Origin of the sequence: Paenibacillus sp. JNUCC-31 (assembly GCF_014844075.1) — a bacterium.
Taxonomy (GTDB): domain Bacteria; phylum Bacillota; class Bacilli; order Paenibacillales; family Paenibacillaceae; genus Paenibacillus.
In genome coordinates, this window is record NZ_CP062165.1 from 6514743 (window position 1) to 6976115 (window position 461373).

General features: G+C 45.5%; 373 protein-coding genes, 6 pseudogenes, 2 riboswitches and 1 other annotated feature (2 of these 382 running past the window's edge). Of the genes and pseudogenes, 292 read left to right on the forward strand and 87 right to left on the reverse strand.

Going from position 1 to position 461373, the window contains the following annotated elements; all coding sequences use genetic code 11:
• From JNUCC31_RS28780 to JNUCC31_RS28795, 4 genes are all read left to right on the forward strand, one after another.
• On the forward strand, positions 1–2575 hold the 3' portion of the coding sequence (locus JNUCC31_RS28780) for a DUF7507 domain-containing protein (RefSeq protein WP_192266747.1). 4136 nt of this gene lie to the left of the window's left edge; only the last 2575 of its 6711 coding nucleotides appear in the window; the start codon falls outside the window, past its left edge; its stop codon occupies positions 2573–2575.
• Positions 2572–4272: a COG1361 family protein gene (locus tag JNUCC31_RS28785; RefSeq protein WP_192266748.1), complete on the forward strand. Its 1701-nt coding sequence runs from the start codon at positions 2572–2574 to the stop codon at positions 4270–4272. Before JNUCC31_RS28780 ends, JNUCC31_RS28785 begins: the two co-directional genes overlap by 4 nt.
• Before the next feature lie 162 nt (positions 4273–4434).
• Complete coding sequence (locus tag JNUCC31_RS28790; protein ID WP_192266749.1) at positions 4435–4692, forward strand: YolD-like family protein; 258 nt, start codon at positions 4435–4437, stop codon at positions 4690–4692.
• Between the two features lie 100 nt (positions 4693–4792).
• Positions 4793–4912 carry a hypothetical protein gene (locus JNUCC31_RS28795; protein WP_017688846.1) on the forward strand — a complete coding sequence of 40 codons (120 nt, stop codon included), beginning with the start codon at positions 4793–4795 and terminating at the stop codon, positions 4910–4912.
• A gap of 62 nt (positions 4913–4974) precedes the next feature.
• Here JNUCC31_RS28795 and JNUCC31_RS28800 read toward each other — a convergent pair whose 3' ends face one another.
• On the reverse strand, positions 4975–6228 hold the full coding sequence (locus JNUCC31_RS28800; RefSeq protein WP_192266750.1) for an amino acid permease: 1254 nt from the start codon (positions 6226–6228) through the stop codon (positions 4975–4977).
• A gap of 174 nt (positions 6229–6402) precedes the next feature.
• Between JNUCC31_RS28800 and JNUCC31_RS28805 the strand changes: the two genes are divergently transcribed.
• From JNUCC31_RS28805 to JNUCC31_RS28815, 3 genes are all read left to right on the forward strand, one after another.
• Entirely contained in the window at positions 6403–6906 is a 504-nt protein-coding gene (locus JNUCC31_RS28805; protein ID WP_192266751.1) for a ferritin, read from the forward strand.
• 401 nt (positions 6907–7307) lie between these two features.
• Positions 7308–8048 carry a polysaccharide deacetylase family protein gene (locus tag JNUCC31_RS28810; RefSeq protein WP_192266752.1) on the forward strand — a complete coding sequence of 247 codons (741 nt, stop codon included), beginning with the start codon at positions 7308–7310 and terminating at the stop codon, positions 8046–8048.
• A 60-nt stretch (positions 8049–8108) separates the two neighbouring features.
• On the forward strand, positions 8109–9023 hold the full coding sequence (locus tag JNUCC31_RS28815; protein WP_192266753.1) for a hypothetical protein: 915 nt from the start codon (positions 8109–8111) through the stop codon (positions 9021–9023).
• Between the two features lie 135 nt (positions 9024–9158).
• On the opposite strand, the gene JNUCC31_RS28820 is transcribed toward JNUCC31_RS28815, so the two are convergent.
• From JNUCC31_RS28820 to desA, 3 genes are all read right to left on the reverse strand, one after another.
• Positions 9159–9758, reverse strand: a complete 600-nt coding sequence (locus JNUCC31_RS28820; protein ID WP_062324662.1) for a response regulator transcription factor — start codon at positions 9756–9758, stop codon at positions 9159–9161.
• Entirely contained in the window at positions 9755–10891 is a 1137-nt protein-coding gene (locus JNUCC31_RS28825) for a sensor histidine kinase (protein ID WP_192273404.1), read from the reverse strand. The genes JNUCC31_RS28820 and JNUCC31_RS28825 overlap by 4 nt, the downstream gene beginning before the upstream one ends.
• 108 nt (positions 10892–10999) lie before the next feature.
• Positions 11000–12058, reverse strand: a complete 1059-nt coding sequence (gene desA / locus JNUCC31_RS28830; RefSeq protein ID WP_192266754.1) for a Delta(5) desaturase DesA — start codon at positions 12056–12058, stop codon at positions 11000–11002.
• Positions 12059–12440: 382 nt separating this feature from the next.
• Here desA and JNUCC31_RS28835 point away from each other — a divergent pair, with 382 nt between their 5' ends.
• The 3 genes from JNUCC31_RS28835 to JNUCC31_RS28845 all read left to right on the forward strand — a co-directional run bounded on the left by JNUCC31_RS28835 (position 12441) and on the right by JNUCC31_RS28845 (position 15696).
• Positions 12441–13280 carry a YitT family protein gene (locus tag JNUCC31_RS28835; protein WP_062324740.1) on the forward strand — a complete coding sequence of 280 codons (840 nt, stop codon included), beginning with the start codon at positions 12441–12443 and terminating at the stop codon, positions 13278–13280.
• Between the two features lie 170 nt (positions 13281–13450).
• Positions 13451–14635, forward strand: a complete 1185-nt coding sequence (locus JNUCC31_RS28840) for an ROK family transcriptional regulator (RefSeq protein WP_192266755.1) — start codon at positions 13451–13453, stop codon at positions 14633–14635.
• A gap of 95 nt (positions 14636–14730) precedes the next feature.
• Positions 14731–15696 (forward strand): sugar phosphate isomerase/epimerase family protein, encoded by a 966-nt coding sequence (locus JNUCC31_RS28845; protein ID WP_192266756.1) that lies wholly within the window; start codon positions 14731–14733, stop codon positions 15694–15696.
• A 155-nt stretch (positions 15697–15851) separates the two neighbouring features.
• Here JNUCC31_RS28845 and JNUCC31_RS28850 read toward each other — a convergent pair whose 3' ends face one another.
• Positions 15852–16091 carry a hypothetical protein gene (locus JNUCC31_RS28850; RefSeq protein WP_192266757.1) on the reverse strand — a complete coding sequence of 80 codons (240 nt, stop codon included), beginning with the start codon at positions 16089–16091 and terminating at the stop codon, positions 15852–15854.
• A 403-nt stretch (positions 16092–16494) separates the two neighbouring features.
• On the opposite strand from JNUCC31_RS28850, the gene JNUCC31_RS28855 reads away from it, so the two are divergent.
• Positions 16495–18645: a cytoplasmic protein gene (locus JNUCC31_RS28855; protein ID WP_192266758.1), complete on the forward strand. Its 2151-nt coding sequence runs from the start codon at positions 16495–16497 to the stop codon at positions 18643–18645.
• 183 nt (positions 18646–18828) lie between these two features.
• Here JNUCC31_RS28855 and JNUCC31_RS28860 read toward each other — a convergent pair whose 3' ends face one another.
• Entirely contained in the window at positions 18829–19413 is a 585-nt protein-coding gene (locus tag JNUCC31_RS28860; protein ID WP_192266759.1) for a P-loop nucleotide/nucleoside kinase family protein, read from the reverse strand.
• Positions 19414–19712: 299 nt separating this feature from the next.
• Between JNUCC31_RS28860 and JNUCC31_RS28865 the strand changes: the two genes are divergently transcribed.
• The gene (locus JNUCC31_RS28865) at positions 19713–20048 is read left to right on the forward strand and encodes a PadR family transcriptional regulator (RefSeq protein ID WP_192266760.1); all 336 of its coding nucleotides are present in this window, start codon (positions 19713–19715) and stop codon (positions 20046–20048) included.
• Positions 20045–21385: an FtsW/RodA/SpoVE family cell cycle protein gene (locus JNUCC31_RS28870; RefSeq protein WP_192266761.1), complete on the forward strand. Its 1341-nt coding sequence runs from the start codon at positions 20045–20047 to the stop codon at positions 21383–21385. The genes JNUCC31_RS28865 and JNUCC31_RS28870 overlap by 4 nt, the downstream gene beginning before the upstream one ends.
• A 72-nt stretch (positions 21386–21457) precedes the next feature.
• Here JNUCC31_RS28870 and JNUCC31_RS28875 read toward each other — a convergent pair whose 3' ends face one another.
• Entirely contained in the window at positions 21458–23242 is a 1785-nt protein-coding gene (locus JNUCC31_RS28875; protein ID WP_192266762.1) for an ABC transporter substrate-binding protein, read from the reverse strand.
• 133 nt (positions 23243–23375) lie between these two features.
• On the opposite strand from JNUCC31_RS28875, the gene JNUCC31_RS28880 reads away from it, so the two are divergent.
• Both JNUCC31_RS28880 and yidC read left to right on the forward strand, forming a co-directional pair.
• Positions 23376–24998 (forward strand): DUF4153 domain-containing protein, encoded by a 1623-nt coding sequence (locus tag JNUCC31_RS28880; protein WP_192266763.1) that lies wholly within the window; start codon positions 23376–23378, stop codon positions 24996–24998.
• A gap of 379 nt (positions 24999–25377) precedes the next feature.
• Positions 25378–26244, forward strand: a complete 867-nt coding sequence (gene yidC / locus JNUCC31_RS28885) for a membrane protein insertase YidC (protein WP_192266764.1) — start codon at positions 25378–25380, stop codon at positions 26242–26244.
• Between the two features lie 176 nt (positions 26245–26420).
• Here yidC and JNUCC31_RS28890 read toward each other — a convergent pair whose 3' ends face one another.
• Positions 26421–27980, reverse strand: a complete 1560-nt coding sequence (locus tag JNUCC31_RS28890) for an IS1182 family transposase (RefSeq protein WP_192266765.1) — start codon at positions 27978–27980, stop codon at positions 26421–26423.
• A gap of 154 nt (positions 27981–28134) precedes the next feature.
• Positions 28135–29250, reverse strand: a complete 1116-nt coding sequence (locus tag JNUCC31_RS28895; RefSeq protein ID WP_192266766.1) for a helix-turn-helix transcriptional regulator — start codon at positions 29248–29250, stop codon at positions 28135–28137.
• Between the two features lie 129 nt (positions 29251–29379).
• Between JNUCC31_RS28895 and JNUCC31_RS28900 the strand changes: the two genes are divergently transcribed.
• The 10 genes from JNUCC31_RS28900 to JNUCC31_RS28945 all read left to right on the forward strand — a co-directional run bounded on the left by JNUCC31_RS28900 (position 29380) and on the right by JNUCC31_RS28945 (position 41327).
• Positions 29380–30087: a class I SAM-dependent methyltransferase gene (locus JNUCC31_RS28900; RefSeq protein WP_192266767.1), complete on the forward strand. Its 708-nt coding sequence runs from the start codon at positions 29380–29382 to the stop codon at positions 30085–30087.
• On the forward strand, positions 30071–31168 hold the full coding sequence (locus JNUCC31_RS28905; protein WP_192266768.1) for a saccharopine dehydrogenase family protein: 1098 nt from the start codon (positions 30071–30073) through the stop codon (positions 31166–31168). Before JNUCC31_RS28900 ends, JNUCC31_RS28905 begins: the two co-directional genes overlap by 17 nt.
• An 89-nt stretch (positions 31169–31257) precedes the next feature.
• Positions 31258–31551 carry a hypothetical protein gene (locus JNUCC31_RS28910; protein ID WP_090896901.1) on the forward strand — a complete coding sequence of 98 codons (294 nt, stop codon included), beginning with the start codon at positions 31258–31260 and terminating at the stop codon, positions 31549–31551.
• A 72-nt stretch (positions 31552–31623) separates the two neighbouring features.
• The gene (locus JNUCC31_RS28915) at positions 31624–32916 is read left to right on the forward strand and encodes an amidohydrolase (RefSeq protein ID WP_192266769.1); all 1293 of its coding nucleotides are present in this window, start codon (positions 31624–31626) and stop codon (positions 32914–32916) included.
• Between the two features lie 270 nt (positions 32917–33186).
• Positions 33187–35151 (forward strand): ABC transporter ATP-binding protein/permease, encoded by a 1965-nt coding sequence (locus JNUCC31_RS28920; protein ID WP_192266770.1) that lies wholly within the window; start codon positions 33187–33189, stop codon positions 35149–35151.
• 28 nt (positions 35152–35179) lie between these two features.
• Positions 35180–35848, forward strand: a complete 669-nt coding sequence (locus tag JNUCC31_RS28925; protein WP_192266771.1) for a response regulator transcription factor — start codon at positions 35180–35182, stop codon at positions 35846–35848.
• Positions 35845–37182: a sensor histidine kinase gene (locus JNUCC31_RS28930; protein ID WP_228469294.1), complete on the forward strand. Its 1338-nt coding sequence runs from the start codon at positions 35845–35847 to the stop codon at positions 37180–37182. The genes JNUCC31_RS28925 and JNUCC31_RS28930 overlap by 4 nt, the downstream gene beginning before the upstream one ends.
• 309 nt (positions 37183–37491) lie before the next feature.
• Positions 37492–39327, forward strand: a complete 1836-nt coding sequence (locus JNUCC31_RS28935) for a UbiD family decarboxylase (RefSeq protein WP_192266773.1) — start codon at positions 37492–37494, stop codon at positions 39325–39327.
• A gap of 275 nt (positions 39328–39602) precedes the next feature.
• The gene (locus JNUCC31_RS28940) at positions 39603–40694 is read left to right on the forward strand and encodes an HD-GYP domain-containing protein (RefSeq protein ID WP_192266774.1); all 1092 of its coding nucleotides are present in this window, start codon (positions 39603–39605) and stop codon (positions 40692–40694) included.
• A 186-nt stretch (positions 40695–40880) separates the two neighbouring features.
• Positions 40881–41327, forward strand: coding sequence for an SRPBCC family protein (locus JNUCC31_RS28945; RefSeq protein WP_323374403.1), 447 nt, complete (start codon positions 40881–40883; stop codon positions 41325–41327).
• Between the two features lie 166 nt (positions 41328–41493).
• On the opposite strand, the gene JNUCC31_RS28950 is transcribed toward JNUCC31_RS28945, so the two are convergent.
• Positions 41494–42714, reverse strand: coding sequence for an MFS transporter (locus JNUCC31_RS28950; protein WP_192266776.1), 1221 nt, complete (start codon positions 42712–42714; stop codon positions 41494–41496).
• Between the two features lie 243 nt (positions 42715–42957).
• Here JNUCC31_RS28950 and JNUCC31_RS28955 point away from each other — a divergent pair, with 243 nt between their 5' ends.
• A complete protein-coding gene (locus tag JNUCC31_RS28955) occupies positions 42958–43542 on the forward strand; it encodes a TetR/AcrR family transcriptional regulator (protein WP_192266777.1) in 585 nt (194 codons plus the stop codon).
• Between the two features lie 106 nt (positions 43543–43648).
• On the opposite strand, the gene JNUCC31_RS28960 is transcribed toward JNUCC31_RS28955, so the two are convergent.
• The 3 genes from JNUCC31_RS28960 to JNUCC31_RS33610 all read right to left on the reverse strand — a co-directional run bounded on the left by JNUCC31_RS28960 (position 43649) and on the right by JNUCC31_RS33610 (position 44766).
• Positions 43649–44032: a hypothetical protein gene (locus tag JNUCC31_RS28960; RefSeq protein WP_192266778.1), complete on the reverse strand. Its 384-nt coding sequence runs from the start codon at positions 44030–44032 to the stop codon at positions 43649–43651.
• Positions 44033–44260: 228 nt separating this feature from the next.
• Positions 44261–44584, reverse strand: coding sequence for a hypothetical protein (locus tag JNUCC31_RS28965; RefSeq protein WP_192266779.1), 324 nt, complete (start codon positions 44582–44584; stop codon positions 44261–44263).
• 8 nt (positions 44585–44592) lie between these two features.
• Positions 44593–44766 carry a hypothetical protein gene (locus JNUCC31_RS33610; RefSeq protein ID WP_228469295.1) on the reverse strand — a complete coding sequence of 58 codons (174 nt, stop codon included), beginning with the start codon at positions 44764–44766 and terminating at the stop codon, positions 44593–44595.
• Positions 44767–45417: 651 nt separating this feature from the next.
• Here JNUCC31_RS33610 and JNUCC31_RS28970 point away from each other — a divergent pair.
• Positions 45418–46392: a D-2-hydroxyacid dehydrogenase family protein gene (locus JNUCC31_RS28970; RefSeq protein ID WP_192266780.1), complete on the forward strand. Its 975-nt coding sequence runs from the start codon at positions 45418–45420 to the stop codon at positions 46390–46392.
• A gap of 175 nt (positions 46393–46567) precedes the next feature.
• On the opposite strand, the gene JNUCC31_RS28975 is transcribed toward JNUCC31_RS28970, so the two are convergent.
• Positions 46568–47590 (reverse strand): LacI family DNA-binding transcriptional regulator, encoded by a 1023-nt coding sequence (locus JNUCC31_RS28975; protein WP_192266781.1) that lies wholly within the window; start codon positions 47588–47590, stop codon positions 46568–46570.
• 377 nt (positions 47591–47967) lie between these two features.
• On the opposite strand from JNUCC31_RS28975, the gene JNUCC31_RS28980 reads away from it, so the two are divergent.
• The 12 genes from JNUCC31_RS28980 to JNUCC31_RS29035 all read left to right on the forward strand — a co-directional run bounded on the left by JNUCC31_RS28980 (position 47968) and on the right by JNUCC31_RS29035 (position 62841).
• Complete coding sequence (locus JNUCC31_RS28980) at positions 47968–49017, forward strand: 2,3-butanediol dehydrogenase (protein WP_192266782.1); 1050 nt, start codon at positions 47968–47970, stop codon at positions 49015–49017.
• A 288-nt stretch (positions 49018–49305) separates the two neighbouring features.
• Positions 49306–50619, forward strand: coding sequence for a hypothetical protein (locus JNUCC31_RS28985; protein ID WP_192266783.1), 1314 nt, complete (start codon positions 49306–49308; stop codon positions 50617–50619).
• A gap of 627 nt (positions 50620–51246) precedes the next feature.
• Positions 51247–52566: a beta-N-acetylhexosaminidase gene (nagZ, locus tag JNUCC31_RS28990; protein ID WP_192273406.1), complete on the forward strand. Its 1320-nt coding sequence runs from the start codon at positions 51247–51249 to the stop codon at positions 52564–52566.
• A 73-nt stretch (positions 52567–52639) separates the two neighbouring features.
• A complete protein-coding gene (locus tag JNUCC31_RS28995; RefSeq protein WP_192266784.1) occupies positions 52640–53344 on the forward strand; it encodes a response regulator transcription factor in 705 nt (234 codons plus the stop codon).
• Positions 53341–54327, forward strand: a complete 987-nt coding sequence (locus tag JNUCC31_RS29000; RefSeq protein WP_192266785.1) for a sensor histidine kinase — start codon at positions 53341–53343, stop codon at positions 54325–54327. The genes JNUCC31_RS28995 and JNUCC31_RS29000 overlap by 4 nt, the downstream gene beginning before the upstream one ends.
• 279 nt (positions 54328–54606) lie before the next feature.
• A complete protein-coding gene (locus tag JNUCC31_RS29005; RefSeq protein WP_192266786.1) occupies positions 54607–55377 on the forward strand; it encodes an ABC transporter ATP-binding protein in 771 nt (256 codons plus the stop codon).
• Positions 55352–57310, forward strand: coding sequence for an ABC transporter permease (locus JNUCC31_RS29010; RefSeq protein WP_192266787.1), 1959 nt, complete (start codon positions 55352–55354; stop codon positions 57308–57310). Before JNUCC31_RS29005 ends, JNUCC31_RS29010 begins: the two co-directional genes overlap by 26 nt.
• 172 nt (positions 57311–57482) lie before the next feature.
• Positions 57483–58910, forward strand: coding sequence for a 4-hydroxyphenylacetate 3-hydroxylase family protein (locus tag JNUCC31_RS29015; protein ID WP_192273408.1), 1428 nt, complete (start codon positions 57483–57485; stop codon positions 58908–58910).
• Between the two features lie 224 nt (positions 58911–59134).
• Positions 59135–59842: a response regulator transcription factor gene (locus JNUCC31_RS29020; protein ID WP_192266788.1), complete on the forward strand. Its 708-nt coding sequence runs from the start codon at positions 59135–59137 to the stop codon at positions 59840–59842.
• A complete protein-coding gene (locus JNUCC31_RS29025) occupies positions 59820–61271 on the forward strand; it encodes a HAMP domain-containing sensor histidine kinase (protein ID WP_192266789.1) in 1452 nt (483 codons plus the stop codon). Before JNUCC31_RS29020 ends, JNUCC31_RS29025 begins: the two co-directional genes overlap by 23 nt.
• 57 nt (positions 61272–61328) lie before the next feature.
• Positions 61329–62408: an AI-2E family transporter gene (locus tag JNUCC31_RS29030; RefSeq protein ID WP_192266790.1), complete on the forward strand. Its 1080-nt coding sequence runs from the start codon at positions 61329–61331 to the stop codon at positions 62406–62408.
• A gap of 34 nt (positions 62409–62442) precedes the next feature.
• Positions 62443–62841 (forward strand): Asp23/Gls24 family envelope stress response protein, encoded by a 399-nt coding sequence (locus JNUCC31_RS29035; protein WP_192266791.1) that lies wholly within the window; start codon positions 62443–62445, stop codon positions 62839–62841.
• An 84-nt stretch (positions 62842–62925) separates the two neighbouring features.
• Here JNUCC31_RS29035 and JNUCC31_RS29040 read toward each other — a convergent pair whose 3' ends face one another.
• Positions 62926–63756: an AraC family transcriptional regulator gene (locus JNUCC31_RS29040; RefSeq protein WP_228469296.1), complete on the reverse strand. Its 831-nt coding sequence runs from the start codon at positions 63754–63756 to the stop codon at positions 62926–62928.
• 215 nt (positions 63757–63971) lie between these two features.
• Between JNUCC31_RS29040 and JNUCC31_RS29045 the strand changes: the two genes are divergently transcribed.
• From JNUCC31_RS29045 to JNUCC31_RS29060, 4 genes are all read left to right on the forward strand, one after another.
• The gene (locus tag JNUCC31_RS29045) at positions 63972–64976 is read left to right on the forward strand and encodes an aldo/keto reductase (protein WP_192266793.1); all 1005 of its coding nucleotides are present in this window, start codon (positions 63972–63974) and stop codon (positions 64974–64976) included.
• 178 nt (positions 64977–65154) lie between these two features.
• Positions 65155–66171, forward strand: a complete 1017-nt coding sequence (locus JNUCC31_RS29050) for a patatin-like phospholipase family protein (RefSeq protein WP_192266794.1) — start codon at positions 65155–65157, stop codon at positions 66169–66171.
• A gap of 274 nt (positions 66172–66445) precedes the next feature.
• Positions 66446–67987 carry an acetate--CoA ligase gene (locus JNUCC31_RS29055; protein WP_416234465.1) on the forward strand — a complete coding sequence of 514 codons (1542 nt, stop codon included), beginning with the start codon at positions 66446–66448 and terminating at the stop codon, positions 67985–67987.
• Between the two features lie 127 nt (positions 67988–68114).
• Positions 68115–69359 carry an aminopeptidase gene (locus tag JNUCC31_RS29060; RefSeq protein ID WP_192266796.1) on the forward strand — a complete coding sequence of 415 codons (1245 nt, stop codon included), beginning with the start codon at positions 68115–68117 and terminating at the stop codon, positions 69357–69359.
• A gap of 238 nt (positions 69360–69597) precedes the next feature.
• Here JNUCC31_RS29060 and JNUCC31_RS29065 read toward each other — a convergent pair whose 3' ends face one another.
• From JNUCC31_RS29065 to JNUCC31_RS29075, 3 genes are all read right to left on the reverse strand, one after another.
• Positions 69598–70062 carry an AraC family transcriptional regulator gene (locus tag JNUCC31_RS29065; protein WP_192266797.1) on the reverse strand — a complete coding sequence of 155 codons (465 nt, stop codon included), beginning with the start codon at positions 70060–70062 and terminating at the stop codon, positions 69598–69600.
• Between the two features lie 252 nt (positions 70063–70314).
• Complete coding sequence (locus JNUCC31_RS29070; RefSeq protein ID WP_192266798.1) at positions 70315–70947, reverse strand: nitroreductase family protein; 633 nt, start codon at positions 70945–70947, stop codon at positions 70315–70317.
• A gap of 615 nt (positions 70948–71562) precedes the next feature.
• A complete protein-coding gene (locus tag JNUCC31_RS29075) occupies positions 71563–72177 on the reverse strand; it encodes a TetR/AcrR family transcriptional regulator (protein WP_192266799.1) in 615 nt (204 codons plus the stop codon).
• Positions 72178–72408: 231 nt separating this feature from the next.
• Between JNUCC31_RS29075 and JNUCC31_RS29080 the strand changes: the two genes are divergently transcribed.
• The gene (locus JNUCC31_RS29080; protein WP_192266800.1) at positions 72409–73179 is read left to right on the forward strand and encodes an alpha/beta fold hydrolase; all 771 of its coding nucleotides are present in this window, start codon (positions 72409–72411) and stop codon (positions 73177–73179) included.
• A 121-nt stretch (positions 73180–73300) separates the two neighbouring features.
• Positions 73301–73969 (forward strand): hypothetical protein, encoded by a 669-nt coding sequence (locus JNUCC31_RS29085; protein ID WP_192266801.1) that lies wholly within the window; start codon positions 73301–73303, stop codon positions 73967–73969.
• Between the two features lie 133 nt (positions 73970–74102).
• Here the strand turns inward: JNUCC31_RS29085 and JNUCC31_RS29090 are convergent, their stop codons facing one another.
• The gene (locus JNUCC31_RS29090; protein ID WP_192266802.1) at positions 74103–74879 is read right to left on the reverse strand and encodes a M15 family metallopeptidase; all 777 of its coding nucleotides are present in this window, start codon (positions 74877–74879) and stop codon (positions 74103–74105) included.
• Positions 74880–75119: 240 nt separating this feature from the next.
• Complete coding sequence (locus JNUCC31_RS29095) at positions 75120–75482, reverse strand: iron-sulfur cluster biosynthesis family protein (protein WP_192266803.1); 363 nt, start codon at positions 75480–75482, stop codon at positions 75120–75122.
• A 161-nt stretch (positions 75483–75643) separates the two neighbouring features.
• On the opposite strand from JNUCC31_RS29095, the gene JNUCC31_RS29100 reads away from it, so the two are divergent.
• The 7 genes from JNUCC31_RS29100 to JNUCC31_RS29130 all read left to right on the forward strand — a co-directional run bounded on the left by JNUCC31_RS29100 (position 75644) and on the right by JNUCC31_RS29130 (position 82462).
• A complete protein-coding gene (locus tag JNUCC31_RS29100) occupies positions 75644–76234 on the forward strand; it encodes a TetR/AcrR family transcriptional regulator (protein ID WP_228469297.1) in 591 nt (196 codons plus the stop codon).
• 130 nt (positions 76235–76364) lie between these two features.
• Complete coding sequence (locus JNUCC31_RS29105) at positions 76365–76814, forward strand: nuclear transport factor 2 family protein (protein WP_192266804.1); 450 nt, start codon at positions 76365–76367, stop codon at positions 76812–76814.
• On the forward strand, positions 76804–77664 hold the full coding sequence (locus JNUCC31_RS29110) for an NmrA family NAD(P)-binding protein (RefSeq protein WP_192273412.1): 861 nt from the start codon (positions 76804–76806) through the stop codon (positions 77662–77664). Before JNUCC31_RS29105 ends, JNUCC31_RS29110 begins: the two co-directional genes overlap by 11 nt.
• Positions 77665–77890: 226 nt before the next feature.
• Entirely contained in the window at positions 77891–78934 is a 1044-nt protein-coding gene (locus JNUCC31_RS29115; RefSeq protein ID WP_192266805.1) for an ABC transporter ATP-binding protein, read from the forward strand.
• Positions 78927–80441, forward strand: a complete 1515-nt coding sequence (opuFB, locus tag JNUCC31_RS29120; RefSeq protein ID WP_192266806.1) for an osmoprotectant update ABC transporter permease/substrate-binding subunit OpuFB — start codon at positions 78927–78929, stop codon at positions 80439–80441. Before JNUCC31_RS29115 ends, opuFB begins: the two co-directional genes overlap by 8 nt.
• 39 nt (positions 80442–80480) lie before the next feature.
• Positions 80481–81824 (forward strand): dihydrolipoyl dehydrogenase family protein, encoded by a 1344-nt coding sequence (locus JNUCC31_RS29125; protein WP_192266807.1) that lies wholly within the window; start codon positions 80481–80483, stop codon positions 81822–81824.
• A 29-nt stretch (positions 81825–81853) separates the two neighbouring features.
• The gene (locus JNUCC31_RS29130; RefSeq protein WP_192266808.1) at positions 81854–82462 is read left to right on the forward strand and encodes a DUF1349 domain-containing protein; all 609 of its coding nucleotides are present in this window, start codon (positions 81854–81856) and stop codon (positions 82460–82462) included.
• A gap of 209 nt (positions 82463–82671) precedes the next feature.
• On the opposite strand, the gene JNUCC31_RS29135 is transcribed toward JNUCC31_RS29130, so the two are convergent.
• Positions 82672–83148: an SET domain-containing protein gene (locus tag JNUCC31_RS29135; protein ID WP_192266809.1), complete on the reverse strand. Its 477-nt coding sequence runs from the start codon at positions 83146–83148 to the stop codon at positions 82672–82674.
• 243 nt (positions 83149–83391) lie between these two features.
• Between JNUCC31_RS29135 and JNUCC31_RS29140 the strand changes: the two genes are divergently transcribed.
• Both JNUCC31_RS29140 and JNUCC31_RS29145 read left to right on the forward strand, forming a co-directional pair.
• Positions 83392–84948 (forward strand): ABC-F family ATP-binding cassette domain-containing protein, encoded by a 1557-nt coding sequence (locus JNUCC31_RS29140; protein ID WP_192266810.1) that lies wholly within the window; start codon positions 83392–83394, stop codon positions 84946–84948.
• A 417-nt stretch (positions 84949–85365) separates the two neighbouring features.
• The gene (locus JNUCC31_RS29145; RefSeq protein ID WP_192266811.1) at positions 85366–90600 is read left to right on the forward strand and encodes an S-layer homology domain-containing protein; all 5235 of its coding nucleotides are present in this window, start codon (positions 85366–85368) and stop codon (positions 90598–90600) included.
• Positions 90601–90757: 157 nt separating this feature from the next.
• Here JNUCC31_RS29145 and JNUCC31_RS29150 read toward each other — a convergent pair whose 3' ends face one another.
• Complete coding sequence (locus JNUCC31_RS29150) at positions 90758–91318, reverse strand: NAD(P)H oxidoreductase (RefSeq protein ID WP_192266812.1); 561 nt, start codon at positions 91316–91318, stop codon at positions 90758–90760.
• A 178-nt stretch (positions 91319–91496) separates the two neighbouring features.
• Here JNUCC31_RS29150 and JNUCC31_RS29155 point away from each other — a divergent pair, with 178 nt between their 5' ends.
• The 4 genes from JNUCC31_RS29155 to JNUCC31_RS29170 all read left to right on the forward strand — a co-directional run bounded on the left by JNUCC31_RS29155 (position 91497) and on the right by JNUCC31_RS29170 (position 96663).
• Positions 91497–91886 carry a winged helix-turn-helix transcriptional regulator gene (locus JNUCC31_RS29155; protein ID WP_192266813.1) on the forward strand — a complete coding sequence of 130 codons (390 nt, stop codon included), beginning with the start codon at positions 91497–91499 and terminating at the stop codon, positions 91884–91886.
• A 247-nt stretch (positions 91887–92133) separates the two neighbouring features.
• Positions 92134–93972 carry an assimilatory sulfite reductase (NADPH) flavoprotein subunit gene (locus JNUCC31_RS29160; protein WP_192273414.1) on the forward strand — a complete coding sequence of 613 codons (1839 nt, stop codon included), beginning with the start codon at positions 92134–92136 and terminating at the stop codon, positions 93970–93972.
• Positions 93973–94026: 54 nt separating this feature from the next.
• On the forward strand, positions 94027–95748 hold the full coding sequence (gene cysI, locus JNUCC31_RS29165) for an assimilatory sulfite reductase (NADPH) hemoprotein subunit (RefSeq protein WP_192266814.1): 1722 nt from the start codon (positions 94027–94029) through the stop codon (positions 95746–95748).
• Positions 95749–95946: 198 nt separating this feature from the next.
• Positions 95947–96663 (forward strand): YebC/PmpR family DNA-binding transcriptional regulator, encoded by a 717-nt coding sequence (locus JNUCC31_RS29170; protein WP_192273416.1) that lies wholly within the window; start codon positions 95947–95949, stop codon positions 96661–96663.
• 87 nt (positions 96664–96750) lie between these two features.
• Here the strand turns inward: JNUCC31_RS29170 and JNUCC31_RS29175 are convergent, their stop codons facing one another.
• From JNUCC31_RS29175 to JNUCC31_RS29190, 4 genes are all read right to left on the reverse strand, one after another.
• Positions 96751–97236 (reverse strand): DMT family transporter, encoded by a 486-nt coding sequence (locus JNUCC31_RS29175; RefSeq protein ID WP_192273418.1) that lies wholly within the window; start codon positions 97234–97236, stop codon positions 96751–96753.
• Positions 97237–97253: 17 nt separating this feature from the next.
• Entirely contained in the window at positions 97254–97952 is a 699-nt protein-coding gene (locus JNUCC31_RS29180; RefSeq protein WP_192266815.1) for a Crp/Fnr family transcriptional regulator, read from the reverse strand.
• 34 nt (positions 97953–97986) lie between these two features.
• Positions 97987–98412 carry a DMT family transporter gene (locus JNUCC31_RS29185; protein WP_192266816.1) on the reverse strand — a complete coding sequence of 142 codons (426 nt, stop codon included), beginning with the start codon at positions 98410–98412 and terminating at the stop codon, positions 97987–97989.
• A 104-nt stretch (positions 98413–98516) separates the two neighbouring features.
• On the reverse strand, positions 98517–99314 hold the full coding sequence (locus tag JNUCC31_RS29190; RefSeq protein WP_192266817.1) for a Nif3-like dinuclear metal center hexameric protein: 798 nt from the start codon (positions 99312–99314) through the stop codon (positions 98517–98519).
• Between the two features lie 194 nt (positions 99315–99508).
• Here JNUCC31_RS29190 and JNUCC31_RS29195 point away from each other — a divergent pair, with 194 nt between their 5' ends.
• From JNUCC31_RS29195 to JNUCC31_RS29270, 16 genes are all read left to right on the forward strand, one after another.
• Positions 99509–100108: a biliverdin-producing heme oxygenase gene (locus JNUCC31_RS29195; protein WP_192266818.1), complete on the forward strand. Its 600-nt coding sequence runs from the start codon at positions 99509–99511 to the stop codon at positions 100106–100108.
• Between the two features lie 261 nt (positions 100109–100369).
• A complete protein-coding gene (locus JNUCC31_RS29200; RefSeq protein ID WP_228469298.1) occupies positions 100370–101926 on the forward strand; it encodes a TerB N-terminal domain-containing protein in 1557 nt (518 codons plus the stop codon).
• 7 nt (positions 101927–101933) lie between these two features.
• Positions 101934–103277, forward strand: coding sequence for an ATP-binding protein (locus JNUCC31_RS29205; RefSeq protein ID WP_192266820.1), 1344 nt, complete (start codon positions 101934–101936; stop codon positions 103275–103277).
• Positions 103274–105487 (forward strand): DEAD/DEAH box helicase, encoded by a 2214-nt coding sequence (locus JNUCC31_RS29210; RefSeq protein ID WP_192266821.1) that lies wholly within the window; start codon positions 103274–103276, stop codon positions 105485–105487. The genes JNUCC31_RS29205 and JNUCC31_RS29210 overlap by 4 nt, the downstream gene beginning before the upstream one ends.
• A 334-nt stretch (positions 105488–105821) precedes the next feature.
• The gene (locus tag JNUCC31_RS29215) at positions 105822–106775 is read left to right on the forward strand and encodes an EamA family transporter (RefSeq protein WP_192266822.1); all 954 of its coding nucleotides are present in this window, start codon (positions 105822–105824) and stop codon (positions 106773–106775) included.
• Between the two features lie 212 nt (positions 106776–106987).
• Complete coding sequence (locus JNUCC31_RS29220; protein ID WP_192266823.1) at positions 106988–107413, forward strand: cupredoxin domain-containing protein; 426 nt, start codon at positions 106988–106990, stop codon at positions 107411–107413.
• A 96-nt stretch (positions 107414–107509) separates the two neighbouring features.
• The gene (locus tag JNUCC31_RS29225) at positions 107510–108532 is read left to right on the forward strand and encodes an SDR family oxidoreductase (protein ID WP_192266824.1); all 1023 of its coding nucleotides are present in this window, start codon (positions 107510–107512) and stop codon (positions 108530–108532) included.
• Positions 108533–108541: 9 nt separating this feature from the next.
• Positions 108542–109198 (forward strand): carboxylesterase family protein, encoded by a 657-nt coding sequence (locus JNUCC31_RS29230; RefSeq protein ID WP_192266825.1) that lies wholly within the window; start codon positions 108542–108544, stop codon positions 109196–109198.
• A gap of 172 nt (positions 109199–109370) precedes the next feature.
• Positions 109371–116885, forward strand: coding sequence for a fibronectin type III domain-containing protein (locus JNUCC31_RS29235; RefSeq protein ID WP_192266826.1), 7515 nt, complete (start codon positions 109371–109373; stop codon positions 116883–116885).
• Between the two features lie 125 nt (positions 116886–117010).
• Positions 117011–117721 carry a trehalose operon repressor gene (gene treR / locus JNUCC31_RS29240; RefSeq protein WP_192273421.1) on the forward strand — a complete coding sequence of 237 codons (711 nt, stop codon included), beginning with the start codon at positions 117011–117013 and terminating at the stop codon, positions 117719–117721.
• Positions 117722–117899: 178 nt separating this feature from the next.
• A complete protein-coding gene (locus tag JNUCC31_RS29245; protein WP_228469299.1) occupies positions 117900–121238 on the forward strand; it encodes a DUF5107 domain-containing protein in 3339 nt (1112 codons plus the stop codon).
• Between the two features lie 40 nt (positions 121239–121278).
• Positions 121279–123603, forward strand: coding sequence for a beta-galactosidase (locus JNUCC31_RS29250; RefSeq protein ID WP_192266827.1), 2325 nt, complete (start codon positions 121279–121281; stop codon positions 123601–123603).
• A 373-nt stretch (positions 123604–123976) separates the two neighbouring features.
• Positions 123977–124909: a glycoside hydrolase family 5 protein gene (locus JNUCC31_RS29255; RefSeq protein WP_416234466.1), complete on the forward strand. Its 933-nt coding sequence runs from the start codon at positions 123977–123979 to the stop codon at positions 124907–124909.
• A 191-nt stretch (positions 124910–125100) separates the two neighbouring features.
• Positions 125101–127170, forward strand: coding sequence for a bifunctional aldolase/short-chain dehydrogenase (locus JNUCC31_RS29260; RefSeq protein ID WP_192266829.1), 2070 nt, complete (start codon positions 125101–125103; stop codon positions 127168–127170).
• A gap of 18 nt (positions 127171–127188) precedes the next feature.
• On the forward strand, positions 127189–128460 hold the full coding sequence (rhaA, locus tag JNUCC31_RS29265; RefSeq protein ID WP_192266830.1) for an L-rhamnose isomerase: 1272 nt from the start codon (positions 127189–127191) through the stop codon (positions 128458–128460).
• A 174-nt stretch (positions 128461–128634) separates the two neighbouring features.
• On the forward strand, positions 128635–130308 hold the full coding sequence (locus JNUCC31_RS29270) for a ribonuclease J (RefSeq protein WP_192266831.1): 1674 nt from the start codon (positions 128635–128637) through the stop codon (positions 130306–130308).
• 123 nt (positions 130309–130431) lie between these two features.
• On the opposite strand, the gene JNUCC31_RS29275 is transcribed toward JNUCC31_RS29270, so the two are convergent.
• Complete coding sequence (locus JNUCC31_RS29275) at positions 130432–131514, reverse strand: bifunctional 3-deoxy-7-phosphoheptulonate synthase/chorismate mutase (protein ID WP_228469300.1); 1083 nt, start codon at positions 131512–131514, stop codon at positions 130432–130434.
• A 594-nt stretch (positions 131515–132108) separates the two neighbouring features.
• Between JNUCC31_RS29275 and JNUCC31_RS29280 the strand changes: the two genes are divergently transcribed.
• The 3 genes from JNUCC31_RS29280 to JNUCC31_RS29290 all read left to right on the forward strand — a co-directional run bounded on the left by JNUCC31_RS29280 (position 132109) and on the right by JNUCC31_RS29290 (position 136759).
• Entirely contained in the window at positions 132109–133092 is a 984-nt protein-coding gene (locus tag JNUCC31_RS29280) for a LacI family DNA-binding transcriptional regulator (RefSeq protein ID WP_192266832.1), read from the forward strand.
• 197 nt (positions 133093–133289) lie between these two features.
• The gene (locus tag JNUCC31_RS29285) at positions 133290–134765 is read left to right on the forward strand and encodes a glycoside hydrolase family 32 protein (RefSeq protein ID WP_192266833.1); all 1476 of its coding nucleotides are present in this window, start codon (positions 133290–133292) and stop codon (positions 134763–134765) included.
• 26 nt (positions 134766–134791) lie between these two features.
• Positions 134792–136759 carry a sucrose-specific PTS transporter subunit IIBC gene (locus JNUCC31_RS29290; RefSeq protein WP_192266834.1) on the forward strand — a complete coding sequence of 656 codons (1968 nt, stop codon included), beginning with the start codon at positions 134792–134794 and terminating at the stop codon, positions 136757–136759.
• 103 nt (positions 136760–136862) lie between these two features.
• Here JNUCC31_RS29290 and JNUCC31_RS29295 read toward each other — a convergent pair whose 3' ends face one another.
• Both JNUCC31_RS29295 and JNUCC31_RS29300 read right to left on the reverse strand, forming a co-directional pair.
• Positions 136863–137762, reverse strand: a complete 900-nt coding sequence (locus JNUCC31_RS29295) for a manganese catalase family protein (RefSeq protein ID WP_192266835.1) — start codon at positions 137760–137762, stop codon at positions 136863–136865.
• A 174-nt stretch (positions 137763–137936) separates the two neighbouring features.
• Positions 137937–139661 carry a cellulase family glycosylhydrolase gene (locus JNUCC31_RS29300; RefSeq protein ID WP_192266836.1) on the reverse strand — a complete coding sequence of 575 codons (1725 nt, stop codon included), beginning with the start codon at positions 139659–139661 and terminating at the stop codon, positions 137937–137939.
• 312 nt (positions 139662–139973) lie between these two features.
• Between JNUCC31_RS29300 and JNUCC31_RS29305 the strand changes: the two genes are divergently transcribed.
• From JNUCC31_RS29305 to JNUCC31_RS29320, 4 genes are all read left to right on the forward strand, one after another.
• Entirely contained in the window at positions 139974–140801 is an 828-nt protein-coding gene (locus tag JNUCC31_RS29305; protein ID WP_192266837.1) for an amidohydrolase family protein, read from the forward strand.
• Between the two features lie 373 nt (positions 140802–141174).
• The gene (locus JNUCC31_RS29310) at positions 141175–142617 is read left to right on the forward strand and encodes a 6-phospho-beta-glucosidase (RefSeq protein WP_192266838.1); all 1443 of its coding nucleotides are present in this window, start codon (positions 141175–141177) and stop codon (positions 142615–142617) included.
• A 284-nt stretch (positions 142618–142901) separates the two neighbouring features.
• Complete coding sequence (gene licT / locus JNUCC31_RS29315; protein WP_090807446.1) at positions 142902–143732, forward strand: BglG family transcription antiterminator LicT; 831 nt, start codon at positions 142902–142904, stop codon at positions 143730–143732.
• 215 nt (positions 143733–143947) lie between these two features.
• Positions 143948–145837 carry a beta-glucoside-specific PTS transporter subunit IIABC gene (locus JNUCC31_RS29320; protein WP_192266839.1) on the forward strand — a complete coding sequence of 630 codons (1890 nt, stop codon included), beginning with the start codon at positions 143948–143950 and terminating at the stop codon, positions 145835–145837.
• 161 nt (positions 145838–145998) lie between these two features.
• Here JNUCC31_RS29320 and JNUCC31_RS29325 read toward each other — a convergent pair whose 3' ends face one another.
• The gene (locus JNUCC31_RS29325) at positions 145999–146589 is read right to left on the reverse strand and encodes a biotin transporter BioY (protein ID WP_192266840.1); all 591 of its coding nucleotides are present in this window, start codon (positions 146587–146589) and stop codon (positions 145999–146001) included.
• 130 nt (positions 146590–146719) lie between these two features.
• On the opposite strand from JNUCC31_RS29325, the gene JNUCC31_RS29330 reads away from it, so the two are divergent.
• From JNUCC31_RS29330 to JNUCC31_RS29360, 7 genes and pseudogenes are all read left to right on the forward strand, one after another.
• A complete protein-coding gene (locus tag JNUCC31_RS29330) occupies positions 146720–147565 on the forward strand; it encodes an ATP-binding cassette domain-containing protein (RefSeq protein WP_228469301.1) in 846 nt (281 codons plus the stop codon).
• Complete coding sequence (locus JNUCC31_RS29335) at positions 147550–149304, forward strand: ATP-binding cassette domain-containing protein (protein WP_192266842.1); 1755 nt, start codon at positions 147550–147552, stop codon at positions 149302–149304. Before JNUCC31_RS29330 ends, JNUCC31_RS29335 begins: the two co-directional genes overlap by 16 nt.
• A 95-nt stretch (positions 149305–149399) precedes the next feature.
• Positions 149400–149699 carry a hypothetical protein gene (locus JNUCC31_RS29340; protein WP_062318813.1) on the forward strand — a complete coding sequence of 100 codons (300 nt, stop codon included), beginning with the start codon at positions 149400–149402 and terminating at the stop codon, positions 149697–149699.
• Between the two features lie 825 nt (positions 149700–150524).
• Positions 150525–151100: a GNAT family N-acetyltransferase gene (locus tag JNUCC31_RS29345; protein WP_192266843.1), complete on the forward strand. Its 576-nt coding sequence runs from the start codon at positions 150525–150527 to the stop codon at positions 151098–151100.
• A pseudogene (locus JNUCC31_RS29350) lies at positions 151097–151204 on the forward strand (VOC family protein); the annotation flags it as partial. The gene JNUCC31_RS29345 and the pseudogene JNUCC31_RS29350, both read left to right, overlap by 4 nt.
• Positions 151205–151260: 56 nt before the next feature.
• Positions 151261–151830, forward strand: coding sequence for a GNAT family N-acetyltransferase (locus JNUCC31_RS29355; RefSeq protein ID WP_192266844.1), 570 nt, complete (start codon positions 151261–151263; stop codon positions 151828–151830).
• Between the two features lie 48 nt (positions 151831–151878).
• Positions 151879–152469, forward strand: a complete 591-nt coding sequence (locus tag JNUCC31_RS29360) for an HAD-IA family hydrolase (RefSeq protein ID WP_192266845.1) — start codon at positions 151879–151881, stop codon at positions 152467–152469.
• A 149-nt stretch (positions 152470–152618) separates the two neighbouring features.
• Here the strand turns inward: JNUCC31_RS29360 and JNUCC31_RS29365 are convergent, their stop codons facing one another.
• Entirely contained in the window at positions 152619–154151 is a 1533-nt protein-coding gene (locus tag JNUCC31_RS29365; protein ID WP_192266846.1) for a sensor histidine kinase, read from the reverse strand.
• Positions 154151–154834, reverse strand: a complete 684-nt coding sequence (locus JNUCC31_RS29370; RefSeq protein ID WP_192266847.1) for a response regulator transcription factor — start codon at positions 154832–154834, stop codon at positions 154151–154153. Before JNUCC31_RS29370 ends, JNUCC31_RS29365 begins: the two co-directional genes overlap by 1 nt.
• 225 nt (positions 154835–155059) lie before the next feature.
• Here JNUCC31_RS29370 and JNUCC31_RS29375 point away from each other — a divergent pair, with 225 nt between their 5' ends.
• The 6 genes from JNUCC31_RS29375 to asd all read left to right on the forward strand — a co-directional run bounded on the left by JNUCC31_RS29375 (position 155060) and on the right by asd (position 162185).
• A complete protein-coding gene (locus tag JNUCC31_RS29375; RefSeq protein WP_192273426.1) occupies positions 155060–157150 on the forward strand; it encodes a glycosyltransferase family 39 protein in 2091 nt (696 codons plus the stop codon).
• 75 nt (positions 157151–157225) lie between these two features.
• On the forward strand, positions 157226–158212 hold the full coding sequence (locus JNUCC31_RS29380; protein WP_192266848.1) for a glycosyltransferase family 2 protein: 987 nt from the start codon (positions 157226–157228) through the stop codon (positions 158210–158212).
• Positions 158205–158642 carry a GtrA family protein gene (locus JNUCC31_RS29385; protein ID WP_192266849.1) on the forward strand — a complete coding sequence of 146 codons (438 nt, stop codon included), beginning with the start codon at positions 158205–158207 and terminating at the stop codon, positions 158640–158642. The genes JNUCC31_RS29380 and JNUCC31_RS29385 overlap by 8 nt, the downstream gene beginning before the upstream one ends.
• A gap of 1 nt (position 158643) precedes the next feature.
• Positions 158644–159516, forward strand: a complete 873-nt coding sequence (gene galU, locus JNUCC31_RS29390; protein ID WP_192266850.1) for a UTP--glucose-1-phosphate uridylyltransferase GalU — start codon at positions 158644–158646, stop codon at positions 159514–159516.
• 150 nt (positions 159517–159666) lie between these two features.
• Positions 159667–160509 carry a class I SAM-dependent methyltransferase gene (locus tag JNUCC31_RS29395; RefSeq protein ID WP_192266851.1) on the forward strand — a complete coding sequence of 281 codons (843 nt, stop codon included), beginning with the start codon at positions 159667–159669 and terminating at the stop codon, positions 160507–160509.
• Positions 160510–160703: 194 nt separating this feature from the next.
• Positions 160704–160981 (forward strand) — a binding site (T-box leader).
• A 118-nt stretch (positions 160982–161099) separates the two neighbouring features.
• Positions 161100–162185: an aspartate-semialdehyde dehydrogenase gene (asd, locus tag JNUCC31_RS29400; RefSeq protein WP_192266852.1), complete on the forward strand. Its 1086-nt coding sequence runs from the start codon at positions 161100–161102 to the stop codon at positions 162183–162185.
• 346 nt (positions 162186–162531) lie between these two features.
• Here asd and JNUCC31_RS29405 read toward each other — a convergent pair whose 3' ends face one another.
• From JNUCC31_RS29405 to JNUCC31_RS29415, 3 genes are all read right to left on the reverse strand, one after another.
• The gene (locus JNUCC31_RS29405; protein WP_192266853.1) at positions 162532–163377 is read right to left on the reverse strand and encodes a M12 family metallopeptidase; all 846 of its coding nucleotides are present in this window, start codon (positions 163375–163377) and stop codon (positions 162532–162534) included.
• Between the two features lie 24 nt (positions 163378–163401).
• Positions 163402–164049 (reverse strand): hypothetical protein, encoded by a 648-nt coding sequence (locus JNUCC31_RS29410; RefSeq protein ID WP_192266854.1) that lies wholly within the window; start codon positions 164047–164049, stop codon positions 163402–163404.
• A 62-nt stretch (positions 164050–164111) separates the two neighbouring features.
• Positions 164112–164735: a hypothetical protein gene (locus JNUCC31_RS29415; RefSeq protein WP_192266855.1), complete on the reverse strand. Its 624-nt coding sequence runs from the start codon at positions 164733–164735 to the stop codon at positions 164112–164114.
• Positions 164736–164997: 262 nt separating this feature from the next.
• On the opposite strand from JNUCC31_RS29415, the gene JNUCC31_RS29420 reads away from it, so the two are divergent.
• The 4 genes from JNUCC31_RS29420 to JNUCC31_RS29435 all read left to right on the forward strand — a co-directional run bounded on the left by JNUCC31_RS29420 (position 164998) and on the right by JNUCC31_RS29435 (position 170188).
• Entirely contained in the window at positions 164998–165648 is a 651-nt protein-coding gene (locus tag JNUCC31_RS29420; protein ID WP_192266856.1) for a hypothetical protein, read from the forward strand.
• The gene (locus JNUCC31_RS29425; RefSeq protein WP_192266857.1) at positions 165635–168844 is read left to right on the forward strand and encodes an ATP-binding protein; all 3210 of its coding nucleotides are present in this window, start codon (positions 165635–165637) and stop codon (positions 168842–168844) included. The genes JNUCC31_RS29420 and JNUCC31_RS29425 overlap by 14 nt, the downstream gene beginning before the upstream one ends.
• Before the next feature lies 1 nt (position 168845).
• Complete coding sequence (locus tag JNUCC31_RS29430; protein ID WP_192266858.1) at positions 168846–169517, forward strand: response regulator transcription factor; 672 nt, start codon at positions 168846–168848, stop codon at positions 169515–169517.
• 410 nt (positions 169518–169927) lie between these two features.
• Entirely contained in the window at positions 169928–170188 is a 261-nt protein-coding gene (locus JNUCC31_RS29435; RefSeq protein ID WP_228469302.1) for a hypothetical protein, read from the forward strand.
• A gap of 90 nt (positions 170189–170278) precedes the next feature.
• On the opposite strand, the gene JNUCC31_RS29440 is transcribed toward JNUCC31_RS29435, so the two are convergent.
• Positions 170279–171247: a bile acid:sodium symporter family protein gene (locus tag JNUCC31_RS29440; protein WP_192266859.1), complete on the reverse strand. Its 969-nt coding sequence runs from the start codon at positions 171245–171247 to the stop codon at positions 170279–170281.
• 140 nt (positions 171248–171387) lie between these two features.
• On the opposite strand from JNUCC31_RS29440, the gene JNUCC31_RS29445 reads away from it, so the two are divergent.
• From JNUCC31_RS29445 to JNUCC31_RS29480, 8 genes are all read left to right on the forward strand, one after another.
• Positions 171388–171864, forward strand: a complete 477-nt coding sequence (locus tag JNUCC31_RS29445; RefSeq protein ID WP_192266860.1) for a DUF6376 family protein — start codon at positions 171388–171390, stop codon at positions 171862–171864.
• Between the two features lie 350 nt (positions 171865–172214).
• Positions 172215–172970 (forward strand): SDR family NAD(P)-dependent oxidoreductase, encoded by a 756-nt coding sequence (locus tag JNUCC31_RS29450; protein ID WP_192266861.1) that lies wholly within the window; start codon positions 172215–172217, stop codon positions 172968–172970.
• A gap of 480 nt (positions 172971–173450) precedes the next feature.
• Positions 173451–174248: a sulfite exporter TauE/SafE family protein gene (locus JNUCC31_RS29455; protein WP_192266862.1), complete on the forward strand. Its 798-nt coding sequence runs from the start codon at positions 173451–173453 to the stop codon at positions 174246–174248.
• A 189-nt stretch (positions 174249–174437) separates the two neighbouring features.
• Positions 174438–176822 (forward strand): polyprenyl synthetase family protein, encoded by a 2385-nt coding sequence (locus tag JNUCC31_RS29460; RefSeq protein ID WP_192266863.1) that lies wholly within the window; start codon positions 174438–174440, stop codon positions 176820–176822.
• Positions 176823–177033: 211 nt separating this feature from the next.
• Positions 177034–179670 (forward strand): PAS domain S-box protein, encoded by a 2637-nt coding sequence (locus JNUCC31_RS29465; protein ID WP_192266864.1) that lies wholly within the window; start codon positions 177034–177036, stop codon positions 179668–179670.
• Positions 179671–179895: 225 nt separating this feature from the next.
• Positions 179896–180453, forward strand: coding sequence for a MarR family winged helix-turn-helix transcriptional regulator (locus JNUCC31_RS29470; protein ID WP_192266865.1), 558 nt, complete (start codon positions 179896–179898; stop codon positions 180451–180453).
• A 121-nt stretch (positions 180454–180574) separates the two neighbouring features.
• The gene (locus tag JNUCC31_RS29475) at positions 180575–181054 is read left to right on the forward strand and encodes a hypothetical protein (protein ID WP_192266866.1); all 480 of its coding nucleotides are present in this window, start codon (positions 180575–180577) and stop codon (positions 181052–181054) included.
• A 32-nt stretch (positions 181055–181086) separates the two neighbouring features.
• A complete protein-coding gene (locus tag JNUCC31_RS29480; RefSeq protein ID WP_192266867.1) occupies positions 181087–181962 on the forward strand; it encodes an SDR family oxidoreductase in 876 nt (291 codons plus the stop codon).
• A 72-nt stretch (positions 181963–182034) separates the two neighbouring features.
• On the opposite strand, the gene JNUCC31_RS29485 is transcribed toward JNUCC31_RS29480, so the two are convergent.
• Complete coding sequence (locus tag JNUCC31_RS29485) at positions 182035–183801, reverse strand: ABC transporter substrate-binding protein (RefSeq protein WP_192266868.1); 1767 nt, start codon at positions 183799–183801, stop codon at positions 182035–182037.
• A gap of 146 nt (positions 183802–183947) precedes the next feature.
• Here JNUCC31_RS29485 and JNUCC31_RS29490 point away from each other — a divergent pair, with 146 nt between their 5' ends.
• The 5 genes from JNUCC31_RS29490 (at position 183948) to JNUCC31_RS29510 (ending at position 190955) form a co-directional block, all read left to right on the forward strand.
• Positions 183948–185183 carry an MDR family MFS transporter gene (locus JNUCC31_RS29490; protein WP_192266869.1) on the forward strand — a complete coding sequence of 412 codons (1236 nt, stop codon included), beginning with the start codon at positions 183948–183950 and terminating at the stop codon, positions 185181–185183.
• Between the two features lie 122 nt (positions 185184–185305).
• Positions 185306–186130, forward strand: coding sequence for a stalk domain-containing protein (locus tag JNUCC31_RS29495; RefSeq protein ID WP_192266870.1), 825 nt, complete (start codon positions 185306–185308; stop codon positions 186128–186130).
• 446 nt (positions 186131–186576) lie between these two features.
• Positions 186577–187308: a Stf0 family sulfotransferase gene (locus JNUCC31_RS29500; RefSeq protein ID WP_192266871.1), complete on the forward strand. Its 732-nt coding sequence runs from the start codon at positions 186577–186579 to the stop codon at positions 187306–187308.
• A 135-nt stretch (positions 187309–187443) separates the two neighbouring features.
• A complete protein-coding gene (locus JNUCC31_RS29505) occupies positions 187444–189189 on the forward strand; it encodes an ABC transporter ATP-binding protein (RefSeq protein WP_192266872.1) in 1746 nt (581 codons plus the stop codon).
• A complete protein-coding gene (locus tag JNUCC31_RS29510) occupies positions 189186–190955 on the forward strand; it encodes an ABC transporter ATP-binding protein (RefSeq protein ID WP_192266873.1) in 1770 nt (589 codons plus the stop codon). The genes JNUCC31_RS29505 and JNUCC31_RS29510 overlap by 4 nt, the downstream gene beginning before the upstream one ends.
• Positions 190956–191061: 106 nt before the next feature.
• On the opposite strand, the gene cyoE is transcribed toward JNUCC31_RS29510, so the two are convergent.
• On the reverse strand, positions 191062–191985 hold the full coding sequence (cyoE, locus tag JNUCC31_RS29515; RefSeq protein WP_416234467.1) for a heme o synthase: 924 nt from the start codon (positions 191983–191985) through the stop codon (positions 191062–191064).
• A 400-nt stretch (positions 191986–192385) separates the two neighbouring features.
• Here cyoE and JNUCC31_RS29520 point away from each other — a divergent pair, with 400 nt between their 5' ends.
• Together JNUCC31_RS29520 and JNUCC31_RS29525 are read left to right on the forward strand one after the other, a co-directional pair.
• The gene (locus JNUCC31_RS29520; RefSeq protein WP_192266875.1) at positions 192386–193315 is read left to right on the forward strand and encodes an NAD(P)/FAD-dependent oxidoreductase; all 930 of its coding nucleotides are present in this window, start codon (positions 192386–192388) and stop codon (positions 193313–193315) included.
• A gap of 296 nt (positions 193316–193611) precedes the next feature.
• Positions 193612–194829: an MFS transporter gene (locus JNUCC31_RS29525; RefSeq protein ID WP_192266876.1), complete on the forward strand. Its 1218-nt coding sequence runs from the start codon at positions 193612–193614 to the stop codon at positions 194827–194829.
• Between the two features lie 12 nt (positions 194830–194841).
• On the opposite strand, the gene JNUCC31_RS33615 is transcribed toward JNUCC31_RS29525, so the two are convergent.
• On the reverse strand, positions 194842–195135 hold the full coding sequence (locus tag JNUCC31_RS33615; RefSeq protein ID WP_228469303.1) for a hypothetical protein: 294 nt from the start codon (positions 195133–195135) through the stop codon (positions 194842–194844).
• 179 nt (positions 195136–195314) lie between these two features.
• Here JNUCC31_RS33615 and JNUCC31_RS29530 point away from each other — a divergent pair, with 179 nt between their 5' ends.
• Together JNUCC31_RS29530 and JNUCC31_RS29535 are read left to right on the forward strand one after the other, a co-directional pair.
• Entirely contained in the window at positions 195315–195902 is a 588-nt protein-coding gene (locus JNUCC31_RS29530; protein ID WP_192266877.1) for a TetR/AcrR family transcriptional regulator, read from the forward strand.
• Between the two features lie 65 nt (positions 195903–195967).
• Complete coding sequence (locus JNUCC31_RS29535; RefSeq protein ID WP_192273430.1) at positions 195968–197449, forward strand: DHA2 family efflux MFS transporter permease subunit; 1482 nt, start codon at positions 195968–195970, stop codon at positions 197447–197449.
• Positions 197450–197593: 144 nt separating this feature from the next.
• Here the strand turns inward: JNUCC31_RS29535 and JNUCC31_RS29540 are convergent, their stop codons facing one another.
• The 3 genes from JNUCC31_RS29540 to JNUCC31_RS29545 all read right to left on the reverse strand — a co-directional run bounded on the left by JNUCC31_RS29540 (position 197594) and on the right by JNUCC31_RS29545 (position 199224).
• Positions 197594–198331 carry an alpha/beta fold hydrolase gene (locus JNUCC31_RS29540; protein WP_228469792.1) on the reverse strand — a complete coding sequence of 246 codons (738 nt, stop codon included), beginning with the start codon at positions 198329–198331 and terminating at the stop codon, positions 197594–197596.
• Positions 198327–198575: a hypothetical protein gene (locus JNUCC31_RS33620; RefSeq protein WP_228469304.1), complete on the reverse strand. Its 249-nt coding sequence runs from the start codon at positions 198573–198575 to the stop codon at positions 198327–198329. The genes JNUCC31_RS29540 and JNUCC31_RS33620 overlap by 5 nt, the downstream gene beginning before the upstream one ends.
• Before the next feature lie 115 nt (positions 198576–198690).
• Positions 198691–199224, reverse strand: coding sequence for a DUF1572 family protein (locus tag JNUCC31_RS29545; RefSeq protein WP_192266878.1), 534 nt, complete (start codon positions 199222–199224; stop codon positions 198691–198693).
• Between the two features lie 154 nt (positions 199225–199378).
• Here JNUCC31_RS29545 and JNUCC31_RS29550 point away from each other — a divergent pair, with 154 nt between their 5' ends.
• Positions 199379–200353 (forward strand): MBL fold metallo-hydrolase, encoded by a 975-nt coding sequence (locus tag JNUCC31_RS29550; RefSeq protein ID WP_416234468.1) that lies wholly within the window; start codon positions 199379–199381, stop codon positions 200351–200353.
• 66 nt (positions 200354–200419) lie between these two features.
• On the opposite strand, the gene JNUCC31_RS29555 is transcribed toward JNUCC31_RS29550, so the two are convergent.
• Positions 200420–201001, reverse strand: coding sequence for a LysE family transporter (locus JNUCC31_RS29555; RefSeq protein WP_192266880.1), 582 nt, complete (start codon positions 200999–201001; stop codon positions 200420–200422).
• Between the two features lie 133 nt (positions 201002–201134).
• Between JNUCC31_RS29555 and JNUCC31_RS29560 the strand changes: the two genes are divergently transcribed.
• Positions 201135–201689, forward strand: a complete 555-nt coding sequence (locus JNUCC31_RS29560) for a helix-turn-helix domain-containing protein (protein ID WP_192266881.1) — start codon at positions 201135–201137, stop codon at positions 201687–201689.
• A gap of 98 nt (positions 201690–201787) precedes the next feature.
• On the opposite strand, the gene abnB is transcribed toward JNUCC31_RS29560, so the two are convergent.
• Positions 201788–204202, reverse strand: a complete 2415-nt coding sequence (abnB, locus tag JNUCC31_RS29565; RefSeq protein ID WP_192266882.1) for an arabinan endo-1,5-alpha-L-arabinosidase AbnB — start codon at positions 204200–204202, stop codon at positions 201788–201790.
• A gap of 389 nt (positions 204203–204591) precedes the next feature.
• Here abnB and JNUCC31_RS29570 point away from each other — a divergent pair, with 389 nt between their 5' ends.
• The gene (locus tag JNUCC31_RS29570; protein WP_192266883.1) at positions 204592–208446 is read left to right on the forward strand and encodes an alpha-L-arabinofuranosidase C-terminal domain-containing protein; all 3855 of its coding nucleotides are present in this window, start codon (positions 204592–204594) and stop codon (positions 208444–208446) included.
• Positions 208447–208726: 280 nt separating this feature from the next.
• Here JNUCC31_RS29570 and JNUCC31_RS29575 read toward each other — a convergent pair whose 3' ends face one another.
• Positions 208727–210337, reverse strand: a complete 1611-nt coding sequence (locus JNUCC31_RS29575) for a response regulator (protein WP_192266884.1) — start codon at positions 210335–210337, stop codon at positions 208727–208729.
• Positions 210318–212072: a sensor histidine kinase gene (locus tag JNUCC31_RS29580; RefSeq protein WP_228469305.1), complete on the reverse strand. Its 1755-nt coding sequence runs from the start codon at positions 212070–212072 to the stop codon at positions 210318–210320. Before JNUCC31_RS29580 ends, JNUCC31_RS29575 begins: the two co-directional genes overlap by 20 nt.
• 369 nt (positions 212073–212441) lie before the next feature.
• Here JNUCC31_RS29580 and JNUCC31_RS29585 point away from each other — a divergent pair, with 369 nt between their 5' ends.
• From JNUCC31_RS29585 to JNUCC31_RS29595, 3 genes are read left to right on the forward strand one after another with little or no spacing between them, the layout of a single operon-like run.
• Positions 212442–213332 (forward strand): ABC transporter permease, encoded by an 891-nt coding sequence (locus JNUCC31_RS29585; protein WP_416234469.1) that lies wholly within the window; start codon positions 212442–212444, stop codon positions 213330–213332.
• A 16-nt stretch (positions 213333–213348) separates the two neighbouring features.
• Positions 213349–214269: a carbohydrate ABC transporter permease gene (locus JNUCC31_RS29590; protein WP_228469306.1), complete on the forward strand. Its 921-nt coding sequence runs from the start codon at positions 213349–213351 to the stop codon at positions 214267–214269.
• Between the two features lie 38 nt (positions 214270–214307).
• Positions 214308–215921, forward strand: a complete 1614-nt coding sequence (locus tag JNUCC31_RS29595; RefSeq protein ID WP_192266886.1) for a type 2 periplasmic-binding domain-containing protein — start codon at positions 214308–214310, stop codon at positions 215919–215921.
• Positions 215922–216000: 79 nt separating this feature from the next.
• Here JNUCC31_RS29595 and JNUCC31_RS29600 read toward each other — a convergent pair whose 3' ends face one another.
• Together JNUCC31_RS29600 and JNUCC31_RS29605 are read right to left on the reverse strand one after the other, a co-directional pair.
• Positions 216001–216264: a hypothetical protein gene (locus JNUCC31_RS29600; RefSeq protein WP_192266887.1), complete on the reverse strand. Its 264-nt coding sequence runs from the start codon at positions 216262–216264 to the stop codon at positions 216001–216003.
• Between the two features lie 230 nt (positions 216265–216494).
• On the reverse strand, positions 216495–216623 hold the full coding sequence (locus JNUCC31_RS29605) for a DUF4023 family protein (RefSeq protein ID WP_192266888.1): 129 nt from the start codon (positions 216621–216623) through the stop codon (positions 216495–216497).
• Positions 216624–216832: 209 nt separating this feature from the next.
• Here JNUCC31_RS29605 and JNUCC31_RS29610 point away from each other — a divergent pair, with 209 nt between their 5' ends.
• From JNUCC31_RS29610 to JNUCC31_RS29630, 5 genes and pseudogenes are all read left to right on the forward strand, one after another.
• Positions 216833–217591, forward strand: a complete 759-nt coding sequence (locus JNUCC31_RS29610) for a TrmB family transcriptional regulator (protein WP_192266889.1) — start codon at positions 216833–216835, stop codon at positions 217589–217591.
• Between the two features lie 106 nt (positions 217592–217697).
• On the forward strand, positions 217698–218873 hold the full coding sequence (locus tag JNUCC31_RS29615; RefSeq protein WP_192266890.1) for an MFS transporter: 1176 nt from the start codon (positions 217698–217700) through the stop codon (positions 218871–218873).
• Positions 218874–219107: 234 nt separating this feature from the next.
• Positions 219108–219684, forward strand: a pseudogene (locus JNUCC31_RS29620) (sugar O-acetyltransferase).
• A 40-nt stretch (positions 219685–219724) separates the two neighbouring features.
• Complete coding sequence (locus JNUCC31_RS29625; protein ID WP_192266891.1) at positions 219725–220312, forward strand: sugar O-acetyltransferase; 588 nt, start codon at positions 219725–219727, stop codon at positions 220310–220312.
• Positions 220313–220428: 116 nt separating this feature from the next.
• Positions 220429–221433, forward strand: a complete 1005-nt coding sequence (locus JNUCC31_RS29630) for an ROK family protein (protein ID WP_192266892.1) — start codon at positions 220429–220431, stop codon at positions 221431–221433.
• 130 nt (positions 221434–221563) lie between these two features.
• On the opposite strand, the gene JNUCC31_RS29635 is transcribed toward JNUCC31_RS29630, so the two are convergent.
• Positions 221564–222997: a glycoside hydrolase family 1 protein gene (locus JNUCC31_RS29635; protein ID WP_192266893.1), complete on the reverse strand. Its 1434-nt coding sequence runs from the start codon at positions 222995–222997 to the stop codon at positions 221564–221566.
• Between the two features lie 165 nt (positions 222998–223162).
• On the opposite strand from JNUCC31_RS29635, the gene JNUCC31_RS29640 reads away from it, so the two are divergent.
• From JNUCC31_RS29640 to JNUCC31_RS29680, 9 genes are all read left to right on the forward strand, one after another.
• Positions 223163–224131, forward strand: coding sequence for a LacI family DNA-binding transcriptional regulator (locus JNUCC31_RS29640; protein ID WP_192266894.1), 969 nt, complete (start codon positions 223163–223165; stop codon positions 224129–224131).
• A gap of 79 nt (positions 224132–224210) precedes the next feature.
• Positions 224211–225419, forward strand: coding sequence for a macrolide family glycosyltransferase (locus tag JNUCC31_RS29645; RefSeq protein ID WP_192266895.1), 1209 nt, complete (start codon positions 224211–224213; stop codon positions 225417–225419).
• Between the two features lie 174 nt (positions 225420–225593).
• Entirely contained in the window at positions 225594–225887 is a 294-nt protein-coding gene (locus JNUCC31_RS29650; protein ID WP_192266896.1) for a DUF3817 domain-containing protein, read from the forward strand.
• Positions 225888–226135: 248 nt separating this feature from the next.
• Positions 226136–226441 carry a thioredoxin family protein gene (locus JNUCC31_RS29655; protein WP_323374350.1) on the forward strand — a complete coding sequence of 102 codons (306 nt, stop codon included), beginning with the start codon at positions 226136–226138 and terminating at the stop codon, positions 226439–226441.
• Positions 226442–226520: 79 nt separating this feature from the next.
• Positions 226521–227543: a LacI family DNA-binding transcriptional regulator gene (locus tag JNUCC31_RS29660; RefSeq protein ID WP_192266897.1), complete on the forward strand. Its 1023-nt coding sequence runs from the start codon at positions 226521–226523 to the stop codon at positions 227541–227543.
• A gap of 198 nt (positions 227544–227741) precedes the next feature.
• Positions 227742–228653: an ABC transporter permease gene (locus tag JNUCC31_RS29665; RefSeq protein ID WP_228469794.1), complete on the forward strand. Its 912-nt coding sequence runs from the start codon at positions 227742–227744 to the stop codon at positions 228651–228653.
• A 14-nt stretch (positions 228654–228667) separates the two neighbouring features.
• Positions 228668–229555, forward strand: a complete 888-nt coding sequence (locus JNUCC31_RS29670) for a carbohydrate ABC transporter permease (RefSeq protein ID WP_062318867.1) — start codon at positions 228668–228670, stop codon at positions 229553–229555.
• 30 nt (positions 229556–229585) lie between these two features.
• Positions 229586–231229 (forward strand): type 2 periplasmic-binding domain-containing protein, encoded by a 1644-nt coding sequence (locus JNUCC31_RS29675; protein WP_192266899.1) that lies wholly within the window; start codon positions 229586–229588, stop codon positions 231227–231229.
• Positions 231230–231251: 22 nt separating this feature from the next.
• Entirely contained in the window at positions 231252–232598 is a 1347-nt protein-coding gene (locus JNUCC31_RS29680) for a glycoside hydrolase family 30 protein (protein ID WP_192266900.1), read from the forward strand.
• Positions 232599–232818: 220 nt separating this feature from the next.
• Here JNUCC31_RS29680 and JNUCC31_RS29685 read toward each other — a convergent pair whose 3' ends face one another.
• The gene (locus tag JNUCC31_RS29685; RefSeq protein ID WP_192266901.1) at positions 232819–233652 is read right to left on the reverse strand and encodes an AraC family transcriptional regulator; all 834 of its coding nucleotides are present in this window, start codon (positions 233650–233652) and stop codon (positions 232819–232821) included.
• A 123-nt stretch (positions 233653–233775) separates the two neighbouring features.
• On the opposite strand from JNUCC31_RS29685, the gene JNUCC31_RS29690 reads away from it, so the two are divergent.
• Positions 233776–235233 (forward strand): alpha-L-fucosidase, encoded by a 1458-nt coding sequence (locus JNUCC31_RS29690; RefSeq protein WP_192266902.1) that lies wholly within the window; start codon positions 233776–233778, stop codon positions 235231–235233.
• An 83-nt stretch (positions 235234–235316) separates the two neighbouring features.
• On the opposite strand, the gene JNUCC31_RS29695 is transcribed toward JNUCC31_RS29690, so the two are convergent.
• Positions 235317–236255 (reverse strand): carbohydrate deacetylase, encoded by a 939-nt coding sequence (locus tag JNUCC31_RS29695; RefSeq protein WP_192266903.1) that lies wholly within the window; start codon positions 236253–236255, stop codon positions 235317–235319.
• Positions 236256–236527: 272 nt separating this feature from the next.
• On the opposite strand from JNUCC31_RS29695, the gene JNUCC31_RS29700 reads away from it, so the two are divergent.
• From JNUCC31_RS29700 to JNUCC31_RS29815, 24 genes are all read left to right on the forward strand, one after another.
• Entirely contained in the window at positions 236528–237748 is a 1221-nt protein-coding gene (locus JNUCC31_RS29700; protein WP_192273438.1) for an RICIN domain-containing protein, read from the forward strand.
• A gap of 749 nt (positions 237749–238497) precedes the next feature.
• Positions 238498–243696 carry a S8 family serine peptidase gene (locus tag JNUCC31_RS29705; RefSeq protein WP_192266904.1) on the forward strand — a complete coding sequence of 1733 codons (5199 nt, stop codon included), beginning with the start codon at positions 238498–238500 and terminating at the stop codon, positions 243694–243696.
• 273 nt (positions 243697–243969) lie between these two features.
• Positions 243970–244974 carry a Gfo/Idh/MocA family protein gene (locus JNUCC31_RS29710; protein WP_228469307.1) on the forward strand — a complete coding sequence of 335 codons (1005 nt, stop codon included), beginning with the start codon at positions 243970–243972 and terminating at the stop codon, positions 244972–244974.
• Between the two features lie 19 nt (positions 244975–244993).
• Positions 244994–245917: an AraC family transcriptional regulator gene (locus tag JNUCC31_RS29715; protein WP_228469308.1), complete on the forward strand. Its 924-nt coding sequence runs from the start codon at positions 244994–244996 to the stop codon at positions 245915–245917.
• A gap of 12 nt (positions 245918–245929) precedes the next feature.
• On the forward strand, positions 245930–247027 hold the full coding sequence (locus tag JNUCC31_RS29720) for a Gfo/Idh/MocA family protein (RefSeq protein WP_192266906.1): 1098 nt from the start codon (positions 245930–245932) through the stop codon (positions 247025–247027).
• Positions 247028–247166: 139 nt separating this feature from the next.
• On the forward strand, positions 247167–247880 hold the full coding sequence (locus JNUCC31_RS29725; RefSeq protein ID WP_192266907.1) for a glycosyltransferase family 2 protein: 714 nt from the start codon (positions 247167–247169) through the stop codon (positions 247878–247880).
• Positions 247881–248099: 219 nt separating this feature from the next.
• Positions 248100–248849, forward strand: a complete 750-nt coding sequence (locus JNUCC31_RS29730; RefSeq protein ID WP_192266908.1) for a FadR/GntR family transcriptional regulator — start codon at positions 248100–248102, stop codon at positions 248847–248849.
• Entirely contained in the window at positions 248849–250060 is a 1212-nt protein-coding gene (locus tag JNUCC31_RS29735; protein WP_192266909.1) for a M20 metallopeptidase family protein, read from the forward strand. Before JNUCC31_RS29730 ends, JNUCC31_RS29735 begins: the two co-directional genes overlap by 1 nt.
• Positions 250057–251622 (forward strand): ABC transporter substrate-binding protein, encoded by a 1566-nt coding sequence (locus JNUCC31_RS29740; protein ID WP_192266910.1) that lies wholly within the window; start codon positions 250057–250059, stop codon positions 251620–251622. Before JNUCC31_RS29735 ends, JNUCC31_RS29740 begins: the two co-directional genes overlap by 4 nt.
• Positions 251623–251720: 98 nt before the next feature.
• The gene (locus JNUCC31_RS29745) at positions 251721–252638 is read left to right on the forward strand and encodes an ABC transporter permease (protein ID WP_192266911.1); all 918 of its coding nucleotides are present in this window, start codon (positions 251721–251723) and stop codon (positions 252636–252638) included.
• 39 nt (positions 252639–252677) lie between these two features.
• Entirely contained in the window at positions 252678–253583 is a 906-nt protein-coding gene (locus tag JNUCC31_RS29750; protein WP_228469795.1) for an ABC transporter permease, read from the forward strand.
• 27 nt (positions 253584–253610) lie between these two features.
• Positions 253611–255644 carry a S9 family peptidase gene (locus JNUCC31_RS29755; protein ID WP_192266913.1) on the forward strand — a complete coding sequence of 678 codons (2034 nt, stop codon included), beginning with the start codon at positions 253611–253613 and terminating at the stop codon, positions 255642–255644.
• Positions 255641–256105 (forward strand): hypothetical protein, encoded by a 465-nt coding sequence (locus JNUCC31_RS29760; RefSeq protein ID WP_192266914.1) that lies wholly within the window; start codon positions 255641–255643, stop codon positions 256103–256105. Before JNUCC31_RS29755 ends, JNUCC31_RS29760 begins: the two co-directional genes overlap by 4 nt.
• Positions 256106–256293: 188 nt before the next feature.
• Positions 256294–256899: a pentapeptide repeat-containing protein gene (locus JNUCC31_RS29765; RefSeq protein WP_192266915.1), complete on the forward strand. Its 606-nt coding sequence runs from the start codon at positions 256294–256296 to the stop codon at positions 256897–256899.
• A gap of 158 nt (positions 256900–257057) precedes the next feature.
• Positions 257058–257441, forward strand: a complete 384-nt coding sequence (locus JNUCC31_RS29770) for a hypothetical protein (RefSeq protein WP_192266916.1) — start codon at positions 257058–257060, stop codon at positions 257439–257441.
• 176 nt (positions 257442–257617) lie between these two features.
• The gene (locus JNUCC31_RS29775; protein WP_228469309.1) at positions 257618–258181 is read left to right on the forward strand and encodes a GNAT family N-acetyltransferase; all 564 of its coding nucleotides are present in this window, start codon (positions 257618–257620) and stop codon (positions 258179–258181) included.
• Positions 258182–258698: 517 nt separating this feature from the next.
• Entirely contained in the window at positions 258699–260177 is a 1479-nt protein-coding gene (locus JNUCC31_RS29780; RefSeq protein ID WP_192266918.1) for an Lsa family ABC-F type ribosomal protection protein, read from the forward strand.
• 184 nt (positions 260178–260361) lie between these two features.
• Positions 260362–260928, forward strand: coding sequence for a TetR/AcrR family transcriptional regulator (locus tag JNUCC31_RS29785; RefSeq protein ID WP_192266919.1), 567 nt, complete (start codon positions 260362–260364; stop codon positions 260926–260928).
• 349 nt (positions 260929–261277) lie between these two features.
• Positions 261278–262432, forward strand: coding sequence for a glycosyltransferase family 2 protein (locus JNUCC31_RS29790; RefSeq protein WP_192266920.1), 1155 nt, complete (start codon positions 261278–261280; stop codon positions 262430–262432).
• Positions 262433–262465: 33 nt separating this feature from the next.
• A complete protein-coding gene (locus JNUCC31_RS29795) occupies positions 262466–263746 on the forward strand; it encodes an aminotransferase class III-fold pyridoxal phosphate-dependent enzyme (RefSeq protein WP_228469310.1) in 1281 nt (426 codons plus the stop codon).
• Between the two features lie 60 nt (positions 263747–263806).
• Positions 263807–264838, forward strand: coding sequence for a zinc-dependent alcohol dehydrogenase (locus tag JNUCC31_RS29800; protein WP_192266921.1), 1032 nt, complete (start codon positions 263807–263809; stop codon positions 264836–264838).
• 84 nt (positions 264839–264922) lie between these two features.
• Positions 264923–266167: an MFS transporter gene (locus JNUCC31_RS29805; RefSeq protein WP_192266922.1), complete on the forward strand. Its 1245-nt coding sequence runs from the start codon at positions 264923–264925 to the stop codon at positions 266165–266167.
• A 64-nt stretch (positions 266168–266231) separates the two neighbouring features.
• On the forward strand, positions 266232–266825 hold the full coding sequence (locus JNUCC31_RS29810) for a DUF1349 domain-containing protein (RefSeq protein ID WP_192266923.1): 594 nt from the start codon (positions 266232–266234) through the stop codon (positions 266823–266825).
• 40 nt (positions 266826–266865) lie between these two features.
• On the forward strand, positions 266866–267507 hold the full coding sequence (locus tag JNUCC31_RS29815) for an HAD family hydrolase (RefSeq protein ID WP_192266924.1): 642 nt from the start codon (positions 266866–266868) through the stop codon (positions 267505–267507).
• Here JNUCC31_RS29815 and JNUCC31_RS29820 read toward each other — a convergent pair.
• Positions 267504–268319, reverse strand: a complete 816-nt coding sequence (locus JNUCC31_RS29820) for a helix-turn-helix transcriptional regulator (RefSeq protein WP_192266925.1) — start codon at positions 268317–268319, stop codon at positions 267504–267506. The genes JNUCC31_RS29815 and JNUCC31_RS29820 overlap by 4 nt on opposite strands.
• 241 nt (positions 268320–268560) lie before the next feature.
• On the opposite strand from JNUCC31_RS29820, the gene JNUCC31_RS29825 reads away from it, so the two are divergent.
• Genes JNUCC31_RS29825 through JNUCC31_RS29835 form a run of 3 tightly spaced genes read left to right on the forward strand, consistent with a single transcriptional unit; the run spans position 268561 to position 270539 of the window.
• Positions 268561–269682, forward strand: a complete 1122-nt coding sequence (locus JNUCC31_RS29825) for an NAD(P)/FAD-dependent oxidoreductase (RefSeq protein ID WP_192266926.1) — start codon at positions 268561–268563, stop codon at positions 269680–269682.
• A gap of 17 nt (positions 269683–269699) precedes the next feature.
• Positions 269700–269984 carry a hypothetical protein gene (locus tag JNUCC31_RS29830; RefSeq protein WP_192266927.1) on the forward strand — a complete coding sequence of 95 codons (285 nt, stop codon included), beginning with the start codon at positions 269700–269702 and terminating at the stop codon, positions 269982–269984.
• Between the two features lie 12 nt (positions 269985–269996).
• Positions 269997–270539 carry a GNAT family N-acetyltransferase gene (locus JNUCC31_RS29835; RefSeq protein WP_192266928.1) on the forward strand — a complete coding sequence of 181 codons (543 nt, stop codon included), beginning with the start codon at positions 269997–269999 and terminating at the stop codon, positions 270537–270539.
• A 217-nt stretch (positions 270540–270756) separates the two neighbouring features.
• On the opposite strand, the gene JNUCC31_RS29840 is transcribed toward JNUCC31_RS29835, so the two are convergent.
• On the reverse strand, positions 270757–272196 hold the full coding sequence (locus JNUCC31_RS29840; RefSeq protein ID WP_192273444.1) for a DHA2 family efflux MFS transporter permease subunit: 1440 nt from the start codon (positions 272194–272196) through the stop codon (positions 270757–270759).
• A 281-nt stretch (positions 272197–272477) separates the two neighbouring features.
• Between JNUCC31_RS29840 and JNUCC31_RS29845 the strand changes: the two genes are divergently transcribed.
• Positions 272478–273083 carry a TetR/AcrR family transcriptional regulator gene (locus JNUCC31_RS29845; RefSeq protein WP_192266929.1) on the forward strand — a complete coding sequence of 202 codons (606 nt, stop codon included), beginning with the start codon at positions 272478–272480 and terminating at the stop codon, positions 273081–273083.
• A gap of 68 nt (positions 273084–273151) precedes the next feature.
• Here the strand turns inward: JNUCC31_RS29845 and JNUCC31_RS29850 are convergent, their stop codons facing one another.
• A complete protein-coding gene (locus tag JNUCC31_RS29850; RefSeq protein ID WP_192266930.1) occupies positions 273152–273811 on the reverse strand; it encodes a hypothetical protein in 660 nt (219 codons plus the stop codon).
• A 463-nt stretch (positions 273812–274274) separates the two neighbouring features.
• Here JNUCC31_RS29850 and JNUCC31_RS29855 point away from each other — a divergent pair, with 463 nt between their 5' ends.
• From JNUCC31_RS29855 to JNUCC31_RS29960, 22 genes are all read left to right on the forward strand, one after another.
• Complete coding sequence (locus JNUCC31_RS29855) at positions 274275–275234, forward strand: ArsR/SmtB family transcription factor (protein ID WP_192266931.1); 960 nt, start codon at positions 274275–274277, stop codon at positions 275232–275234.
• Positions 275224–276066: a helix-turn-helix transcriptional regulator gene (locus tag JNUCC31_RS29860; protein ID WP_192273446.1), complete on the forward strand. Its 843-nt coding sequence runs from the start codon at positions 275224–275226 to the stop codon at positions 276064–276066. The genes JNUCC31_RS29855 and JNUCC31_RS29860 overlap by 11 nt, the downstream gene beginning before the upstream one ends.
• Before the next feature lie 164 nt (positions 276067–276230).
• Positions 276231–277184: a glycoside hydrolase family 43 protein gene (locus JNUCC31_RS29865; protein WP_192266932.1), complete on the forward strand. Its 954-nt coding sequence runs from the start codon at positions 276231–276233 to the stop codon at positions 277182–277184.
• A gap of 367 nt (positions 277185–277551) precedes the next feature.
• Complete coding sequence (locus JNUCC31_RS29870) at positions 277552–279282, forward strand: extracellular solute-binding protein (protein WP_192266933.1); 1731 nt, start codon at positions 277552–277554, stop codon at positions 279280–279282.
• Between the two features lie 46 nt (positions 279283–279328).
• Positions 279329–280300, forward strand: coding sequence for an ABC transporter permease (locus JNUCC31_RS29875; RefSeq protein ID WP_192266934.1), 972 nt, complete (start codon positions 279329–279331; stop codon positions 280298–280300).
• A gap of 27 nt (positions 280301–280327) precedes the next feature.
• Positions 280328–281230: a carbohydrate ABC transporter permease gene (locus JNUCC31_RS29880; protein ID WP_192266935.1), complete on the forward strand. Its 903-nt coding sequence runs from the start codon at positions 280328–280330 to the stop codon at positions 281228–281230.
• A gap of 16 nt (positions 281231–281246) precedes the next feature.
• Positions 281247–283010, forward strand: coding sequence for a glycoside hydrolase family 2 protein (locus tag JNUCC31_RS29885; RefSeq protein ID WP_228469311.1), 1764 nt, complete (start codon positions 281247–281249; stop codon positions 283008–283010).
• A gap of 65 nt (positions 283011–283075) precedes the next feature.
• Entirely contained in the window at positions 283076–284467 is a 1392-nt protein-coding gene (locus tag JNUCC31_RS29890; protein WP_416234470.1) for a family 43 glycosylhydrolase, read from the forward strand.
• A 160-nt stretch (positions 284468–284627) separates the two neighbouring features.
• The gene (locus JNUCC31_RS29895; protein ID WP_192273450.1) at positions 284628–285656 is read left to right on the forward strand and encodes an ATP-binding cassette domain-containing protein; all 1029 of its coding nucleotides are present in this window, start codon (positions 284628–284630) and stop codon (positions 285654–285656) included.
• The gene (locus JNUCC31_RS29900) at positions 285653–286468 is read left to right on the forward strand and encodes an ABC transporter permease (RefSeq protein WP_192266937.1); all 816 of its coding nucleotides are present in this window, start codon (positions 285653–285655) and stop codon (positions 286466–286468) included. The genes JNUCC31_RS29895 and JNUCC31_RS29900 overlap by 4 nt, the downstream gene beginning before the upstream one ends.
• A gap of 70 nt (positions 286469–286538) precedes the next feature.
• Positions 286539–287210, forward strand: a complete 672-nt coding sequence (locus JNUCC31_RS29905) for a response regulator transcription factor (protein WP_192266938.1) — start codon at positions 286539–286541, stop codon at positions 287208–287210.
• Entirely contained in the window at positions 287210–288292 is a 1083-nt protein-coding gene (locus JNUCC31_RS29910) for a sensor histidine kinase (protein ID WP_192266939.1), read from the forward strand. Before JNUCC31_RS29905 ends, JNUCC31_RS29910 begins: the two co-directional genes overlap by 1 nt.
• A 255-nt stretch (positions 288293–288547) precedes the next feature.
• Positions 288548–289222 (forward strand): response regulator transcription factor, encoded by a 675-nt coding sequence (locus tag JNUCC31_RS29915; RefSeq protein ID WP_192266940.1) that lies wholly within the window; start codon positions 288548–288550, stop codon positions 289220–289222.
• Positions 289219–290589: a sensor histidine kinase gene (locus JNUCC31_RS29920; RefSeq protein WP_192266941.1), complete on the forward strand. Its 1371-nt coding sequence runs from the start codon at positions 289219–289221 to the stop codon at positions 290587–290589. The genes JNUCC31_RS29915 and JNUCC31_RS29920 overlap by 4 nt, the downstream gene beginning before the upstream one ends.
• A 212-nt stretch (positions 290590–290801) precedes the next feature.
• Complete coding sequence (locus JNUCC31_RS29925) at positions 290802–291785, forward strand: alpha/beta hydrolase (RefSeq protein ID WP_192266942.1); 984 nt, start codon at positions 290802–290804, stop codon at positions 291783–291785.
• A 126-nt stretch (positions 291786–291911) separates the two neighbouring features.
• A complete protein-coding gene (locus JNUCC31_RS29930) occupies positions 291912–292892 on the forward strand; it encodes an alpha/beta hydrolase (protein WP_192266943.1) in 981 nt (326 codons plus the stop codon).
• A gap of 132 nt (positions 292893–293024) precedes the next feature.
• Complete coding sequence (locus JNUCC31_RS29935) at positions 293025–294479, forward strand: alpha/beta hydrolase family protein (protein ID WP_192266944.1); 1455 nt, start codon at positions 293025–293027, stop codon at positions 294477–294479.
• A 35-nt stretch (positions 294480–294514) separates the two neighbouring features.
• Entirely contained in the window at positions 294515–296602 is a 2088-nt protein-coding gene (locus JNUCC31_RS29940; protein WP_192266945.1) for a serine hydrolase domain-containing protein, read from the forward strand.
• 386 nt (positions 296603–296988) lie between these two features.
• Positions 296989–297663 carry a response regulator transcription factor gene (locus tag JNUCC31_RS29945; protein ID WP_024634381.1) on the forward strand — a complete coding sequence of 225 codons (675 nt, stop codon included), beginning with the start codon at positions 296989–296991 and terminating at the stop codon, positions 297661–297663.
• On the forward strand, positions 297660–299021 hold the full coding sequence (locus tag JNUCC31_RS29950; RefSeq protein ID WP_192266946.1) for a sensor histidine kinase: 1362 nt from the start codon (positions 297660–297662) through the stop codon (positions 299019–299021). Before JNUCC31_RS29945 ends, JNUCC31_RS29950 begins: the two co-directional genes overlap by 4 nt.
• Before the next feature lie 194 nt (positions 299022–299215).
• On the forward strand, positions 299216–301345 hold the full coding sequence (locus JNUCC31_RS29955; protein WP_192266947.1) for a serine hydrolase domain-containing protein: 2130 nt from the start codon (positions 299216–299218) through the stop codon (positions 301343–301345).
• A 25-nt stretch (positions 301346–301370) separates the two neighbouring features.
• Entirely contained in the window at positions 301371–302312 is a 942-nt protein-coding gene (locus JNUCC31_RS29960) for an alpha/beta hydrolase (protein WP_192266948.1), read from the forward strand.
• A gap of 95 nt (positions 302313–302407) precedes the next feature.
• Here JNUCC31_RS29960 and JNUCC31_RS29965 read toward each other — a convergent pair whose 3' ends face one another.
• Positions 302408–304507: a serine hydrolase domain-containing protein gene (locus tag JNUCC31_RS29965; RefSeq protein WP_192266949.1), complete on the reverse strand. Its 2100-nt coding sequence runs from the start codon at positions 304505–304507 to the stop codon at positions 302408–302410.
• Positions 304508–304708: 201 nt separating this feature from the next.
• Here JNUCC31_RS29965 and JNUCC31_RS29970 point away from each other — a divergent pair, with 201 nt between their 5' ends.
• From JNUCC31_RS29970 to JNUCC31_RS29985, 4 genes are all read left to right on the forward strand, one after another.
• Positions 304709–305077 carry a hypothetical protein gene (locus JNUCC31_RS29970; RefSeq protein ID WP_192266950.1) on the forward strand — a complete coding sequence of 123 codons (369 nt, stop codon included), beginning with the start codon at positions 304709–304711 and terminating at the stop codon, positions 305075–305077.
• A 2-nt stretch (positions 305078–305079) separates the two neighbouring features.
• Positions 305080–306798: an ABC transporter ATP-binding protein gene (locus tag JNUCC31_RS29975; RefSeq protein ID WP_192266951.1), complete on the forward strand. Its 1719-nt coding sequence runs from the start codon at positions 305080–305082 to the stop codon at positions 306796–306798.
• 230 nt (positions 306799–307028) lie between these two features.
• The gene (locus JNUCC31_RS29980; protein ID WP_228469312.1) at positions 307029–307463 is read left to right on the forward strand and encodes a MarR family winged helix-turn-helix transcriptional regulator; all 435 of its coding nucleotides are present in this window, start codon (positions 307029–307031) and stop codon (positions 307461–307463) included.
• A complete protein-coding gene (locus tag JNUCC31_RS29985) occupies positions 307460–308518 on the forward strand; it encodes a threonine aldolase family protein (protein WP_192266952.1) in 1059 nt (352 codons plus the stop codon). The genes JNUCC31_RS29980 and JNUCC31_RS29985 overlap by 4 nt, the downstream gene beginning before the upstream one ends.
• Positions 308519–308631: 113 nt before the next feature.
• Here JNUCC31_RS29985 and JNUCC31_RS29990 read toward each other — a convergent pair whose 3' ends face one another.
• A complete protein-coding gene (locus JNUCC31_RS29990) occupies positions 308632–310608 on the reverse strand; it encodes a family 10 glycosylhydrolase (RefSeq protein ID WP_192266953.1) in 1977 nt (658 codons plus the stop codon).
• A gap of 135 nt (positions 310609–310743) precedes the next feature.
• Between JNUCC31_RS29990 and JNUCC31_RS29995 the strand changes: the two genes are divergently transcribed.
• Positions 310744–311622, forward strand: a complete 879-nt coding sequence (locus tag JNUCC31_RS29995) for a helix-turn-helix transcriptional regulator (protein ID WP_192266954.1) — start codon at positions 310744–310746, stop codon at positions 311620–311622.
• A 141-nt stretch (positions 311623–311763) separates the two neighbouring features.
• Here JNUCC31_RS29995 and JNUCC31_RS30000 read toward each other — a convergent pair whose 3' ends face one another.
• The gene (locus tag JNUCC31_RS30000; protein ID WP_192266955.1) at positions 311764–312945 is read right to left on the reverse strand and encodes a multidrug effflux MFS transporter; all 1182 of its coding nucleotides are present in this window, start codon (positions 312943–312945) and stop codon (positions 311764–311766) included.
• Positions 312946–313434: 489 nt separating this feature from the next.
• On the opposite strand from JNUCC31_RS30000, the gene JNUCC31_RS30005 reads away from it, so the two are divergent.
• The 7 genes from JNUCC31_RS30005 (at position 313435) to JNUCC31_RS30035 (ending at position 322490) form a co-directional block, all read left to right on the forward strand.
• Complete coding sequence (locus JNUCC31_RS30005; RefSeq protein ID WP_079697598.1) at positions 313435–313557, forward strand: sporulation protein YjcZ; 123 nt, start codon at positions 313435–313437, stop codon at positions 313555–313557.
• A 158-nt stretch (positions 313558–313715) separates the two neighbouring features.
• A complete protein-coding gene (locus tag JNUCC31_RS30010) occupies positions 313716–315428 on the forward strand; it encodes a sensor histidine kinase (protein WP_192266956.1) in 1713 nt (570 codons plus the stop codon).
• Positions 315425–316831: a response regulator transcription factor gene (locus JNUCC31_RS30015; RefSeq protein ID WP_192266957.1), complete on the forward strand. Its 1407-nt coding sequence runs from the start codon at positions 315425–315427 to the stop codon at positions 316829–316831. Before JNUCC31_RS30010 ends, JNUCC31_RS30015 begins: the two co-directional genes overlap by 4 nt.
• Positions 316832–316863: 32 nt before the next feature.
• Positions 316864–318540: an extracellular solute-binding protein gene (locus JNUCC31_RS30020; protein ID WP_228469313.1), complete on the forward strand. Its 1677-nt coding sequence runs from the start codon at positions 316864–316866 to the stop codon at positions 318538–318540.
• Between the two features lie 330 nt (positions 318541–318870).
• Entirely contained in the window at positions 318871–320607 is a 1737-nt protein-coding gene (locus JNUCC31_RS30025; RefSeq protein WP_192266958.1) for a type 2 periplasmic-binding domain-containing protein, read from the forward strand.
• A gap of 61 nt (positions 320608–320668) precedes the next feature.
• Positions 320669–321583, forward strand: a complete 915-nt coding sequence (locus JNUCC31_RS30030) for an ABC transporter permease (protein ID WP_192266959.1) — start codon at positions 320669–320671, stop codon at positions 321581–321583.
• Positions 321584–321596: 13 nt separating this feature from the next.
• Entirely contained in the window at positions 321597–322490 is an 894-nt protein-coding gene (locus JNUCC31_RS30035; protein ID WP_192266960.1) for a carbohydrate ABC transporter permease, read from the forward strand.
• A 49-nt stretch (positions 322491–322539) separates the two neighbouring features.
• Here the strand turns inward: JNUCC31_RS30035 and JNUCC31_RS30040 are convergent, their stop codons facing one another.
• Complete coding sequence (locus JNUCC31_RS30040) at positions 322540–323433, reverse strand: LysR family transcriptional regulator (protein WP_192266961.1); 894 nt, start codon at positions 323431–323433, stop codon at positions 322540–322542.
• A 182-nt stretch (positions 323434–323615) separates the two neighbouring features.
• Here JNUCC31_RS30040 and JNUCC31_RS30045 point away from each other — a divergent pair, with 182 nt between their 5' ends.
• Complete coding sequence (locus JNUCC31_RS30045) at positions 323616–324668, forward strand: YeiH family protein (RefSeq protein ID WP_192266962.1); 1053 nt, start codon at positions 323616–323618, stop codon at positions 324666–324668.
• Positions 324669–325404: 736 nt separating this feature from the next.
• Positions 325405–328746, forward strand: coding sequence for a discoidin domain-containing protein (locus JNUCC31_RS30050; RefSeq protein WP_416234471.1), 3342 nt, complete (start codon positions 325405–325407; stop codon positions 328744–328746).
• Positions 328747–328873: 127 nt separating this feature from the next.
• Here JNUCC31_RS30050 and shc read toward each other — a convergent pair whose 3' ends face one another.
• On the reverse strand, positions 328874–330769 hold the full coding sequence (gene shc, locus JNUCC31_RS30055) for a squalene--hopene cyclase (RefSeq protein WP_192266964.1): 1896 nt from the start codon (positions 330767–330769) through the stop codon (positions 328874–328876).
• A 356-nt stretch (positions 330770–331125) separates the two neighbouring features.
• On the opposite strand from shc, the gene JNUCC31_RS30060 reads away from it, so the two are divergent.
• The 4 genes and pseudogenes from JNUCC31_RS30060 (at position 331126) to JNUCC31_RS30085 (ending at position 334777) form a co-directional block, all read left to right on the forward strand.
• Positions 331126–332637, forward strand: coding sequence for a glycoside hydrolase family 30 protein (locus JNUCC31_RS30060; protein WP_192266965.1), 1512 nt, complete (start codon positions 331126–331128; stop codon positions 332635–332637).
• Between the two features lie 226 nt (positions 332638–332863).
• Entirely contained in the window at positions 332864–333019 is a 156-nt protein-coding gene (locus JNUCC31_RS30065; protein ID WP_192266966.1) for a hypothetical protein, read from the forward strand.
• A 311-nt stretch (positions 333020–333330) separates the two neighbouring features.
• A complete protein-coding gene (locus JNUCC31_RS30070) occupies positions 333331–333714 on the forward strand; it encodes a hypothetical protein (RefSeq protein ID WP_192266967.1) in 384 nt (127 codons plus the stop codon).
• Between the two features lie 364 nt (positions 333715–334078).
• Positions 334079–334777 (forward strand): annotated as a pseudogene (locus JNUCC31_RS30085) (DUF2252 family protein).
• A gap of 247 nt (positions 334778–335024) precedes the next feature.
• On the opposite strand, the gene JNUCC31_RS30090 reads toward JNUCC31_RS30085, so the two are convergent.
• Complete coding sequence (locus JNUCC31_RS30090) at positions 335025–335909, reverse strand: helix-turn-helix transcriptional regulator (RefSeq protein WP_192266971.1); 885 nt, start codon at positions 335907–335909, stop codon at positions 335025–335027.
• Positions 335910–336117: 208 nt separating this feature from the next.
• Between JNUCC31_RS30090 and JNUCC31_RS30095 the strand changes: the two genes are divergently transcribed.
• From JNUCC31_RS30095 to JNUCC31_RS30105, 4 genes are all read left to right on the forward strand, one after another.
• A complete protein-coding gene (locus JNUCC31_RS30095; protein WP_192266972.1) occupies positions 336118–336780 on the forward strand; it encodes a nitroreductase family protein in 663 nt (220 codons plus the stop codon).
• A gap of 326 nt (positions 336781–337106) precedes the next feature.
• Positions 337107–337469, forward strand: a complete 363-nt coding sequence (locus JNUCC31_RS33625) for a hypothetical protein (RefSeq protein ID WP_228469314.1) — start codon at positions 337107–337109, stop codon at positions 337467–337469.
• A complete protein-coding gene (locus JNUCC31_RS30100; protein ID WP_192266973.1) occupies positions 337427–337696 on the forward strand; it encodes a hypothetical protein in 270 nt (89 codons plus the stop codon). Before JNUCC31_RS33625 ends, JNUCC31_RS30100 begins: the two co-directional genes overlap by 43 nt.
• On the forward strand, positions 337697–338365 hold the full coding sequence (locus tag JNUCC31_RS30105; RefSeq protein WP_192266974.1) for an S-layer homology domain-containing protein: 669 nt from the start codon (positions 337697–337699) through the stop codon (positions 338363–338365).
• A gap of 79 nt (positions 338366–338444) precedes the next feature.
• Here JNUCC31_RS30105 and JNUCC31_RS30110 read toward each other — a convergent pair whose 3' ends face one another.
• On the reverse strand, positions 338445–338903 hold the full coding sequence (locus tag JNUCC31_RS30110) for an OsmC family protein (RefSeq protein WP_192266975.1): 459 nt from the start codon (positions 338901–338903) through the stop codon (positions 338445–338447).
• Positions 338904–339080: 177 nt separating this feature from the next.
• Positions 339081–339998, reverse strand: coding sequence for an AraC family transcriptional regulator (locus JNUCC31_RS30115; RefSeq protein ID WP_192266976.1), 918 nt, complete (start codon positions 339996–339998; stop codon positions 339081–339083).
• 182 nt (positions 339999–340180) lie between these two features.
• On the opposite strand from JNUCC31_RS30115, the gene JNUCC31_RS30120 reads away from it, so the two are divergent.
• The 9 genes and pseudogenes from JNUCC31_RS30120 to JNUCC31_RS30155 all read left to right on the forward strand — a co-directional run bounded on the left by JNUCC31_RS30120 (position 340181) and on the right by JNUCC31_RS30155 (position 346785).
• Positions 340181–341167 carry an aldo/keto reductase gene (locus JNUCC31_RS30120; protein ID WP_192273456.1) on the forward strand — a complete coding sequence of 329 codons (987 nt, stop codon included), beginning with the start codon at positions 340181–340183 and terminating at the stop codon, positions 341165–341167.
• A gap of 11 nt (positions 341168–341178) precedes the next feature.
• On the forward strand, positions 341179–341349 hold the full coding sequence (locus tag JNUCC31_RS33630) for a hypothetical protein (protein ID WP_228469315.1): 171 nt from the start codon (positions 341179–341181) through the stop codon (positions 341347–341349).
• A 14-nt stretch (positions 341350–341363) separates the two neighbouring features.
• Positions 341364–342228, forward strand: a pseudogene (locus tag JNUCC31_RS30125) (aldo/keto reductase).
• Between the two features lie 77 nt (positions 342229–342305).
• Positions 342306–342406: riboswitch (guanidine-I (ykkC/yxkD leader) on the forward strand.
• A gap of 96 nt (positions 342407–342502) precedes the next feature.
• Positions 342503–342844 carry a DMT family transporter gene (locus JNUCC31_RS30130; protein WP_192266977.1) on the forward strand — a complete coding sequence of 114 codons (342 nt, stop codon included), beginning with the start codon at positions 342503–342505 and terminating at the stop codon, positions 342842–342844.
• Positions 342841–343155, forward strand: coding sequence for a DMT family transporter (locus JNUCC31_RS30135; RefSeq protein WP_192266978.1), 315 nt, complete (start codon positions 342841–342843; stop codon positions 343153–343155). The genes JNUCC31_RS30130 and JNUCC31_RS30135 overlap by 4 nt, the downstream gene beginning before the upstream one ends.
• A gap of 177 nt (positions 343156–343332) precedes the next feature.
• Complete coding sequence (locus JNUCC31_RS30140; RefSeq protein WP_192266979.1) at positions 343333–344718, forward strand: DEAD/DEAH box helicase; 1386 nt, start codon at positions 343333–343335, stop codon at positions 344716–344718.
• 175 nt (positions 344719–344893) lie between these two features.
• On the forward strand, positions 344894–345223 hold the full coding sequence (locus tag JNUCC31_RS30145) for an antibiotic biosynthesis monooxygenase (RefSeq protein ID WP_192266980.1): 330 nt from the start codon (positions 344894–344896) through the stop codon (positions 345221–345223).
• Between the two features lie 147 nt (positions 345224–345370).
• Positions 345371–346150: a class I SAM-dependent methyltransferase gene (locus tag JNUCC31_RS30150; protein ID WP_192266981.1), complete on the forward strand. Its 780-nt coding sequence runs from the start codon at positions 345371–345373 to the stop codon at positions 346148–346150.
• A 164-nt stretch (positions 346151–346314) separates the two neighbouring features.
• Positions 346315–346785, forward strand: coding sequence for a GNAT family N-acetyltransferase (locus JNUCC31_RS30155; RefSeq protein ID WP_192266982.1), 471 nt, complete (start codon positions 346315–346317; stop codon positions 346783–346785).
• A gap of 92 nt (positions 346786–346877) precedes the next feature.
• On the opposite strand, the gene JNUCC31_RS30160 is transcribed toward JNUCC31_RS30155, so the two are convergent.
• The gene (locus JNUCC31_RS30160; RefSeq protein WP_192266983.1) at positions 346878–347477 is read right to left on the reverse strand and encodes a TetR/AcrR family transcriptional regulator; all 600 of its coding nucleotides are present in this window, start codon (positions 347475–347477) and stop codon (positions 346878–346880) included.
• Between the two features lie 297 nt (positions 347478–347774).
• Between JNUCC31_RS30160 and JNUCC31_RS30165 the strand changes: the two genes are divergently transcribed.
• From JNUCC31_RS30165 to vanG, 20 genes and pseudogenes are all read left to right on the forward strand, one after another.
• Positions 347775–349040, forward strand: a complete 1266-nt coding sequence (locus tag JNUCC31_RS30165; protein ID WP_228469316.1) for a cytochrome P450 family protein — start codon at positions 347775–347777, stop codon at positions 349038–349040.
• Between the two features lie 281 nt (positions 349041–349321).
• Entirely contained in the window at positions 349322–350263 is a 942-nt protein-coding gene (locus tag JNUCC31_RS30170; protein ID WP_192266984.1) for an ArsR/SmtB family transcription factor, read from the forward strand.
• A 188-nt stretch (positions 350264–350451) separates the two neighbouring features.
• Positions 350452–351744 carry an ABC transporter substrate-binding protein gene (locus JNUCC31_RS30175; protein ID WP_192266985.1) on the forward strand — a complete coding sequence of 431 codons (1293 nt, stop codon included), beginning with the start codon at positions 350452–350454 and terminating at the stop codon, positions 351742–351744.
• A gap of 79 nt (positions 351745–351823) precedes the next feature.
• A complete protein-coding gene (locus JNUCC31_RS30180; RefSeq protein WP_192266986.1) occupies positions 351824–352714 on the forward strand; it encodes a carbohydrate ABC transporter permease in 891 nt (296 codons plus the stop codon).
• Complete coding sequence (locus tag JNUCC31_RS30185; RefSeq protein WP_175396520.1) at positions 352714–353520, forward strand: carbohydrate ABC transporter permease; 807 nt, start codon at positions 352714–352716, stop codon at positions 353518–353520. The genes JNUCC31_RS30180 and JNUCC31_RS30185 overlap by 1 nt, the downstream gene beginning before the upstream one ends.
• 83 nt (positions 353521–353603) lie before the next feature.
• Positions 353604–355370 (forward strand): glycoside hydrolase family 2 protein, encoded by a 1767-nt coding sequence (locus JNUCC31_RS30190; RefSeq protein ID WP_192266987.1) that lies wholly within the window; start codon positions 353604–353606, stop codon positions 355368–355370.
• Positions 355371–355413: 43 nt separating this feature from the next.
• A complete protein-coding gene (locus tag JNUCC31_RS30195; protein ID WP_192266988.1) occupies positions 355414–357195 on the forward strand; it encodes a glycoside hydrolase family 2 protein in 1782 nt (593 codons plus the stop codon).
• A gap of 15 nt (positions 357196–357210) precedes the next feature.
• Positions 357211–358221, forward strand: coding sequence for an aldose 1-epimerase (locus tag JNUCC31_RS30200; RefSeq protein WP_228469317.1), 1011 nt, complete (start codon positions 357211–357213; stop codon positions 358219–358221).
• 304 nt (positions 358222–358525) lie between these two features.
• Positions 358526–359781: pseudogene (locus tag JNUCC31_RS30205) on the forward strand (spore germination protein).
• Entirely contained in the window at positions 359774–360844 is a 1071-nt protein-coding gene (locus tag JNUCC31_RS30215; protein ID WP_192266990.1) for a GerAB/ArcD/ProY family transporter, read from the forward strand. Before JNUCC31_RS30205 ends, JNUCC31_RS30215 begins: the two are co-directional and overlap by 8 nt.
• Positions 360841–361935 carry a Ger(x)C family spore germination protein gene (locus tag JNUCC31_RS30220; protein ID WP_192266991.1) on the forward strand — a complete coding sequence of 365 codons (1095 nt, stop codon included), beginning with the start codon at positions 360841–360843 and terminating at the stop codon, positions 361933–361935. The genes JNUCC31_RS30215 and JNUCC31_RS30220 overlap by 4 nt, the downstream gene beginning before the upstream one ends.
• A 211-nt stretch (positions 361936–362146) precedes the next feature.
• Positions 362147–362887 carry a methyltransferase domain-containing protein gene (locus JNUCC31_RS30225; RefSeq protein WP_192266992.1) on the forward strand — a complete coding sequence of 247 codons (741 nt, stop codon included), beginning with the start codon at positions 362147–362149 and terminating at the stop codon, positions 362885–362887.
• A gap of 33 nt (positions 362888–362920) precedes the next feature.
• On the forward strand, positions 362921–364072 hold the full coding sequence (locus tag JNUCC31_RS30230; protein ID WP_192266993.1) for an NAD(P)/FAD-dependent oxidoreductase: 1152 nt from the start codon (positions 362921–362923) through the stop codon (positions 364070–364072).
• A gap of 172 nt (positions 364073–364244) precedes the next feature.
• The gene (locus JNUCC31_RS30235; RefSeq protein ID WP_192266994.1) at positions 364245–365438 is read left to right on the forward strand and encodes an aminotransferase-like domain-containing protein; all 1194 of its coding nucleotides are present in this window, start codon (positions 364245–364247) and stop codon (positions 365436–365438) included.
• 45 nt (positions 365439–365483) lie between these two features.
• A complete protein-coding gene (locus JNUCC31_RS30240) occupies positions 365484–365792 on the forward strand; it encodes a hypothetical protein (RefSeq protein ID WP_192266995.1) in 309 nt (102 codons plus the stop codon).
• Between the two features lie 482 nt (positions 365793–366274).
• Positions 366275–366799 (forward strand): sigma-70 family RNA polymerase sigma factor, encoded by a 525-nt coding sequence (locus tag JNUCC31_RS30245; protein WP_323374351.1) that lies wholly within the window; start codon positions 366275–366277, stop codon positions 366797–366799.
• The gene (locus tag JNUCC31_RS30250) at positions 366796–367647 is read left to right on the forward strand and encodes an SPOR domain-containing protein (RefSeq protein WP_192266996.1); all 852 of its coding nucleotides are present in this window, start codon (positions 366796–366798) and stop codon (positions 367645–367647) included. The genes JNUCC31_RS30245 and JNUCC31_RS30250 overlap by 4 nt, the downstream gene beginning before the upstream one ends.
• A 319-nt stretch (positions 367648–367966) precedes the next feature.
• Positions 367967–369121: an alanine racemase gene (alr, locus tag JNUCC31_RS30255; RefSeq protein ID WP_192266997.1), complete on the forward strand. Its 1155-nt coding sequence runs from the start codon at positions 367967–367969 to the stop codon at positions 369119–369121.
• A 139-nt stretch (positions 369122–369260) separates the two neighbouring features.
• Complete coding sequence (locus JNUCC31_RS30260; RefSeq protein ID WP_228469318.1) at positions 369261–369893, forward strand: D-alanyl-D-alanine carboxypeptidase family protein; 633 nt, start codon at positions 369261–369263, stop codon at positions 369891–369893.
• Positions 369894–369945: 52 nt separating this feature from the next.
• Positions 369946–370998: a D-alanine--D-serine ligase VanG gene (vanG, locus tag JNUCC31_RS30265; RefSeq protein WP_192266999.1), complete on the forward strand. Its 1053-nt coding sequence runs from the start codon at positions 369946–369948 to the stop codon at positions 370996–370998.
• Between the two features lie 451 nt (positions 370999–371449).
• Here vanG and JNUCC31_RS30270 read toward each other — a convergent pair whose 3' ends face one another.
• Positions 371450–372724 (reverse strand): stalk domain-containing protein, encoded by a 1275-nt coding sequence (locus JNUCC31_RS30270; RefSeq protein ID WP_192267000.1) that lies wholly within the window; start codon positions 372722–372724, stop codon positions 371450–371452.
• 265 nt (positions 372725–372989) lie between these two features.
• Positions 372990–373751 (reverse strand): SDR family NAD(P)-dependent oxidoreductase, encoded by a 762-nt coding sequence (locus JNUCC31_RS30275; protein ID WP_192267001.1) that lies wholly within the window; start codon positions 373749–373751, stop codon positions 372990–372992.
• A 110-nt stretch (positions 373752–373861) separates the two neighbouring features.
• On the opposite strand from JNUCC31_RS30275, the gene JNUCC31_RS30280 reads away from it, so the two are divergent.
• Positions 373862–374224, forward strand: coding sequence for a MerR family transcriptional regulator (locus JNUCC31_RS30280; RefSeq protein ID WP_192267002.1), 363 nt, complete (start codon positions 373862–373864; stop codon positions 374222–374224).
• 105 nt (positions 374225–374329) lie between these two features.
• Here the strand turns inward: JNUCC31_RS30280 and metE are convergent, their stop codons facing one another.
• Complete coding sequence (gene metE, locus JNUCC31_RS30285; protein ID WP_192267003.1) at positions 374330–376621, reverse strand: 5-methyltetrahydropteroyltriglutamate--homocysteine S-methyltransferase; 2292 nt, start codon at positions 376619–376621, stop codon at positions 374330–374332.
• 398 nt (positions 376622–377019) lie between these two features.
• On the opposite strand from metE, the gene JNUCC31_RS30290 reads away from it, so the two are divergent.
• The 11 genes from JNUCC31_RS30290 (at position 377020) to JNUCC31_RS30340 (ending at position 389332) form a co-directional block, all read left to right on the forward strand.
• Complete coding sequence (locus JNUCC31_RS30290) at positions 377020–377865, forward strand: helix-turn-helix transcriptional regulator (protein WP_228469319.1); 846 nt, start codon at positions 377020–377022, stop codon at positions 377863–377865.
• 85 nt (positions 377866–377950) lie between these two features.
• The gene (locus tag JNUCC31_RS30295) at positions 377951–379225 is read left to right on the forward strand and encodes an ABC transporter substrate-binding protein (RefSeq protein WP_192267005.1); all 1275 of its coding nucleotides are present in this window, start codon (positions 377951–377953) and stop codon (positions 379223–379225) included.
• A 52-nt stretch (positions 379226–379277) separates the two neighbouring features.
• Positions 379278–380168 carry a carbohydrate ABC transporter permease gene (locus JNUCC31_RS30300; RefSeq protein WP_192267006.1) on the forward strand — a complete coding sequence of 297 codons (891 nt, stop codon included), beginning with the start codon at positions 379278–379280 and terminating at the stop codon, positions 380166–380168.
• Between the two features lie 15 nt (positions 380169–380183).
• A complete protein-coding gene (locus JNUCC31_RS30305) occupies positions 380184–381065 on the forward strand; it encodes a carbohydrate ABC transporter permease (RefSeq protein ID WP_192267007.1) in 882 nt (293 codons plus the stop codon).
• A 192-nt stretch (positions 381066–381257) separates the two neighbouring features.
• Positions 381258–382013: a response regulator transcription factor gene (locus JNUCC31_RS30310; RefSeq protein WP_192267008.1), complete on the forward strand. Its 756-nt coding sequence runs from the start codon at positions 381258–381260 to the stop codon at positions 382011–382013.
• Positions 381982–383634, forward strand: a complete 1653-nt coding sequence (locus JNUCC31_RS30315) for a sensor histidine kinase (protein ID WP_192267009.1) — start codon at positions 381982–381984, stop codon at positions 383632–383634. Before JNUCC31_RS30310 ends, JNUCC31_RS30315 begins: the two co-directional genes overlap by 32 nt.
• A 224-nt stretch (positions 383635–383858) precedes the next feature.
• Positions 383859–385496, forward strand: coding sequence for an extracellular solute-binding protein (locus JNUCC31_RS30320; protein WP_192267010.1), 1638 nt, complete (start codon positions 383859–383861; stop codon positions 385494–385496).
• A gap of 108 nt (positions 385497–385604) precedes the next feature.
• Entirely contained in the window at positions 385605–386555 is a 951-nt protein-coding gene (locus tag JNUCC31_RS30325) for an ABC transporter permease (protein ID WP_416234335.1), read from the forward strand.
• A 10-nt stretch (positions 386556–386565) separates the two neighbouring features.
• Entirely contained in the window at positions 386566–387453 is an 888-nt protein-coding gene (locus tag JNUCC31_RS30330) for a carbohydrate ABC transporter permease (RefSeq protein ID WP_192267011.1), read from the forward strand.
• A gap of 164 nt (positions 387454–387617) precedes the next feature.
• Positions 387618–388727, forward strand: coding sequence for a glycoside hydrolase family 76 protein (locus tag JNUCC31_RS30335; protein WP_228469320.1), 1110 nt, complete (start codon positions 387618–387620; stop codon positions 388725–388727).
• Positions 388728–388981: 254 nt separating this feature from the next.
• On the forward strand, positions 388982–389332 hold the full coding sequence (locus JNUCC31_RS30340; protein WP_192267012.1) for an MmcQ/YjbR family DNA-binding protein: 351 nt from the start codon (positions 388982–388984) through the stop codon (positions 389330–389332).
• 79 nt (positions 389333–389411) lie between these two features.
• On the opposite strand, the gene JNUCC31_RS30345 is transcribed toward JNUCC31_RS30340, so the two are convergent.
• Genes JNUCC31_RS30345 through JNUCC31_RS30355 form a run of 3 tightly spaced genes read right to left on the reverse strand, consistent with a single transcriptional unit; the run spans position 389412 to position 393074 of the window.
• Complete coding sequence (locus JNUCC31_RS30345) at positions 389412–390533, reverse strand: Ger(x)C family spore germination protein (RefSeq protein ID WP_192267013.1); 1122 nt, start codon at positions 390531–390533, stop codon at positions 389412–389414.
• Entirely contained in the window at positions 390530–391618 is a 1089-nt protein-coding gene (locus tag JNUCC31_RS30350) for a GerAB/ArcD/ProY family transporter (RefSeq protein ID WP_192267014.1), read from the reverse strand. The genes JNUCC31_RS30345 and JNUCC31_RS30350 overlap by 4 nt, the downstream gene beginning before the upstream one ends.
• A complete protein-coding gene (locus JNUCC31_RS30355; protein ID WP_192267015.1) occupies positions 391611–393074 on the reverse strand; it encodes a spore germination protein in 1464 nt (487 codons plus the stop codon). Before JNUCC31_RS30355 ends, JNUCC31_RS30350 begins: the two co-directional genes overlap by 8 nt.
• 199 nt (positions 393075–393273) lie before the next feature.
• Here JNUCC31_RS30355 and ptsG point away from each other — a divergent pair, with 199 nt between their 5' ends.
• Together ptsG and JNUCC31_RS30365 are read left to right on the forward strand one after the other, a co-directional pair.
• Complete coding sequence (gene ptsG / locus JNUCC31_RS30360; protein WP_192267016.1) at positions 393274–394848, forward strand: glucose-specific PTS transporter subunit IIBC; 1575 nt, start codon at positions 393274–393276, stop codon at positions 394846–394848.
• A 5-nt stretch (positions 394849–394853) separates the two neighbouring features.
• Entirely contained in the window at positions 394854–395570 is a 717-nt protein-coding gene (locus tag JNUCC31_RS30365; protein WP_192267017.1) for an N-acetylmannosamine-6-phosphate 2-epimerase, read from the forward strand.
• Between the two features lie 47 nt (positions 395571–395617).
• On the opposite strand, the gene JNUCC31_RS30370 is transcribed toward JNUCC31_RS30365, so the two are convergent.
• Positions 395618–396421, reverse strand: coding sequence for a MurR/RpiR family transcriptional regulator (locus JNUCC31_RS30370; RefSeq protein ID WP_192267018.1), 804 nt, complete (start codon positions 396419–396421; stop codon positions 395618–395620).
• A 260-nt stretch (positions 396422–396681) separates the two neighbouring features.
• Between JNUCC31_RS30370 and JNUCC31_RS30375 the strand changes: the two genes are divergently transcribed.
• From JNUCC31_RS30375 to JNUCC31_RS30390, 4 genes are all read left to right on the forward strand, one after another.
• Complete coding sequence (locus JNUCC31_RS30375; protein WP_192267019.1) at positions 396682–397716, forward strand: AraC family transcriptional regulator; 1035 nt, start codon at positions 396682–396684, stop codon at positions 397714–397716.
• 84 nt (positions 397717–397800) lie between these two features.
• Entirely contained in the window at positions 397801–398595 is a 795-nt protein-coding gene (locus JNUCC31_RS30380; RefSeq protein WP_192273468.1) for an SDR family NAD(P)-dependent oxidoreductase, read from the forward strand.
• Between the two features lie 164 nt (positions 398596–398759).
• Positions 398760–399341: an esterase/lipase family protein gene (locus JNUCC31_RS30385; RefSeq protein ID WP_192273469.1), complete on the forward strand. Its 582-nt coding sequence runs from the start codon at positions 398760–398762 to the stop codon at positions 399339–399341.
• A gap of 315 nt (positions 399342–399656) precedes the next feature.
• A complete protein-coding gene (locus JNUCC31_RS30390) occupies positions 399657–402467 on the forward strand; it encodes a DUF8487 domain-containing protein (protein WP_192267020.1) in 2811 nt (936 codons plus the stop codon).
• 100 nt (positions 402468–402567) lie between these two features.
• Here JNUCC31_RS30390 and JNUCC31_RS30395 read toward each other — a convergent pair whose 3' ends face one another.
• On the reverse strand, positions 402568–402756 hold the full coding sequence (locus tag JNUCC31_RS30395) for an ArsR family transcriptional regulator (RefSeq protein ID WP_228469797.1): 189 nt from the start codon (positions 402754–402756) through the stop codon (positions 402568–402570).
• A 312-nt stretch (positions 402757–403068) separates the two neighbouring features.
• On the opposite strand from JNUCC31_RS30395, the gene JNUCC31_RS30400 reads away from it, so the two are divergent.
• The 4 genes from JNUCC31_RS30400 (at position 403069) to JNUCC31_RS30415 (ending at position 406898) form a co-directional block, all read left to right on the forward strand.
• Positions 403069–403407 (forward strand): hypothetical protein, encoded by a 339-nt coding sequence (locus tag JNUCC31_RS30400; protein WP_192267021.1) that lies wholly within the window; start codon positions 403069–403071, stop codon positions 403405–403407.
• Between the two features lie 207 nt (positions 403408–403614).
• The gene (gene murB / locus JNUCC31_RS30405; RefSeq protein WP_192267022.1) at positions 403615–404505 is read left to right on the forward strand and encodes a UDP-N-acetylmuramate dehydrogenase; all 891 of its coding nucleotides are present in this window, start codon (positions 403615–403617) and stop codon (positions 404503–404505) included.
• Between the two features lie 72 nt (positions 404506–404577).
• On the forward strand, positions 404578–405117 hold the full coding sequence (locus tag JNUCC31_RS30410) for an NADPH-dependent FMN reductase (RefSeq protein WP_192267023.1): 540 nt from the start codon (positions 404578–404580) through the stop codon (positions 405115–405117).
• A gap of 377 nt (positions 405118–405494) precedes the next feature.
• Positions 405495–406898, forward strand: coding sequence for an outer membrane protein assembly factor BamB family protein (locus JNUCC31_RS30415; RefSeq protein ID WP_192267024.1), 1404 nt, complete (start codon positions 405495–405497; stop codon positions 406896–406898).
• Between the two features lie 137 nt (positions 406899–407035).
• On the opposite strand, the gene JNUCC31_RS30420 is transcribed toward JNUCC31_RS30415, so the two are convergent.
• The 3 genes from JNUCC31_RS30420 to JNUCC31_RS30430 form a co-directional block, all read right to left on the reverse strand.
• Positions 407036–408370 (reverse strand): ISL3 family transposase, encoded by a 1335-nt coding sequence (locus tag JNUCC31_RS30420; protein ID WP_192267025.1) that lies wholly within the window; start codon positions 408368–408370, stop codon positions 407036–407038.
• A gap of 19 nt (positions 408371–408389) precedes the next feature.
• Positions 408390–409571 (reverse strand): MFS transporter, encoded by a 1182-nt coding sequence (locus tag JNUCC31_RS30425; protein WP_192267026.1) that lies wholly within the window; start codon positions 409569–409571, stop codon positions 408390–408392.
• 73 nt (positions 409572–409644) lie between these two features.
• Complete coding sequence (locus JNUCC31_RS30430; protein WP_192267027.1) at positions 409645–409935, reverse strand: ArsR/SmtB family transcription factor; 291 nt, start codon at positions 409933–409935, stop codon at positions 409645–409647.
• A gap of 328 nt (positions 409936–410263) precedes the next feature.
• Between JNUCC31_RS30430 and JNUCC31_RS30435 the strand changes: the two genes are divergently transcribed.
• A complete protein-coding gene (locus JNUCC31_RS30435) occupies positions 410264–411244 on the forward strand; it encodes an SDR family NAD(P)-dependent oxidoreductase (RefSeq protein WP_192267028.1) in 981 nt (326 codons plus the stop codon).
• Between the two features lie 536 nt (positions 411245–411780).
• On the opposite strand, the gene JNUCC31_RS30440 is transcribed toward JNUCC31_RS30435, so the two are convergent.
• Together JNUCC31_RS30440 and JNUCC31_RS30445 are read right to left on the reverse strand one after the other, a co-directional pair.
• Positions 411781–412407, reverse strand: coding sequence for an HXXEE domain-containing protein (locus JNUCC31_RS30440; protein WP_192267029.1), 627 nt, complete (start codon positions 412405–412407; stop codon positions 411781–411783).
• Between the two features lie 24 nt (positions 412408–412431).
• Positions 412432–413013, reverse strand: a complete 582-nt coding sequence (locus tag JNUCC31_RS30445) for a TetR/AcrR family transcriptional regulator (protein WP_192267030.1) — start codon at positions 413011–413013, stop codon at positions 412432–412434.
• Between the two features lie 291 nt (positions 413014–413304).
• On the opposite strand from JNUCC31_RS30445, the gene JNUCC31_RS30450 reads away from it, so the two are divergent.
• On the forward strand, positions 413305–414210 hold the full coding sequence (locus tag JNUCC31_RS30450; RefSeq protein ID WP_192267031.1) for a poly(ethylene terephthalate) hydrolase family protein: 906 nt from the start codon (positions 413305–413307) through the stop codon (positions 414208–414210).
• A gap of 153 nt (positions 414211–414363) precedes the next feature.
• Here the strand turns inward: JNUCC31_RS30450 and JNUCC31_RS30455 are convergent, their stop codons facing one another.
• Complete coding sequence (locus JNUCC31_RS30455) at positions 414364–415479, reverse strand: GntR family transcriptional regulator (RefSeq protein WP_192267032.1); 1116 nt, start codon at positions 415477–415479, stop codon at positions 414364–414366.
• A 406-nt stretch (positions 415480–415885) separates the two neighbouring features.
• Between JNUCC31_RS30455 and JNUCC31_RS30460 the strand changes: the two genes are divergently transcribed.
• The 14 genes from JNUCC31_RS30460 to bshB2 all read left to right on the forward strand — a co-directional run bounded on the left by JNUCC31_RS30460 (position 415886) and on the right by bshB2 (position 436890).
• Positions 415886–417265 carry an ABC transporter substrate-binding protein gene (locus JNUCC31_RS30460; protein WP_192267033.1) on the forward strand — a complete coding sequence of 460 codons (1380 nt, stop codon included), beginning with the start codon at positions 415886–415888 and terminating at the stop codon, positions 417263–417265.
• A gap of 73 nt (positions 417266–417338) precedes the next feature.
• Positions 417339–418232: a carbohydrate ABC transporter permease gene (locus JNUCC31_RS30465; protein WP_192267034.1), complete on the forward strand. Its 894-nt coding sequence runs from the start codon at positions 417339–417341 to the stop codon at positions 418230–418232.
• 12 nt (positions 418233–418244) lie between these two features.
• A complete protein-coding gene (locus tag JNUCC31_RS30470) occupies positions 418245–419063 on the forward strand; it encodes a carbohydrate ABC transporter permease (protein ID WP_192267035.1) in 819 nt (272 codons plus the stop codon).
• Between the two features lie 40 nt (positions 419064–419103).
• Complete coding sequence (locus JNUCC31_RS30475; RefSeq protein WP_192267036.1) at positions 419104–421863, forward strand: alpha-mannosidase; 2760 nt, start codon at positions 419104–419106, stop codon at positions 421861–421863.
• Positions 421864–421986: 123 nt separating this feature from the next.
• Positions 421987–427557: a glycosyl hydrolase family 28-related protein gene (locus tag JNUCC31_RS30480; RefSeq protein ID WP_192267037.1), complete on the forward strand. Its 5571-nt coding sequence runs from the start codon at positions 421987–421989 to the stop codon at positions 427555–427557.
• A gap of 45 nt (positions 427558–427602) precedes the next feature.
• Positions 427603–428826 (forward strand): enolase C-terminal domain-like protein, encoded by a 1224-nt coding sequence (locus JNUCC31_RS30485; RefSeq protein WP_192267038.1) that lies wholly within the window; start codon positions 427603–427605, stop codon positions 428824–428826.
• A 34-nt stretch (positions 428827–428860) separates the two neighbouring features.
• Positions 428861–429703 (forward strand): NAD-dependent epimerase/dehydratase family protein, encoded by an 843-nt coding sequence (locus tag JNUCC31_RS30490; RefSeq protein WP_192267039.1) that lies wholly within the window; start codon positions 428861–428863, stop codon positions 429701–429703.
• Positions 429704–429748: 45 nt separating this feature from the next.
• Positions 429749–431428: a carbohydrate-binding protein gene (locus tag JNUCC31_RS30495; RefSeq protein WP_228469321.1), complete on the forward strand. Its 1680-nt coding sequence runs from the start codon at positions 429749–429751 to the stop codon at positions 431426–431428.
• Positions 431429–431479: 51 nt separating this feature from the next.
• Positions 431480–431674 (forward strand): hypothetical protein, encoded by a 195-nt coding sequence (locus JNUCC31_RS33635; protein WP_228469322.1) that lies wholly within the window; start codon positions 431480–431482, stop codon positions 431672–431674.
• A gap of 6 nt (positions 431675–431680) precedes the next feature.
• Positions 431681–432808, forward strand: coding sequence for a family 43 glycosylhydrolase (locus JNUCC31_RS30500; RefSeq protein ID WP_228469323.1), 1128 nt, complete (start codon positions 431681–431683; stop codon positions 432806–432808).
• A 204-nt stretch (positions 432809–433012) separates the two neighbouring features.
• Positions 433013–433777: a family 43 glycosylhydrolase gene (locus JNUCC31_RS33640; protein WP_228469324.1), complete on the forward strand. Its 765-nt coding sequence runs from the start codon at positions 433013–433015 to the stop codon at positions 433775–433777.
• A gap of 21 nt (positions 433778–433798) precedes the next feature.
• Positions 433799–435484 carry a carbohydrate-binding protein gene (locus JNUCC31_RS30505; RefSeq protein ID WP_228469325.1) on the forward strand — a complete coding sequence of 562 codons (1686 nt, stop codon included), beginning with the start codon at positions 433799–433801 and terminating at the stop codon, positions 435482–435484.
• Between the two features lie 363 nt (positions 435485–435847).
• Positions 435848–436192 carry a YojF family protein gene (locus JNUCC31_RS30510; protein ID WP_192267041.1) on the forward strand — a complete coding sequence of 115 codons (345 nt, stop codon included), beginning with the start codon at positions 435848–435850 and terminating at the stop codon, positions 436190–436192.
• A gap of 23 nt (positions 436193–436215) precedes the next feature.
• Positions 436216–436890, forward strand: a complete 675-nt coding sequence (gene bshB2 / locus JNUCC31_RS30515) for a bacillithiol biosynthesis deacetylase BshB2 (RefSeq protein ID WP_192267042.1) — start codon at positions 436216–436218, stop codon at positions 436888–436890.
• A 221-nt stretch (positions 436891–437111) separates the two neighbouring features.
• Here bshB2 and JNUCC31_RS30520 read toward each other — a convergent pair whose 3' ends face one another.
• Entirely contained in the window at positions 437112–437786 is a 675-nt protein-coding gene (locus tag JNUCC31_RS30520; RefSeq protein WP_192267043.1) for a class I SAM-dependent methyltransferase, read from the reverse strand.
• 123 nt (positions 437787–437909) lie between these two features.
• Here JNUCC31_RS30520 and JNUCC31_RS34225 point away from each other — a divergent pair.
• Together JNUCC31_RS34225 and JNUCC31_RS33645 are read left to right on the forward strand one after the other, a co-directional pair.
• Positions 437910–438062, forward strand: a pseudogene (locus JNUCC31_RS34225) (hypothetical protein); the annotation flags it as partial.
• Entirely contained in the window at positions 438041–438295 is a 255-nt protein-coding gene (locus JNUCC31_RS33645) for a hypothetical protein (RefSeq protein ID WP_228469326.1), read from the forward strand. The pseudogene JNUCC31_RS34225 and the gene JNUCC31_RS33645, both read left to right, overlap by 22 nt.
• 69 nt (positions 438296–438364) lie before the next feature.
• On the opposite strand, the gene JNUCC31_RS30525 is transcribed toward JNUCC31_RS33645, so the two are convergent.
• Both JNUCC31_RS30525 and JNUCC31_RS30530 read right to left on the reverse strand, forming a co-directional pair.
• The gene (locus JNUCC31_RS30525) at positions 438365–439129 is read right to left on the reverse strand and encodes a DUF817 domain-containing protein (RefSeq protein WP_192267044.1); all 765 of its coding nucleotides are present in this window, start codon (positions 439127–439129) and stop codon (positions 438365–438367) included.
• Positions 439130–439359: 230 nt separating this feature from the next.
• Entirely contained in the window at positions 439360–440202 is an 843-nt protein-coding gene (locus tag JNUCC31_RS30530; RefSeq protein WP_192267045.1) for a bifunctional 5,10-methylenetetrahydrofolate dehydrogenase/5,10-methenyltetrahydrofolate cyclohydrolase, read from the reverse strand.
• 52 nt (positions 440203–440254) lie between these two features.
• A riboswitch (ZMP/ZTP riboswitch) is annotated at positions 440255–440337 on the reverse strand.
• 229 nt (positions 440338–440566) lie between these two features.
• Here JNUCC31_RS30530 and JNUCC31_RS30535 point away from each other — a divergent pair.
• The 3 genes from JNUCC31_RS30535 to JNUCC31_RS30545 are packed head-to-tail and all read left to right on the forward strand — an operon-like array spanning position 440567 to position 442148.
• Positions 440567–441049 (forward strand): MarR family transcriptional regulator, encoded by a 483-nt coding sequence (locus tag JNUCC31_RS30535; RefSeq protein WP_192267046.1) that lies wholly within the window; start codon positions 440567–440569, stop codon positions 441047–441049.
• 11 nt (positions 441050–441060) lie between these two features.
• Positions 441061–441645 (forward strand): nitroreductase family protein, encoded by a 585-nt coding sequence (locus tag JNUCC31_RS30540; RefSeq protein ID WP_228469327.1) that lies wholly within the window; start codon positions 441061–441063, stop codon positions 441643–441645.
• Positions 441646–441662: 17 nt separating this feature from the next.
• Positions 441663–442148, forward strand: a complete 486-nt coding sequence (locus tag JNUCC31_RS30545) for a nitroreductase family protein (protein WP_192267048.1) — start codon at positions 441663–441665, stop codon at positions 442146–442148.
• A 166-nt stretch (positions 442149–442314) separates the two neighbouring features.
• Here the strand turns inward: JNUCC31_RS30545 and JNUCC31_RS30550 are convergent, their stop codons facing one another.
• The 3 genes from JNUCC31_RS30550 to JNUCC31_RS30560 all read right to left on the reverse strand — a co-directional run bounded on the left by JNUCC31_RS30550 (position 442315) and on the right by JNUCC31_RS30560 (position 445432).
• Entirely contained in the window at positions 442315–443577 is a 1263-nt protein-coding gene (locus tag JNUCC31_RS30550) for an MFS transporter (protein ID WP_192267049.1), read from the reverse strand.
• Positions 443578–443616: 39 nt separating this feature from the next.
• Positions 443617–444522, reverse strand: a complete 906-nt coding sequence (locus JNUCC31_RS30555) for an ArsR/SmtB family transcription factor (RefSeq protein ID WP_192267050.1) — start codon at positions 444520–444522, stop codon at positions 443617–443619.
• A 247-nt stretch (positions 444523–444769) separates the two neighbouring features.
• A complete protein-coding gene (locus JNUCC31_RS30560; protein WP_192267051.1) occupies positions 444770–445432 on the reverse strand; it encodes an MBL fold metallo-hydrolase in 663 nt (220 codons plus the stop codon).
• 311 nt (positions 445433–445743) lie between these two features.
• Here JNUCC31_RS30560 and JNUCC31_RS30565 point away from each other — a divergent pair, with 311 nt between their 5' ends.
• The 4 genes from JNUCC31_RS30565 to JNUCC31_RS30580 all read left to right on the forward strand — a co-directional run bounded on the left by JNUCC31_RS30565 (position 445744) and on the right by JNUCC31_RS30580 (position 450346).
• Positions 445744–446661 (forward strand): hypothetical protein, encoded by a 918-nt coding sequence (locus JNUCC31_RS30565; protein ID WP_192267052.1) that lies wholly within the window; start codon positions 445744–445746, stop codon positions 446659–446661.
• A gap of 285 nt (positions 446662–446946) precedes the next feature.
• Positions 446947–447582, forward strand: a complete 636-nt coding sequence (locus JNUCC31_RS30570; protein WP_192267053.1) for a glycoside hydrolase family 11 protein — start codon at positions 446947–446949, stop codon at positions 447580–447582.
• A 215-nt stretch (positions 447583–447797) separates the two neighbouring features.
• Entirely contained in the window at positions 447798–448637 is an 840-nt protein-coding gene (locus tag JNUCC31_RS30575; protein WP_192267054.1) for a formylglycine-generating enzyme family protein, read from the forward strand.
• Between the two features lie 281 nt (positions 448638–448918).
• The gene (locus JNUCC31_RS30580) at positions 448919–450346 is read left to right on the forward strand and encodes a hypothetical protein (RefSeq protein WP_192267055.1); all 1428 of its coding nucleotides are present in this window, start codon (positions 448919–448921) and stop codon (positions 450344–450346) included.
• A 143-nt stretch (positions 450347–450489) separates the two neighbouring features.
• Here the strand turns inward: JNUCC31_RS30580 and JNUCC31_RS30585 are convergent, their stop codons facing one another.
• A complete protein-coding gene (locus tag JNUCC31_RS30585; protein WP_024631689.1) occupies positions 450490–450873 on the reverse strand; it encodes a winged helix-turn-helix transcriptional regulator in 384 nt (127 codons plus the stop codon).
• Positions 450866–451228, reverse strand: a complete 363-nt coding sequence (locus JNUCC31_RS30590; RefSeq protein WP_192267056.1) for a winged helix-turn-helix transcriptional regulator — start codon at positions 451226–451228, stop codon at positions 450866–450868. Before JNUCC31_RS30590 ends, JNUCC31_RS30585 begins: the two co-directional genes overlap by 8 nt.
• 105 nt (positions 451229–451333) lie before the next feature.
• Here JNUCC31_RS30590 and JNUCC31_RS30595 point away from each other — a divergent pair, with 105 nt between their 5' ends.
• Positions 451334–452248 (forward strand): arginase family protein, encoded by a 915-nt coding sequence (locus JNUCC31_RS30595; RefSeq protein ID WP_192267057.1) that lies wholly within the window; start codon positions 451334–451336, stop codon positions 452246–452248.
• A 120-nt stretch (positions 452249–452368) separates the two neighbouring features.
• On the opposite strand, the gene dapA is transcribed toward JNUCC31_RS30595, so the two are convergent.
• On the reverse strand, positions 452369–453265 hold the full coding sequence (gene dapA, locus JNUCC31_RS30600; protein ID WP_192267058.1) for a 4-hydroxy-tetrahydrodipicolinate synthase: 897 nt from the start codon (positions 453263–453265) through the stop codon (positions 452369–452371).
• A 72-nt stretch (positions 453266–453337) separates the two neighbouring features.
• On the opposite strand from dapA, the gene JNUCC31_RS30605 reads away from it, so the two are divergent.
• Complete coding sequence (locus tag JNUCC31_RS30605; RefSeq protein WP_416234336.1) at positions 453338–454249, forward strand: LysR family transcriptional regulator; 912 nt, start codon at positions 453338–453340, stop codon at positions 454247–454249.
• Between the two features lie 58 nt (positions 454250–454307).
• A complete protein-coding gene (locus tag JNUCC31_RS30610) occupies positions 454308–454763 on the forward strand; it encodes a VOC family protein (protein WP_192267059.1) in 456 nt (151 codons plus the stop codon).
• 357 nt (positions 454764–455120) lie between these two features.
• On the opposite strand, the gene JNUCC31_RS30615 is transcribed toward JNUCC31_RS30610, so the two are convergent.
• Positions 455121–456164, reverse strand: coding sequence for an SIS domain-containing protein (locus JNUCC31_RS30615; protein WP_192267060.1), 1044 nt, complete (start codon positions 456162–456164; stop codon positions 455121–455123).
• Between the two features lie 320 nt (positions 456165–456484).
• Here JNUCC31_RS30615 and fba point away from each other — a divergent pair, with 320 nt between their 5' ends.
• The 5 genes from fba to JNUCC31_RS30640 form a co-directional block, all read left to right on the forward strand.
• Entirely contained in the window at positions 456485–457351 is an 867-nt protein-coding gene (gene fba, locus JNUCC31_RS30620) for a class II fructose-1,6-bisphosphate aldolase (protein WP_192267061.1), read from the forward strand.
• The gene (locus JNUCC31_RS30625; RefSeq protein ID WP_192267062.1) at positions 457315–458277 is read left to right on the forward strand and encodes a 1-phosphofructokinase family hexose kinase; all 963 of its coding nucleotides are present in this window, start codon (positions 457315–457317) and stop codon (positions 458275–458277) included. The genes fba and JNUCC31_RS30625 overlap by 37 nt, the downstream gene beginning before the upstream one ends.
• 184 nt (positions 458278–458461) lie before the next feature.
• On the forward strand, positions 458462–459262 hold the full coding sequence (locus JNUCC31_RS30630) for a DeoR/GlpR family DNA-binding transcription regulator (protein ID WP_192267063.1): 801 nt from the start codon (positions 458462–458464) through the stop codon (positions 459260–459262).
• Between the two features lie 70 nt (positions 459263–459332).
• Positions 459333–460625, forward strand: a complete 1293-nt coding sequence (locus JNUCC31_RS30635) for an ABC transporter substrate-binding protein (RefSeq protein ID WP_192267064.1) — start codon at positions 459333–459335, stop codon at positions 460623–460625.
• A gap of 15 nt (positions 460626–460640) precedes the next feature.
• On the forward strand, positions 460641–461373 hold the 5' portion of the coding sequence (locus tag JNUCC31_RS30640; RefSeq protein WP_192267065.1) for a carbohydrate ABC transporter permease. 203 nt of this gene lie beyond the right edge of the window; the window shows 733 of its 936 coding nt (coding positions 1–733); the start codon lies at positions 460641–460643; its stop codon lies beyond the right edge, outside the window.

A 461373-nucleotide genomic window follows, 5' to 3' on the forward strand; every position in this document is an offset into this window, starting at 1 on the left:
CGCTGTCGTCAAAAGTACAGCTACCACCGCGGCTACTGTAGGCGATACGGTGACCTATTCTATTCTGGTAACGAACAGCGGAATAGAACCGGTAAACAATATTCAGCTTTCGGATCCAATTCCTGCCGGAGCCTCCTTCGTCGCAGGCAGTGTTACCGTGAATGGGGTGGTACAGCCCGGAGCCAATCCGGCAGGAGGGATATCGCTCGGCACACTCGCTCCAGGAACTTCCGCTACCGTCACTTTCAATATCAATGTTAACGCGATCCCGCCAAGTGGCCAGTTGAGCAATCGATCCACGGTCAGCTTTACCTCTGGAGCATTCTCAAGCACAACGTTCTCTAATACTGTGGTTACACCGGTATTCCAGCCCATCCTTTCGGCACAAAAAACAGCCAGTACACAAAATGCTACCGTTGGGGATACCGTCAGTTATACGGTAACCGTCACCAATCAGGGGAATTATGGTGCCCAGATTAACCTGACGGACAATATCCCTGCAGGGACCATTCTCGTTACTAACAGTGTCATCGTGAATGGCCAGCCATTGCCTGCCGCCAATCCTGCAACAGGCATTCCCGCAGGCACTGTCGCTGCCGGGGCAACTACAACGATTACCTTTTCGGTTGTTATTAATTCCCTGCCATCTCCTCAACGGCTGGTGAACCAGGCCTCGGTCGCTCTTTCCTTCACGCTGCCTGACGGCCGCAACATCACGGGATCTGTTTTGTCTAACGTACTTACGATTTCGGTGTCGGCACCCGATGTCGATGTAGTTAAATCGACGACATCTACAGCTGTATCTGTTGGAGATGTCGTCCCGTACAGCATCGCAGTAACCAATAACGGCATTGCGACGGTCAGTAATGTGGTGTTCACGGATGCTTTGCCGGCAAGTACAGTTCTTACAGCAAACAGCGTGTTTGTTGATGGGGTTCTTCGAAGAGGTGCCAATCCTTCAACCGGAATAACGCTTGGTTCTATCGCACCTGGAGTTACCGTGACTGTTATATTTAGTGTGCAGGTGACGGCCCTCCCGGCCAGTGCAATTCTAAACAATCAATCTACGGTGAGCTTTACATCAGGTGCCTTTTCAGCTACCACATTTTCGAATACGGTCACTACGCCTGTGTATCAACCAATTCTCTCGGCTGTTAAAACGGGAAATCAGGCTTTAGCCACCGTCGGGGACACCGTTGTGTATAGCATTGCCATCTCCAATACGGGAAACTATGGGGCATCCGTCACGTTGACAGATACCATTCCAGCCGGAACAGAACTTGTCCAGAATAGTGTCATCATTAATGGAGCTTCAGCACCAGGAGCCGATCCGGCTTCAGGCATCCCGCTCGGCGTAGTCTCCACAACAACCACGGTCACATTCTCGGTTGTGATTGTTACTCTTCCCTTGAGTCAGTCGATAACCAATCAGGCTTCAGCAACCTATTCCTACACCTTGCCAGACGGAAGAACGCTGGGAGGCAGCATATCATCCAACGCTCTCAATATCCAGGTATCTTCTCCGAATGTCAGTGTGGTGAAGACGACTCCGGCAGTGGATGCTGTCGTTGGCGATACAATTGTATATGAAATGGTTGTGACCAATAATGGAATTGAACCGGTTAACAACGTCGTATTGACCGATCCAATCAGTTCAGCCACAACGTTTGTCACTGGCAGTGTTCTGGTGGACGGTGTTTCGCGTGCCTCGGCAAACCCGGCACTGGGCATTTCGCTTGGTACCTTGGCGCCTGGAGCATCTGTAGCAGTATCGTATGCAGTACGGGTTAATACGCTGCCTTCACCGCCGCAAGTGAGCAGTCAGTCATCCGTAAGTTTCACATCGGGTGTTTTCTCGGGGGCAGCCTACTCGAATACAGTGGTAACGCCAATTTATCAGCCGATTATTGGCTTAACCAAAACAGCGAGTACCTCCAATGCGACAATAGGTGACACCATCGTCTACTCTTTTTCCATTAACAACAGTGGGAATCTTGCAGTGAATTTGACCTTAACGGATAACATTCCAAATGGAGCAGTATTGCTTCCAAACAGTGTCCTGATTGATGGTGTTCCACAACCAGGTGCCAATCCGGAAGCAGGAATTGTAGTTGGCACCATACCACCCGGAGGTTCTGTTAATGTAACGGTCACGCTTGAAGTTACTGTAGATTCACTGCCGCAGAATCAACAACTGGTCAATCAGGCAGTGGCAGACTATACCTTTAGTCCGCCGGATGGTCGTCAGCTGACGGGAACGGTCTCCTCCAACGTTCTGGTGATTCCCGTATCTGCACCGAATGTTAATGTTGTCAAAAGTACAAGTGCGATTGATGCTGTTGTTGGTGATGTGATCACTTATACCGTTGTTGTAACCAACAGCGGCATTGAAGTGGTCAATAACGTGGTCATGGTAGACCCTGTGCCAACAGGCACCGTATTCGTGCCGGGAAGTGTAACAGTGGATGGCGTCGCAAGGCCTACCGGGAATCCAAATACAGGGATAACGCTCGGTTCAATTGCTGTCGGGGGTTCAGTTACCGTTACATTCAGTGTAGAGGTTGTGGTGATATGAGCCCATCTTCCGGTCCGTTGTCCCACTTGTTACAGAATCAGTCATTGGTTCGTTTCAGCTCGGGTACGACTGAACTGGAACAAGTGGCCTACTCCAATACGGTAGTTACACCATGGATCGGCCCCAGGTTGGAGGTTCACAAGTTCTGTAACACCGCAGAGGCTGCTCTGGGGCAGACACTGACCTACCTGATTGAAATTGAGAACTCCGGTAATTGTTCTGCCATGGTACATGTGCTGGATTCACTTTCGTCAGAAACTTCACTTCTTCCCAATAGTGTACTTTTGAATGGGACTCCACTACCCGGAGTATCACCGGAGAGCGGGATACCGGGGCAGGAAGTCGTGCCCGGAACGACGTTACGCATTCATTTCCAGGTAATTATCGTCGGTCTCCCACCGATCTTGAAACTGGTGAATCAAGCGAAGGTTCGATATGACTTTGTGACACCGGAAGGACGGACGGTTGAGGGAGAAGAGAAATCCAATGTGGTGGAAGTGAGTCTCATTTCCTCAAGTCTGTCGTTGGTTTTGAATGCAGATCGTGTACAGACCTTTGTCGGGGATATCCTCACGTACAACCTTCTGGTGAGCAATCCTGGTTTTTGGATAGGTGACAATGCGTGGGTGACCATTCCATTGCCCAAAGGCATTGAATTTCTACCGGGAAGTGTCATTGTAAATGAGATTTTTGTTCCCGAAACGACGCCTGATTCCGGAATTGCGATAGGTGATGTTCTACCCGGGCAATCGGTCCCTATCCAATTTCGGGTGCAGGTCATGGGAGGAAGCATGGCAGAGAGTATAACAACCCAGGCTGTGCTGGAGTACACTTCAGGTGACAAGTTGGAAGTTGTGTATTCGAACGCAGCAACGCTGCAGATCATTCAGCCCCAGATTTCAATTGTAAAAAGTGTAAATCCGTCCATCGCTGCTCCTGGGGATACCGTTCAATACCAGATCACAGTACACAATGAAGGTTCATTTGCAGTCGATGCGATCGTAACGGATTTTCTCCCGCCAGGTCTGCGTTATGTCGAGGGAAGTCTCGGATGGAATGGCGTGAAGCGTGGTGGAACAAATCTGGTTAAAGGTATCAATCTGGGAACGCTGACTGCACGATCTACAGTTAACATCCAGTTTGATGTGATCCTTTTAGAGCAGAAACAGGAGGAGGATGTATCTCAAGTCTTCGAGCTGATGAATCAGGCTCGCCTGATTTATACATTTCGCTTACCTGATTCTCGGTCCGTGCAGCGAATCATATCCTCCAATACAGCTGTTATTCTGTTGAAGTACCCTATCATCTCTGTCCATGTGGAAGTGCAGCCTGACCTGATCGAACGAGGAGGGAATGTAACCTTTTATGTGCATGTGACCAACACAGGGTCCTGGTCTGCGCGAGTGCAGTTGGCTGATGTGCTTCCGTCAGGTGCCAAATGGATTGGGAAGGCAGAAGTAAGCGAACAAGCGGTCATTTCAGGGTTTTCTTCCCCAAGATATTTACATGTGGGAGAGTTGGAACCTGGAGCAGAAAGAGGGATCACCTATGTTGCTCAAATTTCCACTGCTGAACAACTGGGAATCCAGCAGGGTTCCGTAACCGCAATGTACACCTATGAGTGGAACGGGCAGAGGCATTCAGGAACGTCCATTTCGAATGTATACACTATTATTGTCGAAGATGGCGATGAATAATGGGAGACAATAGCTTTTAGCTGTAAATGTAAGTAATTTTTTGCTTCATTAAGGAGTCTTGACATTACACGAACGTAAATGAATGGTATACTAATTGAATATGACCTCGGCAAACAACCCGTGAATCGGGACGTCGGATTAGCTATAGAGGAGGCCGCTACATTGGCAAAAGCAAAAGTTGCAAAAAGACCTACCCGGGACGAGTTTGAGCTTGAAGAGTTGGGGAATCGGTTAGTTGAAGCATTTCATGAACGTTCGGAAGTATTGCTGACTGTATGGGGGAAGGAAGACCAGGTACATGGGATCATTATTAAGCTGGATTCACGTACTCGGCTTGTGCATGTGGAGTATACAGAGGAAGAATTGACGGCCAAAGTGCCGTTCCTTGATATTATGCGTATTGATTCTCCACGGTACTGAACGAAGATTTAAAACAACATCTGAAATAGGGCATCCGCCCTGTCAAAAACGTTCTCTCTGCATAAGATAACCCATACCTGTTGCAGAGGAGGTACGGTCAATGAGCGAAGTATTAGGTGGAGAAACAAGAGGCTACGGATACGGAGGTTTCACTTCTGTAGGTGCCATTCTGGTTCTGTTCATCCTGTTGGTTATCATCTCCAAAGCGTTCCTGGTATAAAAGGTCATTCTCATTGAATGAAAGAAGCTCTGCCATGATGGCAGAGCTTTTTTTGTTCATATTCAGAATTGCCGTTTGCGGCTGAAGAGTCCGTAGAGGACAACGATTACGACAGGATATAGAACAGCCCATCCCGCAAACGGGAATACGATTGCTGTCGCCACAAAAGAAATCCAACTGATCAATACTCCAGTACGACTGCCCTTGAGTAATCGAATTCCAGCTGCACATCCCCCAAGATAGGTGAGAATGAACGTTGCATTGGGCAGCTGAATGAGTGTAGTCAGTGATACAAGCCCAGATCCATAAATGCAGAGGACCAGAGTGAAGCAGACTGCTAGGAACCCGATTGCTGCTACCGGTGTATGGTACCGACTGGACAAGTGTGACATCCATTGTGGGGCGGCTCCTTGTCTTGCAAGTGCATAGGCAACCCGTGATGCGGCTCCAGCATAAGCAATAACCGTAGCGGTGCAGATAAATATGCCAGTTAACCCGGCAAGTATCCCTCCCCAGGAGCCGAGGGCCTGACTAATAATCCATACAAGGGAGACATCAGCTCCGCCATGAAGGTTGCTTTGGGTACCTACAGTTGCCAGAGCAGTCAGGAAATAGAGCACTCCCACAATGATGGCTGCGATGGTTACGCCCTTAATGGCGGCCTTTCGCGGGTCCGTGAATTCTTCTGACAAGTGCGAAACGGCTTCCCAGCCGATAAAACACCAAAACAAAATGGCTCCGGCCTGACCAACGCTTACCCAACCATCCGGCATAAATGGTGTGAAATGTATGGATTCCATATGTGGAATAGCGAATACAAATGCCATGACAAGCACGACAATAATCGCCAGCACAACACCGATCTGCACCTTGCCAGCGACCTGCATGCCCACGATATTAATGATCAGTCCGGCTGCGAGCATCAGAGCAGCGATAGCTGTTCTGTATCCTTCACCGAGGCCCAGTGCAGCCGTCATATAACCTGCTCCTGTCAGAGATGCAACGGGGGCGCCGATCGGAACAGACATTAGAAAGAACCAGCCAACTAAGGCTCCTGCCCGTTGTCCGAAAGCGAGAGTAACGAAATGGGACACGCCTCCAGCGTTGGGGTACCGTGCTGAGAGTAGCCCCATGGACAAGGCAAGCGGAAGAATCAGTAACACCATGCCTCCCCAGGCGAGGAGTGAAGCGGGGCCTGCCAGTTCGGCAGCAAGTCCGGGTACAATCAGGACACCTGAACCGAGAACTGCACTTATATAAAGCGCAACAGCTTGCGGCATACCTATGGTTTTTTTGAGCTGCGTAGATGAGTTCATGAAATATAAAGGCCTGCCTTCCAGAATGAAATGATATTGGAGCGAGAACTATGTAATTATATAGGAAGAGACTCATTCAGTCATTGGCGAATTATGTAGAAAAATCAATGTAAGTCCAGTTGTCGTTATGATAGAATAAAACCATCCCTAGAGAAAGAATGAGGTGTATTTCTGATGAGTAAAGAGCTGACACAATCTTTAAATGAACAAATGAACTTTGAGTTTTATTCGGCACATGTATATCTTGCGATGGCTGCATACTGTTCCAGCAAAAGCCTGGATGGATTTGCGAATTTCTTCATCGTGCAGGCGGAGGAAGAGCGGTTCCATGGGATGAAAATATACAAATTCCTGAATGACCGTGGACAACGGGCAACTCTTGATGCATTGCCGGAGCCGAAGAATGAATATTCCTCGATGCTGGATGTATTCGAACACGGATATGCACATGAGCAGCAAAACACAAAGAAATTCTACAATTTGGCTGATATTGCCCTGAATGAGCGTGAACATGCCACGATGTATTTCCTGAAATGGTTTATTGACGAGCAAGTCGAAGAGGAAGCTTTGTTTGACAATATCATTCAGAAATTACGCCGTATCGAGAAAGACAGCAATGCCTTCTACATGCTGGACGCTGAGTTTGGCAAGCGTTCGTTCACCGCTCCTGCGGAGTAACAGGGGACGAAAGCAATAACGACATGGACTATCCCTGCTTGAAATAAATCGATTTACATATGAAAAGTCTGCCTTTGGCAGGCTTTTTTTGTTATTCCAGTATAGGTGTAATTCCGACGTGCGTTAAATTATTTCCTGGCATCCATCTATCAGATTCCACCATTTGGGTTAATAGAATATATGTCAACATTGATCTATCCCTTCGGATGTTCTTTTTCGAGCAAATCTATCAATTTCGTTTTATTTTTTTTGGCTAATCTGACAAAAGTGTAACTCGAACGTAGTATTTGAAACGAGAATGGGACGCAACCTTTTTGATAGTATTAGGATTATCGCCAAGGGCTGCAATGAGAGATACATAGACACCCGGGGAAATACAAGACATAAGGGAGACTTTTATTATGCTACATATTCGTAAAACGTTCATCACCGCACTCGCTATTCTATTCATCATCCCATTTCTATTGCCGCAATCGGCTTCAGCTGCATCATCCACATCCAAGAATGCTGGAAATAAAGCGAATGCCAAGATCATATATTTGACGTTTGATGATGGGCCAACAGCCCATACGGGACAACTGCTGGATATTTTGGACCAGTATAAGGCCAAAGCGACATTCTTTATGCTCGGACCTCAGATGGAGAAGTTTCAAAAGGCTACCAAGCGCATTGTTGCAGATGGACATGGACTGGGCCTGCATGGTGTAACGCATGTTCCTGGGAAATTTTATAAATCTGCGTACAGTGGACTGAAAGAAATGCAACAGGCAAATGAAAGTCTGAATAAGGTAGCTGGAGTCAAAACAAGTCTGGTTCGTACCCCGTACGGTAGCAAGCCGTATCTCAAGTCCGCATACCGCAATGTATTGCTGGGACAGGGGGGATTCCATCTGTGGGATTGGAATGTAGATTCCGAGGATTGGAAGTATAAGAAGGATCATCAGAAAGTTTACAACAGCGTAATGAAACAGATTCACAATGTGCAAAAGGGTGGAACAACTCCGGTAGTACTGATGCATGACCAGGAAGCAACATTGAAGGTACTTCCACAAGTGTTAAAGACACTGAAAGCAGAAGGGTACCAGTTTGAAGTGCTCACCAAGAAAATACAGCCAGTGAATTTTTGGAATGACAAACGCTAATACGTGCAGACTTGAAATAGATATACGGATTCCAATACAGGCTTCAAGGAGGACAACAACATGAGTAAACCTAAACTATGGAAAACCATTCCAGTGACGACAGCGGTGCTGCTTGCTCTTGCGGGGTGTGGAGGTCAGGATACCAAGTCATCCTCGCCAGACAACACGCCCCCTGCGGTTGGTGAACAGGCACAGTCGGGTAGTGGGGGAGCGGATTTCTCCAACGGAACGAAAGATAGTGGAGCAGATACAACCGGAACAACGGGCACGGAAGGTTCTGCAGGAAGCGGGACATCGGCATCGAATTCGGAAACGGGCAGTAATGGTCAAGGCCAGCAAAGTGTGAACGAGGTCATTAAGGATATTCGTAGTCAGTTGAAAATGAAAAACGCTTCATTGCCGACTTCGTTTACTCTGGCTAAAGGGAAAAACCTGACTGCATCGATCCCTTCGAATGCTTCAGAAGCTTTTCGGATAAACTTCTATACTACGGATCAACCTGTTGCAGTTAATGATGCTTCGTTGACGGATTCTGGCAGCAAGGTGCCGGTTCTGGCTTCTTATGAAGTGAAGACGTATAAAGACCCGAACAGTACAGATATTTTCCCGGAGACAGACCTGAAAGACATACCAAAGGACATGAAAGTGGATCTGGGACATGGTATCAAAGGAATGGTTGAAGGCGCAGCGGGCAGCCAGTATTTAACCTGGGAGGAAGGCCGGTGGACGCTTCAGATTCGTTCTGTTTCCGAGGACAAGATGAATAATCCTGGTATTGCGAAGAAGATGGTGGACTACCTGGAATCACATACACTGCCAGTACCGAAGGATAAAGGCTTCGTAAATGTGGAATACCCGAGTGGTGGCAAAAGCGTCAATGTAACGATTTCCTGGCAAGATGGCAAGCAAATTCATCAGTTGCATACCAATCAGGTACCACTTGATGCACTGGGTATGGTTGTTTCCGTTAAATAACCTGGTTTCAAAAGAAATAGAAATGGGCTGGCCCGGAGTGAGTGCTCCAGGCCAGCCCATTCATGTATAAGGCAAAGTGCATCATAGCATGATGTACCTTGCTTATTTGTGTTTCAGTGGGTTAAAGCGGTACTTTCATTTAAACCACCCTTTTTCCTTGGAGCGGGTAATCGCTTCGATCCGGTTACTCGCGTTTAACTTGTTAAGGATAATGGAGATGTAATTCCGCACCGTGCCGGTTGTAATAAAAAGATGTCCGGCAATTTCTTTCGTGTTTTTGCCGTCTGCCATTAGGTTTAGAACGGCATTCTCGCGTTCGGTCAGCGGATTCTCCTGAACATAGGCCTCGTCTACCAGGTCAGGGGCGAAGATACGTCTTCCATTCATGACCTGACGGATGGCTTCTGCCAGTTCTTCAATCGGGCTATCCTTTAACAGATAACCGCGTACACCGCCTTTCAGGGCACGTTCGAAATAACCGGTTCGGGCAAAGGTGGTCAAAATAATGACTTTACAGTGCATGCCCTTGAGTTCTTCAGCGGCCTCCAGACCGCTTTTGACAGGCATTTCAATGTCCATCAGACAGATGTCAGGTGAATGCTCCTTGACAAGAGCAAGAGCTTCCTGTCCATTGCTTGCGCGTCCAACCACTTCCATATCCTCTTCCAGATTGAGCAGGGATGACAAGGCCCCCAGCATCATGCGCTGGTCTTCGGCAATTACGATTCTGATCATTGTTCAACCTCCTTTATCGGTTTGCGAACCAGCTTGGGAACATGGATAATAATGCCTGTACCTTCCATGTCTGCTCCGGAGCGAATGTCCAGACATCCGTTCACAAACTCAAGTCGTTCTTTCATACCCAAAATTCCTGTACCGCGCCGTTCCAGCTTGCGGGTACGTTCTATTCCAACACCGTTATCCTGAACCGTTAATACATTATCGGCCGGCGTCTCCTCTATACGAATGGTGCATTCCGTCGCCTGACTGTGTTTGACCACATTTGTGACGGCTTCTTTCAGACACATGCCAATCACATTTTCATTCAATTGGGATGTATCCTGCAGTTTCGGGTTTCCTTCCAGTACAAATTCAATGGAAGCAGCCTTCAGAATCTGTTCGGCCCGGAACAGTTCATCCACCAATTGGGTGCCACGCATGGTCGTTACCATTTCCCGAACTTCCTTCAGAGCTGTGCTTGCCGTCTGTCTCAGGTCGTTCAATTCAATCTCGGCCTGATCCGGATTCAGGCGGAGCAGACGCTTTGCGAGGTCTGTTTTCAGACCGATTAAAGAGAGTTTTTGTCCAAGCGTATCATGCAGGTCGCGAGCGATACGCTGTCTCTCTTCCATTTTCACCAGATCATCCAGCCGTTTGTTGGCATTCTCGAGTTGGCCTTCCAGCTGTTCACGGTTGTTTTTGTTATACGTGCTGATCGGAAGCAGAATGGATGCCATGAGACTTATGAATACAAACGGGAACTGACTGAGCAGCAGAGTGCTCTGCTTGATGAAGCTATAATTGATGGTTAGAAAACTGGCTGCCAGATTCACTGAATAGAGCGTGAAGAAGCCGGCTTTATTTTTAATATTCCCAATAAAAAAAGCAAGAAACAATGAGAAGTAGGCGTAATCATAAGCAATGGTCATCGTGATCGAGATCGCGATCAGCAGTCCAATCCACATATAGACCTGCCATCCCTTTGTGATGAAAGCAAGCAGATAACATACGAAGAAGAAAAGGATGATGAAAATGCCTGCGACCATCGGCCACAATTTGGAATATTGAGAAATATAGTAGAAGGGCAGGATGAAAAAGACGAGCCATACATAGGGATTCAAACCTGTATTTTTATAAAAGAGCTGCATCCACTTTTGAATGTAAATTCTCCTCCTCAAACTTTTGCATTGTACTCCAACTTAGCCTGACTTTAGCATAAATTTCAGCCAGAATACAAGAAAACGAATCCGACAGAGTTAAGGCTTCTCTGTCAGACCCGCTTGATTGTTTACTCGAATTGGCGGTTGAACGTAAGGCTTGCGGGATGAGCGTTTAATTTCTTTAAAGCTGATAAATTGCTTGGATTCTTCGTCCCACAGACGGAAGCGCAGAGCAGCCAAGCTGGAACGCAGTGTAATTGTTGTAGCCTTCTGCAAAGGCGGTGTTGCGTTATGTGCTTCTTCCAAATAATAGTTGGGAACACGGGGACTCAAGTGATGCACATGATGGAACCCGATATTGCCGCTGATCCATTGCAACAGTTTTGGCAATTTGTAATATGAACTACCTTCTACGGCTGCTTTTACATAACTCCATTCGTCTTCATGTTCAAAGTACGTATCTTCGAATTGATGCTGTACATAGAACAGCCAAATACCGAAGAAACCGGAGAAGAAAAAGACGGGTGCCTGCACCAATACAAAAGCCTGCCAGCCGATTAACCAGCACAAGGAGGCATAGAGCGCAACAATCAACAATGTAGTCAGGTGAGTATTGATGCGTTCTTTACGTCTTGCACCTTTACGATTAAAACGGTAGGCGAACAAAAATACATAAATGGGTCCAATACCAAACATAACAAGCGGATTACGATAAATACGGTAGAAGAGGCGGCCCCAAGGAGAAGCAGCTTTGTATTCCTCCACTGTCATCACCCAAATATCGCCAACACCACGTTTGTCCAGATTGCTGCTGGTTGCGTGATGAATGGAATGCTCGTTTTTCCATTGCAGGTAAGGCGTCAGGGTTAATACACCTGTAATCGTACCGAGAATATCGTTGGCACGTTTGCTTTTGAAGAATGAGCCATGACAGCAGTCATGGAAGATGATGAACGTTCTAAGTACAAATCCCGAGGCTACGAGGGCAATGGGGAATGTCAACCAGTAGGACACGGACAGGCTATAGTACGCGGCGGCCCATAATAGTAATAGTGGCAGTATGGAATTCACTAATTGTTGGATACTCAGGCGAAGATTATTTTTTTCATAAGGGGTAACTTCTTTTTTTAGCGCCATCTCTTTGGTTCTGCTCATAGACGTACGTCCTCCTTCATCGTTACAGCCATATTGGTGGTAACGCGGCGGTTTCCGGGGAATGATGATCCTCTCTCCGTGTTCGCCTTTGTCTCATTGTAAAATAATCTGACCATGACGGTAAGTCATAAACGTCAGTCCTGTGTAGTGACAAACATCCATGATGACACATGACATTTGTCATGTATGTATGTTGATCCTGCCTCTGAATCAGGAGTTCTGAACGGAATGGCTTCAGAGTCCTTTGTACAATTCGCGCAACAATTTGTATTATGTATACAAATTTTGTTCGTGGCATGGTAGAATCTATCATTGAGTGATTATGACAACTTATGAAAATGGTTGATAGGTTGATTTTCTGATGGATTGGATGGAGTGCATGATGAAAAAAAGAATAACGGATATTCTATTTATTATGGCGGGTGCATTTCTGTTTGCACTTGCAGTAAACCTGTTCGTCATCCCGAATGATCTGGCTGAAGGCGGCGTTACGGGGATTACGATTATTTTGTATTACCTCTTTGAATGGTCTCCAGGACTAATGAACTTGCTCCTCAATGGTATTTTGCTACTTGTGGGATACAAGTTTCTGGACAGAACGACAACGGTGTATACGATTATTGCGGTGGTATTCAACTCGCTGTTCCTGCATTTGACCGAGAGCTGGACGATTGCATCGGACGAGCTCTGGATCAATACCATTTTTGGTGGATTATTTGCTGGTCTGGGTATCGGCTTGATTGTTAGAGTAGGCGGCACAACGGCGGGGACGGTTATTCTGGCTCGGCTTGCCAACAAATATCTGGATTGGAACATCAGTTATGGACTGTTATTCTTCGATCTGATTGTGGCGTTCTCATCGTTCTTCATTATAGGACCACAAGGATTGATGTGTACGATTGTCATGTTGTTCGTTGGCACCAAAACGATGGAATTCATTATTGAGGGACTCAATCCGAAAAAAGCAGTCACGATTATATCGACCAAACAGGATGCCATTGCCCAGCAGGTCATTGAGAAGATGGATCGGGGAGTCACCGTCCTGTCTGGTCATGGATACTATACGAAGAACCCGAAAGAGATCTTATATATTGTCATCAGCAAACAAGAAGTTCCAATGCTGAAAAAGATTGTGCGAGCGGAAGACGAAATTGCTTTCATAACGATCCATGATGTGCGTGACGTATTTGGCGAAGGGTTCATCGAGCTGTCCAAATCATAATGAAACATATATAAGGAAGCGGGGAGCTGCGGTGAATTTCACTGCGGCTTTTTTGTTTTATATTTTAAACCCGTTCGCACAGACAAAAAGCTGTACACCTGTAAAAGGCAATGATATATTGAATTTAATTCGTTAATAAAGTTAACTAACTATGAAAAGGAGGCGATAAAGTGGCGGGTTCACCGCGATATATTCGCAATCTGAATGAGAATCTGATCCTGGATGCGCTGATCGCAAATGGAACGATGTCCAGAGCAGATATCAGCCGCCATACTGGACTCAGCAAACCCACAGTGTCGTCGGCGGTGGAACATCTGATCGAACGCAATCTTGTTCTGGAGACTGGCAGAGCCGACAATGCGCAGGGGCGGAAAGCAACACTGATCCGTTTCAATGAAGCAGCTTATTATGTTTGTGGTATAGATGTGGGGGCAACCCGAATTCGCATTGCTCTATCCGACCTGAATGGCGAAATGATAGACTATCGTTCATATCCGATGCAGATGGACCATAGTGGTGAGTCGGCGAGGATGTCAATTCTTGATGTTCTGCAAAGTCATATGGATGAAATGCTCGACAAAAATCATTTGAATTGGGATCAGATTCAATGCATCGGTTTTGGTATTCCCGGCGTTGTATTGCCGGATTCAGGGGACATCCACCGGATTGTCGCTCCCTTAGCGGGTTTGGAAGAGGCACTCTCACTTGAATCATTATCTGGGAAGTTTTCCTGTGAAGTAATTCTGGAGAATGACGTGAATCTGGCAGCGCTGGGTGAGTACACATATGGGGCAGCAGTGGAATCGAATCTGTTTGTTTTTATCTCTATTGGAACAGGAACCGGAGCAGGCATTATGGTTAATGGTCAATTGCTTCGAGGCTTGGGGGGATTGACGGGTGAGCTTGCGGAAATGCGGCTGGGTGATGACCGACGATTGGAGGATGTATTGTCAGCAGATGGTCTGATGCAACTCGCCAACCATCAGCTGGATGCGTATCTTCTTACAGAGAATGATTCTGGAGCAACAAACCTTCGTAAACATCTGACTCCAGAGAGGTTGTTCGAAGCTGCCCGGAGTGGAGATGTGCAGGCCATGCGGATTCTGAAGCAGTACAGCGGAATGATTGCATCTGCCCTGCGGCATATCTGTGTCGTACTCGCTCCTCATCTCATTGTGCTAGGCGGTGGTATTGGGGGCAACGGGGATGTGTTATTACCGTTGCTTAGACAGATCCTTTCCGAGCAGTTCCCTGCGAAACCTGACCTGACCTGTTCGAAACTTGGCGAGCGGGCTGTAGTGATTGGGGCAGTGCAGGTGGCGTTACAACAAACAATGTTGAACCTTAAGATTTGAATTGAACATCGGCCAGACGGAGAGGCTGATGTAAAATAGAGAAGAAACAGTAGACATGGTAAGGGCCTAACATCGCATATAGGAGGAACACAGCTATGTTTACCGACAAAAAGGAATATTCATTTTCGACTTGCTGGAACATCAAACGTCACACTACAGGCCAGGGCATGATGGAGGAGATCAAATCACTGGGATTCAGACAGGTAGAGCTGAACTATAATGTAACTGACGAGCTGCTGCAAACGATTGAACCGATGATTGAACGGGGAGAAATCGGCATATCCAGTGTGCATAACACGTTCCCGCATGTAGCTGATCCCGATTACGGAACCGATTCGGTTCTGCTCGGTTTTGACGATGAGCCGCGCCGGAAGCGGGCGATTGAACTGCTGCTCCGTTCAGCCGAATATGCTCATCGGTATGGCGCAAAAGCGGTTGTGGTGCATCCAGGCGAAGTACCTTTTGAATATAATATTGATGAAGCGTTAAAAAAGATATATCACGATCAAGGACCAGATTCCCCAGCTTATCAATCGTTATGGCAGGAGATGTTTGAGAAGCGGGAGGCGGGCAGCACACACTACCTGAAACGGATTCAGGAGAGTTTGGAGGAAGTGTGTGAGTTGTCTGAACAGCGCGGGTATGGGGTGAATTTCGGGATTGAGACCCGATCACGCTGTTACCAGATGCCGACGCTGCAGGAAGCGGGCACGATCATCGGACGAATGAAAGGGGCTCCGCTCGGCTTGTGGTATGACATTGGTCACGGCATGATGATGGACCGAATGGGACTCTATGACAATGTACGTGAAGCGAATGAGTTAATTGACCATGTGGTTGGCGTGCATATTCATGAAACGGTAGGTTTGTCGGATCATTGGTGTCCTTATATACATAGTAAGGACATGAAATTCTTTGATTCATTTTTGGATATCATCGATCGTTCACCGGTCAAGGTATATGAGTTAAAAGCTGCTTGTACAGCAGAAGAGATTGATGAGAGTCACAAGTTAATTACAGCACGTATTGCGGAGCGTCAAGCGGCACGTCTGCGCAGTTAAGTTGGGCAGGCATTCTTAATTCAAAACTTTAAATGGGATCGGTAACCATATAGAGAGCGGTACAGAACGATCTTTACCTTTGGGGTGAAGAGGTGTTCTGCCGCTTTCTTTGGTATTTAAAAGATGGGGTTTACCGCTTCCCAGGGATTGTTACGTCACTGAGAATGCCAGCCTGATAACCTTTCACTACAGCACCAATTCTGGAACGATTCCGTTTCCTGAGGACTTAAAGGGTTGTAAGATGGTTTGCCTTCTGCTGATACACTTGTAAATGTGGTAAAGCTCAGGGATGCAATCAACATGATGCTGGCTACGGTTTGTTTCCACTTGTAATTCAGTTTGTGGCTCTGATGTTGTGGACTTTGGCTGGTTGCGGAATGGGGATTCATTTTCATGGAGTACTCCTTTGTGATGTTGAGATGTGTACAGTAATATGTGTTGAGATGTGGTCAGACCTATATTTGCAGCCTGTATCTATAAGCTATCAGCTCCAGTGCTTCTGAGCCCCCGTAGTAAGCGTGTATTTACGAGGGAGGTTCCGCAAATTTTTTTGCGTGATCCCGCAATGAGGCATTATACTAATTTGTTCATTTGCCAATTTCGAAAATTCTGGGATATAATATGGAATAATCAGGCTATGGCGTTCCTTCCTTCTAAACATTTATTTCAGTATTAGGGATGCCGCTCTCCTGATTTTTTTTTATACAGAATGATTAATTTGATCGTTTGCTGGTCGCAAGTTAGAAGTAGGATGGAAAAGAAAGTAGACATATATGATCTTCAGGGAGATTACAGGCGATGGACTTATTTTCAATCTATCTGAATAGGGAACTTAAGGTAATCATTACAGAGAGCGATGGCATGTTGCCAGAGTGTGTTCTGGCGACAGCACTGAAACATCTGGAGTTGCTGGGATATACATTTTCGACTAGGATGATTGATATGCTGAGTACGTGGGAACAAGAATCATTTATGCTCTGGTTTGATCAAGTAATGGAGGAACTCCGTCAGATGACGAGTGGGCATCTTATGGGGAACTTTAGCGTTCCCACATATCCTGATCAACTGATGACGATTCATGAGAGCGAGCTTTACTTGAACGCATTGATGCATTATTGGGCACTTCAGATACAGGAAAGCAAACCAGATCAACGGATATTATGGCTTGGCCAGACCAGACTTCGTGTGATCGACCTCGGTGATCACTCTGAATTTCATCGAATCGGACTGAACTTGCTCGCAGCCAAAGCGCCAAAGTCACCCGCTGCACAAAAGCAGTTCATTTGGTTCGCGACGGAGTATGATGGATGGGATCTGTTCGAGCTGGATCAAATACTTGTAAACGAGCAAGCAGCAGTCTATTGTGCCGCAAGGTTAAGTGCAGGACGAGCTTCATTGGCGCATTTCCAGCGGTATTTGCGAACAGCAACAGACATACTGCGGCTGGCTGTAGCTTGTTCCGATGGTGATGTCAGTCTGAAGCGGAACGCGCGCTTTCGTTCATTCAACCGATCTGAGCGTCGTTTGCTGCTTGCTTTGTTAGAGTCTGTTCCCGAACCGTTGGAAGAGCTGTTTCGTTACAAAGGACGTTGGCTAAGATTAGCTGAACGACTACATCCGGGAGAGTATCGGCAACGTTATCCAAAAGCGGTGAAAGCCATTGAACAGTTACGCTCTGGAGAACGCCCGTTTACTTTTTTAGGCAGGGTGGAGCATGCTTTTAAACAAATGGATATTCCACGTATACTGACTACACTGGCTGAACGGCCTGATGTAATGGTACGGCAATTGGATCGGATGATTCGTTCGGGTGTTGAAGTGCGGGATGTGGCGAGCAAACTGGAAGCTGTGGCAGACAAACTTTCTACGCCTGCATTGCTCCATGTACTTACTCATTTTCGGACCAGAGTGAATGTTCAAGAGCGGAGGTACTTTTTTCCGAAAGGAAATATAGCCAAGCTGTATGTTTCTGCACAGACCTTACCACCCATGGATGCTCAGGATGTTCATGTAATCATCTCAGCAGTGGAGGATGTTTTGCTGAATCGCTTTGCGAAGTTGCCCTCATTCGGCAATGTCTACATCGACGAAAGACTGCAAGATTACACGATACCGCAGGGGAGTGGCTCAGTAAGCAAATCGCATAAATTTTTATCTCGTGGATCATGGGTCCCTTTACCAGCCGGTGATACGGTTCGCTTTTTTATTTGGTGGAGAGAGGGCGGTGGGGCCTCCGTTTCTACCAGACGTGTGAAAATCGATCTGTCCGGTGTGGTATACGATTCGGATTGGTACTATCTGGATCAGGTTTCCTATGTCCATCCAATGTCGGATAATATTCAAGCTTTACATAGTGGCGATATTGTGGTTGTACCGGATGGTGCGGCGGAGTACATCGATATACATATGCCTTCTGCATGTACGTTTGGGGCACGTTATATTGTAATGAGGGTTAACCTGTTTGCGGATCACCCATGCAGTGAATTGTCCGAGTTTTATGCAGGATGGATGATGCGAAAGACGCCCCAGTCTGGTGACATCTTTGAAGTGTCCCCAGTACAGGACCGGATTGATCTGGCGATGGATGCACATATAGGTATGCCAGCTATTATAGATTTGCAGGAGCGCCGTATGTTATGGTGTGACCTTGGACTGGAGCAGTTCCCTAGTATACATAGTGATGTAGAGAGCATGAAGTCAGGTCTCGCATCGATCGCAAGAGCCATGACCGAGCTGCGACGTCCTGATCTGTACACCTTATTCATGCTGCATGCCACCGCGCGTGGAAGCTTGGTGGAGACGCTGGGTGCAGCGAATGTTGTGTTTACGGCGGAACTGGAGTCCAATCGTGTAGCCGAAGTAGCGGAATATCTGACCAAAGGACCTGCTGTGGATCGTACGGTGATTACACCATTGGCACAGGGACGTATTTTGGAGCACTTTTTGTAAGGATGGAGTGCGTGAAGTCTGGTCTCGTATTATATAAATGGTAAGAGGTATTTATCATGTTGGCCCATCAAGGTCTTCCTGGCAAATACCTCTTTTAGCTGTGTCTTTATGTTTCTTGGATGCAACAGTCGATACCTTATAGCTTGCTTGAATTTGGAAATATGGCCTAATGGATTCTTCATGTTATTCATAAATACCCTGTTCCACTTCAGTCAGCGCAATATGGTAATCTTCTTTTGAATTATCGATATAAGCCACGGCTGAGTCGGGTAGCGGCCATGCCACTTGTTTACGGGCAAGTGAGGCTGTGAAGGTGTCCCAGTTCTCCAGCTTCCACTCATCCAGTGGGGATTGTCTGGCTGTAATTCGCTCGCGATACAATGCTTCGTTGGCCAGATAAATATAGGCCACACGTACATCCGTATCATCCAGGGAACGTCCGATCCGTGCGAGTTCCTGTTCGATCCAATTCGGAGTTCCGATTTCTTTGGTAAAGGGCCCCACCACAACAGTATCGATACCCAATTGCACGTTGTCCAGTGCGGCATCCATCGTAATACGGTATCCCAGGTCACGGCACAGTCGCTTGTATTCCGGTGAATCCCGATCGGATGGATCGAGTCCCTGTAGGGTCATTATTGCTTCGGCAGCTGGACGCAGCAGAATATCCATATCAAAAAAAGCAGCTTTATGTTTATGCGAGAGGGCTTTGGCAAGGGTTGTTTTGCCGCTCCCGGCCCCGCCGAGAAAGAAAATCAGTTTACTCATGGTTTGAATTGCCTCCTCATAGTGGTTGGAACGAATATGTAAGATGAAAACTAAAAATAAAAAGATTCATAATGATATTCAGATGTGAAATGACTTGTTTATTTTATCATAAACGGCTTCAATTGATAGCTAGACAGAAAAGGAAGAATCAGGTAATATAATACCTAGTTTTACTATGCATAGATTTCCGATGTATATAGCCAAGTGATTTTATGTAGGTTCACGTTAATTTTAAGAAGTAGTAAAAGTGTAGTTATTGTTTTGGGACGTGAAAGCATGAACAAAAGGGAGTGACAGCTTTGCAGGTAAACAAACAAATGATTAAAGGCAGTACGGAGACATTGATTCTTACGCTACTGAAGGAACAGCCGCTTTACGGATATGAATTGATTAAGGAACTTCATCGTCAATCCGAAGGTGTGTTTAATTTGAAAGAAGGCACGTTATATCCCATTCTGCACGCCATGGAGATTGAGGGTTGGGTGGAGTCCTACTGGATGGAAGTTGAAGGCAGGAAACGTAAATATTATTCCATCTGTGATAAGGGTGCGGAGGCGTTACAACATAAAAAAGCTGAATGGCTTTTATTCCGTGGTGCTGTGGATCGGGTGCTTGGGGAGGGAGGCTTAACATGACGGATCGGCATGAGAAGATTAAACATTATCTTGATCAAATGTGTATTCAGGTAAAGGCACGTGAAGTACATACGGATCTGCGTGATGAGCTTGGTAACCATATGGAAGAAATGATGCTGGACAAGGAGCAAGAGGGACTGAGCCCAGAGGAGGCAGCTGCATACGCCATTGAGCAGATGGGTGATCCCGCAGTGGTGGGCAAAAGTATGCACAGATTGCATCGTTATCGTATGCATTGGGGGCTGTTAGTTGGATTAATTGGTTTGGCTACAGTAAGCCTGTTGTTAATGTGGATTTTTACGACCAATGTTACAGTGAAAATATATCAGGAACTATATAGCAATCACGTAATATACACTGTTATGGGTTTTATATTCATGTTGTTCCTTATTTACTTTGATTATCGAAAATTTAAAGAAGCGGCATGGTGGATCTATATTCTGCTTAATGCCATGCTGTGGATCAATCCAGTGCTATCTTCAACTTACAATGGTATAAATAGGTTTTGGGTGTTACCATTCGGCTTTGTGCTAGATGTGACGACGGTTTCAATGTGGGTTCTACCACTTACAATTGGCGCAATTATGATGGACAAGCTTCGTTCCAATTGTAATTTGCAATCCATATTGGCCTACATTGCAATGGTAACGTTACCAGTAGTGCTATTGTTTCAAATATCGGACTGGGTTCGCATGTTTCTGTTTGGCACAATGTCCATTATTTTATTTGGCTGGCTCACGCGAAAATGGCTTTATACAGCCATGGGTGCTGTTATAACAGGAAGCATTTTTGTACTGTTATTGTTTTTTATGGATCAATACGGACGGCTGGAGAGGCTGTCTGTCGTTTTGAATCTACAGGATGACCCTTATGGGGATGGTTATACCAACAATTCCATTATTGAAGTTATTCGATCAGCGGGCTGGTGGGGGAATGGGATTAATACAACGTTCGACATGTTTAAAACGGGCTATAAGGATTACCCAGGTGTGCTGCTCATTGATGTGTTTGGCTGGTCAGCCGGGATACTGTTATTGGTGGGTATCATCTGGTTTGTTGCCAGTATGGTGAAGATACTTCCTCGTATCCGGGATGATTTTGGTCGTATGATTATGGTCAGTATCACCGCTATGTTTGCAATGCAAATCCTCTATTCGTTGGCGCTGACCACAGGCAAAGCTCCGATTCTTAGTATTTCTTTTCCTTTTATTGGATACGGGAATCACTTGATATTTGATTACGCCATGCTCGGTTTACTTCTCGGTGTGTACCGCCGAAGGATACCATATCCACGAAAAATGAAAAAATGCGGCAGAAGGTGGATGCTGGCCCAATGATCAGTTCATAGGTATCCAAAATCATTACCGCATCTTGAAACGAAGATGTAGTTATTCTTGTTAAATGATTAATCACGGGAACCAGATGTGACGGAGATTTACCCAACCCTGACTGTTAAAGGAGAGGCCGCGAACGGAAGGCAGGTAGGCAGTCTCCACAGGCTTTTCAGAAAAATGGAACAATAGACTCTGCTGCACCAGAAATCGTTCGATCCGATCCAGTTCGGCAGTTCGGTCTGCGGATACTTGAGAAGCAACAACATTTTGCAGCATTTCCTGTACCCTTTTCCTGGAAGTGTCCTCCAGATGCTCCGATAAAGTCAGATAAAGATCGTATCTGCGCAATTCTTCGTCCCGGTCACGAATCAGGGAGAAGAGAATCAGATCGGATTCCAGTCTCAGGTTCCCTTTGAACTCCTCCATCGTACCTGTGCGAACGGTACAGGAGAAGCCGTAACGATCGAGGATCGACCCTACATGTTGGGCATCCTTACGATATTGTGCGATCGTTGCAATATGCAAGGGGATGGGACTAGTGGGCCAGGATCGTTTAGTTATATGGCTCAATTCCTCAGGGTGTACCGCCCCGTCATTCACGGTATCAGTATACATGACCTCCGGATGATCTGCATTCGCGTCATCTCTATACATTCCAACAAGGCAAGACTGAATGTACCTTCTTACTTCCGGATCGTTTAACGGTCCGGTTTTTTGCGTATTACAAGTAAGCAATTTGTGAACCATCACACCTGCGCTAATCTGTGCCCAGTCTGCACCAGCACCCGCAGATGGATTATGCACAAGGTGAACGAAGGGAGACTCAAATTCCTGGCTTTCATCCAAATGTGCAGGAGCACTCCACGGAATTTGTAGAATATCTACTCGGTCCAGATGCGCTCTGCCTTGAAAATACACTGGAAAAGCTTCAAGTCTGCACAGCTGATCATCCCAGGTTGTAACCTTGAAAGGCCCGGTTCCTATAGGCTTTTGCATGGTATTCGGTACATCTGGTTCCTTGTTTCCATCTTTATGTTGCCTGTACGTGGCTTGTGAAACAATCGCTGCACGGCTCGTAGAAAGAAAGGGCAAAAACAATTCGTGAGGGGCTTTGAGTTTGAAACAAACGGTCAAGGGATCTGTTGCTTCAAGCGATAGAATTTGTTTGCTCACATCGCGATATAATGTCCGCCGTTCTGTGGATTGCAGTCGTTCAAATGTATACACCACGTCCGCGGCTGTCAGCAGGTGCCCATTGTGAAAAGAAATACCTTTACGCAAATAAAAGAACCATGTTTTCCGGTCTGAACTGACATCCCAGGTATGAGACAGACAAGGAACAATCTCTCCATGTTCATTACGTTGAACCAGCCCGTCGAACACATGACTGGTGACAAAAGATTCTGCCAGCAAATTGATAAAAAGAGGATCAAGCGCATGCAGTTGTTGGCGGATCGGTAACCTGAGCGTATCAATTCGCTCATAATGGCTACCAGCTTCCGTATGGTGTCCAGAATAACCAAGCAGCCACTGGTTTAGGTGATCCTGCATTGTCGTAGAACTAGAATAAGCACCAACCTGTTCGGCGGCTAGCTGCAACTCGCGGCGATTCATGGCCTGCATCATGTATTCTGCAGCAATTTGATCAGCCGGAACAAGCAGGGTCAGCGTAGAACGCCGTCCACGTCCGCGCTGGGACACCCACCGTATCCAGTCTTGGGCAATCATTTTTTTGACGATCGTTAATGTGTTACGGTGTGTACACTCAAGCAGTTCCGCAAGGTCAGAAAGCGTTACTTCATGCTCTACAAGTTGACCAAACTGGCTATGGAGCAGTAAATATTGCTGATGTAATTTCAAGGTTTGGATTCCTCCTGGAGGTTGTAGCTGATGCAATATAATAAAATAAGAAGTTTTATCGTTTTTAATTTCTATTTATATTCTTATTTTATCATCTAGAATTAAACCTAGAAAGATAATGGAGGTATTTCTCATGATTGATAAAATAATGGCTTCACCCAACCGTGCTTTAATTACGCTGCTATCCGCACTAATGTTAGCAATCATTCATCAGTATTTGTTCTATGGCAAGGAGCCTGGTGTTTCTTATCCCATCTTTGTTATCCTCTTTTATGGCTTTATGTTCTTGTTTGCCAGAGACCGCATACGGCCATTGACCATGATTAATGCTTTTGTGGCTGGGGTGGTGCTGATGCTGGCGCTGACGTTTCTGTTATACGACAATAAACCGCTGCGAATACTTAATTTCCTGGTCGTACCAGGGCTTATTATCTTACATATGACTTATCTAGTCGGCAGAAAGCAGAGACAATGGTGGAATATTGGATTGATTGGTACCGCATTGGACCATATGCTACCACAATCCATCCGCCATTGGGGAACTGTTGCAAGTATTGTGGTGAAAACAGGAGGGCGGGGATTAGGCAAAACAAAGAAAACGGTTGCTTTCAAAGTATTCATTGGCCTTATAGCATCCGTTCCGATCCTCATCGTGGTCGTAGCACTGCTCTCCTCTGCAGATGGGATTTTTAATCAGTATTTATCTGGTTTTCCGGAATGGTTAAATCAACTGACACTGACACCAGGGTTGCCGAGAGTGATCTGGATTCTCATTGCGGGCGTTTTATTGTTCAGTTACGTATGGGGATTCGTGCAGCCGCTGCAATATGAAGCGGAGAAAAGAGAGAATGCACATTGGAAAAATGGAGCAGCATCCGCGGTTATTCCGCGGGATCATACGCTTGAAGCCCCTCCTGTGAACCCTATTGTCGAGGGTAAAGTTACGAATCAGATCACGGCCGAGGTACCACCCTACACGCAGGCTCATCGGAAACCATTCAAATTGGACCCGATCATAGTGGGTACGATGCTGCTGGTCATTAACTGTGTGTATGTTCTGTTTGTGCTTGTGCAATTTTCTTATCTTTTTGGAGCGGGTGAGGGGCATCTTCCGTCAGACTTGTCTTATGCGGAGTATGCAAGAAGTGGATTTGTGGAGCTGATCCTGGTAACAGGCATTAATTTTTTCATCCTGATCATCGCTCTTCAGTTCACGCGTTCAAGCGGCAAAATAGGTTCTATTGTGCATCAGGTGCTTCTCTTTGTCCTGGTGGGTTGTTCCGCAATCATGCTGTACTCGGCGTTTATACGTCTCAACCTTTATGAACAGGCTTACGGATATACCTACATTCGATTTCTCGTACATGCATTTATGATTTTTCTGGCTTTGCTGCTGCTTATTGCCGCTCTTCGAATCCGTTATACATCCATACCGTTGATCCGCTGGTATATTGTACTGTCCCTTACAGCCTATGTGACAGTCAACTATGTGGGTATGGATAAGCGGATTGCGGAGCTCAATATTGCACGATATCATCAGACAGGCATTATTGATGCATCCTACTTGGCAAGTTTATCTGCAGATGCCGTTCCTCTACTACGAGAGTTTGCCCAGAGGGAGTACCCGAATCTGAAAAGGGAAATGTTGGATCGTCAAGCCAACTTCGACTTGGGTGAAGCAGAGAGTTCATGGACTTCTTTTAATACGGCAAGACATAGAGCTAAGCTAGAATTGTCCAAATGGAGAATGGAATGAATTCATCTACCTGTTTTCCAGCAATGAATTTATGCAAAATCAATATGTAAGTGTTATAATATAAAAACTAACCTATAAAGGGGGTGAATCCCTTGTTTGAACTTCATGAATTGATACCTTATATATTTTCAATTGGACTCATTTTCACCGTCAGTTATGCTTATATTGCCCATCTGCATTGTGGCATGACAGAGTACTGGATGGAAGGTGGGGCTGGAGGCGGTCTGGAACCTGGATTACCAGCCTTGTCCTTGGAAAGGCAACACAGACCTGAAGCTTTAAGTCGAATCGTCAGACGAAGAGAATCCCCGGATGAAGATGAACCAGATTGTCAGTCCTCGTTGTATGAATTTTCTACAAATCAACGAGGAGGATATATATGGAACATAAGACAAGCAAGGGGTTCACTTTTACATCTGGCAAGGGACGGATCTATGGCCTGATTGCAATTCTTTTTGCAGTTATGCTACTGGCTGGATGCAGTAACAACGTCTCAGAGATTAATTCATCAACACCAGGGTTCTTTAACCATTATGTTGTATTTCCACTGTCGTATCTCATTCAGCACATCGCAACGATATTTAATGGAAGTTATGGGGTAGCCATTATTGTGATCACCCTCGTTATCCGTCTTGCGTTGTTGCCATTGATGATGCGACAAGCCAAATCTCAGCAAGGTACCCGAGTGATCATGAATGCCATGAAGCCGGAGATGGATGCGCTTAAGAAAAAGTATGAGGGCAAAAACGATCCGGCCGACAAGCAGAAGCTTTCGCAGGAAACGATGGAGCTGTACAAGAAGCACAAGTTCAACCCACTGAATATTGGATGCTTGCCAATGCTAATTCAGTTGCCCATTTTGTCAGGTATCTACACTGCTATCCGGCTTACGCCGGAGCTGTCATCCCACTCCTTTCTGTGGTTCAAATTGGGAGCGCCTGACTATGTGCTTGCAGTGGTGGTAGCCGTAATTTATCTGATTCAAGCCAAAGTTTCGCAAGCCAATATGGCGCCAGAACAGCGAAAACAGTTCGCAATCATGGGATATATCTCTCCTTTGATGATGGCCTTTTTCTCTCTTTCGGCACCGGCAGCGATGCCGCTGTATTGGACGATTGGCGGTTCATTCCTAGTCTTGCAGACGTTATTGTTCCGCAAATTGTATCCGGTTGAACATCCGCAAGAGCCCGTGGCTGTGCAGGTAAAGAACAAAAACATCAAACCTGCGAAGCCCGCTAAGTCCTAAGTTTTCACTCATGAGAATGGTGCAGTAGAATCGTATAAATATAACGTATGTGTTGATATAACTGATGTTCTTCACCATCATGTAGCGCAAAGATGGAGCTGTCTCAAAAGCCCTTGAAAACACCCATCAGTGAAGAGAACTAACACCGATACGTTCAAACGGGACAAAGCAGAGGTTCATCCTGCTTTGTCCCGTTTGCGTTTTTCCGTCATTGCGGCTTTTTTGAGCAGGTTGTGGGCAAGGCAAAGCCACCCGACCTCCAAGCTTACTTTTTGCAAGCCACGAAGCAGGAATCTTCGGAATCCCCGATTGTTTTTCATTTGCCCAAACACACTTTCAGGCTCAATCATGCGCCGAACCGACAGCGTGTATCCTTCCTCGCTACGGAGGCGTTCTCGCATCTCGTTTTTTTGCCGCATGTAGGGCAGGCTGATCGCAATCTCCCGGTCACCTTGGGCCTTGGTACATGTAGCTTTCAAGGGGCACTGGCTACAACCCTCACTTCGATAATGACGTGTCCGAATCGTGTAGCCACTCTCCGTCACCGTCCGGCTTTCATACCGAAAAGGTAACGTTTGTCCCGCCGTACAGGTCCACGTATCTAACGTTTCGTTGTAGCTCCAGTTATCCACTTTACCGATGGCTTGCTGAAAAGCCCTTGTTTTTTCTTTGTGGTATGTCCCATATTTGACGATGGCCTGAATGTTTTTCTCTTCCAAATAGCTGTAATTCTCTTCGCTGCCATACCCGGCATCGGCAATGACGGTCTTCGGTCTTTGGCCAAGCGTTTCTTCCAGATGATCCAGATGGGGTTTCAGACATTTGGTATCCGTAGGTCGCTGGTGTACGCTGTAGCCCAAAACAAACTGATTTTCTGTTCCGATCTGTACATTGTATCCAGGCTTCAGTTGACCGTTTCGCATGTGGTCCTCTTTCATTCGCATGAACGTCGCATCCGGATCAGTTTTGCTGTAGCTGCCCCGCTCACCGGCGGTTTGGATCTGATATTCATATTTTTGCAGCCGGGGTAGCAAGTCCTTCCGCAACTGACGCACGACTTTCTTGAGCGTTTTGTTCTTGTTTTTTTCGCTTAGCTTTTCCTCCAATTGCTTGACGGATTGCTCCAGCTTTTCCGCCGTGAGAGCCGAGGCTTCGCCAAGTTCAGGCAGGTCGGTTCCGGTGTGGAGGGCATCCTCGTCGTTTTCCGCCTCTTCGATGGCTTGAAATAGGGTATGTACTTTTTCTTGTAACTTAGCCTGATGCTTGACGACGGCTTTTTTCCACACAAAGGTGTAACGATTGGCATTCGCTTCCAGCTTGGTTCCGTCCAGAAAATAGTGATCCAACGACACATATTGCTCCTGAACCAGTAGCTCCAGCACATGGGTAAACACGGTTTCCAATACCTCTTTCATCCGCTCCGAACGGAAACGATTAATGGTACGGAAGTCGGGTTTTTGCCGCCCGGTGAGCCACATGAACATGATATTTTCGCGAACCGCCTTGGCGATTTGCCGGGAAGAATAGATGCGCTGGGTGTAGGCGTAGATGATGATTTTGGTGAGCATTTTGGGATGATAGCTGTGGCGTCCACCGCCAGGGTATGCAGCGTTGAAAATGGAGTCGCTCAGGCGGTTAACTGCCTCATTCACGACACGCACGAGGTGATTTTCAGGGATATCTGTCTCCAAATCCATTGGCAAGAAAAGTTGATCCATGGTATATTGAATGTACAAAGAAACCGTCTCCTTTTGTAAGTGGTGGGTCGCACTTCCATTTTACCAAAGAACGGTTTCTTTTTGTTTTACAATTTGAAACAAAGGGGCTGTCCCTAGCCATATGATGACTTATGGGACAGCCCCATCTTTTTGTATGTCCAGGTTATAACCTTCAAATAGCTGGTTCATCAGACAACTGGAAACGGGATACAAAATACCAGATTAGCTCACGGCGGGAGGATACGTCTGTTTTGGCAAAAATGGATTTTAAATGATCCTGTACCGTGTAGGCTGATATATGCATCGCTTCCGCAATTTCTTTGGAAGAATAACTGCGCAGCACGTAACCCAATAGTTCCCGTTCCCGAATGGACAACCCATGACTCTCGGCGAGTATAGGCAGTAAGTCCTGCGGCATAGCCTGTTCAAGCCTGATTGCAATCTGATCCGGACCTGAAAACTGTTGCATGCGGCTGGCATGAATCACAAGGTAACGGCCATCCAGGAGTTGAATGCAAACTTTGGAAGGCGAATGAAGGATAGGTTCTTGCGCAACCATCAGGTCGGAATCTGTACGAATCTGACGCTGTAAATGCGAACTGACTGCCCGGACTGGGCGTGGCAATACATCTGGTCCCACATGCTCCAGTAAACGTAATTGCGATAGCCAATACTGAGCAGGAGCGTTCACGGATAACAGTTCGAAAGCGTCCGATGTGATCATAATACCTGGGTCCGTGGGACTTCCGCTCTTAATCTCGTCCACCAGAGTCAGACTTGTGGATCGTAACATCGATGCAATAGAAGGAGTCCAGGCCTGAATGCTCAGTCGCTCCTCTTCCGTGAATAAGGGTTGTTCCGTCTTGCGATATAGGGTCAGATACCCCCAACAGGCTCCGCCACTGACCAGTACAGCCCGAAGTTCATCACCGAAACCTGCGGGTTGAAGAATGTTATGATATCGAGCGCTGGATACTGGGTTTCCGCTTATTGATGCATGAAGGATCGCTGTATACTCACCGCTGCGGATTAGATCAGCATACTTATGTATGTCTTCTTCCATGTATTCATTAACGAAAAGTCGATCATGGATGGCTTCAATGCCGTCTTCCGTCACGGCACCCGTTGAGAGAAGAGTCTGTGGATCAACCGTTGTGAAGCAATACGCGTCATAGGGAACGATATTCTGAATTTGTTTTAGTACAGCTTCCCGGTAGGTGCGAGATGTCCAGGTTCCTTTTTCGAGAGAAGTAATGACTCGCTGGTTCCGTTCCATACGTGATGTCATAAAGCTATCTCCTCTCCTCATACAGATATCCCATTGTTCTGGGATTGTAGGCTCTGCGTATCCTTTTATAATGAAATTAGACGAACGAAGAGTCAAGTCTAACTTGAATCCATGAGGAGTGTAGTATCGATGGACCACAATCAACCATCTATGAGCTGGGATACGGCGGATGAAAAACGTTACGAACAATCGATAGCCCTGAAAATTCCGGGTTATTCTCATATGCATGATCTGATGGAGCGACTGCTTGCAGTTTCTATCACAGATAACAACCAAGCTAAAATACTAATTGTCGGAGCAGGTGGAGGTAAGGAAATAGCTCTGCTTGGAACCCGCCATACGGGATGGACGTTTACAGGAGTAGATCCTTCCCAGCTGATGCTTCAGTTAGCAGAGAGAAGAGTCCAGGAAGCGGGTATCAACGCCAGAGTGCAACTTAAATCCATGATGCTTGAAGCGTTGCCGGAAGATGAGGTCTACGACGGGGCGAAAAGTATGCTAATGCTGCATTTTATTCAGGGGATCGAGTCCAAAAGACGGTTTCTGTCCAATCTAGCGGCTAGACTCAAGCCTGGGGCGCCACTCATTATTGCAGCAGTGAATGCCGATCTTCATTCGCCTGTATATCCAACCATAATGCAAGCCTGGCAGGATTACATGTTAAGTAATGGGATTCAGCTTGAAGAATGGGAGCAGTTTGCAGCTTCCCTTGGCCGAGAATCGGATCCTATCTCATCTGAACAAATGATTGGGCTGATGAAAGAATGCGGGTTTTCGCACATTACACGTTATTTCGGAGCATTTTGGGTGGAGGGATATTATGCGAAACGAGACTAAAACAGATTCTGTGAAAGACCAGATTTGGGTTGTTGGCGGATATGGTCAGGTGGGGCAAATGATATGTACGCAACTGGGAGGATTGTTTCCTGGCAAGGTATGGGCGGCAGGTACGCGGATGAATCGGGCTGAGGAATTCAGCCGATCTACGGGCGGTATAGTCCAGCCGCTTCAATTGGATGTACGAAAAGCGATTGATCCTATTGTGCTTCAATCGGTCAAGTTGGTGGTCATGTGTGTGGACCAGACGGATACCCGATTTGTCGAGGCTTGTGCGAAAGCAGGGACAGATTATATTGATATTTCAGCCAATTATGACTTTCTGGGTCAGGTCGAACAGCTGCATTCCAAAATGCAGCGTTCCAAAGCAACAGCCATGCTTAGTGTGGGACTGTCGCCTGGTGTGACCAATCTGCTTGTGCGTGAAGCAGGTGCCCATATGGAACAAGTAGACAAAGCGGACATTACCGTTATGCTGGGACTGGGTGAGAAACACGGGAAAGCCGCGGTGGAGTGGACTGTGGATCAGATGAATGCCACCTATCAGGTCATGAAAAAGGGCAAGCCAGTCGAAGTGCAAAGTTTTCACGATGGTAAATGGATTGATTTTGGGGCAGATCTGGGCTGCAGGAAAGCGTATCGGTTTAACTTTTCGGATCAACACGTCGTTGCTCGTACACTTCGTATTCCAACGGTTTCCACTCGGTTATGTCTCGATTCCCGTTGGATGACCAGATCCATGGCCATCTCGAAACGTATTGGGCTGTTCAAACTACTGCATATTCCCTCCCTTCGTAATGGTACGGTCAAGGCTTTTGGGGTTATTCCCGGAGGGGAGCCGAAGTTTGCAGTTAAGGTAGATGCAGTGGGATGGAAAAAGGGCAAACAAGTCCATGTCGAGCAGCTGCTGGTTGGCGAACGTGAAGCGGATGCAACAGCAGCAGTTGCGGCGGCAGTAGCGGAGCGAATGTATCGGACGGAACTGCCGCATGGTGTTTATCACATTGAACAATGCCTTTCCTTGCAGCATATTCAGGAAGCACTACGTTTTCCATTGAAAATAACAACGAAGATTACGTAAATCATATATGTGGTTGGATCATTTTTTTGCTCGGGCTCTCCGATCTGCTATGATGGAACAAATAATCATGGCTTGAACGGAGGGAGATCATGAACTGCATTGCTGTATTGCCTTATTACAAAGTACAAAGAGAAGTGACGGGTCTCGCACAGGAGATACTGCAGAGCGATCGGTCCATGATCCTGTATTCAGACAAGATTGTAACGAAATACCGGGAGTTTAATATTACGGAAGTGTTCGACATGTCCTTTCGGAGAATGGGGAATGAAGGTGGCTTTTTTTATCTGCATACAAGCACCGGAGTGTACCCTTATATGGTTAACATAGATCCAAAGCCTTTCATTCAAAGTTTCAGAACAATGACAACTCAAAAATTAACTTGACCTTGCCGTTACGTGAAGGCTTATCCTCGGATTTGGAAGAACCATAATCAATCCAGAGGAGCCGTGAAACCAATGAGCATATTAATCCAGCAAGCCACCATCTTAACGATGAAAGACACCGATGCCCCCTTCAAGGGGGATATTCGCATTGTAGGCGACCGTATCGCAGAGATCGCTCTCCACATCCAGCCTCAACCGGGTGATGACATTATGGACGGTAAACAAAAAGTGGCCATGCCGGGCCTGATCAATGCTCACCAGCATACACCGATGAGTCTGTTACGAGCATTCTCTGATGATCTGAAGCTCATGGACTGGCTGGACCGCAAGATGCTGCCCGCAGAAGCGCGGATGACCCCGGAAGACATCTACTGGGGAGCCCAATTATCCATCGCCGAGATGATCCGATCAGGGACCACAGCTTACGCGGATATGTACATTCATATGAATGAGATCGCAGAAGCGGTAACGGAAAGTGGTATTCGGGCATCACTGACACGGGGAATGGTGTTCGTAGAGGATGATGGAGGACGCAGAGTACAGGAAGCCGTAGATTTGGTTCAACGATGGTCTGGTAAGGCTGAGGGCCGAATTACGACGATGTATGGACCGCATTCGCCCTATACTTGTCCGGTAGAACCTTTGCAGGAAGTAATTACGATGGCGGTACAGGAGAACGTGCCCATCCACATTCATCTGGCTGAGACAAAAGAAGAGGTCGTGAAGATTCGTGAACGCTATCGCATGACGCCAACCGAGTATTTGGAAGAGGCAGGCATGTTTGAAAAAGCACACGTATTGCTTGCCCATGGCGTACACCTGAATCGCAGGGATATTGGCAGATTGAAAGGCATACGTGGCGGCGTGGCGCACAATCCGGTCAGCAATCTGAAGCTGGGATGCGGAATTGCTCCGATCACCGAGATGATTGCACAGGGAATTAACGTGGGTCTTGGAACCGATGGAGCAGGAAGTGCGACAACCGTCGATATGTTTGAAGAGATCAAGGCTGCGACCTGGCTGCAGAAGCTGGATTATGGCGACCCCACCCGGTTGCCTGCAAAAGCTATTCTTCGGATGGCTACCCGCGGAAGTGCAGAACTCCTAAATATTCAGCACGATGTGGGTGTGCTGGAGGCAGGACGCAAGGCTGACCTGATCTTGATTGATCTGAAGAAACCACATTTGCAGCCTGTTCACGAACTGGAATCATTGCTCGCCTATAGCGTGAATGGTGCGGATGTGGATACCACGATTGTGAATGGTCGTGTGCTGATGAGAGACAGGCAGTTGCTGACCATTGATGAAGAAGAACTTTACCGTGAGGTGAACGTTAGGGCGAAGCGTATTGTTGAAGGGATTTAACGGCAGGGTATGGAGTGGCAAAAACAAATACTAGTAAAACGAAACAAGCTGAGTCCTGTAAGCATTATGGATTCGGCTTGTTTCGTGTAAATATCGTGATTTGGCACCCATACTTACTTGACATGATTCCTTTCAAGTAAGTATGGATGTCTTTTTTGCGTGCAGGCAGACGTGGCTTGCCCAGTTCATTATCAGTTCACATAAATTTGTTAGGATATGAAGCAATAAATAGATAGAAATAGCGCATGACCAGGAGAGGAAGAGACCCAGATGAAAATATTAGAAGTTAAAAATGTGAAGAAATCATACACGTTGTATGGTAAGGAAAAGGTTCCGGTGCTCCACGGTTTGAACCTAAGCTTTGAGACCGGGGAATTTGTCTCCATCCTTGGTGAATCTGGTTGTGGCAAATCGACCCTGATGAATATTATTGGTGGGATGGACTCCGATTATGAAGGGGATGTCCTTGTTCGCGGAAAGAATCTAAGTGCCATGACTGAAAAAGAAATGGATGATTATCGGAAGAATAACATTGGCTTTGTGTTTCAGAATTTCAATCTCATTCCACATTTATCTGTCTTGGAAAATGTTACAATTGCCATGCAAATGACGGATACAAGTGAGAAGGAACGTAATAAACGTGCCATAGATATTCTGACCGAGGTCGGACTGAAGGATCATCTGAACAAACGTCCCAACCAGCTGTCTGGTGGACAGAAGCAAAGGGTTTCCATAGCTCGCGCCTTATCCAATAATCCCGACATTATATTGGCTGATGAACCTACGGGTGCTCTGGATAAGGAAAATGGAGACCAAATCCTGGCATTGCTGGACAGCATAGCACAAAAAGGGATGTTGGTCATTACCGTAACCCACTCCCAGAAAGTGGCCGATTCCGGAACGCGTATTGTAAAAGTAGAAGAGGGACGGATTAAGGATGATATGTATTTAAAAGATCCTTCCTTAACGATCTACCAAGGTGATAAAGATCCTTCCCGAAGCCTGGGCCTGTTGGCGTCCTTCAAAATGGCTCTCAAGAATATGAAACTCAATGCCAAGCGTAATGTATTGGTAGCATTGGGTGGGTCCATAGGGATTTTAAGCGTACTTCTGATGCTCTCTTTAGGCAATGGAATCACGAGTTATATGAATAACGAGATTAATGCAAGTATGGACCCATTACTCGTGGACATCACTAAACCCAGTGAAGAATCCAAAGACATGCGCGGCCCGGAAGCCTTGATGGCAACAGGTCAGACGTTTACGGACGCAGATATTGAAACCATTCGTAATTTCCCGAATGTGGATCATGTGCAGACGATCACCGCTGTGGATGGAAAATCGACTCTGGTTTATGAAGAACAAACGGAGGGACTCACACAGTTAACAACGTTTACGGATGCTTTTGATAAAGAAATGATTACAGCAGGAACTTTACCCGAAATCAATCAAATCTTATTACCGCAGACAACGGCGACTAAACTCAGTGGAAATGACCAACCTGAATCTATGATAGGCAAGTCCATCCATCTATATATTAATGAAATGGATGCTAACCATAAACCGATCATATTAGAAAAAGAAGTTATCATCTCAGGGGTGTATGAAGCAACGGAACAAAGAACTCCAATGCAACAGACCCCAGGATATCTTCCATCACAGACACTTGAGCAAATGTATACGGACAAAGGGATTACCATTGGCCCGATTCAAGTTAATGCCTATGCCACCGATATGAAATATGTGAACGATATTAATACAGCTGCTGTGGATGCAGGTTTCTCTGGCTCCCAAACGGCAAAACTGATGGAGAGTATCACGACTTATGTGAACATGGCTACAATTGTTCTCTCAGGTATTGCAGGAATTTCATTAATCGTATCCGGTATCATGATATTGGTGGTGCTTTACATTAGTGTAGTGGAACGGACCAAGGAAATAGGAATTCTTCGAGCGATCGGGGCAAGAAAGAAAGATATCAAGCGAATATTCTTTTCCGAATCTGCCTTATTAGGTGTGTTCAGTGGTATCATTGCGGTAGTCTTTGCAGTAATCATTAGCTACGTGTTAAATATTTTCTTGGATAACGCTTTTGGAGCAAAACTGATTAATCTATCCGGATATTATATCGTGTTCGGAATCGTTGTAAGTACAGTGATTAGTATCATCGCTGGTTTGATGCCATCATCGAAGGCTGCCAAGCTGGATCCGATGGAATCTTTACGATATGAATAAATACATTTGCGGAAAGGATAGTGGATAAATGAACTCCATTCTTGTGGTTGATGATGATTCCCATATCCGCAAACTAATTCGAATTTATCTCGAAAAAAGTCAATTTTCCGTAGTGGAAGCGGCTGATGGTCAAGAAGCACTGGAACTCTTATCTCATACAAAAATCGATTTAGCGATTGTGGATGTGATGATGCCTCGGATCAATGGTATTGAATTGACGGAAGATATTCGATCTTATATGGATATGCCGATTCTGATGGTGACTGCCAAAGGCGAATCCAAGGATAAAGTCAGAGGATTTAATGCAGGTTCAGACGATTATTTAGTAAAACCTTTTGACCCTGTAGAGTTAATCTTGCGAGTGAAATCGTTATTGAAGAGATACAACAAGATATCATCGAATGTGATTCACATAGGTGGTGTAACGATTGACTTGGGCAATTTGACAGTTGTTGCAGCAGATCGAACGGTTGAATTGAAAAAAAAGGAATGTGAATTGTTATTTGCTCTGGCGAGTTCGTCAGGGCAAATATTAACACGCACACAGCTTATTGAAGATATATGGGGAATGGATTACGAAGGCGATGAGCGCACAGTTGACGTGCATATCAAACGGTTAAGAGAACGATTGGAGTCGATCCCTGAGCTCGTAATTTCGACAGTAAGAGGACTTGGATATCGTCTGGAGCTGGCATGAAAATGGTGAGGAAAAGCCTGCGTCTTCGAATCGTAGCTACATTTATTGGTATTGTTCTTGCCAGTTTGATTCTCTCCTTTATAATTAATATTCGTTCTCAGGAAAAGACTCCGAACCATTCTATTCTCGGCGTTGCTGAAGATATCGCAGCAATCATAAACCTGATCGATGATCCGGAGAAAGTTGAATCAAGCTTTGATATCTTTGCACGATACGGCTTGAACATAACTTCTGTGAATGAACACAGTGAAGTTCTTTCTTCCTTACCAAAGGAAAAAGTTAATTCGTTATTTAAGGCGAGTCCAGCCGATGCGGTTATTTTATCCAACAAAGATGGAACTGCAATTGTGGGTGTTCCCGGAATGAACGATAAGATCGGTGCACTTCTGATCCAAAGTGATTTTTCGTCCATTTTTCATAATCTGAGAAACACGCTCCTCATATCGCTATTTACAGTCTTGGTCATTGGAAGCTTATTAATCCTGTTCATGTCGGGGTACATTGTGAAGCCGATCAAAAGGCTAACGGTTGCAGCCAAGAAAATGGCATCAGGCGATTTATCGGTTCGGTTGAAGCATCATAATCAAGATGAGTTCGGTGAGTTGATGGAGAGTTTTAATCATATGGCCAGCGAGTTGCAAAAAATAGATTCTGTTCGTGATGACTTTGTCAGCAACGTTTCCCATGAAATGCAGTCTCCGCTTACATCGATTAGAGGATTCACGAAAGCGCTGCAAGATGGCGTTATTCCATTAGAAGAGCAGAAAGAACATTTGGATATCATATATGAGGAAACATTACGCCTGTCCAGGCTTAGTGATAATCTACTTCGATTAGCCTCTCTTGATTCGGAGCATCATCCGTTTAATTTCACCACATTCCAGTTAGATGAACAGTTAAGAAGGACTATCGTACTGGCGGAACCACAGTGGGCACTCAAAAATATAAAGATTGAATTGGATTTATTACCTTGCGAAATCACGGTGGATAAAGACCTGTTCGATCAGGTCTGGCAAAATTTAATGAACAATGCGATAAAATATACAGGGCAAGAGGGAACCATTCATGTAGAGATTGAGATGTCTACACCATTTGTGAAGGTATGTATTAGAGATTCAGGACAAGGCATACCGGAGGAAGCCCTTCCTTATATCTTCGATCGATTTTATATGGTAGACAAAGCACGTAGCAGCTCGCTTAAAGGGAATGGATTGGGGCTTTCCATTGTGATTAAAATTTTGAAGCTGCATCATTGTACAATCGATGTGGAGAGTAGCGTTGGAGAAGGCACACAGTTTACCGTAAAGATTCCCAGGTTGGTTACTACAACCTGAGTAAATCAGAGCAGTACTAGCAATATTTAAACAATCGGGTTCCCCGTAATACAGGACTCAGGTTGCTTAAATATTGCTTTTTGATGCGTTGTTTGCATACCGATTTTCATATATTGTTTTGTTTAGTAGCAGATCATTTGATAAGATAGAAGAGACGCAAGGATGAGTCTATTTGGTAGTGAAACTAGAGTTGAACGTTCAACGCGTACTATTCTGTGAACTATTCTCCACGTCTATGTGAATATATGAACATATAAATTAATCGACTGTACGCAGCATCTATTAATATACAAAGAATGGAGCCATCCAATGAAATATCGCAATATGGAAGATTGTATTAACGATCTGGAGCAGCACGGGCATTTGATTCGAGTGAAGGAAGAAGTGGACCCGCATCTGGAGATGGCAGCGTTACATATGAAAGTGCATGAGGCGAAAGGCCCGGCGCTGCTGTTCGAAAATGTGAAAGGTTCGAAGTTCCAGGCTGTTTCGAACCTGTTTGGCACCGTGGAACGAAGCAAATTCATGTTCCGTGGTACGCTTGAAGGCGTACAGCGAGTTATGGCGGTGCGTGGCGATCCCATGAAGGCACTCAAAACACCATTTCAGCATATCAGCACAGGTCTTGCCGCCTGGCAGGCTTTGCCCAAGCAGAAGTCGATCAGTCTGCCCGTAACTGCCCAAGAAATTGAAATATCCGATCTGCCATTGATCAAGCATTGGCCCATGGATGGGGGAGCGTTCGTTACGCTGCCTCAGGTGTATTCGGAAGATCCAGACAAACCAGGAATCATGAATTCCAATCTGGGCATGTACCGGGTACAGTTAAGTGGCAATGATTACGAATTGAACAAGGAAATTGGACTGCACTACCAGATTCATCGCGGGATCGGTATTCATCAGGCCAAGGCAGTCAAAAAGGGAGAACCTCTGAAAGTGAGCATCTTTATTGGCGGTCCACCGGCGCATACGCTCTCTGCGGTCATGCCTTTGCCGGAGGGACTCAGTGAAATGACTTTTGCCGGATTACTTGCCGGACGCCGCTTCCGTTACAGTTATAAGGATGGATATTGCATCAGCAATGACGCCGATTTTGTCATCACGGGGGATATCTACCCCGATGAGACAAAGCCGGAGGGACCGTTCGGAGACCATCTTGGATACTATAGTTTGACGCATCCGTTTCCGTTAATGAAAGTGCATAAAGTATACGCCAAGCCAAACGCGATCTGGCCATTTACTGTGGTGGGTCGTCCTCCGCAAGAGGATACGGCATTTGGGGATCTGATTCACGAAATTACGGGGGATGCCATCAAACAGGAGATTCCGGGGGTAAAAGAAGTCCATGCAGTTGATGCAGCAGGGGTTCATCCACTTCTGTTTGCAATTGGGAGTGAGCGTTATACTCCGTATCAGACCGTAAAACAGCCCACAGAGCTGCTGACGATTGCAAGTCGAATTCTCGGTACCGGCCAGCTCAGCTTGGCGAAATACCTGTTTATTACGGCAGAGGATCAGCAACCGCTGGATACGCATCGGGAAGTGGAATTCCTGACGTACATTCTGGAACGAATGGATCTGCAACGGGACATTCATTTCCATACCAATACAACGATTGATACGCTGGATTACTCCGGAACCGGATTGAATAGCGGCAGTAAGGTTATATTTGCAGCCTATGGAGACAAAATTCGGGAGCTGTGTAGAGACGTGCCGGAGTCACTAAAGAACATTCGAGGCTACACGAATCCACAGCTTGTGATGCCAGGAATTGTTGCCGTTCAGGGAGCGCCATTCACCACTTATGCGGATACAGAGCAAGAAATGAAGACATTCACGGATCTGCTGAGCGAAAAAGGAGATCTGTCCTCATGTCCAATGATCATCTTATGTGATGACAGCTCTTTCCTGAGTGCCAATCTGAGCAACTTCTTGTGGGCAACATTTACTCGCAGTAACCCGTCTCATGATATGTATGGGGTGAACAGCGGTTACAGTTATAAACATTGGGGCTGTGACCGGATCATCATTGATGCCAGAGTCAAGCCGCATCAGGCACCACCGCTTATTCCGGACCCCGCTGTTGAGAAACGTATTGAACGCTTTTTCGCGCAGGGAGCGAGTCTGAGCTCGATCCAAATATAATTGGAATTGTAAAGAGCCCAATGATTATTCTGGGCTTTTTGCCTATATATGTTTATAGTTAGACCTCTTTTCAGCAAAAGAGATCGAAACCGGGATTTTTTTCAAAATGGGAGTGAGGATAAAGTCTTATACGTTCGTATTTCCTTCTGCGATTAAGGTCGTTTGGACTATGGAGAAAAAGTGATTATTTATCGATATAAAGTAGTATAGGGATTTTTGGGACCCGATGTAACGGGTGCTGTTGACTATAAATGATTGTTCAGGGGGAATACCGATTGAGAATCCATATTATGAACCTGCAAGATGGAGACCGGCTGACTGCGGATACATTCAGCGAAGCAGGATTACACGTTCTGGGTCAGGGTACTGTGATCAAAAGTGAAGATATCACCTTGCTGATGCAGCACCGCGTAGATTATGTGGATATTGAACCACGCGAGGAAGAGATCACGGAAGCGGAATTCTTTGCTGCTGCAGCAAAATTTGCATCTGGAGCAAGTACAAGCACCAAGGAAGAACCGCCTGAAGAAGAGATGAAGTCCCAATTTATACAAACTGTACATAATTATCAATCTGCTTTTCTCGAAGCGCTGACGGTAGGCAAGTTCAATGCTACGATGGTGGATGATGCACTTCAACCGATGGTGGAGGGATTGGATGAGCAAAAGGATGTTGTTCATCTTCTGATGATGCTGGAACGAGATGATGTCAACAACTACACGCATTCCATTCAGGTTGGATTGTTGTCATTTTACCTTGCCAACTGGCTTGGTTATTCTCAGAAAGAGAGTTACCAGATTAGTCGCGGCGGCTATCTTCACGATATCGGCAAATGCAGAGTATCCCACCGGATTCGTAACAAGACGGAACCGTTAACAGCTGATGAACAGCTCGAATTGCATCGCCACACCATCTATGGTCATGATATTATCAAAAGTTCCATGACGGATGAAGCTACTGCACTGGTAGCCCTTCAGCATCATGAACTGGAAGATGGCACCGGATATCCGATGCAGCTTAAGAAAGAAGAGATTCATCCATACACACAGATCGTATCTGTTGCTAACATCTACATCGGGATGAGATCCGGCAACCACGGAAGCAGCAATCCGAACCTGATCAACAATCTGCGGGATATCTATGCAATGGGATTCGGCAAATTAAACGAGAAGCCGGTTCAGGCGTTGATGCAGCATCTGCTTCCCAATTTTATTGGTAAACAAGTGCTCCTGAGCAACGGCGAGCGGGGCGTTATTGTCATGAACAATACTTCCGATATTTTCAAACCGTTAATCAAGGTGGAATCGGAACAATATCGTGACCTGTCCAAAGAACGCAGTATTGCCATTAATGAGTTGCTGATTTAAGCTAAAATAGCCAATGAATATTTAAACGGTAAACGGGTCTCCTGTACGATAACAGGGGGCCCGTTTTCTATACATATTGTCATGCCTTGCGTTGTTCTCCAGAGAGACCAGGAGTATACTTTGCAAAGTGCCGGGGATATCGCCGAGTGCATAGCGGATGAAAAGGAGAGATTGTTCTTGATTGAAGTGGTAACCGAGATAACCATATATGCCCCAATCGAGCGTTGTTTTGACTACGCACGGGATATTGATATTCATACAAGGACAGTGTGGAAACATACTCGTGAGCGGGCCATAGCAGGTGTTACAACAGGCCAAATTGGCCAAGGGGATACGGTGACTTTTGAGGCAAGCCATTTTGGAATAAGACAGAAGCTGACTTCCCGGATTGCCGAGTACAATCGACCTTATCTCTTTGTGGATCAGATGGAGAAAGGTGCTTTTAAGAGCATGCGACATGAGCACAGCTTCAGTAAAATGGATGAGCAGATGACTTGCATGAGAGACACGCTGAGATTTGAGGCGCCTTTTGGCGTTCTGGGTTGGGCCGCAGAGCGAATTGTACTCAAGAGGTATATGCAGGCTTTCCTGGAGAGCCGTAACCTAAAGCTTAAGGCTCTGCTTGAACAATAAGAAACGGAGATGGTGTAAGAGAGGAGGGATAATTAGATAGAAAATGAATACTTTGTAGGTTGGGGCACACTCGCCCTCATTAATGCCGGACTTGCTCAGGGAAAAAACAGAAGTGGTCTTAACTGGTTTCTGATTTCCCTGTTATTTGGTCCGTTGGCAACTTTGTTTATCGTGGTGTGGAATAAACTCGATTAAGGGTAAAGGCCCAGAATAGAAGTGCCGCCGCACTAACGCCTGCACCCAACCAGCAAACACCTGTCCAACCTGCCAACGCATACACCTGAGTGGAAGCAATGGAGCCTGTCGCACTGCCTATTGAATAAAAGATCATATAGGCGGCCGTTAAGCGACTCTGCGCTTCAGGGCGAACTTCATAGATCAGGCTCTGGTTCGTGACATGGACGGCCTGTACGGCAAGGTCCAGCATAATCACCCCTGCGACAAGCAGCCATAAGGAGTGGTGAACATAGCCCATGGGTAGCCAGGATATAAGCAATATGATCAGGGCGGCGCCCGTCGTCTTTTGTCCAAACCCCCGATCAGCCAGTCTTCCAGCACGTGCAGCAGCCAATGCGCCAGCAGCTCCCGCGAGACCAAAGGCTCCGATAGCCGTATGTGAGAGGGAAAGCGGCGGAGCGCTTAGTGGTAAAACCATGGACGTCCACAAGGTGCTGAAGGCAGTGAAAATCAACATGGCGAGAACACCGCGTACTCGCAGAATCGGCAGCTCACGGTACAGTTGGAGGACAGAAACGATCAATTGGGTGTAGCTCAGTTTCTCTCGATCAGGTTCACGTTTTGGTAGGACAAAAAATAAGGTGATAATCCCGAATAATGTCAGAGTAGCAGAGAAGAGATAAACCGATCTCCAACCGATCCAATCGTTTAAGGTGCCTGCTATGGTTCGTGCCAGCAATATACCTATGACGATTCCGCTTGTGACCAGACCGACGATGCGCCCTCGTTCTGAAGGTGCAGCCAGGGAGGCGGCAAAGGCAACGAGTGTTTGTGTAATCACGGCGAGCAATCCGATCGCGGCCATTCCCATGAATAACATCCGGCTGGATGATGAGATGCCAACGGTTATCAGGGCGATTACGGATAAAAGCATCTGGATGATGATCAGCTTGCGTCGATTCACCAGATCACCGAGGGGCACGAGTAATAACAACCCGAGAGCGTAACAGACTTGGGTTACGGTGATCACAATCCCAATGGATGAATGAGTGATACTGAACTCCTCAGCCACGGAGTCGAGCAAAGGCTGGGCGTAATAAATATTGGCTACCGCCAGTCCGCTGCACAGCGCAAATAACAGCGCGACAAGACGTGACATGCCCGCATGTCCTTCGCTGTGAGCATGTGCTAGATAAGATGGATTTTGCATGATTGAATCACCTTTCTGTATTCGAGTAGGTAAGTAATAAAAACAGAATGAATATGTTTGATCGTAATATACTGATCGGTACATTATGATGTGGAATAAACATACTTCAAGCTTCGAAATAATGTCAAGTAGTAAACGGATACGTTGTTTTTATGTTTCTAAAAAGTGAAATAAGTTTGACATGGATATGAAAAAAAGTTTAAAATAGTTATATACTGATCGATACATAAAGAGGGTGAGCACGTGGTTAGACAACGGGAATTTGATACGGATAAGGTACTGGATGCAGCGATGCAGATTTTTTGGGATAAAGGATTTGAGGCGACATCTTTAAGTGACTTGACGACAGCCATGGGCATTCAGCGGCCGAGTCTGTATGCAGCCTTTGGGGATAAAAAGGAATTGTTTGAAACAGCGCTCCGTAGATATACGACTCTACATGCAGCTCAGATCAGATCCAGGCTTCAACATACATCTTCTGTAAGAGAAGCCTTCCGTGCATTGTTTGAACATATAGGAGCAGAAGGGGATGTGACACAGCCCCGTCATGGCTGTTTTTGCATTAATACGATGGTTGAACTGGCTCCACATGATCCTAAATTTGCGGTTCTTACCCGAGAGCATCAGATGTATCTGGCGGCTATTTTCCAGGAGACGATTGAACGGGGTCAAGAATCCGGTGAATTACACGTTGATCTTCATGCGAATGCACTCGCAAATTCTCTCGTTGTATCCATGGTTGGACTGACCGTAATGATGAAATCGGAGCCGGATCGTTCGTTTGTGCATCATAGTATCGAAGTTGCGCTATCATTGCTTGGGCATTAAAAGGGTAGTAAAATCAGAAAATACAGGACAAAAAAAGCCCTATAAGGGCTTTTAAAATTATTATAAAATACTTTACCAATGTGTGGGTGATCCACAAATACTTTCTTTAACTTTCTCTTGTCGGAGTATGAGTAGCGACTCTCCATTGACCTTCCTTATAGGTTAAAGTTATTTTTGCAGAGAGCGAACCTTCATTGGAACGATACTTACTGACCTCTATGGTAATGTTATTATCTGACTGTTGCTCCTGCTTTTCAATTTTCAGTAAAATCCCTTTAAGCTTACTTTCAGACTGTTCAGACAGTCCTTCTTCAACCAATTCTTCATAGGTTAGGTTATATATTTTTACATTATATTTGCTTTGAAGGTAATCCTCGATGCTTTTTTTATCAGAATCCTTTATTGGAAGTCCTTTATCGAAATCCAATGAGATATACTCCATGTTTTCATTAAGAGCCTTATCTGTTGAAATTAATTCATCCAACGCCACACGATAAGGTTCACCTAGTTCATTCTGCTGACTTGAGCCAGTAACACCACTTCCGCAACCTGACAGTAAAAAAACAGCTAGAACACTGAGAATAAAATATATTGACTTTACTTTTATGACAATCCCCTCCTTGGTACTTGTTACCTAATCAACATAATAAAAACCATAAATGTTGCATTTTAATTTAAGAAGCAGCCCACTCGGGCTGCTTTTTTTATACCGTTCAAGTTAAATATTACTTTCTTGGCCTTCTGGAAGATATAATTTCGGAATGTTATTTACTTTGTTATATTTTTCGATCAAATTAATTTCATTCTGAATATTGTTAAGATCCAGACTGTGAGTATCTGTACTATTTTTGGCTACGCCTTGTGACTGTGACTGGATACCAGAATCAAACTTTCCTTGAGCTTGTTCTACCAAATAATAGCCGAAATCGTTCTTATCCGGTCTCGATCCTTTATTGCCAGTAAAAAATACAATGGCTTCTTCTCCAATTTTAAATGTAGGAGAGGCTTCTTCATTGAGGGCGATTTTCTCATGGAAAACCACCCTTAAATTTAATCCTCTCCTTCTACGTCTTCATACAGCTCAGTCAAATATTGCTGTGCGGTTAGGAGGGTAAACTCTATATTTCGTTCGGTAGGGAACCCGGATCGGTCCAGAGCCTGTTTAAATGCTTCTGCATTGAAAATATTTGGCTCATCAATGTACTTCTGTTTGACCTCCATCAACGCCCATTTTTTCGGAAAAACAATAATGCCGTTGATCGCTTGAACAGCAATATGATCATCAGGATCAGATAACGCGAATTTCTGGATATTGCTCCTTATGCGTTTGGACGTACTGATATATCTCTGCGGCTGTCTCTACCGGATCAGGTGAAAATACTTTCCCCCACTCTCTATAAATCTATAGGCCTTGAACATGCATTCTCCCCCTTATAAGCACCCATGCCAGAAAATAGAATCGTTTGTTTTGAAATATATAGAATCTGTTTCTATTGAGCTGTGTTCGGCCCTAACCTCAAATATCTTACTAATGCCCTTAATCATCTCGTATACCTGATCGATTCGCCTAACATTAGCCGGTTCATTTCCTTCAAGCTCCCGGGCCTTACACCATAGGAACCGATTAAAGAGCATCAGATCATTGCAATGGCTCTCGATACCCTGCTTTTCCATCACAGACCAATAGTTTTCAACATCTGCTCCATCCTCCCACCAATAGGCTTCCAGGCATTAGGCAGATGGGGACTGAGTTGATACAATGCGGATAGGGTATAGATTACATTAGGGATGTGTACCATTTGTTCACATAGGCAGGATAATTTTGAGACGTTAGCGTCAAGGCGATGTTGAGCAATATTAGGAGGAGATTCAACCATGCAGACGAAATTGCGTTGTGCCATATTGGATGATTACCAGAATGTTGCCTTGTCTTCAGCGGATTGGTCTCCCATCCTGGATCGGGTAGAGATTCAGACGTTCAATCATTACATGGGATCAGAGGATAAAGTTATACAGGAACTGCAAAATTTTGAAATCGTTGTTTTGATGCGTGAACGTACACCTTTTCCTGAAAGGGTAATCGCTCAATTGCCCAAGCTTAAGCTTCTGATTACAAGTGGCATGCGTAATGCATCTATTGACCTCAAAGCTGCGGAAGAAAGCGGAGTGACGGTCTGTGGTACGGAAGGCAGTTCGAATCCGCCGACAGAACTGACGTGGGCGCTGATTCTTGGCCTCTCAAGGAATCTGGTAACTGAAAATAACGCATTGCGTTCGAACCGGAATTGGCAAAGTACCGTTGGCATGGATTTGTACGGAAAGACATTGGGGCTGCTCGGTTTAGGCAAGGTTGGCAGCCGAATGGCCGTTATAGCGCAAGCCTTTGGCATGAAAGTGATCGCCTGGAGTGAGAATTTGACACGGAAGAGGGCTGAGGAGCATGGTGTTATGTGGTCGGAAACCAAGGAACAACTACTCGAACAAAGCGACATTGTATCCATTCATCTCGTTCTCAGTGACCGCACTCGTAATCTGATTGGACGAGCCGAGTTCCAACGGATGAAAAATACCGCTTTGTTGGTCAACACGTCCCGAGCAGGCATTGTGGATCAAGAGGCGATGGTCGAAGCTTTACAGAATGAGTGGATTGCCGGGGCTGGGCTGGACGTATATGAACAGGAGCCTCTTCCTGTAAATCATGTGTTGCGTACATTGCCCAATCTGCTGGCAACGCCGCATCTGGGTTATGTGACACAAGGCAACTATGCCATCTATTTCAATCATACGGTAGAGAATATTGAGGCGTTCTTGAAAGGGACAACGATCAGGCCATTGCTTCCGGAGAAGTGAAGCTTCTCTGTGATAAGTTAGCAAAAGTAAAAGTATGTACGTAAGATAAAAAAAGGTGCTTCCCCAATCGGAATTCATTCCTGGAGAAGCACCTTTTTTGTGGTTATCGTATCGAATAATTATCGTTAAGTCGGTGCACCACACCCAAGAGCCCTGTTTTTTAAGCGTGTGGTCCTCATGTAGAGGTACGGATCATGGCTACACTGGATTCGCGGACAATGAGCCGAGGCTCAAATTGAATATGTTCGTAATCAGCAGTACTCATCTCTCGAATGCGTTTTAATAGGAGTTCCGTAGCAAGTCGGGCCACTTCTTCCCCCATAATGGAGACTGAACTGATCTGAGGTGACGATACGGTAGTCCACTGGTTATTATCTACACCCACAACAGCAACATCTTCGGGCACGCGTATGCCGAGCTCCTTAAAGCGATTCACCAGGCCAATCGCCACCATATCATTAATGGCGTATACCGCATCCGGCATATGAGCCAGCCCATAGAAATAATCCGCAGCATTCGCTCCTGTTTGGAGAGAAAAGTCTTCACCAAAATAAACCAGTGAGATATCCACATGGCTTAATGCCTGCTCGTAAGCCCGATAACGTTCTTCGATGATATCTTTAGGTGCACCGGCGTAAGCAATCCGGTTCCGTCCGATTTTAATCAGATGCTCCATCACCAGTTTCCCTTCCGGCTGTGATAGAGAGACAACATCTGCCTTCATGCCGGGTTCCAGCTTCTTTCCGTAGTTAATCATGGAGATGGGGAGTGGAGCTTTTTCAATCAGGCTTGGTAATGTCTTGGGATAAGCCAAGGGCATGAAAATGAGTCCATCCACATGCAATTTTTTGATATTACGGATGGTTTCCAATTCTGTTCTTGCATTACCCGCCGTATTGATCTGAACCACATGATATCCATGCTGCTTCGCCGTTTGCTCAACAGACCAGGAGATCTCGGGAATGATGGCATTGCGTATATCGGGTACAACCAGCGCAATCTGATGCGTTTGACGTATCTTCAGGCTCTGCGCAGAGGTATTGGGGACGAATCCAAGTTCATCAATGGCTTGCATGACTTTTTCCCGGGTTTTGCTGCTGATGCCTTCGGAGTTGTTGATGGCTCGGGAGACGGTAGCGATGCCTACACCTGCACGTTCAGCCACATCCTTAATGGTAATCTTCTGATCTTTACTCACGTTTAGTTAACCTCACTTCATCGGAAACGATTCCGAATATTGAAAATAGGTACAAATGGAATGACGATCCAATGCCTTAATTATAACATTGAAGCCACCAAGTATCCCATGAACACGATTGAACGGTTACAGTGATTTGTTGCCCTCTAAGGAAATCGAATGATTAACATAGAGATAATTAGGGCAGAACCGGCTAAGGAGCCGAAATTATCATCGGATTGTAAGGCTGGCAGTATAGCAGGTTTATCGGTGTAAAATTCATAAGATGGACATATGTGTGACAAATTATGTTTGACAGCCTATTTAAAATGTGACATATTTAATTTACGGAAACGTTTCCGATTATATCATAACTTATGATCTGGGAGATGAAACAAATGAAAGCATTGCGTTGGCACGGAGTAAAAGATTTGCGTCTCGAAAATATTGATGAACCTCGCCCTCAACAGGGTAAGGTAAAAATAAAAGTGGAGTGGTGTGGGATCTGCGGCAGTGACTTGCACGAATACACGGCAGGCCCGATCTTTATTCCGGCTCAAGCTCCGCATCCGCTAACAGGGGAAAAAGCACCTGTTGTGATGGGTCATGAATTTTCAGGACAAGTGGTTGAAGTAGGCGAAGGCGTGACACGTTTTCAGGCAGGGGATCGTGTTGTGGTAGAACCAATCTATGCTTGCGGTCATTGTGAAGCTTGCAAACAGGGGAAATATAATCTCTGCAATCAGATGGGATTCTTGGGTCTGGCAGGCGGAGGCGGAGGTTTCTCCGAGTATGTAACGGCTGAGGAATATATGGTGCACGCCATTCCTGACTCCATCTCATATGAGCAAGGGGCGCTGGTTGAGCCTTCCGCTGTGGCTCTACATGCAGTGCGCCAAAGTAAACTGAAAGTCGGCGACACTGCGGCTGTTTTTGGAGCAGGCCCGATTGGGCTGTTGGTTATTGAAGCGCTGAAAGCTTCTGGCGCATCGGATATATATGTCGTTGAACTCTCCGAGGAGCGTAAAGCCAAAGCGAAAGAACTTGGCGCTATTGTTATTGACCCAACACAATACAATGTGGTGGAAGAAATTCATGAGCGTACCCAAGGCGGTGTGAATGTAGCTTATGAAGTCACAGGTGTTCCACGGGTGCTTCAGCAAGCCATTGATTCAACACGTATTGGCGGTGAATTGATGATCGTTAGTATTTTTGAACAGGAAGCACCGATTTTGCCAAACTCCATTGTCATGAAGGAGCGTACAGTCAATGGCATTATCGGATACCGTGACGTATTCCCGGCTGTTATTAGCCTGATGGCTAAAGGTTTCTTCCCGGCAGACAAGCTGGTAACCAAACGAATCAGCTTGGACGAAGTGGTAGAACACGGGTTTGAAGCATTGCTGAAAGAAAAAAACCAGGTTAAAATTCTGGTGAAGGCAGAGTAAGTATCAGAGAAAATAGTAAAGAATATCATATATTTAAGTACAGGTGAACGTCAGCGAATGGCATGAGGAAAATCAACCGGAGCCAATGATTCGTTTTGGTAGGCATTCACTATAAAATATGACAAATAGACAACGCATCTTCGGATGAGGTTGTCTATTTTTTTTGCACAGTCCGGGCAGAATTTGTTGCAAGTAGGTTTCGTTTTACATAATATAAATAGATACAATTTGTATCATTTTAATTTTGGTGTAAAAGTGTTATCTCACAACATAAAGGAGGAAGCGGACATGCAGAGGAATACAAAATGGGCGGCTGTGATTTTGACGATCGTTGCTGGCGTGGGGTGGCTGTTGATGGGGAACTCGAAACCCAGGAACAATGTTTCAACAGATCATCAACCGACTGCGGAACGGGCACTTGCCAAGGTGTCCAATGCGCCTATAACATCCGCTGATGTGACGAACAAGATCGAATTGCTCGGAAGACCTTTTAAGAAAGCGCCATATGCCAATAATGTTTGGGACTTGCAGCTGTATAGAGACAAAATATACATGGGGCATGGGAACAGCAGCAATATGGGCGTTTCATCCAATGCCGGCCCCATTCCTGTAATTTATTACGACACGGCCGATTCCAAATTTATCACCCAATCTGTTACCAATAACAACCCAAGCTTCGTTCCGTCCACCAAAATGTTTGTGGATGAGGAACAGATTGACATCTACAAGGTATTGAACGATAAGCTTTACATCCCTGGAAATGATTCCGATGGCGAACAGTGGGATATGGGAAACTTCTACCGGTTGGATGGGGATGTTTGGACCAAGTATCGCAATCTTCCGCTGGGTGTACACGTATACGATCTGGCGTCCTATCAGGGCAAGCTGTTTGCAGCGCTGGGGACCGAGAAGAAACCCACAGTGCTCATTTCTCATGATCAGGGCGAAAGCTGGCAAACATTTGCGACGATTAACACGTTTGGCTTCCGGGCGTATACGCTGTTTGAGATCAAGGGCAAATTATATGCATCAGGCATGATGTATCCAGCCAATAAAATCTGGGGCGACAAGACCAATGTATTAGAGATTAATGAGAGGCTTGAAAAGAAAGACGTAGTCATCTATGGTAGCAAAATGCTTCCAGGGATTTCTTATCAAACCGGTACAATCCCGTATAATAAGATCGGGAAAAATATTAATTTTAACAATAAGCTGCTCTATATTGCCGGAGGGGTGTTCAACGATGGGCAACTTTTGCCCAAATCATTAAACGTGATGACCGACATTAATCAGGCAACGCGTGTCATTTTGCCAGATACCCTGGCTCTTCCTACAGATGTGCTCTTGCGGGATGGTAAAGTCTATGTGCTTACCTACACACGGAAAAGTGCGAAGCTCTATATAAACCGGGTGTATCAATCCACCGATCTGAATACATGGAATGAAATTCTCCGTTTTAGCCAGGACACGTACGCCAAGTCTTTTGAAGAACATGAAGGTGATTTTTACTTTGGGCTGGGTACGGACCCCGATGTTCTGTCTACCTCTTCAGGCAAATTACTCCGGGTTAACCGCAATCATATCCCTGTTAATTCTAATTAAAGGCAAGGAAGATTATGGATTATATATTATTATGCTTCATTTACATTTTTGGTTACAGAGAGAGCGTTAGGTTCGTTGTGCAGGGCAAGCTGAAATCGTAGAACTTCCTAGATGAAGCTACTGCAAGCTTGCTCTGTTTTCTTGTGTTCAGGAGATCAGGAAATCGGATAAGGCCTTTCTCCGAAAAACACTCTATTAAGAGAATTTTCAAGGCGGTTTGAAAGAACAAACGCCAACGGCAACGAAAACTAAAAACAAATCTGAAGCCGCCAAAAGGCGGCTTTTTCACCTCTCTATAATAATAATTTCATTATATGAAAAATTCACAATAGAAAAACATATATCGCACCGCTGATACCCCGTCTCTTGCCCTCCCAATCACGCACGCTCATGGAATAACACCATCATGTACCACACTTTAACCTAAAAAGGTAACTATTTTTCGTAATTCAGGCTGTGCCTTCAAAAGTTGTACTCGATCCGTCTCCATTTTGAAAATAAAGCACCTTATGATAAGGTTAGGCCTGAACCCTGTTCAGCCAACAATACAACAACGCTTAAGGAGGATGACCATCCTTGTACATCCATAGTCGCAATTCAAAACATAAACACATAAAATCACTTCCAATGCTATTTGTGCTATTCGGAATAGTACTCCTGTTATCGGCATGCGGGCAGGCACAGAAGCCTTCCTCATCCGCTGACTCGAACAACGGCTCAACCACAGAGCAATCTTCATCAGAGCAGGATGACAATCAAGCTGGAACGGATACAGGTGCTAATTCAAACGCAGGTGCTAACGATCAGGATGATCAACAGAATACTGTGCCTCCGCAGGAAGAGAAAGATCCGGTACAAGAGCAGCTCGACCAATTGTCTTTGGATGAGAAGATTGGACAGATGATTCTGGCCGGTGTTCAAGGGACCACTTTGGATAATCAAGCCAAACAGATGATCAAGGATCAGAAGGTGGGGGGGATTATTTTCTATGCAAATAATGTCTCAACTGTTCAAGGTACAGCCAAATTCGTGCAATCCATTAAGGATGCCAATCATTCCAATCCGGTTCCAATTTTCATGAGTGTGGATCAGGAAGGCGGCAAAGTTAGTCGCATGCCCGAAACGGTAGAAGCGATTCCTTCGAATGGGAAAGTGGGTAAGGCGAAAGACGCAGATTTGGCTGAAACGATGGGTGAATTGCTGGCCCGACAAATTAAGCTTGTAGGTTTTAACGTCGATTTTGCTCCTGTGCTGGATGTGAACAGTAATCCGAAAAATCCGGTGATTGGGGATCGTTCATTTGGCAGCTCGGCAAGTCTGGTATCCCAAATGGGTATAGCGGAGATGAAGGGGTTGCGGAACGAAGAGGTTATTCCCGTAGTGAAACATTTTCCCGGCCATGGCGATACCTCTGTGGACTCCCATCTGGATCTGCCTGTCGTGAACAAAACAGAAGAGCAGCTTGCCCAGCTGGAATGGATTCCGTTTCAGTCCGCTGTGAAGGAACAGGTGGAAGCGGTTATGGTGGCGCATATTCTGTATCCGAAGCTTGATCCACACCATCCGGCCTCCTTGTCGGACGTCATTATTGGTCAGCATTTGCGTGGGAAATTCAAGTATGACGGCGTGGTCATCACAGATGATCTGAGCATGGGCGCGATTGCGAAAAATTATAAGCTGAACGATGCCGCCGTAGCGACGGTTCAGGCAGGGAGCGATATTTTACTGGTAGCTCACAGTTATGAGAGTGCCAAGACCATATTTGATACGCTGATGAGCGCGGTGAAGTCAGGGAAGATTTCGGAATCCAGAATTAATGAAAGTGTATATCGAATTATCGCTTTGAAGCAGAAGTATAACTTGTCCGATGAGGAGCAGCCATCTGGAGATTTGAAGCAGCTGAACGCTGACATTGTGGATTGGCGCAAGCAGGTCGATGCCCGATAGTACCCACCTGTGTTATGATTTTGGAAAGAGCATTGCATATTCCATTACGACAGGTTAGAGGTGAGACCTTTTTATGTATACGATAATGATTATTGAAGATGATTCGAAGATTGCAGGACTACTTCAATCCCATATTGAACGATATGGTGACAAGGCCGTTGCGGTTGAGGACTTTGAGCAAGTCGTCCAGCAGTTTGAACAAATTAAGCCGCATGTCGTGCTGCTGGATATCAACTTGCCGAGTTACGATGGGTTCTATTGGTGTCGCCAAATTCGTTCCATTTCCACATGTCCGATTATTTTCATCTCTGCCCGGAGTGGCAAGATGGATCAGGTCATGGCGCTTGAGAACGGGGCGGACGATTATATTACGAAGCCGTTTGAGCATGAAATTGTCATGGCCAAAATCCGAAGTCAGCTGCGCCGGGTGTATGGCGATTATGCTGCGCGTAATGAAGAGCGCAAGGTGGAACTGGATGGACTAACTGTTTATCTGGAAAGATTGGAGATGGAGCTCGGTGATCGCAAGATACAGCTGACCAAGAAAGAAACCATTTTGCTGGAGACGTTGCTGCGTCGCAGTCCCAAACTGGTTAGCCGTGAAACCATTTTGGAAAAGCTGTGGGACGATTCCTTTGTGGATGATAATACACTTAGTGTGAATGTGACCCGCGTGCGTAAACGATTGACTGAGCTGGGAATTACAGATGCGCTGGAGACAGTAAGGGGTTCAGGTTATCGACTCAACAGTAATTGGAAGGCATCTTCACCCTCATGAAGTTGTTTATCAAAGAACATATTGTACTGACTTGTTGGGTAATCGTTGTACTGCTTACTGTGGTTGCGGTCTTCTGGTACGATGGCTATGACCACTGGTTTACGGCCACGTATGCGGTATCTCTAGGGTTAGTCCTATACTCAGCTTATCTCATGTATCGCTATCTGTCCCATCGCCAGTTTTATACCCGAATGTCCCAACGAATGAATGATCTGAAAGAATTTGTTCCATTGAATGAGCCCGCGCCCTTGCCGCAGGCATTGTCAGAACTGTTGGACTCACAGTACGGTCATTATTATGCTCATCTGCATCGTCTGGAACAGCGTCAACAGGAATACCTGACTTTTATGAATCAATGGGTTCATCAGATGAAGACACCTTTATCCGTCATTGAACTGACAGTTGAGGATCAGGAGGATGAGGACCCACGCTTCATCAGCATTCGAGAGGAAGCTGACCAGATGAGACGAGGGCTGGAAACCGTGCTGTACATGGCACGGCTGGAGACATTTGAACAAGATTTCAGTGTGGAACTGGTATCCCTCAAGGAGGCCGGAGAAGAAGCCATCCATGAGCTGAAACGGTTCTTCATTCGCAATCACGTATATCCCGAGATGAAAATTGATTCTGCGTTAATGGTCCAGTCGGATGCGAAGTGGATTCGATTTGTCCTCGTACAGCTGTTATCCAATGCCATCAAGTACTCTTCCGGGGGAAAAGGGCAAAAGGTATCCATCCATGCTTATGAATCCACACGATCCATCATTCTTGAAGTGAAGGATCAGGGAGTCGGTATTCCCAAGTCGGATCTCAACCGAGTGTACCAGCCTTTTTTCACCGGAGAGAATGGGCGTCACTTTAAAGAATCTACGGGTATGGGGCTATATATTGTTAAGGATGTCCTGACACGAATGAACCATCGGATTGACCTTACATCCGTTCAGGGAGCAGGAACCACTGTAACCATTACATTTGAAACCTGAGATATAAATCTGCATGATACGAAACGAAATGAGAAGACGTCTGGTGCCCTGACTGGGATCGGCGTCTTTCTCGTTTTCTACATATTAGAGGACAATTGTCGGATAGAGAAACGATATAACCTTACAATAATGTCATGAAGATGAAAGGTTAATCCATAGGAGAATGGTCGAAACTTCGATAGACTGAAGTCAGAAAGTAGAGAACGACTTCGAATTGCGATGAAGTTCACCCCAGCTTAGTTTAATTCAAATTCAAAATCTAAAAGGAGCCATTAACTTATGGAGATATGTTCAGTTAAACAGATTAGCAAAATTTATAAGGGGGTCGTGTCATACGAAGCCTTATCAGGGATTGATCTCAGTATTCAGGAGGGTGAATTCGTCGGCATCATGGGTCCATCAGGCAGCGGCAAAACAACATTGCTGAACATGATTTCAACCATTGACCACCCTACTTCAGGGGAATTGCAGATTGCAGGAAAGAACCCGTTTGAACTGAATCATGACGAACTGGCCTTGTTCAGACGGCGAGAGCTTGGGTTTGTGTTTCAGTCATTTAACCTGCTCAACACACTCACGGTAAAAGAAAATATTGTATTGCCGCTTACGCTGGACGGCGTATCGGTTGAGGAGATGAATGAACGTGTTGATCGACTCGCAGAGAAGCTGGGCATCGCATCTCTTCTGAACAAACGTACGTATGAAATTTCAGGAGGTCAGGCCCAACGGACAGCAATCGCACGAGCCCTGATCCATTCTCCCAAGCTGGTGCTGGCCGATGAGCCTACAGGAAATCTCGATTCGAAGGCAGCGCGTGATGTAATGGAGATGCTGGAACGTCGCAACCAGGAAGATCGGGCCACCATGCTGTTGGTCACGCATGACGCTGTGGCGGCAAGTTATTGCAGCCGGGTTGTCTTTATTAAGGATGGACGACTGTACAACGAAATTCATTATGGAGATAACCGATCGACGTTCTATCAACGAATCATCAATGTATTATCCCTGATGGGAGGCTCGGGTCATGAATTTTCGCCAGTTCGCCATTAATAATGTTGTTCGCAACAAACGAATTTACCTGGCTCATTTCCTGAGCAGTACGTTTTCCGTCATGATCTTTTTTACGTATGCGCTGCTCTTGTTTCACCCGGATCTGAAGGATGGACTGAAGGGTTCAAGTAATACAGTGACCATGCTTGCGAATCAGGGGTTTCTAATTGCAGAGATTATTATTTTCATCTTTTCGTTTCTGTTTCTGCTCTATTCCGTAGGTTCATTTCTCAAGACGCGTAAAAAAGAATTTGGCATATTTCAAATCATTGGCATGACACGTAAACAGATGAACCGACTGTTATTTATGGAAAACTTGTGCATTGGACTCGCCGCCATTGTGGCAGGTGTTGGATTAGGAATGATCTTTGCCAAGCTGATCCTGTTGATCTGCGGTTCGATGCTGGCTGTGGAAGAAAGTCTCCGATTCTATTTTCCATTAAAAGCAATCGCACTTACTGTCGGAGCATTTCTGCTGCTGTTTGTTGTGATTGCGCTGAGCTCATCCCTGCTGATGCGTAAGGGGTCATTGATTGACCTTGTAAAATCAGAGGAAAAACCAAAACCCGAGCCTAAGGCTTCTCGTCTTTTAGCACTTCTCTCCGTCATACTCATAGGGGGTGGATATGCGGGGGTATTTGCCTTTGTATGGATCACATACTCCTTCCCTTTACTGTTTGGCAGCGTTGTTTTGGTTATTATAGGCACGTATCTGTTATTTACCCAACTTAGTGTGTATGCCATTCGGGCGCTCAAAGGCAATAAGCGTTTGTTTTTCCGCAAAACGAATTTGCTGTTTCTGTCCGAACTTACCTATCGAATGAAAGATAATGCGGTCATGTTTTTTATGGTGAGTGTGATCTCGGCTTCCGCCTTTACGGGCATTGGCACAATGCTGGCGATCGCTGATCCGGGATTGTCATCGATGTCGAATCCGTATGCATTTACTTACCAGAATTCATGGAATACCCCCAGTGCAGAACGCCACATCAGGAAGATCGAAGAGACTTTAATTGATAATGAAGTTCCGTATCAGAAAGGAAGTTATATTCCGCTGATGGATAACGAGGGCAACTATATCATCAAACTCAGTGAGTATAACCATCTGGCCAAGGCTTTAGGTTATAAAGAGCGAACGTTGGAGAATACCAATGAGTCGTTTATGGCTCCAGGTAATCTCACAAGTCGTAAAGCATTACGTGCGGATGCAGGACAGAGTTCTTCTCAGAATAACTTCGATTTGTGGGTTGGTGAAGTTCATGAAAAAGTACGGTTAACCACACCTGAAACCGAGATCGTCATCCCGGTTGAATATTCAAGGGACGTTTATGTGGTATCCAATGAGCTGTACGATAAAATGAATAAGGAATTTAAGAATGATATCCAAGCGGATGAAAATTTTTATTTCGATAGAAAAACTCAATTTGTTGTGACCGATTGGATGGGGACGCGTCGTTTTGCTCCTGACTTGATTGAATCCATTCAAAATGATTCAAGTAATCAGGGCTACTTCGAGATCAGCGCTCTCGTGCTGGATTGGCTTAATTCCAAACAAACCAACGGCATTATCCTTATTCTGAGTGGATTGATTGGCATCGTCTTCTTTACCTTTGCTGCAAGCTTTACCTACTTCCGGTTATATGCAGATCTGGAACGGGACGAAGAGCAGTACCGCATGATTGGCAAGATGGGACTGAGTCGCCCCGAGCTTCGCAACATTGTAACCAGACAGTTGGTTTTGATGTTTTTCCTGCCAATAGTGTTGGCCATTATCCACAGCTCCGTTGCCTTTGTTGCATTGCAGCAGTTGGTAGATTTCTCCGTCATGGGTTACACCTTGCGAATTTTCTTGGTATTTGCATCCATGCAGATTCTGTTCTTCCTGTTGGTACGCTGGCGTTATCTTCGCAATATGTATGCCAAATTGATCTAATTTACAAACACCGAGCCTGAGGCTCGGTGTTTGTTGACTTTTTCCTCCAAAGCAAAGTACTATTTCAATAGATACAGTATGTATCGTTGTAAGTGACCTTAGTTATGAAACGATTTAAACGTTGGATTTCATAGCCTGTTAGCCGAGAAGGAGGATTACATTGAGCATAACGATGTCTCGTGGACAAGCTTATCTGCAACGGTTGAACGACGAACGTAAGGTATGGCTTGATGGAGAGTGTATTCGAGTAACGCAGCATCCTGCCTTCCGGGGAACGTTGCAAACGGTTGAAGGTTTGTTCAATCTGGTAGATGCTCCGGACACGAGAGAAACAGTGGCTTATTGGGATGAGCAGACGAGTGGATATGTACATCAAGCTTTTCGAGTACCCCGTAATGCTCAGGAGATCAGCAACAGGGCAGCAGCCTTTCGATTGTGGTCTGATCGCACCTATGGGGTGATGAGCCGCCTGTCGGATTACGCCCGATCCCGTCTGACCGGATGGTACGCCACACGGGACGAGATGGCAGCGCATGACCCGGCGTATGGAGACAAAATCGCTGCCTATTATGATGAAGCAAAACGAAAGGATGCGTTCCTAACCATTGTCCAGCGTGACCCGCAGATTAACCGGGCTCTGCCTGTGGGGGAAGATGAAGATGCGATGCTCCGCATCATTAGCACGAATACGGAAGGCGTTGTAATCCGTGGAGCGAAAATGGTGGCGACCGCTGCTCCCTATGCGGATGATATCATTGCGTACCCGATTCAGCGTATTCCTGGACATCGGCCGGAGCTGGCCCATATGGTTATTGTTGCAGCAGGGAGTCCAGGGTTACATATGGTATGCAGAGAATCTTTTGCGACACCGGATTCGGATAACGCTCATCCGCTCAGTATGCAGTATGATGAGATGGATGCCGTTTTATTTTTTGACGACGTATTCGTTCCTTGGGAGCGTGTATTGTTACACAACAATCCCGAAGCGGTATGGCAGATCCGCTGCAACGCAGCATCTTCCAGCCTGGCTTATCATCAGAGCATTATACGGCTGCATTCGAAGCTGGAATTCATTACAGCCATTACGTCTTCGATCGCCAAGGAAATTGGAATTGATTCCTTCCTGAACGTCCAGGAACAGCTAGGAGAGATGATCAGTCAGATGCAGACGATTGAGGGACTCATCATCGCTTCCGAGGCACAAGCTGCGCCGGACGTTCATGGTAACTGGCTCCCATCCTTCAAATATATCGAAACAGCCCGTAATCTGGGGAACCGTTATTACCCACGCGCTGTAGAGATTTTGAAGACCCTTGCTGCAGGTGGCCTTATTCAGATCCCTTCCGGGAAGCTGGAGCCCGAAGGAAACATCAGCTCCATGATGAACAAATATCTTGGAGGCGTAACGATGCAGGCACCGGAAAAGATTCGATTATTCCAACTCGCCTGGGAGCTTACGGGAAGTCCGCTCGGAGCGCGACATGATCTGTATGAACGTTTCTATGCCGGTGATCCGGTACGCAACCGGGCAAGTCAGTATATGCAGTATGACAAGGACCAACTATATGCACGGGTTGAACCATGGTTACGTAACAAATAATGTATGAACTCCTGAAACTTTGTTTATATTGGTTTGGGTTTAAAGCTCTGGCCTGATGTCAGGGCTGTTTATTTAGGTTATCTTTAGAAATGATTTAGATTGAATTAAGAGACGTGGTGTATAGTAGTAACGTATAGACATGTGAACCATAGGAAACGGAATGTATTACGGATATGAATTCGAATGAAAACGGAATTTATTGAAACAGGAATGAGAGGATTTGCATGAGATACACACTATTAATTGCAGATGACGAACCCGAGATTGTGGAACTGCTTCAGCTGTACCTCGAGAAGGACTACAACATTGTGACAGCCGTTAATGGAGTAGACGCGCTACAATGTATCCGTTCAACCCAGATTGATCTGGTCATACTGGATATTATGATGCCTGTGATGGATGGACTTCAGCTGATCAAACAAATCAGGTCCACACATCACATGCCTGTTCTGTTCTTGTCAGCCAAAAGCCAGGATCATGACAAAATCCTTGGACTTGGACTGGGTGCCGACGACTATATCTCCAAGCCATTCAATCCGTTGGAGATTGTCGCCAGAGTGGAAGCTTTGCTCAGAAGGGTGAATCAATTCGACGCACCAGAAGTGCCTGCTGCCCAAGAGCTACATTTGACTTTGGGTGAGCTTGTACTTGATCGATCCCAATGTATTCTTTTTCGCTCGGGGAGGCCTGTGACGTTGACCTCTACAGAATATAAAATCGTGGAGCTTCTGCTGGAGCAGCCGGGCCGGGTCTTCACTCGCAAAAAAATATACGAAGCCGTCTGGGGTGATTATTATGCGCATGAAGACAGCACTATTATGGTACATATCAGCAATATTCGGGAGAAAATCGAGCGCGATTCCAGACAACCGGAATATTTAAAAACGATAAGGGGACTGGGATACAAAATTGAAGCGCCCATGGAAAGCTAGAGAAAAGCGGCTGTTGCAAACGTCCCTGACCCTGGATTTTTTGCTGTTCAACTTCTTTTTGTTGCTGTTGGTATTGATCGTGTACATTATCATTAATCTGGATATAGTCGATTTTCGAATCTCGAATCAGGTGGTTGATCCCGATCTGAATGTGGAGGCGCATGTGTATGTGACAGAACTGGAGAACGAATGGCTATCCGGTAGTTCCGGTGAGGCCAGTAATACCGAAATCCAGCGGCTCAAGGACAGCGGCGGATGGATTGAAGTGCTGGATGGGGATCGCAGGGTCATTCATAATATCGGTGACAAGCAGGATACATTCACTCAATATACTGAAGCCGAGCTATATGAGGGACTCGAAAACCGAAATGACCAGCCATACTACTACTCCATTAGTCCACTTACGACAGAGGGAACAGGAGAGTATCTTCTATTAAAGATTCCGCGTGACCTGGTCAGTGTGCGGATTAATGATAATCAACTGATTACCAATTTGAAGCATCCTTTATCCTTTTACATTATGATCGGGATCGGATTGGTTTTGCTGCTGATATTCGTATATAGCTATTGGGTTGCCCGGCGAATCAAAAAGCCACTGAGTATTCTTTCGTCAGGTCTTACCCAGATGATCCAAGGGAATTATAGTACCCGTATGTCCATCTCGGCAGAGAGGGAATTTGTCCAGATTGGCGAAACCTTCAATTATATGGCAGACGTCATTGAGAATACTTCTGCGGAGAAACGATATGCCGAAGAGAGCAAACAGCGATTAATTGTGGATCTGTCACATGATCTCAAGACCCCGATCACGAGTATTCAGGGATATGCCCAGGCTTTGGTGGAAGGGCGCGGGGAAGACAAGGACAGGCAGCAGCGATATCTGGGTTATATTTACAACAAGTCCGTTCAGGTTGCGCGCATGATTCAAAATATGCTGGAATTGCTCAAAGTGGATTCACCTGACTTCCGTATGCACATTCAGCAGCGGGAAATCGGCGAGTTCGTGCGTGAGATCATGGCCGATACGTATGGTGAGATTGAGCAAAACCATTTTGCCCTTCATGTGCTCGTCCCAGATGAGGAGATCTACGCAAGGTATGATCCGGAGCTGTTGTCCAGAGTAATTCAGAACCTGATTACGAACGCTTTGTCCTACAACCCAAGGGGGACGGAGCTTCGTGTGGAGTTAATTTCACTGGACACCCATGTGATCATTGAGGTAGCGGATACCGGCGTGGGCATTCCTCAGGAGTTGTGGGCAACCATCTTTGATCCATTTGTTCGAGGGGATGAAGCACGCACGGGAACTGGAGGGACTGGACTTGGACTTGCAATTGCCCGGCGGAACACCGAGAAGATGGGTGGACGGTTAACCCTCTCCAGACGCGGACGTGAGACAACGGTGTTCACTATACAGATTCCGAAATAAAGGACCGACATATAGGATAAGGTTGACATAGAAGAGGTTAAGTGGAGGGGAAACTTTTTGTTCAAAGTAAATTCGTTTGTACGTTTCAGTATTGCGCTGGCACTGGTATTGATTAATATCTATTTGTTATCACGTGTCAGCTTTATTTTCCAACCGATTGTGACCATGCTTACGGTGATTACCGTGCCGATGATGCTGTCCGTATTTTTTTATTATCTGCTTCGGCCGCTCGTCAATTACATGGAGAAAAAGAAGCTCAACCGCACACTGAGCATTTTACTGATCTATTTGGTGTTTGGTGTACTTTTTGCCCTGTTTATTGTAGGACTATGGCCTTCTTTACGTGAGCAGGTGATTAACCTGGTCGATAACGCTCCATACCTGATCAATTCACTGAGTTTGCAGCTCAAAGAACTGGAACAGAACGGTGCCATTACAGCTTTGTTCCCGGAAGGATCGACCCCGTTTTCGCAGATTACGGATTACATTAACAAAGGCTTCACCTTTGTAACGAACTATGTGAGTGGATTCTTCTCTATCATATCAAGTTTTGCGATAGTCCTGTTCACTTTCCCGATCATCTTGTTCTACATGCTGAAGCAGGGAGAGAAATTTGGTCGTAGGCTGGTGCACATTGCACCAAAACGGTTCCAAAAAGACAGCCGTGAAGTGGTGCTTGAAATTGATCAGGCATTAAGCGGCTTTATTGTGGGACGAGTGCTGGTGAATCTGGCTTTGGGCTTACTGATGTATATCGGTTTCCTGATCATCGGTCTGCCTTATGCACTGCTGTTAACCGTGATTGCGGTCATTATGAACTTTGTTCCGTTTATCGGGGCGATCCTGTCTTCTGTTCCTATTGTCATTATGGGACTGGTGGTATCCCCTTCTGTTGCGATCTGGTCACTCATTATTATTCTGGTAGCTCAGCAAATTCAAGATAATCTGGTTGCACCGTATGTATTCGGCAAAAAACTCGATATTCACCCGCTTACCACCATTATATTGGTGCTGGGTGCAGGTGATCTGGGCGGGATTATTGCCATTCTGATTATCATCCCTGTCTACATGATCGTTAAAATTATTTTGGTTCGAATCTACCAACTATTCTTCAAGGATAAATGGCAGAACGCTTAAAACATTCTTAACTTATATAAAAGGAGTGGAAATCATGTCTGAAATCATCCCACAACCATACAATGAACCTGAGTATATTGAGCCACAATTGGTTCAAATGGGCGCCATTCATATTTCCAACGATGTGGTATCCAAGATTGTCGGCATGGCAGCCCAGGCTACCGGGGGAATATCCTCCATGTCCGTTGGTTTAACCGAAGGCATTGCCAAGAGCATCAGCGGAAAGAGCTTGCAAAAAGGGATTGACGTAGCGATTAAAGATGACCAGGCATCCATCCAGCTGCGTATCAATGTTCAATATGGCAGCAAAATGCATGAAGTCTGTCAGGAACTTCAACATAATGTGCAGCAAGCTGTGGAACAACTGACCGGCATTATGGTGAATGAAATTAAAGTATATGTGGTTGGTGTGACCATGCAGGAGCAGATGTAATACAAAAAAGCAGAACCGAATGAAACGCTGAGATATACAGGCAATCATATTCTGTGTGAAAAATACAAAAACAGCACTTTCCCATTAGCTGCATAAATGGGAGGGTGCTGTTTTGTGTTTGCGGTAATATGTGGGAGCTTCGCCCATCACCTTTTTGAACATTTTTGAGAAGAGCAGCTGATCGGCGTACCCGACAGAGCGGGAGATATCGCCAATGGTCAAGGCAGGGTCCAGCGTCAGTTCAGCCGCCCTGCGCATTCGGTAATTGACCAGATACGACTGAATGCTGGTGCCCATTTTATCTTTGAAAAGGGAGCACAGGTAACTTCGCTGCAACCCAATATGAGATGCAATGGACTGCACCGTTATGGTATTGGCATAATTGATCTCAATGAAATCCATCACCTGGGTGACATAGGTTTCTTTGGTATAGTCCTGGACTGATATGGAGCTGTCCTCATTTGCCTGATCGATCAAAATGGAGAAAAACTGAAACAGCAATCCCGTCATGCTGACCTCCCAGCCTTTATGTGTATTGCGAGAGTTGATCATACGATGCAGACAAGAGCGCATCTCATCATCATTGCTCAGTTCAAAGATTGGGTGGTACTCAGACAGGCAAGCCTGCTGCAATAAGGAAGGGCAACTGCTCCCTTGAAAAGCAACCCAGGTATACTCCCATGGGTCATTCTGATCTGCTTCATAATGAACGACCGAATGGGGGACGATGAGGAATCCCTGTCCTTTGCGCAACGTAACCTTGTTGCCTCCGACTTCGAAGGTACCTTTGCCGTCCAAAATGTAATGGATTTTGTAATAATCTCGCATGGCCGGGCCGAAGTGGTGACCAGGTGCACAAGCTTCTGTGCCGTAATGAAGGAGCTGCAATTCCTGAGAGTGATTGTTTTTGCACATATACGTAATCAAGGTTATTCACTCCTGTTATGAAGTCGTTACAACTTGCATTTTAACATATAAAAGTGAAAAAGGAATCGTTTTATGAATATAAGTTGATAAAGATAACAATCATTTTTCCATATCGTTATAGTGAAATGCCATATCGTTTTGCATGGAAAATGTCTAAGATGAAAGGGTATTCCATAACTTTTACAAGAAAAGAGAGATTAACGATGCCCTATACAGCGAGTGAACAACGATACAGTGAAATGAAGTATGCACGCTCTGGCAAAACCGGAATCAAGCTGCCACAAATTGCGCTGGGTCTATGGCAAAACTTCGGTGGAAACCGCACCCTGGATATTCAGGAAGAGATGATCTTGCGTGCTTTTGATCTGGGGATTAACCATTTCGACTTGGCCAACAACTATGGGCCGCCTCCCGGATCAGCCGAAGAGAATTTCGGTGTCATTCTCAAAAAACATCTGCGTCCTTACCGTGATGAATTGCTCATCTCAACCAAGGCGGGTTATCATATGTGGAACGGTCCATACGGCGAATGGGGTTCCCGCAAAAATCTGATTGCCAGTCTGGACCAAAGTCTGAGCCGAATGGGACTGGATTACGTAGATATTTTCTATCATCATCGTCCAGATCCAGAAACACCGCTTGAAGAAACGATGACTGCGCTGGATCATATCGTTAGACAGGGTAAAGCTCTGTATGTAGGCTTGTCCAACTATGATGCCGAACAGACCCAGGAAGCAGTTACCATTTTGCGTCGTCTCGGAACACCATGTCTGGTTCACCAGCCAAACTATTCGATGCTGAATCGCTGGATTGAAGATGGGTTGCAGGATGTGCTGGATGAACATGGCGTAGGGTCCATTGCATTTTGTCCGCTTGGCCGCGGTCAGTTGACGAATAAATATGTGGACAAGATTAAGGAAGAGCGTGCCAATCCAACAGGCAATCTGAGAAAAGAAGCCTATACAGACGAACGGATCGCCAAGTTCGAAGCGCTTCAGACGGTTGCCGAACGCAGAGGTCAGACGATATCTCAACTTGCTCTGAACTGGATTTTGCGTGGTAACCGTGTTACCTCTGCCCTGATTGGTGCCAGTCGTGTGTCCCAGATCGAAGAAAACGTAGCCGCCCTTCAGGCACCCGAACTAACAACAGAAGAGCTAAATGAAATGGAGATCATTCTGGAAGGTATCGGAAACTACGCTTGGTAACTTGTAAGTGATTTGAATTAGAGTATCCTTTTCAGTGAACAGAAAAGGATGCTTTTTTCTTTTGTATTGTTTAAAATGCGTTTTCTGGACATTCTAATTTACAAACCTAGGGAGATGTATATAAATCTAATTTTGATATTGCATTTTCTGGAGGTAAACCATGGAGGTGTAAATTTTAATGACATATCATTTCAAAAATTTGGTTTTTGAAGGTGGGGGAGTCTTAGGTTGTGCATACGTTGGGGTGATAGAAGGATTAAGTGATAAAGGGATACTGCCACTTATAAGCAGAGTTGGGGGGAACTCCGCAGGATCGATTGTTGCTTTACTCATTAGTCTGAATTATTCTCCGAAGGAAATCATCAAAGAACTCACTGAATTAGATTTAAAAAAATTTGCTGATGATGATTGGGGATTAATTCGTGACACCACACGATTCTTTAATAAATATGGTTGGCATAAGGGACAGGAAATGATGAAATGGCTCGAGGAAAAAATAAAATATAAAACTGGAAGCAAAGATACAACGTTTGGTCAAATGCAGCTACTAAAAAAAGAAAAAAATTTTAAAGATCTTTATGTGACGGGAACCAATGTAAATAGACGTTTTTCAAGAACCTTTTCTCATGAAAAAGATGATGCCATGCGAATAGCTGATGCAATACGAATTTCTATGTCGATTCCCTTGTTTTTTGAAGCTGTAGAATATGAGGAGGAGACCTATGTTGATGGAGGTGTACTACTGAATTATCCTATTAAAATGTTTGACAGACAAAGGTTTTTAGAAAATAAAGAAAACGGAGTAGAGATTGGATTTTATGAGAAGTTTCAGTTGGAGAGTATCTCGGACCCTTTTATCTACAATAAAGAAACATTGGGATTTAGAATAGATTCAGAAATACAGAGAGATATCATTAGTGGAGTTATGCCTCCAGAATCTCATCATATTAACAATATTTATGATTTTTCAAAAAATCTAATTGGTTCAATTTTAGATTTTCAACAAAATGTTAGCTTGATGGATCTTGATTATGATCGGACTGTGTTTATCATTAATATAAACAAGGTATCAGCAATTAACTTTAAGATTTCCCAAGAGGAAAAAGATATTCTGATTAAATCTGGGAAGGAATCTACGCTTAAATATTTTCAAAATTTTGAAAATCCAGAGATTGTAATGCTTAATCGTCCATGAATATATAGTTCTGGGCGGTATAATCCTATTATTAAAAATTCTGTTCTACTAAGTTTGGATTTCAAGTTCAATGGTTTCGATCCATTAATAAGGCAGTAACTTTGACAATGACAAAGTTCTGTCTTATTTTTCGTAAACTATCTCATATCATAGCACCAGGTCCTAGGATTTAGGGTATAATATATAGATGCTTTACATTTGAAATATGAAGGAGAGGCTCCATTTGAATTTTCAACAGTGGATTTCGCCTGAAACCTATAACCTGACATCCGAGATGGAGAATCACCCGTCGGATCGGGTTGCACTTCGATGGCTGAGCGATCATAAAGAATTGGAAGAGATCACGTATGGTGAGTTATTAAAGCAGGCAAATCGTCTTGCAGGGGGTCTGCGCGATCTTGGTTTGGTGAGGGGTGACCGGGTGCTGGTCATGGTACCACGCCGGATTATTGCCTACGTTATTTACATTGCCTGCCTGAAACTGGGCCTTGCTGTTATTCCTTCTTCCGAGATGCTGCGTGCGAAAGATCTGGAGTATCGTCTTCGGCATTCCGAGGCAAGAGCTGTAATTGTCTGGTCCGAGACTACAGCTGAAGTTGAGAAAATGGATGCAGATCTGCCGACTTTGACACACCGGATCGTTGCATCACCAAATGGTGATGATCGCATACCTGGGGAAGGTTGGGTCAACGTACAACAGTTAATGCAAGGTCAATCCGATACGATGGCAGCGGTGGAAACCCATCGTGACGATATGGCCATTCTCGCTTATACTTCCGGTACGACCGGGAATCCAAAAGGCGTAGTACATAGTCATGGTTGGGGATATGCCCATTTGCGGATCGCTTCATCGTTATGGCTGGATATTCAGCCTTCAGATACGGTTTGGGCAACGGCGGCACCTGGATGGCAAAAATGGATTTGGAGTCCGTTCCTGTCTGTACTGGGAAGAGGGGCAACCGGACTCGTGTATAATGGATCATTCCAACCTAAGCGTTATCTGGAACTGTTGCAGGAGCATCAGATCAACGTCTTGTGCTGTACGCCGACGGAATATCGGTTAATGGCCAAAGCAGACGATCTGGGTCACCATGATCTGTCTGCACTGCGCAGCGCCGTATCTGCTGGTGAGCCGTTGAATCAGGAAGTGATTGAAATTTTCCAGCGTCACTTTGACCTGACGATTCGGGACGGTTATGGACAAACCGAAAGTACACTCTTGATCGGAAGCTTGAAGGATGCGCCCGTACGCATTGGCTCCATGGGGCAGTCAATTACGCCGGGTCTCATTGAGATTATCAATGAAGAGGGACAACCTGTGCCTGCAGGTGAAGTAGGGGATATCGCAGTGCATAAGGAGATGCCTGCCTTGTTCCGTGCTTATTACCAGGATGAGGGACGGAAGGAAGCGAATCAGCGCGGAGATTATTTTGTAACAGGTGACCGCGCACGCAAAGACGAAGAAGGATATTTCTGGTTTGAAGGTCGTAGTGATGATATCATTATCAGTTCGGGATACACGATTGGACCGTTCGAAGTGGAAGAAGCGTTGATGAAACACGCCAGCGTGAAGGAATGTGCGGTTGTTGCAAGTCCCGATGAAATTCGCGGGAATGTAGTGAAAGCTTTTGTTGTGCTGAGAGACGAGTCGTTAGCTTCACCAGAACTGGTACGGGAACTGCAAAACCATGTGAAGTCATGGACAGCACCATACAAATATCCACGCAAAATCGAGTTTGTAGCCGATCTGCCGAAGACAAGCTCCGGTAAAATCCGTCGTATTGAGCTGCGTGAGCAAGAAAAAAACAATGCTTAACTCATTGCGTGTAAACAAATAGTTGGTACTATCGGCATAAGTAGTGAAGAGGAAGGAATCGATTATGCAGAAGTGTAGCATTCGCATAAGGTAGCCATTCAAATATGAATCAGGAGTGAACACAACCATGAGTAATTTTGAACAATCCTTTGAAAAATCGTTGGAACAATACGCAGAGCTGGTTGTCAAAGTCGGCGTAAATATTCAGAAAGGGCAGGATCTGCTCGTAACGGCGCCCATCGAAACATTGGAATTCACCCGTCTGATCGTGCAAAAAGCATATGCGGCAGGTGCCAAATATGTACAGGTTGATTTCGATGACGACGATATTACCCGCAGTCGTTTTCAATATGGCTCTGATGACAGCTTCGACTATTACCCAGCCTGGAAGGCGGATATGATGGAGAAGTTTGCAGAAGCAGGCGGTGCGACTCTCACGATCAAGGTACCTGACCCTGAATTGTACAAAGGAATTAACTCTGACAACGTTTCGCGTGCGACCAAGGCGGCGGCTCATGCACGACGCGGATATTCAAAATATACACGTAACCACGAGATTAGCTGGTGTCTGATCAAAGCGCCAACCAAGGCGTGGGCGAACAAAGTGTTCGCCGACATTCCAGAGGAAGATCGCATTCACGTCATGTGGGAAACCATCTTCAAAATGAACCGTGTCGATGGCGGAGACGCAGTACAGAACTGGAGAAAACACTTGGATACATTGAATGCCATGAGTGACTTGCTGAACAAGAAAAACTATAAAAGCTTGCACTACCGTGCACCAGGTACGGATTTGAAAATCGAGCTGGTGAACAACCATATCTGGGGCGGAGGCGGTAGTGAAAACAAGCAAGGTATTTATACCGTTGCGAATATGCCGACAGAAGAAGTGTTTACGATGCCGAAGCGCAGCGGAGTCAACGGATTCGTCAGCAGCACGATGCCGCTGAACCTGAATGGACAGCTGGTGGACCAGATGAGAATTACGTTCAAGGACGGACAGGTCGTTGCTTTTACAGCGGCTTCGGGCGAAGAGCACCTGAAAAACCTGTTTGCCACGGATGAAGGTGCACGTTATCTTGGTGAAGTGGCCCTGGTTCCACATGATTCCCCGATTTCCAACTTGAATCGTATTTTCTATAATACCGGCATTGACGAGAACGCATCCTGTCATCTGGCTGTCGGAAGTGCATATCCATTCAACATGAAGGATGGTACGACAATGTCTAACGAGGAATTGCTGAAGCATGAATGTAACGTCAGTTTGACCCATGTGGACTTCATGATTGGCTCCGCGGAGCTGGACATCGATGGCGAGCTGCAGGATGGTACGGTGGAACCTGTATTCCGTAAAGGGAACTGGGCATTTTAATTTGTATATCATCGCGATACGTGGTGCAAACACGGTGTCAGAGCCCAAAGATCGACCTAATTGATGAAATAACGCCTCTGGGATTCGTTACATCTCAGAACGGTGCAAATGGGAGCGAATAACGTGTGTCAGGTTCGTTAGCCAAAATAACGCGGAATAAGGGGTGTCCACCGTCAGGCTCATGACGTATGGGCAGCCCCTTTTTGCTGTTTGCGTATTGCACTAACTTTACATTAACTTATTGTGACTTAACGGGTACACATATCTCGCAATAATCCAGATGCAGCAGTTCGCCCGTATATCTTTCTAATATGGGTTTGTTGTCCAACGTGTATCCGCTAGTTTGTAAATGGGAGAAAATAATAGTCCATGCTTGCCCAACAGCTTCAGCTGTATGTTTGACTTTGCAAATCAGATATTGTCCGCCAGGAAGTTCAGCCTCGTTTAGATCGGGAGTCGATCCATCCAAAGGAAAATCCTTCGAAATGACAATACAAGCATCGTATCGACAATGTGCGGGAAGCGTGGTTTCCGGGTTGTCCTGGGGAATGCCAAACAGTATGGTGGACTTTGTAAGCAGGTTCTTGGATCTGGCCCAGCTCTTTAACGTTTCCATGGCCTGGCTGTTGGCGGGACCGTACGGACCCACTTGTCGTACATAGGCAATTCGGGTTGATGGCAGGTTTTTAATGTGAAATTCCATTGGTTTTCATCCTTTCGTTACGGTTATGGGGTACATTTCGAATGCTATCATGGTATAAAAAAATATTCATATGTATTTTTGGGAAAAGGATGAATGATGTGAACGGACGCTTCGGCTTATAAGTGAGGCTCATCCAGATGAGGATGTGAATGAATTACTTTGGCTGACGTGGCTTTCCAGGAGGAAGGATCGGATGAAAACTGTTCAAACCTAAAGCCACGAGAACGTGGCTTTTTGGTTTACAGCTTTCAGTTATTCGGCTTGCATTTTGTTGAAGCTGACATATTCGTTAATCGGTTTGCGGTAGCCGCGTGGACGTTGTTTGGCTTCCGATTTTTTGCCAATCGTAATTAGCATGGCGGGTACATAATGGTCCGGGATATCCAGGGTTCTTTGCAGCTCTTCAGCATCGAAACCAATCATGGGGCAGGTATCCCAACCGCGATCCTGAGCGATCAGCATCAGCTGCATGGCCGACAGACTGGCATTACGAATCGCATCTTCGCGTTGGAAGAACCTTCCACGTGTTTCGTAAAATTCGATAACACTTTGTGATTCCTGTTCGTATTGAAACGGAGTAATCGCGCCGAGGTTCAGCAGGCCCTCATTAATGGTACGAATATGATGGTGTGCGTTGACATCGCCCAATACCACGATGACGGCAGAGGCGGTTTTAACTTTATATTGCTGGGAAGCTTCGTATACTTTCTCTTTCTGGGCCGGGTCGGTCAGCACAAGGTAATGTGTGTGTTGCAGATTAAAGGCAGATGGTGCGAATTTGTTCAGGGCAAACATCTCTTGCAGTTCCGACTCCGGAATCTCAATTCCTTCTTCAAAAATAACGGCCGATCTGCGGTTTTTGACCAGGTTCTCCAATTCACTCATGCTCGTTTCCCTCGCTTATGTATGATTTATAAACTGACTATAACACACTTAGTTACTTTATGTAAGTATTATTTTTGAATAAGACAAGATCTGCCTGCCATACGATAACATAAAACAGTAGAGGTGATTCATGAAAACACTCATCACAAGGTATAGGGCTGGAAAGTCCCGGCAGGAATTTCAGGTATATGTGATTGAATCCTCTACTCTGAAACGATTTTTGGTAGTAGAGATGATCCTCAGTACGATCGTGTACAATGTTGCCCTTTATTTTTTTCATAATGCACTCCTTGCTGGCGCTGGTTCCTGGATCGGAACGGAAAGCTTGAAGAGACTGCCCATCATATTTAGAAAACCGTAGGTCGGGCAGGTCTTTTCTAAGGAAATAGGACGTCCTATTCGGCCCTAGGATCTCTTTATCATTCGTTAGGAACACCAGACACGTTATTCCTGGAATCTCCTGAAAAAGACGAGATAACCGGCCCTAAATTTCGATATAACGTGTCTCAGGTTCCTTTGCCACGCCTCAGGTTCGTTAGCGCTAAGAAGGAGCAATCTCTCTTCGTAATTCAAAGGCAGAAGCTTTCGATCGGGATGGAGTAATCGGACGGCAAGTTATTTCACTAAGGTACCTTGTAAAAAAATTTCGACAATCTCCTTGCCTAAATTTAGAGTGGAATTATGTTTTCTTAATGTATCTTCCTTATTACCAATGACCATCATGGTTGAGAAAGTTTGAGCAAGAAGCATAGAATTTTTTCTTCGAAGGATGTTATGATCCATCGCATCTTCAAAATAGTCAGCTAGCTCTACATAAATCTTATTTTCCGCCGCTCTAATTTCCTCGATCTGTTCCGTACTCAAATATCTCTCCGAATCTCTGAGCATTGTCTCAATCTCCGCATGAGGATTAGCTAATCTGGCTTCTGCCACATTTAACAGTCCTGCCTCCAGATGGTCTGCTTCTCTTAATAATCGTGACGTAGCTTGGTGCACATGTTTAAACATGGTTGTAACCGCGATCTTAAATAGTTCCGATTTGCTGGTGAAGTGATAATAAATGGATGGTTTAGACACATTGCAAGCTTTAGCGATCTGCTGAAGCGATACAGGTTCGTATCCATGTTCCATAAACAGTTTGGCAGCCGTTTGAAGAATTATTTCCTGTAGGGGCAAATCATCTTCTGTTTGTTTTGGTCTTCCTGGTAAGCGTTGTGAATCTGTATCCATCTTCAATACCTCCGTGAATATTTTATGACAAATTATCCATTGAATAAGAATAACCCTTGTAATTTAACTTACCGGTAAATATAATTTATTAAGAACGAAGCAACAGTACAATGATAAACAAAAAACGGGCTGATGAATAGGAGTTGAAAAATATAGCATTATTAAAGCGGCTCAGTTATTTAATGATAATTTTTATAGGGTTTATTTTATTATTGAAAAGGGGTCATAACTTTGGAAAAAACAAAGAGAAAAAATAAATGGACCAAACGGCTGTTATGGGCATGTTTGTTCATCGTGATTCCTATCATTGGCTTTTTGGTATATCTCAATTCAATAACCTACAGTCCTTCCAATCAAGCGGAGATTGCTTTCCAGAGCGATAATCAGGTCAAAGTAACAGAGGTCAAAGAGGGTTACAAATTTGAGCCTCAACTCAGGAAGGTCATCGAACCGAATATTATTTTTTATCCTGGGGGTCTAGTCGAACCGGAAAGCTACTCTCCTTTTGCCAGGGAACTTGCTGAACTAGGTCATCGCGTATATATTGCAGAAATGCCGCTGAATCTAGCTATTTTTGGTCAAAATAAAGCTGACTCCTTTCTGAAAGAACACCCAGACGAATCATTTGTTATTGGAGGACATTCTTTAGGAGGTTCATTTGCAGCGAGATATGCTTCGAAGCACAGTGAAAAGCTTAAGGGTGTATTTTTCTTGGCTTCTTATGCTGATGAGACTGGATCAATAAAAGATACAGACCTATCTGTTTTACAAATTACAGGTACAGCAGATGGCGTCCTCGATAGAGAAGCTTGGGAAAGTGCCAAAACCAATCTTCCTGCAGACACCTTGTATGTCAGTATAGAAGGAGGCAACCATGGACAATTTGGATCCTATGGAAAGCAAAAAGGGGACAATGATCCGGCCATTGAAGAGCAGACGCAGTTAAAAAAGGTTGTTCTTGCTGTAGACAAATGGAGCGCAGGGATGAATAGTAAACAATAAATCTGCTAGCTTTTAAAAAGAACAGAACACAATGAGCTATAGTTGTTGAAACAGTGTAACAGGTCCGTATGCGTTCTCATCAACGGCCTTTCGCGGCTGGATATCGGGATGGTGAAGTAACTTGGATGTATGGATATATTCCGCACTTACTCTTGTTTATTTGATTCTTGTTATTCACATGACCGTCGATTTAACTCGAAGGAAGCAATGGATCACGTATTTCACTTTTCAGCTTATCGTTTCGCTCAGCCTAGCCTATGATAATGGAATTATTGCCGCAGGGAATACAATAGGGGAAGGTGAACGGCTAATTGTTCTCAGCAGTCTTCGATTTTGGCTGCATGCTTTTGCTACTCCTCTCCTTATTCTTGTTAGCTACCAGATCTTGCGGAGCTCAGGAACCACATTGGCAAAGAACAGCATAACGAATGCGGCAGCATGGCTGATAACCATAGGTCTTGTTATTTACCAGATTGTAGCCTTTACGTTGTCCGAGGTAAAAAATCTCACTCCTATAGAAGAGTATGGGGTGCTGAGATATATGGCAGAAGGTCATGCAGGTCCGCCAATTATGGTTATCATTGTTGGATTCATACTCCTATTCGTTGGCTTAATCGTATTTATTAAACGAAAAGGGATATGGATGTTTGTTGGGACTACGCTATTGTTTGTAGGGCAGTTAATTAATCTGCAAGTTGAAAGTGGAGCTTTAACCAACGTGTGTGAGCTGATCCTGATGCTCTCGATTTGGAAAACAACGACATTTGTATGGAGAATCAATAGGCGTTAAAAATTATGCCTGATGCAAATGTTGTAGATATGAACTATACAGGACGGGCCCTGTATAGTTCTGTTTGCTTTTTCTACATTCTATGGTCATTAGAGCGGAACAACTTTACTTTTATCATCCAGATTCCTGCTGTTTATTTGGCGCCCTCCAAGTATTGCTCCAGTGTAAGCTTCTGGCTCGTAATTTCGCCAGCAATATATACACCCACATAACGTACATGCCATGGCTCATAGGAGTAGCCGGTTAGTTTTTCCTGATCTTTGCCATAACGAATGATGAAGCCGTATTTAGGCGCATTGGCTTTCAGCCATTTGCCTTCCTTGGTGTTTCCAAAGCTTTGTTGCAAATCATATCCCGCTGATGCACTGGAGATATCCATGGCAAGGCCGGTCTGATGCTCACTTTGTCCAGGACGAGCACTGGTTTTATTGGCAACGGCTTCGCCTTTGATACTTGCATTACGGTCAAAAATGGATTTTTGGGTGGCATAAGAGCGATAGCCGGACACCGCTTTAATATCAATACCGTCTTTTTTGGCAGCCGCGAACAATTTTTCAATCGCTGTAGCAGCCACTTTACGCATTTGCTTTTTCGGACTGGAGCCGGAGAAGCTGAATGGAATGTTAGGAACAACCAGATCCTGAGGAGCATAGGAAGAAGGCAAGTTTCTCTTTTTATTTACAAGCACAACCGTACTTGATAGATTCGTTACCGTTGCCAAACCGCCACTCGTTTTGATCGTACGGCCAGGAGCATTATCATGCAGAAATTGAGTGAAACTGGAGCTGGCAGCCGCTGACGCGACCGGGTTTATATTCATGGAGAAGGGCAATGTTGTAAACGCTGAGCCTGCTACGACAGAACCTATGATTATCGTGGATACGATGGATTTACGTGTGAAAGATTTCATGTTGGGTGTTCCTCCTCGGGTTATATCAATCTCGTACTTTGCTATATACCGAGTATACTAGAGGATTATATCCATAGGTTCTCCAATTGTTTCCGAGTTGTAAACAAAGTTTGCGAGATTCATAGCTTTTAAATGTTTGACGAGAAAAAGAGCATGAAAAAAGACTCTGCACTGTGCAAAGTCTTTTTGTGTACATATAGGTGAATCAGGTCCTCATCATTTCAGCAACCAATCTTTGGATTACAGCTCACATGAAACAGAATTGCCGGAACTTCCAGCAGCCACACCGCGGGCATCTCGGACACGGACATTGCTGCTAAGCACGCCGGAATCACTGCTTAATTTGAACGAAGGATAGTTGGGTTCCGTGTCCAGCTTCATGTGCTGCTCCAGGTTTAACTGTTGCTTCGGATCGACATAGAACGGAACCAGATTGGTTTCCATTTGAACATCCAGAGCTGCGGATTCGTCCACAATAAGTATGGCGATCACTCCGTTACAGCCGCAACCTTCCATGTCATAGATTACTTTGAAATAACCGGGCTGATCATTCAAGCTTTCAGTCAAACGCGCAGCAGCCAAATCTGTAATTTGAATATACATATCGCTACACTCCTTTATATGTTGGCAGGATCATAAATAGTAAATAGATGAATTCAACTTCTAGGGTCATTATACCACTTTGTCAAAAATCAAAGCATTTATTTTCTTGACTGATCGGTCTGGAAAATGTATTCTTGACTTAAGCAAGCGGGAGGTGAGGTGTGAAATTGGGAAGAGCCAAGGAGTTTGACACGGAAACTGTTCTAAGGAAAGCTACGGCTGTATTCGGAGCCTATGGTTATGAAGGTACTTCGTTGACCGTACTCCTGAATGAGCTTGGGATCGCCCGGCAAAGTCTGTATGACACCTATGGCACCAAGCATGATTTATTTGTCTCTGCCCTGAAATTTTATATTCAGCAGAAAACAGAATCGGGAATTCAGCTATTGAATGAATGCACCAGTGTACGGCAGGGTCTGGAACAGCTCTTCAACGAAGTGGTTAACGTATTGACGGACGATGTACGTCGCAATGAATGTTTTATCATCAATAGCGCCGTTGAACAGGCACCCCAAAATCATGAAATTGCCGAATTTATTCAAGCCAACAACAAGCGAATGGAAGATATTTTACTTGCGGCACTAATACGTGGACATGAAAACGGTGAATTTCACCATGCCAAGGATGAATTGCCCGGTATTGCCCGTTTTCTGAATTATTCCCGCCTGTCATTGACCTTTACGGCCAAGAGCGGTGCCAGTACAGAAGTGCTGCGGGAGCTAGTGAATACGACATTAAGCGTTATGAATTAATGGCAGTACATGAGCAAGGATTTTTGTTGGATTTTTGAAAATGAACGCTTAGGGCGTTTATTTTTTCATCATTTTAGACTGATCAGTCTGGAAAAATGGACACAAAGCAAACTGAAGGAGGAAGTGAAATATGACATATTCTTATCAGGTGGAAGCAGGCAATGACATGCCACGACGCATTATGCATGGATTTACTCAATTGTTGCTGGATGGAGAGTTGGATCGGTGGGTGGAGCTATATGCAACAGAAGCTGTCTTTGAATTTCCGTATTCCCCGCCAGGATTCCCTAAGAAATTGGAGGGGAAGGCTGCAATTGCGAATCATGTACAGGATCTTCTGAGGATGATTGAAATCCAGCAGTTTTCTGAACCGGTGATCTTGGCTGATCATGCGAAACAACAGTTCGTGGCCGAGTTCACTTGTGTGGGGCGGTCTCTGGTCACAGGTAAAACGTATAACCAAACCTACATCTCTGTAGTGAGCCATCAGTACGGCAAAATTACACATTATAAAGATTATTGGAATCCAATGGTCGTACTTGAATCGGACTTGGGGGGGAATGGAAATGATCAACGATAAACCTTTAACACTGATTACGGGAGCGAGTGGAAAGACAGGAAGCCGCGTTGCGGCCATGCTTCGGAAAAATCAATATCCGGTACGTCTGGCAGGGAGAAAAAAGCCATTCTCTACTGATTCTGGCGATGATCATATCTATTTTGATTGGTATGATTCTACCACGTATGGTTCAGCACTGAAAAATGTGGATCATGTGTACCTTGTCGTACCACTCATGGACATGAACCCGGAAACCGTAATGATTCCGTTCATCAAGGAAGCGTTATGGAGCGGCGTTAAACGATTCGTCCTGCTTGGCAGTGCTTCCATTGATGAAGGCGGACCCATATTCGGCAAAGTACATCAATGCTTGAAAGAACTTGCACCCGAGTGGGCTGTACTACAGCCTTCCTATTTTATGGAGAACTTTACGGAGGGACCGCATCGGGAGACGATGAAGCAGCTTGGGAAAATCTACAGTGCTGCTGGAGACGGAAAAATTGGCTTTGTCAGCGCAGACGATATCGCAGCAGTTGCCTTTCATGCTTTGACAGATGTTGTCCCCCATAATACAGCTCATATCATTACAGGGCCAGAAACGTTCTCCTATGGGCAGGTTGCAGACATCATCAGCCGCATTTTGGATCAGCCGATACAGCATGTGTCTTTGTCCGATGAAGAATTGAAGATCAGCATGATTCGGGCGGGGATGGCGGAAGACTACGCAACGATTCTGGCTGGATTGGATGTATTCATCCGGGAGGAAGCCAGAGAAGATCAAACGACAGATACGGTGCTGAAAGTCACGGGTCAAAGCCCGGTTTCTTTGGAGCAATTTATTAGGCAGTACATGCAAGGAGGGGAACACTAGCAGAATCATTATGTAAATATTGGAAGCAGCTCCTGCTGAATAAAAACAGGAAGACGGTGCCTCAAAGCCCGTCTTTTTTGCTGATTTTTCAACCTTTGGAAGGATCTGTCCGTATACCGAATTCTACAGAAACAACGATACCTCAGCCCAGCACGGTGATTATATGTCTGTGATTTTGGGGAAATAGATGAGAATGAATGTTCAATAAAAGGAGAGAAGAGAACGGATGATTCAGTTCGAAAATGTATCCAAGCAATACCCTGATGGAACCCATGCGCTGCGTCATGTTCATCTCAACATTAATAAGGGAGAATTGTTCGTCATGATTGGTCCGAGTGGTTGCGGTAAAACCACCATGCTCAAAATGATCAATCGCCTGATCGAGCGCACAGAGGGAATCGTAAGAATTAACGAACGACCCATTGATGAATATAACATTCATGAATTGCGCTGGAATATCGGATATGTGCTGCAACAGATTGCATTATTTCCACATATGACGATTGCCGAAAATATTGCGGTTGTTCCTGAACTCCGAAAATGGAAATCAGAACAAATCAAGGAGCGCGTACATACTTTGCTGGACATGGTCGGACTGAAAGGAACTACATACAGTAATCGCAAGCCTGCTGAATTATCTGGTGGACAACAGCAAAGAATCGGTGTACTCCGGGCCCTCGCTGCCGATCCCGAAATAGTACTGATGGATGAACCGTTCAGTGCACTTGATCCGATGAGCCGTGAGAAATTACAGGACGATATTCTGGATATTCAGCGTCAGATGAAGAAGACGATTGTGTTTGTCACCCATGATATTCAGGAAGCGATGAAGCTGGGGGATCGCATCTGCATCATGAAGGATGGGCAGGTGTTACAGGTGGGTACCCCGGAAGAACTGATCCAGCAGCCAGCGAATGAATTCGTGCGTGACTTTGTCGGAAGTCCCAGTCTGGATATGAGCTCACAGTCTGTATCTGGAAAGAGCAACCCGATGTATGGATTACTGATGGCCTCTGATGAACAAGAACGACCGACTGCATTATTTGAACTTGAATCGATCATGTCACCGCTCTCACCCGGTCATGTGCCGAAGTCAGCCAAAACGGCGGTTCCCGCATCAATCACGCTGGCAGAGCTGGTGGATATTATGTCTTCCCATGACCATTTACTGGTCGAGAGAGACCACCAGATTATAGGCGAGGTCAGCCGAGCCGATCTGATCCGATACTGGGCAGATCAGCTGCAGGAACGGGGTGAAGGACATGAGTAAATTTACGGAGGTGTTCAATGATCGTAAAGGAGAGTTGTTATCTGCTCTCCTTGAGCATATTCAGATCTCATTTATCGCGTTGTTCTTTGCCGTTCTGATCGCGATCCCACTCGGCATTTATCTAACACGCAAACCGAGAGTGGCTGAGCCGATTATTGGGGTTACGGCAGTACTGCAAACGATCCCGTCCCTGGCGCTTCTCGGATTGCTCATCCCGTTATTTGGCATCGGTACACTTCCTGCGATCATTGCGCTAGTGGTGTATGCCTTGCTTCCGGTACTTCGCAACACGTACACGGGTATATCCGAAGTCGATCCTTCCATGGTCGAGGCAGCGAACGCGATGGGCATGAACAGTCGTCAACGTCTGACCAAAGTGGAGTTGCCACTCGCGATGCCTGTCATTATGGCAGGGATTCGTACCGCCATGGTTCTCATTGTTGGTACAGCAACACTTGCTGCTCTGATTGGCGCGGGTGGTCTGGGTAAATTGATTTTGCTCGGCATTGACCGAAACGACACTGCATTGATTACTCTGGGAGCCATCCCGGCCGCATTGCTTGCGATTTTGTTTGATGTGCTGCTCCGCCAGTTCCAACGTTTATCGTTCAGGAAAACATTGGCTACGCTCGGAACACTCGCTCTGGTGGCTGTGCTGGTGATCACGATTCCCTGGCTCTCCCGTGGAGGCCAAAAAGATCTGATTATTGCCGGCAAGCTTGGTGCAGAACCGGAGATTCTCATTCATATGTACCAATTGCTGATTGAAAAGGATACCGATCTGAGGGTTGAATTGAAACCGGGATTGGGGAAAACTGCATTTCTGTTCAATGCACTAAAATCAGGTGATATTGATATTTATCCGGAATTTACAGGCACCGCCATCTCGGAATTTATGAAAGAAACCGCAGTCAGCACCGATCGCACAGAAGTGTATGAACAGGCAAAGGACGGGATGCTAAGTCAGTTCAATATGGTTCTTCTGAACCCGATGGATTACAACAATACGTATACGTTGGCTGTGCCTCAGAAGGTTGCGGATCAGTATAATTTGAAGACCATCTCGGACCTCAAGTCGGTACAGCAGCAGATTAAGGCGGGATTTACGCTGGAATTCTCAGATCGGGAAGACGGATATGTTGGCATTCAGAAGAAGTATGGCATCCAATTCCCCAACGTAGCCACAATGGAACCGAAACTGCGTTATTCAGCCGTTCAGCGTGGAGATATCAATTTGTTGGATGCTTACTCGACCGACAGTGAGCTGAGACAGTATAAACTGGTTGTGCTGGAGGATGATCAGGAATTGTTCCCGCCATATCAGGGAGCACCGCTGCTTCGCAAAGAAACGGCAGACCAATATCCGCAGCTGATCGAGGTACTGAATCAACTTGCAGGTCGTATCACGAACGATGAGATGCGCCAAATGAATTACGAAGTGAACGTGAATGGAGCGAGTGCAGAACAAGTTGCAACGAATTATCTGCAAAAAGCAGGGTTACTATAGCTTGATGTTCACGGTTAACCATGAAGAGGAGGAACCAACATGACACAACTTTATGATCTGATCGCGATTGGTACCGGGAGCGCAGCAAGCTCTGTTATATCCCGCTGCGCCGAAGCCGGATGGAAAATTGCCGTAATTGATGAACGAGAGTTTGGCGGAACTTGTGCGTTACGGGGCTGCGACCCCAAAAAGGTGCTTGCAGGAGCCGCTCAATTGATCGACTGGAATGAGCGAATGAAGGGCAAAGGAGTGGAAGGAAACGCCTCAATTCATTGGCCGGAACTTATGGCGTTCAAGCGAACATTTACGGAAAGTATTCCGAGAGCAAGTGAGAATAAGTTCAAACAGGCCGGAATGGATACATTCCATGGCAAGGCTTCTTTCATCGATGAAGATCACATTCGTGTAGGAGACGAAGTGCTGCAGGGGAAACATATTCTAATCGCTACAGGTGCGCGTCCAGCGACACTTTCAATCGATGGTGCTGAGCATCTGATATACAGTGATGATTTTCTTGATTTGGAACAGCTGCCAGATAAATTGGTTCTGGTAGGTGGGGGCTACATTGCATTTGAATTTGCACATATTGCAGCCAGAGCCGGTACTGAAGTTCATATTATTCATCGAGGGGAGCGGCCGCTGGAACAGTTTGATTCGGAGCTGGTGGATTTGCTGCTGCAAAAATCAGAAGAAGTGGGCATTCAAGTGCATTTGAATGCGGAAGTGAAGGCGATTCGTCAGGAAGGCAGCACGTATGTAGTCAGCGGAACCCGAAATGGGGCGGAGCATCAATGGCAGTGCGGACTTGTCGTTCATGGAGCAGGACGTATTCCGAATGTAGAGGGACTTGAACTGGAGAAGGGAAATGTCAGCTATACGAAAAAAGGCATCTCCGTTAATGAGTACTTGCAAAGCGAAAGCAATCCAAAAGTCTACGCAGCTGGCGATGTTGCCGCAACGGAAGGACTTCCATTGACTCCGCTCGCAAGCCAGGAATCACGCGCTGTATCCTTGAATCTGCTCGAAGGCAACCATAATAAACCTAATTATAAAGTGATGCCCTCGATTGTATTTACAGTACCATCCCTGGGTTCTGTAGGCCTCGATGTCGTACAGGCCAAGAAAGAGGGATACGAGGTGAAGGTAAATGACATGTCGAAATGGTATACTTATAAACGTACGAATGAAAAATTTGCCATGGCCAAAGTTGTTACTGATAAGGCAACGGGGCGTATCCTGGGTGCCCATGTATTGGGTGGAAAAACAGAAGAACTGATTAACCTGTTCGCCATGGCGATTCAGTTCGATTTGACGACCGATCAGTTAAACACCATGAATTTTGCATATCCTACAGCCGCATCGGATTTAGGCTCTTTAATTTAATGTGATGAAGTGGAAGGAAGGGAAGAATCATGTCAGCTAATTTTCACCGAATTCATGACGCCGAGTGGACAACCGAACCGGCTCAAGCGCGAACGGAAGGTGACCGTCTGATTGTGGAGGCACAGGAGGGTAGTGACTTCTGGGAGAAAACCTTTTATGGTTTCTGTCATCAGAATGGACATGCCATGCTTGCTCCATGGGATGGTACCCAGGCAATCGAAGTATCGTTTGATCTCAGTTCATTCACGGAATTATATGATCAGGCAGGGTTGATGCTTTGGCACGGCCAGGATCAGTGGATCAAGGCGGGAGTAGAAGTGAATGACGGTGTGGCCCATGTAGGAGCGGTCGTAACGGATCGATTTTCTGATTGGTCACTCTCGCCTGTACCGGAATGGGGTGGACGCATCGTTACCATTCGGGCTTCATACCATGACGAAGCAGTGGTCATTCGTGCCCGTACGGATGAGCATCCATGGCGCACCATTCGTGTTGCAAGGTTCGCCTATCCGACGAACAAACAGGCAGGACCGTTTCTCTGTTCTCCGAAGCGGGCCGGGTTCGAGGTTGCGTTTACCAAATGGAAATTGACAGAACCGGATCAGGATCTGCACACAGACCCTCCCATTACCGATTGAGATGGGCCTGGTTTGGTTGAAAATGGTGAAGCAATCCATCGTAATAAACTCAAACAAGCACGTTTTCCTTGATGGAGAACGTGCTTGTTTGAGTTTGAGTTTGAATTAGGCAACTGCTTAGCCGTTATATCTTTCTTATACTGGATGGCATTCAGTCATTTTTTGTTCATCCATAAGCGTGCAGCTATCGCGGTAGTGTGCATCACAATTTATTTGCTTGGATCCGTCGTATCTTTGGAATTGGCTTCGATGTCAACAGCATTCCCGTCACTATCATGTGTTTCATTCAGCTCACGCATGCGTTCCTCGTAATCGTCCAGAAACCAAAGCGGGTCCATATTATCTTCCTCGCCATTATAATTAATCAACACTTCTTCGCCGGCTTTGATATCTCTGTACGCATAGAAGTCAAAGGTATGGTTTTCAAAGTTAATGTCATAAGTGGCATTAGGTTCGTAGGAATGGTTGATCAAACTGCCGTATCCCAACAGGATGGCGGTATGATTTGCACCATACTCGAATACGTAATCTTCAAGAATTGTTTTCTCCACATGTTCGTGGTCTTCATTGGGATAAGGGACAACCGGAGCCTGATGGATCAGCTGGCCTTTTGGAATATCTACCGTAGCAAATACCCCGCGGTTAAATTCACCATCTCCCAATTTGGACTGTTTCACTTCAATCATAATGTTCACCTGATGCTCTGCATGAGAGCTCCATTCTTATAGTTGTAAGTCGTTTAAGCAAAAATTTTAACTCATCCATACCTATAAGGCAAATGCATTGATCTCAGTTTGAATGAATCGGGGTCGAAACGGAGGTCATTTCATCGAAAAATGGTGTTAAATTTACAATATGGCGTTGAGTTGTGCATGATATAGCGCTTATAATATACAAAGAATTAAGTCTATATAGAAAAGGTGTCATGAATGAGCATATTAAATGTCGAAAAATTAAGTCACGGTTTTGGTGACCGTGCTATCTTTAACAACGTTTCTTTCCGCCTGCTGAAAGGCGAGCACATTGGGCTGATCGGGGCCAATGGTGAAGGTAAATCCACGTTTATGAACATTATTACGGGCAAGCTTCAGCCGGATGAAGGCAAAGTGGAGTGGTCCAAACGGATGCGTGTTGGTTATTTGGATCAACATGCCGTGCTGAACAAAGGGCAATCCATTCGTGATGTACTTCGCGGAGCGTTCCAGTATTTGTTCGACATGGAGCAGGAAATGAATGATATGTATGGCAAGATGGGTGATGTAACTCCTGAGGAATTGGAACAGCTGCTGGAGGATGTAGGTACGATTCAGGATACGCTCACCAACCAGGATTTTTACATGATCGATGCCAAAGTGGATGAGACGGCGCGTGGTTTGGGTCTAACCGACATCGGTTTGGACAAGGACGTGAACGATCTAAGTGGTGGACAACGTACGAAGGTATTGCTCGCCAAGCTGCTGCTTGAAAAACCGGATATTCTGCTCCTGGATGAGCCTACGAACTATCTGGATGAATTGCATATTGAATGGCTGAAACGCTATTTGCAGGAATATGAGAATGCTTTTATTCTGATTTCGCATGATATCCCGTTCCTGAACAGTGTCATTAACTTGATCTATCACATGGAGAATCAAGATCTCACCCGTTATGTGGGCGATTATAGTCATTTCCAGGAAGTCCATGAGATGAAAAAACAGCAGCTAGAGTCGGCGTATAAGCGTCAACAACAGGAAATTGCTGATCTCAAGGACTTTGTGGCACGCAACAAGGCAAGTGTGGCTACGCGCAACATGGCGATGTCCAGACAGAAGAAACTGGACAAGATGGATGTCATCGAAATCGCCAAGGAAAAACCGAAACCACAGTTTAACTTCCGTGATGCCAGAACGTCCGGCAAGCTCATTTTTGAAACCAAAGGGCTTGTCATTGGATACAATGAGCCGTTGTCGAGACCGCTGGACCTGCGCATGGAACGTGGACAGAAGATTGCACTGGTTGGTGCGAACGGAATCGGTAAAACAACCCTGATGCGCAGCATCCTGGGTGAAATTCCGGCTCTGGAAGGAACGGTTCAACGCGGGGAGCATCTGGAGATTGGGTACTTCCAGCAAGAAATGAAGGATGCGAACTACAATACATGTATTGAAGAGATCTGGCAGGAGTTCCCGTCCTACACCCAATTCGAGGTGCGTGCTGCACTTGCGAAATGTGGACTGACGACAAAGCATATTGAGAGCAAGGTAGCAGTGCTGAGCGGTGGCGAGAAAGCCAAAGTGCGTCTCTGCAAATTGATCAACAACGAAACGAACCTGCTTGTACTCGATGAGCCGACGAACCATCTGGACGTTGACGCCAAGGATGAATTGAAACGTGCACTCAAAGCGTACAAAGGCAGTATTCTGCTAATCTCTCACGAACCTGAATTCTATCGGGATGTGGTTACGGAGACGTGGAATTGTGAGTCGTGGACAACGAAGGTATTTTAAAGGATTACAAGCGAGTTTGCGAACAAGCTCGAACGGTGGTAAAAGGCGCGTATTTGCTTGCGAAGCAGGCGGAATACGCGTTTTTTTGCATAGTTTAAGTGATGTTATGTCCGAGCTAAGTTGGTGGTTGACAGCTTCAAACAGGCGATAATATAATTGTAAGCACTTACATTTATGTGATATAAACCTGTTTCACTACATAGGGGCAAAGAAGACGAGGTATTCCGTTTTGGTACATTGCACTTAGGAGGGAAAACAGGTCTTTTTTTTGCACTCTACTGAAACCGGTTTCATTAAAAGAGGAGGTGAAACGCGCACGACACCGCACGTTGGTTGCACTCTCAGTAAAGGCTGGATAACAGCACCGTGACTTCAAGACTCTGTTTTCATTTTCCGAGGCAAAGGAGAGAATGAACATTGGATAGACTCAAGAAACCCTTGATACTCATGTTATCTGCTACGTTGGCATTGTCTTCAGGACCGTTGATGCAGCCAATCAAGACATATGCGGATGCAGCCAGAATGCCGGCCACGTTGCTTCAGGACGACTTTTCGGACGGGGATTATACGGCATCACCCGCGTGGAAGGTAAGTACGGGCAAATGGGAGGTGGTTGCGGACCCGGCGGATGCCTCCAACTACACGCTTTATCAGAGCGATACGGGAGAAGGCATCATTTCGACAGAAGACGTAATGTCTGACATGACGGTATCTATGCGCTTTTACACGGGAGCCGGTCAGGGATATCCGGGGATTTTGCCGCGGTTTCAGGATAAGAGCAACTTTTATTATTTTCAAATGCAGGTTCCTTCCAATAAACTCGTCTTCTCCAAGCGGGTGAGCGGAACCGACACGACGTTGAAATCGGTGGATTATGCGTTTGCCAAACAAACGTGGTATACGCTCAAAATGGTGTTGTCAGGTACTTCCATTCGCGGATACATCGTTGAAAACGGCACGGATCAGTTGGTCTTTGATCTGGTAGACAGCTCCTATGGGGCAGGTGCGGTCGGCATTCGGAATCGCTGGCAGTCGGTACATATAGATGACGTTATTATTGCCGAACCACCGCCAGTGAATGAGGTTGTGCTCTCCAGTGACGAGCAGTCGGCGTCTTCAGTTTCATTGCACTGGGCCGAAATAACAGGTGCTACAAGCTATCGGCTGTACCGCTCGTCTACGCCCGAAGGTGGATATTCCCTGATAACAAGCACGGGCTCTCAGGCTTACGTGGATGAGGGACTAAGCACCGATACATTGTATTATTACAAGCTCGCATATGAATACGCAGGGATGACGGAATCGTTATGGTCTGCGCCACTGGAGGTTCGTACGACAGCCGCTGCTCCACAGGCTCCAGGCGAACTGAATGCTGTAGCAATCGATGCCACAACCGTGAAGTTGTCCTGGCTCGCTGTGGACAAGGCGACTGGATACCGCGTGAATCGGGCAGAGACGGGCAGCGACCAATATGAGCAAATTTACGAAGGCAAGGAACTTGCTTTCAAGGATGAAAGGCTCATGCCAGGCCGTAGCTACAGCTATCGTGTAACAGCTTTCAACGCTGCTGGAGAGTCAGCGTTCATTCCGGCAGAGGCTACGACGTATTCGTTTGATTCCCCTACAGGATTTGCTGCTACAGCAGTGACCGATACGTCGATCTCTCTGGGGTGGAACCCCTTGTCAGGTTCGGATGTAACGTATACCGTGTCCAGGGCAACCAGTGCTGCTGGTACGTATCAGCAAGTATACAGCGGTAATGAAAGTTCGTTCAGTGATAGCGGCCTGACGACGGGCACGGGATATTTTTATGTCATTCAGGCAACAGTAGACGGCGTTGTTTCTCCGGCATCGGAACCGTTGGGTGTTGCCACCATCCGCACGAGCTTTACGCCCGGACAGTTGTGGCCGGATCAGGGCGGCAAGCCGATTGACGCGCATGGGGCAGGCTTTTTCTATGATGAACAGACTGAGAAATATTATTGGTACGGTGAATACCATACAGGAGGATGGCCAGCCGTTGGTGTACGGGTGTATTCGTCAGAAGATTTGCTGAACTGGACAGATGAAGGCATGGCTCTAAGGACGATTCAGTCGATGGATGATTTTGACAATGATCCGATCATCTCCGAATTGTACGCCGGGCGAGAGGACAAAGTGAACATCTGGGCAGACATTCGCAGAGGGCGTATTATCGAACGACCAAAAGTCATTTATAATGACAAAACGAAGAAATACGTCATGTGGGCCCATATCGATGGAGACAAGGACCCGTACAATGATAATGCCAATTATGGCAAGGCACAGGCCGGTTATGCAATCAGTGACTCGCCGACAGGGCCCTTCGTGTATCAGAAGAGTTACCGGATGGACAGAGCTCCCGAAGGGGAGAAAGACTACTTCCCAAGCGATCGGGGCATGGCTCGTGACATGACATTGTTTAAGGACGACGATGGTACCGGATATCTTATCTATTCCAGTGAGGAAAACCTGACGCTGTATATCTCCAAACTGAATGAAGACTACAGTGACGTAACAGGGTGGCATAAGGAAGGACGAACGGATGACAAAGGCAATCCGGTACGGGATTCCACTTATCAGGCTGAATACGGTGTTGATTACGTGCGGGTGTTCCCAGGCGGACAGCGTGAAGCGCCCGCGATGTTCAAGTATCAGGGCAAATATTATATTCTGACCTCCGGCGCGTCCGGCTGGGCCCCTAACGAAAACAAAGTGACGGTGGCGGATAGCATTTTTGGTCCTTGGTCAACGATGAACAATCCGTTCGTACGCACATTGCCGAGCGATCCCGATCCGGGTAAGGCGTTCGGTACGCAGACTACGTCGGTCATTCCAGTCGATCCGGAAAAAGGAAAATTCATTTACGTGGGAGACACATGGAACGGCGGCAATTTCTCAAACGACGGGGCAAAATACGTTTTCTTGCCCATTGAGTTCGGAATAGGCTCTGACATTGCAATCCGATGGTACGACAGCTGGACGCCCGATCTGCTGAATTCAATGGGCAAGGTGGACATCGCTGATCCGATGCCGGAAGCTGTGCCGCTCGGGAAAGTACCTTCCCTGCCTACGATGGTCAATGTGCGTGACGGAGGTACGCTTGTGTCAACCCCAGCGGTATGGACGATCGATAACCGGGTCATGACGGCAGAAGATTTTGCGAAACCCGGCCCGATCACACTGCAGGTAACGACACCGGAGTTTGGTAACAAAAAGCAGGCGGTCCGTGTATATGTCATTCCGGAGAATGCACTGTATTTCGTGAACAGCGGGGGATACGAAACGGCGGATTATAAGCTGATGGGTTCCTACATGAAAGGCTCGCTTGCCAACTCGGGTACAGCGGATCAAATGTACGCGCCTGTGGAGGGACGGACTTGGGGTTACGTCAGCGCCGATGCGCTGCCTTCCGGTTCGAGCGGCGGGGATATGTTCTCAACCGTACGTTATTTGAATGGAGGTAATGTCAGCAACTCGCCCAAAGGCAGTGATCTGACCTATACCTTTGATGTGGCGAACGGGACATACGATATATATGCCGGATTCAACGATCCGTGGACGAACACGTCGCGCAAAGCGAATTTCCTCATCAACGGCACGAATACCGGTGCCGTTGCTTATACGCCAGCCAGTGTTAGAGCCCACACAGGCATTGTCGTTTCGGACAACAAGCTGGAATTGACCGTACGCAATACGGCATCACAGGACCCGCTAATCAGCTGGATCTTGATCGCCAAGCCTGATGCCGTGCCATCCACAGACGATAGCGTCGGACTGAATGCCGATATAACGGCTGCAACGAGTACATCACTCCGTTGGGATGCTCTTCTCGGTGCAGCGAGCTACAAGCTCTATCGCTCGGAGCGCGAGAAAGGAGAGTACCATGTCATCTACAACGGCAGTTTGCGGGAATACACGGACAACGGATTGAGTCCCGGCACCAGTTATTATTATAAAGTGGAAGCTTTTGACGCGGCGGGGCATTCGATACGCGGTTTGTCCTCCGCTTATCAGGTGTTTACGGCCCAACAGACCGCTGCCGATGTGGCTGCAAGCATTACAGCACTGGAGCAGCCTTCTGCAGGTGCAAAGAGGCTGGAGCTGCCGAAAGCGCCGCAAGGATTTGCGGTGGAGATCGCTTCCAGTTCGGTACCGTCCGTCATTCAAATCGATGGAACGATCATACCGCCATCGAAGGAAACGCAGGTAACGCTAGAATTGGAGATTACTCGAACCTCTGACGATAGTAAATCCATGACAGGGCCGTTGACAGTAACGGTGCCAGCCTATGTGTCTACCCCTGGAGGAACAGACCCCGATGGTTCGGGCGGTAACCCAGGTGGAGGTACAGGCGGCAATTCAGGTGGGAATTCAGGAAGTGGCTCTGGCAACTCCGGAGAGCAGGCAGGAGGCGGTATCCCAAGCACAGGGGCTCCTTCACCCAAACCTGAGCTGCAAAAGGACCGCTCCGTTCTAGTGCTGCAAGGTAAGCCTGACCAGAAGGGTGAAGTAAAGACCCAAGTGGAAGCTTCAACAATTAGAGAGGCTTTCAAAGTTGCTCCCTTTACAGATGCTGGCCAACGTTTGGTTGAACTACGGCTGAAGCCGATCTTGGGAGCGACGGCTTATGAAGTGTCCCTGCCCGTGTCTGCGCTGTTGGATCATGGCGAGTCACACATACTTCATATCGTTACGGAACTCGGGACGTTAAAGCTTCCCGCGACAGTGTTAACAAAGGATGTGAAGGATAAGGAGATCGCTTCGGTACGACTAATCAGAACAGTGCTGCCGCAATCGGCCGCCAATCAACTTGGCACGCAGCATGGGGTTCAACTTGAACTGCATCTGGATGGTCATGAATGGCCATTGGGGGGCGAGTTGACGCTCCATCTGCCTTACAAATCAGCGCAAGCTGCCCAGCAGGAAAGGATTGTAGCGTTTGCCATTGACGCGAGCGGTGTGGCAACCCCGTTGCCGCAAAGTCATTACGATGCAAACAGCGGTGAAGTTATATTCTCTACAACGTCACCGGCAGGAAATTATGTTGTTATGTCTGTGGAGCACACGTTCACTGACCTTACAGAAGTACAGTGGGCCAAGAAAGCGATGGAGGCATTGGCTGTTCGGGGAGTGATTGATGCGGAGGCAAACGGTGATCCACGCCAGCTGCATCCCAAAGCGGATATGACGCGTGGTCAATACGTGCAGTGGTTAATAACCGCACTGGGCTTAAACGCCTCAAGCGGGAATGCGTTCACTGATGTCAGTGCAGAGGCGCCCTACTATGAAGCGGTAACCATGGCGCGTGCGCTTGGCATCACCAGCGGCACCGGGGATGGGCGCTTTATGCCTGAAGCAACCATTACCCGTCAGGAAATGATGACGCTGACGGTTAGGGCGCTTGGAGCGGCCGGACTGGTCGAGCCCGAATCGGTATCGGAGGATAGCCTCGCTCATTTCCGCGATGCTTCGATGATCCGGTCATATGCCCGTAACAGTGTAGCCCTGCTTGTAAATCTGGGCATCGTCGGTGGATACAACAACGAGGTGAAACCTCTTGCCCATGCGACTCGTGCTGAATCGGCAGCGCTGCTGTATGCGATAATGAGCAAAATGGTTTGGCCTAAATGACGATAGCAACAATTGTAGTGTAAGGAGAGAAGGCTTACGTCAACCTGGATTACAGGATGACGTAAGCCTTTTACTTGTACGCCTGGCATGGGCAATAACTAGGCGGTGAAAGTCTGCTTCTCAACCAAATGAGTAGCCTTCTGTCCAATTGCCAAGGTCAATTGTAATGTCTGCCGATTTGATACGCTTGTTCCAACAAACCTTCGATATGCGTTTTGGATTCGGATATGGTTTCATAGAGAAACTCGACTCGGGATTCCTGCATTCTTGCATAGCCTGCGATCCCGTTATTCAGATAATTCGAAATCATGTTGTAATAATCGTATTTATGGAATGATGCCTCTGTTCCTCCAGCTAGCGCAATCCAGAGTGCCTTTTTGGAGTTTGCCTTGTTCAGCAGCCCCATGTTCCATACCTTGTCCAGATAGGCTTTAAGCATGGAAGGAACGTTGTACCACCAGATCGGGAATACAAATACAATGGCATCCGCCGCGAGCACACGATCCAGCTCTTTGCGAATTACAGGGGCATGCTGCTTATCGGGGTTTTGCCAATCTCGCTCATCTTCTACGCTATATAACGGATCAAATCCATCACGATACAGATCGAGGATATCGATTTCGTGGTCATTCTCCTTTATACCTTCTATAAAACGATTCATCACGGCAAATGTTAGAGAATCCTGTCTTGGGTGAGTAACGACCAGTTTGATTTTCATGTATAAGTAACCATCCTTTTTTCCTTCAATTTTTGGTTTAGCGTGCTGACCAATGTTATTATAAGATTCATGACATCTTATTGAGAAGTACGCACCTTCGAGTGCTGTAGATACCTTGAGGTTCTTCGGTTACTTTTAATAATGGATATACATATATGTGATTTAAGGGGGATAACGAGTGGAACAGGAACTGAAAAGATATGAGAGCGGTGTGCAGGCGATGCTGGAACTGGTCGGTGGAAAATGGAGGATTCTTATTCTGCATCAACTGATATCAGGTAAAAAACGAACAAGTGAACTTCGCAGAGCCATTCCTGGCATTACTCAAAAGGTCCTTACCCAGCAGCTTCGTGATCTGGAAAAGAATGAAATCATCCATCGAATTATTCATCCCGAGATTCCGCCCAAGGTAGAGTATGAGCTGACCGAATATGGCTTGACACTGCAGGAAATCATCGACCGTATCTGTCTGTGGGGAGAGAATCATCTGGACAAAGTATATGGAGATAAAAGCAAAGTGCTGGAAGATCATTTTAGTGACTATATTCCGCTTTCGAATTCAACCTGAACTGATCGCCAAAATGAAAATAAAACAAAAGCCTCCCTCCATTTAAAATGTCCTTTACAAAGGGTACACTTTGATTGAAGAGGAGGTTATTTGTTTTTGTTCTGTCCTTTATCAGCGAAACTGATAAATGCCATAAAATCATCGAAATTGACCCTCAAGACCCCGTGTGTTAGGTTCTAATTAGTAGAAATTAATATGATCATTTTAGTAGGAATTAAAATTGACGCAATGCGCGAGGTGGCAAATGGTGGAACTTCAAGTGACAAACAGCCCTTTTAATCAGGAACAGATTGAATTGCTCAATCGCCTTATTCCTACATTGAACGATGGACAGAAAACATGGTTAAGCGGATATCTGACAGCCATTCAGGGGAATGCAGCTGTGACCGCACCCGCTGGTGGGATACAACAGCCTGTACAATCGGCAGGTGCGGCACCTGCAAATACACCGACGGTTTCTCGGGAAGTAACCGTACTTTTTGGGTCACAAACGGGAAATTCCAGTGGACTATCCAAGAAACTGGCGAAAAAGCTGGAAGAGCAGGGACTCCAGGTGACCCTGTCTGCAATGGGGGATTTCAAACCAAACGGACTGAAAAAAATAGAGAATCTTCTCATTATTGTCAGCACGCATGGAGAGGGCGAACCGCCGGATAATGCGATTCCGCTGCATGAATTCCTGCATAGCAAACGGGCTCCGAAGCTCGATGGACTGCGTTACTCTGTATTGGCTCTGGGAGATACTTCGTATGAGTTCTTCTGCCAGACAGGAAAGGATTTTGATACTCGCTTGCAAGAGCTTGGCGGAACAGCGCTTGTACCCCGTGTGGACTGTGATGTTGATTTTGATGAAGCGGCAGCAGAGTGGATGAATGATGTACTTGCTTCACTCAGCAGCACACCGGCATCTGCGGGGACGGTAACCAGTGAAGCCGTTGGAGCGGCAGGAAGTAGCGATGAATCCGAGTTCAACCGGACGAATCCTTTCAAGGCGGAAGTGCTGGAAAATCTGAACTTGAACGGCAGAGGGTCTGACCGGGAGACGCGTCATATTGAGTTGTCTCTGGAGGGCTCCAATCTGGACTATGAACCGGGCGACAGCCTGGGTGTATACCCTGAGAATCACCCACGACTTGTGGATGAGTTGATTGCAACCATGGAATGGAATGCAGATGAGCGCGTTACGGTTAATAAAAGCGGAGAGCAGGTATCTGTGCGTGAAGCACTGCTGCGTTATTTCGAAATTACCGCTGTTACGAAACCGGTTGTTGAACAGCTTGCAAAGCTGAGTCCGGATAGCGGACTACCTGCTCTGCTTGCAGATGGTTCGGAATTCCGCAAGGTCATGAACAGCTGTGATCTGCTGGATCTGGTACAGGATTACGGACTCAAAGGCATTTCGGCGGCTTCCTTCATAGCTGTGCTTCGTAAAATCCCGGCACGTCTATATTCGATCGCAAGCAGTTCGAAGTCTTTCCCGGATGAAGTTCATCTTACCGTTCGTACCGTACGTTATGAGTCGCATGGCAGAGAGCGCTACGGTGTATGCTCTGTTCATCTGGCTGAACGAACCGAAATCGGTGATACATTGCCTGTCTTTATTCAGCAAAATCCAAACTTCAAATTACCCGACAACCCGGATGTTCCAATCATTATGGTCGGTCCTGGTACAGGTGTAGCTCCGTTCAGATCCTTCCTTGGTGAGCGTGAAGAGACGGGTGCAGAAGGCAAGACGTGGCTGTTCTACGGTGATCAGCATTTCTCCACGGATTTCCTCTACCAGACCGAATGGCAGCGCTGGCTCAAAGACGGCGTTCTTACGAAGATGGATGTGGCTTTTTCCCGTGATGCGGAAGAGAAAGTATATGTGCAGCATCGGATGCTGGAACACAGCAAAGAGATGTATCGGTGGATTCAGGACGGTGCAGTTATATATATCTGTGGTGACGAGAAACGAATGGCACATGATGTTCATGCTGCACTCGCAACAATTCTTGAACAAGAGGGTGGCTTAACACCTGAACAGGCAGCGGAATATCTGACACGGTTGCAACAGGAAAAACGTTATCAGCGGGATGTGTACTAATTCCAGAACATGTGGCGGATAAGGTATCCCGTGGATACGAGAGGAGAAAGCAGCATGGCTTATAATAACTTACTTAACCCGCAGCGTGTGAACAGCGATGTGGAAGATATAAAGATCAAAAGTGACTACTTGCGCGGAAGTCTGACTGAAACACTGGCAGATCGAATCAGTGGAGCGATTCCGGAGGATGATAACCGCCTGATGAAACATCACGGAAGTTATATGCAAGACGACCGTGACTTGCGTAATGAGCGGAATAAATCCAAATTGGAGCCTGCCTACCAATTCATGTTGCGTGTGCGTGCTTCGGGAGGAATCGTTACACCCGAGCAGTGGCTGATGATGGATCGTGTTGCGCATAAATATGCGAATGAGACGATTCGTCTGACGACACGCCAGTCATTTCAACTGCATGGTGTCCTCAAATGGGACCTCAAAAATACCATTCGTGAAGTGAATGATTCGTTGCTCAGCACCCTTGCTGCGTGTGGCGACGTCAACCGGAACGTGATGTGCAACCCGAATCCGGATCAATCGGATATTCATGCCGAAGTATATGAATGGGCATGCCAGGTGAGCAATCATCTGGACCCACGTACCCGTGCTTATCATGAACTGTGGCTGGATGGGGAGAAAGTTATCGATTCTCAGGACAACGATGAAGAAGTAGAACCGATTTACGGCAAAGTGTATTTGCCGCGTAAGTTCAAAATTGGGATTGCCGTTCCACCATCCAATGATGTAGATGTGTTCTCTCAGGATCTCGGCTTTATCGCTATTGTAGAGAACGGCAAGCTGCAAGGCTTCAACGTTTCTGTCGGCGGTGGTATGGGGATGTCTCATGGTGATCCGAAGACTTATCCTCAGGTCTCCAAAGTCATTGGTTTCTGCACACCAGAGCAAATGATTGATGTCGCGGAGAAAACGGTAATGATTCAGCGTGATTATGGGGATCGTGCAGTTCGTAAGCATGCCCGTTTTAAATATACAATCGATGACCGCGGCTTGGCTTGGTTCGTGGAGGAACTAACCAGTCGTCTCGGTTGGAAGCTGGATGCGGCGCGCGAATTCCATTTTGATCATAATGGAGATCGTTACGGTTGGGTGAAAGGCAGCAACGGCAGATGGCACTACACATTGTTCATTCAAAATGGACGAGTGAAGGATGTGGACGGTTATCCACTCATGACGGGCTTGCGTGAAATTGCGAAAGTTCATACTGGAGATTTCCGCCTGACTGCCAACCAAAACCTGATTATTGGTAATGTAAGCAGCCAGAAGAAGAAAAAAATTGAGGCGCTGATTGAGCAATACAATCTGACGGATGGTGCTCATTACTCGGCACTCCGGAGAAGTTCCATGGCCTGTGTTGCTCTTCCGACCTGCGGCCTTGCGATGGCGGAGTCCGAACGATATCTGCCTTCTCTGATCGACAAGCTTGAGCCTGTTCTGGACGAAGCGGGACTGAGAGACGAAGAGATTGTTATTCGTATGACAGGTTGCCCGAACGGCTGTGCAAGACCGATGTTGGCCGAGATTTCGTTTATCGGTAAAGCTCCGGGCAAATACAATATGTATCTTGGGGGAAGTTTTACCGGGCATCGCCTGAACAAATTGTACAAAGAAAATATTGGCGAAAAAGAAATTTTGGATACATTGACTCCGATGGTGAATCAGTATGCCAAAGAGCGCAATGAGGGAGAGCATTTCGGGGATTTCGTTATTCGTGCAGGTTATGTGCCTGAAGTGCTGGACGGTCAGCAGTTTCATGCCTGATTAGTTTATGTTGTGCAAAGAAGCATTCCCTAGGGAGGTGCTTCTTTGGCGTTTATGGAACTAAACTTAAAATTTTGAACGTTAGGTCTACTTGTCTTTTACCATTTTTTCGTGAGTCTAAACTTGTTGAAGTACGCCCAACAAGATATAATGACAAAGTAGAAAGCAGATTATATGTTGAAAGTGAGCGGAAACGATATGGGTCGTAAGTGGAATAATATTAAAGAAAAAAAAGCTTCAAAAGATGCAAATACAAGCCGGGTCTATGCCAAATTCGGCGTTGAGATTTATGTAGCTGCCAAGAAGGGCGAACCGGACCCGGAGGCGAACCGCGCACTGAAAGTCGTGCTGGAACGTGCCAAAACGTATAACGTACCCAAAGCGATTATCGATCGCGCCATGGAAAAAGCAAAAGGCAGCGGGGACGAGAACTATGAAGAACTGCGTTATGAAGGTTTCGGGCCCAATGGTGCCATGGTTATCGTGGATGCCCTTACCAACAACGTGAATCGTACAGCACCGGAAGTGCGCTCCGCATTTAACAAAAACGCGGGTAACATGGGTGTGAGTGGTTCTGTTGCTTATATGTTTGATCCAACTGCGGTAATCGGGGTTGAAGGTAAAAATTCGGAAGAAGTACTTGAAATCCTGCTTGAAGCAGATGTGGATGTACGTGATATCGTGGATGAGGACGAGTCGGTTATCGTCTACGCCGAGCCAGATCAATTCCATGCGGTTCAAGAAGCATTTAAAGCTGCGGGTGTTACTGAGTTCACCGTAGCCGAGCTGACGATGCTGGCGCAAAACCATATTGAACTTCCAGAGGATGCACAAGCTCAGTTCGAGAAACTGATCGATGCCCTGGAAGACCTTGAAGATGTTCAGCAAGTGTACCATAACGTAGAGTTCGTTTAAGCGAATTGAACGATACATGGTCAATGGCCAAAAAGAGTGTCTAGCCAATCAACGGGATTGGACAGACACTCTTTTTTTATTGTTCTCCTAGGAGTCGGATTGCCATGCACCAGGAGATTTTTTCGATTTTGCCGATTTGCTGCCGCCAAACTTGAATAATACGATGCCGCCGACGATGACAAGAACCCCTAGAAGTTGGTTCCACGAAAATGGAATTTGCTCCAGTCCAAGCCACCCCATGGAATCAAAGAGCAGGGCGAAACTTAGCTGGGATGTGAGTACAATGGAGATGGCAAAGGTGGGGCCGAGCAGCTTCATGCCCTGAACGAGACAGAAGACCACCCCAACCCCAATCGCTCCGCTAAGCCAATACCAGGGCTGCATATGTTGGAAGCTGAACGTATTTTTGCCCTCCACCAGCAGAGAAATCAGAAACGAAGCAATAAATCCGGTGAAAAGCACCATCGTTGTCGTGGACCACGAGCCAGTACGTTCATTTACCTTACTATTAAAGATGGTCTGCAGACTGACCAGAGAACCTGCCAGTAACGCAAGCAAAATACCTGTAATGATCATAGATGTAGCTCTCCTTATTCATAGATGTTGTGCCCCGCCACTTCTGCCAGACCTGCCCGATCTTTGACCATTATAAATCCCTGATCCCGCATGATTAATCCCTCCTCACACAGTTTCTGAATCACCCGATTCAAATGCCGATAGCTCGTACCGATCAGATTCGCAATATCCGTCAGATTGAAGGCGTCCAGTTCTTCGTGGACAACTGTTCCTGCTTCTTCGGTAGAGATGGAGAGCAAATAGCTGGCTAATCGAACCTCGACCGGATACATCAGGTTAAAATTGGAGAAGTTCGAATCAATATAAAACTTGTGGGATATGATTTTGAGCAAAAATTTCAACAGAGGTGCATACTCGCTGGCATGTTCAGCCAGCCATTTATAATGAATGCGCAGCATCACGACAGGTGAGACGGCCTGTACGGTGTTGACGATGTTGCTTTCCCGAACGTACTCGATATCACCAACCACCTCTAACGGTGTCTTGAAGCAAAGCACAAGTGTTTTATCCTGAGATGAGGTCGTGAAGATTTTGATCTTCCCTTCAACCAGTACGTACAAATATTCGGATAATTCCCCTTCGCGGCAGATCAATTCACACTTCTCGAAGTGGCATAATGTCATATGTGGACGCAGGGGCTCGTGAAATACCGATTCGAGTTGATACTGCTTCAAATAGTGTAACAATTGATGCTCATCCTGGATTTCTTCCATAACGTATTTCACCCCCGACTTTATACTCAACCAGCTATAGTTTCATAATAATGACGCCCGTCACCATTAAGGCTATACCCAGAAATTGCGGTAGTTTCATTTTCTGCTTCACAACATCAAACCATCCGTTACTGTCGACCATAAAGGTCAGGAACAGCTGGGCAATCAACAGGGCGGAGATCGTAAACGTTACCCCGATTTGCTGGATTGCCGTAACTTCACTAAAAATGATAACTGCTCCAAATGCACCTCCCGCAAGGTACATGGGTTTCACTTGCTTTAATCCTTGTAGATTGATGTCACGTACAAACACTAGAATCAGAGCCGCCAGTATGAACCCGGTGAGCTGGGTAATCGTTGCGGCTTGCCAGGTGCCCATGTCCGTACTGATTCGGGTATTGGCAACCCCTTGCAGGGTGATACATGCACCGCCTAATAGTGCAAAAATAATTCCTCTCATGGTGGTACTCTCCTTGTCGCATCATTACTTCTTCGATTTCTATTAAATGATAAATTCACTCGAAAAGCCAAGGACAAATGTCCTCAGCTTGGAATTTACCGCATCTAAAGTACTCTGTATACAGGTTGCTCTCCTACAAAGTGAACAGGCAGTTCAGGAAAGTTCTTCGCCATTCTCTCTGCTAACATTTTCATACCGGAAGCCTCACTTTCGGCATGTCCCATCATAATAAGAGCCTTTTGTTTTCCTTGTTGCACAGCATCACGGATGTACTCCGGTGTTTCCCATTCAAATCCTTCACCTGCGATAATGAGATCCAGTCCTTCGTCTTGCAGCAGGGGAATGGTCAGATGACCGTTTCCTCGAAAACCGACCAGAATTGCTGCACGTGTGCAGATCATTGTTGGACTGCCGACCACCCGCACATATTCTATTCCAAGTTTATTTTTAATATGGTGGACAATATCTTCGACTGTTGTTCCTCCCGGAAGGGATAGAATGTCGGTTTCCGGTCTTCTTTGCTCTACATAAGATGACCATCCTAATGCATGAACCAATCCTTCCGTAATGCCATCCGGTTGATAGCGGTGAATGGCATCATGACAGCGATAGATGGCGATACCCGCTTCGTTGATCAGACTATTTTTCGTGTTATAGACAGGATCTTCGGCAAGCCAATCGGTATGGCTATGATGGTTATAGAAGGGAGGCTCATGAGCGATAATTAGATTAACTCCACGCTGTATCGCATGCTCAATTACATGTTGTGTAGGCATAAAAGTTACAAAGACGCCTGTGACCTTCTGACTGGGAGAGCCCGTAATCAATTGATCCACCGTGTTTTCAGGAAACTCAACTTCGGTAGTAAGGTGGTCTATAATGTGTTGAATGGTTATATTCATATGTAACATTCCTCCAATAACAGGATATGCCCAGTGTATCATGTTGATGGAAGAACAGCATTATGGATATGCCTTTTCTGATGATCAGATTCATATCGTTTTCTCGTACAAGAAAAAGTATACTTATATAGAACCTTTATACACATTAAATGGAGTAGCCACGACAACCCTAGACTTGGAAAGGTGATGATTATATGACAGCCAGTACCATTATGGAACGTCTGAAGAGTGAGACGGCTCATTATCACAGACAAGTGGAACAGAACGAATATGCCAGGGCTATTATGAATCAAACCATTAGCCTGGGAGCGTATAAGAAATATCTGGAGAAATTTTACGGGTTCCTGAAACCATTGGAAGATCAGGCGGTACAGCTACCATTCTGGGATAGCACGGGACTGGATATCGGGATTAGAGGTAAAGCGACTTTGCTTGAAAATGACCTGCGGAATCTTGGCGACAGTGAAGAGGAAATCAGTCAGGTTCCTTTATGTAAAGACCTTCCGGATATCTCGACACCTGCCAGATTGTTCGGTTATTTATATGTCATTGAAGGATCTACCAACGGAGGTCAGATCATGACCAAACGATTGTCACAGTTCCTGCCAATTGAAGCGGATCGGGGTTTGGAATATTTTAATGCCTATGGCACGGAAACGAGAACTAGATGGGCCGAGTTCACGGAGCTGCTCCGCCAGTCCATTTCCAGGGAAGGAGATCATGACATGATGGTGCATACGGCTTCGGAAACATTCCGTTTGCTTGATCAATGGATTTGTACAGATACATTATAAAATGAATTCGCAAAACGAAATTCTGAATGCCTTATTGAAGTGATATAGGATATAGTAATACCGTATAGAGGAGTGTGGGTTAAACTGGATATCAGTTTGAACCGCATCTCTTTTTTGTTGTTAAAGGGAAAGTCCTATTTTCGCCACCGCAGACACAAAACAAGTGCTATAATGAGGCATATGGATACACCTGTTCGTATTCTTTGGTGAAGGATGGTGAAATAGAGTTCGATGAAAGAGGATTCAAGACAACTGGAATTTATGGAGATAGATTTAAGTGAGGAGCCAGAGACAGCTGCTGTTCCCGTTCCTGATCGTTCAACGATTGTCCGTGTTGATCTCAATCCAACATTGTCAGGCGGCATATTGTCTTCGGAGAGACGATTTGTGGAGGAGGCGAGGCAGCTCGCAGAGGTGGAGGGGGAGGAAGCTCCATGGGTTCCTTTCATGAGTTATTGGCCGACCTATGGTGTTATGAATGCACCCCAACGCAAGTGGTATATGTATTGGAGGACCGAAGTGCGGCAAGGGCGATTCCCGGATACGGATCTCTCCTATCTGTTTGTTCACATTTATGAGCTGATTAACGGAATTGGTTGGCAGGAGCCCCAATCTGGTTATGATCAATTAAAAGAACTGTGGATCAACTACCGTGAACGCCTTCTGCAACTGGATGTGTATATGCAGGAGTGGATCATTGATTATGGACTGGTACACAAGCTGAATATGTCCATTTCCGAGATGGTGGACCTCACTAGCGGATATCTGCCCATGGAGGTTCTGGATATGGAGTTGCAACGGCTGCTGAACAATCATATATCGGACATCTCGCTGAAACTGCTACAACGATACTACGATTACGACATAACACTCAGCAAATTTTACAGGGATGGCGGCAAAGAAGTGCTGGAAAAGTACATTCCGCGAGTGATGTCTTTGGTCGATTCTTATCTTCTGCGCACACGCGAGGCGGGGATATTAGATCAGTTTGAACTACTGAATAAGGAACGGACCATGGAACGCATGCTGTTTTGCAAAGCTGTATATGACGACTCCATATATGGTAAATCGGTTCAGCTTACATACGTGCCGATTGGAGAGCATGCCGATTTTGTTCAGTTCGTAACCCGCATATTTCGATGTACCGAAAATAAATGTCGTGAACTGCTCGGTTTCAGAGGGCGACTTCGCGGAAAGACCCTTGAACCTGAGCTTGCAAATGTGATTGAACGTTACTTGGACAAAGCCTTTGCAGCCGAACACGTGCCAGCGGTAGAGCAACCGTTGATCCAAATTGATACAGAGAAACTTGCATCGTTGCAGCAGGAAAGCGAGTATGTACGGAGAGCGCTCATGATTGAGGAAGATCCGGTTTGCGAAGATGGGAATAGGGGAGCGACGTTGTTAATCCCGAATTCAGTTCACGAAACGGATGATGTAAAAGAAATACAACAAGATACGAAGGCGTGCACCCAGCAGGAGCCGTGCGTTGAAGTCCACATTAGCACTTCCGAAGGACAAGCGGGCACGGAGCCATTGACTCTGCAATGGGAGGCAGCCTCTTCTGCTGATCTGGATGAAGAATGGGCACATTTCTCAGGGATGCTCTCTCCTCAGCATGTACAGGCCATCCATGCCCTGCTTGGCGATAATCCGGATACGGAGCTAATGCGAGTTGCTGAGCGTTATGGCACGATGCCTGCACTTCTGCTGGATGAAATAAATGATGTGGCTATGGAAACGATTGGTGATCTGCTGGTAGAAGGGGATCGCCTGGTTTCGGAATATATGAATGTGTTTGAACAAGTGAAGAGGTGATAGGATAGTGACAGAATTCAAAATACCGAAGCGGCTGACTACTGCGCTGGTAAATTCGTTGACAGCGGGTGTTGTACCACGAATCGGACTGGAGCAGATCGCTGTTGGCCGGAAGGCTGAAGTCGACGCAATCTTGCGGGACATGGATAACATTGCAGAAGGGGGAGCGGCCTTTAAGCTGATTACAGGAAGATATGGCAGCGGCAAAAGCTTTCTTTTACAGATGATTCGCAACTATGCGATGGATCGGGAATTCGTTGTGGCGGATGCCGATTTGTCACCGGAGCGCAGACTCGTGGGAACCAAGGGTCAGGGGCTAGCAACATACCGTGAGCTGATGATTCGTCTGTCTACTCGTACACGTCCGGATGGCGGCGCGCTGGAACCGATTTTGCAGAAATGGATCGCCAGTCTTCAGCAACAAGTGATGCAGAGCCAAGGCTTGAGCCCGGATGATCCTGCACTTCCCGCTGAAGTGGAGAAGCAGATCTATGCCGTAACGAATGAAATGCAGAATCTGGTTCATGGTTTCGATTTTGCCAAGGTGCTGGCTTCGTACTGGAACGGGTATAAATTGGCGGATGATGACCGCAAACAGGCAGCGCTGCGATGGTTGAGAGGTGAATTCGCCACCAAGACGGAAGCGAAGAAAGAGCTGGCTGTCGGCGTCATCATTGACGATGATAACTGGTATGACTACTTCAAATTATGGTCCGAATTTACGGCACGGATCGGTTATAAGGGACTGCTGCTGTTTATCGATGAAGCAGTGAATCTATATAAAATTACAAACAGCATTTCTCGGCAAAGCAACTACGAGAAGCTGCTCACCATGTTCAATGATACGATGCAGGGAAAAGCAGAACACCTTGGCATTTTTGTAGGTGGCACACCGCAATTTGTGGAAGATGAGAGACGAGGGTTGTTCAGTTACGAAGCACTCCGCTCCAGACTCATTGATGGCCGCTATGCAGCAAGAGCATATGCGAATTATACCGGACCGATCCTGAAACTTTCGATGTTGTCCCATGAAGAGATTCTGATTCTCTTGCAGAAGCTGCGCCAGATTCATGCCATGCATTTTGGATACAGTGCAACTCTGACAGATGAAGATTTAGTTGATTTTATGCAAACCGCGGTAAACCGACTCGGTGCGGATGAGTTACTGACCACACGGGAAGTGGTACGGGATTTCATGGATGTGCTCCATACGCTCCACCAGAATCCCGAAGTGACCTATGCCCAATTGCTTGGTGAACGGGCATTGAAACCGCAGGAAACAGGAAAAGCAACTGATTCTTCATCCTCTTCCGATGATCTGGACGATTTTCTGGCGGAGTTCGACTTATGAGTGAGAATCCTTTCTATCGGCTTGCACCTTTTGTCCAGGAATTTATTTATAAAAAAAGGTGGGAGTCTCTCCGGCCCGCCCAGATTGAGGCCTGTAATATTTGCTTTCATACTCCGCATCATATGCTGATTGCCGCAGGAACTGCTTCCGGCAAAACGGAGGCGGCTTTTTTTCCTGCACTGACCGAGCTGTACGAACGACCCTCCAAATCTGTAGGCATTCTGTACATTGGGCCGCTTAAGGCATTGATTAATGACCAATTCGAGCGACTAAAGGATTTGTTGTCAGAGGGGAACATTCCAGTATGGCACTGGCATGGGGATGTGCCCCAGGCAGAGAAAACCCGTCTCATGCGACATCCATCCGGTGTGCTTCAGATTACGCCTGAATCGCTGGAAGGTCTGTTAATGAATCGCCCCAATGCAATTCCGGCTCTGTTTCATGATCTGCGATATGTCATTATTGACGAAGTACATGCATTCATGGGGGCAGATCGTGGCATTCAGGTGTTAAGTGAGCTCGCGCGAATGGAGCGTATGGCTGGATGTAAACCGCGAAGAGTGGGGTTATCTGCGACACTGAGTGATTATGATACAGCTACAGCCTGGCTCGCTGCCGGAACTCACCAGGGGGTGGATGTGGTTTCTTCCCCTGGTGGTCGCAAGCTGCGTCTGCGGGTGGAGCATTTTTCGTTTCCGGATGCACGGGATGAAGAACAGGCCGAACATCTGCATAACGCACGTAAAGTTTATTACGACTTCATTTATGAGAGTACCTATCGCAAGAAAGCTTTGATTTTTACAAACAGCCGGACGGATGCCGAAGTCACCATCCTGGAGATGCGCCGTGTCGCTGCACGCAGACAGGAGCGAGATGTCTTTCATGTGCATCATGGCAGTATCTCCGCCATGCTGCGAGAAGAGACGGAAGCCGCTTTGCGGACGGGATCAGGTCCAGCCGTAGCTGCGGCTACCGTAACGTTGGAACTCGGTATCGACCTGGGTGAATTGGAGCGGGTTGTGCAGCTTGGAGCCCCTTATAGTGCATCGAGCTTTGTGCAGCGTCTTGGACGATCAGGCAGGCGTGAGGATATGGCTTCCGAGATGCTATTTGTATGTCCGGAGGAAGAGGATGAAGAGGCTCAGCTCCCTGCGCGCATGCCCTGGACACTACTGCGTGCCATTGCTGTTATTGAATTGTATCTAAAGACCAAGTGGGTTGAGCCGCTGGAAGCCCGCCAAATGCCAATGGGTGTACTCTATCATCAAACCATGAGCATGCTGAAAAGCATGGGGGAAGCTGAACCGAAGGAACTGGCGGAAGCCATTCTATCGCTGGCACCCTTTGCCCAGATTCGATCAGATCAATATGAGGTCTTCCTGAACTATCTGATTGAGACAGATCATCTGCAATGGACCGAGGATCGGACATTAATTATTGGGCTTACGGGTGAGAAAACCGTTAATAACTATCGCTTTTACGCAGTGTTCAAAGATGATGAAGAGCATAAAGTGCTGAACGGTTCCGAAGAGATTGGATCGATTACAACCGTGCCGCCACCTGGCTACTGTTTCTCCCTTGCCGGAAAACTGTGGAAAGTGGAAGAGGTGGACCATAAGCACAAATCGGTGTACGTAAAGTCTGCCAAAGGCAAAGTCGACACGTTATGGCTCGGTGCTGGTGGTGATATCCACACAGCCGTTGTACAGAAAATGCGTGAAGTACTGTCAGACACGGTGATATATCCTTATCTGTCTCCGCAAGCGGTGAATCGTCTGGAGCGTGCTCGACGTCTTGCACGGGAGAGCGGCCTGCTGAAGCAGGTCGTCATTCCTGCGGGTGGAGATTCCTTATACGTGCTGCCATGGGTGGGAAGCAAGTCTTTCCGAACACTGGAGCGACTAATGAAGCATAATTTATCTGACAAGCTGGCCTTGCGTTCTGTGGTGCCCATGGAGCCCTATTATTTTGTGGTGTCTGGCAAAGTGGATGGCCGCACACTTTTGGCCGAAATCATGAGTGAGTGTCGGACGGTCGAAGACGCATCTGCGTTACTTGCTGAAGATGAAGCACCGTATCTTGGCAAATATGATGAATTCATAGCCCCGGTCCTGATTCGTGAAGCTTTTGCAGTGGATGGATTGGATCTACATGGTCTTAGAGAAGGATTACAACAAACGTTGGCCTGGGAGTCTACAGCGACGAAATAACGTAATAACGCTTGTCAGATGCCTTGAATTTGAATTGAAAAAATTTAAATGATGAATCAGGGTTGACACCACCTCACCTGCCATGTAATATATGAAAAGTCGTCACACACGAATCATGAACAAATGCATATTTCATTTCGTATAACCTCGCAGGCCGAAAGTGTACACAGGGCGAGGGTCTCTACGGGAAGCCTATACTTCCTAACTACGATGCCAGGGAATCATTGTATTCCTTGCTCGTAGTTAGGATTTTTTGCATTTGGATGGTGTCTGTGACCTTGGCATGGATCAAACATGCGGACGCATTTTTCGATCATCAGGAGGTTTATTTACAATGAAATATTATCTGTCTGTTCTCGCAGGAGCGATGAGCTATGGCATCTTATCCACAATTGTGGTTCTGGCTTACGGCGAAGGGTACAAACTTGGAGAGGTTGTGGGCACACAGCTGATCACGGGCTTCATCCTGTCCTGGATGCTGGCATTATACACGAAGTTTAGAATGAAACGGAATTCACAGGCAGATGGAAAACCATCAGCAGCTGTGGCAAAAGCATTCCAGAAATTAACATGGAAGCAGCGTTTGATGTTGATGGCTGCAGGGACGCCGACCGTGATTACCGGTCTCGTCTATTACCAGTCTTTGCGGTACATTCCCGCGTCGCTGGCCATTATTCTTTTGTTCCAGTTTACGTGGATTAGTGTATTGATTCAGGCCGTTAGCAAACGTCAGCGTCCTGACAAAGTAACCTTCCTGACATTGATTATTCTGTTTGGCGGTACTTTGCTGGCAGCAGGTTTCCTAGAACAGGGGCTTGGCGAGTTTAATGGTCTGGGCATTGCACTTGGACTGATGGCTGCTGTAAGTTACTCGCTGTTTGTACTGTTTAGCGGCAAAGCGGTTCCAACCGCACATCCGGCATTTCGCAGTGCTTGGATGGTTACAGGAGGTCTGGTCCTGCTATGCATCCTGTTCCCGCCGACGTTCTTGTTTAACGGCTTAATCTGGAGCCAGCTGCTTGTGTTCGGATTACTGCTCGGATTCTTCGGAGCATTTATCCCGCCGGTTTTGTTCGCTGTAGGTGTCCCTCATATTGGAGGCGACATGGCCGGAATTCTTGGTGCAGTTGAACTTCCGATTGCGGTGTTGCTCTCGTCCATTGTGCTTCACGAGCATGTCAGTGCATTGCAGTGGATCGGGGTTATCGTGGTGCTGATTGGTGTAGCGCTGCCAGAGATCTACAAGTTGCGGATGAGAAGAAGCCGAAATACACCTCTATATTCCTGAGTGGGGAAAAAGATTGAGTTGTAAAGATAATAGCTACAGCTGAAAGAGTAAGAGCCTGAATGATCAGGCTCTTTTTTTACGAACACATTTGACTTGATTGCTTCATGTTTCATGCCGTTATGGCCCATACGAGTCATTTTCATTTTTAACCGAATGGGGTATGCTGAAAAAGAGTTGCAATAGAATGGAAACATAGAAAGAGGAGCGTTGAGATGAAAAGCTGGATTAACAAAACCTGGCCTTGGCTAACGCTGGGTCTTACTGTAGTCGTGCTGCTGGGATCTTTTATGGTTTATTTTATGGGCAAGGACATGTCCCCAGGCTCGGGAAGTACCGTAACGGCCAAAGCCGAGACGGCGGAGGACTTGAAAGGATATGAAGTTATTGATGTTAACGTAAGCAATGACGGTTTTGAACCAGACGTAATTGAGGTCAAATCCGGAGTACCCACCAAAATAAATTTTATTCTTACCCGGCAGGTCACACACGTCAAATCTGTTGGATCAAGTAAACTTGGCATGGACCTGTATATGCAAAAGGGAGATAATTACTACACGATAGACAAAAATCTGCAGCCTGGGGAATATGAAATTCACTGCGGGATGTACATGATTTACGGAACGGTGAAGGTTATATAAAATGAGAGGGGCAGAGACTCGGCAATCGAATCTTTGCTCCTCTTTTCTAGGCATGATATATTGAAAGTGATTTATTCCATCTGGAGGTGGTCAAAAATGAAAGCGCTATTTATTGGAGGAACAGGTACCATCAGTACAGCAATTACCAACCAGCTTGCCAAAGAAGGCTGCGAACTTTATCTGATCAACCGGGGCAATCGAAACGATGATTTGCCTTCGGAAGTGAAGATACTTCAAGCCGATATCAACGATGAGGCACGGGTTGCAGAGCTGATTGCCGACCTGGAGTTCGATGTTGTCGCAGACTTTATTGCGTTTGTACCTTCGCAGTTGGAGAGAGATTACCGTTTGTTCAAGGGCAAAACGAAGCAGTTTATATTTATCAGTTCGGCATCAGCCTACCAGACGCCACTTTCGGACTATCGAATCACGGAAGGTACGCCATTATCCAATCCATATTGGGAATATTCACGCAACAAAATTGCCTGTGAAGACTATCTGATGAAGCAGTATCGTGAAGAAGGATTTCCGGTGACCATCGTGCGTCCTAGCCATACCTATAATGAACGTTCTGTACCTCTCGGTGTGCACGGAGCAGAAGGCAGCTGGCAGGTGATCAAGCGCATACGTGAAAATAAACCGGTAATCATTCATGGTGACGGTACATCGCTCTGGACCATAACGCATAACCGCGATTTTGCCAAAGGATTCATTGGCCTTATGGGCAACATTCACGCCATTGGAGAATCGGTACATATTACCTCGGATGAGTCGGTCACCTGGAATCAGATCTATGAGATTATTGCAGGTGTGCTTGGTGTCAAACTTCATGCCGTTCACGTATCTTCCGAGTTCCTGGCGGCGTGCAGTGATCAGGATCTTCGAGGCGGTTTGCTGGGAGACAAGGCGAACACGGTTGTATTTGATAACGGTAAATTAAAAAGGCTTGTTCCGGAATTTGTGGCAACGACAAGAGCCGATCAAGGAATCCGGAGTACCATAGAATATATCCTGGCTCATCCTGAATTACAGACCGAAGATCCGGAATTCGATACATGGTGTGACAGGGTGGTCGGAGCATTGGACGAGGCGTTGTTAAAGATTAGAGATGAGAAGTGAGGCGAGCATATGTCCCAAACCGGGCATCGACTGGTAAAAGAAATTACCAAAACTGTCACATTGGATTATTTGCTGCACATTCCTGAGACGGAGGAACCACTTGCTGTGGATCAGAAGTGGCCTGTCATATTGTTTCTTCATGGTGCTGGGGAACGAGGCGATGATCTGGAAAAGCTTAAAGCAAATGGGGTTCCGCTTATTGCCGATCAGGACAAGAGCTTTCCGTTTATCGTCATTTCCCCGCAATGTCCTGTGGACGAATTTTGGGGTATGCATCGTGAAGCTGTCATGGCTCTTCTGGAACATGTGTTGGAAAACGAAGCAGCTGACCCAAAACGGGTATATATCACAGGTCTGAGTATGGGCGGTTATGGTGCTTGGGATCTGCCTTTGTTTTACCCCAATACATTTGCAGCATTGGCTCCTGTATGTGGGGGAGCAGACCCTTCCAAAGCGGAAGAACTGCGTAATATACCGATTTGGGCGTTTCACGGGGCGAAGGATGACGTCGTTTATGTTTCTGAATCCGAGAAGATTGTTCATGCGCTGGAAGCGTTGAACGCGGATGTGAAGCTGACCATATACCCGGAAGGCGATCATGATGCTTGGACGGAAACGTATGCTAACCCGGAATTGTACAAGTGGTTTCTCAGCCATAGTTTATAGATGGTCACCTACAGAATGAAGAGTATCACTTTATATAAGGTATTTACATTCCTTATTTGAATCGTTATAATCAAGAAAAAATGACACTTGTTAGGGGAGGCACCCCAACAGAGGACTTTGTTCCTTTGTTGGGGTGCCTCCTTTTTTGGTGTGCAGAAAAGGAGAGCAGACGTTGAAGAAATCCCGAAAATTGGTGAAAAAACAAGCCGAGCAACTGACCAAAGTAGTGCTGGCTTTTGCCTTGCTTTCACCTCAAGCACTGATCGCTGAATGGGGAGCAACCGCCGTTATGGCTGAAGCTGTGGAAAGCATCAGTATTGTATCCGATACCTACAGCATGAAGGCTGTTCAATCCTCCAAAGTGAAGGTGGAGATGAACAGTGATGGCAAATACAGAATTGTATTGCTTCCCAATACCAACGTATTTTACGGCGGAGATACCGGAAATGTATCCACCATTATTGATCACAACGGAACCCCCATTAACTTTAAGTCATTGCCGCTCAATTATTATCGAATCAACAACAACGTCATTGAAATGTCCCGGCAAAAGGACAATGTCGAGTATATTTTGCGAGTATCCATCGTCAACGCCACGTCTCAAGGCGGTTATATGAAAGTGGAGCTGGAGGCTGTTAATCGCAGCGGCTCGACGCTCAATCTGGGAGGCACGTTCTACTGGGATACCATGGTGAATGGCAATGATGCTTCACCATTTGAAGTGATTGAGAACGGCTGGCGCAATTATAGCGGCGGTGTGCAGGTAACTGCTTTTTATGCCAACACGTATAATGTCGTGGACGCAGATCGTATTTTCATGGGGCAATATAACAGCCCGGATAATGCCCAACTTACAGGCGGTTCTACCCCATCTTCCTTTGTGCCAGGGCAGACCGTAACGGCGAGTGATACTGCTGCACAATTTTGGTGGAATGGCAAAGCAACCGCAAACCAGGTTTCCCGGAAATTTTCTACGATTGTTGGCATTGGTCCGAAAAATGCACCGCCCTCATTTACACTATCAGCTCCTTCTTCGGGCCAGACCTATTATAAAGGGGAGCAGCTGCAAATTTCCGGTACAACCCGGGACACGGATGTGGGAGATCTGTTGACTGTAAAATGGTCGATTGACGGTGGGGCGGAAAACATCCTGACACAGATGACGGCCACAGGTGTGAATCAGTCATTTAACACAAATTATACGTTACCAGACACTCTCGCCGATGGTACACATACGTTACAGGTATGGGTGATGGATGACAAAGGGGGAGTGTCTTCAGCCGGAACTATCCATTTCACGGTGAGAAGTTTCGTTGTTCCAGGAACGCCGACGTTTGCAGCGGTGAACAGCAATAATATGACGGTGAACTGGGATAAGAAGGCGAATGACGCTTCCGTGACGTATGAATTGAAAAATGTAACGACCAATCAAAGTTTCGATACGGGTACCTCAAACAGTCGCCAGTTGACTGGACTTACACCGAATACGCAGTATTCCTTTGCGGTCCGGGCCAAAAATGCAGTCGGTTCCTACACGGGATATTCAAGTTCTGCGGCCAAATATACACTGGCAAACTCGCCCGCTGATGCAGCAGTCACACAGTCTGGTAACTCCGTCACGGCCAGTTGGAACAACAATGGTAATCCCGCTGGAACCAACTACAAAACCGAGATACGAAAATCTGGTGGACAAGTACTCGCATCGGGTACAACCTCCTCGACACGTACCGAATTGGCTATAACTGGGCTCGCCGACGGAGTGTATGAAGTGTATGTAGCAGCACTAAATGGCGAAGGCATACAGACACCATTCATATCTGCTGGTCAGATCACAAAGGACACAACAGGCCCGACTGCTCCCTCTATATCCGTCAATCCATCTACTTGGACCAAGGAAGAGGTGTCAGTTACCATAACAGCAGGTTCGGATGCCTTGAGTGGGGTGCAGAAGACACAGTACAAACTGGGGATAGGGGGAGAATGGAAGGAATACAGCGTACCAGTCACAGTTGCTTCTGAAGGAAACACACTCATTTTTGCACGCAGCATAGATACATTTGGCAATACAGGACAAGAAGCTTCTGTTACGGCACGGGTAGACCGGACTGCTCCAACGCCTCCCATGATCTCATTGAATCCACCGGCATGGACCCATTCGAATGTCACAGTGACATTAACGGCAGGTACAGACGAAGCCAGCGGCGTTGGTCTTACACAGTACAGGCTTGGTGAAGAAGGAACGTGGATCAATTACCAGGAACCGTTTATCTTGAATGCAGAAGGAGTAACTGAAATTCAGGCGCGGAGTGTGGATCGAGCCTCGAATGTCAGTGGGTCAACTTCAGCTACTGCACGTATAGACAGGACAGGACCCGAGGAGCCAAAGATTACGCTCAGTGACGATGACTGGACGAATCAGGATGTGTCTTTTGAAATAATCAGCGGTGAAGATACAGGGAGTGGACTTTCCAAAAGCCAATATCGACTAAATGAGCAAGGTCCCTGGATCGATTACACGGGCGAAGTGAAGGTTACCGACGAAGGACAAACCGCCGTATATGCTCGCTCACTAGATCGGGTAGGGAATATAAGTACCGTAGCAAAAGCAATCATTCGGATCGACAAGACTGCTCCAACAGAGCCGGTCATTACATTAAGCCAATCCGGCTGGAGTAAGGAAGACGTGCAATTTACGATTGCCGGAAGTGTAGATGAACATGCCATATCATATGAGTATAGTTTAAACGGAGATCCATATATTACAGGGAACTCGGGTACTGTGAGCATAAACGGAGCTACAGTCATTCGGGCCAGAGCGAGGGATGCCGTAGGTAATGTTGGCACAGAGATCAGTCGTACGGCTTACGTCGATCAGATTGCTCCAACGATTACATTTACACCGAATGGACAGGGTTGGACCGATACCGATATATCCGCCATGATTCAATATGAAGATGCTGACTCAGGCATCCATGAACTGAAACGATTCTATCAAATAACGGGCGGCATTGCTCCACCAGAGAACTGGACTGAAGCCGAGTCCAATAAGCCCGTAATTCCAATCGATTCGGAAGGCATCTGGTATATTCATGCCAAAGCAACCGATGAGGCAGGCAATACATATGAAACCGTATCTTCACCTTATCAGATTCAGCGAAAACCAGAACAACCAGCGAATGTGAGCATCACACAGATCAATGAAACTTCAGCAGAACTTACATGGGACCTGCCGACAGGTAAGTGGCACACCGATGGATACCAATATGAAGTGATGAACAAAACAACAGGACAGTCGTGGACAATGGATTATCCGAACCACACGTTAATAGATAGTTCTCTGAATGGAGGGCAAGTCTATGAATTTGAGGTCAGAGCCAGAAACCACACGGGTTTAAGTGATTCAGTAACGATCCGTGCATTAACGGTTCCTGCGGCGCCGGGATCATTGCAAATTCGTAAAGTGGAATCTCAGCCAGATCTAGCAGAAGTACATTTCGATTCCGTTCAAGGCGCTACGGCATATCGGATCATGGCTTCAACTACAGACGGAAGAACGGTATATGATGAGACCATATCCGACTCTTCCCGCATGCCTTACATTAGCAATCTGGTCCCTGGGACAATTCATACCATCTCGGTTACTGCTTTGAATGAAAGTGGTGCGGGAGGGAGAAGCCGGACGGGATTCTTGACTTTGCCTGCAGCACCAGGGCAATTTGCGGCAGTGCAGATTCGGGAGCATGAGATCTCTCTGGCATGGGATACGGTAACTTCAGCCACATATTACAGTCTTTCGCGTAATGGGACAGGGGTCTTCGATGGATTGGAAACCGCGTACGTAGATGCAGGTCTGGATAGTGGTACAGAGTACAGCTATGAATTGCTCGCTGCGAATGAAACAGGAGAAGGGCCCCCGGCAGACTTGCAAAAATGGATGACCTTGCCCGGTGTTATTGAAAACTTGACCGTGGATGAGCCTACAACAACGAGCTTGCGTCTAAGTTGGGAGCCTGTAAGAGGTGCTGAGCAATATGAGGTCTATGTGGATGGAGAGAAGAGGCAGACGCTGCCCACCGGAACCCATGAATGGGTCGTTACGGGATTGGCTGCAGGTACAATGCAACAGTTGGAAGTGCGGGCGGTCAATGGGAGTGGAGAAGGTCAATCGAATCGGGTAGCTGGAACGACCCTTCCCGAGAGTCCTTCGGGGCTTCACTTTGTTCAACCGACCGAGACAGGAGCTATACTTAAATGGGATGAAGTCCCCGGGGGCACCCATTATCGGGTGACTCTTGATGGACAGAGCTATGAAATATCAGATACACAGCTTATCGTCGATCAATTATCAGGCAGTCGTCGCTATACGTATCAAGTGGAGGCTGGAAATGCTGCCGGGTATGGTGCGGCCACAAGTAGCGAACTGCTCACTTTACCAACCAGACCTGAAGGAATGGCAGTAACGCGTATCGATGAAACAAGCATGGGCATGGAGTGGGGATCGGTAAAGACAGCCGAGTCCTATATTGTGAGAATCAATGGAACTGAGGTTGGTCGAACTTCTCAACTTGCCTATACGGCTGTAGATTTATTGCCAGGGCTGGAATATGTGTTGGAGGTACAGGCCGTGAATGCCTCGGGAACAGGTCAATCGGCAAGTTTGATCCAATTATCCAAACCAACGCCGCCTTCAGAAATCGTTGTTGAACCTAAAGTACATAAAGCAACCTTGTCTTGGGACGCTGTTGAAGGTGCATCGGAGTATTTAATTTACCAGAATAATAAGGAGATCTATCGTGGTACGCAACCGACGGCGCTGATTACTGGGCTTCAGGATGGAACGAGGTACGACTATACTCTTCGGGCGGTAAATAGACAAGGGACCCAATCCGAAGCGACGAATGTCTCCGTGCTGACCTTGCCTAAGAAACCAGTTAAAGTTCAGGCATATGATGTGTCAGAAAACAGCCTTAGTCTGGATTTCACCAAAACAGATGTAAAAGGGGCAGACGAATATATCATTGAACGCAATGGGCGTGAGATCGCTCGTTTGAATGCTAGTGAAGGCCGCTTCGTGGACAAGGACTTGTCTTCGGGCACGAAATATACTTATATGATCCGGGCGGTCAATGCAAGTGGCTCAGGCGAATCCTTAACCTATGGGGTAATGACCCAAACACGGCCAATACCCGCAGATGGGATTAGTGTTATTAAGGGAACACATGCGTTTGATCTGGCCTGGGAAGCAGTTCAGGGAGCCACTGCATATGAAATTCACAATCAGACCACGGGAGATGTGCAGACGGTAACCGAACCTTCGGCTCATCTCGCGAGTCTGCTGGATGGCACAATGTATGAGTATGAACTCACGGTAATGAATGAGGATGGTCACCGTTCCACTCCAGTGCAGGTTCATTTACTGACCAAGCCTATATCCTCACAAACTGTAAGCATTGAGGCGGTAACGGATAAATCGGCAACACTTGATCTGAGTGGCAGCGCCACACGAGGAGCGGATCAATTGATCCTTTTGCGGGATGGGAATGAAATTGACCGTATTCCGGCTGACAGGATTTCTTATGAAGACAAGGACCTGACGCCGGGAGAGAAGTACACCTATACGGTCAAGACTTCTAATGCCTCCGGTGAAAGCGATGCGGGCTTTGAGGTTCAATTACGTACGCTACCCGCAACAGTGACTGAACTGCTGCATCCAGATGGGATTGAAGAGACGGAGGCAGTGATTACATGGGAGAAGGTTCAAGGGGCCGATGGTTACATTGTAAGGATAGCGGATGACGAATTTACTACAATTACAGAGAGTGAACTGACTGAGATCAGACTTACAGGGCTTGCCAGCGCAGCCCCATATGATATGGTGCAGATCATTCCTTATAATACGGCGGGTCAGGGAAGCCCTATTAAAGTCACGCCATTTTTCACATTGCCTCATGTTGATTCTGTTGAGATGAAGCTGTATCCCGAAACAAATCATGCCAGACTGGAGTGGGCTTTCCCTTATCCCAATGAGACGTTTGTAGTTATGATGGAGGGCATGGAGCTATACCGCGGCAAACAAAAAGAGTATATCGCGGATGAGCTGGAGGGTGGAACGAATTACTCCATTGAACTGTATACCGAGAACGTGCAGGGAGATATATCTCATAAGCTTGAATATACGTTATTAACCAAACCGGAGGCACCAAAGGAAGTGGAATATCATTCCACACAAGATAGCATTCAACTTCAGTTTGGAAAGAGCCAAGTCAAGGGGGCCGAACAGTTCATCATTGAACGTAACGGAGTGGTGATCAGCAGAGTATCGGTGGACGAACCTTTTTATAAGGATCAGGGGCTCGAACCTGGAGTCCATTATGAGTACACCATTAAAACAGGGAATGCTTCCGGTATGAGCGAGAATGGTTTGAAGCTTAACGCAGTTACGCTGCCCGGTACGATTTCCTCCTCTCCTATGGTCGAAGAACGAGCTGCACATGGAGCAGATATACTATGGGATATGGCTCCAGGTGCAACGGGCTACCGGATCTACCGGCAAGCCGAGCTGATTGCAACAATAACAGAAACGTCCATGCATATTGCGGCATTGAAAAGTGCTCAGCGCTATCCTGACTTTTCCATCGTGCCTTTTAATGAGGCGGGAGACGGAGAGGTAATCCTTGTACCTGAGTTTGAGACACTGCCGTCGAATGAAGTCATTGTTTCAGCGGTGGCCCAAGGTACAAGCAGTATTGTAGTGAGCTGGAAGCTGGAATCTTCGAATGAAACGGTTGTTCTTTCCCATAATGAACGTGAAATTTATCGTGGCAAAAATCGAAGCTACATCTGGACTGGATTAACGGGTGGACAGCGCTATGATCTGATGCTGTGGACTGAAAATTCTGCTGGGGAAAAAAGTGAAAGTCAACAGGCTTCGGCTGTTACTATGCCGTATCCACCTGCGAGTGGAGGAGCTAGCCCAGCAACGCCTTCCTCCAAACCGGAAACTGAACAGGCAGAAGTGACCCAACCTGATTGGGATGGCAAACCTGATACAGCAACCAAGAAACAGGTCAAATTTTTGGATATTGGTCAAACCTTTAATAAAGATCAGATTATCTGGCTGGCAGAACAGAATATTATTCAGGGTGTGAGTGAGACCCGTTTCGAACCGCGACGTCCCATTACACGAGCAGAGTTCACAGCACTTATTGTCCGATTAATGGGTGTGGACACATCTGTTGGTTACCAGCATGCTTTTCAGGATGTGAACGATCAGGATTGGTTTGCTCCAGAGATTGGGGCTGCGGTAAGTCGTGGAATGGTACATGGTATGGGTAATGGCAAATTTGCCCCTTATGCGCTCGTGACCCGGGAACAGGCGTCGAAGATCATTGCGAATGTTATTCGTAAAATCAAGCCGGAGCCTATGACATCACGTCGTGCGTTTACCGATCAGATGGATGTGTCCGATTGGGCCAAAGAAGAGGTGGAAGAGCTTGCTGGAATGTATATGCTAACCGGATACGAAGACGGCAGTTTCCGTCCCATGCAGCATTTGAGCAGATCCGAGGCGGCGGCCCTGATCTTCCGTTTGAACAAACTGATTCGTATTATAGAAGAAAACCAAACGATGGAGGGAAATCAAACGAGTAAAGAGACTAACACACCAAAATGGGACAGGACGATTTAGTTTAATCCTAAAATGGCTTCATCATTTCATCATCGTCTGTAGAACATTATCGGTTGTTCGACTTTTAATGTTATAATAGGTTGCCAATAGGATAAAAATAGGGTAATGGACAGTGGTGATGAATGATGAATAACAAATTTATACGAATCTATGAAGATATTGCAGCACGAATCCGTACCGCCGAAATTCAAGCCGGATCGCTGTTGCCTTCGGAGCTGGATTTGGCTGAGAGCTACCAAACCTCCAGAGAAACCATCCGCAAAGCACTTAAAATGTTATATGAAGAAGGATATATCCAGAAAATCCAGGGTAAAGGCTCCATAGTTTTGGATATCCGTAAAATTGACTTTCCAATCTCGGGACTGGTCAGTTTCAAGGAACTTGCCAAAAAAATGGGACACCGTGCCCAAACGTATGTGAAGGTTTTTGAGGAACAACAGGTCGATCAGGCCTTGTACAAAAAGATTAATTTTGGTCTGAATGAACAGGTGTGGGAGATCCGGCGTGTACGCAAAGTGGACGGAGTCCATGTTATTCTGGACAAGGACTATATTAGTCAGAAGCTTATTCCCGGTTTGAGCAAGGAGATATGCAATAATTCCATTTACGAGTACATTGAGGAAGAGCTGGGATTGACCATCTCTTTTGCCAAAAAGGAAATTTTGGTGGAGGAACCTACCGCTGAGGATCGGGAACTGCTCGATCTCGATGGATTCCATAATGTAGTTGTCGTTAGAAGCCAGGTTTACTTGGAGGATGCCAGTCAATTTCAGTACACGGAGGCGAGGCATCGACCGGACAAGTTCAGATTTGTTGATTTTGCCCGGCGAAGATAATGCACGTTACGGTTTGGTAGTAAAAAGAGTACTTTTTCACTGTTTGTCAGTGAATGAAGTACTCTTTTTGTTATGGGGAAATCCGAAGATCGTCCATCAAGAACCGTTGAATGTCAATGTTCTTCCTTCATGCCTGAGCGTATGATCACAATATATACGAGTCTAAGGAGTGAGTGGATTGAATCACGCTATAGAAGGGCCAAAAGTTAGAGTATGGGAAGAAATTAGAAATATCCCGACCTATGGTACAGGCAAACCGGATCAAAATCCGATGTTTCTTGAAAAGCGAATCTACCAGGGGAGCTCCGGGAGGGTGTATCCGCTTCCGGTCGTTGATCGTATTGATGATGAAGTTACGGATCAACCGTACCGAATCATTATTCTTGAAAATGAGTATGTGCGCATAGAGATGATGCCGGAACTGGGTGGTCGCATTTATCGTGCGCTTGATCTTACGAACGATTACGATTTTGTATATTACAATCGGGTGATCAAACCTGCTCTTGTAGGTCTTGCTGGACCCTGGATCTCGGGAGGCATTGAATTCAATTGGCCCCAGCACCATCGGCCCAATACATTCGGTCCGGTAGATTGTACATTTTCTAGCAATGATGATGGAAGCGCTACCGTATGGATTGGTGAAATAGATCGCATGTATGGGACAAAGATGACAGCCGGTTTTACATTGCATCCTGGGAAAGCATATCTAGCGATTAATGCCGAAGTATATAACCGTACCCATGAACCTCAAACCTTTCTGTGGTGGGCAAATCCGGCTGTTGCCGTAAATGATCATACGCAATCGGTGTTTCCACCGGATGTAACGGCTGTGCTGGATCACGGGAAACGGGATGTGTCCCGCTTCCCCATTGCGACAGGGACGTATTACAAGATGGATTATTCTGAAGGTGTCGATATCTCACGTTACAAAAATATACCGGTTCCAACATCGTACATGGCTTACAAATCGGATTACAATTTTGTGGGCGGTTATGATCATGGTGTTCAGGCAGGATTGTTGCATGTAGCCAACCATCATGTATCTCCAGGCAAAAAGCAATGGACATGGGGAAATGGTGCATTTGGGCAGGCATGGGATCGTCAGCTCACAGATGAGGATGGACCGTACATTGAATTGATGACAGGTGTATTTACGGATAACCAGCCTGATTTTACTTGGCTGCAACCTTATGAGAGCAAGTCATTTTCGCAGTATTTTATGCCCTACAAAGGGGTTGGTATGGTTAAAAATGCCACGATTGATGCGGCTGTAAACCTGGAGCGCGATAAGGAAACAGGCCAAGTCGTTGTAAGTGTATATGCAACTTCAGTGTTTGCCGATGCGGCAGTTGAACTGAAAGGGGCAACTGCCGTGTATCTAAGCGAAACTTGTACCCTTTCACCAACCCAATTATTTAAGACTTCATTGCAATGGAGTGGTGAGGAGGAATGGCATCAGTTGATTGTAACTGTTCGTGCCGCGGATGGAAGAGTGCTCGTTTCCTATCAGCCGGAGCCAGCTGAATTGAACGAAGTGCCGGAAGCCGCCAAACCACTCCCTCTGCCTACCGAGATTCGGACCAACGAACAACTTTACTTGGCAGGGCTTCATATTGAGCAATACCGTCATGCCACCTATGAACCAGAGTCTTATTATCTGGAAGGGTTGAAGCGTGATCCGGGTGATATCCGTCATAATATTGCATACGGCACATTGTTGCTGCGAAGAGGCTCGTTTCAGCAGGCAGAGGTTTATTTTCGCCAAGCTGTGCAATCGCTCTCATGGAAAAATGCAAATCCCTATGACAGTGAAGCCTTCTATCAGCTCGGTCTTTGTTTAAAGCTGCAAGGTAGACATCAAGAAGCGTACAAAGCACTTTATAAAGCAGTCTGGTCTGCACAGTATCAGGATAGCGGATATTTACTGCTTGCACAGATCGATACAGCGGAAAATAACGACGTCGAAGCGCTGGAACTCATCGAACGTTCGCTGATCCGTAATACCAGAAACTATAGGGCACGTCATCTGAAGGTGGCTTTGCTGCGCAGGACGGCCCGAGAGCAACAGGCGATGCAGTACGCTCGCGAGACTCTGGAGCTGGACCCGATTGATTTTGGAGCTGCTTATGAGTTGGTTCTGTTATACAGTGGAACATCTTCACTGGCAGATCACGAAAAGAAAGCCCATGCGATTGTTCATTTCAAAAAGCTCATGCGTGGGGACGTCCATAATTATATGAATGTGGTTGCAGATTACGCTGAGAGCGGATTGTGGCATGAAGCGCTAGGAGTACTTGCTTACTATGAATCCGAAGAAGAGCAGGTGTACCCGATGGTGTATTACGCTCAGGCGTATCTGCACCGTAAGGCAGGTGGCCCCGAACAAGCGTTGCAATGTCAACATCAAGGGAAAGTCGCCAAGCCAAATTATTGTTTTCCGAATAGTCTGTTTGAACTGCTTGTGCTGCTGGATTCGCTCATTGCAGATCCGTTCGATGCTCGCGCTCATTATTATGTGGGAAATTGGCTATATGATAAAAAACGTTATACGGATGCCATTACCCACTGGGAAACCTCACGTGAGGTTGATCCTACATATCCCACAGTACATCGGAATCTGGGACTCGCGTATTATAACAAGCTTCATCGTCCTGATGATGCACTGAGATCCCTAGAGGAAGCTTTTCAACTGAATCCTGCGGACGCTCGGGTCTTCTACGAGTTGGATCAACTGCACAAGAAGAGGGGCAGCTCCTGTGAAAACCGACTCGCATTATTGGAACAACACATGGACCTCGTTCATTTCCGTGATGATTTGTACATCGAGTGGGTTACATTGCTGAACATGCTAGGAAGACATCAGGAGGCATGGAATGCACTTCAAGGTAGACATTTTCATCCCTGGGAAGGCGGGGAAGGCAAGGTCACCGGACAATATGTTATGGCCCTTACTGAACTGGCGAAGCAACATCTGGCGAAAAAACAACCCGAACAAGCCATAGATTTGCTGAAAAAATCGTTGATTTATCCGCACCATTTGGGTGAAGGGAAATTGGAAGGTGCGGGTGACAATCCGGTGTACTTCTATCTTGGTTGTGCCTACGAACTAATGAACAATACCGAGGCAGCAAAAGAGAATTTTCTAAGAGCTTCCATCGGGCTGGACGAACCAACAAGTGCCATGTTCTATAACGACCAGCCGCCTGAATGGATCTACTATCAGGGCCTGGCCTGGGAACGAATGGGGAAATCAAGGGAAGCAAAGCGTCGATTTAACAAGCTGATTGATTATGCGGAGAGACATATGCACGACCACATCAGAATGGATTATTTCGCCGTCTCCCTGCCTGACTTTCTGGTCTTTGAGGATAATCTAGATCAACGAAACGAGGAGCATTGTCGATACATGCGAGCCCTGGGACTGCTCGGCCTTGGACGTAAAGACGAAGCGTGGCTTGAATTGGGACGAGTGCTGGAGATGAATCCGAATCACCAAGGAGCATATGTGCACAGATAAATGTTTTATTGAAACCAATGAGCTTGGAGGAGATATATTCATGAATAAAAATATAGCAGCCAGCCATATTCAATTCACGTTGGATGTGGAAGACAAAGAAATTCGTGCGGGACGCATGACCGGAAATGGTGGCAGAAACCCGCAAGGAGAATCCTACGATTTCACTAACTATTATATGACACACAACGGCAAACCCCATATACCGGTTGTTGGGGAATTTCACTTCTCCAGATTTGCCTATCTGCAATGGGAGGAAGAATTGCTGAAGATGAAGGCAGGCGGTGTGAGCATCGTGGCTTCCTATATTTTTTGGAATTTTCATGAGGAAGAGGAGGGGCATTTCGATTGGTCGGGAAACCTGAATTTGCGGCATTTTGTGGACTTGTGTGGCAAACATCAAATGCCACTGATTGTACGAATTGGACCTTTCTGTCATGGAGAAGTCCGCAATGGCGGCATGCCGGATTGGTTATTCAGCTATCCATTTGAAGTAAGATCCAACGATGAAGGGTATCTTTTTTATGCAAAAAGGCTGTATGGGGAAATTGCACGTCAACTCAAGGGTTGCTATTTTCAGGAAGGCGGACCAATCATAGCGGTTCAGCTGGAAAATGAGTATATGCATGCGGGAGCACCACTGGATGTGTGGGGATACAAGAACGGAAAATACATTACTTCTGGAAGGGATGGGCAGAAACATCTGACAGAACTTCGCCGGATCGCCGAGGGGGCGGGTATACGACCGATGTTTTTCACGGTCACTGCCTGGGGGGGGGCAGCCGTTCCCGAAGAAGGCACCCTGCCCATGCTGGCTGGGTACGCCTACACCCCATGGATCCCCAATCAGCCTCCAAGCAGCGAGTATTTATTTCGTGACCTGCATAGGAACCCTGTTGAAGCAATTGACTATGACAGTCAGGCGTATCCCGCTGCCTATTGTGAACTTGCTGGAGGCATGCAGGTCAGTTATCACGCTCGTCCTGTTGTGGACGCAGACAGCGTAGAAGCAATGACCATCGTAAAGCTGGCGAATGGCAGCAACATGGTGGGCTATTACATGTATCACGGAGGCTCCAACCCGATTGGCAAGAAGTCTTATCTTAATGAGCAGGCATTGCCCAAAATTACATATGACTATCAGGCTCCACTTGGAGAGTTTGGACGTATAGGTGAGTCGTATGATCGCATTCGTACGCTGTCCATGTTCCTGGAAGCCTACGGAGAGATACTCGCACCCATGGGCAGCGTTGTCCCGGAGATGCAGCATTCCCTCAAGCCGGAAAATACATTTGATATGCGCTGGTCTGTTCGTCAACAGTCGGGTTCAGGGTTTTTGTTCATTAACAATTATCAGGATCATGTGAACATGCCGGATCGGGAAGTCCGCCTGGAACTGACGACAGCAAAAGGAATGGCTGCTTTTCCGAAACACGGAACGATGCAGTTGAGGTCCGGCAGCGCTGCGATTTTACCTTTTCATCTGAAACTGGATAGATTGGAGATTATTAGTGCCACTGTACAGCCCTTGACCCGATTCAAAGCGAATCAGGAGCTAACGGCCGTCTTTTATGCTCATGAAGGAATAACCCCGGAGTATGTCATAGCCAAACGATCTGTTGCTGATCTGATCATGGAAGCAGGTACAGTCTTTGAGGTGGATAATGAATATGTTATACAACCCATGGCAGGAAAAGAACATGATTTGCGAGTCATAACGTCGGAAGGGACGGTCATCCGAATCATAACGTTGACCCGTCAGGAGGCGTTAAATTCCTATCGATTTAATCTAGGAGGGGAAGAAAGACTCATCATTAGCAGCAGTCATCTGTATATGAAAAATGATCAACTGATATGCACGTCTTCCGGTCAACCAGAGATGGAACTATCTCTCTTTCCGGTACCGGATACGATGAACGTATCGAATTCTGAATATACGGTTATTTCACATTCGAAGCAGGGGATCTTTGGCATATACACACTCCAAGTTCCGGCGTACGCACCCGCAGTAGAGATTAGTTATCCCAAAGAACATGCTGCTATACTTGATATTGAAGCACAATGGCCTGAGCAAGTGGAAGATGTCTTCGTTGAGATTGATTATGAAGGCGACGTAGCAGAGGCACATATTCATCATCAATTACTGACGGATCACATTCAGTATGGACATAGCTGGAAGATCGGTTTGAAAGCGTCACGTCACCTCTTGTATGATCATGCACTGCGTCTGTCTATCACGCCTCTTCGGAAAGGAACGATAGAGCGCTATGTTAATCAGGCTTATGTTGAAAGATTTGAAGGTGTGGAGATTGGAACGTTTAATAAGATCAAGTTGGTACCGCATTATCGAGTAGGAATTATGATGTGATGAGTAGTGCAGACAAGTAAAAACAACAGGCTCTAATACAGCTCCTTCTCTTGACTTATTCTGGGAGAAGGGGTCTTTCTTGATTTCAGAAATAACTTCCTTATCATGGCAATAAGAACTTGACTGGTAAGCGTTTTCATTTTATTATGAATTCATAACCTTAACGATAAAGTAATTTAAAGTGTACAAAAAACTTATTTGTTTCATATTTATTTTGTTAACTTACTTCGATTCTTGCGTTATTCGTTTCAATTTTAGTTAACTTGCTTATTTCCTTGAGCAGGGTTAATTGAAATCTATTAAAAAATGTGGGAGGTTCTAACGAATGGTCAAGTTGCAAAAGGGTACTATCATCACCGTTATTGCTGCACTCATGTTTATGATGTTGGGAAGTGCTGCGCCCAAGGCGTCTGCTGCCACAGGATTTTATGTAAGCGGTAACAAACTGTATGATTCTACGGGTAGAGCTTTTGTCATGCGAGGCGTCAACCACGGTCATTCCTGGTTCAAAAACGATCTGAACACAGCAATACCAGCCATTGCAAAAACAGGTGCCAATACGGTACGCATTGTTCTCTCCAATGGGACGCAATATACCCAAGACGATTTGAACGCTGTTAAAAACATCATCAACGTGGTGAGTCAGAACAAAATGATTGCAGTGCTTGAAGTACATGATGCAACAGGCAAAGATGATTATAATTCGTTGGATGCAGCAGTGAACTACTGGATTAGTATCAAGGAAGCTCTGATTGGCAAGGAAGACCGCGTTATCGTAAATATTGCCAATGAATGGTACGGAACATGGAACGGCAGTGCCTGGGCTGATGGGTACAAAAAAGCAATTCCGAAACTGAGAAATGCCGGCATTAAAAATACATTGATTGTTGATGCAGCCGGTTGGGGCCAATATCCGCAATCCATTGTGGATTATGGACAAAGTGTATTTGCAGCAGATACACAGAAAAATACGGTTTTCTCCATTCACATGTATGAATATGCGGGTAAAGATGCCGCTACGGTCAAAGCCAACATGGAAAACGTGCTGAACAAAGGTTTGGCTCTAATCATCGGTGAGTTCGGTGGATACCACACCAATGGGGATGTCGATGAATATGCAATCATGAAATATGGTCAGGAAAAGGGAGTTGGCTGGCTCGCATGGTCCTGGTATGGTAACAACTCTGATTTGAATTATCTGGATTTGGCTACCGGTCCAAACGGAAGTTTAACGAGCTTTGGCAACACGGTAGTTTATGACACATATGGAATTAAAAATACTTCAGTAAGAGCAGGGATCTATTAATGATCTCTATTAAATTGTGAGTAAGGAGCACCCTGACGAAATTGTTGGGGTGTCTTTTTTTGAAAAGAGGATTATTCATAAAACTACCTTTTGAATTTTTCCGTTTATATTTAAAATATTCTATTTTCAAAACAAAACAAAGATGATAAACTCGGATTAGGAATAAAACAAACATTATCGGAGGGGAACAAATGGTACAGAGTTTATGGAATTCATCACAGGCTTCGGAGAAAACAACTGGGCTGGAACAATTGGTCTACCGATCCAATCTGATTGGCGCAGACCGCAGTGTATGTAATATTTTCGGAGGCAATACGTCTACCAAAACGACAGTAAAAGATTTTCGTGGCCGTGATATAGAAGTGATGTACGTGAAAGGCAGCGGTTCTGACCTAGCTTCCATGCAAGCGAAGCACTTTACAGGGCTTGGACTTGAAGATATTCGTCCATTGATTGAGCGTGAGTCGATGTCGGATGAAGAGATGGTCGAATATCTGGGGCATTGTATGATCGATTCCAAGCATCCACGTGCTTCCATTGAGACATTGCTGCATGCATTCCTTCCATATAAACATGTGGACCATACCCATCCGGATGCCATTATCAGTCTGTGTTGTGCAGATAACGGAAAAGAACTGGCGAAAGAGATTTACGGAGACCGATTTGTATGGGTTCCTTATGTACGTCCAGGATTCACACTATCCAAGATGATTGCTGAAAGCGTATTCTCGAACCCTAATGCCGAACTGGTTCTGATGGAGAAGCACGGACTTGTGACTTGGGGAGAAACATCGGAAGAATGTTACGCACAGACGATCAAAATGATTAATGAAGCGGAAGCATTCATTGAAGCGCGTGTTGACGAAGGAAGCTTGTTTGGCGGAGAGAAACATCCTGCGCTTGAGGCAGAAGTTCGCCGTCAGATCGTATCCAAGGTGATGCCGACCATTCGGGGAGCGGTATCGGATAGCAAAAAAATGATTCTGTCCTTTGACGATCAGGAGGATGTGCTTGCTTTTGTGGGTGGAGCGGATTCACCAGAACTGTCCCAGGTCGGCGCGGCGTGCCCGGATCATTTGGTTCATACCAAAGTGGTACCTCTGTTCATCGATTGGACACCGGATGCGGAAGATATCGAAGGACTGAAAGCCAAACTGGTGGAAGGTGTAGCCGCCTATAAAGAGCAGTATCAACAATATTTTGAAAGCAACAAAAACGAAGGTGACGTCATGTTCGAAGCTGCACCTCGTGTCATTCTCATTCCTGGTGTGGGCATGATCAATACAGGCAAGAGCTGGGCACTGTCCCAGGTAAGCGGGGCATTGTATCATAGAGCCATTGCCGTAATGCGCGGTGCGACAAGTCTGGGCCAATTCGTATCTCTCAGTGCGAATGAGTCTTACAATGTGGAATACTGGCCGCTTGAGCTTTACAAATTATCGCTGGCTCCGGCAGAGACCGAGTTTTCCCGCAAAGTGGCGTTTATTACCGGGGGTGCCGGTGGAATTGGAAGTGAAACGGCACGTCGACTGGTATCTGAAGGTGCTCACGTCGTTCTCGCGGACCTCAACCTTGAAGGTGCTCAGAAGGTAGCACAGGAAATTAACGATCAATATGGTGCCAATCGCGCATATGCATTGAAGATGGATGTAACCGATGAGGAAGCCGTGCAATCTGCGTATGCTGAAGTTGCCGTCCAATATGGCGGAGTGGATATCATCGTGAACAATGCGGGCCTTGCAACTTCAAGTCCTTTTGACGAAACATCCTTGAAGGAATGGAATCTGAACATGAATGTGCTGGGTACGGGATATTTCCTCGTGGCACGCGAAGCCTTCAAATTGATGAAACAGCAGGGGATTGGCGGCAGTATGGTTTTTATCGGGTCCAAAAACTCGGTTTATGCGGGTAAAAGCGCCTCCGCTTACAGCTCGGCCAAAGCGCTCGAAGCTCATCTGGCACGCTGTATCGCGGCAGAAGGCGGGGAATATGGTATTCGTGTAAATACCATTCTCCCGGATGCCATCCTGCAAGGTTCAGCGATCTGGAACGGTTCATGGAGAAATGAGCGTGCAGCGGCATATGGCATCGAACCGGATCAACTGGAAGAGTACTATCGCAAACGTACGACTTTGCTCGTCAATATTTATCCAAGAGACATTGCGGAAGGCATCGCATTCTTTGCCTCTTCCAAATCGGAAAAAACGACCGGCTGCATGATGACGATTGACGGCGGTGTGCCGGCAGCATTTACACGATAATAAGGAGGGTTCTCGCACATGGAAAATCAAGTCAAGCAAGCATATGAAGCAGCCAAAACATTATATGCCCAGCATGGAATTGATACGGATGAAGTGTTGAAGAAGCTCGCGGAAATCAAAGTATCTGTTCATTGTTGGCAGGGGGATGATGTGAGAGGCTTTCTGAATAAAGATGGAGAACTCACGGGTGGGATTTCCGTTACAGGTCAATATCCCGGGGCTGCAACGACGCCTGCAGAGCTTCGGGCAGACTTGGAACAGGCATTTTCCCTAATTCCGGGGAAGCACAAGGTTAACTTGCATGCAATTTATGCGGACACAGACGAACAAGTCGAGCTGGACCGAATTGAGCCGAAGCATTATGAGAACTGGGTGACATGGGCAAAAGAGCAAGGGCTTGGCCTGGACTTTAATCCAACCTGTTTTTCTCATGAAAAATCAAGTGACGGATTCACGTTAAGTCATCCTGATCCGGAGATTCGCAAATTCTGGATCGATCATTGCAAAGCTTCCCGCCGCATTGGCGCTTACTTTGGAGAGCAGCTGGGTCAAACCTGTGTAACCAATGTATGGGTCCCGGACGGTTTCAAGGATAATCCGGTGGATCGCATGACACCGCGGAAACGGCTCAAGGATTCTCTGGATGAGGTATTTGCCGAGAAGCTTGATCCAAAGCATCATCTGGATGCAGTAGAGAGCAAACTGTTTGGCCTTGGTTCCGAAGCGTATGTTGTGGGCTCGCATGAATTCTACATGGGTTATGGACTGCAAAATGGTACTTTAGTATGCCTGGATGCAGGACATTTTCATCCAACGGAAGTCATATCCAACAAACTGTCTTCACTGGCTCTGTTCACAAGTGGCATTCTGCTGCATGTAAGCCGTCCAATGCGTTGGGACAGTGACCATGTTGTCATTATGGATGATGAGCTGCTGGAAATTGCCCGCGAACTGGTACGTCATGATCTGCTTCCAACGACACATATTGGACTCGATTTCTTTGATGCGAGCATCAACCGGGTTGCTGCATGGGTGGTTGGTACGCGCAACACGATTAAAGCACTGCTGCGTGCCATGTTGGAACCTGTAGATGCTCTGAAATCCGCTGAGCTGGCAGGGGATTATACGCTTCGCCTCGCATTGACAGAAGAGTTCAAGTCCTATCCATTTGGAGCGATCTGGGATTACTATTGTGCCCAGCAGCAAGTACCTGTACGTGAACAGTGGATTGCCGAGATCAAAACCTACGAGCAGGAAGTTTTATTTCAGCGCGATAAGTCATTTGTATAACAAGAATCATAATATGCATGATTGGCCACAGTGGAGCAAATTGTTCCGCTGTGGTTTTTTGTATGGAAAAGCTTCGTAATGCATAACTGCGGTCAGAAGTTCCATACTAAAAATACATAAAAGGATTGTAAGGATGCTTGCTATTCTTAAAACGTAGAGGAGGGTCAATCCAAATTGAATCTCGCCAACAACAAATTGTATATTGCGGCACTTGGCGGCTTGAATGAAATAGGAAAGAACATGTATCTCATCCAGTACAATGAGGACATCATTGTCATCGACTGTGGTTCAAAGTTTCCGGATGAAACTCTGCCGGGGATTGATCTCATCATTCCCGATGTGACGTATCTGCTGGAGAATCAGGAAAAGGTCAGAGCACTTGTGGTTACGCATGGACATGAAGATCACATCGGCGGCATTCCCTATTTGTTAAAGCAAATCAATATCCCAGTGTATGCGTCCAGGCTGACGCGAGGATTGATTGAGCTTAAACTGAAGGAGCATGGGCTGCTGCGAACAGCAGATCTGCATACGATTGATGCCAAATCCAGCATTACGCTGGGTGATGTTCAGGTTTCTTTTTTTGCAACCAGTCACAGCATACCGGATTGTCTCGGTATTTTCTTTCAGACGCCGGGCGGCAATGTGGTCCATACCGGGGACTTCAAGTTCGATATGTCTCCGGTCAACGGGCCGTATCCTGATCTGCATCGTATGGCCGAGATTGGCAAACAGGGTGTTCACGTACTGCTGTCCGAAAGTACCAACGCGGAGAGACCCGGGTTTACCCCTTCCGAACGAATCGTCGGTGACCACATATTGGATGCCTTTATTCGTGCCAAACAAAAAGTATTTATTTCAACCTTTGCGTCCAACGTAAGCAGGGTGCAGCAGATTGTAAATGCAGCATTCGAAACGGGACGCAAGTTGGCACTGCTGGGCAGAAGTATGATCAATGTGGTGTCTGTAGCCAGTGAACTGGGATACCTTAATGTACCTGAGGGGCTTTTGATCGAGGCGATGGATTCGAATCAGTTTCCACCTGAAGAGGTCGTTGTGCTCTGTACGGGAAGCCAAGGTGAAACGATGGCTGCATTATCCCGTTTGGCCGCGTCCAAGCATCCTCATGTGAAAATCGCACCTGGAGATACAGTCATTATTGCCGCAGGAGCAATCCCGGGTAATGAACGTAATCTCGCGCATGTCATTGATAATCTGTATGTGCTCGGTGCACGTGTCATGTACGGTTCAACTGGCGCAGCAGGCATGCATGTATCCGGACACGGCAGCCAGGAAGAGCTCAAATTGATGCTGACCCTGATGAAGCCTGATTATCTGATTCCTGTTCACGGCGAGTTTCGCATGTTGTATCAGCATAGACTGCTGGCAGAGTCCGTGGGGATGGAACGTGATCATGTATTCATCGTCAACAATGGGGACATGATTCAGTACAAAGACGGTGTTGCTTCTCCTGGTCCCAAGATAGCTTCAGGCAATAGTCTCGTCGATGGACTAATCATGGGCGATGTCGGAAATATTGTACTGCGTGATCGCAGGCAACTGTCCTCGGATGGCATGCTGGTGATTGTAACTACGTTGAGCAAAACAGAGAAGCATATGGTTGCCTCACCCGAAATCATATCCAGAGGTTTTGTATTTGTGAAGGACTCCGAGGAATTTATGAGAGAGATTCATGAGCTGGTTCAAAGCAAGATGGAAGAGTTAACCGGAAGCGGAGCGAACCAGTGGAATGTGATTAAAAGAAAGCTGAAAGACGAGATCGGTCACTACATCTACGCTCAGACGAAACGCAGACCGATGATTCTGCCCATTATTATTGAAGTTTGAGAGAGCGGAGCAGAAGCCGATGTATGGTGATTGAAATAGTCAAAAGCCTGAGAAAATGTCGGATCATACAACGCTTGTATGACCATACATTTCAATCAGGCTTTTGCTTTTTTTGTGGTTACCTTATAGATCGTTCAGCAACCCGGATTGTCTCACGGTGGAGAGGAACTGGTTGAACTGCTCAATGTTCAATTGCTGCGCACTGTCTGAAAGGGCCACCGCCGGATTAGGATGAACCTCAACCATTACACCATCCGCACCCGCTGCAAGAGCTGCCTTGGCACAAGGAGCGAGAATGTCTTTGCGTCCGGTAGAGTGGGTTACATCCACAAGGACAGGCAGATGGGTTTCCTGTTTCAGAATCGGTACAGCAGAGATGTCGAGTGTGTTCCGTGTTGCTTTTTCATAAGTGCGAATCCCGCGTTCAATCAGCATGACCTGTTTGTTCCCCCGGGAGACGACGTATTCTGCAGCATGAACGAATTCATCAATGGTTGCCGACAAACCGCGTTTCAGCAGAATAGGGATGTTCACATCTCCCGCAGCTTTGAGCAGTTCAAAGTTTTGCATGTTACGGGCACCGATCTGGATCACATCAATGTATTCCGCAGCAAGCTCAATATGTCCCGGATGAACGATTTCACTGATCGTTTTCAGACCGAACTCGTCGGCAACTTTTTTCAGAATTTTCAATCCTTCAATGCCGAGTCCCTGGAAGTCATATGGAGAAGTACGAGGTTTGAATGCCCCTCCCCGCATCACGGTAATGCCGGCTGCTTTTAGCGCTGCTGCAACCTCGCGTACTTGCTCGTAACTTTCAACCGAGCACGGTCCAGCAATCATGATCGGTTTGCCTGCGCCAACCTTGACGTTTCCGATGGACACGACCGTATCTTCCTGCTGATTTTTGCGGCTAACGAGCAGTTGTTTCTTGTGCTCGTCGACCTGAAGGTTCAGGGAAGCCTGGAAAATCTGCTTGAACAGCAGCTTGATGGCATCGTCCTGGAAAGGCCCCGGATTGGCGGCAGTCAGTTCCTCCAGCATTTCTTTTTCGCGAACCGGATCATACTTGGGTACACCCTGTTTTTCCTTGATCAGTCCAATTTCCTGTGTAATTTGAGCCCGCTCCGACAACAAGTGGAGAAGACTATGATTAATCTCATTCAAACGGCCTCTTAACTGTTCCAAGTTCATGTTTTGATCCATGCTGAACCACTCCTTCAATATAGATATATGAAAAAACACAAAAAGGCCCTTCATCCGCAAGGGACGAAGAAGCCGTGGTACCACCCTAATTAGAAACGGTCGTGCTGAATGAATACAGCCGATTTGTTTCTCACTTTGACCTTTTAACGCAAGGAACGGATTGTCCTAGGAGCTGTATCCTTGAGAAGCAGCCCTTCAGCAATCGGCTCGGGAGTGAACTTCCGCGGTGTGTTCCTTCGGGTGCTCTCAGTCTTTGGCACCACGTCCCTGTAATGAACGATAAACTCGCGTACTCTTTCCGTCATAGCCTGTATGAATGATGATGTTCTGAATGATGATGTTCTAAATGATGATGTTCTGTCTGTACTTCATGATGCACGTTATGAATTGAAGTTATACTAGCATCTCAAGACCCTGCTTGCAAGAAGCTGAATTAATGCCAAGACTCAATAACGCTTTACTGTGACGCATTTAATATCCGTATGGGAGCTCGCGAGGTTTGATTCGGATCAGAATGGGAATAGTATTCGCCAGGGTTTGCCATTCGAAGTATAATAAAATGAATTCAAGCGAATGCGAACAAGAGGAGAAGTTATGAATAAAACGATTTCCGATATCGCTCAAATGGCGGGAGTGGCAAAGAGCACAGTCTCTCGTTTCCTGAATGGCGGTTCTGTTAGTGAGGATACCAGGCAGAAGATTGAGCGAATAATTAAACAATATAATTATGTTCCCAATACGTTTGCACAGAGTCTCAAAGCCAAAAAAACCAGTATTATTGGAACGGTTGTTCCCCGTCTGGATTCCTTTGCAACCTCGCAGACATTGATTGGCATTGATGAAGAATTAAGAAATAATCAGTATCAGATGCTGATTGCGAATACAAGTCAGGATATGCAACGTGAAATAGATGCCATTTACGATTTTGCCAGACAGAAGGTATCCGGGATTATTCTGCTTGCCGCTGAAGTGACCGATGCACATCTGAAAGCCGTTGAAGACATCGGAATTCCGGTCCTATTGGTGGGGCAACAACATGAACAGCTGCACAGTCTGGTACACAATGATGATCAGGCGGGGTATGAAATGGGCAAGTACGTTGTGGAAAAAGGACATCGAAAGATAGTCTATATTGGCGTTACCGAGAAAGATCAGGCCGTAGGAATCCATCGTAAGCAGGGGTTTAAGCGTGCAATCGACGAATGTGGCAGATGTGATGTGACATACTATGAGACAAGCTTCAAAATGTCCGAGGCCATTATTACCGCAGAAGCTATTCTGAAAGAAAGCAAACCGACTATTATTGTTGGTGCAACGGATAACATCGCACTCGGTGTGATGAAGATTGCTTTTTCCAACAAGGTGCGAATTCCACAGGATTTATCGGTTGCCGGATTTGGCGGATACGAGATCACGGAGATGATTCATCCTGCGCTGACAACAGTGAAATATCACTACTTTCAGGCTGGTCAACTGGCGGCGAATCACATTATTCGTCTGGTAAAAGGCGATCCGGTGGAGCTGTGCACGATTATTGATGTGGAGATCATTCCGCGAGAAAGCGTTGACAAATTATAAAAGGATCCTTTATGATAATTCCATCGAACCGGTTCCACAATAAATGTCCTATTGGACGGTTATGGGAACACGGTGCAGGCGAGCAAGCCACATGGAATTATTTTTTTATGCGTTATGGAACCGGTTCCTTTCATAAATGGCCAGGTGTAACATTTCTTGGTCTAATTTATATTAAGCAAGGATGGAGAACTCTTTTTATGAAAATGACTAGAAAGCAACGTTACAGACGAATCGAGCAGGCGGAGCCTGGAGAAATAGGCAAACTTGAGGCTTTGATCTCTGCATGTACGTGGAGACAGCATTACCATATCCAGCCGATAACCGGTCTGCTTAACGATCCTAACGGATTCTCATATTATCAAGGGTATTACCATCTGTTCTATCAATGGTTTCCACTCGGAACCGAGCATGGAATGAAGTACTGGTATCATACCCGATCAACGGATCTGGTGAACTGGGAGGATGTCGGAATCGGTATTCAGCCGGGGGACACCTATGATTCACATGGGGCTTATTCGGGCAGTGCTATTGAAAAAGAAGGTCAGCTGTATCTGATGTACACAGGGAATACAAGAGATAGTAGCTGGATCAGGCATCCGTATCAGTGTCTGGCGATTATGGATGAAAGCGGTTCAATAACCAAAGTGGATCAACCTGTGATCTCTGAAGTACCTGCTGGATACACGGAGCATTTCAGAGACCCCAAGGTATGGAAGCATGGCGACACGTATTATGGTGTGATCGGAGCCCAGCGCGAAGATGAGACAGGATGCACGGTGTTATATCGCTCGTCAGATCTCAGAAACTGGACGTTTCTTGGAGAGATCCAGACCCAGCTTCCCAAGTTTGGCTACATGTGGGAGTGCCCCGATTATATGGAGCTGCAAGGTCAAGGCGTGTTGATCTTCTCGCCGCAAGGAATAGAACGTCAGGGAGATTGGTACAACAACATTTTTCAGTCGGGCTATCTGATTGGTGAACCGCTTGATCTTCAGACAAGGCACTTCAAACATGGTCCGTTTCAGGAGCTGGATCGCGGGTTTGACTTTTATGCCCCGCAGACGATGCAGTCGCCGGATGGAAGGCGAATTCTGGTGGGGTGGATGGGGCTCCCCGATCTGGAATATCCGACAGACGAGAGGGGATGGGCACACTGTCTGACCATTCCGCGGCAGTTGTCCCTTCGGGAGGGGAAGTTAATTCAACAGCCAGTCTCCGAAATGGTGAAGCTGCGTGGGGGTAAGGAAGGGAAGCATATGGTTTCCACGCTTCATAATGAGACTCGATCTTTTGCGGAATTTGCAGGAGTTGCTTATGAATTGAAATGTGAAATCCGAGATGTTGACGCAGAGGTCGTAGGCATTGAACTGCGGGCGGGTGCAGAAGAGAAGACCGTGTTGCAGTATGATCGGTTGGCTCAGAAAGTGATTCTGGATCGTTCCCGATCAGGAGCCGCGCTAGCGGATCAGAATGGGAATGTACGGCGCTGCGTACTGAATGCGGATGTCCTAAAGTTCCATGTATTTATGGATTCCTCTTCCGTTGAGATTTTTGTCAACGATGGTGAAGAGGTATTCACAAGCCGTATTTTTCCAAGCAAGGAAAGTGTGGAGATTCGCTTGTTTGCACATGGAGGCAAGGCAGAGTTTCAGGCATCAAAGTGGGATTATTAGATATTACGTGAGAGGAATGAAAAACCATGTCGGATAATCAGCAGATTGCCCTGGACGTTATTCGTGCCATCGGGGGCAAAGAAAATATCGCATCATTTGCACACTGTGCAACACGTCTTCGCATCATGGTGAATGACAAGGACAAGATCGACCAGAAGCAGGTCGAGAACATCGACAAAGTCAAAGGGGCCTTTTTCAATTCGGGCCAGTATCAGATCATATTCGGTACGGGAACAGTGAACCGGATTTTCGAAGAGGTTGAAAAGCTGGGAATCGAAGGATCATCCAAGGAAGACGTGAAGAGTCAGGGTAAAAAAGAAGGCAATGCTTTTCAGCGGGCCATTCGCACGTTCGGTGACGTTTTTGTACCCATTATCCCTGTGCTGGTGGCAACAGGACTATTCATGGGATTGCGGGGGTTGCTCACTCAAAATGAAATTTTATCGCTGTTTGGTGCAACACCTGAAGACATTTCGCTCAATTTCCTGCTGTTTACCCAGATCCTCACGGACACGGCATTTGCATTTCTGCCTGCACTCGTAGCCTGGTCTGCATTCCGTGTGTTTGGCGGAAGTCCGGTTCTCGGCATCGTTCTGGGTCTCATGCTTGTGAATCCGGCGCTGCCGAATGCGTATGCTGTGGCCGATGGATCAGCACAGCCGCTGCATATGTTCGGATTCATATCGGTGGTCGGATATCAGGGCTCCGTGCTGCCTGCGTTCTTCGTGGGGCTGATTGGAGCAAAGTTTGAGAAAGTGCTGAGAAGACGTGTACCGGAGGCGCTCGACTTAATACTTACCCCTTTTATTACGTTAACGGTCATGATTACACTCGGTCTCTTCGCGATTGGTCCGGTATTCCATTCCCTGGAGGAGTGGGTGCTGCATGGAACGACAGCCGTATTGGGACTGCCATTTGGCATTGCGGGTATTATTATTGGTTTCTTCCATCAAATTATTGTCGTGACCGGTGTACATCACATCTTTAACTTTTTGGAGATTCAACTGCTGGAGAAAACGGGCTTTAATCCGTTTAATGCCATCATTACCTGTGCCATGGCTGCACAAGGAGCGGCTTGTCTGGCTGTGGGATTGAAGACCAAAAATTCGAAGTTGAAAGCACTCGCACTGCCTTCGTCATTCTCTGCATTTTTGGGGATTACCGAACCTGCTATCTTCGGAGTTAACTTGCGGTATATGAAACCATTTATCATGGGACTTGTCGGAGGCGCTGTGGGTGGATTTATCGCATCCTTGTTCCATTTGCAAGGTACAGGCATGGCGGTGACAGTTATTCCGGGAACCCTGCTGTATCTGAACAGTCAACTGCCACTGTACATTCTGTCCAACGTCGTTGCGATGGGAATTGCATTTGCGCTTACCTGGTTCTTTGGATATAAGGATCAGCCCGTTGCAGAGGAAGTAGCGAGCAGTGGAGGAGTTGAGAGCAAGTCGGAAGATCAATCGCAGAAATTAAACTCATCTGCCAGTAAGGTCGTTAATCGTCGTACCAAGGTAGATGTGTTGGAGATTGCATCACCGATCACAGGCACAGCTGTTGCTTTGGAACATGTTCCTGATCCAGCATTCTCGGAGAAACATATGGGAGAGGGGATCGCCATTGAGCCTTCAGAGGGCAGAGTGTATGCACCTTTTGATGGCGTTATCGCTCATGTAATGAACAAGAGCAAACATGCGGTCATTTTGGAACATGAAACAGGTGTTCAGATGCTTGTGCATATTGGAATTAATACTGTTGGACTGAAGGGTGAGGGTTTCACCGCATATGTGAATAGCGGAGATACCGTAACCGCAGGGCAATTGTTGATTGAATTTGACATGGAAGCGATCCAGGCTGCAGGACTGCCATTAATTACACCTGTGCTCGTCCCGAATGGGAACGATAGGATTGAACAGGTGACAGCAACTTTGACAGGCCCTGTTCAAGCTAATGGGGGAGCCATATTGGCGGTGAAATTCACAGAATCACAATAAGTTAACTTTTGATTTTGTATTTATTGTAGTATGGCAAAAGTTAAGGGCAAAAAAGACAGGACGGCGAAGTTCACCTGAGAGCGGGTCGCCGTCTTCATTTGGTCTATAAGCCAGCGTGCCGTTTCAACCGTTCTGCAATTTGGATCAGATCCTCCGGGGATACGCCGGGTGCAAACTCTTCCGGTAGATCGGGCAGTTCAGGGATGGCTCCACTGTGACCTGGCAAACCCGCAAAGGCTTCAAGTTTACCGCCATCGACTGGATGTTCTCCTTTCCAGATCTGAGCAATGCGCTGATAGTCCTTGTCACTAAAGGTATAGAGTCTGCGATGCTCACCCATCGCTTCCCATTTGCGTGTCGTATCAAACACTTTATTGTCCAGCCGCGGAATAGGAAACAACTTGGTCACATCAACTCCAGTTGCGATTTCCAATGCCTTGGCATAAGCCAGAATATGTACGCCTCCACGCACCAGCAAATATCCTGTCATCTCTCTGGCTGTTGGATGATCAGTCATCTCGTAAACTCTCATCTTGTGGGTACGAGCCCCACATTCGAGAAAGAAGTTATGCAACAGATCAAAGATCAGATTGCCACTGCTAACGACATAAGAACCATTCCAGGGTCTACCCATTGAGTCGTATGGAAGCGCCGTTTGAGCGGATTCGATAAAATGTGAAGTCATACGTGCATCCTTGCCAATACGCAGTGGTGTAGAGTCCGGATCACCTGGTGAAGTTGAGCCAACAAGCATCAGGTTAATGGTATTGGCAACAAGTTCAACGTGACCGAATTCTTCAGCCGTAATGCTGGCCACGATGTCGTAGAAGGGTCGTAGCTTCGCTTTGCCTCTAAAGTTAAAAGACTGAAACAAATAATTGTTTAGCGTTGACATTTCCCCAAACTTACCACCTAACAGTTCCTGTACCGCGCTTGCTCCATTGGGATCCGGATTATTGGATATCGGTAGTTCGATCGCAAGACGGTCAACCCGTTTAAACATTACATTTCCTCCTCAAGCCAAATTACTGTAAAGGTATGAGCGGTTACTTGTACGTTATTCGGGGATTCCAATTTGTTAATCAGGTTCAAACGGAAAACAAAAGAACGTTCTGCCAGAGCTTGTGCCCTGAACAGAACGTTTAGCATTATAAATAAAATCATTGCGATAGCTGAATTAGGAAGAGATTCCGACTACACTGGAACCGTTCTTTGTAATTTTGTACGTAATGACGTCTCCGCTCCAGAAGTGGAATTTGAGAATGACTTCGCCATTATTCGTTTCGTTGAAGAAGTTTTGTTTCAGTTCAATCACGTTGCTGCTATAATTTGGGCTGAAAGTGTAGGAAAATTCTTTGAATGAAGTCCAGTTCTGCGGACCTGCGTTGCCTCCATTGGTATACGTTGCTTCCATCGTGGCCAGCTGATTGCCATTAAAGGTAGTCGGAATCGCAAACGAGCTCGTTGTGCCTGTTGCATTGCTCAGTTTAGGCGTATCATACTTGATGATATTCAAGGTCCAGTTTGCGCCTTTGTTGAATTTGGCTGTCAGCTTGGCATTAACACCAAGATTGCCGGAAGTGGTCAGTCTGGTCAACAGGCTGGATTTTAACGTTAGCACATCACCACTGATCGTGTAATCTGTACCTTGGACAAGGGTGGTGCTGCCATTAGCAAGAGAACTAAATGTATTACCATTGAGATTGAGCTTTACTGTTTTATCCTGAATCGCTGCCCCCTTTTTAAGATAAACCAGATCCGATTCAGCTGTGGAGGAACGACCTGTCCAGCTTGCTTTCATCGTGTTATACAGATCCGGATCAGACCAGGTGAAGTTGGTACGACCAAAATGCTGTCCATTATCCCATAACATGGTCGTCATTTGTTTCTGACGCAAGTATTGGCCAATAAATTCAAAGAATTTCAACTTCTCACCTTGCTCAATTACACCTGTGTGCTGATCAAAGCCGAGCAAGCCATACTCCCCAACGATAACAGGAATACCCTTGGCAGTAAAAGCATTATAGACACGGTCGAATGTATCCGTTATATCCTTTTGCACTTCAGCGTTATATTTTGTGTATCCTGCGATATTAACACTGAATGGCCAGAAGCCATAATAGTGGACGGTTGCGATGATGTTAGGGTCATTCAATTTTGCAATCGTCTGGGTTAATGCATCGAGATCTGGTTGAGCGGAAGAAGTATGCATGGTTGGCAGAACGAGTGGACGTGTGGTGTTGTTTCCGCCTGATGCTCTCACGATGCTATGGAAAGATACATTCAATTCATCCAGCAAAGCGTATGCAGTAGCGGTATTCGTTGTGCCACCTTCGGTGAAGCGTGGTTCATTTACACTTTCGAACATCAGCTTTGTAGAAGAGTTTTTGAATTTATTTGCAATTTGAGTCCAAGCCGCATTGTAACGTGCAAGAACATTGGCATGGTCATTCTCCATATAGCTGATCCACTGCCATGAGTCGTGATGGATATTGATCATCACATAAAGGTTCGCATCAAGGGCCCAATTTACAACCTGTTGTACTCGATTCATGTAAGCGGTATCAATAGTGTAGTTAGGGGCTCCACCCATATGAGCTTGCCAGGTCACTGGAATACGTATACTCTTGTAGCCTTGATTCGCAATATTTTGTATCAGTTGCTGAGTGATCAGCGGGTTACCCCAGGCCGTCTCATCTGCACCAACCGCGTCCAGCGAGTTACCAAGATTCCAGCCCGGCTCCATCGCACTAACATAGGATTGCATTTGGGTTGGAGTGGCGGCAGCACTTGTCTGGATCGTCTCATCTGCAGCAGCAGAAGCGATGGCGGATGAGAACAGGGACAAGATCATTGCTGTTACGAGAGTGAGCGAAAGGACCGATTTTCGGTTTTTGTTCATTAACATATTCTCCTTTGTGATTATAATTGTGGATCTAAACATAGAGTTCTTGCAGAAGACATTAGCGAATAAGGTTCAGCATCGAACAAGACTCTGGCTTCTTTGAAATGGAATCAACTCCAAATTAAGTATTGAAAGCGTTTTCTAAGTTGTAAATATATCATAATTAATGAGCAGTAAATACCCTCATAATTGGAATAAAATTCATGTGGAAATTAGTGCTTATAGGATTATTTTTATTTTATTTTGATGAAAATAGCGTTACATTTAGCTCATGGTTTAATTTAAATAACTACAGGAGGGGATCATTGAATGAAACTGGATGCACATCAACATTTCTGGAATTATAATGTTCATGAATATGGATGGATCGGGGAACCTATGAACGTCATTCGGAGATCGTTTCTTCCGGAAGATCTGGAACCTTTGCTAACGAATTCAGGCTTATCAGGGTGTATAGCTGTCCAGGCGAGACAAACGGTTGAGGAAACTGAATGGCTTCTTCACTTGGCAGAGCAGCACGAGTTCATCAAGGGCGTTGTGGGCTGGGTAGATCTGTGTTCTGTAGATGTTTCACACCAACTGGAGAAATATGCCTCTAGCCCCTGGTTGAAGGGTGTACGTCATGTGGTACAGGATGAACCGGATGAGAAGTTTGTATTGCGAGACGATTTTCAGCGAGGAATTGCACTGCTGCAGCAGTATAATCTTGCTTATGATCTACTGGTGTCCAAGGAGCAATTGCCTTATGCTACAGAACTGGTGAAGATGTTCCCCGAACAGCGGTTTGTACTTGATCACCTGGGGAAACCTGATATTAAGTCGAGCAAGGTTTCACCTTGGAAGAAAGCGATATATGCACTGTCAGAACAACCGAATGTGTATTGCAAATGGTCAGGCATGATCACTGAAGCGGATTGGGATAATTGGAAACAGGAGGACTTTACTCCCTATCTCGATACTGCGCTAGAAGCCTTTGGTCCAGATCGGATCATGTTTGGTTCCGATTGGCCTGTTTGCATGGTGGCAGGTACATACGTTCAAACACTTGAGATCATAACGAAACATATAAATTCCTTTTCAGAGACGGAGCAGCAAATGATTTTCGGGGGAACCTGCGCTGCCTTTTACCAGTTATAGCAGTGCTTTAGGCAACTGATTTAGGTTTCATGATGTTGACAGTTCCCCTATTCCTTGCTAAAGTTTTATCCAATCCGCATAATTGTGATCTGGGAATGTTACCGATAAGGGCATAACCTGAGCTGGCTTGTGTACACTGCAACGTGTATCCGGGCTGGTTCGGGTTTTTTGTATTTAAGTTGAACGAACAACGATTTTACATTGGACACTGCGCTGCCAGAACAATCTTCCGATCGCTGTTATCTCCAGATTTTTTCTGTGCTCTCCGTGTATGTGTAAATGTGTAGTTCAACTTAAATATTTTGTCTTTTTAATATTTCTTGCGATTTGAGCGGATATCTGAAAACCATATTTGGAAGGAGAATGAATGAGAATGAGTAATTTTAAGTTTCCCAAAGACTTTTTGTGGGGTGGAGCCATTGCTGCCAATCAGGCGGAGGGCGCTTATCTGAAAGATGGTAAAGGACTGAGCATTGTTGATCTGCTGCCAACTGGAGAGAAACGAAGAAGCATTATGAAGGGGAATGTCCCTGCATTGACTCCGCTGGAAACCGAGTTTTATCCTTCACATGAAGCGATTGATTTCTACCATCGTTATCCCGAGGATATCGCTCTGTTTGCCGAGATGGGATTCAAAGCGCTGCGTGTGTCGATTGCCTGGGCACGGATTTTCCCAACCGGAGAAGATGCACAGCCGAATGAAGCGGGCTTGCAGTTTTATGATCGATTATTCGATGAACTGTTGAAGCATGGCATCGAACCTGTAGTGACACTTGCTCACTTCGATGTACCGGTTAATCTGATTGAGAAATATGGCAGCTGGAGAAGCCGTGAGTTGGTGACTCTGTTTGAAACATACGCGAAAACCGTATTCAGCCGTTATAAGGATAAGGTGAAATACTGGATGACGTTTAACGAGATTAATATGCTGCTGCATCTGCCATTCCTTGGTGCGGGGCTGGTCTTCAGGGATGGTGATCATGTAAAAGAGATTCAGTATCAGGCAGCACACCATCAACTGGTGGCAAGTGCACTGGCGGTTAAAACCTGTCACGAGATCATCCCGGGCGCAATGATCGGCTGTATGCTCGCAGCAGGCAGCTTCTATCCGTATACCTGTAATCCGGAAGATGTGTTCCAGGGCATGGAGAAAGACAGGGAGTCCTATTTCTTCATTGATGTTCAGTCGCGTGGAGAATACCCGGGTTATGCCAAACGTTTCTTCAAGGATCATGGATTGAATATTGCCATGCAGCCAGGTGATGCGGAAATTTTGAAAAACCATACGGTTGATTATATCGGATTTAGTTATTATTCAAGTCGTACAACCTCCACAGACCCAGAAGTCGTCAAGAACATGACCAGCGGCAATGTATTTGGTTCTGTAGCCAATCCTTATTTGGCAAAATCGGAGTGGGGTTGGACGATTGATCCCAAAGGCTTCCGTATTACAGCCAATCAACTGCATGACAGGTATCAAAAACCGCTGTTTGTTGTAGAGAATGGATTTGGAGCCCATGATGAGGTTACACCTGAGGGCGAAGTTAACGATGACTATCGAATCGATTATTTGAAACGTCACGTTGCCGAGATGGGCGAAGCTCTGCAGGATGGTGTAGACATTATCGGTTATACAAGCTGGGGACCAATCGATATTGTCAGCGCTTCTTCAGGCGAGATGAGAAAACGTTATGGTTATATCTACGTGGACCGTGACAATGAAGGTAAGGGTGACCTGAAGCGGATCAAGAAAAAGAGCTTCCATTGGTATAAAAATGTTATTGAATCGGATGGTACTCATTTAGGCGAAGCATAAGCAAGGCATTAACGAGAGAGTTTTCCCTCATATGATCGGAAGGACCATTCTTCATGGAATTTCCGATCGTTCTTTCATTGAAAGCGTTGACATGTATGTCTCTTCGCGCTATACTTGACGCAATTATATCGTTTTGGGATTGTTACTACTTGAAGTAGGCAAAACCTAAGCATCAAAAAGCAGACGTACATGTCTTGTTTATTTTGTGATGCTTCAGGTTTTTTTGTATGCCCACAAGGCGATATATGACTGCCAAGAGAGTGGATCGTGACGGGGGGATTGAAGTGAAAATAGCAAAGGTTATCAACAATAACGTCATTAGCATCTATCAGGCGGATGGAGCAGAGCTTGTGGTGATGGGGCGTGGGATTGCCTTTAAGAAAAAGCCGGGGGATAAAGTAGATGAGACCCGCATCCAGAAAGTATTTGCGCTTAAAAACAAGCAGACATCCGACAATTTCAAGATGCTGCTGCGCGAAGTACCCATGGAACTGATCGAAATTGTGGAAGAAATTATTACCTATGCCAGAGAGAATCTGGGCCGTAACCTGAATGAAAATATCTACGTTTCCCTAACCGATCATATTAACTTTGCGATTGAACGATATCGTGAAGGGGTTGAAATCAAGAATGCACTGATGTGGGAAATCAAACAGCTGTACAAAGCTGAGTTTGGACTAGGTCTGAAAACGCTGGAGCAGATCAAGTCCAGATTGAACATCGAGCTTCCACCGGATGAAGCAGCATATATTGCCCTGCATATTGTCAATGCGGAGATGAATGAAGAAGTCATCACAACGATGAACATCACGAAGTTTATTCAGCAGATTATTAATATAGCGAAATATCACTTCAAAATGGAATTCGATGAAGAGTCTCTCAGTTATTTTCGCTTCATTACGCATCTGAAATTCTTCTCCCAGAGGGTATTAAGCGGGACACATTATGACAACAACTATGACCACTTTTATGACATGATCAAAGAGAAGCACCCGGAAGCAGCCGCATGTACGGAAAAAATCGAAATGTTCGTCAACAAGGAATATAACCATCAGCTTACCAATGAAGAGAAATTATACTTGACCGTCCACATTGAACGAGTCGTTAATAGGTAGCAAATAAATTGTTGACATATTTGGTTAAATTAATATAATATGAAATTAACAGGAATTGAATACGATTTAACTGGGATTGTTACTGGTTATGCAGGCAAAACCTAAGTCATGAGAAAGTAAGGGCCGATGTGTCCAATACTTGCTCAAGGCTTAGGTTTTTTGCGTCCAAAAAAATCGGTAAGGTGCCTGTTTTAGTAAAAATGGGGGTGCACATCATGAGTCAGGAAAAACTCGCAAAAGAGATCGTCGAACTGGTCGGCGGCGAAAAGAATGTGGTATCACTGGTACATTGCGCAACACGTTTGCGTTTTGTATTAAAGGATGATGCAAAAGCAGACAAAGCCAAGCTGGAAAAAACAGAAGGAATTATCGCAGTGAAGGAAAATGGGGGACAGTTCCAGGTAGTCGTTGGCAATAAGGTGCCTGAAGTTTACAGTGCGATTGGTCAGATCAGCAACATTTTGGATGATTCTTCCGAAAAGGAAAAGCCGAGTAAGTCTGCGAAAGGTATAGGCGGCATAATCGATGTAATATCCAGTATTTTTGCACCGCTCTTAGGGGTTATGGCCGGAGCCGGTATCCTGAAAGGTTTGCTGCTCATTGCAAGCAATGTCGGCTGGCTCGAAACGACGGAAACCACATATAAGATCTTATTTGCAGCAGCAGACAGTCTGTTTTATTTCCTGCCTTTGCTGTTAGCGGTTACAACCGCTCGCAAATTCAAGGGTAATATGTTTGTGGCAATGACGATTGCTGGTGCATTAATATATCCGTCCATCGTTACGCTGAAGGCGGAGGGAACGCAAACCGATTTCTTCGGTATCCCGGTGATTTTGATGAATTATTCATCTACCGTTATCCCTATTATTCTGGCAGTTATTGTCATGAGCAAATTGGAGAAGTTCTTTAATAAGGTTCTTCACGAAAGTGTGAAAAATTTTGTCACTCCATTATTTTTGCTGGTCATTATGGTACCTCTTACTTTGCTCGTATTCGGTCCATTCGGCGTATATGTAGGTAATGCCATTGCATCTGGTCTCGTGGCTGCCTTCGGATTCAGTCCGCTGTTGGCCGGAGCTGTTATGGGTGCAAGCTGGCAGCTGCTCGTTATTTTCGGAATTCACTGGGGACTCATTCCCGTATTTATCAATAACGTTGCTGTATATGGACGCGATGGCGTCAAACCAGCTGCGACGGCTTCCATCTTCGCACAGACCGGAGCTGCATTCGGCGTTATGCTGAAAACCAAAAATAAAAAGCTGAAAACGCTGGCGGGTTCATCGACATTGACAGCCTTGTTCGGGATTACCGAACCAGCCATCTATGGTGTCACTCTACCACTTAAACGTCCATTCATCGCAGGAGTTATCGGTGGCGCTGTTGGCGGAGCCATCATTGGTCAAGCGGGGACTCAGGCTTTCGCTTCGGGCGCTCCAGGACTACTAACTTTGCCGATCTTCTATGGACCGGGTGGAGAGGGCTTCCCTGGACTGATCCTTGGGATCTGCGTATCCTTTGTTGTTTCGGCTGCATTGACGTACATTATGGGATTCAAAGATCCGGTTGAAGAAGAAGAACAAGAAAAAAGCATGGATTCCACCAATTCATCAGTAAGAACAGCGGATTCCGTGGATCAAGAAGTTCTTAGCCCGATTGAGGGGACCATTGTTGAACTGACTGAGGTTCCAGATCCGGCATTTTCATCCGGAGCGATGGGTAAAGGGATTGCCATCGAGCCGGCAGTCGGCCGTGTCGTTGCTCCTTTTGACGGTACCATTACCGTGGCATTCAAAAAGAAACATGCCCTGGCTGTCGTATCGGATACGGGGGCTGAGATTTTGGTTCATGTCGGGGTGGATACCGTTAAGCTCGATGGTCAGCACTTTACATCACACATTCAGGAAGGTGATCGGGTTAAAGCAGGAGATTTGCTGCTGGAATTCGATATCGCTGCAATCAAGGCCGCTGGTTATCATACGGTAACCCCGATCATTGTAACGAATTCTGCGAACTATGAGGATGTGGTACCTTTGATTACGGGACAAGTGCGAGTTGAAGAACCGTTACTGACCCTGTACGGTGGAAAGGGACAGGAACAAAATTAAAGATCTGCATAAGTATGGTTTAGCATTTCTATAAGCAGAAGCCGTGTCCAGCGTGGAACAGAATGTTTTTCTGTTTACGCGGACCCGGCTTTTTTTCAGTTTCCATCTCTGTATTCAGGTTGATTTAGTTCAGGATAACTTTAATTTGTTGCAAGGGCTGGTCAGGAATCTGCTCGCACAACCGTTGAGTTCATGTTGCCTGTCAGTCGCTGTGGAGGGAAGACCATGCGAACAGGTGCGATAATAATTGCAGCGAATAAGGCTTTGATCAGATCTCCGATGATATAGGGATAGAACCCTTGTATCATGGCTTCGGGTAACGACATTTTGTAAGCATAGGCTAACCAGGGCACGCCCGAAACATAGATCAACAATGAACCAAACACCTCAAATACGATAAAGGCCAGGAAATAACCAACGAATCCGTTCAGTTTGATTCTGCTGAGTAATAGCCCAATGAGTAATGCCGAGAAGGGCCACATCATAACATATCCTCCGGTAGGCCCAAGGAGTACGGCAAGTCCGCCTGCGCCATGCAGAAGCGGGAAGCCAATTGCAGTCAGGACTACAACCAGAGCGATACTTAGAAAACCATATAATGGGCCAAGCAGTCCGCCTGCCAGCATAACCGCAAGAGTTTGCAGTGTAATCGGCACAGGAGAGAAACCAATGGGAATACTTATGTAACCAAAAAGAACGAGTATAGCTGCCATAAGTGCGCTAAATACAATACCTCGCAAAGATAATTTCATGTTTGAACATTCCTTTCAATTTTGGTAATCTTATTGTTAACCGATTAAACGGATGTGGTTAACGATTTGGATCGTACCACAAAAGATTCAAAAGGGAAAGGACCAATTTGCGATGCAAGACGTTATACCTTTGATTCAACTAGAAAATGTCCGTGTTCATTATGCATCCGATTCAGGACGTGTTCGTAAGGCAGTGGATGGGGTTTCACTGAAAGTGATTCCCGGGGAATGGATAAGTGTTGTGGGGGCCAATGGAAGTGGAAAAAGTACCTTGGCCGGGTTGCTGATCGGATTCACTCCGCTATCCGGCGGAGAAAGGAAGGCTTCTTCGGATCTGGTTGTTCGTGGAGTTCTCCAGCAGCCTGATGCGCAGGTACTCGGAGATACCATTGAAGAGGAGTTTCATTTTGCCTTGTCCTCGTTGCTGGAATCTTCGGATGAGCAATTACGTCGGAGAGAGCACGCATTACATATAACAGGACTTGAACACCCGCCGGAGACGGCCATATCTATGCTGTCTGGAGGACAGAAGCAGTTGCTTAATATCGCGGTAGCGCTGGCGGCCAAGCCGGATGTACTCATTCTGGACGAACCTACGGCCATGCTTGATCCGGGAGCCAGAGATCGAATGGAAGCGGTAGTCCAAACCATTGTTCAGCAAGGGACGGCGGTAATCTGGATTACGCATCATTTGGAGGAAGCAACGTTATGCGATCGAATTATTGCCATGGAACAGGGACGATGCGTGTACGATGGAGCACCTTCGGCTTTCTTCTATGGAAAGGAGAAGGCAGCGACGAGGGCTAATGCAGGAAAAGAAGCACATCAATCATCGCCCTGCGAAAAGCTTGGTCTTGCTCCACCTTTTACAGTGCAGACGGCTCTACTCCTGAAACGGAAAGGCCTGCTCCATCATGCAACACCTCTGCGACCAGAGCAGTTGGTTAAGGAGGTAGCTCTTTGGCAATCGAATTAGAACATGTAGGCATAGCTTCGTCACAAGCTGACAAAAGAGCGCTGCTTCAAGATGTCACCGTCAAACTGAACTGTGGAGAAATCACTTTGGTACTGGGCTGCACAGGATCAGGCAAAACCACACTGCTGCAAACGATCGCTGGCCTAAAACCTCCAGATACGGGTAGCCTCAAGCTGGACGGAGAGCCTTTCTGGCAAAACGGGAAAGTGCCACAGTCCATTCTGCTGCAAATGGGATTGGTCTTTCAATTCCCGGAGCAACAGCTGTTCGCCCGAAGCATTGGGCGTGAATTTGCTTATTCCCTGCGTCCATATCGTCTACCCGATGAACAAAAGAAAAAGCAGATTTCCGAGGCGCTTGAGCGCTGGGACTCCCCAGCAGGTCATGAAGGGGAAGAACGCTTTCACTCGGATAGGTCACCCTTTGCACTAAGTGGGGGAGAACGGAGAAGACTGGGGCTTGCCCTTGGCACTGCTACGCAGCCTTCATGGCTATTGCTCGATGAACCTAGCGCCGGATTGGAAGCACAAGGTGTTGTCATGCTGCTGGAAGCATTGAATCAACAGCGAAATGCGGGTGAGGGAGCGATTGTGGCTACACACGACCTGGACACGTTTTTACCGCATGCGGATCGGGTTCTTTTGTTACAGGAGGGGCGTCTGGTTGCTGATCTCACACCAAGGGAACTTCATACAAGGCCAGATCTGCTGGAACTTGCCGGAATTGGTCTGCCACCTTCTATGCAACTGGCACAACAATTTGCGGCGGCGGGCATTCATTTGTCTTTTACTGCGTTGACCCCGGAAGAAATGGCTGAAAGCATAGTTCGGTCCATCCATGAGCCGTTTGAACAGAAAGTTGATGTTATTGGTAATGAGGATCAATTCAGAATAGATGAAGCAAAGCAAGCCTTAACAAGCTCCGACACTTCGGGAGGAGAAAGCACACAAGAGATCATGTACGCCCACGCTGAATCAGGATCAAGCAGAGGCTTGTATGGGGCCATGGACCCGCGTCTGAAATGGGTTTTATACATTTTGCTCGTGACTGCCGCGATGCTTCAGCACCACTGGTTGGGTCTGTCTCTTACGTTGGTGCCAGTCATCTTGGCACTCGTTGTGCTGCCGCGCCAGGCTTTGATTGGATGCTTGAAATTAATGAAGCCGCTCGTATTGTTCTTTCTCATATCAACCGTGTTGTCGGGGACAACCCTTTCAACAGAAGGGGGCGGTCTACAGTTCGGATTTTCCTTGATGCAGGCTGAGGCGACGTTACTGAATGTTTACCGTTTATTTATCGTCACGTTGGCAAGTCTTTGGTTTTCACTGACCACGCCTTATGGTCGCATGGTGGCAGGACTGAATTGGGTGCTCGGCGTCGGACAAAAAATAAAGCTGCCCGTCTCGTCATTTGCACTCGCCGTGTCGTTAATCTTCCGTTTTATCCCGATGATCTGGAGTGAATGGCAGCGATTCTCGCTGATTGTTCGGGCACGCGGCAAAGCTGCATTACGACCGAATACGGTGCGTGTGCGTGATCTGGGTCCGATGGTTATTCCCCTGCTTATGGCGCTGTTTCAGCGTGCAGAAGATATGACGATTGCGATGGAAATGCGGAAAGTTAGAGAGAATTCCCTGCTTGGAGCACGCTCATCCTTGTTGGTATGGTCCAAACGAGACACGTGGATTTGCCTAATTGGACTTATTGTTTTTGTGTTTTATATCTGGATCAGAAATTGAAACGCAGTGTTGCATGGACTATGCATAAATCCTTTCATTTCCGTTCAAAATAAACATGCTTTGATCACTACGAAGCAGATATGGAGGGACGAACGATGAAGGATAAATTTCTGCAAGAAGAAAGACGAGAATATACCGATGTATCGACTGTGGAGTCGCAGCGAAATGATATCACATTCGAAGAATTCCCTGAAGGTCCTTACGGCTCATCTCTAATGTCTGAATCTCTTGGCAAAAGCTCGCCATGGCGAGTGGATCAAAGGACCGCACACCGTTTCGATTATGAAAATCATGAACTGCACGAAGGGGAAGTTCGGGATTATCCCGGTCAAGACGTCTTCGATGAAACGGTCCCCGATAATGTAACCAAGCCTCAATACCCCGAAGAAGAATAGTACTGACGTATTATATAAAATAGATGATAGCCTCCGGCAGGACCACCTGGCCGGGGGCTGTTTTGTTTGTGTTGTTTATGAAAACAAATCTCCTCAAATTCCACAATATGGTTTATCATAGGCATAGCTCATATTAAAAGAGGTCGTTTGTGGGAAAATCCAAAGTTATCATGGTGGTTTCAGGAGCTATTGTGCTCGATGAGACTGGTGAAAATTCTATAACAAAAACGATCGGATAATGGATTCTGGGGGTTTCCAGGCGGGTCTATGGAGATCGGTAAGACTTTTGTGGGAGGATAAAAGAGAGTTCAGAGTCTATAGAAACACGATTTTTTGATAGGCATTCTATCCTGACGAATGGGTAGACGATTTACTAAGGAACTCAGGAGGTCTTAATTCGCCTTCAGGAACTCTTTCTAAAAAGTAAGGAACATCAGACACGTTATTTCCCGAAATCCCTGACAAATAAGCTGCAAACGACTGTTTATTCTGATATAGCGTGTCTCATGTTCCTTAGATTTCTGCGGTCACTTCAAATCCTTGAATAAGACGCCTCAGATTCGTTAGCGCTCTCTCCATGCTCTGCTCCAACCGCGAGCGAAAGGCCGACCCGAATCCCATTCGAGGGGAAGCTTTTCAATGGAAGGGAGAACATCCGCATTAAAGGGGTTTCAATCGCTTGCTTGCCCATTCAGGACGCGGTGCGCTTGTCTGCTCCGGACACGTTCAGTTCCGCTTCTACTTTCAGCAGGTAATGAAGACACGGGAATCCCATCACGGAGGTACACCAAATTCAGTCACTATAATAAATTGGGGGATATCAGAATGAGAGAAATTAACTATAGCCATTATTTTTGGCAGGATGATCAGGTCAGATTGCGTGCTTTGCGTGAGGAAGATTGGGAGGATCATTATTATAACCGCTTCGATACACCCGCTCGTCGTTTACTGGAATGTGCAGTAGAGCTGCCACCTACGAATGCTGATGCGAAGAAATTTACGGAAGCCTTTTCCGATTTTTCTCTGGACAGAGGACGGATCATGTTCACGATTGAAAATATGGATGGTGAGAATGTCGGGGGCGTCAATCTGAACAGCATCGATGAGAGGAACGGTACCTTTAGTATTGGAATTCAAATTGACAGGGATCATCGTGGAAAAGGATACGGGACGAGAGCCATTCGAATCTTGCTGAAATATGCCTTTTTTGAGCGCAGGCTTCATAAATTCAATGATTCTGTTCTCGAAGGCAATGAACCTTCCGCAGTCATGATGAGAAAGCTTGGGTGTGTGCAGGAAGGCGTGCGTCGTCAGGTGATTTATACCGATGGAAAATACCAGGATCTGATCCTGTTCGGATTAACCAAAGAGGAATTTATCGATAAAGAGGGACTTGCATGAGTCCTATTTTAAATCAAATCGGTACGGTGTTTATTCCTGTTCGTAACATTGAAAAAGCACGTGAGTGGTATTGCGACATATTGGGGTTGCCTGCCAATGGACAGGAATTTGTTGATGGTCTGCCAATGTTAGTTTAATTAGGTGTACACTAGGAGGCATTATGAAACAAACCATACAAAGTGATGAATTAATCATTGATTGCAAAGATATTTATTTGCGCGAGTATCGACCTGAGGATTTGGAGAAATTGCAGGAAATCACCTGGCAGCCCGAGGTTTATGAATTTTTGCCTGGATGGAATGCTACGGTTGAAGAGAGAGTACTTTGGCTCACTCAATACGAAATCCCTGAGAATCAGAATTTTAAACAAGCTGTTTTGACGGGAGGGGACGTTGGGGACTTGTATTTACGTTTGGCTATCGTGCTCAAAGAAAATGATGAGTTCATAGGATGGTGCTGCTCGGGGATCAAGGAGGAGCTGCCAGTGCCCAATCGGGAGATCATGTACGGCATTTCTAAACACTTCAGGAACCGGGGCTATACAACGCAGGCAGTACAAGGAATAACACAGTATTTGTTTGAAAATACAAACGTTGAAGTGTTGAATGCCATCGCTTTATTAACGAATCAGGCATCCAATAAGGTAATACAGAAATGCAATTTTGAATGGCTGAGTTTGATCGAAATCGAGAATGAACCGTACAACCATTACCAACTGTGCAAGCCCTAAAATCCATCTACTGCAAATGTCTCAAGATGACTGTACAGGAGTGATCTCATGGATTCCAAACCGCAGCTTGTTTTAGATCTGGCGGGTGTTCTGATCACCAATCTTTCCTCTTCATTCTGGCAGGAGCTTGCGAGGTATGCAGGTACGCCTTTTCCTGTATTAATCGAGCAATTGAGTGGTATACGTAAGGACTTGTGGACAGGAAGGATGACAGAGGAACAATTCTGGATCTGGATGCAAGCACAATATTCCAATATTGAAAAGATATATGCTTATGAATTGCTTGAAAAAACAACAGAGTTGTTACCTGCCATGCATTGTCTTGAACGATGGAGTGAGCAGGCGGAACTTCATCTCCTGAGCAATCATTGTCAAGAATGGATTCAGCCCATTTTGCCGCTGATCCAACCGTATTCCAAAAGTGTAACGATTTCCAATCAGGTCGGATATTGCAAGCCGAACATTGAGATATATGAACTCGTACAATCCCGTATACATAAAGCTGCGCGTATTATATTTGTGGATGATCAAGCAAAAAATTTGAAACCTGCTGCTGAGCTGGGATGGGAAACATTACTTGCCGATGAACAGCATCAATGGATTGCTGAAATGGACGGATGGCTCGCAGACCAACGATAATTAGCGATACAGATGCACTATATACAAATCCACCATTTCGATACTTAACAAATGACCCTATCATTTCTCCGCAGAAATGATAGGGTCGTTTGTTATATGATAAGAGCCGCAATAAAACGAAATGCTGCGTCTTGCAAGCCTCGTTCAGCTTAGGCTTCACTCTTTATCAAGGGTAAAATGATCGTAAATTCAGTTCCTGCACCTATTTGGCTGCGCACTGTAATTTTCCCGCCATACGATTCCACAATGGAACGGGTAATGGCAAGGCCTAGCCCCGCGCCCCCTTGTTTTCTCGAACGGGAAGAGCTTGTCCGATAGAAACGTTCAAAAATGTGAGGCAGATGTTCCGATTCAATCCCTGAGCCGTTATCTTTAACGGTTAATTCGGCTTTATGTTGAACGGCGTACAACGTGACATTGATGGTTCCGCGATCCGAATCGGTGTGCTGTACTGCATTATGGAACAGATTGAGCACAACCTGTTTCAATTTGTGAGCATCAGCCATAACATGAACTTCAGCGGTCAGGTCGAGATGAACTTGTCTTTCCTGAGCCATCATGACGAGCTGTGGCTGCATTTCGAGCAGCAGACTGCCCAGTTGGATAACTTCCTGCTCCTGCTGAGGCGCCTGGTCCAGCTTGGTCAGCATCAGCAGATCCTCTACAAGTTTATTAATTCGTACAGATTCACCATACATGCTGTTCAAAGCGCTATATAATTGCTCGCTGTTGGACGCTGCACCGCGCTTGAGCACCTCAATGAATCCGTGAATGGAGGTAAGAGGGGTGCGCAGTTCATGGGAAGCATCAGACAGAAAACGCTGCATCTGCTCCTTCGACTCCCGTTCTGCTTCAAACGAGTCTTCCAGCCTTTCGAGCATACCGTTAAATGAAAGCGCCAGTTGATCCACTTCCTGTTGTCCCTGGACCGCAGGAAGGCGTTCGGCCAGACTGCCCGCATCGATCCGCTGCACGGTATCTACCATGCTGGACAAGGGAATGAGTGTCCGGCGAAGTGCTTTTGTGTATAGAACGAGTCCAGCAACCATGGCGAGTAGAGATAACATCAAGAAGATCAGAAGCTGTTTCACAATCAGATCTTTTAGCGGTTTCGTAGGCGTGCCCATCTGCACCATGGGTAAGCCGCGATTACGCGGTCCAGGGGAAGAGAAGACGATGAGCTGCTCATTGCCTTCACTATCCATTACAATCCGGTACGGAACATGTTGCTTGTCGTTGATCTGTTCCGTAATGTTCTGATATTCAGCTGACGTCAAGCGAGGAGCGGTCAGACCGTCTTCACCAAATATATCCTCGAAGCCACTTTGATTATCAAATAAGGCAAGTGAACGATCAGGAATGTACAGGAAACGATTGCCTGATCCTCTTGGATCTGATCCAGATTGCCCGCCAAAAGGATTATTTGTCGCACCACCGCCACTACGCGAGGACGGGCCAAGCCACACAGGGGGCATGGACATCAACTGTTCTTCCATGGTTTTCGCCTGGTTGCGATACAGAAAGCTCTCCATAATCCAAAATTGAAGAAAACCAATTAACAAGAGCAAAGCAGCCAAAATGAACAGCGAGCGCGCGAGTAATTGAGAGCGCAGCGAACGTGGTGAGATCAATCGTTGCAGCCATATCCAATGACGCTTATCTTTCTTTGATAAAGAAACCATCAAAGATCCACCCTGTATCCGACACCTCGCAGTGTACGAATGAGTTTATGCTCTTTATCCCCCAGTTTGTCACGCAAGGAGCGAACGTACACCTCCACAATGTTCTCTTCCCCACCAAAATCATACCCCCATACGCGGTTCAAAATGGTCGCTTTACTCAGGACAATGCCATGATTGAGCACGATGAATTTTAATAGTTCATATTCGGTTGGAGATAACTCCAGAATCTGATCGTGATAGGTAATCTCTTTGCGTTGATCATCGATTCGGAATGCACCATGAATTACTGCCCCTATTAATAAAGGAAACTGATTACGCAGCCTTGCCTGAATGCGTGCAAGCAGTTCGTCGAACGCAAAAGGTTTAATCATGTAATCGTCAGCACCAAGCCATAGGCCTTTGACGCGATTCTCGACCTCATCTTTGGCTGTCAGCATGATCACCCCGATCTGAGCCCCGCTCTTGCGCAGACGCTCAACGACCTCAAACCCATCCATCTCGGGCATCATGACATCCAGAATGGCCATATGTGGACGGAAATTGAGTGCCAATTCAAGCGCAGCGGCTCCATCCGGGGCTGTACGTACATCAAAGCCTTCATTGCTTAGTCCCAGCTCCAAAAATTGCAAAATATGTGGTTCATCATCTGCCAATAGTATTTTAATGCCAGTACTTAGTTTCATAAGCAGGCGTTCCTCCCCGTTAAATCCATCTATTACATACCCCTCAATTTTACAGGTCTATATGCTATATTATCGCTCGCCAAACTGAAAATTAGCTGAAAAGTTTGCAAGTTATCCTCAGGCAACATTCAGCGGGCACTCATCCCCGTTTTACTTTGGCCTGTCACAATAGTAGACATGAAGAAATTGAAGGAGTGATTGAGATTGAATAACGTCAAACGAAGGATGGATCTGGTCCTTCTGCCGATTGTTTTACTGGCGGCATTTCTGAATGGGTACGGCATCTGGAACGACCAATATGCCAATTCCTATTACACGACCGCCGTCGGAAGCATGCTGAGAAATTTCCATAACTTTTTCTACGCATCGCTCGACTCGGCTGGTTCAGTAACGGTAGACAAACCACCGGTTGTCTTCTGGATTCAAACCGTTTTTGCTTATGTTTTTGGATTGCATGGCTGGAGTGTTATTTTACCGCAAGCGTTAGCAGGGATCGGTTCGGTGCTGCTGATTTATTTTATGGTCAAGCCTACATTTGGACTTGGCGCAGCGCGAATCTCGGCACTTGCGATGGCAACCGTACCCGTAGTGGCTGGGGTCAGCCGTACCAACAATATTGACAGCATGCTGGTATTCACCCTGCTGCTGGGTTCATGGTTTTTGTTCAAGGGAAGCAAGCAAGGCAGTACGTGGCGAATCCTCGTTGCCTTTGCTCTCATTGGACTTGCTTTTAATATGAAAATGCTGCAGGCCTATATGATTCTTCCGGCGTTCTACTTGTTCTATCTGCTGACATTCAACGCCAAGTGGAGAAGAAAAATCATCTTGCTGATCGGAAGTACGGCAGTGCTGGCCGTTGTTTCCTTATCTTGGGCAGTCACCGTGGATTCCATATCGGCAGACGAACGGCCTTATATCGGCAGCAGTGAAACCAATTCGGTGCTGGAGCTGGCTTTTGGATATAACGGCTTATCTCGTCTTACGGGACAACAGAACAGATCTGCGAATGCAGGCATGCCATACGCCTCTAGTGAGGGTAATTTTCGTGGAAACTTCAATTCCCAGGGTTCTGGAACAGATCAGTCGGGCAGCGGCTCGGCTCCAACAGGCAATCTACCTGGAAATGGTGAAATGGGTGGCATGAACGGAATGACTTTCCCGGGCGGACAGATGCCAAACGGTGGCGAGATGCCTAATGGAAGGAATTTCAGAGCCGGTAATGGCGGCGGCATGGGCGGCATGTTTGGCACAGGGGAAAAAGGCCCTCTGCGGTTATTCCAGACCGAACTTTCCGGTCAGGCCAGTTGGCTTTTGCCGACTGTATTGCTTGGCTGCATTGCCATTTTTGCAGGGTTAAGACGGAGAAACATAACTGATAAGCATAAGGAAGCGTTGTTCTGGCTGGCTTGGCTGCTCCCGGTGGCTGCCTTTTTCAGTGTGGCAGGCTTCTTTCATCAATATTATCTGATTATGCTCGCACCTCCGGTAGTAGCATTAACCGGAGCAGGGTTTGCCGCCATGTGGACGGCATATCGTGAACGTAATGGCTGGCAAGCCTGGCTACTACCGTTATCCGTACTGCTAACGACCATCTTCGGCTGGTATATCATGCAGGTGTATAACGACACCATCGGGGCAGGTTGGTCCATCAGTGAATTGATCGCAGGCATTCTGATTACCGTTATTCTGATTGTGATGCTTAATCGTTCACACCCATGGAAACAGGGTTTGATTATCGCAGGCTTCATGGTCATGCTGATCGGTCCGACCTATTGGGCATTCACACCTATCACGTATGGAGGCAACAGCATGATTCCGGCGGCTGGACCTACAGGTTCCAATGGGATGTTCGGCGGCATGGGAACACCTCCGAATTCAGGAGGAAGCATGAATGGTGGTGGAGGAATGCCTACGACAGGTGGGCGAGGTGGAGCAGGGAACCGCAACGAAGAAGTGGACACCACAACCCTGAATTATCTGAGAGAACATAACACAGGTGAAACCTATCTCTTCGCAACGACGGACTATAACCAGGCAGCTCCATATATCATCGATGAAAATGAAGCAGTCATTACGCTTGGCGGGTTCTCGGGTTCAGATCCGGTGTATACCACGGAAAAACTGGAACAACTCGTGAAGAGTGGACAAGTGAAATACTTCATGGTAGGTGGCATGGGCGGCCGAGGTGGAAGTTCTGATATCGGCGACTGGATCAAGGAGCATGGTACGGAGATTCCAACGTCAGAGTGGAAGACGGGAACAAATAGCGGTCCCGGTTTCGGCGGTCAAACGACTTTATATGAAGTGAAATTATAAGTGTGATCCAAGTGATACATGATGTGAATTTGAACAATTCGAAACGAAAACAACGGAAAAGGGAGGGAACGAAACATGGCTCAAAAGTACCGTTACAGCATTATCATTCCAATGTATAACGAAGAAGCGGTGATTGAGGAGACCTATCGGCGTCTGAAAAAAGTCATGGGCAGTACGGGAGAGAGTTACGAGCTGTTGTTTGTCAATGACGGCAGTGTGGACCAAAGTGCACAGATGATCCGTGACTATGCCCTTTGGGATGATCATGTGAAGCTGATTGATTTTGCTCGCAACTTCGGTCATCAGATCGCGATTACGGCAGGGATGGATTATGCAGCAGGCGATGCAGTCGTCATTATTGATGCGGATCTTCAGGACCCTCCCGAGCTGATATTGGACATGATCGCCAAGTGGAAAGAGGGCTATGAGGTGGTCTATGCCCGTCGGACCAGACGAAGCGGAGAAACGCGCTTCAAGAAATGGTCGGCAAGCCTGTTCTACCGTTTACTGCGTGCCTCGACGGATACGGATATTCCAGTGGATACCGGGGACTTTCGTCTGATGGATCGCAAGGTATGTGATGAGATGAAACGACTTCCGGAGAAAAATCGATTTGTCCGCGGATTGGTCAGTTGGGTGGGGTTCCGTCAGATCGCCATTGAGTATGAACGGGATGAACGTTTGGCAGGGGAAACCAAATACCCGTTGAAACGCATGTTAAAGCTGAGTCTGGACGGCATTACATCATTTTCGCACAAACCGCTCAAGCTTGCAGGGTACGTGGGAGCTGTTCTATCCATCGGCGGCTTCATCTATATGCTAAGTGTTATCGCTTCGGCGATATTTACAGATTCTACGATCAAAGGATGGCCTTCAATGGTCAGCATTATGCTGATCTTTAACGGATTCATTTTAATCATGCTGGGCATTCTTGGCGAGTATGTTGGCCGAATCTATGATGAAACGAAGGCGCGTCCGCTATATATCGTAAGAGATGTGTATCAGGCGGAAAGTCAGTCGAGTCAGTCACGGTTAATGGGCAGAGTTGCTCATCATGACTAATCGTTGGGTCACTATATTTAAGTTTGGAATTGTGGGCGTCCTGAATACGGCGGTGGATGCAATGGTGTTTACCTTACTCGCTGCCGCAGGCACACCAGCTCTAATTGCTCAAGTGATCTCGTATAGCTGTGGGGTCGTGAACAGTTACTGGTGGAACGGCAGGTGGACCTTCCATGATGCTGGAAGACAGGGCAAAAAAACCGAAATCATACGTTTTCTAACTACCAATCTGGTGGTTCTGGCGTTATCTTCCCTGATTCTGTACAGCTGCAATAGCACATTAGGCTGGAGCGTTATGATGAGTAAAATACTGGCGACCCTCTCGGGCATGGTTATAAACTATATTGCCAGTCGGTATTGGGTGTTCCAGGTCTCTTCCTCTCAAGGGTCTGACCCTTCATCGGATGCTAATGAAAGGAGTGTTTCATGATATGAGAATTAAAAAAGCAGTTATTCCGGCAGCAGGGCTTGGCACCCGATTCCTGCCGGCAACCAAGGCACAACCCAAAGAAATGCTGCCCATTGTGGACAAACCGGCCATTCAATATATTGTGGAAGAAGCGGTACAATCGGGCATTGAAAATATTATCATCGTCACCGGACGCAATAAAAAATCGATTGAGGATCATTTTGACAAATCCGTTGAGTTGGAGTATTCCCTATATGCCAAAGGCAAGCAAGCACTACTGGAAGAAGTGCAAGCGATCAGCGAAATGGCCAGTATTCATTTTATCCGACAAAAAGAACCGCTGGGATTGGGGCATGCGATTGGATGTGCACGTCAGTTTGTGGGAGATGATCCGTTTGCCGTACTGCTTGGGGATGATATTATGGTGTCCGATCCGCCAGCACTTGCACAGATGATTCATTTATATGAAAAGACAGGCAGCCAAATTGTTGGCGTGCGGCATGTACAGGCGACTGACGTGAGTAAATACGGGATTATCGACTCAAAGGGAGGAGTGGATCGGGTTCACCGGATTACCCATTTGGTAGAAAAACCTTCCATTGCAGAAGCGCCCTCCCGAACAGCCGTAATGGGACGTTACATTCTGAAACCTTCCATCTTTCCCATTCTGGATCGAATCGAGAGAGGGGCTGGAGGGGAATATCAGCTAACGGATGCCTTGAAAGAAGTTAGCCAAGTGGAGGAACTGCTGGCCCTTGAGCTGGAGGGACGCCGCTACGATATTGGTGATCAGTTCGGATATATTCAAGCCATTTTGGAGATCGGACTGATGCGTAAGGAATTGCAGCCCATGCTGACTCCATATCTTCAACAGCTTGCAACGCAGTGGGCATAGGAATTGATATGTAGCGGAGGTTTAGATCTGCTGTAGGACGGGGGGTTCCTCCGTGCCATGGTTCTGGCATATACTCCAGCATTGTACAATCGTTCCTGTAACGCTACAATGAGCAAGAAGTTCAAGCTGCTCTTTAAGGAGTGTGGAATCATGAGTGAGACGATCATCAGGGATCTGATTAAGTATATGGACGTGGAGGACAACGCTGCTATTCAATACATTCAGACTGAGCATCGGATGAAACTGGGACTCTTTTGGGGAATTCGGAAAGGCAGCCGCGTTCTGGAAATCGGTTGTGGTCAGGGAGATACAACGGCCGTATTAGCGCATCTGGTGGGGGAGCATGGATACGTCCATGGGGTAGACATTGCACCAGAGAGTTATGGTACCCCGCTAACAGTGGGTGAAGCGGCAGACAATCTGCGGAAATCTCCGCTAGGTAACCGAATTCGAATGGATTATGATTTCGATATTCTAAGTGAACAGGTTCAATTTGCCGAGAATGAGTTTGATGTGATTGTACTTTCCCATTGTTCGTGGTACATGAAATCTTTTGACGAGCTCGCCCAGATTCTTAGCAAGGTAAGGTCGTGGGGACATCAGCTATGTTTCGCCGAATGGGATGCACGCGTTACAGATGTGAGCCAGCTCTCGCACTGGTTATCCGTTCTGATTCAGTCCCAGGTCGAATGTTACAAGGAGAACAGCTTCTCCAATGTGCGCACGCTGTTTACACCCGAGGATATCCAAAAGCTTGTCTCTTCGGCAGGCTGGACGATTAAGGAAGAGGTTTCGATCCATTCTCCCGAACTGCAGGACGGTCGCTGGGAAACCGAAATGACATTGGCAGAAGCGCCTGCGGAACTGAAAATGCTTCCGATCCCGGATAAGGTAAGAACACTCCTTCTTTCCGAATTGAAATTACTTAGGACACATCATGCCTCGGGTCCTGGGAGTCCATTGGGAACGTATGCGATTGTTGCCAAAAAGTAGTGGAAAAATAGTCATTTGCAGCAATTTATAAGAAAAACGTCTATCGACGTACTTTCACAGAAGACAGACCGCGTTTAGCTGAAGTTTTTCTTGCGATAATTGAATTGTTCAGCTCCGCTGAAAACGTATAAATTCCATGATCTAAAAAAATATGTTTACTTCATGATGGTAACTTTGATATTATAATCGCAATATCAAATGCGATGAAGAGATGAGTAGATAAAAAGCATTCTTTCACAGAGAGCTCCGGCAGCTGAAAAGGGGTAAAGAATTTTTTGTTGAATAAAGACTCAGAGCAGCACATCGGAACTTTAAGAATTGAGGGATGGTGTGACAGGAGCTCCTGTTACAGAGCGAGAGTATAAGCGGATACGCATGATTGAATGTAGTAATCCTTAACTCGAAGAGGCTAGTATGGTGACATATTGGCGAATCTGGGTGGTACCACGAGTGTAACAATCTCGTCCCTGAGACTTTTGTCTTGGGGATGGGATTTTTTGGTTTTTTCCGGGATGCTGGCTACACGCTTTGGAAATGCCTGAATAGTGTTTAATAAGGAGAAACTCACACCGAAAGGAAATGATGATTTTATGTCAGCAAAATTGAAAGTCGGTATCGTCGGGGGAACGGGGATGGTAGGTCAACGCTTTGTAGATCTGCTCAATGGACACCCATGGTTTGAAGTAACAGCTATTTCAGCTAGTGCCAACTCGGCAGGCAAAACATATGAAGAATCTGTTCAAGGCAGATGGAAGCTCGCTGTTCCGATCCCGGAAGCAGTGAAAAATATCGTGGTTCAGGATGCTTCCCAAGTGGAAGCTTTTGCGAGCCAGGTTGATTTTATATTCTGTGCTGTGGATATGAAAAAGAATGAAATTCAAGCGCTCGAAGAGGCTTATGCCAAAACGGGAACTCCGGTTGTCTCCAACAACTCGGCTCACCGTTGGACGGCAGATGTACCAATGGTCATTCCGGAAATTAACCCAGGACATCTCGACGTGATTGAAGCTCAACGCAAACGCCTCGGAACCAAAACCGGATTTATCGCGGTTAAACCAAACTGCTCGATTCAAAGCTATGTGCCAGCACTTCACGCTTTGCGCGAGTTCAATCCCACTCAAGTGGTGGCTTCCACATACCAAGCGATCTCTGGAGCAGGTAAAAACTTTACCGACTGGCCGGATATGCTGGATAACGTCATTCCATACATCGGTGGCGAGGAAGAGAAAAGTGAACAAGAGCCACTGCGCATCTGGGGAAGTATTCAAAATAATGAGATTGTAAAAGCGTCTGCGCCGTTAATTACAACACAATGTATTCGTGTTCCTGTAACAGATGGTCACTTGGCGACAGTATTTGTATCCTTTGAGAAAAAACCTTCCAAAGAAGAAATTCTGGATCGTTGGCTGCAATTCACAGGTCGTCCGCAAGAGCTGGCTCTGCCAAGCGCACCGAAACAGTTCATTACGTATTTTGAAGAAGAGAACAGACCGCAAACGAAGCTGGATCGTGACATCGAGCGTGGAATGGGCGTATCGACAGGGAGATTGCGTGAAGATTCCCTGTATGATTACAAGTTTGTAGGACTGTCCCACAACACGCTGCGCGGAGCCGCAGGCGGTGCTGTTCTGATCGCTGAATTGCTCAAAGCTGAAGGATATATTCAACCGAAATAAATTAGGCATTTGGAAATAGAAACAGAGGTAATAGGATATCACGGATAGTTACCCCTTTTAGTAGACAAGAGTAAAGAGACATCTGGGAAGATGAATTTATTTTTGTTGAACAGAGGGGTATTTTTATGCCAACAGATATATGTGAATCAGGAATATAATATATGTAATTTGTGTTGAAAATGGAAATGTATTGAACGGGAATCTGCAATAAGTGGCACATTAATTAAAAGTGTCACTCATTGCAGGTCCCTTGTGTATTGGAGTTTCAGGATTTTGTTATAAAATAAGGCTCTATCTAAAAATCAACTCCAGCACTGAATCTCTGCTCTTTCCAACTACATCAAGGCTACGATTCCTGGAGTAAGCTCTTGCCCGTGTAGAGAGCGTTAATCCCGGCAATATCCAGGGCCGACAGGGCGTTACGCTGTCCGATGGTGGCTCCGGCTTTGGTGGGAGTAAGGGTGTCCGTCCCGGGAATCTTGGCGAATGCCGATCTGCTGTAATGCATGATGGAACCGTAATCGTAGTCCATGGATTTGAACAGATCGGGATGATTGACGATATCAAAATTGTGAATGGCTGACGGAATAAGATTGTCCTTATGGAAGGTAACGTATTCATCGCGGTTCGGTTTGGTATGCTCGTGCAATAGACCGAGGGCGTGCCCCATTTCGTGAATGATATTGCCGACGACGTACCACTTGCTGGCCAGGGTGATTCGCTGCATTCCGCCCTGCATGCCTACTGCGGAGCTGCATCCAGTGCCCATGGTAAAAGAGATATAGTTCCGCTCGTTGGTTCGCTCGGTAAACGATACTCCTTTGCATGCATTGGATATGAGTTTCATCGCTTGCAGAATATCCGTCCGATTCTGGGCGTTCACCGTTGAATCCAAGGCATAATACACTTGGCCACGGGGCCACAATCTTCGGATGTCGATAATGACTTCGGGGTGGGGTGCGACTTCTTTCCCAGCAGCCAGTGCGGCCTCCACATGGGCGGTCAACGCCCGCATTTGTGCTGCTTCCGCTACGACAATGTCCCCATCAAAAATCGCCAGTTGATCATACTCCGTATAGTTCACCTTCACCGGTTTTTGGTTGTCTGCCAGAAAGACATAACCTGTCTCCGGAACACCCTTCTCCAGTAAATCGGGTGCATACAACTCCATGGATTGATCCTGATTTTGCATATGCAACCTCCATTAATCTATTTTTCACCATAACTTGTTCTTGGGAACTGAAGTGCTTGTTACCTGCAGCAGATTCTTCTCCGAAATGGACACATGCAGCTGTGAACGAGTCTGGAAGTCCAGCTTCACGCTGTAATCCAGATGCATATCCGGATCAATGATCTCACCAGCGTTCAGAAATCCATAAGTCATATACAACTGGGGCAGTTGTTGAAAAGAAACGCGTGTGTTCGGATGTGCCTCAACAGCGGTGACAGGATATCGGTTCTGAATCAGTCCTACCATGACCCGATCTTCCGTCATAACCGAATGATCCATCATAATAACATAGCCGTCCGGTGTGTTGCCCTTATAAGGACGGGAAAATTGATATCCCCCGCCCGCTTCCCTGGAAAGTGTAACACCGTTGAGGTGGGGCAGAGCTGCATCCATCGTCTGTATGCTGCGGATGGACAAGCCTTTGTCTACAGAATCTGTCCGATCGCTGCACCACAAGAATTCCATCTGCCCATCCCAGCTGAATTGCACCGTTCCCGCATGAGGTACGGAGGGGGCAGATAACCAGACATAGGTAACCCGGCTTGGATCCCGTAGTTCATCGTATACCTGATATAGACATATGTTTGCACTGTAGGTGGCCTGGTTCGTGACAGAGATGGTGTATTTGGACACGGTTACAAGTCTCCTTGCATGGAAGAGGAAGGCAATCGGATTACCTCCCCCAGCAGTCTGTATTACGAATTCAGATGAAACTGATTGTGCTCGCTCAGCGTCACGGAATGGGAGGTAACCCCGTCAAAGGTTAATTTCAATGCGACATCAGCGTACTCACTGATATCAATGATTTCACCCGGTTCGATCCGGCCGTAGACCATGTAATAGGTTGGATGAGGTGTGAACTCGGTTTTGGTGTTCGGCTGGGCCTTGACGGCAACCACCGGTTTGTTATCCATTTGAATGCCAATGTAGGCATTGTCTGCAACGACAATGGAGTCATCCTGATGCACATAGAGGATATTCGATTTGGGTCCGGATGTAGCCTCAGAGAACTGGTACGTGCCACCATCTGCATGGCTGAACAGAACCATGTTATTGGATGTCAGGTCTGCTTCTCTTGTGGCTGTGGACGTAATGGTCGTTCCAGGCTTGGGATTATCGACCTCAGTCCAGTAGAAATCATATTCTACCTCCCAGGTGAACGCAGTGGTTGAACCGGAGGTGGACGGCTTCACCAGCCAGGCGAGTGTTAGTACATTCGGATCATCCAGGTTGGGGTCCACCTGATAGATGGCGAGACTGGCGTTGTACGTGGCTTTGTTATCGACGCTTACGGAATACGTGGTTGCTAATGTGGGCATGTTATTTCCTCCTCGACATATGCTTTGTTTGCTACACCTCTAATGTAACCGGGTTTCGACATCATTTTTAGTACCCGAAGTCATGAGATGGGGTGACGCCTGGTCGCATCAAAAAGTGATTGGAATATGACTGAAATCATCAAAAATCACTCTTCAATATGACCGATTTCACAAATTCTCTTTACGTTGTGTACTCGCAATTCATATAATGAATTCAGACATTTAGTACCAGTAAATGTCATAAAAAGGAGGGTGTTTGATCATGGGAAGAACAGTAAAATACGCTGAAATTGAGCCTCGACTGAAGACAGGTGATATACTTCTCTGTCACAGCGTCATGCACGAAAGCATCATGATTGAGTTCATTGAAGGCTCTATGTGGTCCCATATCGGCATGATTGTCAGGCTGCCCCAATATGACTACCCCTTGTTGTGGGAATCCACGACTTTTGACAACGTGAAGGATGTGTTACTTGGAAAAACCAAGACTGGTCCGATGCTGGTACCGCTTTATGAGCGAATTCGGACAGACATTGATAATCTGTGGGACCCAATGTTCGCTTTCAGGCTGCTGGAGACCGAGCGTCCACCAGAGATGGAAGCAGCGCTGCTGGCGCTTATTCAGGAAGTACATGGGGGCCAGTTCCCTGGAGAAGTCGAGATGTTGGAAATTGTGACCGAGGGCAAGCTGGGTATTCGCTCCGGAAGCCCCAACCGGTTCTGCAGCCAACTTTTCGCAGAGACTTACATTCGATTGGGATTACTGCCTCCGAAACGTGTACCGAACAGCTACTGGCCGATTGATTTTTCGAGTGAGGGGAGGGTAAGCCTGCTTAACCAGGCGACGTTGTCGGAGGAGTTCTACCTGCTCGCTGACGGAATACAGACGGCCGAAGAGCATGAAGTCAGCTAGAGCTGTTTTCATGCTTCTCCTCACTTGCTTGTGCCTGACTAGCTTCGGGGTGCAATCTCTGCATGCTACAGCCATCTATAAAGCTAAACAGGGCACGATGGATCTGACCCGTTGGGATTCTGAACGCGACGGCATCATCCGGTTGGATGGGGAGTGGGGATTCGACTGGGGTACTTTCCGGGAGCCTGCGCATTCCAGGACTGAAAGTGGTGATGATGCTGCAACTGCTTGCTTAGACTGTAAATCAGGCTATTTTTCAGTCCCAGGTCTTTGGAATTCGGATACGGAGCTTCGTCCAATGATCTCGCCGGAGGGCTACGCCACTTACCGCCTGTTCATTCGGACCTCTGAGGTGAACGGACTCTACGGCCTGTATATCAAGAGCATTCATTCTTCCTACCGCTTATATGTTAACGGAGAGCTTATTTCCACGGTTGGCATGCCGGGAACTTCACCGGGTACCACGGTTGGACGCTATGGTAAGCCCCTAGTGTTGTTTCATCATGAGGGGGCCTTGCTAGAGGTTATGCTCCAGGTGGCCAACTACGATTTTCCCACAGGTGGCATTGACAAGAGCATTCTGTTCGGTTCGGAGGAGCAGATGGTTGCTTTCTGGCAGCAGGGGCTGGCACGAAATCTCTTTCTGTTCGGTTCAATACTCACCATCGCCATCTATCATCTCGTCCTGTATGTCCTGCGCCGCAATAACAGGTCTACCCTGTATTTCTCGTTATTCTGCTTCATGATGGCCATTCGGACGGTGTTCGTTAATGAACGATTTATTCTGGTCCTGTATCCGGAGATGAACTATGAATTGTTCGTCAAAGTATCCTACCTCACGGCCTATCTGGGTCTGCCCTTATTGATTCAATACATTTACGGTCTGTATCCAGCCTACTTCTCGGTCCGCACAGTCAGGTTCGTGAATGGAATAAGTCTGCTGATGTCAGGAATCATTCTCGTTACCAATGTGAAAATATACCACAATACACTGCCTTATTTCCAAGCATTCATTCTGCTTGTCCTGATGTATATCCTGGCAAGACTGGGTTTGGCTGCGTTTAGACGCGAGCAGGGAACTGTATTGCTGCTGATTGCCTTTGTGAATCTCTTCATCTTTTCCGCAAACGATATACTATACAACCACAATTTGAACCAACTGGGAACGCTTGTTCCATTCGGTATGTTTATCTTCATTCTGCTGCAATCGTTCCTGCTATCGGTTAACTTCTCCAAGGCCTTTACCCGAATCAAGCAACTGTCAGATCGGCTGATGGTGTTGGATCGCTCCAAGGACCAATTTCTGCATAACACCTCCCATGAGTTGAAAACGCCGCTGCAGGGTATCATCGGGTTGACAGAGTCATTGGCCGAGGGCTCTGCGGGTCCACTTCCTCCAGCTGCGATAAGACAGCTGAGACTGATTCAATCCAGTGGACAGCGATTGTCTCACCTGGTTCATGATCTGCTTGATTTTACACGCCTGAAGGATAAAGAAATCGTACTCCAGCCTTCAGTACTGAATATTCGGGATACGGGTGATATCGTCATCAGGCTGCTAAGACCGCTTGCTGAAGGCAAACCAATCCAATTCCACAACGACATATCACCGCAATACCAGGTATATGCGGATGAGAACCGTCTATTGCAAATGTTTAGCAATCTGATCGGCAATGCTGTGAAATTTACGGAGTCCGGTTCCATTACCCTGGATGCAGGATTAAAAGGGAATGAAATATGCATTACGGTCAGAGATACCGGAATCGGGTTACCGGATGACTGGAAACAATCCATATTTGAGGCGTTCGAACAGGGGGATGGTTCAATTACGAGGAAGTACGGTGGAACGGGTATCGGACTCAGCATTACCAAGCATTTGGTTGAACTGCATGGGGGACGAATCTGGGTTGAATCAGCAGAAGGGCAAGGGTCTATGTTCAGCTTTACACTTCCCGTACACGGCCAATCGGATACTTCGAGACCGAAGTTATCAGGTTCAAAACATAATGCTGAGCGGAGAGAACCTTCGACGATTGAACAGAGTAAACCATATCTTGGAGCTGCCCAAGACTCTGGAATAGTGGAGACAACACTTGCCATGCAGTTCTCTGATTCGGAAGAGGACCATTCCAAAGGAGCCCGGATTCTGGTTGTGGACGATGAACCGGTCATTCTGCAGATTCTGCACAACCATCTCTCTTTAGCAGGGCATCAGGTGGTTCAGGCCGGGAACGGCCAGAAGGCCCTGGATCTGTTAGCACAGGGGTGTGATCCGGATCTGGTCATTACGGACCTGATGATGCCGCATATGTCAGGCTATGAACTGTGCCGAATGATCCGGCAGCACGTTGATGGGCATTTGCCAATCCTGATCCTGACCGCACGAAACCAGCCGTCCGATATTGAACTGGGATTCGATGCCGGGGCGACAGATTATCTGATCAAACCGGTGACCCGAACAGAGCTTATGTCCCGCGTTTCCCTTCATCTGAAGCTGGCCTCCTGGAATGACACCATTGAACAGGAGGTGATCAAACGTACGGTGCATATTCGCCAGACGATGAGGGAGACCGCCATAGCCATGGCGGACATCAGCGTGGTAGAAGAGAGAAATCGGATCACAAAGGAAATCCACGATGCCATGGGTTATTCGCTGACCACTACGCTCATGCAGCTGGAGGCTGGAAAAAGTCTGATTCCGGACAAGCCGGATGAAGCCCTGAGGCACATGACCAACTCACAAGAATTAGTCAGAAGAGGTCTTAGCGATATTCGCCGATCTCTCAAGCAGTTGAAGGAGGAGGAACAGGAGCCTTCTTTTGGGGAACGAATCAACCGTCTGATTCGGGATACGGAAACCTATACAGAAGTTAAGATACAAGAGGAAATTTTGCTGGATCAAGCCCTTCTGAATGCCGAACAACAAGAAGTATTCTATTTTGCTTTACAGGAAGGACTGACCAACGGTATTCGGCATGGCAACAGCAAGCAATTTCAGCTGCATTTGTCGGAACGAGACGACCATATGATGTTTAGGCTGAGCAATGTGGGAAAGCCCTATTCTCCGAAGTATCCAGGTATCGGCTTGCATTACATGCAAAAAGCGGTTAACGCCTTGGGTGGAAGTATTATCATTGACGATCACAGGGGAAGAGGATGTCAGATCACAATATTACTCAGGAAGAAGGAGGATTAAATTGAATCCGATAAGTCTTATCATTGCAGACGATCAGCGCCTCCTTAGGGAAAGCTTGCATACGGTTCTTGATCTGGAAGATGACATCGAAGTGGTAGGCCTTGCAGAGGATGGTCAGCAGGCTTGTGAACTCACCGAGAAGCTTAAGCCGAGACTAGTATTGATGGATGTTCAGATGCCAATTATGGATGGAATTCAGGCTATTCGTAAAATTAAGGCCTGCATGCCGAACACCCAAATTCTGATCCTGACCACCTTTGCCGAGGATGAATACATTATTGAGGGCCTGGCGGCCGGAGCCATAGGTTACCTGCTGAAAGACATGGACAAGAACAGTCTGTTAAAAGCTATCCGGGATGCCGTGGAGGGAAGGCACATGCTTACACCAGGGATTGCTTCCAAGCTTGCTGCACGGTTATCCGTTATGACGAAGACGCATCAGGTCAGCTTTAATGCTCAGAAGCTCAGATATGCAGGGGTGGAATTTACCGAACGGGAGAGGCAAATTATTGCGCTTATGATCCAGCCGATGACCAATAATCAGATTGCCGAGACATTGTACATGAGCGTAGGCACGATCAAGAATTATATCAGTGTCATCTACAGCAAGCTGGGTACGAGTGATCGTATGCAGGCTGTCGCTTATCTCAATGAATTTATTGTCGAAAAGTAACCCTCGACCAACATGACAAAGCAGCGATTCCCCAATCAGGGAAGTAGCTGCTTTATCATGTTCTGGAATACAACCTGGTTCAGGTGAATTAAAATAAGAAGATCGAGATGCTCCTGTGTAACCAGGTTCATTCAAAATGGTCGATATTGCATGATTTTTGTTCAAATACCGATAAACCAGCTACCGGCTTCGTCAGGATTGATATATCCGTACTATTGTGACCAAACGCAAAATCGAAAAATATAATAATATTTTTTAAACTCAATTTTAAATGAGATGGTAAATATTACATTGTAAAATCATGAGATTTCCGGTATTTTTATTAACGGAAAACTTATCTTTTATAAAGTAGAAGTAGATTGTCTTAGCAGGTAGCCATTGAAATCCAGAAGAAAGGAGGAAGAAATACGATGTCAGAAGTTGCTAGTCAAAGAGTACATAAGCCAGGACCACAGCCAGTAAGCTTCGGTAGTTGGATGCTCACGTTGTTCCTCATGATGATTCCGCTTGTAAACATTATTATGTTGTTTGTTTGGGCATTTGGAGATTCGAATCCTTCGAAAGCCAATTATGCCAAAGCAGCATTGCTGTGGGCAGCGATCGGGATTGTGATATGGATACTTATCGTTGTTCTGGGTGTTTCAGCAGCGGTCTCCGATTTGAATTATTAAGTTTAAAGAAGAATTAGCAAATAGTGTATAGTCATACCCCAAAAAAGCGCCGACAATATTGTCGGCGTTTTTTGATTTGCTTATGTTGTACTAGGCCGCAGACGTCTTATCGGCATTGTGAAGACTCTGCGAGCGGCGTCCAAGCAGGTATCCTGCAAGCGAGGCCAGCATCTGCTGAAACACCATGCCGAGTACAACCGGGACGGCAACCGGTGGAGGGAAATACGATACAGCAAGCACCGCTCCCGCACTAATATTGCGCATGCCACCGTTGAACACAAGTGCGACCTGATCCGCTTCATTCCACCCGAGTATTCGGGCAATGAAATAACTCAGAGCATACCCGAATGAGGCCAGAAAAATAATGATGGCTGCCAAACCAGCTAACTGCCAGTTAAAGTCAGCCAAATATGGAGCAACCACAGAGCCATTAATTGCGACAACCGCTGCCATGAACAATTTGGAGAACGGATTCAGTCTGGGTCCCCAGACCGGGACAATGGCACCTTTGGTCCATTCATTCAAAAGCATCCCAATCAAGGAGGGCACAACGATCATCCAGAACAAACTGCTCATCATGGCTGCTATATCCAGCGATACACTAGTGCCTATCAGCAAGGATAATACGCCGGGTACAACAAAAGGAGCGAGCATCGTGTCAATCAGTATGATCGAGAGCGTCAGAGCAATATTGCCCCGGTAGATACTGACCCAGATAAAGCTGCTCACACCTGTTGGAATCACGGCTGCCAGAACAAGACCCGTTATTGTGTAGGCATCTGTTGGAAAGACCAGGTGACCCATACCCAGAGCAATCAGAGGCATCGCCAAATGCAGAATAAACAGACATACAAACAGTGGGAAAGGCTTCTTCAGCACGTTCACAAAATCCCGTATCCCGAGACTGATACTTCCGGCAAACGTCATGAACGCAAACAGCCAGGGCGACAAAAAGGTATAAGAAGAGAGAAGACTCCCGCAAAGAACGCCGATAATAATGCTGATTGGAGTAATCAGTGGCATGATGCGGTTCAAGCGTACATTTAAAGCCTGAAGCATATTCATGACATCCCTTTACCGTATGATTCCTTTATTATACATGTTAATAATGATGAGTGCAGACCCATTTGCAATGAAGTAAGCTGAACGGTTATCATAAATCTGGAAGAAGCACGCGATTTGAAAAAGGGGAGATGATTATGATTACCAGGAAAAGAAAGCAAACTTTAATGATGGCAGGCCTCATTGCGTCAAGTATTCTTATGATCTCGGCTTGTTCCGTTGTGGAACAGGCCAATCAAAGTTTGAATTACGTCAGCGGGGCTACTGAATATATAGAGCAAGTATCGAATGCCGGGGCAGATCTGCAAGAACTCGCATCAGGAGCGGTAAGCAACCCGGAAATAACAACGCAGGCTCAGGAGAAAATTGATCAGATTCAGGCGGAAGCCAGCGAATTTTCTCAGCTGACAGTACCAGCTATTGGGGAAAGTATTCATGAAAATCTGGTCAGTTATAATAATCAATTAACCGAAGTTGTCGATCGGTTTGAGAATACAATTGCAGAGCAGGGCTTTACCGCGGAAAATTGGGAGAAGACCGGGATTCCCGACCTGATCCATAATATCAACAATTTAAGAGATCCGTTAAGCGGGCTTGGAAACGAAACAAATTAAAGTTTAACAAGGTTAGCCCCTGAAGAAATAGCGGCTCCCCCCCAGAAAAGGACGTTATACCGAAGTGGTTTGATCACTTGCGGTTATCGTCTTTTTTCATGTTCTCATATTCCTTTCAACTCCTAACGCTTGATAGATCCCAAATCGGAACTGGATGAATATTTAACTTCATACTAGCAAGACTAAGTAGTGGATTTGTGTGCTGGATATGACAAATTTAGCATATAGAAACAATGATTTCCCATTGTTTTACAAAGAGATAATATGTTTAATAGGATTAAAGGACAGAAAAAAATATAGTTGCCTACTTTATTTCGGGAAATATATTCATATCTAAGGAGACCTGTGTGATGTCTGAACAAAATGGTAAAGTAATTATTATTACGGGCGGAGCGAGTGGTATCGGTAAAGAAACAGCGCTTCAGCTTTCGGCGCAAGGCGCAACGATTGTTGTTGCAGACTATAACGAAGAGGGGGCCAAGAAGCTAGCCTCTGAGATTGAAGCAGCTGGTGGCACAGCCGGAGCTTATAAAGTCGACGTGTCCAAAGGAGACGAGATCAAAGCCCTTATTGACTGGACTGTAGAGAAATACGGAACATTGAACGGGATTTTCAACAACGCGGGTATTGGCCTCGTCAAGCCATTTCTGGAGATGGACCCGGAATCCTATCACAGAGTCATTGATGTAGACCAGCATAGTGTATATTACGGCATGTATTATGGCGCCAAAAAAATGGTTGAATTAAATGTACAGGGCACCATTGTAAATACGGCATCGATCTACGGCAGTATTGCCGCTGTGGGGAGCTTTAACTATAATGCAGCCAAGGCAGCAGTCGTCATGATGTCCAAATCCGGTGCGTTGGAACTTGCTGAACATGGTATTCGCGTGGTTGGTGTAGCGCCAGGCTTTATTGAGACACCGATTTTGGGTAATGACAGAGCAATGAAGGAAGCACTTGCAACCCAACATATGCGCGGAGAGCTCATTCAACCGGAGAAAGTAGCAAGTGTGGTTGCCTTCCTGTTTAGTGACGCTGCAAGTGCAGTAAACGGTACAACGGTTGCCGTAGACGATGGTTTCCTCAGCTTCAAAACGAAATAAGAAGAGTATAGTCAGGAATTCATGTAAGGGATTTATGTGCGAGAAAATAAAGAAAAACGGTGCAAACGAATCAAATCGTTCTGCACCGTTATTTGTTTCTACGTATAAGTAAAGGAATCGTTATGAAAATAATTCAATATAGTCATCCCGGTAATTCAGAGATCATGATACAATAAGCAGACGTGCGTATTTTATCATTTTGTGGTGTCATAGACAATCCGCACACCGAGAGAGCTATAGCTCTCTTCTTTGTAGTGACATTGGGAGCACGTTTTTGTAGCGCATAACGCATCACTGTGAACTTGTAATTTTTCGTTGCATAGCGGGCATTTATTTTCAAAAAGAGTCTTCAACACGTTAAACATGCTTAATCACTCATTTCGGATTAATTTACTTGGTTTTTATATTATAGCCGATTATTTTAACTGCGTATAGCAGTTTTTTAATCATTTTTACACCGCAAGAAAGGAAGAAAAACCGATGGATACTCTGCTTTTTATCATCATGTTTATACTGGGTCTGGTCGGTTCCTTCTTCTCCGGTTTGTTGGGTATTGGTGGAGCCATAATTAATTACCCGCTGTTGTTGTATGTCCCTTCTCTAATGGGACTGGAGCCGTTCTCGGCACATGAGGTATCATCCATCAGTATGTTTCAGGTGTTTTTTGCTTCACTCGCTGGTGTGGTAGCTTACATTAGGAGAACGGGGAATGGGAAAAAGAGCGAAGTTCTCATTCATAAAGGTCTGGTGGCTAATATGGGCTCCAGTATTCTGGTCGGCAGTCTGATTGGCGGATTCATATCCGGACATCTGAATGGAGCAGTCATCAATCTGATCTATGGTATTCTGGCCATAATCGCGATTGTACTCATGCTGATCCCGGGTAAGGGAACAGCGGGCTCGGCTGGACTGCTGACATTTAACACCTATGTTGCGGCAGGGTCGGCTCTTGCCGTGGGGATCGTCTCGGGAATTGTCGGTGCGGGTGGTGCATTTATTTTAATTCCAATCATGCTTACCGTGCTCAAGATCCCTACCCGCACAACCATTGCGTCTTCGCTAGCTATTGTGTTCATCTCTGCCATTGGTGGAGTGGTGGGAAAGATTATGGGTGGAGACATTCCGCTGGAGCCCATTGTTTATACGGTTATCGGGAGTCTAATCGGAGCTTCTCTCGGTTCCAAAGTAAGTTCGATGATAAATGTGAGACTGCTTCGGTATGGACTAATGATTCTCATCGCGATTACAGCAGTGAAGGTATGGTCGTCCATTTTGTAAAACGATGTAGGATAGCAGCGTCCATGACGATTTCGTAACCAAATGGATGGAATGCCGTATAAAGGTTATGAACATGAGCTGGCGAATTTGTTGCAGCATGAATTCACATCAGTTTTCGTCCATGGAGCATCCTCAAACTCCTTTCATGGATACATGTTTAACATTATTAGAAGTTGAGGTATCCATCCTATGAATAACATACTTACAGATCATGCTGATGCAGGATATCAGCTGGCTGAGCAGAAGGCATCTCAGTATTTTACTTCTCTTCATGAACAACTTCTGGATAACAACTATATCACCGCGTTGACGCAGGATATGAACTTATGGCAAAAAAATCACGTTCAACCTTTTTCCTGGTTATCTTTTTTAGCACCAAGTCAACGAAAACCGGATTCCAGGGATGCTCATAGATATATCCAGTGGCTGAATGTTACAGGCAAGCTGGATGACTACCTGGATCGCAGTATCTCTTACATATATATGCGAGATCTGGGCAAATCGCTGGATTCTTCAGATACCCAGGCGCGCATCCAGCGCGTCGTTCGGGATACCAAAGCATATTTTATGCGTTCGAATACGCCCCATCGCAAGGAACAACCGGATTATATCAGTCTGGCCTCCTTATATCGCTGGGCTCAGAAGGAGAACGTGGAAACGGCCGTCATCTGGGTGATTAGCAAATTAAAGAATGTCGCTTCCAATATTCCGAAAGAACTGGACGCTGAGCAGGCACAGCGCAAGTTACTCAAGATCATCCTTGGCGTTGTTCTTCATGTAAACGATGATATGAATGAGGAGACACCACAGGCAGAACGCTCAGAGAGATTGGACGCTGCGATTCGGCTTGGTTATTCTTACGGGTTAACCTATCCATTTATTGATGACCTTCTTGATTCACAGGCATTGACCGCACAAGAGAAGGAACAATATTCTCTTCTGATTCGAAATGCACTTCTCACCGGAATTGTGCCGGACATCGGCGAATGGAATGGAGCCAATCTCCAAGTCATTCAATATGTTCATTCCGAGCTGCGGGATGCGTTCGAGTATATCAAGAACTACCAGCGCCCTGAGACTCAGCGAACGTTCTTCGAGCAATCATACGTATTCTTTCAGTCCCAGGAGATAGATCGCGCGAAGAAACTAACCAATGCGAATTATACCAATGAAGAACTTTATATTCCGATTATTATCAAATCCTCTTCTTCCAGACTCATCGTTCGTTCCGTCCTCAGTGCATCTGCGGATGAAGGTTTTGATCTGCGGACATTCTATTATGGCATTTACAATCAACTCGCAGACGATTTTGCCGATATGTTTGACGACATGGAGGAGGGGGCGGTGACCCCGTATACCTACTATCTGAAATATCGTGACCTGCGGCCTGATCTGATCAATCCGTATGAACTATACTGGGCAGTTATCTCTTATCTGATTCATGAGGTGTACCATTCCGATGCGAAGACCCGTGAGGTTATACTGGATCGTGCGATTAATGGTCTAAAGCGTTGTAAAGAGCGTCTGGGTCAAGATCATTACAACGAAGTAATGAACATTTTTGCCTCTGGACAACCGGAATTCAATCGACTCATTCAGCAGATGGTACGAAAAGCTGATGATGTGGATTTCCTGGATAAATTACTGCGAGATCAGGTCATTATCCATTTGCAGAACGACAAGCAGGAAAAACAGGACTTTCTGGATACGATTCGCACGGTTCGTGAACAGATCAATATTGAATTGCAGATTCCCAAGCCAAGTGGGCTTCCAGAGATGAAAGAAACACTTATTGATGCTGCGAATTACAGTTTGCAAGGAGATGGGAAGCGGCTCAGGCCGATACTGACCTGGGTTATGGGTGTGCGTGAATATGGATTGCATGAATCGTCTATCATTCCTCTTCTGAGGTCACTGGAGTACATGCATACAGCTTCCCTGATCTTTGATGATCTGCCAACACAGGATAATGCTTCGACCCGGCGGGGCCGTTCCACCTTGCATCAGGTGCATAACAGCGCAACAGCAGAATTAACGGGTTTATTTCTCATTCAGAAGGCCATCGGAGAGCAATCTTCCCTCAAGCAGTTCGATGCCGCTACCGTTCTGACCCTGATTCAATATTCGGCTGAAAAAGCAGAAGATATGTGCATGGGGCAAGCCATGGATCTGAACGCCAAAGGAAAAGCACTGACATTGGAACAATTGAACATGATCTGTTTCTACAAAACAGGCATTGCTTTTGAGGCTGCACTAGTGATGCCTGCCATTCTGGCTCAGGTGAAGGAATCGGAAATTGCGACCTTGAAGAAGTTTGCATATCATGCGGGTATTGCCTTTCAAATCAAGGATGATATGCTGGATCTGGAAGGGGATTATCTTGTGCTGGGTAAACCGGCAGGTCAGGATGTCCGGAACAACAGTTCAACTTTTGTGTCGATTCTGGGCGAAGATGGCGCGAAGAAAGAGATGTGGGAGCACTATTGTCTAGCAACCGATGCACTGAACGAAATGCCCAAACCGAATTCTTTTCTGAAACATTTGTTGGATTACATTATTGGACGGGAGCGTTGACATATTTTTCTGACCAATCCGTACTTCACATGAGTTATAATATATTCAACGACAACTGCCTGGATTCCTATTTAATAGAGTCCGGGTCTTGTTTTGTTTTAATGACATAAATATTTAAAAAATGAGATGTTTCAATAATTTAAATAATGGGTATTAAGCAAATATTATGTTTAATATCTTGAAGTGTATACAATTAAAAGGAGAGCTTAAGATGCAAATTCAAAAGGTCGATCATCACGAATGGTTTGAGCAGATTTATAATCAAGCACCTATTGGGATTGCACTCCTTGCTCCGACAGGACATTGGATGAAAGTGAATCCTGCTTTTTGCTGTATGTTAGATTATACAACTGAAGAATTAATGCTTCTCAATTACCAGGATATCACTCACCCCGATGATTGTGCACTGGATTCGACCTATGAGCGCGACCTGTTGGAAGGTAAATCGAAGGAGTTTAAATACGAAAAGCGTTACATTCAAAAAAATGGTGAGGTCTTATGGGTTTCGTTACATATATCATTGGCTCGTGACGAAAAAACAGGTGATCCTCTATATTTTATTTGCCATGCTGTGGATATTACAAATCGTAAAACTTCCGAACAAAAGCTTCTTTACACTGAAGAGATGTACAAGCTTATTTCAGACAACGCACAAGAAATCATATATATTGCGAATTTTGATGGTATTTGTCGCTACTGTTCTCCCTCAATAAACAGTCTGCTAGGTTATTCGCCAGAAGAAGTGGTTGGGAAAAACAATAACGCATATTTCCATCAAGAGGATCTGGAACGTATCTCCCAGATGGACCTGAACACTGGTAATCTGTTGAACATAAGGGTTCGCCATAAAGATGGGCATTATCTTTGGTTTGAAACCACATATAAGGTTATCGAAGACTCCAAGCATGAACAACAAATTCTTGCGATTGGGCGAGATGTATCGGAGAGAAAGAAACATGAAGAAATTAGTGCGGAAGCTGAACGCATAGCCATGATCGGCAGCTGGGAGTGGAATATGGCCAATGACCGTGTTTCAATGTCCGATCAGATATTTGAGATTTTTGAAATAGACAACAATATGCCTTATAAGGCGAGCGATATCTTTACATTCATGGAGCCCTCAGAGGAGCAGCGTTTGAAGGAATGTATTGAGTGCGTGAAAAAGGGAGAGCCGCTTGATTTTGAATATCGGCACATAGGGAAAGATGGCAATGAAAAGTATCTTCATCTGCGAGGGATCATCACCTTTGATGAATATCATCAACCGGTACAGTTAAATGGAACATTGCAGGATATCACCCAACGTAAACTTGTCGAATTCAAACTTCAGGAATCAGTGGAACGTTATACTTCACTCAAAAAATATAATCATGATGCCATCATTTCTTTTGACATGAACGGCAATATCATAAATGCCAATCCGGTAGCCGTGAAAATTACAGGATGCCCGGTTGCGGAAATGATCGGAACAAGCATAAGCAAATTTATCGGATCGTATCACCTCGGGCTTATCCTCAATAGCCATTATGAGATGGCAGAAAAAGAGATCAACGCCATTCAGCACACAGATGGTTATGAGACAGAAGTGTTGGCAACCCTTGCTCCCATCATTATTAATGAAAAAAACGTAGGTTTCTACCTGATTGCGAAGGATATTACGGAGCAGAAAAAGCTTCTTGTAGCCAAAGAGACTGCCGAACGAATGAATAAGGCAAAAAGTGAGTTTTTGGCGATGATGAGCCATGAGATTCGTACACCCATGAACGGCGTAATCGGGATGACGGATTTGCTCTTGGATACGCCTGGACTTAGTGGAGAACAAAAAGAATATATTAAAATCATTCAAAAGAGCGGGGATTCGCTGCTTGCAATTATCAATGATATCCTGGACTTTTCCAAAATAGAGTCGGGTAAAACCGATCTGGTGGATGAACCCTTTGATCTTAGAGAAATCGTGACCGAGACAATAAACATCGTAACGCCAATGATTCGGGAGAAGCAGCTAGATCTTCGTCTAAACCTGGATGATGCTATCCCAATTCCCGTGTTTGGGGATGCGTATCGTCTAAGACAGGTCCTCACGAACATCATTGGGAATGCTGTGAAGTTCACTTTGGAAGGCAGTGTTGAAATTGAAGTGAAGGTAATTGGACAAGAATATAATGATATTCAATTCCAATTCAAAGTGAAGGATACGGGGATTGGAATCCCACCTGAGAAGAGAGAGCATTTATTTGAAGCCTTCTACCAATTGGAGAACTTCATGACTCGAAAGCCTCAAGGTACTGGCCTTGGTCTGGCGATCAGCAAGAAGCTTATAGAGCTCTTGGAGGGAGATATCTGGATTGAAGAATCCAACGATCCAGGAACCACATTTGTATTTACAGCATCGTTCAAAACCAGTAACAACGAGGAAATCAACAGTTACGATCTTCAACAGAAAAAGAATAAGACGGATCTATTGCGAATCCTGATCGCGGAAGACAATGAAGTGAACCAGCTCGTGCTGCGCCGAATGATTGAGAAGAAAGGTCATCTTGCGGATTATGTAGTGAACGGTGTTGAAGCTGTGGAAGCTGTCAAACAAAATAAGTACGATATTGTTTTTATGGATGTGCACATGCCTAGACTGAATGGATTTGAAGCGACCAAAGCGATTAAGGAAGCCCTGACACCAGACACATGCCCATATATTGTAGCAGTTACTGCAAACGCAGTTAGAGGAGATATGGACAAGTGTCTGAAGGCTGGAATGGATGCTTATGTAAGCAAACCAATTAAAAGTGAATCCATTATGCAAGTGATGGAGGAATTTTACAAAACAAAGAAACAAAAGAATCGTTTATGATTGGCAAACGAACATGACAATGGAGACTATATTATCTACCATGACAGACATGCCCAGGGTAAGATTTCTTATGTGTATGAACAGACTCCCTTTTGGTTGGTTAAAGAGCCGTTGACTTATCTTTGTGATAAGTCAACGGCTCTTTAACGTTAGACGGAAATCGGAGTGGTTAGAAAGTGCTGAATAAAAGTTGACAAAAATATAGTTAGGCGCCATACTACATCTATGACCAACCAAAATAAAGAAACAAATGACATGTATCTCATCCCCTCGTTAGTACAAACGAAGCGACAGGTTGATCGCCATCAATTAGATGTTGATGCACAAGCCGTGCTTGTCGCATCCAGGCTGATGGTAGCGGGAGCCAAGCTTGGGCATGCCGCGGAAATTCACTTTTCCAGATTTGGTTTATCGACAGGTCGCTATCGTCTGTTAGCAGATCTAGAGGATAACGATGGCGAAGAGCTGCCCTCGCAACTCGCGGAAAATCTGGGCGTTACTCGTGCAACCGTAACGGGTCTAATTGAGATTCTTGAACGCGATGGACTGGTCGCTCGTCGGACGAGTTCCCTCGATGGCCGTCAGAAGTCAGTCATCTTGACAGCCAAGGGCGCCAAAAAGCTGACGGATATGGCTTCGGAGCATTTTGCCAGATTGGAAGCGATGGTCGGCTTGCTTACCATTGAGGAACGGAGTGTGTTTCTCGATCTGCTGGGGCGTGTAACCCAAGGCATCTCGGCACTTACAGAGGAGTCAATCGACTTCTCTGAACCCCAATCCTAGGAGCATAGCAAGAAAGGTGAAACGGGCTAGATCAGCTAGCCCATTTTCATCACCATATAGTTAGGCTCCTAATTACATAGTGAAACAATAGGGTTTAATTTCAAATAAAAGGAGTAGTGATATGTTTAACCAAAAAGACCCCATTCGATCAGAGGAAAGTTATGCTGCTCGATCCGCACAGCCTCGCCAAAAACCGTTTGTGTTATGGCGAGAATTAATCCCAGCTTACTTATCGCCTGCCATTATGGCAAGCATCGGGGGAATCGTGAACGCTGATAAAGTGCTTCAGTTACGAGCCCTAACAACGATAGGAGGGGCGTCCCTGCTGATGGCTCTATGGATTGGACTCTGGCTGCGTAAGCGCGGGAGCCATACACGCTGGGTGGTGAAAACGCCTCGTGTGATCGTCGTGGGTTGCTTTGCACTTGCAGGCGCAATGCTTGGCCTTATGGCCTCGTGGGGGATTTCCAACGTGCTGCATATCGTAAACCCGAGTCTTTCATGGACTTGGCTGGATCATATCGGGTTCGATTTTCCCCTGTCCGGTGCATTAGCCTGCACGATCATGACCTGGCGTTGGAGAGCTTCCTTTACAAAATAAAATGAATTCACTTGAGAAGGAGATATGAAAACATGATTACTATTATTGGAGCAACAGGTATGATTGGAAATGCACTTTTGAGACGTTTGATGGAGGGCGGCGTTCCCGTTCGGGCAATAAGCAGAGAGCCAGATCAGCTTCGTCAACAAATCGTGGACTTGGCATTGTCCAGTGTTGAACTTTGTATTGCGGATGCGAATGATCCTGAATCGATGCGCAGAGCTTTGGCCGGTGCCAGCCAACTATTCCTTGCGTTATCCAACAATCCCAGACAAGTGGAATTAGAGACATCCATTATTCAGATAGCTGCGCAAGAGGGAGTGAAGCATATCGTCAAAATATCCAGTCCAGCTTATGAGGAACGTTCACCTGTAGCAGTAGCAAAATGGCATGCCGATATCGAGCAAACTCTCGTGACATCAGGAATTACGTATACCATATTGCGACCTTATGCGTTCATGCAAAATTTGCTGCGTCTCGCACCAACCATAACAACCCAGGATATGTTCTTCGGCTGTATTGGAGATTCACCGTGCAACTTCATCGATTGCCGGGATATCGCAGATGTTGCCGCGGAAGTAATGACACGGTTCAAGTCGGTTAACAGCATTTATACGTTGACGGGTTCCGAAACGTTCACCTATCCACAGATTGCAGATAAATTGTCCATCCTGCTCAATCGACCGATCAAATTCTTTAACCTCAAACCTGAGGCGTTGCGAACTGATCTAATGGAACACGGACAGATGCCTTCTTGGCTCGCAGACCACGTTGTGGAAATCCAGACGATGTCTACCGTTGTGTCAGAGAAGCCGACGGATACCGTTCGACGCTTGCTCGGCAGAGAGCCTCGCTCGCTCGATGCATTCCTGGAAGAGTATCGGGATGCATTTAAACCGAGGCCATAACCATGCAGTGAACTAAGGAGAATCTCCCTAAAAATTCTTTAGGGGGATTTTTTGGGTGTGAAACAAACCTCACTACTGATTTTTGATCCATAGTTTGGAGATATCCATGAACCCAAACTCAGCCGTTTGCATGCCGAAGATACTTTGGTCCAGCTGGGCTTTTTTGTTCATGTGACAACCGTGTAAAATCCAACAGTTATCTCGCAGCAATCCCTCTGCTTCATCCAGCAGTACCGATCGTTTCTCGTTATCCAGCTGGGCGAAATGGTCTAATTTCTGGTCCAGGATGAACTGTACAGCAGGTGTTAGGTAAGCATGCAAATGATTGGATTTGTTTTTGAAGTAATTAATCATACCAAATTGCCAGTCATCCTCCAAAATTTCCTCAGCCATCATCAATGTAGCATCCTTGTATTTATCAGGATGGGGATAGTGAGCAGAGAGATGAAGCTCAATGTTCAAACCAATCTCTTTTCCGCGCTGTTGTAACCAATTGGCTTCTTTTAAACCTTTATTCACCGGGTATGACAGAATGATAGGCTCTCCCTCGTAACCACTTCGCATCAGCAGCTTCTTGGCATCCACAAGCGAAGTTTCATGCCATGTTGTTACCGCGCTTTTCCAGGGAAGAAAGCTGTTCGCTGGTGTAATTCGGTTTCCGCCAAGCTCTTTTACTAAACGAACTGGATCATAAACAAGTCTAAGTGCTTGTCGAAATTCCAATTGGTGATGGATCCCTGCTTTGTAGAAATTAAATAAAATATATCGGCAACCCAGTGCTGGATAATTGACAAGGGTCGTTTCATTGTTGCTTGTATTCAGCTTCATTCGGTCAGTTCTTGGTAATTCATAATGATGTTCATTAGGGCCCAGCTCTGGTACAAACCAAATATCCACCTGGTCAAGATGCGGACGGATGCCATAATACCCATCGAAGGCACTAAGCACCAAAACATCTTCATTCATTTCAATGATCTGAAAGGGTCCGGTACCGATCAGTTTTTTGGATACATCTACATCATAAGGAAGAATCGTCATGGGAATACAGCTGAACAAGTGCAGGAAGAAGCGATTGGGACGACTTAAATAAAAGCGGATGCAGTAATCTCCATCAGCTTCGACACGCTCGACATCCCGATAGTGCCAGCTCATTGGGCTGTCCAGATCCTGAATTCGCTGCAAGGTTGCTTTGACGTCCCGGGAGGTCATCGCCCGGCCATGGTGGAACCGCACTCCTTTACGCAGATAGAAAGTCCACATCTTATGATCCTCACTGGACTCCCACATATGTGCCAATTCTGGAAGGAAGGTTTCGGTTTTGACATCATAGGTGATCAGAGTACTGCAAACCTGACCCAGCAGATAGGTTTCAAAAGCGGTGTAAACATAAGCGGGGTCCAGCCCTGTAAGTCTGCGTGATCTCATCATGCGCAGCACATCCTGACCGGATGCCGTTTCGACATGACTGTGGAATCCCATATGCTTGTTAAGTGATCGCAGCAATTGTTCCTGAAGTGTTTTATGGATGTCAATCGTGCCGATCAGCTCGATCGCTTCTTTAATTTTACCTCTCCCAATCAGTTCCCGCAGGTGATTCTCCAGCGTTTCATTCACACTGCGCAGCAGCGTCATCTCCGAATAATGTCCCCGCCCCCGCCCAGGCTGCCAATGAATAAATCCTTGTTCCTCCAGCTTGCGCAGAATAAACTTCACGTTGCGTGGAGTACAGCATAAGGCATCGGAAAGGCTGTCGATGGTTACTGGAACAGGTTCATCAAGTGTAAGAAAAAGTTCTTTTGCTGTTGCAAGACGTACATAATGGGTTGTTGTGGTATCCATGTTTGGATGCTCCTTTATAAAAGGTGAAAAGTGTCATCACAATCTTACACTTTTATTTCCCCCTTTGATCGATACAATTATACATAAAGAGAGAGGGAAAGACAGCCCACTTAGACAAAACAACAAGAACAGGAGAACCATACGCAATGAAGCAACATTTACGGCAGATTCACCCTTTAGCATGGACCATCATTATTGGAACCATGTTTGGACGTCTCGTCACGTCCATGAGCATCCCCTTTTTATCCATTTATCTGACCCAAGTACTAGGTGCTACACCAACACAAACTGGGGTTACCGTCGCGGTCAGTTCTCTGGCGGGGGTCATGGTCAGCTTTTACGGAGGTTATATTTCAGATCGAATAGGCCGAAAGTTGGTCATGATGGTCTCCGTATTTGGTTGGGCCTGTGTATTTTTCATCTTTTCAGCAGCAGAGCATCTGTGGGTGTTCTTTGTCGCCAATACGTTAAACGGATTATGCCGCGCTGTGTTTGAGCCCACGTCCCGTGCACTTCTATCGGACATTACTTCACCACAAAATAAGCTGCTTGTCTTCAATCTCAGATATGCTGCCATTAATCTGGGTGTCGTATTTGGACCTATTATCGGCCTTCAGCTTGGATCAGCGGAGTCTACGTTTCCGTTTGTGATCTCCGGGATGGTATATATTGTTTACGGCCTGGTTTTGTTTCTTCAATTTCAATTGCAGCGTGCAACTCTGCCGGAACACGTCCAGGTCACTGCGCCCCGTTTACGAGATGCCTTGGCTACTACCGGCCGTGACCGTGTATTTTTGCCGGTACTGATCGGGACTACTTTTTGTGTACTTGGGTATGGGCACTTTAGCTCAACCCTGGCCCAGTATGTGGCGCAAAATCCTCTTTTTGAACATGGGAGTCAAGTGTTTTCCTATATGCTTTCACTTAATGCGTTGACCGTGCTTGTGGTCCAGTTTCCGATTGTGCGGGTGGCCAGCAAATTCCCGCCAGTTGTGCCCCTCATTCTGGGAAACCTGCTGGTCGCTACAAGTTTGTTCCTGTTTGGCATCGCAACAAGCGTTGCGGTACTGATGATCAGTGTCATTCTGTTCACTGTTGGGGAAGTGCTCATGTTCACCATGATGGATATGCTGATTGACCGAATTGCCAAACCAGAATGGAAAGGGACCTACTTTGGGACCATTGGATTCAATAACCTGGGCAGCGTCATGGCACCGATTCTGGGAGGGCTGTTATTAACCCAATTCGGGACGGGGAATGGACTGTTTATTTTTGTACCATTGGCACTGACCACTGCACTTGGATTGCCTTTTCTAATCGTAGCGCATAAGCGCCTTGTCGTCAGGGAAAAGGAGTCAAAACCAATACAAGCGAGTGCCTAGCTTAAGTGATGCGAGTTGTAATGCAAATAAGTGTTAGCTGTTTTAACTTTTTTTTGGAGAGTGTAACTTTCATTAAGTAATCGGTGTTTAATTAGTTAAACATTTCCTTATGGGGGTTCCAAATGATATTTAAAAAGCTCACTTTAACATTGCTGGCATGTGTTATGTTTGCCGCATTTTCAACGCCAAGTTTCGCTGAGGAGGCCACGCCAGAGATTGGGAGTGGCGTTTTGTCCAATAACCGGGTGCTAATTCCTTTAAGGGTAGTGTCCAGCAGCTTGGGGGCAGATGTAACGTGGTATAAGGAAGGGAAGAGCATTCGAATTCAAACGGATGAAAAAGAAATTTGGCTTGTGGTTAACTTTAAAAATGCGAGAGTGAATGAACAGATCATCGGAATGGATTCTCCTGTTGAATTAATTGACAATACAGCATATGTTCCCTTGCGATTTGTCAGCCAAGCGTTAGGAGCCAAGCTAGAGTGGAATCCACAAACTAAACAGGCAACCATCCACTTCAATAAACAAAACATGATTGTAAGTATGCAAGAGGAGACGATCCAGATCCCTGATTCTGCGAAAATAACCCAGGGGCGGTTAAATGTTTTGTCAGAGAAATTGAATGAAATTTCAGGCTTGTCTCAGATTAAGCAGGTCGGGGCGTATTTCAAGCCTTATTTCACAGAAGATTTAATCCAATTTATTCTGAAGAGGCAGGATCTAGTAAGTGATTGGATGGTGTATGATGCTCCAGAGACTTCCGTTTATTATACAAGCCGTACAACAGCGACGTTATCCCAATCGTTCGTAATCGGAAATACATTAACGGGTGATTCTCATTATGTTAATGATCGAAATATTGAACTTGTTTACAGTAATGGTGTATGGAAAGCGAATCAGTTAATGTTTAATCTCAGAGAAATTCCCTATTTGGGTTATGATCGTTGAACTAGCAGCATATGATGATCAGTGGCATGAAGGAAATAACAATTGAGTTAATATTATCTTGACGGATTACGGTGGAGCGAATACAATAAACAACAAATATGTGTGACGGGTGGTTAAGATGAACATGTTCCAGATAGGGCGCATTCTGAAACGATAACTGAATACGCATGAGCATTGTGACTTAACCATGGAATGTATATTGGCGTCTAGACAGTCATGTTTGTGCACCCCTGTCGTGAACGCTCATCATTATTGCGTGCAAAGGAGAAATCGAGGAAACGCTTCTTATTTCATATGGTTCTCTTATTGTTACAAGCTGTAGATGAACATTAGTTCATCTATGGCTTTTTTGCATGCATTCCACCCAATTTGTTGCACATGGAAGGGGGACTTGCAGTGCTTTTTATCATGAAACTATCCCTACGAGGAGAAAGAGAGGCAGCGATATGAAACGACCTACTCAAAGTTATACCATTTGGTTTTCCCAGCGAACAGGCAGCACGCTGCTGAGTGAGGCCTTAAGTTCTACGGGTGTCGCTGGTTATCCGAGCGAGTGGCTGCATCACCAGCATAAGAGCCCAGACACATTAAAGCGTGAAGATCTGCAGCAGATCTGGAGTCAGGGAACTACGTCAAACGGAGTTTTCGGAATCAAGATTAATTTTGAACAACGATGGATTGACGCATTCCGCAGTCTCTATAGTCTGCCAACAGCGTTATCGCGGGCTGAGGTATGGAGTACGGGCTTCCCTCATTGCACCAAGCATATTTACATGACACGTCGCAACAAAGTCAGATTGGCTGTGTCCTGGTGGAGGGCCATTGTCTCGGGTGAATGGCACCGCAAGCACGGTGACAACCCTCAGTTACAAGATATTGCAGATCAATATAACTTTGATGCGATTAAGCATCTGCTTGTGGAGAGTAACATGTGCGAAGCGGCAATTGAAGATTTCCTGTCTGAGTCAGGCATTGTGCCGCTGACGATTGTTTATGAGGATTTTATAGAAGATTACGAGGGAACCGTCATGAATGTGCTAGAGTTTTTGGATGTTCAATCTGACGGTGTAACTGTATCACCCCCGTCCTTTGACCCGATTGCAGACGAGATTTCCGAACAATGGGTGCAAAGATTTCGGGAAGAATGCCAGAGAGATTGGGAGAATGTAAGATGGTAAACACACTCGAAAAGATTCATTCATGGGTTGGAAATGTTGCATTTATTTTTATTATGTATGATTCATCTTAGTGAGGAACCAAAATGCGTTGAATGCAAAATGGAATAGAAATGTTATACGAAAGGGTGAGGGGCTATGCCCAAAATAGAGAAACGCTCCATGTCTTGGCTGCTGCAATATCTAAAACCCGTTAAAGGCCGATTGGCCTTGCTTGTGATGATGTTGCTAACCTCAACGGGCCTACAGCTTCTGAATCCACAGATTATCAAACGATTTATTGATACAGCCGCAAATGGGGGAGTCCTTGCTAACCTGATCCAGCTTGCCGGATTGTTTCTGGTTGTTGCTGTCGTAAATCAATTGATTACGGTATTCGTCAGTTATCTGGGGAATGATGTTGCCTGGCGGGCAACGAACCGATTACGGGGAGATCTCTTAAAGCATTGCCTGCGTCTGGATATGCGATTTCATAACGTGAAGACACCAGGAGAGATGATTGAACGAGTGGATGGTGATGTGACGAGTATTTCCAACTTCTTTGCCATGTTTATTGTGCAGGTGATTGGAAGCTTTGTCTTGCTTGCCGGAATCCTCGGATTTATGTTCAGCGTAAACGTACCGATTGCGATCGTTATGACGGTATTTACATTGTTATCGATTCTGTTTATGGTGTTTATTCGCAATCTGGGAGTAAACTCTTCTAAAAATGAGCGGGAAGCGAGTGCATCCTTGTTCGGATTGATTGAAGAGCGTATCGCGGGAATCGAAGATGTTCAAGCGAACGGGCATGTCCCGTATGTGATGAATCGCTTTTATCGCACCATGCGTGTTGTGTTTCAAAAGGGCAGAAAAGCCTGGCTGCTTCGGGTCATTCCATGGAATACGACGGTTATTCTGTTCGCCCTGGCTGTTACGGCGGTACTATTGCTCGGTGTTCATTATTACATGCAAGGCATCATCAGCATCGGAACCCTGTTTCTGATATATCAATACACACAGATGCTTAATGATCCTATAGAGATGCTGGGCGATCAGGTTCAGGAGTTTCAGAAGGCCAAATCCGGTATGCTTCGTTCGAGAGAACTGTTATCTTTGCGCAGTGAGATTAAGGACGGAAGCGAGGACCAGCTGCCAGCAGGGCCGCTTGGTCTGGAATTCAAGCAGGTGAACTTCAGTTATAACGAGGATAAACCTGTATTGCAGAATATTAACTTTGCCATTAAACCTGGCGAACGGCTGGGGATCATCGGTCGTACAGGTAGCGGCAAATCAAGTCTCAGTCGTCTTCTTCTGCGCCTGTATAATCTGGATAGCGGGACGATTCATGTTGGCGGGAAAGATATTTCAGAGCTTACCTTGCCTGCACTTTACCGCAGGGTTGGCATGGTTACGCAGGATGTACAGCTGTTCGACGGTACGCTGCGAGACAATTTAACACTGTTCAACCAAGACGTCTCGGATCAGATCATTAAGGAGACAACGGATCGACTGGGATTAAGTCATTGGATTGAATCACAGCCCGCAGGGTTGGATACACATCTGAAGGCAGGTGGTTCTTCATTGTCCGCAGGGGAAGCTCAATTATTTGCCCTGACGCGTGTATTTCTGACTGAACCAAGTCTTGTTATTCTCGATGAGCCTTCCTCACGGCTGGATGCCGCAACAGAGAGCATGCTTCAGTCTGCCATCGACCAGTTGATGAAGCAATGTACCGGAATTATTATTGCCCATCGACTGGCTACTTTGGAGAAGGTCGATCGAATTATGGTACTGGGTGATGGCAAGGTACTGGAATTCGGCGCCAGAGAAGAACTCGCCAGCAATCCGGCGTCACATTATGCCAGATTGCTGATTACGGGGCGAGAGGAGGAATTGGCGTGAATGTAACCGGATTTATAGGCCGTTTATTTCGTTTCAGGCCATTTCTATTTTTAATCAACGGATTGTCATGGTGCATATTTCATTCTTTGCCGCTGGCAATAGGGATCGGGATGCAGTGGTTCTTTGACCGGGCAACGGCGGGTTCCAGTGATTATATGTGGCTTGCAGCTCCGCTGATCTTCATTGCTTTGATCAGAGTAGCAAGAGTAGGGACGTTTTTTGCCGCGTTCTATGCATGGATTACGTATATCTACCATATTCAGGCCATTCTGCGTACCAATATGCTCGCCGGCATTATGCGCTGGCCAGGACGTAATCTGCCAGCTTCACCGGGAGAGGCGATGAGTCGCTTTCGGGATGATGTAGATGAGGTGGTTGAGTACGTGGAATCCTGGGTCGATTTCTGGGGAAGGCTTGTGTTCGCCATCGTATCCATCATCATCATGGCAAACATCAACTGGAAAATTACTTTGGTAGCTGTTTTGCCACTGGTCGTCGTAACCTTGCTCAATAACTTGTCTGGTAATCGGGCCCGCCGATATGCTCAAGTCAATCGTGAGTCGACTGGACGGATTACCAGTTTCATAGCGGAGACCTTTGGTGCAGTTCAGGCATTGAAACTTGGGCAGGCAGAAGAGCATGTCTCTGCTCGTTTTAACAAACTGAATGAAGAACGTCGTCAAGCCGCGCTCCGGGATAATCTGTTCAAACAGTGGATGAGATCACTTAATCAGCATGTGCTCAGTATCTGTACAGGTCTCATTCTCCTGATGTGTGCGGCCGAGATGAAATCCGGCCATTTCACCGTAGGTAATTTTGCCTTGTTCACCAGTTATCTTGCCAACATCGGTTTTAGTATTTCATTGTTTGGATATATGGTATTTCAGCATAAACGGCTTAAAGTATCGTTTGACCGTATGCGAACCCTGTTTCGTCCGGGTGAGGAAGACCGAATCATGGATTTCAGAGAAACTTATCTGAATGAAGATCCGCCTGAGCTTCCTAAGGAACAGAGAGATCCAAAGGAGAAGTTAAGAGAGCTGGAGATCCACAATCTGGCGTACCAATATCCTCATTCTGCAAATGGAATACAGGATATCAGCTTCCGTGTGAAGCGGGGACAATTTCTGGTCATCACTGGACGGGTTGGGTCTGGAAAATCGACTCTGGTTCGTACACTTCTGGGATTGCTGCCCAAACAAGAGGGCACAATTCGCTGGAATGGGAAAGAGGTTGATCCTGCTACATTTCTGATGCCTCCAAGAGCAGCATATACACCGCAAGTGCCCCGACTATTCAGTGATACGCTGAAAGAAAATATAGTTCAGGGCAAGCAGGGACGTACGGAGATTGCTCTTGCTAAAGCGATTCGCTTGGCTGTTATGGAGAAAGATATCCAGAATCTGGACCAAGGACTCGAAACGTCCGTAGGCCCAAGAGGTGTCATGCTGTCAGGTGGTCAGATTCAGCGGGCGGCAACCGGACGCATGCTGATGACCGAAGCGGACCTGTTCATCTTCGATGATCTGTCCAGTGCGCTGGATGTGGAAACCGAGCAACAGGTGTGGGAAGGTTTGTTCCAGGAGGCAGATGTCACATGTATTGCAGTCTCTCACCGCAGAGCAGCACTTGCCAAGGCAGATCATATCATCGTCATGAAGGATGGACGAATGGAGGCCGAGGGAAGCTTGACAGATTTGCTTGCTACAAATGAGGAGATGCAACTGCTTTGGCAAGGCGAGCAAACGCCGGTTAAAGTGGGATAGGTATGAGATAAGGTCAATATATAACAAATGAAAAAAAGCCGTACAGATAACTCCTTGTGAAGAGTTGAATCTGTACGGCTTTTATTATTGCTAATTTGGTCAACCTTTATTTGATCAGCGGTGCAATCAACGAATACGCAATGATGACCAGAAAGATGATCGTAATGTGGTTAATGGAGAAAATAAACATTTTATGTGACCATTTCTTGGTTTCTTTCTTATCGAAAGTTGCCACACTAAGAATAAGCCAGGCCAAACTTACCAGAAACGCAACAATGGCAATGAACGGACTCATCGGCCAGAACAAGAAGCTGGAGAATAACAACAATACGAGATAAACATTCGTCTGGATGTATGTCCGTCTGATTCCTTTAACTACAGGAAGCATAGGAACGCCAGCCGCTTTATATTCATCAAATCTCCGGATGGCAATACCATAGAAGTGAGGCATCTGCCACAACAGCATGGTAACGACAAGGGCCCAAATCTCATAATGTCCAAGCTCTGGTGAAATGGCTGCCCACCCGATGAGCGGCGGAACAGCACCTGAAAGGCTTCCGACTTCCGTATTGTATACGGTTGTTCGTTTGGTCCACATGGTATAAGGGAACACATACAGCAGCAGTCCCAATATGCCGAATACGGCAGCCGATGGGGATGCAATATACAACATGACTCCCCCAATGACCGTAATGGCAATACCGAGGATCAAACCTGTTTTGGTATCTACGCGACCGGTAACCGTAGGACGGGTTTTGGTCCGTTCCATGATTGCATCGATATCCCGATCATACAAATTGTTAAACACTCCGGCCGCTCCGATAATCAGGGAAGACCCGATAACAGAGAGGATAATGGGTACAATATTAGCTAAAATGGATGCATCAAATACATACAAAGCCAAACTTAAACCGGCAAACATGGCGATCAGATTGGATTTGATGATTCCGATCTTGATCGTATCAAAAAATACTTTCGGAATCGAGCTAGTATACTCCAAGCTGATATCGGGCCGTGACCCTTTATTCAATGTTTTCAAGAACTCACTTCCTATATCTATACTTATATATCTCGTGGTTTTATTATAGCATTCAATACAGTATGTGAATTAATTAACGATTTAGTATTTAAAATAATGTCATTTGATTGTGAACAATTTAAAAACAAGGTTTTTTTCAATTGTTAAAAATGATTTTATGTGATACAGGTCATAGAATCAATCTAAACAGTATTAAAGACAAGAAAAGAATATTTTTCTTGCATTATGCGTTTTATTTGTTTATTGTAGACATAAGGGGTCTTTAATAGTATGAAAAGTTCTCCTCTTAGATTATTGCAAGAACAGCTTGTTTGCAAGCGGCAAGAAGTCATTATGGATTTATTTTTTTGCGTTTATTAAGGACATTGAGTATCTGGAAAGGGTGTTAAATATGGAACAACAGACGGATGTATTAATCATTGGAGGAGGACCTGCGGGTCTTAATGCGGCTCTTGTATTAGGCAGGGCTCGTAAGCAGGTTGTGGTCATAGACGATGAAACCCCGCGTAATTGGGTCACACGTGAAACGCACGGTTTTCTGACGAGAGATGGCGCCAGTCCGCGTGAATTTCGAAAGGTTGCGAGAGAACAGATTAGCGCTTACCCGTCCGTTCATTTTGTAAGGGACACAGCGACTTCTGTGACAGGAACCGATGGTGATTTTCAAGTTACAACGGCGCAAGGAGCGATCTATCGTACAAAGAAAGTGTTGTTCACCGTAGGGAAAAAAGACCTCCCGCTGGATATAAACGGCTTGACAGAGGTATATGGCAAGAGTGCTTTTGTCTGCCCTTATTGTGATGGTTGGGAATTAAGAGATCAACCGCTGGTCATCATTGTTAATGGAGCCAAGGCATTTCATATGGCCAAAACAATCTCGGGCTGGACAAGCCAGTTTACCATTTGCACGAATGGCCCTGATGAATTAACGGACGAGCAGAGGGAGGAATTGAAGCAGCATGGTGTTCCGGTATGGGACTCTCCAATTCGATCCATTGAATCAAGTGATGGGATGGTGCAGCAGGTAGTATTAGAAGATGGCACAGAAATCTCGTGCACAGGGATTTTCTTTGGACCGAAACTGGTTGCCGGATCAGAACTTCCGCAGGCGTTAGGCTGCGAGGTTACGGATTCCGGGACGGTTGTCGTGGATGATTACGGAAAAACGACCGTGCCGGGTGTGTTCAGTGCCGGAGATGCAGCGTCGGAGCTGTACCAGGCTATTACTGCGGCTTCCCTTGGTGCATTAACCGCTGTAACGATCAACAGTGAGCTGAATATGGAAGCTTGGGATCAGCGTGGTAAACATCTAAACCCATAGGATAACGATGTATAGTTTCAACTTTGAGTATAGTTAGTCAAGCATATAAAACGGAACGAATAGGGGATTGCACATGCAATCCCTTTTTGAGTTTTTTGTCTCCTTAAAGGGTAGGAATGATGCAATATAGTTATCAGTAGTGAAGAACAACAACCTTTCAGAATCTCTAAACTATTGACAAAGAAATTGTTTTGGCGCACTATAAATAAATATTCTTTATAAAGTATATGAATTAAATGTTTTATACAGTAAATTTAGAATTTGTTTTCATTTTAATGCAGGGAAGGGATCTATTTATGGCAACTTGGTTTCTTATCATTATCTACCTTGCGTTTATTAGTCTGGGTATTCCTGACTCCTTGCTAGGTTCAGCATGGCCACTCATGTGGCCTGAAATTGGCGCTTCGTTTGGCTCAGCAGGAATTCTGTCGATGGTCGTTGCAGGAGGAACTATCGTTTCAAGCTTGGTTAGTGGGACGGTTATTCAAAAATGGGGAACAGGCAAGGTTACATTAATTAGCTGCTGTCTGACAGCAGGGGCACTGCTTGGATTTTCCTTCGCACCTTCATTGGTATGGCTCGTCATTCTTGCCATTCCTTTGGGGCTTGGAGGCGGCGCAGTTGATGCTGCATTGAATCATTATGTCGCAGAGCATTACAAAGCACACCATATGAACTGGCTGCACTGCTTCTGGGGTGTGGGGGCAACGACGGGACCCATCATTATGTCTTATTACATTGCAGAGCATCATTCCTGGAGAAGTGGGTATACAGCTGTAGCTGTCGTCCAGTGTTGTCTCGTCCTTAGTTTGTTTATCACGTTGCCGTTGTGGAAGCGTGTTGCTGCAAGTCGGGAAAGCACGAGTCTGAACAACGAATCAGATCATGCGCAAGCGGACAACACATTAGTACAGAGTGAGAATAGACCCGAACGAAATGTATTGAAGATTAAGGGAGTCAAAAACTCACTGATTGCATTTCTTTTTTATTGTGGTGCGGAGATGACTGTGGGCTTATGGGGAGCCAGTTATCTGGTAGGCGCAAGAAACATCCCGGCAGAAACAGCTGCGGGGTGGATCTCCTTATACTACGGTGGCATTACGATTGGCAGGCTGATTACCGGCTTTATCACGTTGAAAATAAAAAATCGGGTGTTAATTTTGGTGGGTCAAGTGACCGCCATTGTGGGGGGAATCATTTTGTTGCTTCCATTATCCATTTCGTTTGCACTGGCTGGGTTTGTGCTGATTGGTTTGGGGCTTGCGCCCATCTATCCCGGACTTCTTCATGAAACCCCAGCTCGATTCGGTAAAGCGAACTCTGCACGATTAATGGGATACCAAATGGCACTGGCTTACACAGGAACCACATTGCTTCCTCCGCTTTTTGGCGTTCTTGCTGCGAGAACGAATATTAGCGTATTTCCGATGGTTGTACTTGTATTCCTTATCTTGATGCTTGCTAGTTCCGAGCAGGTGAACCGTAATCTGAAGAAAAGAGTATTGAACAGATAAGACGGAGATTGGTCATGAAATGTGAAATGAAGAAAAAGGAGCGCTTAACATGCTATCATTAATTTTTTTATGCTTGATCGTATATGTGGGGGCATACGCATGTCTGGCTGCGTCCAAGCAGCCCATGGATGTAAAACCTGTGCGGTCTTTCGATGATTTTTTCGAATAATTTTTATAAGATTTCATGTAAAGAGTGAAAAAAAAGCGAGGATCAATTCTCGCTTTTTTTATTTTGTTTTGAGGATAAACTTCACTTGCTTTCGAAGACTTCTTAAGGAAAACTCCTACTTCATCCGCATCTTCCATTGCAATATTTACAATTCATAGAACTGCTCGTGCTTATCCATAAAGTAACGAATCCATGCAACACTGAATTGACGGCGCTTTCATGAAAATTGACCCAAATATTAAGGTTGACAGTGTTTTTCGAAACGGTTTTAATTATATAGACCGATTGTTATAATTCATTGAAGGATGTGGCTTTATTGAGTGAAAAGTCTAATGCTAGAGAACTAATCGTCAGCACAGCAGCCAGACTGTTTTTTTCACAAGGATATCATGCGACCGGTCTAAATCAGATTATTAAGGAGAGCAGTACGCCGAAAGGCTCGTTATATCATTATTTTCCGCATGGCAAGGAAGAGCTCGCTCACGAGTGCATTCAAAAAGCCAATGAAAATATCCTTCAGAAGTTTGAAGAAATATTTGCAGCCCATGACAACACGGGGGATGCCATTCAGCAATTTATTCATGACTTAGCGATTGAAACGGAGGCGGCAGGTTTTACAGGCTTTCTTCCATTTAGTTTCTGGGCAGCCGTAGAGACATCCTGCATCAGTCAACAATTGCGTATCGCTTGTCAGGATGTGTTTGCAGGGTGGCAGCAAATCATTACGAAACATCTGATTTTGGATGGCATAGGTGAAGAGAAAGCACAAGAGATGGGACTTCTCGTCATTTCCTTAATGGAGGGAGCATTGATTATCAGCCTGACCAACCAGGACAAACAGCCTTTGCTGACGGCTGCTGATTATTTGTCCCTTGTGGCGAAGAATGCAAGAGAGAAGCAATAAGTTTCGTAAAGAGAGAAATAGAAATTGTCAGATTGTTTGAGGAGGATGGGATTGTGGAGGCTTCCATGAAAGCTGGTTCTGTACAGGATCAACAAGAAACAAAACAATATAAAGTATTTCCAATTTTATTCGCCATGCTGCTCAGCGGCTTTATTGGTCTGTTCGGTGAAACAGCACTGAATGTGGCATTGACACCGCTGATGGGCTTGCTCGAAGTTGGACCTACTACGATTCAATGGTTAACGACAGGTTATCTGCTCGTTTTGGGTATTTTGGTGCCGGTTTCCGGTATGCTGCTACAATGGTTTACGACAAGACAGTTGTTCACCACTTCTCTGATTTTTTCAATTGCAGGAACGCTTGTTGCTGCTATCGCACCGAGCTTTGAAATTCTGTTGGTGGCACGGGTATTACAAGCTGTAGGTACAGCTTTGTTACTGCCACTGATGTTCAACACCATATTGGTTATCTTCCCGATTGAAAAGCGTGGCGCTGCCATGGGACTGATCGGTTTGGTTATCATGTTCGCGCCAGCAAGTGGTCCGAGTATTTCGGGTCTGATTCTGGCCAATCTGAGCTGGCACTGGATCTTCTGGATCTCCTTGCCGTTCTTCATTATTTCTTTGGTATGCGGCTTGCTGTTCTTACCGAATATTTCGAAATTGACCAAGCCCAAAATCGATATCCTTTCCATTATCCTTTCCACACTTGGTTTTGGTGGAATCGTGTACGGATTCAGTAGTGCAGGAGGACATGGGGAAAGTGGCGGTGGCTGGACCAGTCCTGTAGTTGTTGCTACGCTGGTTATTGGCGTGTTATCTTTGCTGCTGTTCAGCATCCGTCAATTGAGAATGAAACAGCCGATGATGGATCTGCGGGCGTTCAGATATCCCATGTTTACGATCGGTTTGATCCTGATCTTCCTATGTATGATGATGATGCTGTCTTCCATGCTGATCCTGCCAATGTATTTGCAACAAGGTATGGCGGTTACGGCATTGACTGCTGGTTTGGTTTTGCTGCCGGGCAGTTTGCTGAATGGATTTTTGTCTCCGGTTATGGGACGTCTGTTTGACAAGTTCGGTCCGAAATGGCTCGTGATTATCGGACTGGCTATCGTGACTGTCGTTCTCTTCATGTACACGGGAATCACTCCGACAACCACCCTGAGCAAGATTATTACACTGCATGTGTTCATGATGGTCGGAATTTCAATGATCATGATGCCTGCACAAACCAACGGTTTGAATCAATTGCCTCCTGCATTTTATCCTCACGGAACGGCGATTATGAATACATTGCAACAGGTATCCGGAGCTATTGGTACAGCGGTTGCAGTAAGTATACTGAGCGCAGGACAGACTCGCTTCTTGAGCGGTGTAACGAACCCGGAGAGCCCAGAGAATCAGTTGGCAGGTTTTACATCCGGTGTACAAAATGCATTTGTTTTCGCACTGGTTCTTGCTGCAATTGGGCTGATCATTTCACTGTTCCTGAAACGAGTTAAGGTTGGTGCTCAGCAGGGACAACAAGGCCCTATGCATTAATTGAGTTATTGAAGAATTGAAGGATGCTCTCCCTTTTATGGGGAGCATCGTTTTTTTTGTACATAAAAACCCTAGCGATTACAGAATCACTAGGGTTTGATCACGAATTGTCGTGCTGGTTGAGCCAGCGTTTGATTATAAAACCTATTTCTGGACCAGTTCCAATATTTCCTTAGCTACAAGATCCGGGTGATATTGATGAATATAATGCTCGGTATCCTTAACGGTTACATGTTTGGAATGTTCCGACCAGGACGTAAATTCAGCTTGGGTTTTATCCCATATTGGCTCACTGGCTCCGAAGTAGTCTGCTGTCAATATGGTGAGTGGGAACGGCAGGGTTTGCTTGTTTTCTACGACGATTTTGCCATTGGCTGCTATTTCACGTAATTCATCTATCGTGTTCGCATTACCATAGTTGTGCAACAGTGCAGTGGTATCCAATGTCTTCAGTTCGTCAGGCACAAGTTTCAGTTCATTACGATTGGCATTGGATGTCTCGACAACAAGATCAGACTTCATGGACAAGCGGAACAGTCCGGTCTGGATGCGGAATTTATTTGGAAGACCCCCAATGGTATCTGCCAAGGAACCATCGTCATTCGAATAATATTCGGGACTTCCGCCATCAATCATGACGATGCCTTTCACGAGATCCGGGTACTTTTGTGCGAAACGGATTGTCTCCAGTGAGCCGAGTGAATGAGCAACGAGGACGTAAGGTGGCTTTTGTCCGGATACCTCCAATAACTCATGCAATTCGTCAGCTACCGTATCGACATCCCGTTTCTTATCGGTCTCATCACTATATCCGTATCCAAAGCGATCATATACCGCGAATTTTGTGTTGGGAGCGAGTTTTTCATATAAAGGATAATTAATCTACATATGGATTGGCAGTGCCCCAGCCGGAGGCAAGCACGACAGTTACATCACCTTCTCCACCGGTGTATAAATGCATATTGTCACCATGTACCTTGTACAGCTTTCCAGGGGGGACAAGTGCTTTTGCATCCTGCCTTAAACCCACTTGTTGGTAGATCATGCCGGTACTCAGAACTAATAGAACGATTGCGAGGTCAAATATCAAAAATTTAACTAATCTTTTGCGCCATTTTTTCATCATCTTTCACATACTCTCTGCTGTATTTTCTCTATTATATATGCCTAGTCTTATAGGAGAGAAAACAGAGTCTTAATTCCACCTTAATTAGGTTTAACCAGGAGATGGTCAACGTTAATTAATGATATAGTCCTGTGAGATGTTCGTCGCTGGGCTGCAAAATCTTCGACAACAGTACGATCTGGCCAGTATGGTAGCCATAATGGGTAGCTACCTTTATCAATAGAGAACGTACTATTTTATGCTCATGCGCATCTTTGGCTTCATCCTCAGTGCGGTTCATGCGATTCCAATCTGTCAGCTCATAGGGGATGGTTACTTCCCTGGACAAATGCTCCTCAGCCAGACTTGATAAGATCTCAGTTGATTGGGATCGAACATGACGAAGCTTGGCTATTAATTCCTCTCGAGTGAAACCACCATTGGTCTCAAACTCAACAGAACGCTCTCGAATCAGGGGTTTGGACCCAATGCCTGTTACGATATTCTGATATTCATTGCCGGCCAAATGCAAACAATAATTTCCCACACTGTTCATGCCAGGCTGGATCCTGCTCCAAATCTGTTCATCGTTCAGCCTGTTCAAGCTGGTTTCAATGCGTTCAAGCTGCTTGTTCATGTCCTCAACTACGTCCTGAATAAGTTTAATCATGATAACCTGTCCTCCATTCATTAGGTTGATTGAAATTTAAATTCAGATAACCGAAGGCGAATTGATTATAAACGAACAATGATTTAATATAAAGCAATATTACTCCTGTTATACTCAAAATTGAATGATTGATTATAAAGAACAGAAGGTATGGATAATGACAAAATACGAAAATCAAATTCCGACAGCCGCAGGGATGAGCTTCAGCTCTCTGGTGAGCATGTTGAAGGATTCCATGCGAAGAAGTATAGAGCGAAGACCTGCGGGCAGCATTCCCATGGTGAAATATGAGCCAGCAGAATCGTTAAATGTATCTGATCATCCGCAGGTGACATGGTTCGGTCATTCAGCTTTTCTGCTGGAGATTGAAGGTCACAGACTGCTTTTTGATCCAATGCTGGGCAATCGTCCATCTCCTGTATCCTGGGCGGGTACGAAACGATACAGCACGAACCTGCCGATTCAACCCGAGGATTTTCCCACCTTGGATGCAATCATTATATCGCATGACCATTATGATCATCTGGACTATTCCTCCATCCGCAGATTGAAGAATAAAACACAGCGGTTTATCGTTCCGCTTGGCGTACGTCGACGACTGATTCAACTGGGTGTTCCCTCGGAACAGATTACTGAACATAACTGGTGGGATGAGCTATCCTTCAAGGGTTTGACATTTGCCTGTACGCCTGCACGCCATTTCTCGGGCAGAGGATTGTTGGATCGCAATTCTACATTATGGTGTTCGTGGGTCATTGCTGGACAGGCAACGAAGGTGTTCTTTAGCGGCGATAGCGGATATGGTCCTCATTTCAAGGAAATCGGCAGTAAATACGGACCCTTTGACCTGACCTTGATGGAATGCGGGCAATATGACGAGCGTTGGTCCAACATTCATATGATGCCGGAAGAAACGGTACAGGCTCACTTGGATGTAAGGGGAGGACTGCTCATCCCGGTTCATTGGGCTGCTTTTACATTGGCCTATCATGCCTGGCATGAGCCGGTTGAACGGATCGTCAAGGCTGCACATGCCTTGAATGTTACCATCGCAACACCCAAAATCGGTGAGAAGGTTGTGCTGCATTCAGAGGATTACCCGAGCCATCCGTGGTGGAGATCAATCTGAGATCCCCTGGGATAAACATAAAAGCGTCCAGCCCATTAGATGGAGAGGACGCTTTTTCTCTTGCATTTATTTTAGAATGGACAGGGCACTGCAGATTAACAGAATACCCATCACCATATTAAAAGGGCGTTCATATTTCAATAAAAAACTTTGGAATAACACACCACATAACCCCCACGTCATATTCGCACTAACACCTATAATGGTGAGAAGCAACGAAAAAACGATAATATGGACATGTGACTGCCCAAGAGGCATGACAAATACAGAGATAGCCGTAAGACCATACAGAATGACTTTGGGATTGAGGAATTGCAGGGTAAAGCCAAAGAGGAATGAAAAACGATTCACCTTGGGATCTTTGGCACTCGTAGGTTTACTTCGCATAATTTTAATTGCCAAATAGATCATGTATACACATCCCAACACGTTCAGGGCTGGTTTGATCCTTGGGATGTATTGATGCAAAATAAGGTTGAAATAACTGGACAGAAACATAATAAGCAGGCAGCCGGCTGCAACGCCACCAATAAACGGGAGGATTTTTCTGAATCCTTCGTTTCTTGCATGAGTCATGGCAATGATGTTGTTGGGGCCCGGTGTGAAAGAAGCCACGATTGCGTACGTCAGTAACGGTATAATATTCATAAGTCCTCCACAATTGATTCTTGGTGTATGTTATATTTAGTTGAGATGTACGCTATAACGTACGATCTTTATAATTGTACAATATGTGCGCTATAAAGCACAATATAATCTTTAAAAAAGAGGTGACTTTATATTGAAAAACATTAACGTTGTTCTTGCGCAAAATTTGAAGCAGCTCAGGGAGCAAAGAAAGCTTAGTCTGGACAAGGTTGCCGAGATGTCTGGAATTAGCAAGACGATGCTTGGTCAAATTGAACGGGGGGAATCGAACCCTACAATTGCTACCGTGTGGAAGATTGCGAACGGTCTGAAAATATCTTTTACCGCCTTGATCCACGAGCCGAAGTCGGACACTACAGTCGTAACGGGCAGTGATATTCAAGCATTGATGGAGAATGAGGGGAAGATTCGGATTTATCCGCATTTTACTTTTGAAGAGGGGCGCCGTTTTGAAATGTACGTTATGGAGATGGATGAGGAGTCTTCTTTGAATGCTGAACCGCATATCGATGGGGCAGAGGAATTTATTACGGTTTTTGAAGGGGAAGTTACAATTCGGGTTGGGGAGGAGGATTATACGGTAAAACAAGGGGAGTCGATCCGTTTTCGCGCGGACAAGCCTCATGCTTATCATAACCCCGGTACTGCTGCGAACAAGCTAAGCATGGTCATTCATTATTCGAAGTGAAATTAATAAAACGCCAATATAGCAGTCTGTGGATTCGACTGTTACATTGGCGATTTAGCTTATGGAAATTCAATTTCATGCGTAAGAGTTTGAATGAATTAAGGCTTTTCTTTGGCCTGGCGCTGAATTTCTGTGGAGGTTAACGCTTTATCATACACTTTTACGTTATCCATCGAGCCTTTATAGAAGGGATCAGCTGTATAACGGCTTTTGCCCAAATAAGCTTCTGTCACTTGCAGATCCTTCGGATTAAACGTGATTTCGGTGCTGGTTGCTACGGATTTTCCATTCACATATAGAGTGCCTGTATCTCCCTGTAGGGTAACAGCGACATGCACCCATTGATTGGAAGGCAGCGGTTCAGCAGCAATCAGGCTCTGATCCCGTCCCTGATCATGAATGGTGAATTGCAGAGCTCCAGTATGTTGGGTGGGAGTAAGGAACATATGTCTGGTTAAGCCATTTCCAAAGTCGAAAATTCGCTGCCAGGCTTCGCCGCCACTCCACTTGATCCAAGCACTAAAGGTGAAATCTGTCGTATCGGTAATGATTCCAGGCAGCTGAATGTAGCTGTCTGTTCCATTGAAAGCGGCAGCCTGATTTTTGCTATTAACCGCAGAACTCGTCACATGAAAGGCATGACCGTGGTATTCATTTTTGCTGAAATCCTGTGCGATTTTTGCAAGTTTCTTTTGATCAAACGTATATTCCCCAAGTAATGGACTTACCGCTTGTTGTGGAATGGTAATGTTAAACGTTTTGGAGCTTACCGCGCTTCCTTTGCGAATCGTTGCCGTTAATGCCACTTTAGCATCTCCCTTACCAGCGCGCGGTCGATTCACTACCCCGGTAGCGGAAAGGGCAGAGGCATTGGATGACTTCCACGTAATCTCTGCATCACGTGCTCCCTTCGTCGGGAGGGAAAGGTTGAAGAATACGTTCCCTGTGTCGCCGATGCTCAGATCCTTTTTCACCGCATTAACAACGTCCTGATCCTTGATTGCAGCAATCTGACTTCCCCAGATGGCTACGCCAGAAGAGGAGAGCGCGCTAAAAGTAAGAACCTTCTTCTGGGAATCCGGCTCCCATTCATGGGTGAAGACGCCTTTATATACAGTATTATTCGATGTGATTTGGACCTGATTGTCTGCTTCAAGACTCCATGTTCCTGTCACTGGACCACTAATGTGTCCATCTGCTGTGAACTGAACGGTCTGGGATGATTTGATCTCCGCCGTAATCTCCTTTCCGTGATTCACCCATTTGTACTGACCAGCAATCTCCTGGTTTGTCAGTTGGGCAGTGGTTTCTTCCAAGGCCGCATAGCGGTAAGGAGAAACGACAGGCCATCCTTCCGAGTTCATATGCATCTCATGTACGCGGACTTCATGCTCTTCTCCGCGTCCAGGAAAGCGGGAATGGAAGATCAGAAACTGTTTTCCCGTTTCAGCATCAACATAAGCGGAGTTATGTCCTGGTGATACATAGCCAGTCCCTTGACCTGTACCCGGGTCCCCAATCTGTCTTTGAAAGAGGAAGTTTCCCAACAATTTGACGCCAAAAGGCTCGATCGAGCGGTCATCAAACAAGGGTTTGTCCTTGTCCGCTTTGACGTTGATCATATCGTTCCCTTCGGCATCGAGGAATGGACCGTCAGGTGTTTTGGAACGAGCTACGCGAATGTTATATCCCCCGTCAGCACCGAGTCCGCCATAAGACAGATACAGATAATAATAGTCGGTTTCGGGACTGTATAGCATGTATGGTGCTTCAATTCGGCTGTGATTGCCACCGGTCAGCTTTTTGCCATAACCCTGGTTAGGCAGTGGTTTTCCCGTCGTTTCGTCCATCTCCAGAATGAAAATCCCCCCGGAATAGGAACCGTATACCATCCACAGCTTTCCGTTTTTATCGAAAAATACATCAGGATCGACCACATTTGGATGGATGGTTGCATCGTATATGGTGCCATCTTCACTGATCTCATCCCACATGCCGGATTTGAGAAGAATGCCCTGATCCTTATAAGGCCCTTCAATGTTGTCTGCGACAGCAACGCCCAGCGCAGAGCGGGGGGAGTCTCCTTTGCATGCATTGTAGTACATATAAAATTTGCCATCCGCCAACTGAATGACGTCTGCCGCCCATAACGTGTCGGTCTGCGCCCACTCCAGGGCTTCAGCGAATTCTTTGGTCACATTGGGTACAACAGGGTTGTTATCCGTAACTCCTGAGGCGACTGAATCCCAGTTCATCAAATCCTTGGATTTGGCTACCTGAAGGTGTGAACCGAAAATATAAAAGGTATCACCCACCTTAATAACGGAAGGATCATGAACGGAAACATTCCTGAATGCTGGAGCTGCATTCTCAATGGCTGTGGAAACTTGCGGGTTGAAACTGGCTGCCCCCGAACTATCCGCCAATACGGAGACGGGTGCCAAAGCTGTTGTCGTAAGTAATGCAGTGCTCAGTAAAGAAATGTGAAGTACGCTTACCCAATAACGTTTCATACGTTTCCCCTTTCCCAATACATGAAATGAAAAATAAGCCCTGTTCATTGCCGCCAACATTATTTGGTCAGACACCCCTCCTGTTCGTTACCATAATTTATCAAGCGCTTTCATTTGTTATATTATCAATCAATTTATATATTTGTAAACCATAAATATCAGGGTTAGAGTACTTTACATTTTGAAAGAAAGATTGAAATAAGAGCGATTTTTTCGTATGAAATCCGATACTGCAACGGATTTTTTGTCATTTTGGGATTGAAATCTGTACTCGGAATAAGATACTATACGATTAGATCATGTGTTTATATATTTATCAATCAATTTATATTTATACGAATTAAATCAAGCACATCTACGATAATTTACGCTACATAGGAGGAATGAACATGACTACGTTTCGCAATCAACTCATCGCACACTATAAGTTTGAGGATGCAGCCGAGATCGGCAAGGATAGCTCAGGGAACGGACACGAGGGAAACGCCGCAGGTGAGAAAACACCCAGCATTTCCGAAGTAAATGGTAGATGGGCGGTGACTTTTACTGGAGGAGCGAACGGAACATCCTATTTGGAGTTACCTTCGAATTTGCTGCGAGATGTAAGCGATAACACAGGCGTGACTGTTGCGACATGGGTCCATTTGGGCAAAGGTTCGAATGTGTGGGAGCGGATTTTTGACTTTGGCAAAGGTGAGAAGGGTCCCTATTTATTTCTGACTCGTCAGATGCGTGGAACGTTATATGCGGGAGATGATCTGGTTGTAGACCCGGGCCGCGGATTTGCCATTGGGGAATGGATGCATATTGCGTTGTCGGTGGCAGGCAGTCAAGGCGGCACACGCAGCAGCGCGGGTCCGGTTGTATATGTGAATGGAGAGAAGGTGGCGGACGGCTCCATTAGTCAGACGTCCAGTGGCCAATATGCCAATCTGCGCCGATGGTTTGATTCGTTCGTTGACCCTGAGAATTATTCCCGTAATTATATTGGACGTTCTCAGTACGCTGCAGATGTGGATTTTGCGGGGTCACTATCCGATTTTCGGATTTATCAGGCGGCTCTGTCCATGGATGATGTGATTGAAGTGATGTGCGAGTCATTAACGGATGAAGAGATTGTGAAGCTTGCGGGAGATAAATATCTCTCTGCTCCTTCCCGGATTATTACTAAAGACGTGTCACTGCCAGTAGATTTGCTCGGTGGCAAGGTGGACGTTCAATGGAATTCAAGTCAGCCTGAAGTGCTGTCAGCGAATGGACAAGTAGTTCAGCCCCTGAGCTCGGCGCAGGAAATTCGTTTGAATGCGCTCTTAACCAAGGGTGGAAGTACGTTGAACAGAAGCTTTGATGTCTCTGTTATGCCAGAGCATATCCCGCCTTATAACGTCACGATTCACGGGGATCAAAAGGTGGCGGATATCAGTGAAGTAATGTACGGGCTGTTCTACGAGGACATTAACAATGCGGCAGACGGGGGGATCTATGCGGAGCTTGTTCAGAACCGCTCGTTTGAATCCTTTGCATTCGATACATACTCGCATGACTCTGGCGAATGTGGTTGTTCGACAGGCCGGAATCGTGATCCATTGTTTGCCTGGTCCGGGGATACCGAGAAAATGATTGTAAAGCATACCGATGGACTAAACACTCATCTTAACGTGGAAGATCCGGAAGTGAATGCTTATTATGTAACGGTTCAGGATGGTGCGACGATTCGAAATCGCGGGTTCTCGGATTCCAATCAACATTGTGCCATGTCCATCAAGAAGGGTGAGGCATATGATTTTACCGTCTGGGCCAAGGCAGTAGCCGCAGGGACGATTACGATTCAGCTGCAAGATGGAAACGGTGCTGCAATCAGTGATTCGGCTACACTGCAAGTCGAAGGCGGTAACACATGGAAGAAGTACGGAATCGCCTATTCCGATACCCGCGTCCTTGTGGCAAATGCCGAGTTCAGCGCCCATGCGAGTGGCGGTCATGTTATGTCTCACCCTGGTTCTCCCCATATCCACGGTTCGAATGTGACCCTGACCGGAACGGAGACTGCGCTGGGGCAGTTGGCACTCACCTTTGAAGGGGACATTTCCATTGATATGGTGTCGCTGATTCCGCAAGACGTGTGGGGAGCCAAGCCGGAAGAGCAGGGAGTATCCGCGTCAGCACATGCCAACTACACAGGCAATCCGAACTATCGACTCCGAAAAGATCTGGTTCGGGCGCTTGTTGATCTGCATCCGAAGTTTCTGCGTTTTCCGGGGGGATGTATTTCGGAAGGTTCGTTTATTTGGGACAATGTGTATGACTGGAAGGATTCGGTGGGAGCGGTTGAGCTTCGCAAAGAGAACTATAACGTCTGGGGTTACATGATGACGATGGGTCTGGGCTATATGGAGTATTTCCAACTGGCAGAAGACTTGAATGCTGCTCCGGTTCCGGTCATGGCCTGTGGAGTTCTGTGTCAGGCACGTTCGGATTACGCACACCCGGCGGGTGGGGCTTTGAGGGATTACTATATCCGTAACTTTACAGACCTGATCGATTTCGCGCTCAGCACGGATATTGAACATAACGAATGGGCTGCTATGCGGAGCAGCATGGGACATCCTGAGCCGTTCGATCTGCGTTATCTCGGCGTAGGCAATGAGAACTGGGGAACCGAATTTTTTGCCAACTTTGAAGTATTCAAGACGTCGATTGATGACTATATGAAACGTAACTATCCTGATCATGAGCTGCACATCATATCCACAGTCGGCGCCCAAGCGGATGATGATGCATACCAGCAGGGATGGAAATTCCTGAGTGGCAATCTGACCGGATCAGCTGAAGTGGCTTTTGCAGACGGCAAAGAGGTGATCGAGGAGACGGTCACCTGGTATGAGAACCAGGACAACTATATGGATACCATTGCCGATGAGCATTACTATCGTTCCAATGACTATTTGCTGAACAACGTGGATCGGTACAACTATTATGAGCGGGCCTATCACGAGGATGGCAGTATCGATTGGAAAGAGACATCCAAGGTATTTGTGGGAGAATATGCGTCCACGGACAAAAATACACTGGCAGGTGCGATCGCAGAAGCGGCGGTCATGACCGGATTTGAGAATAATGCAGACGTCGTTCGCTTGGCTGCCTATGCACCACTGTTCAATAAAGTGTTGACGGACGGTACCTATCGCTGGACGCCGGACTGCATCTGGTTTGATGATGAGACAGTGTGGTACACACCGAATTACTATGTACAGCAGCTTTTTGCCAAGTATGTGGGTGAGCAGGTGCTAGGGACTTCATTTTCAACGTATAGCAAGGGTAAACCCATGGAACTCATTCCGCGTGGCGGGATCGAGATTGCGACAGGTGATGCTGACATCGTAGTGAAACGGTTGACAGTCACATCGAACCAGGATGGCAGCGTGCTGTTTGCGGAAGATTTCAGAGAGCAGACAGCACTGAACGAGGCGTGGAATCCGATTCCCGGATCGGCAGGATACACGCTGGAGGCCGGAACAGGTCTGATGTTGAAAGCACAGGCAAATGGATTGAATGGGTTGTATCTGCTGAATGATCAATGGACGAATTACAAAGTGGACGTTGAAATGCAGCGCATAACGGGTGAGGATGGTTTCACCATCGGTGTGGGATTGACGGATATTTCACCTGATAGAAAAGATGTTATCGAATACGCGATTGGGTATGGCGGTAATGCAACGGGAGTCAAAGTCTACAAACAAGGTTTAGAAGGCTACACCCTTGGCGACTATTCTTCCAGTTCCGCAGCGGGAAATCTCCGAGCAGCCAACTATGAACCTTTGGAGAACGATACGAATTACACGATTACCGTCAACTATGGTGGGGATACAGGGAAGAATCTGATCTGCTCATATACCGATGGTCACATAACCAGCAGAACTCTGGATTACAAGCTGGAAGCGTACAACCGGGACATATTCCATTCGGTTACGAGAGATGCGCAGCATGTGTATGTGAAGCTGGTGAACGCAGATGGGGTGGACAAAGCAACTCAAATTCACCTTCAGGATCTGAACATTAGCTCTGTTGCGAGAATGATAACACTTAGCGGAGATGAAGAATTGCTGCATGTTCCCAACGTGAATCAGAAGAACGATGAGAAAATTGTTCCACAAGAACAAGTGATTCATCTGCAAGAGGATTCGGTTGTCTTGCAGCTTCCTGCCCATTCGGTCAATGTACTGGTTATGGATGTCCGGAAATAACGAAGTAATCCACCTCAGTACGAACTGCGTTAACCAAAAAACCGCGATTATGCGGTTTTTTGGCGTTTCAAGAATAGAGTCGAACCAGTTACTGAAGTAAATTCCTCCACTATTACCGATTCCAGAAAGCTGGACTCTCTAATGCCTTTAGAGTGCTTCACCCATCGCCGATTGGAAATTATGCTCGGTCTTGTCATTCCAATACATAGGCGTTATCGCTGAATGAGGTGCCCAGAACAGGCTTTTAACGAACGACTCAGAAGGTGATCACATTCTGGTTTCATCCAGTTTCATGAGCACTTTCTCTTTGCTTCTTGCGATATTCATTAGGGCTGCATCCCATTTCCTGTTTAAACAGTTTGGTGAAGTGGGAGTAGTTGGTATAACCCACATGTCCAGCAATGGCATGGACCGATTGCGTGGTCGTTTCCAGCAGTTGGCGAGCGGCTACAAGACGGGTATGAATGACATAGTTGCCGAGTGAAATTCCCATCTCTTTCTTGAACAGCCGTGCGAGATAATCCGGATTCAGATAGACCATTTCCCCCAGGTTATTCCTCGTTAGATCTTCCCCGTAATGAGTGCGTATATAGTGGGTAATCTCGTGCACAACCGACTTCGGCTGCTCGGCAGCATTCAGGTATTCCGCAGCGGTATTAACCAGATAGGCTATGTAGGATTGCATATCTTCAATAGAATACAAAGATTGCATGAACAATTGGTCATTCGTTTTGCCCATATACAGCTTGTGCACTTCAATCTCTTTGTTCTTCAATTGGGCATATACGAGCTGCACCAGATCAAGACGCAGCATGCTGAGCACGGCAGTGCCTACCACCCCTTCACGGACAAGTTGGTGCATATAACGAACGGTCTCATCCAAGAAGGCCTGGAAGCGGTTCTCATTCAGCAACTGCTCCAGCAATGCCAGATCAGGCGGTGTGTAATTCAGTTCAGGTCTGCTATAGTTTTTCAGTAAAGAGGTTTGGTTGCGGTGTTTGATTCGTTCTTCATTCATGAGCAACAGCTCGTTGATAGTATGACGAATCTGACCCAGTGGCAGAGAAAAACCGATACTACAGCAGGCATCCGACTTCAGGTATCTATTGACCTCCGGGATGAACGAGCAGCACATGGATTCGATCAGCTGTGCATCCGGTGCTCCATCCCATTTTAGAATAACCATCCAGTTATGATCCTTAATTTCGGAAATGGCTTCAATGGAGAACAAAGCGTCCTGAAACCGTTCAACCATCACATTCAAACTAGCGTAATCGAACAGGTTCTTGTCGGTTTTGCCCAGGCTGCCATCATACGGAAACAGGTTAACCAGAATAGGAAGAAATAGATCCGTTGTTTCATAAGGCAGATTTTGTTCTGTCAAAAAGGCAGAGACGTCGGCTGGCCCGGAAGGAAAGGCTTTACCGGAGATGAGCCTGCGCCAGCTGTCCTCAATGAGCTTGCTTCTATTCTTCTGCCACAGTTCACCTTCATGAATCGCTTTATCAATAAACTGCTGGTCTTTGGCCTTGGCAACCGCCTTTTGAATAATGAGAGTCAACTTGTCAAATTCAATAGGCTTCAGAAAATAATCAAAGCTTTGCAGTTCGATTGCTTTCTGCGCATAGTTAAAATCGGCGTAATTGGTGAGAAAGATCGTCTGTACATTATGCGATTCCTCCCGGACCCATGCCAGCAGTTCAAGTCCGCTTCCCTGGGGCATCTCAATATCGCAAATGAGGATCTGTACCGGATGATTCCGCAAAATCTCTTTGGCTTGCGCAATATTATAGGCTGTAAATATCGTGTTGATTCCCAAGGCCCCCCAGTCAATTTTCTTTTCCAAAGCCATTACAACAAAGTAATCATCATCAACCAGCAATGCATTCATGGTTTGTCACCTCTCCCGAAGGTTCTGAATTCAGTATCATTTTAGGCAAGGAAAGCGTGATTCGAGCGCCACTTGCGTCGTCGTTTGCAAACGTAATCGTCGCTTCATCTCGATACAGCAACTCCAACCGTTGAATGGTATTCATAATGCCGATCCGATTGCCGCCGGTCTGTTCCAGTGCTTCTCCGCGCATCAGTGCGCCAAGAATTTCCGGACTGAAGCCTGGTCCCGTATCTGAAATTTGGATGAGCACATGATCGCCATTTTCCTGTCGTTTCTCAGTTACGGATAAAGTAATACATAATTCCCGGTCCCGGGAGACGCCATATTTGACGGCATTTTCGATGAAGGTCTGAATCACGAGTGGAGGCACAGCGATACCCGTGATCACCTCGGACTGTTCAATACGATAGGAAAAAGCATCCCGGTAACGTGATTTCTGGATGTCCAGAAACGTTCTCACATGTTCGATCTCATCCTCCAGCAGAACGAAATTCTCGCCACTTTGAAAGATATAACGGAAGTATCGGGACGTGGCCAGGGCCATGCTTTCAATTTCTTCGTACATCTGCATCTGTGCCATACTGTACATGCTCGTCAGACAATTCAGGAAAAAGTGGGGTTTGATCTGCAATTTCATATAATCCAAACGTATTTTCTGTTTCTCCAACTCCTGCTCATAGCGATCAATCTTGAACCGTTTAATCTGCACCACCAGTTCCTTGAACTGTGCATTGACCTGCTCCAGCTCCATAATCCGGCTGCTCTTGAAGTCAGTTGCTTCATCGCCTTCGTTGATACGTGCGAGATTTTTGGAAAAACGCTGAATGGGAACCAGCAGATTTTTTCTGAAAAACAACATTATTGCGCTTAACGAGGACGTTACAATCAGAAAAAGCAGCATAATGAGCAGTTGGGCCACCATAATTTTCTCGAATGCGCCAAACTTGATGACCATATGTGCGCTGAATGCCGCATTGGAGAAGTCGCTGCTCACGAGATTGTGAGACTGGAACAGATCAAGAAATGAATGTCTCTCTTCCGGTGTGTGCTCCCCGCTGGCAGGACCGGAAAGTTGCATGCCATTCTCGTCAACGAGAGAGGCGTATCCGTTGGCACCCAGATTAATCTGCCGGAGAGGGGCGATCAAATCATCTGCGGATATCAAGGCAATCAGATAACGGTTGTAGTACGGCACAATATTGATAAGATAAGAAGTGCCGTTCACATGAATCGGTGTCCAATGGGAATAGAACTTTTCATATACACCTTTATCGCGGGTCAACGTAATGATCTGTTTTTTCACTTCTGAATAATCCGAATAGGAGATGCTTATCGGCGCGCAGTTAAGGAAATACTCACTATTCTCCAAATAATAAAAGAAATTGTACGATTGCCCATAGTTTCGCTGAAGTTCAGCGAAAAGCATATGTAGTTTTTCGTTGGCCTTCAGAAACGGAATACTGTTTACACCATATGTATTCATGTTGTCGAGATTCTCGTCATTGGCCAGTGTCCACCCCATGAAATGGTTAATGTACGCAAAATCGTGATTAATACGATTGATGTACAGATCGGCTGCATCCTGCAAGTACTGGGTGGATTGCTGCTTCACCATGGAGATCGAAGCAATGCTGATGACCAGATCCAGAATGAACACAACAAATGAAATGACGAACATCATGCGGATATAATGCCGAATGGGATAGGGTTTGATGGCGTTCAGGTTTGCCATGAACAATGCACCACTTTCTGGATTGCTTCATTATGAATGCGCTTTAATACCTCAGGAATAGTATAAAACCTTTGCTTGAAAAAAGCATAAAGATTTGCCTCATTTGGTTCAGAAGTCCGGAATACACACATGAAAGTCTGGATAACGATATGTTTTCTACTCGTAAGCATCCTGGTTTTCTCGTAATCTTCGAAAAGGGAACAGCAGAAGTCCGAATACCGTTCCTAGGGGTCCGATAAAGAGAATGAAAAGGGGTTTATACTGAAGCTATTCCAGGGATCACGGGTCCAAGCGGGAAAGCAGCATCAGTATACTTACAGGAGGGAAGAAAGAACCATGAGGACCAACCCACTTTATATCGGAAAAACAATGGAGAGAATCAGGCGAAATTGGGGGCTTTACGTTTTGCTTTTTCCGGCAGTTCTATTAACACTTTTATTTGCCTATAAGCCGATGTATGGTGTGATCATCGCATTTAAGGATTATAGCCCGGCATCAGGAATCGGTGGCAGCCCATGGGCGGGATTCAAGTACTTTGAGAAGTTCTTTCATTCCTATCAATTCACCAATACGATTCGCAATACACTTGTGATCAGCCTGTATAGCTTGGCTACGTTTCCGATCCCGATCATGCTTGCACTCCTAGTGAACCAGATGAGAGCGGGAAGGTTTAAGCGATTTTTCCAGACCGTCTCCTATATGCCTCACTTTATTTCAACGGTAGTTATGGTCGGATTGATGCTGATCCTGTTCTCGCCCAGTACAGGGCTCGTTGGCAATCTGTATCAGTTGTTTGGAGCACAAGCACCGGACTTAATGGGTTCATCAGCTCTGTTCAGCAGTGTGTATGTGTGGTCTGACGTGTGGCAGCATGTCGGTTGGGACAGCATTATCTATATTGCCGCGTTGTCTGCTGTAGATCCAAGCCTCTATGAAGCGGCAACCGTTGATGGGGCAAGCCGATGGCACAAAGTTCGTTATATTGATATTCCAATGCTGCTGCCTACGGCCATCACCCTGCTTATCCTGCGAATGGGCGGATTACTTGGCGTAGGATTTGAGAAGGTCTATCTCATGCAGAACGACTTGAATATCCTCTCAAGTGAGATTCTGTCTACGTATGTATACAAAATCGGTTTACTGAGCAGTCAATACAGCTTCTCCTCGGCGATCAACCTGTTTAATACGGTCATTAATTTCATTTTGCTTATTCTGGTCAATCAGTTGTCCAAGAAATACAGTGAGAACAGTTTATGGTAGAGGGGAGACAAACAAAATGAGCGTTATGGAGCCGGCAGCAATGACCAGAACTCCCCGTGTCAAACGCCGATCACGCATTACGGTTGCAGAAGCCGTGTTTTATGCCTTTGCTATTCTTTTCCTGATTGCGATCATTTACCCGATCTATTTTATTGTCATCGCCTCATTCAGTGATCCTTCCGCCGTGGCTAACGGACAGGTGTGGGTCTTCCCCAAAGGTTTTACGCTGGAAGGGTATAAGGAACTGCTGCGACACGAGAATATCTGGATCGGATATCGAAATACCATTTTATACACGGTGGTAGGAACGCTCTTCGGACTTGTCGTAAATATTTCGGCGGCTTATGCATTATCGAGAAAAGATCTGGTCGGACGAAAATTTTTCTCGCTGTTCTTTATCTTTACGATGTTCTTTAGTGGCGGATTGATTCCCACCTTCCTGACCATTCGTGACTTCCATCTCTACAACACGTTTCTGGTGATGGTGCTTCCGTTCTCCGTGGTGGTCTTCGATATGATCGTTGCCCGGACGTTCTTCCAGACCAGTATTCCGGGGGATCTATGGGAAGCTGCCCAGATCGATGGCTGCGGTAATCTGCGGTATTTCGTGTTAATTGTATTGCCGCTGTCCAAAGCGATCATCGCAGTTCTGGGATTATGGATTGCTGTAGGGTATTGGAACTCCTATTTTAATGCTCTGATCTATCTGAAAGACCCTAATCTGTATCCGCTTCAATTGATCCTGCGTAACATTCTCATTACGAATCAGATGCAATCCGGGATGGGAACCGGGGAAGCAGCACAAGTCGCCTTGCGTCTCGCGAATCTGATGAGGTATTCCGTTATTATTATCGCGACGATTCCGATCATGTGTGTTTATCCGTTTATCCAAAAGTATTTCAATCAGGGGGTGATGATCGGCGCTGTGAAAGAATAAGGCAGTTGAAATTTATTACGAATCAAGGGGGTTCCCAAATGGGAAAAAAGATAGGCAAGAAGTTTTTCACCAAAATGAATAGCTTGCTGCTCGTCTCAGCTATGCTGGTAAGCGTGGTTGGATGTAGTAGTGGAAATAGCGGTGAGAGTGCTGAGACTCCGATATCAAGCGATTTTAATCAAGAAGGTCTACCTATTGTCAATAATCCGGTAACACTCAAAGTACTGACGGTTCGCTGGGGCAACATGGGTGATACTTTTACCCAGAACCAATGGCTTAAGGATTTGGAGAAAGATTCCAATGTGAAGATTGAGTGGCAAGTCATGTCCTCCAATGACTGGGGTGAACAGAAATCCATTATGCTTGCCAGTGGTACGCTGCCTGATATTATTCTGGGGGATCAGGTGTTCAGTGATTCGGACATTGTCAATAACCTGAGTTATTTCCGTCCTTTGGATGAATATATTGATGCATATATGCCTAACTTAAAGGCGGCGATGGAAGAGACGCCGGACATGAAGAAAATCAGTACATTTCCTGACGGCAAAATCTACTCGATGCCAACCCGATTACCTGCCCGTCCGAAGAGCCGGAATCAGCCTGTAATCAACAAGGCATGGCTCGATAAGCTGGGATTGAAGGCACCTACGACGACAGAGGAACTGTATCAGGTGTTGAAAGCGTTTAAGGAGAAAGATCCGAACGGAAACGGTAAACCGGACGAAATTCCTTACACGGAAACGGGTTTGAATGTGGACTTTCTGAATCCCTTCGGGATCACCGATATTAATGCCAGCAGTATGATTGTTCAAGATGGCAAACCGGTATTCTTTCCGTCAACCGATGCTTATAAAGAAGCGCTTATCTACACACACAAGTTGTATTCAGAAGGCCTGATCGATCAGGAACTGTTCACACAAGACAACACCATGACCTCTGCCAAATGGCAAAATGCAGACATTCCCATTGTTGGCTTCAGCAATCAGTGGACACCCGATGCGGTGTTTGGCAAATGGAGCGACCAATACGAAGCGATTGCGCCTATTGCCGGACCTGATGGCAAACGTTATCAGCCAGGGGACCCTGGCGGCATGAATCTGGCCCGTAATGAACTGCTCATTACAAGTTCATGTACTGTTCCAGAAGTGGCGGCACGCTGGGCAGATCAGTTCTATACCAGTGAAGCCAGCATTCAGAATTTCTGGGGTGCGATCGGAACTGTAATAGCGAAAAATGATGATGGCACATACACGCTCATGGACCCGCCGGCGGGTACCAGCGCCGATGCCTGGTACTGGGATCAGTCCCTGCGCGATTTTGGTCCCAAATATGTAAGCCCTTCCTTTGAAGAGAAAATTAAGCTCAATCCAAAAGCTGGTGACGGCCTCAAACTGCAAATTGATCAGTTGGGCAGTGCTGATGTAACGACGCCTTATCCAAAAGTCATGTACAATGCAGATGAGTTTCAGGAGCTGCCAACACTTACAACGGATATTGATGGCTATGTGGCAACGATGCGAGCCCAGTGGGTAACCAAAGGCGGTATCGAAGAGGGCTGGGATGCTTATATCAAAAAGCTGAATGACATGGGACTTGAACAGTTACTGACCATCCGTAATGATGCCTTCGAGCGTTATATGAACGTCAAATAGGCTGGAGCTCAGCCCATCATTTCGTTGAATAACAAACAGGTGTGCTTCCGTGTTTAAAGGAAGGCACCTGTTTGTTGGTTTAAGATCTGCGTTTCAACAATAATACGCCACTGATACTCGATGTGTTTTTACGATATACCACTTTGAAGCCGATATCATGGTCCAGCAAGCAGTTTAAGGCATTGATCAGCAATGCACCAGGCACCAGTGTGAAGGTACAAGGGGATGTGTTTCCGATCACACGCACACTTTTAATTCTGCGAGCAGAGCCGGGAACAAGCGGATTTCTGGACCAATAGATCAGTACCAAATCGGGTTGTGGAACAGCTTTTACACTAGCCATCCTCATCATCTCTTTTCTATTAGATTCTTTATAGTAAATGAAAAGAAGATGATGAGGGTGCTAGACAAAAGACGCGATGTTTGAGAAATGGGGTTTTTATGTTACGTGAGAAACGGTTTCAGTTATCAGGCAGAGCTTAAAAAAAGGATCTCCCACCAGAGATCCTTTTCATGTACTTGAAGATAAAATGCCCAATATTCCTCTAATGAATTCTGCAATTGATTCTGCTCTTACTTATTGGTGCTATGCTGCTTTGATGGCAGTTTGTCCGTGGGTGTACCTTTACCATTATTTTTGTTATGACGTGCTTTTTCGGCATTCTCATTCACTTTTTTTACAAAATCATGGGTGCTCTCCATGTTTAAACACACCTCCTTCAAAAAATCTGAATGTGTAACCTGAATCTTAATATAACCATTGGCAGGCCATTATATTTGGATGCTTAACTCTGACCGTAAAATCAGTATATGGCTAAGAGAAAGCGTCGGTGGGATAAACTGGACATGGGAAGTTCAGGCGTCTAAACTATATAGAACGATACAAAACAAGAAGGAGCCCGAATCGAACCATGTTGCAGAAATTCGGTTTTACACAATATGAAAGTCAGGTGTATGAGGCAATATTTGCGCAGGATGCACCGCTCGATGCCACATCCATTGTGAATTACTCCAATGTACCCAAGGCCAAGATATATGAAGTGCTTAATCGACTTTTTGATAAGGGAACGGTCCTAACAACGATGCATGGGAAGAAAAAATTGTACATGGCGGTTGATCTTCAGTCCATTATCCTCAAAATAAGGGCCGACTTTGAGAAGGATATTGAGGAATTAAAGACATACAAAATCAAACGTACATTCACAGATGAACATATCTGGACATTGAAGGATGCTTCATCCATTGCATCGAATATCGAACAGCTTATTGAAGAAGCGGATTCATCTATCCTTTTTCTGGCGTGGAACGAGCAAATGGAGAAGTACCGGGAGCTTCTGGAGCAAAAAGAGGCTGAAGGTGTACATGTGGAGGTTCTGGCTGTAGGGGGATTGCAGACATCTCTAGCCCATAAGTATTCGTTAATCCCGATGCTTGAGGACAGTAATCTTGAGCCCTCGCAGCTAATCATTGTTGACCATGGTTATCTTTTGTTTGCAGGAATCGAACATGATTCCTGGAAGGCCATCAAGACAACGTCCAAACCGATTGTTAAAGCAATGACGGATTATTTCTATCATGACGTCGCTCTTACTCAAATTACCAAAAAATACGGTGACCAGCTGCTTCAGGATGAAGAAATTGCACGTCTGCTGGCACGATTAATTTATTAATTATGATGATTCCAAAGCTATTCTTTCTGAGAATAGCTTTTTTGTATTGAAATCTTCTCTTGATTAAGTTACTATCGTAGTTGTAACTTTCGAGGAGGATTCAAAAATGAATAAAAAAGTATATGTCCTGGCAATCGCCGCATTTGTGGTTGGTACCGTCGAACTTATTTTAGGCGGCATTCTGGACTTGATTGCGTCAGATCTTCATCTGACTTTGGCAAAAGCCGGTTATCTAATCTCCATCTTCTCGCTTGTCTATGCGTTATCTGCGCCAATTTTGTTAAACATGACGGCCGGATTCGAACGTAAAAAAGTATATATGTGCACTTTATTCGTTTTTCTGATCAGCAATCTTATCTCTGCATTCAGCGCCAATTTCTATATGCTTATGGCAGGCAGAGCACTGGGGGCCGCAACGGGCTCATTGATTTTTGTTTTGTCACTGACGCTCGCAGCCCGTATTGTGGAACCTCAGTATAAAGGCCGTGCCGTGGGGATAATCACGATGGGAGGAAGTGCTTCTCTGATTTTGGGTGTACCGATTGGAATCTTCGTTGGTAACCTCGCGGGATGGCGTGAAGTGTTTATGTTGATCGCGATTTTGACTGCAGTGGTCATGATTGCTATTGGCATTGCCATGGATAGAGTGCAGCCGATTCCGGCAGTACCTTTGAAGAAACAGCTTGCTGCTCTGTGGAATCCGAAAATGCTGGCAATTCATGTTACAACATTGCTTGTGCTCGCAGGGCATTTGACGTTATATGCGTATTTCACACCATTTCTCCAGGAAGCGCTGGGAGCCAGCTCAACGATGGTCACCTTTATTTATATGATGTTTGGTATCGCTGCAGTGGCAGGGGGCGGCATTGGTGGCATATTATCAGATCGCTTGCATCCGGCCAAAGCCATTGTCATTGTGCTAATCCCTTTTATCGTGAGCATGGCAGTTATTCCATTTAGTACCGGCTTGCCTTTGATTCCATTCTTGATTCTGCTAAGTATCTGGAGTGCGCTAAGCTGGACGGTGACCCCTGTACAGAATAGTCTGATTATCAAAACCTCACCGTCAACCGCTGAAACGTTAATTAGCACCAATTCTGGGATTGCACATGCTGGCATTGCTCTGGGAACCTATATTGGCGGAGTAGTTATCGATCATTCATCCATTATGTATACAGGATGGGTCGGATCCGTTCTGATCCTGATGGGTCTGGTGTCAGCCGTTTATGCAATTAGTCGCAAAGAGCAAACTGTTCATGCCGCCGAAAAATCGTTAGTATAAAATTTATCTTTTCCAAATTGGTCTATATAGCTTCAAAAAACCTCTGCGGTCCAATAATTATTGGATCGCAGAGGTTTTTTTGAATAACATTAGGCATAATATCTCTATATTCAATTTGCATAGGAACTTGATTTATTTAGGTTATCCCATATAATTATTATAACTTTATAAAGTATCTTAATTTATCAGTTCAAATATTAATATAGACGTAAAGGGGAAACAATCATGAGCAATATCACAACAAAATCGGAAAAACAAAAAATGATCGATGGTGAACTGTACTTGGCTTCCGATCCCCAATTGTCTCAAGACAGGGAATATGCAAGAAGAATGACACGCATGTACAATCAGACTACAGAAACAGATGGCGAGCTCCGTACAAAGGTATTGAAAGAGCTGTTAGGTTCAACGGGTGAACACCTGAGCATGGAACCGAATATTCATTTTGATTATGGATACAACATTCATGTTGGGGAGCACTTCTATACCAATTTTAACTGTACAATACTTGACGTAACTTGACGTATGTGAAGTACGCATTGGGGATAACTGTTTAATGGGACCTGACGTTCACATATATACCGCTACGCATCCCTTGAATCCTTACGAACGGATCACAGGTGCAGAGTATGGAAAGCCAGTAACCATCGGGAATAATGTATGGATCGGGGGCAGGGCAGTAATCAATCCAGGGGTCACCATTGGCAATAATGTCGTTATTGCTTCCGGTGCCTTAGTCACAAAAGATGTCCGGGATAACATGATTGTTGGAGGAAATCCTGCTAGAATCATTAAAGAGATAGAGCTTTGAACCATTAATTTTGGACAGAAGAGTTGGAGGCACAGGATTCATGACAGAAAAAGAGAAATCACAACTGGGACTGCTGTATAATGCAAATTACGACAAAGAATTAATTGATGAGCGGTTGTACGCAAAAGGGCTTTGTTACGAGTATAATCAGCTACATCCAGGCAAGATCTCTGAGAGAGAGGCGCTGCTCAAAAAGCTGCTTGGAAAAACAACGGATCAATTCCTGATCGAGCAGCCATTTGTATGTGACTACGGCTATAATATCGAAATTGGTGAGAACTTCTATAGCAATCATAATATAGTTATGCTGGATGGAGCTAAAATCCAGTTTGGTGACAACGTTTTTGTTGCACCAAATTGTGGATTCTATACTGCTGGTCATCCTTATGATGTGGAACAACGTAACGAAGGTCTTGAAATTGTAGGTCCAATCACAGTGGGCAATAATGTATGGATCGGTGGCGGCGTGACTGTGCTTGCGGGTGTGACCATTGGAGATAACACAATCATCGGGGCAGGAAGTGTAGTTACCAGAGACATTCCTTCGGATGTAATTGCTGCGGGTAATCCATGCAGAGTTATTCGCAAAATAACGGAAGCAGACAAAACGAAGTATAGAAGAAGCTAACACAAGTGTATACGAACCTTCAGAATGCCCGATGTTTTTCATCGGGTGTTTTTAATACCTCTGGAGATATTGTATAGTTACTACATTGGAGAAGAAACTATGGAGTAGGGGTGCTTATGAAAATAGCGAACGCGTATTTGATGAAAGAAATTAATATAAACCATGTACGCCAGGTCATGAAACGGGTGGAAACAGCAACCAAGCCACAACTGGCCTCCTTGACCAAGCTCAGTGTAGTAACCGTCAATTCACTAGTAAAAGAGTTGTGTGAACTGGGTGAACTGTTTGAGGACGAGACAGTACCTTCCAACGGGGGAAGACCTGCATTAACCTACCGATATAATTACGATTTTAGCTTAGCTTTGGTCATGTATATCAACGAAAAGCAGGGGCAGGATCTGATTACAGCCACCGTCATTAATCTAGAGGATAACATGGTATTCAGAGAAGAATATACAATGCCCGCCTTTGATCAGAGACACTTCTATGAAATCATTGGGAACGTACTGTCTCAGCATGCTTCCATTAAAGTCATCGGTATCGGTATTCCGGGACAGACCGTGAATGGAGAAATTACGGTGAGCAGTCACCGGCAGTTAGAAGGTATCCGCATGATTGAAGATCTTGAAGCACAGTTCGGATTACCAGTTCTGGTGGAAAATGATGTGAACGCTGCAATTAGCGGATACTGCGCAAAGCAAGAGTTGGACGAGGATCAATGTGTCATCGGAATTTATTTTCCAACCCAATATCCTCCAGGCATGGGCATTTATCTGAACGGTAAAGTGATCAAAGGAAAACTTGGCATGGCGGGGGAAGTGAAATATCTTCCTATGGGGGTTGATTGGTATAGCTTAGTGGAAAAGGAACTCTTTATTGAAACGGTATGCAAAATGATTCAAACGGTAAATGCGATTCTTGCACCAGATAAAGTTGTCATTTACCAAAATATGATTGATAAAGAAATGGTTCTTCAAACGTGGCAAATGTATCAAGAGGAGCTGTCAATGCCCTCTTATCCTGACGTCATTCTGATCGATTCTTTCCGGGAAGACTTTGAAGCAGGGATGCGATGGTTAACGTTGAAAGCGTTGGAACCGGCCTTGGTCAAATTCAACTGAAATCGGGACTCACCATTTTAATAAAATCCCCCAGAAGCAAACAATATATCATCACATCGTATACTAATGCATGTCCTTGTTTTCTGCTGGGGGAAAGCAGGCGTGTAACTGCTGCAGGCAGGTGTATCTCTTAGCGTTTCAGGCTTTTGCCATTACTGCCAATGATATCTTTGTACCAATGGAACGACTTTTTGCGATACCGTTCGAGTGTTCCTGAACCATCGTCATGGCGATCAACATAGATGTAGCCATAACGCTTTTTCAATTGTGCTGACGAAGCACTGACCACATCAATACATCCCCAAGATGTATATCCCATAACTTCAACGCCGTCTTCAATGGCTTCCGCGACCTGAACGAGGTGATCATTCAGATACTGGATGCGATAGTCGTCTTCAACTGTCATCTCACCATCAGGTCCGGTAATAAGCTCGTCCACAGCGCCCAGTCCATTTTCCACAATAAAGAGTGGTTTCTGATAACGGTCATAGAACATATTCAGCACATAGCGCAGACCTTGCGGATCAATCTGCCATCCCCATTCACTTGCAGGCAAGTAAGGGTTAGGTATACCGCCAAGCAAATTACCTTCACCTGCAACTTGTTTATCCGGATCAGCCGTTTGGCAGATGCTCATATAATAACTGAAAGAAATGAAGTCCACAGTATGGAGCAGCGTGTCTTCGTCTCCGTCTTCCATTTGAATCTGAATTCCATTTTCCCGGAAATAACGTTTCATGTATCCAGGATAGCGGCCTCTCACATGCACATCTCCGAAGAAATAATTGCTATGTTCGAATTCCATCACTTTAATCATGTCATCCGGATTCGGTGTTAGCGGATAGGTCGGCATACTGAGCATCATACAACCAATCTGCGCACCTGGAATGATCTCATGACAGAGCTTCACAGCAGAAGCACTGGCTACAAACTCATGGTGAATTGCCTGATAAAGATCCTGCTTGCTGAGCTTCTCTTTCGGTGTATAAATACCACCGCTCATGAACGGTGCTTCCAAAATCGAGTTGATTTCATTGAATGTGAGCCAGTATTTCACTTTATTTTGATAACGTTCGAATACGGTAGTCACATAACGCTCATAGAAACCGATCATCTTCCGGTTGACCCAGCCATCATATTCCTTGGAGAGATGGAGAGGTGTCTCGTAATGTGAAAGTGTCACCAGTGGTTCGATCCCGTATTTAAGACACTCGTCAAAGAGATCATCATAGAATTGAAGTCCTTCTTCATTAGGTTCCAGCTCATCACCTTTAGGGAAGATACGAGACCAAGCGATGGAAGTGCGGAATACCTTGAATCCCATCTCGGCGAACAGCTTCACGTCTTCTTTATAACGGTGATAGAGGTCAATCCCGATCAGTTTCATATTATCTTCAGTCGGTTCTTCAGTAATGGGACCCATGATACCTTTGGGAGCCACATCCTGAGTGGACAAACCTTTGCCACCTAGATTATATGCACCTTCAGCCTGGTTGGCGGCAATGGCACCACCCCACAGAAAGTTTTCGGGGAAATGAAATGATGGATGTTGAGAATGAGTCATGTGTATCGCTCCAATCGTAATGAATTCGTTGTGGATATTACATACAGCAGCACTGCATAAAAAAGCTTAAACGTTGGAACGGGTTACACGTCAAGTTTTACTTTTTATTTGTTTTGAGGCAAACTGTAATTCACCATAGATAGTCAGCAAGAAAGGAGACTTCATGTGTCCAAGTTCGATGAAATTATGAAACAGTCCGGTTACTCGAAGGCCACGGTATCCAGAGTGATTAATCATTCACCGCATGTGAGCGACGAGGCCCGGCAGAAAATAACGCAAATCATGGAACAGCTAAACTATATACCAAATCGAAATGCCGTTTCGTTATCCACCGGACAGACCAAGCAAATTGGGATTGTCACATCCGCAACCAACGAGATTATTCTTACGTTTATGAATCAATTCATTGATACAGCGATGGATTATGGATTTCAGACCCTGATCTATACTTCGCGTGGAGATAAAGAGATTGAATTGCAGGCGTTCGAGGATCTGCGGAGTAAACGGGTGGATGGACTGGTGATTATGACCTGTGTCAATCATCCAGACAAGCTGAAAGCCTACTGCGAGTATGGTCCGATTGTATCTTGGCAGCGGATGGGAGATGATGAAATTCCGTCAGTGGCTATGGACCAGGCGCAAGGCTACAGGCTGGCTCTTGAACATCTGGTGTCCAAAGGCTATACCCGTATTGCCAATGTCTTTGGCAGAGCAGAAAGTCTGAATACCCAAAGTCGGCGGGAAGCCTATGAATCATTTATGGCTGATAAGGGCCTGCCTATATTGCGTGAAGCCTATCAGTATTCGGTATTCAGCTCATCTGATGGAGAAGAAGCCATGCGAAGAATGGCAAGTAGGTCAGAACCTCCTCAAGCGGTGTTATGTTCCAATGATTATGCAGCAATCGGAATCTGGTCCGAAGCACGCAAACAGAATATACAAGTTCCCGAACAACTTGCTATTGTTGGTTTTGATGATATTGAACTGTCCCGTGTGCTTGGAATAACGACCATACATAATCCAATTGCAGAACAGGCTACTCAAGCCTTTCATCAATTATGGGCCGTTCTTGGCAAGCAGGAGTTACAGCCTCAGCAACTGGAATTTCAACTGATAGAACGTGCAACTACCTAAATTCTATAGGCAATGCAGGTCATTTCTTACGAATTCTTATACCATTTAGAGAACGCAGCATAGCAAAGGAGGGATCGTTATGGCACGTGTTTTATTTATTAACGGTGGATCAGAGGGACATGTCAATCCAACGATTGGTGTGGTACAAGAGCTTATTTCACGCGGGGAAGAGGTTGTGTACTTCACGATAGAAGCTTATCGGGAACGTATGGAGAAGACGGGAGCTGTAGTCCGAACCTTTGACGGTCAAAAACTCATTAAAGCCTTTGTCTCAGGTGGCAGAGATTATTTGCTTGAACGAGTCAACGGTCTTTTGCTTACAGCAGATATCGTCATTCCAAGCGTCCTTGAACTGATCAAAGGTGAACATTTTGATTACATCATCCATGACTCCATGTTCGGTTGCGGACGTTTGCTTTCGCAAATACTGAAGCTGCCTGCAATTAATTCATGCACTTCTTTTGCGCAGACTGAAGAATCATTCAATCATTTGATGCAACACTTTTTCTTAAATGTTCCTGCCGAAATCGTCCAACCTATAAACGATACATTCCATAGCCTGACGATCAGGCTACAGGAAAAATATGATGTGGAAATTGCTTCGCCCTACGAGGTGTTTTGTAATCCCGCGCCGCTTACCATCGTATATACTACAAGGGAATTCCAGCCTAATGGAGAAGCCTTCGACCCTTCGTATCAATTTGTAGGCCCGTCCATTTTTTCACGAGTATCGCATGAACAATTCGACATGACAGCCGTTAAAGGAAAAAGTCTCATATATATTTCATTGGGAACCATTTTTAACCACGCCATTGATTTCTATAAACTTTGTATTAAGGCATTGGGGAATACCGATCATACGATTGTCATGTCAATAGGGACTAGAACACAAATGACTGATTTGGAAGAAATCCCTGACAATTTCATCGTTAAAAGTTATGTTCCGCAAATGGAGGTATTGGAGTCAGCCCAATTATTTATCACCCATGGTGGGATGAACAGTACCAATGAAGGTCTGTATTTCGGGGTTCCCCTTATTGTGATTCCACAAAGCGCGGACCAGCCGATAATTGCTGAGCAGGTTGTCAATACGGGAACAGGTATCCAGTTACAAATGCAAACCTTGACTGCCAGTCAGATACGTGAAGCTGTGGATCATGTGTTGAGCGTTCCTTCTTTTGAGAAAGCTGCTGCAAATTTAAGGGAAACCTTTCGAAAATCAGGCGGATATCATTATGCTGTTGATGCGATTTTCGAATTTAAGACTCAACATCTCATACACGAATAGTTCAGTCATTAATTATTCAAAATTGAAGCATTTCTGGACCAGAACCATGCGGTATACTGGACAAGACGTTTCAAGAAGCTGCATCAGCAGGGGATATGTGGCTTCAATTTGAAGCGCCTTGTAACAAGTTACATATTTCACAAACTAACCGCTGGAAAGGTGAGATTGAACAGGATGAAGACAGTGACAGGTCGATTCAGAATTGCAGGCATATGGGAAGGTGTATCATTGCTGCTGTTGATTTTTATAGCCATGCCGCTAAAATATTTTGCCGATATGTCTTCTCCAGTAACGATCATGGGTATGATTCACGGTATTCTTTTTCCGTTATATTTGATCGCGCTTGTGCATTTGGCTGTGGTCAAGAAATGGAAGGTTTCACGCTGGATTATGGGCTTGATAGCAGGCTTACTGCCTTTTGGAACATTTGTATTCGAAGCCTATCTCCGAAAAAGAGACTGGAAGTAACCATTGTTGAAAAGAATGATGACAATGACAGCAGGCGACTAATTCGGGATGTTATCCGAGCTGGTCGCCTGCTAGTTTTTTTGTGAATTTTTATGCTGGAAGTGGAGGCTACTTTTGAAAAGAGAATGTTAACGTAGAGTGTGAGTTTGAGCGGACAGACATTTATGATAGACTATATTTTGCGAAAGCGCGATTGTCCGAAAGAGGTGATTCCTATCAAAGAGCTTCATGAAATAACGTCTATAGAAATGGTAGAAAAGTTTATTCAACAACATGAATTGGTTTTACTATATGTATCCCGGTCAGAGTGCAGTGTATGTCACGCCCTGCTTCCTAAAATCCAGGGATTACTTGAGTCATACCCGATGATCCATCTCGTTCACATTGACGCTAACGTTGTGGAAGAGGTTGCGTCCAGATTTCTCATTTTCACAGTTCCAACCATGCTCTTGCTCGTAGATCAGAAAGAGTATATTCGGGAGGATCGCTTTGTTCGCTTAGAACGTTTAGAGGAGCAGCTGCAACAGATTTGCAATCTGTACATGGAAAAATAATTAAAGTGTTGTGTTGAAAACGGTTTTATGCTAATTTAAAATATATAAAAACGTTTTTATAGCAAAGGAACAACAAATTATGGGAAAGATTACGATTAAAGATGTTGCAAGGGAGGCCGGTGTATCCATTTCTACGGTTTCCAACGCCTTGAACGGCGTGGATGTCTTAAACCCGGAGACCAAATCGCATGTACTGAAGGTAGCAGAGCGTTTGAACTACGTTCCCAACCTGAACGGCAAGCTGTTGAAATCCGGGCAAACCAAGATGCTGGGCTTTTTCACCACAAGTGTTTCGGGTCCATATTTCTATAAACTGGTTGAATCCATGTCTCGGGAATGCGACCGTCTGGGTTATGGACTGAATGTGTTTGTCACCAAGGATAAACAGGTCATTATGAGCAATATTCTGGGACGGCGTGTGGATGGCGTCATCATCTACGAAGAACTGCGGATTGATGAACAGGATATTATCGCTATGGAGAAAGACAAGATCAAGGCTGTATTTCTGGATCGGGTCTATCAGAGTGACACGATGGGAAGCGTCATTTTTGACTCCTATGTGGCGGGTTACGAAGCGACCAAGTATTTGATTGGACTGGGGCATAAGAAAATTGCCTACATATCTGGCGTGGACACCATGTTTGACAGTAATCAGCGTAGAGATGGTTATCTGGCTGCTTTGCGTGAGTATCAGCTTCCACTGGATGATGATTACATCATACAGGGATATTTTGAGGAAGAGGGCACCTACAGTGCAGTAAAATCTTTTCTTCATCTGCATCCTGCCAAGCTGCCCGATGCTTTTCTTGCAGGAAATGATGTGAGCGCAATCGGCTGCATCCATGCCCTGAAGTCTCATGGCTTTGAGGTTCCTCAGGATGTAAGTGTAGTAGGTTTCGATGATATTGATATTGCCCAATATTTTTCCCCACCTTTAAGTACCGTAAGAAACCAGATTGCAAGGCAGGGTATCCTGGCGGTCAATCACTTGGTTCGCATGATCAAGAAGAAGGAACATGGGGTGTCACAAAAACTGGCGGGTGAACTTATCATACGGGGTTCAAGTCATGTGAAGATGGACCGGAGTGATTATTTAACATAACAGTTTCAATCATTCCGGTCTTTTTTAAATTATTGATTTGAAAATAGGGGGTTTTTTTGTCGGAAAATAAAAACGTTTTTATCAAAAGGTGCTTAAGTTGGAGGGGAGCAAAAGAACGTGAGTAAATTAGCCGTAGAGACGTCGTCAACCGGTAAAAAGTCTGTAGGAACGGGCGGAAGGAAGCCAATCGGACAAAGAATGAAAGAGTTCATCATCGATTATCGAAGACAATGGGAAATTCAATCGATGATTATACCCGGCATCATTTTTATGATTATTTTTTGTTACATTCCAATATACGGATTGACGATTGCATTCAAAAATTACACTGTCATTGATACGCTGTCTAGTGCACCATGGGTTGGTCTGGAGAATTTCAGAATTATTATGTCAGATAAATACTTCTGGGATGCCGTCGTGAATACGCTGGGGATCAGCTTTTTGAAACTGGGTATCGGGTTCGTTATCCCTATTATTCTGGCCATCATGATCTATGAGTTACACAGCGGACGATTCAAGAAATTTGTGCAAACGATTTCATATTTGCCTCACTTTCTCTCCTGGATCGTGCTTGGCGGAATGCTCATCACCTGGTTCTCGACAACCGGATTGTTCAACCAACTGCTGCTTAGTTTGGGAATCATCTCGCAGCCGCAGAACATCCTGCTGGATGCAGGCAAGTACTGGTGGATTGCGACCTTATCGGATATCTGGAAAGAAGCAGGCTGGGGAACGATTTTGTATCTGGCGATCATGTCAAAGATTGATCCCACGTATTATGAAGCAGCCAAAATTGATGGCGCCAGCCGTCTCAGACAAATCTGGAATATCACGCTGCCTAACATGAAGTCGATCATTAGCCTTAACCTGATTCTTACTGTAAGCGGTTTATTGGGTTCTAATCTGGACCAGACTTTGGTTCTGATGAACTCTCAAAACCGTGACAAGGCTGAAGTTATCAATTCGTATGTATATCGTATGGGGATGTCACAGGGTGACTTTTCGTATGCTACCGCGGTTGGTCTGGGCGTTTCGATCGTATCTGTTATTCTGCTGGTCACCGCAAATAAAATTACAAGCAAATTAAACGATAATCAATCTGTGCTGTAGAGGAGGCATCCCGTGTGAATGGAAAGGTGGCTAAAGAAGATCTCGATAGTCGGATCTTTGATACCCTAAATATTATTTTGCTAACTATCTGTACTGTCATTATTGTGGTCCCGCTCTGGAATGTCATCATTTCTTCCTTTAGTTCAGGCAAAGCGTTGGCGGAAGGCGGGTTCATCTTCTGGTCACCGGAATTCTCGCTGGAGAATTACAGAGCCGTGTTCAACGATTCAAGCATCTGGCAGGCGTTCTTCATCTCCGTATCCAAAACAACAATCGGAGTCGTTACGCACGTGTTCTTCTGTGCCATGGTTGGTTACGGTCTGAGCAAAAAGTACATACGTGGCCGTAAACTGTACGTTGCCATGGGGGTAATCACGATGTTCTTCTCGGGCGGAATGATCCCAACCTACTTGTTGATCAAATCACTCGGCTTGCTCAACAGCTTCTGGGTGTACATTATTCCGGCATTATTCAGCTTCTATGATGTTGTCATCCTGATGAATTTCTTCCGAAATGTACCGGATTCCCTGGAAGAGTCGGCCAAAATTGATGGCGCTGGGGATTGGCATATTTTCCTGAAAATCTTTATCCCACTGTCCATGCCGGCGATGGCAACCATCGCACTGTTCAATGGAGTCGGGCAATGGAATGACTTTATGACAACCAAGTTGTACATTACCGATCAGTCCCTATATCCACTGCAAATGATGTTATATGAGATTATTGTTCAGTCCCAGACGCAATCCATGCAAAATATTGGTGGATCAGCTGTCATTGAAACCACGACCAAAGGTGTGCAACTGGCCACGATTGTTATTACCACATTACCGATCGTACTGATTTATCCCGTCCTTCAAAGATACTTTATCTCGGGTATGATGCTGGGAGCGGTCAAGGAGTAATTTTTTACCTAACCATAAGGAGGAAACAATATGTTCAAGATGAATACAGCAGCGGGTAAAAAAGGTGTAAAGCTGTGCGCGGCTCTGCTGACAGCGGTGCTTATGATCACCGGTTGCAGCGGGGGTTCAGGTGGTTCAAGTGAGGGCAATTGGGTCTCCATTGAAGACCGGTACACGGTTGATCCGGAAAAACCAGCCTGGCAGCTGGATAAAAAGGAAGAAGCTACCGATCTGACCTGGTACGTCAATGCGGACTGGTGGAACACGGATTTTGGCAAAGACATTGTCACCAAAAAGATAAAAGAAGATCTTAACATCAACATCAAATTCATCACAGGTGATGATACGAAGTTGAATACGTTTTTCGCTGGTGGAGATATGCCTGACTTGCTGACGGTGTTTGACTCCAACTCTCCTGTCGTGCAAAAAGCTGCAACCTGGGCCATGCCGTTAAATGACCTTGCGGAGAAATATGATCCGTACTTCAACAAAGTAGCGGCGGCCGATACGCTCAACTGGTTCCAGCTGGCTGACGGCAAAACGTATGGTTATCCGAACTATTCCAATACGCAAGAAGATTATGATAGTGGTAACATTCCAGCCAAAACGGCATTTATCATCCGCAAGGATGTGTATGAAGCCCTGGGAAGTCCTGTTATTGGAACGCCGGAGCAATTCCAGAGTGTGATGAAACAAATCAAGGAAAAGTTCCCAACATTGATTCCGTTTGGGTTTAACGCCATTGGTGAAGGAACGGGTTCACTCGGAGACACGCTGCAAGATTTCATTGGCGTACCGCTGGAGACCGAGAATGGAGAATTCTATGATCGTAATCTGGATGAAGATTACCTGACTTGGTTGAAAACGTTAAACACGGTGTACAGAGACGGAAACATCAGTGATGACAGTTTTGCTGACGACGGTACAGCATTTGAGGAAAAAGTTAAATCCGGGAAATATGCAACGATGTTGCTGGATGGCACACCTCAACAGGGAGGAAACCTGCAAATTTATCTGAGCGCCAATGAAGGCAAAGAATATGTAGCCATTGATGGGCCGCAGAGCACCAAGGGTAATGCACCAACGCTGAATCAATCCGGTATTACAGGCTGGATGATCAATTTTATTTCCAAAGACTGCAAAGACCCGGCGAAAGCCATGCAAATCTTTACGTACCTGCTAAGTGAAGAAGGTCAGACGCTGATGAACTACGGGATTGAAGGCGAGACCTATCAAACGAAAGCAGACGGTACGGTTGAGTTGCTGCCGGCTGTGAAAGATATGCAACTGCACAATGCAGATAAGTTTAAAAAGGATTACCGTATGGGTGAATTTATGTTCTTCGGTCATGACCGTCACAAAGCACTAAGTGCAGATGCCTTCCCGGAAGCCATCAAACAAATGCAAGAGTGGGGCAAAGGCAAACTGAAACCACATTTCATTCTGGAGAATATCAGTCCAGATCAAGGAACACCTGAAGCCCGTGCATTGTCAGCGATCAACACCAAATGGAATTCAACATTGGTGAGCATGGTACGTGCCAAGGATGATGCCTCTTTTGACAATGCGCTTGCGGTTTACAAATCCTTTCTGGGGGAAAACCGCTGGGATGACATTGTGAAGGTTCGCAGTGAAAAGATGAAACAGAATAAAGAGAAACTGGGTATTCAATAAGAGAAATGTGGAGGGAAATCAGATGACAACATTCAAAATGTACAAATCCACGGGAGAAGATGAATTATTTGTATCGGTATCCCCGGATCAATTGAAACCGCAGCCATCCGATCTGGAGACAACGACCATTCAGCTCGATGATCGGCAAACCTATCAGGAGATGGATGGATTTGGGGCTTCTTTTACCGACTCGTCTGCCTATCTGATCAACCAAATACTAAGTGAGGAGCAGAGAGCTGATGTCATGACCCGGCTGTTCCATCCGATAGAAGGCATTGGCTTGTCAGTTATCCGCAATCCGATGGGGGCTTCAGACTATGCTAGAACGGTGTACAGCTATAATGATCTGCCAGAAAACCAAACGGACCCGGAATTAACCGGGTTCAGTATTGCACACGATGAAGTGGATATTATTCCCTTGACTCAAAAGGCTTTGGAATTGAACCCCGAACTGAAATTGTTCGCATCGCCATGGAGTGCCCCGGGTTGGATGAAAACGAGTGGGTCGATGATTACAGGACAACTGAAAAATGAGTGGTATTCCGCATATGCTGAATATTTTGTGAAGTATATCCAGGGTTATGGAGCGAACGGTTTGCCGATCCATGCCGTAACTCCGCAAAATGAGGCACTTTACGAGCCAGGACATTATCCAGGCATGTTGATGCCGGCGGAAGCGCAAGCGGATTTTATCAAAAATCATCTGAAGCCAGCTCTGGTCCGCAACGATATCCAAGCGAAAATTCTCTGTTATGATCACAACTGGGATCGACCGGATTATCCACTGACCGTGCTGGAACAGGCGGGAGATGAAGTAGACGGAGTCGCTTGGCATTGGTATGGGGGAGAAGCCTCGGCTCAAACGAAGGTATATGAAGCGGTTGCGGGTAAAGAGGTGCATTTCACAGAAGGTTCAGGAGGGGAATGGATTCCTCCATTCGAACAAGCCTTCTCTAACGTGATCAGAACCGGGATTCAGATTTTGCGGAATTACAGCAAGTCTTTTGTACTCTGGAATATGGCACTTGATGAGAATAACGGTCCTACCGTCCCTGGCTTTGGAAAAAGCACATGTCGTGGTATTGTACAGGTCAATCAGCAAACGAAAGAGCTTACCTATACATTGGACTATTATGCTCTGGCTCATTTCAGTGCATTGATTCGTCCAAAGGCAGTTCGGATTGAATCGACTTCCAGCGATGCATCCATATATTCTGTAGCTTTCAGAAACACGGATGGTTCCACCGCGTTAGTTCTCTTCAATGATGGGGATCAAACCGGAAATGTGAAGGTAAACCTTCGTAATGATGAGCTGTTACATTTGCAATTGGAATCCAAAGGTGCCCTGTCCATCTTGATCAACTCATAAATAAGAGAAAATAGCGTGTTTCAGGTTCATTAAAACAAAATAACGGCAGCAAGGGGATGTCCCTCGTCATATTCATGACTTATGGGACATCCCCTTGTTATGTTACGTTCGATATTACGTCCAAACTGCTTATATTCTTTGAATCGCAAGATTCGGTGTGCCTCCGCTCTCATCAATAAAGAGAACATACTGGCTTGGCATTTGCATTGACACTAATTCTTTATGTCGTCAGCACTGTCGTTTGTTTGCGGTACTCCGTCGGATTAAGTCCTGTATGTTTCTTAAATTGCCTGGAGAAATAGTATAAGTCACTAAAACCAAGGTCTTCGGCAATTGCAGTTACTGTGTTCGAAGTACACGTGAGAAGCTCCTTGGCCTTATTGATTTTCTTGCCTGTTATATAGTGAATGGGAGGAACACCGATCTGCTGTTTGAAGAAACGAATGAAATAATTCGGATGCATGTGGGCAATCTGAGCCAGATCCTGCACCGAAATGTTTTCTTCAATATTGGAATCAATATAAGCCAATATTGTGGATATCTTTTCCATAATAGGCATATTTACATAAGAGATCTGCTGCAGATCCAGATTCATCACATAGTGAGACAATAATTCTACCAGTTTGCTCTTGGCCATCATATGAGCATAGACTTCGCCGGAGTTGGCATATGCAAGGATGCTGTCGAAGATTTCCTGAACCAGCTTTGGATCATTTACGTCACAACAGTGCGGGAACTTCAGGATTTGGAACAGGTTGATTCCGCCAACCTTTGCGCTAAAATGGCACCAGTATTTGAGGAATGGACGATCACTAATGACAGAATAGGACTGAATCACTCCTTCTGGCATTAAAATAAGCTGTCCGGGTGCCGGATAGTATTCCTGATTCCCAATCTTGAGCCAGCCTTCACCTTCACATATGAAGTAAAACTTGCTGTAATCGGGGGTATAATTCATATCACGCCAGTCGGTTTCACAACGATTGTAGTTGACCATGAACAAATCAACCTGCAGATTGGACAAATGGTTCGTGAGTAATGTTTTATGATTCAAAGTCCTCATCTCCTAACAAAGGTTATTATTGTCCATCCGAAAGTTAATGTTCTGCATGTCTATCTGTTGATCCAGCCACTACAATACAAGTGGATATGATAACGGAAGGAATGAGAATGAATCATGGACAACAACGCTTATTTGCAAAAAATCGAAGCAACAATCACCGAAGGCAAGTACAAAGACAACTGGAACTCGCTTAGTGCCTTTCAGGTTCCAGAGTGGTACAAGAACGCGAAATTCGGTATTTTCATTCACTGGGGGCTGTACTCCATTCCGGCTTATGATAGTGAATGGTATTCACGAAATATGTATATAGAAGGCTCCAAAGCCTATGAACATCATCTTGCTGTTTATGGACATCCGAAGGAATTTGGATACAAAGACTTTATTCCGATGTTCCAGGCGGAGAAGTTTAATGCTGATGAATGGGCAGAACTTTTTAAAAAGGCGGGAGCCAGATATGTCATGCCAGTTGCCGAACACCATGACGGGTTTCAAATGTACCAAAGTTCCATCTCTCACTATAACACAGTTGAAATGGGACCCAAACGGGATCTTCTGAAGGAGATGAAGGCCGCGTATGAGAAACAGGAGTTGACCTTTTGTGTCTCCTCACATCGAGCAGAGCATTGGTTCTTTATGTCTCATGGAAAGAAGTTTGATTCGGATATTAAGGAACCGCTTGCACGAGGCGATTTCTACTGGCCTGCGATGCCCGAACCGGATCATCATGATTTGTATGGTTCACCTCCTTCCGAAGAATTCCTGGAAGATTGGCTGATTCGCTGCTGTGAGCTTGTGGATCAGTATCAGCCCAAAGTATTTTATTTTGACTGGTGGATTCAGACGGCTGCCTTTAAACCTTACCTGAAAAAATTCAGTGCCTATTACTATAATAAAGGGGAAGAATGGGGAACCCCTGTTGCTATTAATTATAAACATGATGCATTTATGCTCGGCTGTGCCGTCCCGGATGTGGAGCGAGGGCAATTCGCCGATCTCAAACCTTATTTCTGGCAAACCGATACCGCTGTAGCCAAAAACTCTTGGTGTTACACGGAAAATAATGACTATAAATCTGCGGATGAAATTATTAGAGATCTCGTCGACATTGTAAGTAAAAACGGAAGCCTTCTGCTGAACATTGGACCGAAAGCAGATGGCAGCATTCCCGATGAAGATCGGGACATCTTGCTTGCCATAGGCAAATGGCTAGACGTGAATGGCGAAGCCATCTACGATACGACGTTCTGGCGTATATATGGTGAAGGGCCAACCATGGTGAAAGAAGGCCAGTTCACAGATGGGAATACCAAGGTTTTTACAAGCGAGGATATTCGCTATACCGTAAAAGAAAACATCCTGTATGCGACAGTTCTTGCCTACCCTGACAATGGAGTTGTTCATCTTAATGCGTTGAAAGAAAACTCCCATCATTTTCAAGGTTTGATCAAGGACATACAGGTTCTTGGTTTTGATGAACAGCCGGAATGGAACAGAACGGAAAATGCATTGTCGATTACAACAAAGAACGTACGAAGCACAGCACCCATTGTTTTCAAATTAGAACTGGATTAACAGGACGAAGGGCCATAACGAGGAGTGCTACTCTCTGGTTAATGCCCTTCGTCCTTTTTTATCAAGAATTCGTCTTTGACGCTCTAATATCTCCGTTTTTTGCTTGAAGCGGATTGCGGGGGCTTGCTTCGTTTATGGGACACACGGTGTGTGTTAGCCTTACGCCGTCGATTGGATAAGTGCTGCCGGATGAAACGTCTTTTCTTTTGGGTGGGTATTCGGGGAAGTGGTTGCATTGGTACTGGTGACAGATCAGAGCGTACATCCGGTATATCATTCAGTGCTTTGTAGTTTATTGGGACAATCTCAAGTGTTCTTAACATTCGGGGAATTTCCGGATCGACAAACACTTCCAGCTCATGTTCTCGAATGTCCAGCCAATTGGAAATGTCACGCAGAACATCATCGACATATCCCGGATGACATACAATTTCGGTAACACCTGGGCGGAGCGTGGAAAAATGCTGAAGCAAACGATGTAATCCTTCATTGCCTTCGTAAGTATCCAGCAGAATCGTCTCCGTCATTCGAGGAGCTGGCAGATCAGGGATTAAATGCTGAATTTGCGATCTCCGGAGTGGGATGTTTTCCCGGACTGCTTTCTCGGCCATTATTTTATATACTCTGGGATCGTTTTGGTGCAGCAATTGATGAGAATCCAGATGTGTAGGAGAAAGGGATGTATGCATAAAAACATTCCACTGCGCTTCGAGTTCCTTTGCAATATCCGTGATGTCTCGCACGAAGACATTGTTGCCCTTATAAAAAGAACCGTCAGAGTTCACCAGGGAAGGCACATGAGCCGGGTTGGACACAGGCCTTCCGTACGTCAGGTTGAAATGCAGTCCGATACCAAGGTCTGGCAATAATCGGGCACAACTCACTGCATGATCGAGACCCGGCATATTCACCATCATCGAAGTACTCGTGATTCCCCCAGCTTGATATGCTTGAATAATTCCCTGATTAACGCCGGGTGACAGTCCAAAATCGTCCGCGTTAATAATCACTTGCCTGATCATCCGCTACCTCCTTCCTAACATTGACTAGGAATCAACTGCCATGCCCCCAATATATTAAAGACAAGAAAGTATGGACCGTTCATTCGCACAGGCCTGACAAAATTACTTCAAATGATGACATGTCCTTTACATATTCTGTTCACTTGGAGAATTTTCGAGCTGTCCTCGTAATACATTTAATGTAAAAGATGCGATGGATTGATAAAAATGGGGTGTTCCCTTTCAAGTCAGTCCATTAACATGAGGAGGGAAAATGGTTGAAAAAGGGAAAAATGATAAGTCTGCTTGTGCTTTTCAGTTTGCTGGTTGCGTTGCTGCCTGGCACGACGACAAACGCAGCGCCAAACTGGAATCTGGTGTGGAGTGACGAATTCAATGGAAGCTCTCTGAATACGTCGAATTGGTCAGCAGAAATAGGTACCGGCAGTGGCGGATGGGGAAATAATGAATTGCAGTATTATACAAATCGCACCGAGAATCTGCAAGTTACAGGCGGGAACCTGGTCATTACTGCTCGCAAAGAAAATTACAACGGCAGCAGTTATACCTCGGCACGAATCAAGACCCAGGGTTTGAAGGATTTTACTTACGGGAAAGTGGAAGCACGGATCAAGCTGCCGTCAGGTCAGGGGCTGTGGCCTGCTTTTTGGATGCTGGGAAGCAATATTAATTCCGTTGGCTGGCCGAAGAGCGGAGAGATCGACATTATGGAACGGGTCAATAACAACGCTTATGTAAACGGTACCGTGCATTGGGATGCTAACGGGCATGCCGATTATGGAAAGATTTCGGAAAATCTCGATTTTTCTCAATTTCATGTATACAGCATCGAATGGGATTCCAAATATATAAGATGGTTCGTGGATGGCAAGCAATTCAATGAATTTTACATCGAAAATGGAACAGGAAACACCGAAGAGTTCCAGCGTCCGTTCTTCCTCCTGCTAAATATGGCTGTGGGCGGAAACTGGCCTGGCAGCCCCAATAATGCGACACCTTTCCCGTCACAAATGCTTGTGGATTATGTACGGGTATATCAAGCAGCGAGTACACCCAATATTGTCAGCGGGGGCCTCTATACGATCGGTTCCAAAGCAAGCGGTAAAGTGTTGGATATTGTAGATGTGTCTACGGCAAGTGGAGCCAAGGTGCAACAATGGACCAATTACAGTGCAACTAACCAAACGTTCAGGGTGGATAGCACAGGTGATGGTTACTATAAACTCACGGCTGTTCACAGCGGCAAAGTACTGGATGTGCCGAGCTCGACAGCATCTCCTGGTGTACAGCTTCAGCAATGGGACGATAACGGGTCTAACGCCCAAAGGTGGAGCATTCAGGATACGGGTAACGGTTACTATAAAATCATTTCCAAGGTGAATGGATTGGCGGTGGATGTATCGAACTCTTCAACAGCAGATGGGGCCGCAGTGCAACAATGGAATGATAACGGTACAGATGCGCAAAGATGGTCATTTAACAAATTGAATTAAATATATTGCAATAACTTTGGGAGAATCAATTACAAGATTCATTGTGCTTATATATTGTAAACATCTCTGCCAACAAAGACCAATTGATCATTGCGATCAGAGCAGCAGAACCTAAAAAGAACGGTGTGAAGTTTCTCACGTCGTTCTTTTTGGTGTCAGAATGAATCAGACTTAGTTATAAAGAACTCTATGAATCAATCAAAGAGTCAAGGTATTTCGCATTTATGAAAAACAGAAACATAATGGAGAGTCATTAGACTTATGAAAGCATTAAAAAGGCTTATTTTCTATATTTTTCTATAAAAGTACTTGTATATCTCTTTTTTTGACTCTATAATATACCATAAAAATACAATTACTTTCTAAACTTTATATTATATGTAATTTTGAGAGTGTGTTTGTACATATGTAAAGAAATCTCCTGATCTACCCAGTTCCATAATACTCCCATGTAAAGTATGCGTTCTTGCTAACGCTGGTGATTACCCTCCATAATGCATGCGAATTTCCGCTCACAAGATGAATTGATCTGAAATCCACCTCTTCCATATAAGCTGAAAATGGCTATCTACTATCTTTCACATACGATGTAACTTACTAACCAATAACCTGTCCTGTAAAGGAGGTGAGGCTTGATGTAGATAAACGCAATCTGTCTATCCAATTGAGGCCGTTTCATCATTTCGTTTAAAGAAATGGGTACAGTGAATCGCTGTATTACAAAAACCGGGTAAAGGGAGTGGAAAAGTTTGATAAAGATAAACCGTTTACGCAAGCCGCTTTCCATGGGCCTGTCGCTTCTCCTTGCATTATCTATCATTCATCCGGTTTCAGCTGAAAACGCTGCATCGCAGAAGATCGACATGAAATCCAGTTTGGAGAAAATCACCACCTCCAAAATCAACGCCAAGCTGAGCAAGGAATTTGAGAGCAATGATTATGTAACTTATCTGGTGAAAATGAAAGAACAGGTAGACACAGCCTCAGTATCCAAGCTAGCGATGGAAAAGGCGACGATTGAAAAGCAAACGGCTTCTGCAACGAAATTGTCTGTGCGAAGCACGGTTGTCAGTACGCTGCGGGAAACGGCCTCACGATCCCAGTACACCCTGGAACATTTTCTTGAAAAGGAACTTGACCTTGGCAAAGTCAAAGAATATAAAAGTTATTTCATCGTTAATGCACTCGCAGTAACAAGTACGAAGGAAGTGATGGAACAGATTGCACTTCTTCCCGAGGTGGATAAAATACTGCCTAACGAGCAGCGTTATATGCAGAAAACCGAGGTTAGCAGCGAAAATGCAACAGCAGCTCCAGCAACAGAGTCTGCCAAGGCACCAGCCAAAGAGGCAGCAGCGAAGGAAAATGCAGCGGCTGATAATAAGAACTTGCAGACAGAGAACGTTGAATGGAATATCGATTCTATCAACGCGCCAGCAGTCTGGGATAGAGGAATCGACGGTACTGGAATCGTTGTTGCCAACCTGGACAGCGGGGTCGATTACACCCATCCGGCGCTCCGCAGTAAATGGAGAGGACTTGACGCTTCGGGAAATATCGTTGATCCCGAGCTAAGCTGGTATGATCCCCATAGCAATGCCTCCCTTCCTGCGGATGGAGACGGTCATGGTACACATACGATGGGTACAATGGTAGGTTCTGAAGCCAACGGTACCAACAAGATCGGGGTTGCTCCCGGAGCAAAATGGATTGCTGTCCGGATTTTCAATCCGGAAACCACCGATGCCATTATACTGGATGGCGGGCAATGGCTGATTGCTCCAGTAGATGCCGAAGGAAACCTGCATCCTGAGCTTGCCCCGGATGTGGTGAACAATTCCTGGGGTGGTGGCCCAGGATTAGACGAGTGGTTCCGTCCAATGGTTCAGGCTTGGCGAGATGCACAGATCTTTCCGGAATTCTCAGCCGGGAATGTGACACTGACGAACCCGGGAGGTCCAGGTTCGGTTGCGAACCCTGCGAACTATCCAGAAAGCTTTGCTACCGGAGCAACGGATATCGACGGGAATCTGGCTTCCTTTTCCCTTCTTGGTCCGTCCCCATATGAGGAGATAAAACCTGAAGTTTCGGCGCCAGGTGTTAACATTCGTTCCTCTGTTCCGGGCGGAGCATATGAGGGTGGCTGGAACGGCACGTCCATGGCAGGCCCGCATACAACTGCACTGGCCGCACTCCTGCTTCAAGCCAATCATTCCCTTACGGTTGATCAGTTGGAGCAGATCATTATAGATACAGCGACACCGAGAACAGACAGCCAGTATCCAACATCGCCAAATAACGGATACGGACACGGCATCATTAATGCATTGGATGCAGTAGGTTCCGTACTCGAGGGCATAGGAACAGTATCTGGCAGGGTTGTCACAGCAGGTGACGATCTGGAAGCACCAATCCTGGAGCATACGCCTGTAAATTCTGCTTTTACGGGGCTGGATATTCCGCTGACTGCGCGTGTTACCGATAATGTCGGTGTAACTGCAGTCGAAGCTTTTGCCAAAACAACAGGCACAAGCCAATATGTATATCTGCCAATGAATCGGATTGATGGAGATGCCAAAGACGGAACCTACACAGCGACGATTCCGTCATTCTTAATCGAGTCGCAGGGCTTGGAATACTACATCCGAGTCAATGATTACGGTAACAACGGATTCGAGAGTAAAGTTTATAAGGTTGCAGTATCCAATGGAGTCCAGCCTGGATATCTGCAGGATTTTGAGGAAGATAATCTCGGCTTTACCTCGGGGGGCGTTGGTAACACTTGGGCTTGGGGAGCACCAACAAGCGGTCCGGGAAGTGCCTTCTCTGGTGATAAAGTGGTTGCTACCAACTTGACCGGTACTTATGCAGCCAATAGTAATACCTATTTGCTCGCACCGCCAATCGATCTTACCCAGAGTACAGAGGGAGCATTGGTGTCCTTCAAACACTGGTATGATTTGGAGAGCAACGTCGATTTTGGAAAAGTGTACATTGCAACGGAGGGCAGTGACTATGCATTCGAAGAGGCATTGAGCTTCACGGGTGCTGGTGGAGGATGGAAGACACAGTATGTGGACTTGCGTGATTATGCTGGTCAGCAGGTGTTTATCAAGTTTAATCTGACGAGTGACAATTCCGTTCAAAAGGCTGGCTGGTATATCGATGACTTTTCAGTTCAAGCACCAGATGATATTGCTCCGGGAGCACCAAGCGGATTGTCAGCTTCATCCGACATACTGGGAAATGTAAACTTGTCCTGGACCGGAACAGACGATGAGGATTTGCAATCCTACAACATTTATCGTTCAACAAGCTCAGGAAGCGGTTATGAAGCCATCGGAAATACTTCGACAACAACCTTTACGGATACCGCTACGGTGACCGATTCGACTTATTATTATACGGTAGCCGCTCTTGATTATAGCGGCAATGAAAGTGACAAGTCGAATGAGGTATCCGTGACCGTGGAGGTCCCAGAAGATATCTATATCGACCATTTCGATGGCAATAACGACAATGATTGGACTCATTCGGGCACCAAGGACGAGTGGGAGCGCGGCGTACCCGTCGTTGGACCTGCCAGTGCCGTATCTTCGCCGAATGTGTGGGCAACGGACTTGGACAGTACGTATGAGAACGGGTCGAACTATTCTCTGGTATCACCAGTGGTGGATCTGACTCAGGTGGATCAAGCCACTCTGACCTTTAATCATTGGTATGAGATTGAAAGTGGATACGATTACGGCTATGTCGAGGTCACGAAAGACGGTGGCAGCACATGGTCGGAGCTCGGTAAGTTCTCTCATTCTTCAAATGGGAAACAATGGACACCGGTATTCTACGATTTGACTGCATTGAAGGGAAATGAAGTTCAATTCCGGTTCAGATTGACTTCAGACAACAGTGTCGTCAAGCAAGGCTGGTACATCGATGACTTCCGCATCTTGGGAATCGCCGCTGAGACGGTGACAAAAGATACGGCGGTTGTTCTGAACAGTGATAAGCCTAAGCCGGCATATGATAATCCTTGGTACAAAATTTCAAGCACGGACAAGGCTGAATTCAATAAAACCAAGCAGGAACAGCCCGAAGTACAGAAACCTGGAACAGGCTCTGTAACGCCGCAAAGCTTGCCTGCAAGTGCAACGGTCACCGTTCTGGAAACAGGACGTTCCGTGAAGACGGACCCGACGACAGGCAAATACAGCTTTACTCACGTGGCCGGCGATTACACGTTGAAGGCTGAGGCCTATGGATATTACCCTCAGACGAAGACGGTAACCATCACGGACGGTAGTGGAGCGACAGCCAACTTCAATCTGGAGACCATTCCTCAAGGCAAGATTGAAGGTATTGTGAGCGATGAACGGACAGGAAAGCCTATAGCTGGAGCATCCGTTCTTGTATTGGAAGATGCTCAGGTAGGTGCTGTTCGGACAGGGTCAGACGGCAAATTCATCCTGGACGTACTGGAAGGAAACTATACGCTGTCCATTATGGCTGCTGACTATTACAGCAAAACTGTAAGTGTAACGGTACCTGGAAATGGAAAAGTCGAAGCGAAGGTGGCGTTAAAACCATTTATCGGGTTTCCCGGAGAAATCGCCTATGACGATGGAACAGCTGAAAATGCAAGAGCATTTGTCGCGGCCAATAATGCTTGGGCTGTACGTATGACTCCGGAAATGGAAACTGCACAGCTTACAGGTGCATCCCTTCGATTCTGGAATACGGAGTGGCCTGTACCGGGGGGGACGGCATTCCAATATGCTGTCTATGATGCCTCCGGTTCGGGTGGAGCACCAGGACGATTGCTGGCGGGACCGTTCGACGGTACGGCACTGCGCAATGATCAGTGGACAACCGTTGAGTTTCCAGAACCAGTGGTGGTGAAAGGTGACTTCTACATCGTGTATGTACAGACAGCTGCTGGAACGAGCGCACCGGGACTTGCAACCGATGAAACGGGTGTGAATGCGGAGCGGAGTTGGCAGCGTGTAGGGGGTGTATGGAGTACTGCACCCGCAGAAGAGGGGAACTATATGATTCGTGCAGTGGTGAGATACCCGGTGAATGCACCTGTCCTCACGCAACCGACGAACACTTATACGAATCAATCGACATATGCCGTATCCGGAACTTCTCCAGCTAATGGAGCCCAAATCAAGATCTATAACGGGAAAGAGGTTGCGGGAACAACAACTGTAGAGAATGGAGCGTTTAAGCTTAATGTAAAACTCCGTGCAGGCATTAACGCCCTTACTGCCGAGGCGGTAGTTAACGGAAAGACAACGGACCGTTCACTTCCAGTTGTAATCATTTTGGATCAGACCGGACCTGTGTTAACGGTTCTGACTCCTGAGGAAGGAAGCCGAACCAATACGGAAGTAGTGCATGTGACAGGCCATGTAGAGGAGCAATTCCTCGACAAGGTGACTGTGAACGGACAAAAAGTGCAATTGGAGAAAGACAGAAGCTTTAATCACCGCCTACTCGTAAATGAAGGCCAGAACACCATTACAATAACGGCGACGGATATTGCCGGCAATAAAACAACCGTGACCCGTGTCGTTCATGTGGAAACAGCTCTGCCGGAGCTTACGAATATTTCTCCAGCGGAGGATGTACGGATAGTGGCAGGAGAGAGCGTGGCGGTTTCTTTCGACAGTACGCCTAATCTGCAAGCTTCTTTCCGGATTGAGCTGCCATCCAATCTGAGCACACAGGCTGGGGCAGAGATTCCATTGGTGGAGACAGAACCTGGTCATTATACAGGCACCTACACCACAGCTTCTTCGCTGGTGCTTGATGGTGGAGTAATCGTGATCCGTGCGCAGGATGCAGCAGGAAACAAAGTTGAGGTGGAAGCGCCAGGACGTTTGTTCGTTGCTGCAGCAGAAGCTTCCGATACGAACGAGCCTTCTGACGAAAATCCCTTGCCATAAATCTGAAATTGAAATGAAAAGCCGACAAGCCCAAAGATAGTGGCTTGTCGGCTTTTCGTGTGTAGTGGTTCCAACTTTTTTAATGAAGAGGAAGCTTCCTGTAACACGACGGCGTGAGCGGGAAGCTTTTTGCTTGTTATTCTCGAAGGGTTGTTCTAAATCATGTCGTGATTTTATATATTTATTGTCGTAAGTTCCTATTAAAATTAGATCAAGTCTGTGTTACTTTATACTTAGATGTCAGAATATCATATAGTATGGAGGTTAAACATAGTGACCATTCGAATAGGCAAAATAAGCTTATGGCACGTCCATGCCTGGGATTATATCAAGCAGGTTCAGGAGCATGAAGATACGGAGATGGCTGCGGTGTGGGATGAAGATGCCGTGCGCGGACAGGAAGCAGCCGAACGTCTGAACGTACCATTCTACGCTTCACTTGAGGATATGCTGGCACAGGACAACATCGATGCCGTCATTGTGGATGCGCCAACTCGCCTTCATGAAGAGGTAATCTCAGCTGCTGCAAAAGCAGGCAAACATATTTTCACAGAGAAAGTTATTGCTTCAACCGTAAAAGAGGTCAATTCGATCATTACTGATGTACAGGATAGCGGAGTGAAAATGACAGTTTCTTTGCCTCGTTTGAATGATGGATATACATTAACGATTCAGGATGTTCTGCGCCAAGAACTACTTGGTAAAGTGACTTATGTTCGTGTACGCCTATCCCATAACGGGGCCATAGGCAACTGGTTGCCTGAGCATTTTTATAATTTGGAAGATTGCCAGGGCGGGGCATTGATTGATCTCGGTTGTCATCCGATGTATCTGACGAATCTTTTCCTGGGTCAAGAAGTGACTGGTGTTAATGCCAATTTTGGATATGTAACTGGCAAAGAGGTTGAAGATAACGCCGTTGCCACGTTATTTACAGATTCCGGAGCAATTGGGGTGGTCGAGGCTGGATTTGTGAACAGTCATTCGCCGTTTACGATCGAGGTTCATGGTACGGAGGGCACACTGTTATACGGAACACCGGAGAATAAGCTGCTGATTCGCACAAATGTCGGTTCAGATCAACAAAAAGAATGGACGGAGATTCCTTTGCTGGACAGAAGAGAAAGCGCATTCAGCCAGTGGGTATCCCATATTCAAAATGATACGATTGCTACCGAGAATTTGCAGACGGCCACTCAGTTAACTCGACTGATGGAGGCGGCCAACCTCTCTGCCAAGGAAGGGCGCAGAATCTCCTTGAAGGACTTGCAGGGGTAGGATATTGGGAGGTGGTGTATTGAGCCGATATCCTTATGAGAAAATGCTTGAACGACAGGATATCCTGGAAAGGCTGGAAATCTCGATCCTGTGGGGACACTACGAGATACGTGTATTGCGATTTCATCTGACTTCTTTTCCGGCAGGCAGAGTCGTTGATTTTCATAACCATGCGGAATTCGAATTCCATTTCATCCCGAGAGGTAAAGGTAAAGTCATTCTGGGAGATGAAATGCATCCGCTTTCGGAAGGCATGCTGTATTTAACAGGTCCAGGTCTTGTTCATTATCAGGAGGCAGATTCCCAGGAGGCCATGGATGAGCTATGTCTTCATGTGGATATCATTGAACATCCCAGAGAAGGTGTAGATCCGTGGGAGGCAGCGGAATCCGAGGAAACGATCGAAAAGCTCAGAACACTTCCTCTTGCTCCAGTCCATGATTATCATCGTGCCATGAACTGTTTCCTGGAAGCATATGAGGCTTGTGATCGTAAACTCATCGGATATTACACGTCCATCAAGCAGCAAGTGATCAGTATTCTACTCAAGACCGTCCGAGCCTACGATATCGGGGGAAATCGGGCGGAGGCGCCTGTGCGGGACATGTCGGTGTACAGGTACGATTATGCCATTCAGTATATGGAGGCGAATCATCCCACAGCAGTAACGCTGGAGAATGTAGCGGAGAAGCTGCATATTAGCAGCAGGCAACTGCAACGAATCTTTTATCAGGTTCAGCCGGAAATGCCTTTCAGCCGTGTGCTGGAGGATATTCGCCTGCGTGCGGTGTGCCGCAATTTGGAAGAAAGTAATGTTTCCATCGAACAAATTGCCCTGGCTTCAGGGTTTACCAATGCCAATTATTTACATGCGGTTTTTCGCAAACGTCTGGGGATGACCCCATCGACTTTCCGTAAAATGAAACAACCAATCCAAAAGTGAGGGTGAATGGATATGAGTAAAACGTATCGTGTAGGAATTATTGGCTGTGGCGGAATTGCAAACGGCAAGCATCTGCCGAGTCTGAGCAAACTTGATAACGTGGAACTGGCTGCTTTTTGTGACATCGTTCAGGAACGTGCAGAAGAAGCCAAAGAAAAATATGGCACTTCCGAAGCAAAGGTGTATACGGATTATCAGGAATTGCTCCAGGATGAATCCCTTGACATTGTTCATGTACTGACACCGAATATCTCCCATGCAGAGATTTCTATTGCCGCACTGGAAGCTGGAAAACACGTCATGTGTGAGAAACCGATGGCGAAGACATCCGCCGAAGCTCAAAAAATGCTTGAAGCAGCCGAGCGGACTGGTAAAAAGCTGACCATCGGATACAACAACCGTTTCAGAGAAGACAGCTTGTACTTGAAGCAGCTATGTGAAGCTGGCGAACTGGGTTCGATTTACTTTGCCAAAGCGCATGCGATCAGAAGAAGAGCTGTACCTACATGGGGTGTTTTCCTTGATGAGGAGAAACAAGGCGGCGGACCGTTGATTGATATCGGTACACACGCGCTCGATCTGACTCTGTGGATGATGGATAACTATCAACCGAAGGTTGTTCTCGGCACAACCTATCATGAGCTTTCACAACGGGAAAATGCAGCGAACGCCTGGGGCCCGTGGGACCCGGAAAAATTCTCCGTCGAAGATTCCGCTTTTGGCATGATTGTAATGGAAAATGGTGCAACGATCATGCTGGAATCCAGCTGGGCGCTAAATTCACTGGACGTGGATGAAGCGAAATGCAGCTTGAGCGGAAGCGAAGCGGGCGCTGATATGAAGAATGGCCTGCGCATCAATGGCGAGAAATTCAGTCGTCTGTACACCAACGAAATTGAACTGAGTGCAGGCGGGGTTGCTTTCTACGATGGAAAGAGCGAGAGCGCGCCGGATGTAGAGATGAGAAAATGGATTGAAGCGATCGATAAGGATCTGGAACCGGTCGTAACCCCTAAACAGGCTTTGGTGGTTTCGCAAATACTGGAAGCACTATACGAATCCGCTCGTACTGGTAAAGCCGTATATATGAACGAATCCAATCAAGCCTAGTATGAATTTCAGAAACCTTTATCCTCATCAGGAGGGTAAAGGTTTTTTGGTGTTATACACCCTATCGATTCGTCTATACCATTCCCTCCTCCTGAACGTATGATGAAAAAACATATATGTGCAGAAAAGAGGGTATGTCATGACTGCAAATAAATCGGGAAACGGTGTCTCCATCATTGTATGTACGAATCGGCCACAATTCTTTGACAACATCCTGCAAAATTACAATCGACAGCGCTACAAAGGGAAAGAACTTATCATCATTTTGAATCATGACAGCATGAATCTGCAAGTTTATCGGAACCGCGTTCGAAAACATGCTAATGTTACCGTTTATCAAGTTCCAGAAAGCATATCGTTAGGACAAAGCCTGAATGCTGGTATCACCCGAGCCCGATTTTCGTTAATCGCCAAATTTGATGACGATGATTACTACTCCCCTTTTTATTTGAAGGAACAAGTGAAAGAACTCAAGCGGACCCAAAGTGATATCGTGGGCAAACATTCCTGCCTGGTCTACTTGGGCGCTTCAAAGACGCTGTTGGTCAGATCCCCCACTGAACAGAATAAATATGTGGAATTTGTACAAGGCGGTACGCTTCTATTCAAAAAGGAGATATTAAAAAAGGTCCGGTTCACAGATCGTTCCGTTGGAGAAGATGTAACCTTTCTGAGGCAGTGCAGAAAAAGAGGATTCAAAACCTATGCTACATCACCATATAACTATGTGTATCACCGGAGACAAAATAAAAAAAGTCATACCTGGAGGGCAGATGATCACTTTTACCTGGAAGGCAGCAAACAGTTGGCAATCACGAAAGATTTCAGATCATTTGCAAATAAGGAGATCTAGAGAAGAGAGATTCAATGGAATGAAAAAAAGTAACATTGCCGACGAATAACGAAATGAAAAAGATGTATCTGTTTCATGCAGATGCGTCTTTTTTAGCTTGGAAAACAGGCCAGACTGAAAACTATTTGTATATTTCCTAAAAAAACTATTGCATATCTGTTTAGTCGGAATTATATTAATGGTATAAGGTCTAGACCATTAACAGATCGGAGTGTTTACATGTCCAGTTCGTTTTCATTTCGTTTTGAGAAAGTATCTACCAAAAAGGTTAGTGAATTTATAAGGGAGCAACTTGAAGAAGCTATCATACTCAAAGAATTAATGAGTGAAGAACAGCTTCCTTCCGAACGAGACCTTGCCGAGATATTTAATGCCAGTCGAATTACGGTTCGCGAGGCGTTATCTGCGCTGGAGGAAAAAGGCCTGATCGAGAAACGCGTGGGGGCCAAAGGTGGTACTTTTGTGTTGCCACTTACAGCGAATTCTCATAAACGCACAAGAGAAGAAATTATGCGGGATTGGGATCAGATGCTGAAAGTGTTTGAATACCGGACCATTATCGAGCCGGAGGGGGCTTTTTTGGCTGCTGAGCGGATCACCGCAGGCGAGCTGGAACTGCTTGAAGCCTATATGGAGCAAAGTATTGAACCTCACTGTACGAGGGAATGGTTCCGGGCCCTAGATGTGAAATTTCATCTGACCATTGCCAAGGCATCCGGTAATCCGTACTGTGAGACGGCTGTTAGACAAATCCGGACTAAAATTAATCCGGCACTGGACTTGATGCCCTATGATGACCGAATTCGCTCCCTCAATCATGGGATACATATGGAGATTCTTGACGCGATGAAAGCACATGACAGCATCAAGTCCCGGGAGACGATGAAAAAACACATTGAATTCTCGGCCGATGCAATCTATGCCAGACTCGTTTCAGAATCCGATGAAAAAGAAGGGGATGAGAACTAATGGAACAATCACAACTATATCAACGCGCACAAGCGCTTCAGCCCAAACTTATTGCCTGGCGGAGAGATTTCCATCGCCATCCGGAAATAGGGTATGAAGAATTTCGAACGTCAGAGATTGTAGCCAAACATTTGGAAAGTCTGGGTCTTGAAGTAACACGTAATGTCGGGAAAACCGGAGTCGTGGGAGTGCTGCGGGGAGAAACGGAAGGGCCTACGTTCGCACTTCGGGCAGATATGGATGCATTGCCAATTCAGGATCAAAAGGTAGCTGACTACAGCTCCCAGGTAGAAGGCAAAGCCCATCTGTGTGGGCATGACGCGCATACAACCATTCTGATGGGTGCGGCTGAGCTGCTAACAAGCCTCGGCAGACCGAAATCGGGCAACATCAAGTTTGTGTTCCAGCCTGCCGAAGAAGGATTGGCAGGTGCACGTGCCATGATTCAGGATGGGGTACTGGAGAATCCGAAAGTCGACGCGATCGCAGGGTTACATATGACTCCTGGGCAAGATACGGGTACTGTCGGGGTAAGCAAAGGCGTGGCGTTTGCCTCGGCAGACCGTCTGGTGATTCGGATACTTGGCAAAGGTGGACATGCTGCCCGTCCGCATGAAGGTATCGATGCCATTGCCGTATCTGCTCAGGTTATCACTGCACTTCAGAACCTGGCTAGTCGTATGGTAGACCCGCTTGAGCCGGTTGTGGTAACGATCGGTAAAATCACCGGTGGCTACATGGGGACAGCGATTGCTCCGGAGGTCGAGATGATTGGTACAGTTCGGACGCTTTCTCCGTCCATTCGTGAACGCATGCCAGCCTTGATTGAACAGGTCGTTAGTGGGGTATGCAGTTCGTTCGGCGCCGGTTACGAAGTCATCTATGGCGATGGCTACCCGGTTGTAGTTAACGATCTGGGCATGGTGGACCTGCTTGCGGAGACCGTTGATAGTCTTGAATGGGCGAAGGGGTGGAGCAGCATTCAGCCTTCCACGGGCGGCGAGGATTTTGCGTTCTACTGTGAACAGATTCCAGGTGTTTTCTTTCGATTGGGTTCAGGGAATGAGGAAGAGCGAACCCGTTACCCGCTTCACCATCCAATGTTCGATCTCGATGAGACGGTAATGCCTTATGGTGTGGGTATGCTGTCTGCCGTAGCGCTTGAATTTTTGGCAAGAAACACAACTTCTAAGGGGGAGCATGGACAATGAGAAAAAGACAATGGACAAGCATGTGGATCACATTATTGGCTGTAGTACTGGTGCTTAGCGCTTGCGGTGGAAAGAGCACTGGTACAGATAGCAATTCGGCATCAAGTGAATCAGGAAGCGGAACATCTGCCAGCACTACGCTTACCATCGCAGCTGCTACAGATATTGAGAGCTTCGATCCCCATAACAACAATAATACGTCCAGTGAAGCAGTACTGGTCAACGTATTTGATTACCTGATCAAAAATGACAGTGAACAGAAGAAAGTTCCAGGACTCGCGACTTCATGGGAACAGGTGAATGACACAACTTGGCGCTTCAAGCTGCGTGAAGGGGTGACTTTCCATAATGGAGATCCATTCACCTCGGCGGATGTGAAATATACGCTTGAGCGTGTAGCCAAAGACAGCACTCTGAAACAAAACAGCTACTTCAAAAACATCGTTGAAGTCAAAGCGGTCGATGAATATACGGTAGATATTATTACAGACGGGCCAGATCCGCTGCTGCTTAATCGTCTGTCCAAAATGGGAGCAGGCATCCTGCCGGCAAAATATATTGAGGACAAAGGTTTTGATCAATTCCTGAAACAACCTGTTGGCACGGGTCCATACCAATTTAGCAAATGGACAAAGGATGATCGTGTTGAACTTGTGAAAAATGAAAATTACTTCGATGGTGAACCGAAATGGAATGAAGTTGTATTCCGTGTTATACCGGAAGCTTCCACACGAGTATCTGAACTTCTGGCTGGTGGAGTTGATATCGCTGCATCCATACCATCCACAGACATTGCTCGTATTGAAGGCGAAGCGGACAAGAAGATCGTCAAAGCGCCGATCCAACGTGTACTTCAGTTGATTTTCCGTCAAACAGAAGGCAGCGTCACAGCTGATCCGAAAGTTCGTGAGGCTATTGATCTGGCGATTGACAAGCAGGGCATTGTAGACAGCATTGCCGGAGGTGCAGGTATCGTTACCCGTACATCCGTGACACCTGGCAACTTTGGGGCAGATCCTTCATTGTACAAAACATCGCTGTATGATCAAGAGAAGGCGAAGCAGCTGCTGCAGGAAGCAGGGTATGCGGAAGGTGAAGCGGAGATGACCATCTCGGTATCCTCCCAGTACAAAGAGCCTGCCGAAGTCGTGGCAGCGATGCTGGAGCAAGTGGGCTTCAAAATCAATCTGGACGTGCTTGAACCAAGTGCTTTCAGTGAGCGTTATAGTTCCAAATCATTCAAGGAAATTTTCATGATCGGAATTGGTAACTCCCTCTTTGATGCTTCCAATAACTACAATCGTTACATGGTGGAAGAGGCCAAAGGAGAGTCGGATTATAACAATCCGGAAGTGGAGAAATTGCTCCAGTCTGCGCTGGTTAACATGGACCCGGCTTCCAGGGAGAAAGAATACCAGCAAGTTCAGCACATTCTTGCTGAAGATCGCCCAGCTGTGTATTTGTACCAGATGGAAGGGGTTTATGGAACAGATAGCCGTGTGAACTTCCAGCCGCGTAGTGACGAGATGTTCTATGCTGACGAGATCACACCTGCACAGTAACATCAGACAGAACAACCTGTTATAACAAAGATAAGCCTTGAACGGCAGGGACTGTACCACGTTCCTGTCGTTCTTTTTTAAAAGGAGGTGGACAGAGAATGGGCAAATATGTACTCAAGTCATTACTGCAGGTTATTCCGGTTCTGTTCATTGTTTCATTAATCGTATTCATATTGGTCCGCGTCACGGGAGATCCGGTTGCCCTGATGCTGCCGGAAACAGCTACTGCTGAAGACCGGGCTGTGTTGACGCAGGCACTTGGACTGGACCAGCCGTTATACACGCAGTATATCAAGTTCCTGGGCAGTGCCTTGCAGGGGGATTTTGGCCAATCCTTCCGTTATGGAGAGCCGGCCTTACAGCTTGTGCTGGAACGATTGCCGGCAAGTTTTGAACTCGCTGTTGCCGCGATGTTTTTTGCCATTGTCATGGCTATACCGTTGGGTGTTGCCTCAGCTGTTAAACGTAACACGTTTACCGATCTGATCATCTCCGGGATATCGGTAATTGGAAAAGCCATGCCGAACTTCTGGATGGGCATCATGCTGATTTTATTATTTTCGGTTATGTTGGGTGTTCTGCCCGTCTCCGGCCGAGGTGGAATATCACACTTGATATTGCCTGCCTTTACGCTTGGGGTCGGACTGGCTGCTCAGATGACTCGTCTGATTCGCTCCAGCATGCTGGAAATTCTGAGTCAGGATTACATCCGTACGGCACGGAGCAAGGGGCTCGGCCGGATGGTCGTGATTGGCAGACATGCGTTTCGCAATGGCTTGATTCCAGTCGTGACGATTATGAGTTTGCAATTTACAAGCTTGATCGGTGGAACATTGATTACCGAGACCGTATTCTCCTGGCCCGGGCTGGGTCAACTGCTGGTTGTTGCCGTCAACACGCATGACATGGCGATTGTACAGGCTGCTGTTTTTGTCATTGCGTTTATTGTGGTTGTAACCAATATATTGACGGACGTGGCCTACAGGCTGCTTGATCCACGGATTAAATACGATTAGAAGGAGGTGCAATCGATGACAGGCAGCAATGAAATGCCAATGCCGGGTGCAGGACAGGAACATGAGAATTTACGTACACCAACAGGACTTCGCTATATCTGGAATCAACTGATTATCAGCAAAACCGGAATATTTGGCGCTGTGCTCGTTTTGTTGGTTGTATTAATCGCTATTTGTGCACCTCTGTTAACGAGTCATGATCCGGGTGCAGTTAATCCTCTCAATCGTCTTAAACCGCCTGCTTGGCTTGAGGGGGGAACGGCTGAATATTGGCTGGGTACGGATAATCTGGGCAGGGATATGTGGAGCCGAATCGTATATGGTGCGCGGGTATCATTAATCGTGGGCATGGGTGCGGTCATCGTGTCCGGAATCATTGGTGCCATCCTTGGTCTCTTGTCCGGATTTTACGGAAAATGGCTGGATGCAGTTATTATGCGCGTGGGTGATGCATTTATGGCCATCCCTACCATTCTGTTTATGCTCGTTGTAATGGCCATTGTGGGTCCAGGAATTACAACGCTGATTTTGGTTATCGGTGTGACCAACTGGGTTCCTTTCACCCGTGTGGTTCGCAGTGAGGTGCTGAGTATCAAGGAGAGGGACTTTGTTCATGCTGCCAGATCCATCGGTGCCAAGAACGGGAGATTGATTCTGAAGCACATTCTGCCGAATATTTTATCTTCCTTTATCGTGATCTGCGGGATGAATGTCGGGACCACCATCATTATGGAAGCTTCGCTTAGTTTCCTGGGTCTGGGCATCAAGCCGCCTGACATTTCCTGGGGAGGCATGCTCAGTGATGGCAGGCAGTATGTGGCTACAAGCTGGTGGGTGGCAACGTTCCCTGGATTGGCAATAACCCTGACGGTTCTTGGCGTTATTTTCTTGGGAGATTGGCTGCGTGATGTGCTTGATCCACGTACGGATACGAACAAAAAATAATAGAAACGACAGAAAGGAGCCATGGATATGAACCGGAGACCGATCTTACCAGAGGACTTATATCATTATCGCTGGGTAAGTCAGCCTGTGATCAATGTGGATGGTCAGGTGGCGTACGTTGAACAGACCATTGATAAGCAGAAAAATGAGTATCAGACGCAAATTCGGGGCGTTTCTCTGGACGGTAGTGGGGACAAGCCCCTTACAGATGGATTAAAGGATTCTTCTCCTGCCTGGTCACCGGATGGAACCCAGCTCGCTTTTTTACGGTTGGAAAGTGGGGGTAAGGGGTTATGGACTATTTCACCAAATGATACAACTGTTGTAAATCGCATCTCACCTGAGCGTAAGCTATCGCAATTTGTCTGGTCTCCAGATGGAAAATATATTGCATTCACCAGCAAAGTTGTACGAGGGAAAGAAGAGGCGAAGGCTGACGAAGCGTCTAAGACAGGCGAATCATCTAAGGTAAGCCCCTTGAGGGGCAAGGTGTTTGAACGCACAACTCCCAAAGCGGAAGGCTCTGGTTGGTGGGATGGTCTTTATAGCCATTTGTTTGTATATGAGATCGGAAATGGAACCATTACTCAGGTTACGTCCGGACATTGGAATGTTACTGCCCCAGTCTGGTCACCGGACAGTCTGTCCATATCTTTTATTTCAAAGCAAGGGCAGGATGAGGAACTGGACGCTGATCTGTTGTATTTTGCAGATGTACATACCGTGCGGTTGCAAAGCGGCAAGATATGCAAAGTAACAGATTCCACCCTGCTGGTGAGCCAATTCGCGTATTCACCCGACGGACAGCACCTGATCCTGATCGCCAGTGACCGTGAGTATGGCAGTGGGAGTCATAACAGATTATATGAAGTGCCGCTTAGTGGAGGTATTCCAAAGCAGCTTGCATCCGAGATCGATATGCAGTTAGGAAACGCAGCTCTTGGAGACATGAAAGCGGCAAGCCCATCTCCGTCGCCTCTGATGGATCACCGTCTTGCGAAACGTACGGCGTACGTATTGGGGACTCATGGCGGAAGTGTGGATGTGTATCGAATCACCGAGAATGGTCATTGCCAATCAGTGACGGGAAACGGCGAGAAGGATGTGTATCAATATACCCTGTCACCTGATGGTAAGACACTGGTCATTGGCGCATTGACTGAGGATCGTCCCGGGGAACTGTACCGTGTGGATATCGACAGTGGGGATATGATCAGACTGACACAGCGAAACGATGAATTCATCGCAGAACTGCAAGTAAATGTACCTGAACGTGTTGAGTTTACATCATCGGACGGATGGCCGATTCAAGGCTGGTTACTGAAGCCGGTTATGAATGGACCGAACCTGAAAGTACCGATGATTTTACAGATTCATGGTGGGCCTCATGCGATGTATACAGGCACTTTCAGCCACGAAATGCAGACACTTGCTGCACAGGGGTATGCTGTTCTATGGGTAAACCCCCGTGGAAGTATGGGATACGGGCAGGAATTTGCCAGAGCTTGCCGGGGTGATTTTGCCGGGGGAGACTTCCGGGACTTGCTGGAGGCGGTGGATCATGTACTGGCTACAACCGATTTCCTGGATGAAACACGTCTTGGCATAGGTGGTGGCAGTTATGGAGGTGTCATGACCAACTGGATCGTGGCTCATACCAACCGATTCAAAGCGGCGGTAACCCAGCGGTGCATATCCAATTGGTTATCCATGTATGGAACCAGCGATATTGGAATCTCTTATGTGGAGGGAGTTATTGGTGGCAATCCGGCTGAACATGCTGACTTATTGTGGTCCCGTTCACCCCTTGCTCACGCGCACAAGATTGAAACGCCATTACTGATCATGCATGGAGAGCAAGACTATCGTACACCGATCGGACAGGCGGAGGAGTTATATACCACTTTGAAACGATATGGAAAAACGACCAAACTGATTCGATATCCTGGCTCTAATCACTCTCTGCTCAAAAGCGGGAAACCTTCGCTGCGCGTGGATAGCTTTGAACAGGTAAATGCATGGTTTAATCAATACCTCAAAAATGGAGAGAGCGGAGCATGAGTCAAGTTCAACTTTCCATTCCTGTAGCCCTGTTAGTGGAAAATGTACTGACAAGCGGAGAACCGAGTGATGTGATTATTGATTGTTTGCAGAGAAAAGACTTCTCCCTATTGTTATCCAAGATCAAGGAACCGACGATGGATCTGGCGGAGAGACTGGATACAGCAGTTGAAGTGGGAGACAACTGGGAAGAGGCCATACGCAGCGGAGTCTATGAGTTTAAGTTTTTGCATCTGAATGCCTTGAAAAGACTGCTCTATTTCCGCTTTGGCCTCAGGGCAGATGAGGATTATATTCAGGAAGATCTGTCACTGAAACAGGTTCACTTGACCTTGCAAGAGATTAACTTGCTGCAATCGTTGGTTGGCAGACTGTGGACTGTGCAAGAAGAAAAGCAAGATAAAGACCCCTACAAAAACGAATCGTCACGGATCTCTGTTCACATCCGATTGAAGTACTAGCAAAACATATATTGGAGAGCGAAAAGCCGCGAATATCGCGGTTTTTTTATTGTAACTTCTACGTTTTTTTGAAAATAAGATTCTTGACTTTTGCAGGCGTTTAAGCAGGTACTTGACAGCCGTATGGTATATTATAAAAAGTTCTTTAACTGGTGGACACATGATAATTATCAAATGGGGTGTACGTAGTGTATCAATATAAGGATCAGGAATATGAGGCTGTACATTTTGAAGGACGTGATTTGCGTTATGGAGAACTGATCAGTTGTGTTTTCAAACAATGTACCTTTATGAACGCTTCCATGGAAGAAATCGAGACAAGCAACTGCCGTTTTATCGAATGTGACTTTAAAGGTGCATCCATGAATGGCTCTATTCATAGAGAATCGGCTTTTGAGAATTGTTTATTTGGTGGTGCTAATCTCTTCGCTTCCAAATTCAGTTCCTGCAAGATGACTGGGTCGGACTTCTCCGGTGCGCAAATGGATGGAATTACACTAAGTCAAGGCGATTGGTCTTATACGAATCTGAGACATACCCGATTGGGCAAACAGGATTTACGAGGAATTCGTTTCTTTGAAGCCGATTTTACGGATACGGATTTTACCAAAGCGGATTTGAGAGACTGTGATCTCACAAGAGCTATTTTAAGCAGAGCCAAGCTGCAAGGGGCTGATCTTAGAGGGGCTAACCTGGAAGGAATCGATCTGAAATCATTGGATATCAAAGGCGTACGTTTGGATCGCGAACAATCGGTTCTGTTTGTACGTTCTTATGGTGCGAAAGTGGATTAGGTGCATTTGCGTAAAACGCCAAGAACTTCATAAACACCAAGAAACCGCCTCTATGGCGGTTTTTTGGCATTTAGGCGTTCCAGTTCAAGCAAGTTTGCAGGAATAAGAGATATAAACAAGAAGTAGTAAACATACGTTTCTAATAAAAGGAGGCCATTATGACGACCACATTAATTACTATTGTTGCTATTATTGGCTTTGGGCTTATTACAGGCACGATCACTACGATTATGGCATTTAAACTGCTGCGTAACAATCAACAGAAACAGCACCTTCGAAAAAGTATTTTGATGGAGGGAATTCCCGCGGGGGCAGTTATTCATGATATTGTGCAGACTTCATCCAGTATGGATGGAAGGCCGGGAGTGCGTCTGGATTTGACTGTAACTCAAACGGATGGACGCACCTTTCCATCGATTGTGGAGACATATATCCCGGTCACACATATACCCCACTTTCAGAAAGGAAACATCATTAAAGTTAGATACATAGCAGACGGAAATGAACGAAAAGTTGAGGTAGAGGATGCCTATGTTCCTTAGGCTGGTTATCGGAAATCAAATGACTAAATCCCTCGCTTAAACCATAGGATGTGCAAGTCTGTGGAACAGTGTTGCAGTGGACCTGTTTAGTTATTTCGTGAAAAGCAATCCCGATGAATTACAACATCGAGATATACGTAGAAGTATAGTCAGGGTGCTGACCAGTAACCAAAAAGTTGACCAATCAAAAAGGAGGCGTTTTATTGGAATTTATTACAGTTTACGATATGGATCTGAGCGAAGATTGGTCCATGGCGCTTCAAGAATTGCTTGTTGCCAGTTTTCCAGAGGTATATCCCGAAGACAGATTGTTTTTCAAACAAATCCCATTGTGCAGAATATTGGCGTTCAGCCCGGATCATCAATTGATAGGGCATATAGGATTAGACTATAGAGTGATGAATTTAAATGGAAAAGCAGTACGAGTAATGGGCATCATCGATTTATGTGTCTCTACTGCACATCGCTCACAAGGACTCGGTTCCCTGCTGCTTTCTGAAGCGGAAAAACGATCTCAAAAGAATAGTGATTTTGTACTTTTATTTGCGGATCATGAGGAATTGTATAGCAAACATGGATACAAAGCGGTAAGCAATCCATGTAAATGGCTAAAAATTGACCATGAAACTTTAACAACCATCGGAATTGGATGCCAAAAGGTTGAGGGATTAATGATTAAAGAAGTTGGAACCTTGTCATGGAGTGAGGGAGAACTCGATTTCCTGGGCTATTTATACTGACTTCGGGAGAGAATTTCATGAGTTAATAAGGGGGGAATTATGAAGAGTCACTATTCGATTTTCTCATCTTGACCCCTGGTTGTATTCCATGTTAAGTTTTTTGTATCAAATTGTTGAGCTTTAAAAGGGGGATAGCGCGATGACTGAATTAGATGTTGTAGATGTTTATGTGGACCTGTCAACGAACATGAAGACTGACATGGTTCACAACATAACTAATCAGAATCCGGCACTTTATCCTCCTATGCATAGATTCACTTGGCGCCCGAAAGGTATATCGCTAAGTTTCTTTATCGTATAGTCAGGTTGATGTAACGCAAAAAGTACCGGTGAACTGGGGCTTATTTGCGTTTTTTCATCTGAGGATATTCTAATAAATCAGACATGGAGAAGTGTGTCATTCATTCAGGAGCGGATTAAAATTCTGATTATGTTCAAATATAAAGTGAAGGACCATGTCGTGGTTAAATACCCCGCCCGACTAACTTTTATATTTCACATAAAAAGGATGATCCTTATGTCTTTAATCAATGTTACAAACCTGACTTTTGCCTATGATGGCAGTTACGATAACATATTTGAAAATGTGAGTTTTCAGTTGGACTCCGATTGGAAATTGGGTTTTACCGGAAGGAACGGCAGAGGCAAAACAACATTCCTCAATCTGTTGCTCGGTAAATATGAATACAGTGGAAATATCTCTGCGAATGTTAGCTTTGAATACTTTCCCTTTCAGGTGGAGAATAAAGAAGCTATGACTCTCGACGTTATTGAAGAGATTTATCCTGAATATCTGCACTGGCAGCTGGTCCGGGAGCTTAACCTGTTAAAGATTTCGGAAGACGTTCTGTATCGACCTTTCGATTCTTTATCCAATGGAGAACAAACGAAGGTCATGCTGGCTGCTTTGTTCCTGAAGGATAATCGATTTCTGCTTATTGATGAGCCTACCAATCATCTCGACATTCATGCCAGAAAACTCGTCAGTAATTATCTGCGCAGCAAAAGTGGATTTATTTTGGTATCTCATGATCGATCCTTTTTGGATAACAGCGTAGACCACATCCTGTCCATCAATAAAAATAACATCGAGATTCAGAAAGGGAATTTCTCCGCTTGGTGGGAAAACAAACAAAGGCAAGATCAGTTTGAGCTTGCCAGTAATGAGAAATTAATAAAGGACATCAAGCGTCTATCTGACTCGGCCAAACGGACGGGGGGATGGTCGCATGAAGTCGAAAAAACAAAAAATGGCACGAGAAATTCCGGTTCAAAGGTAGATAAAGGCTATATTGGACACAAGGCTGCAAAAATGATGAAACGTTCCAAAAATATAGAGCAGAGACAGCAATCCGCCATCCAAGAAAAGTCCAAATTGCTCAAAAATATTGAAAATGCAGAACGCTTGCAGATTCATCAACTGGATTTTCACAAAAAGGAACTTGTCGAATTGGAACATGTATCGATTGCATACGGATCCAATACGGTGTGTGAGGATATCAGTTTCACAGTTGAAAAAGGGGATCGTATCGCGCTTTACGGTAAAAACGGATCTGGAAAATCAAGCATCCTTAAATTGATTTGTGGTGAAAATATCCCACATACAGGTCATTTTCGAAAGGATCCTCAGCTTAAAATCTCGTATGTCTCACAGGACACGTCTCATCTCGGAGGACAGTTATCGGATTATGCTGTTACGCAGGGAATCGATGAAAGCTTGTTTAAATCGATCCTAAGAAAGCTGGATTTTTCCAGGCTGCAATTGGAGAAAGATATCTCGACGTTTAGCGCTGGCCAAAAAAAGAAAGTGCTGATTGCCAAAAGCCTGAGTGAGCAAGCTCATTTGCACATTTGGGATGAACCACTCAACTTTGTAGATGTCATTTCTCGCATGCAAATCGAAGAGTTGCTGCTGGAGTATTCTCCAACCCTTCTTTTTGTTGAACATGACAGTGAATTTTGCGCAAATATCGCAACGAGGATTATCGAGCTATAAGCAAGGAGAAATGTAATAAATGTGAAGAGCCGCCGAAAGGCGGCTTTTGAGTTTTACAGGGACGATTGTCCATCAGGCATTGGTATTGTGGGGAGTTGTGCTATAATTTTTATAGGCATATCCCATCATTTGATGGATGATTGAATCAATTTATAGAATATACTCCTTAAGAGGTGTGCACACATTGAAAAAAGAAATGACATCGATGAAGCAAACAAGACTTCACTCCATTTTGGACGAAGCGACCAAATTGCTGATTGAAAAGCCGAATGCTTCCATGAATGACATTGCTGATTCAGCAAGAATCGGGATCGCGACACTGCACCGATACGTGGAGAGTCGTGAACAATTAATGGTTCATCTGGGCTTGCGTGCGATTGAGGTCGTAAGTGAGGCCATGCAAAATATTCATCTGGATGAAGAAAACTGTGAATCGTATATTCCCGAGCTGATTGAAGTGCTTATTCCGTTAGGAGATAAAATCTATTTCCTTACCCATGATGCAACCGTTCTTTATAATCCTGAGATTGAAGGAGCAGATTTGAAACTGAGAGAGCCCATTCTGCAGGCCGTCGGTTTGTTGCAGCAAAAGGGATATTTCCGTCAAAATGTGGACAAGAATTGGATTGTAGATGTATTGTATTCGATTTTGTTCCTGACCTGGCAGCAGGTTATAAGTGGTCATATTGCTCGTAAATCGGCAGCTTCATTGGTTGTGGATACATTCTATCATGGCTTCAGAGCCAAATAAGTAGCCGCTAATGTTATGTAATTATGTAATATTGCATTGGAAGCACGTCTGGCAGTCGACCGTGTCCATTGATACGGAAATGACTCTGGGCGTGTTTTTTGTGTGGGAAGCGAATGTAATTGCTCGAAATGGATTACGTTTTCTTCCGGGAACACATTCAAATTTTAACAGAGTTCAGAATTTAAGATTTAAAACTTACAAAAAATGATATAAATTTCTAGTAGATTCAAATCATTACCAAATTAAGACAGTGAATTCTCGACAAGGAGGTCGATAATCTACAAATGACGCAGTACCGTTTTAACCGCTTTTGTACGCATATTCCATCATATCCAACAGGAGGGATTCCATGCTTTACACCATTATTGTGCCAGTCAACCAGGACTATAACATTTTGAACCTGTTCACTGATTCGCTGCTCCGGACGGTAAGTCCATCCACTCAGATTATTTTTATCAACGACGGTTCCGGCTCAGCAGTCTTTCAACATCTGGATAGATTGAAGCAAGAAGTAAGAGAAGGTGTGACCATCGAGATTCTTCAGCATGATTTTCCACTCGGTTGCGCCGTATCGATCAATAGCGCACTAAGTCTTGCCAAAGGGGAATACATTTTCTTCCTGGATTCCGACACGATTCTCCAGCCGGACTGGCAACCGATGATGAAAGAGACACTGGACAGCGATATTACGATTGGCATGATCGGAGGGGTTCTGTTGTATCCGCAGACAGGAGGTGTGCAGCATTGCGGCATTGCTTTTGCGGACACCATCGGCCGGCACCTGTTCCTGAACGCATCGCCTGAAGATATCCCGAAGGACACCTTCTCCGTTCAACTGGTGGTATTCGCGATGTTCGGCATGAAGCGGGAAGTCTATGAGACCATTGGCAATCTGGATGAGAAGTTCTTTAACGGATATGAGGATTTTGATTATCAGATGCGGGCACGAGCGGCCGGATACGATACGGTCATTAACCCCAATATTCAGGCGTATCACTGGGAGCGGAGCAGTGGCATACACCGGAATTTCAACCGAAAAAACAATCTGGCACGTTTCTGGAAAAAATGGGGCGGGGAAATCGAGGCTGATGTTTGGCCATTTGTATTCAGTCATCTGAAGGGGCAGCTGGACCGCCAAAGTGAATACGAACATCTGCCGATCATCGGGATTGACCTTGCGGAAGTTCGCAGTGACGCCGATACGTTCTGGACCAAACTGGAGGAAGCGGGCATTGCACCTGTTGCTGAGGTACGTGACTATTCCAACCGTTTTAACTCTAATGGAGCCATCTGGTTGCCCCAGGTCTTGGGCAAAGAACTGATTCATAGCGAGAACCGTTTATTATTTCTGGTAGACAACTTCGCCCGTTTGCTGGAGAACCGCTACTGGATCGAAATGAGACATGCCCATCGGGCCAAAGATTTGATTATTGATCTGTATGGCAATGTCATTACCATGGATCGCATATATGATGGCTGCTGGCCTGGCACCAAAGTTCGATAACTTATAAACCAAGTAAACAGGGAGGAACCAAAGGTGAATTTAAAAGAGAGCACGCTGGATCGTGCCGTAAGATTTACCCGGAATCTGGAGTGGTTGGAACAGGTCGAAAAGGTCATTCCGAGTGGATGCAGTACGTTGGCTAAAGCACCTGAGCGATTGTTTCCGGGTTACACTCCCGTATGTTGCGCCGAAGCGCGCAATTCCCGTTTTATAGATATCGATGGAAATGAATGGCTGGACTGTGAGATGGCGATGGGTACGGCCCCATGGGGACATGCAAGGCATGAAGTTCAACTGACCGTCATCCATCAGCTGAAAAAAGGTACAAGTTATTCGATCCCTGCTGACATTGAACTTGAATGCGCTGAACTGATTTTGGAGCGATTTGAAGGCCGTTACCCCTCACTGCGATTCACCAAGAGCGGTGCCGATGCAGTCAGTGGAGCCGTACGTCTGGCTCGTGCGGGAAGCGGCAAAAGCAAGGTCATTGCAACTGCCTATCATGGATGGCATGACTGGTCTGCGTATGGTTACTACGGCCGCGAAACGAAAGAGCGAGGCATTCCGGTGGATATTGAGCGTACAACAATATGGGTGGACAAGCCTTCGCCTGAGCGTATTGAGGCCCAAATCACATCCTCTCCCGAGGATATCGCCTGCATTGTTCTGTGTCCGAATGAATGGAAACGTGAACCGTTGGAGAAAGTCGTATCCCTATGCCGTTTATTGGATATTATTGTCATCTTTGATGAAGTAACTTCGGGTATTCGAATGGGTAAGCAGGCTACAGCTGGAGAGTATGACATCTGGCCTGATCTGCTCTGTATCTCCAAAGGTATGGCGAATGGAATGCCCCTTGCAGCCGTGATGGGACCAGAACATTTGATGTCGCTATCAGGACAGGTAAGGTTCAGCAATGCTCATTCCAGTGAGACCACTGCACTCGCGGCAGCCATTGCATGTGAGCGATTGATGAAGAGCGCGAAAGTATGGCCAAGCTGGCGGGAGGCTACCATCCGGATTATGGATCTTATTGAAGCCGAACTTGTACTTCTTGGATTGACGGATCAGTTGGCGTTGAAGGGGACCTATGCGAGTTTCTCGATTCAATCTGTGTCGGAGGATAACTTTCAGACCGATCCATTCCGTGAGTTTATCGTTAAAAGAATGGCCCACTTCGGCATTTTCACCAAAGGATATTTTATTTTCTCAGATGCTCATACCCGGGATGAATTGCTATGGGTAGAGGAGGCTCTTTTGCAGACGCTATCGGATTGGAAAGAGGTATTGAAGCAGCAGCACCTTTCGCAATGAGCTTATCGAAAACGTTTAAAGTATAACCCTGTAAGGGGAACCAATAAGGAGGAGTATTCAATGAAAGCAATCGTATATCAGGATCTCAAACAGGTGACTTATCAGGAGATTGAGGAGCCAACCATTCAAAAGCCAAACCAGGTGAAAATTAAAATCTATGGTTCAGGTATTTGCGGTACAGATCTGAATATTGTCAAAGGCAAAGTGCCTGCAAATAAAGGAACGATTATTGGTCATGAAGGTGTCGGCACCGTAGTTGAGGTGGGCGATGAAGTTCGTGGTTTCAAGATCGGTGATCGGGTATTGGTTGATCCCACGCAATCTTGCGGTACCTGCTCCTATTGCCGCGAAGGTCTGTTCATCTACTGCGAGAATTTTGATGACTATCAAGTAGGCATGACCACTCACGGAACCTTTGCCGAATATTACGTTGGGGACGAGAAGTATATCTATGCCATCCCGGACTCCATGAGCTGGGAAACGGCCATGATGATCGAACCACTGGGATGTGTTCTGCAGACATTCATGAAAGCAGGGACTAAGCCAAGTGACTCTGTACTGGTACTCGGTTCCGGTGCAATCGGTTCCCTGTGTCAGCTTGTGAGCAAACGATTGGCAAGACTTACTGTAGGCACGGAAGTTGATCCATTCCGCAAAGAGTTCGCTTCAGAGATCGCCGACCATGTTTTCTATCCTCAGGAACTGACGCTGGATCAGGTATACGAGATCAATAACAATAAGAAATTTGATATCGTGGTGGATGCTGTCGGGAACCAGCTTCATGTGGGATTTGATCTGATTGCCAAAGGCGGCAGAATCATTCCTATGGGCTATGACGACAGCTATGAAGTGACGTTCAAATCGACACACGTTATTAATGACGGAATTAGCATCATTGGTGCGGTGGCTAATCACTCGATGATCAGTACAGCATTGAAATTTGCACAAAGCATCCCGGAACTGGAGCAAATGGTGACATCCACGGAACTGCTGAGTGACTATGAACAGGCATTTAACGGAACGATTGGTTATCATCTGCGGACTGGGGAGAAACTGCCCATGAATTCGGTTAAAACCGCTTTGATCTTATAAGTATGTAGATATTGGAGGGTTTTCCGCTGCGAAAAGAAGGAATTCGCAGCGGTGAAAACCGCCGCAGAAAGAGGGGGATATGGATTGAAGCTGCTTCAAGATTTGCCGAAAAATCCGCGGTACTCCATTTTACTCGAGCCGGTATGGGCCATTCCAGGAACAATCGTTCTCTTCTATGCTCCCTTATATATGAAGGACGCTGGACTTTCGGATATTGAAATTGGTTTGATCAATTCAGTAAATCTTTACTTTGCCTTTATATTTCAATTGTTTGCAGGCTCCATCACGAATAAGTTGGGGCGTAAGCGAACAACACTGATTTTTGATTTGGTTGCATGGAGTATTCCCATGTTTATCTGGGCTTTTTCCCAAAATTTCTGGTTGTTTCTGATCGCTTACTTACTAAATGCCACTTCCAAATTTGTGACGGTTTCCTTCAACTGTCTAATCATCGAGGATGTTGAGGAACACAAACGATCCAAGGTCTTCGCAATCCTCAACATGATCATTACAGGTGCTGGGGTCCTGACACCTATTGCAGGAGTAGTCATTGCAGACTTTGGTATTGGGCCTACACTCGCCAGTATCTATTTTATCGGGGGAATTCTGATGACCGCCATGTTCTTCATTCGGAATCGGTACACGGATGAGACAGAGGTCGGGAAAGAACTTATGGGAATGCATAGTCAGACTCGCGTGATGCATAGCCTCGCTTCCAGTTTGCGCTTATTCGGCAGATCGTTCTACAAACGGAGACTATTTCCGATTATTTTGATTACGGTGTTGTCCAATCTGATCCTGCAATTGAATTTTTTTCAGGTGATTTTTTTCAAGGAACAGTTAAAGTTTGATGATCGTGTTATCTCGTTTATTCCGGTAGTGACCGCGGTAACCGTCATGCTGCTGTACCTCGTAATCATCCCGCGTCTGAAACGACGCTCGGAAGAGAAGTATGTCGGTTTTTCCATTATACTCAGCACAGCCGGGGCAGTACTGTTTCTTCTGATTCCAGTGGGAAACATAGCGATGCTCTTTCTGACTCTGATCGTGCTCGCGGCAGGCAATTTTATCTTGCAAACGTACCGGGACTCGCTGCTTATGAACCGATTGGGCACGCACGAAAAAGCCGATATGTTCTCGGCAGTACAGACCGTCATGACACTAACAGCTATCCCATCAGGTTATCTGACGGGTCTGCTCTATCACTATAATCCAATGCTATTATTTAGTGTCATTCTTGTACTTTACCTCCTGCTTATGATCATTATGTTATTCCTGCCTGATCCTCAGAAACACTCCCAAGTCATCGAATCCTACAAAAATATGTAGAAGAAGGGGTTTTCTGTATATAGCACGAATATATGATACAGAAAATATCTTGGGAGGCAAAGAGATGACAAACATATTGGCAACAGAAAACAGAAACCAACTGAATTGGATCAATGAGCCGGATACCTGGTCTTATACCGATCAGGGAGGGCTGATTGTGGAAGCACAGGCAGATACAGACTTTTTCCATGATCCAGCGGGTAAACATATCCGTTCAACCGCACCATTTTTTTCGATGCCTGTACCTAACGATTTCGAAATGACGACGCAATTAACCGTGGACATGAAAAACCAATATGATTCCGGATGTTTGATGGTCATGGCGGATGAACGCAACTGGTGCAAACTGTGTTTTGAGTACGATGGAAAAGCAGCTACCATTGTGTCGGTGGTAACCAAAGAAGGCTCCTCCGACGATTGCAATTCTATCGAAGTTTCTGTAGCCAATCCCTATCTGCGCATACGCAAAGTGGAAGACTGCATTTCATTTTTTTATTCATCCGACGGGGATGAGTGGAAACTAATTCGGTATTTCGGCATGCCGATTCAGGGGGAGATTCGGGCTGGAGTAGTTGGACAGTCACCGGCAGGAACAGGATGTACCTGTCACTTTTTATCTATGAATGTGACCCATCCGGACTTGACTGCACGTTTCTAAGCCCATCCCCATGCCGATCCATTGGAGGGAGAAAAGCGGAATGATAAAAGCCTTTATTTTGGATTTTGATGGACTCATTGTGGACACGGAAACTCCCTGGTATTATGCTTTCCGCGATATCTATGAGGAGCATGGAATTGAGCTGGGGCTTGAGCTTTGGTCGAAAAATGTGGGGACATCATTTGAGGAATTCCACCCTTTTCTCTATCTCGAGCAAGCGCTGCAAAGACCAATAGATCACGATCATATCAAGTTGCTATCTGAACAGAAATACGAATCATATCTGGGGCAGGCAGCCATTCTTCCAGGAGTACATGAGTTGCTCCAGTCTGCCAGAAATAAGGGGGTTCAGCTTGCTGTTGCCTCCAGCTCCACTCGGGATTGGGTGCATGGTTATTTGCACAAGCTTGGCATTTTCGAACAATTTACGGTGATCCATACCTCTGAGGACGTCAAGCGGGTCAAACCGGATCCGGAATTGTACCTTCTAACTCTGAAGAGTCTTGGGATCGAAGCGTCCGAAGCGGTAGTGTTCGAAGACTCGCCAAATGGATTAAAGGCAGCCAAAGCGGCGGGTATTCGTTGTGTCATTGTACCAAACGAGGTAACGCGTAATCTGGAATTTACGAAACATGATTTGCGGTTAACCTCGCTGGCAGAGATTACGATGGAAATCCTTTAACCCAGGTACTGTTTACGTAACTCGATAGGGGAGACCCCTTCATATTTTTTGAACACTGATCCAAAGTAACTGGCGCTGTTGAAACCAACCGCCTGGGCTATTTCATGGGCAGTGATGACGTCATCGTGGATGAGCATTTCTTTCGCTTTCAACAATCGATAACGCGTCAGATAATCGAGGGGAGTCATCTGGAATTCTTTTTTGAAAATTCGATTCAAATGCTGTTCCGTGACGTTCATCTGCTGAGCTAACATGGAGAGCGAGATATCCTGATGATAATTTTGTTTGATAAAAGTGACGAGTCCGCCCAGCTTTAATCGGGCATCAGAGCGTTCATAAGCACCATAACGTTCTCCCTCAAGAGTTAACCTGACCAGAAGCATATACAGCAATGCGGATACGTGCCAGATTTGATCCTTGTGCCGGGACTGTAGCGCCAACGTTATTTCATGCAACAGGATATGAAGCATTCCGTCCGGCTTGAAGGCGCGCAGCTCCCCGATCTGCAAGGTATGCAAGAAACGAGGCAATAAATAGCCATTAAAGGAAAGACAATCGAACAATAATGAGTCACTCAGATTGTGGTAACGGTAAGTAACTTCCGGGAACATGATAAGAGCGGTTCCTTCACGAATCGAATATTCATGATCTTTGGCTGCAATTCTCCCAGTTCCTCCGATGCACTGCACAATGCTGTAATCCCGTGAATGGTCATTCCAATTCATCAATTCATCTAAGGTCAGCTGGTTTTTCCCTGTAATCATAAGCGGCATTTCAGTATCCAGCGTTTTCCCCTTGCTAGGTTTCGGCATCGTCGTGTTTTCCTCATTTCGTTAAAGGATCATGTGCGTAAGTAGCGTGGTTACAGCGTTAAGGGAAACCTAAATTGAATTATATTACATAAATAACATTAATTTAAACGGCTATTTCATCCCCAACTCTCTTCCTCGAAAACCTTTTAGGAATACGCGTCTCGATGACGCTGCCTTGCCATGATTATGCAAAGCAGTATAGGCTATAATGGATACAGTGATTTAGGAAAGGAATGCAATCATGAAGAAAGTCATCGTTGTAGGATCAGGAATTCTTGGGGCATCAACAGCCTATCAATTAGCAAAACTCGGAGCAGAGGTTGTTCTTGTTGACCGAAAAGATCAAGGACAGGCTACGGATGCCGCTGCGGGGATTATCTGTCCCTGGTTATCTCAACGGCGCAATCAGAATTGGTATCAGCTCGCCAAGGCAGGTGCTCGTTTTTATCCCGGATTAATAGAACAACTTGAGAGTGAAGGGGAAACGGAAACGGGTTATGCTCGGGTAGGAGCTCTTAGCATTCATACCGATGCGGAGAAACTCAACAAGATGCAGGATCGAGCACATTTGCGTAAAGAAGATGCCCCGGAGATTGGCGATATTACACGTCTGGATAAAAAGGAAACCTGTGAGCGTTTTCCTCTTCTGGAGGAACATTATCAATCGGTAAACATTAGCGGAGCTGCACGCATAGATGGACGTGCGCTGCGCGATGCCTTGATCCGATCTGCGCAGCGCAATGGAGCGGTCTTGATCCACGGGGATGCGACACTTCAATATGAATCAGATCGGGTAACCGGAGTCATTGTGGATGGCAGGAGCATAACCGCTGACGAGGTTGTTGTATGTGCAGGCGCATGGGCCAATGAGCTGTTACAGCCCTTGGGACTGAACTTTAAGGTTCATTTTCAAAAGGCACAAATCATGCATTTGCATGTCTACGATCGGCAGGATACGGGTAGTTGGCCTGTCATTATGCCGCCTTCAGATCAATATCTTTTGGCTTTTGATCAACAGAAAATTGTCATCGGGGCTACCCATGAAAATGATATGGAAAGCTATGATACAAGGATAACGGCAGGTGGCATGCAGGAAGTTTTGAATAAAGGACTGGAACTGGCACCAGGCTTGGCAGATAGCACTTTTCAGGAGGTCAGAGTGGGCTTCCGTCCGTTTACACCCGGTTTTCTGCCGGTGATGGGTACTGTTCCTGGATGGCATGGTCTGATCACGGCTAATGGCCTCGGTGCTTCCGGCTTGACGATGGGGCCATTTATTGGATACCAGCTGGCGAAGTTGGCACTGGGTATGAATTTGGATATGGATCTCCAGCCATATGATATTGGAAAAGCTCTGGAATAAAGGGAAAGAGGTGAACCATGACGTATTCCCAGCGTTTAGCTCACGGCAATTCCTCAGATATCGTATATTTGGAGCATCAGATTGCTATCGCAGAGGAAGAATTGGCAATAGCTGAGGAAAACCTGAAGAATGATGAGGCGGAATTGCGCCAGGTCAGAACAAAAGTAACTTATGATTCGGCGGTAGGTTCGTCGAAGGAAACAAAAATGATGGAGCAGTTAGCACAGGCGCAGAAGACTATCGAACGTATTCGTACCCGCCTTGTGAACTTACAAGAAGATTTAGGGAAGCTGGGCGATTAATGGTGAACATATATGAATGATGCCGGAGAACGAATCCAGTTAAAGTTGTTGAACGTCGAAGACGCGGAAATACTTCTGGATTTGCAGCTACGCAACATGGCTGTATTCGAAGAAATATCGGCAAGCGATCGATCGGATACCTTCTATACACTGGAGGGCCAAGTGGCAATTCTTGAGCGTTGGGCGAAGGCTAGAGAAGAAGAGAAACGGTATTCTTTTGGGATTTTCCTGAAGGCTACACAAGAGCTCATTGGGGAAATCTCTCTGTTTGAACTTGTACTGGATCACACCGACAAATGGATTGTCGGTTATGTATTGGATCAAGGGCATAATGGTAAAGGATATATGAGTGAAGCTCTTCAAATGGTACTGAAGTTTGCTTTTGATGAAGCGGGAATAAAGCGGGTGGAAGCCGGTGCTTTGCCCGACAATATTGGATCGATTCGAGTGCTCCGCAAAGCAGGTTTCCAGGAGATAGGCCGCCAGAACATTAAAATTAAAGGAAAATGGAAAGAACATGTGATGTTTGCAGTGGATTGCCCTGAGAGAGCATAATAAACGGAAATAAAAGCACATTTCAGAATGAGCAAGAAAAAGTGAGGCAAGGAATATTGCTCTAACGGTTGAGAGTAGCGTATTGTCCTTTCCTTTTTTAAACTTGTTTAAAGATACAAAAAAGCGGCGGATTGGACGTAAATCTAAATGTCCTAATCGGCCGCTTGTTGTATAAAGACTCTGACTCCACAGGATGCAAATCCTGTATTTGCGTTTCTTAATTGGTGTTCATGGAGACTTTTTGCCGTACAGGCTGTTTGGAGTCTTCCTCGGTTGCTTGTTTGGTCCGTTTAATGAAGAAAGAAAGCAGCAGTCCGAGAACGGCAATGCCGATAATGACGACATATGCATCATTAATTCCCTGGATCATAGATTCCATTCCCAACTGTTGTTGAGTTAAACCTTTGGCTGCACCGCTTGAAACCATATCCTGTACATGTGCCGTTGTACGACTGGTCATGACACTGACGAGCAATGAAGTACCTACAGCTCCAGCGACCTGTCTGACGGTATTGGATATCGCTGTACCATGTGGCCCAAGTCTTGGTGGCAATTGATTCAAACCTGCCGTTTGGATAGGCATCATGAGCAAGGCCATACCAATTCGGCGACCGGTTGACATTAATACCAGGTACGTATAACTGGTTGAATCCGTAAGGTCGATGAACCCGATGGTGGTTACGATGGTGATAACCATCCCGATAATAGCCAGCCATTTTGCGCCGAAGCGGTCAAACAATCTGCCCGTTACCGGCATCAGGAAGCCCATCACAAGTGCTCCTGGGAGCAACAGTAGTCCAGACTCCAATGCAGTGTATCCGCGCGCATTTTGCAGATATAAAGGAAGCAGCATCATGTCAGCATACATGATCATCGTGATCGCGATATTAATGATCGTGGTCAGAGAGAACATATTATACTTGAAAGCCCGCAGATCGAGCAGGGGAGTTGCAGAAGCGAGCTGTCGCCATGTGAACAGTCCAAGAGCAATGATTCCTGCTGCAAGGCATATGATTACCTCTGCACTTGACCACCCCAGACTTCCTGCCCGGCTAAAGCCGTATAGTAATGCGCCAAATCCAATTGTGGACAGTAACACACTGAGTGAGTCAAACTTGGTACTGACTCGTTCCGATACATTTTTGAGATATACAAACGCAAAGCCAATAACAATAACCGTCAATGGAATCATTCCGTAAAACATGGTTTGCCATGTATAGTTTTCCAGAATATAACCAGCAAGAGTTGGCCCAATCGCTGGAGCGAAAATGATCGCAAAACCGACCATACCCATAGCTGCGCCCCTTTTCTCAGGCGTGAACAAGGTTAGAATGACATGCATCAACAATGGCATGATAATACCAGCACCGGCTGCTTGAACCATACGTCCTGTCAGCAGGGTACCAAAATTACTCGCAAGGGCAGATATAATCGTACCGATGAGGAAAATAAACATGGACGCTTGAAATAATTGTCTTGTCGAAAAGCGTTGCATGAAATAGGCCGTGATGGGAATCAGAACTCCGTTTACCAGCATGTAGCCTGTCGTAAACCATTGGGCTGTTGCTGCTGAGATATTAAAATCACCCATTAGCTCCGGAGTTGCTACACTCATTACGGTTTGGTTCAAAGTGGCAAGAAATGCACCCAAAATCATAATAAACAGTATGGGGCCCTTTTTTACGTTTTCTCTTTCTTTTAAACTAGCCTGGCTCAATCCATTCCATCCTTTCAAACCACACGTGACTAAATTTACAACGTGTTGTATAGTTTACATTGTATTTATTGAATTATATACATATTCCTGAAGATTACAATTTACGATTTTGGGTATTTTCGTTGCTTATTTTACGAAACAATAAAATTTGTCGTTTAATTCGGAAATAAACGACTGATCATTTAAAATTGTAATTTTTAAAATTTGAGGAGTGATTTTGCATGAAAAACGACAAGAAGTCTGCTACAGATCCTCGGATACTTCGTACAAGACAGCTGATTCGGGATGCGTTTGTAGATCTGTTACAAGAAATGGATATCGAGAAATTGTCCGTTAATCGGATTGCGGAACGAGCGACCATTAATCGGGTGACGTTTTACCTTCATTATCGTGACATTACAGATATGATGGAAAAAATGGCTGACGAGATGATCGAACACATTGAACGGATTGTGGACGAACATGCTCCTCCATTGGACGATGCTGCCAAAGACGATGGTTGGCCTGTGCTTGTAAAATTGCTTGAACACTTTGCCGAACATTCGAAGTTCTATAGCGTCGTTCTCGCTTCCAGACGAACCCCCATTTTTACGGAGAGACTCTTGAAATTGCTAACGAAACTTGTTTCAGCCAAGATCGATAGTTTGGAACTGGGAAACTCTCTTGCACAGGCGGGTATTCATAAGGAGATCGCCATCTGGTACAGTTCCTCAGCCCTGATTGGTACCATTGTATCCTGGCTTCGCAATGACATGCCCTATGCTCCGCATTTTCTTGCCAAACAGTTCTCTTTAATTCGTGCTTATTCTTATAATGACTTGATATGATAAAAAAACATCTGTCTATAGTTAGGTTCAACGATAAGCAGATGCGGTTACAACAGATGATAGTATGGCTATTCCCTTGCCCGGGTTCTTAATATCATATACAGTCCGATGAGTGCTGCCAGAAGGCCAAAAATGATGCCTGAAAGTCCATTGTAAAAGGTAGGATCTCCTTTATATGAGAATGACATGATCGCAGTTTGTGTTAATGAAAGTGAGATCAAAGATGAAGAGAAATTCGTCAGTTTGATCGCTTCAATGACCGGTTCATTATTCCGTCTCGCCATGATGGCACCCCCAAGAGAAACGGCGATTTCGGTAAAAGTAACGGCAGCTATGATGAAGGCGACATAGCGAGGGTAGTGTGTTCTGCTGCCATCAACGAACAATAATTTACTGCAATAAATGATGTACACCACACTTGATGCGAACACAATCGTGCCTATAAAGTGATAAGCAGCGTATTGTTTTTTACTGATCTCCTCCGGGCTGGAGTCACCGAGATTCGAGTCTTCATGTGCCTTTGCTGCATAGTACTTGGCAACGGCGATGCCGATATTATAGAAGGCGTTAATACATAAAAAGAAGGAGAGCGAGAAAATTCCCAAGAGTATTTTACCCACTGCGATTAGGGCATTGAGTGGAACGGATAATTTGGCAAAGTAGATAATGCGATTATTTTTAACTTTTAATACGGATTCGCCCGTATTAAATTGACGTATCCAATTCACTGTCTTTCCTCCCAAACGAAACCCGATGTGTTAAGAATGAGTCCAGTGTTCAAGCATACCATACTAAACCATATGGTCCACATATTAAGTTTAGACATCGTTGTACAATCGCAGGAAATGGGGACAGCTATATGTTCACGAGGCAGTGATTCATCGGCACACCTCTCACAAATTGAAGCTGTCCCGTGCCAATCTGGCTGATTTTTGCTTAAGCAGGCCAATGACAATACGTATGACAAAAGGACATGTAAAAGAAAATCATATGAGCTGAGTTTGCGACGAAGAATCGGAAGAGCTTCGGTTTGTGATAGTTGGCTATTTTTATCAAGCGTGGAAAACTGCTGAGCGATAAGCTGCTGCTTCTTGATTAGAAAATCCATTTTATGGTTGGGCAACATTGTGTTTATTCCTGTTATTCAGTAGAATTATTTTTAATTCATATTTTCAAAAGGAGAGCAAATACGTGCTGGAACTCAGCTTTAATGACCCGGAAAAACTGGTAACTGTAACCCACGCCCTGTCGACTCGTTCCCGGATTGACATTCTCCAGCTTTTAAATACCAACAACTTAAACATTATCGAAATTGCCGAAGCACTGGACCTGCCGGTGTCAACGGTAGCCAATCATATTAAAGTGCTGGAGGCAGCCCATTTAATACATACGGAAATGCTCCCGGCTTCTCGCGGAGCCATGAAGGTTTGTAGCCGTAACTATGATGATATTCACATTGCCCTGGATCGGGTTGCATCTTTTCCCAAACGGGATACGAATGTCTATGAGGTCCAGATGCCGATAGGGCACTACAGCGACTGTGAGGTTGCGCCAACATGCGGTATGGCGAGCACGGAGGACATGATTTTGAAGGAAGATGACCCGGCAAGTTTCTATCATCCCAAGCATATTGATGCTCAGATTATCTGGCTGGCAAAAGGGTACCTGGAATATTTGCTTCCGATGGACATTCCGCAAGGCGCCATGATTGAAGCTCTGGAATTGTCCATGGAAATCTGTTCTGAAGTAGCAACCTATAACAATGACTGGCCCTCAGATATTTCCGTTTGGGTTAATGGCACTGAGATCGGGATGTGGACAAGTCCCGGAGATTTGGGTGACCGCCGTGGTAAACTGAATCCGGCATGGTGGTCTGATGGTTCTACACAGTACGGTATTCTCAAAAAATGGCGTGTGGACGACAACAAAACCATGCTGGACGAAGAGAAAATTTCTGATGTGTCCCTGTCTGATCTTCATCTCGAGGAGAAACCCAAATTAAGACTGCGCATTGGAATTCATCCGGATGCCAGACATCAGGGAGGCTTGAATCTGTTTGGCAAGGGGTTTGGTGATCATGAACAGAACATTATTATGCAGGTAAGGTATACGATGAATGCGGGTGATAAGCATGCGAGATATGCCAAATAACAATACCTCATTAATTGTGAGTATCGAGCGTTTTAAACCGAATTTGTTTCATTTGGAGCAGGGCGAAGGTTTATTCAAGTCTCATTCACATGATTATAATGAACTGACACTTATACTGGATGGAGAAGGGTACTACAGTTCACCAGAGCAGAATGTCAAAGTGGGCAAGGGCGACATGATCATGATTCCTCCAGCACTTCATCACGGTTATGTATGCACCGATCCCTGGCAAGGCATTTCCGTGCATTTCTACCATGATCAGTTACCTGTACATTCTCGTTATCTCTTTCACGCGCAGGATCATCAGAGGGATCGCATTCAGACTGCGCACCTCTCTAAGGACAGTCTGCGGTGGGCAGAAGTGAGTTTGTCTCAATTGGAGAAAGAGTGGCGTTCCGACAAAAAAAACATCGATTCCAGTCAATTAATGCGTTTGGCGCTGGAGACCTCACTGTGTCTTTTCCAACAAAATCATTCGCTCGACTCTTCCTATCCTGTTCATCATACGACCGGCCAAGAGATAATTCAGGAAGTGCTAAAAGAGATTCACTCGGCGTATTACACTCCGATTACGGTCAGTGAGTTAGCGTCTCGACATTTTCTGTCCGCCAGTAATCTGCGAAAGAAATTTACGGAAACCGTGGGTGTCTCCCCAAAGCAGTACATCATCAATCTTCGACTAATGGAAGCCAAGCGTCTCTTACAGCAAACCAACAAGGCTGTTGAGATGATCTCATCGGAAGTGGGTTTTACCTCGTCTAGCAGGTTTTATGATTTCTTTGTTAAATCGGTTGGGGTTACTCCGCTGGAATGGCGGATGCAAAACAATTAGTAGCGCTTCAACAGGGAAACCGTCTGCGGACGGTTTTTTTCGACCGACGAAATCGCTTGAAGGTTGTCTTTTTTATCCTTGTATTTAAAGCGTTTTCATAATTGTTTGTAAATATAACCTGCCAGATAATAGAAAATAGTTCGATAAGAAGGGAGAAGGAAGAAATGACGAACAAGAATATTTTCTATAACCCGGTTGCAATGCAATCCGCAGATCCTTGGGTCTATAGGCACTCAGATAGCCATTATTATTTTATGCGCACAACCTCAAATTACCTGGAGCTTATTCAGTCTTCTCGATTATCGCAAATCGACAAAGGGACTCGGAAAATCATCTGGTCACCGGAGCCTGGGGGGCGTTACAGCCATCATTTGTGGGCACCAGAAATCCATTTTCTGAATGGAAGATGGTATATATACTATACGGCCAACGATGGGGGAGGGGACGATTCACGGCGGATCTGCGTGCTGGAGAATGAAAGTCCGAATCCTATGGAAGGGGAGTGGGTATGGAAAGGAGCAATGAATACTCCTGTTCCCGGTTTGGACGGTACTGTGCTGATGCTCAGGGGACAGCTTTATTTTTTGTATGCCGGATATGGTCATTTTCCAGACTATGGATCGGCAATCTATATGATGCGGATGTCTGATCCATATTCCTTGACAGGTGATCATGTTTTGCTCACAGCCCCGACCCTTACCTGGGAAAAGCAGGGGGGAATGGCGATTAATGAAGGACCGGTCACACTGCAACGGAATGGACGCATTTTTCTGGTATATTCGGCAAGTACAACCTGGTCTGAAGATTATGCGCTTGGCATGCTGACCATGAATGAACAGGATGATCCGATGCTTGCCTCTTCGTGGACCAAGTCTGCGGAACCTGTTTTTCGAAAAAGCCCGAATAATGGAGTATATGCCACAGGACACAACAGCTTCACCTCCTCACCTGATGGTCAGGAAGACTGGATTGTATACCATGCGCTCCCGAGCCCAGGGGCTGACACGGCTTTAAGGGCAACGCGCGTTCAGAAATTGGGTTGGAATTCGGATGGAACCCCTGACTTTGGTGTGCCTTTCAGTGATAATCAGGCGCTTCAAGTTCCATCCGGAGAGTGAACCGGAAGACGTGGGAATCAGGTATAGGTATGTTAATAATTACAATAACTTTGTAACTAATAGTGCTTTATTTGTCTTTGGATAAAATCGATATTGTTAAACCGAACGATTGAAACGTTGCTTGGAAAGGGTGAGAGTGGCTTTTTAACAAGGTTTATATCGGGTTATAAGTATAATAAATTCATTGTGCATGTAGTGACTGAAGGAATGGATAGTGAATATACGAAGATGTTATATTACAATAAAATAGATTGAAAGCGTTGACATACAATTATTGTGTAACTATACTTTGATTCAAATACAGAAAATTACAAATTAGATAGGCATCATTAGGGGCGCTTCTCAAATTCATAGCGGGGGGATGGATATGGCGAAATTTAGGAAACGGCTCATGAGTGTTGTGATGGTGTCTGCAATGTTGTTTTCGACTGCAGCATGCAGCAGTCAAAATGAATCAGGAGAGGCTGAACCTCAGGATAAAGAAGTTTCCACAGAGAAGAACAAGGTCACATTTACGGATATAAGCCTGGATGTTCGCGGCAACCAAAAGCCTACGCAAGCGCAGAGTGACGAGGTAAACCACACATTAAATGACACCTATTTGGAAGATCTGTACGATGAAACCATCCCGAACGATTACTCAGCGTATCCCTATAAGAAAGATGTCACGCTGGACGTTTGGATGCCAGCCAATCCTAACATTCCTGACATGAACAAACAGGTGGTACAAAAGCAAGTGGAGCAACTGACCGGAATCAAGGTCAACTTCATTACACCACCAGTGGGACAAGAGGCGGACGCCTTTACCCTGATGATCTCATCCGGGGAGCTGCCCGATATCATTATTGATCCTGAACGTTATCCGGGAGGTCTCGAAGCGGGTTTGAATGATGGGGCTTATCTGGATCTCACTGACTTGATGAAAACCAACGCTCCGAACTATTCAGCATGGCGGAACTCCGATGAGACGAGAAGGAAGACGACCGTCACCGATACCGGTAAGCTTCTTGGTTTTTATGGAATCGCTCCGTATTCCGAATGGACCTGGTTCGGTACGCTGATCAAGAAGGAAGCATTGGAAAAGACGGGACTGGACGTTCCAACCACGATTGAGGAATGGCATACCTTTTTGAAAAAGTGCAAGGAAGTTGGATATGCTGAACCACTGAATTATGGATCTTCCTATGGCCAGGTCTTTACAGGCATTATTAATGGCGCATATGGCGTATGGGACTGGACCTTTCTTGATGTGAATGGAAAAGTCGCTTGGGGTCCTGCACAACCCAAAGCCAAGGAATACCTGACAACGATGCAGCAGTGGAACAAGGAAGGATTGCTTAATCGGGATTGGGCAACCGCAGACTTTAACCAGAGGATGGCAAGCGCGATCTCGGATAAAACGGCAGTCATGATGGATTCACCGGATACGATGTGGAGTTACTGGAAGCAGCAGAACGATATCGATTTTGTGGGCGCGCTCAATCCTGTTCTGAACAAAGGTGATCAATCAGCAACGACCTACAAGAATTTCAAACGAACAGGAACCACAGCGGCAATCACCACTCAATGTGAAGATGTAGAAGCGGCAATGGCCTGGCTTGATTTTAACTACAGCAAAAAGGGCTGGGAAATTCTCAATTATGGAGAATACGGAACAGTACATTTAATCGATGAGAACGGCAAACCGTATTTTCATGAAGATAGTTACATTTACAAAGATCCTGACGGCCAGCCTGTTGCGACGACTTTGTTGAAGTACCGCATGCATTCCTGGCCAGCCATTCGCGACGAGCATAACTCAAATCCACTCATTGTTGCCAAAGGGAGCTATTCCGGAGACATTCGGAAAGAGTGGACAGAGAACATGGATACCAGTATGGCGATGCCTCCAATCACGTTCACTCAGGAAGAAGCATCACGGGAAGCTGAATTGGGCAACCAGCTATCCACACTGCGTGGCGAGTATTTTGCCAAGATCATCATGGGGGAACTTCAGGTTGATGCATATGACAAGTTTCTAACGGAAGCCAAGAAGATGGGGCTGGATGAATTCCTGAGCATCCATCAGGCAGCGCTGGATCGGTATAACCAAAGGTAGCATGAATCTCTGAACAGTGAGGAGTTAGAAACGAGGTGCCAATAAGATGCTGACTGTACGAAAAAACAGGGAGCTGCACAGCGGGATGATCGCCCCCAAACGCAAAAATACCGGTCAAATCATTAAGAAAGACTTTAAAAAGAACTGGTTTGCCTATTTGCTCGCGATCCCGGTGATCGCCTGGTTCCTGGTCTTCTGTTATGGACCGATGTGGGGTGTACTCATTGCGTTTAAAGACTTTAAACCATTGCTGGGCTTTGCGGATAGCCAGTGGGTTGGATTCAAGCACTTTATCGAATTCTTTGAAGGCCCTTATTTCTGGAGAGTAGTCAAGAATACACTGCTGTTAAATCTGTGGGGAATCGTATTTGGTTTTACGGCTCCGATCCTACTGGCGTTAATGCTTAATGAAGCACGGAACAGCAGGTTCAAAAAAGTGGTACAAACGATTACCTACATGCCTCACTTCATTTCACTGGTCGTCGTCTGTGGTATGATTCATATCTTCACTGCCGATGAAGGTATCATCACTCAGATTCTGCAGTTCTTCACAGGCAAGGAATATAGCTCCTTGTTAGGATATTCGTCCATGTTCCGACCGATTTATACCTTTTCGGGCATCTGGCAGAGCATAGGTTGGGAGAGTATTATTTATCTGGCCGCTATGAGCTCGATTGATCCTGCCTTGTACGAGGCAGCCGATATTGATGGGGTTGGTCGAATCAAAAAGATGTGGCATATAACGCTGCCCCAGATCAGTCCGGTCATCGTGATTCTGTTTATTTTTGCGATTGGCGGTCTGATGGCTTCCGGTTACGAGAAAATAATCCTTCTATATAACCCGCTGACCTATGATACCGCGGATGTCATTGCATCCTATGTGTATCGAAGAGGGTTAAGAGAAGCGAGCTTGAGCTATTCCACAGCCGTCGGCTTGTTAAGTGCAATTATCAATTTCGCATTATTGTGGGCAACGAATAGAATTGCCAAGCGTAACTCTGAGGTCAGCCTGTGGTAGGAAGGAGTTAGGAAGGAGTGAAGCAAGATGAAATATCGTAAAACGATGGGCAACCGGATGTTCGACATCGTGAACTACACACTGCTGTCCCTGTTGACGCTGGCCTGTCTGTATCCCATTCTGCATATTGTGTTTGCTTCTTTCAGCGACCCGGCCCGACTGGTGGCGCACAAGGGGCTTCTGCTTAAACCGTTGGGATTTACTTTGGATGGATACAAGCTGATTTTCAAGGATAACAGCCTTTTGGTGGGATATAGAAACACGTTAATTTACGTGGGACTGGGGACGTTCGTCAATATGGTCATGACCATTATGGGGGCTTTTGTCCTATCGAGACGAGATTTGTATTTTAAAAATGCAATCATGATTGTCATCACAATTACGATGTTCTTCGGAGGTGGCCTGATTCCCTGGTTCCTTTTGATGAAGGATATCGGTTTGTTCAATAATCTGTGGGCCATGATTTTGCCTACGGCGCTGAGCACCTGGAATATTATCATTTTGCGAACCGGCTTTCAGGCGATCCCCTTGGAATTGGAAGAGGCAGCAACGATTGATGGTGCGAGTCAGGCACGGATATTGATGTATGTGATCTTGCCGCTATCCAAAGCTACCCTGGCTGTCATCTTCCTCTACTATCTGGTTGGTAACTGGAACTCATGGTTTAACGCCATGGTTCTGCTGCAGGACCGGGACAAATTCCCGTTGCAGCTCCTGATGAAAGAGATTCTGGTAGCCAATGACTCAAGTGCAACAACCATGGGGAGTGCGGGCGGTGTCGTGATTGACAGTGCTGGCAGTTCAACGGCTTATCGGGAACTCGTCAAATACTGCACTATAGTCGTTTCTACCATACCAATCCTGATGGTCTATCCTTTCTTGCAAAAGTATTTCGTAAAAGGTGTCTATGTTGGTTCAATAAAAGGTTAAAAGGAGCGATTCATTAATGAAAGAACAGAGCAGAAGCATGTCAACCATTCCTCGTCCGGAATATCCCCGGCCCCAGTTTGTTCGAGAGGATTGGACCAATCTGAATGGTCCCTGGCAATTCGAAATCGATCATGGGAAAAGCGGGAAAGAGCGAGGGTATGAGCAAACCGGACATCAGCTCTCCGGGACAATAACCGTTCCGTTCTGTCCAGAGAGCAAGCTGTCTGGGGTGGAGTATACCGATTTTATGGCAGCCGTATGGTATAAACGGGAATTCACCCTGCCGGATACCTGGATGAGTGGCCGCATTTTGCTTCATTTTGGTGCGGTAGATTATGAGGCAGAGGTCTGGGTGAACGGAACATCCGTTGGCAAACATCGGGGAGGATATGCACCATTTCATTTTGATATCACATCCCATGTTTTATCAGGCATTAATGTTGTAACGGTCTATGCGGAAGACGACGTTCGTTCGGGACGTCAGCCGAGAGGCAAACAGAGTGAAAGATTCCACTCGCATGGCTGTGATTACACCCGTACGACGGGCATCTGGCAAACGGTTTGGCTGGAGAGTGTGCCTGATGTATATCTTTCCGATCTGAAAGTGGTGGCTGACCCGGATAATGCTTGTGCCCACCTCGAAGTGAAGATTTGCGGTAACGCTGCTGGAACTCAACTGTCTGCATCTGCCCGCTTCCAAGGGAGGGATGTCGGATTGCAAACAGCGGTGGTTCATGGGCCTTCCGTAAAACTTACGGTTCCATTGTCGGAAATTCATTTATGGGAGCCGGGGCATGCCAAACTGTATGATCTGGAGCTGAAGCTCCAAGGTAAGAATCAGGAAAGAAATGATACGGTAACATCGTATTTCGGCCTGCGGACGGTAAGACTGGATGGCATGGCGTTTCGCATTAATGAGAAGTCCGTTTTTCAGCGGCTTGTGCTGGATCAGGGCTTTTACCCGGAAGGCATCTATACGGCACCGAGCGACGAGGATCTGCGCAAGGACATCGAAATCTCCATGGATCTTGGTTTTAATGGGGCAAGATTGCATGAAAAGATGTTTGAGCCGCGTTTCCTGTATTGGGCTGACCAGCTTGGTTATCTGGTCTGGGGAGAACATGCTAACTGGGGACTGGATATTACAACTACTGAAAATCTTTCGCGTTTTCTGCCGGAATGGGTGGAAGGCATGGAACGTGATTTTAATCATCCCTCACTTATCGGCTGGTGTCCGTTCAATGAAACGTGGGATCGCAGCGGAACTCGCCAGGATGACGATGTGCTCCGAATAGTCTATGAGATGACCAAACGCTTGGACCCGACACGTCCTGTCATCGATACCAGCGGTAACTTTCATGTGGTGACGGATATTTTCGACTTGCATGATTATGATCAGAATCCGGAAACGTTCCGGGCCAGGTATGAACCGATGAAAAATGGCGGGGAGGTGTTCAATACGTTTCCGGAGCGACAGACGTATGGAGGGCAGCCTTATTTTATCAGCGAGTATGGCGGGATCTGGTGGAATCCGGATCAACAGGATGAGAAATCCTGGGGTTATGGCGACAGACCTCAATCCGAGGAGGCGTTCATCGCTCGATATGAGGGCTTAACCAACGTTCTGCTGGACCATCCAATGATGTTCGGTTTTTGTTACACCCAACTGTATGATGTGGAACAGGAAGTGAATGGACTATATACGTATGACAGACGTCCAAAGTTCGATTCGGAAACGATTCGCCGCATCAATTCCCGCAAGGCTGCCATAGAAGATTGAACACTGTCGCTTCGGTACGCACATGATTCATAATCCGATAAGGAGTGTGACTGTAGATGAAGATCATGAATTACAGGAAAAAGTTCCTGTTGGCCTTTTGTGCATTCCTCGTTTTTCCTATGGGACAGATGACACAAGCTGCGACCACACAGAATAACTTCTATAACGTGGTCATGCAGGATGGGGCAGATCCATGGGTTTACAAGCATACGGACGGATTCTATTATTTCACAAAAACAACAGGTGGCAACGTCACGATCTGGAAGTCCGCTCAATTAACAACCATTGATGCAGCACCCACCACAGTGGTGAATACAGGGTGCTGTGGCATATGGGCACCAGAACTTCACTATATCAACGGCGCATGGTACATCTATTATGCCAAGGATGACGGAGACAACGTCAATCATCGCATGTACGTTTTGGAAAATACGTCCGCCGATCCAACCCAGGGAAGCTGGCAATACAAAGGTCAAATCACGGACCCGACGAACAAATGGGCCATTGATGGTACGGTACTGCAGTCCAATGGACAGCTTTACTTCATCTGGTCGGGATGGGAAGGCGACACGAATGTACGGCAGAACCTGTACATTGCCCATATGAGTAATCCCTGGACCATCGATTCGAATCGTGTGGAAATTGCACGGCCAACCTATGCCTGGGAGACGAATCATTCCCCGAACGTGAATGAGGGACCGCAAGTGATCGTTCGAAATGGGGTCATCAGTCTGGTGTACTCGGCAAGTGGCAGCTGGACCAATGACTATTGTCTTGGAATTATTACTGCCAGCACCTCCAGCAATTTACTGAATCCGGCATCCTGGAGCAAGCGCAGTCAGCCCATCTTCCGATCCGGAAACGGCCTGTACGGTCCGGGTCATCATTCCTTTACCAAGTCTCCTGACGGATCCGAGGACTGGATGATGTACCATACTGCGAAATTCAACAATTCCGGTTGGAATCGGGAGATCCGCTTGCAAAAATTCACCTGGAACGCCGATAACACACCCAATCTGGGCGCACCGGTAAATCCCAATGCTCCAATGGCCCTGCCATCGGGAGAAAAGTCAGTTGTTCGATATGAAGGTGAAGAAGGGACATTTGGCGGGATTGCTTACGCTTCTCAAAGTCCTTCCGGTTCGGGAGGAATGAAAGCGGGACATATCGATACAGTCGACAGCTATGTAGAATTTAATGTGAATGCAGCGTCCGCTGGTCAATATATTCTGCTGGCAAGAACAGCGAATGGTACGGCTGGTGGCAACTGGTCTAATTTGCTGCTGAGTGTGAATGGAGGCACAGCGAGTCCTTTCCATATCACCAACAAAGGGTGGGAGAACTGGGGACTGTCTACAGCCAGAATCCAGCTGAATGCCGGTGTGAACAAAATTCGCTTTTCCAAGGGCGAAGGTTATGGAGAGCTGGACTTTTTTGATATCAAGCCTGTGAACTAGGAAATTATAAATACAATCAGAACCCTGCCGGCCCATCGTGGACCTTGGCAGGGTTTTGTCGTTACTGTCGTATGGATTGAACAATTCGAATTCATTCATATTCAGTTCATAAATGTACGTTATTCTTCCCCTATAAACGATATGGGAGGAACTACAATTGATAAATACACAACAAAGAGCAGCGGGGGATGAACTTGGTGAGTGGGCTATTGATGCGGAAGGGCTTGTGAAAACCTTTGGTGATCATCGTGCGGTAGACGGGGTGAACCTGAAGGTGAGAGCCGGTACAATCTACGGAGTGCTTGGTCCTAACGGAGCTGGCAAAACAACAACCATTAGCATGCTGGCCACCTTGTTGCGGCCGGATGGAGGTTCAGCCCGGATATTTGGTCACGATGTGGTGAAAGAGTCACAGGTTGTACGCCAGCTTATTGGATTGACAGGGCAATATGCATCTGTTGATGAGTCACTCAGTGCCAACGAAAATTTGATGATCTTTTCCAGGCTGCTGGGTCTGGGACGTGCAGAATCCAAGCGGAAAACAGCGGAGTTGCTGGAAGAGTTCGGTTTGACGGAAGCTGCAAAACGTCCAATTAAAGGTTTCTCGGGAGGCATGCGCCGCAGACTGGATTTGGCAGCAAGTCTTATTGCTCAGCCGCCGCTGATCTTCCTGGATGAACCGACGACAGGACTTGATCCACGAACACGTGCGCAGATGTGGAATACGATCCGCCAACTGGTCAAATCGGGTTCAACCGTTCTTTTAACCACTCAGTATCTGGATGAGGCAGATCAACTGGCAGATCGTGTCGCCGTAATCGACCATGGTCGCGTTGTTGCGGAAGGAACAGTGGATCACTTAAAAGAATCAGTGGGTACAGCTTCACTTCAGTTGCGGATACAGGAACCAACGAAGATTGAACAGGCCCGTCAGATTGTAGAGCAAATACTTCGGACAGAGTCCATTATATCAGCGGAAGCCGGGAAGATTACAGCACCCATGGCGAATGCCAATATTGCAGCTGATCTGCTGATTGCTTTTCGTTCTGCAGGCATTGATCTGGCAGAGATGAGTGTCCAAAAACCTACACTTGATGAGGTCTTTCTTACAATCACCGGCCAGGATGCGAGTGGCAATGAGTCTAATATGACTTCAGAATCCAATGCAGTGGAGGAGTTGCAAGCATGAACAGTACATTAATAAAACAAAACTCAAGTCGGAAGCTGAGAAAATACACGAGCTTTGGGCAAACCATCCGAAATTCCTTAACGATGGCTTATCGCGGGATATTAAAGGTGAGACGCACACCAGAGCAATTATTCGATGTCACCCTCCAGCCCATCATTTTCACATTAATGTTTACTTATATCTTTGGTGGCGCGGTATCGGGAAATATTCAAGATTATCTGTTGGTCATTATTCCGGGTATACTTGTGCAGACGGTCATTACAAGCTCAGTCGTTACCGGAGTGCAATTGCGCGAAGATATGGATAAAGGCGTGTTCGACCGATTCAAGTCACTGCCGATTGCGCGCATCGCACCGCTGGCGGGAGCATTGCTGGCAGATACGCTCCGATATACCATTGCAACGGTACTAACCTTTGCTATAGGCTATTTATTGGGGTACAGCCCCGCAGGTGGATTGGCTCATGTCGCGATGGCGGGATTGCTGGTCATTGGTTGCTCATGGGCCATCAGTTGGATTTTTGCCTTTCTTGGTGTGATTGCTCGAACAGCTTCCAGTGTACAGGGGATTTCCATGCTCGTTCTGTTTCCATTGACCTTTGCTTCGAACGCTTTTGTACCCGTAGAAACGATGCCGAATTGGTTACAGTGGATTGTGAACATCAATCCGATCTCTCATCTGGTTACGGCTGTTCGTGAGCTGGCTAATCAGGGAACGATGGGAGCTGATCTGGTCACTTCACTTATCGGTGCAGCAGTCATCGTCGCGATCTTTGCACCACTCACGGTACGGGCATATATGCGGAGAACCTAGTCGACAATAGAAAGATATTTTATGGTAATAAAGGACATGAGGCAACGTTTGCCTGAAGGAGGTGGTCACATTGACAAGCATATTGGTCGTTGATGACGACCCGCATATTCGAGAACTGGTAGGGCATTTTTTACAACAAGAAGGTTTGCACGTAATCGAGGCCGTTGACGGTCTCGATGCACTTCGTTTACTGGCTGATCAAAAGGTTGATCTGGTCGTTCTCGACATCATGATGCCGGGCATGGATGGGTGGGAGCTGTGTCGCGAGCTGCGTCACCAGACCGACCTGCCACTCCTGATGTTAACGGCAAAAGGGGATACATCGCAGATTATTAAAGGATTTACGCTTGGGACGGATGATTATCTGGTGAAGCCTTTTGATCCATTGGTGCTGGTCGCTCGGGTAAAGGCTTTATTGAAACGATATCGAATTATGACTTCACAAACGGTATTTCTTGGCGATCTCGTTCTGCGACGTGATACATTTGAGTGCAGGAAGGGTGATCAGGATATTGTGCTGCCACGCAAAGAATTTGAACTTCTTTTTACCCTTGCCAGCTACCCCGGCAAGACCTTTACGCGTGATCAGTTAATCGAAAAGATCTGGGGTTATGATTATGAAGGGGATGAAAGAACGATTGATGTTCATATCAAACGCCTTCGCGAACGTTTTCCCGAAGAGGATCATACCTTCAGCATCCGCACCATGCGAGGTTTGGGGTACCGATTGGAGGTAAGGTAATGAAGGGGGAACCTAGATTTCTTCATATTGCGAGAAACGTCATTCTCGTATCACTCGCCCTGTTTATATGCTGGACTGCGGCGTTCTATATAACGAGGAGCGTATATTCCTTTATCGCGTGGCAACCGCATGAATTAATTGCTTTTCTTATCAATGCCATGCTCGGATTTATTTTCTTTGGAGTAGGCATTACACTTATTGGCCCGTTGGTTAAAGGAAGGGAGTATGAGTTCTTTAACGAGTTAATTCAGGCTTTGAAACGTATTTCCCGTGGCGACTTTCGGGTAAATCTGGATTCGGCACTTGTCCAAAGAAACGGGAGGCAGGGGCATGATCATCCATTTGCCCAACTGGTAGAAGGTATCAATGACATGGCCGCGAATCTCAAAGTGATGGAAGAACTGCGACAGGAGTTCATCTCTAACGTGTCACATGAAATCGGATCACCACTGACGTCGATCAGCGGATTCGCCAGAGCATTGAAGGATACAAATATGGATCAGGAGAAACGGGACCAATATTTGACGATTATTGAGACGGAATGTGTTCGTTTGTCCAGACTCAGCGATAACTTGATGAAGCTCGCAGTTCTGGACTCATCCGAGCAAGCATCTCACAAAACATCCTATCGATTGGATCGGCAACTGGTTACTCTTGTACTCGCCTGTGAGCCCCAATGGGATGACAAAAAAATAGATATGAACGTGGAACTGGAAGAAGTTGAGATCGTTGCAGATGAGGATTTGATGATTCAGGTGTGGATCAACCTGATTCATAATGCTATCAAGTTTACGCCCGAAGGCGGGAAGATAGAAGTTGGTCTTACACGAATTCAAGATGACGTTCAAGTGTGCATCACAGATTCAGGGCCTGGTATCGTGCCTCAGGATCAGACTCGGATATTTGAACGGTTTTACAAAGCAGATCAATCCCGTACACGTACCGCAGGCGGAAGCGGACTAGGGTTGTCGATTGTGCAAAAAATTGTAGAGATGCATGATGGTTCTGTCTCGGTGTCCAGTGAACGGGGTGAGGGAGCGGCATTTACTGTGCAGCTGCCGATACGCTCTGAACAAAAGTAACCGTGAATTGAGGTTAACATAGCATGATAATTCTGTGAAGTCCTGAAGCGGTGAACCAATTGCTGATATCTTCCACTCACCAAAAGCGTCCAATCACAGTGATGAATTCGTTCCCGATCAAACAGAAGACAGATGGAGCTTGCTTTTCGAACGGCCATCAAAGCTTTAAACGAGAAGAAGCTTGCTTTTTACAAATCGGATAATAGTATAATGGTTACGACTACATGACATGGAAAATAGGAAAAGAGGAAACAAATGCCTAAGATACTGGTTGCTGACGACGACCCTAATATTCGCGAACTTGTCTGTTTATTTCTAAGGAACGACGGATTTGAAACAGCCGAAGCCGCAGACGGCAAGGAAGCATTGAGCGTTTACGGCTCAACACATGTTGATCTGGTTGTACTCGATATCATGATGCCAATCATGGATGGCTGGGCGTTATGCAAGGAACTTCGGAGAGCCAATCCTGATCTACCGTTACTCATGCTGACTGCGAGAGGTGAGACATGGGAGAAGGTGAAAGGGTTTGAACTGGGGACAGATGATTATCTGACGAAACCGTTCGATCCGTTGGAGCTCACGGCTCGTGTCAGGGCATTACTGAAACGATACAAGATTGGCTCGACACACACGATCCAGTTTGGCAACGTTATCCTGGATCGCCAGACGTATAAGGTCATGAACGGCTCGGAGTCGCTCACATTGCCACTTAAGGAGTTCGAATTGCTGTACAAGCTTGCTGGAACACCAGGGCAAGTCTATACACGTGAGCAATTAATTGATCAGATCTGGGGCATTGATTATGCCGGAGATGATCGAACGGTAGACGTTCATATTAAACGGTTGCGTGAGCGATTCGCGACGACATCTGAATTTCGGATTGAAACGGTGCGCGGACTTGGGTACCGGCTTGAGGTTTATGAATGATCAGGTCCCTGTACATACGTGTGGTTCTCACGTTTCTGGTTTCCGTCATCGCAGGCACAGTCATCTCCTTTTTTGTGTCAACCTGGATATTCGAAGATAAACTGAATGAGAACGCTCAAATCAATTTGCGTAACTTCGGCCAAGATGTCGTACAGATTTACAAAACCCTTCCCTTACGCGAGGCGGAATCATTCGTTAGTGGAATGAAGCAACTGGATTCCTACTATATTCGAATGTACGATGCAACGGGTCAGTTCCAGTCTTACGGAAAGCTTAATGGACATAAATCTGCCGCCGTATCCAAAGAGCAGCTTAAGAAAGTACTAGACGGAGGGGTTGTTCAGACAACTCCGAATGGAATTGCAACCGTTCTTCTGGGGCTGCCAATCAAGACGGAAATGGGCACAAAAGCGATGTTTTTGGAAACACTCGCACCGCCCTCCGCCTCTTTTGTAGTCAAGTTTGGATTAATCTTTGCAAGCTGTTCGTTGATTGCAGGAAGCTTGTTGATTCTGGTTGCTTCTGTATATCTGGTAAGACCAATCAAGAAATTGACCAAAGCGACCAAACGGATTGCAGCTGGAGATTTCAACGTCAAGCTGAACATTAAGCAAACGACTGAGATTGGTACGTTGGCCCGAAGCTTTGAAGAAATGATGCATGATCTGAAGCAGTTGGAGCAGATGCGCAGGGAATTCGTTACGAATGTTTCGCACGAGGTTCAGTCTCCGCTCACCTCGATATCCGGTTACGCTCAAGCGCTGAAGCAAGTTAATCTGGGAGAACACGAACGAAACCGTTATCTTGATATAATCATCTCCGAGGCGAAGCGGATGTCCAAAATGAGCGATAACCTGCTCAAGCTGAGTATGCTTGAATCTCAGTCACAGCAGCCGCGGCTTGCTATACTGAGCCTCGATGAGCAGATCAGACGGGTCATCGTGGCACTTCAGCCGCAGTGGTCGGCCCGGAAGATTCATTTTGAGCTTGATCTGGAGTCGGTTAAAGTGAAGGCGGATCACGACCAATTGAATCAGGTGTGGACGAATATCCTCAGCAATGGCATTAAATTTTCCGAGGATGATGGTGTTATTCACGTCAGCATGGAGCAGGATGCCCAGTATGTGACCGTCCGAATATCCGATAGTGGCATTGGTATTCCCATTGAAGACCAGAAACGCATATTCGAACGGTTTTTCAAGGCAGATCGTTCTCACAGTCGTAAATATGACGGGAGCGGTATGGGACTTGCCATCGTTAAACAGATTGTATCGCTTCATCAAGGGGGCATCCGAGTGGAAAGTGAACCGGATCAGGGGGCAACCTTTATTGTCACGCTGCCGATCCGACCTCTAACGGATAGCTGATTTTTTTGATTCGCAGTTTTGGCATCTATTGTACTACATTAATACTCCAGGCTATGGTCCACGTACAGGCTCTCTTGTATGTGACCATAGCTTTTTTGCTTGTTCATATTCAGTTCATATTGTCGTCATGGGGAGGAAATATTTGTTGGTTAGATTTTTATTAAAGCTAAGTTTTGTGGCCATCAAACAGAAGAGAACAGGGGCAGATAAGTATGACACAAGAAACAGAGAACAAGAAGACACGGAGTCGAACAAAGACAAAAAACGTGTTAAGGATTTTGCTTAAAGTATTAGGTGCGATCGTTATAGCCATCCTACTTTTGGTTGCTATCGTGTATACCGTTAACAAAATCAGCAGTCATTCGGAGCAAAAAAGAATGGAAACGTATGGAGAGCATGTGTCCGTAGATGGAAAACAGATGAATGTCTTCATTCAGGGTGAAGGGAATGAAACCGTCGTAATTCTACCCGGTTTTGGGACAGCGGCACCAGCACTAGATTTTAAGCCACTTATTTCAGAACTATCCCCCTATTATAAAGTCGTCGTAGTTGAACCTTTTGGTTATGGATTGAGTGATCAGACCGAAAAGGAACGCAGTACAGCAAATATCGTTAGTGAAATTCACGAAGCGTTACAGAGTCTACATATTGATCGATATATCCTGATGGGTCATTCCATTTCGGGGATCTATAGCCTGGATTATGTGAACAAATATGCAAAGGAAGTAAGTGCATTTGTCGGGCTGGATAGCAGTGTTCCAGCGATAAGTGAACAGAAGATTGATTCATCAGATACACAACCGATTAAATGGTTCCGCAACTTAGGTTTCGCGCGATTACAATTGAAACTGAGTGCTGACCCTTATGATGGACTGCCTTATGACGAGCAGACCAAAGAACAATTGAACATTCTGATACGCAAAAATATGTATAATACCACTCAATTAAATGAGGCAGAAAGAATGTATTCCAATTTTAAAGCAGCTGAACAGCTAACGTTCCCTGTAAATCTCCCTGTTCTGTTCTTTGTTCAGGCGAATCATCCGGGAACAGATCAATGGATTCCTGAGCATGAAAAGCTAATAAAGGACTCCGCTCATGGAGAAATGGTGTTGTTAGAAGCGAATCATTTTTTATATCGTTCCCATGCCAAAGAAATTGCTGAAAAATTCATGAGTTTTATGACGCAGCGGTAAATATTAATTAACTTGTTCATATTCAGTTCATATTGACGTCACGGGGAGTACATTTTCATCGGTTAAGATTTCATTAGCAGCAAAAAAGAAAGCCGAACTAACAGTTCAAGACAGGAGAAGATGAGAGTGACACAACCAGAGGAAAAGAAAGTGAAGAATGGATCGAAGGCCAAGAAAGTACGGAATATTATACTTAAAATACTAGGAGCAATCGTAATCGCCATTATTTTGTTTCTAGGTATTGTTTATATCACGAATGTGATCAGTACAAATTCAGAGGCGAAAAAGATAGAGCCCTACGGTCAGCATGTATCTGTAGACGGGAAAAATATGAATGTGTTCATTCAAGGTGAAGGCAAGGAAACAATCGTGCTTCTGCCAGGCTATGGAACAGCAACACCAGCGCTTGATTTCAAGTTGCTTATTGATGAACTATCACCATATTACAAAGTTGTTGCGGTTGAGCCATTCGGTTATGGATTAAGTGATGAAACTGAAAAAGAAAGAACCACAGAGAATATCGTAAGTGAAGTTCATGAAGCTCTACTGCAGCTTAACATTAATAAATACATTCTCATGGGCCACTCCATTACAGGGATTTACGGCATTGATTATGTGAACAAATATCCAAATGAGGTGACTGCATTTGTCGGAATTGACAGCAGTGTTCCAACACAACCAGGCATGGATGTTAAATTCCCTACAAAAATGTTCGGATTCCTTAAAAAATCAGGTCTTCAAAGATTAGTGGTCAAATTTGGTGGTGACCCTTATGCTGGACTCCCGTTTGATGAGCACACTGTAGAGCAGATGAAAATGCTGTCAAATAAAAACTCAAATAGTTCCACGATGTTGAATGAGATGGAACATATTTCTTCCAATTTCAAAGGGGCGCAGGGGTTAACCTTCCCTAAAGAGCTTCCGCTTCTTCTCTTTGTTCAAGCGAATAATGAAGATATAAAAGGATGGATACCGTTGCACGAAGGACAGATTAAAGATTCGGTACATGGGAAAGTAATCACAATGGATGGTACACATTATTTACACCATACTCAATTCAAAAAAATTGCTGAAGACGTTAGAGCTTTTATGAACGAAGCGAAATAAATAGGGTGTAAAAGTACATTCGTGACTTAACAGATATGCATTAACGAATATGAAAAACCGTCCTGTTGGGCGGTTTTTCCATAGTAAATCCAATTCGGATGATGTCCGTGAAGAAAGAGAGAGGATTTCAACATGAGATTTTTTGAAATACTTTTAGTTCTATCCTGTTTCGCTTTACTCATAGACCTACTATTTATTAAAAGAAGTTCAAAGAAAATAGGCTTGGGTGTGGGGATAGGAAGTAGCGTCATATTCGTAGTTCAATTGCTGGTTGAGGGATACAGATGGCAGTTACTTTTGGTATATATCATGACGGCTATATTCATACTTCTTGTTTTACTCAGACATTCTGAAAAGATGATAAGTCTAAAAATAGGAAAGCTGTTGAGATATAGTTTATCTTCCCTAATCGTCATTCTGCTGGTTGGTTCTACTGCCTTGTCTGTATACCTACCTGTCTTTCATTTGCCGAAGCCGGATGGTCCAGAGAAAGTGGGTACTCAAACATTTCATTTTACAGACCAGAATAGAGCTGAAGTCTTAACTGAAGATCAGAGTGATAAGAGGGAACTAATGGTTCAAGTCTGGTACCCTACTGAAAACAGCAATAACCACAAGCGTGACACGCTGTTTCCAAATAATAAAGAAATGTTCAAAAAGTATATTCAGAGCTTCTCAACTTCTTTAAAATTGCCCGAATTTGTGCTCGACTACTTGAAGTATAGTCAAACCAACTCTTATGAAAATGTAGAAATATTACCTTCCACAAGTCCTTATCCCGTGGTACTGCTATCTCATGGTATGGGAACCAGTAGAGTTCTACAAGCATCACAGGCGGAGAATCTGGCCAGTCATGGGTATATCGTAGTGACAATCGATCATACGTACAGCACGTTTGCTACCCTTTTTCCGGATGGCCGTGTAACGAGTTATACAACAAAGATGACAACCATAGATGACCGCAGAGAAATTGGGGATATATGGACAAAAGACGTGGAGTTTGTAATCAATCAAATCGAAAAGCTGAATTCAGGTGTAATTGAAAGTCAGTTTAAAGGGAAAATGGATTTAAATAACATCGGTGCGATGGGGCATTCTTTTGGGGGTGCAACGGCGTTTAATGCAACGTATTTGGATCCTCGAATCAAGGCCGGGGTTAATATGGACGGGTCACTGAATGAAGTGGAAAATAGAGATGATATAAACAAGCCGTTTATGTTCATTAGATCGGGAAGTTTTAAAGACTGGTTAGTCAATTTTGAAAATGATAGAAATTCGGATGACGAAGTAAATAAATTTCTTTCAGATGAGCTGCACATTATGAAAAATGTTATCGAACATGGGGGAAATGTGATTTATATAGAAGGAACACAGCACTTCAATTTCACGGATCTTCAATTCTATTCGGAGCTGATTAAACTGTCCGGGATCACAGGAGACATCAATGGTAAAAGAGGATCAAATATCATAAATCAATATGTACTCGATTTCTTTAACAAGCAGCTGAAAGAAACGGGTGGAATTCTGATTCAGGGACCGAGCGACTTGTATCCAGAAGTGAAGTTTATAGATCCAAAAGAACTCTAATCAACCAAAACATGTAAAATCAGGAGATGATGTGAATGGGACGACAAAAGGGAAAACGAACTTCAATCGCTGCGTTAACCCTGGTGTTAACGATGTTAGCTCCAATGTCAGTCATGGCCGCACCAGCTACGAGTAACAACAGCGATCTGACGTATGAACCAACCAAGAAAATAGTAGCGGAGAAAGCGAAGATCCTTACTGAGACGTACGGTACAACCAGTGTGCAATATGCATTAATCGATGCTGGAGAGATTGTGGTGTCCGGTCAAACGGGCAAGAACGATCTAAATAACAAGGTGCCTCTTACTTCGAACACAATCTACGGCATCGGCTCAACAAGTAAAATGTTTCTTACAGCTTCTGTTATGAAGCTTATTGATGATGGCAAGATCGATTTGGATGTGCCAATTGTGAACTATTTACCTGATTTTAAGATGAAAGATAACCGCTACACATTAATCACACCACGTATGTTGTTGAATCATTCCTCTGGTCTGTTAGGCAGCACCGGAAGCAATGCCACATTATACGGAGATAACGATACGTATTCACATGACACGTTTCTGGATCAATTGGCGAATCAACACCTGAAGGCTGATCCTGGCGCGTACTCGGTGTATAGTAACGACAGTTTTACGTTAGCCGAGATTCTAGTTGAAAGAGTGAGCGGCATGGGCTTTACAGCTTTTATACACCACTATTTTACGGAACCTCTGGACATGAATCATACCAAAACACCACAGGATGTCGTTGACACAGCAGCGATGGCGGGTATCTATTCTCCTCTGGTTAAGGATCAGCTTCCCCAAGAGAATTATAATATCATCGCTACTGGAGGCATCTATTCCACCGCTGAAGATCTGGTGAAATTTTCACAAATCTTCACGGGAGAAGTCGATGGTATTCTATCCAGTAAGTCGGTAGAAGCCATGGCGCAAGAAGAATACAAAAGAGGCATGTGGCCGGAGGATAGCGACACGTCCATCTCTTACGGGTTAGGGTGGGATAGTGTAAATTTGTACCCATTCAGTGAATATGGCATCAAGGCCCTGACGAAAGGTGGAGATACGATATCGTATCACTCCTCTCTAATCATACTGCCGGAATACAATCTAGCTGCAGCCGTTACCTCTTCAGGGGGAACGAGTGCCAGAGATCAGTTCATTGCAAGTGAATTATTACTCAGTGCACTAGAGGAAAAGGGTATTATTACAGAACGAAAGCCGGAAAAATCTTTTGGCGTACCAGTGAAGGCGGATATGCCTGAAGAAATATCCACGTATGCCGGTATATATGGCGCCAATAATTCGGTTAAGAAGGTTGAAATTAATGCTGGAAAAATGACTGTATCCGCGCTGACAGCTCCAAATAACCCGGCTCAAGAATACACATATACAGCGGATGGTACGTTTGTTAACGATAAAGGCACAGAAAAGCTGAAATTCGTTACAGAGCAGAATGGAAGGACGTATCTGTGGTCTCGATCTTATATATCCATGCCGGGACTTGGACAGTTGGCGTTCTCAGAATATACGGCGGAGAAGCTGGAAGCCAATGAATTACCCCAGGATATTACCGCCTCATGGGAGCAGCGTGAAGGTAAGATATACTACGTGGTGAATCAGAAGTATACATCAACTGTATATCTGCATTCATCACCAATCCTTTCTTTCCATATGAACGAAGAGACTCCAGGGTATGTGTCCAATATTAAGATTATTGGAGCAAATGAAGCAGTCACTGAGCTGCAAATCCCTGGCATGGCTGGACGGGATTCAAAGGAAATTTATTTCGCTGAAAAGAACGGAGTGGAGTATATTACAGCCGTAGGTAGTGTATACGCCGGTGAGGAAATTGTAAAACCACTCTATTCGGGGAAACAATCTGTAACAACGATTCAAGCAGACGGTTACGCCAAATGGTTTTCTATACCATCAACGGTGAATGGAAAAGTCATGACCGTTAAACTGCCTTCAAATGGCGCCTTTGCCGTATATGATCAAAAGGGTGTATGTATTAATCACACCGTAGTCAGCGGTAAGAATGAGGTTGTTTTACCGGAAAACGGCCGCATTGTATTTGCAGGTGAGGACGGTTCCACATTTGAAATTTCATTAAAATAGATGAATTCTAGTAAGGTAGCATGTTTACCGAAACTAAGAAGGCAGCCGATCAAAGTAATCGGCTGCTTTTGTTAAATTTAACTATAATTAGTTTGTCACTTCAGTTAGAAAGAAGTACGTGTGTTAAAAGGAGTTTATCTTCGAGGTTCATATAGTAATAGAAAAGAGAACGGAAAAGGGGCATTATACAAAGAGAGAAAGCGATGCAGCTTGCAACGCCGACTCAGGATATATATGGGAGCAGCGGGACTTGTTTATGGAATTATGCAAAGAAGAAGATATATTTATAGTAGAACAGAGTGATTTCAACCAATGAGGTAGCATGATTTAGAATTCTTCGCTCTTGCTCAACTGAAGAATTATTCTTTTTTAGGAGAGTGGAAACGATGCCTACGATATTAGTTGCTGACGACGATGCGAACATTCGCAAACTCGTCTGTTTATTTTTGCGCAACGACGGATTTACAACCATCAACGCCGTAGACGGAAAGGAAGCCCTGGCTATCTATACCTCCACGCCAGTCGATTTGGTTATTCTTGATATTATGATGCCAGTCATGGACGGTTGGGCATTATGCGAGGAACTTCGAAGAGCCAATCCGGATCTTCCGTTACTAATGTTGACGGCAAGAAACGAGACCTGGGAGAAAGTACAAGCATTTCAGCTCGGGACAGATGACTATATGACGAAGCCATTCGATCCGCTTGAGTTGATGGCTCGCGTCAAGGCACTGTTAAAACGATACCGTATAGGTTTAACGCAGACCATCCAATTAGGAAACGTTATTCTGAACCGGCAGACTTATAAGGTCCTGAGGGGTACAGAGTCGTTCACCTTGCCGCTTAAAGAGTTCGAATTATTGTATAAACTTGCTGGATTACCGGGACAAGTCTATACGCGGGAGCAATTAATCGATCAAGTTTGGGGAATTAATTATACTGGCGATGATCGAACGATAGACGTGCATATTAAACGTCTACGCGAACGTTTTGCCGATATCTCCGATTTTCGTATCGAAACGGTGCGGGGACTTGGCTACCGGCTAGAGGTGCAGGAGTGACCGGCTCCCTCTATACACGTGTAGTCCTGACCTTTCTGGTCTCCGTGATCGGAGGCACAATCCTTTCTTTTCTTGCTACAACCTGGATATTTCAAGATAAATTAAACGAAAACTTACAAAGCTCCTTGCTTGACTTTGGCCAGGATATCGTCCGCATCTACGAGACATTGCCTATACGCGAAGCAGAAATGTTTATAAGTGAAATGAAACAACTCAACTCTTACCACATTCGAATCTATAAAGCAACGGGTCAGTTTCAATCCTATGGAGAACTTAAAGGACAACATCCTTTCCTAGTGACTACAGAACAAGTGAAGAAAGTGCTGGATGGGGAAAGGGTCCAAGTTAATGGAATCGATACGATCTTCTTGGGATTGCCGATAAAAACTGAAATGGGAAGCATAGCCATGTTTGTAGAGCCCCTCACTTCCTCTTCCACCTCATTTCTTATCAAGTTTGTTGTAACCTTTTTGATTTGTTCGTTGTTAGCAGGAAGCCTATTGATACTAATTGCGGCTATTTTTCTGGTAAGACCGATCAAAAAATTGACAGAAGCGACCCGGCTTATAGCTGCCGGAGATTTCAATGTCAAGCTTAATATTAAACAAAAGGGTGAGATAGGTACTCTGGCTCGTAGTTTCGAAGAAATGATGCACGATCTACAGCAGCTTGAGCAGATGCGCAGGGAATTCGTAGCAAACGTGTCCCATGAAGTTCAGTCTCCGCTCACTTCCATTTCCGGTTTTGCTATAGCGCTCAAGCAGGTAGACCTCCCGGATGACGAAAGAAGCGATTATCTCGATATTATCATCACTGAAACTGCACGAATGTCCAAAATAAGTGATAGTCTGCTAAAGCTGAGTTTGCTTGAATCTCAATCATTGCAAATGCGGCTCGCCACGCTCAGTCTGGATGAACAGATCAGACAAGTAATCGTCGCTATTCAACCCCAATGGTCGGCCCGTAACATTCAGTTCGATCTTGATTTGCAGCCCACCAAAATCACGGCCGATCATGACCAGTTAAATCAGGTGTGGATCAATATCTTCGGCAATGCCATCAAATTTTCCGAAGATGGTGCCCGAATTAGCATCAGGATCAAACAGAATATCAAGAACGTGACGATCCGCATATCGGATTCGGGTATTGGGATTCTCCCGGAAGACCAAAAGCGTATATTTGACCGCTTCTTTAAAGCTGATCGTTCCCACAGTCAGAAATATGAAGGAAGCGGTATGGGACTAGCTATCGTAAAGCAGATCGTCTCGCTTCATCAAGGGGACATCCGGGTGGAGAGCGAATATGGACGAGGAACGACCTTCATCGTCATCTTGCCCATCACAACACCCACAGAGTGATTGGGTTTCATGCCTCCACTAGGCTATGACACCCTGCATAGACCTCCTTGCGTATGACGATGCAAACTTTTTTTACCTGTTCATCCTCCGTTCATGTAGTAGTCATTAGGGGGACATCTTGGTTTGTTATATTGTCTTTAGCGCCCACGTTATGGTGGCTTAACACAATGATGAAGACAGGAGTAGATGCAAGAATGAAACCAAGAGAGGTAACAAAACTGAAGATGAGTGTGAGGAGAGCAAGAAAGAGAAATACTATAGCTGCTGTGACTCTCATGCTGACGATACTTGCCCCAATGTCTGCAATGGCCGCACCGGCTGCCATGAATAACAGCATTAACCTTACGTATGAGACAACAAAGAAAACCGTAATCGAAAAAGCTAAGTTGCTGACTGAAACGTACGGTACGACGAGTCTGCAATATGCGCTGATTGATGGTGGAGAGATTACAGTGTCCGGTCAAACGGGCAAGAACGATCTAAACGACAAGGTACCTCTTACTTCGAACACAATCTATGGCATTGGTTCAACCAGTAAAATGATGCTTACAGCCGCTGTAATGAAGCTGGTTGATGAAGGCAAGATCGATTTGGATGTGCCTGTAGTGAAGTATATGCCTGATTTTACAATGAAAGATAACCGATACAAACAGATTACACCCCGTATGTTGCTGAATCATTCGGCCGGGTTTCTCGGAACCTCTAGCGGTAGTGCTATACTGTATGGGGATAATGATACCTATGCACATGATACCTTTTTGGATCAATTGGCGACCCAGAATCTGATGGCAGAGCCAGGTACGTATTCGGTGTACTCTAACGATGGATTTACATTAGCTGAAATTCTGGTTGAGAGAGTCACTGGTATGAGTTTCACGGCATTTATACACAAATATTTTACAGAGCCTCTGAAAATGAATCATACTAAAACACCACAGGATATAGTTAATACGGGAGAAATGGCGGGAATCTACTCTCCTGTGTATAAGGGGCAACTTCCACAAGAGAATTATAATATTATTGCTTCAGGAGGCATATATTCCACCGCTAAGGATCTGGTGAAATTTTCGCAAATCTTCACAGGAGAGGTCAAAGGCATTCTTTCCAACAAGTCGGTAGAAGCCATGGAACAAAAAGAATACAGAAGAGGCATGTGGCCAGAGGATAGTGATTCTTCTATGTCTTACGGATTAGGCTGGGATAGTGTGGACTTGTTCCCATTCAGTGACTACGGCATCAAGGCTGTTACGAAAGGTGGAGATACGTTATCTTATCATTCTTCACTCGTCGTACTTCCGGAATACAACATGGCTGCAGCCGTGATCTCTTCAGGCGGAGCAAGCATAACTAATCAATTCATTGCGAGTGAGTTATTACTTAGCGCACTTGAAGAAAAGGGCATGATTAAAGAACGGAAACCGGAAAAATCATTTGGTGTACCTGTGAAGGCTGATATGCCTAAAGAAATCTCCAAATTTGCAGGGAGATATGGTGGCAATAATTCAGTTACGAAGATCAAAATAAATAAGGCTGGACAAATGACAGTCTCCTCTCTCACGGCTCCAAGTAATCCGGTTCAAGAATACACCTATACATCAGATGGTACTTTTGTGAGTGATGATGGTACAGAAAAGTTGAAATTCGTTGTGGAGAAAAATGGGAATACCTACCTGTGGTCTCGATCTTATATCTCCGTTCCAGGACTCGGACAGGTGGCTCTCTCAGAATATAATGCGGAGAAGCTCAAAGCCAATACATTACCCAAGGAGATTAACGCTGCATGGGCAAAGCGTGATGGTAAAAAATATTATCTGGTGAATGCGAAATACACATCAATGTTCTATCTTAATTCTACATCGATCCTGCCTATTCATATGAATAAAGAGAATCCAGGGTATATGTCCAATAATAAAATTATTGGAGCAGGCGAAGCAGCCAATCAATTGCAGATTCCGGGTACTGCCGGACGAGAACCGATGGACATTCATTTCTCCAAAAAGAACGGAGGAGAGTATCTTACATTTTCAGGTTATGTATTCGCCAGTGAGGAAATGGTGAAACCAATCTATGCGGGTAAACAATCCGCAACAACCATTCAAGCAGATGGATATGCCAAATGGTTCTCGGTACCCGCTACTGCGAAAGGAAAAATCATGACAGTGAAGTTACCTGCAAATGGAGCCTTTGCTATCTATGATCAGAACGGAATTTGTATTAATCACAGCGTGGTCAGCGGTAAGAATGATGTTGTTTTACCAGAGAACGGCCGTATTGTATTTGCAGGTGAGGCTGGTTCCCAATTTCAAATTTCATTAAAAAAGTAAATGAACTCAACAGGAGAGAACCATCATGATGAAAAAAATATTAATCATTTTGCTCAAAATATTCGGAGCCATAGTTATCGCTTTTGCATTATTTATTGCCACTGTTTTTATCGTTAATGTATTTAGCAACAAATCAGAGGAAGGGAAAATAAAACCCTATGGTCAGTTTGTAGCGGTTGACGGGAAAAACATGAATGTGTTGATCCAAGGAAAAGGCGAAGAAACGGTCGTATTACTTCCCGGATATGGAACACCAGCTCCAGCCCTTGATTTTAAACCGCTCATTGATGAGTTATCACCATTTTACAAAGTCGTCGTCATTGAGCCTTTTGGTTATGGATTAAGTGACGTAACTGAAAAAGAGCGTACCACGGAAAATATGGTTAGTGAAATTCATGAAGCGTTACAGCAGCTTAATATTCATCGTTACACGCTCATGGGTCACTCCATTTCAGGAATTTACGGACTGGACTATGTGAACAAATATCCAAACGAAGTAAGTGCCTTTGTCGGGATTGATAGCAGCGTACCAACGCAGGGAGGTAATGATGATCCATTCCCAACCGAAACGTACAAACTGCTTAAAAAATCCGGATTCTACCGATTGTTAATGAAACTGGCCCCTGATCAACTGATTGCACCCGACGTTGATGATGAAACAAGAGAACAAATTAGAATCCTTTCACTCAAAAATACGTTTAATCCGAACAACCTGAATGAAGGCGAAAATTTCGGTCCCAATTTCAAAGCAGCTGAGCACTTGTCCTTCCCCAAAGATCTTCCTGTGATTTTCTTTTTACAAGCGAATGATACCGAAACGGAAGGATGGATACCTTTGCATGAAGAGCAAGTTAAAAATTCAGTACATGGTAAAGTGATGACATTCGAAGGTGGACATTATTTACACCATACCCGATCCAAAGAAATAGCTGAAAACTTCAGGAAGTTTATGAATGAAGTGAAATAAACTTGGTACCTATCAAAAATGATTTCAGAAAGAGAGAAACGCCCGTCCCCAGTCGAACACCGGGGAACGGGCGTATTTATTTTTCATATTCATTATTATTTATCTGTTAACGAAATTTCGAACCTTGAACCTGCTTCACCGGCAAATACAATCGTACCATTCACAGGTAATGCAACTTCATTCTCACCACTGACCACGGTATGATTCATGCTGATACCAGCCTGGTCATATACAGTGAAAGCACCTTTCAAAGGCATCTTCACCGTCATCACTTTACCTGCAGCGGCTGCGGGGACCGAATACCATGTCGCATAACCATTCGTTTGAATCGTTGTCTCCGATTGTATCCCCGAATAGAGTGGTCTCACAAGTTCTTGACTGACGTATACCTTTCCTCCTGCTGCCAAGTATTCCACGCCGTTTTTCTCGAAGAACTCATACTCCATCGTATCCCGTCCAGCCAAACCTGGAATTTGCAGTTGGTTCACGGCCAGGTTTGCATCAACAATTTTATTGGTATACACATAACCGGGTACCTCATTAAACATATGAATGGGGATGATCGGCGTTGCACTGTCATATACCGTTGAGGTGTATTTCTCATTCACCAGATAATAAATGTGGCCTTCGCGCTGCTTCCAATCGGCTGTTACATCTTCGGGTAATGTATTGGTTTCAAGCTTTTCTGCCTTGTATTCCGAGGAGGCGATCTGTCCAAGCCCTGGCACAGACTGATACGAACGGGACCACAGGTATGTATTCCCATTATCCCCTTGGACGAATTTCAACTTTTCTGTCCCTTGCTCGTTAACAAAAGAACCATCTACGGTATACGTATACTTTTGTTCCGTTTTGTTCGGAGAAGAAAGCATGGTCATCGTTAATTGCCCTTCAACATTTACTTCCAACTTCAATAACGAGCTGCCGCCACCACCATAAATGCCTGCATACTGCGTTAGTTTCTTCGGCATGGATGCTTTTACAGGTACGCCAAACGATTTTTCCGCTTTCCGTTCTTTAATAATATCTTTTTCCTCAAGTGCGCTGAGCAACAATTCACTCGCAATCAATTGATCAGTTGTGTTTGAACCTCCTGAGGAGGTAACAGCGGCTGCCATGTTGTATTCCGGAAGCACAATCAATGACGAATGATACGCAATCGTATTCCCGCCTTTGCTAACCGCCTGGATGCCGTATTCGCTAAATGGGAACAAACTTACACTATCCCAGCCTAATCCGTACGAAATAGATGAATCGCTGTCCTCTGTCCACATGCCTCTTTTGTATTCTTCCTGCGTCATCGCTTTTGCCGACTCACTGGAAAGAATGCCTTTTACCTCTCCCGTAAAGATTTGCGAAAATTTGACCAGGTCTTCAGCGGTAGAGTAAATGCCTCCAGAGCCAATCATATTTGTATTCTCTAGTGGAAGTTGTTCATTATGCAGCTGGGAATAAGTTACTGCCATTTGATCCGGGTCAACCAGATCCTGTGGCGTATTAGTGTGGCTCATACCTAACGGCTCGGTGAAATTCTGACGGATAAAATGGCTAAAGCTCATGCCACTGACCTTCTCGACCAGAATTTCAGCTAATGTAAAGCTATCGTTACTATACACCGAGTAGGCTCCCGGATCTGCCTTCAGATTTTGTTCGGCCAATTGATCCAAAAACGTATCATGTGCATAGGTATCGTTGTCCTCATACAGTATTGCACTGCTGCTTGAGGTTCCGAGAATCCCTGATGAATGATTCAGCAGCATGCGTGGTGTAATTTGTGTGTAACGTTTGTCTTTCATCTTGAACTCCGGGATATAGTTTACAACCGGCACATCCAGATCGATCTTGCCTTCATCAACCAGCTTCATCACAGCAGCGGTAAGCACCATTTTACTGGTTGAACCGATGCCATACATTGTATTAGAAGAAAGGGGGATGCGGTCCTCCAGATCGTTTTTGCCAACTTGTCCAGAGATTACGATCTCCCCTTCATCCATGAGTGCGTACTGCACACTTGTTGTACCATATGTTTCGGTAAGGAGCTTGGCCTTCTCCATCACCGCTTTTTCGGTCATAGCATACGTAAGGTTACTACTGTTACTGGTTGCCGGTGTGGCGAGAGCAGTCATTGGGGCTAACATGGTTAACATCAGGGTTACGGCGGCAAATGAAGTTCGTTTGTTCAGTGTCAATCTCATCTTCTCCTGTCTTATCTGTGAATTGGGAATCTCTGTGGTGGTACGTAAGTTAGTGTACTCTAGGACGGTGAACTGAATATGAATTGACTCTGCATAAATTGGAAAAATACGGTTGACAGAATGTTTACATGTGTATACAATCGTATACATGAGAAGGTTGTATACATATGTATACAACTCGCAAATGGAGGTGCTTTACAAATGAGAGAAAGACATATAAATGTGAACGAACAACCTGATCGCCATGGAGAGCGGTCGAGAAGCGGTCGTGGGGAAGATGAGCAGCAGGGTGAACGTTCCAGACGTGGGAGAGGGCATGGAGAACATCACGGCAAACGGGGGAATGGGGCACAAACGTTTCGTCGTGGGAGAATTCTAGTCTTTTTGGAACAAATGCAGAATCGCAGAGCTACGTTGGCCAGACAGCTTGGTCAGGAGGAGTTCCGTAATATTCATCAGATGATTAGTGGTGAGCTGAAAGCCATAGATCAGGTTATTGATGAGTACATCCAACTATTTGAATTGCAAAATGAAGAAGATAGCCCTAATCAGGATGTGGAGAGTGAATAAGAATGGTTCGTCGTTTTTTCTCGTATTATCGTCCTTACAAAAAACTGTTTTTAATTGATTTTGGTTGTGCAGTAATAGCTGGTTTACTCGAGCTGGCATTTCCACTTGCTGTAAGTAAATTCATTAATGAGTTGCTGCCAGGTCAAGATTGGCCACTCATTATCCTCGCATGTATAGTATTGCTGTCCATCTATGCGCTGAATACCGTATTGAATTATGTCGTGACCTACTGGGGGCATATGCTTGGTATTAACATTGAGACCAACATGCGTTCGAAGATGTTTGCTCATTTGCAAAAGCTGTCCTTCCGGTTCTTCGATAATCGCAAGACGGGTCATCTGATCGGTCATCTGACCAATGACCTAAACGATATTGGCGAGGTAGCTCACCATGGACCGGAGGATGTATTCATCGCAGTGATGACATTAATCGGATCTTTCTGGCTCATGGCGAACATTAACTTGGAGCTTGCACTGATCACCTTTATTATTATCCCGATCATGGCCTGGGTCATTATCGTGTTCGGTGGGCGCATGACGAAGACCTATCGGCGCCTCTTCGGCGATGTGGGGAATTTCAATTCCCGTATTGAAGACAATGTAGGTGGAATTCGTGTCGTTCAATCATTCGCTAACGAAGAGCATGAGAAAAAACTATTTTCCGTAGACAACGAGAACTTCCGTAAAACAAAGCTGCTTGCTTACAAAACGATGGCGAAGAGTATATCGGTCAGCTACATGATGATGCGTCTGGTTACTGTGTTCGTTATGATCAGCGGTGCCTGGTTCTTTATCGATGGCAGAATTGATATGGGTGATTTCATGGCATTCCTGTTGTTATCCAATATCTTCTTCCGTCCGATTGAAAAAATTAACGCGGTCATCGAAAGTTATCCTAAGGGCATTGCTGGATTTAAGCGTTATTTGGAAATCATTGATACCGAGCCGGAGATCGCCGATGCGAAAAATGCGGTTGAGCTAAAAAGCGTGCGTGGAGATATTCGCTTCGAAAATGTCTCGTTCGGTTATGAGGAGAATCGACGTATTCTGAATAACATCAGTCTGTCCATCAATCCAGGGGAAACCGTTGCTTTTGTGGGGCCTTCCGGTGCAGGTAAAACGACGATCTGCAGTCTGCTTCCACGATTTTATGAAGTAGAGGAAGGCAGGATCACCGTTGACGGGATGGATATTCGCGAGGTTCAGCTGGAATCATTGCGCAGACATATCGGTATTGTTCAACAGGATGTTTTTCTCTTCTCAGGCACAATTAAGGAAAATATCGCTTATGGCGATTTAACGGCAACGGACGAGCAGATCTGGGATGCAGCCCGTCGCGCTTCTTTGGAAGAGCTGCTTCTTAGTTTGCCAGAAGGAATCGATACGATCATTGGTGAACGTGGTGTCAAACTTTCCGGAGGTCAGAAACAGCGCTTGTCTATTGCTCGGATGTTCCTGAAAAATCCACCGATTCTTATCCTGGACGAAGCTACGTCCGCTCTGGATACCGAGACTGAAGCGCTGATCCAGAAGTCCTTGGCAGAACTGTCTGTGGGTAGAACAACGCTTGTTATTGCACACCGACTGACCACGATCAAGAATGCAGATCGGATAATCGTTGTGAACGCTGATGGCATTGCAGAGCAGGGCAACCATGAGGAGCTGGTTGCAGCCGGAGGCATATACAGCCGACTTCATCAGGTACAATACAGCCATTCATAATGTTAAAACGCCAAAACCGCGCATATTGCGCGGTTTTTGTTTGTGCGGATGGAGCAAGTTGATTCCAATGTTGCAAACTACGGATTTAGCTGAGCTTTTCATTCAGGTGAATTGACTTGCTCATCATCATTTATATTGTTGACAACGTCCACTAATCTGATTAATATAATGTTGACATTGTCCACTAAAAAGGAGGGTTTAACATCAACTCTCAGCAAATAAATCCAGATATGTTGACTGAAATGCGACGTTTCAACCGTTTCTATACCAATATACTCGGTGTTCTTGACAAGCACATCCTGGGAACGGGATACTCGTTCGCCGAAGCACGAGTCATTATCGAAATTGGGATTCAAGGAGAGAGTATTGCCAACAATCTGGTGGATACACTGACGATCGATCGCAGCTACATGAGCCGAATTGTAAGTAAACTGACCAAAGAGGGACTTCTGGTAAAGGTGAATTCAGCAGCTGACAGCCGGGTAAGTCTGATTCGACTGACTGAAAAGGGTAAGGAGCTATACAACGAATTGAATGAGCGCTCGGATCAGCAGATTCAGAAGCTGATGGAAGGCTTGAACGAAGAAGAGATTAAAGAAGTGTACGAATCCATGATGGACATCCAGAGAAAGTTAAACAAAAAGGCAGGAGAGACAAGACGATGATACGATTCGAATGTGATTATAACGAAGGTGCGCATGAGCGTATTCTGCGCAGAATGATTGAAACTAACATGGAACAAACAAGCGGCTACGGGACGGATGCCCATTGTGAGCGGGCGAGAGAACTCATTCGTCAAGCTTGTGACAGTGAACAGGCGGATGTGCACTTTCTGGTAAGCGGTACACAGACCAATACAACGGTCATTTCATCTATTTTGCGTCCCTACCAGGGTGTAATTGCAGCTGTTTCGGGTCATATCGCTGTCCATGAGACAGGAGCCATCGAAGCTACGGGTCACAAGGTACTCACAGTGCCGAGCGAAGATGGAAAGATTACACCTGATCAGGTCAGAGCGGTCTATGAAGCCCATAGAAGTGATGCATCACCTGAACATTGTGTTCAACCTGGAATGGTTTACATATCCCAGCCTACAGAGAATGGTACGATGTACAGCAAGGCAGAGCTGCAAGCATTATTTGACGTAAGCCGCCAGTGTGGTCTCCCGTTCTTTATTGATGGGGCGCGCCTAGGGTATGCTCTTGCTTCCCGAAATTGTGATATGACTCTTGCTGATCTCGCCCGCCTGTGTGACGTATTCTATATTGGCGGAACCAAGATCGGAGCATTGATGGGGGAAGCGGTAGTCATTCTGAATGACAAGCTCAAGCCGGACTTTCGTTATATGATCAAACAAAAAGGCGGCCTGCTCGCCAAAGGCAGATTGCTGGGTATTCAGTTTGAAACGCTGTTTGAAGATGGCCTGTACCTAGAAATTTCCCAGCATGCTGTGGACATGGCTATGTTGATTCATGATTCACTTGCGGAGCAAGGTATTACTTTCCTATATGACTCACCAACCAATCAGCAATTTCCGATTCTGCCAGATGACCTGCTTCAGGATTTACAAAACCGTTACTCGTTCACATTCTGGGAAAAGGTGTCCGATTCACACAGCGTCGTTCGTTTTTGTACCAGTTGGGCAACTCAACGGGAAAATGTGGATACACTGATTCGTGATATTTCTCAGAGTCTAAACAAATTTAAAGTTTGTGTGTAATCATTAATATCTAAAGGTTAGTATATATGGGGGAGTAATCCGCCAATGAAAAAGTCGCCATGTTGATGGCGACTTCTTTTTTGTCTACTGTTATATGTTCCATAACTGTGCTTCTAAAATTGAATCACGACCATTTGATGACAGGACCACTCCGGTATCGTATAGGTCACAAGGCCGTTCACCTGACTGAATGGGAGACTAAGGTTCTGTGGCGCCAGATAGACATCTTGTACTTGTTCGGCAGCCGCAACCGTCACCTCTGTATTGATAAGTGGAGGGATATCCTCGATAACTTCCACACCTTGTCCTCTACGTACTGGAGAGGCATACAGTAGATGATTCACCCAACGGTTCGAGTTCGTCTGCATTTGCAGCGTGGTAACCCCTTGGGCAGGCAGGTTGGTCATCAGCGACTTGTTGTTACTCAGTAAACGGTCCAGCGTGTAACAGATGATTTCCTTGACAGCCAGGCTCCCCTTTGTCGCATAATCTTCAAAAACATTCCACGCGATATAGATTCCATCCCGACCTTCAGCCATGCCCGTTCCCGATTCCTGCAGATCAGAAGGCGTATGCTGGTGAGAGCAGAACGTGAACAAGTCACGGTTAAAATATGAATTTTCCTTACTGCCAAGTACGATGCCGTCTGTCGTTGGCACGGTGTTCTGTCCTTCGGTGTACATGACGAAAGAGGCTGTACGCAGCGAAGGAAGTTCGAAATTCGGACGGAAATAGGAGGGACGGAATGAGGAAACCTCCTGATATTCTACACCCAAATTGAATTCAAAGCCCGTTCCATCCGGTGAGAGTCCGGAACGGCCAGTGGCGAGAATTTTGCCGCCCTCCGCAAGAAAGCCTTTCAGTTTGGTCCTGATGGACTCTGTGATGAGGATGTCATCCGGCAAAATAATAACTTTATATTTGGACAGATCAGCCTGCAAATCCACGACATCAAAGAGATAGTGGCCTTCCAGCAAAACTCTTACAGCTCCAGTATCATAGTGGTTGTGCTGATCATGTGGATTACCTCCCGCTTCCCATCGCGTTGCCTCCACCGACAGCAACGCGATATCGGCTATCGCTGTAGTATCTCGGCACCATTCCTCCTTAGCTTCTACCTCGCGGTAGGCTTCACCGATCAGTGAATACGTGGCGGGATCCATTTGACCAGCCGGATGCAGCTGATCCCCGATGGAGCAGCGTGCCCCGTTCGCAAGGCTCAGCGCAGTTTCATAACGCAGCGCGTTTGGATGTTTATATCCGCCGAATTCACCCCAGGAGGTATGGAATTTCCCGGTCATGCCGAGGAAATCCACCTCTAATGTCTGTGCATAACGCGCCGAGAGCGGAAAATGATCGTACCCCCAGCCGCCCGTTGGTAACGATTCTAACTCCAGATGGGTATTCACATGGGCGAGATCCCTGCGCCCGCGGTCGACGTGACTGCTGTTGTGGAACACGGGTAATCCGGGTTTCACTGCATGCACAGTCTCATTCATTCGATTAGCATAACGAACATAAGTCTGTTCCCACAGTTTTCTCATATCTTGAATGTTTCGTGGATCGGAGCCCTGCGTATGCACCTCGGCTACGCAATATTGACAATAACATTCTCGAACACCAACGATATCGAGGAAGATGCCGTCCACATCATATTTCTTTACAACTTCCTCGACCTGTAGGGTGAGAACGTCAAGATAAGGGGTGTTCATGCAAAATTGATGATATCCTGGCGTCATGAAGTCGGTTGTCCAACTGATTTGCTCCTGCTGATTGCGGATGAGCCATTGGGGATGTTTGCGGGCGAGTCGCTCATCCAGGCCAGCAGAGAGATAAACCGGTGTCTTCACGCCTATCTCATGAGCAGCCTCAATCTGGGCACCCAGAAGATCGAAATTCAGATGTGGATGCATTTGATTGGCAGTAGTCGGATGATAGGTCCAACCATGATGGCACTTGGAGAATAGGGTGATGGAATCGACATGTCCAGTTTGGAGCATCTCTTGAAATTGCTGCTTCGAAAAATCACGGCCAATGCCTTCAATGGCTTCTGACGTATGAAAGTCGAGATGAACTTGACGAAATTTCATGCTTGTTCCCCCCTGGTCATTAAATGATAGAATCATATTATATCTACCACTCTAATCGATCATTAGCTTCGATACAGCTGACAATCACGACTATATATAGCACATTCTCTACATTTTGAACAAAGGAGGGATCGTATGCTTGTACTTGAACTTCAAGTCCCACCGTATCCACTGTTAGCAGCCATTGGGCACACTGAATGGCAGCCGGGGATGCAGCATGCCCAGCGTAGCTTTGACGTGTTCGATCTTATTGTTTGCGCCAAAGGAGCGTTATACATGGAAGAAGATGGCCTCCGTTACGAGATTGCGGAAGGTATGATGCTGGTTCTTGAACCTGGCAAAGACCACCGTGGCTATAGACCAACGGATGTGCAGACGGAGGTATACTGGATTCATTTCCAGCTTCCCTCTGTGCAAAAGATGATTTTGAAAGAAAAGACGACTTGGGAGCAGCCTTTGCTTAAGCAAACAGACCAAGATATTGAGGCCCCCCCTGGAGTTATTGAAATTCCCAAATTCGCTGCGGTGGATTTACGTAACCTGGAGCCGTTAATGAAAGAAATGCTTGAGCTGCACCATGTACTCACCCGTCCGCGTTCCTTCGAGCTTCATGTTCTGTTAGGCCAGTTCCTTCTGCAATTACAGAAGGGGATGAGACAGAATAGCCCGCAGGCTCGATCCTATTTTCTGAGCGAGAAGGTAGCGAAATATATTGGTCAACGCCTGGAGCAGCCGTTTGATTCCGGAATGATGGAGCGTGATCTGCTTTATCATTTTGATTACCTGGCTCGCTGCCTGAAGCAGTATACGGGGATGAGCCCGCTGCAATACAGGCATCACCTGCAAATAGAGAAGGCCAAACGGTTATTGGCACATTCTGAGCTTTCACTCAAGCGTATCGGCGAGTTGTGTGGACTGCAGGACCATAACTATTTTACACGGTTGTTCAAACGTCAAACTTCCCTCACGCCTGGAGAGTACCGCAAGAAGCATCAGTTGTATTTCATGGAATAGAAGTAATCGAACATATCTTAATGGGCAGTAATAAAAGCAGCCCAGATACGTTAAAGGTACTGGACTGCTTCTATTTTTTTGAAATGTGCCCCGTGACATTTCTTCGTATTATTGATGATTCTAATGAATTATCTCAATGAATTACTCTTCAAAAATAAAGCCTTTGCCAAGCAACCACATTACGCCGCTAATGACCAGAAAATATAAAGGCATCATCAGCAATGAACCGTTGTGGAGAGCACCCATTCCCCATGTCGTAAGGCTTACCAGCAAATAGTAGCCTAAGCTAAATATCGCACCGGCGGTGCCAATCACATCATGAAAATGAACAAGCGCAAGACTTAGACAATTGGGTAAAGCAATACCTGCGCCAATCAACAGAACAAACATGGCAAATAACATGCAACTGATCTGCAAAAGATTGGGCAGCATAGACAAGCTGCTTCCAAGAGTTAAGAGCAGAGCTCCGCTGGTCATGACCAGACAACCCAAACGAATGATCTTTTCCGGTGCGTAAACGGTCAATAATTTTTTGGAGATCATTGCACCGACCACCGATGCCAAGGCCACAATAATGCCCAGAAAACCATAAACGCCAGGCGACAGATCAAAGTGTTCAATGAAGATGAAGGGAGCTTCGGCATAATAACTGAATAAAACTCCGTTAATACCTCCGATCAACACGCCAAACACCATTACGCGCGGCATAGCTAGCATCTTTTTTACAACCGGAAGTATAGCGACTTTGGATCGTAAAGAAACGTTCGTTGTCTCCGGCAGTTTAAGAAAAGCATAAATGAACAACAACACGCTCATCACTACTAACGCCAAGAACACCCATCTGAAGCCAAGGGCCTGATCAATCCAACCACCAATAAGTGGTCCAACTGCCGGCGTAAATGCAATGACAGCAGAGATTTGAGCAAACATAACATGTCTTCGATCTCCCGATACACTTTCTCGAAGCATGGTTTGGGTGATAATCGATCCAGTTGCGGCACCGAAAGCTTGAACGAAACGGCTGACGAGGAGCCATTGAATCGATTCCGAATAAAAGCACATCAAGCTTCCGATCCCATATATGATAAGACCCGCCAGCATTGCAGGTCTGCGACCGATCAAGTCGGACAGCCAGCCCCAACAAAAAACACCCAAGGCAAATCCTATAAAATAGATGCTTAACGTGAATTGTACGGAACTATTCGTTACACCAAGTGCTGATGCGATATTTGGCAGTGATGGAGTGTAAATGGTCTCACTGATTTGTGGAAAAGCGACAAGAACAATCATTAAAAGCAAAGATGGCACTGCATATTTCTTCATAATATATTAGCCCTCCTACAAGCTATACTCTGTTATGACAACAAGAATAGGAGCCTAGCTAGGGAAAGGGGGGCATCATGATGGCGAGACGACTATAAATCATCATTTGTTGAATTACCTTTCATCATTATAGTAGGAGGGTTTGACAATCATTGTTAATACTCGGCCTAGGTTAACATGCTAGATATGGCTAGTCAACCAGCTCAGGCTAATAATACGATTAAGCGGTGTTGTCCCAAGCTCTGATCGTACTAGACTTGGAATTATGAAATTTAATGAGACTAGCCATTCGCCAAGTGGCAATATAGGATAAGGCGACTACATTATTCAGGAATCCAAGAGTTTTGGGATCAATACCTGAGATGAACATGAAGTCAAAGAATCGGATCGGCGGATAGAGCCCCTTTTTTTGATGATTGCGTGAATAGCCTTGTCAATACACCACGATTTGAATACCTTATGACATAACACAAAAGAGGAGGAGATTACATGAGTGAAGTAGGATATGGAAATGTTGGAGGTCTTGGTGGATACGGTGGTTTCACATCCATCGGCGCAATCCTTGTTCTGTTCATCTTGTTGGTCATCATCTCTAAAGCTTTCCTGGTTTAATTCCTTTACCATAATAACAACTCTGCTGGCATCACGCTGGCAGGGTCTTTTTGTCATGATCACAATTTGAAAGCGTTTGACATATTGAATTATCAATCTATAATTATGGAGTTATGCATTCAACATCGAATGGATGAAGTTAAGGAGAATAGGTTGGAATGACACTCAAAAAAAGAATATTTTTGCTGTTTTTTCTCAGTGCGTTTATTCCTTTCATTAGTATATTTGCAATTTCGTACTATACCATTGATTCCATATTTGCCAATAAGATTGATGATGGCATTCGAAGCAATCTACAGCAGGTCACTTCATCACTGGAGAATTCGATTACGAACCTGAATCATGTTACTCAACAGTTGTCCTACAGCGGTACATTAGGCAAAAAGTTGGATGAGGTGTTGAAACCATCCTCCAATATATTTGAATTGATTGAAACTCGGGATGAATTAAAGAGCGAATTAAATGTCGTAACCTTTACCAACCCGAATATAGGTTTGACATTGTATTATTTTCAGAAGGACGGCTCCACACAGTTTGGAAACTTTCCTATTAAGGATCGTTTTGCACCCGAATCTTTGCCTGTGCTCTCCAAAGCATATGGGATTACCTACTATGGACCTCATGTCAGTATGAACCGGTTTGATGATCAGCTCGTCCTATCCGCCATGCGGAAGGTAAAATTACCCCAGAGGGACGATGTGTATATTTACGTTGAATCCGGTTTTCACCTTGCACAGGATATATTGGGTTACAATCAGTACAAAGGAGATTTATCCCACTTGATCCTCGATGGAGAGGGGAATATTGTGTATAGTGAGATTCCCGAAGCGATGAAAGTCGGGGAGAATTTCTCCAGCTTATCGAATGGTGCAGCATCGGACGGAATAGCTCGCGACTATCATTGGTTCAGACAGGGTTCCACTCAGAACTGGAGCGTTGTGTCGGTGATCTCGCAGGCCAAGTATCAACAGGAGAAAAACCAATGGTTGCTTCAAATATTACTGGTCGCTTTATTTTTCCTTGGCTTTACGGTATTTCTGGCTTGGTTGCTGTGGAAGATGGTTTATAAACCCCTCGGTCTGTTCCATTCGGAAATCAACGGTATGTCTCAAAATCCACAAACGGCAGGCAGCCAAACCCGCACGCAAATTCCTGAATTCGATTTTCTGTTGGGCGAATTCTCAAATATGCAGCATCAAATCGGTGATCTCTTTAAAGAGGTGCAGCAGAAAGAGAAAATTCGTGCAGATCTTGAAGTGGAAAAGCTGCTGTACCAGATCAATCCTCATTTTTTGATGAATACGCTGGATACGGTGCACTGGCTTGCAGTTATGAATGGACAAGGGGAGATTGACAGGCTGGTGCAGTCCCTGAATAAGCTGCTGTACTATAATTTGGGTAAATTAGGACAGGTCTCCACGATGGAAGAGGAAATAGACGCGCTTAGACAATATTTGATTTTACAGCAAATCCGATATGACTTTGAATTTGATGTGCGTATTTCGGCTGATGAGCAAGTGCTTCAAATACCAGTACCTCGTTTTATTCTACAGCCGTTGGTTGAAAATTCACTTTACCATGGACTGAGTGATGAAGGTTTTATTCAAATTGAAGTGACACGCAAAGAAACATTGAACATTATGATTCAGGATAATGGAGCAGGTATGACGGAGGAAGCGATTGAAAGACTTCTGAATAATCGTGTACCTGAACATAAAAAAGTAGGCATGGGCATCGGGCTCAATTATGTTCATCGCATGTTAAAAGCGCAGTACGGGGATGAAGCTCAATTGGTGATTGAGAGCGAGCTGGGAACAGGGACAAGTATTTTGCTTATACTTCCTATCAAAGGAGAAGATATCTCGGCATGATTAAGATATTGATTGTGGATGACGATAAATTGGTACGAAAAGGAATAAGCTCTGCAATGCCATGGAACGAATTCGGTATGGAGGTTGTTGGAGAAGCGAGTAACGGGGCTAAGGCGCTGGACTTTCTGGAATCCAACTCGGTAGATCTGATGTTAACGGATCTTGCAATGCCGGTGATGTCTGGCATTGAACTGATGCGAGCCGCAAGGCAGCTCTACCCCGAACTTCATATTGTCGTGCTTACTCTTCATCAGGATTTTGATTATATCCAGGAAGCGCTTCGGCTGGGAGCGATCGACTATATAGCCAAAGTTCAGCTTGAGAAGGAACAATTCGAACATGTACTGAACCGAATACATACTCGGATTGGTGAGCTCACGAATACAAGACGAAAGCTGCCGCAACTAGGTGAAACCAACGTCCATTATCGTAAAGTGTATGCACTTGTTTCACTGGACCGGAAGTCCGGCCAAATTTGGCCCATTGAACTCGAATCCAATGTCGAAGAGGTCCAATTTGAAGTGGAGCGGAATAGCTGGATGTGTGCGGCACCCCTGGATGGAGAGGATCAGCTATTCAATAGATTAAAGGAATACTTGGACCAGATTCCCCAAGGGGCCCTATTGGTGTTGTCTGATGTACAGGAACGCACATGGTCGCAAATTCAAAACTGGATTATAAACTATACAGAATCGTCCTTATTTTATGCTTATGAACCTCATGATCCGGTTATTGCTGTTTCCATGAATGAAGAAGATACATCTCCAATAGAACCTCAGGACGAAGACATGGATCGTATTAAGCGAAGTTGGTTTCTATCTCCGTGGACACATAACGACCATTATTACAACCAGCTGATTGAAGAGTTTAAATCCCTAAGACTACAAAAAGGCCAACTGATGGGATTGCTGTACTCTCTGGTCATGGAGTGGAACCATCTATTTGCCCAGACTACGCTGGGCAGAATCTCAATGATCCATTCTTTTCAATCCTGGTTTGAAGTGGAACAGTGGATCAAGCAGACTTCGGAGAGCATTCGCAAGGCGGATGAACAGACCTCGTATTCTCAGGAAATAATAGATGGTGTGAAAAAAGCCGTGATGATTATGCAGAATGATTTGGATCAGGCATTTACAGCCTCAGGGCTGTCCCAGCAACTCAATATTAGCAGAAGCTATTTCAGCCAATGCTTCAAGGACATCATGGGAAAAACCTTTAATGATTATTCCCGATATATACGAATGGAGAAGTCAAAAGAGTATTTATTGAACACAAACAACACGATTTTCTGGATTGCAGAGCGGGTGGGTTATACCGATGAGAAATATTTCAGCCGAATCTTTCGCGAACTGACAGGCGTGCTGCCTAGTGAATATCGACAGGTAGGCAGAGGGGACAAATAGCTTATGCTCCTCATACCCAACTGAGAATCCGGATGAAAGAAGGGAAAGAGATGATCAAGAAGATGGCTGCGAGTGTTGTTGTCGTCAGCTTGATTGCAGGTATCGTATTTTTCAGTATTTCATACTTTCGGGAATCGCCAATTGTACAAACGACAACCGCTCCTGACACAGCTGCCACCAAGCCATTCGGTAAATATGAAAATCCCGTTTCCATCCGGTTGGGATATGTGGTTGACCCCACAGGTACGGATCTCTCCGAAGGAGAGACATTAGAAAAGAATATGTGGAAAACGGTAATTAAGCAAAACCTCAATATTGATGTTGAGGTCATGTGGCAGGTATCCAAGGAGAATTTTGGACAGAAAACCGACCTGGCTATCGCCAGCAATGATTTACCCGATGCGATGATCGTTAATCAGGTTCAGTTAAATGAGATGGTCAAAGCGGGAGAAATTGAAGATCTGACCAAGGCATATGCAAGCAGCGCTTCACCCGAGATGAAGAAAATTATCGACAGCACCAATGGATTGGCTCTGGAACAAGTGACCTTTGAAGGGAAAATGATGGCTGTTCCGTCTGTGACGGCGGAGGATTTCAGCATGCTTTGGATCAGGCAGGACTGGCTGGATCGTCTTGGATTAAAACCACCGAAAACAGTGGACGATTTGGAAGCTATCGCGAAGGCCTTTGTGGAGAGAGACCCGGATGGGAACGGGAAACGGGATACGATTGGGCTTGCCTCAAGTACGAGTCTGTTTAACGATTTCAGCAGCAGCGCTTTTGCTTTTGATCTAACACCGATCTTCTCGGCTTATGGGTCTTTCCCCGGATATTGGCTCGAGAAAGATGGGAAACCTGTATACGGTTCAATTCTACCAGAGACAAGGAACGCCTTGGTCAAGCTTCGTGATATGTATGCCAAAGGTCTCCTTGACCCGGATCTGGGCATCCGCAAAGAGCCAGAGGAAACCGTCATTAGCGGACAGGCGGGGATGTTCTTCCAAGGTTTCTTTGCGGGCTACTGGCCGCTCCCAAGCGCGTGGCTGAATGATCCCAAGGCGAACTGGCAGGCTTACGCGCTCCCGCTGGATGCAAACGGAGCCTATCGTGTCAAGGTGGATAATCCCTCAAGTTCTTTCCTGGTGGTTCGAAAGGGGTATGCTCATCCGGATGCGATCATTAAAATAAACAATCTGTACCTCCGTGATGAGTTCAAGTATGGCACCAGTTTTATGCTGAGCCGCAATTTCTTTGCCCCGGCAGATGAAGCCCGATATGAATCCAAAGCCGTGCAGGAGATTCTCGCAGGAACCAAAACACCAGCCGATTTCAAGGACCAGTCCGAATACAAGCTGCTGGAAAATATGGTTTCGACGATCAAACAAACCAAACTAAAGCCTTATGATCAACTTGGCATTTCGTATTGGGATCAGCACAACGAGAACTTTATGCGTGGTTATTCGCTCCTTGTCGGCGGAAGAAACTTCTTTGATCCGAATATCCTTAAAGTTCGAAGCCTTACCTACAAGCGTACGCCAGCAGTGGAGAGGTCGTGGGTTAAACTGTCCAAGCTGGAACATGATACATTCTTAAAAATTATTCTAGGCGCTGCGCCGATCGATTCATTCGATCAATTTGTACAGGAGTGGACGGAACAGGGTGGCGACCAAGTGACTGCTGAAGTGATTGCATCCCAGAAGCAGCACTGAAGTGCTAACCTATGTACACTGAATTCCACACGTTTACTGAATTCGATCTTCATAGCCGGTAGACTTCTGTCTGAGGAGTTTGCCGGTTTTTCTGTGTGCCATATTCGCCGTGCACCCTTTTTTATTAACGAGGATAGACAAATGTAAGTCGGTAGGTAGGATAAATGTTCACAACCTCAGGGTTATTCGTAGATCTGGGTGGAATCTGTATACATTTCTCTATCCAAACAAGCGTTTAATCCCTATCTCAATAAGGCTTCTACAGGATTTATAATGAAAGCGCAAACAACATGATAGAGAAATATCAGAACAAAAGGGGAGTTGAATTTGATGAGAAATAAGTGGTCAATAAAAAGCAAACAGTTGACGAAACGATTGGCTGTGCTGTCCATGTCCGCCTTGATGGTTTCCGTCCTTGCAGCATGTGGGGGGGCCTCCAATCCGCCGACTGCTGAGGATGCGGGCCAATATGAGGTGACACCTGGAGACCCGTTCAGTGCCTATAAAGACGAAGTGACGGTAACGATGGGACGTGTTACGACGGCGAACCCAAAATTGCCGGCAGGAGATACATACGAGAACAATGCGTATACACGTCTGGTGAAAGAAGCATTTAACGCACAAATTAAGGACCAATTTGAGGCCAATGGTGAAGATTACAGTCGTCAAGTTTCTCTTGCAATCGCTTCCGGGGAACTTCCTGACATGATGCGTGTGGATTCCAAGGATGAGCTCAAAGAACTGGTTGATAACGATTTAATTGAAGATATGACGGAAGTGTACAAACAATATGCTACGGATAATATCAAGCAGATTTACGACTCCTATGATGGCCGCGCACTGGACAATGCCACGATTGATGGACGTCTGATGGGGCTTCCGGCGACTTCGCTGGATTCCGCCCCAACCATGGTATGGGTTCGGCAGGATTGGCTGGATGTGCTGGGAATCAAACTCGATGCTGACGGAGACGGTGCCATCAAGCTGGAAGATGTAGAGAAAACAGCGGAAGAGTTCCTGAAAAAAGATCCTGGGCAAACCGGAAAACCGGTGGGTATTCCCTTTGTAAATACCCTGAATACGACAGACTATAACGGATCTGCCTATACTATGCTGGGCGTCGCTTCTACCAAAGGCGCGTTTCCTCAATATTGGATGAATGGCGAGGATGGCAGCATCGTTTATGGTTCGACTACAGCGGAAACCAAACAGATGCTAGGCGTTATGGCCGACTGGTACAAAAGAGGCATCATTGACCCGCAATTTGGAACCCGTACATTTGACGATATCACTGCACTTTACACCAACGGTCAGAGCGGGATTGCTTTTGGACCTTGGCACATCCCAGACTGGGGACTGAGCAGTGTCAAGCAGATGGATAAACACGCAAAATTCACGGCTTACACGCTGGAAGATGAAGATGGCAAGGTAAACGTGGCACACGCCAATCCATCCGGGCAGTTTATCGTTGTAAGAAAAGGATATGAACACCCTGAACTGGCCATTAAAATTATTAACCTGTTCTACGATAAATTGGCTAATGACAAAGACGTGGCAACCTCCATGCCAGAGGCAGCCAAATATTTGGAGAGCGGCGTAGACGGCTCCACCAGACCGTTTAACATTGAAGTCAACTCGGCTACATCGCTGCTGGATGATTACTCCGACGTCGTTCGGGGAATTAAAGGCGAGATTGGTCTCGATCAGGTTCGGACAACGGAATCGAAGAACAATATTGGCAGTATCCAAACATACTTGAAAGACCAGGATACGGATGATGTAACAGCCTGGTCGAAATACCACTCGCGTATGAACGGAGTGGGGCTGATCGACAAGCTGACGCAGGAAGGCAAATTCAACTGGATGACACCAGCGTTCTCCGGAACTACACCAAGCATGAAACAGACGTGGGCTAACCTGACCAAAATGGAACAGGAATCGTTCATCAAAATCATAACGGGTGCGGAACCGCTGGATTACTTCGAAACGTTCGTCAGCAACTGGAAGAAACAAGGCGGCGACCAGGTGATTCAGGAGATTGAAGCTGAAACCAAAACTCAAAAATAATATTGCTAACACTGCTGACAGGCTGCGATAAGCAGCCTTTCTTCAGGAAAGGGGTTCATCCATGAAACAGGAAAATGTTAAAGCAAGAAACCGATTGGGCACGGGTGCCATGTATCATATGATGATGCTGCCGGGCATTTTATTTTTGCTGGTATTCAGCTACATTCCGATGGTTGGTGTCATTACGGCGTTTCAGGATTATGTACCAGCAAAAGGTATGTTTGGCTCTGAATTTGTTGGGCTCAAGCATTTTATTTATATGTTCAAACTGCCGGACATCGGCCAAGTGATCAGCAATACGTTGGTGATTGCCATCGCCAAGATTCTATTAGGCACCCTGATGGCCATCATTTTTTCCATTTTATTAAACGAGATCCGCTTTAAATTTGTTAAAAAATCCGTGCAGACGATTGTATATCTGCCTCACTTTCTATCCTGGGTCGTTCTGGCCTCCGTGGTGGTTAACATGTTCAGCCTGGATGGAAGTATAAATCAGATTTTGGCCTTTTTCGGCTTGCAAAATATTAATTTTCTCGGAAGCAATACCTGGTTCCAGCCGTTGATTATTGGGACGGATGTCTGGAAGGAATTCGGTTATAGTTCCATCGTATATTTGGCTGCAATTACCTCCATTGATCCGGGTCTGTATGAAGCGGCAGGAATGGATGGAGCAAGCTGGTGGAGAAAAGTATGGCATATTACGCTGCCGGGGATGCTGCCTATTATCCTGCTCATGGGGGTTATGAGTCTGACCAATATCTTGAGCGCAGGCTTCGATCAAATCTACAATCTGTATAACCCGGTTGTCTATGAGTCGGGAGATATTCTGGATACCTATGTATACCGGATTGGTCTCGTTGGCAGACAGTATAGTTTTGGTACAGCTGTTGGGTTGTTCAAGTCAGTGATTGGTATTGTTTTATTGTTGTCCGCCAACCAACTGGCCAAAAAATACACCGACAGAAAAATATTCTAAGGAGGCGAAACTTGTGTCTTATTCCGCAAGTCTGAAAGACCGAATGGGCCGGTTTGTCATCTACGCCATCGTTATATTGCTGGCCCTGATCTGCCTCCTTCCATTATGGAATATCGTTGCGATTTCATTCAGCAGCAGCGAGGCCGTCTCGGCGAATAGCGTAGGTCTGTTACCCGTCAATTTTACAACAGCGGCTTACATGAAAATTATTGATGATGCGCAGTTCTGGCGGTCCTTTGGCATTTCCGTTCTACGTGTGGTTCTATCCCTTGTGCTCAACATGATTCTTATTGTTTTGATGGCTTATCCACTGTCCAAGTCGAAAAGGGAATTTAAGGGCAGAAATATTTATATGAATGTCATGATTTTTGCCATGCTGTTCAGTGGGGGGATGATCCCCAGCTATCTGCTGATTAAAAACCTGGATATGCTCAATACGATTTGGTCGCTTGTACTGCCAGGTGCTGTCCCGATATTCAGTGTCATCCTTGTGATGAACTTCTTCGCCGCCGTACCGAAAGCGCTCGAAGAAGCGGCTTTCATTGACGGGGCGAACGCATTGCAGGTTCTGTTCAAAGTGTATGTTCCCGTGTCTATTCCGGCACTGGCGACGGTATCCCTGTTCAGTATTGTAGGCACGTGGAATGACTTCTTTAGTGGACTGATCTATATGACCAAAGTCAGCAACTATCCACTGATGACCTATATTCAGTCGCTTAATGTAAATATCGCCGAACTTCTTCAAGCCGGAACCAACTCGGCGCAGCTCAGCAATCTGACTGAAATTTCGAACAAAAATCTGAACGCAGCCAAAATCGTAGTAGCTGTCATTCCGCTGCTGCTGATTTATCCGCTGTTGCAAAAGTACTTTGTGACTGGAATTGTTGTAGGATCGGTAAAAGAATAATTGAGTTCTGAAACGGAAGAGAAGACAGAGGGTTGAAGGCGGATAGCCTTCAACCCTCTTTTTTGACGAAAAGAAGCTTCTGCAAGAAAACTTCCAGTGCCATGGAACGGGAATGTTCCTTGTTGTGAATGATAGAGAAGCTTCGTTCCAGATGGAGCTGCCGGAGGCGCAGTTCTGCGACCTCCCCGGTTGCCAACTCCTTATGGACAATCCATCTGGATACCATGGCGATTCCGAGTCCGGCGGCGACAGCTTCCTTCACACCCTGACTGCTGGTGAAAACATAGGAGCGCTTGGGCAGAATGCACGTTTCCTCCATGAATTGATCGCTAAAAGCGCGTGTCCCTGAACCCATCTCGCGGAGCACCCAGACCTGATCCCGAAGCATATGCTGTTCAACCACAACAGAACCGGAGAGGGGATGACCGGAAGGAGCTACCACGATCATCTCATCTTTCATGTAAGGAATAACGTCAAGTTCTGCCGATGCCTGTGCTGTACCCTCCACAAATCCGATGTCTAATTGGTTCCCTTTTACCGCAGCCAGCACCTCCTGGGTATTGCCGATTGTGACCTGCATGTTAACCAGAGGATACTGAGCCGCAAATTCAGCGAGTCTCTGAGGCAAGATATATTCTCCGATGGTGAAGCTGGCCCCGATCTGGATATTACCTGTGACCTCATTTTGCAACATCTGTATTTCCTGCCGGGCTTCCTCATAACGTGTCTGAATCACCTTGGCATGTTTGTAAAGAATGGTTCCCGCTTCGGTAAGGGATACCTGTTTGGGCGAACGATGTAGAAGCTTTGCTCCCAGCTCATTCTCCAGATTTTTGATATGAAGGCTGACTCCCGGTTGAGAGAGGTTCAGCAGTGCTGCGGCCTTGGAGAAATGGCGTTGTTCCACAACGGTCACGAATACCTTTAGTGCATCAGTAATCATTATAATTCCTCATTCATATCGTGGATTTTTAAGTTAGAAAGCTATTTAGGCTCATTTTAGCACAGTTGATTTGATTAATCATAAGTTTTGGTAATGGTAAAGATCGCAAACTCGTATTTCACTTCCTTCCTTTATCCTTCTATAGTGAGGGTATACATTATCTGTCGAGGAAGTGCAGCCATATGATTTTGCAGACACGATCGAAATCGGGGAAGAACATTAAAAAAGTGGGGAACTTCGGATTTTTTCAGGGAGTTGGACTGACGTTATTGCTTTCTGTTATCGCCAAATTACTAGGGTATCTCCCGTTTTTGAATATTATGGGTCAACTGGTTATAGCGATTATGCTCGGCCTCCTGTACCGGGGGACGCGCGGCGTTCCCCTGAAGTTTCAATCGGGGATATCCTTTTCTGGAAAAAGACTGCTCCGGTTCGGCATCATTTTGCTGGGGTTGAAGCTGAATCTCCTGGATATTGTCCATGCAGGATATAAAGTTGTGGCGCTAGCTGCTATCAATGTTGTTATTACGATTATTGTTGTTTATGGATTATGCAAATGGTTCAAAATCGATAAGCGCCTCGGACTGCTGACCGCATGTGGAACGGCAATCTGTGGTGCAGCCGCTGTGGTCGCAATTGCTCCACAAATCAAGGCAAAAGACGAGGAAACCGCAGTTAGTGCTGCGACAGTAGCTATATTGGGTACAATGTTCACACTTGTCTATACATTCCTGTACCCGGTATTGGGCTTAAGCATGAAAGGATATGGCGTGTTTACAGGGGCCACGCTGCATGAAGTGGCGCATGTTATTGCTGCAGCTGCACCCGGAGGTCAAGCAGCGATAGACATGGCTGTTCTTGTGAAGCTGACGAGAGTCGCAATGCTTGTTCCCGTTGCACTGTTTATCGGCTTGTGGAGCGGGCGTGAGTCACGTGATGGAGGGAAGTCATTTCATGGAATCCGGTGGCGTGAATTGCCAATACCCTGGTTCATATTTGGCTTTCTGGTCATGAGCGGAGTAAATACCTTGGGCATTATTCCGGAGAAAATGATCTCCGATCTTCTAATCCTTGCCTATATGCTGCTGGCAATGGCGATGGCCGGACTTGGACTCGGTGTGGATCTGGCAACCTTCAGCAGACTTGGCAAAAAACCTTTCTTGGCTGGGCTGATCGGCTCTATTGTATTGTCCCTGGTCGGCTTCGTGCTCGTTTGTGGTTTTGGCCTGAACTAGGCGTGTCTTCAAACTCAGCCAGGCCAGACGAATACTCTAATTTATCGTAACGAGTCGCTGAATTGCCAAAAAGCACGCATTGACCCTTAGTGAATCAATGCGTGCTTTTTGTTGTTCGTTAGCTGCTGATCAACAGAGACAGAATGAACACGACAGGAAGAGTATAAAATCATCGTTTTTGAAAAATATAAATATTTTCCTCTTTTGGTTCAAAAGTCCGGAATACACACAGGAAAGTCTGGATAACGATGTACTTTCTGACCGCAGGCATTCAAGTTGCTCGTTAACATCCAATAAGGAACATCAGAAGTCCGAATACCGTCTCTAGGGGTCCGATAAGGAGAATTGGAAGCGGTTTATACTAAATATATACCAGAAATTACAAATCAAAGCAGGGCGGCAGATCGTTCTCCAATAAACTCCCCAAGTTAAGTGGCGATCACGCATTACGGCTGCGTAAGCCGTGTTGTATCCTATGCTATTTTTGCATAATTGCAGTCAATTACCCGATCTATCTCAGTCATAACGTCGTTAAGTGATTCTTCCGCTGTGACTAATGGACAGGTGTGTGTCTATTGGTTTATTCAGAAGTATTTTAATAAGGGGGTGATGATCGGCGCAGCGAAAGAATGAGGCAGATCAACCGTCCATTTTCATTGAATAACCATTTTGCTAATATCCTGAGGAGGAATTGAATTTGCGCAACAAGTACATGGTGTGGTCACTTGTATTAACAATGCTGATCTCGAACGTATTCCTGACTGTCGGATTTCCATCTCCTGTATCAGCAGCCGAAAGACCGGACTTGGCACAGGGCAAACAGGTTACCGCGAGCGGGTACAACCAAACATACAGTCCGACCAATGTGATTGACAGCAACCAAGCGACCTATTGGGAAAGTACTAATAATGAGTTCCCCCAATGGATTCAAGTGGATCTTGGCACCAACACCAACATTGACCAAATCGTATTGAAGATTCCGACAGTGTGGGAAAAGAGAACCCAAACGATAACCGTGCAAGGCAGCACGAACGGTTCATCGTTCACAGATATCGTAGGTTCTGCGGATTATGTATTTAATCCTTCGGTTGGGGAGAACTCGGTGACCATCGATTTTCCTGCTGTCGAGACAAGGTACGTTCGCTTAAGCGTAACGGGCAATTCCGAGTGGCCGGCAGCTCAACTGTCGACATTTGAAATTTACGGCCCAGGTAGTGAGGGACCAACGCTGCCTGACCCCGATCCTGTAGATCCCCCAACTCCTGCAGAGGGGAGCAACATCGCCATCGGTAAGTCGATTACTGCATCGTCCAGCACCTTAAACTTCGTAGCTGCGAACGCAAACGATAACAATATCAATTCGTACTGGGAAGGAGGCAGCAATCCAAGCTCACTAACGCTGGATCTCGGCTCGAATCATAAGATAACATCCATTGTACTGAAGCTGAACCCTGACTCCATTTGGAGCACTCGTACACAGACCATTCAAGTGCTTGGACATAATCAGGACACAACAACCTTTAGCAATCTGGTTTCCGCCCAATCGTATACATTCAACCCGGCTTCAGGTAACACAGTGACCATTCCCGTTACAGCAACGGTTAAACGTCTGCAACTGAACATTACCACGAACTCGGGCGCTCCTGCAGGGCAAATTGCTGAATTTCAGGTATTCGGCACACCTGCACCTAATCCTGATCTGACGATTACAGGTATGTCCTGGTCTCCATCGTCTCCAGTGGAGAACAATGCCGTCACCCTTAATGCCATCGTCAAAAATATTGGTTCTGCCGCTTCTCCAGCTTCTAGCGTCATCTTCTATCTAAACAATGAACTGGCGGGTTCCTCCCCAGTAGCTGCTTTGCAAGCAGGGGCTTCGACAACGGTCTCGCTTAATGCAGGTAATAAAGCAGCTGCATCATATACGCTCAGTGCCAAGGTAGATGAGAATAACCAGATCATCGAAGAGAATGAAGGAAACAACAGTTACACACACACCTCTTCTTTGGTGGTTGCACCAATTACAAGTTCTGATCTGGTAGGCACGGTCTCTTGGAGTCCTGGAACCCCTACAGCAAACAGTACAGTAACATTTACGGTTAATTTGAAAAATCAAGGGAACATGGCCTCCGCAGGCGGTGTGCACGGAGTTACAGTGGTTCTCAAGAACGCTGCCGGAGCAACCATTCAGACGTATAGTGGTTCCTATAACGGTACATTGGCACCAGGAGCTTCGGTCAATGTCAGTGTCGGTACCTGGACTGCTTCAACCGGTAATTATAATGTGACAACTACCGTTGCAGTGGATAATAATGAAGCCCCGGTAAAACAAACGAATAACGTCATTACAACAGGTCTAAACGTATATTCTGCCCGAGGGGCAAGCATGCCTTATACCCGGTATGATACGGATGATGCTACGCGCGGCGGCAGTGCCACACTGAAATCCGCACCGACCTTTGATCAGGCTCTGACGGCTTCGGAAGCCTCTGGCCAGCGCTATATCGCTCTTCCTTCCAACGGTTCCTATGCACAATGGACGGTTAGACAAGGGGAGGGAGGCGCAGGGGTAACCATGCGCTTCACGATGCCGGATTCCACAGATGGCATGGGTCTTAACGGCGCACTTGACGTCTATGTTAACGGGTCCAAAGCCAAAACGATTTCCTTGACCTCCTACTACAACTGGCAGTACTTCTCCAGTGATCATCCGGGGGATGCGCCAAGTGCGGGACGTCCGTTGTTCCGTTTTGATGAAGTGCACTGGAAACTGGATACACCTCTAAAAGCCGGGGACACCATTCGGATTCAGAAAAACAATGGAGATAACCTGGAATACGGTGTTGATTTCCTCGAAATCGAACCCGTTCAGGCTGTGATCCCGCGCCCGGCTAACGCCGTCTCTGTAACCGATTTCGGTGCGATTGCAAATGATGGAAAAGACGATCTTGCCGCATTTGAAGCAGCAGTCCAATCCGCGGTATCCACAGGCAAGACTCTATATATCCCTGAGGGCACGTTCCATCTGGGCAATATGTGGAAGATTGGAACACCAACGAATATGATTGATAACCTCACAATTGTGGGCGCAGGTATCTGGCATACGAACATTCAGTTTACCAACCCTAATGCAGCCTCTGGCGGGATTTCGTTCCGTGTGCAGGGCAAGCTGGATTTCAGCAATATTTATATGAATTCCATGCTTCGTTCACGCTATAACGAAAATGCAGTCTACAAAGGTTTTATGGACAATTTCGGCAAAAATTCAAAGGTTAGCAACGTATGGGTTGAGCACTTTGAATGTGGTTTCTGGGTAGGGGATTACGCCCACACACCTGCAATCATTGCCGATGGTCTTGTGATCGAGAACAGTCGTATTCGGAACAATCTTGCTGACGGTGTCAACTTTGCCCAAGGCACGAGCAATTCGACTGTACGCAACAGCAGTGTCCGCAACAATGGTGATGATGGTCTGGCCGTATGGACCAGCAATGTGAATGGTGCACCTGCTGGGGTGAACAACACATTCTCGTTCAACACGATTGAGAATAACTGGCGTGCAGCAGGCATTGCATTCTTTGGGGGTAGCGGACATAAGGCAACCAACAACTTGATTGTTGACACGGTTGGCGGTTCGGCCATTCGAATGAATACCGTTTTCCCTGGATACCATTTCCAAAATAACACAGGTATTCTGTTCTCTGATACAACAATCATTAACAGCGGCACAAGCAAAGATCTGTACAACGGTGAACGTGGAGCCATTGATCTTGAAGCTTCCAACGATTCCATCAAGAACGTCACGTTTACCAATATTGACATCCTCAATACGCAGCGCAGCGCCGTTCAATTCGGATACGGCGGCGGTTTCCAGAACATTGTGTTTAACAACATCAATATTAATGGTACGGGTCTGGACGGAATTGAGACATCAAGGTTCACAACACCGCATAAAGGTGCAGCAATTTACACCTATACCGGCAATGGTTCGGCAACGTTTAACAATCTGACAACCAGCAACATTGCCAACCCTAATGTGAATCAGATTCAAAATGGGTTTAATTTGATCATTCAATAAATTTTTCTAAACAAAAGCAGGGAGCTCGAAGGAGTTCCCTGCTTTATAAGGTTAGGTAGAGGTGTAAAAGGGTGAACATTGATTCGGATCTGAAATACGGCAAGACAGTGATTTCCAAAGGAAGATTTTAAGATGTCCCATATTTTTTTCTATAGTGACTTAGCGTAAGTAGAGGCCAAATATATGTATAGCTGTGATAATGGGAATAGAAGTTGCCGGGCAGACCGGCACCAGTTGGATAAGAGGTTCTCCAATCGTTTTCGCCTATGGATGCAATAAGCCTTAAGATGCCTTGATTCATCTCAGGTGTTGGTTTGGGTTGAACAGCGATAAGGGCGTCAAGCGCCCAAGCAGTTTGGGAGGGAGTGCTTTCCCCTAATGGTACATAGCGTAGAAGTCGGTCACTATGGCAGGATTCTCCCCATCCACCGTCGGAATTCTGAATGCTTAAGAGCCATTGGGATCCTTTTTGCACTGTATCATGGCTTTCAGGCAGCCCTACAGCTCTCAAACCTGTTAATGCAGCCCAGGTACCGTAGATATAACATACACCCCATCTCCCGTACCATGAACCGTCCTTCTCCTGATTACGAACAATCCATTTTACTGCCCGTTGGATGAATTCGTGCTTGGAATCCAGCCCGGCAAAATTTCCGAGATACTCCAAGGTACGTCCCGTTAGATCGGGCTCCGAGGGGTCTGTAGCCGCCGATTTGGCACCGTCGATGGCGAGCCAGGTGAGCACTTCCTTGTTCGTATTTTTTTCGAATGCCGGCCAGCCGCCGTCTTTATTTTGCATGGACAGAACCCAATTCAGTCCGCGATTCCAGGATTTCTGAAATGTTGGAATAGTCGTGGACAAGCTTCGGATTGCCCGTAAAGCTGCTGTTGTATCATCCACATCTGGATTGAGCGTATTCGACTCCGAAAATCCCCATCCTCCAGGGACTGTATTCGAATTATGAATGCTCCAGTCGGCTGTTTTATCTTGTTGATGGGAGATCAAATAGGAGGCCGCGCGTTGAATAGCCTTATGGTCATCGGTAATGGAAGCCTCCTGCAATGCGTAGGTGATTAGGGCCGTATCCCACACGGTAGATGGAGAGTTTTGAATCGTCGTTTTACCTTCAGAAGAACGGCACTGCATGGCAGCGAGTCCGGTTACGGCTTTTGTAATCAGGGGATGCTGCTTATCGTATTTTAGGGCCAATAAGGCAAAAACCATCAGAATCGTACTACTGGCATAACTGTATAAAGTGCCATCAGACTCAATCCGCTCTATCATGAACTGTTCCGCCTTGGTTCTTGCAGTGTCGTGAATGTGGCGAGGGTTGCCTAGGAGTCTGCTTCTCCCGGTTTGAATACCCTCCTGCATTTCCTGATATTCTCGGGAAGTTGACTCATCTGCAACCATTCGCAAGTCGGTCAGATCAGACAGATCGGGAGCATTTGGTATGGTGAGGGAGAAGCGCAGGTCTGCCATAATGAGCATGGGGGTAAGGTGAACTCGGGAATAACCGGAAAATTCAAAATAGTTGATGGGAAAATAGGTAGGAAACATCAGTATCTCCAGCGGGATCATCGAGATGGATAAGGGCCATTTCATTTGTCCGGTAGCGGCAAGTATGGCTCTGGTCAAAATGCTGGTAACTTTTCCGATCCCTCCTTTGGACTGAATATAACGTTTGGCCCTTTGGATTGGCTCGTCCGTACGCTGGCTGTACCCGGAGTATAGCAGGGCGTAGTAGGCTTCAACCGATGCAGATAAATTTCCTTCCTCTTCATCGGGGTATAGTTTCCAGCATCCATTCGGTTGCTGTTCGTTAAGGATACGATCATGCAACTGCCGGATCAGCACTTCATTCGGAACATCCAATATCCGAAAGAGAATGATGACATAAGCATCAATTACCGTACCGTTCTCAAAACAAAAATGCCACGAACCGTCTCGTTGTTGCTGGTGAAGCAAGGAAGTCGTCATCCGACTCATTTCCTCATCAATTGCGCCCAGTACATGGCCCATTCCACGGATACCTCCAGAGTACGTCATTTTTGTATTATATGATGGTAAACAAGGGGAAATGAGGAACAAAAGGAGTATAGAAATCCGGGCCTGTAGAGGGATTCTCTACAATTTTAAATAAAAAGTTGAATTTAACGGTTGAAATTTTTTCCAATAAAGTGTATAAATATCTCTGTTAGCGCTTACAAATTTTGATCTATATCTTTCTCCGATATCCTTCAAAAAGGAGGTGTACGTACTTCGCATGCAAGAACTTAAAAAACAGGATTTTTGATTTTGAAAATGAAATCGATTTCATTTTGTAGAATTTGATATTTGGCTGTTCAAATTAAAATCATTCAAAGGGAGATATGTTGATGAAGATATGGAAAAAGAGTGCGTTAGTGTTGCTGTCCACTTTTCTGGTAACGGTGGGTTCATATAGTTCATATGTGCCTAAGACTGCGCATGCAGCGGGTGAACAGGTGGAAGTATGGATTTCAACTTCAGACCCCAATTCCGAACCGGCAGTGGGGCTTAGAACAGATGCGAGACTCACCAAGATTGCATCAAAAAACTTCAGCAGCAACTCAGGCAATGCCGATGTTACCATTACGGTAAATGAGAACAAAACGTATCAGCAAATGGATGGTTTTGGAGTGTCGTTAACGGATGCTTCCGCATGGCTCATGAACTACAAGCTGGATAACAATATGCGCGCGGAAGTGATGGAGAGGCTGTTTGGCAACACAGGCATTGGGCTTAGCTTATTGAGACAGCCGATCGGAAGTTCTGATTTTGCCTGGGCCGCCTATACCTATGCCGATACAGCAAATGATACTTCACTCAGCCAATTCACGATCGACCGGGACAAGGCTTACATATTGCCCATGGTCAAAGCGGCAATCGCTAAGAATCCCAATATCAAAGTCATGGGTTCCCCATGGAGTGCGCCTGCCTGGATGAAATATTCCAACCATCTGAACGGCGGCAAACTGAAAGCAGAACACTACGGAACATATGCAAATTATTTCAAAAAATACATTGAAGCCTACCAGGCTGAAGGTGTACCCATCTATGCTGTTACGTTGCAAAACGAGCCCATGTACGAGCCATCCCATTATCCTTCCATGGGGATGAATGTACAGGATCAGACGGGCTTTATCGGCGATTATCTTGGACCAACACTTCGCAATGCCGGAATCAACACCAAGATTATTGCATTCGACCATAACTTTCTGGACTGGAATTTCCCGAACCAGGTCATTACGAATCTGAAGAATGCAGGCAAGGGCAGCTACGTATCTGGCAGCGCATTCCACCATTATGACAGTGGGGACGGATCGACCATGACCTCCATGCATAACAGTCACCCGGACAAGGAAATTTGGTTCACGGAGGGTGGTTTCGGCAACTGGAATGATCCGCAGAATGGTACGTCATCAGGTTTCGATAATATGATGAACGAGTTCATTAATATTACGAGAAACTGGTCCAAATCGATCATTCTCTGGAATACTGCCCTGGATCAAAAAGACGGTCCAGCATTGCTTTCACCGAACAACACGAACAAAGGCATGATTACAATCCGTAACTCGGACAACCGTAATGATGCTCCTGAGAATAATGTGACATATCACAAACAATATTATTTGCTGGGTCACTTTAGTAAATTTGTAGTACCCAATGCATACCGCATTGACAGCAACACCGGATCTGAAGTCAAAAATGTGGCTTTCCGAAATCCGGACGGTTCCAAAGTGGTAGTTGCCTACAACTCTTCCAGTTCATCGAAAAATGTGAAAATCCAATGGGGCAGCCAAAGCTTCGTTGTCACTATTCCAGGCAAGTCCGCCATGACGTATAAATGGTATGGAAATGTTTCTTAAGGGGTAGCAGGAATTCAGATTCCGCATCCAGCAAGCTAGGGGCCGCGAGCAGTTGCGGCTCTTTAAATTTGTTATTTTAATTATCATCCATTTTATACATTTGTTGTGATTTTTACGCATTCAAGGATTTTACAATTTTAATATTATGATTTTTTGGTTTAACTGTCCTCTTACATTGGGTTGATATACTAGCCTGTGCTTTTATATGGGAGAGGGGTTAGACAACTTGAAAGACATCAATCAACGCTGGGTAGCGACGATTCTTGTGGCAGTAATGGTTCTCCAATCATTCTGGACTTTTGCAGGAATTGGACATGGTGCAGCATCAGAAAACCTTAATACCAGCAATTTGGCGAAAAACGTGGTGATCAGCCATTTTTAACCTGTTTCGCTGAACGACTGGTCGATACAGTTTGCGGATACCCAAAAGAATAATTGGAAGGTAGCTCAGCTAGGAACAACAACTGCCCAGATTCCGGCATATGGTTATTATCTGATTGCGCTTGGCAGCAACGGCAACGTCGGAGAGCAGCTTCCACAGCCGGATGCCACTGAAGGTTCATTCAAATTAGGCAACAACAGCGGCAAGCTGGTTTTGTTAAATACGACACAACTGTTGACAGCTAACGATCCAACGGCAGATGTTTTACAGGAATATGTAATTGATTTTGTTGGATATAGTGCTGACGCTTATTGGGGAAGTCCGGCCCGGAAGCGGGCAAGCAGAGCACCATGCAGCGTTTGGTGTATGATCCGCTAAATCCGGAGATTAGCACGACTGCAGCTGCGTTTCCAAATCGCGGAAACAACTGGGACACTCGGAATAACGGAAAGGACTTCGAGAAGGTTAAAGGCGCGAAGGCTCGCAATTCAAGCACAACTTCCGCCTATGTCATTCTGGAAAGTAATCAGAGGTTAGAGATGCAATCGGCTTCGAGCGTAGATCCTGTACATAACAAGATTACGTTGAATGCATTTGGGGGTTGGGTTAAGCAGGGACTATGGACATCCGATGATTTCAGTATGCTGGGCCTCCCGGCAGGATTCACTGCTGAAGCTAATGCGAATGGAGATTAGATCGTAGTGACCATAACTGGAGACGGTACCGGGAATGTGGTTTCAGACAGCCTTCTGACATTTGAGATTCATCCTGGTGCGTGGGATCAATTAGACAAACCAGCCTAATCTTTAACGGTGTATCAAGGAAGCAATACCGTAACTTTAGCTCAATTCACACCTTCCAATAAAATTGTAGCAACATTGGACTCCTCATCTTCGAGCATCCGTATGAACAGTGCAAAGGACTTGAATACCACGATCCAACTCAATCTTAGCGCCGGTGTTCCCGTGGATGGGGCATGCCGTTGAAGACAGCATCACAGCGGACAATACAGGTTTTAATGACCCTGCCACCAAAGAATATAAATATGGAAGTGATGCCATGGGAGCGAACGAATATACCTTCCTGCGTGGTACACATTCCTTATTCAAGGCTGATCTGGCAGCGGGTCTTATTCCTTCACCGGATTCGGTCATTCCAGGCTGGAATGAGAAGGACATCCTTACTTACACGCAAGGCGACGCCCATATTCAGAATGTGGGAACTTTTAACGACAGTACTAACTAAATGGTGTTCAGTCTGAACGATGTGGATTCTTCCGGCATCGGCAGCTTTTATGATGATCTGATTCGCTTTGTTACAAGTATTTATGTAGTCAAATACGAAAAAGACAGCTCTGTGATTACCAATCTGCAGGACGACGATTTCCGGGATGTATCTCGTACCTTTCTAAATACCTATAAGGATACTCTGATAGAGATTAATAACGAGATAAGCCCCAAAAACACCAAGTTGACCAAAAGCAATGTAACGGCTTATACGAAAGAGGTCATGGACAAAGTCTCCAAAGTGTCTTATGGGGAAGCATTGCAAAAATTGCTCGGTAAGAGGGCGCTTGATAGAAAATTAAACATCGCCGGCAACTCGGATAAGTTTGAATCTGCAACGGATACAGAGAAATCTTCCCTGCAAGCCGCTTGGGAAGCATACAAATTGCAAGTCAGAAGCAATCTCCCGAACCTGAGCGACGATGAATTCGATGCCTATTTTAAGATGAAAGATATTGTACAAGCATCGTAGCAGCATTGGAGAATGAACGTCAAGAAGCCTGCCAATAGAGCAAAGTTCAGTTTATGAGTTTTGCTCTTTTTTCTATTCACCGGGTTATTTGGCTTACGATGAATTGCACCACGGCATTAATTTCTTCGAGCAAATCTGAAATCCCTCGCGTTTCAGTGATCTCTCTTAAAAAAACGACGAATTCGCCTTCTCCCGTATCGTTAAATTCGGTAATAATATCTCCGATGGCTGGTCAAACAGTGTATCATCAAATAATCAGGGGTTCGTTCAATGAATTTATTGGCCTGAATGCTCCTAAATTTATCAAATTTTTCTCATCCATATCGTCTTCAGGTGTATACAAAACGAGGGTAACATCGTCGTATTCGCCTGCATAAAACGTGTTGGAACGAACATTAATTTCACCTGCAGAGGGATGCTGTATTTTAAAATGGTTATCATCCCGAAAACACTGGACGTCATGGAGTTCCCAAATCGTTTTGAAGTCTTCGTTCACTTCCAAAAGCTTCATAATAATTTCAATGATGTAGGGATCTTCCATCCGCTGAGCAAAAGTGTAACGAAAAGCTGCGAGTAGCTTTCGGGCCGAGTCTTCCCAGTCCGCATAACGGCCTCGTACAACGGGGTCGTTGAACATTAACCAGATCAGATTTCCCGAACAGTTTTTCATCATGTTAGACTGCAATCCAAATACTTCACTGGCTGTCTGATTCCAAACTAACAGATTCCACTGACCGTCAATGGCGTAGGCTGGCAGATGTACATATTGATCAACGATGCGTTGAAGCACAGGGGTGGATATTTGCAGATATGACACATCTGAAACCAATTCCAGAGGGATCTTGCGATCCGCTAGGACATTGAGATGAACTCTTTCATCACGACTTAACTTTAAAGTACGGGCCAAGCTTTCGATGACACTATCTGATATACGCACGTCTCTCCCTTGTTCAAGGGATGTGTACCAAGACACTGAGATTCCGGACAAAACCGCCACTTCCTCCCGGCGAAGGCCCTTAGTTCTTCTATGAGAATTAGAGTTGTTACTCAGTCCAACTTGTTCTGGTCTTGTCCTGTTGCGACGGTTTTTCAAAAATTCAGCAAGCTCCTTACGCCGCAGTTTGTCATTCAAGAGTCGCATCCCCTTTCCAATGATTTATGCTTAATAAATTGTATCAGAATCTTATAACGAATGCATTTGTTTTATCGGATTTCGTGTGAGTTAAGTTAAGGTGATAGTTTTTATAGTTGCATAAACACCGTACTAGTTGACCCTTAGTTCTCGCGGTATGATGTTCCTGCAATCGAATATAGATCCAACAAAAAAGGAGAATAGAAGCATGAATTTACATGAGCATGGAAATCGGATAAACGATTTCAACAAAATTGTTTTTGAACGTAGGGCGATTAAGAAATACGATACTTCTGTTAAGATTAGCCGCGATGAAATGAAGGATATATTAACCAAGGCGACCAAGGCTCCCTCGTCCTATAATTTGCAGTCATGGCGTTTCCTGGTCATTGAAAGCGAAGAGGCTAAATCCAAATTGCTGCCTTTGGCCATATTCAATGGGCAACAATACAATGAACAACAGATAGTAACTTCATCTGCTGTAATTGCAATTTTTGGTGACCTAGAGCATGTTGCGAGTGCGCCAGAAATTTTCAATGCAGAAGTAAAACAGGGGTCAATGACTGAATCTGTGAGTGAATATATCCTTGAGGCTATCAATATTCATTATAGCAATAGCCCGGATCATTTTCGTAAAGACGTGGCCTTAACCGATGGCGGACTGGTGGCTATGCAGTTAATGCTGGTTGCACGTTCTTACGGTTATGACACTTGTGCCATGGGTGGGTATGATAAGGAGAACATTGCTGAAATATTTGGATTGGACAAGGAACGTTACGTTTCGGTTATGCTGGTATCCATCGGTAAGGCAGATTCTGATGGCCGCCCTTCAACACGAAAGCCGATTGCCGATGTTGCAGAGTGGAAATAAACGTTGAATGATGTTTTTTAAGCCTTCGTCCCGGGGCCTCTCATAACATGAGTATCCTAGTTTAGCGTGACCAAACGTGTGGCCACGCCCTCAAATCATCATTATCCAGATATAGAAACAGGCCTTCAAACACTCGGAAATCCTTGTGTTTAAACAACTTCATTAACTTAACCTCTTAACATCAATTATTCCGATGAGAGATAATCGTTTTCTAACGATTGTCTCTTTTTTCTCTTAGTATGCTTATAGTTCCTCATGAGATCGTAGCAGTCACTCGCCCAAGTTGGAAATAATGGTTCATATTACCTTGTACCTCTTATCCACCTATGGAGGACGTAGCCCAAGCGAAGGCGCAGGAGCAATTGTTTTTCTCTGTTATTCAGTATGCAAACGGAATAAACCAGTCTTTCGGTTTGTCTGTTGGGAAAAATGTAATTCCAATTACGGTGCAAGCACGTAATGGATCAAGCAAGACTTACAGTATAACTGTCGTCAGAGCCGGAGATTCCTCCTCGGTTCCACCAACGTCTTCGACTCCTTCAACTCCAACTGGAGGAACGAATGTTGATCAAACGGGTACCACTGCCAACAGTGGAACGATGACTGTGAATGGTGGATCGTTGAGCCTGGGCGGGTCAAAATCAATGTGCCAGCCGGAGCGACGGATAGCAGCATCGTCATTTCCGTAAATGAAGTAAGCCAAACGTCGAATCTGTTCACCGATTCCACATTGAAACTGCTCGGGGATGTCTATGAGCTTACTGCAAGCAAGAGCGGGATTTTCAGCAAACCGGTAACTGTCACTTTGCCATTCGACAAGAACAATGTAGACTTTGACAAATCAATAGTGGGATTGTATTGGTTCAACGAGCAAGCCCATAAGTGGGTTTCACTCGATAATTTGAAAGTGGATTAAATGAATGGAACGATATCAGGAACCATTAATCATTTTACCAAGTTTGCTGTTCTGGTATCCGATAAGACCGTAACGCCAACTCCGGAAGGAACCAAAAATTTCACGGATCTCGTAGGACATTGGGCTTCCGGCAGTATTATGGATTTGGTTGAACTCGGTGTGATCCAGGGTTATCCGGACAACAGCTTCAGACCGGATAAAAAAATTACCAGAGCCGAATTTGTTACTCTTATCATTAAAGCTTTACATCTAAAAGGCTCTGCTGACAAAGGATGTGCGGATACTACGACGCATTGGGCGCAAGATGCGATTTCCACTGCGGCAGGTCTGGGCATTGTGAATGGATATAGTGATAACACCTTTGGTCCAGATGAATGGGTGACCCGTGAGCAAATTGCGACAATGGTCGTTCGTGCAGCGCAGATCGCGGATTCAGACAGTAATATCAGCTTCTCCGATGGCGCTGAAATATCCGGATGGGCACGTTCAGCACTTGCTGCGGCCATTGCCAATGGGCTCGTTAATGGTTATCCAGACGGAACATTGAAACCGAAGGGGAATACAACTCGCGCAGAAGCCGCTGCACTCATCGAAAGAACTATTCAATTGACAAAACAATTAACAAAAGAAATCCAAGATTTCAGAAAGGCTGCTCTCCAGCGAGTTTAACTTGTTGGGAAGCAGCCTTTTGTGTTGTTTGTATGTTTTGTATTCTTTGTTTCTTTTTGTATCTGGTTCATTCGTTTTGTTACAACGATATCCCATTTTCGATAATAACGCGATTGAGCTTGGTATTCACCGGGTTGGAAATCGTATCACCCACAGGACATTTACTTTCTAGAAATTGTACAAATGATTCAACTTTTTCTTCAGATGAGCTGGTTTTAATATAGAACGTGTATCGAATATCGGAATATCCGGGACGTACATCAGATCGGTTGAAAAATCCGTCAAGATCCAGATCACCTTCAACATCAACTCTGAAATCATCAAGTACAACATCGAATTTGGAGGCATAGACCCGGGCTACAATGGATTGGCATGCGCCAAGGGAGGCAAGTAAAGCTTCTACAGGATTCATTCCCGTGTCGGTACCACCGAGGTTTGTTGGCTCATCGATGATCAGTTCGAATTGTCTTGCTTTGGTGATCACCTTAACCCCATCTTGTAGATGGGCAGTAGCTTTGAAAGTCTGAACATTAGCCATCCGATACCTCTCCTTTATAAAACATTGTATGTAACTTGGTTTAGTAAGGATTATAGTTCCATATCTCACAGGCTGTCAATACAAGGGAGATAGAATTCGGTATTCTCTGTCAATTGAAAAATGGATAGCCTTGTGGCTATCCATTTCTTTGGCATCTCAACTTTTCAGTCAATGTGCTTATTCACTCATAGCCTGATCGTATTTTTCCTTCAAACGTTTGATGTCTGCTCGCGGCGGTGCTCCGAACATGCGGGAGTATTCCCGACTGAATTGCGACGCACTCTCGTAACCAACCCGAAATGCTACATCAGCAGCATCAGCCGATTCAGCCATGAGCAGCCGACGGGCCTCCTGGAGCCTAAGTTGCTTCTGAAACTGGAGAGGACTCATGGCGGTGATCTCTTTAAAATTCCGGTGAAACGAGGACACGCTCATGTTGGCTGTCTCCGCAAGATCTTCAATCCGAAATGATTGCTCCCAATGCTGAACAATATGCTCGATGGCTTCCCGAATCCGGTAGCTGCTGCTGCCTTCCACCGCAATCTGGGCCAGTTCGGCTCCATAGGGTCCCTGCAGAAGCCGGTACAGAATTTCTCGCGTATAGAGTGGGGCAAGGAACGGGATTTCTCCCGGTGTATCCAACAGCCGAACCAACCGCAGTACAGCATCCTGAATGGAGGGCTCCATCTGTCCAACAAACAGGGCGCGTCTGGCGTTTTCTTTGGACGTGACCTTAATATCACATTCGTTCAACACTTCAAGAATCTGATGCTGTGTAAACTCAAGCTTGAGACTCAAGTAAGGCATAGCAGAGGAAGCTTTTATAATCTGACCAATCACCGGCAGGTTCATGGAAGCAAGCAGATAATTGGAGGGTCCGTATTCGAATCTTTCCTGTGCCAGCAAGATTTCTTTCAAGCCTTGAACGATTACACAAAATGAAGGCTTATAAACCCGGTAAGCCGGTTCGCTAATGCTGGAATGCTGATAGACATACAGGGAAGGGATTGCCGTTTCCTTGGAGCTATTATGAATGGAATGACGCTTGATCAGTTCGGTGAGCTCCTGTTGCTGCTGACCTCCGTTATCGGACATACAAATCCTCCTTGAGAGTTGTTCTTGCTTCATTATAAGCCTTAACGACCTTGGACAAAAGTGTGTGTGATAGGATCGGGCAATCAATTAAGACAAATGATATACCGTTTCGTTCGGTTAGTTCGGCATAATAATATTAGGTTGCAGATTATGAAATCAAACGAAGAAAGGAAGTTTGGATGATGCAAAAACGAACATTGGGAAATAGCGGCTTGGAAGTTTCGGCAATTGGGCTTGGTTGTATGGGAATGAGCTACGGGTATGGTCCAGCTTCGGACAAAACGGAGATGGTCGCGGTCATTCGGGAAGCTGTTGAACACGGTGTAACTTTCTTTGATACCGCCGAAGTTTATGGTCCATATATCAATGAAGAACTCGTCGGCGAAGCACTTTCTCCTGTACTCGATCAGGTTGTCATAGCGACGAAGTTCGGATTTGACATTCAGGATGGCAAACAGAGCGGGATGAATAGCCGTCCTGAGCAGATCAGGAAAGTTGCCGAAGAGTCTCTTAAGCGACTAAAGATCGAAGCGATTGATTTGTTTTATCAGCACCGTGTTGATCCGGATGTGCCGATTGAAGAGGTTGCCGGTGCCGTGCAGGATCTGATTCGAGAAGGCAAAGTGAAGCATTGGGGGCTGTCGGAAGCCGGCGTGAACACGATTCGCCGCGCGCATGCCGTTCAGCCGGTAGCAGCTGTCCAGAGTGAATATTCCTTATGGTGGAGACGCCCAGAAGAAGAACTGATTCCAGCGCTTGAGGAGTTCGGTATTGGTTTTGTTCCTTTTAGTCCTTTGGGTAAAGGATATCTCACGGGAAGTTTTAACGCGAAAACAACGTTTGATCAGGGTGACTTGCGTAATATTCTGCCACGCTTCACACCAGAGGCGTTGGAGGCCAATCAGGTACTGGTCGATCTGTTGATAGAGAAGGCGGAGAAAATCCAAGCCACCCCTGCACAAATCTCACTTGCTTGGCTGCTAGCCCAGAAACCGTGGATTGTACCGATCCCGGGAACGCGCAAGTCGAGTCGTCTCAAAGAAAATATAGGTGCGGCGGACATTGAGCTTACACCCGAAGATGTACAGAGCATTAATGATGCAGCTTCAAAAATTACCCTGATGGGTTCGAGATATACAGAGGAGCTGGAGAGAAGAACAGGTCTCTGATGCATTTTAGTATGCCAGAAAGCTGGGTGGAAAGTTTGAGTAAACGGTTATCGAACCAAGTGAAGCAAATCGTAATCGAGAGATTGGAGTCCCAGATCAAATGGGAAGAAAATCAGATTTTCAAAGAAATGTACCTCAGTTATTGGATAAAATTAACTTTAGGTTCATCCAAATCCAATTAAAGGAGTGTTTGATTATGGAATATGTAAAACTGGGTCGTACCGGACTGGACGTTTCAAGATTATGTCTTGGTTGCATGAGCTATGGAGTCCCTGAACGCGGACGAGATCGTGGGTCGTGCGTTGAGGGATTTTGCTCGTCGTGATGAGGTTGTTATCGCAACAAAGGTTTACTTCCGCATGAAGCCTGGGCCGAACGGCGCAGGTTTATCGAGAAAAGCTATTATGAATGAGATTGATAATAGCTTAAAGCGACTAGGGACCGATTATGTGGATCTGTATCAAATCCATCGTTGGGACAATAGTACTCCAATTGAAGAAACCATGGAGGCCCTTCATGATGTGGTTAAGGCGGGTAAAGTCCGGTACATTGGAGCTTCTTCGATGTACGCCTGGCAGTTTATGAAGGCTCAGTATACTGCCGAACGCAATGGCTGGACCCCATTTGTCTCCATGCAAAATTTACTTAATTTGTTGTATAGAGAAGAGGAAAGAGAGATGTTACCTCTTTGCGCAGAAGAAGGAATCGGCGTCATTCCCTGGAGTCCACTTGCCAAAGGAAGACTTACACGGGATTGGAATGAACAAACAGCCCGTTCATCGAACGACGAAGCAGGAGACCGACTTGCTGCGGGAATGGTTGATGCCGATCGTAAAATAGTGGAGACTGTATCTGATATTGCGGACAAACGGAGTGTTTCGAGAGCAACCGTTGCGCTGGCATGGGTATTGCAGAAAGAAGGTGTCACCGCACCAATTGTGGGTGCAACGAAGGAACATCATTTGGAAGATGCTGTAGCAGCGTTGTCCGTGAAGCTAGATGACCAGGAAATTGCAAGCCTGGAGGAATACTACGTACCACACAAAATATACGGCATGTAAGTTCTCTCTAGCCCTAGTAACGAAAAAGGGTTGCCTATCGAAAAGAAATGTGTATAATTGGAGTCACATCAGAATATTCAAATGTTTTCTAGGGTTCCGCGGCAATTGTGTCGGTCTGGTCCGAGAGAAAACTCACAGCCTGTTGGTTGTGTCACGGAGGGACAAAAGCCTGGGAGATGAACTGCTTCATGCAGTTTATTTCCCGGGCTTTTTTATTTCGGCTTCATGTAACTAATAATACACGTAGCAATATTTGATAAGGAGTGTGACAGAGATGAACAAAACTTGGTTGTCCGTCGTTATTGCAGCTTTATTTGAAGTCGGTTGGGTCATTGGATTGAAACATGCCAGTGGTTTTCTGGAATGGGGGGCTACACTGATCGCCATCATTGTCAGCTTTACCTTGATGATTGCGGCTTCCCGTTCACTTGATGTAGGTACTGTTTATGCAGTATTCGTTGGTTTGGGTACAGCGGGAACTGTACTGGCAGAAATTATTTTGTTTGATGCACCAGTTCAAACCGGGAAAATGGTGCTCATCGGGGTTCTTTTACTGGGTGTAATCGGTCTTAAAATGCTCAGCAAAGGAAAAACAAAGGAGGTCCATGAATCATGAACTGGGTATTTCTAGTTTTAGCTGGTGTCTTTGAAATGATTGGGGTTCTGATGATTAATAAACTGCACAAAGATCGTAACCTGATCTCTATCGTGTTCTTGATTGCAGGATTCGGATTAAGCTTCCTGTTCCTGTCCCTGGCGATGAAGACTCTTCCAATGGGGACGGCATACGCCGTATGGACCGGAATTGGCGCTTCCGGGGGAGCCATTCTTGGCATGATATTTTATGGAGAACCCCGAAATGCGTTAAGGCTTCTGTTTATTGCCATGGTGCTCGGATCAGCAGTAGGGTTGAAATTGGTGAGTTAATGGATTGGTGTCTCGCAGTAGGCTCAAGGTTGGCGTAAGTTCAACCAAAATCGCAATAAGGGCTGAATTTTGAAAAGATAATATACAGATGTGGTTTTTAATGTTATCCTTATGTGTTACGTTTTGAAATGAGATATACGTCAAATGAATATTTGTTGCGTAAATTAAGGAGACCTAATGACATTTAAAGACTTGAATATTATACCCGCAATTTTGGAAGGCCTAAGCAAAGCAAACTATACTACCCCTACACCTATACAGGAACAGGCGATTCCAGCCGTTTTGGCAGGCAGAGATTTGCTCGGCTGTGCGCAAACAGGGACAGGGAAGACAGCAGCATTTTCTGTGCCTATCATTCAGTTATTAAGCGAAAAGTCGAACGGCCCCAAAGCCGCACGACATATTCGCTCATTGATTTTAACTCCAACAAGAGAACTTGCGATTCAGATTTCGGATAATATTAAGGCTTATAGTCGTTTTACCGATATTCGTTGTGCCGCGATCGTAGGTGGAGTATCGCAAAAAGTGCAAGAACGGGCCTTGAATCAAGGTGCAGATATTATTATCGCAACGCCTGGCAGACTGATTGATTTGGTCAATCAAAAGCGTATTGAACTGAAGCATGTGCAGATATTGGTACTTGATGAAGCAGACCGCATGTTGGATATGGGCTTCATTCATGATGTGAAAAGAATCATCTCCAAGATGCCGAGTAAGAAACAGACCCTTTTCTTCTCAGCAACGATGCCTCCGGAAATTACAAAAATGGTGAAAACGTTGCTGGTAGATCCGGTAAAGGTAGAAATTACTCCCGTGTCCTCTACTGTAGATCGAATTGAGCAGTCCATATATCTATTGGAGAACGGCAAGAAACAGAGTCTGTTGAACCATATCTTGCAGGACAAATCCATTGTGTCGGCACTGGTGTTCACCCGTACAAAGCGTGGAGCCGACCGTGTGACACGTGATTTGTCCAAAGTGAATATTACGGCTCAGGCCATTCATGGCAATAAGTCTCAGAATGAACGACAACGAGCATTAAACAATTTCAAGAGTGGAGTCACACGAGTGCTTGTGGCGACGGATATAGCGGCAAGGGGCATTGATGTTGAAGAACTTTCGCATGTAATCAACTTTAACCTTCCTAATATTCCAGAAACGTATGTTCACCGAATTGGCCGTACAGGTAGAGCAGGGAACAGCGGAATGGCGATCTCTTTCTGCGAAAAGGATGAGCTTCCGTTTCTGAAGGATATCGAGAAAGTGATCAAGAAGACCATTCCTGAAGTGAAAAATCATCCTTATCCGATGACTGGAGCTCCTGCGTTTGTAAAAGCTAATCCAACATCGAAGTCTGCAGCCCATAAATCTGCAGCTAATAAACCTGCGAAGCCAAAAGCGAACCCGGCCCGTAAGCCCAAGTCCGAGTGGTTTAAGAAGAGTGGCAAAGCCGACCACAGCAGTAAACCAAACCACGGCAGTAAACCAAACAATAATAAACCAAATCATAATAGTGCAAATCAGAGCAAACCCAAGAGCAGCAAAGTGAATAAAGCTCTTTAAACAAACGAGCAAAGCGCCTTCTCTAATTCGTGGAGAAGGTTTTTTTGTGAACAAAAACGAATATGATATTGATAATCATTTTCAATAAGGTTAAAATAATAGAGAGTATGTTAAAAAAATATCACAAGGCATTGTATCCATTGCAGTGACTTGAGGCAATCAGGAGGTGTAAATCATGTTCATTCAAACTCGCGTTATGGTGGTCGAAAATGGCCACAGTCATAAACTGGTGGAACGTTTCAGTGTTCCTAGCCCTGTAGAGGAAATGCCGGGGCTGATTGATTTCAGTGTGATGGTCAACAAGAAGAGTAAAGAGCACGAAGAAGTCATGGTTTTGATTCGCTGGGAATCGGAAGAAGCATGGAAAAATTGGGAGAAAAGTGATGTGCATATTAAAGGGCATCGCGAGAAAAGAGGACAGGAGAAACCAGAGTACCTGATTAGCACTACAGTGAATATGTACGAGGTACAAAAAGTGAAGACAGCAAGGGTGTCCAATCCATAATTCGAAGGGAAGAGCCTATCTTATGATTTCTCATGGGGTAGGTTTTTTTGCAACCGGTGAAAAGGCCGTTGACATGCTGTCCTTATTAAGGTTATCATAGATATCCAAGATCCTTAATAGTATGTTTATGAAAAGGAGACTCCATTTATGTCTAATGAACCCTCTAACTTGGGTCGCAAGTTGGAACCAAACTATCATAAAATAGATTTTTTATCTCATCTGGGAGTGGATGTCCTGTCCTTGCTGCAGGCACGACCCGGGGAGCGAATTCTGGACATCGGATGTGGCAATGGAGATTTGACAGCCAAGATTGCAGCTGCTGGAGCGATTCCGACAGGTATCGATCTATCGGAGAGAATGGTAAAGCTCGCCAACCAGAAGTACCCTGACCTGAATGTTCAAGTGGAAGACGCTTCTCAATATCGAACGGATGTAGCCTTTGACGCTGTATTCTCCCATGCAGCTATACATTGGATCCATAATCCCGCGGACGTGGTCCAATCAATCTGGCAGGCCTTGCGGGAGGGAGGACGATTCGTTGCTGAATTTGCCGGAAGCGGAAATATAGCTCTCCTGATTACTGCTATAAAGCAGGCTCTGGAGGTACATGGTTATACGTGGGCGGGACGAAATCCGTGGTATCATCCGACCATTGGCGAATACACCAGCCTGCTGGAGCAGCGCGGATTCCGTGTCACGTTCGCTCAGCATTTCGACAACCCTACTCCGCTCAAAGGAGAAGCAACAGGACTTAAGAACTGGCTAAACAGCTTCTCAGATTATTTCTTTAGTGATGTTATATCTGCTGACAAAGCATCCATCTACCAAGCCATTGAGGCACAGGTTAGGCCGCACTTTGAGCGCGAAAATCAATGGTTCCTGGATACAAGTCGAATACGGATTGTTGCGATCAAGGAACGGACGTAAAAGAAGTTATCCCAAATCATTCATTAGTTCACTTCATTCACTCCATCAATACCCGCTGACTCCTTTTCATTGTTGTGGGATTACCGATTGTCACATCCAAGAACCGTAGTATAATTTACGTAGTTTAAGTATTAGTCATTCAATACAATTGCGGAGGTTACTGGGTGGTCATAAGAGAGATAGAGGAAAAGGATAATAAAGAAGTAGAGCTTTTGATTAGAAGCTGTTTGATTGAATTTGGGGCCAATAAGTCTGGAACCGCGTGGTCTGATCCCAATTTGGGAGATTTCTACCACCTGTACCAACAGGAGGGTTCAAAATATTGGGTTGTTGAGGAAAACTCAGCAATCGTAGCTGGCTGCGGTATCGGACCTATTGAGGGTTTTCCCCATATTTGTGAGTTGCAGAAGATGTATGCACTAAAAGGGGCACGAGGCACGGGAATCTCCTATGAATTGCTTCAGATCTCCCTTGATTTTGCCAAAGAACACTATGAGCATTGTTATCTTGAAACCCTAAGCAATATGGTTGCAGCCAACAAATTCTATATTAAGAACGGTTTCGTTCCATTAGAAGAACCGTTGAATGCAACCGAACATTTTGCTTGTGATGCTTGGTATATCAAAGGACTTTAAATTCCAAAAGAGCTATTAGCACAAAAAGCCTAATTCAGGTGGTGGATAGACACCAATGAGTTAGGCTTTATTTCATTTCAAATAACCGCACATTATAAAAACGTTTGACATAGCCGTTCCACAATGCGTTCAGAAGAATACCCGCGCACATTTTTCTGAAAAAGATACGAATCATTGTTCATCGCAGTCAGAAGCATGTCCGTTTTGAACAAGCTGATGGCTTGCGACTCCTCATCGGACTTCGTAACCATTTCTTCAAATAAACCAACAAGTTTTTGATGCAATTGATCATAGAGGGGACTTGAGGTTCTGGAATTTGCGCTCTGATGGACCGTATTTTCGATGCCCGAGAGCAGCTCCGCATTTTTCTCTCTAAACTGGATAAACAATGTCAGCAGACCTCGTAATCGATCAGATGGTGGATGGTGAGCATTCGCCAGGAGGTATGCCTCTGCATCATTGAAGAACAGGGTTACGTTATCTTTAATTAAATCCATGCATAACTCACTCTTATTACGGTATCGGCGATATAAAGTACCTGCTCCAATCTGTGCTTCGGCAGCGATCTGATTCATGCTGACCCGTTCAACGCCATGCAGCTCAAATAATTGGAAAGCCGCTTCCAAAATACGCTGACGGTTCTCGGCCGCATCCCGCCGTTCCGAACGAGAGGTTGTATTCGATTTATCCACGCTCGTCACTTCCTATCCTTCAACGTCCAAAATTTGACAAGAGGAGAACTCTCCGTTTAATATCAAGGAGAGGTTAAGCGGAGAGTTCTCCTCTTAATATTAATGAAAAGGAGAGGGATGTGCAACCCATGGCGAAGCTGCTCGCAGACATCGTGTACCCGTGATTTTTGTGAAGGTTGGTCAACGTCAGAACTGGAGGGGAGAACAACTCCAGTCCGGCTATGAACATGGGAATGAAAATGAATGGATAAATACATTAGTTTAAACGAATAAAATGGTCGAAGCGAAAGGATGGTTATGATGAGTGAGTTAGATCTTCATGATTCGCAAAAAGCAGCACTGAGTCTGTTTAGTGGGGATAGTGGTGAAAACCCGTTCTCACTTATCAAGCAGTTGCGTGAAACAGGTCCTGTTATTCCGGTATCTTTGCCAATGGGTGATACAGATCGCGGGCAGTGGTTAGTTACACGAATGGAAGAAGTGTCACAGGTACTTAAAGATCACGCTCACTTCATGGTAGACCCACTATCCATCGACGGCAACGAGAATGTCCTGAAAGCCTATATGGAGAACATAAATCCAGATGCACCACCGACGTTCTTTACCGGAAAATCGATGCTCTCAGTGGACGAACCTGATCATCGACGATTACGTCGGTTGGTCTCCAAAGCTTTTACACCCAAATATATGGAAAGTCTCCGCCCACGTGTGCAGCAGATTGCTGACGAACTGCTGAACGAGGTTGAAACAAAAGGGGAGATGGATCTGGTTAAGGACTACGCTTATCCTTTACCGATTCATGTCATATCCGATATGCTGGGGGTACCTAAAGCAGATCGTCCACAAATCCAGACATGGTCCTCCGCAATTGCACACGGTCTGGGCCTCGGAGTGCGTGAACCGGGAGTGGAGGAACACCTCCAAGCTTTCGGTGACTATACCGCGCAACTGGTAGGTGAGAAACGCAAGCATCCTGCGGATGATTTGATCAGCCAATTGATTGCCATTGAAGAAGAGGGCGATCGACTCAGTGAACCAGAACTGCTATCCATGATTACGTTATTGATCTTTGCTGGACATGAGACTACTTCCAATCTGATCGCTACGGGTGCAATGATGTTACTGGATCATCCTGAACAATTGGAGAAGCTTAAGGCTGATCTTAGTCTGGTTCCTTCCGCTGTTGAAGAGCTGCTTCGCTTCAATGGGCCGGCAACCATTGCAGGACCTCGCTATGCAACACAGGATATTGAGCTGGCAGGACAACTGATCCAAAGGGGAGATATGGTTATTCCCGTATTGAAGTCAGCGAATCGGGATGAGCTCCAGTTTGAGCAGCCGGAGGATCTGGATGTGACACGTCATATAACTCGTCATCTGGCTTTTGGTCATGGTATTCATTCCTGCCTGGGGGCTCCGCTGGCTCGTGTGGAGGGAGATATTGCTTTTACAACCTTGTTAAGACGCATGCCTAATCTGCGGCTCAACGTTCCACGGGAAAATATTACCTGGCATTTGGCACTAAGTTCGCAGAGTTTAGCTGCCTTACCTGTGGCTTTTTAGCAGAAAAAGGTGGAGGCATCGGTGATTTGAACCTACTCTAACCGTTCCTTTCGTATAATGGATTTTATCAATTTCATAAGTGGTATCATTCTTGATCTTCACGTAAAAGGTTGCCTTGTAGGCAGCCTTTTTTGCTGCAACCGACAGCTGAAGGAGGGAAGATGGATGACGAAGTGGCAATCATTTAATACAAAACAAATAATTTGTTACAACATTATTGACTCATTCAAAACATAACAGTAAAATTATTGTAACATAATGATAATATAGGCGGTGATGTAATGCTTGAGCTTAGTTTTGATGACCCGGACAAGCTGGTAACCGTCACTCATGCGTTATCGACGCGTTCCCGAGTTGATATTCTCCGCCTCCTGATTTCCAAAAACCTTAATATCGTTGAGATTGCTGAAGCTCTTAATCTTCCAGTATCTACTGTAGCCAGCAACATCAAGGTTCTGGAGGCTGCAAGGCTGATTAATACGGAGTTGCTGCCCGCCTCTCGGGGTGCGATGAAGGTATGCAGTCGCAATTATGACGATATCCATATCGCGCTTAATCTGGATAAATCCGGACCAAAAGGAGATGTTCAGGTCTATGAAGTGGATATGCCGATTGGTCATTACAGTGATTGCGAAGTTTCGCCAACGTGCGGGATGGCGAATGCAGACGGGATGATTATACGTGAGGACGAACCAGCAAGCTTTTTTCATCCGAAACATATTGGTGCCCAGATTATGTGGTTTCGCAAGGGTTATGTCGAATATTTGATGCCGTTAGAAATACCGGCAGGCGCGCGTATTGATTCGCTGGAGCTGTCGATGGAGATGTGTTCCGAAGCCCCTAACTATGACCACAACTGGCCCTCCGATATTTCCATATGGGTTAACAGTGTGGAAATCGGCATGTGGACCTGTCCCGGTGATTTTGGGGACAGGAGAGGGAAGCTAAATCCTGCCTGGTGGCATGAGTGGTCTACCCAATATGGTCTGCTTAAGACATGGCGAGTGGATAAAGAGAAGACCTCGCTTGATATGGAAAGGATCTCTACGGTTACTTTGGATCAGCTCAACCTGCAAAACAGCCATAAGCTTCGGTTGCGCATAGGCATCAAGCCGAATGCGGTGCATCAAGGAGGAGTCAACCTGTTTGGTCGCCAATTCGGAGATTATGATCAAAACATTAAAATGACTGTGAATTACGTAATGAATCCGGAAGTGGATTAATAAAAAAAGCTTTAGTTGCGGATATATTGTAACTAAGGCTTTTTTGTTCATATAATTACAATAAATACGATTGAAAGCGTTGACAATAGTAAAATACCTCGATATAATCCCTCTATAGATACAATAATAATGTAATAAATCAATTAAATCGTTTGTATCTATAAAACTAGAACAAAGGGGATACTCGCATGAAAAGAAGAATGGGCTTGTTGGCACTAACGTTACTTCTCTCGCTATCCACGGTTTTGAGTGCATGCAGCGGAAGTAACGATGGTGCTGGTGATGGTGCCTCGGGCGATGAAAAAGTAACGTTGTCTTTTTGGACACTGTTCGATGGCGGAGATGGAGCGAACATGCAGACATTGGTTGATGAATTCAACAAAACCCACCCGAATATCGAAGTGAAAAATACGAAGCTGGCTTGGGGAGAGTATTACACAAAGCTCATTACAGCCGTTGGTAATGGCAATGGACCAGACATTGGCATTTCCCATTCCTCCAGACTCCCCGATCTGATAGACCAAGGTGTTGTCACCGAACTCGATACTCCCGCTACGGATGCAGGGGTAGACTGGAATACCTACAACCAGAATCTTTTGGATGCGGTTACAGTCGAAGGCCAGCATTATGCGGTTCCCATTGATACCCATCCTTTTATTATGTTCTATAACAAAAAGCTGCTGAAAGAAGCAGGGCTGCTTGGCGAAGACGGTAAGCCACTCCTTGAACAATCCGCTGACGGCTTTCTCACCTTCCTCCAGACCTTAAAAGAAAAGCTGCCTGCCAAGGTTACCCCTTTTGCATTATCCAACAACAATGATGATCCATACCGTCTATGGTGGTCCTTATATTCACAAATGGGCGGCAATGATGTGGTATCCGATGACTTGAAATCTGCAGCCATTGATAAGGAGAAAGGGATTAAAGCAGCTGAATACGTTCAGAAACTGTTTACCGAAGGTTATATCAAGAAAAACGACCCGGACTTTTATAAAAATTTCCAGAGTGGTACATCAGCCATTATTATGACAGGCGTATGGACAACGGGAACGTGGGAATCCACCAAAGGACTTGAATTTGGAGCCATGCCTATTCCGAAGTTCTATGATCAGGAAGCAACTTGGGGAGATTCTCACACGATTGTACTGCCTCTGACGCAGGATGAAGATCCTGCCAAACGTAAAGCAGCCATGATCTTTGCTGATTATGTTGCCGACAATGGCCAGATTTGGGCCAAAGCAGGACATATTCCATCCAAGCCGTCCGTGTTGGAGAAGCAGGAATTTAAGGATTTGCCATATCGCAGCGATTATTCCGAGGTGGCGAGTGTGGTTAAATTCAGCAAACATTCTACCAAAAATGCGCAAATCCGTGATGAAGCCGCTTTTAAATTTTTGAATGAAGTCTGGATGAGCAAAATGACCCCTGCGGATGCCATGAACAATATGGAGGCAGCGATTCAGAAAATACTGAGTGAATAGAAGGAAGACGGATCACGCAGGCCTGTGGTAATCCTCATTGCAAACACAGGCTTGTGTGCCAATCAAAGGGGAGACGCATATGAAGATCAAAAAAATGAGAGCGGATATGCAGGCACTTGTATTTCTGCTTCCATTCTTAATTGTCTATGGTTTATTCACAATCTGGCCAATGATTAAAGGCGTAGAGATGACCTTTTACAAATGGACATTGATTAAGAAAATGGATTTTGTCGGTCTTGATAACTTCCGTAAGGTTCTTCAGGACAGGGAAGTGTGGGAAGCGATCTGGCATTCAACTTTTTTCGTTTTTTTAAGTACGCCAACCATGATTATTCTTGCCATTATGCTGGCTGTGATTGCCAACCGAAAATCGGTTTTGCAGAAATTCTACCGCATCATCTTTTTCATACCAAGCGTGCTCTCTGTTGCCGTCGCAGCCTATCTGGGATTATTCGTATTTCAGCCCTACACGGGACTTGTAAACTCAGTACTGCACCTCATTCAATTGTTACCCGAAAATGCCGAGATCTTCTGGCTGACCGAAACAGGCCTGGCATGGGTCGTGATTACAGTCATTACTCTCTGGTGGACAGTCGGATTCAACTTTATTTTGTATCTCTCAGCGATGCAGGAGATTCCAGATGAGATTTATGAAGCGGCAAAGCTGGATGGTGCAAGTGATACACAGATATTTTGGAGAATTACTCTTCCTTATCTGAAGCCACTAACCAAAACCATCACCATGCTGCAAATTATTGCTTCATATAAAGTCTTTATGCAAATTTATGTTATTTCTGGCGGGGGTCCGCTTGATCAGACACGTCCGATTATTCAATTGATCTATCAGACCGGGTTTAAGAACAATAATCTGGGTTATGCCGCAACGATGTCCTATATCTTGTTCGTTATCCTGCTGGTGTTGTCTGCGCTGCAATACTGGATGAATAACCGGAAAGGGGCGGAAAGCTGATGAAATGGTTATATCGTATAGGTTCAGCATTGATGGCGGTTATGTTCGCTGCCCCACTTGTGTGGATGCTGGTGGTATCCATCAAAGAAGAAGGCATGAAGATCATCACGGTCCTGGACTGGTTTAAACCTCCATATTCCATGGCTGTATATCAAGAAGTACTCACGACCACCAAGCTTTCCCAGTGGGTTGTTAACAGTTTGTTTGTCGCTGTAGTTGTAACGGTGCTAACTGTTATTTTCGCGGCAATGGCCGGATTCGCTCTCTCGAAAGTACCGTTCCGTTTCCGTACTTTTGTATTCTTCTTCATTCTTGGTGGATTACTGATTCCCGGAGAAGCTACCATCATTCCACTCTATCAGGTAGCCAAGGATTTGCATTTGCTGAACTCGTACAGTGGACTGATTATTCCTGCTTTGGCTTCACCTGTAGCCGTCATCGTGCTCAAAAGTTTCTTCGATGGTGTTCCCAATGATCTGCTGGAGAGTGTGCAAATTGACGGAGGAGGCTTTTGGCGGATTTTTACCAGCATCATGCTGCCTTTGACACGTCCAGCCATGGCATCGATGGCGATTCTGACTTTTATCGGTTCGTGGAACAATTTCCTGTGGCCATTCCTTTCCATAACCGATGATAATCTGTTTACACTGCCAATGGGTATTCCAACACTCATGGGCCAGTATTCGGAAGATTACGTGAAACCGATGGTTATCAATGCCGTGGCTTCTGTTCCCATCATTATATTGTTTATTATTTTTGAGAAACAGATTGTTAAAGGCATCAGCATGTCCGGTATTAAGGGATAATCTGCAATTGTCTTATATGTAAACCTGATGATAACGTTTTTCAGGCTCACGAGCCAAATACAGAGGAGATCGGAGAGAACAAAATGACAACTAAATTTTACAACAAGGATTATCCAAGACCGCAATTCGTACGCAACGAGTGGTTGGATTTGAATGGAGAATGGGATTTTAGCTTTGACGACAATCAGGCGGGTGAAAACGAGCGTTGGTATGACCAGAATCAATTCCCGGAAGGACTCAAAATTAAAGTTCCTTTTACCTATGAAACTCAGGCGAGCGGAATCGGGATCGAAACATTTCATCCGTTCGTTTGGTACCGCAAGCAGGTCACTATTCCCAAGGAGGTAGAAGGCAGGAGAACCATTCTGCATTTTCAGGGAGTGGATTATCACGCCAAATGCTGGGTGAACGGAACGGTTGTCGGTGAGCATGAAGGAGGGTACGCAGCGTTTTCGTTCGATATTACCCCTTATGTCACTTACGGCTCGGAGAACAACATTGTTCTTGAAGTAGAAGACAGTCAGAGTGCGATGCAGCCTCGGGGGAAACAACGCTGGGTGGATAATAATTTTGAATGCTTTTATGTGCAAAGTACCGGGATTTGGAAAAGTGTCTGGCTGGAGCATGTGAGTGAAGCAAGGGTTGAAGCAGTTAAGATGACACCCGATATTGATCGTCACATGATTCGATTGGACTTTCAATTGAATGGGATCGAAGGCAAGAACAACTTGCGTCTAGAGACACGGATTGAGCTGAAGGGTCAGCATGTGCAAACGATTAGCCTGTCTCCCGACAGACCCTGGATGACCGTGGAGGCCAGTGTCAAGCATGAAGCGGGCGGACCGTGGAAACAGATGTTGTGGTCACCGGACTCACCGAACCTGTACGATATCGAGTTTGTGATGTACGAAGATGAAAAGGAAATCGATCGGGTTCATTCCTATTTTGGTATGCGAAAAATATCGATTGAAAATGGGCAAGTTCTGCTAAATAATGCTCCGTTGTACCAAAGACTGATTTTGGATCAGGGCTATTGGACGGAGAGCCATTTGACCCCGCCTTCAGTGGAAGCGCTGATTGAGGATATCGATAAAATTGCCGAGATGGGATATAACGGAATCCGTAAACATATGAAATTGGAAGATCCCCGCTTTTTGTATTGGTGTGATGTAAAAGGCATGCTGGTCTGGTCGGAAATGGCGGCAACCTTCGAGTTTAATGATGAGGCCGTGAGTCGATTCACCAAAGAATGGCTTGAAATTGTCCCACAACAATACAATCATCCCAGCATCATAACCTGGGTTCCGTTTAATGAATCGTGGGGAATACCGACGATTGCCCACGAGGTAAGGCAGCAGCAGTTTACGCAATCCATTTATCATCTGACCAAAGCGATCGATCCCTATCGTCCGGTCATTACCAACGACGGATGGGAGCATACGGTATCGGATATTTTGACAATCCATGATTATGTGGAGTCGGGAGAAGCTTTTGTGGAACGGTATCAGGATAAGGACATGATCGTAAACAATAACATTGCTTCTAATCGATGGAAGTTTGCTTTTGCCGAAGGTTACCACTATAAAGGACAACCCATTATCATCAGTGAATTCGGCGGTATTGCTTTCCAATCGGATAAAGGATGGGGCTATGGCAATCAGGTGGACTCGGTTGAAGCCTTCATTGAGCGTTTCCGTTCCATTACCGAAGCGATCAAATCCATTCCTTATATTTCGGGCTATTGTTATACACAGGTCACGGATGTGCAGCAGGAGATTAATGGTCTGTTGACGGAAGACCGTAAACCGAAAGTGCCATTGGAAGTGATCCGCAAGATCAATTTGGCTTAAACCATCATGACAAATTACAGATTCAACGAGAACAGGAGTGCTGATGGCAATGGTACGAGAAGATTATCCTCGCCCGCAATTCGTGCGTGAACGTTGGATAAGTCTGAACGGGGAATGGGAGTTTGAGTTTGACGATGATTATCGGGGACATGCGGACAAATGGAATGAAGGGACCCGGGCGTTTAGCCGACGGATTCAGGTACCGTTCGCCTTTCAAAGCCAGCTTAGCGGTATTGCAGATCCGGATTTTCACGACAACGTCTGGTATAAAAGGAACTTTGAGATTCCGGAGAAATTCGCAGGCAAACGTCTACTGCTGCATTTCGGAGCCGTAGACTACGAAGCCACTGTCTGGGTCAATGGACAGATTGTAGTTCAGCATTCGGGTGGACACACGCCATTTCATGCAGATATTACGGATGCGCTACAGGAAGGGACCAACGTGTTGATCGTCCATGCGCTGGATTATAGCAGGGATGTGACGCTGCCACGCGGCAAGCAATTTTGGCAGGAACAGTCCGCACAAATTTTCTATACCCGCACTACTGGAATATGGCAATCCGTCTGGCTGGAAGCGGTTGAGTCCGTATATTTGCAAAAGGTGCGCCTTACACCGGATATCGATCGGAACGAGATCAACGTTACCACCTTTATTCAGAGAGATCATGGGAATCGGGATACACAGGACATCAGGCTGCGTGTGCAGATCGCCTATCAGGGAGAGCATTTGACGGAGGATGAATACCGGATCAACGGCAGGGAGGAGAGCCGGTCCATCGGACTTCATACGTTTAATGAACATGGACTGGGCAGGCTGTGGTCACCGGAACATCCCAATCTGTATGATATTCATTTCACGCTGCTAGTGGACGGTGTGCCAGTCGATGAGGTGGACAGTTATCTCGGCATGCGTAAAATCTCAATTGAACATGGCAAACTGTTTCTGAATAACCGTCCATATTTTATGAAGCTGGTTTTGGATCAAGGTTATTTCCCGGATGGCAACCTGACTCCGCCGAGTGACGAGGCGATCCGGCATGATGTGGAACTGACAAAGGAAATGGGCTTTAACGGTGCCAGAAAACACCAGAAGATTGAAGATCCAAGATATCTGTACTGGTGCGATAAGCTGGGTCTGCTGGTATGGGGAGAGATGGCAAATGCTTATGATTTCTCCGAACAATATGTTGCACAGATCACAAAGGAATGGCAAGAGGCGCTCGAGCGGGATTACAACCATCCATGTATTGTGGTCTGGGTACCTCTCAATGAGAGCTGGGGCGTTCCCAACATCCTGACCAGCAAGGAACAGCAATATCACGCCTTATCGATGTATTATTTGACCAAGTCGCTTGATTCCACCCGTCCGGTCATCTCGAATGATGGCTGGGAAATGGTACAAACGGATTTGTACAATATCCATGATTATGAATGGAGACGAGAAGTTCTGGAGGAACGATACCGTACCCGTGAAAATGCAGTGAATGTCCTGCCTGGCAGCCGGAAGCTGAGTGTAGGCGACTATCGCTACGAAGGTCAGCCCATACTGATTACCGAATTTGGCGGAATTGGTTATAAGAAAAGCGATTGGGAGGGCTGGGGTTACTCCGGAGCCGAGAACGATGAGGATTTTGCAGCCCGATTGCATGCCGTAATACAGCCATTGCTGGACTCCCCTGTCGTTGAAGGCTTTTGTTATACCCAGCTGACAGATGTGGAGCAGGAAATTAATGGTCTGCTAACGTATGACAGACAGCCGAAGATGCCGATGGAACAGATTCGGGCCATCATTACAGGACAGGGACTATTGGTCCCTGGAGAATAAGGAGGAGGACGTCTGTTGAACACAACGGAAACAAGCGATTCTTGGGAAGCAGATTATCAAGGGGAAAGAGCCATTTATCTGCGCTTTGGCTCCAGTGAGGCTGTTATGCTTCCGGAGATCGGTGGCAATTTGATCGCTTTTCGCGATCATGAACGAGGATTTCATTTCCTGCATGAGCCCTCACCCGACGAGATGGAATCATTCAAGGCAAGACCGATGATCCATGGCATCCCGGTTCTGTTTCCACCGAATCGTTATGAGGATGGACGGTTTGCCTGGAACGGAGAGACACTTCAGCTTCCGGTGAATGAAGAAGCAACTGGAAATCATTTGCACGGGTTTTTATATAATACACCCTGGGTAGTGGATGAATACGGGCATAGCCGGAAGGAAAGCCATGTATCCATATCAATTACCATTGATGAAGATCATCCGGTTTATCAACTTTTTCCATTCAGATTCAGCATCACATTACGCTATTCACTAAGTAGCGATGGGCTTATGCAGCATGTCAGAATTCGTAATCATGGAACAACCTGCATGCCGTGCCTGCTGGCTTTTCATACATCCATCAACGCCCCGTTTACCGCCGATGGCTCGGCACGGGATTACAGGCTCAAGCTGACCATTGGGGACAGATGGGAGCTGGATGAACGCATGCTGCCAACGACACATTTTCAGCCGCTGGTTCCAGAGGAAGAGCAGATGCGTGACTCCGGGGTATATCCGTTTTTTGCAGAGATGGATAACCACTATACGTCGGTATCGCAGAATGGACGGAATCGGATGGAGCTTCAGGATACGAAGAGTGGAATGACGCTGATCTATGATGTTGGAACGTCCTACAAACAATGGATGATATGGAACAATGGTGCGGAAGAAGGTTTTTTCTGCCCTGAACCCCAGATCAATCTTGTGAATGCTCCTAATCTGGATTTGCAAATTGCGGAAGCTGGATTATTCAGTATAGCGCCCGGAGAGATCTGGGAAGAAACGAGCAGATTGTATCTACGTCAAACGACATAGCGGGCCGATGTTGCTCGGCCGGCAGTTGCTTCACGAGTTAAAGGAAATGTATTTGAGTCACATGAACAATCAATAATAAAGCTGTGTTAATCAGACGTTGGTACTGAACCAACGTCTTTTTGTTTTGTCCGCATTCTGGTTGTTATGGACCAGAATGGCTTTCTGAATAAAGTTTTTTCTTAACGACATACTACTTCAAAAGAGGTGGTAAAATTTGCAGCGAATTCAGGAACAAGATCTTCACAGTATAGAAAAGCAGCTTAATGAACGTTTGGAGAAGAACTCGGACTTCATTAGCAAGACTGTGGTTATTGCCAATCAGGAGTTCAGAGCGTACTTTGTTGAAACTTTGGTTGATCTTCCAACTACATTGTCTGCTATTAACCAAGCGGCAAGCAGCAGTGAGAACGGTTCCTTAATGAATATGTTCAAGCCGCTTGAAGAACAAGCAATAATGTCGTTGGACGAACTGTGCAGCAGTCTGCTGAATGGAAAACTTGTTTTGTTCAATAGAGAAGGGCTGTCCACTGTCATGGAATCGGAGCATCCCGGTATTTCAAGGGCAGTAAGCTCTCCGGAGAGTGAAAATCCCCTTCAATCTGCGTTCGATGCATTTACAGAAGATATAAATAAAAATATCGGTTTGCTGCGAAAAAAGATGGTATCGGATCAGTTGGTGATTGAAAGAAGAGAGGCAGGAACCCAATCCACCAAGAAACTGGCCATGGTCTACCTTGAGGGAGTGGCCCGAACCAAAGTTATTGAGTCTATTCGGGATAAGCTGGAACAAAATAAGGACAAAGAGCTGACTACGGTAAGGGATCTACTCACCATATTGGGTCATTCCAAATTCGATATTACACCATCGTACATCTCGTCTGAGTTGCCAGTGGAAATAGTCCAACATTTAATGAACGGTAAAGTGGTTATTCTAATCGACCAATTTGCGTTTGCCTTTGCTTTTCCGGCTATCATAACAGATCTATGGTCAACAACGCTGGACAATAATTACCCGTATTTGTTTCAAGTATTTTTGCGAACCATACGGGCGATCGGCGCACTTCTGGCCATCACGCTTCCGGGCCTATATATCGTGCTTAATTCGGTGAATCCGGAATTGTTGCGAATCCAATTAGCCATCACGGTAGCTAAGAGCAGGGAAGGAGTTCCTTATCCTTCGTTGATCGAAATGTTACTGGTTATGCTGTTGCTGGAAATGATTATTGAAGCCACCATTCGACTCCCCAAAAACATCGGACCTACCATAACCATGATTGGTGGTATTCTCTTGGACAAGCCATTGTTCAGGCCAAACTCGTTAGTAATCTATTAATTATCATTCTGGTTGCTTCTGCAATTGCGAACTTTGTACTGGCGGGGTACATGAATACGACCGGGATTCGAATGTACAAATACGTTGTGATGCTCATCAGTGCCTTTTTCGGGATATGGGGCCTTGAGGCTGCGATGATCTGGATCATATTGTATTTGGCTTCGTTAAATAATTGCTCTGTACCTTACTTAAGTTTAAGTGTGAAAGGGAAGGTTTCAGATGAATAAAACTCAGATTCTAACCCTGTTTGTTCTGCTTCATCTTGCCTCCATCTTTTCCATTTTTCCCGAACGCATCATCTCTGCGACATCAAAAGGGCACTGGATAGCCATTCTGATCCTCTTCTTGGTAGAGCTGGTGGTTCTTTGGTTTTACTTAAAAGCTTTGTCTCAGTTCCCGGGGAAAACAGTGGTGGACATCTGTAATGACTCACTGGGCAAGTGGGGAACGAGACTCATCGTTCTGCCGCTGCTCGTTTTCCTATATATCGATTTGTTTTTGCTAATGTATTTTCAGGCAGGTGAAATTAAAGCCGTACTACTTCAGAGAACACCGCCAGCAGCAACGGAGGCTCTCTTCATCGTTCTCTGTTTCTATGCTGTGTGGAAGGGCCTCGGTGTAATGATTCGGGCTAGCATCGGATTGTGTATCCTGTTGATGCCATTCATCTTTTTCTCCATGCTGATCAGTATCCAAAATTTCAGAGCAAGCTTCATTTTTCCAATATGGGATAGCGAGATGTCGTTTTTCTCCCACAAGGATTTTTATGTTTGTACGGTAATTTCAGCTGGATTTCTGTTCCTTGGCATGATTCCCTCCAAGCAACACATTCGTTTTGGTAAAGCTGCTGCTGCGGTCGGTATCATTTTTGTATTCGCTTTGGCTTCTGTCTATGTTCCGCTTCTTGTATTCGGACAGGAAACCGTAGTGCATTTGCAATATCCCATGTTGATGGCATCGGATACCATTGATCTGGAGTGGGTTGTATTTGATTGGCTCCCCAGCTTTTACGTAGTAGCTTCCAGTGCACTGGGCATCCTGAAGGTTTCTGTTTTACTCTGGATTTTTGTATCTCTTCTACAACAGCTATTTATGCCGAAAATCAACCGAATATGGATTCTTTCCTCGGCGTGCGTTTCTTTGTATCTTATTAGTCTGTGGATACCGGATATCAACGCTTTGAATTCATATCTTTATTTTAATTCTTACTTTTGCGTTTATAGTGTTATCGGTTTTCCCGTCATTGTATTCCTCGCGGCCCAATTACGGCGAAAGAAGGTGAACACATGAGCATGCGAATCATTAAGACACTGATGATAACGCTATCCATGATCATGCTGCTTGCGGGATGTTGGGATACGAAGGATATTAACAAAGAATATCTCCCTGTCGTCATGGGCATAGGAAAAGGTAACAGGGAAAAGTACAGGATCATTCTCCAAATACCTGATGCAACAGGAAAAACCCAAATTCTGGACAAAGAGTCCAAATCCATCAGTAAAGCCATCGATTTGATACGTACCGATTCCGAAAAAAGCATTGAGTTGGTGCATCTGAGGTTGTTTCTAATCGACAAACAGGTCGCCCAGCAGGGGATTGACAATGTTATCAACTTTGCCGTGAGAGCAAACGACGTTTCGATCAAAGGACTGGTAGCGGTCATTGACGGTGATTTCGAAAAGACGATGTATCATCAGATCTCGCCAACACCTGAAATTTCTTCATATGACTTTTTTAGCCCGGAAGCCGGATGGACTCCCAATCAATCCGTCGTTAGAATATGGGAAGCCTTCCAAAGTCAAAATTCATATTCGGAAGATATGGCGATCCCGATGCTCAAAAACGGAGTTCGAACCTTGTTTACTTTTAAAGGAACAGCTGTCATGCGGGACGATCGCATGGTGGGAACACTGAATCAGGAAGAGACTCTTTTGTTTAATTTATTCAAAGGAAAATATACCGGGGGAACCATTGAAATGTCAAAGAACACAAGTGTTCTGATTGAAGACGCCAAAATCAAACATCGGACCCAGTGGTCGGAGAAAGGCCCGTCACTCCAAACGGATGTTGTTCTCAATGTAGTGATTACGGAAAGCCCTGAAGGAAAAGGCAATGCGTTAATTGAGAAAGAAATGCAGGAAGATTTGAGCCGACAATTTAATAAGACTGTAAGAAAGATTCAATCCCTGAAATCGGATGTACTGGGCGTAGGGATGATTTTCCGTCCCCAATTGTCGGAGGAAAAGCTAAAGGATTGGAAAACCAAGTGGTTTCCGAAGTTGGAACAAAAGATTAATGTTCGTGTCAACGTTCTGAACGAAATCTATTTTAAAGAGGATACACTCGATAATGAGAATCAGGGAAATTTGATAAAGCAATAACTTGTGTTATGAAGTTGCCTTATTTGGCAGATTTTTGCGTTTGAAAGTGATGAATGGGAGATAAGCCAGTCTGTTTGAAAGCTTTTGAAACCAAAGCTTCTGAGACCTCACGTTTATTAATAAGATGAAATGTGGCTGTTCTCAACATAACAACGATTACTACGAAGTAGTAAGGGGTAGGAGTATTCCTCTTTGGTAAAGGAGCGGGATCATGTCTTTCTTTAGAACACTATCGGTAAGGGCAAGGGAAGACGAACTGATGGATGATTTCTCGATGGGTGGAGAAGAGTTGAGCGAAGCGCTTAAGCACCTGAGGAGGCTGAACAAAATATTCGCTGCTCCAGGTCCAACCCGGGCAGGGGTGGAGAAGTTATGGAGATCGATTGGAAGTCCAGATCAATTGACTCTTCTTGATGTGGGAGCAGGTTCAGGTGACGTAAACCAGAAGCTGCTGCAATGGGCGGAGCAGAAAGGAATTCTACTTGAGATCACCCTTGTTGATCTGACGGAAGAGGCATGTGAGGAAGCCAGAAGACTTTTTCGAAACGAACCCAGGATTAAAGTACGGCGTGCGGATGTCATGGAATTGCCGGAAGGCTCAGCAGATATCGTGACTGGCTCCCAGTTTGTCCATCATTTTGAGGGGAAGCAACTGGTTGATATGGTCTCACATATGCTGCGTGCCTCCAGATATGGCGTTGTAATTAATGATATTCATCGGCATCCCGTATCCTACGCAGCCGTTTGGATTACCACGCGAATAATCTCAAGGAATCGGTATATTCGTCATGATGGACCGCTGTCTGTTGCAAAAGGATTCACAGGAAGGGATTGGCGGGACTTGAAAAAACAGCTGAACCACGACACGATGACCTATGAATGGAAGCCTCTATTCCGATATTCGGTTGTCATTCCGAGTAATCGGACACGATCGAAGTCTAATGGGCTGTAACCATAATGCATAACGAAGGGCGGGTATTATGAAGTGTCTAAGCCAATCGATGTCATTGTCATCGGAGCAGGAATTGCTGGCAGTACCTGTGCGTTGCAGCTTGCCAAACAAGGGCATCGAACACTTCTGCTGGATCGGCAGGAGTTTCCGCGTCACAAAACATGCGGTGAATTTATGTCCCCTGAGACAAAAGAGATGCTGGAGTATCTGGGGATCTATCTGCTTGATCAAGAGATCATGCCCAGCAACATAGATCTTGCCAAAATCATTATGCCTCTGGGCGGGGAGATAAAAGCTCCGCTGCCAGGATCGGCTTATGGGATTAGCCGTTATGAGCTGGATCGGATTCTACACGAAGAAGCTGTAGCTTCAGGAGTTGAGATTATTACGAAAGCAACGATAACGGGTATTCAGCAACTTGACGATCATAGCTATGAAGTAGCGGCGAAACGAGGTAACGATCGAATATGTTACAGAGCGAGAACCGTCATTGGCGCCCATGGTACGAAGAAGCTGCGTGGAGTGAATTCAAAGGCAGAGCTGTATGATAAAACGGTATATGTCGGTATCAAATCTCACTACAGGGGAATCGCCATTCCCTCGCAGATAGAGCTGTATTTTTGCAAGGGAGGATACGTCGGTATTTCACCGATTGAGGGTGGTATCGCCAATGTAGCAGCGTTGTTGACATTGGATGCGGTACAGGGCAGTGGAAAGTCTGTTCCGGATATATTGCAGGCCGCGTCTATAACCAACGAGAGATTGGCAGCAAGGCTCGCCGAGGGCAGTTCTGTCCAAGGAACACAGGTTTCTGTTGCACCACTCCATCTATCCAAAGTTCCTGAACCATGGTCCCAATATCCGCATATTGGTGATGCCATGCTGATGATCCCCCCCTTATGCGGGGATGGGATGTCCATTGCGCTTCGTTCCTCGCTATTGTGTGCTGAATGGACTGATAAATATCTTCGAGGCAGTATCAGCTACACCCAGTGGCAGTCCGAGTATTCGAAGGAAGCGAATCAGGAATTCACTCAGCTGCTCCGACGGGCACGCAGAATCCAGAAGCTGGCTTTTGCCAAAACCAATAAATTCTATCCGGGTCTGGTCCGGGTCATTCCTGGTCTGGCGACTTATTTGGTTAAGGCAACACGATTATCGGAAATGAATCTCGTCCATCGATGACGATTGGTAAGTCAATTCCATATGGAAAGGGGCAGTTTATATTGCCTCTTTTTTTTGCTTTCACGTGAATTTTGACGAGACCGTTTAGAAATCTGGCGAATGCTCGTATAATAGAATCTAATGTAAAGTTAGAAACAAGAGTCCAATTTGAAATCAGGAGGCATTATTTTAAATGAACTATACATTTTCCAACCGCATTGCTGCACTGCAGCCATCAATTATTCGTGAGATTCTGAAGGCCACTTCGGGTCAAAATGTAATTCCATTCTCGGCGGGAAATCCCGCTCCGGAAACCTTTCCTATAGAGGCCATACGAACATTCACCCAGTCCATTTTGGAACAGGACCCTGTAACAGCACTGCAATATGGAATTACCGAAGGTTATGCACCGCTACGCGATACCTTAAGCCAGCACTTGCAAACCGGCTTTGATACAGGCAAAGCGTCGGATGAACTGTTTATCGTATCCGGTGCCCAACAGGGAATTGAACTTGCTTGTAAAGTGTTCTGTAATGAAGGGGATACAATTATCTGTGAGAGTCCCAGCTTCATCGGTTCCCTGAACTCCTTCCGGGCTTCGGGCGCCAAGCTTGTCGGGGTTCCCATGGAAACGGACGGCATGGATATCGAGAAGCTGGAACATGCCCTGCAAACGGAAAAGAATGTGAAACTGATTTACGTGATTCCGAGTTTCCAAAACCCGACCGGCATTACCACAAGCCTGGAGAAGCGTAAGGCCATTTATGATCTTGCCAAGAAGTATAATGTCATGATTCTGGAAGATAACCCATACGGAGAGCTTCGATTCAGTGGAGAAGATGTAGCGACGATTAAATCAATGGATGACGAGGGTCTGGTTATTTATGTAGGTTCCTTCTCCAAAATCCTGTCTGCCGGGCTTCGCGTCGGATATGTTCTGGCACCTCATGAAGTTGTGCAGAAGATGGTTGTCGCCAAGCAGGGAGAGGATGTACATACAGCCATGCTGCCACAGATTTTGGCATACAAGTTCATGACGGAGTATAACTACGCCGAGCACATTAGCAGCATCCGAGACATCTACCGCAGAAAATCTGCCTTAATGATTAGTAAGTTGCAGGAGCATATGGGCGAGTCCATTACCTTTACCCATCCGGATGGTGGCCTGTTCCTCTGGTGTGAACTGCCTGCCCACATCCCAATGTTGGATTATGCCAAAACAGCTGCCGCTGAAGGTGTAGCCGTAGTTCCGGGCACTGCTTTTCTCGTTGATGAGAGTGAGCCCTGCAATGCCATCAGACTTAATTTCTCAACACCATCCGATGAGCAGATCGTGAAGGGAATTGAAAAACTGGGACAGGTTCTGAACAAATTTGGATTGAATTGAACCAGTGATATTTCATATAAATTTATACATTTTGGAGGCACATCTATGAATCAACGTTTTCGGATCACTCGTTCCATGCAAGAAAATAATGGAGAGCAGTCCATCTCTTTGGAGGAGTGTAAGCAGTACTTTGCATCCAAACCAGACTTTACATATTCGCCTGTCCTGACCGTCCAAGGACCTGAGAGTGTCATGTCCATCGATGGGGATTTCTTCATGTGGAAATATGAGGACTTGCAGATTCCATTCCGTCTTTATATGGGGGATCTGTATGTTGCGATTGTGAATGAAGCTGTCGTTCCGCTAATGATTGAGGTGGCAACAGATTTGCGAGCTGATGTGGTCGAAGGATAAGCATAAAAGTGTCGGGGAAGTCGCTAATCTGGCGGCTTTTTTTGCTGTGAACCTATTCGTTAAAAACATATAAATCCAATGAGAGAAAGGGGTTTTTGCGCAATGTCGTTCTTTAATCGTGGATCGGGAGACTGGGCAATTTGCGGATCCATCTAAATTAAAGGAAGTGGCCTATCAAGGGCTGTTATCGGGAATGCTGAAGTTTGACCTTTCCGAACATCCATGAACAAATAAAATTTTTTTGCGGGAGAAGCCACATCGTTGAGGTGCGAGCCTTAGCCATACCGTTTCAAAAGTAAAAGTAAAGAACGCCTATGGGGGGCTTTTTTTGGTTTGGGACGATATATTTTTTTGTTCCCGGATAAAAAAATTCATTGTCTTAAAACTTTTTTAGACTTTCCGCTGTCTAACATGCGAAACAACATACAAAGTAAGCTTTATTAAAAATGCGGCAATAATCAAAATATACAGTCGCAGCGGGGGTGGACAAACTGAGCAAGGTGAGTACAGCACTAACTGAACAGCAGTTCAGTGATCGTCTGGAGGCATGTAAAGAAAAGCTTTATCGCTTCGCGTTCTCTTATGTGAAAAATGAACAGGAAGCATTGGAAATCATATCCGAAGCCTCTTATAAAGGTTTTCTATCTTATGAAAAAGTGAATAGTCCTGATTATTTTGAAACCTGGATGACTCGGATCGTCATCAATTGTTCTCTGGATCACATCAGACGAAAGAAGAAATACACGTATATGGAAGACAGTACAATACCGTTTGCAGCCGAAGAGAGTTCCATGGGGCTTGAAGAGCAATGGGATTTATACGAAGCACTTGATCACCTGCATCCCGAAGATAGGGCATTTATCGTTTTGAAATTTTTCCAGGATCAGCGATTCAAGGATATGGCGGAGGTACTGTCCCTGCCGGAAAGCACGGTGAAGACCAGGTTCTATAAGATCTTAAACAAACTCAAAAAACATCTAACCAAGGAAGAGGTTGATTTTACATGACAGGAAAAGAACGATATGAACAGATCGATATTCCATCCGGTCTTTCCGGAGTTATTCAGCAAGCCCGTCAGCGCGCACGAAATCAAAAACGAAGAAAAATGGTGATCTGGCGCAGTTCCTCCCTGGTTGCTGCTTGTGCTGCGGTGATGATAACAGCCAACGTACCAGGTGTGGCCAAGGCATTATCCGATGTACCTGTTATAGGTTCTGTCGTCAAAATTCTGCAAGTTGGTGGTGGCGGGGAGCGCACAGATGGGGTTTCGGTTACAACGACCAAAGAATCGGATACACTAAACATTAATTTTCAGATCGATGGTGAACAGATCACATCTGCTCCATCATATACTGTGGATCACAAGGAAGGGCCGAATCGCTTGATCTTCACCTTCAATGGGGTGCGTCATCTGGATTATGACAAGTTGGAGAAGGATATTAAAGCACTTAAGAATGTAAAAGATGTCTTTCAAAATATCATTTTGGATGATTCCGCGATTGGCTTTGTGGTTGAACTTAAGGATGATGTGGATTATTCCGTGTCAGAGTATCAGCAGCCAGGATATATTCAGTTGAAGCTTTCTTCCGATCGGAAGTCAACACAAGCGCATGAACTTTTCTTCGTGCGAAGCGAAGACATGGAGCAGGGTGAAGCACTGGCCATGTTGGCTGAGCAGTATTTTGCTGATGGCAGCAGTGTTGTGAAGACTCGAAATGGAAAATTCACCGTCGTCATGGGTGCCTTCGACAATCAAGCAGATGCAGAGAAACACCTGAAAGAATTTACTGACCGGAAAGACTACAGTGAACCACTGCATGTCGACAGCTGGATGAGTAATGAAAATCCGCAATAATGAAAGAAGCCTGCCCTAGCGCAGGTTTCTTCTTGTAGACTTTATTATCTGAAGTCCATTTCCGTTATCTTTTACGAGTCGCCTATTGGCGGCTTTTTTTGTTGTAACTATGAGAAGTACAAATCTGTAATCTTACATCGTTGTCAGTTTTGTGTAAGTTTGATCGATAGGAGCTGAAGTGGCCTTAATATACACTTAAATCAATTCAACGCACTACATTCACACCTTTAGGAGGCCAAACAATGAAAAGTGCATATGCGGATCAATTGAAAATAGGAATTAAAAATAAACCATTTATTCGGTTGAGGAGATCCTTCGGATGTACCGAGATACTTGGGCTGAAATAGATTTAACGCAAATTCGTAAGAATGTCATACAGATCCGCAAATTTTTACCCCGTTCGACCAAATTAATGGCAGTTGTTAAAGCAAATGCATACGGGCATGGAGATATCGAGACTGCCAAAGAAGCAGTAGAGGCAGGCGCGGATTATTTAGCGTGTGCATTCATTGAAGAAGCCATCCGCATTAGAAATGCCGGCTTAGAACAACCGATTCTTATTTTGACTCCGATACGTCCCGAACTTGTACCTCTGGCTCTGGAACATGAGTTGATGCTTACCGTTACACAAGCGTCATGGTTTCATGAGATGAGAAAATACAAGCCTATTCATACCCCGCATAAGTTATCTGTGCATGTGAAAATGGATACTGGACTTGGGCGAATAGGTATACGCACGCAAGAAGAGTGGCTTGAAATGGTTCCTTGGCTCAAAGCACCAGATGTAGTAGTCGACGGGTTCTATACCCACTTCGCGACTGCAGGTGAGGCAGACAACCGTTATCTTCAGCTTCAGATTCAACGCTTCCTGGAAATGAAAGAATGGAGCAGTATGTCACGGATTCCAATCAATCATTATCACTGTGCGGGAAGTGTGGCAGCACTGCGATTCCCGGAATTGTGCATGGATATGGCTCGAATAGGAGCTGCAATCTATGGCTTTTATCCGGAAAAACTAGTACCTAACATCCAACTAAAGCCGGCATTCAGTATGCACAGTAGATTATTACAAACGAAAAAATTAAAAAAAGGCGAATATGTGGGCTACAACAATGCTTATCAAACAGACTCAGATCAATGGATCGGAACAGTGCCTATCGGCTATGCCGATGGATGGTCGCAGAGAATGCAAAATTCGGAGGTGTTGGTGGAAGGGTATCGTGCAGAAATTATAGGGAAAATCTCCATGGATCAATTGATGGTCAAGCTTCCCATGTATTTTCCAGAAGGATCAAAGGTGACCTTCATTGGCTATTCAGGTGAGCAGGAAATTCCGATTCAGGAACTGGCCCATCATATCGGTGGTGTCTCTCAAGAAATAACGAGTTCCATCACGGACAGAGTGTTACGAATTTATAAAGAAGGTGGGGAAGTTTTTCATGAAAACACGGGAAGTCGTACAAAAACATATTGAAATCAGCGTAAGTAACGAAGAATTATTTCAAGGGTACTTAGTGTTAATAAATGATCAAAACCCAATTAGAAGGCAAGTACAAATACATGAATTAAAGTCATTGGATTCCTTGCCTTCAATAAAGAAGTTAAATAAGCAGATGCTTCTGGAGAAGCAGTGTTTCAATCAATTTCATGCTCTGCTTAAAGCTTGTGGGGGGACGGATGAAATTGTCGCCGTCAGCGCATATCGAACCAAAGAAGATCAAGTCCAGATCTATCAAGATTGTTTGATAGAACAGGGTTCCGAATATACTTCCAAATACGTAGCCTTGCCTGACCATAGTGAACACCAAACGGGGTTGGCTATCGATGTGGGTAAATTGAAATCGAATATCGATTTTATTGCTCCTTCCTTTCCGGATACGGGCATTTACAAGTCCTTCAGACAACATGCCCTACAATTCGGTTTTATCCTTCGATATAAACAAGAAAAAGAATCAATCACTCGTATTGCTTATGAGCCATGGCATTTTAGATATGTAGGATATCCCCATTCCAAAATCATGGAAGAGAACAATCTATGTTTAGAGGAGTACATCGATTTTGTACAGCAATATCGGTACTCTGGAGAGCAGCTTACGATGAAAGAAAAGGACATGACAATCCAGATCTATTATGTTCCCGCGGATAAAGGGACATCTAGCCATATCCCGATCTTGAGTTGTGATTCTTATCGGATATCAGGAACGAATCGTGAAGGATTCATTGTTACGACATTCTCCAAAAATTAAGTTATAGCAATAAGGATGATTTAGACATATCACATTTTAGGAGGCTATTTCGATGCAGAAGAAGTCGATTGCGGTATTGTTTGGCGGATGTTCAGGTGAGTATAACGTATCTTTGAGCTCGGCCGCTTCAGTGATTGAAAATTTGGATACCGAAAAATACAATCTTGTGTTAATTGGAATTACACAGCAAGGTTCTTGGCTCAGATATAGTGGAACGGTTGAGGATATTCGCAATGATCGATGGCATTTGCATCCGAGTTGTATCCCATCCTTTTTCTCGCCGAGTAGAGAAGTCAGAGGACTCATTGAGCTTGTGCATACGGAGTATCATGTAACACCGATTGATGTTGTGTTTCCAGTGCTTCACGGCAAATACGGTGAGGATGGAACCTTGCAAGGATTATTGGAACTGTCGGGTATACCGTTTGTTGGATGTGGCATGTTATCCTCTGCGTTATGTATGGACAAGGAACTGGCTCATAAACTGGTGCAGGCAGCAGGCATAGATACGCCGTGTTCCCTTACATTACATAGGAGTGAACGGATGGAAGAAGTGATATCAGCAATAGAAGCACTGGGCTTCCCACTCTTTGTTAAGCCGGCTAGATCAGGATCGTCATTAGGTATATCGAAGGTGAACAACATGCAAGAGTTGATTACCGGAATAGAACACGCCTTCATACACGACAGCAAAGTAGTCATTGAGCAAAATATTAACGGTTTTGAAGTGGGTTGTGCTGTACTGGGCAATTCTGATCCCATAATCGGCATGATCGATGAGATTGAACTACAGGGGCACTTTTTTGACTTCTCGGAAAAGTACTCCTTGATCAGTTCGAAGATTCACTTGCCAGCCCGCATTGATGAGGACACTGCAATGAAGGTTAAAGAGAGCGCTCTGAATATTTATAAAACGCTTGGATGCAGAGGGTTTGCCCGAGTAGATATGTTCCTGACCACTGACGGAAGAATGGTGTTCAATGAAGTCAACACGATACCTGGTTTCACATCGAATTCACGCTATCCCAACATGCTCCAAGCTAGCGGCATGACTTATGCAAATATTCTTAACCAGCTCATCGAGCTCGCCATTGATGAGAACTGAGAGCGGTTGAAGGGAACATAAAACTGAAAAAGAAATATTTGATTGGGGCTGTCCCATAAGTCATAAAATTGGCTAGGGACCGCCCTGTTTTCAAAATTGTAAAATAAAAAGAAACCGTTCCTTGGTAAAATGGAAGTGCGACCCACCATTTGAAAGGAGACGGTTTCTTTGTACATTCCATATACCATGGAGTGGGGTATTATTGAATACCGATTTTTCACGGGGATTGGGCTCAAGTACTCGCTTATCAGAAAGATCTTGTGCTTAGTGCAACACAACGAAGCGGTGGATAATGATATAGACAGAGTAAGCATCGTTGATATTCGACGGGTCCTTTTATAGCGTCTATAGATCTCCAAATAAGAAACGAACCGAAATCTCCCACATGAAATTCAGAGATTTTGCTTCGCTTTTTTGAATTCTACACAGAGTCAGAATTATCGAAATTAATTTATTCTTTTATAACGGAGGCATGTACAGCGTCTTCCAACTGATTGTTATAAGTACGGAATATTCCAAGTCGCCAGAAGGCAGCACCTTTGAGATCGTATCTCTTGGCAAGACCCAACTTATCATCTATGGACGTCGAGGTTTCACTATTTAAGCTGATACCGAGCAAGATCTTTTGTTTGGATACGCCGGCATCTAGTGCAAGCTGGATCGCCTGATCGACAAGACTGTTCGGTTCGGGTACCTGTGATTTGGTGCCTACGGGATTATACTGATAAGCCATAATAATAATATCATCTGCTATTGAAGCGAGCGTTTTATAATCATAGCCTTTATATGCACTATTTAATGGAGGGACGGCTAGAGATAAAGCAATGTCTGTTGGCAGGGCAGCCTTCAATTGCTTGACGTAATTGTTAAGCAGCTTCTGCTGATCCACAGCATCCAGTTTATAACCCAATCCTTCAAAATCAAGAACTACGCCTCCAAAACCATTCTCTGCAATGGCAGCGGTAATGCCGTTAATGGACTTCTGCCGCATGCTGTTATCACTCAGAACCTTGGTCAACTCTCCGTTTCCATCCAAAGCATAAACCATCAGATATGGTTTAATGTTCTGATCCGCCGTTTCCGCAACAATGGATTGAGGTGTAACTTCACCAGCAGCAGCAGGGAGGCGGTACTCATCACCCTGAAGTGTAAACTGACCCTCGCGATCAATACGGCTCCAGCCAAAAGCGACGGAGTTCATGGATGCAACCAAATCCCTTTCCTTGAAGGATTGCAGCGCATAGAAGGCTCTCAAGTGCATTTCGCGCTGAGGTGATACAAGCGAAACCGTACGGGTTGACTGGTTCCAGCTCACACCAACACCGAACTGACTACTGAATGAACTAAGTGGTATGAGCACTCGACCTTCCCGCTGGACAGGCGGGGCAGCCAGTTTCACTTTTTCCCCATTGACGGTGGCTGTCGTACTTCCTACTTGAAGCAGAACTTCTGTCGTTTGTCCCTTCAATGTACCCGTCGCTTTCACCGTTTGCGTCTTGCTGTTCCATGTGATGTTGATGCCTAGAGCTTCTCCTACCGTGCGGAAAGGGACGTAGGTGACTCCTTTGTCAATCCGTGGGTCTGCATCGAATTTCAGGGGTACGTCATCCAGCATGACTGAAATGGCAGGCGCAGCATAGACATCACCGATGTTTGGTGTGGCTCCGAGCACGGATAAAGCAAGTAGGGTAGCAGCAGCAATTTTTCCAACTCGTTTAGTTAACATGCTTTGTTTTCCTCCAACTTATGAAATAGTAGTAGAATGACATTATCATGGATAGGGTTAATCTAGCATACATCAGTATAGCAAAATTTTCATAGAGTTCCAATATTTTAAGAGTTTACATGGAACCAAATCGCAGAGAATAACCAAAAAAGCCTCTCGGCTTTTCATCGAGAGACTTCGATTTCATAAGATATAAAATAGAAAGATATGGTCTGAACATCATCTGGACTAATGACTTTTTTACATCTGATGTGCGATTCTGAGATTATTTTCGGTTGCTCGTTACATACGGATAAATTGGATCTTTTAATTCAAAATCATATGTTGCTCCATTTACAATGCCTACCACTTTCTCACTGTCATATAAATCGAGCAGGAATCCAGCCATCTGTGCAGCGGTGTGGAATCTCGGAACAGTGCCGTCATATTCAAAATGGTCCACATCAAATGAACGTTTTGCAAACTCGGTCTCTGTTGCAGCAGGTGCTAATACTTTGGCCTGCAAAGGCGCTCCTTTTCCTTTCAGCTCTTGAGCTAGCCCTTCGGTAAAGGCACTTACATAGAACTTGGTTGCACAGTAGGTGACAGCATCTGCAACAATGTTGTATCCGCCGCCAGAGGAAATATTGATGATTTGTGTGCCATCCACCTCTGCATAGTCCCGTACATAAAGAGAGGAGAGAATCGTCAGCGCTTCGATGTTTAGATGAAGCATATTTTCGATTTTATTTAAGTTTTGTTCTCCGACAGAAGCAAAATTGCCAAATCCAGCGTTATTAATCCAGGTCTCGATGGAATACTCCTGAAGACCTCCGTAGAACGCATGGACTTGTTCGTTTACAGCTAAGTCAACGGATCGAATGACAACATCCAGTTCCGGGTTCATCTCAGCAACCTTGGATTTCAACTTTTCCAGTTCTTCCATTCGGCGTGCGGCCAGGATCAAGTTTTTTCCACGAGCTGCAAAAGCCAGGGCTGCTTCATATCCAATGCCAGAGCTGGCGCCAGTAATAACGGTATATTTCATATAAGTTCCTCCTCAGTATCCATGCATTTTATTTATTGTGGATGTACGCTGAATTGATTATACTGATTAGAGTTAACTCTAAGTCAAGAAGAACGCTTCGGAGGTTTAATATGCATACCATTGGTGAAACGGCTGAGATGTTGGGGATAAGTGCACATACACTGCGGTATTACGAAAAAGAACAGATTATTACTCCCGCTCGTGATGCGAGTGGAGACAGACGATACAATGACTCTCATATTCAATGGCTGCAATTCGTGATCAAATTAAAAGAAACTCAAATGCCCATCGTAACCATTAAGAAATATGCCGCATTATTTTTGGAAGGAGATCATACCACACTGGATCGGTTGTCTCTTTTGGAGGAGCACAGACTCTCGATTCAAAATCAGATTGAAACATTAAAGACTGTAGATGAGATGCTTGAACATAAAATTGAGTTTTATAAAGAATTCATCGTTAAACAAAAATAAACGGGAACACGAGTTGTAAAAGTGTTCATCATAAAAGCCGGATTACCCCATAATGTAGGGGAATCCGGCTTTTGAGTTATAGAATAAGCCTGTTAAACGTATCGCTTAAACGGTTGTTGCAACGTGCTTTTCGCGGGCAATCTTGGTTGCATCAACCATGTTGCGCAAGGAAGCGACCGTTTCTTCGAGTCCACGGGTTTTGAGACCGCAATCCGGATTAATCCAGAACAGTTTAGGGTCCAATACACGCAAGGCACGTTCGATCATGCTGGTCATTTCGTCCACACTTGGAACACGCGGGCTATGAATATCATATACCCCGAGTCCAATTCCCAGTTTGTAAGTGTTCAATTCAAAGCTATGAATCAGTTCACCGTGACTGCGGGAGGTCTCGATGGAGATGACATCCGCATCCATGGCTTCGATGGAGTCAATCATGTCATGGAATTCGCAATAGCACATATGTGTATGAATTTGCGTCGTATCTTGAACCGTGCAAGTGGAAATGCGGAATGCTTTGACCGCCCAGGCCAGATAATCGGCTTGCTCCGATTCCTTCAGTGGCAATCCTTCGCGAACCGCAGGCTCGTCGACCTGGATCATACCGATGCCTGCTTGCTCAAGTGCTTCGACTTCCTGTCTCAGCGCATACGCCAACTGATATGCGATGTGCTCGCGTGGGATGTCCTCACGTACAAACGACCAGTTCATGATCGTGATCGGGCCGGTGAGCATCCCTTTAACAGGGCGCTGTGTCTGGGACTGTGCATATTTAGTTTCTTCAACGGTCATTTCCCCAATAAATGCGACGTCTCCAAATATAATCGGTGGTTTTACGCAACGGGAACCGTATGATTGTACCCAGCCGAATTGTGTGAAGGCAAACCCTGCGAGTTTTTCGCCAAAGAACTCCACCATGTCGGTACGCTCAAACTCACCATGCACGAGAACATCCAACTCGATCTCTTCCTGAAGTTTGATCCAGATATCAATTTGCTCCCGGATAAAGGCAGCATATTGCTCATTGTTCAACTCACCCTTACGCCACAGTTGACGTGCTTTGCGCACTTCTGCTGATTGTGGGAAGCTGCCAATGGTCGTTGTAGGGAAGAGTGGTAATTTCCATTTCGCTTGTTGAGCAATATGACGTTCGGCAAAAGGACGGGAACGTTCCGGCTGTTGAACACGAAGTGAAGCTACGGCCTCTTGTACAGCAACACGGTTGCGGTCTTCAGATTGCTGGAGAGCCTGAATGGTATGATCGGACTTGTCAATTTCAGCGATGATTCCAGCATCTCTTGCAGATAATGCTTTGGTCAACAGCACAATTTCATCCAACTTTTCATCTGCAAATGCCAGAGCATTTTTCAGTTCGGGTGTGAGTTTAGTTTCACGCTTTGTCGTTACTGGAACATGAAGCAAGCTGCATGAGGATTGAACGATCAAACGTTCAGGTGTCACCAGTTCAGCCAGCTCATCCAATAGCTTCAGTTTTCCCGGTAAAGAGGCTTTCCAGATCCCGCGACCATCAATAACTCCAGCACCCAGAATCTTATCTGTCGGGAAACCGGAATTTTGAATGGACTGAATATTACCCGAAGCCCCGTGTACAAAATCGAGCCCGATGCCCTGAACCGGCAGGGCAACAATGCTGCTGTAGTTCTCGACGGATTCAAAGTAGGTTTGCAGCATAATGTTCAGACCGGGTACCGCTGTTGCAAACGTCTCATATATTTTGTTTAGCAACTGTAGGTCAGCTTCGCTTGTTTTGGTCACCAGGATCGGCTCATCAATCTGTACCCACTGAACACCTTCATTTGCAAGCTCCTGCAACACTTGAACATAAAGGGGAAGCAGGCGGTCCAGCCAAGCGTCAGTTTCGGATTTATCATATCCTTTGGACAGCTTCAGGAAGGTCAATGGTCCGACAAGAACCGGTTTTCCTTCAATACCCAGCTTTTCTTTGGCTTCACGATAAGCTATAAGGGGTTTATTCTCTGTAAGGGCAGGGGATGCACCGTCCAGTTCAGGCACGATATAGTGATAGTTGGTGTTGAACCATTTTGTCATTTCACTTGCTGCTGCATCTTTTGTTCCCCGGGCAATTCCGTAATAGACGGACAAAGGAACAGCGCCGCCGTCATATGTAAACCGTTTCGGGACAATTCCGAACATAACGGCTGTATCCAGGATATGATCGTAGTAACTGAAATCATTGACTGGAATGAGATCGATACCTTTTTCTTGCTGTTTGCGCAAATGATCTAAACGGATTTCCTGCAATCGTGCTTGAAAATCTGTTTCTTGGAGCTTGCCAGACCAAAATGCCTCCAACGCTTTCTTCCATTCCCGATCGGCACCAATTCTTGGATATCCCAATACACTGCTCTTCACCATTCGTAAAACTCCTCTACAATATGTTAAAGAAAATTTATCACAGATTCAGAGTTATAATGTAATTCCATTATATTATATCCAGCTATAGCCATAGGCTATAGCTGGCGTTGGTAAAATGTTGGGACTGATTAATTCGGGCTCTCGTTACTCATCCAGCTATGTTTTCACTGAACTGTTGTTCTTTCATCTTTTTATGGTTCAGTCTGATCACTCCTAAACTGATGAGAGGGCCAAATAATTCTATTGCAATTTTTTTTGCAGGCATCTCATTTTTTTATCCAGACTTAGAGGAGAGAACCGTTTCATGCATAATAGTAATACAAGGTAAATGTTGTTGAACTGGAAAATAAGGAAAGGATGATTGGATGGGTGTACCTACTTTTCTTGAAACAGGTCATATGACAGAAGGACTTCCGATCCGGGTGATTCATACCGGTAATCCGTTTAATTTTGCCGCCCACTGGCATGAAGAGGTGGAAATGGTTGTCGTGAATGGGAAGAATGCAAGAATAGGTGTGAATAACCATGTACATGAGCTGAACCAAGGAGATGTGCTGCTTATCAAACCAGGGGATGTTCATTGTTTCTTGCCGGGCACCAATCATTTAACTATTATTCAGTTTCGACTGGAGTTGCTGACGGGAAGTTTCACAACGGATAAGGAAACACAGCATCTGCGAGAGCTTTTCAATAAAACGGTGGTCATCCCGTCAAATATCAGTTCCGAGAGAAATATGGGGAAATATATAGATGCCCTATTGAATGAAGAGAAGGATCAACAGGCGGGATACCGCTGGCTAATGGTAGCCAGACTGTACGATCTTATTGTTCACATGCTGCGTACAAGGGCTCCGATTACAGCTGGAATGAATTCAGGATTACTCTGTACCGCTTCCAAAAAGTTTGAATTTCTGGAATCTGTCTGTGCGTATCTGGAGGAGCACTATGCTGAACCCATCAAGCTGGATCAAGTGGCAGAGCATATCAAATTCAGCAAGTTTCATGTATGCAAGCTGTTTAAAGAGATCAAGGGAATCACACTCATGGAGTATCTGAACCATTTTCGGATTATCAAATCGGAGTGGGCGTTATTGTTCCGTGAGGATTCCATATTGGATATCGCAATGGGGCATGGGTTTAACAATGTGAACTCGTACAATCGTCTTTTCAAAAAATATAATGGTTGCACACCGTCGGAATTTCGCAAGAAGCATCGCAAGAATATCACAACATATGAAGGATGATTCGCAATATTTGGTGAGAAAGCCCTCTCTAAAATCCATATACTCTAATAAATTGTAAGCGTTTCCTTTTTGAAGGAGGGGGCCTATGAAGAACTTGAAGCTGAAGTATATCTCCATCATTGCACTTGTAAGCGCATTAATCATGGTATCCGGTTGCCAGTCAGGTGAAGCGAATCGAAACAAGCAGGAGGAGATTACGGTATGGAGTTTTACGGACGAGGCACATTACGCCATTGAGAAATTCGAAGAGAAGTATCCGGACATCAAGGTGAACTTTGTCAATATCCCAGGTAATTTCTATATCACCAAGTTGAAATCCGCACTCCAGACAGCGTCGAAGGCTCCAGATGTGTTTATGATCGAGAATGGAAATATAAGAGAACTGATTGATGTACCTTATCTGGAGAATTTGTCGGCAGCACCGTATAACGCCAATGATCTGATCCCGGAGCAGTATGCTTTTGTGCAAGCGAATGAGAAGGACAGCCAAGGAAATGTCAAAGCAATTGGCTACCAGGGAACGCCCGGGGGTATTTATTACCGAAGAGATCTGGCCAAAAAATATCTAGGCACGGATGATCCGGAGAAAGTGGCGCCGCAAATCGATACATGGGAGAAGATATTCGAGATTGGAGAGAGGGTACAGCAGCAGAGTGGCAATAAAGTCCACGCCCTTGCCAACTGGAATGCGATATCCAATTCATATGATGGTATTCCATGGGTCAAAGACGGAAAGCTCGTCATTGATCCAACCTATATGCAGATCCTGGATCTGGTTCGGGAAGCCCGTGAGCGGCATGTACTTGCCGAATATGAAGATGGAAGTGCCGGATATGCTGCTTCCATGCAGAAAGGTGAGGTGATGTTCTATCCTGGCGCAACCTGGGCATTGCAATATACCTTCAAGGCAAATGCCCCCGATGCGGAAGGGTTATGGGGCCTCGCACCAGGACCATCAGCATTCAGTGCCGGCGGAACCTATATTGCAATGTATAGCAAGAGCGACAAAAAGGATCTGGCCTGGAAGTTTATTGAGTTTTATAACTTTGATCATGATTTCCTGACCAAGCTTGCGAAGGAGCAAGACTATTTTACAAGTAATATGGTGGTGAATGATGAGCTGGCAAAATCCGTAACCTCAGCCTATTTAGGCGGGCAGAAGCACTTTGAGTTTTTCTCGGAAGCAGCCAAGCAGATTCCTGTGTATGAACGAACCAAGTATGATACGGTCATTAACAATGACATTTTCAAAATAGTACTTCAGTTGTATCTCAATAAAGACATCCAGACCAAGGAAGAAGCGGTCAAGCGAATCAAACGGGATGTCAAATTGAGATTTCCGGAGCTGGAAGTGAATTAGCTTGGAAGTGAGCGAATGCCTTTTTATCATCCGATGACTGGGGGTACAGAACATGTTTGCCAAATCGATCCGCAAAGACCACTATGGCTACTATTTCATAGCTCCGTTTTTTATTCTTTTCGCCATTTTTGGACTATATCCAATCCTGTATTCGCTGTATATCAGCTTTACCAACTTTGACGGGATCACCACGCCGGACTTTGTTGGAATCGGCAATTATGTTGCCGTTCTGCAAGATCCACTGTTCTACAAAACACTGTTTAACACGCTGTTTATTTGGGGAGTTTCTGTGGTTCCACAACTTACGGTTTCACTTGTGCTCGCCTTTATTCTCAACGATAAGTTGCTTAAGGGAAGAGATATTTTCAGAGCGGTTTATTTCTTTCCCAACATCGTTACCGCTGCTTCGCTGGGTCTGCTTGTGAGTCTGATCTTCGATTGGCAATCCGGCGGATTGAATCATTTTCTGGTTCAGGTAGGACTCATTGACAACCCGATTAACTGGAAAAATGATCCCTGGTTCATGCGGCTGATTGTCTCTTCCATTTTATTTTTCCAATACTTTGGCTACTCCATGGTTATCTATCTTGCAGGTCTTCAGGGCATCGATCCGGCTCTGCAGGAAGCAGCCCAAATGGATGGCGCCAAGAAAAAGCATATTTTCATTCACATTATCGTTCCCATGTTACGGCCAATCATTTTGTTTCAGATGATCACATCTATCATTGGAGGCATTCAGATTTTTGATCAGCCGTTTACATTGACGAATGGAACAGGTGGTCCGGACCGTGCCGCCATGACCAGTATTATGTACTTGTATAATGTAGCCTTCCAGAGCACGCGCTTTGGTTACGGGGCGGCCATTGCATTCTGTCTGTTCATCATCATTATTCTGCTCTCGGTTGTATCCTTTATGATGACGAAGCGCAAAAGCCGTGCATAGGGAGGGGGAAAAGAAATGCAGACCGTAAAACCAATCGAACAACGAAACGCTGCTATACAGCAATATGCTAGTGTGAAACGTCTGACCATGGGAAAGGTCATTATTTATCTGTTTCTGATTAGCCTCGCCGTGATTTGTATCATTCCATTTTATCTCATGCTGATCTATTCCACGCACAACAATGCTACGATTGCATCGACATTCACGTTTCTGCCCGGGCCCTTTTTAGTAGATAATTATACGAACATGGCTTCCAAAATCAATATCTGGCGCGGGTTTGCAAACAGCTTTTTCATTGCAGGAACATCGACAGTGTTATCTTTATACATCGGTTCCCTCACGGGATACGGCTTCGCCAAGTTTAAATTCAAGGGTCGCACAGGATTATTCCTGTTTTTGCTAGCAACAATGATGGTACCCGGACAGCTTGCTTTGATCGGAATGTATCGTCTGTTCAGTACATTAGGGCTGCTGGACAGCTATGCAGCGATTATTTTGCCCGCAGCGGCGAATGCATTTAATGTATTCTTTATCAAACAATTCATGGAGAGCAGCATTCCTGATGAAATCATTGAATCCGCACGTGTGGATAGTGCGGGGGAGTTTCGCACCTTCAATCAGATTGTACTGCCTATTCTTGGACCGGCCATTTCGGCTCTTGGCATATTCACCTTTATCGGCTCATGGAACAATTTTCTCACACCGCTCGTCCTGTTTTTCTCTCTGGATAAATATCCGCTTCCGGTACTCGTGGCTCTGGTGCAGGGATACTACGGCATGGATTACGGACTATTGTATCTGGGCGTTGCGATTTCGATCTTGCCTATTATCATTGTTTTTGCGGTATTCTCCAAGCAAATTATAGGCAGTGTCGCTCTGGGAGCAGTTAAAGGATAAGCTTATACGAAAAAAGTCGCCACATGGCGGCTCTTTTTGTTTTGAAGGGAAAAATCGGTGAAAATCCATTTTGAAAGCCCTTTCTAAATCTGTGATATACTACGAAATAACTGCCATACGATGGATAAAAAGATATTTCTCCTCATGGTATGGCCCGTACGTTCACTCACTTTTTCTTGCAAAGGAGATGTCATGATGTTTAATGTTCTTGTTGTTGACGATGAGTGCGTTCAAAGAGAAGGCATTAAGAATTTGATCTCTCACTATGGCTTTCCCTTTCAAGTATGGGAAGCTGAGAACGGGAAGAGCGCTGAGCGAATTCTGGTTCAGAACGCGATTGATATTCTCATCACTGATGTCAAAATGCCTCTTATGGATGGACTGGAGCTAAGTAAACAAGCACGGAAGACCCAGCAGGATGTAAAGATTGTCATCTGCAGTGGTTATGATGAATTTGAATATGCCCGCAGTGCGATTCGGCTGGGTGTGGTGAATTACTTGCTTAAGCCACTGGTCAGGGAAGAGTTTCTACAGGTGATGGAGGATATCACGCAGATCCGTCCATATGGCGGGGGTCCTGCACCGGAATCCATGGAATCGAAGGTCATTCGACAGGTGAAAAATTATGTGAAGGATAACCATCAGAGAGATATATCATTGTCTGAGGCAGCTCATGATGTGTACCTATCCCCTGGATATTTGAGCATTTTATTTAAAAAAGAAACTGGTGAGAACTTCTCGAAATATTTGACCGATTACCGTTTGCGGCGTGCAAGCTATCTGTTGACTCACTCGAATATGAAAATTAATGATATTGCCGGGGCTGTTGGCATCGACAATCATTCTTATTTTGCCAAGCTGTTCCGAAACAGGTTCGGCGTCAGTCCGTTACAGTTCAGAGAGTGCGGGGTGCTTCATGATCGGATGGATCAAGAGCAAATTCAATGATATCAGGTTTCGAAACAAGCTGCTGCTGTCCCATCTTGTGATTGCGCTTATTCCGATTCTTCTGCTTGGACTGCTCTCCTTCATTCAATCCTACCGAATTCAAATGAAAGAGTTGCGGAGCGAAGCTGAAGCGAGTCTGGAACAGGTGGCCAGCATTATGGATTATAAGATTAATCGGTACAACACGCTAAGTGAGTTCATGGTACTTAATCGGGACTTATCGCAAATATTTACGAAAGACTACGGAGAAAATTATTATGATATGTACCTGGACTTCCGGGACATTTTGGAGCCATTAATCTCGAACATCCGGCTGATGGACGATGATATTGAGGGCATTACCTTTTATACATCGGGGGAGCTGTTGGGAATCCGCAATAATATTTTGCCCATCGGTGATCTTAAGAGCAAGCCCTGGTATGACGGATTTCGGGGCAGGCGCTGGATTGTGGATGGGAAGAAGCTTTATCTCGTTCAGGAACTGATCAGCAATCCGAAAGACAGCAATTTTATGGTGATCTCCATTCAGCATGATCGTATCTTTGCAGACCTGGACAATCTGTCGGAACATGTGGCCGTTCATATAGAGGACGTGAAGCAGCAGGTGATTTTCCGGAAAAACCATGAGCGAGCTGCTATGACCAGAGGAACTGAAGATGGGGAGACCAGTGATCTGAGTTTAAGTCGGTCGCTCGCCAACAATGGCTGGACGATTCACTATAATCTGCTGAATACCAATGCGTACGCAAATGCACTGGGCATTTTTCGAATTACGCTGTTTGTCATCATCCTGAGTCTAATTATTACCTTCCTGCTCATTTATGTCATCTCCAATAACTTTACGCAACGAATTATCCATATCAAGAACAAAGTCGACAAAGTGGAGCGGAACAATCTGGATGTGATGATCCGAAGTTCATCGAGGGATGAATTTGGTGAGCTGACGAATGGCATTGGCAAGATGCTAAAAAGAATTAACAGTCTGATCTCCCAGGTGTATCACGCTGAAATTGCCAAGAAGGAAAGTGAATATAACAAGTTGATCAGTCAGATTAATCCACATTTCCTGTACAATACACTTTCATTTATACGGTGGAGGGCCGAAAAGAAGGCGGATATTGAAACGAGTTATATGGTATCTGCGTTAGCCCGTTTCTATAGAACAACACTAAACCAGGGGAGGCATATAGCCACCATTGAAGCTGAGGTGCAGCATATTAAGGCCTATCTGGATTTGCAGCTCATCATGAACGATGGCCGATTTGATGTGGATTACCATATCCATGACGAGGTTTTACATACCGAAATTATTCATTTTATTTTGCAGCCGATTGTAGAGAATGCCATCAAGCATGGCTTTGTGGAGGCAAATGGGACCCATTATCACATTCACATTGCCGTTTGCCGGGTGGGAGAGGTGATTAAATTAACCGTTCGTGATAATGGTGTTGGCATGACGTCTGGGCAGACGACACGGTTGCTGACCGGGGAGAACGGCGGATGTGGTGTGCGAAACGTGAATGACCGAATCAAGCTGTATTATGGTCCGGATTACGGACTTGTTATTCATAGTGAGCCAGGCACCGGAACGGAAGTGTCGATCGTTCTTCCCGCCTCATAGGTGTATTCGGCTATATGTATAACGTAGATTTGATACTAAAGCGGTTGCTGAGGCAACCGCTTGTTTTGTTCCTTTTAGAAACGTTTAAACCAGAAAAATAAAGCAAGTTGGAGGTCATAAAAAAAGTGATACATATCCGAAAAATGTGGCATATACGCCGTTTTTGAAAACGCATACAATTTGGTTATCAAAAGCAAATCAGATCAGATAAAGGGGATGACAGGATGAACAAACCCAGAAAGATGGCAACGCTGCTGATCGGCAGCATGATGATGGCTGTATTCAGTGGATGTAACGCAGGAAACAACGAGAGCGCACAACCGCAAATTTCGCAGCAGGACTATGAACCATACGGCAAATATGAGACACCCGTGGAATTTACGATTGGCCGGAATACCAATCATGTGAACAACCTGCCCGCCGGCGACACCATTGAAGACAATCTGGCTACGCGCTATGTAGAGGATCGGGTGAACGTCAAGGCCAAGGTCGCTTGGGAAACGGACGATATGGATCAGAAGCTGTCACTCTCGATGACTACAGGCGACCTGCCGGATGTTATGCTTGTCAGCCGCGAAATATTTAATCAACTGGTGGATAATGATCTGATCGCTGACATGACGGAGGTTTACGAGAAAACAGCATCTGAGGGCGTTAAAAATATTTATGGTTCCTACGGAGATTTGCTGCTGAATCAGGTAAAGGTGGACGGCAAAATCATGGGCCTTCCCATGACAAATATCGGGAACCAGCACCAATTGCTGTGGGTCCGGAAAGACTGGGTGGATAAAGTCGGCGCGAAGCTGCCGGAATCCGTCGAGGATGTATGGAACCTCGCCAGAACATTCGTGGAGAAGGACGTTTCGGGAACAGGCAAGACGGTAGGCATGGTCATGGATTCCAATGCGATGAACTTTACGCCGATCTTCGCTGCGCACGGTGCCTTTCCAATGAACTGGATACAGAAGGACGGTCAGGTTGAATATGGATCTGTTCAGCCTGAAGTGAAGCAAGCGCTGACAGAGCTGAGCGCCATGTACAAAGAAGGCTTGATTGATAAACAGTTTGCGGTCCGGTCGAATGAAGAGAAGGAAGCCCTTGTTATCAACGGGCAGGCCGGCATGGTGTTTAACCCATGGTGGATCGGCTATACCAACTACAAGGATTCCATCAAGCAAGATCCGGAAGCAGTCTGGGTGGCCGTATCTGCACCAGTGGATGAGAATGGCAAGTTCAAGACGATCCGACAGGACCCCGTGGGCGGTGGTATCGTCGTTGTGAAGAAGGATTTTGCGCATCCTGAAGCGATTATGAAATCAGTCAATTTAACAACGGATTTCCTGTACTCCTTAACAGAGGACGCAATCAATTACAAGAAAGAGCATCCCGACGAGTTGCTGACCGATGCAAGTCGCTGGAACAATGACCCTACCCAGATTCCGATGCAAGTGGATTATGATGATGTGCTGAAGCGTTATTACGATGATCTGATGAAGGCAGATGAAGCAGGAGATGCATCCGCAGTTCAGGAAGATCGTGTAGTTTCATTCATGGCCTATCAGGAATTCAAAGAGAAAGGCAATACAATCGATGCAAATACCTACGGTGAATACCTCTCCCGGATCGAGGGACAGCGTGAGGCGAACAACCCGAATCTGGAAGTGATCCCGGCAGGCTTTTATGGAACAACCGAGACGATGAAGCTGAAGTGGGCGAATCTACAGAAGCTCGAAGAGGAAACCATGCTTAAGATCATTATGGGGGAAGCCCCCGTAGATGAATTCGATACGTTTGTCGACATTTGGAAGCGTACGGGTGGTGATGAGATTACAGAAGAAGTCAACGAGATGAGCAAAAGATGACGATTGCGTGAGCTTCGGTGCGGAAGCCAAGCCTGATGGTGGTCTTCCGCACGGGCTTTCGCCGATAAAGCCTGTCCAATCAGGCATAAGATGGAGGTGGAACGGACAATGACGCAAATGGAAACAACCGTTAATCCAGAGCGGGAAATACGCTACCGGAGGAAAAAGAAACGTAAAACCTTTGACGAAATGACTTATCATTTTATGCTGCTGCCTGGCATGGTCATGCTGTTCATTTTCTCGATTGTACCGATGTTCGGGGTTGTGATGGCATTTCAAAAGTTCATTCCTGCCAAGGGTATATTCGGGTCCAAATGGGCAGGGCTTTCCAATTTCACATATATGTTTCAACTGCCGGACGCGAAGCAGATCTTTGTGAATACGTTGGTTATCGCGGTCGGGAAGATTGTTCTAGGGTTGATTGTACCCATCGTATTCGCTCTGCTGCTTAATGAGGTGCGTCTGAAGGCATTTAAAAGCACGATTCAAACCGTCGTCTATTTGCCACATTTTATGTCCTGGGTGGTTCTGGGCACAATGCTGACCATGATTTTTTCCTTCGATGGTATGATAAACAACTTTCTTGAATTTCTTGGCCTGGAGCGGATTATGTTTCTGGCGAGCAATGACTGGTTCAGGCCGCTGCTCATTGTAACGGATACTTGGAAGGAATTTGGCTACGGGACGATTGTCTATTTGGCTGCATTAACGGCGATCAATCCTGCATTGTACGAATCCGCTGCAATGGACGGCGCAAGTCGCTGGAAACAGACACTGAACATCACGCTGCCGGGAATGTTTCCGACCATTATCCTGTTAGGCACGCTAAGTCTTGGCAATGTACTGAATGCGGGCTTTGATCAAGTGTTTAATTTGTATAATCCGCTGGTATATGAAACAGGCGATATTATCGATACTTTTGTGTACCGTATGGGTCTGATCAACATGCAATATTCATTTGCAACCGCGATTGGACTGATGAAATCGGTCATCAGCTTTGTACTGATCGTGATTTCCTACAGGCTGGCTTCGAGGTATGCGGGGTACAGAATTTTCTAGGAGGGTTAGCATGATTCAATCCAAATCGCTCGGCTCCAGGCTATCCCGCCTGTTGATTATGTTTGCGTTGATCCTGATTACGTTCATGTCCCTGGCCCCGATTGTCAATACCATTATGGTGTCCGTCAGCAGCAGTACGGCTGTGAATGCAGGCCGGGTCTACTTTTTTCCAGTGGAGCTGAATTTCTCATCGTATGGACAGATACTGAATGATACGAAGTTCTGGAGGGCTTTTCTGATCTCCGTCGAGAGGGTGGTGCTTGGGGGAGCCATCAACATGATTTTGACCATCCTGATGGCGTACCCGTTATCTCGCAGCGTTACACAATTCAGATCGAGAAACACATATATGTGGATTATTGTGTTTACGATGCTTTTCAGCGGCGGAATCGTGCCCTGGTATATGGTGATCAGCAATTTGGGGTTAATCAACAGCATCTGGGCCTTGGTTCTGCCGGGAGCAGTCCCAGTCTTTAATGTGATTCTCCTGATGAACTTCTTCAAGGGAATTCCGAAGGAGCTGGAGGAGGCCGCATTTATTGACGGTGCCAGTCCGCTTAAAATCCTGCTCAAAATCTTCATTCCCATTTCCATGCCGAGTCTGGCAACCATTACGCTGTTTGTCATTGTCGGGCACTGGAACAATTTCTTTGACGGGATCATTCTGATTAACGACAGCTCCAAAATACCGCTCCAGACCTATTTGCAGAGGCTCAGCCTCACACGTGATCAGATGCAGAATCTTTCGGTCGAACAGCTGCAGCAGTTTAATAAAATTTCCAACACAACGTTGAATTCTGCCAAGATTCTGGTCTCCATGATTCCAATTCTGCTAATTTATCCTTTTCTGCAGCGTTATTTAATTCACGGCATCGTTCTGGGGGCAGTGAAAGAATAGGTAGATCGGGTATCAAGCATGATTAGCCGCCTTGACTTGGTTCGAAAGGAGGTGAAGGAACACCACGTCAGGGAGAGGGACATCTGAGCTAGAGCATACATAAATGTCCCTGTTTTACGAGTGAACCGTTCGTTATACGTCAATTGGAGAAGGGAAGGGATCTGATGAGCAAAAGGAAAATGGTGAGCCTCACGCTGGTACTCAGTATTATTCTGGTCACTACCATGGGGGCAACAAGCGGCAGCAAGAATCGTTATGCGGATCAGGCGCAGTGGGCACAAGGGAAGCTGACTGAATACTACTGGAACGATGCAGCTAAAATGATGAATAATGCTTATCCATCCACACCAGAAGGTGAACATGCCCTGAATTACTGGTGGAAGGCTCATGCGGTCGATGCATTGGTGGACGGATACGAACGAACAGGAGACAAGGCGTACACCGAGCGTGCAGAACAACTCGTTCGCAGTATCATTGCACGCAATGGCTCACTTCACAATGAATTCTACGATGATATGGAATGGCTTGCGCTTGCTGGGCTTCGTCTGTATGATGCAACCGGCAGTGAAGAGATGAAGGGATACGTACTGGAGCTGTGGGATGACATTAAGACGGGCTGGTGGGAAGATGAGCTTGGCGGTATGGCTTGGAAAAAGGATCAGCGAGATAACCGAAATGCGTGCTCTAATGGGCCTGCCGCCATCCTGGCTGCAAGGCTGTATGAACGTTTTGGCGATGTTCGGGATCTGGAATGGGCCCAAAAAATATATGATTGGGAGAAACAATATCTGGTTCATCCGAAAACGGGCCTGGTAGCGGATGGGTTGGTGCTGCGGGAGGATGGCACACTTGATGTGAATGAAGCATGGATCTTCACGTATAATCAGGGCACGTTTATCGGAGCGGGTGTCGAACTCTACCGGATCACAGGAGATAAGACATATTTGAGAGATGCCGAGAAAACAGCAGCCGGTTCGTTGAAGACCTTAACAGATGAGAAGACGGGCATATTCAAAGAAAACGGCGACGGGGATGGTGCTTTATTTAAAGGTATACTGATCCGCTATCTGGTTGAGTTATATGAAGTTGGGCATAACAAGAGCCTGAAAAAGGCGGTTTATCGCAATGCCCAGGCCTTGCTGAAGAGCAGCCGGGACACCGGATTATTCGGTCAGGCTTGGGGCAAAACAGCCCAGAATCCGCTCGACCTTAGCGCTCAGCTCAGCGGCGTGTTCCTGCTGGAGGGAGCCGCAAAATTGGAGGCAGACAATTAATATGTAACCAATTAGAGAACTCCCGCTACCTGGGGTATTTCATATCCGGTGATCGGTTTAAGTGAAAACACGGAAATATATTCTGAGTGAGCGTGATGAGGTTTCATCCGACAAAGCATCGTACCCGATATCACTGGGTTACGATGCTTTTTGTCTGCACTGAACTAACAAACAAGTGATGTCCAAGCAACAATCAGCTATAATGTACAAGTTGTAATCAAATTGACGATGGGATTTTTGAAGGAGGCACAGATATGAATACTATCATAGAATACTGTTTGAAAAAGAAGGGCGCGACTAAAGATTATCCATTTGGATCGAATCCTGTAGTATTCAAAATTGCAGGTAAAATGTTCGCCCTTTTTTTTGAAGATAAAGAGAACTATCCCTACCTTAACCTGAAATGTGACCCGGTGATTGCAGAAAACTTGAGAGAGCAACATGAAGCCATTCGACCGGGCTACCACATGAATAAAGAACATTGGAATACGATTGTCATCGATGGTTCGTTGCCAGAGACAGACGTCTTTGACATGATTGATCACTCGTACGAGAGGGTCATCCTTAAACTGCCCAAAACGGTTCAAAAGTCCATATTAGAGTGAGGCTAACAAAGAAACACTTGATTCCTTTTGAAACGCATCTCGATGACGATTCTTCGGTGGCGATCAACTCGTTGAGCAGCTAATTCAACACACCATTGGCGACTACTTTCACTGTAACTTCCGGGTGAAATCGTACTTGAGCATATTCTTTGTTCCAATTCAAACGTTTCCAAAAGTCCGGATAATGAGCAATTAACTGCCTGCCAATGCCAAATGAGTCACAACCACTTCGTTGAAGGGTCTGGACAATCATCTCCGCATCCCGGGTCATGGCCTCGGATAGCTCACGGTTCAGGTGTTCAATAGTACCCTTCTGCTGAAGGTGATTCATGGGATACTCCACAATATTTACGGGAAGTTGAATTCGAAGATTTACATCGATCTGATTGTCTTTATTCACATGAACAGCCAGCTTTCGTTTGATTTTTTCCGTTTTTGCCTCGTAAGTGACATAATTTCTCGGATCGTTAGCAGATCCTGAATGGATCTTTTTGACAAAGCGAGCCGTCTTATTCCATTTTCCGCTCATAATAACATACAGCGGCCCTTGTTCCACATTCAGACTCCCAGTAAACCTTTGCCCATGAAACAGAGCAATTCCCCTGGCAGCAATCTCTTCTCCATCTTTATACAGATAGGGCAGCGCAAAATCCTGTCCCGGATCGAGCATGGGAGGAAGAAGGGTTTCGAGTGTCATCGCAGGAAATATGCATAATTCCTCCAGACTCTTCATTTTTTTCGTCATAAACTCACCAATCAATATTCTTCCGACTCTTTTTTGATTTAACAGGTCGCCTGCTGCACCATCAACAATGGCAATTTTTACGTGTGAGGTCGGATAATCCGGTTCCCGATACAAAACATCCAAATATGGATAAATATCGTTTTGTGCAAGTTTGTTACCGTATAGAATCATTCCATATTTGAAGAAGCGAATGTCACCGGTCACTTTCGCTCGGATCGTATCTGTGCTTTGGCGAACGGACCGTCCGGTACCTGAGTGTATTTCATTATCACTGGTTCCTTGTTGACTTTCAGAATCATCAACGATTTCCAGGGTTTGTTTGATTTTGCCTTCTGAGGTTATATCATACGCTGAAGCATTAGCCAGTCTCGCATCCTTTAAACTGTCCTGGTCCCAACAGCCTGTGGTAAGGATGAGCAGTGCCATCAAACCAGAGGCGATGCCTCGTTTCCTCATATCAACTTCTCCTTCCGTTTCATAATATAAGACAGGGCCAGCAGCAGAAAAGGCAGGATCACGAGAAAAAAATAAGCCGATCTGTTGGCAATCGTACTGATTAGCTCAAGCTGTTCCTGTTGTTGTGGCAGGTAGGCAATGAGGCAGGAAGCAATGACGATATAAGGCACAGCTTTTTTATGGTCTTTTTGTTTGAACAGGTAACTTAAGCCATAAGATGCCGCATAATAGTACCCACAAATGGCACCAAAAATTGAAATTAACCAAATAGGGAGAAACAGGAAATCAGCTCGATCCATGGTGCCAAGCGGGATGGATCTGAGCAGATATATGACAGGTTCAGGCATTAAGTCCAGTTGCTGTGGGCTGAATGCGGTTGAGCAAATGAAAACCGTAAATGCATAGAGCAAAACGACGACCGCACTTGCTGCAGCAGTGGACTTCAGTTTCCCCGCGCTTTTACCTTCCACCATAGGAAACACAATGAGAACAAACTCAAACCCAAACATGGCCATTAATGTTTCGTCTGAGCCGCTGATAATGCGGGACCAGCCAGCTTCAGTTAATGGGAGTATGTAGAGCAAATTAACTTCCTTGAGTCCATAACTGATCAATACCATCATTGGAATGACCAAAAACGAAATGAGTACAAGCACACGCGCAATAATTCTTAATTTTTGGCGAACCAGATATATACTGCTGAACAAAAAGAGGGCCAGTATGGCCCATCGGGGAGTGTTCTGCAGCATCCAGCGATTAATGACACCATAGGCATTCACCAGAACAGAGGTACCCATTAACAGGAAGTATCCGATGTACGCAACAATCAGTATTTTTCCAATCCAATTGCCTGTAATCAGGGTTGTAATTTGATATATTGAAGAACTTGGGAAACGGCGCATTAGAAGCCAGCACAAGAGGACGATCAATTGAATCAGGATACCTCCAAGAAAGACAGAAATCCATCCCCCGCCGTGGGAGATAAGATGGATTCGATAAGGGAGGGATAATATATCCACGCCAATTTCAAATTTTAAAATAAGGAAAAACAATTGTCCTCTTGTGATCGTACTCTCATTATTCACGTTTTTTCCAACTCCTAGAGAACTTCTGTTGTGTCAACTGTTGCGGCCGGGCATCATGGGGACGCTGACGAAGCGCCCAGATGGGAAAACGAATCCATACATCCTTCATATCGGATAACCGAAAAGGCGCCACGGGAGCAAAGTAGGGAGAACCGAACGTTTCCAGCTTGCACAGGTGAATCGTAAGAATAACCAGACCAAAAGCAATGCCGATGTATCCAAAAATGGCTGCCCCAACCATCATCGGAAAACGTAGGATACGCACTGCTGAACTCATCTCATGAGAAGGTACCAGAAACGAAGAGATCGCAGTTAGCGACACAACAATAATCATCGTATAGGATACAAGGCCTGCACGCACAATGGCATCTCCTATAACCAGACCGCCAACGATACCGATGGTTTGACCCACGCGGCTGGGCAGTCGAACCCCGGCTTCTCTCAATACTTCAAAGATCAGTTCAAGCAGCATCGCTTCTACAAGGGCAGGGAACGGGATGTTTTGTAATGATTTTTTGATCGTGTGTGCCAGCTCCAGAGGCAAAATGGCAGAGTGAAAGGAGATGGTTGCGATATAAACAGCAGGCAAAGTGAAAGCAATGATAAAACTCATCATGCGAATTAATCTTAAAAAGGAACTGACCATCCACCGACCGTGATAATCGTCCGGGCTCTGATAAAAAGCAAAAAACGTCACTGGAGCGATAAGAGCTGTGGGACTGCCTTCGGCAAGAATGGCCACTCGTCCTTCCATCAAATTGGCAATAACCCGATCAGGGCGTTCCGTACTAAGCTGCTGTGGGAACAGGGAGAATGGATTGTCCTCCACAAACTCTTCAATAAATCCAGGAGCCAGAACCATATCTGACGAGATAGCCAAAATACGATCTTTCACTTTCTCCACCAGCTCGGGATTGGTTACATCCTGAAGATAGACAATAGCAACTTTGGTGCGTGTTTTCTCTCCCACATTAAAATATCGAACGATGAGTGAGGGGCTAATAATTTGTCTGCGGATTAGATTCAAATTAACAGAAAGTTGCTCGATGAAACCATTGTGTGCGCCTCGAATAACCCCTTCGTTCTCGGGCTCGTCTGTAGTACGGGCATAAATTTTCTCGGTAGAAAGAATATAAAACTCAGCAGTTCCTTCCAGCATAAAAAGGCATTTCCCTTGAATGACTGCATCTGTAGCCATTTGCAGATCGGTTTCTTTTTGACTACCCAATGTAGTAAATAATGGATCACCGCCTGAATTGGTGTGGTCCAATAATGATGTCAATACATGGGTCTGGATGATCTCCTGATCTATAAGAGAATCTATATACAGCAGTACGCCCTCTACTCCATTCAATGAAATGGATTGTTTCTTTAGGTCATCGGTCTGAAAAAGGGATTGTTCCACATATGCGATGTTCTTGCCTAATTCTGAGAAAGCAGCAGGCTGAATGGTCATGATCCACCTCTTATCAATAGAAGATGCACATAATATGTACTATCTCAGGATGATTTATCCAAGATGAAATGAACAATCGCCCAAACGAATCCAATGAGTAGACCTCACTCGTTATGAAAGCGATTTAAATTTATATTGACGAAAACCATTTTCATAATTATTATGTAAATGAAAATAGTTTTAGAGAGGTGGATATCCTGTGAAGCAATATTTTGAGAAGGCTCAGAAGTTTGGTAAATCGTTTATGCTTCCTATTGCTGTTTTACCAGCGGCGGGTCTATTACTGGGGATTGGAGGGGCCCTGTCCAATGCCAATACGATTAACTCGTATCCATTTTTGCAAATCACGTGGTTGCAGCAAGTGTTTACGGTTATGAGCAGTGCGGGAAGTATTGTATTTGATAATCTGGCATTAATCTTTGCCATTGGCGTGGCTGTTGGACTCGCCAGAGCGGACAAAGGTACAGCAGGTTTGGCTGCAGGTCTTGCCTATCTGGTCATGAATGCATCCATTAATGCGATGCTGGTCAATTCGGGGAAACTTGAAGTAGAGAATTTGGCTGGTGCCGGTCAAGGTATGGTGCTCGGAATCCAAACACTGCAAACCGGCGTACTCGGCGGGATTGTTGTCGGACTGGTTACCGCATGGCTTCATAATCGGTACAATAAAATAGAGCTTCCTCAATTCCTTGGCTTCTTTGGAGGTTCACGTTTCATTCCTATCGTTTCATCTTTTGCAGCCATTTTTATTGGTATTGCTTTGTTCCTGATCTGGCCAACTATCCAGCTCGGCATCGCACAGCTTGGCAGTTTGGTTGATAGAACAGGGTATATAGGAACACTGTTTTACGGATTTGTTTTACGGATGCTGGGGCCACTTGGGTTGCACCACATTTTTTATCTGCCTTTCTGGCAGACGGGCCTCGGAGGAACAATGGAGGTTGCGGGTAAAGTTTACGAAGGAACACAGAATATTTTCTTTGCCCAATTAGGAGACCCTGCAACGGAGAAGTTCTTCTCGGGTACATCCCGATTCATGTCAGGGCGTTTTATTACCATGATGTTTGGCCTGCTCGGTGCCGCCCTCGCTATTTATCATACGGCCAAGCCTGAACGTAAAAAAGTAGTTGGCGGACTGATGTTGTCTGCGGCGCTCACCTCGTTCCTAACAGGCATTACGGAGCCTCTGGAATTCTCATTCCTGTTTGTTGCTCCAATTCTGTATGTCATTCACGCCGTATTTGATGGTTTGGCATTTATGCTTTCGCACATTTTTGAGATTACGATCGGTCAGACGTTCTCCGGTGGATTAATCGACTTTATCTTGTTCGGGATACTTCAGGGTAATGCCAAAACCAACTGGATTATCGTTCCCATCATCGGAGTGGTCTGGTTCTTCCTTTATTACTTCACCTTCCGAATCTTGATCGTTAAGCTCAAACTAAAAACTTCGGGACGCGAGGAAGAGGTAACATCGGAAACAGACACCAAAACACAAAGTCAGCAAACGAATGCATCGTCATCAGCAAAAGGGGAAGAACGATCGATAGCCATCCTAAATGGATTGGGCGGTGCAGATAATATTAATGAGTTGGATTGCTGTGCAACGCGGCTTCGCGTTTCCGTGAAGGATATAGAGAAGGTTCAAAAGGATGCACTTACAGCTACGGGAGCCAAAGGGGTTGTCCTGGTAGGAAACGGAGTACAGGTTATCTACGGCCCTCAGGTAACGGTGATCAAAAATGAAATCGAAGAAATTATGGAAACGGAGTAATTGCAATGAATTTAGATACATTGGGTTTACAAAGCGGTCTCGTCGTATCATGTCAGGCATTGGAGCATGAGCCGCTTCATAGTTCGTTCATCATGGGACGCATGGCAGTCGCAGCAAAAGAGGGAGGCGCCATAGGTATTCGTGCGAATACGGCGGCAGATGTGAAAGAGATCAAGGAACAGGTTGATCTTCCAGTCATCGGTATTGTGAAAAGAAATTACGGAACGAACCCCGTGTTTATTACACCAACGATCCGGGAAGTGGATGAGCTTGCCGAGGTGCATGCAGAGATCGTTGCGGTTGATGCGACGTTGCGTGCACGACCGGACGGTAAATCACTGGATGAATTCGTACATGAAATTCGCACCAAACATCCTCAACTGCTATTAATGGGGGATATTTCAACCAAAGAGGAAGCCATCCATGCAGAACGACTTGGTTTTGATCTGATCTCCTCTACATTGGTCGGATATACAGAGGAGACCGCAGGGCTCAAGCTTTACGATAATCAATTTGCAGCCTTGAAAGAAATTATCGCTAGTGTACAAACACCTGTCGTTGCGGAAGGAAATATCATGACCCCTGAGATGGCAATAACGTGTCTGGAAGTTGGAGTCTATTGTGTTGTTGTCGGTGGAGCCATTACCCGCCCGCAACAAATAACGGAACGTTTTGTCTCTGAAATTGCAAAATTGAAGCCGTCTTCTCCTGCTGTGAAATAAAAGGAGAAAGCATAAAAAACAGCCAACGAATCAGGTTGGCTGTTTTCTTATTCAGCAGAATATAGCGCTTGTAGCGTTTGCTGCCGCGCTCTGAGTAAATGTTCATCCTCAAGTAATAGAAGAGAAATCACATCCAGGATGTAAATGATGGCCAGTTGGCTGTTGATGAAGTTCACATCACCGGTTCGCCCGATATCCGGGGTGAAAATGCACAAATCCGAGATTTCAGACAGGGGTGTATGATCAAAATTAGTAATTCCAACGACTTTGCTTCCTCTTTTTTTGGCCGCGTTTAATGCATCACTGACCTCTAATGTTCGCCCTGAATTGGATAAACCAATGACCAGATCATCTTCGCCCAGAAGAGAAGCACTCATGATCATCATATGTGAATCGGTCACCGCATCAATGACGATATCCATTCGCATGAGCCTGTACTTAAACTCCAGAGCAGATAAACCTGAACTTCCCAAACCATAGACATAGATTTTGCGTGCTTTTTTTATGTACTGGACAACCTGTTCGATTTTGGCGCTATCCAGCATTTCAGCGGTCGCGTTTATGATATCATTATGGATTTGCTGGGTTCTTATGAAAAAATCCGTTTCATTGCGGGGGTGATGAACTTCACGGTTAAGCCTGATTTTAAAATCAACAAAGGTAGAACAACCTACTTTTTTACAAAATCTAGTGATGGTTGACATGGACGCGTTGGTGTAAGCAGCCAAATCCCTAATATTGATGTTATTGATGGATGATTTATTGCGCATCACATAGTCGGCTATTTCCTTTTCTTTCGTTGAAAAACGCTGGTATTCAAGCTGCAGCATGTCAATAACACTGGATGACATTATGAGACCCCTTTCCCTACACGTGTTACTTTTATAGTCTATCCTTATTAGTCTACTTCCTAAAAGCCAAATCATCAAACCTTTAAAAAATGGCCAGGAAGTAATGAAGACATTGCAAAAGGAAGTGAGTCCCTGTAAAGTGGATGGATCGTTAAGCAAGAAAATAAAGCTGGAAGCTGAATAATACGTATGAACTGGCGTAAAATGGAGTGTTTTTACTTCTCAACTATAGATTGATAAAAAAGGGGGGGGACATAGGTATGAAATCTCAGTTCACCGACCGTATTAAAATTCCGGCAGGATTCTGGGCAGGTATAGAGCAATTGGGAATTGCTGCTCACGTTGTAGCACGTACAGCACAACTGCCGCTCACTGTTATTACGGATTCAGTCGTTAATACGGCGGAGTACTTCGCAATCTGGCGGGCTTATGCTGATCTTATTGGTGACGCTGCCGAGGGAATTATCAAGCTGGCGACCGTCTTTGAAACATCGAAGTATCCACCAACCGTATTGGCAACTTATCATGCCCGTGATTACCGTGATGCTTTAAACCGTATGGCTCGTTATAAACAACAGTGCCCTCCCGAAAGCTTGCGTATGACCGAGCAGGATGACCACTGTATCATTGAGCTGGAATGGTTAAATAGCGAGCAACCTGGTCCGCCATTGCTGGTGGGAATTACACTTGCGTGTCTTATGGAGATTGGGCGCCGGGGTACAGGTCAACCTTTGACAGCGCGTTGGGTTGAATTTTCGCATGACATGGGTGATGTACAAGCCTTGGAGTCATACTTTGGCTGTCCTGTGCGGGTGGGTGCTCAAACGAATCGGTTATCGTTATACCGAAGAGATCTGGACCGTCCATTTCTCTCTTATAATCAAGAGTTGTTGGAGATCCTGACCCCTGCTCTGGATCGTTCGTTGGATGATCAGCAGGGTGCTAAATCGATAGGCGAAATGGTCAAATGGATCATGAAACGCAGTCTCACCGGAGAACGCCCGGATGTGCAGACTGTTGCAAAAGAACTCAATATGAGCGATCGTACCTTACAGCGTCGACTTCGTGACGAGAACACAAGCTTCAAACATTTACTGACACAAGCGAGACATGAGCAGGCACTGGCGTACCTGGCTGATCCCAAGCTCGATATTAAAGAAGTGGCTTTCCTGATTGGGTATGAAGACCAGAACTCATTCTACCGGGCTTTCCGGATTTGGGAAGATGACACTCCTTCGAATTGGCGTGTTCGGCATGAACGATGGCGCGGCACGCTAGTTACTGAACATTCCTGACAAGTTAATATAGTCATTATCCGAAGTACAACATGAGATTGTGCAACAGGATATTTGATTGTAACTTAGAAGGAGAAATGAATGATGGATATGGGATTAAAAAATAAAACAGCGTTGGTTACCGGATCAACAAAAGGCATAGGCAAAGCCATTGCCATAGAACTCGCCAAAGAAGGGGTCCATGTGCTGATTAATGGGCGTAATTATGAAGAGGTCGAACGAACGGTACAGGAGATCAAGTCTGAATTCCCGGACACGTCTCCCCAGAATGCTACAGCGGATATTGTTGACGTTGGGCAAAGAGAAGCTTTATTTGAGCAATTTCCCAATATAGATATTCTAGTAAACAATATGGGGATATATGAAATCATGCAATATGAGGACGTCAATGATGAAATTTGGGAAAAATACTTCCGTACAAACGTTCTTGCTGCAAACGGATTATGCAAATTTTATTTACCTAAAATGTTGGAAAATGATTATGGTCGCATTATCTTCATTGCGAGTGAAGAGGCTGTTATGCCATCCGGACAGATGCCTCAGTATTGCATGACCAAATCCATGCTCCTGTCATTATCCAAGAGCTTATCGATATTGACAAAAGGAACAGAAGTGACAGTCAATACGATTATGCCAGGACCTACACTCTCGGAGAATGTACAGGAAATCATTGAAGGCATCTATGCAGATTCAGCCATGACCTTTCTCGAAAAGGAAAAAGATTTTATGTCCTCAAACCTTCCCCAATCACAGATACAGCGATTTATCAGACCCGCTGAAATAGGCAGACTGACTACATTTGTATGCAGTCCGTACGCATCTGCATTTAAAGGTTCTCCCATACGGATGGATGGGGGGATGGTACCGACCATTTTCTAATGAACTGTATATCACTTCACCTTAACCGCGATTATCGCGGTTTTTTTTCTATTAAAATGAGACTAAAGCTCTATTTAAATACCATAATTTTACTTATATGATGGTTATAAACATTAAATCCAATAGGGAGAGTGAACAAAGTGAAAAAAAGCAAATCTATTTTGATGCTGGTCATGAGCATGATTCTGGTCTTTTCCATTTCAGGCATGGGTACAAGTTCCAAAGCATCTGCGGCCACGGCACGTACACCTGTAGTATTCGTCCATGGATTGACGGGCTCGGATAGCAATTTTGCAGCTATTAAGAGTTACTTGCGGAGTCAGGGCTGGTCGAATGATGAGTTGTTTGCCATTGATCTGCCTAGTAAACAAGGAAACCAGACGCTGAATTCAGCAGCAATCGCTCGGTTCGTAGATAATGTGCTTCTTGAAACGGGCCACTCCAAAGTGCATATTGTTGCTCATAGTATGGGAGGGGCGAATAGCCTGTATTACATACTGAACCGTGGTGGAGCTTCCAAAGTGGACAAGCTTGTCACCCTCGGAGGAGCCAATCGGTTAACGACAACCTCAGCACCCAAAGGTATAACGGTTACCTCCATCTATTCTACTAGTGACACCATTGTATCCCCTTTACTTTCCCGTCTGGATGGGGCAAACAATATTCAGGTTTCCCTGGTATCTCATATCGGCCTGCTGTTCAATTCCCGGGTAAACGCCCTGATCAAAACTGCTTTAAACGAATAGGGATAGAGATTAAATAATTTTCAAACCTAAGTAAGGCGGTAACCATTTGATTGGTTGTCGTCTTTTTGTTACTGAACTTCTTAACAATACAGTAACAAATGATGGTCACCTTGGCCTTTCGATCTCATCCTCTGTTTCATGGAATCACTTTTTCATTCCATAAATCTCTGATCGTCTCTATTTAGGATGCAACTCTTCTGGTGCTTTTAGAGAAAAAGAAGATTATAATATTTGTGTGATACCGAAATCGTTTTCCGAACTGGAAAACGTTACTCGGAATGGATCAGATAAACTTCTAAAAGGAGACTGCACAATATGCTGGCTAAAATAGATTTGCAAGGAAGTTGGAAACTCCAACTGGATGAGCAAAAGATTGAAACCGGACTGCATTACTCAGATATCATTTCCTTGCCGAATACGACTTCTCATGCAGCCAAAGGCAAAAAGAATGAAATGGCTTTAACGGGTGCGCTGACAGATGAGTATTTATTTGAAGGTTATGCCTGGTTTTCAAGAGAAATTGATGTTCCTGCTCAGCTGGCAGGTAAGCTTTGTTATCTGTATTTGGAAAGAACACGGGTAACGACCGTCTGGATTGATGGAGTTGAATGGGGCACACAAAATAGTCTGAACACGCCCCACCGTTATGAAATTGGAACAGGTCTGACCGCAGGAAACCACATGATTACGATCCGTGTAGATAATACCAATTATCCTACCAAAGGTGGTCACCTCACCTCAGAAGACACGCAGACCAACTGGAACGGCATTACAGGGAAACTGGAACTGCAATTTTATGAAAGTGTTTTCTTAAAAAATATCCAGGTTTACCCTGATCTGGCTACTCAATCTTTCGATATTAAGGCAGAACTTGTCGGCGACTTGCACGAGATTCGTATCGTCGTCTCATCTCAAAGCATGAATGCTACTCCGGTTCATACGCCTGATGAACAAATATTCACTGCCGATTCAAACCATTTGCATTTTACATACGAGCTGGGTGAAGATGCCCTGTTATGGAGCGACCAGGAATCCCATGTGTACAAACTTACTCTTCATTTGCAAAACAATAATGGGGAAATCCTTGATTCCGAAGAGATCTGGACAGGATTGCGGGAGTTCAAAGCAGAGGGAGATAAATTTACCATCAATGGTCACAAAACATTTCTGCGTGGCAAGCATGATGGTCTGATCTTTCCGCTTACGGGTTATGCACCAACGGAGGTGGAAGAGTGGCTTCGCATTCTTGGCATTTCCAAGTCATACGGAATCAATCACTACCGTTTCCATACCTGTTGCCCGCCCGAAGCTGCATTTATTGCAGCGGATCTTCTCGGAATCTATATGGAACCTGAACTTCCGTTTTGGGGAACCATCACGGATGAATCCTCGGATTCACACAATCCGGCAGAACAGGAATATTTGATCAGCGAGGGCTATGCGATGCTGCGAGCATTTGGCAATCATCCTTCATTTGTGATGATGTCCATGGGCAATGAGTTGTGGGGAAGTAAAGACAAACTGAATTCAATTCTGAAAGCGTATAAAGAATATGACAACCGTCATTTATATACAGAAGGATCCAACAATTTTCAATTTGTCCCGGACATTTTGGAGGAAAGTGAATTCTTTTGTGGTGTGCGTTTTTCCAAAGATCGCCTGTTCAGAGGCTCGTATGCCATGTGTGATGCCCCTCTTGGACATGTACAAACAGACCTGCCTAACACGATGAAAGATTATGACTCAAATATAATACCGGAGCACAATAACACTGCAGATCATTCCAGTCTGTCTGAAGGAAAAGAAATTCAAATTCAATATGGCACAGGTGCCAAAACGGTTAAGGCAAAAGCGGGAAGTCAGCAACTTGTTTCTCATGTACCTGTCATTTCGCATGAAATAGGGCAATACGCTACGTTTCCCAATTTCGAGGAGATCAAGAAGTATACAGGTTCTCTAAAAGCGAAAAACTTCGAGCTATTTCGCGAGCGTTTGGAAGCTAAGGGATTGGGACACCTTGCGGATCAATATTTTAAAGCTTCGGGGCAGCTGGCTGTTGCTTGTTATAAAGAAGAGCTGGAAGCCGCTTTTCGATCCCAACGCCTTGCCGGGTTCCAATTGCTTGATCTCCAGGATTTCAGTGGCCAGGGGACGGCGCTTGTAGGCATACTGGATGCATTTATGGATTCAAAGGGCATGATTACACCGGAGGAATGGAGAACATTCTGTTCAGACGCCGTCCTTCTGGCAAGGTTCCCCAAATATCATTATGAAGCTGGCGAGTTATTTGAAGCTCGGATCGAGTTAACCTATTTTAGAAAAAAAGCGTTGGATGGACTTCAACTGAAATGGGAGCTGCAAGCTGATGGCAACCATATTGCGAACGGGCTCGCAGACTTGCCTTCATTTAATGATGAAAATTATGTGGTTATCACCGATATTAACACCCGCATACCTGATGTCTCCAGTATGACTAAAGTGATGCTGAAGCTGTCTATTCCCGATACGGATATTCATAAGTCCTATGACCTGTGGATTTACCCGAATCAGGTGAAAGTCGATTTTGCCGGACTACACCTGTTTACCGAGATCTCGGAACATGCCTTGGAATTACTCGAGCGTGGAGAAGACGTTCTGCTTTTCCCATCACCGAAAAATGTTCAAAACACGATTGAAGGTTTTTATTGCACGGATTTTTGGTCCTTCCCTATGTTTCGTTCCATCTCAGAAAGCATGAAGAAGGATGTTCCCGTTGGAACCATGGGATTGCTTATCCAGAAAGACCACGCTGTATTTGAGCACTTCTCTACGGAAGAATACTCAACTTATCCATGGTGGAGCATTGTGTCCCAGTCCTCATCGATCATTCTGGATGACCTGGATAAAGATTTGAGTCCGCTGGTACAGACGATTGATAATTTTGAGCGAAACCACAAACTTGGAGTGTTGATGGAGTGCCGTGTAAGGAATGGAAGAGTACTGATGGGAGCACTTAATCTGGATAGCTTGATCAATACTTTGGAGGGGCGTCAGTTGTTATACAGCTGCCTTCGCTATGTGAAAAGCCCTGCTTACCAACCAGTTACCCAACTGGAAGTAGAGGAGCTTCGCCAACTATTTAACTAAACTTTGGGGAGAAGTAGTAGATCTTCCTTATTAATGATACATGTCACTAAGAAACCCCTTCCGCCGAGGGAAAGGGCTTCTTAGTGATGTTCTCTTTAATTTACAACAACTTTCCGCTAACCTTAAAACGATTCGCTGCGGGGGTTAGTGTCCATAGCTTGGTTGGTCGACCCATGGGTCGGGCTTCTTCTTCATGAGTAACCAACCCTTCTTCTTTCAGGGCATTTAAGTGTTGACGAATAGCCATTCCAGATAGCTCAAATTGGGAGGAGAGTGCCATAACATCCATTCCCCCCTTGCTGCTTGAGCAGATTAATGATTGCTCTGCGGGTACTGGTGGAGGCATCCTTTTTCGTTTGATTTCGGCTCACGGTGCACCTCCTTATTCAGCAATTCATCTGTATTATTTTATACATTTTAAATAAAAAAGTTGACAAAGTCAAAGCCGAACTGTAGTTTATACTTTATAAATAAAAATGTTTACAAAGTATCCGGATACGGTGTATACATAAAATTCTCCTTAATGGACTGGTCCACCAGAGCTTGAAATAAAAAAAGAGAGTATTTTGCGATCACAAGAATGTTATTCGGAGGTTTCTGCATGATACATGTGTTAATCCTGTCCGATATCCATCACATCGTTAAGAGTTTAAGTATATGGATTCGAACTGATCCGTCTTTGTGTATACTGGACGCCACTCCTCATCTGATCCGCAACATTAATCATCTTCCGGATAACACGGTGATCATCGTTGATATTAATTTGGTGAAGATCGAGCCGCTTATAAAACAAATTTCCGAGAAATATCGAGTGATATTGTACAGTGGATCTATGGAAATTATGGATATTCCTTGTCATTTGCAAAAAACGAGTTCTGGTTTTTTTAATGCATATACGAGTCCTGAAGAAATCATTAAAATTGTATTGGGCTGCATTTGAAAAATAAAGGACAATCCAAAAAATATATTTCAAAGAATGAGGAGCCAGTTTCAGAATGGCGAATTATCGCGGCGAGGTCAAAAAATGTGATTAATTGTCACGATGTTGGAATATTTTCATCCAAAGCCTCATAATAAACATATATTGCAGAAGCTTTATGCTCATGGACTGTGCAATCATGTCTTTTCAACTCAGGGAGAGAATGTCATGAATATTTTTGAAGATCACATACCTTTGGAAAAGTTAAAATTAAATGAACCATTAAAAGATCACACGTATATAAAACTAGGCGGCAAAGCAGACATACTTATCCATCCAACGACGAAAGAAGAAATTATGAATATCCTCGCCATTGCTAAAAAGCATCAAATACCTCTGACTGTCATTGGGAAAGGATCCAATGTCATCATTAAGGACCAGGGAGTTCGCGGAGTAACGATTTCTTTGAGCCATTTCGATCAGATAAAGGTTTGTGACAACAAGATCGTCGCGCAAAGCGGTTCCAATATTATCGATGTCTCACGGATCGCTTTGGATAACAGCTTGACGGGTCTGGAGTTTGCATGTGGAATACCAGGAAGTACAGGTGGCGCTTTATATATGAATGCGGGGGCATATGGCGGTCAGATGGATGAGGTCGTCGAGCGAGCGCTTGTGCTCACTAAAGATGGAGAACTACTGGACATGGTCCGAGATGACATGAAACTTGGTTATCGAAACAGTATCTTCAAAACGGATCAATACATCATCCTTGAAGTCGAATTTGGACTCAAAAAAGGCAACAAGGATGTTATCTCCAGTATCATGCAGGATTTAACGTTTAAACGGGAATCCAAACAACCGCTGGAGTACCCTTCTTGCGGAAGTGTTTTCAAACGTCCAGAGGGACACTACGTGGGAAAACTCATTCAAGAATGCAACCTGCAAGGCACTCGTATTGGTGGAGCTGAAATCTCCAGGAAGCATGCAGGTTTTATCATTAATGCAGATCATGCAACCGCCGAGGATTATTTGGAATTAATCAAATTAATCAAAAAAAGGGTGTACGATAAATTCAATATTGAATTGGAGACGGAAGTCATTATTTTGGGAGAATAGGCTACTATAAGTGTGAGCTGGAAATATCGGAAGAGTTCCATGATTCATAAGACGCCAATTGGAGGTTATATTGTGAAATTAATAGGTTTATCTGGCTCATTGATCGGATCAAAAACACCAATCGCTGTAAATGCAGTCCTTCAACTGGTTCAAAAAAATCATCCGGAAATTGAAGTTGAACTCATCGACTTAAGAGAGTACAAAGCCATTGAATTTTGCGATGGGCGGAAGTTGGAGGATTACAATGAACACACTCAGTCGGTCATTCAGAAAATGATAGATGCGGACTTTTACGTGATTGGCACACCGATTTACCAATCCTCTTTGACAGGTGTACTGAAAAATGTGTTCGATCTTCTGCCTGTCCAAAGTATCTATAATAAAGTGATGGGGTTTGTTGCAACAGGGGGTACTTATCAGCACTATCTGGTTGTTGAAAATCAATTAAAACCCATCGCTGGTTATTTTCGATCCTATGTCGCTCCAAGCTATGTATATTTGAACAGCGAACATTTTGGAGCTGAGAATAGCATTGATGACACTGATGCGCTGGGTCGGTTGGAAAGATTAGCTGAGGAGCTGGTCTTTATGCAAACCCGATTAAAAGCTTAGTTTATTTGAAAAAATGAAACCTGTCCGAATACGAAAGTAACCTAAATATCATCGAAGGAGTCGCCAATGGCGGCTTTTTTTGTTTAACTCAATAGATTTTTAACTTAAGCTATGCTCATAAAGCTGCATAGGTGTTGTACTCGGCTCAGTGGCGATCAACTTGGCTTAAAATCAAAACTTAAAGAGATAATAAATTTAAAAAGGAGGGATCACATTGACAACTAAGAAAATAGTTAATTAATGATAGGGAGAATTCAGTGTAACTATCAAGCAATACATAACGTTATATATATGAAGATTATAGAAAAGATAGCTCTTTAGTAATACACATCTATTAAGGTATATTGCTGTACAAACGATCCAAATGGAGGGGTAACATGCTCATATCAAAAACGTCTAAACCGTTTACGAATTTAAAAGGTCAGCTACGCTGGTGCATCGTTACAAGCTTTACAGCCGCTGGACTTATTGCTCTGGGAGCAACCGTAATCCCATTGCAGGCACATGCAGAAGCACCTGATGTTTCGGTACGCAACTGGTATTCGGATACAGGTATTTCGGTGCCCGAACTTAAGCCTTCCTGGACTGCACAAGTGGACAACTACCTGAATATGAACGAACCTTATATTGGTCATCAGGCTATAGCAGAACACGGTAAGGTATTCACTTTTGCCGCTACCAAATTAATTTCAATGGATGCAAAGACAGGCAAACGGCTGTGGTCATACGGAAAAGGACTGACACCCTACATTGTTTATCATAATGACGTCATTTACGGTCTTAATGGAGATCATAAACCTTATGCTCTGAACGCCAAAACTGGAAAAGCGATATGGCAGTCAGGCTCATCCACCTGGATCGATACACGGTATCGTACAGAAATGTTAGTTCCAACCAGTGATACGCTTTATGTCATCAAAGGCAGTACGACTTTTGCATTTGATATGAAAACAGGCAAGCTAAAATGGAAGGCGGATGAGCCGCTAGGTGAAGGGAACGGTACCGCATACCTGGAGGAATCTAATGGTGTCGTGCTTCGAACCTTTTTCGTTCAGGGGGCACTTACGTCCATTCAACTGAATGCTTATGACAAAAAGACAGGCAAAAAGTTATGGGACGATTTTGGTCAAGGAGAAGCACTTCAAATTAAAGATGGACTGGTATATTCGGTTGATTATCATTCTTCCCTGTTGACAGATTATCAATCAGCACCAGAACGCAAAGTGAATGTGAATGTCTATAACCTTAAGACTGGTGTACAAAAGGGGAGCCTTGAATACAACTGGAAAATGAAAGGTGATCCACCGTATGACTATGGCTATGGAAGCGTATTTGCTGGCAATGGAAAGTTATACATTGAACAAGGAGACCAGATCGCGGAATACAATTTTGATAAATATACAGCTAATGCCGATCCGCTTCGGACTTATCAGCGCCCCTTTTATAAAGAAAATGGGCAGTCGCTTGGTATCGTGCAGGAACGGCTGGTTTACAGAAATGAAACAACGGGAGAAGTAGCCGGCATCAAGCTGGCGAACGGACAGGAGGTCAAGTGGTATGGCGACGCACCAGTAGCTCAGATTAGCGTGTACGGCAAAGGAATATACCGGGCGCAGCGTAATGGGACACTGCTAGGGATTAATATGTTGACTGCGACCCCTGTCTTCCGGGTAAACACTGGGGGAGATTTACACGAAGCGACGCTGAAGACCGACGGTATGATCATTATTCAGTCGGAGGGTAAACTCCTCGGTGTGAAGCTGCCAGCATCACTGAAATAAGCAGAGACTACAAGCGTTAAAGTCATAAAAGACAATCATACAGCCAGTGTTTCAATAAAATATACAAAAGGCATCCGGTCAGAACAATCGGATGCCTTTGTTTATTTGGGTATTCGGATTTTATGGTGGAGAAGGGCTTATAGCTGGCCCTTCTCCAATTTCTCGATCAAGGTGGAAAAATCGATTCCCAGCAAGATTATTTCTTCTGGCTCACGAACAGCTCCAATAGGTGGCATATTAAACATCGGGAAGTTTTCCTCCCGTAGATCGTAGCTATCAAACCGCCTCTGGTACTTAGGCTTACGTTGCTTTTTAAGTCCCTCTGTAAAGAGTATTTTGGCTCGTAGGGCTTCAAAAGAGTATCCCCTGCCTAAACGATTAATGACTCGAATAAGGCTGTTTAGAGACTCCGTATAAGCGTTTGTATTGCGATGATCGAAGTAGGCGAATATTTCCTCTTCCCAGTTCTTCATAGCCTTTGTAAGTGGTTCAAAAGCGGATTGCAGTTCAGTTGGTATTTTAGCTTTCCATTCGTTGTATTTAAGGAATGCCGTCTGTCTGCTATCACATTCCCAAATATCGAAATATGATTCCTTTAAGTTATAAGCAGTGCCGAGAGAAGGATGATTCTTTGTCCAAAGGTCAAGCGTAATTTTATCCATCTCTGTAAGCGCTATATGGCGTTTTAGGAGGATAAAACGGTCGTGCATCAGCCCGCGGCGTTCTTTTGGCGATAATCCTTCTCGGAGCTGCTTACGAATGGTTTCTAACGCTTGATTTGCCATACGGACGACGTGAAACTTATCGACGATGATAAGAGCTTTTGGCAATATAGCCTTCACGGCGTCCTTATACGGTTGCCACATATCCATTGTGACATATTGTATTTGTCCTCTATTTGGAAGGCGTGAGAGGTAGCCTACAACGGTTTCCTTGTTACGATTGGGCAAAACATCTAACAAAGTACGTTCCTCAATGTTGGTTAAAACGCATCTTGGCTTAATAATGTGTATTTCGTCTATCCCAAGCCAATTAGGAGTTTCAAATCGATGCGTTTCTTTAAGACGATTGATGTAATCACGAAAGATGTTACGTATCGTTTTTTCATGCAATCCAACATCCTCGGATATGCTGACAAACGTGCGTTTAAGGCTTTGCTTCTCTATATAAGACAATAATCGTTTGGTACAGTTTCGCTTTTCGTCTATGGTGTGGTCTAAGTGTTCCCAAAAGGTTCGATTGCAGTCTCTACAGCGATACCTCTGACGCTTTATAAGAAGGGCTACACGCTTGCCGTGAATAGGCAAGTCCATACAGATCTGTTCTCTGATATCGTGTTTGTAGAGGTAGGCTATACATCCACAATGAGGGCAAGCCAAAGGTGGAGAGTTCGTCACCACTTGTATTAGAAAATCAAATTCATTCTCACTAATACTTAGGATGTTGAATTTTGAAAGATTTAGAATATCCATATGAATTTCTTCTATGCATTTATGATGCAAACTCCTTCTTTGTTTTCGCGTGACTGGTCAAAATACCGCTGGATATGAAAGATAACAACGAACCGGCAAAGCATATAGCCGCAAACATGCCTACGGCGGAAAAACCGTTAAAAGTCGCGTAAATCAGGCCTGCGACCCAAGAACCGAGCGTTGTCGCAGCGTACATGATTGAATTGGCCAAGCTGGAGATCGTGCCGCGGATGGTTGGATTTAATGAATTCAGCATTCCCAATATTAGGGGAAAAGCGATCCCCATATTAACGAATATGAAAAAGTAAACACTTTCGAAAGCCGCAACTGATGGCAAGTGAGGCGAAACAATAAAACATGCGATAGAGACAAGAAAGCCCACAACCAGCGTATTGAAACGGTTTAACGTTTTGATCACATAGGCACCGCCGAAGCTTCCGACTATATTCCCGAGACCAAGAAAAAACATCACGTACCCCGCTTGATCAATTGAAAGGTAAAAGCGATCCGTCACCCATTTTCCAATGAAAGAAAAGGCAGCAAAGAATCCACATTGAAATAAGAAATGAGCGAGGAAAGCCTTTCTCGCCATTCGGCTATTCAATAGTGGGATGTATCTACTGAAAATCGGAATCTTGGTTTTTTGGCCTTGATTCGGTTTCATTTCGGGCAAAGCATAGAAGATGAATACTGCTACCAATAATGCACATGCACCGATTGTAAAAAAGGGATAATACCAATGGGTTGAGGCAAGCAGACTTCCAATAGGGATGCCGAACGCTTGGGAAGCAGCCAAGCCTGCCATGACGATTCCTGATACTTTGGCGATTTTTGACGTTGGAAACAGAGTAGGGATCGAGGCCCAGACTTGAGGCGCCGTAAATGATGCGCTGACTCCGGCTAAAAAACGGAAGAAGAACATCGACCAAAAACCTGTGGCAAAGCCGCATAACATGGTTGAAACCGAGAAGCAGATCATGCCGGAAAGCATTACTTTTTTGCGATCCCATCCATCGGAAAGAGGTCCAGCAATCAGTGCAAAAATGGCATAACCTAAAGCATAAGACCCCACCATCCAACCGGAATATTCGGTCGGGATATGAAACAAGTCCTGGAGAGTGGGGATGAGCGGAGAAATCAAAAACGTATCCGTACCAATAACAAACATGATGAGGAAAAATAAAGCAGTTAATTTGATCATTCTATTCACCCTTTGTAGTTAGTTCTATAGTTCAAAGATTATTGAACTAATGAGAAAAAAAAAGAATTTCTTTCTACAACGTATCCAGAAATCCGGGTAAGTAAGTTTGAAATGTCTCCAAATCGATGCTCATATACTTCGCTTGAGCTTCTTTTCGTACCTTGATCAATTTCGCCTCCTTTAAAGTACGCAAGTGATACGAAGTATTCGATTTCGTAGTATCGCGAATGTGTCCTACTTCTCCACAATTCATCTCCTTCTTGCTGGTGTATAGAGCTCGTATGATGTCCAATCTTGTTTCATCAGCTAGCGCCTTAAATATTTTGACTCTGAGCTCATCATTTATTATTTTTTGAGTAGTCATAAAACCATTGTACTAAGATATCACTACAAATCAAGTCTTTAGAAAAATACCACCATATTCTCCGATTTTTAAGTGAAATGTTTTGATTTTGTCTCCACCATAAAATCCGAATACCCTTTATTTTTCACCTGCATTGACTAGCAGAATTCAATGGGTGAAGTATATAGGAATATAACCTTATACTTTGGATTGTAGGCCCGGTGATGAACCGGGCTTTTTTTTAGTTGTAAAGGTTGGAACATTAAAGTAAATGAATTCGCTAATATTGACTTAGAGTACACTCTAAGCAGTAAACTTGAAGAATACTCATCTGGAAGGAGATAATTAGATGAACCAGGATAATAAGTCAAAAACCTCACAACATAAAATCGGTTCCGGATTCAACCATCGCACAACAGCTGAGGAAGTATTGAGTAACACGAATTTGTCAGGAAAACTTGCTATCGTCACGGGTGGATATTCCGGATTGGGTCTGGAGACTACACGTGCACTCGTTGGTGCTGGTGCCAAGGTTGTTGTGACCGCACGTCGGCCAGCCATCGCCAAAGAGGCTCTTGCAGGACTAGCTGGTGTAGAGATCGATGAGCTGGACCTTGCAGACCTCACCAGTGTCCATGCTTTTGCCGATCGTTTTCTGGGTAGCCACCGAAGTATCGACATGCTGATCCTTAATGCGGGAATAATGGCTTGTCCAGAGACCCGTGTAGGCCCGGGCTGGGAAGCTCAATTTGCTACGAACCACCTTGGACACTTCACACTGACCAACTTATTATGGCCCGCACTCGTAAGTCAGGGAGGAGCACGCGTAGTATCCGTTGCCTCAACCGGGCATCATTTCTCGCCGATTCGCTGGGACGACATGCAATTTGAACACGGCTATGAAAAGTTTGCTGCCTATGGACAGTCCAAAACAGCAACCATTCTGTTCAGCGTCGAACTGGACAGACGCGGTGCAGAGCAGGGGGTGCGTGCATTCTCTGTACATCCGGGTGGAATTCTGACGCCGTTGCAACGCCATATGCCGAAGGAGGAAATGATTGCATTAGGCTGGATCGATGAGTCTGGTCAAGTTGCCAATCCAAACTTCAAAACACCACAGCAAGGGGCAGCAACGCAAGTATGGGCAGCGACTTCTCCTCAACTTGAGGGAAAAGGTGGCGTGTACTGCGAGGATTGTGACATCAGTGAGCCAGCTCCTGCGGACGGAGCGTTCTTTGGAGTCAAGGACTATGCCATCGACCCTGAGCAAGCCCGTCGTCTATGGGAAGTTTCAGCCCAGTTGACTCAAACGGATATACCCACCTCTTAAGATCTTTTTTCTGTTCACGAGGAAATAAAGAGTGGTTGGTGCAAAGCATGAAGGGAACGCTAACGAATCTGAGGCGTCTTATTCAAGGATTTGAAATGATCATAGAAATCTAAGGAACCTGAGACGCACTATATCATAATAAACAGCCGTTTGCAGCGATTTTGTCAGATATTTCAGGAAATAACGTGTCTGAGATTCCTTACTTTTCAGAAAAGCACGTGAAGGCAAAATAAGATGTCCTAAGTTCCTTAGAACATTTTCTACCATTCGGTAGTATAAGTCGGCTTGGATTTCGAGAATTTGTAGACGTTAACCTCTATCATCGTATAGCTTACCTGAATTTGAAGATTCACCTTAGGAAAGTCGCCCAAATGGCGGCTTTTTTATGTTGGAGATGCTCTGCGTGAACAACCTCTTATGTAAAAATGTTTTAAAATAAAGTTCAAGGTTTAAAAATTTTATCATTTCCAAATAGAAACGTAAAACGCATCGAATCCATGGACTCGATGCGTTTATTTTATATTGAATTCACAGGTTTATTTTTTAGTATATGAACCTAATTGTTTCTGTGAAAATGGGTGAATGGAGTTTTTGTTTTTTAGCCACATATTGCCTTTAACAATTAAAACATAAACGGCTACGACAAAATAAATCGTGCTCCAAAGCCAGTCTATGGGTGTTATTATATTCTGTTCATAGGCATATTTAATGTACCAGATCCCAATGGGCAAATGCAGCAATATCGCTGAACCTAATCCGGGATTATACATGCTTTTAGCTTTTATATTGGCAAAGATGCCATGCCAGATAATCTGGAAGAAGCCCATTAATATAGGCGCAAGACCCAGCCATACAACGGAAGGGAAAAATACAGGCGGCAAATAAAATACATAGGCGATAATCAGATTAATAATCATGGCTGACTGCTGATTTAACGGATATCTCTCAGGTTCTTTACTTTGGAACAGAACTTTATTAAACAAACCTGCAAAGTAACCCGGCCATCGGTATTCTTCAAATTGATGCAGAAGAATGGCAACAAAACTTAACCATAAAAGGCTGTTAATGCGCGGAAGCGTTCCCCAATCCATGATGAGATAAATACATACAAGGAGTGCAATGATCAATCCCAAGTCCTGCCAGTATTTTCTTAACATGTTCAACTGAATCATCTCCATCATTATTTTTTAATGAAAGTATCTTTCAAAGAGCAAGTCGATTTGTGCATCCATAGAAGCAATCTTCACAAAAGCTCCCTTTTCCAGAATAGGACTCATAAGTGCAGGGAGAAAAAGGGCCCCAAAAATTTGCGTCATCATGGTGATCAATCGTTCCGGTTCTTGTTCTCCGGTGATCTCTTTTAACGTATTTTGAACTTTGGGGAACCCCATTAAATTTAAAAATGAGCCGTACTCCTGTTGAGATGAGAAGTCTGCTGAACCCATAAGAATAATTCGGGATAACAATTCGGGATATTCACGGATGACTTGTAAATAATCCACCAAAAATTGCTTCAAACGATCTCTGGCCGGGATGGAAAATTCGTCAAGTATATCAAAGGTATGCTGAAAGCTACTCAAAATCATTTTAATAGATTCGCTGATCAGATTTTCTTTGGACCCGAAGTAATAGTTAACAAGGGATACATTAGTGCCAGAGGCTTCGGCAATTTTTCGGATGGTGATGCCTTCAAATCCGCTTTGTTTAGTGAACTCCAGTGTGGCCTGCATAATCTTTTCTTTTGTTTCACTTTTCTTATCTGGTTCCATATGTAACACCTCCAACGAATTTTCAAACAATGTTTTAAACGTTGTTTGAATTTATAATAACACGTTTTCCTAATATTGCAAGCCATACATTTGGAAGTATTGACCACACACTAAGAAACATCATATCGCGGGCTTTTCATGAAGACATGTTCAGTTTACGCAGATGTTTTCTTATGAAGTGAGGTAAGGTTGATGTAACAATAAATATCTCTAAACAAAAAGCGTGATACCTGTGGTATGTTTTACCTATGAATATCCCGCTTCATTGTGAGAGGAGATTGTATGCCACAGATGAAAAGAGTAATCCGAAGCAAGTGGTTTCTATGGATGACAGGTGTTGTCTTCATTTTGATCGCTGCATTTTGCGTACTATCCTTCATCCTCGTAAATTCGGTATCGGCTACTTTCGAAACCGGAAGTGTTGAAGAAAAATATGCTCTACCCGGCACGTACGAGGTAGATTCGCTGGAGATCAAGGATGAACAAGGCGAGAAGCTCTACAGGGTTTATTCTCCGCAATCAACAGATGTCATGCACCCGCTCATCGCTTGGGGCAACGGAACGGGGGCATTACCTGACAATTATGATCAGTTGTTAAGACACCTGGCCAGTTGGGGATTTATTGTCATCGATACATATAGCCAAACCACGGGTACAGGAAAAGAAATTATGACTGCGATAGAATATATGCTCAATGAAAATGAAGCGAGGGTCAGCCCGTTCTATCACAGGATTCAAAAAGATCGGGTCGGTGCGGCAGGGCATTCGCAGGGATCAACGGGTGTGATTAATGCTCATACGAATTTTGAGAACGGGGATCTCATCAAAACGGTTGTATCGATTGCTCTGCCTGATCTGAAATATTGTGATCCAGAGGATGCGTATGATACATCTGCACTGAAAGTTCCGTTTTTCGTTATTGGGGGAACCCGAGATTTTATCATATCGCCGTCAGACTCCAATAAATTGGCTTTGAGAAATGCCAATCTGCACATTCCGACCATGATGGCGATGGCGAAGGGTGCTGCACATACAGCGATAGAGCAGGACGGCGGTCAGCATAGAGGTTATTTAACAGCCTGGATGAGGTATTGGTTGGTGGATGATTTGGTGGCAAAGGATGCTTTTGTTGGCAATCATGCTGAAATAGGAATGAATAAACATTGGAAGGATGTTACTTCCGCAAATTTACAATAGTTTGATTCACATAATTCGAAGGACCCTTCTGAAATCGAAGGGTCCTTCTTCGTATTTACGTGGAAAAACATTTAGAAGCATTGAAATGGTGTTATTTAATGCCACTATAAACGTTTTCAGTAAAGGCATCCTGTTAAACACCAAGTAAGGTATCTATGATTTCGCCTTTGCTGTTGACTGTCTGGGAATAAGCATCGTAGGTAACTTAACCTGAAGGTACTCGCTGCTTGGATTCTCCACTTGTTTCAGGATGACTCTGCCCGCTTCTCGCCCGAGTTCAAGTTCCTGCTGGACAACAGCCGTGGGCGGAATGATACAGAACTCCGGAAATTCGACATCATCGAAGAACACGACGGATAAATCTTCCGGTACAGAGATCCCCATCTGCATCGCCGCTTGAATAACATGAGGGCTGAAATTGGAGGACAGAAGGGCCGTCATCTGCGGATTTGCCTTTAAAAACTTCTGAATCATCGTGATAACCTCTTCATCGCTGTCACTCATGGCCAGACGTGTCATCTGTATACTGCGATCAATCAGAATATGACGGTCCTCCAAGGCTTTTTCATACCCATGCAATCTGTCCTCAATACTTGATGTCCCCTCAGCAAGAGTGGAAATAAAGCCAATTTGACTGTGCCCAAGCTCATGAAGATGCTTAACCGCCTGAATTGCTGCCTCATAGTTGTCCGAGCTGATGGAGTTGGTCTCCACCCCTTTTAGATTGCGGTCCAGAAGGACAAGGGGGAAGCGATTTAGCGTAAGCGCAAGAATCTCATTGTTATAGTGCTCACCCTCAACAGGATAGATAATTAGTCCTCTGACTCCTGCCTGTTTCATTTCCTGAATTTTGAGAATCTCCGTCTCTTGTGAATCATTCGTCTTGGCAAATAACAATTGATAGCCATTCTCGGAAAGGGTGTCCTCAATTCCGCTCAGCAGATTGGCGGTGAACCGATTGTCGAGACGGGGGAGAAGGAACCCGATTGTTGGTGCTGTGAGCTGCTCTTTTACCGCTGAAGTGATGTTATGAATTTCCTCTGGACTGTGATCGTTAACAAAAGTGCCTTTGCCTTGAAGTCGGTAGACCACTCCTTTATCCACCAGAGCAGTAAGGGCATTTTTCACCGTGATGCGGCTCACACTGAATTGTTCAGCCAGTTCATTTTCGGAAGGAATTCGGCTGCCCGGTTTCCAATGTCCGCTTCGAATCTGGTCGATGATATATGTTTCGATTTTCTTGTACATTGGCTTGAAGGTTCTCACCATCGCATTTTATCTCCATTCACTATTAGTTCGTTCTAAATATATTATATTAATACAACATATACAAGTACTAAAAATCAATAACAAGTGAGTAAGACAAGAAGTTTGAAATTTCGAACAAATATGATAAAAAAACCTTATAAATAAACAATTTATTAAGAATACACTTTATTAAGTTGTATCTAAAAATAAACATTTACAAGTAAAAGTATGTTGTTTATATTGTGTTTAAAGTTTGCTGGATAAAGCGTTTCCAACGAGCTTCGCATTCTTATCTATGTTATAAATTTTTTCTCAAGAGTTCCTTTATTGAAAAAGGGGGTGCAGCAGTTTTTAACGCCAATTTGTTGTCGTGGAATATTCATTAAGCCAGAAACGAACCAAAATTAAAGATAAGGGTGGTTGCGGGATGAAAAAAAGAGCAGGCATGATCGTTACTTTGTTAACTGTTTTCTCACTCGTTGTAAGCGCTTGCGGTGGTGCGCAGTCCGGGGAAACGGAACCCAAAGCGAGTAAAGAGCTGACGATGTGGACGTGGAAGGTTGCTTACACGCCAGGGATTGAAGCAGCCGCAAAATTGTATGAAGAAAAAACAGGAATCAAAGTCAAACTCGAGACCTTTACACCAGATGATACGTATCGCCAAAAATTCCAGGCAGCCGCCAACTCCAAAAACTTGCCGGATATCGTGAACTGGTGGGCAACGGCAGGGGATTCCATCGAGAACTCGGTACTCGAGCTGTCTGGTGAAGTGGGTGATGATCTGTTGGACAGCTACTATAGTGCTGCAATGGACCCGATTATCGTTACACAGAGTCAGGTTGACTCCTGGAAAGAAGACAAGAATGCCACGACAATTCAAAAGTCACTAAAACCGGGCCAGTTCTATGGACTGCCGCTTGATATCGGAGGATTCTTTACTTTCTATGGTAACAAGAAACTGATCGAAGAAGCAGGGCTGACAGCGGAAGCGCCCAAAACGTGGGAAGAGTTCGTCACCATGATGGAGACTGTCAAAGAGAAAACAGGTACGCCTGGGCTTGTGTTTGGTGCTAAGCTGCCTGATCTATGGGAAAACTGGGCCGGTTCGGCACTGTCCATCATGCTGAACGAACCTCAGGGTTATATTGATCTGCTCGAAAGAAAGTCCAAACTAAGCGACCCTTCAAATCTCCCGGTTGTGAAAGCGATGGAGACTCTGGCAAATAAAGATCTGCTTATGCCGGGAATTTTGTCAACGGATATTGACGGAGCGGACCAGGCGTTTGCTGCTGGCAAGGCCGCTTTCGATCTTGGTGGTTCCTTCACGATGTCTACGTTACTGGCTATGGGAATGAGTCCTGAAGATATTTTCACCTTCCCTGTACCACCGCTTGAAGGGTCGAAAATTAACGGCTGGACGACTGATCCATTCACGTTAACGATGTTGTCAGTAAATAAAGATTCGCAGAACAAGGCTGAAGCGCTCGATTTCATTCAATTCCTGACCGGTGATCCGGATGCTGCTGTTGCTTTTGCTAATGCGGCGTATACAGTACCTGCGCTGAATCTGGGCGATCGTGCAAATGATCTGGATCCGAACCTGAAATCAATTTCAGATGCATTCGCTGCCGAACCTGGTCCTTACAGTCAAGCTTCACCAGCAATCAATACGTATCGTGGCAAGCACAAAGAGTGGGAAGTGTATGCCCAGTCCATGCAATCCATGATCGAGAAAAAGATGACTGCTGAACAAGTCGCCAAGAAGTTCGACGACACCATGGAAAGTTTGAAAGCGAGTGGGAACTAGGACAATCAAAGCAATCGGCAGGCCCCGAAAGGGGCTGGCGATTTCCAAATTTGAGAGCAAAAGGTGATTGATCATGATAAAAAGTCGTAATAAGTGGATGCCGTATCTCTTTTTACTGCCTGGCGTGCTTTTGTTTCTTGCCATCGGCGTGTATTCGGTTGGATTCTCGATCATGCTCAGCTTTTATAACTGGTCCGGGATCGATTTTTCCACCGCCCGGTTTGAAGGTCTGGCGAATTTTCGTCAGTTCCTGCTCGGTGATGATCCGATTGTAACCCGAAATTTCTATAATGCTGTTCTGCACAATCTGATCATTGCGGTTTCACAGGTTGTAGTCATCGTTCCGATCGCACTTGTGCTGGCATTTGTGCTGCAAAATACGAAGGCAGCAACTTGGTACCGGACGATTTATTTTCTGCCGATGATCGCATCTGGCGTAGCTATCTTTTATGTATGGAAAGGTTTGTTCGAACCTAGTGGAGCATTCAACTCACTCTTCCTATGGATGGGCTTGGATTTCCTTGCTGTTCCTGGTGGGATGCTGGGGAGTTCGTCTACTTCTTTACTTGGTATTATTTTGACATCGATATGGGGCGGTCTGCCAGGAACGCTGATTCTGTACTACGCGGGTCTGACTTCCATTGATCCGACACTATATGAAGCAGCAAGTGTGGATGGTGCCAAGAAAACAACCATGATATTGAAAATTACCTGGCCGTTACTGAAGCCAATCACGCTTATTGCCGTCATTCAGATGGTGAACGGAGCCTTTCAGGCCTTTGAGAATGTGTTCATCATGACGGGCGGCGGACCGGCTGGCAGTTCCGAGGTTATTGGTACACTCGTATACCGTACAGCTTTTCTAAACAATGATTATGGTCTGGCCAGCGCAATCGGGTGGGTATCATTTCTGATTACAGGTGCCATTGCCATATTCAGTATACGCTCATTCAAGGCAGACATCTAAAAGGAGGAGCACATGGTCAAATATATTAAACATATCATTCTAATCTTGTACGGATTGACCTGCCTGTATCCTTTTGTCTGGATGATCGGCACTTCGCTGAAGACATCACAGGATGCACTAGCCAATCCAAAGAGTCCGATTCCACAAGCAGCACCGATGTGGTCCACATTCGGGGACGTATGGAACAAATTGAATTTCTATCAGTTTTTCATCAACAGCGTGATCGTAAGTGCAGTCGTGATTATAGGCGTTATTCTCATCTATACCATGATGGCCTATTCGTTTGCCAAGTTTGTTTATCGGGGCAAAAAATTCATCTACTACACGTTTATTGCATTGCTGCTCGTTCCAGGTGTAACCACATTGATTCCGCTTTATATCAATATGACCAATCTGGGTTTGCAAAACACGTATATTGGCATGATCCTACCCATGATTAATGGTGCTGCACCCTTCGCCATTTTCCTATTCACCAGTTACTTCCGCACAATCTCACATGAGTTATACGAGAGCGCCGTCCTGGATGGATGCAATAATTTCAAAATCTACTACAGAATTTATCTGCCATTGGCGTTGCCAGCGATCGGAACCATTGCCATTCTGAACTTTATCGGAAGCTGGAACAATATTTTATGGCCGATGATCATCGTGGATAGCCGGGATATGTTTACGTTACCGATGGGACTCATGTACCTGGATTCATCTTCATTCAAGAAATGGAATGAACTCATGGCAGGGGCTTTGATTACGGTCATTCCAATCCTGCTTGCCTTCCCGTTCATGCAGAAGATGTATGTCAAGGGCATGACGGTAGGTTCAGTCAAAATGTAAACACACAACCACTAAATCATACAAGATTGGAATGAAATGAATGACTACAAAAACCGCGCATATTGTCGCACATTCTCACTGGGACAGGGAGTGGTATCTATCCTTCGAGAAGCACCGAATGTTGCTCGTTAAGCTTATGGAGGATTTAATCGAGACGTTTGAAAAAGACCCGGAATTTAAGAGCTTTCATCTGGATGGGCAATTTATTGTGCTGGAGGATTACCTGGAAATTATGCCGCATCGGGCGAACCAGGTCCGCAAGTTAATTGAACAAGGCAAGCTGATCGTCGGTCCATGGTACATCCTTCAAGATGAGTTCCTCGTCAGCAGTGAAGCCAATGCACGCAATCTGTTAATTGGTATTCAAGCCTCGGAACAAATGGGAGGATATGCGAAAATCGGATATTTCCCGGATTCCTTCGGCAATATGGGCCAGGCACCACAGCTCATTAGCCAGGCGGGCATTGAGGTAGCTGTATATGGACGTGGAGTGAAGCCAGTTGGATTCAATAACGAAATTCAATCTGGCAATGAGCATACTTCCAAATACTCGGAGATGTATTGGGAGTCACCCGATGGTACTCGTGTACTGGCGATCCTGTTCGCCAATTGGTACAACAATGGCATGGAAATTCCGGTGGAATCGGAGAAGGCGAAAGCTTATTGGGCCGAAAAGCTGGCTGCAGCTGAAGAGTTTGCTTCAAGTTCGGAACTCCTGTTCATGAACGGATGTGATCATCAGCCGCTTCAGAAGGATCTGACACAAGCGTTAAAGACGGCTAGCAAGATTATGCCAGATGTGGCGTTTCGTCATTCCAGCTTTCCCGAATACATTCAGGCTCTGCAAAAAGCGAAACCCCAATCATTGGATGTCATTCGCGGTGAACTTCGAAGCCAATGGACCGACGGCTGGATCACACTTGTAAATACGGCTTCAGCAAGGGTATATATCAAACAGCAAAATGTAAAAAGTCAAACGTTACTGGAGAAAGTGGCTGAGCCGCTGGCAGTCATGGCCTCTTTGTCCACAGGCATTTATCCACGGCATGAGCTGTTATATGCCTGGAAGACGTTACTGAAGAATCATCCCCATGACAGTATCTGCGGATGCAGTGTTGACGAAGTCCACAGGGAGATGATGACTAGGTTTGCCAAATCGCAAGAAGTGGCTGAAGCCATATCGGTTCAGAGTGCTCGTACAATAGCCGAATCCGTGGATACATCTGGCTTTGACGCAGATTGTACGTTGCCTTTTGTAGTGTTTAACACTTCGGGACATCGTCGATCCAATGTGATTACAACTAGAATGGACGTTGAGCGACGTTACTTTGACCACCAGCCTCCGCATGAAAAGTATCAGGAATTTAAGCGCGAATATGAAGCTTTTGACCCGAATGATTGGATTGCATTGAACGCGGAAGGCAAGCAAGTAGAAGCCGTAATCACGCCCGTTGGGCCGACATTTGGGTATGATTTGCCGGATAATCGGTTCCGTCAACCTTACTGGGCCTATCAAGTGGATGTGGAGCTTCACGTCCAGAACATCCCGGGTTTTGGATATCATACTTATGCGCTTGTGCCTCAGAGTGCCTTTTCAGATGCTGCGGCAAATGAGTCAATAACCCCTGAACTTGTTGCAGGAGAGCAAGGGATGGAGAACGATTACCTGCGTATCAAGATTGCGGGGGATGGATCGTTTACCATGTTGGATAAAGTGAACGGTCGCAATTATACAGGGCTTGGCATTTATGAAGACACCGGGGATATCGGAAATGAGTATATGTACCGACAACCGGATCAGGAAGCACCGCTAACCACGCAGGGACTGCCAGCCCAAATTAAGTTAGTGCATCATACACCCCTGAAAGCTGTTTATGAGATTGTGCATCACTGGAAGCTCCCAACCTCCGCAGATGAACTGCTGGATGAAGAAATCCGCTCCATGGTTCCATTTCGTAACCGGAAATCCCGGCGGCTTGATGAGACTAGAGAAGTGAGCATTCGTACAGAGCTGAGCCTTGAAAAAATGGGTCGTTCCGTTGGCATAAAAAGCTACATCAATAACACGGTTCAGGATCATCGAATTCGCATGCTGTTCCAAACGGGACTTGAAGCAAGTCATGTTACCGTTGACTCTATTTACGAACTGGCAAAGCGCCCGATACAACCGGAAGCGGAATGGAGAAATCCTAGCAATGCGCAGCATCAAAATGCATTTGTCAGTATCAGCAATGGTCGTGAAGGGCTGACGATTGCGAATAAAGGTCTTAATGAGTATGAAGTATTAGCTAGTCAGAACACCATTGCTGTGACACTCCTGCGTGGGGTTCGTGAGCTTGGGGATTGGGGCGTATTTGCAACACCGGAGGCCCAATGTCTCGGACAGCACATTCTGGAAATGGAGCTCATCTCACATGATTTTGATGTTATTGAGTCCGATGCTTATGTGCAGGCGTATCAGTTCCCGATTCCCTGGACCGTTCAACAGACAGGCGTACACGGTGGTACGTTACCCGCTGTCCACGAGTTTTTGCAATGGGAGGGTGATCATCTCGCTTTTAGTGCGCTTAAACGGGGCGAAGAAAATGATGACATGCTGTTCAGGGTGTTCAATGTATCATCGGAGACGACTTCACTGAAGGTAACGCCTTCGTTTGAAGCTAAGGAAGTGTACGAAAGTACCATTGTTGAAGAGCAAGGCGAAGCCATAAAGGCAGCTGATGATGGAAGTTATGTTGTGAATGTGGGGCCGGCAAAAATTCAGACCATTGGCATTCAACCCACAACAAGTTTAGTATAAAAAATTTAGTCTTGGAGTTCTCTCCACTGCTGCGGATTGAAAACGGATGCATCATGTTCCACATACGACAACCCTGTTTTCGTGCAGCTTGATTACATGATCAAGTTAATGGGAGGTACGATTGTGAACAAACGATTATGGTTAGGTGCTAGTGCTAGGTGTACCATTTCAGTGCTGTTGATTATTGTCATGTTATGTTCAGGGCTATACATTACACCAGCAACAACACACGCGGCAGCCGAGAGGGAAGATATTATTGAACAGGGGGACGTTCATCTAAATGATGTGTCACCTGACTCGGTAAGTATTACGTTGGGGGAAACTCCCGATCAGCAGGGCATTACTGCTCGTCCCGGCGATGGACCTCCAGCAGGTCTGCAAGTGGGGATGACTGACGGCAAGGAATATTGGAAAACCAATCAGACGGTGAATCCAACAAATCCAGCCGATAACATCCTGTATTTTTACTTCAATGTTGCGGATGAATATTTGTTTGAAAATACGGATAAGGACGTATTCGTCACGGTTGAATATTACGATAGCAATAGCGGAGCGATGTCTCTGCAATACGATTCGAAGCAATCCAATTTCAAGGATGCTCCTTTGTTCCGGTATGAAAATACGGGAACCTGGAAGACACATACCTTCAAGCTCAGCGATGCCAATTTCGGTAACCGCACGCATGATGCGGATTTTCGGATCGGGGTTAGCGGTGCAGGGGCACCGGCCAACAATCCTGAACTTCATCTGGCCAAAGTAACCGTCCATAAGCAACCTCAGCAGCAGGCGGGTACTCAGACCAAGGTCTATGATACGGAATTCCCTACATCAGATATCGTCATTGCAGATCGGAGCGTAACCGATTATGGAGCAACAGGAGACGGGGTCTCAGATGATACTCAAGCATTCAAAGAAGCGCTGGCACTAGCGGGAAATCAAGGCGGCGGAGTTGTGTTCGTGCCATCCGGAAACTACAAATTAACCGGAGAGCTGATTATACCAACAGGCGTTACGCTTCGCGGAGACTGGGGGAATCCCGATGAGCATAACGGGCTAGTCAAAGGTACGATCCTTGCTGTATATGGTGGCAAAGGTCAAGCTAACGGGAACAGCTTCATTAAGCTGGAGCCTTCCAGTGGGGTAACACACTTGTCCATCTGGTATCCTGAGCAGAATATGAATAGTCCGGTGGCTTATCCATGGACGATGGAACAACTTCCAGGTGACAGTGCTACGGTGAAAAATGTAACACTCGTCAATGCGTACCAGGGGATTAAGATTGGTCCGGAATGGAACGAACTTCATTATGTGAAGGATGTATACGGCACCACACTGAAAACCGGTATTTTTCTGGATTTCACAACAGACATTGGGAGACTGGAAGAGCTTCACCTGTCCCCGGATGTATGGGCGAACTCTGGTTTGCCGGGAGCACCTGAACGGTCTCAATTGCGTGAATATATGATACAGCAATCCGAAGGTATCGTAATGGGGCGCTCGGACTGGGAGTACATGTCGAATATTCATATCTCGGGTTATAAGACAGGGATACGAATCACGACAAGAACCGGAAGCCTTGAAACAGCCAATGCGCAGCTGTACAAAATCCAGATCGACGACTGCAATGTAGCGCTGAAGATTGAAGGCATCAATGATTATGGATTGCTGGTGACAGACAGTCAATTTGAAGCGAGTGCTGGTCCGAATCCTGTTGCCATTTATGCAACGGAAGGCTTTCACTCCATTGCCCAGTTTAACAAAGTAACGGTGGGCGGGGAGCCCAAACATGCGGTTGTAAATGAAGGGCGTGGAACGCTGTCTTTTGAGAGCAGCTCTTTCGAGAATTGGGGTGAAGGAAGCGGAGATTATGCCATCGTTGCCAAGAGTGGTTCGCTTATACTGGGCAGTTCTACCTTCGCCAAGCCGGATCGGCATCTGCTTCTTCAGGGAGATGTGGCAACAATTAATGCCATCCATTCCGGACACGAAGGCAATCTTGTGGTGAAGGACGAAAGTACCTCGGCGGAACTGAACATCCATCAGGAAGAAGATTTGGTGTTGGAAACCATCCCTAATGTTTCTTCAGTGGATATTGCTGTGCAGCCCAAGCCGGGTACTCGCGAATTGTTTAACGTCGTGAGTCAGCCCTATTTGGCTGATAACACAGGGAATACGGATTCATCCCAAGCCATTCAACAGGCATTGAATGATGCCGAGGCGGCAGGTGGAGGAACGGTCTATATGCCAGCTGGCATATACCGCGTTGAGCAGGCTTTGGTGGTCCCGACTGCCGTAGAACTGCGGGGTAATTATGATGTACCTCATCATACGATCGGGAATGGAACCGTTATTTTTACGAACTATGGAGAAAACGATCCGGATGCCGATGCCTTCATTCAGCTGAAGCAAGCAGCGGGATTGCGCGGATTATCCGTCTATTACGATCAACAAACATGGTCTGATGCCAATCCGGTGAAGCCTTATGCCTGGACTGTGCAAGGTCAAGGGAAAAACGTATACCTGATCGATACAACCTTGGTTAATCCCTACCAGGCTGTCGACTTCGGCACCCATGATACAAGCGGTCATTATATCGATTATGTAGCGGGATCACCGCTCAAGGAAGGCATATATCTTGGTGGCGGGTCAGATGGAGGATACATGCGGAATGTGCAGTTCAATCCGCATTATTATGGCCGGAACAATTATCCGAATCATCCATCCAATGATGAAGAATTTAATCAAATTTGGAATTATCAAAAAGAGAATCTGGACGCCTTCCGTATTGGGGATGTCACCAATCAGGTTATTTTCAATACATTTGTGTACGGTTCAAAGTACGGCATTCATTTTGAAGAACAGAATGGAAGAGGACCCGAGGCTGTCATTATTGGTCATGGCACCGATGGCAGTAAAAAGGGAGCCGTATTGCAACATGCGGGAACAGCGGGTCTTTCGTTTATCAATACAGAGCTTGTTTCCATGAGTACAACAGACAAGGTGTACGTGGAGGTTGGGCCAGAGTTTAACTCTAAAGCGGTGTTCTTCAATACGTCCATGTGGGGAGATACAACCAGGTCTTTTGATATTCAGGGAGGAGATATCCGCATACAGCAGGGAAACTTCACGAACGTTGGTGAAATCGGCATTAATGCAATCGGTGGTGATATTACCCTCTACAATTCCTATTTTCAACAGCCTCGTACAAATCATGTGGTTGCAGGTCCAAACGTAGAGAAGATGGTGATATCCAACAACCTGTTTAATGGCGGTTTTCAGATTGAGAATGAAGCCCCTCCTGGAAAAGTGACGGGTACCAATCTGTTTCCTTTGGCACTCAAACTGAACCAACTTGGGTATGATCCATCTAGACCAGGTGAACCCGGAAGCACGCTGACTTTGACGAATGTTGCAGGTGCGGCTTTGCTTAAAGGGCAGATCGAACTGATTGAGCCGAGTATGTATCAGTCGATGTTTAAGCCAGTGCGATTTGAGGGACTGGGCATTGGAAAAAGCATGGATGTGGCGCTTCCCTATATATCAAGTGACTTGCTCAAATTCAGAGTAACGCTTGAGAACGGGTTCCGTTATGAGACTTCAGTCAAGCTGTCACAATCCTTTGCGGCACAAAAAGATGCTGTTGGAACGATGCCATTCATTGAGGTTTCGAGTCCGGAGCATTACAACAGCGTCGGTGGAAGCTGGGGAGGTCCGAATGACCTCAGCATTCAAGCTAAAGCAAGTTGGGATGCGGAAAATCTGATTCTCAAGGTGGACGTCAAGGACGATATTCACCATCAATCCAATACCAATGGCGATATATGGCAAGGAGACAGCCTACAACTCGGTATTGACCTTGGCAAAGAGGATGGTGCGGCCAGCAAACAGGTGAATGAGCTTGGTTTTGCACTGAATCAGGAAGGTGTCATCACGAAATGGAGATGGAGAGCTCCAGAAGGGATTGCTTCAGGATTGTTGGAATCCGCTTCAGCAAACATTACCCGAGATGAGACGACCCATATTACGCATTATCAAATTACGCTGCCTTTTGCAGCACTTCATCAGGACGGATATTCGTTCCACCCTGATAAACCTATCGGTTTTGCATTACTTGTCAATGAAAACGATGGCGAAGGACGATCTGGCTTTATGGAGTTTAATGGAGGGATCGGTACAAGTAAAGATGCGCGATTATTCGGAAACTTGTATCTGCTTACGGGTGATTATGTGACATTGTTGGAGCAATCGGCTGAGGCGAGTGTTCGTACTGCGGAGCAAAAGAAAGATGTTACCTCTATAGACACAGCAACCAACTTCGTCAATCTGCTACCGGGCGGCACATTGAAGTCCTCATTACTCGTGAGACTCACTGCACTTACATCAGGTTCCAATCCGAATCCCGGGGGACCCAATCCACAGCCAGGCTCGGGTTCGGGCTCAGGTTCGGAGCAAGAGAATGGAGCAGGCTCTCCGACTGGAGGGAAGAACGAAGCAACCCCTGACGCCCCTAGTGCTGTAATGAAGCTCCAGGCTAAGCTTGATAAAGCTGCAACGTTGGCAACAGCCGAGCTCACCAACAAGAAGATGATGGAGGATGCATATAACCGCATCGCCCCTGATCAGGACGGGAAAAAGAAGCTGATTGTGGACATCGAATCCGTGGATGGTGCTGAAGGATACGCTTTGACACTTCCATCCAGCTTTTTGCAGGAAACACCCTCTACCCATTGGTTGGAGATTCGAACAGCATGGGGAGTGCTGCTGGTTCCGAGCAATTTGCTGGCCAATTCCCCAGGAACGATTGGTGAGCGTATTACTTTGGTATTAAGCAAGGCTGACCGAAGCTCTTGGAGTGCCAAGATGAAATCAGACTTAGGAGAGCGGCCTGCAATTTCATTATCTGTCATATCGGATGGCAGATCTGTTGCATGGCAACATTCCATTACACCAATCACAGTAAGTTTGCCTTATCAGCCTAATGTAACTGAACTGCTGGACCCGGAAAAACTCGCAGTACGACGTATCGCGGATGACGGGCAAATGATCTCCATTCCAAATGGGAAGTTCAATAAAAAATCGGAACAAATGATTTTCAAAACAAGGCAAAACGGAGTATATGCAATTACTCACAATAATCGAACATTCCAGGATATCCGGCAGTTATCATGGGCCCGCCACGCTATCGAAGTTCTGGAGTCCAAAGGGATTATTCGTGGAATGTCAAAGGCAGAATATCAGCCTCAATCCATGATCCGCCGAGCGGATTTCGTAACCCTGCTTACCAATGCCTTAGAATTACAACCTGATCAGGGAACCAAGGTGAAACCCTTCGTGGATGTACCTGAACAAGTTTATTACGAACAGTCTGTAAATACCGCAAGAACGCTGGGCATCATTCAAGGGGCAGGAGCCGATCGATTCTCGCCAGCGTCTCCAATTACCCGTGAAGAAGCAGCCGTTATGATCTACCGAGCTATGCAAGTTATCGGGATGCAGCCTCTTCCTGAAGGTGAATACGGTCTGAATGACTATAAAGATATTCATTTGATTAAGGCATATGCTCGCGATGCCATTGATTCGTTAACCAGATCAACCATTATGGAAGGAAGTAATGGCAGCTTCCATCCGGAAGATACAATGACACGTGCTGAGACCGCAGTGCTGCTGTATCGTTTGTACAACCGTTTGCCTTAAATCTTCCAGTAGGATCGAAATGGAGCAGATGAGGAGAGTGAACGCATGGCTAAAATTACACGGATCGAATGCATACGTACAAGGCGTGACGGAAGCTGGACCATTGTGAAGATTTCGACGGATCAGGATGGTCTTTACGGATTGGGTTCTGCTTCCGATCTTTATAATCCCGAAGCGGTGGTACAGGTCATCGAACAACTGCTGGCACCATTACTCATAGGCAGGGATGCATCCCAGATTGAAGATTTGTGGCATCTCATGCATATGAGCGGATATTGGAGGAATGGGGCAATACTTCATACGGCCATTGGTGGAATTGACATGGCCCTGTGGGATATCAAGGGCAAGGAAGCGAATCTGCCGGTATATCAATTGTTAGGAGGGGCCTGCCGTGCGGCAGTTCCCTGTTACGGCCATGCCGGAGGTGCTGATATCAGCGAGCTGAAAGAAGACGTATCTCGTTTTATGGAAGAAGGATACACGGTCATTCGAGTGCAGATGGGAGGTTATGGTGGCGGGGGATTTGTCAGCGGCAAGGACGCGAATTTGCCGCGCGTGCCCTGGAGCAGCGGTCCTGTATTCGATGAACATGCGTATCTGCATGCTATCCCCGACATGTTTGAGAAGTTGCGCCTGGAATTTGGGAATGGGATTCAGTTTACCCATGATGTGCATGAACATTTGTCTCCCATTCATGCCATTCAGCTGTCAAAGCGGCTTGAACCTTATCATCTTTTCTTTCTGGAAGATGCACTCGCCCCGGAACAGATCGGATGGTATCGACAGCTTCGTCAACAGAGCGCTACGCCGCAGGCTGTGGGAGAATTATTTGTTAATCCTCAGGAGTGGACTGGTTTGATTCAAGAGAAGTTGATCGATTTTATCAGAGTTCGGGTATCGAAAGCAGGCGGAATCAGCGCTTGCCGCAAGATCGCTACGTTGGGCGAAGCCTATGGAGTACGAACAGCCTGGCAGGAGGGTGGGGAGAATGATCCTGTTAACCAGGCGGCTGCTGTCCATCTGGATATGGCCCTGTGGAACTTTGGTATCCAGGAAATCAATCATTTTAAACCTCATGAGTTGGAGGCATTCCCGGGACATATTGTCAGAGAGGGCGGATATCTATATCCTTCCAGCAAACCGGGGCTGGGCATTGAACTGGATGAAGTGAAGGCCAAATCATTACGAAGTGACTCATGGGATCCCGACAAATATCATCGGCCGTATCCTCTGGACCGCAAAGCGGATGGAACTTTGGTGCGACCCTAACGAAGTGACCAGAACAGACAGGAGAGATATAGGAATGAAGACGATTGCAGTTACAGGCGGAGGCGGAAAGCTGGGTTCACAGGTCATTGAGAAGCTGCAATTACAGGGTCATGATGTCGTATCGCTGGATAATCATCTGTCTGATCGGGTTCGTTGCAGGCAGATCATTGTTGATCTGAACGATTACGGTCAAGTCGTGGGAGCGTTTGCCGGAGTGGATGCGATCATCCATCTGGCCGCGATTCCTGCGCCCCTTCACTACCCACACACTTACATTTTCGCTAATAATACTCTTTCCGGATACCATGTGCTGGAAGCAGCTTCTATGCTTGGTATACAAAAGGTGGTCATGGGCTCCAGTGAATCATCCTACGGATTTGCCTGGGCAAAGAAGCCTTTTGCGGCGGATTATTTCCCGGTGAATGAGCAGCATCCGCAGCAGCCACAGGAATGTTACGGTCTGTCCAAAATCGTTAATGAAATCACTGCCGAAATGTTTCATCGGAGAAGCGGGATGCAGGTGATTTCACTCCGTTTTTCGATGATTATTGGACCGGGAGAGTACAGACATCTGGCTATTGCGAAGGCGGAAACGTTCAAGCACATATTGTGGAGTTACATTGATATAAGGGATGCCGTGGATGCTTGTCTTGCTGCTCTGCACGCCGATTATGATGGGGCTGTTCACGTTAATGTTACTGCTAATGATACGTTAAGTGATCGCCAAACGACAGAATTGCTCGCCACCTTTTATCCCGATGTCAAAGATCTACGGACACCTTTCTCTAATCGAGAAGCCATGGTCAGTAATGGAATGGCGAAAGAGGTTTTATCCTGGGGTCCGAAGCATTCGTGGACGGATGAAGAACAGGAGTAACTCACACGCAACTATAATGAATAGGGGGATACTATGCTAAATTTCATGCAAAAAAGCAAGAGAGTATTGGCTTTTGCAAGTGCGGCATTATTGATTCTTACGTTGTGTTTGTCTATTTCTCCTTCCATCGTATCGGCAGCATCTGCTTTTAATCAAACGCAGGCTTCCAGCTACAATAGCCAATCCGGAGTCCAGCTGGAAAGTTCCAGCGAAGGCGGGCAAAATGTCGCATTTATTGACAACGGTGATTACATTGTATTCAACAATGTGGATTTTGGTAACGGTGCCAATTCAATCGACGTGAGAGTAGCCAGCAATAACAGTGGCGGTACCATCGAGATCCGTCTGGATAGCCTAAACGGGACACTCGCGGGAACTGTTGCTGTTCCAGGTACGGGCGGGTGGCAATCCTGGCAAACGAAGTCCGGGTCAATCAGTGGTGCCACTGGTGTACACACAGTCTACCTTAAATTCACTGGTGGCACCGGGAATTTGTTCAATCTACTCTGGTACAAATTCAGTGCATCCGCCGCTGGTGGCGGAGGAGATGTCGTAGGCAAATTGTATGCCGGATATCAAGGCTGGTTCAACGCAGCCGGAGACGGTTCACCGAACGGGGGCTGGGTGCATTGGTCCAAAAATAGCAGTGCGCCATCAGCAAATGGCAACGTGAATTTCGAACTGTACCCAGACCTTCGCGAATATTCCAAGCTGTATCAGACGAGTCTGGCGAACCTCGGCAATGGTTCTCCTGCCAAATTGTTCTCTTCATATGATCAGGAGACGGTCAACAAACATTTTGAGTGGATGCAGACCTACAATATCGACGGTGCAGCATTGCAACGGTTCGGCGCAGATGAGAGCGACACACCGAACAATTGGAAAAGCAACCGGGATAGCGTAGCCGTCAAGGTTAAGAATGCCGCGGAATCCTATAATCGCAAGTTCTATGTCATGTATGACATTACAGGAATGAATGCGAGTAATTGGGTACAGGCAGTCAAGCATGACTGGACGACCAATGTCGTGAACAACATGCACCTTCCATCCTCAACAGCCTATGCGAAGCAGAACGGCAAGATGGTTGTCTGTATTTGGGGTATCGGGTTTACGGATCGTCCGGGTACTGCTTCAGAAGCGGCCGATTTAATCGGTTGGTTCAAAAATCAGGGAATCTATGTCATTGGCGGCGTACCTACGTATTGGAGAACGGGCAATAACGACTCCCGATCTGATTTTATAAACGTCTACAAATCGATGGATATGATCTCGCCTTGGTCTGTTGGCCGCTTCGGTAATATTCAGCAAGCAGACAATTTCAAAACGAATCAACTTCAGCCTGACCTGGCCTTCACCCAGCAGAATGGAATTGATTATCAGCCAGTGATCTGGCCGGGTTTCGCTTGGTCCAATATGACCGGTGGCCCAAGAAACGAAATTCCGCGTTTGCATGGTGACTTCATGTGGAGGCAGGCCTACAATCTGAAGAGTATAGGTATCCATACCGGATATATTGCGATGTTTGACGAATACGATGAAGGTACTGCCGTTGCTAAGGCGGCAGAGAACAGCTCCATGATTCCATCCAATCAATATTTTCTGACGCTGGATGCCGACGGTGTTGCCGTATCTTCTGACTTTTATCTCCGTCTTGCAGGGGACATCAATCGCATGCTAAAAAACCAGATTCCAGTGACGGCAAACCATCCAACAAGCCATCAATAGAGCCCAAAGGGCGTGATTTTAATAAGTGAGTATTCGTTCAGGAGGATTAAAATGATTACTAATGATATTGACTTTGAAGCCTTACGCCAGAAGACTACATCCCTTAATCCAACAATCACATCTATATATACAGCAGATCCTTCGGCCCATGTATGGAATGACGGTAAAGTTTACATTTACGCATCTCATGATATGGACCCGGCCCGAGGATGTGATCTGATGGACAGATATCATGTTTTCTCCTAGGAGGATATGGTTCACTGGTTGGATGAAGGGGAGATACTCCGTTCAGACGACGTTTCCTGGGGCAGACCAGAGGGTGGCTTCATGTGGGCGCCTGACTGTGCATACAAGAATGGAACCTATTACTTCTATTATCCGCATCCGAGCGATTCGAACTGGAATGATTCCTGGAAAATTGGAGTTGCCACCAGTCGCTACCCAGCGCATGGCTTTACGGATCAAGGGTATATCGAGGGGCTTGGCGGATTTGCACTGATTGACCCGTGTGTACTTGTAGACGATGACAACAGCGCCTATATCTATTATGGTGGCGGCAGTGTCTGTCTAGGAGGTAAGCTCAATGAAGATATGATGTCTCTGGAAAACGGCATGACAGAAATGCAAGGGCTCGAGGATTTTCACGAAGCAGCCTGGGTGTTCAAAAGAAACGATCTGTACTATCTAACCTATGCGGATAATTTGGAAGGTAACAACCGCATGAGATACGCATCAAGCGAGAATCCGCTTGGTCCATGGACGTACAGAGGCATTTTCCTGGAGCCGACCGGCTGTTCCACGACCCATGGCTCTGTAGTGGAATTCAAAGGGCAATGGTATCTTTTTTATCACAATCAAGCGATCTCTGGTGAAGGTACGCTGCGAAGCGTATGTATTGACTATCTGGAGTTCGATGAAGATGGTTCCATCAGACCTGTGGTTCAGACAAGGGAAGGTGTGTCCTCCGTCGGTCCAGCCCCAGTTCCTGGCCAACAACGGAAGGTTTATGCGGGTGCAGCCAGTGAGGTTTTTGAAGGAGCAGAAATCAGGAAATTGCAATCCGGTCAAACTGTGATTGGGAATCTTCAATCCTCAGAAGCGTACGCCTTGTTTAAGAATATAGATGGAGGCGAAGGCGGAAGAGCATCGGTTGAGCTTCATTATGCGACAGGTGAACGACTGGCTAAATTGCATCTGACGGTCAATGACCAGGACTATTCCTTGCTGAATGCTCTATCCACTGGCGGGTTGCAGGAATTCGGCGGGATCACAAATATCACCGTTCCTTTGGAGTCAGGCAATGTTAACACAATCCAAATTTCAGGTGGACACGGAGAGATCAATCTTTTATGCCTCACCGTTACCCCACTGTTGGATTAATACGTAAGAAACAGGATAAAAGAAGAAACCTCAGGAGAGTATTTCTGAGGTTTCTTCTTTTATGTATGAAATGACGAAATGTTATTTCTTTTTGTAACTGCTTACTTTATGCTTGATTTTAACACCAGATGTACCACACAATGGCACAAAAGCATTTTGTTGTATTTGTAAGCGGTAACAAAAAACAGACTAGGAGGAAATCATGTGAGTAAGAGTCGTCGATTCATGTTCACGCTGTTGGTCATTTTATTAATGGTTTCGTCGGTGCCACTCCCTGCCACAGCCTATCAAAATCCGCAAACGTTACCGGATGAATGGGGACAATATGGACTCGGGGACCCCTATGTATTGAAATTTAATGGATACTATTACCTGTATGTAAGTACAAGAGATACGGACGATGGTGTCAAAGTCTGGAGCTCCAAAGATCTGGTGAATTGGTCGTACCGTGGATTAGCTGCTACAGATCCTATTACGCACGGAGCTTATGCTCCTGAAGTCGTGTACTGGAACGGCATGTTCTACATGTATACATCACCTGCCGGTAAAGGTCATTACGTGCTGAGCAGCACAAGTCCTACCGGACCCTTCAATGTAGTAACGGGCAACCTTGGAAAGTCGATTGACGGTAATGTGTTCATTGACGATGATGGTTCGTTCAGCTTCTATCACGCCGCCCAGGGCCGCATAGATGCAGCACCGATGAGCAGTCCGACTGAGATCGGCGTGAGTGCGTCTACAGGAGTGGGGATGGGAGGCTGGACTGAGGGTTCAACCGTCTTCAAACGAAATGGAAAATACTATATGACCTATACAGGTAACCACGTATTTAGCAAAGGATATCGGGTGGATGTGGCAGTTAGCACCACAGGTCCGCGGTCCGGATATGTTACGTATAGCACAAACCCGGTATTAATTCGTACAGAGGGCCCAACCGTGGGATTGGGACACAATACCGTAGTAACATGACCTAATCTGGACACTCACTATATGATGTATCACAACTTGGAAGGTAACGGAATAATTGGACCGCTGCGGCATCTGAACATGGACCGAATGGTATGGAATAACGACAAGATGATCGTGCAAGGTCCGACTTCAACGGATCAACCCAATCCAGAAATGCCGGTTTTCTATGACTACTTCGATCGTTCTGCAATCGGTAGCAATTGGTCCAACGTGAACGGTGGTAATTGGGGCATTTACAATCAGGAACTCTTGTGGCAAAATTCGATGGGCAGCTCAACTTGGTATAAACAAGTGACCGCTTCGAGCAGCGCATTGGATTATACGGCTGAATTTAACATGAAGGAAATGAATCGGGGAACGTCCACCAATCCGAGATACGGCGCTACATTCTCCTATACGAATGAGAACAATTACGGGGTTGCGCTGATCAGTTCGAAGAACAAAAGACTTGAGACATTTTTCCGAATTAACGGAGTGGATCAGGCTTGGCAAACATTCGATTTGCCTGCCGACTTCAATTATTCGAAATGGCATAACATACGGATAGAAAAATCGGGATCAACGTTTAAATACTACGTAGATGGTATGTTCAAAGCAACACGTACCGCCACTGTAGGAGCAGGCAAAATTGGTGTTCTGACAGAGGATACACATGCGGACTTCGGCTATACTGCCTTTAACAATGATGTGAACGGAAGTAGTGCATGGAATGCCTCCAAGCCGATTCCAGGCACAATCGAGGCAGTTCATTATATGAAAGGAGGCGAAGGTGTCGCTTATCATGATACAACGGCCGGGAACCTGGGCGGGGCTTATCGGACCGATGCCGGGGATATTCGCCTGAATAACGAAGGACTGTTCAACTTAGGGTGGAATCAGACTGGAGAATGGTTTAAATACAAAGTAAACGTGGAGTCAAGTGGATATTACGATATTGATTTTCGCATGGCTACTTCGTTGAACGGGGCTCAGATCCGAGTGTGGGATGGTGCGACCGACTTAACGGGTATCGTCAATGTACCTAATACGGGCGGATGGGATAATTGGAAAAACATATCGAAGAAAAAGGTCTATTTAAATGCTGGACAACGGGAGTTAAAGGTTGAATTTGTAACAGGCGAGGCCGATTTCTCAAGAATGACATTTCAGAAAAATGTTGATGTTACAAACGTGAGCGATAATTTTAACGATGGCAACGATAATGGATGGATCCGGTTTGAAGGAACCTGGGCGGTAGAGAATGGTGAATACAGTGCAGCTAGCTCCGGTCCTGCCAAATCTACATTCGGGGATTCCGGATGGGCGGATTATACGGTCGAGGCTGATATCAAAATGAATGACTCAGGGGGAGACGGGGGGTTGCTCGTCAGAGTGTCCAATCCATCCCACGGCACGGAACTGGGCCAGAACAATTATGATCCTTTACAAGGATATTACGCTTATCTAACTACAAGCGGGGTCAGTCTGGGAAAGATGAATTATAATTGGGCGCTCCTTAAGAGCAACGCGCAGTCATATTCTACGAATACCTGGTATCGTATGAAAGTTGCCGTTAATGGCACAAACATCAAAGTTTATGTGGATGATATGGTCAATCCGAAAATCGACTATACCGACAACAGCCTGAATCCGTTCACGCATGGCAAAATCGGTGTTAGAACGGCAAACAAGCACACACATTTCGATAATGTATCCGTTTCTCCTTGAGATCGAAAGCATAAACGCGGAGAATGAAATGGTTATAAAGAGAACTGAGAGTATTAAAGTCGCCAATTGGCGGCTTTTTTGTCTTAACCATATAAGCCATCGTCATTTCTCAGTAGCCAATTCAACAAGTTCATTGTTAATGAAATGATGTGGATGATATCGTACATCATCCCCAACTCGCGTCACTTCGGAAACTGCTTGAGTCGCCGTCCGTCCATCCATGTGCAAAAAGAAGAGGATTTTACAGAAATCGGTGAGTAGAGAACTGCAAAAACATTACTCTCTTTCATTTGCTGTCTATTCTCACAACACATATGTTAAAATGGATCTAGCAACTTACTTTTTATGAACAAGGAGGCCGCCATGCAGCCAATAGAGCCTCAAGACATCCAATCACGGATTGATCGTTTTCTCGATCAGGACCTATATATGCATCTCGAACTTACATCAGGTGCATACGCCAGTCACTTTGATAGTACCCGTCATCCAGGGTCGGCGTTCATTTCCAATGCGGTCATACGATATACGCAAGGATCTATCTCCGGCACGGGACCCTACCGAGTTGGCTTAAAAACAACTCACGGCTGGGTATATGCTGAGGGACTTACACACATTGACGAGCTGGAAAAGGAACGAATCATTCTGGCGGGTCACGACAGTCAAGGAAAGCTGGTTGTAGCTTTACAACTTAGTCGGGAAATGTTCTGATGAAAGCGGAGGATCAATTAAGAATGAAAAACAAACAGTACGAACATCAGCGCATTTTGGTTGTGTTTCCGCATCCCGATGATGAAGCGTTCACGGCTTCGGGAACGTTGGCGAAGTACATAGAAGGCGGTGCTCACGTCACTTATGCTTGCCTGACACTAGGGGAGATGGGACGTAACATGGGCATTCCGCCGTTCGCCAACCGGGTCACCTTGCCAGCAATCCGTAAGGAGGAACTCATAGAGTCCTCTAATGCGATTGGCATTCAAGACCTGAGGATGCTCGGTTTTCACGATAAAATGATTGAATTCGAAGACCCTGAACTGCTGGATGGTCAGATCATGGCGCTGCTCAAAGAGCTGAATCCGTCACTGGTCATTACGTTCTATCCGGGATACAGCGTGCACCCCGATCATGATGCAACGGGAGCCGCGGTTACTCGAACGATTGGCCGTTTACCAGCAGAAGAGAGACCCGTTGTATACTGCTGCGCGTTCTCAAACAATCACGAGCAAGATATCGGTAAAGCGGATGTGATTGAAGATGTGACCGGATTCCTTGCCCCCAAAATGGCATCGATTCGAGCTCACCGATCACAATTCCAAGCGCCGGAGCTTGTCGGCAAGCTGGAATTGGATGATGAACAGATCCGAAACCGATTTGGACGAGAATCATTTTGGACATACCGATTCCAGTAATTTTTATTTTTCAAATCGTCAGACAAAAAGTCGCCCAATGGGCGACTTTTTTGGTTTTTACCTCCCAAGTTTCTTCAAATAGAGTAATTCAAAATAAACGGATATAACAATAATCCCTGGAACTTGATTAATGACAGCACAGGTTTGGTTTGACACCGCGATAGAGTGCAGAGGTTGATAGAGCCGACCCTGAGCATTTGTTGCTCGTAATCCGGCCTTTCTTATTTTTGTGCGTAAAACACCGCAAAGTCCAAATATTTATACACGCAATCCACCATGCTGAAGCCGGCTTCCTCCAACCACACTAGCTGATCTTCCAGAGGGGCGTTGATGTCTGCTTTCCGTCGTTCAATCGAAGCCGAGATGGCTTCATCAGATAATCCGCTCCGATGAATCGATTCCAACCAGCGTTGGCGGTAATAAGCGTCCGTATCAACTGTTCTTCCCTGAACCTGGTCCGCGTTAATGAAGAGCCCACCAGATTCCAGCAGTTCGTGAACAGTACAAAATACGTTTTTCTTGTCAGCGTGGTTCAGATGATGTATGGAGAGGGAGGAGATAACCATATCGTAGGAACTGGTAAAATCATGTCTGGAATAATCCCCTACGACATACTGCACTTGGGTAGTATCTCTAAATCTTTGACGTGCTCCTTCAAGCATTTTTTCACTAATGTCTACCAGAGTTAGCTGTGCTTTTGGGTATTTTTGCAGCAGCATTCCGGAGAGTAGTCCCGTGCCAGCGCCCAAATCGAGAATACGCGGGGATTCTAGAGGGCTTTCCATCAGATCCAGAGCCATTCCATAAAACTCATCAAAACAAGGGATTAGCTGTTTTCGCTGTACATCATAGTCTTCGGCTATCCGATCGAACAGTTGCTTAACCGTAGGTTTCATTGACGCATCGCTCCTTGAGGTCTTTTTCAATATTTTACAAGAGCGATAAGCTAAGGGGAAATACTGAATATGGATAAGTTTATAGGTTAGAACTATGGGCTTCAATCCACTTTCAAGGGTAACCCCGACTACTATGTGGATGTTGAAACGCTGCCCTCTGATTATAATCTGAAAGAGCTTGAGACAGCGGGGCGAGATGACTTGGCAAAAGCCGGTACGGTGTCTGACTATAGTGGAGAACGACTCCTTTTCCGATGGTGTTCGGACAAATATTAGACCCATCTATTAAACGTATAACCATCGAGATCAAGGAAAACGGGAAGCCTATAGTTTCCGAAGCTAAGCTGGTGGAGGTGGGCTCGGAACAAAGAATCTGGTTTGTATTCTTGCCCTTGTCAGCTAAGATCCCCTATGTAATTAAGGGATTCAACGATAAAGGAGAGTTCATCACCCATAAACAAATTGCAGATCCGAATGACAGTGGTTCCATGATTCTAGGAGAGAGTTAAGGAAGGTGTAGTAAAAAGGGAACAACCCATGGTGTAAAGGTTGTTCCTTTTTTGCTATTGCCAATAAAACTATCTACGATTAGCTTTGACATATTTCAGTTGTGCAACAATGATCACACTAATAATGACCAGTAGGAACCACGAGCTGATCTTGCTAAAACTGACCAGTTGCCACGAGTCATGCTGGTCAGGGTATTTCCAGCCATTAAAAAATGTGGCTATATTTTCAGCGGTCCAGATGAAAAAACCTACGATGATAAAAGCGAGTGTTAACGGCATTCGATAGGTAGTTAATCGTACCCGGTAGATAATCCATGTTTTCCTAAATACTATAAATACAAGCGCAGTAAGCCACCAACGAAAATCGGGAATGAAATGATGTGTGAAAAAATTGATGTAGATGGCTCCGCCTAACAGAACCGAAGACGCGAACCCAGGCCAACCAGTCATGTCCATACGCAATCTGCGCCATATTTGACACATAAAGCTTGCTACACTTGCATACATAAATCCACTATAAAGGGGGACGCCAAAAAGCTTGGTAAAACCAGGCTCAGGGTATGACCAGGATCCCATCCATACTTTATACATCTCCAGTACCAATCCAATCACGTGAAATATACATATAACTTTGATTTCATCACGTGTTTCCAATCCGCTGCGGTACATAAGGTATTGCACTGCTAATAATACAAGCAGAATGGCATCATAGCGATAGAGAAAGGGTATCTGAATTACGCTAGAAAGGGCCAACGTTCCAAAGATTGCCACAGGAAAAATGCAACTCATCGCCTGATGATAACCAAAATGCAGGAGCTGTACTAAAGGTTTCAATTGATGTTTATCTCCTTCCCAAGAGCCTTGCTCATAATAATATAGATATGGTCCGTTTGTAAAAAGAGAAAAAAAGATCTCTATATTTTCTTATTTTCAATCTTAACCGTTCATTAGTGTTTATGGATTGAGAAATTCATTTTGGAGTGCTTGTCTGATTCGGAAATATTCAAAGCAAAAGGCCCCTCCAAATGGAAGGACCTATTTTTAATAGTTCATTTTATGCATCTTCAGATTGTTTTAAATGCTGACTTAATCGTATGTTCAATGAGCGTCGCAATGGTCACAGGGCCAACGCCGCCCGGTACTGGTGTAATTGCTGAAGAAGGAGCAAAGCAAGTATCATAGTCCACATCTCCGACATTTCCTTTGTTATAACCTGCATCGATAACGACAGCACCAGATTTAATCCATTCTCCTTTAACAAAGAGCGGTTTGCCCACGGCTGCAATAATGATATCGCCAAGCTTCACGATTTCTTCCAGATTCATGGTTTTGGAGTGGCAGGTCGTCACCGTTGCATTCCGGTTAAGCAGCATGGCTGATACAGGCTTGCCCAGAATTGGACTTCTTCCAATGACCACCGCATGTTTGCCCTCGATTTGAATATTGTAGAAATCCAGAATACGCATAATAGCCTGTGGTGTGCAGGAAGGAAATTCGGCTTCTCCAAAAGCATTAAGTGCAAAACCGAGGGTCGTTACACCGTCAACGTCTTTCTCGATACTGATGGTATCAAAAGCTGCTCTTTCATCGATATGATTCGGGACAGGGTGCTGGAGCAAAATGCCGTGTACGGAAGGGTCATCATTTAGCTTGTTAATCTCTTGAATCAATTCCTCTGTGGTGGTGTCCGCAGAAAGAACGACCTTAATGGAATGCACACCAATGCGAGCACAAGCATTTCCTTTCATTCGCACATAGGTCGCTGAGGAAGGATCATCTCCGACCAAAATCGTCGCGAGACAAGGCTGGATGCCTCTTTTCTTAAGAATGGCAACCTTTGAGGCCATGTCTTCCTTCATAAAATCCGCTACCGTTTGTCCATTCAAAATCAGTTTGTCTGTACTCATATCTCACATCGCCCTTTCAACATAAAAAAGAGGCAAGGAAATAAATATTCCTTACCTCTGCCCAGGCGTACGGCTTATTACAAAACCAATATGCTCCCTCACGGTTCACCGTGTTCGCCAGTTACATATGGTCGTTTGAATTGTTTAGATAGATAGTACTTGAAAAAGAAGAAATGTTCAATAGTTTGGCAAATGAGCAGACCCGTTGTCAGCGAAAAAATTTTAATCATGGTAAATGTAGTTGATAACCATTATCATTCATGCTATATTGTTAACAATTAAACAATATTTATTGGAATTCGTAATTCAAACCTGAATTTAAAAGGTTTTTTTTGTTTATCAGTAAATAAGGAGTGAAAGAAGGATGGATTCAAAAGATCGAACAAAACAGTTGCTTTATGACCAATTTATCCGTTTATTACATGTATATGAGCATCACAAGGATACGGAAATCGAGCATTTTCTAAGTATCGCCCAGCGTGAAAGCATCGAGAAAATCCCCCAGCATTTGACCGCGGTTCATATGATCGATTGCATTGGCAAGCATGAACCTATTAACAACACGGGCATTGCCGAGGCGATGAATTTGTCCAAAGCAAGTATCACCAAAATTGGCAAGAAACTGCTGGAGGAAGGATTCGTCAAACTCACGAAAATGAATGACAACAAGAAGGAGAGCTATTTCCGGTTGTCAGCGCAAGGCAAAAAGATATTTGAACTGCATGAACGTCTGCATGTACATGAGGCTGAACATTTCTATCGTAATTTGGACAAATATTCGGAAACGGAGCTAAAAGTAATCCATCGATTTCTTCAAGACAGCAGTATAAATATTGAATCCAGGTAAAACGAAGGAGAGTGAAGTATTTGAGTCTGGCGGAATTGATCAGGGAACGCAGGAGTATTCGTAAATGTAATTCCAAGCCGGTTGAACAGGAGTTAGTTGTTGAATTGCTGCGCAAGGCCACACGGCTTCAACCATTTGTTGAAGCTGGCTCGTGGCGTGTGGTATATGCCGGAACTCCCGAAGCACGCAAACGGCTGGTGGATTGCATGCTGGAACAGATGTCGCAGAGCAAGTTGGGGAAGCTGATTCCGGGAAAACTGCTGGATGTTTTTAAAAAGAGGTTTAGCGATATTCCTGCTCATGCCATTGTTATGTCGACTGTAGGACCGGATCGTCTGACCAATGACCGCAATTATGCGGCTGCCTGCGGGACGATGCAGAGCTTCCAGCTGCTGGGCTGGGAACAAGGGTTAGGAATGCTGTGGGATACAGAGTCCATGATTCAGCATGAAGGATTTTTCCAAGGGATTGGACTGCGCGAGGATGAAAGATTTGTTGGCATTCTTCATATGGGATATTTCGACAAAGCGCCAAGAAGTCGGAAAAGAACGCCAGCTGAGCAGAAGTGGACTGTATTGCGAGGGCAGGCTACGTAGAAGAGGAGGATGTATAAATGAAATTGTTCGATCTGGAAGAAGACATGGATAATCCGAGTGAGTTTTTGGATCGACCGGTATCGCAGGCGCTGATCCTTGAATTGCTCAATCATGCCGTATGGGCGCCAAATGATGGACTCCGTGAGCCATGGCGATTTATCTTTGCCGATAACCGTAATGGGAAGCTTATGCAGGGATTGCAGGAGCACGCTCCAGCGTATCTTCTGGTCCTGGTGAAGGAAGAGGCGGATCATCATAAGCGGGAAGAGGACTTTGCAGCCGTCTTCTGCCTTATTCAAAATTTCCGATTGCTGGCCTATGAGCAGCGTCTGGGTGTGCGCTGCACCTTGCATGACTGGATGTACGATCGGAGCCGTGCTGAAACGTTGGGTGTACGGAGTAACGAGCGGATTGCTGCGGTACTAGAATTGGGATATGGCACTGAACAGCTGGAAGGGAAATCCGAAATAGCTGAACCTCAGCTTCAGTTCGAACTGTTGTAGCGGGGAAGATGTAAGGGAAGAGAATTCAAATGAATGAGGAACGACAAAACCTTGATAGGGATTGTCGTTCCTTTTTATGTGGTGGTGTGTATCAGATTTGTAGGTTACAAGCGAGCCAGACTTTTACGACGAATCCAAAGATCTACCACTGTAGAAAATGACATTTCTATAATGTGTTTATTCCCTTGTTATGAGAATTAAATGGTGATTTATTCTGTAAAGTAGATAAATCACCATCTAAATTCTTCAGATTGGGAAGGAATGCTGCAGCGGCCGAACAAAGCAAAGGGAGCAGACCCAAAGACAAGAATAAGAAAGGCAGACCATAGAGTTCTGCAACTGCTGCACCTGCAAAAGCACCTACAGGCTGCAGTCCGCTACCAATGAGGAACCGTATTGAGTTGACTCGGCCTTGCAGAGGTCCAGGGACAAGTGTGCCATGCAAAGAAGAACTGAGAGAACCAAAGAAAGGTCCTGCTGCACCGGCGGCACATAAAGCCACGAGCGCAAACGGGTAACTCGGGAATAGGCCCAGTAAGGCGTTAAAAAGCCCGATGGCGGCTAGGCTGCACAGCATGACTGTCCGTCGTCTTTTGATTTCACCCATCCACGAGATGATCAATAGTCCTACTAATGTGCCACATGCTGAAGCAGTGGTCAATGTGCCCATTGCAGTGGCATCCCGATCTAACACTTCACGAACAAAAGGAATCATCATCGTCCAGATCGCTACAGAAGACATGTTGCTGATCGAAACCATGCCCATAATCGAAAGCATGGCCGGGAAACTACGATAAAAGGAGAAACCTTCGTGAATATCTTTGAGATAACCTTTGATTGAAAAGGAGGCCTTAGCTGCTACTGGCTTCTGCATTGTGGGCAGATAGAGCAACGTGGCAATGGCGGCGGTGTAACAAACAGCGTTGATGCCCAGCGTTGGCAACGCCCCGGCGGCGGCAGTAAGAGCACCGGCCAAGGCTGGGCCCAACAAGGCAGCTGCATTACGGCAGCCGTCGATTACCGCGAATGCACGCACCAGTTTGCGTTCATCGGATACTCCAGGAACAATTGCCATTGCGGTTGGCATGAATAGGGCAGAACATGCCCCGCTTAGTCCTGCGGCCAGAAAAAGGTGCCATAATTGCAAGTGACCTGCGAGTCCCAAACTCAGCGGTAATAAGAGGGCAAGTAACCTAACAGAAGCAAGCACTGCCATGAACCGCCCTCGGTGTAACCGATCAGATAAAGGCGAGCCGAGCAACCGAAAGGCCACTTCTGGAATGCTAAAGCTAAGTGCCATCGCACCCATGGCCATCTTAGATGCAGTTATTTCATAGACAAGCCATTCCATAGCCAGAAGACCAAATACGTCACCAAATGAACTCAGAGTGACAGTAGCTAGTAAACCATAATAACTGCGCTTGAGCATGAGTGTTCCTCCATGTGCGTAGGTTAAAGGGCATTATCATCATTCTTTAATATAAGCTGAAATCTGTTCGGAAAGCTTGTTGAGAGCTTCTATACGCAAGCTGTAAGAGGTAGTTTTCTGGTTATAATGCACGATGACAAGCCCCGCTGCCCTCAATGAAATCAGGTGGTAGTGTATTGTGCTCTTAGAAAGTTTAACCTCGCTAACGATCTCAGTGAATGTTAACTGCTTTCCGGCCAACAAGCGGAGAATGTATAATCTGGTCTCGTCGGACAATGCTCGAGTTAGACGCAACAACCTATGTTCAGGTCGGCCCGTTGCTGGTGGGAGAATATCGGCAGAGTAACTGGTGAAAATAACTTCATCAAAGATGGCTGAGGTGACAAAGGGACGAGCATGATATTGAGGGATTAGAATTACTTGTTTGAGCAGAGGTGTGGGATATAGACGCATACCTTCCGTTGCCTCCTCATAGACCTCGAGGTCATTGGTTCCGTTCAGACTGGACCGCCTAGTTTCAGCTTCTAAGGCAAGACCTTCGATAATCGTCGAATCGATTTGGCTGAAATAGTGTGTGTCCCATTCACGCAGCGCTTCGGATGTCCGGCTGCGCAGTTCCGGGAGATTGGAGGGGACGGACAACTTAACGTTAGCAGCGATGTCATATAGCTGGCCTGTGGTTAGGTCTTCAATCCAATCCAGAAAACCACCCACTGAGCGTTCTCCAGGACAATTCCAAATATAAGGCGCAAGGCTAAAGTCGCCTACAAGTTTCATCGTCTCCCGCATTTGTTGCAGTTTGGCAGGGGCAAACCGATCTTGTACTTCTTTGACCCATAGTTTTCCAGCATCCAGAGCATTATGATTCTGTTTGCTTATGAAAACCGTCAGGCTACTTACACATTCATAAATGGGTGCGAAATCAACTTCCACTTTGTAGTTCATAGATCGAATTTTCTCCTCGTCTTTTGTGTTCTATATTTATAGAACAACTAATTTGTTTTATTGTATACGAACAATTATGGGTTTGCAACAAAAATATCTAATGATTTACTTATTCTCTTCAACCAAAAAAGACGTTCCACGGGTGGCGAGCACCTGAAGAATCGTCTTTATGATTTATAGTGACAGCCAAATGAGCAGACATTAAAAACTAACCGAATGATACTCTCCAAAAGTGTATATTAAAACTTTAATCTTGGATGAGTTCTGCTAGCTGATCTTTCACATTTACATCACATAATCCCCCGTGGTAACAAATGACAGATGTAATGTCTAGATCTGCATACTTTCTTAACGAGAGTTTTGCTGCGTTCATATCCGGTGTAGTCGGGGCGTGAATTCCCCCAAGCATACCGTCTACACTGTACATGGAGTCTCCGGCAATGAGAATTTTACTTTCCTTCAAATAAAGACTGATATGACCAGGTGTATGCCCAGGCGTGTGAATAACGCAAATCCCGCCGCAAAACGGCAGTTCCTGACCATCTATTAAAGTATGGTTTACTGTGCCCTTCGGGGGATTTTCGAGGTGACCATCTTTTATCAGAGGCAGTTTCCCTTGGATGTACGGCTTATCCATTTCGTGTGCATATACTTTAAGTTCGCTGCCACATGTCTGCAAAATTTCCGGAAGATTCCCTATATGATCGACATCCTGATGGGTCAATACCACGGCCTTTAATCTGTCTAACGAGACGCCAGCCTTCTCCATAGCCTCACGCAAATCCTCGAATTGACCTGGAAAACCAGTGTCTATTAGAATAGTCATTTCTTGATCCTTTAAAAGAATGGGGTGGATCACATTCCCATGATAATCCAGATGGAGCATTTCAACTCCCTTTGAAATTTCCATATGATTCGTCCTCCGTAGAAAGAAATTGATAAGTAAAGTATCTCTTTGTAAACGAATCAACTTCGTAAAAAGATACGGGGTAGAAAGGGGAAGGGGAGGATCTAACTTCTTAAAAAAAGTTTTAAGATGACATTTTGAGATATAGACAGTTCCTTCAAAAATAATATTAATGGTAAAATAAAAAAAGGAGGGGATATCATTTAGCTTACACAGCTACAATATTTGAGCAAAATACTGAATTCAAAAGGGTAAACTTTTATTATTGAGTAAATACACAGATGGTATAGAAATGTGGGAGGTGCAAGGTCATAGTGAAGAAATTAATCTTGGCAACACTATTATTCTTAACGTGTTACGTATTATTCTCATCCAATTCAACGGAAGCTTCAACAACAGTTAAAACCGCTGTATATACCTATAAAGGTCAACCGTATGTTCAAATTAGTGGTGGAAATGCAATAGTTAGAAAAAAAATAAATGATACTTTAAAGGAACATACGGTAAGAGTAGCTAATGACAATAAGGCTCTCCAACAGAATAATAGTGTAGCTTGGAACAAAACGAGCGTGAAAACAACTTACAATAATAATAAAATATTATCTGTAGCTTACACAGATGGGCTCAATTACAGCGATGACAATATAGGAACATATGTATCCATTATTTTTAATTTTGATCTTGCAACAGGTGACCGAATTACATTATACGATTTAGTAGATTCTGATCAAAAAAAGGCCAATCTTGTGTCTATTTTATCTCATAACCTTCAGCTCAAGTATAATAAGGGAATTAAAATTTATGAAAAGAGTATATATGATATTCCGATAGGCTCTTTCACATCATTTTATTACTACGATAATGGTATAGTTGTTCGATTTTATCCCTCTCAAATTGCAGAATTGTCAGAGGGGTTTATAGACATAAAGGTTCCATTCTCACAGTTAAATGAAGAAATAAATAGATTGGGCCCTCTTATCACTTATTTAGATTATCTCCAAAACAATGTGACTGATTATGTTGATACTGAGATGGAATACTTTGATGGATATAGTATAAGGAATAGTTATCAACTCTTAAATGGTGAAATATGGAAGCAAGTTGAGCCAAACTTTTTTAGCCTTCAATCATATTCGTTGTATCCGAAAGTACGCATATATAAAGATAAAACACGCTATTATATGTGGGTTGAGGGTACAGATGACGCAGTAGAGGTTGAGAGGATTAAATAATTTATAAGCATAGAATTTATTTCTCAGCCGTCCTTCTGGGCGGCTTTTTGCCTATTGGTTTACTTGTAGGTACAAGTCGATTTTTAGAAGGAAAGCAGACATAAATCTAAACATATTAGAGATTAATCTTTAGTTTGCCAGGTTTATATGTAACCGCTGTCATTCTATAATTTAGTTAGAAAGGAGGTAAAAGTAAAAAAAACCAATGGTAAACCGAACACATCACAGAGAATCAAACTAACCGTAGTTTTATAGTGAAAATACAATCATATCAGGAGGTAGAGTATGTTCAAATTTGGTAAAAAAATGTTAACGGTCGTTCTGGCAGCTTCCATGAGTTTTGGGGTATTTGCGGCAACCTCCAGTGCGGCGACAGATTATTGGCAAAATTGGACCGATGGCGGCGGTACAGTCAATGCTGTGAATGGATCAGGCGGTAATTACAGTGTAACGTGGCAAAATACAGGGAACTTTGTAGTTGGTAAAGGCTGGAATGTCGGATCTCCAAACCGGACAGTTAACTATAATGCAGGTGTCTTTGCACCATCTGGCAATGGGTATTTGACCCTTTACGGATGGACGAGAAATGCACTTATCGAATATTACGTTGTGGACAGCTGGGGTACGTATCGACCAACCGGAACTTACAAAGGTACAGTGAACAGTGATGGTGGCACGTATGATATTTACACAACGATGCGATACAATGCGCCTTCCATTGACGGCACACAAACGTTCCCACAGTACTGGAGCGTAAGGCAGTCGAAGAGAGCGACTGGAGTCAACTCTGCGATTACATTCAGCAACCATGTGAACGCCTGGAAAAGCAAAGGAATGAATCTGGGTAGCAGCTGGTCTTATCAGGTATTGGCGACAGAAGGATATCAAAGTAGCGGAAGTTCCAACGTAACGGTGTGGTAAGTAAGTAATCCAAAGTAAGCCATTGTATGAAAGTAAAATAAGAGCTAATACACTAGGGTTAGGCACAATGCCATTCCCACAGAAAAAAAGTAATATCATCAGTCCGGATACGTTAAGGCCGTTTCTCGTCTGACAAACGGTCTTCGACGTTGCCGGATGCGAATGACAGGCATCATAGCCTATTATTTTCCCATTAGCTTAAAGGAGATCGTTCTATGAGAAAGCTATTAATGTTCTTTTTAATAGCAACAATGCTAGTGATCAGCGCTTGTTCGCAGGATAAACCTGAACCCGAGGATAACCTTATATTCGTGGAAGGCGGGACGTTTAAAAACAGCAAATCCAATTTCGCGGGGAGAGGTGTGACCCTGTCGAACTTTTATATCGGTAAATATGAGGTAACTCAAAAAGAATGGGCTGAGGTCATGGGAAATAACCCCTCCGGTTTCAAAGGAGATCAATTGCCAGTGGAGATGGTGAGTTGGTATGACGTGGTGGAGTACTGCAACAAAAGAAGTATTCAAGAAGGCTTGAAACCGCATTACAATATAGATAAAAATACCAAAGACCTGAATAATAAGAATGATAACGATAATTTAAAATGGACAGTAACCATTAATGAGGGAACTAACGGTTACCGACTGCCTACAGAGGCGGAATGGGAATATGCCGCAGGCGGAGGTAAGGAGAGCAAAAATTACACATACAGCGGAAGTAATAAAGTCGACGAAGTCGCATGGTATTGGAAGAACGCCGGAGACAAAATCTTAACCGGAGATTGGAACTGGCCTGCCATAGAGAGCAACAAAAATAAAACGAAATCGATAGGTACCCAGAAACCCAACGAGCTTGGAATCTACGATATGTCTGGCAATGTAAGAGAATGGTGCTGGGACTGGTACATCGACGCGGAGAGTCAAATTGCTTCCTTCCGGGTGGTGAAGGGCGGAGGCTGGATCGGTGGTATCAACAATAACGAGATCGCTTTTCGAGGGAAATTTGATGCCAATGGGTTTGGTCCCGATCAGGGTTTTCGTGTTGTTCGCGGAGAATAGCTAAGGAACAGGGGAAACTGCCTAAAACAATTGCAAGCCCTATCAAAAGAAACAGGTTAAGCACCAAACGTTAAGACAAGAACGGTCAATCAGAAAGTCGCCTAATAGCGGCTTTTTTCTTCGTTTTATAGCAGGATCAAAAAGTATCCTACGATACAAAAATGATCGGATCATACAAAAAAGTGCGTACTACTCAACCATCAGAGAACCTGATAATCTAACAATCGAACGGTAAGCTGAATTGTCGTTCACTATAAAATCGTACTGATGGGGTGGGGAAAATGGCAGAGTATCAACTTCATTTGAAAGATAAACGTATCGTATGGGGAAAAGCAATAGATGTAGAGTCTCTCATTGGCATATATCCACAGGACTCAATTAGACCAGGCGAGAATGCGGTTTTGGATTGGAAATTGCCTGATGGCATATATAGAGCAAAAGAGGTAGTCATTGAGCTGGATAAACTGCTTGAGGCGATACTTGTTCAGCTGGGAGAACCGATAAACGGTAATCCTTCGGTGTTGTTGGACAGTCTTCAGGCCAATTTGGCGATCTCTGGCGATGTGTCATCGCTACCACTTGGACCGTTGGCTTTGAAGGATAAGGCAGGCGTCGAACTTACAGCACAGGCGGCACGCATTGGTGAACAATTGGTTTTCTGGGCACGAGAGATTAATTCAGAAAAGAGGGCACTCGCACAATATGGACGGGAAACTCTTGGTGAACTTGAATTTAGAAGTCATTGCTACGGTCATACCCTGATCCCAGAAGCTATTGCTCAGGTTTTGGGACCTGTTGGGGGACCAAGGGTCATGCAGTTGTATAATGAATACCTGCACCAATTTGTATTGCTGCGAGATGCATTACTTCCCTTTGCCAATTGGGAACAAGTACCCTTCGAAGTCAAGGAACACACGCAATTCAAAGGATTACGTTTTCTGGAGCCTGCTCGTAAGGTATTTCTAACTCAGTTGATTGGGAAGGAATTAACTCACAAGGCGATTGTCCAGTATGCACAGAGTGTGCTTAGCTCGGGTTTGAACTCTGCGGGTTACGGTTTTCAATATCCTTTGGGGACCGTGTTGCCAGCTGGATTGGGAGAGTCGGCCGGTTCAGCCGCGCGCTATCTATTGAAGTGGCATCCGGTACAGACCATTCAGGTAGGAGAACCACAAGATACTGTTGCAGTCTCGTTCGAATATGAATATGACGATTATTATGCTGCACCGCGTAACGAAGCAGGAGCGGGTATATCGGGTAGCAAGGATCATCTTCAATTTTCAGGAGAGCATTCGGATTTTCCTTCCATCGCAAGGTTGGTGCCGAATACAGGTTTAGATCGAACAACTGTGCTTTTCAGTCTGGAGAGGGAAGGTCATGCATTTACTGTAGATCTCGGTCAGCTCTTTAGGGGACATCGATTTTCATATCGGCCTAAAGGGGAAAACCATTCCAACGGTGCAAAGGTGAATCGCACAGCTATTAGCTTGCACCAGGTAACAGACATTCTGTCCCATACCGGATTGGTAACGAACACGGATGATGGAATTCACTTCATTCCGACCGGAGGCAATGAGCTTGTACAATGGGCTTTGTTAGGGAGGTTGTATCCCGAAAATGTGGTTTTACTGGAGAAGGGAAATGAAGAGGAACTGGAATTAGCTTTTCGTTCGGGAAAGGGCTTTGGCACGCAATTTTTAGTGCTATAATTCTTTAAACCTTTCATGTCACAATATTTGACGGCAGGGCTTTGGGTGTAGGGCTACTGCCGTCAAATCATGCAAACATTGCTTGATTAATTTTATTGCGATAGAACGGTTTCTCAAAGAGAAGAGAGCTAGGGGCATCGGGTTTACCGCATGTTAACGGTGTCACGGCGAGAGTCATCATTGTCGCAGGATACTTCGTCGGGAAATTTCTCGATGTAGGTCGATCCAAACTTGCACAGCATCTGGAGCATGGGAGCCAGTTCCTCCCCCAGATCGGACAAATAATATTCTACTTTTGGCGGGGCAACCGGATAAACTTTGCGAATAATGAGACCGTCGCTTTCAAGCATTCTAAGCTGCATCGTAATCATGCGTTGGGTTGCATCAGGCAGAAGTCGTTGCAGCTCATTAAACCGAACGGGACCTTTAGTTAAGTGATTCAGTATAGATATTTTCCATTTACCACTCAGTAAGCTCATAACAATCTCGGAGGTGCAGCGATACGTTTTATTTCTAAAGTTAATCATCCTCGAGCACCTCTCTTTCATTTTGATTTTTAACTCCCCACTCACACATGCCTTCCAGAACGGGCAATAACGTTTCCGCTTTTACTGTCAGACTGTACTCGACTTTAGGTGGCACTTGAGGGTACTCTTTCCGTTCGACCATCCCATCCGCTTCCAATTCTTTTAGTTGCGAACTCAATGTTTTAAACGTAATTGCTCCAATTTGTCTTTTTAGTTCATTAAAGCGTACCGGTTGGTTTTCTGCCAATAGATAAATAATGACCATCTTCCACTTGCCACCTATGACAGACAATGTGTAGCCAAAAGGTGTATCTTGAATATGTTTAACCTTACCTTGATATTCAGCCATGCTCATATGTATGCTATCCTTTCGGGTAGTACCTATCATAATAGTGCGTACTACTTTTTGATTTGCGTTCAGTTTATACTAACCTTACTTTGAAGTAAAGGAGAGAAAAACATGAATCAAAAAACAATACGCCTGGTCATGCCACAATGGCAAGGGGGCAATAACCCTAACTACTCTTTTGGAGCGGAACTGCTTGCCTGGCTGGCACCGGATAATGATCAACCGTTGATTCAAGTTCCCGTGCAAGCATATGATGGAACTCCACTGGAGAACGAAAATGGTATAAATGGCAGAAAACAATTAATTGAGCAATTGGAAGCAGCCGAGCATATCATTCAAGCTCACAAGCCTGACCGGATCGTCATGTTTGGGGGAGACTGCTTGGTCGAACAAGCCCCGTTTGCCTATTTAAACGAACGGTACAATGGAGAATTAGGATTGATCTGGATTGATGCACACAGTGATTTGGTTGGATATACGGGGTATGATAACGGACATACGTTACCACTGGGGAATCTATTGGGAGAAGGAGATCGGGAGTTTGCAAAACATGTAAAAATCCCTCTGAAACCTGAAAATGTATTTATCGCGGGGTTAGCAACGCCTACGGAACAAGAAAGTGAAGTGATTTCAGAAGCGTTTCAAAGATTGGGTATTACCACGGCAGAATCCGATACAGAAATGATTCAGAGATTGGGCATCAGAACAGCAGGAACCGAAGAACTTGCGAACAGTACCGAATCTATAAAAGAGTGGATCAAGGAAAGCGGCATTAAACAACTGGCTATCCACCTTGATCTGGATGTGCTTGATCCAAAGGCATTTCGTTCGTTATTATTCGCCAACCCTGAGGAGCCTTATCTCTTTTCTCCTGCCGGTACCATGCGATTCCCGCAGCTCCTTCATTTGATAAAAGAGCTGTCTGATCAAGCAGATGTCGTTGGGCTGGGTATAACCGAGCATATGCCATGGGACGCAATGAACTTAAAGAATCTACTTAAAGAAATACCTATTCTGAACCATTAATATAATAGTCGCTCCTGTAGCCTAATAAATGTATGAAACACAAAGAGCCGTATCTCAATACGGCTCTAGTCAATATAAGCTTATTGCACGATTGGAAGGGCACTTCACAGATATTCTTGCTTAAGAAGGTACGACTATATTCATAAGTGTATCTGCCAACCTTTGTTTTGCATTTTCCGTTGCGGCGGTCAGCGGCAGTCGCAGTTGGGAAGATGAAATAAGCTGTTGCTGAGCGAGCCACCATTTGATTAAAGCTGGAGCAGGTTCTGTAAACACTTGATGGATTAGCGGTTCCAATTGCTTAAAGCTGTTTCTTGACCCATTGATATCACCAGAAGCAAAGCGTTGATATACCTCCACGTACCGTTGGGTGTGTATACTCGCAGAAGCCAGCATGCCTCCTGCAGCGCCTTGGCAGAGCATGGCATGGAAATAAGCATCCTCTCCGCTTAGCACAGGCTTCATCTCATATTGAGATAGAGCCAATAACAGGTCCAAACCACCCGAACTATCCTTCAGACCAATAACCCCGTCCAGATCCATAACTTTTCGCACAGTATCCAAAGTCATTCGACTGCCGGTTCGAGCCGGAATCTCATAAACCATGATGGGCAATCCTGTCCGGGAAACGCTGGAAAAATGCGCTAGAATCCCTTCTTGGGTTGGTCTGTTGTAATAGGGAGTAACCACCAGTGCTGCATCCGCTCCTAATTCAGCAGCCATCTCGGTCCGTTTGATGGTGGAATAGGTATCATTTGTTCCTGTCCCAACGACGACGGGAATTGTTTTGTTCAAACGGATTAGAATTTCCTTCGTTGCCTGAACCATTTGCTTTACTTCATCCCATGAGACGGTCGGAGATTCTCCTGTCGTGCCGTTTACGACCAATCCCTGAATGTCATGATTGGCAAGATGGGTAATATACTTCCGATACGATTCAATATCCAGCTTGTTGTCATTCGAAAAAGGTGCAATTACCGGTATATAAATTCCATGAATTTGTTGTTCCTTCATCATAATCTGCTACCCCTTCACGTTATATTGAAACTACTGTATCATAGGAACCAACATCACAGTTATCTATAACAAATGATCGTTGTCATCAATATTTTCGATGAGGTGAGCAAGCTGGATTTAATTTATCTTCAAACGTTCAGAGAAGTCGCACTTCGCGAAAGCTTTACCAGAGCCGCAGAGGTGCTGGGTTATGCACAATCCAGTGTTACTACGCAAATTCAGAAGCTGGAAAAAGCATATGAAGTCAAATTGTTTGAACGCTATAGCAATAACAAAATTCGTCTGACTTCGGCTGGGGAAGAGCTGTTCAAGCTTGCCGGACAGATGTTGGAACTGTATGAACAATCCAAGGAAAAAATGGCGAAGCAGGGTGGGGGATCCTTGACGATTGGTACGATGGATTCTATCGCTTCTTACTTTTTACCTCCATATATGCAAGCCACCCGTAAGGAATACCCGGATCTCAACATACGACTGCATACGAATCGTGAGGGATTGATTTTGCATCAGGTCAGGGAAGGCGAAGCTGACATAGGGCTTATTCTCGCAGACGATTCGAGCGATCCAGCTTTGCAATGGATTACCATTCGCAAGGAACCGCTACTGCTGATTGTCCATCCTCATCATCCGCTTATCGGCAAAGAGCAGGTTGTGTTGAATGATCTAATGGATATGGAGTGGATCATGCCTGAAGATACCTGCAATTACAGGCAGCTGCTGGAAAGAGTGCTTCGGGCAAACTCAATCCCCTATCGAATCGGGCTGGAACTTGGCAATCCGGAAGCGATCAAAAGAAGTATTAAGACAGGAGAAGGCATTTCCATTTTGCCGCAAATGGCTGTGATGGAGGAAATTGAGCGAGGGGAGCTGAAAGCCTTACCCCTTGAACATGCAGAACTTCAACTCGAAATTCAGCTCGTTCTTCATCCAAAGAAGTGGGTGTCCAACGCACTGCACTATTTCATGGTAAGTTTGAAAAACTAAAGCACCGAAGGTGTTAGATGATTAGGTAATAAATTTGTACACATAAGGAGATAAAACTATGGCAGAAAACAAATTATTAAGAATGGACAATGTTGGCATCGTTGTAGAATCCCTTGATGACTCGATCTCTTTCTTTGAGGAGATTGGCTTGAAGCTCGAAGGGCGAGCTACTGTCGAAGGTGAATGGGCTGGTCGCGTAACCGGGCTGGGTTCACAGTGTGTAGAGATTGCTATGATGGTTACCCCCGATGGCCACAGCCGACTTGAACTTTCACGATTTCTCACCCCACCTACTATATCTGATCATCGAACCGCTCCTGTCAATGCCCTCGGTTATCTACGCGTCATGTTCACCGTTGAAGACATTGACGAATTGGTATCCAGACTCGCGAAGCATGGCGCTCAGCTCGTTGGCGAAGTGGTTCAGTACGAGAACTCGTATCGGCTCTGCTACATTCGTGGAAATGAAGGACATCTAATCGGTTTAGCGGAACAACTCGGTAAAAATAAGTGATGTTTAAAAGAAGAGTTAACTGAAATATACATTGCTAGAGGCGACCCTCGGACCCGGAAACAAGGGGGGGGATCTTTATTTGAATTTAGCCATAAGGCACTATAACAAGCTGTTAAAAAAAAAGTGGGTATCACGAAAGGCTTAGGCTTCTTCTCCAGAAGCCTAAGCCTTTTGTTTGTAATGCTCAAAATTAAATGCTTCATTCATCGTTCCTGACACTGTTGTAACAAAATCATTTATAGGTGCACAATAAGACTTCTATTCTGTTCGAATAGAAGTCCTGGATTTTCCTCAGAAGTAGAAATTCTCCTTACTTTGAACCGTTCACCGTACCGGAAAGAACCTGACTGATTTTGCTTACAGCTTGACCCAGGCCACCAGCCCATCGGGTTGATCCGGGTTAATACCTTGGCGTTCGGCATTGGCCAAAGCAGCGATTTGCGAGATGAAAATGAAAGGGATACCTCGCACCGCAGTATTAAGTGGATGAGTAGTTGTGATCTCAAGGTCGATGAATTCCTGCGGGATGCCCGTCGCCCGATCGGAAAACGTAATAATGGTGGCTCCTCGCTCCTTAATATCTCTCAACAGATTGCGCTGATGCTCAATACCGCTGTCCGACAAGGCAGCGATCACTAAAGTATCCGGACCCACGGTGACCATCGGCCCGTGCCGCACATCAAGGAGATGGTATGCGTGGGCTTGCGTCTTGGCAATTTCGGTCAGAGCGATGGCACCCTCGGCTGCCAGCCCTCGTAGTTCACCGTCTGCAAGCAGGACTGCGTTCGTCCAGTTGAAGTCGGAGACGCGGCGGATGTTTTCCTCAACACGTGCCATGTAGGCTTCACCTTGATGAATCGCCTTCTGCATGTCGATAATCAGGTCCTCATCTCCAGAAAGAAAAGCGGCAAGAAGCAGATTGGCCGCATACAGATTGGTTACTGTACGGGTCTGGCAGACGCTATGGTCGAAAGCCCAAGGCAGTTCCAGAGGGAAATTGGCGCTTTTGGATAACGGTGAGTCCGTTACACAAGAAATCGTTAATAAATGAATCTGTTGATCGGACTGGAGTATACGTAGCGCTTCAACCACTTCACTGGTGCTGCCAGATCGTGACGGCGCTATGATCAGGCTACCCTCCAGCATGTGGCGATAGCGATCTGCATGGAGCATGAGATCACCCGCGGCAAGTGACATTGCAGGCAGACCAGCACGCAAACGGAAGGAAAACGCGGCCGCTTCACTCAAGCAATAGCTCGATCCGGCGCCTACAAAGGTTACGGAAGTAATCGCTTGAGCTTGCACAAAGGCAGTAAATTCCGCGCGTTTGGCCAGTAAATAGTCATAGGTCTGCTGCAAGGCCTTATATTGTTCTTTTACTTCACGATACGTCAAACTCATAAAAGTACCTCCCGGAAATAATTTTGGATTGAAAAATTCATCTCGTGATCTTTTTGATCAAATATATAGTTATATGATTGTGTTAATCATTATTATGCCGTTATAACCGACTAAATTGCAATAGTTTTCCAAAATAATGATTGATTTAATCAAATAAAAAGATTATTATGATCACAAGCTTAAAATTATCAATTGTTTCCCAAGCTCATCTGACCCGTGAAGGGAGGTGCAGAATTGTTCAAATCGTCGCTATTCTGATAGAGGGTACTCATTGAATCCTTGAAGCAGGGAGCGGCGCAACCTTTTTAGGGGGAATGGATATGCCACTGATCTCGTCCACTGAAATGCTGCAAACAGCTCGCAGGGACCAATACGCCATCGCTGCATTTAACGTACATACCCTGGAGATGCTTCAGGCTGTCGTTGAAGCGGCGGTGGAAACCGAATCACCGCTGATTATTCAAACCACGGTGGGCACAGTCAACCATTTGGGCCCGGATTACATCGCCCATGCGGCTAAAACCGCAGCAGACTTGGCGGATATCCCCATCGCACTTCATCTGGATCACTGTACTGATTTTTCGACAATTATCCGTTGCATACGAGCAGGTTATACATCCGTTATGATCGATGCATCCATGTACCCTTTCGAGGAAAACGTAAACCTAACCCGTAAAGTGATGGAGGTTGCCCAGGCATCTGGTGTGAACGTGGAGGCGGAGCTTGGCAAGGTCGGCGGTGTTGAGGATGATATTGTCGTCGAGGAACAGCATGCATCCCTGGCTGATCCCGAAGATTGCGTGCAGTTTGTTGAACGTACGAGTGTAAGTACACTCGCTCCGGCAATCGGAACCGCACACGGGATTTACAAAGGGCTGCCGAACATTGATTTTGAACGAATTGAAACCATTGCGAATCGTGTATCGGTTCCTTTGGTACTGCACGGTGGTTCGGGCATTCCAGCCGAACAAATTCATCGGGCAGTCTCGCTGGGCATGTCGAAGGTGAACATAGCCACAGAGCTGCGTATTGCGTTTTCCGAAGCGATCAAGGATGTATTCTTAATTCATCCGGAAGAGAATGATCCACGCAAATACATGGCTCCGGCGAAGGAAGCCGTTAAACAGCTTGCCATGGAGAAAATACGGTTATGTGGAAGCACTGGCAAAGCCGGCGTGGTCCGATGATTACCACAGTCACACTCCATGCGGCCATCGACAGAACATTGTACGTTGACAAGTTTGGCGTAGGCCAGGTACATCGGGTGACCCAAGAAGTTAACGAGCCGGGTGGCAAAGGCAATAATGTAGCCAAAGTGATCCGGCAGCTTGGCGGTCAAGTCACGGCCACAGGCATTATTGCCGGCAATAACGGCGGCTTTATTGAGAGCAGCTTGGCTGAACGGGGCATACGGACTGATTTTATCCGCTCAGAAGGAGAGTCGCGGGTCTGCCTTAACATTCTGGACGATTCCAACGGTAGCTCAACCGAGCTGCTTGGGCGGGGTCCAACCATGTCAGAGGCCGAAGTTGAAGCAATCAAGGAAAAAGTACACAGGCTTGCCACCCAGTCCAGTGCGGTCATTATGTCTGGAAGTTTACCCCCAGGTGCACCGGACACACTGTATGCAGAACTGATACGCATTGTCTGTTCAGCAGGCTCGCGAGCCTTCCTGGATACAGGCGGAACAGCTTTTAGTGTTGGGCTAAGCGCAGCGCCCCATTTTGTGAAGCCGAATGAGCAGGAACTGGCCGAATGGCTGGGGCAGAAGCCAAGCGATGTAAGCGAATGGACCCGTGCAGCGCACATGCTGGCTAATCAGGGAATTAACGAGGTGTGCATCACACTCGGCAGTAACGGTGCTTTGGCCATTCTAAACGGAACAGCGTATATGGTGAGGCCGCCAGCCATTCAGCCCGTAAACACGGTAGGATGCGGGGATGCTTTTGTTGCCGGCATGGCGTATGCGTCAGAGCGCAGCGATTCGGCTGAGTCCAGACTGCGAACAGCTGTCGCGGCGGCGGCTGCGAATGCCATGTCTTCCAAAGCAGGTGACATCGACTATGGTCTATTTGAGGAGTACGAGCATCAGGTGCAGATTATTCCTTTGTGAAGGCTGAAGGTTGTGAAAATCAGCTTTGTATCCCTCATGTGTAACCATCAGAGAGATGTTTTTCTTATGGGATGCAGTTCACTTCGGCATATTGCAATCCATCCTTTCATCCTACACAATAGAGCTAGCACGGGCTGCAGTTAACGGATATCATGCAAGCCCAGACATAATAAAGGAGAGACTTATGCAATATTCAAAGGGTGAACTGCGCAGAGCACAAACATTGGAACTGATTAAATCGCATGGAAAAATATCGCTGCTAGAGATTGTCCAAACGGTCGGCTGCTCGGAAGCAACCGCAAGACGGGATTTGGACGTGCTCGAAAAAGCGGGCGAGATTATTCGAACCAATGGGGGAGCCATATATGAAGGGAGTCTGACTTCGGCGGTATCGGAGCTGCCTTTTGCGGCAAAACGCGATTTCAGACGGATGGATAAGGAACGGATCGCCGCTACGGCCGCCGCACTCGTTGAAGAGGGGGACATTATCTGCCTGACAGGAGGTACAACAACGTTCTTTATTGCGAAAGCACTCAAAAAGCACCGTAATATTACGATTGTCACAAACGCGGTGAATATTGCTTATGAATTGGCTGATGCCGAAGATATTCAGGTCGTGGTCATTGGCGGCGTTATGCGATCCAAAAGCTATGAATTGTGCGGTCCGCTGGCGGAAAGCGTGATCGACAAAATTAACATTACGAAAATGTTTCTCGGGGTGGACGGAGTAACGCAGAATTTCGGCTTTACGATGCATTCCGAGCTTGAAGCCCGTATAGCCCAATTAACAATGAAACGTTCCAGCGAGGTTTATGCTGTATTCGATCAAAGCAAGGTTGAGAAAAGTGCTTTGTTTACCATTGCTCCCTTGAATCAGGTTACAGGGGTAATTACGAATAAGCAGCCGGAGGGATGGTTTGAGCAAGCGTGCAGGGAGCAGCAGATTGCTATACATACAACTACAGATCACATTGCTTCTATATAAATACACCTGATCCTCAAACTTCCCTCCCTTCAAATGCTGGCTAATTTGCAGAACAAGGGAGGATATGCGAATGCATTTTTCCAAGTTTATGCTGATCCTTGCGATGATTTGCGTTGTAATTGCTGAAGCGGGATGTTCCAGTTCTTCCACTTCCAGCGGCGAACCATCCGCAGACTCGCAAGGCAAGGTGAATCTGGTCTTTTGGAGTCATCAGGAAGACGCCATAGTGGGCGCCTACAAGAAATTAATATCCAAATATCAGACCTTACACCCCGATGTAACGATCGAGTATCAGACCTTTCCGTATGATGTGTACAGCCAGAAGCTGAAAGCTTCATTCTCCGCGAAGAAACCGCCCGATATTGCCGAATTCTTCGGCACCTGGGTACCCGAATATTCCAAGAACGACCTGCTTGTCGAGATCCCTGATAGTGAAAATGTGAAAAAAGCATACTATGATGCCCCCCTGGGGGGATATTTGCGAGACAACAAGTTGTATGGGCTGCCTCTGGAATACAACATTGAGAACGGCGGCATGCTGATTCATCCGCAAATGCTCCAAGAACAAGGCCTGGATCATCCACCCTCAAGCTGGACAGAACTTGTGGATTACGCCAAAAAATTAACCGTACGTGAAAGCGGTATCATCAAAGTAAAAGGCTTCGATTTTGTGTCGGCAGACAATATTACGTTCACGTTCCTATCGCTCATTTTGCAGCAGGGCGCAAGTTTTATGGGCGAAGACGGACATGTGAATTTTCACACGCCGGAGGCTCAGAAAGCGATGTCCACCCTGGTTTCGCTCGTGGTTGATGACAAAGTCGCAGATTTAACCACGTTCGGCGGTGAGCTGGATACCTCTGACTATTTTTTTCAGGGGAAGTCAGCCATGACCTATCGCGGCCCTTGGACGATTGCTGCGGGACAGAACAACTATAAGGTAGATGATTTTGAGTACGTATCCGTGCCTTCCTTTACGGAGAATCCACCTGTTTTTGCTGCTGAGTCCGGTTGGGGGCTTGCCGTATCCAAGCAAAGTAAACAGCAGGAGGCCGCACTTGATTTCATCCAATTCATCTCGGAGAAAGACAACCTCACGACATGGAACACGGACACCTTTACCGTTCCAGCCAAAAAGGAAATTGCCGGAAACCCGGAGTTTCTGAAAAATAATCCCCACCTAAAGCCCTCGCTGGACATATTGGCGTTAGGTCAATGGATTGGTCCTATAGCAGACCGGGATTTTTTCTTCAAGCAGGTTAACGACAATTTCCAGCTAATGGCGAGTGGACAGCATCGTGTCGAGGACGGATTGGCAAACATCGAACGAACGATCAACGATAATCAGGATCAACATAAGTGATAGGGGTGCTGGGGCATGAGTACTGCTATATCTACCAACAAGGCGGACAAGGTTAACCCAGCGGCAAAGTCGACAGCTTACAGGGCAAAACGAAGGTTCATCATCATCTCACTCGTACCAATCTTGCTTCTGTTCGGGGTGTTTGCTTTCCTTCCCATCGCATGGAGCCTGGGCTTGTCCGCATTCAAGTATGACCCGCTCAGCTCTAACGCGGTATTTGTTGGGGCGGAGAACTATATCCGCATGTTCCAGGATTCCATTTTTCTGAAGTCACTATGGGTAACCTTCAAATTTGTAATTATCGCCGTACTGATCAATATTGTCATTACACTGTTGATCGCTTCAGCGATTCAGCGAGTCAGCATCCCGTGGCTCAAAAATCTGTTTCGGACCGTATTTTTTCTTCCTACGATCGCTCCGCTGGCGGGAACAGCCATCGTATGGAATACCATGTTCAATTACAATGACGGCTTATTCAATATGATTCTTGCCAAGCTGCATATGACCCCAATTCAGTGGCTCAATGATCCGCATTATGCGCTCTATTCCGTCATTATGATGACCTTGTGGGCTGATATTGGCTATAATATCGTTCTTTTCATTGCCGGATTGGACTCCATCCCGGATATGTATTATGAAGCAGCGAAACTGGAGGGAGCGGGTCGATGGCATGTTTTTGTTCACATCACACTGCCCTTACTGCGCAGAACGACGCTATTTGTCTCGATCACGACAGTTGTGTCCTATT

What these genes read in the sequence shown, in the direction of transcription:
- JNUCC31_RS30355 (WP_192267015.1), bottom strand. Translation starts at nt 393,074, where the DNA reads ATGACCATTCAGCCTGCTGCTTTCTCAGAATTAGGCAAGAACATCGCA.
- JNUCC31_RS28795 (WP_017688846.1), top strand. Translation starts at nt 4,793, where the DNA reads ATGAGCGAAGTATTAGGTGGAGAAACAAGAGGCTACGGATACGGAGGT.
- metE (WP_192267003.1), bottom strand. Translation starts at nt 376,621, where the DNA reads ATGGTGAAGAGCAGTGTATTGGGATATCCAAGAATTGGTGCCGATCGG.
- JNUCC31_RS28920 (WP_192266770.1), top strand. Translation starts at nt 33,187, where the DNA reads ATGAAAATATTAGAAGTTAAAAATGTGAAGAAATCATACACGTTGTAT.
- JNUCC31_RS29680 (WP_192266900.1), top strand. Translation starts at nt 231,252, where the DNA reads ATGACAACATTCAAAATGTACAAATCCACGGGAGAAGATGAATTATTT.
- JNUCC31_RS29115 (WP_192266805.1), top strand. Translation starts at nt 77,891, where the DNA reads ATGATTCAGTTCGAAAATGTATCCAAGCAATACCCTGATGGAACCCAT.
- JNUCC31_RS30500 (WP_228469323.1), top strand. Translation starts at nt 431,681, where the DNA reads ATGGTTCACTGGTTGGATGAAGGGGAGATACTCCGTTCAGACGACGTT.
- JNUCC31_RS30550 (WP_192267049.1), bottom strand. Translation starts at nt 443,577, where the DNA reads ATGCTCAAGCGCAGTTATTATGGTTTACTAGCTACTGTCACTCTGAGT.
- JNUCC31_RS30310 (WP_192267008.1), top strand. Translation starts at nt 381,258, where the DNA reads ATGATGTTTAATGTTCTTGTTGTTGACGATGAGTGCGTTCAAAGAGAA.
- JNUCC31_RS28980 (WP_192266782.1), top strand. Translation starts at nt 47,968, where the DNA reads ATGAAAGCATTGCGTTGGCACGGAGTAAAAGATTTGCGTCTCGAAAAT.
- JNUCC31_RS30330 (WP_192267011.1), top strand. Translation starts at nt 386,566, where the DNA reads ATGATTCAATCCAAATCGCTCGGCTCCAGGCTATCCCGCCTGTTGATT.
- JNUCC31_RS29830 (WP_192266927.1), top strand. Translation starts at nt 269,700, where the DNA reads ATGACGTATTCCCAGCGTTTAGCTCACGGCAATTCCTCAGATATCGTA.
- JNUCC31_RS29365 (WP_192266846.1), bottom strand. Translation starts at nt 154,151, where the DNA reads ATGGTTTCTTTATCAAAGAAAGATAAGCGTCATTGGATATGGCTGCAA.
- JNUCC31_RS30225 (WP_192266992.1), top strand. Translation starts at nt 362,147, where the DNA reads ATGTCTTTCTTTAGAACACTATCGGTAAGGGCAAGGGAAGACGAACTG.
- JNUCC31_RS29970 (WP_192266950.1), top strand. Translation starts at nt 304,709, where the DNA reads ATGAGAGAAAGACATATAAATGTGAACGAACAACCTGATCGCCATGGA.
- JNUCC31_RS29385 (WP_192266849.1), top strand. Translation starts at nt 158,205, where the DNA reads ATGACTAATCGTTGGGTCACTATATTTAAGTTTGGAATTGTGGGCGTC.
- JNUCC31_RS30250 (WP_192266996.1), top strand. Translation starts at nt 366,796, where the DNA reads ATGACAGGAAAAGAACGATATGAACAGATCGATATTCCATCCGGTCTT.
- JNUCC31_RS28905 (WP_192266768.1), top strand. Translation starts at nt 30,071, where the DNA reads ATGCGAAACGAGACTAAAACAGATTCTGTGAAAGACCAGATTTGGGTT.
- JNUCC31_RS29945 (WP_024634381.1), top strand. Translation starts at nt 296,989, where the DNA reads ATGCCTACGATATTAGTTGCTGACGACGATGCGAACATTCGCAAACTC.
- cysI (WP_192266814.1), top strand. Translation starts at nt 94,027, where the DNA reads ATGGCTTATAATAACTTACTTAACCCGCAGCGTGTGAACAGCGATGTG.
- JNUCC31_RS29590 (WP_228469306.1), top strand. Translation starts at nt 213,349, where the DNA reads ATGAGCGTTATGGAGCCGGCAGCAATGACCAGAACTCCCCGTGTCAAA.
- JNUCC31_RS29260 (WP_192266829.1), top strand. Translation starts at nt 125,101, where the DNA reads ATGGTACAGAGTTTATGGAATTCATCACAGGCTTCGGAGAAAACAACT.
- JNUCC31_RS30120 (WP_192273456.1), top strand. Translation starts at nt 340,181, where the DNA reads ATGCAAAAACGAACATTGGGAAATAGCGGCTTGGAAGTTTCGGCAATT.
- JNUCC31_RS29800 (WP_192266921.1), top strand. Translation starts at nt 263,807, where the DNA reads ATGAAAGCAATCGTATATCAGGATCTCAAACAGGTGACTTATCAGGAG.
- JNUCC31_RS29475 (WP_192266866.1), top strand. Translation starts at nt 180,575, where the DNA reads ATGTTTAACCAAAAAGACCCCATTCGATCAGAGGAAAGTTATGCTGCT.
- JNUCC31_RS29440 (WP_192266859.1), bottom strand. Translation starts at nt 171,247, where the DNA reads ATGCTTCAGGCTTTAAATGTACGCTTGAACCGCATCATGCCACTGATT.
- JNUCC31_RS30340 (WP_192267012.1), top strand. Translation starts at nt 388,982, where the DNA reads ATGAATACTATCATAGAATACTGTTTGAAAAAGAAGGGCGCGACTAAA.
- JNUCC31_RS28845 (WP_192266756.1), top strand. Translation starts at nt 14,731, where the DNA reads ATGTTTACCGACAAAAAGGAATATTCATTTTCGACTTGCTGGAACATC.
- JNUCC31_RS30520 (WP_192267043.1), bottom strand. Translation starts at nt 437,786, where the DNA reads ATGAAACCTACGGTTAAGCAACTGTTCGATCGGATAGCCGAAGACTAT.
- JNUCC31_RS29770 (WP_192266916.1), top strand. Translation starts at nt 257,058, where the DNA reads ATGACGACCACATTAATTACTATTGTTGCTATTATTGGCTTTGGGCTT.
- JNUCC31_RS29460 (WP_192266863.1), top strand. Translation starts at nt 174,438, where the DNA reads ATGAATAACATACTTACAGATCATGCTGATGCAGGATATCAGCTGGCT.
- JNUCC31_RS29865 (WP_192266932.1), top strand. Translation starts at nt 276,231, where the DNA reads ATGACGAACAAGAATATTTTCTATAACCCGGTTGCAATGCAATCCGCA.
- JNUCC31_RS29750 (WP_228469795.1), top strand. Translation starts at nt 252,678, where the DNA reads ATGCCGGGTGCAGGACAGGAACATGAGAATTTACGTACACCAACAGGA.
- JNUCC31_RS29975 (WP_192266951.1), top strand. Translation starts at nt 305,080, where the DNA reads ATGGTTCGTCGTTTTTTCTCGTATTATCGTCCTTACAAAAAACTGTTT.
- JNUCC31_RS29570 (WP_192266883.1), top strand. Translation starts at nt 204,592, where the DNA reads ATGACTACGTTTCGCAATCAACTCATCGCACACTATAAGTTTGAGGAT.
- JNUCC31_RS30005 (WP_079697598.1), top strand. Translation starts at nt 313,435, where the DNA reads ATGAGTGAAGTAGGATATGGAAATGTTGGAGGTCTTGGTGGATACGGT.
- JNUCC31_RS30290 (WP_228469319.1), top strand. Translation starts at nt 377,020, where the DNA reads ATGACAGAAGGACTTCCGATCCGGGTGATTCATACCGGTAATCCGTTT.
- JNUCC31_RS29360 (WP_192266845.1), top strand. Translation starts at nt 151,879, where the DNA reads ATGGATTCCAAACCGCAGCTTGTTTTAGATCTGGCGGGTGTTCTGATC.
- JNUCC31_RS28785 (WP_192266748.1), top strand. Translation starts at nt 2,572, where the DNA reads ATGAGCCCATCTTCCGGTCCGTTGTCCCACTTGTTACAGAATCAGTCA.
- JNUCC31_RS29180 (WP_192266815.1), bottom strand. Translation starts at nt 97,952, where the DNA reads ATGGAAGAAATCCAGGATGAGCATCAATTGTTACACTATTTGAAGCAG.
- JNUCC31_RS29220 (WP_192266823.1), top strand. Translation starts at nt 106,988, where the DNA reads ATGAAAAGCTGGATTAACAAAACCTGGCCTTGGCTAACGCTGGGTCTT.
- JNUCC31_RS29490 (WP_192266869.1), top strand. Translation starts at nt 183,948, where the DNA reads ATGAAGCAACATTTACGGCAGATTCACCCTTTAGCATGGACCATCATT.
- JNUCC31_RS28935 (WP_192266773.1), top strand. Translation starts at nt 37,492, where the DNA reads ATGAAATATCGCAATATGGAAGATTGTATTAACGATCTGGAGCAGCAC.
- JNUCC31_RS30180 (WP_192266986.1), top strand. Translation starts at nt 351,824, where the DNA reads ATGAAGATCAAAAAAATGAGAGCGGATATGCAGGCACTTGTATTTCTG.
- JNUCC31_RS29405 (WP_192266853.1), bottom strand. Translation starts at nt 163,377, where the DNA reads ATGCAAAATCAGGATCAATCCATGGAGTTGTATGCACCCGATTTACTG.
- JNUCC31_RS29185 (WP_192266816.1), bottom strand. Translation starts at nt 98,412, where the DNA reads ATGAGAGGAATTATTTTTGCACTATTAGGCGGTGCATGTATCACCCTG.
- JNUCC31_RS30050 (WP_416234471.1), top strand. Translation starts at nt 325,405, where the DNA reads ATGCTGATCTCGAACGTATTCCTGACTGTCGGATTTCCATCTCCTGTA.
- JNUCC31_RS29380 (WP_192266848.1), top strand. Translation starts at nt 157,226, where the DNA reads ATGGCTCAAAAGTACCGTTACAGCATTATCATTCCAATGTATAACGAA.
- JNUCC31_RS30570 (WP_192267053.1), top strand. Translation starts at nt 446,947, where the DNA reads ATGTTCAAATTTGGTAAAAAAATGTTAACGGTCGTTCTGGCAGCTTCC.
- JNUCC31_RS28855 (WP_192266758.1), top strand. Translation starts at nt 16,495, where the DNA reads ATGGACTTATTTTCAATCTATCTGAATAGGGAACTTAAGGTAATCATT.
- JNUCC31_RS29125 (WP_192266807.1), top strand. Translation starts at nt 80,481, where the DNA reads ATGACACAACTTTATGATCTGATCGCGATTGGTACCGGGAGCGCAGCA.
- JNUCC31_RS30545 (WP_192267048.1), top strand. Translation starts at nt 441,663, where the DNA reads ATGAAATTGTTCGATCTGGAAGAAGACATGGATAATCCGAGTGAGTTT.
- JNUCC31_RS29495 (WP_192266870.1), top strand. Translation starts at nt 185,306, where the DNA reads ATGATATTTAAAAAGCTCACTTTAACATTGCTGGCATGTGTTATGTTT.
- opuFB (WP_192266806.1), top strand. Translation starts at nt 78,927, where the DNA reads ATGAGTAAATTTACGGAGGTGTTCAATGATCGTAAAGGAGAGTTGTTA.
- murB (WP_192267022.1), top strand. Translation starts at nt 403,615, where the DNA reads ATGAATATTTTTGAAGATCACATACCTTTGGAAAAGTTAAAATTAAAT.
- JNUCC31_RS30165 (WP_228469316.1), top strand. Translation starts at nt 347,775, where the DNA reads ATGATGAGTGAGTTAGATCTTCATGATTCGCAAAAAGCAGCACTGAGT.
- JNUCC31_RS28825 (WP_192273404.1), bottom strand. Translation starts at nt 10,891, where the DNA reads ATGCAGCTCTTTTATAAAAATACAGGTTTGAATCCCTATGTATGGCTC.
- JNUCC31_RS29600 (WP_192266887.1), bottom strand. Translation starts at nt 216,264, where the DNA reads ATGGCTAGTGTAAAAGCTGTTCCACAACCCGATTTGGTACTGATCTAT.
- JNUCC31_RS29045 (WP_192266793.1), top strand. Translation starts at nt 63,972, where the DNA reads ATGCCCTATACAGCGAGTGAACAACGATACAGTGAAATGAAGTATGCA.
- JNUCC31_RS29990 (WP_192266953.1), bottom strand. Translation starts at nt 310,608, where the DNA reads ATGAAATTTCGTCAAGTTCATCTCGACTTTCATACGTCAGAAGCCATT.
- JNUCC31_RS29210 (WP_192266821.1), top strand. Translation starts at nt 103,274, where the DNA reads ATGAGTGAGAATCCTTTCTATCGGCTTGCACCTTTTGTCCAGGAATTT.
- JNUCC31_RS29150 (WP_192266812.1), bottom strand. Translation starts at nt 91,318, where the DNA reads ATGAAAATCAAACTGGTCGTTACTCACCCAAGACAGGATTCTCTAACA.
- JNUCC31_RS29450 (WP_192266861.1), top strand. Translation starts at nt 172,215, where the DNA reads ATGTCTGAACAAAATGGTAAAGTAATTATTATTACGGGCGGAGCGAGT.
- fba (WP_192267061.1), top strand. Translation starts at nt 456,485, where the DNA reads ATGCCACTGATCTCGTCCACTGAAATGCTGCAAACAGCTCGCAGGGAC.
- JNUCC31_RS29190 (WP_192266817.1), bottom strand. Translation starts at nt 99,314, where the DNA reads ATGAATATAACCATTCAACACATTATAGACCACCTTACTACCGAAGTT.
- JNUCC31_RS29520 (WP_192266875.1), top strand. Translation starts at nt 192,386, where the DNA reads ATGGAACAACAGACGGATGTATTAATCATTGGAGGAGGACCTGCGGGT.
- JNUCC31_RS30315 (WP_192267009.1), top strand. Translation starts at nt 381,982, where the DNA reads ATGATCGGATGGATCAAGAGCAAATTCAATGATATCAGGTTTCGAAAC.
- JNUCC31_RS29860 (WP_192273446.1), top strand. Translation starts at nt 275,224, where the DNA reads ATGCCAAATAACAATACCTCATTAATTGTGAGTATCGAGCGTTTTAAA.
- JNUCC31_RS29345 (WP_192266843.1), top strand. Translation starts at nt 150,525, where the DNA reads ATGAGAGAAATTAACTATAGCCATTATTTTTGGCAGGATGATCAGGTC.
- JNUCC31_RS29955 (WP_192266947.1), top strand. Translation starts at nt 299,216, where the DNA reads ATGAAACCAAGAGAGGTAACAAAACTGAAGATGAGTGTGAGGAGAGCA.
- JNUCC31_RS29725 (WP_192266907.1), top strand. Translation starts at nt 247,167, where the DNA reads ATGACTGCAAATAAATCGGGAAACGGTGTCTCCATCATTGTATGTACG.
- JNUCC31_RS29875 (WP_192266934.1), top strand. Translation starts at nt 279,329, where the DNA reads ATGCTGACTGTACGAAAAAACAGGGAGCTGCACAGCGGGATGATCGCC.
- JNUCC31_RS28835 (WP_062324740.1), top strand. Translation starts at nt 12,441, where the DNA reads ATGAAAAAAAGAATAACGGATATTCTATTTATTATGGCGGGTGCATTT.
- JNUCC31_RS29650 (WP_192266896.1), top strand. Translation starts at nt 225,594, where the DNA reads ATGAAGACAGTGACAGGTCGATTCAGAATTGCAGGCATATGGGAAGGT.
- JNUCC31_RS29075 (WP_192266799.1), bottom strand. Translation starts at nt 72,177, where the DNA reads ATGGATACAGATTCACAACGCTTACCAGGAAGACCAAAACAAACAGAA.
- JNUCC31_RS30385 (WP_192273469.1), top strand. Translation starts at nt 398,760, where the DNA reads ATGCTGGTCATGAGCATGATTCTGGTCTTTTCCATTTCAGGCATGGGT.
- JNUCC31_RS30635 (WP_192267064.1), top strand. Translation starts at nt 459,333, where the DNA reads ATGCATTTTTCCAAGTTTATGCTGATCCTTGCGATGATTTGCGTTGTA.
- JNUCC31_RS29415 (WP_192266855.1), bottom strand. Translation starts at nt 164,735, where the DNA reads ATGCCCACATTAGCAACCACGTATTCCGTAAGCGTCGATAACAAAGCC.
- JNUCC31_RS29595 (WP_192266886.1), top strand. Translation starts at nt 214,308, where the DNA reads ATGGGAAAAAAGATAGGCAAGAAGTTTTTCACCAAAATGAATAGCTTG.
- JNUCC31_RS30505 (WP_228469325.1), top strand. Translation starts at nt 433,799, where the DNA reads ATGATGTATCACAACTTGGAAGGTAACGGAATAATTGGACCGCTGCGG.
- JNUCC31_RS29755 (WP_192266913.1), top strand. Translation starts at nt 253,611, where the DNA reads ATGAACCGGAGACCGATCTTACCAGAGGACTTATATCATTATCGCTGG.
- JNUCC31_RS30025 (WP_192266958.1), top strand. Translation starts at nt 318,871, where the DNA reads ATGAGAAATAAGTGGTCAATAAAAAGCAAACAGTTGACGAAACGATTG.
- JNUCC31_RS29735 (WP_192266909.1), top strand. Translation starts at nt 248,849, where the DNA reads ATGGAACAATCACAACTATATCAACGCGCACAAGCGCTTCAGCCCAAA.
- JNUCC31_RS29870 (WP_192266933.1), top strand. Translation starts at nt 277,552, where the DNA reads ATGGCGAAATTTAGGAAACGGCTCATGAGTGTTGTGATGGTGTCTGCA.
- JNUCC31_RS29780 (WP_192266918.1), top strand. Translation starts at nt 258,699, where the DNA reads ATGTCTTTAATCAATGTTACAAACCTGACTTTTGCCTATGATGGCAGT.
- vanG (WP_192266999.1), top strand. Translation starts at nt 369,946, where the DNA reads ATGCAGAAGAAGTCGATTGCGGTATTGTTTGGCGGATGTTCAGGTGAG.
- nagZ (WP_192273406.1), top strand. Translation starts at nt 51,247, where the DNA reads ATGCTATTTGTGCTATTCGGAATAGTACTCCTGTTATCGGCATGCGGG.
- JNUCC31_RS28950 (WP_192266776.1), bottom strand. Translation starts at nt 42,714, where the DNA reads ATGCAAAATCCATCTTATCTAGCACATGCTCACAGCGAAGGACATGCG.
- JNUCC31_RS29845 (WP_192266929.1), top strand. Translation starts at nt 272,478, where the DNA reads ATGAAAAACGACAAGAAGTCTGCTACAGATCCTCGGATACTTCGTACA.
- JNUCC31_RS29310 (WP_192266838.1), top strand. Translation starts at nt 141,175, where the DNA reads ATGAGTAATTTTAAGTTTCCCAAAGACTTTTTGTGGGGTGGAGCCATT.
- galU (WP_192266850.1), top strand. Translation starts at nt 158,644, where the DNA reads ATGAGAATTAAAAAAGCAGTTATTCCGGCAGCAGGGCTTGGCACCCGA.
- JNUCC31_RS29980 (WP_228469312.1), top strand. Translation starts at nt 307,029, where the DNA reads ATGTTGACTGAAATGCGACGTTTCAACCGTTTCTATACCAATATACTC.
- JNUCC31_RS29730 (WP_192266908.1), top strand. Translation starts at nt 248,100, where the DNA reads ATGTCCAGTTCGTTTTCATTTCGTTTTGAGAAAGTATCTACCAAAAAG.
- JNUCC31_RS30040 (WP_192266961.1), bottom strand. Translation starts at nt 323,433, where the DNA reads ATGATTACTGATGCACTAAAGGTATTCGTGACCGTTGTGGAACAACGC.
- JNUCC31_RS29675 (WP_192266899.1), top strand. Translation starts at nt 229,586, where the DNA reads ATGTTCAAGATGAATACAGCAGCGGGTAAAAAAGGTGTAAAGCTGTGC.
- JNUCC31_RS29655 (WP_323374350.1), top strand. Translation starts at nt 226,136, where the DNA reads ATGGTAGAAAAGTTTATTCAACAACATGAATTGGTTTTACTATATGTA.
- JNUCC31_RS29890 (WP_416234470.1), top strand. Translation starts at nt 283,076, where the DNA reads ATGAATTACAGGAAAAAGTTCCTGTTGGCCTTTTGTGCATTCCTCGTT.
- JNUCC31_RS29050 (WP_192266794.1), top strand. Translation starts at nt 65,155, where the DNA reads ATGACATATCATTTCAAAAATTTGGTTTTTGAAGGTGGGGGAGTCTTA.
- JNUCC31_RS29470 (WP_192266865.1), top strand. Translation starts at nt 179,896, where the DNA reads ATGACCAACCAAAATAAAGAAACAAATGACATGTATCTCATCCCCTCG.
- JNUCC31_RS28805 (WP_192266751.1), top strand. Translation starts at nt 6,403, where the DNA reads ATGAGTAAAGAGCTGACACAATCTTTAAATGAACAAATGAACTTTGAG.
- JNUCC31_RS29375 (WP_192273426.1), top strand. Translation starts at nt 155,060, where the DNA reads ATGGATCTGGTCCTTCTGCCGATTGTTTTACTGGCGGCATTTCTGAAT.
- shc (WP_192266964.1), bottom strand. Translation starts at nt 330,769, where the DNA reads ATGGGCCATGTACTGGGCGCAATTGATGAGGAAATGAGTCGGATGACG.
- dapA (WP_192267058.1), bottom strand. Translation starts at nt 453,265, where the DNA reads ATGATGAAGGAACAACAAATTCATGGAATTTATATACCGGTAATTGCA.
- JNUCC31_RS30175 (WP_192266985.1), top strand. Translation starts at nt 350,452, where the DNA reads ATGAAAAGAAGAATGGGCTTGTTGGCACTAACGTTACTTCTCTCGCTA.
- JNUCC31_RS29575 (WP_192266884.1), bottom strand. Translation starts at nt 210,337, where the DNA reads ATGAATGCATTGCTGGTTGATGATGATTACTTTGTTGTAATGGCTTTG.
- JNUCC31_RS29170 (WP_192273416.1), top strand. Translation starts at nt 95,947, where the DNA reads ATGGGTCGTAAGTGGAATAATATTAAAGAAAAAAAAGCTTCAAAAGAT.
- JNUCC31_RS29305 (WP_192266837.1), top strand. Translation starts at nt 139,974, where the DNA reads ATGAAACTGGATGCACATCAACATTTCTGGAATTATAATGTTCATGAA.
- JNUCC31_RS29760 (WP_192266914.1), top strand. Translation starts at nt 255,641, where the DNA reads ATGAGTCAAGTTCAACTTTCCATTCCTGTAGCCCTGTTAGTGGAAAAT.
- JNUCC31_RS30435 (WP_192267028.1), top strand. Translation starts at nt 410,264, where the DNA reads ATGAACCAGGATAATAAGTCAAAAACCTCACAACATAAAATCGGTTCC.
- JNUCC31_RS30260 (WP_228469318.1), top strand. Translation starts at nt 369,261, where the DNA reads ATGCTTCTGGAGAAGCAGTGTTTCAATCAATTTCATGCTCTGCTTAAA.
- JNUCC31_RS33615 (WP_228469303.1), bottom strand. Translation starts at nt 195,135, where the DNA reads ATGGAAGATGCGGATGAAGTAGGAGTTTTCCTTAAGAAGTCTTCGAAA.
- JNUCC31_RS30295 (WP_192267005.1), top strand. Translation starts at nt 377,951, where the DNA reads ATGAAGAACTTGAAGCTGAAGTATATCTCCATCATTGCACTTGTAAGC.
- JNUCC31_RS29880 (WP_192266935.1), top strand. Translation starts at nt 280,328, where the DNA reads ATGAAATATCGTAAAACGATGGGCAACCGGATGTTCGACATCGTGAAC.
- JNUCC31_RS30320 (WP_192267010.1), top strand. Translation starts at nt 383,859, where the DNA reads ATGAACAAACCCAGAAAGATGGCAACGCTGCTGATCGGCAGCATGATG.
- JNUCC31_RS29900 (WP_192266937.1), top strand. Translation starts at nt 285,653, where the DNA reads ATGAACAGTACATTAATAAAACAAAACTCAAGTCGGAAGCTGAGAAAA.
- JNUCC31_RS29340 (WP_062318813.1), top strand. Translation starts at nt 149,400, where the DNA reads ATGAAGGATAAATTTCTGCAAGAAGAAAGACGAGAATATACCGATGTA.
- JNUCC31_RS30475 (WP_192267036.1), top strand. Translation starts at nt 419,104, where the DNA reads ATGACTACAAAAACCGCGCATATTGTCGCACATTCTCACTGGGACAGG.
- JNUCC31_RS29195 (WP_192266818.1), top strand. Translation starts at nt 99,509, where the DNA reads ATGACAGCCAGTACCATTATGGAACGTCTGAAGAGTGAGACGGCTCAT.
- yidC (WP_192266764.1), top strand. Translation starts at nt 25,378, where the DNA reads ATGGAACATAAGACAAGCAAGGGGTTCACTTTTACATCTGGCAAGGGA.
- JNUCC31_RS29915 (WP_192266940.1), top strand. Translation starts at nt 288,548, where the DNA reads ATGCCTAAGATACTGGTTGCTGACGACGACCCTAATATTCGCGAACTT.
- JNUCC31_RS29635 (WP_192266893.1), bottom strand. Translation starts at nt 222,997, where the DNA reads ATGACTCATTCTCAACATCCATCATTTCATTTCCCCGAAAACTTTCTG.
- JNUCC31_RS30275 (WP_192267001.1), bottom strand. Translation starts at nt 373,751, where the DNA reads ATGAAATATACCGTTATTACTGGCGCCAGCTCTGGCATTGGATATGAA.
- JNUCC31_RS30375 (WP_192267019.1), top strand. Translation starts at nt 396,682, where the DNA reads ATGAAATCTCAGTTCACCGACCGTATTAAAATTCCGGCAGGATTCTGG.
- JNUCC31_RS29535 (WP_192273430.1), top strand. Translation starts at nt 195,968, where the DNA reads ATGAAAGCTGGTTCTGTACAGGATCAACAAGAAACAAAACAATATAAA.
- JNUCC31_RS30400 (WP_192267021.1), top strand. Translation starts at nt 403,069, where the DNA reads ATGATACATGTGTTAATCCTGTCCGATATCCATCACATCGTTAAGAGT.
- abnB (WP_192266882.1), bottom strand. Translation starts at nt 204,202, where the DNA reads ATGAAACGTTATTGGGTAAGCGTACTTCACATTTCTTTACTGAGCACT.
- JNUCC31_RS30130 (WP_192266977.1), top strand. Translation starts at nt 342,503, where the DNA reads ATGAACAAAACTTGGTTGTCCGTCGTTATTGCAGCTTTATTTGAAGTC.
- JNUCC31_RS29840 (WP_192273444.1), bottom strand. Translation starts at nt 272,196, where the DNA reads ATGATTTTGGGTGCATTTCTTGCCACTTTGAACCAAACCGTAATGAGT.
- JNUCC31_RS30390 (WP_192267020.1), top strand. Translation starts at nt 399,657, where the DNA reads ATGCTGGCTAAAATAGATTTGCAAGGAAGTTGGAAACTCCAACTGGAT.
- JNUCC31_RS30365 (WP_192267017.1), top strand. Translation starts at nt 394,854, where the DNA reads ATGAATTTAGATACATTGGGTTTACAAAGCGGTCTCGTCGTATCATGT.
- JNUCC31_RS30270 (WP_192267000.1), bottom strand. Translation starts at nt 372,724, where the DNA reads ATGTTAACTAAACGAGTTGGAAAAATTGCTGCTGCTACCCTACTTGCT.
- JNUCC31_RS28985 (WP_192266783.1), top strand. Translation starts at nt 49,306, where the DNA reads ATGCAGAGGAATACAAAATGGGCGGCTGTGATTTTGACGATCGTTGCT.
- JNUCC31_RS30145 (WP_192266980.1), top strand. Translation starts at nt 344,894, where the DNA reads ATGTTCATTCAAACTCGCGTTATGGTGGTCGAAAATGGCCACAGTCAT.
- JNUCC31_RS29485 (WP_192266868.1), bottom strand. Translation starts at nt 183,801, where the DNA reads ATGGATACCACAACAACCCATTATGTACGTCTTGCAACAGCAAAAGAA.
- JNUCC31_RS29320 (WP_192266839.1), top strand. Translation starts at nt 143,948, where the DNA reads ATGAGTCAGGAAAAACTCGCAAAAGAGATCGTCGAACTGGTCGGCGGC.
- JNUCC31_RS30395 (WP_228469797.1), bottom strand. Translation starts at nt 402,756, where the DNA reads ATGGATGTTATGGCACTCTCCTCCCAATTTGAGCTATCTGGAATGGCT.
- JNUCC31_RS28930 (WP_228469294.1), top strand. Translation starts at nt 35,845, where the DNA reads ATGAAAATGGTGAGGAAAAGCCTGCGTCTTCGAATCGTAGCTACATTT.
- JNUCC31_RS29965 (WP_192266949.1), bottom strand. Translation starts at nt 304,507, where the DNA reads ATGAGATTGACACTGAACAAACGAACTTCATTTGCCGCCGTAACCCTG.
- JNUCC31_RS33645 (WP_228469326.1), top strand. Translation starts at nt 438,041, where the DNA reads ATGGTGTTCGGACAAATATTAGACCCATCTATTAAACGTATAACCATC.
- JNUCC31_RS28850 (WP_192266757.1), bottom strand. Translation starts at nt 16,091, where the DNA reads ATGAAAATGAATCCCCATTCCGCAACCAGCCAAAGTCCACAACATCAG.
- JNUCC31_RS29455 (WP_192266862.1), top strand. Translation starts at nt 173,451, where the DNA reads ATGGATACTCTGCTTTTTATCATCATGTTTATACTGGGTCTGGTCGGT.
- JNUCC31_RS29610 (WP_192266889.1), top strand. Translation starts at nt 216,833, where the DNA reads ATGTTGCAGAAATTCGGTTTTACACAATATGAAAGTCAGGTGTATGAG.
- JNUCC31_RS30110 (WP_192266975.1), bottom strand. Translation starts at nt 338,903, where the DNA reads ATGGCTAATGTTCAGACTTTCAAAGCTACTGCCCATCTACAAGATGGG.
- JNUCC31_RS29910 (WP_192266939.1), top strand. Translation starts at nt 287,210, where the DNA reads ATGAAGGGGGAACCTAGATTTCTTCATATTGCGAGAAACGTCATTCTC.
- JNUCC31_RS28895 (WP_192266766.1), bottom strand. Translation starts at nt 29,250, where the DNA reads ATGACATCACGTATGGAACGGAACCAGCGAGTCATTACTTCTCTCGAA.
- JNUCC31_RS30095 (WP_192266972.1), top strand. Translation starts at nt 336,118, where the DNA reads ATGAATTTACATGAGCATGGAAATCGGATAAACGATTTCAACAAAATT.
- JNUCC31_RS29130 (WP_192266808.1), top strand. Translation starts at nt 81,854, where the DNA reads ATGTCAGCTAATTTTCACCGAATTCATGACGCCGAGTGGACAACCGAA.
- JNUCC31_RS30580 (WP_192267055.1), top strand. Translation starts at nt 448,919, where the DNA reads ATGGCAGAGTATCAACTTCATTTGAAAGATAAACGTATCGTATGGGGA.
- JNUCC31_RS29555 (WP_192266880.1), bottom strand. Translation starts at nt 201,001, where the DNA reads ATGAATATTATACCGTTACTGACGTACGCAATCGTGGCTTCTTTCACA.
- JNUCC31_RS29095 (WP_192266803.1), bottom strand. Translation starts at nt 75,482, where the DNA reads ATGTATATTCAAATTACAGATTTGGCTGCTGCGCGTTTGACTGAAAGC.
- JNUCC31_RS28880 (WP_192266763.1), top strand. Translation starts at nt 23,376, where the DNA reads ATGATTGATAAAATAATGGCTTCACCCAACCGTGCTTTAATTACGCTG.
- JNUCC31_RS33620 (WP_228469304.1), bottom strand. Translation starts at nt 198,575, where the DNA reads ATGATGAAAAAATGGCGCAAAAGATTAGTTAAATTTTTGATATTTGAC.
- JNUCC31_RS28800 (WP_192266750.1), bottom strand. Translation starts at nt 6,228, where the DNA reads ATGAACTCATCTACGCAGCTCAAAAAAACCATAGGTATGCCGCAAGCT.
- JNUCC31_RS29055 (WP_416234465.1), top strand. Translation starts at nt 66,446, where the DNA reads ATGGAGAATCACCCGTCGGATCGGGTTGCACTTCGATGGCTGAGCGAT.
- JNUCC31_RS29090 (WP_192266802.1), bottom strand. Translation starts at nt 74,879, where the DNA reads ATGAAATCTTTCACACGTAAATCCATCGTATCCACGATAATCATAGGT.
- JNUCC31_RS29690 (WP_192266902.1), top strand. Translation starts at nt 233,776, where the DNA reads ATGGACAACAACGCTTATTTGCAAAAAATCGAAGCAACAATCACCGAA.
- JNUCC31_RS29720 (WP_192266906.1), top strand. Translation starts at nt 245,930, where the DNA reads ATGAGTAAAACGTATCGTGTAGGAATTATTGGCTGTGGCGGAATTGCA.
- alr (WP_192266997.1), top strand. Translation starts at nt 367,967, where the DNA reads ATGTACCGAGATACTTGGGCTGAAATAGATTTAACGCAAATTCGTAAG.
- JNUCC31_RS29370 (WP_192266847.1), bottom strand. Translation starts at nt 154,834, where the DNA reads ATGAAACTAAGTACTGGCATTAAAATACTATTGGCAGATGATGAACCA.
- JNUCC31_RS29325 (WP_192266840.1), bottom strand. Translation starts at nt 146,589, where the DNA reads ATGAAATTATCTTTGCGAGGTATTGTATTTAGCGCACTTATGGCAGCT.
- JNUCC31_RS30450 (WP_192267031.1), top strand. Translation starts at nt 413,305, where the DNA reads ATGAAAAGAGTAATCCGAAGCAAGTGGTTTCTATGGATGACAGGTGTT.
- JNUCC31_RS30220 (WP_192266991.1), top strand. Translation starts at nt 360,841, where the DNA reads ATGAGCATGCGAATCATTAAGACACTGATGATAACGCTATCCATGATC.
- JNUCC31_RS30150 (WP_192266981.1), top strand. Translation starts at nt 345,371, where the DNA reads ATGTCTAATGAACCCTCTAACTTGGGTCGCAAGTTGGAACCAAACTAT.
- JNUCC31_RS30045 (WP_192266962.1), top strand. Translation starts at nt 323,616, where the DNA reads ATGATTTTGCAGACACGATCGAAATCGGGGAAGAACATTAAAAAAGTG.
- JNUCC31_RS28970 (WP_192266780.1), top strand. Translation starts at nt 45,418, where the DNA reads ATGCAGACGAAATTGCGTTGTGCCATATTGGATGATTACCAGAATGTT.
- JNUCC31_RS29445 (WP_192266860.1), top strand. Translation starts at nt 171,388, where the DNA reads ATGATTACCAGGAAAAGAAAGCAAACTTTAATGATGGCAGGCCTCATT.
- JNUCC31_RS30555 (WP_192267050.1), bottom strand. Translation starts at nt 444,522, where the DNA reads ATGAACTACAAAGTGGAAGTTGATTTCGCACCCATTTATGAATGTGTA.
- JNUCC31_RS29630 (WP_192266892.1), top strand. Translation starts at nt 220,429, where the DNA reads ATGAAAATAGCGAACGCGTATTTGATGAAAGAAATTAATATAAACCAT.
- JNUCC31_RS30560 (WP_192267051.1), bottom strand. Translation starts at nt 445,432, where the DNA reads ATGGAAATTTCAAAGGGAGTTGAAATGCTCCATCTGGATTATCATGGG.
- JNUCC31_RS30585 (WP_024631689.1), bottom strand. Translation starts at nt 450,873, where the DNA reads ATGATTAACTTTAGAAATAAAACGTATCGCTGCACCTCCGAGATTGTT.
- asd (WP_192266852.1), top strand. Translation starts at nt 161,100, where the DNA reads ATGTCAGCAAAATTGAAAGTCGGTATCGTCGGGGGAACGGGGATGGTA.
- bshB2 (WP_192267042.1), top strand. Translation starts at nt 436,216, where the DNA reads ATGAAAAACAAACAGTACGAACATCAGCGCATTTTGGTTGTGTTTCCG.
- JNUCC31_RS29660 (WP_192266897.1), top strand. Translation starts at nt 226,521, where the DNA reads ATGGGAAAGATTACGATTAAAGATGTTGCAAGGGAGGCCGGTGTATCC.
- JNUCC31_RS30300 (WP_192267006.1), top strand. Translation starts at nt 379,278, where the DNA reads ATGTTTGCCAAATCGATCCGCAAAGACCACTATGGCTACTATTTCATA.
- JNUCC31_RS29425 (WP_192266857.1), top strand. Translation starts at nt 165,635, where the DNA reads ATGAAGTCAGCTAGAGCTGTTTTCATGCTTCTCCTCACTTGCTTGTGC.
- JNUCC31_RS29935 (WP_192266944.1), top strand. Translation starts at nt 293,025, where the DNA reads ATGAGATTTTTTGAAATACTTTTAGTTCTATCCTGTTTCGCTTTACTC.
- JNUCC31_RS30530 (WP_192267045.1), bottom strand. Translation starts at nt 440,202, where the DNA reads ATGAGTACAGACAAACTGATTTTGAATGGACAAACGGTAGCGGATTTT.
- JNUCC31_RS29815 (WP_192266924.1), top strand. Translation starts at nt 266,866, where the DNA reads ATGATAAAAGCCTTTATTTTGGATTTTGATGGACTCATTGTGGACACG.
- JNUCC31_RS29645 (WP_192266895.1), top strand. Translation starts at nt 224,211, where the DNA reads ATGGCACGTGTTTTATTTATTAACGGTGGATCAGAGGGACATGTCAAT.
- JNUCC31_RS29105 (WP_192266804.1), top strand. Translation starts at nt 76,365, where the DNA reads ATGACATATTCTTATCAGGTGGAAGCAGGCAATGACATGCCACGACGC.
- JNUCC31_RS29060 (WP_192266796.1), top strand. Translation starts at nt 68,115, where the DNA reads ATGAGTAATTTTGAACAATCCTTTGAAAAATCGTTGGAACAATACGCA.
- JNUCC31_RS30490 (WP_192267039.1), top strand. Translation starts at nt 428,861, where the DNA reads ATGAAGACGATTGCAGTTACAGGCGGAGGCGGAAAGCTGGGTTCACAG.
- JNUCC31_RS29985 (WP_192266952.1), top strand. Translation starts at nt 307,460, where the DNA reads ATGATACGATTCGAATGTGATTATAACGAAGGTGCGCATGAGCGTATT.
- JNUCC31_RS29435 (WP_228469302.1), top strand. Translation starts at nt 169,928, where the DNA reads ATGTCAGAAGTTGCTAGTCAAAGAGTACATAAGCCAGGACCACAGCCA.
- JNUCC31_RS30465 (WP_192267034.1), top strand. Translation starts at nt 417,339, where the DNA reads ATGATAAAAAGTCGTAATAAGTGGATGCCGTATCTCTTTTTACTGCCT.
- JNUCC31_RS30115 (WP_192266976.1), bottom strand. Translation starts at nt 339,998, where the DNA reads ATGTCCGATAACGGAGGTCAGCAGCAACAGGAGCTCACCGAACTGATC.
- JNUCC31_RS30590 (WP_192267056.1), bottom strand. Translation starts at nt 451,228, where the DNA reads ATGAGCATGGCTGAATATCAAGGTAAGGTTAAACATATTCAAGATACA.
- JNUCC31_RS29300 (WP_192266836.1), bottom strand. Translation starts at nt 139,661, where the DNA reads ATGAACAAAAACCGAAAATCGGTCCTTTCGCTCACTCTCGTAACAGCA.
- JNUCC31_RS29480 (WP_192266867.1), top strand. Translation starts at nt 181,087, where the DNA reads ATGATTACTATTATTGGAGCAACAGGTATGATTGGAAATGCACTTTTG.
- JNUCC31_RS29545 (WP_192266878.1), bottom strand. Translation starts at nt 199,224, where the DNA reads ATGATTAAACTTATTCAGGACGTAGTTGAGGACATGAACAAGCAGCTT.
- JNUCC31_RS29960 (WP_192266948.1), top strand. Translation starts at nt 301,371, where the DNA reads ATGATGAAAAAAATATTAATCATTTTGCTCAAAATATTCGGAGCCATA.
- JNUCC31_RS29140 (WP_192266810.1), top strand. Translation starts at nt 83,392, where the DNA reads ATGAGCATATTAAATGTCGAAAAATTAAGTCACGGTTTTGGTGACCGT.
- JNUCC31_RS30430 (WP_192267027.1), bottom strand. Translation starts at nt 409,935, where the DNA reads ATGACTACTCAAAAAATAATAAATGATGAGCTCAGAGTCAAAATATTT.
- JNUCC31_RS29015 (WP_192273408.1), top strand. Translation starts at nt 57,483, where the DNA reads ATGTCTCGTGGACAAGCTTATCTGCAACGGTTGAACGACGAACGTAAG.
- JNUCC31_RS30605 (WP_416234336.1), top strand. Translation starts at nt 453,338, where the DNA reads ATGATCGTTGTCATCAATATTTTCGATGAGGTGAGCAAGCTGGATTTA.
- JNUCC31_RS29925 (WP_192266942.1), top strand. Translation starts at nt 290,802, where the DNA reads ATGACACAAGAAACAGAGAACAAGAAGACACGGAGTCGAACAAAGACA.
- JNUCC31_RS29355 (WP_192266844.1), top strand. Translation starts at nt 151,261, where the DNA reads ATGAAACAAACCATACAAAGTGATGAATTAATCATTGATTGCAAAGAT.
- JNUCC31_RS30185 (WP_175396520.1), top strand. Translation starts at nt 352,714, where the DNA reads ATGAAATGGTTATATCGTATAGGTTCAGCATTGATGGCGGTTATGTTC.
- JNUCC31_RS29995 (WP_192266954.1), top strand. Translation starts at nt 310,744, where the DNA reads ATGCTTGTACTTGAACTTCAAGTCCCACCGTATCCACTGTTAGCAGCC.
- JNUCC31_RS28815 (WP_192266753.1), top strand. Translation starts at nt 8,109, where the DNA reads ATGAGTAAACCTAAACTATGGAAAACCATTCCAGTGACGACAGCGGTG.
- JNUCC31_RS29700 (WP_192273438.1), top strand. Translation starts at nt 236,528, where the DNA reads ATGATAAGTCTGCTTGTGCTTTTCAGTTTGCTGGTTGCGTTGCTGCCT.
- JNUCC31_RS29835 (WP_192266928.1), top strand. Translation starts at nt 269,997, where the DNA reads ATGAATGATGCCGGAGAACGAATCCAGTTAAAGTTGTTGAACGTCGAA.
- JNUCC31_RS30630 (WP_192267063.1), top strand. Translation starts at nt 458,462, where the DNA reads ATGCAATATTCAAAGGGTGAACTGCGCAGAGCACAAACATTGGAACTG.
- JNUCC31_RS29285 (WP_192266833.1), top strand. Translation starts at nt 133,290, where the DNA reads ATGAAAATGACTAGAAAGCAACGTTACAGACGAATCGAGCAGGCGGAG.
- JNUCC31_RS29070 (WP_192266798.1), bottom strand. Translation starts at nt 70,947, where the DNA reads ATGAGTGAATTGGAGAACCTGGTCAAAAACCGCAGATCGGCCGTTATT.
- JNUCC31_RS28870 (WP_192266761.1), top strand. Translation starts at nt 20,045, where the DNA reads ATGACGGATCGGCATGAGAAGATTAAACATTATCTTGATCAAATGTGT.
- JNUCC31_RS29505 (WP_192266872.1), top strand. Translation starts at nt 187,444, where the DNA reads ATGCCCAAAATAGAGAAACGCTCCATGTCTTGGCTGCTGCAATATCTA.
- treR (WP_192273421.1), top strand. Translation starts at nt 117,011, where the DNA reads ATGAATAACAAATTTATACGAATCTATGAAGATATTGCAGCACGAATC.
- JNUCC31_RS29230 (WP_192266825.1), top strand. Translation starts at nt 108,542, where the DNA reads ATGTCCCAAACCGGGCATCGACTGGTAAAAGAAATTACCAAAACTGTC.
- JNUCC31_RS29500 (WP_192266871.1), top strand. Translation starts at nt 186,577, where the DNA reads ATGAAACGACCTACTCAAAGTTATACCATTTGGTTTTCCCAGCGAACA.
- JNUCC31_RS29740 (WP_192266910.1), top strand. Translation starts at nt 250,057, where the DNA reads ATGAGAAAAAGACAATGGACAAGCATGTGGATCACATTATTGGCTGTA.
- JNUCC31_RS29065 (WP_192266797.1), bottom strand. Translation starts at nt 70,062, where the DNA reads ATGGAATTTCACATTAAAAACCTGCCATCAACCCGAATTGCCTATGTA.
- JNUCC31_RS29695 (WP_192266903.1), bottom strand. Translation starts at nt 236,255, where the DNA reads ATGATCAGGCAAGTGATTATTAACGCGGACGATTTTGGACTGTCACCC.
- JNUCC31_RS29200 (WP_228469298.1), top strand. Translation starts at nt 100,370, where the DNA reads ATGGAGATAGATTTAAGTGAGGAGCCAGAGACAGCTGCTGTTCCCGTT.
- JNUCC31_RS29000 (WP_192266785.1), top strand. Translation starts at nt 53,341, where the DNA reads ATGAAGTTGTTTATCAAAGAACATATTGTACTGACTTGTTGGGTAATC.
- JNUCC31_RS30170 (WP_192266984.1), top strand. Translation starts at nt 349,322, where the DNA reads ATGCTTGAGCTTAGTTTTGATGACCCGGACAAGCTGGTAACCGTCACT.
- JNUCC31_RS30510 (WP_192267041.1), top strand. Translation starts at nt 435,848, where the DNA reads ATGCAGCCAATAGAGCCTCAAGACATCCAATCACGGATTGATCGTTTT.
- JNUCC31_RS29035 (WP_192266791.1), top strand. Translation starts at nt 62,443, where the DNA reads ATGTCTGAAATCATCCCACAACCATACAATGAACCTGAGTATATTGAG.
- JNUCC31_RS30485 (WP_192267038.1), top strand. Translation starts at nt 427,603, where the DNA reads ATGGCTAAAATTACACGGATCGAATGCATACGTACAAGGCGTGACGGA.
- JNUCC31_RS29820 (WP_192266925.1), bottom strand. Translation starts at nt 268,319, where the DNA reads ATGCCGAAACCTAGCAAGGGGAAAACGCTGGATACTGAAATGCCGCTT.
- JNUCC31_RS30535 (WP_192267046.1), top strand. Translation starts at nt 440,567, where the DNA reads ATGGATTCAAAAGATCGAACAAAACAGTTGCTTTATGACCAATTTATC.
- JNUCC31_RS30425 (WP_192267026.1), bottom strand. Translation starts at nt 409,571, where the DNA reads ATGATCAAATTAACTGCTTTATTTTTCCTCATCATGTTTGTTATTGGT.
- JNUCC31_RS30305 (WP_192267007.1), top strand. Translation starts at nt 380,184, where the DNA reads ATGCAGACCGTAAAACCAATCGAACAACGAAACGCTGCTATACAGCAA.
- JNUCC31_RS28995 (WP_192266784.1), top strand. Translation starts at nt 52,640, where the DNA reads ATGTATACGATAATGATTATTGAAGATGATTCGAAGATTGCAGGACTA.
- JNUCC31_RS29790 (WP_192266920.1), top strand. Translation starts at nt 261,278, where the DNA reads ATGCTTTACACCATTATTGTGCCAGTCAACCAGGACTATAACATTTTG.
- JNUCC31_RS28900 (WP_192266767.1), top strand. Translation starts at nt 29,380, where the DNA reads ATGGACCACAATCAACCATCTATGAGCTGGGATACGGCGGATGAAAAA.
- JNUCC31_RS29255 (WP_416234466.1), top strand. Translation starts at nt 123,977, where the DNA reads ATGTTTATGATGTTGGGAAGTGCTGCGCCCAAGGCGTCTGCTGCCACA.
- JNUCC31_RS30335 (WP_228469320.1), top strand. Translation starts at nt 387,618, where the DNA reads ATGAGCAAAAGGAAAATGGTGAGCCTCACGCTGGTACTCAGTATTATT.
- JNUCC31_RS28810 (WP_192266752.1), top strand. Translation starts at nt 7,308, where the DNA reads ATGCTACATATTCGTAAAACGTTCATCACCGCACTCGCTATTCTATTC.
- JNUCC31_RS29250 (WP_192266827.1), top strand. Translation starts at nt 121,279, where the DNA reads ATGAATAAAAATATAGCAGCCAGCCATATTCAATTCACGTTGGATGTG.
- JNUCC31_RS29825 (WP_192266926.1), top strand. Translation starts at nt 268,561, where the DNA reads ATGAAGAAAGTCATCGTTGTAGGATCAGGAATTCTTGGGGCATCAACA.
- JNUCC31_RS30105 (WP_192266974.1), top strand. Translation starts at nt 337,697, where the DNA reads ATGAATGGAACGATATCAGGAACCATTAATCATTTTACCAAGTTTGCT.
- JNUCC31_RS30215 (WP_192266990.1), top strand. Translation starts at nt 359,774, where the DNA reads ATGAATAAAACTCAGATTCTAACCCTGTTTGTTCTGCTTCATCTTGCC.
- JNUCC31_RS30140 (WP_192266979.1), top strand. Translation starts at nt 343,333, where the DNA reads ATGACATTTAAAGACTTGAATATTATACCCGCAATTTTGGAAGGCCTA.
- JNUCC31_RS30235 (WP_192266994.1), top strand. Translation starts at nt 364,245, where the DNA reads ATGAACTATACATTTTCCAACCGCATTGCTGCACTGCAGCCATCAATT.
- JNUCC31_RS29040 (WP_228469296.1), bottom strand. Translation starts at nt 63,756, where the DNA reads ATGTGCAAAAACAATCACTCTCAGGAATTGCAGCTCCTTCATTACGGC.
- JNUCC31_RS28860 (WP_192266759.1), bottom strand. Translation starts at nt 19,413, where the DNA reads ATGAGTAAACTGATTTTCTTTCTCGGCGGGGCCGGGAGCGGCAAAACA.
- JNUCC31_RS29745 (WP_192266911.1), top strand. Translation starts at nt 251,721, where the DNA reads ATGGGCAAATATGTACTCAAGTCATTACTGCAGGTTATTCCGGTTCTG.
- rhaA (WP_192266830.1), top strand. Translation starts at nt 127,189, where the DNA reads ATGGAAAATCAAGTCAAGCAAGCATATGAAGCAGCCAAAACATTATAT.
- JNUCC31_RS29225 (WP_192266824.1), top strand. Translation starts at nt 107,510, where the DNA reads ATGAAAGCGCTATTTATTGGAGGAACAGGTACCATCAGTACAGCAATT.
- JNUCC31_RS30415 (WP_192267024.1), top strand. Translation starts at nt 405,495, where the DNA reads ATGCTCATATCAAAAACGTCTAAACCGTTTACGAATTTAAAAGGTCAG.
- JNUCC31_RS29010 (WP_192266787.1), top strand. Translation starts at nt 55,352, where the DNA reads ATGAATTTTCGCCAGTTCGCCATTAATAATGTTGTTCGCAACAAACGA.
- JNUCC31_RS29525 (WP_192266876.1), top strand. Translation starts at nt 193,612, where the DNA reads ATGGCAACTTGGTTTCTTATCATTATCTACCTTGCGTTTATTAGTCTG.
- JNUCC31_RS30445 (WP_192267030.1), bottom strand. Translation starts at nt 413,013, where the DNA reads ATGGAACCAGATAAGAAAAGTGAAACAAAAGAAAAGATTATGCAGGCC.
- JNUCC31_RS30575 (WP_192267054.1), top strand. Translation starts at nt 447,798, where the DNA reads ATGAGAAAGCTATTAATGTTCTTTTTAATAGCAACAATGCTAGTGATC.
- JNUCC31_RS30625 (WP_192267062.1), top strand. Translation starts at nt 457,315, where the DNA reads ATGTGGAAGCACTGGCAAAGCCGGCGTGGTCCGATGATTACCACAGTC.
- JNUCC31_RS30455 (WP_192267032.1), bottom strand. Translation starts at nt 415,479, where the DNA reads ATGGTGAGAACCTTCAAGCCAATGTACAAGAAAATCGAAACATATATC.
- JNUCC31_RS29295 (WP_192266835.1), bottom strand. Translation starts at nt 137,762, where the DNA reads ATGTTTAAACGGGTTGACCGTCTTGCGATCGAACTACCGATATCCAAT.
- JNUCC31_RS30380 (WP_192273468.1), top strand. Translation starts at nt 397,801, where the DNA reads ATGGATATGGGATTAAAAAATAAAACAGCGTTGGTTACCGGATCAACA.
- JNUCC31_RS29625 (WP_192266891.1), top strand. Translation starts at nt 219,725, where the DNA reads ATGACAGAAAAAGAGAAATCACAACTGGGACTGCTGTATAATGCAAAT.
- JNUCC31_RS30370 (WP_192267018.1), bottom strand. Translation starts at nt 396,421, where the DNA reads ATGTCATCCAGTGTTATTGACATGCTGCAGCTTGAATACCAGCGTTTT.
- JNUCC31_RS29020 (WP_192266788.1), top strand. Translation starts at nt 59,135, where the DNA reads ATGAGATACACACTATTAATTGCAGATGACGAACCCGAGATTGTGGAA.
- JNUCC31_RS29940 (WP_192266945.1), top strand. Translation starts at nt 294,515, where the DNA reads ATGGGACGACAAAAGGGAAAACGAACTTCAATCGCTGCGTTAACCCTG.
- JNUCC31_RS30595 (WP_192267057.1), top strand. Translation starts at nt 451,334, where the DNA reads ATGAATCAAAAAACAATACGCCTGGTCATGCCACAATGGCAAGGGGGC.
- JNUCC31_RS29420 (WP_192266856.1), top strand. Translation starts at nt 164,998, where the DNA reads ATGGGAAGAACAGTAAAATACGCTGAAATTGAGCCTCGACTGAAGACA.
- JNUCC31_RS30000 (WP_192266955.1), bottom strand. Translation starts at nt 312,945, where the DNA reads ATGAAGAAATATGCAGTGCCATCTTTGCTTTTAATGATTGTTCTTGTC.
- JNUCC31_RS30495 (WP_228469321.1), top strand. Translation starts at nt 429,749, where the DNA reads ATGCAAAAAAGCAAGAGAGTATTGGCTTTTGCAAGTGCGGCATTATTG.
- JNUCC31_RS29280 (WP_192266832.1), top strand. Translation starts at nt 132,109, where the DNA reads ATGAATAAAACGATTTCCGATATCGCTCAAATGGCGGGAGTGGCAAAG.
- JNUCC31_RS29215 (WP_192266822.1), top strand. Translation starts at nt 105,822, where the DNA reads ATGAAATATTATCTGTCTGTTCTCGCAGGAGCGATGAGCTATGGCATC.
- JNUCC31_RS30190 (WP_192266987.1), top strand. Translation starts at nt 353,604, where the DNA reads ATGACAACTAAATTTTACAACAAGGATTATCCAAGACCGCAATTCGTA.
- JNUCC31_RS30060 (WP_192266965.1), top strand. Translation starts at nt 331,126, where the DNA reads ATGAAGATATGGAAAAAGAGTGCGTTAGTGTTGCTGTCCACTTTTCTG.
- JNUCC31_RS29580 (WP_228469305.1), bottom strand. Translation starts at nt 212,072, where the DNA reads ATGGCAAACCTGAACGCCATCAAACCCTATCCCATTCGGCATTATATC.
- JNUCC31_RS28910 (WP_090896901.1), top strand. Translation starts at nt 31,258, where the DNA reads ATGAACTGCATTGCTGTATTGCCTTATTACAAAGTACAAAGAGAAGTG.
- JNUCC31_RS29885 (WP_228469311.1), top strand. Translation starts at nt 281,247, where the DNA reads ATGAAAGAACAGAGCAGAAGCATGTCAACCATTCCTCGTCCGGAATAT.
- JNUCC31_RS30135 (WP_192266978.1), top strand. Translation starts at nt 342,841, where the DNA reads ATGAACTGGGTATTTCTAGTTTTAGCTGGTGTCTTTGAAATGATTGGG.
- JNUCC31_RS30020 (WP_228469313.1), top strand. Translation starts at nt 316,864, where the DNA reads ATGAAAGAAGGGAAAGAGATGATCAAGAAGATGGCTGCGAGTGTTGTT.
- JNUCC31_RS30195 (WP_192266988.1), top strand. Translation starts at nt 355,414, where the DNA reads ATGGCAATGGTACGAGAAGATTATCCTCGCCCGCAATTCGTGCGTGAA.
- JNUCC31_RS30470 (WP_192267035.1), top strand. Translation starts at nt 418,245, where the DNA reads ATGGTCAAATATATTAAACATATCATTCTAATCTTGTACGGATTGACC.
- JNUCC31_RS30325 (WP_416234335.1), top strand. Translation starts at nt 385,605, where the DNA reads ATGACGCAAATGGAAACAACCGTTAATCCAGAGCGGGAAATACGCTAC.
- JNUCC31_RS29605 (WP_192266888.1), bottom strand. Translation starts at nt 216,623, where the DNA reads ATGGAGAGCACCCATGATTTTGTAAAAAAAGTGAATGAGAATGCCGAA.
- JNUCC31_RS30615 (WP_192267060.1), bottom strand. Translation starts at nt 456,164, where the DNA reads ATGAGTTTGACGTATCGTGAAGTAAAAGAACAATATAAGGCCTTGCAG.
- JNUCC31_RS29810 (WP_192266923.1), top strand. Translation starts at nt 266,232, where the DNA reads ATGACAAACATATTGGCAACAGAAAACAGAAACCAACTGAATTGGATC.
- JNUCC31_RS30010 (WP_192266956.1), top strand. Translation starts at nt 313,716, where the DNA reads ATGACACTCAAAAAAAGAATATTTTTGCTGTTTTTTCTCAGTGCGTTT.
- JNUCC31_RS29275 (WP_228469300.1), bottom strand. Translation starts at nt 131,514, where the DNA reads ATGGATCAAAACATGAACTTGGAACAGTTAAGAGGCCGTTTGAATGAG.
- JNUCC31_RS33635 (WP_228469322.1), top strand. Translation starts at nt 431,480, where the DNA reads ATGATTACTAATGATATTGACTTTGAAGCCTTACGCCAGAAGACTACA.
- JNUCC31_RS29135 (WP_192266809.1), bottom strand. Translation starts at nt 83,148, where the DNA reads ATGATTGAAGTGAAACAGTCCAAATTGGGAGATGGTGAATTTAACCGC.
- JNUCC31_RS29665 (WP_228469794.1), top strand. Translation starts at nt 227,742, where the DNA reads ATGAAAGAGTTCATCATCGATTATCGAAGACAATGGGAAATTCAATCG.
- JNUCC31_RS28915 (WP_192266769.1), top strand. Translation starts at nt 31,624, where the DNA reads ATGAGCATATTAATCCAGCAAGCCACCATCTTAACGATGAAAGACACC.
- JNUCC31_RS30460 (WP_192267033.1), top strand. Translation starts at nt 415,886, where the DNA reads ATGAAAAAAAGAGCAGGCATGATCGTTACTTTGTTAACTGTTTTCTCA.
- JNUCC31_RS29395 (WP_192266851.1), top strand. Translation starts at nt 159,667, where the DNA reads ATGAGTGAGACGATCATCAGGGATCTGATTAAGTATATGGACGTGGAG.
- JNUCC31_RS30030 (WP_192266959.1), top strand. Translation starts at nt 320,669, where the DNA reads ATGAAACAGGAAAATGTTAAAGCAAGAAACCGATTGGGCACGGGTGCC.
- JNUCC31_RS30280 (WP_192267002.1), top strand. Translation starts at nt 373,862, where the DNA reads ATGCATACCATTGGTGAAACGGCTGAGATGTTGGGGATAAGTGCACAT.
- JNUCC31_RS30240 (WP_192266995.1), top strand. Translation starts at nt 365,484, where the DNA reads ATGAATCAACGTTTTCGGATCACTCGTTCCATGCAAGAAAATAATGGA.
- JNUCC31_RS29615 (WP_192266890.1), top strand. Translation starts at nt 217,698, where the DNA reads ATGAATAAAAAAGTATATGTCCTGGCAATCGCCGCATTTGTGGTTGGT.
- JNUCC31_RS30345 (WP_192267013.1), bottom strand. Translation starts at nt 390,533, where the DNA reads ATGAGGAAACGAGGCATCGCCTCTGGTTTGATGGCACTGCTCATCCTT.
- JNUCC31_RS29465 (WP_192266864.1), top strand. Translation starts at nt 177,034, where the DNA reads ATGCAAATTCAAAAGGTCGATCATCACGAATGGTTTGAGCAGATTTAT.
- JNUCC31_RS33630 (WP_228469315.1), top strand. Translation starts at nt 341,179, where the DNA reads ATGCCAGAAAGCTGGGTGGAAAGTTTGAGTAAACGGTTATCGAACCAA.
- JNUCC31_RS33625 (WP_228469314.1), top strand. Translation starts at nt 337,107, where the DNA reads ATGGAGGACGTAGCCCAAGCGAAGGCGCAGGAGCAATTGTTTTTCTCT.
- JNUCC31_RS28820 (WP_062324662.1), bottom strand. Translation starts at nt 9,758, where the DNA reads ATGATCAGAATCGTAATTGCCGAAGACCAGCGCATGATGCTGGGGGCC.
- JNUCC31_RS29585 (WP_416234469.1), top strand. Translation starts at nt 212,442, where the DNA reads ATGGAGAGAATCAGGCGAAATTGGGGGCTTTACGTTTTGCTTTTTCCG.
- JNUCC31_RS29290 (WP_192266834.1), top strand. Translation starts at nt 134,792, where the DNA reads ATGTCGGATAATCAGCAGATTGCCCTGGACGTTATTCGTGCCATCGGG.
- JNUCC31_RS30015 (WP_192266957.1), top strand. Translation starts at nt 315,425, where the DNA reads ATGATTAAGATATTGATTGTGGATGACGATAAATTGGTACGAAAAGGA.
- desA (WP_192266754.1), bottom strand. Translation starts at nt 12,058, where the DNA reads ATGAGCAGAACCAAAGAGATGGCGCTAAAAAAAGAAGTTACCCCTTAT.
- JNUCC31_RS29920 (WP_192266941.1), top strand. Translation starts at nt 289,219, where the DNA reads ATGATCAGGTCCCTGTACATACGTGTGGTTCTCACGTTTCTGGTTTCC.
- JNUCC31_RS30610 (WP_192267059.1), top strand. Translation starts at nt 454,308, where the DNA reads ATGGCAGAAAACAAATTATTAAGAATGGACAATGTTGGCATCGTTGTA.
- JNUCC31_RS29005 (WP_192266786.1), top strand. Translation starts at nt 54,607, where the DNA reads ATGGAGATATGTTCAGTTAAACAGATTAGCAAAATTTATAAGGGGGTC.
- JNUCC31_RS28925 (WP_192266771.1), top strand. Translation starts at nt 35,180, where the DNA reads ATGAACTCCATTCTTGTGGTTGATGATGATTCCCATATCCGCAAACTA.
- JNUCC31_RS30420 (WP_192267025.1), bottom strand. Translation starts at nt 408,370, where the DNA reads ATGGATATTCTAAATCTTTCAAAATTCAACATCCTAAGTATTAGTGAG.